The sequence below is a fragment of the Vibrio astriarenae genome, from assembly GCF_010587385.1.
Lineage (GTDB): Bacteria > Pseudomonadota > Gammaproteobacteria > Enterobacterales > Vibrionaceae > Vibrio > Vibrio astriarenae.
Genome location: NZ_CP047476.1, coordinates 634,384 through 1,095,756, shown reverse-complemented (window position 1 = coordinate 1,095,756; position 461,373 = coordinate 634,384). Strand labels below are relative to the sequence as shown.

409 protein-coding genes, 2 tRNA genes and 8 pseudogenes (2 of these 419 cut by a window edge) are annotated in these 461,373 nt (G+C 44.0%); 254 read left to right on the top strand and 165 right to left on the bottom strand.

What is annotated here, in order from left to right:
- The 9 genes from GT360_RS19240 to GT360_RS19200 form a co-directional block, all read left to right on the top strand.
- Positions 1-1,228, top strand: partial view of a 4Fe-4S dicluster domain-containing protein gene (locus tag GT360_RS19240; protein WP_164650564.1) — the 3' portion only. 443 nt of this gene lie to the left of the window's left edge; only the last 1,228 of its 1,671 coding nucleotides appear in the window; the start codon falls outside the window, past its left edge; the stop codon is at positions 1,226-1,228.
- A gap of 6 nt (positions 1,229-1,234) precedes the next feature.
- A complete protein-coding gene (locus tag GT360_RS19235) occupies positions 1,235-1,882 on the top strand; it encodes a TorD/DmsD family molecular chaperone (protein WP_164650563.1) in 648 nt (215 codons plus the stop codon).
- A 76-nt stretch (positions 1,883-1,958) separates the two neighbouring features.
- Positions 1,959-2,159, top strand: a complete 201-nt coding sequence (locus GT360_RS19230; protein ID WP_164650562.1) for a twin-arginine translocation signal domain-containing protein — start codon at positions 1,959-1,961, stop codon at positions 2,157-2,159.
- Between the two features lie 10 nt (positions 2,160-2,169).
- A complete protein-coding gene (locus tag GT360_RS19225) occupies positions 2,170-5,025 on the top strand; it encodes a formate dehydrogenase subunit alpha (RefSeq protein WP_164650561.1) in 2,856 nt (951 codons plus the stop codon).
- 12 nt (positions 5,026-5,037) lie between these two features.
- Positions 5,038-5,646, top strand: a complete 609-nt coding sequence (fdh3B, locus tag GT360_RS19220; protein WP_164650560.1) for a formate dehydrogenase FDH3 subunit beta — start codon at positions 5,038-5,040, stop codon at positions 5,644-5,646.
- A gap of 14 nt (positions 5,647-5,660) precedes the next feature.
- Positions 5,661-6,719 (top strand): formate dehydrogenase subunit gamma, encoded by a 1,059-nt coding sequence (locus tag GT360_RS19215; RefSeq protein ID WP_164650559.1) that lies wholly within the window; start codon positions 5,661-5,663, stop codon positions 6,717-6,719.
- On the top strand, positions 6,703-7,119 hold the full coding sequence (locus tag GT360_RS19210; RefSeq protein WP_164650558.1) for a hypothetical protein: 417 nt from the start codon (positions 6,703-6,705) through the stop codon (positions 7,117-7,119). Before GT360_RS19215 ends, GT360_RS19210 begins: the two co-directional genes overlap by 17 nt.
- 355 nt (positions 7,120-7,474) lie before the next feature.
- Positions 7,475-8,599 carry an efflux RND transporter periplasmic adaptor subunit gene (locus GT360_RS19205; protein ID WP_164650557.1) on the top strand — a complete coding sequence of 375 codons (1,125 nt, stop codon included), beginning with the start codon at positions 7,475-7,477 and terminating at the stop codon, positions 8,597-8,599.
- Positions 8,600-8,610: 11 nt separating this feature from the next.
- Positions 8,611-11,763: an efflux RND transporter permease subunit gene (locus GT360_RS19200; RefSeq protein WP_164650556.1), complete on the top strand. Its 3,153-nt coding sequence runs from the start codon at positions 8,611-8,613 to the stop codon at positions 11,761-11,763.
- 201 nt (positions 11,764-11,964) lie between these two features.
- Here GT360_RS19200 and GT360_RS19195 read toward each other — a convergent pair whose 3' ends face one another.
- Positions 11,965-12,456: a peptidylprolyl isomerase gene (locus GT360_RS19195; RefSeq protein ID WP_164650555.1), complete on the bottom strand. Its 492-nt coding sequence runs from the start codon at positions 12,454-12,456 to the stop codon at positions 11,965-11,967.
- Between the two features lie 201 nt (positions 12,457-12,657).
- Here GT360_RS19195 and GT360_RS19190 point away from each other — a divergent pair, with 201 nt between their 5' ends.
- Both GT360_RS19190 and GT360_RS19185 read left to right on the top strand, forming a co-directional pair.
- Positions 12,658-13,848 (top strand): amino acid aminotransferase, encoded by a 1,191-nt coding sequence (locus tag GT360_RS19190; RefSeq protein ID WP_164650554.1) that lies wholly within the window; start codon positions 12,658-12,660, stop codon positions 13,846-13,848.
- A 16-nt stretch (positions 13,849-13,864) separates the two neighbouring features.
- Positions 13,865-14,533, top strand: a complete 669-nt coding sequence (locus tag GT360_RS19185) for a putative ATP-dependent zinc protease (RefSeq protein WP_164650553.1) — start codon at positions 13,865-13,867, stop codon at positions 14,531-14,533.
- Between the two features lie 83 nt (positions 14,534-14,616).
- On the opposite strand, the gene GT360_RS19180 is transcribed toward GT360_RS19185, so the two are convergent.
- Positions 14,617-14,808 (bottom strand): hypothetical protein, encoded by a 192-nt coding sequence (locus tag GT360_RS19180; protein WP_164650552.1) that lies wholly within the window; start codon positions 14,806-14,808, stop codon positions 14,617-14,619.
- Between the two features lie 183 nt (positions 14,809-14,991).
- On the opposite strand from GT360_RS19180, the gene yegS reads away from it, so the two are divergent.
- Positions 14,992-15,900: a lipid kinase YegS gene (gene yegS / locus GT360_RS19175; RefSeq protein WP_164650551.1), complete on the top strand. Its 909-nt coding sequence runs from the start codon at positions 14,992-14,994 to the stop codon at positions 15,898-15,900.
- Between the two features lie 88 nt (positions 15,901-15,988).
- Here yegS and GT360_RS19170 read toward each other — a convergent pair whose 3' ends face one another.
- Positions 15,989-17,587: a VRR-NUC domain-containing protein gene (locus GT360_RS19170; protein WP_164650550.1), complete on the bottom strand. Its 1,599-nt coding sequence runs from the start codon at positions 17,585-17,587 to the stop codon at positions 15,989-15,991.
- A 63-nt stretch (positions 17,588-17,650) separates the two neighbouring features.
- Complete coding sequence (locus GT360_RS19165; RefSeq protein ID WP_164650549.1) at positions 17,651-18,898, bottom strand: L-lactate MFS transporter; 1,248 nt, start codon at positions 18,896-18,898, stop codon at positions 17,651-17,653.
- A 508-nt stretch (positions 18,899-19,406) separates the two neighbouring features.
- Between GT360_RS19165 and GT360_RS19160 the strand changes: the two genes are divergently transcribed.
- Positions 19,407-20,507 (top strand): patatin-like phospholipase family protein, encoded by a 1,101-nt coding sequence (locus tag GT360_RS19160; protein WP_164650548.1) that lies wholly within the window; start codon positions 19,407-19,409, stop codon positions 20,505-20,507.
- 17 nt (positions 20,508-20,524) lie between these two features.
- Here the strand turns inward: GT360_RS19160 and GT360_RS19155 are convergent, their stop codons facing one another.
- A complete protein-coding gene (locus tag GT360_RS19155) occupies positions 20,525-21,688 on the bottom strand; it encodes a threonine/serine exporter family protein (RefSeq protein WP_164650547.1) in 1,164 nt (387 codons plus the stop codon).
- 183 nt (positions 21,689-21,871) lie between these two features.
- On the opposite strand from GT360_RS19155, the gene GT360_RS19150 reads away from it, so the two are divergent.
- Complete coding sequence (locus GT360_RS19150; protein WP_239502649.1) at positions 21,872-22,927, top strand: lactonase family protein; 1,056 nt, start codon at positions 21,872-21,874, stop codon at positions 22,925-22,927.
- Here GT360_RS19150 and GT360_RS19145 read toward each other — a convergent pair.
- Both GT360_RS19145 and GT360_RS19140 read right to left on the bottom strand, forming a co-directional pair.
- Positions 22,924-24,204, bottom strand: a complete 1,281-nt coding sequence (locus GT360_RS19145; RefSeq protein WP_164650546.1) for a sensor histidine kinase — start codon at positions 24,202-24,204, stop codon at positions 22,924-22,926. The two genes, GT360_RS19150 and GT360_RS19145, sit on opposite strands and share 4 nt — an antisense overlap.
- Positions 24,201-24,875: a response regulator transcription factor gene (locus GT360_RS19140; RefSeq protein ID WP_164650545.1), complete on the bottom strand. Its 675-nt coding sequence runs from the start codon at positions 24,873-24,875 to the stop codon at positions 24,201-24,203. The genes GT360_RS19145 and GT360_RS19140 overlap by 4 nt, the downstream gene beginning before the upstream one ends.
- Before the next feature lie 268 nt (positions 24,876-25,143).
- Here GT360_RS19140 and GT360_RS19135 point away from each other — a divergent pair, with 268 nt between their 5' ends.
- On the top strand, positions 25,144-25,329 hold the full coding sequence (locus GT360_RS19135) for a hypothetical protein (RefSeq protein ID WP_164650544.1): 186 nt from the start codon (positions 25,144-25,146) through the stop codon (positions 25,327-25,329).
- A 9-nt stretch (positions 25,330-25,338) separates the two neighbouring features.
- A complete protein-coding gene (locus tag GT360_RS19130) occupies positions 25,339-25,758 on the top strand; it encodes a hypothetical protein (protein ID WP_164650543.1) in 420 nt (139 codons plus the stop codon).
- 119 nt (positions 25,759-25,877) lie between these two features.
- On the opposite strand, the gene GT360_RS19125 is transcribed toward GT360_RS19130, so the two are convergent.
- The 4 genes from GT360_RS19125 to GT360_RS19110 all read right to left on the bottom strand — a co-directional run bounded on the left by GT360_RS19125 (position 25,878) and on the right by GT360_RS19110 (position 29,414).
- Entirely contained in the window at positions 25,878-26,411 is a 534-nt protein-coding gene (locus GT360_RS19125; protein WP_164650542.1) for a cytochrome b, read from the bottom strand.
- 251 nt (positions 26,412-26,662) lie between these two features.
- Positions 26,663-27,649, bottom strand: coding sequence for a TerC/Alx family metal homeostasis membrane protein (locus GT360_RS19120; protein ID WP_164650541.1), 987 nt, complete (start codon positions 27,647-27,649; stop codon positions 26,663-26,665).
- 358 nt (positions 27,650-28,007) lie between these two features.
- Positions 28,008-29,219 (bottom strand): MFS transporter, encoded by a 1,212-nt coding sequence (locus tag GT360_RS19115; RefSeq protein WP_164650540.1) that lies wholly within the window; start codon positions 29,217-29,219, stop codon positions 28,008-28,010.
- Positions 29,220-29,228: 9 nt separating this feature from the next.
- Positions 29,229-29,414: a hypothetical protein gene (locus GT360_RS19110; RefSeq protein WP_164650539.1), complete on the bottom strand. Its 186-nt coding sequence runs from the start codon at positions 29,412-29,414 to the stop codon at positions 29,229-29,231.
- A 329-nt stretch (positions 29,415-29,743) separates the two neighbouring features.
- Here GT360_RS19110 and GT360_RS19105 point away from each other — a divergent pair, with 329 nt between their 5' ends.
- A complete protein-coding gene (locus tag GT360_RS19105) occupies positions 29,744-29,974 on the top strand; it encodes a hypothetical protein (protein WP_164650538.1) in 231 nt (76 codons plus the stop codon).
- 82 nt (positions 29,975-30,056) lie between these two features.
- Here the strand turns inward: GT360_RS19105 and GT360_RS22120 are convergent, their stop codons facing one another.
- The gene (locus GT360_RS22120; protein ID WP_164650537.1) at positions 30,057-30,281 is read right to left on the bottom strand and encodes a cysteine-rich CWC family protein; all 225 of its coding nucleotides are present in this window, start codon (positions 30,279-30,281) and stop codon (positions 30,057-30,059) included.
- A gap of 134 nt (positions 30,282-30,415) precedes the next feature.
- Positions 30,416-31,822 (bottom strand): aldehyde dehydrogenase family protein, encoded by a 1,407-nt coding sequence (locus tag GT360_RS19095; protein WP_164650536.1) that lies wholly within the window; start codon positions 31,820-31,822, stop codon positions 30,416-30,418.
- 423 nt (positions 31,823-32,245) lie between these two features.
- On the opposite strand from GT360_RS19095, the gene GT360_RS19090 reads away from it, so the two are divergent.
- From GT360_RS19090 to GT360_RS19080, 3 genes are read left to right on the top strand one after another with little or no spacing between them, the layout of a single operon-like run.
- The gene (locus GT360_RS19090) at positions 32,246-33,391 is read left to right on the top strand and encodes a mandelate racemase/muconate lactonizing enzyme family protein (RefSeq protein ID WP_164650535.1); all 1,146 of its coding nucleotides are present in this window, start codon (positions 32,246-32,248) and stop codon (positions 33,389-33,391) included.
- Positions 33,392-33,410: 19 nt separating this feature from the next.
- Complete coding sequence (locus GT360_RS19085) at positions 33,411-34,361, top strand: 2-dehydro-3-deoxygalactonokinase (RefSeq protein ID WP_164650534.1); 951 nt, start codon at positions 33,411-33,413, stop codon at positions 34,359-34,361.
- On the top strand, positions 34,336-34,974 hold the full coding sequence (locus GT360_RS19080; protein ID WP_164650533.1) for a 2-dehydro-3-deoxy-6-phosphogalactonate aldolase: 639 nt from the start codon (positions 34,336-34,338) through the stop codon (positions 34,972-34,974). Before GT360_RS19085 ends, GT360_RS19080 begins: the two co-directional genes overlap by 26 nt.
- A gap of 70 nt (positions 34,975-35,044) precedes the next feature.
- Here the strand turns inward: GT360_RS19080 and GT360_RS19075 are convergent, their stop codons facing one another.
- Positions 35,045-35,587, bottom strand: coding sequence for a dihydrofolate reductase family protein (locus GT360_RS19075; RefSeq protein ID WP_164650532.1), 543 nt, complete (start codon positions 35,585-35,587; stop codon positions 35,045-35,047).
- Positions 35,588-35,685: 98 nt separating this feature from the next.
- Between GT360_RS19075 and GT360_RS19070 the strand changes: the two genes are divergently transcribed.
- The gene (locus tag GT360_RS19070; protein WP_164650531.1) at positions 35,686-36,258 is read left to right on the top strand and encodes a TetR/AcrR family transcriptional regulator; all 573 of its coding nucleotides are present in this window, start codon (positions 35,686-35,688) and stop codon (positions 36,256-36,258) included.
- A gap of 71 nt (positions 36,259-36,329) precedes the next feature.
- Here GT360_RS19070 and GT360_RS19065 read toward each other — a convergent pair whose 3' ends face one another.
- The 3 genes from GT360_RS19065 to GT360_RS19055 form a co-directional block, all read right to left on the bottom strand.
- The gene (locus GT360_RS19065; RefSeq protein WP_164650530.1) at positions 36,330-37,055 is read right to left on the bottom strand and encodes an IclR family transcriptional regulator; all 726 of its coding nucleotides are present in this window, start codon (positions 37,053-37,055) and stop codon (positions 36,330-36,332) included.
- A gap of 189 nt (positions 37,056-37,244) precedes the next feature.
- Positions 37,245-38,468 carry an anaerobic sulfatase maturase gene (locus GT360_RS19060; protein WP_164650529.1) on the bottom strand — a complete coding sequence of 408 codons (1,224 nt, stop codon included), beginning with the start codon at positions 38,466-38,468 and terminating at the stop codon, positions 37,245-37,247.
- Between the two features lie 59 nt (positions 38,469-38,527).
- Positions 38,528-39,148 carry a Crp/Fnr family transcriptional regulator gene (locus GT360_RS19055; RefSeq protein ID WP_164650528.1) on the bottom strand — a complete coding sequence of 207 codons (621 nt, stop codon included), beginning with the start codon at positions 39,146-39,148 and terminating at the stop codon, positions 38,528-38,530.
- Positions 39,149-39,293: 145 nt separating this feature from the next.
- On the opposite strand from GT360_RS19055, the gene GT360_RS19050 reads away from it, so the two are divergent.
- Positions 39,294-40,106: a sulfite exporter TauE/SafE family protein gene (locus tag GT360_RS19050; RefSeq protein WP_164650527.1), complete on the top strand. Its 813-nt coding sequence runs from the start codon at positions 39,294-39,296 to the stop codon at positions 40,104-40,106.
- 53 nt (positions 40,107-40,159) lie between these two features.
- Here the strand turns inward: GT360_RS19050 and GT360_RS22115 are convergent, their stop codons facing one another.
- Positions 40,160-40,429, bottom strand: coding sequence for a DUF202 domain-containing protein (locus tag GT360_RS22115; RefSeq protein ID WP_164650526.1), 270 nt, complete (start codon positions 40,427-40,429; stop codon positions 40,160-40,162).
- A complete protein-coding gene (locus GT360_RS19040) occupies positions 40,426-40,794 on the bottom strand; it encodes a YidH family protein (protein ID WP_420825452.1) in 369 nt (122 codons plus the stop codon). The genes GT360_RS22115 and GT360_RS19040 overlap by 4 nt, the downstream gene beginning before the upstream one ends.
- A gap of 637 nt (positions 40,795-41,431) precedes the next feature.
- Between GT360_RS19040 and GT360_RS19035 the strand changes: the two genes are divergently transcribed.
- Positions 41,432-43,315, top strand: coding sequence for a glycoside hydrolase family 127 protein (locus GT360_RS19035; protein WP_164650525.1), 1,884 nt, complete (start codon positions 41,432-41,434; stop codon positions 43,313-43,315).
- 488 nt (positions 43,316-43,803) lie between these two features.
- On the opposite strand, the gene GT360_RS19030 is transcribed toward GT360_RS19035, so the two are convergent.
- The 5 genes from GT360_RS19030 to GT360_RS19010 all read right to left on the bottom strand — a co-directional run bounded on the left by GT360_RS19030 (position 43,804) and on the right by GT360_RS19010 (position 51,938).
- Positions 43,804-45,681, bottom strand: coding sequence for an Ig-like domain-containing protein (locus tag GT360_RS19030; protein ID WP_164650524.1), 1,878 nt, complete (start codon positions 45,679-45,681; stop codon positions 43,804-43,806).
- 303 nt (positions 45,682-45,984) lie between these two features.
- Positions 45,985-46,896 (bottom strand): family 16 glycosylhydrolase, encoded by a 912-nt coding sequence (locus tag GT360_RS19025; protein WP_164650523.1) that lies wholly within the window; start codon positions 46,894-46,896, stop codon positions 45,985-45,987.
- A gap of 272 nt (positions 46,897-47,168) precedes the next feature.
- The gene (locus GT360_RS19020; RefSeq protein WP_164650522.1) at positions 47,169-48,701 is read right to left on the bottom strand and encodes a sulfatase family protein; all 1,533 of its coding nucleotides are present in this window, start codon (positions 48,699-48,701) and stop codon (positions 47,169-47,171) included.
- A gap of 51 nt (positions 48,702-48,752) precedes the next feature.
- Positions 48,753-50,336: an MFS transporter gene (locus tag GT360_RS19015; protein WP_164650521.1), complete on the bottom strand. Its 1,584-nt coding sequence runs from the start codon at positions 50,334-50,336 to the stop codon at positions 48,753-48,755.
- 396 nt (positions 50,337-50,732) lie between these two features.
- Complete coding sequence (locus GT360_RS19010) at positions 50,733-51,938, bottom strand: carbohydrate porin (RefSeq protein WP_164650520.1); 1,206 nt, start codon at positions 51,936-51,938, stop codon at positions 50,733-50,735.
- Positions 51,939-52,207: 269 nt separating this feature from the next.
- On the opposite strand from GT360_RS19010, the gene GT360_RS19005 reads away from it, so the two are divergent.
- From GT360_RS19005 to GT360_RS18995, 3 genes are all read left to right on the top strand, one after another.
- The gene (locus GT360_RS19005; protein ID WP_164650519.1) at positions 52,208-52,870 is read left to right on the top strand and encodes a hypothetical protein; all 663 of its coding nucleotides are present in this window, start codon (positions 52,208-52,210) and stop codon (positions 52,868-52,870) included.
- A 134-nt stretch (positions 52,871-53,004) separates the two neighbouring features.
- Entirely contained in the window at positions 53,005-53,922 is a 918-nt protein-coding gene (locus tag GT360_RS19000) for a family 16 glycosylhydrolase (RefSeq protein WP_164650518.1), read from the top strand.
- 488 nt (positions 53,923-54,410) lie between these two features.
- Positions 54,411-55,169, top strand: coding sequence for a phosphatase PAP2 family protein (locus GT360_RS18995; RefSeq protein WP_164650517.1), 759 nt, complete (start codon positions 54,411-54,413; stop codon positions 55,167-55,169).
- A gap of 78 nt (positions 55,170-55,247) precedes the next feature.
- On the opposite strand, the gene GT360_RS18990 is transcribed toward GT360_RS18995, so the two are convergent.
- The 4 genes from GT360_RS18990 to GT360_RS18975 are packed head-to-tail and all read right to left on the bottom strand — an operon-like array spanning position 55,248 to position 58,895.
- Positions 55,248-56,009, bottom strand: coding sequence for an iron ABC transporter ATP-binding protein (locus GT360_RS18990; RefSeq protein ID WP_164650516.1), 762 nt, complete (start codon positions 56,007-56,009; stop codon positions 55,248-55,250).
- Between the two features lie 4 nt (positions 56,010-56,013).
- Positions 56,014-56,973 carry an iron chelate uptake ABC transporter family permease subunit gene (locus GT360_RS18985; protein WP_164650515.1) on the bottom strand — a complete coding sequence of 320 codons (960 nt, stop codon included), beginning with the start codon at positions 56,971-56,973 and terminating at the stop codon, positions 56,014-56,016.
- Positions 56,966-57,925, bottom strand: a complete 960-nt coding sequence (locus tag GT360_RS18980; RefSeq protein WP_164650514.1) for an ABC transporter permease — start codon at positions 57,923-57,925, stop codon at positions 56,966-56,968. The genes GT360_RS18985 and GT360_RS18980 overlap by 8 nt, the downstream gene beginning before the upstream one ends.
- A gap of 52 nt (positions 57,926-57,977) precedes the next feature.
- A complete protein-coding gene (locus GT360_RS18975) occupies positions 57,978-58,895 on the bottom strand; it encodes a siderophore ABC transporter substrate-binding protein (RefSeq protein WP_239502648.1) in 918 nt (305 codons plus the stop codon).
- Positions 58,896-59,031: 136 nt separating this feature from the next.
- Here GT360_RS18975 and GT360_RS18970 point away from each other — a divergent pair, with 136 nt between their 5' ends.
- Together GT360_RS18970 and GT360_RS18965 are read left to right on the top strand one after the other, a co-directional pair.
- Entirely contained in the window at positions 59,032-59,958 is a 927-nt protein-coding gene (locus GT360_RS18970) for a LysR family transcriptional regulator (RefSeq protein ID WP_164650513.1), read from the top strand.
- 158 nt (positions 59,959-60,116) lie between these two features.
- Positions 60,117-62,114: a TonB-dependent receptor domain-containing protein gene (locus tag GT360_RS18965; RefSeq protein ID WP_204274583.1), complete on the top strand. Its 1,998-nt coding sequence runs from the start codon at positions 60,117-60,119 to the stop codon at positions 62,112-62,114.
- A gap of 78 nt (positions 62,115-62,192) precedes the next feature.
- Here GT360_RS18965 and GT360_RS18960 read toward each other — a convergent pair whose 3' ends face one another.
- A complete protein-coding gene (locus GT360_RS18960) occupies positions 62,193-62,954 on the bottom strand; it encodes a hypothetical protein (protein ID WP_164650512.1) in 762 nt (253 codons plus the stop codon).
- 318 nt (positions 62,955-63,272) lie between these two features.
- Positions 63,273-64,253: a catabolite repressor/activator gene (gene cra, locus GT360_RS18955; RefSeq protein WP_164650511.1), complete on the bottom strand. Its 981-nt coding sequence runs from the start codon at positions 64,251-64,253 to the stop codon at positions 63,273-63,275.
- A gap of 321 nt (positions 64,254-64,574) precedes the next feature.
- On the opposite strand from cra, the gene fruB reads away from it, so the two are divergent.
- From fruB to nadA, 18 genes are all read left to right on the top strand, one after another.
- On the top strand, positions 64,575-65,711 hold the full coding sequence (gene fruB / locus GT360_RS18950; protein ID WP_164650510.1) for a fused PTS fructose transporter subunit IIA/HPr protein: 1,137 nt from the start codon (positions 64,575-64,577) through the stop codon (positions 65,709-65,711).
- A gap of 4 nt (positions 65,712-65,715) precedes the next feature.
- The gene (gene pfkB / locus GT360_RS18945) at positions 65,716-66,690 is read left to right on the top strand and encodes a 1-phosphofructokinase (RefSeq protein ID WP_164650509.1); all 975 of its coding nucleotides are present in this window, start codon (positions 65,716-65,718) and stop codon (positions 66,688-66,690) included.
- 33 nt (positions 66,691-66,723) lie between these two features.
- Positions 66,724-68,445, top strand: a complete 1,722-nt coding sequence (gene fruA, locus GT360_RS18940) for a PTS fructose transporter subunit IIBC (protein WP_164650508.1) — start codon at positions 66,724-66,726, stop codon at positions 68,443-68,445.
- A gap of 367 nt (positions 68,446-68,812) precedes the next feature.
- Positions 68,813-69,334: a crossover junction endodeoxyribonuclease RuvC gene (ruvC, locus tag GT360_RS18935; RefSeq protein ID WP_164650507.1), complete on the top strand. Its 522-nt coding sequence runs from the start codon at positions 68,813-68,815 to the stop codon at positions 69,332-69,334.
- A gap of 134 nt (positions 69,335-69,468) precedes the next feature.
- Entirely contained in the window at positions 69,469-70,080 is a 612-nt protein-coding gene (ruvA, locus tag GT360_RS18930) for a Holliday junction branch migration protein RuvA (RefSeq protein ID WP_164650506.1), read from the top strand.
- Between the two features lie 13 nt (positions 70,081-70,093).
- A complete protein-coding gene (gene ruvB / locus GT360_RS18925; RefSeq protein ID WP_164650505.1) occupies positions 70,094-71,098 on the top strand; it encodes a Holliday junction branch migration DNA helicase RuvB in 1,005 nt (334 codons plus the stop codon).
- Positions 71,099-71,540: 442 nt separating this feature from the next.
- Positions 71,541-73,133 carry a cytochrome ubiquinol oxidase subunit I gene (gene cydA / locus GT360_RS18920; RefSeq protein WP_164650504.1) on the top strand — a complete coding sequence of 531 codons (1,593 nt, stop codon included), beginning with the start codon at positions 71,541-71,543 and terminating at the stop codon, positions 73,131-73,133.
- Between the two features lie 15 nt (positions 73,134-73,148).
- Positions 73,149-74,285, top strand: a complete 1,137-nt coding sequence (cydB, locus tag GT360_RS18915) for a cytochrome d ubiquinol oxidase subunit II (RefSeq protein ID WP_164650503.1) — start codon at positions 73,149-73,151, stop codon at positions 74,283-74,285.
- A gap of 12 nt (positions 74,286-74,297) precedes the next feature.
- Positions 74,298-74,405, top strand: a complete 108-nt coding sequence (gene cydX, locus GT360_RS18910; protein WP_000270284.1) for a cytochrome bd-I oxidase subunit CydX — start codon at positions 74,298-74,300, stop codon at positions 74,403-74,405.
- Positions 74,398-74,700: a cyd operon protein YbgE gene (gene ybgE, locus GT360_RS18905; RefSeq protein WP_164650502.1), complete on the top strand. Its 303-nt coding sequence runs from the start codon at positions 74,398-74,400 to the stop codon at positions 74,698-74,700. The genes cydX and ybgE overlap by 8 nt, the downstream gene beginning before the upstream one ends.
- A 183-nt stretch (positions 74,701-74,883) precedes the next feature.
- Positions 74,884-75,303 carry a tol-pal system-associated acyl-CoA thioesterase gene (gene ybgC, locus GT360_RS18900; protein WP_164650501.1) on the top strand — a complete coding sequence of 140 codons (420 nt, stop codon included), beginning with the start codon at positions 74,884-74,886 and terminating at the stop codon, positions 75,301-75,303.
- The gene (tolQ, locus tag GT360_RS18895) at positions 75,293-75,982 is read left to right on the top strand and encodes a protein TolQ (RefSeq protein WP_164650500.1); all 690 of its coding nucleotides are present in this window, start codon (positions 75,293-75,295) and stop codon (positions 75,980-75,982) included. The genes ybgC and tolQ overlap by 11 nt, the downstream gene beginning before the upstream one ends.
- 22 nt (positions 75,983-76,004) lie before the next feature.
- Complete coding sequence (locus GT360_RS18890) at positions 76,005-76,448, top strand: ExbD/TolR family protein (RefSeq protein WP_164650499.1); 444 nt, start codon at positions 76,005-76,007, stop codon at positions 76,446-76,448.
- 12 nt (positions 76,449-76,460) lie between these two features.
- Complete coding sequence (tolA, locus tag GT360_RS18885) at positions 76,461-77,507, top strand: cell envelope integrity protein TolA (protein WP_164651160.1); 1,047 nt, start codon at positions 76,461-76,463, stop codon at positions 77,505-77,507.
- A gap of 107 nt (positions 77,508-77,614) precedes the next feature.
- Positions 77,615-78,973 carry a Tol-Pal system beta propeller repeat protein TolB gene (tolB, locus tag GT360_RS18880; protein ID WP_164650498.1) on the top strand — a complete coding sequence of 453 codons (1,359 nt, stop codon included), beginning with the start codon at positions 77,615-77,617 and terminating at the stop codon, positions 78,971-78,973.
- A gap of 18 nt (positions 78,974-78,991) precedes the next feature.
- Entirely contained in the window at positions 78,992-79,543 is a 552-nt protein-coding gene (gene pal / locus GT360_RS18875) for a peptidoglycan-associated lipoprotein Pal (RefSeq protein WP_164650497.1), read from the top strand.
- 55 nt (positions 79,544-79,598) lie between these two features.
- A complete protein-coding gene (gene ybgF / locus GT360_RS18870; RefSeq protein ID WP_164650496.1) occupies positions 79,599-80,381 on the top strand; it encodes a tol-pal system protein YbgF in 783 nt (260 codons plus the stop codon).
- A gap of 362 nt (positions 80,382-80,743) precedes the next feature.
- Positions 80,744-81,805 carry a quinolinate synthase NadA gene (nadA, locus tag GT360_RS18865; protein ID WP_164650495.1) on the top strand — a complete coding sequence of 354 codons (1,062 nt, stop codon included), beginning with the start codon at positions 80,744-80,746 and terminating at the stop codon, positions 81,803-81,805.
- Positions 81,806-81,896: 91 nt separating this feature from the next.
- On the opposite strand, the gene GT360_RS18860 is transcribed toward nadA, so the two are convergent.
- The gene (locus GT360_RS18860) at positions 81,897-82,472 is read right to left on the bottom strand and encodes a UPF0149 family protein (protein WP_164651159.1); all 576 of its coding nucleotides are present in this window, start codon (positions 82,470-82,472) and stop codon (positions 81,897-81,899) included.
- A 183-nt stretch (positions 82,473-82,655) separates the two neighbouring features.
- Between GT360_RS18860 and GT360_RS22110 the strand changes: the two are divergent.
- The 6 genes and pseudogenes from GT360_RS22110 to GT360_RS18840 form a co-directional block, all read left to right on the top strand.
- Positions 82,656-83,894: pseudogene (locus GT360_RS22110) on the top strand (histidine kinase dimerization/phospho-acceptor domain-containing protein); the annotation flags it as partial.
- A gap of 147 nt (positions 83,895-84,041) precedes the next feature.
- Positions 84,042-84,386: pseudogene (locus tag GT360_RS22105) on the top strand (ATP-binding protein); the annotation flags it as partial.
- Positions 84,372-85,064: a response regulator gene (locus GT360_RS22100; protein WP_420825468.1), complete on the top strand. Its 693-nt coding sequence runs from the start codon at positions 84,372-84,374 to the stop codon at positions 85,062-85,064. The pseudogene GT360_RS22105 and the gene GT360_RS22100, both read left to right, overlap by 15 nt.
- A gap of 201 nt (positions 85,065-85,265) precedes the next feature.
- Positions 85,266-85,718 (top strand): L-alanine exporter AlaE, encoded by a 453-nt coding sequence (locus GT360_RS18850; RefSeq protein WP_164650493.1) that lies wholly within the window; start codon positions 85,266-85,268, stop codon positions 85,716-85,718.
- A 146-nt stretch (positions 85,719-85,864) separates the two neighbouring features.
- Positions 85,865-85,952: transfer RNA gene (locus tag GT360_RS18845), tRNA-Ser, on the top strand.
- A 155-nt stretch (positions 85,953-86,107) separates the two neighbouring features.
- A pseudogene (locus tag GT360_RS18840) lies at positions 86,108-87,239 on the top strand (IS3 family transposase).
- Between the two features lie 110 nt (positions 87,240-87,349).
- On the opposite strand, the gene GT360_RS18835 reads toward GT360_RS18840, so the two are convergent.
- Both GT360_RS18835 and GT360_RS18830 read right to left on the bottom strand, forming a co-directional pair.
- Positions 87,350-88,267, bottom strand: a complete 918-nt coding sequence (locus GT360_RS18835; protein ID WP_164650492.1) for a LysR family transcriptional regulator — start codon at positions 88,265-88,267, stop codon at positions 87,350-87,352.
- Positions 88,268-88,879: 612 nt separating this feature from the next.
- On the bottom strand, positions 88,880-90,610 hold the full coding sequence (locus GT360_RS18830; RefSeq protein WP_164650491.1) for an amidohydrolase: 1,731 nt from the start codon (positions 90,608-90,610) through the stop codon (positions 88,880-88,882).
- 114 nt (positions 90,611-90,724) lie between these two features.
- Here GT360_RS18830 and GT360_RS18825 point away from each other — a divergent pair, with 114 nt between their 5' ends.
- Positions 90,725-91,684 (top strand): LysR family transcriptional regulator, encoded by a 960-nt coding sequence (locus tag GT360_RS18825; RefSeq protein ID WP_164650490.1) that lies wholly within the window; start codon positions 90,725-90,727, stop codon positions 91,682-91,684.
- Between the two features lie 265 nt (positions 91,685-91,949).
- Here GT360_RS18825 and GT360_RS18820 read toward each other — a convergent pair whose 3' ends face one another.
- Positions 91,950-92,789, bottom strand: a complete 840-nt coding sequence (locus tag GT360_RS18820) for a serine hydrolase domain-containing protein (protein WP_164650489.1) — start codon at positions 92,787-92,789, stop codon at positions 91,950-91,952.
- On the opposite strand from GT360_RS18820, the gene GT360_RS18815 reads away from it, so the two are divergent.
- Complete coding sequence (locus tag GT360_RS18815; protein WP_164650488.1) at positions 92,770-94,227, top strand: amidohydrolase family protein; 1,458 nt, start codon at positions 92,770-92,772, stop codon at positions 94,225-94,227. The two genes, GT360_RS18820 and GT360_RS18815, sit on opposite strands and share 20 nt — an antisense overlap.
- Positions 94,228-94,371: 144 nt before the next feature.
- Here the strand turns inward: GT360_RS18815 and GT360_RS18810 are convergent, their stop codons facing one another.
- Positions 94,372-95,859, bottom strand: a complete 1,488-nt coding sequence (locus GT360_RS18810) for an amidohydrolase family protein (RefSeq protein ID WP_164650487.1) — start codon at positions 95,857-95,859, stop codon at positions 94,372-94,374.
- 136 nt (positions 95,860-95,995) lie between these two features.
- On the opposite strand from GT360_RS18810, the gene GT360_RS18805 reads away from it, so the two are divergent.
- Positions 95,996-96,883, top strand: a complete 888-nt coding sequence (locus tag GT360_RS18805) for a LysR family transcriptional regulator (protein WP_164650486.1) — start codon at positions 95,996-95,998, stop codon at positions 96,881-96,883.
- 222 nt (positions 96,884-97,105) lie between these two features.
- Here GT360_RS18805 and GT360_RS18800 read toward each other — a convergent pair whose 3' ends face one another.
- Entirely contained in the window at positions 97,106-98,422 is a 1,317-nt protein-coding gene (locus GT360_RS18800) for a serine hydrolase domain-containing protein (RefSeq protein WP_164650485.1), read from the bottom strand.
- Between the two features lie 139 nt (positions 98,423-98,561).
- Here GT360_RS18800 and GT360_RS18795 point away from each other — a divergent pair, with 139 nt between their 5' ends.
- The 4 genes from GT360_RS18795 (at position 98,562) to GT360_RS18780 (ending at position 103,836) form a co-directional block, all read left to right on the top strand.
- On the top strand, positions 98,562-99,452 hold the full coding sequence (locus tag GT360_RS18795) for a LysR family transcriptional regulator (protein ID WP_164650484.1): 891 nt from the start codon (positions 98,562-98,564) through the stop codon (positions 99,450-99,452).
- 357 nt (positions 99,453-99,809) lie between these two features.
- Positions 99,810-101,324, top strand: coding sequence for a DUF1800 family protein (locus GT360_RS18790; RefSeq protein WP_164650483.1), 1,515 nt, complete (start codon positions 99,810-99,812; stop codon positions 101,322-101,324).
- Between the two features lie 4 nt (positions 101,325-101,328).
- Positions 101,329-103,125: a DUF1501 domain-containing protein gene (locus tag GT360_RS18785; protein WP_164650482.1), complete on the top strand. Its 1,797-nt coding sequence runs from the start codon at positions 101,329-101,331 to the stop codon at positions 103,123-103,125.
- A 381-nt stretch (positions 103,126-103,506) separates the two neighbouring features.
- Positions 103,507-103,836 carry a GNAT family N-acetyltransferase gene (locus tag GT360_RS18780; protein ID WP_239502647.1) on the top strand — a complete coding sequence of 110 codons (330 nt, stop codon included), beginning with the start codon at positions 103,507-103,509 and terminating at the stop codon, positions 103,834-103,836.
- A gap of 103 nt (positions 103,837-103,939) precedes the next feature.
- Here GT360_RS18780 and GT360_RS18775 read toward each other — a convergent pair whose 3' ends face one another.
- From GT360_RS18775 to GT360_RS18715, 13 genes are all read right to left on the bottom strand, one after another.
- Positions 103,940-105,775, bottom strand: a complete 1,836-nt coding sequence (locus GT360_RS18775) for a V-type ATP synthase subunit A (protein ID WP_164650481.1) — start codon at positions 105,773-105,775, stop codon at positions 103,940-103,942.
- A gap of 21 nt (positions 105,776-105,796) precedes the next feature.
- Complete coding sequence (locus tag GT360_RS18770; protein ID WP_164650480.1) at positions 105,797-106,477, bottom strand: DUF2764 family protein; 681 nt, start codon at positions 106,475-106,477, stop codon at positions 105,797-105,799.
- A 48-nt stretch (positions 106,478-106,525) separates the two neighbouring features.
- Positions 106,526-107,206, bottom strand: a complete 681-nt coding sequence (locus tag GT360_RS18765) for a hypothetical protein (RefSeq protein WP_164650479.1) — start codon at positions 107,204-107,206, stop codon at positions 106,526-106,528.
- Between the two features lie 10 nt (positions 107,207-107,216).
- Complete coding sequence (locus tag GT360_RS18760; protein ID WP_164650478.1) at positions 107,217-107,666, bottom strand: ATP synthase subunit C; 450 nt, start codon at positions 107,664-107,666, stop codon at positions 107,217-107,219.
- A gap of 3 nt (positions 107,667-107,669) precedes the next feature.
- Positions 107,670-109,475 (bottom strand): V-type ATP synthase subunit I, encoded by a 1,806-nt coding sequence (locus tag GT360_RS18755; protein WP_164650477.1) that lies wholly within the window; start codon positions 109,473-109,475, stop codon positions 107,670-107,672.
- Positions 109,472-110,095, bottom strand: a complete 624-nt coding sequence (locus GT360_RS18750) for a V-type ATP synthase subunit D (protein WP_164650476.1) — start codon at positions 110,093-110,095, stop codon at positions 109,472-109,474. The genes GT360_RS18755 and GT360_RS18750 overlap by 4 nt, the downstream gene beginning before the upstream one ends.
- A 3-nt stretch (positions 110,096-110,098) precedes the next feature.
- Positions 110,099-111,463, bottom strand: a complete 1,365-nt coding sequence (locus tag GT360_RS18745; protein ID WP_164650475.1) for a V-type ATP synthase subunit B — start codon at positions 111,461-111,463, stop codon at positions 110,099-110,101.
- 1,035 nt (positions 111,464-112,498) lie between these two features.
- Positions 112,499-113,689: a carbohydrate porin gene (locus GT360_RS18740; RefSeq protein WP_164650474.1), complete on the bottom strand. Its 1,191-nt coding sequence runs from the start codon at positions 113,687-113,689 to the stop codon at positions 112,499-112,501.
- A 25-nt stretch (positions 113,690-113,714) separates the two neighbouring features.
- Positions 113,715-114,233 (bottom strand): hypothetical protein, encoded by a 519-nt coding sequence (locus GT360_RS18735; RefSeq protein ID WP_164650473.1) that lies wholly within the window; start codon positions 114,231-114,233, stop codon positions 113,715-113,717.
- A 410-nt stretch (positions 114,234-114,643) separates the two neighbouring features.
- The gene (locus tag GT360_RS18730; RefSeq protein WP_164650472.1) at positions 114,644-115,195 is read right to left on the bottom strand and encodes a hypothetical protein; all 552 of its coding nucleotides are present in this window, start codon (positions 115,193-115,195) and stop codon (positions 114,644-114,646) included.
- Positions 115,168-115,899 (bottom strand): winged helix-turn-helix domain-containing protein, encoded by a 732-nt coding sequence (locus tag GT360_RS22095; RefSeq protein WP_420825451.1) that lies wholly within the window; start codon positions 115,897-115,899, stop codon positions 115,168-115,170. Before GT360_RS22095 ends, GT360_RS18730 begins: the two co-directional genes overlap by 28 nt.
- A 162-nt stretch (positions 115,900-116,061) precedes the next feature.
- Entirely contained in the window at positions 116,062-117,051 is a 990-nt protein-coding gene (locus tag GT360_RS18720; RefSeq protein ID WP_164650470.1) for a hypothetical protein, read from the bottom strand.
- Between the two features lie 12 nt (positions 117,052-117,063).
- Positions 117,064-117,273, bottom strand: a complete 210-nt coding sequence (locus GT360_RS18715; RefSeq protein WP_164650469.1) for a cold-shock protein — start codon at positions 117,271-117,273, stop codon at positions 117,064-117,066.
- Between the two features lie 213 nt (positions 117,274-117,486).
- Between GT360_RS18715 and GT360_RS18710 the strand changes: the two genes are divergently transcribed.
- The 4 genes from GT360_RS18710 to GT360_RS18695 all read left to right on the top strand — a co-directional run bounded on the left by GT360_RS18710 (position 117,487) and on the right by GT360_RS18695 (position 124,086).
- Positions 117,487-118,842, top strand: a complete 1,356-nt coding sequence (locus GT360_RS18710; protein WP_164650468.1) for a TolC family outer membrane protein — start codon at positions 117,487-117,489, stop codon at positions 118,840-118,842.
- A gap of 32 nt (positions 118,843-118,874) precedes the next feature.
- A complete protein-coding gene (locus tag GT360_RS18705; protein ID WP_164650467.1) occupies positions 118,875-119,957 on the top strand; it encodes an efflux RND transporter periplasmic adaptor subunit in 1,083 nt (360 codons plus the stop codon).
- Positions 119,958-119,962: 5 nt separating this feature from the next.
- Positions 119,963-123,079: an efflux RND transporter permease subunit gene (locus GT360_RS18700; RefSeq protein WP_164650466.1), complete on the top strand. Its 3,117-nt coding sequence runs from the start codon at positions 119,963-119,965 to the stop codon at positions 123,077-123,079.
- Positions 123,080-123,291: 212 nt separating this feature from the next.
- Positions 123,292-124,086 carry a hypothetical protein gene (locus tag GT360_RS18695; RefSeq protein WP_164650465.1) on the top strand — a complete coding sequence of 265 codons (795 nt, stop codon included), beginning with the start codon at positions 123,292-123,294 and terminating at the stop codon, positions 124,084-124,086.
- Positions 124,087-124,315: 229 nt separating this feature from the next.
- On the opposite strand, the gene GT360_RS18690 is transcribed toward GT360_RS18695, so the two are convergent.
- Genes GT360_RS18690 through GT360_RS18680 form a run of 3 tightly spaced genes read right to left on the bottom strand, consistent with a single transcriptional unit; the run spans position 124,316 to position 126,894 of the window.
- Entirely contained in the window at positions 124,316-125,023 is a 708-nt protein-coding gene (locus GT360_RS18690) for a 3-oxoacid CoA-transferase subunit B (protein WP_164650464.1), read from the bottom strand.
- On the bottom strand, positions 125,020-125,676 hold the full coding sequence (locus GT360_RS18685) for a CoA transferase subunit A (protein WP_164650463.1): 657 nt from the start codon (positions 125,674-125,676) through the stop codon (positions 125,020-125,022). The genes GT360_RS18690 and GT360_RS18685 overlap by 4 nt, the downstream gene beginning before the upstream one ends.
- Before the next feature lie 12 nt (positions 125,677-125,688).
- Positions 125,689-126,894: an acetyl-CoA C-acetyltransferase gene (locus tag GT360_RS18680; protein ID WP_164650462.1), complete on the bottom strand. Its 1,206-nt coding sequence runs from the start codon at positions 126,892-126,894 to the stop codon at positions 125,689-125,691.
- Between the two features lie 179 nt (positions 126,895-127,073).
- On the opposite strand from GT360_RS18680, the gene GT360_RS18675 reads away from it, so the two are divergent.
- Both GT360_RS18675 and GT360_RS18670 read left to right on the top strand, forming a co-directional pair.
- Positions 127,074-127,961, top strand: a complete 888-nt coding sequence (locus GT360_RS18675) for a TIM barrel protein (RefSeq protein ID WP_164650461.1) — start codon at positions 127,074-127,076, stop codon at positions 127,959-127,961.
- Positions 127,962-127,975: 14 nt separating this feature from the next.
- Complete coding sequence (locus GT360_RS18670; protein ID WP_164650460.1) at positions 127,976-128,728, top strand: sulfite exporter TauE/SafE family protein; 753 nt, start codon at positions 127,976-127,978, stop codon at positions 128,726-128,728.
- On the opposite strand, the gene GT360_RS18665 is transcribed toward GT360_RS18670, so the two are convergent.
- Positions 128,725-129,615, bottom strand: coding sequence for a LysR family transcriptional regulator (locus GT360_RS18665; RefSeq protein ID WP_164650459.1), 891 nt, complete (start codon positions 129,613-129,615; stop codon positions 128,725-128,727). The genes GT360_RS18670 and GT360_RS18665 overlap by 4 nt on opposite strands.
- Before the next feature lie 83 nt (positions 129,616-129,698).
- Positions 129,699-131,141, bottom strand: coding sequence for a sugar porter family MFS transporter (locus tag GT360_RS18660; RefSeq protein ID WP_164650458.1), 1,443 nt, complete (start codon positions 131,139-131,141; stop codon positions 129,699-129,701).
- 537 nt (positions 131,142-131,678) lie between these two features.
- On the opposite strand from GT360_RS18660, the gene iolE reads away from it, so the two are divergent.
- The 11 genes from iolE to GT360_RS18605 all read left to right on the top strand — a co-directional run bounded on the left by iolE (position 131,679) and on the right by GT360_RS18605 (position 143,073).
- Positions 131,679-132,572: a myo-inosose-2 dehydratase gene (gene iolE, locus GT360_RS18655; protein WP_164650457.1), complete on the top strand. Its 894-nt coding sequence runs from the start codon at positions 131,679-131,681 to the stop codon at positions 132,570-132,572.
- Positions 132,573-132,674: 102 nt separating this feature from the next.
- Positions 132,675-134,546 carry a 3D-(3,5/4)-trihydroxycyclohexane-1,2-dione acylhydrolase (decyclizing) gene (gene iolD, locus GT360_RS18650; protein ID WP_164650456.1) on the top strand — a complete coding sequence of 624 codons (1,872 nt, stop codon included), beginning with the start codon at positions 132,675-132,677 and terminating at the stop codon, positions 134,544-134,546.
- A gap of 68 nt (positions 134,547-134,614) precedes the next feature.
- Complete coding sequence (locus tag GT360_RS18645; RefSeq protein WP_164650455.1) at positions 134,615-135,790, top strand: Gfo/Idh/MocA family protein; 1,176 nt, start codon at positions 134,615-134,617, stop codon at positions 135,788-135,790.
- 11 nt (positions 135,791-135,801) lie between these two features.
- Positions 135,802-136,788 carry a 5-dehydro-2-deoxygluconokinase gene (gene iolC, locus GT360_RS18640; protein WP_164650454.1) on the top strand — a complete coding sequence of 329 codons (987 nt, stop codon included), beginning with the start codon at positions 135,802-135,804 and terminating at the stop codon, positions 136,786-136,788.
- A 176-nt stretch (positions 136,789-136,964) separates the two neighbouring features.
- Positions 136,965-137,834 carry a 5-deoxy-glucuronate isomerase gene (locus GT360_RS18635; RefSeq protein ID WP_164650453.1) on the top strand — a complete coding sequence of 290 codons (870 nt, stop codon included), beginning with the start codon at positions 136,965-136,967 and terminating at the stop codon, positions 137,832-137,834.
- A 9-nt stretch (positions 137,835-137,843) separates the two neighbouring features.
- Entirely contained in the window at positions 137,844-138,671 is an 828-nt protein-coding gene (locus tag GT360_RS18630; protein WP_164650452.1) for a class II fructose-bisphosphate aldolase, read from the top strand.
- Positions 138,672-138,751: 80 nt separating this feature from the next.
- Positions 138,752-139,585 carry a MurR/RpiR family transcriptional regulator gene (locus GT360_RS18625; RefSeq protein WP_164651158.1) on the top strand — a complete coding sequence of 278 codons (834 nt, stop codon included), beginning with the start codon at positions 138,752-138,754 and terminating at the stop codon, positions 139,583-139,585.
- 221 nt (positions 139,586-139,806) lie between these two features.
- Entirely contained in the window at positions 139,807-140,631 is an 825-nt protein-coding gene (locus GT360_RS18620) for a sugar phosphate isomerase/epimerase family protein (RefSeq protein ID WP_164650451.1), read from the top strand.
- 98 nt (positions 140,632-140,729) lie between these two features.
- Positions 140,730-141,719, top strand: coding sequence for an inositol 2-dehydrogenase (gene iolG / locus GT360_RS18615; RefSeq protein ID WP_164650450.1), 990 nt, complete (start codon positions 140,730-140,732; stop codon positions 141,717-141,719).
- Between the two features lie 134 nt (positions 141,720-141,853).
- Positions 141,854-142,207 (top strand): DUF3147 family protein, encoded by a 354-nt coding sequence (locus tag GT360_RS18610; RefSeq protein ID WP_164650449.1) that lies wholly within the window; start codon positions 141,854-141,856, stop codon positions 142,205-142,207.
- Between the two features lie 23 nt (positions 142,208-142,230).
- Positions 142,231-143,073: a DUF3626 domain-containing protein gene (locus GT360_RS18605; RefSeq protein WP_164650448.1), complete on the top strand. Its 843-nt coding sequence runs from the start codon at positions 142,231-142,233 to the stop codon at positions 143,071-143,073.
- Positions 143,074-143,163: 90 nt separating this feature from the next.
- Here the strand turns inward: GT360_RS18605 and GT360_RS18600 are convergent, their stop codons facing one another.
- Positions 143,164-144,729, bottom strand: coding sequence for an AbgT family transporter (locus GT360_RS18600; protein ID WP_239502645.1), 1,566 nt, complete (start codon positions 144,727-144,729; stop codon positions 143,164-143,166).
- A gap of 419 nt (positions 144,730-145,148) precedes the next feature.
- On the opposite strand from GT360_RS18600, the gene GT360_RS18595 reads away from it, so the two are divergent.
- The 3 genes from GT360_RS18595 (at position 145,149) to GT360_RS18585 (ending at position 146,851) form a co-directional block, all read left to right on the top strand.
- Entirely contained in the window at positions 145,149-146,102 is a 954-nt protein-coding gene (locus GT360_RS18595) for a lactate/malate family dehydrogenase (protein WP_164650446.1), read from the top strand.
- A 121-nt stretch (positions 146,103-146,223) separates the two neighbouring features.
- The gene (locus GT360_RS18590) at positions 146,224-146,541 is read left to right on the top strand and encodes a cupin domain-containing protein (RefSeq protein ID WP_164650445.1); all 318 of its coding nucleotides are present in this window, start codon (positions 146,224-146,226) and stop codon (positions 146,539-146,541) included.
- Positions 146,542-146,566: 25 nt separating this feature from the next.
- On the top strand, positions 146,567-146,851 hold the full coding sequence (locus GT360_RS18585) for a putative quinol monooxygenase (protein ID WP_164650444.1): 285 nt from the start codon (positions 146,567-146,569) through the stop codon (positions 146,849-146,851).
- On the opposite strand, the gene GT360_RS18580 is transcribed toward GT360_RS18585, so the two are convergent.
- Positions 146,832-147,410 (bottom strand): acyl carrier protein phosphodiesterase, encoded by a 579-nt coding sequence (locus GT360_RS18580; protein ID WP_164651157.1) that lies wholly within the window; start codon positions 147,408-147,410, stop codon positions 146,832-146,834. The genes GT360_RS18585 and GT360_RS18580 overlap by 20 nt on opposite strands.
- Positions 147,411-147,519: 109 nt before the next feature.
- On the opposite strand from GT360_RS18580, the gene GT360_RS18575 reads away from it, so the two are divergent.
- Both GT360_RS18575 and arsB read left to right on the top strand, forming a co-directional pair.
- Positions 147,520-147,918: a GFA family protein gene (locus GT360_RS18575; protein WP_164650443.1), complete on the top strand. Its 399-nt coding sequence runs from the start codon at positions 147,520-147,522 to the stop codon at positions 147,916-147,918.
- 200 nt (positions 147,919-148,118) lie between these two features.
- Positions 148,119-149,177, top strand: a complete 1,059-nt coding sequence (gene arsB / locus GT360_RS18570; protein ID WP_164650442.1) for an ACR3 family arsenite efflux transporter — start codon at positions 148,119-148,121, stop codon at positions 149,175-149,177.
- Here arsB and GT360_RS18565 read toward each other — a convergent pair.
- Entirely contained in the window at positions 149,155-150,360 is a 1,206-nt protein-coding gene (locus GT360_RS18565) for a benzoate/H(+) symporter BenE family transporter (RefSeq protein WP_164650441.1), read from the bottom strand. The genes arsB and GT360_RS18565 overlap by 23 nt on opposite strands.
- A 117-nt stretch (positions 150,361-150,477) precedes the next feature.
- On the opposite strand from GT360_RS18565, the gene GT360_RS18560 reads away from it, so the two are divergent.
- From GT360_RS18560 to modA, 3 genes are all read left to right on the top strand, one after another.
- Positions 150,478-151,020 (top strand): helix-turn-helix domain-containing protein, encoded by a 543-nt coding sequence (locus tag GT360_RS18560; RefSeq protein ID WP_164650440.1) that lies wholly within the window; start codon positions 150,478-150,480, stop codon positions 151,018-151,020.
- A 160-nt stretch (positions 151,021-151,180) separates the two neighbouring features.
- On the top strand, positions 151,181-153,079 hold the full coding sequence (locus tag GT360_RS18555) for a PhoX family protein (RefSeq protein ID WP_164650439.1): 1,899 nt from the start codon (positions 151,181-151,183) through the stop codon (positions 153,077-153,079).
- A gap of 111 nt (positions 153,080-153,190) precedes the next feature.
- Positions 153,191-153,946 carry a molybdate ABC transporter substrate-binding protein gene (modA, locus tag GT360_RS18550; RefSeq protein WP_164650438.1) on the top strand — a complete coding sequence of 252 codons (756 nt, stop codon included), beginning with the start codon at positions 153,191-153,193 and terminating at the stop codon, positions 153,944-153,946.
- A gap of 110 nt (positions 153,947-154,056) precedes the next feature.
- Here the strand turns inward: modA and GT360_RS18545 are convergent, their stop codons facing one another.
- The 11 genes from GT360_RS18545 to GT360_RS18495 all read right to left on the bottom strand — a co-directional run bounded on the left by GT360_RS18545 (position 154,057) and on the right by GT360_RS18495 (position 166,960).
- Complete coding sequence (locus tag GT360_RS18545) at positions 154,057-156,051, bottom strand: metallophosphoesterase family protein (RefSeq protein WP_164650437.1); 1,995 nt, start codon at positions 156,049-156,051, stop codon at positions 154,057-154,059.
- A gap of 299 nt (positions 156,052-156,350) precedes the next feature.
- Entirely contained in the window at positions 156,351-156,740 is a 390-nt protein-coding gene (locus tag GT360_RS18540; protein ID WP_164650436.1) for a hypothetical protein, read from the bottom strand.
- Between the two features lie 90 nt (positions 156,741-156,830).
- Positions 156,831-157,679, bottom strand: a complete 849-nt coding sequence (locus tag GT360_RS18535) for a DMT family transporter (protein ID WP_164650435.1) — start codon at positions 157,677-157,679, stop codon at positions 156,831-156,833.
- A gap of 198 nt (positions 157,680-157,877) precedes the next feature.
- Positions 157,878-159,509 carry an amidohydrolase gene (locus tag GT360_RS18530; protein WP_164650434.1) on the bottom strand — a complete coding sequence of 544 codons (1,632 nt, stop codon included), beginning with the start codon at positions 159,507-159,509 and terminating at the stop codon, positions 157,878-157,880.
- Complete coding sequence (locus tag GT360_RS18525) at positions 159,502-160,917, bottom strand: sodium/glutamate symporter (protein ID WP_164650433.1); 1,416 nt, start codon at positions 160,915-160,917, stop codon at positions 159,502-159,504. Before GT360_RS18525 ends, GT360_RS18530 begins: the two co-directional genes overlap by 8 nt.
- A 235-nt stretch (positions 160,918-161,152) precedes the next feature.
- Positions 161,153-161,863: a glycerophosphoryl diester phosphodiesterase gene (locus tag GT360_RS18520; RefSeq protein WP_164650432.1), complete on the bottom strand. Its 711-nt coding sequence runs from the start codon at positions 161,861-161,863 to the stop codon at positions 161,153-161,155.
- A complete protein-coding gene (locus tag GT360_RS18515) occupies positions 161,864-162,658 on the bottom strand; it encodes a DeoR/GlpR family DNA-binding transcription regulator (RefSeq protein WP_164650431.1) in 795 nt (264 codons plus the stop codon).
- Positions 162,659-162,672: 14 nt separating this feature from the next.
- Positions 162,673-163,800 (bottom strand): sn-glycerol-3-phosphate ABC transporter ATP-binding protein UgpC, encoded by a 1,128-nt coding sequence (ugpC, locus tag GT360_RS18510; RefSeq protein WP_420825450.1) that lies wholly within the window; start codon positions 163,798-163,800, stop codon positions 162,673-162,675.
- A 34-nt stretch (positions 163,801-163,834) separates the two neighbouring features.
- Positions 163,835-164,677 carry a sn-glycerol-3-phosphate ABC transporter permease UgpE gene (gene ugpE / locus GT360_RS18505; RefSeq protein ID WP_164650430.1) on the bottom strand — a complete coding sequence of 281 codons (843 nt, stop codon included), beginning with the start codon at positions 164,675-164,677 and terminating at the stop codon, positions 163,835-163,837.
- Positions 164,678-164,715: 38 nt separating this feature from the next.
- Positions 164,716-165,597: an ABC transporter permease subunit gene (locus tag GT360_RS18500; protein WP_164650429.1), complete on the bottom strand. Its 882-nt coding sequence runs from the start codon at positions 165,595-165,597 to the stop codon at positions 164,716-164,718.
- Between the two features lie 70 nt (positions 165,598-165,667).
- Positions 165,668-166,960 (bottom strand): extracellular solute-binding protein, encoded by a 1,293-nt coding sequence (locus GT360_RS18495; RefSeq protein WP_164650428.1) that lies wholly within the window; start codon positions 166,958-166,960, stop codon positions 165,668-165,670.
- Positions 166,961-167,466: 506 nt separating this feature from the next.
- Here GT360_RS18495 and GT360_RS18490 point away from each other — a divergent pair.
- The 15 genes from GT360_RS18490 to GT360_RS18420 all read left to right on the top strand — a co-directional run bounded on the left by GT360_RS18490 (position 167,467) and on the right by GT360_RS18420 (position 182,274).
- Positions 167,467-168,495 (top strand): substrate-binding domain-containing protein, encoded by a 1,029-nt coding sequence (locus tag GT360_RS18490; RefSeq protein ID WP_164650427.1) that lies wholly within the window; start codon positions 167,467-167,469, stop codon positions 168,493-168,495.
- Position 168,496: 1 nt separating this feature from the next.
- Positions 168,497-169,516, top strand: coding sequence for an ABC transporter substrate-binding protein (locus GT360_RS18485; RefSeq protein WP_164650426.1), 1,020 nt, complete (start codon positions 168,497-168,499; stop codon positions 169,514-169,516).
- A 47-nt stretch (positions 169,517-169,563) separates the two neighbouring features.
- A complete protein-coding gene (locus GT360_RS18480) occupies positions 169,564-170,376 on the top strand; it encodes an ABC transporter permease (protein ID WP_164650425.1) in 813 nt (270 codons plus the stop codon).
- Positions 170,377-170,378: 2 nt separating this feature from the next.
- Positions 170,379-171,167: an ABC transporter permease gene (locus GT360_RS18475; protein WP_164650424.1), complete on the top strand. Its 789-nt coding sequence runs from the start codon at positions 170,379-170,381 to the stop codon at positions 171,165-171,167.
- Between the two features lie 11 nt (positions 171,168-171,178).
- Positions 171,179-172,252: an ABC transporter ATP-binding protein gene (locus tag GT360_RS18470; RefSeq protein ID WP_164651155.1), complete on the top strand. Its 1,074-nt coding sequence runs from the start codon at positions 171,179-171,181 to the stop codon at positions 172,250-172,252.
- A 4-nt stretch (positions 172,253-172,256) separates the two neighbouring features.
- Positions 172,257-173,072 (top strand): phosphodiesterase, encoded by an 816-nt coding sequence (locus tag GT360_RS18465; protein ID WP_164650423.1) that lies wholly within the window; start codon positions 172,257-172,259, stop codon positions 173,070-173,072.
- Between the two features lie 41 nt (positions 173,073-173,113).
- Positions 173,114-174,619: a glycerol-3-phosphate dehydrogenase gene (glpD, locus tag GT360_RS18460; protein WP_164650422.1), complete on the top strand. Its 1,506-nt coding sequence runs from the start codon at positions 173,114-173,116 to the stop codon at positions 174,617-174,619.
- Positions 174,620-174,913: 294 nt separating this feature from the next.
- A complete protein-coding gene (locus tag GT360_RS18455) occupies positions 174,914-176,134 on the top strand; it encodes an ABC transporter substrate-binding protein (RefSeq protein WP_164650421.1) in 1,221 nt (406 codons plus the stop codon).
- 59 nt (positions 176,135-176,193) lie between these two features.
- On the top strand, positions 176,194-177,063 hold the full coding sequence (locus GT360_RS18450; RefSeq protein ID WP_164650420.1) for a carbohydrate ABC transporter permease: 870 nt from the start codon (positions 176,194-176,196) through the stop codon (positions 177,061-177,063).
- A complete protein-coding gene (locus GT360_RS18445) occupies positions 177,060-177,872 on the top strand; it encodes a carbohydrate ABC transporter permease (protein ID WP_164650419.1) in 813 nt (270 codons plus the stop codon). Before GT360_RS18450 ends, GT360_RS18445 begins: the two co-directional genes overlap by 4 nt.
- A gap of 8 nt (positions 177,873-177,880) precedes the next feature.
- Positions 177,881-178,921 (top strand): ABC transporter ATP-binding protein, encoded by a 1,041-nt coding sequence (locus GT360_RS18440; protein WP_164650418.1) that lies wholly within the window; start codon positions 177,881-177,883, stop codon positions 178,919-178,921.
- 1 nt (position 178,922) lies between these two features.
- Positions 178,923-179,693 (top strand): MBL fold metallo-hydrolase, encoded by a 771-nt coding sequence (locus GT360_RS18435; protein WP_164650417.1) that lies wholly within the window; start codon positions 178,923-178,925, stop codon positions 179,691-179,693.
- Between the two features lie 56 nt (positions 179,694-179,749).
- On the top strand, positions 179,750-180,754 hold the full coding sequence (locus GT360_RS18430; RefSeq protein ID WP_164650416.1) for a LacI family DNA-binding transcriptional regulator: 1,005 nt from the start codon (positions 179,750-179,752) through the stop codon (positions 180,752-180,754).
- Between the two features lie 152 nt (positions 180,755-180,906).
- Positions 180,907-181,407 (top strand): outer membrane beta-barrel protein, encoded by a 501-nt coding sequence (locus GT360_RS18425; protein WP_164650415.1) that lies wholly within the window; start codon positions 180,907-180,909, stop codon positions 181,405-181,407.
- 126 nt (positions 181,408-181,533) lie between these two features.
- Positions 181,534-182,274 carry a glutamine amidotransferase-related protein gene (locus GT360_RS18420; RefSeq protein WP_164650414.1) on the top strand — a complete coding sequence of 247 codons (741 nt, stop codon included), beginning with the start codon at positions 181,534-181,536 and terminating at the stop codon, positions 182,272-182,274.
- 97 nt (positions 182,275-182,371) lie between these two features.
- Here the strand turns inward: GT360_RS18420 and GT360_RS18415 are convergent, their stop codons facing one another.
- Both GT360_RS18415 and GT360_RS18410 read right to left on the bottom strand, forming a co-directional pair.
- Entirely contained in the window at positions 182,372-182,731 is a 360-nt protein-coding gene (locus tag GT360_RS18415) for a glutathione S-transferase N-terminal domain-containing protein (RefSeq protein ID WP_164650413.1), read from the bottom strand.
- Between the two features lie 115 nt (positions 182,732-182,846).
- Positions 182,847-183,740: an SDR family oxidoreductase gene (locus tag GT360_RS18410; protein ID WP_164650412.1), complete on the bottom strand. Its 894-nt coding sequence runs from the start codon at positions 183,738-183,740 to the stop codon at positions 182,847-182,849.
- A gap of 139 nt (positions 183,741-183,879) precedes the next feature.
- On the opposite strand from GT360_RS18410, the gene GT360_RS18405 reads away from it, so the two are divergent.
- Complete coding sequence (locus GT360_RS18405) at positions 183,880-184,764, top strand: LysR family transcriptional regulator (protein WP_164650411.1); 885 nt, start codon at positions 183,880-183,882, stop codon at positions 184,762-184,764.
- Between the two features lie 161 nt (positions 184,765-184,925).
- On the opposite strand, the gene GT360_RS18400 is transcribed toward GT360_RS18405, so the two are convergent.
- The gene (locus GT360_RS18400) at positions 184,926-185,306 is read right to left on the bottom strand and encodes a hypothetical protein (protein ID WP_164650410.1); all 381 of its coding nucleotides are present in this window, start codon (positions 185,304-185,306) and stop codon (positions 184,926-184,928) included.
- Between the two features lie 217 nt (positions 185,307-185,523).
- Here GT360_RS18400 and GT360_RS18395 point away from each other — a divergent pair, with 217 nt between their 5' ends.
- Positions 185,524-186,483 (top strand): DUF2860 family protein, encoded by a 960-nt coding sequence (locus tag GT360_RS18395; protein WP_239502643.1) that lies wholly within the window; start codon positions 185,524-185,526, stop codon positions 186,481-186,483.
- 53 nt (positions 186,484-186,536) lie between these two features.
- On the opposite strand, the gene GT360_RS18390 is transcribed toward GT360_RS18395, so the two are convergent.
- From GT360_RS18390 to GT360_RS18370, 5 genes are all read right to left on the bottom strand, one after another.
- Complete coding sequence (locus tag GT360_RS18390; protein WP_164650409.1) at positions 186,537-187,472, bottom strand: LysR family transcriptional regulator; 936 nt, start codon at positions 187,470-187,472, stop codon at positions 186,537-186,539.
- 149 nt (positions 187,473-187,621) lie between these two features.
- On the bottom strand, positions 187,622-188,071 hold the full coding sequence (locus GT360_RS18385; RefSeq protein WP_164650408.1) for an ecotin family protein: 450 nt from the start codon (positions 188,069-188,071) through the stop codon (positions 187,622-187,624).
- Positions 188,072-188,333: 262 nt separating this feature from the next.
- Entirely contained in the window at positions 188,334-189,614 is a 1,281-nt protein-coding gene (locus GT360_RS18380; RefSeq protein ID WP_164650407.1) for a MipA/OmpV family protein, read from the bottom strand.
- A 236-nt stretch (positions 189,615-189,850) separates the two neighbouring features.
- Positions 189,851-192,898: an efflux RND transporter permease subunit gene (locus tag GT360_RS18375; RefSeq protein WP_164650406.1), complete on the bottom strand. Its 3,048-nt coding sequence runs from the start codon at positions 192,896-192,898 to the stop codon at positions 189,851-189,853.
- A gap of 1 nt (position 192,899) precedes the next feature.
- Positions 192,900-193,985: an efflux RND transporter periplasmic adaptor subunit gene (locus GT360_RS18370; protein ID WP_164650405.1), complete on the bottom strand. Its 1,086-nt coding sequence runs from the start codon at positions 193,983-193,985 to the stop codon at positions 192,900-192,902.
- Positions 193,986-194,328: 343 nt separating this feature from the next.
- Here GT360_RS18370 and mrcB point away from each other — a divergent pair, with 343 nt between their 5' ends.
- Complete coding sequence (gene mrcB, locus GT360_RS18365) at positions 194,329-196,611, top strand: penicillin-binding protein 1B (protein WP_164650404.1); 2,283 nt, start codon at positions 194,329-194,331, stop codon at positions 196,609-196,611.
- Between the two features lie 61 nt (positions 196,612-196,672).
- On the opposite strand, the gene GT360_RS18360 is transcribed toward mrcB, so the two are convergent.
- Both GT360_RS18360 and GT360_RS22030 read right to left on the bottom strand, forming a co-directional pair.
- Positions 196,673-196,984 carry a hypothetical protein gene (locus GT360_RS18360; RefSeq protein ID WP_164650403.1) on the bottom strand — a complete coding sequence of 104 codons (312 nt, stop codon included), beginning with the start codon at positions 196,982-196,984 and terminating at the stop codon, positions 196,673-196,675.
- Between the two features lie 326 nt (positions 196,985-197,310).
- Positions 197,311-197,841, bottom strand: a complete 531-nt coding sequence (locus GT360_RS22030; protein WP_204274582.1) for a pilus assembly FimT family protein — start codon at positions 197,839-197,841, stop codon at positions 197,311-197,313.
- 238 nt (positions 197,842-198,079) lie between these two features.
- On the opposite strand from GT360_RS22030, the gene GT360_RS18350 reads away from it, so the two are divergent.
- Positions 198,080-200,080, top strand: a complete 2,001-nt coding sequence (locus tag GT360_RS18350; RefSeq protein ID WP_164650402.1) for a HAMP domain-containing methyl-accepting chemotaxis protein — start codon at positions 198,080-198,082, stop codon at positions 200,078-200,080.
- Between the two features lie 67 nt (positions 200,081-200,147).
- On the opposite strand, the gene citX is transcribed toward GT360_RS18350, so the two are convergent.
- Positions 200,148-200,696, bottom strand: a complete 549-nt coding sequence (gene citX, locus GT360_RS18345; protein ID WP_164650401.1) for a citrate lyase holo-[acyl-carrier protein] synthase — start codon at positions 200,694-200,696, stop codon at positions 200,148-200,150.
- A gap of 103 nt (positions 200,697-200,799) precedes the next feature.
- Positions 200,800-201,642 carry an AraC family transcriptional regulator gene (locus tag GT360_RS18340; protein WP_164650400.1) on the bottom strand — a complete coding sequence of 281 codons (843 nt, stop codon included), beginning with the start codon at positions 201,640-201,642 and terminating at the stop codon, positions 200,800-200,802.
- 169 nt (positions 201,643-201,811) lie between these two features.
- On the opposite strand from GT360_RS18340, the gene GT360_RS18335 reads away from it, so the two are divergent.
- From GT360_RS18335 to GT360_RS18315, 5 genes are all read left to right on the top strand, one after another.
- Positions 201,812-202,717: a carbohydrate kinase family protein gene (locus tag GT360_RS18335; RefSeq protein WP_164650399.1), complete on the top strand. Its 906-nt coding sequence runs from the start codon at positions 201,812-201,814 to the stop codon at positions 202,715-202,717.
- A gap of 12 nt (positions 202,718-202,729) precedes the next feature.
- Positions 202,730-204,244 carry an L-fucose/L-arabinose isomerase family protein gene (locus tag GT360_RS18330; protein ID WP_164650398.1) on the top strand — a complete coding sequence of 505 codons (1,515 nt, stop codon included), beginning with the start codon at positions 202,730-202,732 and terminating at the stop codon, positions 204,242-204,244.
- A gap of 22 nt (positions 204,245-204,266) precedes the next feature.
- Positions 204,267-205,109: a class II fructose-bisphosphate aldolase gene (locus GT360_RS18325; RefSeq protein WP_164650397.1), complete on the top strand. Its 843-nt coding sequence runs from the start codon at positions 204,267-204,269 to the stop codon at positions 205,107-205,109.
- A 122-nt stretch (positions 205,110-205,231) separates the two neighbouring features.
- Entirely contained in the window at positions 205,232-206,353 is a 1,122-nt protein-coding gene (locus tag GT360_RS18320) for a zinc-dependent alcohol dehydrogenase (protein ID WP_164650396.1), read from the top strand.
- Between the two features lie 234 nt (positions 206,354-206,587).
- Positions 206,588-206,662: transfer RNA gene (locus GT360_RS18315), tRNA-Gly, on the top strand.
- Between the two features lie 226 nt (positions 206,663-206,888).
- On the opposite strand, the gene GT360_RS18310 is transcribed toward GT360_RS18315, so the two are convergent.
- Entirely contained in the window at positions 206,889-207,101 is a 213-nt protein-coding gene (locus GT360_RS18310) for a helix-turn-helix domain-containing protein (RefSeq protein ID WP_164650395.1), read from the bottom strand.
- A 117-nt stretch (positions 207,102-207,218) separates the two neighbouring features.
- On the opposite strand from GT360_RS18310, the gene GT360_RS18305 reads away from it, so the two are divergent.
- From GT360_RS18305 to GT360_RS18285, 5 genes are all read left to right on the top strand, one after another.
- Positions 207,219-207,428: a hypothetical protein gene (locus GT360_RS18305; RefSeq protein ID WP_204274581.1), complete on the top strand. Its 210-nt coding sequence runs from the start codon at positions 207,219-207,221 to the stop codon at positions 207,426-207,428.
- A gap of 13 nt (positions 207,429-207,441) precedes the next feature.
- Complete coding sequence (locus GT360_RS18300; RefSeq protein ID WP_164650393.1) at positions 207,442-208,620, top strand: site-specific integrase; 1,179 nt, start codon at positions 207,442-207,444, stop codon at positions 208,618-208,620.
- Positions 208,617-208,928: a hypothetical protein gene (locus GT360_RS18295; RefSeq protein WP_164650392.1), complete on the top strand. Its 312-nt coding sequence runs from the start codon at positions 208,617-208,619 to the stop codon at positions 208,926-208,928. The genes GT360_RS18300 and GT360_RS18295 overlap by 4 nt, the downstream gene beginning before the upstream one ends.
- Before the next feature lie 172 nt (positions 208,929-209,100).
- Positions 209,101-209,571: a hypothetical protein gene (locus tag GT360_RS18290; protein ID WP_239502642.1), complete on the top strand. Its 471-nt coding sequence runs from the start codon at positions 209,101-209,103 to the stop codon at positions 209,569-209,571.
- Complete coding sequence (locus GT360_RS18285; RefSeq protein WP_164650391.1) at positions 209,568-209,798, top strand: hypothetical protein; 231 nt, start codon at positions 209,568-209,570, stop codon at positions 209,796-209,798. The genes GT360_RS18290 and GT360_RS18285 overlap by 4 nt, the downstream gene beginning before the upstream one ends.
- A gap of 89 nt (positions 209,799-209,887) precedes the next feature.
- Here the strand turns inward: GT360_RS18285 and GT360_RS18280 are convergent, their stop codons facing one another.
- From GT360_RS18280 to GT360_RS18270, 3 genes are all read right to left on the bottom strand, one after another.
- Entirely contained in the window at positions 209,888-210,583 is a 696-nt protein-coding gene (locus GT360_RS18280) for an oligogalacturonate-specific porin KdgM family protein (protein WP_164650390.1), read from the bottom strand.
- A 318-nt stretch (positions 210,584-210,901) separates the two neighbouring features.
- Positions 210,902-212,980: a DUF4962 domain-containing protein gene (locus GT360_RS18275; protein WP_164650389.1), complete on the bottom strand. Its 2,079-nt coding sequence runs from the start codon at positions 212,978-212,980 to the stop codon at positions 210,902-210,904.
- A 123-nt stretch (positions 212,981-213,103) separates the two neighbouring features.
- Entirely contained in the window at positions 213,104-214,873 is a 1,770-nt protein-coding gene (locus tag GT360_RS18270; RefSeq protein WP_164650388.1) for a sodium:solute symporter family transporter, read from the bottom strand.
- Positions 214,874-215,412: 539 nt separating this feature from the next.
- On the opposite strand from GT360_RS18270, the gene GT360_RS18265 reads away from it, so the two are divergent.
- The 4 genes from GT360_RS18265 (at position 215,413) to GT360_RS18250 (ending at position 220,313) form a co-directional block, all read left to right on the top strand.
- Positions 215,413-216,459: a LacI family DNA-binding transcriptional regulator gene (locus tag GT360_RS18265; RefSeq protein ID WP_164650387.1), complete on the top strand. Its 1,047-nt coding sequence runs from the start codon at positions 215,413-215,415 to the stop codon at positions 216,457-216,459.
- 452 nt (positions 216,460-216,911) lie between these two features.
- On the top strand, positions 216,912-218,120 hold the full coding sequence (locus tag GT360_RS18260; RefSeq protein ID WP_164650386.1) for an alginate lyase family protein: 1,209 nt from the start codon (positions 216,912-216,914) through the stop codon (positions 218,118-218,120).
- Positions 218,121-218,463: 343 nt separating this feature from the next.
- A complete protein-coding gene (locus tag GT360_RS18255; protein ID WP_204274609.1) occupies positions 218,464-219,159 on the top strand; it encodes a sulfite exporter TauE/SafE family protein in 696 nt (231 codons plus the stop codon).
- A gap of 20 nt (positions 219,160-219,179) precedes the next feature.
- The gene (locus GT360_RS18250; protein WP_164650385.1) at positions 219,180-220,313 is read left to right on the top strand and encodes a YyaL domain-containing protein; all 1,134 of its coding nucleotides are present in this window, start codon (positions 219,180-219,182) and stop codon (positions 220,311-220,313) included.
- A gap of 117 nt (positions 220,314-220,430) precedes the next feature.
- Here GT360_RS18250 and GT360_RS18245 read toward each other — a convergent pair whose 3' ends face one another.
- The 3 genes from GT360_RS18245 to GT360_RS18235 form a co-directional block, all read right to left on the bottom strand.
- Entirely contained in the window at positions 220,431-221,042 is a 612-nt protein-coding gene (locus tag GT360_RS18245; RefSeq protein WP_164650384.1) for a hypothetical protein, read from the bottom strand.
- Positions 221,043-221,257: 215 nt separating this feature from the next.
- Positions 221,258-221,848, bottom strand: coding sequence for a DJ-1/PfpI family protein (locus GT360_RS18240; RefSeq protein WP_164650383.1), 591 nt, complete (start codon positions 221,846-221,848; stop codon positions 221,258-221,260).
- A gap of 97 nt (positions 221,849-221,945) precedes the next feature.
- On the bottom strand, positions 221,946-223,112 hold the full coding sequence (locus GT360_RS18235) for a glycoside hydrolase family 88 protein (protein ID WP_164650382.1): 1,167 nt from the start codon (positions 223,110-223,112) through the stop codon (positions 221,946-221,948).
- Between the two features lie 267 nt (positions 223,113-223,379).
- Between GT360_RS18235 and GT360_RS18230 the strand changes: the two genes are divergently transcribed.
- The 6 genes from GT360_RS18230 to GT360_RS18205 all read left to right on the top strand — a co-directional run bounded on the left by GT360_RS18230 (position 223,380) and on the right by GT360_RS18205 (position 233,734).
- On the top strand, positions 223,380-224,699 hold the full coding sequence (locus GT360_RS18230) for a sulfatase family protein (RefSeq protein WP_164650381.1): 1,320 nt from the start codon (positions 223,380-223,382) through the stop codon (positions 224,697-224,699).
- Between the two features lie 39 nt (positions 224,700-224,738).
- Positions 224,739-226,514, top strand: coding sequence for a sodium:solute symporter family transporter (locus tag GT360_RS18225; RefSeq protein ID WP_164650380.1), 1,776 nt, complete (start codon positions 224,739-224,741; stop codon positions 226,512-226,514).
- A gap of 80 nt (positions 226,515-226,594) precedes the next feature.
- Positions 226,595-229,264, top strand: a complete 2,670-nt coding sequence (locus tag GT360_RS18220) for an alpha-L-rhamnosidase (RefSeq protein WP_164650379.1) — start codon at positions 226,595-226,597, stop codon at positions 229,262-229,264.
- Between the two features lie 21 nt (positions 229,265-229,285).
- Positions 229,286-230,953, top strand: a complete 1,668-nt coding sequence (locus tag GT360_RS18215) for a glycoside hydrolase family 43 protein (protein ID WP_204274580.1) — start codon at positions 229,286-229,288, stop codon at positions 230,951-230,953.
- A gap of 525 nt (positions 230,954-231,478) precedes the next feature.
- The gene (locus tag GT360_RS18210) at positions 231,479-232,174 is read left to right on the top strand and encodes an oligogalacturonate-specific porin KdgM family protein (protein WP_164650377.1); all 696 of its coding nucleotides are present in this window, start codon (positions 231,479-231,481) and stop codon (positions 232,172-232,174) included.
- 90 nt (positions 232,175-232,264) lie between these two features.
- Positions 232,265-233,734, top strand: coding sequence for a sulfatase (locus GT360_RS18205; RefSeq protein WP_164650376.1), 1,470 nt, complete (start codon positions 232,265-232,267; stop codon positions 233,732-233,734).
- Between the two features lie 212 nt (positions 233,735-233,946).
- Here GT360_RS18205 and GT360_RS18200 read toward each other — a convergent pair whose 3' ends face one another.
- Positions 233,947-234,822, bottom strand: a complete 876-nt coding sequence (locus GT360_RS18200; protein ID WP_164650375.1) for a hypothetical protein — start codon at positions 234,820-234,822, stop codon at positions 233,947-233,949.
- 463 nt (positions 234,823-235,285) lie between these two features.
- On the opposite strand from GT360_RS18200, the gene GT360_RS18195 reads away from it, so the two are divergent.
- Positions 235,286-235,540 (top strand): hypothetical protein, encoded by a 255-nt coding sequence (locus GT360_RS18195; RefSeq protein ID WP_164650374.1) that lies wholly within the window; start codon positions 235,286-235,288, stop codon positions 235,538-235,540.
- Positions 235,541-235,666: 126 nt separating this feature from the next.
- Here the strand turns inward: GT360_RS18195 and GT360_RS18190 are convergent, their stop codons facing one another.
- Entirely contained in the window at positions 235,667-237,067 is a 1,401-nt protein-coding gene (locus tag GT360_RS18190; RefSeq protein WP_164650373.1) for a BNR-4 repeat-containing protein, read from the bottom strand.
- On the opposite strand from GT360_RS18190, the gene GT360_RS18185 reads away from it, so the two are divergent.
- On the top strand, positions 237,066-237,410 hold the full coding sequence (locus GT360_RS18185; RefSeq protein ID WP_164650372.1) for a hypothetical protein: 345 nt from the start codon (positions 237,066-237,068) through the stop codon (positions 237,408-237,410). The genes GT360_RS18190 and GT360_RS18185 overlap by 2 nt on opposite strands.
- Before the next feature lie 49 nt (positions 237,411-237,459).
- Here the strand turns inward: GT360_RS18185 and GT360_RS18180 are convergent, their stop codons facing one another.
- Together GT360_RS18180 and GT360_RS18175 are read right to left on the bottom strand one after the other, a co-directional pair.
- Positions 237,460-238,629 (bottom strand): glycoside hydrolase family protein, encoded by a 1,170-nt coding sequence (locus GT360_RS18180; protein WP_164650371.1) that lies wholly within the window; start codon positions 238,627-238,629, stop codon positions 237,460-237,462.
- A 136-nt stretch (positions 238,630-238,765) separates the two neighbouring features.
- Positions 238,766-239,743, bottom strand: a complete 978-nt coding sequence (locus GT360_RS18175) for an AraC family transcriptional regulator (RefSeq protein WP_164650370.1) — start codon at positions 239,741-239,743, stop codon at positions 238,766-238,768.
- Between the two features lie 444 nt (positions 239,744-240,187).
- Here GT360_RS18175 and GT360_RS18170 point away from each other — a divergent pair, with 444 nt between their 5' ends.
- The 7 genes from GT360_RS18170 (at position 240,188) to GT360_RS18140 (ending at position 247,595) form a co-directional block, all read left to right on the top strand.
- Positions 240,188-241,972, top strand: coding sequence for a sodium:solute symporter family transporter (locus GT360_RS18170; RefSeq protein WP_164650369.1), 1,785 nt, complete (start codon positions 240,188-240,190; stop codon positions 241,970-241,972).
- 162 nt (positions 241,973-242,134) lie between these two features.
- Entirely contained in the window at positions 242,135-243,508 is a 1,374-nt protein-coding gene (gene rhaB / locus GT360_RS18165; protein WP_164650368.1) for a rhamnulokinase, read from the top strand.
- A 12-nt stretch (positions 243,509-243,520) separates the two neighbouring features.
- Positions 243,521-244,786, top strand: a complete 1,266-nt coding sequence (rhaA, locus tag GT360_RS18160) for an L-rhamnose isomerase (protein ID WP_164650367.1) — start codon at positions 243,521-243,523, stop codon at positions 244,784-244,786.
- Complete coding sequence (gene rhaD / locus GT360_RS18155; protein WP_164650366.1) at positions 244,786-245,598, top strand: rhamnulose-1-phosphate aldolase; 813 nt, start codon at positions 244,786-244,788, stop codon at positions 245,596-245,598. The genes rhaA and rhaD overlap by 1 nt, the downstream gene beginning before the upstream one ends.
- Positions 245,599-245,609: 11 nt before the next feature.
- Entirely contained in the window at positions 245,610-245,924 is a 315-nt protein-coding gene (gene rhaM / locus GT360_RS18150) for an L-rhamnose mutarotase (RefSeq protein WP_164650365.1), read from the top strand.
- 47 nt (positions 245,925-245,971) lie between these two features.
- The gene (locus GT360_RS18145) at positions 245,972-247,345 is read left to right on the top strand and encodes a sulfatase family protein (protein WP_164650364.1); all 1,374 of its coding nucleotides are present in this window, start codon (positions 245,972-245,974) and stop codon (positions 247,343-247,345) included.
- Positions 247,346-247,439: 94 nt separating this feature from the next.
- Positions 247,440-247,595: a hypothetical protein gene (locus GT360_RS18140; RefSeq protein WP_164650363.1), complete on the top strand. Its 156-nt coding sequence runs from the start codon at positions 247,440-247,442 to the stop codon at positions 247,593-247,595.
- Between the two features lie 59 nt (positions 247,596-247,654).
- On the opposite strand, the gene GT360_RS18135 is transcribed toward GT360_RS18140, so the two are convergent.
- From GT360_RS18135 to GT360_RS18120, 4 genes are read right to left on the bottom strand one after another with little or no spacing between them, the layout of a single operon-like run.
- Complete coding sequence (locus GT360_RS18135; RefSeq protein WP_164650362.1) at positions 247,655-248,944, bottom strand: anaerobic sulfatase maturase; 1,290 nt, start codon at positions 248,942-248,944, stop codon at positions 247,655-247,657.
- 8 nt (positions 248,945-248,952) lie between these two features.
- Positions 248,953-249,222: a DUF202 domain-containing protein gene (locus tag GT360_RS22090; protein ID WP_164650361.1), complete on the bottom strand. Its 270-nt coding sequence runs from the start codon at positions 249,220-249,222 to the stop codon at positions 248,953-248,955.
- Positions 249,219-249,587 (bottom strand): YidH family protein, encoded by a 369-nt coding sequence (locus tag GT360_RS18125; protein WP_420825449.1) that lies wholly within the window; start codon positions 249,585-249,587, stop codon positions 249,219-249,221. Before GT360_RS18125 ends, GT360_RS22090 begins: the two co-directional genes overlap by 4 nt.
- Entirely contained in the window at positions 249,584-250,213 is a 630-nt protein-coding gene (locus tag GT360_RS18120) for a Crp/Fnr family transcriptional regulator (protein WP_164650360.1), read from the bottom strand. Before GT360_RS18120 ends, GT360_RS18125 begins: the two co-directional genes overlap by 4 nt.
- A gap of 170 nt (positions 250,214-250,383) precedes the next feature.
- Between GT360_RS18120 and GT360_RS18115 the strand changes: the two genes are divergently transcribed.
- The 3 genes from GT360_RS18115 to GT360_RS18105 all read left to right on the top strand — a co-directional run bounded on the left by GT360_RS18115 (position 250,384) and on the right by GT360_RS18105 (position 253,367).
- Complete coding sequence (locus GT360_RS18115) at positions 250,384-251,178, top strand: sulfite exporter TauE/SafE family protein (RefSeq protein ID WP_164650359.1); 795 nt, start codon at positions 250,384-250,386, stop codon at positions 251,176-251,178.
- 138 nt (positions 251,179-251,316) lie between these two features.
- A complete protein-coding gene (locus tag GT360_RS18110; protein ID WP_164650358.1) occupies positions 251,317-252,471 on the top strand; it encodes an iron-containing alcohol dehydrogenase in 1,155 nt (384 codons plus the stop codon).
- Positions 252,472-252,590: 119 nt separating this feature from the next.
- Entirely contained in the window at positions 252,591-253,367 is a 777-nt protein-coding gene (locus tag GT360_RS18105) for an SDR family NAD(P)-dependent oxidoreductase (protein WP_164650357.1), read from the top strand.
- A gap of 77 nt (positions 253,368-253,444) precedes the next feature.
- Here the strand turns inward: GT360_RS18105 and GT360_RS18100 are convergent, their stop codons facing one another.
- Complete coding sequence (locus GT360_RS18100) at positions 253,445-254,950, bottom strand: BNR-4 repeat-containing protein (RefSeq protein WP_164650356.1); 1,506 nt, start codon at positions 254,948-254,950, stop codon at positions 253,445-253,447.
- A 567-nt stretch (positions 254,951-255,517) separates the two neighbouring features.
- Between GT360_RS18100 and GT360_RS18095 the strand changes: the two genes are divergently transcribed.
- From GT360_RS18095 to GT360_RS18070, 6 genes are all read left to right on the top strand, one after another.
- Positions 255,518-256,708, top strand: a complete 1,191-nt coding sequence (locus GT360_RS18095; protein WP_164650355.1) for a glycoside hydrolase family 88 protein — start codon at positions 255,518-255,520, stop codon at positions 256,706-256,708.
- Between the two features lie 116 nt (positions 256,709-256,824).
- The gene (locus GT360_RS18090) at positions 256,825-258,600 is read left to right on the top strand and encodes a sodium:solute symporter family protein (protein ID WP_164650354.1); all 1,776 of its coding nucleotides are present in this window, start codon (positions 256,825-256,827) and stop codon (positions 258,598-258,600) included.
- A 175-nt stretch (positions 258,601-258,775) separates the two neighbouring features.
- A complete protein-coding gene (locus GT360_RS18085; RefSeq protein ID WP_204274600.1) occupies positions 258,776-260,494 on the top strand; it encodes a glycoside hydrolase family 43 protein in 1,719 nt (572 codons plus the stop codon).
- 50 nt (positions 260,495-260,544) lie between these two features.
- Positions 260,545-261,216, top strand: a complete 672-nt coding sequence (locus tag GT360_RS18080; RefSeq protein ID WP_164650353.1) for an oligogalacturonate-specific porin KdgM family protein — start codon at positions 260,545-260,547, stop codon at positions 261,214-261,216.
- Between the two features lie 238 nt (positions 261,217-261,454).
- Positions 261,455-262,936: a sulfatase gene (locus GT360_RS18075; protein ID WP_164650352.1), complete on the top strand. Its 1,482-nt coding sequence runs from the start codon at positions 261,455-261,457 to the stop codon at positions 262,934-262,936.
- Positions 262,937-263,471: 535 nt separating this feature from the next.
- On the top strand, positions 263,472-264,530 hold the full coding sequence (locus GT360_RS18070; RefSeq protein WP_164650351.1) for a LacI family DNA-binding transcriptional regulator: 1,059 nt from the start codon (positions 263,472-263,474) through the stop codon (positions 264,528-264,530).
- A gap of 101 nt (positions 264,531-264,631) precedes the next feature.
- Here GT360_RS18070 and GT360_RS18065 read toward each other — a convergent pair whose 3' ends face one another.
- Together GT360_RS18065 and GT360_RS18060 are read right to left on the bottom strand one after the other, a co-directional pair.
- Positions 264,632-265,891, bottom strand: a complete 1,260-nt coding sequence (locus GT360_RS18065; protein WP_164650350.1) for an alginate lyase family protein — start codon at positions 265,889-265,891, stop codon at positions 264,632-264,634.
- Between the two features lie 113 nt (positions 265,892-266,004).
- Entirely contained in the window at positions 266,005-267,225 is a 1,221-nt protein-coding gene (locus GT360_RS18060) for an alginate lyase family protein (protein WP_164650349.1), read from the bottom strand.
- Between the two features lie 1,014 nt (positions 267,226-268,239).
- Between GT360_RS18060 and GT360_RS18055 the strand changes: the two genes are divergently transcribed.
- From GT360_RS18055 to GT360_RS18045, 3 genes are all read left to right on the top strand, one after another.
- Entirely contained in the window at positions 268,240-269,460 is a 1,221-nt protein-coding gene (locus tag GT360_RS18055) for a heparin lyase I family protein (RefSeq protein WP_164650348.1), read from the top strand.
- A gap of 253 nt (positions 269,461-269,713) precedes the next feature.
- Entirely contained in the window at positions 269,714-270,532 is an 819-nt protein-coding gene (locus GT360_RS18050; protein WP_164650347.1) for a DUF1961 family protein, read from the top strand.
- Positions 270,533-270,715: 183 nt separating this feature from the next.
- A complete protein-coding gene (locus GT360_RS18045; protein ID WP_164650346.1) occupies positions 270,716-272,041 on the top strand; it encodes a glycoside-pentoside-hexuronide (GPH):cation symporter in 1,326 nt (441 codons plus the stop codon).
- 300 nt (positions 272,042-272,341) lie between these two features.
- On the opposite strand, the gene GT360_RS18040 is transcribed toward GT360_RS18045, so the two are convergent.
- Positions 272,342-273,229, bottom strand: a complete 888-nt coding sequence (locus tag GT360_RS18040) for a PocR ligand-binding domain-containing protein (protein WP_164650345.1) — start codon at positions 273,227-273,229, stop codon at positions 272,342-272,344.
- Positions 273,230-273,783: 554 nt separating this feature from the next.
- Here GT360_RS18040 and pduA point away from each other — a divergent pair.
- From pduA to GT360_RS17955, 17 genes are all read left to right on the top strand, one after another.
- Positions 273,784-274,077: a propanediol utilization microcompartment protein PduA gene (gene pduA, locus GT360_RS18035; RefSeq protein WP_164650344.1), complete on the top strand. Its 294-nt coding sequence runs from the start codon at positions 273,784-273,786 to the stop codon at positions 274,075-274,077.
- 12 nt (positions 274,078-274,089) lie between these two features.
- A complete protein-coding gene (pduB, locus tag GT360_RS18030) occupies positions 274,090-274,920 on the top strand; it encodes a propanediol utilization microcompartment protein PduB (protein WP_164650343.1) in 831 nt (276 codons plus the stop codon).
- A 20-nt stretch (positions 274,921-274,940) separates the two neighbouring features.
- Entirely contained in the window at positions 274,941-277,460 is a 2,520-nt protein-coding gene (locus GT360_RS18025) for a glycyl radical protein (protein ID WP_164650342.1), read from the top strand.
- 87 nt (positions 277,461-277,547) lie between these two features.
- Positions 277,548-278,462 (top strand): glycyl-radical enzyme activating protein, encoded by a 915-nt coding sequence (locus tag GT360_RS18020; RefSeq protein ID WP_164650341.1) that lies wholly within the window; start codon positions 277,548-277,550, stop codon positions 278,460-278,462.
- Positions 278,463-278,477: 15 nt separating this feature from the next.
- Positions 278,478-279,305 (top strand): MIP/aquaporin family protein, encoded by an 828-nt coding sequence (locus tag GT360_RS18015; protein WP_164650340.1) that lies wholly within the window; start codon positions 278,478-278,480, stop codon positions 279,303-279,305.
- 81 nt (positions 279,306-279,386) lie between these two features.
- Complete coding sequence (locus GT360_RS22025) at positions 279,387-279,872, top strand: BMC domain-containing protein (protein WP_164650339.1); 486 nt, start codon at positions 279,387-279,389, stop codon at positions 279,870-279,872.
- Positions 279,869-280,507, top strand: coding sequence for a phosphate propanoyltransferase (gene pduL, locus GT360_RS18005; RefSeq protein ID WP_164650338.1), 639 nt, complete (start codon positions 279,869-279,871; stop codon positions 280,505-280,507). The genes GT360_RS22025 and pduL overlap by 4 nt, the downstream gene beginning before the upstream one ends.
- A 5-nt stretch (positions 280,508-280,512) precedes the next feature.
- On the top strand, positions 280,513-280,980 hold the full coding sequence (gene pduM, locus GT360_RS18000) for a PduM family microcompartment protein (RefSeq protein WP_164650337.1): 468 nt from the start codon (positions 280,513-280,515) through the stop codon (positions 280,978-280,980).
- A 1-nt stretch (position 280,981) separates the two neighbouring features.
- Positions 280,982-281,251, top strand: a complete 270-nt coding sequence (locus tag GT360_RS17995; RefSeq protein WP_164650336.1) for a EutN/CcmL family microcompartment protein — start codon at positions 280,982-280,984, stop codon at positions 281,249-281,251.
- Positions 281,252-281,351: 100 nt separating this feature from the next.
- A complete protein-coding gene (locus tag GT360_RS17990) occupies positions 281,352-282,749 on the top strand; it encodes an aldehyde dehydrogenase family protein (protein ID WP_164650335.1) in 1,398 nt (465 codons plus the stop codon).
- A gap of 9 nt (positions 282,750-282,758) precedes the next feature.
- Positions 282,759-283,868, top strand: coding sequence for an iron-containing alcohol dehydrogenase (locus GT360_RS17985; protein WP_164650334.1), 1,110 nt, complete (start codon positions 282,759-282,761; stop codon positions 283,866-283,868).
- A 22-nt stretch (positions 283,869-283,890) separates the two neighbouring features.
- Positions 283,891-284,265 (top strand): BMC domain-containing protein, encoded by a 375-nt coding sequence (locus tag GT360_RS17980; RefSeq protein WP_164650333.1) that lies wholly within the window; start codon positions 283,891-283,893, stop codon positions 284,263-284,265.
- 71 nt (positions 284,266-284,336) lie between these two features.
- A complete protein-coding gene (locus GT360_RS17975; RefSeq protein ID WP_164650332.1) occupies positions 284,337-285,545 on the top strand; it encodes an acetate/propionate family kinase in 1,209 nt (402 codons plus the stop codon).
- Between the two features lie 50 nt (positions 285,546-285,595).
- On the top strand, positions 285,596-286,747 hold the full coding sequence (locus GT360_RS17970; protein WP_164650331.1) for an iron-containing alcohol dehydrogenase: 1,152 nt from the start codon (positions 285,596-285,598) through the stop codon (positions 286,745-286,747).
- A 75-nt stretch (positions 286,748-286,822) separates the two neighbouring features.
- Positions 286,823-288,145: an SLBB domain-containing protein gene (locus GT360_RS17965; protein WP_164650330.1), complete on the top strand. Its 1,323-nt coding sequence runs from the start codon at positions 286,823-286,825 to the stop codon at positions 288,143-288,145.
- A 24-nt stretch (positions 288,146-288,169) separates the two neighbouring features.
- Positions 288,170-288,718 carry a BMC domain-containing protein gene (locus tag GT360_RS17960; protein WP_164650329.1) on the top strand — a complete coding sequence of 183 codons (549 nt, stop codon included), beginning with the start codon at positions 288,170-288,172 and terminating at the stop codon, positions 288,716-288,718.
- Between the two features lie 144 nt (positions 288,719-288,862).
- Positions 288,863-289,972: an acyltransferase family protein gene (locus GT360_RS17955; RefSeq protein ID WP_164650328.1), complete on the top strand. Its 1,110-nt coding sequence runs from the start codon at positions 288,863-288,865 to the stop codon at positions 289,970-289,972.
- A 74-nt stretch (positions 289,973-290,046) separates the two neighbouring features.
- Here GT360_RS17955 and GT360_RS17950 read toward each other — a convergent pair whose 3' ends face one another.
- The 8 genes from GT360_RS17950 to kdgR form a co-directional block, all read right to left on the bottom strand.
- Complete coding sequence (locus GT360_RS17950) at positions 290,047-290,670, bottom strand: bifunctional 4-hydroxy-2-oxoglutarate aldolase/2-dehydro-3-deoxy-phosphogluconate aldolase (RefSeq protein WP_164650327.1); 624 nt, start codon at positions 290,668-290,670, stop codon at positions 290,047-290,049.
- A gap of 26 nt (positions 290,671-290,696) precedes the next feature.
- Positions 290,697-291,623, bottom strand: coding sequence for a 2-dehydro-3-deoxygluconokinase (kdgK, locus tag GT360_RS17945; RefSeq protein WP_164650326.1), 927 nt, complete (start codon positions 291,621-291,623; stop codon positions 290,697-290,699).
- A gap of 373 nt (positions 291,624-291,996) precedes the next feature.
- Positions 291,997-292,671 (bottom strand): oligogalacturonate-specific porin KdgM family protein, encoded by a 675-nt coding sequence (locus GT360_RS17940; protein WP_164650325.1) that lies wholly within the window; start codon positions 292,669-292,671, stop codon positions 291,997-291,999.
- Positions 292,672-292,682: 11 nt separating this feature from the next.
- A complete protein-coding gene (locus GT360_RS17935; protein ID WP_164650324.1) occupies positions 292,683-293,867 on the bottom strand; it encodes an alginate lyase family protein in 1,185 nt (394 codons plus the stop codon).
- Positions 293,868-294,037: 170 nt separating this feature from the next.
- Entirely contained in the window at positions 294,038-295,807 is a 1,770-nt protein-coding gene (locus GT360_RS17930; RefSeq protein ID WP_164650323.1) for a sodium:solute symporter family protein, read from the bottom strand.
- Positions 295,808-296,488: 681 nt separating this feature from the next.
- Positions 296,489-297,199, bottom strand: a complete 711-nt coding sequence (locus GT360_RS17925) for an exonuclease domain-containing protein (RefSeq protein ID WP_164650322.1) — start codon at positions 297,197-297,199, stop codon at positions 296,489-296,491.
- Positions 297,200-297,201: 2 nt separating this feature from the next.
- On the bottom strand, positions 297,202-299,070 hold the full coding sequence (locus tag GT360_RS17920; RefSeq protein WP_164650321.1) for a DUF294 nucleotidyltransferase-like domain-containing protein: 1,869 nt from the start codon (positions 299,068-299,070) through the stop codon (positions 297,202-297,204).
- A gap of 86 nt (positions 299,071-299,156) precedes the next feature.
- A complete protein-coding gene (gene kdgR / locus GT360_RS17915; RefSeq protein WP_164650320.1) occupies positions 299,157-299,942 on the bottom strand; it encodes a DNA-binding transcriptional regulator KdgR in 786 nt (261 codons plus the stop codon).
- A gap of 255 nt (positions 299,943-300,197) precedes the next feature.
- Between kdgR and kduD the strand changes: the two genes are divergently transcribed.
- The 7 genes and pseudogenes from kduD (at position 300,198) to GT360_RS17880 (ending at position 308,155) form a co-directional block, all read left to right on the top strand.
- Positions 300,198-300,959 carry a 2-dehydro-3-deoxy-D-gluconate 5-dehydrogenase KduD gene (gene kduD / locus GT360_RS17910; RefSeq protein WP_164650319.1) on the top strand — a complete coding sequence of 254 codons (762 nt, stop codon included), beginning with the start codon at positions 300,198-300,200 and terminating at the stop codon, positions 300,957-300,959.
- Positions 300,960-300,989: 30 nt separating this feature from the next.
- Positions 300,990-301,553, top strand: coding sequence for a YgjV family protein (locus tag GT360_RS17905; RefSeq protein WP_164650318.1), 564 nt, complete (start codon positions 300,990-300,992; stop codon positions 301,551-301,553).
- Positions 301,523-301,843 carry a cupin domain-containing protein gene (locus GT360_RS17900; protein ID WP_164650317.1) on the top strand — a complete coding sequence of 107 codons (321 nt, stop codon included), beginning with the start codon at positions 301,523-301,525 and terminating at the stop codon, positions 301,841-301,843. Before GT360_RS17905 ends, GT360_RS17900 begins: the two co-directional genes overlap by 31 nt.
- A 50-nt stretch (positions 301,844-301,893) precedes the next feature.
- Entirely contained in the window at positions 301,894-302,529 is a 636-nt protein-coding gene (locus GT360_RS17895) for an RpiB/LacA/LacB family sugar-phosphate isomerase (RefSeq protein WP_164650316.1), read from the top strand.
- 303 nt (positions 302,530-302,832) lie between these two features.
- The gene (locus GT360_RS17890; protein ID WP_164650315.1) at positions 302,833-304,599 is read left to right on the top strand and encodes a sodium:solute symporter family protein; all 1,767 of its coding nucleotides are present in this window, start codon (positions 302,833-302,835) and stop codon (positions 304,597-304,599) included.
- A gap of 110 nt (positions 304,600-304,709) precedes the next feature.
- The gene (gene uxaC, locus GT360_RS17885; protein ID WP_164650314.1) at positions 304,710-306,131 is read left to right on the top strand and encodes a glucuronate isomerase; all 1,422 of its coding nucleotides are present in this window, start codon (positions 304,710-304,712) and stop codon (positions 306,129-306,131) included.
- 18 nt (positions 306,132-306,149) lie between these two features.
- Positions 306,150-308,155: pseudogene (locus tag GT360_RS17880) on the top strand (heparinase II/III domain-containing protein).
- A gap of 450 nt (positions 308,156-308,605) precedes the next feature.
- Here the strand turns inward: GT360_RS17880 and GT360_RS17875 are convergent.
- The 4 genes from GT360_RS17875 to GT360_RS17860 form a co-directional block, all read right to left on the bottom strand.
- Positions 308,606-311,602: a tyrosine-type recombinase/integrase gene (locus GT360_RS17875; protein ID WP_164650313.1), complete on the bottom strand. Its 2,997-nt coding sequence runs from the start codon at positions 311,600-311,602 to the stop codon at positions 308,606-308,608.
- Positions 311,595-313,817, bottom strand: coding sequence for an integrase (locus GT360_RS17870; protein ID WP_164650312.1), 2,223 nt, complete (start codon positions 313,815-313,817; stop codon positions 311,595-311,597). Before GT360_RS17870 ends, GT360_RS17875 begins: the two co-directional genes overlap by 8 nt.
- Positions 313,810-314,388, bottom strand: coding sequence for a hypothetical protein (locus GT360_RS17865; RefSeq protein ID WP_164650311.1), 579 nt, complete (start codon positions 314,386-314,388; stop codon positions 313,810-313,812). The genes GT360_RS17870 and GT360_RS17865 overlap by 8 nt, the downstream gene beginning before the upstream one ends.
- Positions 314,389-314,792: 404 nt before the next feature.
- On the bottom strand, positions 314,793-314,951 hold the full coding sequence (locus tag GT360_RS17860) for a helix-turn-helix domain-containing protein (RefSeq protein ID WP_164650310.1): 159 nt from the start codon (positions 314,949-314,951) through the stop codon (positions 314,793-314,795).
- A gap of 34 nt (positions 314,952-314,985) precedes the next feature.
- Between GT360_RS17860 and GT360_RS17855 the strand changes: the two genes are divergently transcribed.
- The 7 genes from GT360_RS17855 (at position 314,986) to GT360_RS17825 (ending at position 324,131) form a co-directional block, all read left to right on the top strand.
- A protein-coding gene (locus tag GT360_RS17855) for an IS3 family transposase (protein WP_164650309.1) occupies positions 314,986-316,124 on the top strand; the annotation gives its coding sequence in 2 pieces (ribosomal slippage) (positions 314,986-315,244 and positions 315,244-316,124; 1,140 coding nt in all).
- Between the two features lie 263 nt (positions 316,125-316,387).
- Entirely contained in the window at positions 316,388-317,992 is a 1,605-nt protein-coding gene (locus GT360_RS17850) for a hypothetical protein (RefSeq protein WP_164650308.1), read from the top strand.
- Positions 317,993-317,994: 2 nt separating this feature from the next.
- Positions 317,995-318,714, top strand: coding sequence for an OmpA family protein (locus GT360_RS17845; RefSeq protein ID WP_164650307.1), 720 nt, complete (start codon positions 317,995-317,997; stop codon positions 318,712-318,714).
- Entirely contained in the window at positions 318,714-319,550 is an 837-nt protein-coding gene (locus GT360_RS17840) for an HNH endonuclease (protein WP_164650306.1), read from the top strand. The genes GT360_RS17845 and GT360_RS17840 overlap by 1 nt, the downstream gene beginning before the upstream one ends.
- Before the next feature lie 227 nt (positions 319,551-319,777).
- Positions 319,778-320,011, top strand: coding sequence for a hypothetical protein (locus GT360_RS17835; RefSeq protein ID WP_164650305.1), 234 nt, complete (start codon positions 319,778-319,780; stop codon positions 320,009-320,011).
- A gap of 3 nt (positions 320,012-320,014) precedes the next feature.
- Positions 320,015-322,342: a hypothetical protein gene (locus GT360_RS17830; RefSeq protein ID WP_164650304.1), complete on the top strand. Its 2,328-nt coding sequence runs from the start codon at positions 320,015-320,017 to the stop codon at positions 322,340-322,342.
- Positions 322,343-322,709: 367 nt separating this feature from the next.
- Positions 322,710-324,131, top strand: a complete 1,422-nt coding sequence (locus GT360_RS17825) for a hypothetical protein (protein ID WP_164650303.1) — start codon at positions 322,710-322,712, stop codon at positions 324,129-324,131.
- A 92-nt stretch (positions 324,132-324,223) separates the two neighbouring features.
- Here GT360_RS17825 and GT360_RS17820 read toward each other — a convergent pair whose 3' ends face one another.
- On the bottom strand, positions 324,224-325,243 hold the full coding sequence (locus tag GT360_RS17820) for a helix-turn-helix transcriptional regulator (protein ID WP_164650302.1): 1,020 nt from the start codon (positions 325,241-325,243) through the stop codon (positions 324,224-324,226).
- Between the two features lie 241 nt (positions 325,244-325,484).
- On the opposite strand from GT360_RS17820, the gene GT360_RS17815 reads away from it, so the two are divergent.
- From GT360_RS17815 to GT360_RS17745, 15 genes are all read left to right on the top strand, one after another.
- The gene (locus tag GT360_RS17815; protein ID WP_164650301.1) at positions 325,485-326,558 is read left to right on the top strand and encodes a WYL domain-containing protein; all 1,074 of its coding nucleotides are present in this window, start codon (positions 325,485-325,487) and stop codon (positions 326,556-326,558) included.
- A 350-nt stretch (positions 326,559-326,908) separates the two neighbouring features.
- The gene (locus tag GT360_RS17810) at positions 326,909-327,124 is read left to right on the top strand and encodes a hypothetical protein (RefSeq protein ID WP_164650300.1); all 216 of its coding nucleotides are present in this window, start codon (positions 326,909-326,911) and stop codon (positions 327,122-327,124) included.
- Positions 327,125-327,136: 12 nt separating this feature from the next.
- The gene (gene lepB, locus GT360_RS17805; RefSeq protein WP_164650299.1) at positions 327,137-327,799 is read left to right on the top strand and encodes a signal peptidase I; all 663 of its coding nucleotides are present in this window, start codon (positions 327,137-327,139) and stop codon (positions 327,797-327,799) included.
- A 106-nt stretch (positions 327,800-327,905) separates the two neighbouring features.
- Entirely contained in the window at positions 327,906-330,710 is a 2,805-nt protein-coding gene (locus tag GT360_RS17800; protein ID WP_164650298.1) for a PD-(D/E)XK nuclease family protein, read from the top strand.
- Positions 330,700-334,359, top strand: coding sequence for a UvrD-helicase domain-containing protein (locus GT360_RS17795; RefSeq protein WP_164650297.1), 3,660 nt, complete (start codon positions 330,700-330,702; stop codon positions 334,357-334,359). Before GT360_RS17800 ends, GT360_RS17795 begins: the two co-directional genes overlap by 11 nt.
- Before the next feature lie 727 nt (positions 334,360-335,086).
- Positions 335,087-335,464, top strand: a complete 378-nt coding sequence (locus tag GT360_RS17790) for a hypothetical protein (protein WP_164650296.1) — start codon at positions 335,087-335,089, stop codon at positions 335,462-335,464.
- 256 nt (positions 335,465-335,720) lie between these two features.
- On the top strand, positions 335,721-336,716 hold the full coding sequence (locus GT360_RS17785) for a hypothetical protein (protein WP_164650295.1): 996 nt from the start codon (positions 335,721-335,723) through the stop codon (positions 336,714-336,716).
- A 699-nt stretch (positions 336,717-337,415) separates the two neighbouring features.
- A complete protein-coding gene (locus GT360_RS17780; protein ID WP_164650294.1) occupies positions 337,416-338,036 on the top strand; it encodes a hypothetical protein in 621 nt (206 codons plus the stop codon).
- A 4-nt stretch (positions 338,037-338,040) separates the two neighbouring features.
- Positions 338,041-338,727 (top strand): hypothetical protein, encoded by a 687-nt coding sequence (locus GT360_RS17775; protein ID WP_164650293.1) that lies wholly within the window; start codon positions 338,041-338,043, stop codon positions 338,725-338,727.
- The gene (locus GT360_RS17770; protein WP_164650292.1) at positions 338,718-339,197 is read left to right on the top strand and encodes a hypothetical protein; all 480 of its coding nucleotides are present in this window, start codon (positions 338,718-338,720) and stop codon (positions 339,195-339,197) included. Before GT360_RS17775 ends, GT360_RS17770 begins: the two co-directional genes overlap by 10 nt.
- A 5-nt stretch (positions 339,198-339,202) precedes the next feature.
- Entirely contained in the window at positions 339,203-339,568 is a 366-nt protein-coding gene (locus tag GT360_RS17765; RefSeq protein WP_164650291.1) for a hypothetical protein, read from the top strand.
- Positions 339,569-343,003: 3,435 nt separating this feature from the next.
- Positions 343,004-343,519, top strand: coding sequence for a hypothetical protein (locus GT360_RS17760; RefSeq protein WP_164650290.1), 516 nt, complete (start codon positions 343,004-343,006; stop codon positions 343,517-343,519).
- Between the two features lie 469 nt (positions 343,520-343,988).
- Positions 343,989-345,518, top strand: a complete 1,530-nt coding sequence (locus GT360_RS17755) for a GIY-YIG nuclease family protein (RefSeq protein WP_164650289.1) — start codon at positions 343,989-343,991, stop codon at positions 345,516-345,518.
- Between the two features lie 195 nt (positions 345,519-345,713).
- On the top strand, positions 345,714-346,502 hold the full coding sequence (locus GT360_RS17750; RefSeq protein ID WP_164650288.1) for a hypothetical protein: 789 nt from the start codon (positions 345,714-345,716) through the stop codon (positions 346,500-346,502).
- A gap of 2 nt (positions 346,503-346,504) precedes the next feature.
- On the top strand, positions 346,505-347,302 hold the full coding sequence (locus tag GT360_RS17745) for a hypothetical protein (RefSeq protein WP_164650287.1): 798 nt from the start codon (positions 346,505-346,507) through the stop codon (positions 347,300-347,302).
- Positions 347,303-347,338: 36 nt separating this feature from the next.
- Here GT360_RS17745 and GT360_RS17740 read toward each other — a convergent pair whose 3' ends face one another.
- Both GT360_RS17740 and GT360_RS17735 read right to left on the bottom strand, forming a co-directional pair.
- On the bottom strand, positions 347,339-347,518 hold the full coding sequence (locus GT360_RS17740) for a hypothetical protein (RefSeq protein WP_164650286.1): 180 nt from the start codon (positions 347,516-347,518) through the stop codon (positions 347,339-347,341).
- Positions 347,515-348,126, bottom strand: a complete 612-nt coding sequence (locus tag GT360_RS17735) for an HD domain-containing protein (RefSeq protein WP_164650285.1) — start codon at positions 348,124-348,126, stop codon at positions 347,515-347,517. Before GT360_RS17735 ends, GT360_RS17740 begins: the two co-directional genes overlap by 4 nt.
- Positions 348,127-348,458: 332 nt before the next feature.
- On the opposite strand from GT360_RS17735, the gene GT360_RS17730 reads away from it, so the two are divergent.
- From GT360_RS17730 to GT360_RS17665, 14 genes are all read left to right on the top strand, one after another.
- On the top strand, positions 348,459-348,989 hold the full coding sequence (locus tag GT360_RS17730; protein ID WP_164650284.1) for a hypothetical protein: 531 nt from the start codon (positions 348,459-348,461) through the stop codon (positions 348,987-348,989).
- 5 nt (positions 348,990-348,994) lie between these two features.
- Positions 348,995-349,531 carry a hypothetical protein gene (locus tag GT360_RS17725; RefSeq protein ID WP_164650283.1) on the top strand — a complete coding sequence of 179 codons (537 nt, stop codon included), beginning with the start codon at positions 348,995-348,997 and terminating at the stop codon, positions 349,529-349,531.
- Positions 349,532-349,536: 5 nt separating this feature from the next.
- The gene (locus GT360_RS17720) at positions 349,537-350,028 is read left to right on the top strand and encodes a hypothetical protein (RefSeq protein WP_164650282.1); all 492 of its coding nucleotides are present in this window, start codon (positions 349,537-349,539) and stop codon (positions 350,026-350,028) included.
- A 6-nt stretch (positions 350,029-350,034) separates the two neighbouring features.
- Positions 350,035-351,126 carry a hypothetical protein gene (locus GT360_RS17715; RefSeq protein ID WP_164650281.1) on the top strand — a complete coding sequence of 364 codons (1,092 nt, stop codon included), beginning with the start codon at positions 350,035-350,037 and terminating at the stop codon, positions 351,124-351,126.
- Between the two features lie 219 nt (positions 351,127-351,345).
- Positions 351,346-351,663 (top strand): hypothetical protein, encoded by a 318-nt coding sequence (locus GT360_RS17710; RefSeq protein WP_164650280.1) that lies wholly within the window; start codon positions 351,346-351,348, stop codon positions 351,661-351,663.
- Between the two features lie 489 nt (positions 351,664-352,152).
- A complete protein-coding gene (locus tag GT360_RS17705) occupies positions 352,153-352,554 on the top strand; it encodes a hypothetical protein (protein WP_164650279.1) in 402 nt (133 codons plus the stop codon).
- Between the two features lie 256 nt (positions 352,555-352,810).
- Positions 352,811-353,233: a glycine zipper 2TM domain-containing protein gene (locus GT360_RS17700; protein WP_239502690.1), complete on the top strand. Its 423-nt coding sequence runs from the start codon at positions 352,811-352,813 to the stop codon at positions 353,231-353,233.
- A 63-nt stretch (positions 353,234-353,296) separates the two neighbouring features.
- Positions 353,297-353,635, top strand: a complete 339-nt coding sequence (locus GT360_RS17695; protein WP_164650277.1) for a GrlR family regulatory protein — start codon at positions 353,297-353,299, stop codon at positions 353,633-353,635.
- Positions 353,636-353,985: 350 nt separating this feature from the next.
- Entirely contained in the window at positions 353,986-354,165 is a 180-nt protein-coding gene (locus GT360_RS17690; RefSeq protein WP_164650276.1) for a hypothetical protein, read from the top strand.
- A gap of 140 nt (positions 354,166-354,305) precedes the next feature.
- Positions 354,306-355,115, top strand: coding sequence for a hypothetical protein (locus tag GT360_RS17685; protein WP_164650275.1), 810 nt, complete (start codon positions 354,306-354,308; stop codon positions 355,113-355,115).
- A gap of 104 nt (positions 355,116-355,219) precedes the next feature.
- Positions 355,220-355,858, top strand: a complete 639-nt coding sequence (locus GT360_RS17680; protein WP_164650274.1) for a hypothetical protein — start codon at positions 355,220-355,222, stop codon at positions 355,856-355,858.
- A gap of 428 nt (positions 355,859-356,286) precedes the next feature.
- Positions 356,287-357,132 carry a class I SAM-dependent methyltransferase gene (locus tag GT360_RS17675; RefSeq protein WP_164650273.1) on the top strand — a complete coding sequence of 282 codons (846 nt, stop codon included), beginning with the start codon at positions 356,287-356,289 and terminating at the stop codon, positions 357,130-357,132.
- A gap of 144 nt (positions 357,133-357,276) precedes the next feature.
- Complete coding sequence (locus tag GT360_RS17670) at positions 357,277-357,966, top strand: zinc metallopeptidase (RefSeq protein WP_164650272.1); 690 nt, start codon at positions 357,277-357,279, stop codon at positions 357,964-357,966.
- A 207-nt stretch (positions 357,967-358,173) separates the two neighbouring features.
- Positions 358,174-358,677, top strand: coding sequence for a YgjV family protein (locus GT360_RS17665; protein ID WP_164650271.1), 504 nt, complete (start codon positions 358,174-358,176; stop codon positions 358,675-358,677).
- Between the two features lie 129 nt (positions 358,678-358,806).
- Here the strand turns inward: GT360_RS17665 and GT360_RS17660 are convergent, their stop codons facing one another.
- Positions 358,807-360,030 (bottom strand): MFS transporter, encoded by a 1,224-nt coding sequence (locus GT360_RS17660; protein ID WP_164650270.1) that lies wholly within the window; start codon positions 360,028-360,030, stop codon positions 358,807-358,809.
- 211 nt (positions 360,031-360,241) lie between these two features.
- Between GT360_RS17660 and GT360_RS17655 the strand changes: the two genes are divergently transcribed.
- From GT360_RS17655 to GT360_RS17625, 7 genes are all read left to right on the top strand, one after another.
- Positions 360,242-361,003, top strand: coding sequence for an energy-coupling factor ABC transporter ATP-binding protein (locus GT360_RS17655; protein WP_164650269.1), 762 nt, complete (start codon positions 360,242-360,244; stop codon positions 361,001-361,003).
- Positions 360,978-361,592, top strand: coding sequence for a CbiQ family ECF transporter T component (locus tag GT360_RS17650; protein ID WP_164650268.1), 615 nt, complete (start codon positions 360,978-360,980; stop codon positions 361,590-361,592). Before GT360_RS17655 ends, GT360_RS17650 begins: the two co-directional genes overlap by 26 nt.
- A 6-nt stretch (positions 361,593-361,598) precedes the next feature.
- Positions 361,599-362,147, top strand: coding sequence for a biotin transporter BioY (locus GT360_RS17645; RefSeq protein WP_164650267.1), 549 nt, complete (start codon positions 361,599-361,601; stop codon positions 362,145-362,147).
- Between the two features lie 4 nt (positions 362,148-362,151).
- The gene (locus GT360_RS17640) at positions 362,152-362,649 is read left to right on the top strand and encodes a peptide-methionine (S)-S-oxide reductase (protein ID WP_164650266.1); all 498 of its coding nucleotides are present in this window, start codon (positions 362,152-362,154) and stop codon (positions 362,647-362,649) included.
- A 594-nt stretch (positions 362,650-363,243) separates the two neighbouring features.
- Positions 363,244-363,738, top strand: coding sequence for a tetratricopeptide repeat protein (locus tag GT360_RS17635; protein WP_164650265.1), 495 nt, complete (start codon positions 363,244-363,246; stop codon positions 363,736-363,738).
- A 262-nt stretch (positions 363,739-364,000) separates the two neighbouring features.
- Positions 364,001-364,381 (top strand): hypothetical protein, encoded by a 381-nt coding sequence (locus GT360_RS17630; RefSeq protein WP_164650264.1) that lies wholly within the window; start codon positions 364,001-364,003, stop codon positions 364,379-364,381.
- A 341-nt stretch (positions 364,382-364,722) separates the two neighbouring features.
- Positions 364,723-365,598 carry a phospholipase A gene (locus GT360_RS17625; protein ID WP_164650263.1) on the top strand — a complete coding sequence of 292 codons (876 nt, stop codon included), beginning with the start codon at positions 364,723-364,725 and terminating at the stop codon, positions 365,596-365,598.
- Here GT360_RS17625 and GT360_RS17620 read toward each other — a convergent pair.
- Both GT360_RS17620 and GT360_RS17615 read right to left on the bottom strand, forming a co-directional pair.
- Positions 365,575-366,561 (bottom strand): helix-turn-helix domain-containing protein, encoded by a 987-nt coding sequence (locus tag GT360_RS17620; protein ID WP_164650262.1) that lies wholly within the window; start codon positions 366,559-366,561, stop codon positions 365,575-365,577. The genes GT360_RS17625 and GT360_RS17620 overlap by 24 nt on opposite strands.
- A 132-nt stretch (positions 366,562-366,693) precedes the next feature.
- Positions 366,694-367,029: a hypothetical protein gene (locus GT360_RS17615; RefSeq protein WP_164650261.1), complete on the bottom strand. Its 336-nt coding sequence runs from the start codon at positions 367,027-367,029 to the stop codon at positions 366,694-366,696.
- A gap of 466 nt (positions 367,030-367,495) precedes the next feature.
- Here GT360_RS17615 and GT360_RS17610 point away from each other — a divergent pair, with 466 nt between their 5' ends.
- Positions 367,496-369,574 carry a DUF4962 domain-containing protein gene (locus GT360_RS17610; protein ID WP_164650260.1) on the top strand — a complete coding sequence of 693 codons (2,079 nt, stop codon included), beginning with the start codon at positions 367,496-367,498 and terminating at the stop codon, positions 369,572-369,574.
- A gap of 77 nt (positions 369,575-369,651) precedes the next feature.
- Here the strand turns inward: GT360_RS17610 and GT360_RS17605 are convergent, their stop codons facing one another.
- The 5 genes from GT360_RS17605 to GT360_RS17585 are packed head-to-tail and all read right to left on the bottom strand — an operon-like array spanning position 369,652 to position 374,207.
- Entirely contained in the window at positions 369,652-370,527 is an 876-nt protein-coding gene (locus GT360_RS17605) for a (2Fe-2S)-binding protein (RefSeq protein ID WP_164650259.1), read from the bottom strand.
- A 4-nt stretch (positions 370,528-370,531) separates the two neighbouring features.
- The gene (locus GT360_RS17600; RefSeq protein WP_164650258.1) at positions 370,532-371,329 is read right to left on the bottom strand and encodes an ABC transporter ATP-binding protein; all 798 of its coding nucleotides are present in this window, start codon (positions 371,327-371,329) and stop codon (positions 370,532-370,534) included.
- 1 nt (position 371,330) lies between these two features.
- A complete protein-coding gene (locus GT360_RS17595) occupies positions 371,331-372,293 on the bottom strand; it encodes a FecCD family ABC transporter permease (RefSeq protein WP_164650257.1) in 963 nt (320 codons plus the stop codon).
- A gap of 1 nt (position 372,294) precedes the next feature.
- A complete protein-coding gene (locus GT360_RS17590) occupies positions 372,295-373,269 on the bottom strand; it encodes a FecCD family ABC transporter permease (protein ID WP_164650256.1) in 975 nt (324 codons plus the stop codon).
- Positions 373,260-374,207, bottom strand: a complete 948-nt coding sequence (locus tag GT360_RS17585) for an ABC transporter substrate-binding protein (protein ID WP_164650255.1) — start codon at positions 374,205-374,207, stop codon at positions 373,260-373,262. The genes GT360_RS17590 and GT360_RS17585 overlap by 10 nt, the downstream gene beginning before the upstream one ends.
- A 149-nt stretch (positions 374,208-374,356) precedes the next feature.
- Between GT360_RS17585 and GT360_RS17580 the strand changes: the two genes are divergently transcribed.
- The gene (locus tag GT360_RS17580) at positions 374,357-376,483 is read left to right on the top strand and encodes a TonB-dependent receptor (RefSeq protein ID WP_239502689.1); all 2,127 of its coding nucleotides are present in this window, start codon (positions 374,357-374,359) and stop codon (positions 376,481-376,483) included.
- A gap of 49 nt (positions 376,484-376,532) precedes the next feature.
- Here GT360_RS17580 and GT360_RS17575 read toward each other — a convergent pair whose 3' ends face one another.
- The 3 genes and pseudogenes from GT360_RS17575 to GT360_RS17565 form a co-directional block, all read right to left on the bottom strand.
- The gene (locus GT360_RS17575) at positions 376,533-376,889 is read right to left on the bottom strand and encodes a winged helix-turn-helix transcriptional regulator (protein WP_164650254.1); all 357 of its coding nucleotides are present in this window, start codon (positions 376,887-376,889) and stop codon (positions 376,533-376,535) included.
- Between the two features lie 124 nt (positions 376,890-377,013).
- Positions 377,014-377,598, bottom strand: coding sequence for an NAD(P)H-dependent oxidoreductase (locus tag GT360_RS17570; RefSeq protein WP_164650253.1), 585 nt, complete (start codon positions 377,596-377,598; stop codon positions 377,014-377,016).
- A 313-nt stretch (positions 377,599-377,911) separates the two neighbouring features.
- Positions 377,912-378,379 (bottom strand): annotated as a pseudogene (locus GT360_RS17565) (transaldolase family protein); the annotation flags it as partial.
- Between GT360_RS17565 and GT360_RS17560 the strand changes: the two are divergent.
- The 3 genes and pseudogenes from GT360_RS17560 to GT360_RS17550 form a co-directional block, all read left to right on the top strand.
- Positions 378,370-378,801: pseudogene (locus GT360_RS17560) on the top strand (DNA-binding transcriptional regulator YciT); the annotation flags it as partial. The pseudogenes GT360_RS17565 and GT360_RS17560 sit on opposite strands and share 10 nt — an antisense overlap.
- Before the next feature lie 115 nt (positions 378,802-378,916).
- Positions 378,917-381,343, top strand: coding sequence for a hybrid sensor histidine kinase/response regulator (locus GT360_RS17555; RefSeq protein WP_164650252.1), 2,427 nt, complete (start codon positions 378,917-378,919; stop codon positions 381,341-381,343).
- 245 nt (positions 381,344-381,588) lie between these two features.
- Complete coding sequence (locus tag GT360_RS17550; RefSeq protein WP_164650251.1) at positions 381,589-382,896, top strand: MATE family efflux transporter; 1,308 nt, start codon at positions 381,589-381,591, stop codon at positions 382,894-382,896.
- 61 nt (positions 382,897-382,957) lie between these two features.
- On the opposite strand, the gene GT360_RS17545 is transcribed toward GT360_RS17550, so the two are convergent.
- Positions 382,958-383,464, bottom strand: a complete 507-nt coding sequence (locus GT360_RS17545; protein WP_164650250.1) for a carbohydrate-binding protein — start codon at positions 383,462-383,464, stop codon at positions 382,958-382,960.
- 428 nt (positions 383,465-383,892) lie between these two features.
- Entirely contained in the window at positions 383,893-384,543 is a 651-nt protein-coding gene (locus GT360_RS17540; protein ID WP_164650249.1) for a YiaD family glycine zipper/OmpA-like lipoprotein, read from the bottom strand.
- A 300-nt stretch (positions 384,544-384,843) separates the two neighbouring features.
- On the opposite strand from GT360_RS17540, the gene GT360_RS17535 reads away from it, so the two are divergent.
- The 9 genes from GT360_RS17535 (at position 384,844) to GT360_RS17495 (ending at position 393,641) form a co-directional block, all read left to right on the top strand.
- Positions 384,844-386,127, top strand: a complete 1,284-nt coding sequence (locus GT360_RS17535; RefSeq protein ID WP_239502687.1) for an anaerobic sulfatase maturase — start codon at positions 384,844-384,846, stop codon at positions 386,125-386,127.
- A gap of 111 nt (positions 386,128-386,238) precedes the next feature.
- Positions 386,239-387,264: an HD-GYP domain-containing protein gene (locus tag GT360_RS17530; protein ID WP_164650248.1), complete on the top strand. Its 1,026-nt coding sequence runs from the start codon at positions 386,239-386,241 to the stop codon at positions 387,262-387,264.
- A 159-nt stretch (positions 387,265-387,423) separates the two neighbouring features.
- Positions 387,424-388,188: a DUF3450 domain-containing protein gene (locus tag GT360_RS17525; RefSeq protein ID WP_164650247.1), complete on the top strand. Its 765-nt coding sequence runs from the start codon at positions 387,424-387,426 to the stop codon at positions 388,186-388,188.
- Position 388,189: 1 nt separating this feature from the next.
- Entirely contained in the window at positions 388,190-389,548 is a 1,359-nt protein-coding gene (locus tag GT360_RS17520) for a MotA/TolQ/ExbB proton channel family protein (RefSeq protein WP_164650246.1), read from the top strand.
- Positions 389,548-390,105 (top strand): MotA/TolQ/ExbB proton channel family protein, encoded by a 558-nt coding sequence (locus GT360_RS17515; protein WP_164650245.1) that lies wholly within the window; start codon positions 389,548-389,550, stop codon positions 390,103-390,105. The genes GT360_RS17520 and GT360_RS17515 overlap by 1 nt, the downstream gene beginning before the upstream one ends.
- A complete protein-coding gene (locus GT360_RS17510; protein ID WP_164650244.1) occupies positions 390,102-390,506 on the top strand; it encodes an ExbD/TolR family protein in 405 nt (134 codons plus the stop codon). Before GT360_RS17515 ends, GT360_RS17510 begins: the two co-directional genes overlap by 4 nt.
- Complete coding sequence (locus GT360_RS17505) at positions 390,506-391,120, top strand: energy transducer TonB (protein WP_164650243.1); 615 nt, start codon at positions 390,506-390,508, stop codon at positions 391,118-391,120. Before GT360_RS17510 ends, GT360_RS17505 begins: the two co-directional genes overlap by 1 nt.
- Positions 391,117-392,283, top strand: a complete 1,167-nt coding sequence (locus tag GT360_RS17500) for a tetratricopeptide repeat protein (protein WP_164650242.1) — start codon at positions 391,117-391,119, stop codon at positions 392,281-392,283. The genes GT360_RS17505 and GT360_RS17500 overlap by 4 nt, the downstream gene beginning before the upstream one ends.
- Before the next feature lie 275 nt (positions 392,284-392,558).
- Positions 392,559-393,641: an acyltransferase family protein gene (locus GT360_RS17495; protein WP_164650241.1), complete on the top strand. Its 1,083-nt coding sequence runs from the start codon at positions 392,559-392,561 to the stop codon at positions 393,639-393,641.
- A gap of 354 nt (positions 393,642-393,995) precedes the next feature.
- Here GT360_RS17495 and GT360_RS17490 read toward each other — a convergent pair whose 3' ends face one another.
- The 6 genes from GT360_RS17490 to GT360_RS17465 form a co-directional block, all read right to left on the bottom strand.
- Complete coding sequence (locus GT360_RS17490) at positions 393,996-394,472, bottom strand: hypothetical protein (protein ID WP_164650240.1); 477 nt, start codon at positions 394,470-394,472, stop codon at positions 393,996-393,998.
- A 185-nt stretch (positions 394,473-394,657) separates the two neighbouring features.
- Positions 394,658-395,635 carry a substrate-binding domain-containing protein gene (locus tag GT360_RS17485; protein ID WP_204274599.1) on the bottom strand — a complete coding sequence of 326 codons (978 nt, stop codon included), beginning with the start codon at positions 395,633-395,635 and terminating at the stop codon, positions 394,658-394,660.
- Between the two features lie 28 nt (positions 395,636-395,663).
- Positions 395,664-396,665: an ABC transporter permease gene (locus GT360_RS17480; RefSeq protein ID WP_164650239.1), complete on the bottom strand. Its 1,002-nt coding sequence runs from the start codon at positions 396,663-396,665 to the stop codon at positions 395,664-395,666.
- Complete coding sequence (locus GT360_RS17475) at positions 396,662-398,212, bottom strand: sugar ABC transporter ATP-binding protein (RefSeq protein WP_164650238.1); 1,551 nt, start codon at positions 398,210-398,212, stop codon at positions 396,662-396,664. The genes GT360_RS17480 and GT360_RS17475 overlap by 4 nt, the downstream gene beginning before the upstream one ends.
- Positions 398,213-399,370 (bottom strand): Gfo/Idh/MocA family protein, encoded by a 1,158-nt coding sequence (locus GT360_RS17470; protein WP_164650237.1) that lies wholly within the window; start codon positions 399,368-399,370, stop codon positions 398,213-398,215.
- A 12-nt stretch (positions 399,371-399,382) separates the two neighbouring features.
- A complete protein-coding gene (locus tag GT360_RS17465; protein ID WP_164650236.1) occupies positions 399,383-400,438 on the bottom strand; it encodes a sugar phosphate isomerase/epimerase family protein in 1,056 nt (351 codons plus the stop codon).
- 280 nt (positions 400,439-400,718) lie between these two features.
- Between GT360_RS17465 and GT360_RS17460 the strand changes: the two genes are divergently transcribed.
- Positions 400,719-401,714, top strand: coding sequence for a LacI family DNA-binding transcriptional regulator (locus tag GT360_RS17460; RefSeq protein ID WP_164650235.1), 996 nt, complete (start codon positions 400,719-400,721; stop codon positions 401,712-401,714).
- A 64-nt stretch (positions 401,715-401,778) separates the two neighbouring features.
- Here the strand turns inward: GT360_RS17460 and GT360_RS17455 are convergent, their stop codons facing one another.
- The 3 genes from GT360_RS17455 to GT360_RS17445 form a co-directional block, all read right to left on the bottom strand.
- Positions 401,779-402,504: an amino acid ABC transporter ATP-binding protein gene (locus tag GT360_RS17455; protein WP_204274607.1), complete on the bottom strand. Its 726-nt coding sequence runs from the start codon at positions 402,502-402,504 to the stop codon at positions 401,779-401,781.
- A gap of 19 nt (positions 402,505-402,523) precedes the next feature.
- Positions 402,524-403,471, bottom strand: a complete 948-nt coding sequence (locus GT360_RS17450) for an amino acid ABC transporter permease (RefSeq protein WP_164650233.1) — start codon at positions 403,469-403,471, stop codon at positions 402,524-402,526.
- Between the two features lie 110 nt (positions 403,472-403,581).
- Positions 403,582-404,385 (bottom strand): transporter substrate-binding domain-containing protein, encoded by an 804-nt coding sequence (locus tag GT360_RS17445; protein WP_164650232.1) that lies wholly within the window; start codon positions 404,383-404,385, stop codon positions 403,582-403,584.
- Between the two features lie 299 nt (positions 404,386-404,684).
- Here GT360_RS17445 and GT360_RS17440 point away from each other — a divergent pair, with 299 nt between their 5' ends.
- The 8 genes and pseudogenes from GT360_RS17440 (at position 404,685) to GT360_RS17410 (ending at position 410,114) form a co-directional block, all read left to right on the top strand.
- Positions 404,685-405,575 (top strand): LysR family transcriptional regulator, encoded by an 891-nt coding sequence (locus GT360_RS17440; RefSeq protein WP_164650231.1) that lies wholly within the window; start codon positions 404,685-404,687, stop codon positions 405,573-405,575.
- Between the two features lie 327 nt (positions 405,576-405,902).
- Positions 405,903-406,034, top strand: a pseudogene (locus GT360_RS21955) (helix-turn-helix domain-containing protein); the annotation flags it as partial.
- Positions 406,035-406,061: 27 nt separating this feature from the next.
- A complete protein-coding gene (locus tag GT360_RS21950) occupies positions 406,062-406,250 on the top strand; it encodes a hypothetical protein (protein WP_239502704.1) in 189 nt (62 codons plus the stop codon).
- Positions 406,251-406,556: 306 nt separating this feature from the next.
- A complete protein-coding gene (locus GT360_RS17430; RefSeq protein ID WP_239502686.1) occupies positions 406,557-406,874 on the top strand; it encodes a VOC family protein in 318 nt (105 codons plus the stop codon).
- 18 nt (positions 406,875-406,892) lie between these two features.
- Positions 406,893-407,888, top strand: a complete 996-nt coding sequence (locus tag GT360_RS17425; RefSeq protein WP_164650229.1) for a dihydroxyacetone kinase subunit DhaK — start codon at positions 406,893-406,895, stop codon at positions 407,886-407,888.
- A gap of 137 nt (positions 407,889-408,025) precedes the next feature.
- Positions 408,026-408,685, top strand: coding sequence for a dihydroxyacetone kinase subunit DhaL (gene dhaL / locus GT360_RS17420; RefSeq protein ID WP_164650228.1), 660 nt, complete (start codon positions 408,026-408,028; stop codon positions 408,683-408,685).
- Positions 408,678-409,562 carry a 3-hydroxy-5-phosphonooxypentane-2,4-dione thiolase gene (gene lsrF / locus GT360_RS17415; RefSeq protein WP_164650227.1) on the top strand — a complete coding sequence of 295 codons (885 nt, stop codon included), beginning with the start codon at positions 408,678-408,680 and terminating at the stop codon, positions 409,560-409,562. Before dhaL ends, lsrF begins: the two co-directional genes overlap by 8 nt.
- A 9-nt stretch (positions 409,563-409,571) precedes the next feature.
- Positions 409,572-410,114, top strand: a complete 543-nt coding sequence (locus tag GT360_RS17410) for a DUF1097 domain-containing protein (protein ID WP_164650226.1) — start codon at positions 409,572-409,574, stop codon at positions 410,112-410,114.
- Positions 410,115-410,180: 66 nt separating this feature from the next.
- Here the strand turns inward: GT360_RS17410 and GT360_RS17405 are convergent, their stop codons facing one another.
- From GT360_RS17405 to GT360_RS17375, 8 genes are all read right to left on the bottom strand, one after another.
- Positions 410,181-410,738 (bottom strand): L,D-transpeptidase family protein, encoded by a 558-nt coding sequence (locus GT360_RS17405; protein WP_164650225.1) that lies wholly within the window; start codon positions 410,736-410,738, stop codon positions 410,181-410,183.
- A gap of 158 nt (positions 410,739-410,896) precedes the next feature.
- A complete protein-coding gene (locus GT360_RS21860) occupies positions 410,897-411,061 on the bottom strand; it encodes a hypothetical protein (protein ID WP_204274598.1) in 165 nt (54 codons plus the stop codon).
- Between the two features lie 173 nt (positions 411,062-411,234).
- Positions 411,235-412,875 carry a BatD family protein gene (locus tag GT360_RS17400; protein ID WP_164650224.1) on the bottom strand — a complete coding sequence of 547 codons (1,641 nt, stop codon included), beginning with the start codon at positions 412,873-412,875 and terminating at the stop codon, positions 411,235-411,237.
- The gene (locus GT360_RS17395) at positions 412,876-414,690 is read right to left on the bottom strand and encodes a VWA domain-containing protein (RefSeq protein WP_164650223.1); all 1,815 of its coding nucleotides are present in this window, start codon (positions 414,688-414,690) and stop codon (positions 412,876-412,878) included.
- The gene (locus GT360_RS17390) at positions 414,690-415,658 is read right to left on the bottom strand and encodes a vWA domain-containing protein (RefSeq protein WP_164650222.1); all 969 of its coding nucleotides are present in this window, start codon (positions 415,656-415,658) and stop codon (positions 414,690-414,692) included. Before GT360_RS17390 ends, GT360_RS17395 begins: the two co-directional genes overlap by 1 nt.
- On the bottom strand, positions 415,651-416,118 hold the full coding sequence (locus GT360_RS17385; protein WP_164650221.1) for a DUF4381 domain-containing protein: 468 nt from the start codon (positions 416,116-416,118) through the stop codon (positions 415,651-415,653). Before GT360_RS17385 ends, GT360_RS17390 begins: the two co-directional genes overlap by 8 nt.
- A 1-nt stretch (position 416,119) precedes the next feature.
- Complete coding sequence (locus tag GT360_RS17380; RefSeq protein WP_164650220.1) at positions 416,120-417,031, bottom strand: DUF58 domain-containing protein; 912 nt, start codon at positions 417,029-417,031, stop codon at positions 416,120-416,122.
- Positions 417,032-417,033: 2 nt separating this feature from the next.
- Positions 417,034-417,990 (bottom strand): AAA family ATPase, encoded by a 957-nt coding sequence (locus GT360_RS17375; RefSeq protein ID WP_164650219.1) that lies wholly within the window; start codon positions 417,988-417,990, stop codon positions 417,034-417,036.
- Between the two features lie 252 nt (positions 417,991-418,242).
- On the opposite strand from GT360_RS17375, the gene GT360_RS17370 reads away from it, so the two are divergent.
- A complete protein-coding gene (locus GT360_RS17370) occupies positions 418,243-418,443 on the top strand; it encodes a restriction endonuclease subunit S (protein WP_164650218.1) in 201 nt (66 codons plus the stop codon).
- A 29-nt stretch (positions 418,444-418,472) separates the two neighbouring features.
- On the opposite strand, the gene GT360_RS17365 is transcribed toward GT360_RS17370, so the two are convergent.
- A complete protein-coding gene (locus GT360_RS17365; RefSeq protein ID WP_164650217.1) occupies positions 418,473-419,726 on the bottom strand; it encodes a heterodisulfide reductase-related iron-sulfur binding cluster in 1,254 nt (417 codons plus the stop codon).
- A gap of 135 nt (positions 419,727-419,861) precedes the next feature.
- On the opposite strand from GT360_RS17365, the gene GT360_RS17360 reads away from it, so the two are divergent.
- The 4 genes from GT360_RS17360 to GT360_RS17345 all read left to right on the top strand — a co-directional run bounded on the left by GT360_RS17360 (position 419,862) and on the right by GT360_RS17345 (position 425,605).
- Positions 419,862-421,286, top strand: a complete 1,425-nt coding sequence (locus GT360_RS17360; protein ID WP_204274597.1) for an FAD-binding oxidoreductase — start codon at positions 419,862-419,864, stop codon at positions 421,284-421,286.
- Positions 421,287-421,458: 172 nt separating this feature from the next.
- Positions 421,459-422,403: a DUF7973 family transport facilitator gene (locus tag GT360_RS17355; RefSeq protein WP_164650216.1), complete on the top strand. Its 945-nt coding sequence runs from the start codon at positions 421,459-421,461 to the stop codon at positions 422,401-422,403.
- A 14-nt stretch (positions 422,404-422,417) separates the two neighbouring features.
- On the top strand, positions 422,418-423,911 hold the full coding sequence (locus tag GT360_RS17350) for an FGGY family carbohydrate kinase (RefSeq protein ID WP_164650215.1): 1,494 nt from the start codon (positions 422,418-422,420) through the stop codon (positions 423,909-423,911).
- Positions 423,908-425,605, top strand: coding sequence for a glycerol-3-phosphate dehydrogenase/oxidase (locus GT360_RS17345; RefSeq protein WP_164650214.1), 1,698 nt, complete (start codon positions 423,908-423,910; stop codon positions 425,603-425,605). Before GT360_RS17350 ends, GT360_RS17345 begins: the two co-directional genes overlap by 4 nt.
- Before the next feature lie 37 nt (positions 425,606-425,642).
- Here the strand turns inward: GT360_RS17345 and GT360_RS17340 are convergent, their stop codons facing one another.
- Positions 425,643-426,596 (bottom strand): YhfZ family protein, encoded by a 954-nt coding sequence (locus tag GT360_RS17340; RefSeq protein WP_164650213.1) that lies wholly within the window; start codon positions 426,594-426,596, stop codon positions 425,643-425,645.
- A 306-nt stretch (positions 426,597-426,902) separates the two neighbouring features.
- Here GT360_RS17340 and GT360_RS17335 point away from each other — a divergent pair, with 306 nt between their 5' ends.
- Positions 426,903-428,387: a lytic polysaccharide monooxygenase gene (locus GT360_RS17335; RefSeq protein ID WP_164650212.1), complete on the top strand. Its 1,485-nt coding sequence runs from the start codon at positions 426,903-426,905 to the stop codon at positions 428,385-428,387.
- 143 nt (positions 428,388-428,530) lie between these two features.
- Here the strand turns inward: GT360_RS17335 and pyrC are convergent, their stop codons facing one another.
- Positions 428,531-429,559 carry a dihydroorotase gene (pyrC, locus tag GT360_RS17330; RefSeq protein ID WP_164650211.1) on the bottom strand — a complete coding sequence of 343 codons (1,029 nt, stop codon included), beginning with the start codon at positions 429,557-429,559 and terminating at the stop codon, positions 428,531-428,533.
- Positions 429,560-429,712: 153 nt separating this feature from the next.
- Positions 429,713-429,877, bottom strand: a complete 165-nt coding sequence (locus tag GT360_RS17325; RefSeq protein ID WP_164650210.1) for a YqaE/Pmp3 family membrane protein — start codon at positions 429,875-429,877, stop codon at positions 429,713-429,715.
- 121 nt (positions 429,878-429,998) lie between these two features.
- On the opposite strand from GT360_RS17325, the pseudogene GT360_RS17320 reads away from it, so the two are divergent.
- Positions 429,999-430,895 (top strand): annotated as a pseudogene (locus tag GT360_RS17320) (MOSC domain-containing protein); the annotation flags it as partial.
- A 9-nt stretch (positions 430,896-430,904) separates the two neighbouring features.
- Entirely contained in the window at positions 430,905-431,150 is a 246-nt protein-coding gene (locus GT360_RS22085; RefSeq protein ID WP_420825467.1) for a 2Fe-2S iron-sulfur cluster-binding protein, read from the top strand.
- Positions 431,151-431,155: 5 nt separating this feature from the next.
- On the opposite strand, the gene GT360_RS17315 is transcribed toward GT360_RS22085, so the two are convergent.
- Entirely contained in the window at positions 431,156-432,064 is a 909-nt protein-coding gene (locus GT360_RS17315) for a DMT family transporter (protein ID WP_164650208.1), read from the bottom strand.
- Between the two features lie 327 nt (positions 432,065-432,391).
- Between GT360_RS17315 and GT360_RS17310 the strand changes: the two genes are divergently transcribed.
- On the top strand, positions 432,392-433,045 hold the full coding sequence (locus GT360_RS17310) for a DedA family protein (RefSeq protein ID WP_338062547.1): 654 nt from the start codon (positions 432,392-432,394) through the stop codon (positions 433,043-433,045).
- Positions 433,046-433,183: 138 nt separating this feature from the next.
- Positions 433,184-433,972 carry an AraC family transcriptional regulator gene (locus tag GT360_RS17305; RefSeq protein WP_164650206.1) on the top strand — a complete coding sequence of 263 codons (789 nt, stop codon included), beginning with the start codon at positions 433,184-433,186 and terminating at the stop codon, positions 433,970-433,972.
- Positions 433,973-433,985: 13 nt separating this feature from the next.
- Here the strand turns inward: GT360_RS17305 and GT360_RS17300 are convergent, their stop codons facing one another.
- The 4 genes from GT360_RS17300 to GT360_RS17285 form a co-directional block, all read right to left on the bottom strand.
- Positions 433,986-434,213 carry a hypothetical protein gene (locus tag GT360_RS17300; RefSeq protein WP_164650205.1) on the bottom strand — a complete coding sequence of 76 codons (228 nt, stop codon included), beginning with the start codon at positions 434,211-434,213 and terminating at the stop codon, positions 433,986-433,988.
- A 179-nt stretch (positions 434,214-434,392) separates the two neighbouring features.
- Positions 434,393-435,304: a M14 family metallopeptidase gene (locus GT360_RS17295; RefSeq protein ID WP_164650204.1), complete on the bottom strand. Its 912-nt coding sequence runs from the start codon at positions 435,302-435,304 to the stop codon at positions 434,393-434,395.
- 2 nt (positions 435,305-435,306) lie between these two features.
- On the bottom strand, positions 435,307-436,614 hold the full coding sequence (locus tag GT360_RS17290) for an inosine/guanosine kinase (RefSeq protein ID WP_164650203.1): 1,308 nt from the start codon (positions 436,612-436,614) through the stop codon (positions 435,307-435,309).
- A 168-nt stretch (positions 436,615-436,782) separates the two neighbouring features.
- A complete protein-coding gene (locus GT360_RS17285) occupies positions 436,783-437,253 on the bottom strand; it encodes a CreA family protein (protein ID WP_164650202.1) in 471 nt (156 codons plus the stop codon).
- Positions 437,254-437,419: 166 nt separating this feature from the next.
- Between GT360_RS17285 and GT360_RS17280 the strand changes: the two genes are divergently transcribed.
- The 3 genes from GT360_RS17280 to GT360_RS17270 all read left to right on the top strand — a co-directional run bounded on the left by GT360_RS17280 (position 437,420) and on the right by GT360_RS17270 (position 439,119).
- On the top strand, positions 437,420-437,959 hold the full coding sequence (locus GT360_RS17280; protein WP_239502685.1) for a flavodoxin: 540 nt from the start codon (positions 437,420-437,422) through the stop codon (positions 437,957-437,959).
- Positions 437,960-437,961: 2 nt separating this feature from the next.
- Positions 437,962-438,285, top strand: a complete 324-nt coding sequence (cutA, locus tag GT360_RS17275) for a divalent-cation tolerance protein CutA (RefSeq protein ID WP_164650201.1) — start codon at positions 437,962-437,964, stop codon at positions 438,283-438,285.
- A 261-nt stretch (positions 438,286-438,546) separates the two neighbouring features.
- A complete protein-coding gene (locus GT360_RS17270) occupies positions 438,547-439,119 on the top strand; it encodes a DNA-J related domain-containing protein (protein ID WP_164650200.1) in 573 nt (190 codons plus the stop codon).
- A 63-nt stretch (positions 439,120-439,182) separates the two neighbouring features.
- Here the strand turns inward: GT360_RS17270 and GT360_RS17265 are convergent, their stop codons facing one another.
- The 4 genes from GT360_RS17265 to GT360_RS17250 form a co-directional block, all read right to left on the bottom strand.
- Positions 439,183-440,832 carry an ABC-ATPase domain-containing protein gene (locus tag GT360_RS17265; RefSeq protein ID WP_164650199.1) on the bottom strand — a complete coding sequence of 550 codons (1,650 nt, stop codon included), beginning with the start codon at positions 440,830-440,832 and terminating at the stop codon, positions 439,183-439,185.
- Between the two features lie 64 nt (positions 440,833-440,896).
- The gene (locus GT360_RS17260; protein WP_164650198.1) at positions 440,897-442,813 is read right to left on the bottom strand and encodes a sensor domain-containing phosphodiesterase; all 1,917 of its coding nucleotides are present in this window, start codon (positions 442,811-442,813) and stop codon (positions 440,897-440,899) included.
- A 256-nt stretch (positions 442,814-443,069) separates the two neighbouring features.
- On the bottom strand, positions 443,070-444,272 hold the full coding sequence (gene fabV / locus GT360_RS17255; protein ID WP_164650197.1) for an enoyl-ACP reductase FabV: 1,203 nt from the start codon (positions 444,270-444,272) through the stop codon (positions 443,070-443,072).
- Positions 444,273-444,351: 79 nt separating this feature from the next.
- Positions 444,352-444,957 (bottom strand): arylesterase, encoded by a 606-nt coding sequence (locus GT360_RS17250; RefSeq protein WP_164650196.1) that lies wholly within the window; start codon positions 444,955-444,957, stop codon positions 444,352-444,354.
- Here GT360_RS17250 and GT360_RS17245 point away from each other — a divergent pair.
- From GT360_RS17245 to GT360_RS17235, 3 genes are all read left to right on the top strand, one after another.
- Complete coding sequence (locus tag GT360_RS17245; RefSeq protein ID WP_164650195.1) at positions 444,956-445,639, top strand: ABC transporter ATP-binding protein; 684 nt, start codon at positions 444,956-444,958, stop codon at positions 445,637-445,639. The two genes, GT360_RS17250 and GT360_RS17245, sit on opposite strands and share 2 nt — an antisense overlap.
- Entirely contained in the window at positions 445,632-448,067 is a 2,436-nt protein-coding gene (locus tag GT360_RS17240) for an ABC transporter permease (RefSeq protein WP_164650194.1), read from the top strand. The genes GT360_RS17245 and GT360_RS17240 overlap by 8 nt, the downstream gene beginning before the upstream one ends.
- A 254-nt stretch (positions 448,068-448,321) precedes the next feature.
- Entirely contained in the window at positions 448,322-449,755 is a 1,434-nt protein-coding gene (locus GT360_RS17235) for an FAD-dependent oxidoreductase (protein ID WP_164650193.1), read from the top strand.
- Between the two features lie 19 nt (positions 449,756-449,774).
- Here the strand turns inward: GT360_RS17235 and GT360_RS17230 are convergent, their stop codons facing one another.
- From GT360_RS17230 to GT360_RS17220, 3 genes are read right to left on the bottom strand one after another with little or no spacing between them, the layout of a single operon-like run.
- A complete protein-coding gene (locus GT360_RS17230) occupies positions 449,775-450,704 on the bottom strand; it encodes a 5-oxoprolinase subunit C family protein (RefSeq protein WP_164650192.1) in 930 nt (309 codons plus the stop codon).
- Between the two features lie 42 nt (positions 450,705-450,746).
- Positions 450,747-451,436 carry a 5-oxoprolinase subunit B family protein gene (locus GT360_RS17225; RefSeq protein ID WP_164650191.1) on the bottom strand — a complete coding sequence of 230 codons (690 nt, stop codon included), beginning with the start codon at positions 451,434-451,436 and terminating at the stop codon, positions 450,747-450,749.
- 3 nt (positions 451,437-451,439) lie between these two features.
- Positions 451,440-452,186 (bottom strand): 5-oxoprolinase subunit PxpA, encoded by a 747-nt coding sequence (locus GT360_RS17220; RefSeq protein WP_164650190.1) that lies wholly within the window; start codon positions 452,184-452,186, stop codon positions 451,440-451,442.
- Positions 452,187-452,438: 252 nt separating this feature from the next.
- On the opposite strand from GT360_RS17220, the gene galE reads away from it, so the two are divergent.
- On the top strand, positions 452,439-453,455 hold the full coding sequence (gene galE / locus GT360_RS17215) for a UDP-glucose 4-epimerase GalE (protein ID WP_164650189.1): 1,017 nt from the start codon (positions 452,439-452,441) through the stop codon (positions 453,453-453,455).
- A gap of 137 nt (positions 453,456-453,592) precedes the next feature.
- Here galE and GT360_RS17210 read toward each other — a convergent pair whose 3' ends face one another.
- Positions 453,593-454,213, bottom strand: coding sequence for a LysE family translocator (locus tag GT360_RS17210; RefSeq protein WP_164650188.1), 621 nt, complete (start codon positions 454,211-454,213; stop codon positions 453,593-453,595).
- A gap of 224 nt (positions 454,214-454,437) precedes the next feature.
- Between GT360_RS17210 and GT360_RS17205 the strand changes: the two genes are divergently transcribed.
- Positions 454,438-455,049 carry a beta-phosphoglucomutase family hydrolase gene (locus GT360_RS17205; RefSeq protein ID WP_239502684.1) on the top strand — a complete coding sequence of 204 codons (612 nt, stop codon included), beginning with the start codon at positions 454,438-454,440 and terminating at the stop codon, positions 455,047-455,049.
- Positions 455,050-455,060: 11 nt separating this feature from the next.
- Here GT360_RS17205 and GT360_RS17200 read toward each other — a convergent pair whose 3' ends face one another.
- Both GT360_RS17200 and GT360_RS17195 read right to left on the bottom strand, forming a co-directional pair.
- Complete coding sequence (locus GT360_RS17200; protein WP_164650187.1) at positions 455,061-455,534, bottom strand: BamJ family beta-barrel-assembly machinery protein; 474 nt, start codon at positions 455,532-455,534, stop codon at positions 455,061-455,063.
- A 6-nt stretch (positions 455,535-455,540) separates the two neighbouring features.
- Positions 455,541-456,170 (bottom strand): thioredoxin domain-containing protein, encoded by a 630-nt coding sequence (locus GT360_RS17195; RefSeq protein ID WP_164650186.1) that lies wholly within the window; start codon positions 456,168-456,170, stop codon positions 455,541-455,543.
- A 150-nt stretch (positions 456,171-456,320) separates the two neighbouring features.
- Here GT360_RS17195 and GT360_RS17190 point away from each other — a divergent pair, with 150 nt between their 5' ends.
- The gene (locus GT360_RS17190; protein WP_164650185.1) at positions 456,321-456,944 is read left to right on the top strand and encodes an OmpA family protein; all 624 of its coding nucleotides are present in this window, start codon (positions 456,321-456,323) and stop codon (positions 456,942-456,944) included.
- A 96-nt stretch (positions 456,945-457,040) separates the two neighbouring features.
- Here the strand turns inward: GT360_RS17190 and GT360_RS17185 are convergent, their stop codons facing one another.
- Positions 457,041-459,209, bottom strand: a complete 2,169-nt coding sequence (locus tag GT360_RS17185) for an EAL domain-containing protein (protein WP_164650184.1) — start codon at positions 459,207-459,209, stop codon at positions 457,041-457,043.
- Positions 459,210-459,803: 594 nt separating this feature from the next.
- Between GT360_RS17185 and GT360_RS17180 the strand changes: the two genes are divergently transcribed.
- Positions 459,804-461,033 (top strand): OmpP1/FadL family transporter, encoded by a 1,230-nt coding sequence (locus GT360_RS17180; RefSeq protein ID WP_275426978.1) that lies wholly within the window; start codon positions 459,804-459,806, stop codon positions 461,031-461,033.
- Between the two features lie 64 nt (positions 461,034-461,097).
- On the opposite strand, the gene GT360_RS17175 is transcribed toward GT360_RS17180, so the two are convergent.
- Positions 461,098-461,373 carry the 3' portion of an NUDIX hydrolase gene (locus GT360_RS17175; protein ID WP_164650183.1) on the bottom strand. It continues 240 nt past the right edge of the window, so the window shows 276 of its 516 coding nt (coding positions 241-516); its start codon lies off the right edge, out of view; it ends in the stop codon at positions 461,098-461,100.

Here is a 461,373-nt window from a genome sequence, read left to right as displayed (position 1 = left end):
TTATCCTAAATTGGCCGAAGCGCTTGAAGAGATCCCAACGTTAATGGGGACGTTTGATAAGCCGAAGTTTTTCCGTCTAGATACTGATATGTGCGCGCATAGCTCTCGTGGCGTGAAAGGTTGTGAGCGATGTGTCGATGCATGTCCAGCCGGTGCACTTTCTAGTGAGGGTAACGACAAGATTGGGCACCGTATCGAAATCAACCCATACCTATGCCAGGGTGTGGGTACGTGTGCGACAAGTTGCCCAACCGAAGCGATTCACTATGCCCTACCAAACCCCGATGATACACAAAAGTTTATTGAACGCACCCTAGCAAACTATAAACAAGCGGGTGGTGTCGACCCTATCGTTCTGATTTGTAGCTCTCGACATGAGGCTTATAACGTTATGGCCCTCAAAGCACTACCTGATAATGTCGTGCCAGTGGTTGTAGAAGAGTTACCTTCAATCGGTATTGATACTTGGTTTGCTGCATTGGTGAACGGAGCAACACAGGTCTTGTTCGCGGCTTCTCGCCATATGCCACAAACCATTATTCGCGTGCTGAGCAGTGAGGTGGGTATTGCACAAGAGTTACTGACTCAGCTGGGTATTGCGAAAGAAACCATTGATATTCTTTTCTTGGAGTCACTGCGTGAGGAAGCGCCAACGCTGTGTACTCAATCGTTTGAATTATCACTTGGTGATTTAGCCGGTAATAAACGCCAACGCTTGTTCTCTGCCCTAGATGCATTGTCTGATTCACGCACTCCGTCAGAACCTGTTTTATCACTGCCTGCAAATGCACCTTACGGTAATGTTTCGTGTGAGAGCAAAGGCTGTACCTTGTGTATGAGCTGCGTCGCGGTTTGTCCTACACGAGCACTTCATACCGATGGAGATTCTCCATCACTCAAGTTTGTTGAACAAGATTGTGTGCAATGTGGCCTGTGCGAAAAAGCCTGTCCCGAAAGTGTATTAAGCCTGACTCCACGCATGAATTGGGAGCAAAAGGCTCGACAAAATCCGGTGGTGATTCATGAGGAGAAGGCGACGGAGTGTATTCGTTGCCAGAAACCGTTTGCCCCTCAGTCAATGATCGACATGCTGCAGAATAAACTGCGTAACCACTCTCATTTTACAGACGAAGCCGCATTAAACCGAATTGCCATGTGTGAAGACTGTCGTGTGATCGATGTGTTTGAGTCGATGGCTAAAGACCCGGCACAGCAGTTGAAATATTAGGAGCCGATGTTGGAAAACCTTCAAGAACAAAAACAAGAAAATGAACAGACACTAAGAACCGAAATTTACTTGGTTCTCTCTGCATTGTTTCGCGCTGCGCCGACCCAAGAGATCGTGCAGTTTTTAACATCACTGGATGTAGAGCAAACAGAAAGTGAGATGCAAAAGGCATGGTTAGCCGTACAACAAGCGGCAGCACAATCGGACCAACAAGCGTTAGACGAAGAGTATCAAGATCTCTTTATTGGTATTGGTCGTGGTGAAGTCGTGCCATTTGGCTCTTGGCATCGCACTGGTTCAATGATGGAAAAGCCGCTGGCAGAGATTCGTCATGATCTCGAACTTTTGGGTATAGAGCGCAGTGAAAACGTGAAAGAGCCAGAAGATCATATCGCGGCATTGTGTGAAGTAATGGCGATGCTAACGAATGAAGAAGAAGCGCTTCAGCAAGCGGTGTTTAACAAACACATCGCTCCTTGGTTTGGCCTGTTTACTCAACAGCTACAGACGGCAGAGAGCGCAAATTTTTATAAATCAGTTGCGCAGCTATGTCAGGCCTATCTGGCATTAGAGCAAGTTCGCTTTAGTGTGAATAAGCAAAGCTCGAAGCATAAGCTAAAAATCGACGTGAAAAACGTCACGGATTACGAGTAATTGAGTTCACTCAGTTTGCTCGATAGAGAGGCATGAAGTCTCCGCTAGATATCTACCGGAAGGTAAGGAAGCAAAGATGAAAGAGAATAAAGACGTAAATACAAGTCGTCGAGACCTGCTCAAAGGTTTGACGACGGCTGCTGTGGCAGGCGCGGTTGTTGCGGGCACGACTAAGGTCGCGACGGCTTCAGAAACTGCAGAGCTGCCGAAACAAGCAGAGAAAAAAACAGGCTATCGCGAAACGCAACACGTTCGTGATTACTACGACACACTCTAGGAGATAAAGTATGAAATTGACTAAACGCTCCGATAGTGTGAGCAAAGAAACCAATCAACTCGGAGTTTCACGCCGTTCATTCATGAAAAACACCTCGCTTGCTGCTGGTGGTGCAATGGTGGGTGCAGGGCTTTTCGCTCCGGGTATGATGAAAAAAGCGGAAGCCAAGTCTGTTGACCCAGATGCCAAAACAGAGGTAAAGCGTACCATCTGTTCTCACTGCTCTGTGGGTTGTGGTATTTACGCCGAAGTTCAAAACGGTGTTTGGACTGGACAAGAGCCTGCATTTGATCACCCATTCAATGCAGGCGGCCATTGTGCGAAAGGCGCAGCTTTGCGCGAGCACGGTCATGGCGAGCGCCGTCTAAAATACCCAATGAAGCTAGAAAACGGTAAGTGGAAGAAGCTGTCTTGGGATCAAGCAATTGAAGAGATTGGTAACAAGGCACTTGAGCTTCGCAAAGAGTCAGGCCCTGATTCAGTTTACTTTCTTGGCAGTGCGAAGCACAGTAACGAGCAAGCTTATGCGTTCCGTAAAATGGCGTCATTATGGGGTACAAATAACGTTGACCACCAAGCGCGTATTTGTCACTCAACAACCGTAGCCGGTGTTGCAAACACTTGGGGCTACGGTGCAATGACCAACTCGTTCAATGACATGCATAACTGTAAGTCGATGCTCTTCATTGGTTCAAACCCAGCAGAAGCGCACCCTGTAGCGATGCAGCATATCTTGATCGCAAAAGAGAAGAGTAATTGTAAGATTGTCGTGGCTGATCCGCGTCGCACGCGTACGGCAGCGAAATCGGATCACTATGTTTCCCTTCGCCCGGGCTCTGATGTCGCGTTTATCTGGGGTGTGTTATGGCACGTCTTTGCCAATGAGTGGGAAGATAAAGAGTTCATTCGCCAACGTGTGTTTGGTATGGATGAGATCCGCGCAGAAGTTGAAAAGTGGAATCCTGCTGAAGTAGAGCGTGTCACTGGCGTGAGCGAAGCAGACGTTTATCAGACCGCGAAGCTCCTTTCAGAAAACCGTCCAGGTTGTGTCGTTTGGTGTATGGGGGGAACTCAGCACACCACAGGTAATAACAACACGCGCGCATACTGTGTACTTGAGTTAGCACTCGGTAACATGGGTAAATCGGGTGGTGGTGCTAACATTTTCCGTGGTCACGACAATGTACAAGGTGCGACAGACCTTGGTGTGCTTTCTGATACTCTGCCAGGATATTACGGTTTGTCTGAAGGCTCATGGCGTCACTGGGCAAAAGTGTGGGACGTGGATTTTGATTGGATCAAAGCGCGTTTCGACGACACCGCTTACGGTGGCCAAAAACCAATGAACAGCGCTGGTATTCCTGTTTCTCGTTGGGTAGATGGTGTTTTAGAGGATAAAGAGAACATTCGTCAGCGTGAAAATATTCGCGCTATGTTCTATTGGGGTCACGCGGTTAACTCACAAACTCGTGGTCCTGAAATGAAAAAAGCCATGCAGAAGCTGGATATGATGGTGATCGTTGATCCCTATCCAACGGTTGCAGCAGTAATGAATGATCGTACTGATGGCGTTTATCTGCTGCCAGCAACGACTCAGTTTGAAACTTACGGTAGTGTTACTGCGTCAAACCGCTCTGTCCAGTGGCGCGACAAAGTGGTCGATCCTTTGTTTGAATCTAAGCCAGACCACGAGATCATGTATCTGCTGAGCAAGAAACTCGGGTTTGAAGATCAGCTGTTTAAAAACATCCGCGTCGAGAATAATCAGCCAGTGATCGAAGACATCACTCGCGAGTTCAATAAAGGCATGTGGACGATTGGTTACACGGGCCAAAGCCCAGAGCGCTTGAAAGAGCATCAGCAAAACTGGCACACGTTCCACAAAACCACGTTGGAAGGCGAGGGTGGACCTGCAAATGGTGAAACCTACGGTCTTCCTTGGCCATGTTGGGGTACGCCAGAAATGAAGCACCCTGGTACCCATATTCTTTACGATAACTCTAAGCCAGTTGCACAAGGCGGTGGTACTTTCCGTACACGTTTCGGTGTTGAGTTTGAAGGTAAGAGTTTGCTGGCTGAAGACAGCTACTCAAAAGACAGTGAGATCAAAGATGGTTATCCAGAGTTTAGCGATAAGCTGCTGAAACAACTTGGCTGGTGGGATGATCTCACAGCAGAAGAGAAGCAAGCAGCGGAAGGTAAAAACTGGAAGACAGACCTTTCTGGTGGTATCCAGCGCGTAGCGATCAAACACGGATGTATCCCGTTTGGCAACGCAAAAGCGCGTGCGATTGTTTGGACATTCCCAGATCGCGTGCCATTGCACCGTGAGCCGCTATACACTCCTCGACGTGATTTGGTTACCGATTACCCTACTTGGGATGATAAAGACGCGATCTTCCGTGTTCCAACACTCTACAAATCGATTCAGGCGCAAGATAAATCAGAAGAGTATCCAATTATTCTGACATCTGGCCGACTGGTGGAGTATGAGGGTGGTGGTGAAGAGACTCGCTCTAATCCATGGCTAGCAGAGCTTCAACAAGAGATGTTTGTTGAAGTAAACCCGAAAGATGCAAATGACATTGGCTTTAAAGATGGCGATGAAGTTTGGGTTGAAGGTGCAGAGAAAGGCCGCATCAAGGTGAAAGCACTGGTTACACGCCGTGTTAAGCCGGGTCTTGCATTCATCCCATTCCACTTTGGCGGTAAGTTCCAAGGGGAAGATCTCCGGTCGAAATACCCTGAAGGTGCAGATCCTTATGTGATCGGCGAAGCCGCCAATACGGCAACCACTTATGGTTATGACCCTGTCACGCTGATGCAGGAAACCAAAGTGACACTATGTAACATTCGCAAAGCTTAAGGAGTGTAGACAATGGCTAAGATGAAATTCCTTTGTGACACCAAGCGTTGCATCGACTGTAACGGATGTGTCACCGCATGTAAGAACGAAAACGATGATGCACTAGAGTGGGGTATTCAACGTCGCCGCGTTGTAACACTCAATGATGGTGAACCAGGCGAGAGCTCAGTTTCTGTTGCTTGTATGCACTGTACCGATGCCCCTTGTAAAGCAGTGTGCCCTGCAGACTGTTTTGAGCAAACGGAAGACGGCATCGTTCTTCACAACAAAGATCTTTGTATCGGTTGTGGTTATTGCTTGTTTGCTTGTCCATTTGGTGCCCCTCAGTTCCCGAAACAGTCTGCGTTCGGTGAGCGTGGCAAAATGGACAAATGTACTTTCTGTGCAGGCGGCCCTGAAACAGAGGCAGGCTCAGAGGAGGAGCGCAGGAAGTATGGTGCGAACCGTATCGCTGAAGGTAAGCTACCGATGTGTGCTTCACTGTGTTCAACCAAAGCGTTGCTAGCAGGTGATTCAGCGAAAGTGTCTGATATCTTCCGTCAACGTGTTGTTGAGCGTGGCGCAAAAGGCGCAGGCTGGACTGACGGTGAAGACCTGTCTTACGACGCAACCAAAAGCTGATAGTGGAGAGAGATATGATTCAATATCTTAGACGTGTCTCTCTCGCCTTGCTGCCTATGCTGGCAGCAATGGTGTTAGCCCTATCGCTGCCTGTTTCTGCTGAGCAAACACAAAACGATGTGGCTCAGCGAGAGATGACACAGCTTGCGGGTGCAGACTTCTGGCGACAAGTGCGCCAAGGTGAAGGAGGCACAACGTCTTCAACGTTTCCAGAGCATGATGTGCTTATCAGCACCCCAGGCCAAACGTGGTACATTTTGAAAGAGAAGTGGATGTCGCCAGCGGGTGCCGTTGCCATCTTTGGCAGTATTGCGATGGTTACCTTGATGTATATCGTTGTTGGTCCGTTAAAGCTGAGCGCACCAAGAACTGGTCGCAAGATCAAGCGTTGGTCGCGACTCGATCGCGCTCTACACTGGTCAATGGCATTTACCTTCTTAACCCTCGCATTTAGTGGGCTGATGTTGGTTTACGGTAAGCACTTCTTAAAGCCGTATATTCCAACCGACTTGTGGGGCTTCATCATTATGCTGGCGAAGCAATACCACAATTACATTGGTCCGATCTTCTATGTCCTGCTGCTTGGTATCTTGATCAAGTGGTGGCGTAAGTCGATCCCAAGTAAAGTCGATCTTCAATGGATGCTCAAACTTGGCGGTATGGCGGGTAAGCATAAGGGCAGTCACCCATCTGCTGAGTTCTCAAACGCCGGTGAGAAAATTCTGTTTTGGATGCTCATTGTTGTCGGTACTGTGGTGGCATTCAGTGGCTTAGTTCTAGACTTCCCAATCTTTGGTCAAACTCGCCGAGATATGGAGCTATCGAACTTAGTCCATATGTTGGCCGCACTCATCCTTATCTGTGGTTTCGTCTTCCACATCTATATCGGTCTATTTGGTATGGAAGGGGCACTAGAAGGCATGGTGACAGGTGAAGTCGATGAAACATGGGCGAAAGAGCACCATGATATTTGGTATGAAGAGGTGATGGCCAAAGAGTCAGACTCTGAAGAGGTATCAACCGCCAAAACGGAACCGATGAAAGGAGAATCAAGCAATGAACAAACCTCATAAAGGAATATGGACGGCTTACATTCTGAGCTGCTTTACTCCGTTCACTTGTTTGATTTCCGGGGTTATTGCCATTGTTTATGCGGGATACCGACTGGACAAAGGCGAAGACGGTGAGGTGATGGATTCGCATTACTACGGGCTTATCCGCACTTTCTTCCTCAATCTGACATTCTTTGTTGTCTTGATCGTTACCGTCGCAACTTCAAATGGGGTACTTAAAGGTATTAATGACTACTGGTACCGCAGCCACGTTATCGATGATATAGCCTTTTACATTCCCTATATCGGAATGTTCATTGCAGCCATCGCCATTGTGATTTGGTTTGTTCGAATGTTTCAAGGCATGAAATTGCTCAATGAGAACAAGCCATTTGAGCGATTTACGCGACCGGATCTCTAATATGGTTATGGTGGGCTTTCGAAAGAGTGACTTATGTCACTCTTTTTTTATGGTAGTCATATTAAATGGAGTGCAGACACAAATAAATAGTTCAAGTGACCGGTTTTAAATCACATGAGTCGCTTTTTAAGCAATTGATTCAGAAGTTAAAAAAAGATGGAACTTTTCTAATATTGATGAGACAAATGTTTCGCCATTGGTGGTTACAAATTGCAACAGATTATGTTTGCAACCCGAATCATTAAGGAAGATTATGTGATCTATAACTATAAAACCGCTCAATAATATAGTGAGCGAGTAAACCAGTGGTTGCTCAAAACAATTAATCAACTACAACAAGTACTATCGGACATATATGCAAACTAAAAGCAAAATCGCTTTGCTAGTAACAGCCGCTATCGCATTGGCTGGCTGTGATCAGCAAGGCGGAGGGCAACAGGCTCAGGCTCTCCCTTTGGTTTCTGCCCAAAACGTAGAAACTATTGAATATCAACCGAGTAAGTCTTACATCGGCCGTGTTGAGGCGGTTGAAGATACCGAGGTGACAGCACAAGTTTCGGGTTACCTACAAGACCGTCACTTCCAAGAAGGTCAGATGGTTAAGAAAGGTGATCTGCTTTACACTATCGAACCCTCTTCTTTCTTAGCACAAGTTGCAAATGCAAAAGCAGCCGTTGCGCAAGCTGAAGCCGCACTGAAGAAAGCACAATTGGACTTTGAACGAGGCAAAGGTCTTCTACCTCGAGGCAGTATTTCCCAATCTGAATTTGATGCTTTGACTGCAACACAACTTGGTGCTGAAGCACAGCTTGCAGCAAGCCAAGCTCAGCTAAACCTAGCCGAAGTTAACCTGTCTTACACAGAGATTCGTGCGCCTTTCGATGGCCGTATCGCGGATAGTAAGGTTAGTAAAGGTGACCTTGTGTCACCATCTGCTGGTGTACTCACTACCCTCGTGAGTCTTGACCCAGTGCACGCCGCTTTCAGTGTCAGTGAGCGTGAACGTCTCAGCCTTGGAATCGACAAAGTGAAAGGTGATGGCAGTGCTGAGGCAGAAGCGGTTCAGGTTCAGGTAGAACTTGAGAATGGTGAAACGTTCGCCCAATTTGGCGAGCTCGATTTCCTCGGCAACCGTATCAACATTCAGACAGGCACAATTGCAATGCGAGCAGTTGTTCCGAACCCTGAGCAAGAGCTTCTCCCAGGCCAGCATATCAAAGTACGTCTGCTCGACCGTCAAACATCTGATGTGACCGTCGTGCCACGTCGTGCAGTTCAAACTGACCTCGAGGGTAACTTTGTCATGCTCGTTGCTGAAGGTGATGTAGCAGAGCGTCGCAATGTAGAGCTCGGTACTCAAGTTGAGGAAGGCGTGATCATTAAGTCTGGCATTGATGCTTCAGACGTTGTTATTACTCAAGGGCTGCAGCGAGTTCGAAATGGCGTACCAGTGCGTCTGCAAGAAGCGCAAGCTGAATAAGGAGCTCTAGTATGCTAAGTCGCTTCTTTATTCAAAGGCCAAAGTTCGCTTTGGTTATCTCTATTATCCTGACGTTGGCGGGTGCAATCTCTTTGATGGTATTGCCCGTAGCCGAGTACCCTAAGATCAGTCCACCTTCTGTAAGTGTGACTGCCTACTACACGGGTGCGAGTGCTGAGGTAGTAGAGCAAGCCATTGCCGACCCGATAGAAACCTCGGTGAACGGCGTTGAGAACATGATCTACATGTCATCAAAGAGTGCGAACGATGGTTCTTATAACCTCAACGTGACCTTCGATGTCGGTACAGACCCTGATATGGCTCAGGTAAACGTACAGAACCGTGTCTCGCAGATTGAATCTAAGCTACCTCAAGAAGTTCGTCAGGTTGGTGTTACGGTTAAGAAACGTTCACCTGACTTGTTGATGGTACTTAACTTCTACTCACCAGACGGTCGTTATGATGACCAGTTCCTGATTAACTACATTAACCTGAACGTAAAAGACCAGCTTGCACGTGTGAAAGGTATCAGTGAAGTTAATGTAATCGGTGGTGGTGAATACGCGATGCGTGTGTGGTTAGACCCAGAAAAAATGGCTAACCTCAAGCTGACAACCACTGATGTCTACGGTGCACTAGCAGAGCAAAACGTGCAGGTTGCAGCAGGTCGAATTGGTGCCGCGCCATACGCTAACCCACAGGAAGTTCAGTTTAACCTGGTAACGAAAGGTCGTCTTGAGAGCGTTTCAGAGTTTGAAAACGTGATTTTGCGTGCTAATGCTGATGGTTCAACTGTCTATTTGAAAGACGTTGCACGTGTAGAGCTTGGTAAAAAGTTCTATGACGGTAATGGTAAGTTCCGTGGTCAAGATGCCTCTATCGTTGCACTGTCACTTCAGTCGGACGCAAACGCTCTAGAGAGTGGTCAAGCCGTTATGGATATGCTCGATAATATGAGCAGTAACTTCCCTGAGGGCATGGAATATGAAACCAGTTACGATACAACGATCTTTGTTGCTGAGTCGATCAAAGGGGTAGTTAAGACCCTAATCGAAGCAATCTTGTTGGTAATCGCAGTAACTTACCTATTCCTTGGTAGTGCGCGTGCGACTTTGATTCCAGTTGTAGCGATCCCCGTTTCGTTGATTGGTACGTTTGCGATCATGCAGGCGACAGGCTTTACCATTAACACGGTAACCCTGTTCGGTTTGATCTTGGCAATTGGTATCGTAGTAGATGACGCGATTTTGGTTATCGAAAACGTTGATACCACAATGGCGAAAGACCCAACACTCTCTCCTCGTAAAGCAACATTGCTTGCGATGAAAGAGGTAACGGGCCCAATCATTACTTCGACTCTAGTACTGCTTGCCGTATTCTTACCAGTAGCTATGCTGCCAGGTATTACGGGCATCATGTACCGTCAGTTTGCACTGACGATCTGTATCTCTGTAGTGATCTCGTCGATCAACGCGCTGACTCTGTCCCCAGCACTGTGTTCTTTGGTGCTTAAACAGGGTGGTGATAACACGGCTAACTGGTTCAAAGCCTTCAACCGTGGTCTAGAGCGTGTAACGCATCGTTACGGTCAGGTAGCCGGTTTCTTGGTTAAGAAATCCCTGATGTTGGTTGCGTTCTTCTTCGTCGCAGTTGCTGCAGTAACTTTCTTTGCGAAAACAACGTCAACGGCATTTGTACCGCAGGAAGATAAAGGTATCTTGCTGGTTAACGTTCAGCTACCAGACTCAGCTTCTCTATCTCGTACAGAAGAAGTGTCTGAAAAGCTGATGGATATTGTCACCGCGGAACCGGGCATTGATGGTGTAACGGTTGCGAATGGCTATGCATTCATGACAGGCGCAGCAGCATCGAATGGTGCGTCTCTGTTCATCAAACTGCATGATTGGGATATGCGTAACTCGCTAGAAGGTGACCACTCTTCAGATGCGATTGCTGCGCGTATTAACGGTATTGCAGCGCAACAGCTACCACAAGCGATCGTATTTGCTATGGGGCCTCCAGCGGTTCCGGGTATGGGTGCTGCGTCAGGCTTCGAGTTTGTACTTGAAGATACGCTTGGTCGTAGCCGTACTGATCTTGCAATGGTGATGGGTGATTTGATTGCAGAAGCAAACAAACAACCTGAAATTGCGTTTACGTTTAGTACGTTCCGTGCCAACGTGCCACACTACTATGTTGATATAGACCGTGAAAAAGCACAGCAACTGGGTATCCCACTGTCGTCAATCTTCCAGACGCTTCAGGGTAACCTAGGTTCGATGTACGTGAACGACTTCACGATGTTCGGTAAGAACTTCCGCGTGACGATGCAGGCAGACAGCCAACACCGTAGCAGCATGGAAGACCTCGAACTGTTCCACGTTCGTTCATCAGCAGGCGAGATGATCCCACTCAGCACGCTGGTCAGCTACGAGCAGGTGTTTGAGCCGGATGTAGCATGGCGTTACAACATGTACCGCAGTGCGATCGTTCAAGGCCAAGCAGCACCAGGTTACTCAAGTGGTGACGCGATTGCAGCAATGGAACGTGTCGCGGCAGATCTCTTGCCTCAAGGCTACCAATACGAATGGACAGGTATGGCTTACCAAGAAGTTCTAGCGGGTAACCAAGCGATCTACGCATTTGCTCTAGCACTGATCTTTATTTACCTATTCATGGTGGCGCAATATGAGAGTTGGTCAATCCCACTGGCCATCATCCTGGTGGTACCGGTAGCAACGTTAGGCTCCTTCCTCGCATTGAACCTAACAGGCACGCCTCTAAACTTGTATGCGCAGATAGGTCTCGTCCTCTTGATAGCCTTGGCCGCAAAGAATGCAATCTTGATTGTAGAATTTGCGAAGCAAGAGCGTGAAGAGAAAGAAGTCGACCTAGATGAAGCGGCTGTACAGGGTGGTAAACTGCGTTTCCGTGCGGTAAACATGACGTCATGGTCGTTTATCTTGGGTATTTTCCCATTGATCTTCGCCGCAGGCGCAGGTCACGTGAGCCAGAACTCGCTGGGTATTTCACTGGTGGGTGGTCTACTATGTGTGCTACTCGCAGGTACATTCCTAATTCCAGGCTTCTACGCAATGGTTCAACGCCGTCGTGAGAAGATCCATGGGGGCAGTACCAAGCTAATTCCGTTAGATGACGAGTAATATCGCTGTTTAGCTGATTTGAGCTGAAACTAAAAACGCCAGTTGTTTGATGCAACTGGCGTTTTTTTATGGCTTTGTTATTTGTCGTCACCCTGAGCTCGACTCAGGGTCTATTCACCACAAGCGACTAGCTCAACGGAGACTATGACCAGATACTGAGTCAATCTCAGCATGACAGTGTATGTTGCAAGGACAGAACCACTAATCTACGGTTACACGCTCAATCATAATAGTCTCTGCTGGCACATCATCATGCCCCATGCGTGATAGCGTATGTACCTCGGCAATCTTGTTGACCACATCCATGCCCATTGTCACTTTCCCGAATACCGCATAACCCCAACCGTTGTTGGTTTTTGCTGTGTGATCGAGAAAATCGTTGTCATCAAGATTGATAAAGAATTGCGCGGTTGCAGAGTGCGGGGCGTCAGTACGCGCCATCGCGATTGTGCCAACCGTGTTTTTTAGGCCGCGATTTGCTTCATTGGTGATGGGAGAGCGTGTCTCTTTTTCATCCATCAGCTCAGTGAGGCCACCACCTTGTATCATGAAGCCTTTGATGACGCGGTGGAAGATCGTTCCATTATAGAAACCATCTTCACAGTATTTTTTAAAGTTGCGTGAAGAAACCGGTGCCTTGTCTTTATTGAGTTCGATTTCGATGTCACCAACGTTGGTGTGAAGCGTAATCATGATGTCTTGCCCTCTTGCTGAGTTATGGGCGGAATTATAGGTAATGGCGGCGTGAAATAACAAGTTTTGGTAGGTTGTGTGAATACAATCTGACCGTTATTGTCGTTAGGCATGATGTGTCGTTACATTCATGTTGCAGAGGCTTAGGGTTCAATGCTAACTTGAAGCCTGTTACTTGAATTTCAAAGGGTTGTGACTTTCATGTTTTCCCAATTACCAACGCCAGTGTTGGACCCAATTCTTTCTCTTTCGGTTGCTTACCGAAACGATGAACGTAAAGACAAAGTCGATCTCGGTATCGGTGTCTACAAAAACAGCCAAGGCGAAACGCCAATTATGGAAGCGATTGTGCAAGCGCAGCAAATTGTTGCTGATACGCAAAAGACAAAAGCTTACGTTGGTCTTGCTGGTTGTGAAGAGTTTAACCAGTCAATGATTGATCTGCTGTTAACTGGCACTTCAGCAATGGATCGCGTTGCAGCGATTCAAACGCCAGGTGCGAGTGGTGCACTGCGTATGCTCGGTGACCTAATGGCTGTTGCTCAACAAAACACGACTGTTTGGCTGTCTAACCCAAGCTATGTCAATCACAAGCCAGTGATGGAAGCGGCGGGTTTAAAAGTGAAGTTTTATCGCTACTTCAGTCCAGAGACAAAGCAAGTGGATTTAGACGCCATGATGTCTGATCTAGCAACCGCTGGTAAAGATGATGTGGTTTTGCTGCACGGCTGTTGTCATAACCCAACCGGTGCAGACATTGACTTTGCTACGTGGCAAGCCATTACGGCTCTTTCACAAAAAAATGGTTTCACGCCATTTGTCGACATTGCTTATCAAGGCTTTGGTGATGGTTTAGAGCAAGATGCGCAAGGCTTGCGTTATATGGCTGATAACGTGGAAGAGATGCTTATCACGACGTCGTGCTCGAAAAACTTTGGCTTATATCGTGAGCGCACTGGCGCGGCAATCGTGATTGGTCAGAACCAGAAAGACGTTGCTAATGCTAAGGGCAAACTGCTTACGCTAGCTCGTTCCACTTACACTATGCCGCCGGATCACGGTGCTGCACTGGTGAAGACGATCCTTCAAAGTGATACGCTGACGAACACGTGGAAACAAGAACTGAATCAGATGCAGCAGCGATTGGTTTCACTAAGAACGCAGCTATGCCAAACACTTAGAGCTGAGTATCAAACCAGCCAGTTCGATTTCATTGAGCAGCACAAAGGCATGTTTACTGTGCTAGGCTTTACTCAAGAGCAGATGGCTAAGCTTCGTGAAGAGTATGCAATCTATGGTGTTGGTGATGGTCGTATCAATATCGCAGGCCTAACTGAAAAGCATGTTCCTTATGTCGCCAAAGCGATCTTTGACGTTGCACAACAAGCTTAAATTCACGAGGGAATAGATGAATAATACGCGTCAACTTTTAATTACGTTACTGTTCACCGGTGCTTTGGCGGCATGTTCAACCACACCGCCACCAATCGAGCCCGATGCCCCAGAGCCAGAAATCGAGCAACCAATTGAAAAGCCCGATGCTGAGAGACCTGTTGAGCCAGAAATTGAGCAACCAGTAGAACCAGAGGTTGACCCAGAGATTGCAACGAAACCAGAACCTAAGCCTCTTCCGACGAAAACCGAAGACGGAAAACTGATTCTGGGGGCGAAGGAGTGGGTCTACTTCCCAGGGCTTGCGCAGAACGTTAATGCACGTATTGATACTGGTGCGACAACGTCTTCGATTAGTGCGGTCGAAATCGTTCCTTTTGAACGTGATGGTAAAGACTGGGTTAAGTTCAAGATTGAACATGAGGGTGTGAAAACCAAAGAGCTGGAAGCGCCTGTGCAACGCTGGGTTAAAGTGAAACAGTCAAGTGCTGACGAGACACAACGACGAGCAGTCGTGATGGGCTGGATCCAAATTGGTGACCTTAAAGAACAGACCTCATTTACGTTAACCGATCGCACTCACATGGATTTCCCTGTGTTGCTAGGTCGCAGTTTCTTCAATGATGTCGCGATGATTGACGTGAGCCGCAGCTATGTCCAAGGGAAAACAACACCGAAAAAATAGTTATCTCCTTTTGTAGTACTTGTAGATAGAAAAAGAGCGCTCTCAATGATATTGAAGCGCTCTTTTAGTTTACGATTAGGTAATCAACTACCATACCAATCATCCATAAAGTACTGTCCTTCCGGTGCATAGGGGTCATCGTCAAAGGGAGTGTCTGATTTTGACTTTAATGACTCTATCTGCTGCTCTAGCATATTGATTGTATCGTAGTCTCCTTCAGAGCTGGCAATGTAGATCTCCTGCTCTAACATCTCGATTCTATCTCGTAGTTTCATAGTGGCCTCCTAAACTGAATCGGATTTAAGATTGCTACAACCCACGGAAACAGCTGTTTCCGATTTTCCTTTCGATTATAGTTAAGCAATACCAGAACGATCAGAAAAAAACGCACAAGTTAGGCTAGGGTATGTGTCTGTTTAGACGTTGTTGTGCAAGCCAGGCAAGCTAGGGATAGAAGTATGAATAACTTAAGAGCGATTCTCAATGGTAAGAAAGCAGGGCAAGCTGAGTTAAGAAACGCGATTTTCTCTGCCCGTGAGCAGGGTGTTGATGTGGAAGTACGAGTGACGTGGGAATCTGCAGACATGCTTCGGCTGGTATCTGAAGCCATTGCAGATGGTATACAACGCATCGCCGTGGCGGGTGGAGACGGCAGTGTCAATGAGGCGGTGACAGCACTTTGCCAGTTCCCTAAGTCTAAGCGTCCCGAGCTTGCTATCTTGCCAATGGGCACCGCCAATGACTTTGCGAAAGCTTGCGAAATCCCAAGTGATATTGATAAAGCTCTGGTGCTGGCCTTAACCGGACAAGCCTATTGGGTCGATAGCATCAAAGCGAATGAGCGCTGCGTGATGAATGTCGCATCGGCAGGCTTTGGTGCGCAGGTGACTGTTGAAACCCCTGTTGAGCTGAAGAACTTTCTAGGTGGCGGCGCTTATACATTGACTGGGCTAGTCAAGGCGTTGCAGTTCCAACCGTATAACGGAACACTGCTGTCAGAGCGAGGCTCTTGGAGTGGCGATGTGCTTGTTGGTGCGTTTTGTAATGGCCGATTTGCAGGGGGCGGCCAACCACTCGCGCCTAATGCGTATATCAACGATGGCCTGATGGATATCTCCTTGGTAAAACACTTCCCACCGTTAGCTCTGCCGCAGGTTGTTGAAGAGTTAAAGCGTTTTGACAGTGAAGGAGAGTATGTCATTCACGGACAAACGAAATGGACAGAGGTCGACTTCCCACAAATATTGCCCATCAACCTCGACGGCGAACCATATCAAAGCCAAAAAGTAAGGTTTGAGATTCAGCCAGAGTCGATTCATTTGGTGTTACCGGAGAACTGTCCTTGTTTGTTGCTACAAGCAGGCTAAAACATACTCTTGAAGCGGTTGACGCAAGTGAGGAGCGATCGAAGCGTCCTTTTAAAAATAGCCTTCATTGAATAACGGAGTTAAATACTTACTCAACCCAACACACTCGAACGGGTACCTCAAGGCGCTGAAACTCCCTAATCCAGCGCCACTGGTTATCTTGTAACTTATCTCCAGGCCCTTTTATCTCAACCCAGCGATAGTTATGCTCGTTGAACAAGATCAAGTCAGGCATACCTGTTCGAAACAGTTTGATGTCAGACAGGAACACCCGAAAAAGCTCTGCCAGTGTGTTGTGGGGAATGTGTTTGATTGCTTGCTCAATTAACTCTAAAGGCAACCATTTCCAGTGGACAAACGGATTCGCGATGCCTTGCTTTTGCTCGAACGTTCTCAAGATAAAATCAAGATCACCGTTGCGGATTTGGGTGAGTATCGCCTCAATTTGAGGGGCGCGCTTTTTCGCAAAATCAGCATGGTAAAGATCGAGGGGGCGATGTTGATATCGGTTCACAAACGCTTTATCGATGTCGGCGAAGATAACGCTCCAAAACGTCAAACCAAACAAGCCATTCAGCAGTAGGTTTTCGCTGTAGAACACCTCCCAACCTTGAGCTTCATAATGGCTTTTGGCTGCCAGTTCGACACGCTGAGTTGTCAGATCTAGAGTGAGTCGGTCCTCAGCCACCTTAGGTTTGTTCACTCTTGGGACTTTATGCTTTTGCTTGCGCATCAGCCTCACTTGCAGCTTTTCACCTATCTCTTTCTCTTCGATGTTATAGGGTGAATCAAGAATCGCCTTAACGATTGATTCCATATTCGCAATATCATCTTGTTTGTCAAAGATACGAGCTTGACGCTCTCTCGCCGGAGGCAGAGTGCTTTTGGCAAACCATGCTAACGCTTCATTATAGGCTCCCAATCGTTCTAAATCGCGAGCAATGGTATTGATGAGAGCTTCTCGCTTACGCTGGATACTGGGGTGGCTCGAGTGTGGTAGTTGCTTGAGTATATCGACGAGTAGGTCAGTGGTTTTGCTCTCGAGTGAGTAATAGCTATCCTTTGCATGGCTGATTTGTATTAAAGCCTCCACCTCTGAGCGATTCTGAAAGTATCTCGCTTCTTCTCTGAGTGGGTAGTTTTCAAATTGATGGACGCCCAAGTCATCAAGCACAAACTGACTCAAGTCTTGCCTGGTGTTGGCAAAAAACAGCACCAGTAGAGTGGTGATTATGTCGGCATCTCGCAACTCTATAAACTCAATGTTATCTAAACAGACAGAGAAAGAATTTGGCAGTTGCGATAGAAGGTCTGATTTAGAACAGGTGTTTTTTAGCTGCGGGAAGACTTTGCACAGCTCTGGTTTGGTCAAAAGAGTTGAAACCGCCTCACTCTGAGTAAGCACAGGGGATACTTGGATAAACCCATGATGGGATAGCGTATCAATGGCTTCTGAAAGATTGATGATTTCAGTGTAATTGAGTTTATCACTGCGAAACCAGTGGCCTTTGCGAGACAGTAATCTGACAAGGAGACACTGTGCTTCACTATCTAGAGCGTCGAACCGACATATCCAATTGAGCTCTTCGGTGGTCAGTAGGTCAGAATAAAACTCAGTAGCGTGTTGAGTGAGCTTGCGGAAGTTATGCAGATAATAATCAGGGGCGAGTTCTATGGTTTGAGTCATCAGCAGCGGATACAAAAAAGGCTTAACCCTAAGGTTAAGCCTTTCTCTCTAAGAAGCCAATGCCTATGCTGATGCAGTCGCGGCTTTTAGTTGTGCCATTTTCTGCTCAGAAATTGGCTTAGTCACTAGAGCGAGAACCACACATACACCCATCATTGCTGCTGACATTGTGTAAGCTAGTGTGTAGCTACCGCCACCTTGTGCCATTGAGTAACCAACAACAGCTGCACCGATTGCACCACCAATACCCCATGCTGTGTATAGGATGCCGTAGTTCGTGCCGTAGTTTTTCAGACCGTAGTACTCTGAAGAGATAGATGGGAATACTGCTAGAAGCGTACCGTAACCTACCGCTGCGATTGCTGTACCGATAATTAGAGTGAACTCCGAAGTGAAGGTAGCAAATAGCACCATGTTCACGCCTTGTAGAGCGAATGCTAGAAGTAGTGTACGCATACAACCGATCTTGTCAGATAGGATGCCTGCTGCAACGCGACCGCCTGAGTTGAATACCGCTAGGATAGACGCGAGGTAAACCGCGTTTGGTAGGTTCGCTTGAACGCTAGCGATGTTAGTGATGTTACCAATGATCATCAGACCAACAGAAGCAGCGAACGCGTACATTACCCATAGAGAGTAGAACTGAGGTGTTTTCAGCATTGCAGTCCAAGTCAGATCTTCTGCTCGCTTAACCACTTTAGGTGCTTGACCTGCTTTTACTTTTGGCTCTTCAGGTGTGTAGTCTGCTGGTGGGTTGTTGATTGTACACGCTAGTGGAACAGCGACAACAAGAACACCGACACCAAGAATCAGGAACGCGGTGTTGATGCCCATTGTAGAGATCAGCATTGATGTAAGTGGTGCAAGGTAGATAGCCGCTAGACCAAAACCTGCTGCGATAAGGCCGTTAACCAGACCTTTTTTGCTTGGGTGGAACCACTTCATTGCCGATGGAGATAGACATGCGTAGCCGAAGCCGATACCCATACCAGAGATCACACCGAATGTGATGTTAAGACCAAGTACTGAATCAACAAAGCCAGAAGCGATCATGCCAAGGCCGGTTAGCGTTGTACCTAGAATAAGAATTTTACGTGGACCCATGCGGTCTTGCAGAATACCAGCGACAAGTAGAGAAATTGAGAAAACAACAGTGGCTACCGCGTAAGGTGAAGAAGCGTCAGCCGCGTCCCAACCAAAGTCGGTTACTAGGGCTTTATTAAATACACTCCAGGCATACAGAATGCCAAGACAAAGGTTGATACTGAATCCTGCTAGAAGGATGCGAGTCGCTTTATCAAACTTGCTCATTGTTTTTCTCATTTGTGCGGCTCAAAAATTGAGCTGCGGGTTAAAAGTTAATGGGTCTATATTCAAATTTTGTTTGCGTTTATCAACAGACTTCGCAAACGAGCGCGGATTATAACCAATATAAATGTGATTGGAATCCCTTTTTTCGTCTTAACCGAATTTAAATTCATCTATTTCCGAGGTTTTAACGAATAATTGGGTCGAAATCGTTGAAAATGTAGGTGTTTTCAAGTGGTTCTAGCTAACTTAATATTAGCAAAAAAACCATAAATCATTGTTTTTATGTGGTTATTAGTTTTATTGATACCCGGTTGGTTTTCAATAAGAATTAATCAAGCAAGATGGCGTAGAAAACCGCGATTCGTGTTAAATTGAGGGTTGTTGTGAGGTAATATGCGGTGACATGCATCCTGATGAAACTGCCAAATGGACACTCAATTATTGTTGAGTGCCACTTAGTTTCTGCTACGCAGTATGTTGAACAATAAACGTTGAGGAATAGAAACAAGTGGATAGTCGTTTCGCGCTAGTGGTACAGGGTGGTGGTCAAAAAGGGGTTTTTGCAGCTGGTGTTCTTGATTACTTTAAAAAGCAACAATTTGACCCATTTTCTCTCTATTTGGGCACTTCCGCTGGCGCTTTGAATGTTGCGGCCTACGTGGCCGGTCAACAGGGCTTAGGGCTAGATTTCATCCTCAACTATTCAACGCACAATCGCTTTTTTGACTTTAATAAGTTCTTGCGCAAAGAGCAGCCAATGGATCTCGACTGGGCATTTCAGTTTGTAGAAACGGGTGAGTTTCCGCTTGATATACAAAAGGGTAAGGAAAGGCTTGGTAGAAATCGACAGGCTTTAGCCTGTATCACTCATGTTGAAGAGATGAAGGATTACTACTACCCGATTTTCGCCGATAACTGGTTTGACGTATTACGAGCCACTTGCGCGATCCCGATGCTCTATTTCCACGATATTGAGTTTGATGGGGCTACCTGGGTTGATGGTGGTGTTACCGCATCCATTCCTGTCCGTGAGGCGTATCGTCGTGGTGCTAATGAGATTGTGGTTATTACGACCGATGCCATTTTGGAGCAGGATAAAGAGGACAAGTTCGATTTATCTATAGAGCGCTTCAAGCAGGAGCTCGATACTGGGCTTGATCCGCTCATCCATAAATATGGCCTGCATGGCCATCGAGATACACTGGTCGATTTCCGCAATCAATTCGTTGATAAACTGTCACAGTGGCAAGAAAGCCGTAAAAAGGATCTTTTTGACCGAATTCCTCCCGAGTGGCTACCAGATACAGAAAAACTCGCTCAAATGATTACAGAGCAGAAGGATAAACTGAATTTTTCCAAGCCGAGTTCACAGAAAATGGACATGTTAGTGAACCACTATGCAAGCCATGAGTCGGTGAAAGAGTTTATGCGTGCGCCACCTGAAGGGGTCACTATTCACGAAATTGCCCCTAAAAAGACACTGCAAACCAAGGGCTTGTTGAGTAGCAAGGATGACATTATGGCGGATTATGAAAGTGGCCAGCTCGCAGGCTTTGAGTTTCTTAACAAGCTTCAGGAGCGAGATACAAGCACGCTCCTGAGTGAGTAGAGCTGAAGCGAATCTGATTAACGGTCTATTTTTGGTGAATAAATGGAATAGGCTGTGATTTGTCCCGCAACGATAGCAGAAAACATGAATACCGCGGAAAGACCGATATCAGGGATTGGCAACACGGATTGCTCGAACACGGACTGACTGGCACTAACGAGCACACGACTGCCGGGAACTAAGATAATGATCCCTTGGACAATATAAATCGATCCTGTGAGGTCAAGGCGTTTGGCTATCCAAGTACCGTACAAGGTGATCAAAACGGTGGTGACCCAAGTACCAACGACCCATCCACTCTCAAAGCCCAAATAGAAAGGCCCCCACATCCCCAATACAGCAACAGGCAAACCGAGAAGAATATCTTTCGGTCGCGCGTTAAACATGACGCCAATTGATGTGGAGATCAGCAGTAAGCCAAAGTAGTGCATCCACAGTGGAATTTGATTGGTGTAGGAGATTGAGTCAACTTGACCAAACCACGCCTCACCGATGTTGAGGCCAATAACGACACCAACAAAAAGTTTGATTAAAGTGAGTGCGCTTTGTCCTAACAGAGCAGTGCCAGAGACTAGGTCGTTAAAGGCAAGACACTCTAGCGAGTTGGCAATCGATAAACCGGGAACGAACAGAACAATAGAGGCGATACACAGTGCCCAGATAGGCACATTCGCACCCATGCTGACTATTAGGGCAACAAAGATACCGGTTAGTAGAGCCGAAATAAACTCAACCGCAATGGCTCTGCGCCCATGACAGATCTGCTGGACCAACCAAACGATAAAACCCAGAATGGTTGCATACCCAACTGCCTCGAGAGTACTCCCTACAAGCATTAGATAGGCGGGTGGAATCCCCATGTTCGCCAATGCCACAACCCATTTAGGATAGGAAACCGCCTCTGGAACGGGGTCTTTAGAAGGACGGTTAATACGGTCGATAGTGTTTGCTAGCAGACCCAAATTGATTGATGCTGGCTTAAGGCGCTTTAAAACGACGGTATTGTTCTTGTCTGGGAACTGGTAGTTAATCGCAGTTGGAGTGGCTTGTACCATGACATCAATACCATGCTTACTGGCATAATATTGGGCGTATTTTTCTACTTTGTACGGTGGGCACCCACAGCGATGAAGTGTGTCGCCAATTTCGACAATTTTCTTAATTTTATACGGGGACGGCATAGCAGTCTTCTTTGGTTTTTGAGCAGCGCGCGTAACTTACCAAAGACACTAGTAATTTGCGAGTATAAACCGCGTTACAAGGCGATGACTTTCTCCCAGTTTCATTGGGTTATCGGAGCGTATTCACATTTCACGGCTTTGCGATTGAATAGGTTGGCTGTGTTGGGCAAGGTAAACGCCTTTTTGAAGTACTCAGATGTGATTATGCAAAACCAAGATCTGCAAACCTTTTATGTTGGATGTTATACAGACAGTCGCCCTAATTCTGGTCTTAACCTGATACACCTCGATACCACCAGCGGTGAACTCAGTCAGGGTGACGTTGCTTTAGCCACAAGTAACCCTTCTTACTTGATAGAACGAGAGCACGGAATCTATACCTTCAATGAGACTAGTGAAAAAGAGGGCTCAAAGCTGCATTTCTTAGCGAGTAGTGGCGTGCTTCACAGCTTACCGAGCGAAGGTGATTACCCTTGCCATATTGATATCAACCAACAACAAAACTGCTTGGCGTTGGCTCACTATGTCTCTGGCAATGTGAACCTATACGCCCTCAGCCCACAAGGTGTTCCGGTTGCGCTTATTGGCAAGTTAGTCAACTCAGGCTCTGGTCCAAACCAGCAGAGACAGGAGTCCTCACACGCTCATATGGTAACGTTTTTGAACCATCGCTCACATTTAATGACCATCGATTTAGGCACCGATAGTATCCATGTTTATCAATTGGATCCGGCCGACTGCTCTACAAAGCGACTGCAAACATTGGAATTACCAGCGGGTAGTGGTCCAAGACATATGGTATTGAATACAGAAGAAACACGAGCTTGGGTGGTCTGTGAGCTGTCAGAGACGTTAGTGACTCTCGAGTTTCATGAAGGCGCTTGGGAAAGCATTGATCAGCAGCCCTTACTACCGGGATCCGAATCAAAAGAGGCGGCCGCAGCAATAAAGCTGTCCCCTGATGGCCGTTTTATTTATGTCTCTTGTCGCGGCCAAAACAAGCTGGTGCAGTTTGATGTTACTGGTGACAAACCAATGCGCGTTGCGGAAACGCAGATTAGTGGTGATTTTCCACGCGACTTTGTCGTTACGCGAGACGGACAGTGGGTTCTCGTTGCTAACCAGCACTCTCACTCAATTGAGAGTTTTGCCCGCTGCACTGAGTCTGGGACACTGAAATCAACAGGCTATAAAATTAACTCATACGCGCCGGTTTGTTTGGTAGAAAAAGCCCTTTAACGCTGAAAGTAAATCGTGGCGATACAGCCTTGCTGCTGTGCATTTTGTAGCGTAAATTGCCATTGGTAGCGTTCACAAAGGTCATGGATAATTAGCAGCCCTAGTCCATGGCCTTCGGTGGCTTCTTCTTTTGAGCCACTATCCTCATCGAGTCCACGTCCTTGGTCGATCACTTCTAGTTTGCTTGAGTCTATGGAGACCACCACTTCTCCCTCTTGGCTGGCAGCGATCGCATTTCTGATCATGTTACTTAAAAGGATATTGATGACTGCGGACGATGCCTTGGTTTCAGGCGAGCCTTCATAGAGTGTCTTAAACTCAATCTGTTTTTGATCCGCTTGAGCTTGGTTCTGGCGTAGGATGTACTCAATCTCTTGCTTTTCAATCACTCGCAAAGGCGTGTCATCTTGATTACGCTCATAGCGCACCAGACTTAAGAGTGCGTCTACCATGCCCGACATGTTTTCTGTTGCTTCTTTAATGCGGTCAATTTGTCTTTGTTCAAAGGCACTGTGTTCACTGCGCGATAGCAGTGAGGAGGATCCTTTCATCACTGTAAGCGGGGTGCGCAACTCATGGCTGGCGTAACGTGCAAAAGCTTGCTCTCGTTTGAGTAAGGTGTTGACCTGCGTGCGATACTCATTGAGCTGCTTAGAGAGTAGTTGAAACTCTGATGCAGCATTATTTGACACGCTAAATTGTTTGGATGTATCTCCTTCATGACGATGAAGTTGGTTAGACAGTTGACTAACAGGTTCAATTAAGCGCGTTGAGAGTCGGTTTAGTAATATACCGAAAACCACCAGTAAGATACTAACGAGTGCGAGGGCAATACAGACCACGAAGATAAACTCTTTTTGAGTCATCTCTACACGGTCAACCAATGAAATGACAATCACTTTACGCTGTTCACCTTCGGTGTAGAAATTGTCCATGTAGATCATGTGTGATTCAGGATCCGATCCCGTTTCATCGAGGAAGGTGTCTTTGCCCATTAAGAGCTCGCGAAACTCAGCAGGAACAGATTCAATTGAGCTGTAGGCTGAGGTTAACGAGTCAAGCTGAACAGATTTTGCTTTAGGAAAAAGGTTGAAGTAAGCGATGGCATCATCACGATCAATATTGATGCGCCTCTCACTCACACGATCTTCCGCATAATAGAGTGAAGCGGCAATCAACACGTAGCAGAGTACGCCAATGACAACAGAAAACAGAGCGAAAAACCAGGCAAGTCGCCCGGTTAGACTGTGTGTATTGGCGAAGAAGTGTCGTGTCATTGCTGCTCCAGACGAAAACCGACTTTTGGCACCGTCACTAGAATAGGAGAATCGAACGGCTTGTCGAGCTGGTTTCTCAACTGATAGATATGACTGCGCAATACGTCGTTGTTTGGCTCTTGCTCTTCCCACAGTGCTTCAGCGATCTCTTGGCGAGTTAAAATTTCCGGTGCCTTACGGACCAGCATATCCAATATTTTGTAAGTCGTTGGGTTCAATGCCAGTAGCTTGTTTTGACGATAGGCTTTGCGGGTCGCTGATTTAATCACAATGTCGCCAAACTCGAGGTTATTACTGGCTACGGCCCCGTGATAGCGTCGAATTAGCGCCCCCATTCGAGCCTCAAGAATATCAAGGTCGAAGGGTTTGGTGAGATAGTCATCTGCGCCAAATTTGAACCCCTTCAACATATCTTCACGGCTATCGAGAGCAGTGAGCATCAAGATAGGAGTGTTGTTTCCTTGTTCACGTAATTTTTCACATACCGTTAGGCCATCCATACGTGGAAGCATGAGGTCTAACAGTATGATATCAAATCGGTTTTCTGTCGCTAGCTTGTAGCCGAGCTCACCATTGTCAGCGTAGTCTAGCTCCATTCCAACATACTCAAAGTAGTCAAATAGCATGTTGGCAATCTCACGATTATCCTCGATCAACAGCACCTTTTTCATTGTTGTCTCCGCAAGCTTCTGTTCGTTCTATTATTCGCCATTATTGTGTAAAAAATGTCGACAACATCTCTTTCACGTTGTTGATCGTAATATGTTCATCAGGATTCAGGGCTGCGAGAAACCACGGATGAAAACCCAGTATTATTCTGTTTTGCGTTAAATTGTAACAAACACAAAACAGAATAGGATCAGTTTGTTGTCGTCTAAACATGGTTTTGCGCGTCGGCAATCGTTTAGAGCATTGTTTATCCCGTAGGTGGAAAAAGTTATGAGTGTTGAAGTCATTGTTTACCTTCTTACAACAATGGTATTGCTAGGCTTTGGTTTTGGGGGCATCCGTCTTTATCAGATTCGTAAAAGCCTAGAGCGTCAGGTGATCCAAAATATGGACATCATCTTGCTGCTTCGTACACAAAATTCACACTTAGAACAACTCAAGCGCGAATCACTGTAAGGAAGGGTTATGCAAGGTGTTTACCTGCTGCGCAGCAGTGAAAATCCATTTGTTTTTAGAGTGGGCATGGCTAACGATGTTGAAGCTGAACTTGCACGTATAAATCAAAGCGATGTAGAGCACTGGCAGTATGTGACGCATATTGATGGCTGCTCTTGGGCGATTGAACAGTGTATTTTGGATGACTTAAGCCCTTTAGAGCTAGAATATGGCAAGTTTGCTTGCAGCGAAACGTATATCCGCAAAGTGTTCAGACAGTATCGAAACATACTGAATACAGGTTTATTAAGTACTAAGAAGCCGAGATCAATCTATACCATTTCGGAGCAGATTCGCCGAGATGATGCAAAGTTGAAAAACTACGATAAGTATTACATAGCACTACGTTTGGGCCGTTATTTTAAGACAAGGCCAGCGCGAGTAGCCTAGCACTATCTTCCACAGAATTATTTCAATAATTAGGTTCATTTTGTCTATTGATGCAGCTTTTTACAGCTGCATTTTTTTTAGACTGTCGAAAGGGTTGCATTTAATGACTTTAAGACTGTTTATGCGCGTCCTAGCATGCGCGTTATTGTCCCGTCTTTATCAATCAGTTGATGTTTGAGTGCACCGACACCGTGTAATACGAACAGCGCAACAAGCACATACACCGCCATGCCATGAATAGTGCTCGCCGTTTCTTGTAGCATCGGCATCTTCTCTCCAGCGGCGATTACCTGAACACCGAAGACCTCAATCGCACGACCGCCACCCATACTCATGAGGATGCCAGAGAGCGGCATTGCAAGCGTTGCAAGCATAAGCATGCCGTGAACCGCTTTACCCAGCTTTTCTTGCCATGCTGGCATAGGAGATGCTGGTGGAATAGCCCCTTCTTTCACGCGCCAGATAATACGAATGATGGCAACCAGTAAGATGAGGAAACCGATGGACTTATGGATGTCGTAGAGTTGGAATTTATCGGGACTGCGAGGAAGGTCTACCATATAGAGACCAAGGGCAAAAACACCGATGAAAGCGATAGCGATAATCCAGTGTAAAAAAATTGTCGGTAGCGACAAAGAGCGTGAGTTGAGCATTGAGACTCTCCATTATAGATTGTTGATTTTTTATCCTTGTATTATGTGATGGTATTCATTTCTAAACTATGACTATCATTGTAAATTAGCGTAAATATTGATGTTTATCAGCAGGGAACGTCTTCATTAAAGAAATCAGACTCACTCGCTGAAGCCAAATGATAGAGCTGCAAACTTAAACTCACGGCTCAAGTTTGAGCGATTAGGATTGCCCAAAAAAGCCAGCACGCCCATTGTGCTGGCTCAATCTATTACATCACTCGCGCTTGTTTGCGTTGATGCAGCACTGAACCGATAACCGCAATACTCATCACTGTCACCAGAAAGCCCAGAGACCAAGGTGTCGGGATGGCATAAGCACTATCAACGAGTACCATTTTGATACCGATGAAAATCATGATGATCGACAGAGCCGGTTTCAGATACACGAACTTATCAAGCATTGCTTGCAGTACAAAGTACAGTGAGCGTAGGCCAAGCAGCGCGAACACGTTTGCCGCTAACACCAAAAACGGTTCTTGAGTCACAGCGAAAATTGCTGGGATTGAATCAAGAGCAAACATCACATCCATCACTGCAATAACACCGACCACCAATAGCATGGGAGTCGCCATCAATCGTTGGTTTTCACGAGTGAATAGTTGATTACCCTGAAAGTTGTCGCTCACAGGGATCACTTTACGAATAAGGCGCTCAGCGACATTATTCACTTCATCCTCATGATCTTTTTCACGAGCTAACTGAATACCTGTCCAAATAAGGAATGCCGCGAATAGGTAAAGCACCCAGTGGTAGGTAGACAACAGTTGAGCACCAATCGCAATCATAATCGCACGTAGCACTAATGCACCAATGACCCCCCAAAGCAGCGCTCGTGGGCGCAGATGCTCAGGGACTTTGTATTGTGCAAAGATAATTGCGAATACAAATAGGTTGTCGACACTCAGAGACTTCTCAAGCAGGTAACCGGTTAAAAATGCAACGGTTGCTTTTTCCGAGGTGTAGTCGCTTTGTGGAGCATATACGTCCCAGAAAAAGTAGATGGTGCCTGCGAATAAGAACGCGAGAGCAAACCAAAACACACTCCAACCAATCGCTTTTTGCATAGTGACGTTACCGCCTCGGGTTTGATAGATATCAAGCCCAACCATAGCGAGGGTTAAGATAGCGAAGATGCCGTACATCATCATTGGTTGCCCGGTCAGTGACGCAGTGGTGACGGTTTCGATCGAATTCATAGATACCTCCATAGCGGAAGGAAGAGATCAACTAACCAACCGCAAACAATACACACCAGATCCCCAGACATTAAGGGCATTTGGTTGATGAATGCGTTGGTCTCGTCGAGTTGTGTTAACAACTTTATTTGCCGGATAGTGACTGACCACTAACGAGATGACGACAAATAAAACGAATACAAAAACCAGCTCTTGATGGAACGGGTATCGTATTCGGGACTACTCCCCAAACAACAGGGCGGAGTGTATTCCAATAACTGCAGAAGAGAAACAAATAATTTCTATCAAAACGATAAACGCCCCAACGATGCTCGAGATAGACAGTTGAGGCGTGTAATCAATTTAGGCGTTTATTCGTTTAAGCGGTTTGAGCTTTTAACTCAACAGGTTTGTCATCAATAGGAATATGAAGCAAACCCGCAACAACAGCCATAGCGACGGTAGACCACCAGATTGGCTCATAGGTGCCATAGTAGTCGTAGATTAGACCACCCGCCCACGCACCTAAGAAGCTGCCTATTTGATGAGTAAAAAATACCAAGCCGTAGAGCGTTGACATGTACTTTGCACCAAAAATATGACGGACTAGGCCAGATGTCAGCGGAACGGTACCTAGCCAAACAAAACCAATGGCACCACCAAAAATAGCCGCGGTGTACTCGCTGATAGGGAAGATAACAAAGCTAGCAATCACAACGGCACGTAACATATACAGCCAGAACATAATGTGACGTTTGTTGTAGCGGTCTGCCATCAGTCCCCAGAAGTAAGAGCCAAAAATATTGAAGATCCCAACGTAAGCCAGCGCCATAGCCGCACTTGATGCTGGCAATTGCTTATCAGCCAAATAGCTTGGCAGGTGTGTTGCAATAAACATGACATGGAAGCCACACACAAAGAAGCCAGCATGGATCAGCCAGTAACCCTTATGATTAAAAGCCTGTTTCAGTGCTTGAGACAGCGTCAGTTCATTTTGAGCAGAAGACAGTGCTGCTGTCTCTGAAGGCTTCGCCGTTTTCATGAAAGCGGCAAACGCGATCATCAGTGTACATAGCAGTGCAAAGCCCTGAAGCGCTCCCTGCCATCCGAAGTTTGACAGCAAGGCTTGTGCGCCGGGGATCATTGCAAACATACCGAATGAACCTGCCGCAGTTGTAAGGCCGAATGCTTTTGCGGCGTGTTCAGCAGGCACCACTTTAGCGACAGCACCGAGCACAATCACGTAACTGGTTGCGCTTAAGCCTAATCCAACCAGCACGCCAAGAGAAAGATAAGCCATGCCCGTAGATTGCGTCATCGACATCAAGAACAAGCCAAGTGCGTAAGCAACGGCACCCGCCATGATGATGCGTTTCGACCCCCACTTATCTGCAGCCATACCAACAAACGGTTGGAACGCACCAAACATGAGGTTTTGCAGAGCAATCGCTAGGCTAAAAAACTCTCGGCCTGTATTGAAATGTTCTGAAATGGGCATCATGAAGATGCCAAATGATTGCCTAATCCCTAGGCTAATAATTAACGTGCCGATCCCTAGCCAAACTAAAATAGGAAAACGAAAAATACTCATGTTTGACTCTTAATGGTGATGATGGTGGTGGTGTGAATCATGGCTATCCATGCTCTCGTGCGTGTGGCAGCCTGCGTCCATCGCTTGTTGAGCTAAAACCTCAAGTAAGTATGGCGAATGATGCACACCAAAGAGAACGACAACCAGCAACAAGGTCATACGTAATAATTGGGCTTTTAATGTCTGCGAAAACATAGTGGTTGATTCATTTTTAAGGTGGCGCGCAGTGTAAAGAGGTATCTACTATGAGGCAAATGATTATTTGTGTTATATGCTATGCAAAAATTGCATGTATATATGAAAAGTTTTAAGTAATTTTGCAAAGTTGTTCGATTTCGAAGTGGTTTTAATTTGCTGTTTATTCGCACTATTTATTAACGAACGATGTTTTATGGATAAAATTTCAACGAAAAATTCGAACGAGATCACCAAAAATTAGCAATATCATCCTTGCAAAGGCTGCACTAGATTGAAAGTGTCCGGACAGAAACGAAGATTTTAGTTAGCTCAAAAGGAATATCATTATGAAACGTACAATCTCAATTGCAGCAGCTTTGGTTTTGGGTCTGTTCTCTACAGGTAGTGTTCTAGCTCAAAATGACGTGATTCAAAGCGACGTATTGATGCCAGACACCTCAACACAGTATGAATGGGATGATCCAGCAGAACGTCGCGGTGGTGGTATGTTCTGGTCACCAGAGCAACAAGACTCACACACTTATCCACCACGTGAAAAGAATCTAAAGCGAAACTAGCCGTACCGCGATGAATAAATTATGCAGACGAGTAAATGACATGCCGACTGCCATACTGAGTTATCCATAGGTGTTGTAAGTATTAACACTTATGGATAATCGCGTTTTTCTTTGCAAAATCCTCGACACACTGTTGGCATATGCACGCCTTACCAAGCTTTTCTTTCGGCACTTGATTGAGTAATGCCTTTGGAAAACGAACATTTGATTTGAAGCACCAACATTCATCTTTTGATGATTTGGGCTGGCCACATTGATTTGGCTGGTTGCACAGTGGGCAAAGCTTAGTTGGTTTTTCATTAGACATAAAAAGCGGGATCGGTGGTTTAGCTTAGAGAGCTTGATGTTACCGCTTTTTAAACAGGAACGACAGAAAGATGTGGAGAGAAAAATGCGTCAACGACCAGTGAGAGTCAGGCAAAAGTCGCTGACGCAATAACTTTATAAAGCTTCCGTTATGCGCGCTAGGTAAAGGTAATCCTCAAGCGCAAACTTAGAGCAATCACAGCCAATACCCGATTGCTTGATGCCTACGTGTGGTAAATCGATACCATACTTCACACCATTGATCTGTACTTCACCGAATTCCAGTTGGTCAGCCATGCGCTGTGCTTTACCTGTGTCTTTGCTAAAGATATAAGAAGCAAGTCCTGTGTCGGTGGCATTTGCCATAGCAATGACATCTTGATTGTCGTCAATGGTGATCATGCTAATCACTGGCCCGAAGATCTCTTCTTGATAAATGTCCATTTCGGTTGTGACGTCAGTGATGACGGTTGGAGGGTAGAAAGCGCCTACTTCATCTCGGTCAAATGTGCCACCGCGAACCAGAGTTGCGCCACGCGAGAGTGCGTCTTCTACTAACCCATGGATTCGGTCACGCTCCCATTTGTCAATGACAGGCCCCATAACGAAATCAGACTCGATGTCATAGCCGACAGCAACACGGTCAGCTCGCTCAGTGACTTTTTCGAGAAATTCCTTTTGAACGGATTGAGCGACCATTACTCGGTTTGGGGCAACACAAATTTGACCACTATTGTTGTATTTGAGTGCGCACAAGATATCAGCAGCAAGGTCAAGGTCAGCGTCTTCACATACGATGAATGGAGTATTGCCGCCTAACTCCATCGAGTAACGTTTGATAGAGGTCGCGCCTGCTTGCATCACTTTGACACCAGTAGATATCGATCCAATCAGTGTCAGCATCTGAGGGATTTTAGAAGAAGAGAGGTAGTTGCCAACTTCTCTATCATTACCAGCAAACACATTTACCGCGCCTTTAGGTAGACCAATTTCGTGGCAAATTTGACCGACTAGGTAAGCGGAAAGCGGTGCTTTAATGCTGGGTTTCAAAATTATCGGACATCCAGCGGCCATTGCTGGGCCCAACTTAAAGCCGAGATTTAGAAGCGGGAAATTCCATGAAAGATACGCTACGACGACACCAATCGGTAGATGGCGAAGCTGATGCGTAAACTCTTTCTTAGTATCAATAATGGTCGGTGGGGTGTAGCGTTTAATTTCTTCTGAATAGAACGCTAAACTATCGATAAGTGATTGGTAGTCTTCTTCAGTACATGCCCAACTCTTACCGGTTTCTTGATGAACCGCCATTCGCAATGCTTCTTCGTTTCTGATAAGCGCATCTCTGAGCTTGTTCATCCATTTAACGCGTTCAGCGACTGTCGTTTTACCCCAGGTTTTCTCTGCCTCTTTTGCTGCTGATAGAGCAACTTGGGCTGTTTCTTTGTTGGCAACAGAAATTTCTTGAACGATTTCGTCGGTGGCAGGGTTGATAACCGAGTACTTACAATCATTTTCGATTAGTTTTCCATCTATATACATCTTCTGTGTTCCTACTGTTCATATCTTAACCTGACAACAACGCCACACAAATTAAATCTTACCTAAGAATGACTATGGTGAGTTACGTACCGTGATGTCGATATATTGCGTAGTGTTAAATTAACATATTGACTAAGTTATTTAGTAGGTGAAGAACGATTTATCCCAGAATATGGGAACTCATTTCACTCAGGTGGAAATGTCGATTTGATCACATTAATGTAGGGGCAAATCAATGAGGATGAAAATGTCCCTAGAGACCAGTGACATAGCGTGTTGGGATAGGAAGAACAGTCGCGTTGTGTGTGTCAATTTTAAATAAAGTAACATTTAGTTAAAAATATTAATTGGTCATGACTATTTCATGCAATTAATGACTGGTCCGATTTTAAAAAAGAAGCTGTAAATTAAAGAGAGTTGTTTATGAAGATAGTTAATATTATTCCGCACGCAATATCAGTACCACTTGAGACGCCATTCTACTTTTCTCAAGGATGGGTAAAAGCGCGTAGCTCTCTGATTGTTGAAGTGGTGACTGAAGATGGTGTCATCGGTTGGGGGGAAAGCCTGTGTCACGGACTTCAGTCACCACTTATTGCCGCTTCATTTATCGAGCATGTATTTAAGCCAATGCTGATTGGACGTGATGTATTTGACGTCGAGGTGCTTTGGGAAGAAATGTACAACCGTACTAGACCATACGGTCAAGCTGGCGCAGCGGTTAATGCAATTAGTGGTGTGGACATCGCATTATGGGATGCGATTGGCCGCGCTGTTAAGCAGCCAATACACAAACTGATCGGTGGTGCCTTTAGAACAGAGGTCACTCCGTATGCTACCGGCTTCTATCGAATCGAAGGCGCCAATTATCCACAAGATCTGATTACAGAAGCGCAAGGTTACGTCGCGAATGGGCTTAAAGCGCTGAAACTCAAAATCGGTTTTGGAGTAGATAGCGATATCGAGTTGATACATCAGGTTAGAGAAGCAGTGGGCAGTGATATCAAGATCATGGCGGATGCCAATGCAGCCTACAATTTAGGTGCCGCAAGAACCATTATTAAAGAAACTGAGAGCTGTAATCCTTATTTCTTAGAAGAGTTACTCGCCCCTGAGGATATTGTTGGCTACAAGCAAATTAAGAACCTATCGAAAACCAATATCGCAGCAGGGGAGCAGATTTTCGGTAAGCATGGTTATCGACCTTGGCTTGAACAAAGCGCGCTGGATATTATTCAGCCAGACTTATGCTCTTCAGGCGGCATCACTGAGTGCAAGAAGATTGCCGCCATGGCCCAGGCGACGAACACGACTTTGATACCTCATGTTTGGGGCTCAGGAATTGGTATTGCAGCGTCATTGCAATTCCTTGCTTCGATACCCGCCACGCCACTTTCACTTAATCCAATTGAGCCTATGCTGGAGTTTGATCAATCCTCACATCCGTTTAGAACCGATTTGATCTTTGATGGTATTCACTATGCGAACGGGAAAGTAGCCATCTCTGACAAGCCTGGCATTGGCGTAGAGGTGAATACTGAAGTTATTGACAGATTTAGAATCAATTAAGTTTAAAGAGAGAACAATTATGGGAGATGCGCTTAATGAAGTCGCGTGGTTGATTATTGATTGGGGAACCACTAACTTCCGTGCTTTTGCTATGGCTCAAGACGGCCGAGAAATCGACCGTATAGAGAAACATATCGGTTTACTTTCTATTCAGCACGGACAGTTTTCACAAGCCTTAGAGCAGGTATTAAGTGGATGGATAACAGATTACCGCAAGTTGCCTATTTTCATGGCAGGCATGGTAGGTTCACAGCAAGGTTGGCACGATGTTCCGTATGTAACCACACCCGCAAAAATTGGAGATGTCGCCAATAATGCGTTCACGTTTGATCTCGAGTGGGGTGCCAAAGCCAGCATTTATCCGGGTGTAAAACACAAGAATGCTCAAAGCCAATTTGATGTGATGAGAGGGGAAGAAGTTCAACTTATTGGTGCAAGAGCACTATTAGCAACAGACAACTTTCATGCGGTGTTACCTGGGACACATAGTAAGTATGCTCACGTGACGGATGGTGTTATTCAGAGCTTTTCGACTTATATGACGGGTGAAATGTACTCGGTACTGTCGAAACACACCATTTTAGGAAAAGATTTAAGTCCAGCGAAAGCGGAGTTTGATTCTGTCGCTTTTTTGAAAGGTGTTGAAGAGAGCTCTGTTGAGAGTTTGACTAATCAGTTGTTTTTAGCAAGGACACATCGCTTGTTTAAGCAGCTAAATAGTGACGATGTTTTGGACTACTTGTCTGGGCTGTTGATTGGTCACGAAGTGAAATCAATTATCGGGCTGATTAATTGTCGCAAAGAGCCTCTTAACCTGATCGGTAGTTATCAACTAAGTAAAAAGTACGAAATGGCGCTGAATTCACTCGGATTTATCTCTCAAGTCCTAGATGGAGAAGAGTGTTTTATCGAAGGAATGAAGCAGTTAGAAAGGGAGCTGGAACATGAAGAAATGGACATCCTTTCATAAGGATCATCAAGTGCCGCTGGTGGCGATAATCCGAGGTGTTGAGCCACGCGACGTACTTGAAGTCGCGGAGGCGCTAGTAGAGCAGGGATTTACGATCATTGAGGTGCCATTAAACAGTCCTAATGCGCTAGAGAGCATTCAAATTTTAGTCGACAACATGGCGGATCGAGCTCTGGTTGGCGCGGGCACAGTTACCAACGTTATGGAAGCTCAAGCAGTGTTGGAGACAGGCGCACAACTGATTGTCACTCCAAACGTAAATCCAGAAGTCATTGAACTGGCAAGGATGCACGATTGCAGCGTATTTCCTGGTGTTATTACACCGTCAGAAGCGTTCAGTGCCCTGAATCATGGGGCAACGGGTATAAAGTTGTTCCCGGCCGATGTCATTGGTTTAGACGGGTACAAGGCGCTAAAGTCTGTGCTACCGAAAGAGACGATTTGTTTGCCGGTTGGCGGTATCAATCCATCCGTTGATTCCATGCAGCCATGGTTGGAAGCTGGTGTGAGCGGGTTCGGTTTAGGCTCGGCACTTTACAAGCCGCACATGTCACTGGAGCAGGTAAAGACCAACGCGAAGCAATTTGTTGAGACCTACACAAGCTTGGCTTGATTGATACCTTCCTAGTATTAAATCACGCAAAGGATCTGATTTCGTCAGATCCTTTTTTGTTGGTTGTCACCTAAAGTGGTTGTCTTTCGCGGACGAAGGTGGTTTGGACCAAGTTGCCAAGAACGACTTCGCTCTTGCTTACTTTAAAGTTAAGAGGCTGGTCTAAATCACCAAATAATGGCGCTCCTCCACCTAAAAGAATAGGGAAGCGAGTAATGACCATCTCATCAATTAAGTCCTCTCTCAGAAAGTTTTGAATGGTCACTCCGCCGTCGATATAGAGGTCATTTACCCCCTGAGCACCAAGTTCAGAAAGAATGTTCTTTAACTCTCCTTTTACAAGGAAAACTTTACCTTCCAGCTCTTCGGGTACCGTCTGCATCGTATTACTTAACACGTATACAGGCTTGGTGTACGGCCAGTCACAACCAAAGCTCAATACAACGTCTAAAGTGTTCCTTCCCATAATCAAGCCGTCTACACGTTCCATGAGGCTGAAGAAACCAGTATCAATGTTGTCAGGGTTAGGCACGGAATGTAGCCAGTCTAATTTACCCTCTTTGTCAGCAATGAAGCCGTCAAGACTGGTCGCGATAAATACGATGTTTGCCATAATATCCTCGTTAGAATTTGCTCATTGGGTAGACATGAAAGTAGATATAAGATTAAATCTACAGTGTAGAATTAATCTTAGTTTATCGGTGACATTCCATGACTGTCAATAAAAAGAAGCGTGGCAGACCACAAGGTCATGCATCTCAAATGAGTCAATCGGCCATCTTAGAAACGGCTAAGTGTCTGATGAAAAAAGAAGGAAAAGTTCCTAGTATTAGAGCACTAGCAATAGCATTGGATGTCGATCCGATGGCCATCTATCACTACTTCAAAAACAAGAATGCACTTCTTGAGGCCTTGACGACATCATTGGTTGCGGAGATATACAACCCCGTGGGTGATACAGACTGGCAACAGGAGATCAAGTCGCTTTGTGTTAGCTATATAGAGTTGTTGAGAGAGTACAGTGGTTTGTTACAAACCATGTTAAGTATGACCTCACATGGCCCAGCCCAAGTGTTTAGCGAACGCTATCAAATGATCGTGAGGCCGTTAGGGCTTAGTGAACAGATGCAGAAAAATGGGTTGGACTTGCTTGCTGACTATCTACACGGTTTTGCGTTCGCAATCAGTTGTCATAATGATCAGAGTGAAATAACAACAGAGATGATGAACGGGCCAGTAGCACTGATTTGCAAAGCACTCATGGCCGAGAGTTACTCAAACTAACGGTTATTCGCTGAGCAAGTTTGTTTAGTGTGGCCCAGTGATGCATAGACCACATGAATCAAGCAGGTTTCTTAGTTCAGTCTCTCAGTGATCATTCGACTGTATCGTGTCAGAACGGGGATCAGTTGTTCCATTCGCTGGTCTGGCATATAAGGCTTGATACTGGTCACCGACATTGCCGCAATGATATTGCCGTATTTATTGCGGATTGGCACGGCGACACAACGAACGAGTTCCTCGTTATCCTCTAAGTCATAACTGTAATCGCGCTTCGAATAGACTGACATACGCTTGAGCATCGTTGGCAGGTCGATATCGTCATTTTTCTTAATGAGCCTTTGCCATTCCATCTGAGGCATGTCGATCATCAGCGACTTACCAATCCCTGTCGCTGCAAGAGGCAGTCTATCGCCTATTCTCGAGCGAAGTTCAATTGGACGTTTACCCGAAATTTTGTCTAAGTAAAATATATGGTCTTCATCTTTAATACCAAGGTGCACGGTATCCATGGTTTGCTCTGCAAGCTCAGATAGTATAGGGTGTGCGATCTCTTTAAGCGGCATGTCTTTTTGTGCTTTGTTGCCAAGCTGAATCATTTTGGTTCCAAGCACAAGCCCAATCCCTTTAACTTCTCGAATATAACGAGCATCAATGAGACCTTGTAGAATACGGTGAACCGTTGATTTAGGTAAGGTGGTTGCTTCACAAATAGCCTTAAGCTGTCGGTGTCCTTCCGCAACCGCATCGACAACATCGATGGCTTTGTTAAGTGACTGGTTCCCATTGTTATTATTCATTTGGATTTCCTATAGGGTGACTTAAACATCAGCGAGCTAAGTAGAATAATCATAGCTTCGATGAATAATAATTATGTTAGTGGAAACGTATCCAAATAATTGTGACCATGGCAGAGTAAACATATGTGGTTACACTTTTCCCATATTATGGAATCCATTTATGCCTCTGATGGTGAACAAAAAGATCAATTAATCGAACAAGTTGGCATCTTCGGCCACTTTCATGATCACAGTTGCTGGGCGTCGATGTTCAAGCAGTCTAGCCATGATCAGCATGGCCTTTTCTGATTGTCTAAAAAACTCGAAATAACCCTCACACAAGTAGTTGTGTTGCTGTCCCTTTTGTGTCGTCACAAAGCGATGTTTAGGACATCCTCCATAGCAGGCAAAACGGTAGCGACAAGCGTTGCACTTTTGATTGAGAGAGGTCGATTTAGATTGACTGAACTGAACCGCCTTCGGGCTGTTATTCATGATTTCTATGGTCGTGTGATGAATGTTACCCAGTTTGTATTCTGGGTAGACGTAGTGATCACACTGATAAAGGTCTCCGTTGGCTTCTAAGGCAAAAGAGTGACCACACTCAGCGGCAAGAGTGCAGATACCCGCCGGTTGATTGAGCCAACTGGCGAGAGTTGAGTCGAAAGTTTGCACAAAAGTGGTACCAACGTCTTTTTTAACCCACTCTTTAAAAATAGTGACAAGGAAGTGACCATAATCTTTTGCAGCCACAGACCATGGTGTGACGGTTTTTGAGTGATCCAAAGGAGAAGCAAGATCTAAGTGCCATCGATTATCATCTGTTGATAAACGCTCGACGAGCGGAATGAACTGGATGTACTTAGAACCGATGGATTTTAGGAATTGGTATACTTCGAGTGGGTAACCCACGTTACCCGCACTGACTACAGTGAGTGTGTTGAACTCGATCTCATGTTTTTTGAGTAACTCAATCGCCTTCATGACTTTTGAGTGCGTTCCCTTTTGGCTGCGAGTAACACGGTATTGGTCGTGAAGATGCAGTGGACCATCAATGGAAATACCGACCAAGAATTGATGGCGTTTAAAAAACTGACACCAGTTTTCATCAATGAGTAGCCCATTGGTTTGAAAGGCGTGGTAAATCTGTTTCCCGTTGGCATATTTTGCACACAGCTCGACAACACGTTGATAAAACTCAAGCCCTAACATCGTGGGCTCTCCACCTTGCCAAGCAAACTCTACCGTAGGACCACTTTGGGCTTGAATATACTGTTCAATAAATCGCTCCAATGTGTCGTCTGACATGCGCCAGTTAGATTGTCTTTCTGGATAGAGCTGCTCTTTTTCGAGGTAAAAACAGTATTCACAGTCAATATTGCAGACTGAACCTGAAGGCTTTGCCATCACGTGGCATTGATTGACTTGAACCATAGTATTCCTATTTACAGACATCATCGATAAGAGGGTTATCGGTCGTGCTGTTGTTTACGCTAGCTTTGCAGCAAGTTGTCTTTATATTTTGCTAATTGTTGAAGATCGACTGGCACAGGTTTTCGACTCTCTGGTATTAGGTAGCCTAATTCCTTAAGTTTTTTACAGTATCTGATGACTGTGCTGATATCGGTACCACTGTACTCACTAATCTCACGATAGGTCCAAGGGTAGTTAGGATATAGGTCGAACACGTGAAATACGGAGTCGAGAATTCGTTTCTTAGCACTAAATGCAGTGAACTGCATTAGACGTTTTTCAGCTTCCCCAAGCTCAAAACACACCTCTTTCATCAGGTAGTTAGCGAGCTCAGGGGATTGCTTATCGAGCTCTTTAAAACTATTCACTTTTGCATGGACGACGGTGCTATTGAGCATAGCTCTGGCGGTAGAGGGGTAGTTTTGGTTAGTAAACAGTGACCGATAACCAAAGTATGAACCCGGACCATAAATGCGTAAAAGTGATTCTTTGCCAGTTTCTGATACTTGATATAGACCGACCAGACCAGAGTCAACATAGTAGACCCCACTGGATGGTGATCCACTTTGATAGATAGCTTGTCTTTTACTGTACCGACTAAACGCCAACGAATGTTGAGAGTCTTCCTTGATATTTATCATATGACTTCTTTCTCTGTTGAGCCCCACAATTTTATCTTGGCAATTTAATTCTGAATATGGTCTGAGCTATAAAGTTTGAACTGGATTCAGTATTAAGCTTTACCCATGAGAACGTTTACAGTATCACGTATTATGGGGAGGAATAATGTCTAATATAATGGCTGAGTTAGTTGTGACGGAATTTATTTTATTAAAAGTTCTACTAGGTGGGATTTTTGGATTTTGTTTAGGATTAACAGGAGTCGGTGGCGGTGTATTACTGATACCTATGTTGCAACTATTTTGCGGAATGTCGACCGTCTTGGCCGTGGGAACAGCGAGTTTGATCTCGGCAATGGTAAAAATTAATGCATCGATTGTTCATGTCAAAGCTAGTAACGTTTCTTGGCGTCAAGTTTGCCTGCTGTTTATTGGTGCGGTACCTATTACCATCTTAGTGACGCAAGTCGTTGTGTACTTCAATCAACACCCCATTCATGGTGAGCTAACTCAGTCCTTTATTTCAATGTTGGTTGTTGTCGTCATGATTGGGTCGCTGATATCCGTTATTTATGGTGCTAAGAAAGCTGAAAGCTGTGTCTTAGCGGATAGTCATCACTCTGTAAAGCCGAGTAAAGCTGTTTTGTCGGGCATGTTCTGTGGTTCGGTATTAGGCTCAACCGGTGTTGGAGGTGGTGTGTTGCTGCTGCCTATATTGAATAACGTACTTAAGTTGGACATTAAAAAATCGATAGGATCTTCTGTTGTTCTTGCCCTGTTTTTATCAGCAACAGCCGCGATCGGCTATGCAAAAGGAGGGCAGGCTGATAGCGCTACAGCGATCTGGTTTGTGGTGGGTTCATTTGTAGGTGTTCCTCTATCTGCATGGGTATTAAAAAGACTGACTACACGGGCGATCTACGCGATCACGCTGGCGGTTATTTGCAGTAGTTTAGTGATGTTTGTCTTCGTAGGTTAGTTTGGTAATTATCCCTTGAGTGTTTACATTCAAGGGGTAAACAGCTTTTTATTCTATTTGAAGAACTGACTTGTCATTTGCAAGATATAAGTGGACGCTAACAAAAATATTACTGTTGAAACAATCAGTTTAATGTACTTTGAGCGAGAGAGTGTACAACTGCATGCAACAAGCATAGCGAAAATACTCGCTACAAATATGATAGGGTTTGCATGGGACATCGAGAATCGAAATAAGATAATACCAATGCCGAATAGAACAAGCTGTGTTCTTAGCCAAGAAAGCGCTGTTCGCTCTTTTTGGAGTCCTTTGACTTGATTCATATACTGATAGCGACCGAAATTGTGATAGTGAGTATCAGGAGTATTGTGCTTATGAGTTTCATGTTTGAGGTGTATCGTAGCGCTTTATTGTGTCTCATAGCTTGTTCATTGTATGACCATCGACGGTAGGCATATATTGCTACAAAGCCAGAACAAAGACATAAAAAACATGAGATGATTAGTCGTATTGTTGGATTGGCTAAATCTGGCGTAAGCTGATCTAGCGCAATCGCCCCAGCGAGTAGTGCAAGTGAGGTTCTAATCCATGCGAGGTATGTTCGTTCATTTGCCAGTGAAAAACGATAGTCTGGCGCTACGCCTTCCTCTCGCCATTGTCCTTTTCTTCTCAAGTAGATTTTTTTCACAAAGTACACTCCTTTAGTCAACTTCTGCAGGGGGTTAAGACTCCCGAGATTTAAATAATGAGATAAACCGGAATCATTAAGTGTGACACCTGTGGGTTAGGTCTATCCTACAAGAAATATTTCATCTCAAATATGGTCGAAGCCATAAATGCAATGACATTCCAATGCGACATGCTCCTAATTTGCTCAGATTAGATTTACTCGTTTCAGAGCCTAGTATGAGCCGTTATTGAGTACGCAGTTTGATATCTGGTTGAACACACAATTCCATCATATGGGATAGTTCGACCAATAAATATCTGATGTGACTTAGTTCACGGAACTTTGATGGGTTAATGGTAAAAATAATAACTAATCGATTGGCAGTCATCTGTTAAATAACGGTTTATTAACGATTAATCATTGTTAAATGACGGCTTGATATAGTTTGCATTGTGCTTTCTAAGGCTAAAAAGCAAAAAGAGTACTTATTGGCTCTATTTAATTGTTGGCTGGGAAATGGTTCTCGGATCGACGTTTTATATTCTAAATAAAGTTCATAGAGTTAATTAGTTGTAGATTGAATATGACCAATTAGCTTTGCAAATAAGTGAAAGAGATTCAATCAGTTCCAAATACAAATGTTGAAGGATTAAGCATGTTTTCAAATATAAAAACAGGTGAGGCGAGACTCACGAGTGGTTTTTGGGCAAACCGTGTCGAAAACTACATGGAGATTATCTATAACCTCGAAGCCGCTTTGCTCAATGAGACCAATGCTGCGCGTCTATTAAACTTCGGTATCGCAGCTGGAGAAGTGGAAGGCAAGTTTCACGACAACTATTGGTCAGATGGAGACTGTTATAAATTCTTAGAGGGCTGCTGTAACCAATATGCGACCACTCAAGATGAGCGTATCCTAGATGTCATCAACAAATATATCCCATGGATTGAAGCTAGCTTAGAAGAAGATGGCTACATCGGTACTCAGACGCTGCTTACTGACGTGGAACGTTGGGTTGATATCGAAGTTCATGAGCTATACAACATGGGACATCTGCACACCTTGGGGTGCGTTCACTTTGAAGCAACGGGTGATGAGCGCTTACTGAACGTCGCGATTAAAAATGCAGATTATCTATGGGACTTGTTCTCTCCAGAGCCGTACGAATTGGCTAACTTTGGCTTTAACCCAAGTCAAATCATGGGCTTAGTGGACCTGTATCGAACAACAGGAAATGACCGTTACCTAGAGCTAGCTGATATCTTTGTCTCAATGCGTGGCCGTAAACTGGAAGCCGCGAGTGAGACGCACTCTGGTAAAGATTGCTCACAAAATCGTACTCCGCTGAGAGATGAAACCCAACCTGTCGGTCATGCTGTAACGGGGGCCTATTTGTATGCGGGTGCGACAGATGTCTATTCACACACGGAAGAGCCGGCGCTATTAGATGCCGTCAGTCGCATTTGGAAAGATTTGGTTAAACGTCGTATCTACATTACGGGTGCGTTAGGCCCTCAATATGTTGGCATTTCTGACCGAGGTGACCGTGTTTATGAGGCTTTTGCTTCAGAGTATAACTTGCCACATCGTGTCGCTTATAACGAAACATGCGCGAATATTGCTGGTGCAATGTGGGCAAAGCGTATGCTTAATGTAACAGGGGAAGCGGAATTCGGTGATTGGTTTGAAACCATCATGTTTAACTCAGGTATTTCTGGTTCAAGCTTAGACATGAAGCGTTATTTCTATGCTAACCCAGGCTCACATCGTCGTGATCATCATATTGAACCGACATTTGAGCAGTTCTCGCACGTACCTAACCAGCGTTTCTTTACTTTTGATTGTTGGTGCTGTCCTCCGCAACTTCTGCGTACTTACACCGGTATGCCTAAGTTTATCTACTCTAAGAATGAACAGGGTATCTCTATCAACCTGTTTGCGGGCAGTGAAATCGATACTGAACTGACAAAGGGAGAGCGTGCGAAGGTTGTCATAGACACCAATTACCCTTGGACTGAAACGGTTGCCATTAAAGTCGTGGATGCGCCTGCGGACGGCTTTGAACTCAGCTATAGAATCCCGGCTTGGTGTGATGAAGCAACGGTTAACGGCGTAGCGACCAATTCAGGAATCAAAAAGCAAACCGTTAGATCAGGTGAACAAATTAATATCGTCTTGCCAATGAAAGTAGAGCTTTATGGTGCAAACCCAATGCTTGAGCAAAGTAACGGAATGGTCGCAGTTAAGCGTGGCCCGGTTGTATACTGTTTAGAGGGCTCTGATATCGATAGCGAGCAATACACCATTGATGATCTCGTGTTGCCAGTCGATGCCGTATTTGAGGAGGAGACAATTAAAGATCTTCCTTATGATATGGTTGGCCTCAAGACTCAAATGGACGTACGACCAACGAAAGAGACGTTGTACTTTAAAGTCGAGCCTGACTTGAATAAGAAAGTGTCTGTTCGTCTGATTCCTTACTTCGCTTGGGCGAACCGAGAGGAACAAGATATGGGTATCTGGTTCCCTCGTGGCTAAACACGAGTTGTAAGATCGCAAACGCCATACAGTTGTATGGCGTTTTTTTTGACTGTGGGTTTACTTCATGACAAATCTGACCAGGTTTACACAGTATCTTATTGATTAATTGGCTATCTGATCCTGATTTACTAGATGTGCTGGGTGTTTGTATTTCGGTGGTCAATAGTACAATTGCAACACCAATCGATAGAATTTAAACATAAGTTCATTTCCCTTCGTTCTAGTGCGTTTAGTCCAAACAAATAGAAGACGATCTTGTTAAATGGCAGAGTATTTGTGACTAGAGGTTAAAATTCGGTATACAGAGAACTTACAACTAGACCTCGTAAAGACAACTCTGAGGGTATTAGAAAGCGATTAATCGGCCGCTCAAAATCAGCTAGTACGTAGTAATTCATTTAAGGTAGTTTGCTGAGCAACAAAAGAAGGGGTTAGATACACTAGCATCTAACCCTTTATTGTATGCGATTCGAAAAGTCGAAAGATTACTTCACGGTGATAGTGACAGAGTCAGTAAAACCACCATTCTTCGTTTTTACCGTTACTTGAGCTGTCCCTTTTCCTTTTGCCGTCACTTGCCCTTGCCCGTTGACAATTGCGACTGAAGGGTTGTTTGATTGGAATGTCACGCTTTGGTTACTCGCGTGACTTGGGAGAACTGACACGTTCAGAAGTTTAGTTTGTCCTAATGATAGACTAAGACTAGATGGCGACACTTCAACACCTGTCACTGGTGTCCACCCCCCACTATTGTCAATAACGTTTACAACGCTTTGGCTTGTGTATGCACCATCATTGGTGGTGACAGTGATATTGGTTGTTCCCTTTACTTTACCCGTGACGACACCGGAATTATTAACTGATGCGATGTTAGAGTTATCAGAGTAGTAGTACACTCCTTTGTCGCTGGCGTTGTATGGCTTAACTGTGCTGGTCAGTTTCACGGTTTCATTCACTTTGACCGACGCAGTTTGTGGGGTTAGCTCAACACCAGTGACAGGAACGTCATTACTGTCACCATTGCCAGTAATCTTGATTGGCTCTATTGGGCTCTGAGCATATACAGGGTTGCCATTGGATGAACTGAATACCGGTGCTAGTGCGTAGTAGTGACCGTTTGGTAATTGATTGCTTGGTGTCACTCCTGACAGGTCAAGAGATAACGTCGTTTTGCCTGCATATTTATTGGCATCTGAGGTTGTGCTAGGGTCATTTGAACTTCGAATAACTTGTACGACACCAGAGGCATTTTTCTCGACGAGGTTGACTGTCACGCCATTGTAATTACCAGATTCAACATAGAAATCGCTGCCGCCGTGATAGTTAACACTCACATCCAGTGGCTTGCTATTTGGATATTCAGTGCCGGTGTATTTGTCTTGATCTTCAACCCAGACGGAAGGCAGCGCTTTCCAAGTTTTGACATAGTTGACCTTCATGCGTGCTTTTTCAGGAAATCCCTCGGAAATGATATTGTCAGGATTAGGATCCGCTCTTTGGCAGTCAGGATTATATTTGATGAGGTGGCGTCTAAGACCTTGAGAGAAGGTAACGCGCATCGGACGGTGCCACCATTTATTGGGTTTTGAGCCGACTTCAACACCATCGACATACCATGTAATGCGGTCAGGGCGGTTTTCTACAGCATAAGTGTGGAAGTCTAAACGTGGGTCAAAAGGTGCTCGATAGTGCAGGAGTTGCGCTTCAGGGTTTGGCTTTGGTCGCTTCCAAACGATTTGACCGTTTTCCTCAACTCGAGCATGAAGGTTATGGTCCATATCATATTGGTCATCAAAATCGGTTGGACTTCGCCAGTCCGCTTGTTGTAATTCAACGATGTCGATTTCGCTATAGTCTACATATTGCTTAGTTGGATCGTTGCGATCATCATAGGGATGGTCGTCACTGTACAACCAAAATGCAGGGCTCAAGCCAGGGAAAATTTCAACACCTTTGATTTTGGCTTCGTAAAACCCGTAGACCCCTTTCGCAATGGAATGAACGGCACCAGACTTATAGTAGAACTCGCGATCGACAAACTGCGGTGGCCCACCAGCAACCCCATCCCAACAACTGTCGGCGAAGCGGCGAATATGCGTGTCTTGAGTGGTTTCAATGACGAGGTTTCCGTCTTGGACATAGGTATTTGCAGGGTCAAAGGTCCATGCACCGACATTAAGGCTTGCGGGCGCATTTACCCACTTGCCTGGGTTGAGTGATCCTGAAGTAAAATCATCACTTTTGTCGCCAAGTTCCTGCCAACGCACTTCACCAGGGTGAAAGCCCGTGGGTCGAACAACGCTTGCATTAGCACTTGATATGGCCACCGCGAGGGTAGACAGCAGAAGGTAACGTAATTTCATTATTTTGTATTCTCGTTGGTTAATATATTAGTTAGTAGGGATGTTCGGTGACTAATAATAGTTTTCATTGAATATATTAACGTGATGAAAATCTAATGAATTGTATCCTGTATAAATATTCCGATTGATGGGATAATTGAGTTTATTGATTCAATATGTAACCAATGATGCGTGGTAATAAAAAAAGAGTTAGCTCCAGCATTGCTACCCCCAAATGCAGCAATGCCAAAACCAACCCAAATATAGCTAAAATGCTAAATAATAACGAAAGAAAGGAATGAAACGTTTAGTCGAGAAGTCCTATTATTCTTTGTTCCATACGCGAACGTATTCGACTTCCATTGTTGTTGGTAGGCCGCTATCTGCCTCTGCAACGTCAACTGGGTAGAATTGGTTACAATCCCAACGAGTGAATTTCTTGCCACGCATACCCAGAGATAGGGCAACGTTCATCTCTTTATGCCAGTAAAGGTTCTTCTTGTGACCTACTTCTTCACCATTTACATACCATGTAATATCTTCAGGTGTTACATTGACAGCATAAATAGCAAACTCTTCACGTGGGTCGAAGCCAAGGTTGTGTAGGTTCTGGTGTGTTTCTGGGTTTGGCTTAGGACGTACCCACTGTGGTTTACCATCTTTAACAATGATGTTGTGAAGGTTGTGATCACTGTGCGTAGGATCTTCTTCATCTTGAAGCAACTCTACAACGTCGATTTCAGCGTACTGGATATCACCTTCGTTTTTCAGTGCCGTATCAATGTTACTGTAGATCCAGAATGCAGGAGATACGCCAGGGTGTAAATCTGTACCTTTGATTTTCGCTTCGTAATAGCCGTAGACACCAGAGGCCTTAGATTTCACCATGCCTGATTTGAAGAATAGTGGAAAATCGTAGATCGTTTTTTCGTTACAGCCATCTTCGAACTTGCGGTTATGTTTCTCATAAGACGCAGTCAACTTCAGTTTACCGTCTTCAACGATGGCATTATCTTTCTCCCAAGTCCAAATCTGGAAAGGGTTAGGTTGGAAATCCCATTTGCGAGTATCTTCAAACTCGAATTCATCTGAACGGTCGTCTTGAAGAACCCATTTCTCGCCTGGTTTTGCAGTATGTGGAAGAACATCTGCCGCAAATACATTACCAACGAAAAGACATGAAGCACCCATTAATAAGGGGATCAAGTTCCGTTTACTAGACAAGTTTAAAGCCATATATATATCCTTATGATTCTATCTTAATAAGTTTATTTAAATGATGGTAATTAATAGTTCTGTGAGGCAATTAATTATAGCAAGCGGATTAGTTAATTGCCTTCATCAGAGCTATGGTTAAATTCTATCACTATTGTGGATTGATATTGTGATCTATATCCTCACATTAATTCCTTAATCAATCGTCCCGATATATGGGATGGGATTGCCTAATTTTCATTTGCAATAAAAAAGCGAACTGTTCAGCTCGCTTTTTAAATAGAGTCAATTAATTACCATAAAGCATAATGATTAAATATGCCCAAATCACATTCGATGTGTTTTTGGAAAAGCCTACCCTTGAATGAATCACATATAGAACGGATGATAGGGTCAGTACTCACCGCAAGGTTAACCGTCTCCTTGATGTCCTCTCTGTGATCGTAAAGCTCTTCTTCGCCAGTATCTAAGTAGTAGGTGTATCTGAAGTGGTGATCAAACAGTGAAATGTTACGATTTTGCTCTCGCGCGGTGTAACAGGTGACCATAGGTGTATTGTCCTGTGCGGCCTCACTGAATATATCAACGCCTTGAACGAATGTGGGTACTTCAACTCCTACTAAAGAGAGGAGTGTAGGAACAACATCAGCGTTACTCATAGGCGTCGCACAATCGCTTGGTACGGTCATTCCTTTGGCTGGCTTAAGAACGAACGGTAAATGCAATAGGTTATTGAATGCGACATCATATTTACAGATCATATCGAGATCGCCAAGGAAGTCACCATGGTCAGAAGTAAATACGATGATGGTGTCGTCATAGATACCCAGCTCTTTGGTTTTCTCAATGATTTTTCCTACGGACTTGTCGATAAGTTTTACCGACGCTGCAGTATAACGGTACGCTTTAGCCAGGTCTTCTTTACTTGCACTAAAGTTCTGCATTGTTTGTTCAACTGCGTCAGGCTTCTTGCCGACTAGATCCTCTTTTCGCGCAAATTCTGGAAGAGGGATATCATGGAACTCCGCCGCAATTGACTCGGGTGGTGTAAACGGGTGGTGAGGGTCTGGGTAACCTACAAAGATAAAGTTTGGTTTATCGCTGTCATTTGTCTGCTGCTGCTCGAGATGTTGGCAGACTTCATCGGCTAGCCACATGGTATTGTGCAACTCTTCTGGTAACTTAGAAGCATAGATATCATCGGCAATTGAACCTTCTTTAGTATTGATATCTGCGCCCGGGAACACCTTATCTAAATACTCTGGAAAGTTTTTATGTAGCCAACGACCATAGTGGCCACGGTTGTAACCACATGGAGCTTCACCATGTCCAAGGATCAGTTTCTTTTTTGCAAACCCGTAATAGGGGGCTTCGTCAAACTCGGTCTCTTCTTCTTCCCATCTTGCATAAGAGTCGTAGAAGTCGTAGGAACGATCTGCCAGCATTGGCTCTAGGTGCAATTTGCCAAACAGAGCGGTGTTGTAGCCATTTTCAGAGAGCATGTCGGCTATCGTTGGGATCTTATCCATCACGTCAACACCAAATAGACGCTGGCTGATGACGTTATTCTTGTCTTCGCAACCATTATCACGACGCCACAGTGGAATACCGTTTGAGGAAACGCCATGACCCGGTACATACAAGCCCGTCATCAAACTTGCTCTTGAGGGCATACACGCTGCGTTGGTTGATATATGACGAGAAAAGTTACAGCCCTCTGAAGCTAATTGGTCAATATTTGTGGTTTGTGCATGCTCATTACCGTTGCAACCTAAGCTGTCAAAGCGTTGTTGGTCGGTATGTAGAATAATAATGTTTTTTTTCATAAGTGTTCCCAAATTGAAAAGAGGGCCCACGAGTAGTGGGCCTTTTACTGATTATTTAGCTTGAGCCGGAGAAAGCTCTGATAGGTCACCTTCCACCAAAATTTCTTCAATTTCTTCAATCGACTTGTTCTTTGTTTCAGGAAGAATGAACATCACAAGCAAGATACCGATTGAGCTGCAAATAGCGTAGCTAAGGAACGTATTTGCTGCGCCAAATGTGGTGAGCTGCCATGGGAAGAAACGCTGTACGAAGAAAGCGGCCAAGCTTGCTACTAAGCCAAAGCATGGAATAGCGATTGAGCGTACAAGGTTTGGAGTTATTTCCGAGAACACTACCCACATCATTGGACCAATCGAGAAGAAGAATGCGGCTTTAAATACAAAGATTGCCGTCACGATCATCCAAGGATTAAGTTTGATGAAAGCATTGATGAATGCGCCCTCGTTAAGCGTCATGTCATGCTCAGAGTAAAGTGGGCGAATGGCGTTTTTAAACTCACGGTCAGACTCATAAGTGTTGCCAACGAGAGTTTGTAGCGGTGTTGTATCAACTTTTTGCTCAAGAGCAACGACTTTCTCAGCATTGATTTCGTATTTTGCGCTGCTAAAGCCATACCAGATAGTTAAGTGACTTAGTGCAATGGTAAGAAGACCGACTAAAAGCAGAGTGCGACGACCGGTTTTATCGACAAGCTTCATCGCTATCATCGCAAACACGATACTGATAAGACCAAGAAGCGTTGTTTGGAAGAAGGCATTGTTTTCACCCAAGCCGACTTGTTCGAAGATCATTGGTGAGTAGTAAGATACCGCACCCATACCGCTGAACGATTGAACTAAAGCGAGACCAATACCAATCGTTAAGATTGTTTTCATTCGTGGTGAGAAAAGGATCTTAAGCTGTGAAGCTAGAGGGATGCTGTGGTCTGTTTTTGACAGGTTCTCAAGAATCTCTTGAACAACACCGCTGACTTCTTTTTCTGGGGTTACTTTAGTAATAACAGCCACTGCTTCTTCTTTGTAACCTTTTTTCATCAACCAGCGAGGTGATTCAGGGAGCTTAAATAGTGTCAGTGTCCAAAGAATTACGACAGGGATCTCTGTAGCAAACATCGTTCTCCAAACGTTCTCTGTTGAGAATAGGAAGGACTGTTCGTTTACTAACAATACACAACCATAGTTGATTAAGTAGGCAACGAAGAAGCCGATACCCATCATCACCTGGTTTGATGCCACGAATTTACCGCGCATTTTACTTGGAGCGAGTTCGCCAATGTACATAGAAGCGATACTTAGACAACAGAACGCCATGCCACCAAGCATACGAGCCAACACGAGCACTTCGTAGCTGTTGGCGAAGGTAGAGGCAATCGCTGATACCAAGTATAAACCTGAAATAACCAGCATCATTTTCTTACGGCCAATCTTGTCAACGATACTGCCGCTGAACAAGAGAGCGATGATGGCACCGAAAGCGGGTGCACTTACGACGGTACCAATTTGAAGGTCGGTAAGACCGAACTCCGCTTTAATGAACTTTACTGTTCCTGAAATAATCCCAGCATCGACGCCAAATACAAATCCGCTCAAGACTATAATGGCCATGTAGAATAGGAGGTTCTTATTTTGTTTCATGGTAAACAAATCCTTGTATATATGTGTTGCAACCACTGTTGATTAATTTTTAATCTGAAATGGTTATTTGTATTAATTTATAATTCGAACACGCAATCTATCTTTTCATCGAGAGTTAAATTAGCACAGCGAATTGATAATATAGTCGACATAGATCACGCAGATTTTGAGTGGTTTACTATTCCCATCTTGTGGGAAACTGCGGGTTTATGGTGAGCGCCATAAAGCTCACTATAAATAAACACAGCGTTCGATATATGGGCGAATAAGAGGTTTTTATTACATTCAAATCTACAAAAAAAGCAACCATTCACCATGGTTGCTTTTGAATTTAATTGCCGTACTGTAAATATAAAATAGCGGGGGCTACTCTATAACGATATAGGAGCATTGTTTTTACAGGAATACCTCAAAATACGTTCCCACTGAGACGGCTTCGTTAACGCCTTGCTTCGCCCCAGAGTTACGCACTAGATCGGTATCTAGACCACCATAAGAGACATAGAAGTGGACGATGGGTCGAGCAAATAGGTAATCAGCCAAGGAAACATTTTGTGACAAGGTGACTTTCCACGATGAGTTTGTGTCGTCACCAAAGTCAATCGTGTCATAGGCGGTTTCTAGCCACGTACTATGGTGCTTGTTGTAGTAATAACCACCACGCAATACGCCTTGATACCATTTTTCTTTGTCGCCACTCCAGTTGGTGCTCAAGTCACTATTTTCGTGACTGAAGGCGTACATCATGGCGAACTTATCAGTGAGTTTCTCATGTCCATAAAGGAAAACCCCCAATGAACCGCCGTCTTCTGCAGGCCCAGCGTGACGTACGAGGTTCTCTTTAACTTTGTCACCGTAGCGAACCATGAACTTAGTGTAGCTACCTTTTCTGTTTAGGTTGTACATGCCACCAATTTGATAAGCTGAACCGTCATCAACGGTACCCCAAGTTCGATCACGCCCGTCACCAAAACCGTAGTTGGCATAGAAGTCTAGAGTTTGCTTGTCAGCAATTTTGATATCTTTAAGGGAAGTCATTAACGCGTAACGACCATTACTGTCGCTTGGATAACCATTCTGACGAATGCCGGAAATTGCCTCGACACTCACTTTACCGAAACCAACATCGTAGTTCTTGATACCACCACCGACACCATCGTTTAGTAGAGGCTTGTAGTTGTTGAGTAGCATTTGCACACGCTGAGCATAACGTTGACCTGCCCAAATCTCTGCTGTTGGGTTACTTTCGATCACATTAGATCCACCTGCAAACATCTGTGCCGTTTTCCAAGGGCTGGCATTGTAATTATCAGTAACCATAAATAGTGCACGCCATCTAGAGTCATTCACTGCCCAGCTTTTTTGGAGACCCAACTCCATACCCATGCCTTGGTTAGCTAGGTGACCCGTCAATGCATAATAGCTACCGGCAGTTTTGATAACGTTAATGCCGTTCATGATCGAGTTATTCCATAACGGATCATCCTCGGTATAGCCCATACCATAACGTGCGTAACCTGTAAGTTTAAAGCTATCATCAGCCATTGACTGATAGGGGAGTGTTGATAATGCTAGCAGCGAGAGTGTAAATATTTTTCGCATGACTTAGTCCTTGTCATTTGTTGGATTAAATTCATTGGTATTACCTCGATGGATAGTCAATGACGAAAGATTGATGTGTTCGTTTTAATAAGATTGCGGTGCTAATAATAAGAGGTATGAGTATTTAATCTCAACGTATTTGAAAGTATTAATTCTGTTTTCCCATATCTTGGGACGTTAGTTTAAGAAATGAATTTAGGAGAAACAGATCACAAAATTATTAATAGATTGCATGCTAATATTCTTGGCAACTTCAAATGGAACTGGTTGTGAATAATATGTCATACAAATATAAGATCACCTGTTTAATGTCGCTCTTGCTAATCAATGGCTGCACGAACCGTGATGTATATGTAGTAAAACCAGAGCTGTCGGGTGTTCCAGGTTATAAGGGCGTTAACGTCTCTGAGATGTGGCGACAAATGGCCCGAAACAATGATGATGAAATTGAGTTGTTTGAACCGTTGAAGTTGGAAAAAGAAAAGACTGTTTTCTTTACCTTCGATAACTCAGTACCTTATATGGTAAATGGTGATGAAGTTACAAAGGTGTTTGTGCTTGAACTCCCAGAGTTTGCTGACGGATACAGTGTTGAGATATTTAGTTACTCGAGTGACGATGGCGTATTAAAACCGACATTTGTACTTGCGGATGAGCAGTTTTTGCCACTTAGTGAAGATATTAATTCTCAATGGGTCGAACGTAATGGTGATATAGTCAATTATTTCTATAGTAATATTGATGTAGACCAAAATTTTAAATTGGCAAAATATATTCTGGTTTACTCTGATATAAATGATATTGGTGACGAAAATTTTGCTTATGATGCAAGATATAACTATTACAAAGAAAATGGTACTGATTATCCAAGAGATTATACCTTGCTTATAGAAAACTCAGAGGTTGGTGTTTTGAGTGCTAGAGCATACTAATATTAGAACTACCCTTTCCATATAAAACTAATAAATGTAATTTTCAATGCTATTGATACAGTTAGCGTCTGTGTCTGTATTTCCATGGCATTGGGTTTGTTACTTATTTGCTGTAAATTAATTAAGGATAAACTATGACAAATAAAACAAGCGTGAGCTATAAGTTATCATTGGCTCTAATCGGGGCATCATGTGTACTTTCTAGCGCTGCAATCGCTGAGGAGATTCATCAACCCCATACTGCGCAGGCAGGTGAAACGTGGGTGTTAATTGATGAACTGTCTGACGAGTTTGCCACTCGTGATATGGACAAATGGAACTTCAAACCAGAGTCGTTTGGTGTTTGGACTTGGGACGACAAAAACGCGGTTGTCGAAGATGGTATTTTGAAGCTATCAGCCGTACACGAAGAACATACTCGTAAATTCTGGGATGGCTGTAATAAAAAGCCAGTGGATGATTTCCCGTTGTATTTCAAATCAGGCATGGCTAAATCCAAAGCAACAGGCGTTTATGGCTATTATGAAGCTAAAATGAAAGGGGCGGATCTTCACCCTGGCGTATCACCTGCATTCTGGTTGTATTCTGCATTCGACCGTACTCTCAAAGAAGATGGTGATGTTCAATATTCTGAAATCGATGTTGTTGAGCTTCAACAAGAATCGGATGATGTCTTCCATAGTGACCATAACCTACACAACGTGATTGTTGAAAATGGTAAACCGAAATGGATGCGTCCGAAGCCGTTCGCAGAGACTAACCAAAATATACACAAGTTGGATTTCGACCCACGTGAAGAATTTGCTATTTATGCAGTCAACGTCACCCCTGAAGATATTACGTGGTATGTAAACGGTGAACAGGTGGGTTATAAGAAGAACCTTTATTGGCACCGCGATATGAACGTTGCGCTGTCATTGGGCATGCGCGGTGATCAGTTCACTCGTTGGGATTGTAATCAGTTCTACCCTGTTGACTTGCAAGGTGAGACAGGTCTACCAACGACAATGGAAGTTGAGTATATCCGTGCTTGGAAACTTGCAGATAAATAATGACTAAGTTGTTATTAAAAAAAGCTGATGCAATATTGCATCAGCTTTTTTATTAGTGCTAAATTAATTATAGATGATGAATCTTACAATCAACGATGGGTACATTACTACCTATGAGTGAACCGTCCGCATTATAACAAGGCACTTCAGGTGGAGTTGTACTTTCACTCGCTGATAAAGTTGGGGCGAATACAAATAACCCTAGTACTAAAAGTAATACACGCATTTTGCTCTCCTCTTTAATTTGTTGAACTTAACAACTTCACTGTAAGTGTAGATTTGTTATTTTTGTAATTGCAAAAAATAACTTCCTGATAACGTTACCAAATTCAAAGTTTTTATATGACGGGACACCTGTGCCGATAGGTGGATCCTCCTTTATAGCAAAGCAATAAATATCCCGTTACGATTTTGACATTTCTTTGATACCTGGGACGCAACAAGTGACGTATCATCACTGCCCCTGTTCAGTGATGAGAGAAAAAGACATGCAAAGCAAGAAGTTCGGCTTGCTGATGATATTGGTTTTTATGGCGGTGATTTGCCTTATAACAAGCTTGTACCAATCAGCGGATCTCTCCGCCTCGGTGAGTAACGAATATGGTTTGTTTATTACTCTATTGACCGACTCTGCCGGGCATAAGGGCTTCTTGATCACTCTCGTGATATTAGGCCTTCTATTTTTGAAGCTGCCCTTCACCAGAGCCCAGTTTTTCTCCAAAGGACTTCAGCTCGGTGTGATTTTGTTGATCGGATTTACGAGTAAAGCAGCACTCAAAGAGCTTACTGAAAGCCCAAGACCTTACACCGAGTGGTTAGCTCAACAGGCGTTAATTGAAAGTGCTGAAGGTTTTTATGATCTAAACTCAGTTGAACGCGATGGAGTGATCATCGTTGCTTCAGAGTCAGTGAGTTCTTGGCGAACCCAGCATTGGAAAGGAGAGAAAGACTACTCTTTTCCATCTGGCCACACGATCTTCGTTGCTATTTGTATTGTGTTTTTTGGTGGTTTGTTTGCGCAATATCGTCAGTGGCTACCATTGAGTATCCTTATGCTTTGGGCGAGTGGCGTTGCATATAGTCGTCTTTGGATAGGTATGCACCGACCAGAAGATTTGTTTGCTTCTATCGCATTTGTCGCAGCGGTTTATCTGCTTGTTCCACCTTTCAATCATCTTGGTGATAAGCTCGCTCAACAGTGGCCGAACTCATGGCCGTTCAAACTGTTACCAGACAGAGCTAAATAATAAACGGGGAGCCAACTGGCTCCCCGTTTATTATCGTTGTTATATGAAGTAGAACAGCGTTCGCAACAGCGTTCGTACCTAAGCGGTGTAGTACATGCAAATATGGTTGCCATCGACTTCTCTAATGGTAAATGGTATTTCATAGATGTCACTGAGCACCGACTCTTTAATCACGTCAGCTTTCTTACCACTGATGATCACTTCGCCTTTTTTCATCGCGATGATGTTGTCCGAGTAGCAGGAAGCAAAGTTGATGTCGTGAATAACAATAACGATCGCTTTGTTGTTTTCGTGGGCTAAGCGCTTTAGGGAGCCCATCATATCCACTGAGTGTTTGATATCAAGGTTATTTAGCGGCTCGTCTAAGAACACATAGTCTGTGTCTTGCGCCACTACCATGGCGATAAACGCCATTTGTCTCTGCCCTCCGGAGAGCTGATCAATGAAACGGTCTTGGATGTAAGTGATCTCAAGCTGTTCAAGCGCATTATCAATAATGCGATTGTCTTCATCGGTCAATCTACCGTGAGAATAAGGAAAGCGGCCGAACGAGACTAACTCGCGAACGGTAAAGCGCATATTAATGTTGTTGGATTGACGCAGCACTGCAAGGTGCTTCGCAAGGTCTTGCGTATCCCATTGATTTAAAGGTATATCACCAATAACCACTGTACCTGCGTCACTCTCAGTCAAGCGGCTCGCCATAGAGAGTAGGGTACTTTTGCCTGCACCATTAGGGCCAATGATGCTGGTGACTTCTCCTAGAGGAAAAAGTGCATCGGCGTTTTTGACAACGTACTTTTCATCGTATTTCTTACTTAAACCATTAATTTTAATCATGTTGTCAAATCCTAATTAAACTTTTTTGCTTACTCAGAAGCACGAGGAAGTAGATACCACCCACGAAGTTGATGATGACACTTATCGTTGTCTCGAAGTCGAGTAGGTTCTCGACAATCCATTGGCCGCTGATGAGCATCGCCATTGAGAGTAGGCTAGAGGCAAGCAGCAAAAATCGGTGTTGATAGCCTGAGAAGATTTGCCGTGTTAGTGCAACAACAATAAGGCCAAAGAACAGCACAGGACCAACAAGCACAGTAGAAATAGACACAAGAATGGTGATAACAAACATCACTTGCATAGTTACTTTTTGTGTATCAACCCCAAGGCTTTTCGCGTTGTCGATACCCAGCCAGAAGACATCCAGCTTTGGAGCGAGATAGAGTAGGTAAGCGGTGCTAACGGCTAATGGAATAAGGCTCCAGTAAACAAGGTCACCATTTACATTATTAAAGCTGGCAAACATTGCGCCTTGAATCATGGTGAACTCATTCGGGTCAACGAGCATGGTAAAAAAGCCTGTCACACTGCTAAATAAGCTACTTAGAACGATACCAATAAGCAGGAGTGTGAAGATGTTACGATTACCGCGACGGAAGTAGAAACCAAAGAGTGTCATTGCCAACACCAGCATGATACTGGTCGTTACGACATAGTTTAAACCGGCATTGATCACCAGTGGGCTCATGCTACCAAACAGCACAACCATCAAGACTTGTAGCATCACATAGAGTGAATCAAACCCCAGGATACTTGGTGTCAGAATACGGTTGTTAGTGATAGTTTGGAACACCAACGATGAAGCGGCGATGGCAATAGCAGCAATCACAATCGCCAACACTTTCGGTATACGACGTGATAGGAAAAATTGGTAGTTATCTATCGTGAGCCCTTTTCCTAAGAAAAAGGCAACGAATACGACCGATAAGATGGCGAGGATAAGGACTTTAACCGAGTTACGCATTCGACTTATCCTTCAAAATCAGAGCAATAAAGATCACACCACCAAATACACTAATGATCATGGAAATAGGTACTTCATAAGGGAAGATAATGATGCGGCCGATGACATCACAGATGAGTACCAACAGGGCACCCCAATAGGCTGTCCAAGGCAAGTTACGACGCATATTGTCGCCCATAAACTGTGAAACAATGTTTGGCACAATCAGACCAAGGAAAGGAATCACACCGACGATCATCACCACAGAGGAGGAGAGAACGGCAACGAGCATGACACCAATCATGACGATGCGGCGATAGTTCAAGCCGATGTTTTTCGCAAAGCTCTCGCCAATACTGGCCGCGTTAAAACGGCTTGCGTACATGTAGGCTAAGATAGACGTAGGAATGGCAAGATAGAGTAACTCGTAGTTACCTTTGAGCACTGAGGCGAAGTTAGCCACCGTCCACGAATTAAGGGTTTGAACTAAATCGTACTTGTATGCGACGAAGATCGTTAACGAAGAAACGACATTGCCGTACATGATACCAATCAACGGCACCAGCATCGCACTTTTAAACTGCATGCGTTGGATAAAGCGCACAAACAGGAGTGTGCCGAACACCGAAAATGCCATGATGATGGTAAGTTGTAGCCAGTTATCAACTTGAGCAAAGAAAACAAGTGTGACAATGTAACCGAGCATTGCGCAGTCTATGGTGCCCGTCGTCGAAGGTGCTGCAAAACGGTTTTGCACGATTTGTTGCATGATAAGACCAGCAACACTTAAACCAGCTCCGGCTAGACCAATAGCAAAGAGGCGTGGGATACGGCTAGATACAAGAATTTCGATAGCGCGAGCGTCACCTGCGAGAAGAGACTCAAGGTTAATGTTCGCCACACCGACAAAGAGGGACGCAATGCTAAGGGCGATAATCGTTAGGATCGCGAGAAGAGGTTTATTTAGGTTCATTATTGGAAACGTAAAATGCGGATGACGTTAATCATCCGCATATATAAAGGATTTATAGAACTTGTTTAACGTCGTTGATCATGATTTGTGTTGATGTATAACCGCCTGCGGTAAGGTACCAGGCTGCTGAATCAAGAAAGACGACTTTATTGGTCTTGGCAGCAGGAGTGCTGTTTACCAGTGGGTTATCGAAAAACTGAGCTGAGTTCGCGTTTCCTTGACCGATCGCTTGTTGACGGTCAAGAATAAAAATCACGTCAGGTTGAGCATCAGCGACATACTCGAATGAGATTAAGTTGCCGTGTGGACGAGCGACGGATTCAACGTTTTTACTTTCACGAGTTTCAAAACCAAGTTCATCATAAATTACCGAGAAGCGGCTGTTCGTGCCAAACATTGAAAGGCGGTTGCCAGCGTTCATCACGCTCATCGCATTCATCGAGTTTGCCTTTGTCTCGCTCTCGATAGCGCGGAACTGTTCTTCAATCTTGGTGATCATACCTTCGACCTGCTCTGTTTGACCAAACAAGTCGCCAAGCACACGCCAATGATGCTGGGTGGTTTTCCAGTAATCACTATTGTCGATTTGATACATGTAAACAGGGGCAATGGCAGACAGGTCTTTGTAAAGCTCTGCTTGACGACCTTCAGCAATAATCAGGTCTGGTTTCGCCATGAAAATTTCTTCAAAGTTTGGCTCTTTCAAACTGCCCAGTGCCTGATATTTCTTATCGCCGTATTGTTCTAAATGGCTCGGCAACAACTGCTTAACTACCCCTACAGGTTCGACGCCAATTTCATCTAGGAAGTCTAGTGCGCCATGGCTCAATACAACGATACGTTGTGGTTGCTCTTTGATTTCAATAGAGCCCAGAGTGTGCTCGATAGTTTTTGCAAAAGAGAGTGAACTAAAAGTCAAAAGCAGAGAGGTAAACACCGCTTTTGTAGAAAGGGCTTTAAACATTGTCATACGGAAATACCGCCTAAAAAAGTGCCGCATTGAAATTCAATGCAAAGCGAAACAATAATGATTCTTGATTACGAGGCAGCATATCAGCTAGTATTCATTCGTCAAGAGAATATTGCTAATAGTGGGTATGCAAAAAATGAATTTAGGCAAGGTGGATTTAAACTTATTGGTGGTGTTGAAACATTTGCTTGAAGAGAAGCATGTATCGAACGCAGCGCTCGCTATGCAGACAAGTCAACCCAGTGTCAGTCGTTCACTGCAAAAACTGCGCTTAATGTTTGAAGACGAGCTTTTGGTGCGCACAACACATGGCTACGAATTCACTCCTAAGGCAGGGCAACTAAAGCAAGACCTCGACAATATCCTCCAAGGCTTAGAGAAATTTGTAAACGGTGACCAGTTTGACCCTCAACAATCGGATCAAACGGTTCGTTTCTTTGGGTTAGTGCCCCAAGTTAACTGGATCCTCCCACCACTGTTAAAACAGATTCGACGCCAAGCACCGAATTTAATCGTAGATGTCGACACCATTCCTAAAAGACACTTTGACGGTCTCAATGATGGTTCGGTTCACTTTGTACTGTCTAATCTTGCTCCAAGTAATAGCGATCAAAACTTATATCGGATGTTTCTAAAAAGTAGGGACTTCCGCCTCTTGATGAGTTCTGACAATCCACTCGCTCATGAGAAACTGACACCTGAGAACTTGCGCTACGCGCACTTCGGACAGATTTCTCTACAAGGCGGTAAAAACCTTTCTATTGAGCCGCGCTTTAGAGAGCTTGGTTTACTTGATAAGCATGAGAAGCTTTCAACCCCGGTCATGCTCTCTAATTTCAATGCAGCAGCGAGTGTCGCAGAGCAAACAGATTTGATTTTTCACCTTCCTACGCCCTTTGCTGAAGAGGTGGCAACCAGCAGAGCACTCGTCACTCGTGAGGTGCCGGATGCCCTTAAATCCCCTTATCAAGATACTTACTTGTATTGGCATAAACGCTTTCACTCTGATCCTATGTGTTTATGGATTAGGGATCTGTTTCGTCAGATTTACCACACTGATTAACGCTAAATAATTAACCATTGGAATAGTGGGAGTCATCTAAATTCATTTAGTGAATAGTCACAATAACCAAATTGAATGAAACTTTTGTTGCTTAGAATTGTAATGAGATATGTAATGCGAACCATTATCATTAATAACTATTAATTCTAGGATAGCCAGTGGAAAGCCGAACTTCATTTATCAAAAAGCCTCTCGCTTTAGTGATTGCATCAACGTTGTCTGTATCAGCCTTTGCGGACGAAGAACAACAACAGTTTGATGAGCAGATGGTGGTGACGGCCACTCGCACGGAAACAACGATTGCTCAAGCTCCTGCTTCTATTTCAGTCATTACCGAAGATGACATTTTATCTGAACCGGGGTTGGCTCTGAATGATTTGGTAAGAAACGTCGCTGGTGTTCAAAGCCAGATGGATGGTGGTCGTGCTGGTCGTGAGATGATCTCTATTCGCGGTATGGACTCTAAGTTCACTATGATCCTAGTTAATGGTCGTAAACTGAGCTCTTCAAACGCAATCTTCCGTGGTAACGATTTTGATTTGGCTACGATTCCAAAAGAGAGCATTGAACGTATCGAAGTTATTCGTGGTCCTATGTCTGCTTTGTACGGCTCGGAAGCACTGGGTGGTGTTATCAATGTGATCACTAAGCAGCCAACGAATGAATGGCGCTCACAAGTGAGTGGTGACTACAGCATTCGCGATGCCGATAATGGCGGTGAGTTTACTCTTGGCTTTAACACATCTGGTGCACTGATTGATGATGAACTGTTCTTGTCTTTAGCAATGAACAAGAGTGGTCGTGATGCTTACCATGCATTTAGTGGTATGGCGGAGAATAGCAGTGGTAATGAGTATGATCGTGCTGATGCAACTACTTTAGAAGAGCGTGATACTTTGTCTCTTAGCGGTGGCCTAGTTTGGTATATTAATGAGAATCATGATCTAGCCTTCGACTTTGCATTTAACGATGACCAACGTGAAGGTGTGATTGAGTCGACATCAGGCTTGACTGAATCAGAAGCAACAATCAAACGTGACATGCAGGCACTGACCTATAATGGTAGTTTCGCGTGGGGTGAGGTTCAGCTTAGCTACAATCGTGACGCTGTAACCAGTGAAGATGCAGCTGAGGATGACAACAATATCGTGAGTGATATTGAAGAAGTTAATCAGCAAGTTTACGGCCATGCGACAACTTATGTGGGTAACCATATTCTGACTTTTGGTGGTGAATGGAATTACGCTGAACTGATTAACCTTGAGAGCTTAACTGAGACGGGTAAAGCTGATGCCCATCAGCAAGCACTGTTTATTCAAGACCAGTGGGAGTTGAGCGACTCTTACACACTAACTTACGGTACTCGATTGGATTTTCATGATGCTTACGGTAGCCACTGGAGTCCACGTGCATACTTAGTTAACACGGTATCAGACAAGCTGACATTGAAAGGTGGAGTAGGCTCTGCATTTAATGCCCCAACGCTTCTGCAAACTTCTGAAGAGAATATTATAAATAGCTGTAAGGGTTCTTGTCAGTTGCAAGGTAACCCTAACTTAGACCCAGAAACGAGTGTGAGCTACGAAGTTTCTGCTATCTACAATGAATCTACTTGGGGTATTGAAGCAGGACTGTTCCGGAATGATATTAAAAACCTTATTGAACGTGATGTTTCCGAAGGTAGTGAAGTTGGTGAGGCGCCAGATGGTCGTCCTATTCATACATATTGGAACATCAATGAAGCAATGACTCAGGGTGTGGAACTGAGTGGTCACTTCGATGTTGCTGATTCTATTCGACTAAATGGTGCATACACTTACCTCGACACTGAAAACAAAGAAACCGGTGAAGTTCTAGAAGATCGCCCGGAGCATGAAGCCAATGTACGAGTAACGTGGTTTGCTACAGATTGGCTAGATACATTTGCTCGTGTTAATTACATCGGTAAAACGGTTGTGGATGTCAGTGATGATATTACTCGTCCGTCAGTAGCAACGGTTGACCTGGGTCTGAATTACCACTTCAACTACGACTGGCGTTTACGTGCGGGTGTTCGCAACCTAACCGATGAACAATTTGACGATATTGAAATTACACAACGCGGTTACAGTGTTGATCCACGTACATGGTACATCGGTATGACGGCTAATTTCTAAAGTCGCGAAATAGACTCAAATCTTACAAATGGGCACATTACAGTGCCCATTTTTGTATCAGCGTCACTCTGCAAGTGATTAGAAATACAGTCCTAAACCAATCAACAGTCCATAAGAGGCGGTGTCATAAGCAAAGTTGCTTTCATTATCGTAATCAACCCAGGTCGATTTATACGCTAGATTAACGTCTGCCCAATCATTAAATCGATAACGGAAACCCGTTTGAATAGAGCTGGTGAATCTCGTGTCTTTTCCTAACCCTACATCTCCACTCAAGTGATACACCCAATCATCGGTCAAGTCAGTTATCCATCTGACGCCAACCACGTAATCCACCCAGTCTTCTTTGATACTTGGAGACAGGTTAATGTTGCCGCCTTGTCCTTTTAGTTCTAGATCGATGTCGTTGTCCCACCAACGTATACCGAACATATAATCAATCTTGCCAAAATCGTAGGAGTAGCGCTTAAACCCTTTGGCTTCTAAAACACCTTGTCGAATATCAACATCGGCATAGAGTAAACCAAGGTTTGCATCCGTAACTGAAGTTTTATCTCCTCCTAATTTCATGAAGCTGTAGTCGATGTAGTAGCCCCACTGGTTCCGATAAATGCCCTCTAAACGAAGCATTGCCGTCATTTCGAGATGATCTAATATAAAGTCCGGGTCAACATCCACTTCTAGGCTGGCAGCACCGACTTGCGTATCACCACTAATATTCAGTAATAGACCATAAAGTTCGATACTATGTTGCCAATGTTTGTTTGAAGCATCTTGAGCGAGCAGCGTTGTTGGAAATGACATACACGCTAACGCGATTAGTCCTGATTTTAATTGCATTCCAAGCATCCTTGTTTAGCCAACTTAAACAGAGACTAGGTGAATAAATGGGATTAACCAGTTTTGCTGTTCAATAAGTGACAACTTTGGAGGATAAGTCAGTCGCTATAGAAGGGACGTGGGTTGACTAGAGAAAACTTGATAGTTCGGCTGGCTTAATATAGGCCAAAGGAGGGAGCGCTTTGTCCTTAGGCAAAGAACTAAAGGTGCTTATGAATCATTGCCGATGTCTTTAACCTAGTTGTGGCAAAATCGTAAAAAAGCCGAGGTATTACTACCCCGGCATTAAATCGTAGATATTTGGGTGCTGCGTCAAGCTTAAGATCTAATGATGATTTTCCTGGCAATCAACTCCACCCCCGCCTCATAGCGCTTTGCCGATGCATTTAACGCCAATGCCATGGCACTGTCGGCGATCAGCTCAAACTGTTGTGGTAGGGAATTGACTTTAAACGGCAAAAAATCGAGTAAGCGATTGTCACCAAAGGTGGCGAGTTTTACCTTGTCCATTAAGCGAGGGTGTTCCAACATGACGTCCAATACCCCTTCGAGTAGGGTATATGAAGTGGTAATGATGGCGTTGGGTACCTTATCTTGTGTCACCCACTGGTTTAAAATGCGCTTACCTTCTTCTCTCGAGAAGTGTTCTCCATAACCCACTTGTACCTCAATCTGGCTTTTGTGACAGACGGATTGACAACCCTGTTCACGCTCTTTTGAGACCCGTAATTCAGGTAGCGCTCCAATCAACCCCACTTGCTGAATTTGGTCACTCAGAATCGATGTCGTTAACTCATAAGCACTATCGAAGTCTTCACTGACGACACAACTGAAATGTTCATCATCAAGAGGGCGGTCTAGTGCGATGATCGGCGTACCAGATTGTTGTAGTTTAAGATAATAGTCGCTGGCATCCGGCATACTGCTGGCAACGAACAGGGCGTCAATGCGACGGCTAATAAGGGCTTCTGCCACTTTTTTCTCAGTTTGAGGATCATCATCCGAGCAGCCAATCAAGATTTGATAACCTGCTTTACGAGAGTTTTGTTCTAATAGGTTAGCCAGACGCGCGTAACTGGTGTTCTCTAGATCGGGAATGATCAAGCCAAATGAGCGTGAGTTACCGGCGCGCAATGAAGAAGCTGCAGCATCTGGCCTGTAGTTATACTCCTCCACGACACTCATTACTTTACGTTGCGTTTTCTCGCTAATGCGGTATTTCTGAGCTTTGCCATTAATCACGTAACTTGCCGTGGTTTTTGATACGCCAGCCAGTTTTGCTATCTCATCTAGTGTCATCGATTAAGCCTTGTTGTGTGCGCAGGATCATAATTATCAGAATGCGATCCTTAGATGAGTTGAATTATAGGCTGAAACGATTCAGTATAAAAGCTGAAAGGATTCAGCAAAGCTTGAAACTAGAGCTGGCTCACCTAAATCAGCGTGTTGTCCAGCAATGAGTTTACTTTGGAGCGAGGAGTTTTGCTGAACCCTTTGATTAGGGTGTGAACCTTTTTATTTAAAACTTTGCTGAATCGATTTAGCCAATCAGTAAAGCAAGAAAATAGATAGCAAAAATGGTGCTATCTATATCGACAGATAACCTATGTTGGAGAGCCCATGCTTAAGCTAAACAACAACGACATTACGCTTTCACAGGTAGCGCAAGACAAATTTGCCGCGATTAAGAGCATTGCGAAGTCCTTGTCCGACCGAGATTTGGTTGAGGAAGGATATGTGGAAGGAATGCTGAATCGAGAAAATCAGAATTCGACCTTTCTTGGCAATGGTATTGCGATTCCACACGGTACGACGGATACGCGCAATATGGTTAAAACTACGGGTGTTGCCGTTCACCATTTTCCACAAGGCGTGGATTGGGGAGATGGCAATACGGTATTTGTTGCGATAGGTATCGCTGCAAAATCCGATGAGCATTTGGGTATTCTCAAACAGTTAACAAAAGTACTCAGCGCTGATGGCGTAGAGCAACGCCTGCGCACTGCGAAGACGAAAGAAGAGATCATTGCATTGCTTCATGGTGACGTACAGCTAGAGGCAGAGCTCGATGCAGCTCTGGTTCAGTTGCAGTTCCCTGCCAGTGACATGATTCAAATGAGTGCAGTTGCTGGTGGGCTACTGAAGAACTCAGGGTGTGCTGAGAGTGAGTTCGTGGCTGACCTAGTCACAAAAGCGCCGACTCATTTAGGTAAAGGGCTTTGGTTAGTGGGGAGTGATAAGCAAGTCACTCGCACGGGTGTTGCTTTTGTCTCTACTGCAAATGATTGCGAATATGACGGTGATAACGTACGCGGATTAATCGCATTTGCAGCTTGTAATGCTGCGCATGAACCTGTGTTAAAAGCGCTGTCTAAGATCGTCTTTAATAACAAACAAGAAGATCTATTGAGCGCAACGACAGACCAAGTCATCTCAATGCTTAAAGGAGAGGAAGTCTCAACGGCTACACAAGCAGACAATGACAACACAGCTATCTTCAAAATAAAAAATGCCCATGGTCTGCATGCTCGTCCTGGCGCCATGCTTGTAGCAGAGGCGAAGAAATTTGAATCAACGATTCGCGTTGCAAACTTAGATGGCGAAGGCAAAGCGGTCAACGCTAAGAGCCTGATGAAGGTCATTGCCTTGGGTGTTAAACACGGCCACAGCCTGCAGTTTACCGCAGAAGGTGCCGATGCTTCGCAGGCGCTCGACTCGATTGGTAAAGCGATAGCTTCTGGTTTAGGTGAGGGCTAGATCCATGAGCACTTCTAAAACGACCAAAGTGGTCACCATCACGCTAAACCCTGCACTGGATTTAACGGGCAGCTTGTCGGAGCTTAAACCTGGCACGGTGAGTTTGGTGGACAAAAGCAGTTTTCACGCAGCGGGTAAGGGCGTGAATGTGGCAAAAGTACTTAGTGACTTGGGCGCAGAGGTGACGGTAACCGGATTTCTTGGAAAAGATAATCCAGAGCTGTTTCATCAATTGTTTAGTGACCTCAAGGTAACAGATCGATTCATTGAGGTAGAAGGTGCGACCCGCATTAATGTCAAACTGGTGGAAGCAAGTGGTGCGGTTAGTGATATTAACTTCCCGGGTGTTCAGGTATCACAAGCTGATATAGCGCGTTTTGAAGCGACTCTGTTTGAGTTGGCTGAAACGCATGACTATTTCGTGTTGGCAGGCAGTCTCCCACGAGGTATTACCCCCGAGCAATGCGCGGCTTGGATTGAACAGCTACATACCAGAGGTAAGCGCGTTCTGTTCGACAGTAGCAAAGCGGCGTTGAGCGCGGGTATTGAATCATGCCCATGGTTGATTAAGCCCAATGACGAAGAACTGAGCGACTTTGTTGGCCAGCATTTAGACACAGCCGAAAAGTGTCAGCAAGCTGCTCAATCACTGAGCCAAAAGGGCATAGAAAACATCGTTGTTTCAATGGGCTCAGAGGGCGTCATGTGGTTAAACGAGGGCCAATGGCTACGCTCACAACCCCCTAAAATGGAAGTTGTGAGCACGGTTGGAGCGGGCGACACCTTAGTCGCCGGTCTATGTTGGGGCCATATGCAAAACATGCCTAAAGAGAACCTACTATGCTTCGCCACCGCGCTGTCTGCGCTTGCAGTCAGTCAAGTTGGCGTTGGCTTAACCAGTCAACAAGAGCTGGAATCTATAGAGCTTCAAACGCAAGTGAGCGAGCTTTCTCCAATAACGAACCTAGACAGCCTGTAACAGGCACAAACGAAGGAACAGAAGGTCAATATTATGAATATAGCCATTATTACAGCCTGTCCAAGTGGCGTAGCGAATAGCATTCTTGCTGCGGGTCTATTAGAACAAGCCGCGGCACAATTGGGTTGGAATGCGACAGTGGAATGTCAGTCGAGTGTTGTTGAATCAACGCCACTGACCGAGTCTGACATTGAGCAAGTTGACGCCATCATTATTGCCGCGAATACGCCCGTCGATACCTCTCGTTTTGTTGGTAAGAAAGTGTACCAAGCGGATATCCGGTCGGTCATGACCGACGCCTCGTCTTTCTTAAAACGTGGCGTAGAGCAAGCCGAAGAACTCGTCTCACCTGCTGTCGTTACTGAGACACCGACAACTGTGAAGAAGATTGTTGCGATTACAGCCTGTCCGACAGGCGTAGCGCATACTTTTATGGCTGCTGAAGCGCTTGAAGATGAAGCGAAGCGTCGTGGTCATCAAATTAAAGTGGAAACTCGTGGTTCTGTGGGCGCGAAAAATCAGCTTACTGAGCAAGATATTGCAGAAGCCGACTTGGTGATCATTGCCGCTGATATTGAAGTTCCTCTTGATCGTTTTAACGGTAAGAAAATGTACCGAACTAAAACGAGCCCAGCTTTGAAGAAGACTTCAGAAGAGATGGATAAAGCATTTGGGCAGGCGGCGACTTATGAACATTCTGGAGCGGCCAACGCTGCGGCTCCAGAAGAGAAAAAGGGCGTTTATAAACACTTAATGACGGGTGTATCGCATATGCTGCCCGTTGTTGTCGCAGGTGGTTTGATTATTGCGCTGTCATTTGTGTTTGGTATTGAAGCGTTCCAAGAAGAGGGTACTTTAGCGGCGGCATTGATGGAAATCGGTGGAGGCTCTGCATTTGCGCTTATGATTCCGGTTTTAGCGGGCTATATTGCTTTCTCAATAGCCGACCGTCCGGGTCTAGCGCCAGGTTTAGTCGGCGGTATGCTTGCAAGCTCAACAGGCGCGGGCTTCTTGGGTGGTATTGCCGCAGGTTTCATCGCAGGTTACGCGTCCAAGCTCATCGCTGACAAAGTTTCTCTACCTCAGTCTATGGAAGCCCTCAAACCCATCCTAATCATTCCGTTTGTCGCAACGCTCATTACGGGGCTTGCGATGATCTATGTCGTTGGAGGTCCAGTGGCTGGCATTATGACGGCACTGACAGACTTCCTGAATAACATGGGCTCTGATAGCGCCGTGCTACTTGGCATTGTGCTGGGAGCAATGATGTGTTTCGACCTAGGTGGGCCAGTCAACAAAGCAGCCTACGCATTTGGCGTTGGTCTATTAGCGTCACAAACATACGGGCCGATGGCAGCAATCATGGCGGCAGGTATGGTTCCGGCACTCGGTATGGGTTTGGCTACCTTTATTGCGAAAAACAAGTTTGAAGCCAGCGAACGTGAAGCGGGCAAGGCTTCCTTTGTACTGGGTCTGTGCTTTATTTCAGAAGGTGCGATACCGTTTGCAGCGAAAGATCCAATGCGTGTGATTCCAGCATGTATGGCGGGTGGTGCACTAACGGGTGCTCTATCTATGTTGTTTGGATCTCAGTTGATGGCACCTCACGGTGGTCTGTTTGTATTGCTGATTCCAAATGCGATTACTCCTGTGTTGATGTACTTGGTCGCAATTGCGGCGGGTACAGCGGTGACGGGATTTACCTATGCTCTATTGAAAGGACGTTCGGAAGAGAAACAGTCTGTAACGGCTTAATATACTAATTACCCCCAACTTTTGCCCTCAGACTTTAAAGTCTGAGGGCTTTTTTTACTTTGGAGTAAAGGGTCTTCATTTGAGTCTAGTGTTTGCTTTGGGTAGATCCTGAGACGAGCTCAGGATGACGTTGTGGACAGGATGACGGTGTGGATAGGATGATGGTGTAGGTAGGTTTGAGGAAACTAAAATCGTCGTCATGTTGAACTTGTTTCAACATCTAGGCAGGGGAGTTACTGAAACGTCGAAGCGAGGTAGGAAAACGTCTGATATTTCACCGCTTAAACTCGTCATGATTCTCGCATTCATTCAGTCGTGGTACGCTACTCTACAATAAGAACGTATTCACAAAGCCTCTCAAACTATTATGTCCATTATTCTCGGCATCGACCCAGGCTCAAGAATTACCGGTTACGGTGTCATTAGACAGCAAGGCAGACACCTCCAATACCTAGGGAGTGGTTGCATTCGCATGTCTGAAAAAGAGTTGCCGGGGCGTCTCAAGCAGATATATGCCGGTGTGACTGAAATTATCACCCAGTTTCAGCCTGATGTGTTTGCCATTGAGCAAGTCTTTATGTCAAAAAACGCAGACTCTGCACTCAAGCTCGGGCAGGCGCGTGGTAGCGCAATTGTCGCGGCGGTGAATGCGGATTTAGAAGTGTATGAATATGCGGCTCGCCTAATCAAACAGGCGGTGGTCGGCACGGGTGGGGCAGATAAAGCGCAAGTCCAGCATATGGTGCAACATATGCTCAAACTCCCTTCTAAACCTCAAGCGGATGCTGCTGACGCGCTGGGCGTTGCCATTTGTCATGCCAATACCAATAAAACGCTGGTGGCGTTGGCGGGAAAAGCGACTTCTGCGCGTCGTGGTCGTTACCGATAATCCTATTTGCTTTTCTCCCTAGCTAGCTCGTTAGAGATTTCTAGCTAGTTAGCGTTTTCTTGCTCTTGTACTGGCTATCCATCCAGTTATTGATTATCATCACCTGAAATTTCGAATAACCACAGGAACACACCGTGATTGGACGTTTACGCGGAACGCTGATTGAAAAACTCCCACCTGAAGTCTTAATTGAAGTTAACGGCATTGGCTATGAAGTCCAGATGCCGATGAGTTGCTTCTATGAACTACCTAATGTTGGCGAAGAAGCGATCATTTACACCCACTTTGTAGTTCGTGAAGATGCTCAACTGCTTTATGGTTTCAATACGGTAAAAGAGCGTGCTCTTTTCCGCGAAGTGATTAAGGCGAATGGTGTGGGGCCAAAGTTGGGTCTTGGCATTCTCTCTGGTATGACTGCGATGCAATTTGTTGCTTGCGTTGAACGTGAAGATATTTCGACACTAGTAAAACTTCCTGGAGTGGGTAAGAAAACGGCAGAGCGTCTGGTTGTAGAGATGAAAGACCGTCTTAAAGGATGGGGAGAAGGCGATTTGTTTACACCGCACACGGATGCCGCCCCAATGGATTCCGCTGCGCCTTCTCAAAACAACGAAGAAGAAGCGATCAGTGCGTTACTTGCACTTGGTTATAAGCCGACCCAAGCTTCTAAAGTGGTTTCACAAATTTCTAAAGACGGTATGTCGAGCGAAGAGTTGATCCGCGAAGCCCTTAAATCAATGGTTTAATAAGAGTTATTTCATGATAGAAGCAGATCGTTTAATCGCGCCTGAAAACCCAGTCTTTAAAGAAGAGGACGTTATTGACCGCGCAATACGACCGAAAAAACTTCAGGACTACCAAGGCCAAGACCATGTACGTGATCAGATGGAGATCTTCATTAAAGCCGCTCAGTTGCGAAATGAAGCGCTCGATCACCTTTTGATATTTGGTCCACCAGGTTTGGGTAAAACCACACTGGCGAACATCGTCGCTAATGAGATGGAAGTGAATATCCGAACTACCTCAGGCCCGGTGTTAGAGAAGGCAGGCGACTTGGCTGCCTTGTTGACTAACTTAGAAGAAAACGATGTGCTGTTCATCGATGAGATTCACCGTTTGAGCCCTATGGTGGAAGAGGTGCTCTATCCCGCAATGGAAGATTACCAGTTGGATATTATGATAGGGGAGGGGCCAGCAGCACGTTCGATTAAGATTGACTTGCCTCCGTTTACCTTGATTGGTGCAACCACTCGCGCAGGCTCGCTAACCTCGCCTCTGCGTGACCGTTTTGGTATTACTCAGCGTTTGGAATACTACAAAATTCCAGATCTGCAAAATATTGTGCAACGCAGCGCCGACTGTCTTGGTCTTTCGATGGACGCAGACGGTGCGTTGGAAGTGGCACGACGCGCTCGAGGTACACCGCGTATCGCCAACCGACTGCTACGTCGCGTTCGTGATTATGCGGAAGTGAAGGGCAATGGCCATATCTGTGCTGATGTTGCCGATAAAGCGCTAAATATGTTGGATGTTGACGCCCAAGGCTTTGACTACATGGACAGAAAGCTATTGCTGGCGATCATGGAAAAATTTGGTGGTGGACCGGTTGGTCTCGACAATATGGCGGCAGCGATTGGCGAAGAAAAAGACACCATTGAAGATGTGCTTGAGCCGTATTTGATTCAGCAAGGTTATCTGCAGCGAACGCCACGTGGACGAATTGCCACAGATCGTGCCTACTTACATTTTGGTATTGAAAAGTAACATTGCAGTTAAGAGTAAACGTGATCCCTGTCACAACGTTACATCTTCACTTAGCCACAAAGTGGTAAGCTAACATGATGGGTTGTTGCATTAGTGTTTTAAACCGAATGCTCAACCCTTTATTGCTTATCACCAAATTAACATTTATCTCTTTGAACGATTGATTTGAATCAAGTTGATTGTTTTTTAACCTCTCTTATCCCGCAAAACTTGATCTCTATCAAAGCATGATTTCTCTATAAATCTTTTGAAACAGCATCGAATAATCAGTAATATTAGCGCCAGCTATATTAGTTATTGCTTAACAAAAACATAACCATTGCAACACATAGTGGCAACATTTGTTTTTAGGGATTGCAACATTTGTCTGGTCGCTAGGCAATAGCTAATCAAATTTAGTGTTATAGAAAGAGCCATTCAGCCGGCTCAAAAGGAGTAATCAATGTTCGATATCGACGTAGTTGATCTGTCGCGGTTGCAGTTTGCATTAACCGCGATGTATCACTTCCTGTTCGTACCATTGACTCTAGGTTTGGCGTTCCTACTCGCCATCATGGAGTCTTTGTACGTAATGACCGACAAGCAAATCTACAAGGACATGACCAAGTTCTGGGGTAAGCTTTTCGCGATCAACTTTGCCCTTGGTGTTGCCACGGGTTTGACCATGGAGTTCCAATTCGGTACTAACTGGTCCTATTATTCTCACTACGTGGGTGACATATTTGGTGCTCCGCTCGCCATTGAAGCCTTGGTGGCCTTCTTCCTAGAGTCGACTTTTGTTGGTCTATTCTTCTTCGGCTGGGACCGTCTATCCAAGCGCCAACACTTGGCGGTAACTTGGTTAGTTGCACTAGGCTCTAACTTCTCAGCTCTTTGGATTCTTGTGGCTAACGGCTGGATGCAAAACCCAGTTGGCGCTGAATTTAACTTTGAAACCATGCGTATGGAAATGGTGAGCTTCTCAGAGGTTGTTCTAAACCCAGTAGCCCAGGTTAAGTTTGTACACACGGTTGCATCAGGCTACACAACCGGTGCGATGTTCGTTCTGTCGATCAGTGCATACTACCTACTGAAAGGTCGCGATATCGCGTTCGCTCGTCGCTCTTTTGCTATCGCAGCGTCTTTCGGTATGGCTGCAATCCTGTCAACTATCGTTCTAGGTGACGAGTCTGGTTATGAGCTAGGTGATGTTCAGAAAGTGAAACTCGCGGCTATTGAGTCAGAGTGGCACACAGAACCAGCGCCAGCCGCGTTTACGGTGTTTGGTATTCCAAATCAAGAAACGATGGAAACCGACTACGCACTGAAGATCCCTTACGTTATGGGGATTATCGCGACGCGTTCTCTAGACACTGAAGTGACGGGTCTGCGTGATCTTCGTGATGAGCACCTTGATCGTATCCGTAACGGTATGTATGCGTATGAACTGCTTGAAAAACTACGTGCTGGTGACAAGTCTGATGCCAACATGGCCGCGTTTGATGAAGTAAAAGAAGACCTAGGTTACGGTCTACTGCTTAAACGCTACACAGACAACGTTGTTGATGCGACTGAAGAGCAAATTCAAGCGGCAGCCGATGACTCGATTCCAACCGTTTGGCCTCTATTCTGGTCATTCCGTATCATGGTTGCGTGTGGTGTTGTAATGCTATTCGTATTCGGTGCAGCATTTATTCAAACATGTCGCCAGAAGATCGAGCAGAAACCATGGGTTCTAAAAGCAGCACTATGGAGCTTACCGCTACCATGGATTGCAGTAGAAGCGGGTTGGTTCGTTGCTGAATACGGCCGTCAGCCATGGGCAGTGGGTGAAATTCTTCCTGTACACGTCGCAGCGTCTGCATTGACTGTTGGTCAACTATGGACATCGCTGTTTGCCATCATTGCTCTATACACAGTATTCCTCATTGCTGAAGTGTATCTGATGCTTAAGTTTGCTCGTAAAGGCCCAAGCAGCCTTAAAACGGGACGCTACCACTTTGAACAAAACGGCACGTCTTCAGAAGACAAAATTGGCCGTCAAGTAGAAGCGTAATACAAGGAGAGATTTATGTTTGATTACGAAGTATTGCGATTTATCTGGTGGGCATTGATTGGTGTCCTGTTTGTTGGTTTCGCAATTACCGATGGTTTTGATATGGGCGTAGGTGCTCTAGTACCTTTCATAGGCAAAACCGACAATGAGCGTCGTGTGATGATTAACTCGATCGCTCCACACTGGGATGGTAACCAAGTTTGGCTTATCACGGCGGGTGGTGCGCTATTTGCCGCATGGCCTTTGGTTTACGCAACGTCATTCTCAGGTTTTTACTTTGCGATGATCCTAACGTTAGCAGCGTTGTGGTTGCGTCCATTGGGCCTAGACTACCGCTCTAAAATCGATGATCCAAAATGGCGTGAAGCTTGTGACTGGGGCATTTTTGTCAGCGGTTTTGTTCCTCCGCTCATTTTTGGTGTGGCGTTTGGTAACTTGCTACAAGGTGTGCCGTTCCAGCTAAGCGACTTTTTGATGCCGACGTACCACGGTTCATTCTTCGGTCTGCTGAATCCATTTGCGATTCTTTGCGGTCTAGTGAGTGTGTTCATGATCGTGATGCAAGGTGCTACATGGCTACAAATGAAGACCACTGCAGACGTTCACAACCGCTCACGCAACGTAGCGCAGCTAACGGGTATTCTTACCGTTGTGTGTTTTGTTCTCGCGGGTTTCTGGATTCAGTCTATCGAAGGTTATGTGATTGTTGGTGGTATCGACACTAACGCAGCATCAAATCCACTGAACAAAGAAGTGATTCGTGAAGCGGGCGCTTGGATGAACAACTTCGAGAAATACCCACTACTATGGCTAGCGCCAGCACTAGGTGTGTTCATGCCACTATTGGCGGTTGTTGCTTCACGATTTGAGAAGTGCGGTTTGGCATTCTTAACGTCAAGCTTGGGTATTGCCGGTATTATCTTGACAGCGGGTTTCGCGATGTTCCCATTCGTGATGCCTTCTAACATCATGCCGGGTCACAGCCTAACGATGTGGGATGCAACTTCGAGTGAGTTGACGCTTAACCTGATGACGGCCGTTGCTGCGGTTATGGTTCCAGTTATCCTTGCTTACACATCTTGGTCTTACTACAAGATGTTCGGTCGCCTTGATGATAAATTCATCGAGGAAAACAAAAACTCACTGTACTAAGGAGTCTGAACTATGTGGTATTTTGCATGGATTCTAGGTGTGTTGTTGGCATGTGCGTTTGGTATTATCAATGCGCTATGGCTAGAACACTCTGAAATGATGGACAAAGACAGTGAGTAATCTGAATCATCAGATTCAGTCTTTGCACCAACCCATCGATAAGGCTCTGTTCCGAGCCTTATCGCTGCTACTTGGTTTTATGCATGTTGGCCTATTGATGTGGGAGCCTTCACTTTACAGTGAAGCCATTGGTGGATTTAACGCGTTTATTGCGCCACTGATGATCCTCGCAATGTGCAGCAGCATGATATTTGGTATTGGTTTTAAGCCCCGTTTTTGGCTTTGGCAGCTGTTATTCAGCCCATACCTATCGTTATCTGTATTAGGCTATTTAACCATCGCTTACTTTGTCTAATAAATCACCGAGTGACAGATTTAATTTAACAAAAAAGCGCCAACGGTCACGTTGGCGCTTTTTTTATGCAATATCAGTGCGATAAGTTGGTATTTCTTATCAAAAAATGACTTAAATGCTAAACACTCAATAAAACTTTGGGTTATAGTAACTCATTCGTGTAAACCAAATTCGGATGTTATTTTGCATACTGTCGATAGCCCCTTTCATTGGCCTGTAACTATCTACTATGAAGATACAGATGCTGGTGGTGTCGTATACCATTCTAATTACCTAAAGTACTTTGAGCGTGCACGAACGGAGCTATTACGTTCTGTTAATATTTCGCAACAAGTACTGCTGGAACAAAAGATTGGCTTCGTTGTCCGACACATGGGTATTGATTTTTTGCAAGGTGCACAACTTGACGATCATCTAACAGTAAAGACATATATCCGTGAATTTAAGAAGGTTTCACTGTCTTTCTGTCAAGAGATTGTCAATCCCGAGGGGAAAACATTGTGTCGAGCCACGGTTAAGATAGCATGTGTCGATACCGATAAAATGAGGCCAAAGGCCATCCCCAATGAGCTACTTTTGGAGTTAACCGCAAGTGACTGCTGATATTTCTTTTTTCGATCTCTTTTTACAAGCAAGCTTACTCGTAAAACTTGTGATGCTGACCCTGTTGGGTATGTCAGTGATTTCTTGGGCCATGATCATTAAACGCAGTAAAGCGATCAAACAAGCCGAGAAAGACGCAGAAGATTTTGAAGACAAATTCTGGTCCGGAAACGACCTCTCTATCGTCTACCAAGGTGTGAAAAAACGTAAAGACGAATTAGCGGGTAATGAAGAGATTTTTTACTCCGGCTTTACTGAGTTTGCTCGCCTGCGCAAGAGTAACCCAGACTCTCCTGACTTCGTTATGGAAGCAACAGGCCGTGCGATGCGCGTCGCAGTGGCTCGCGAAGTGGATGATTTGGAAACCAACCTACCGTTCCTTGCAACTGTGGGCTCTATCAGTCCGTACATCGGCCTGTTTGGCACGGTATGGGGTATCATGCATGCGTTTATTGCTCTTGGTGAAGTAAAGCAGGCAACCCTAGCGATGGTTGCACCAGGTATTGCGGAAGCACTGATTGCAACAGCAATGGGTCTATTCGCCGCTATCCCTGCGGTCATGGCGTATAACAGCTTAAGTAATAAAGTGGGTAAACTTGAGCACTCTTACGCGACGTTCTCTGAAGAGTTTCACACCATTTTGCATCGCCAAGCGATGGCTTCCAAGGAGCAGCACTAGTTTAGGTGCTTGAGGAGACATCATGGCGGGTTATCAACCTAAAAAACGTAAAATGACAGCTGAGATTAACGTTGTACCTTACATCGACGTTATGCTGGTTCTGCTGATCATTTTTATGGTGACATCTCCCTTCATTACGCAAGGGGTCGATGTTGAATTACCAAAAACCTCAAATGCCAAGCCTGCAACCGAGTTAGCAGGAGACTCAGAGTCTAGCTTTATCATTGTCGAAATTGATCGTAATGGTAATTTAGGTTTGAGCGTCAACGACGAAGACGTTGTCCGTGGTATGGGTATTCAAGATATTATTGTTCGAGTCAAAGCGGAGTTGGCGTTGAAACCTGACTCACCGGTGGCAGTAGGCGGTGATGCAGCGACGCCATACGCTGATGTCGTGTTGGTTTTGGATGAACTTAGTCGCGCCGGCATCGATAAAGTTGGCTTGTTAACGGACATCAAGGAGTAGATGCAGTCCATCATGAGAGAGAGACGAACCAAGAAACACGGATTGGGCAAGCCTCTGGCTATCTCTTTTGGTATCCATGCCGCAGTGATTGTTGCACTGCTTGTGGGTACTGATTTCTCTGTGTCTAAACCCGAGCCGCAAGGGCAGATGGTCCAAGCGGTGGTGGTTGATCCGGCGATTGTACGTAAACAAGCCCAGCAGATCCGCGCTGAACGTGAAGCGGCGGCTAAGCGTGAGCATGATAGACTCGATAAGTTGCGTCGTGAAAGTGAGCAGCTTGAGAAAAACCGACGCGCTGAAGAAGAACGTATTCGCAAGTTAAAAGAGCAGCAGGCGCGTGAAGCCAAAGCGGCTCGTGAAGCAGAAGTGGCTCGTCAAAAGAAAGAGCAAGAGCGCAAAGCGGAAGAAGAGCGCGTGCGTAAGCAGCAAGAACGTGTTCGCCAAGAGCAGGAGAAAGCTGCAAAACTGGAAGCTGAGCGTAAAGCAAAAGAAGAAGCAATACGTAAAGCAGAAGAAGAGCGTGTTGCTCGCGAGAAAGCGGCTGCCGAAGCAGAAGAACGTGCTCGTATCGAGCGTGAAGCCGCAGAACGTGCAGAGCAAGAGCGTATTGAGAAAGAGCGTGCAGCAAAAGAGGCGGCTGAGAAAGCGCGTCAAGAGCAAGAGCGTTTAGAGAGACTTGAGCGCGAACGCCAAGAGCAAGAGGCCGCATTGAACGATATCTTTGCAGGTATGGAAGCGGAATCTGAGCTCAACCAAGCGGCACAATCTCAGTTCAACCAGTCGGAAGCAGCGCGCTATGGTGAAATCTATAAGCAATTGATTAAGCAGAACCTCCTAGTAGAGGATAGCTATCGGGGAAAGTCATGTCAGGTTAACCTGCGTCTCATTCCGACAGGATCCGGCGCGATATTAGGCAACCTGTCTATTATTAACGGTGACAGCAGGCTTTGTAACGCAACCAAGCGCGCGGTGACTCAAGTGTCGTCTTTCCCATTACCAAGTAATCAACCTGCGGTTGTTGAGCAGCTTAAAAACATCAACCTAACCGTAGAGTTATAAAAACATTTGCATAGGGAGGTGTGGGCGTTAAACCACACCATAATGTACACACGGCAATGATTTGCGGTGTTGATTGGACCAAAAATACAACAGTAAGGAACAAGCTTGTGCTAAAGCGAGTATTTTTAGGATTTATCTTATCCCTCACAGCGGCAGTCTCGACTGCACACGCTGCCTTGGAGTTGGTGATCACTGAAGGCATCAACTCCGCACGTCCAATAGCGATTGTCCCTTTCAAGTGGGAAGGGCAAGAGCCGTTACCACAAGACATCTCAGCGGTGATCGCATCGGATCTCCAACGAAGTGGTAAGTTTAACCCATTACGTGTAAATGATATGCCACAGACGCCATACGGTGAGAGTGAAGTTGACTTTGACCAGTGGACAAACACCGGTGTGGATTCCATTGTGGTCGGTGCGGTTACTCAAACAGAAACCGGCGATTATCGTGTTAACTACCAGTTGATTGATATTGTTCGTGGTCAATTAACACAAGGTGATGCAAAGGCGCTGTCTTCGGATGGTCAGCTTGTCTCTTCACGTGACCATATTCTGTTCAATAAAGTGGCGACGGTTCCTAAGAATCGTATGCGTGAGTACGCTCACCGAATTTCTGATCTTATTTATGAAGAGCTGACGGGTGAAAAAGGCGCTTTCCGCACGCGTATTGCTTATGTAGTTGTTCAAGAAGATGCTGACTACCCATACCAACTTCGTGTGGCTGATTACGATGGCTACAATGAGCGATTGGTTCTGCGTTCAAAACAACCTTTAATGTCACCAGCATGGTCCCCTGACGGCAGCAAGCTTGCCTACGTAAGCTTCCAGAATGGCCAGTCAGAGATCTTTATGATGGATATCTACACTGGCAAGCGCGAGAAGTTGACGTCATATCCTCGTCACAATGGCGCACCACGCTTCTCTCCTGATGGTGACAAGCTCGCTCTCGTACTGTCGAAGTCAGGTAGTTTACATCTTTACACTCTGGATCTGAAAACTCGTAAGTTAGAGCAGCTTACCAAAGGTCGCTCAAACAACACTGAACCTTATTGGACACCAGACGGTGACAGTCTCGTGTTTACTTCGGACCGCGGCGGACGCCCACAGATTTACCAAATGTCTGAGAACGGTGGCACTGCTAAGCGTTTGACTTGGCAAGGTATGCAAAACCTAAGTGGACAAATTACACCAGATGGTCGTTTTATGGTTATGGTGAATCAGAATAATTCTGGTCAGTTCAACCTAGCCAAACAAGATTTGGAAACGGGCGCTGTGCAGATTTTGACTGAAACGTTGCTCGATGAGTCACCAAGCATTGCACCAAACGGCAGTATGGTGATTTATAGCTCAACGTATAACCAGGCGAATGTTCTATCAATGGTTTCTATTGATGGACGTTTCAAAGCTCGTTTACCTCTGACTAACGGTCGTGTTCGTGCGCCCGCTTGGTCCCCATTTTTGAAATAATATAAAAGGAATATTTAGATGCAACTTAGCAAAGTGTTCAAAGGCCTGATGATTGCAGTACCTGTACTGGCGATGACAGCATGTAGTTCAACTGATGATGCGGTTAACGCAGAAGGTTCTTCTACAGATTACGAAACAAGCCAACCTGCAGGTGAAGGTTCAACAACGGATAACACTGTTGTTTCTCCGATCGAAGGCGGTGAAGGCGCACTTTCTGAGCAAGAGCTTCAAGAGAAAGCCCTAGCTGAAACCTCTACAATTTACTTTGCTTTTGACAACGCTTCTATTGCTGGCGACTACGAAGAAGTGCTAGCAGCACACGCTTCATTCCTAGTGTCTAACCCAGCTAAAAACGTCACTGTTGAAGGTCACGCAGATGAGCGCGGTACTCCAGAGTACAACATCGCACTAGGTGAGCGTCGTGCAGTAGCAGTTGCTAAGTACCTGCAAGCACTAGGTGTTCAATCAGAGCAAGTTTCTATCGTGAGCTACGGCGAAGAGAAGCCACTTGTTTTCGGTCAGTCTGAAGAAGCTTACGCTAAGAACCGTCGCGCGGTATTGGTATACTAATTTCTACCGGTTCATTTAGAGCCAAGGTATAGACATAAAAAGGAGAGTGATGCTTATGTTGGCTAAACGCATCATTACAACGGGTCGAGTTTTTACGCTGTCTGGTTTAGCTCTTGCGCTGTCGGGAACTGTTTTTGCAAATCCTGCTCCTGTCGCAGATCTTAATTCTTCGTCTTCAAACACGACTCGAGCCGTTTCATCTGCGCCCGAGTCTGATGTTGAACGACTAGAGCGTATGCTGGAAAACCGTAACCGCACACAAGCACGCATGCAGCTGCAAATGGATGACATGGCACTGGAAATCAGTGAATTACGTGGCCTTCTTGAGCAAAACAGCTATGAACTGCAGCAGATGCTGCAACGTCAGCGTGAGTTGTATGTTGAGCTGGACAAAGTGCGCAACCAAGCGCCTGTCGCTGTTATTCCAGATGAAGCGCCAGAAGCACCAAAGGGTGGTAAGGCATCATCTAATGCGGGCGAGCAAGAAGCGTATCAAGCCGCCGTTGATCTGGTGCTTAAGCAGCGTGATTACGGTGCGGCCATTATCGCTTTTCAAGAGTTTCAAGAGAATTACCCTGATTCAACCTATAGTGCGAATGCGCACTACTGGTTAGGTCAGCTTTACTTTGCTAAAAAGCAAGATAAAGAGGCGGTGAAGAGCTTCGCAGCTGTGGTGGCTTACGAAGATTCTAACAAGCGTTCTGATGCGCTATTGAAACTTGGTGATATTGCATCGCGCAACAACAATGCTGATGCTGCGAACAAGTACTACCAACAGGTTATTTCAGAGCACCCAAACAGTGCTTCTGCTAACTTGGCGCAGCAACGAATTAAGTGACGAATACCTTAAGATAGAATTCAAAGGCAACCTCGGTTGCCTTTTCTTTTACGAGCCCCAAAATACTGCGCACACTTAATACTTGTCATACTGAATTTATTTCAGTATCTAGGCCGGGGAGTTGACTAAGCACCGGCGTTCCCTTTGAGTAAATTTTGAAACAAGTTCAAAATGACGCGCGGTAGCTCAAAATGACACGCTTTTAACCACAGTGATACTTTTAACCACCGTCATACTGGATTTATTTCAGTATCTAGGCAGGGGAGTTGACCAACCACCGGCGTTACCTTCTCGCAACCTTTGATCCTGCTTTTCTCTAGGTGTACAATTCCCGGATTATTGGAAGATTGAGAGCGCTGGCAATGAGCCATATCCTAGACAAAATCGACACTGTGTATCCTTTTCCACCAAAGCCTACACCACTTTCAGACGAGCAAAAGTCTCAGTATGTTGCGAAGATCAAACAGCTACTAAAAGAGAAAGACGCTGTACTTATCGCACACTACTACACTGACCCTGAAATTCAGGCACTAGCTGAAGAAACGGGCGGCTTTGTCGGCGATTCACTTGAGATGGCGAAATTTGGTAATCGTCACGATGCAAGCACTCTGATCATCGCAGGCGTTCGCTTCATGGGTGAATCTGCGAAAATCCTGACTCCAGAAAAGCGCATCCTCATGCCAACACTTGAAGCGGAGTGTTCATTGGACTTAGGCTGTCCAGAAGACAAGTTTACTGAGTTTTGTGATGCTCACCCTAACCACACTGTTGTGGTATATGCGAACACATCCGCCGCAGTTAAAGCACGTGCAGACTGGGTGGTAACGTCAAGCATTGCTCTAGAGATCGTTGAACATCTCGATGACGAAGGTAAACAGATCATCTGGGGGCCTGACCGTCACCTGGGCTCGTACATCTCAAACAAAACAGGCGCAGAGATGCTACTGTGGAATGCAGAGTGTGTCGTACACGATGAGTTTTCAGCTGACGCATTGCGTAAGATGAAGAACGTCTACCCTGACGCAGCGATTCTCGTTCACCCTGAGTCACCAGCAAGTGTCGTTGAGCTTGCAGATGCAGTAGGTTCTACCAGCCAACTCATCAAAGCAGCAAAAGAGCTACCTCATCAGCAAATGATCGTTGCAACAGACAAAGGTATCTTCTTCAAGATGCAACAACTCGTGCCAGAGAAAGAGCTCATTGAAGCACCGACAGCGGGCGCAGGCGCAACCTGTCGTAGTTGTGCACACTGTCCTTGGATGGCAATGAACGGCCTCCAGGCGATTGAGCAAGCACTGCGTGAGGGCGGAGCAGAGCATGAAATCTTTGTCGATGAAGCGGTGCGCGTTAAATCACTTATTCCGCTAAACCGCATGTTAGATTTTGCTGAACAGTTGAATGTTCAGGTGAAAGGTAACGCGTAGATAAGGTGTGTTTGAGCCCATCAGTTGAATAAAAAACGGAGCCTTCAGTCGGCTCCGTTTTTTATGATGGTTGGAAACTCATCAGCGCTATCTATTCGTTTTCTGCTTGCGCCAAGCTTTGGCCGCGTTGAGCAATACCGCAAAGCATCACAGGCATTGCATTGAAGATCTCTTCAAACTGCTCTAAGCCTTCCATACCTTGCTCTTTTAACGTCGCGAGCGAAGTCAGTGGATCATAAAGCATAGACAAAGAAAGAAGTACGCCACCCAACAGAGCGTTGTCTTCACTTTTTTCCGGCATCAATGTTTCCCAATCATCACGGCAGAGTTGCCAACCTTGCAGCATACCTTCACAGAACTCGCGAGTCGCTTCTGTCACAATATCTTCATCATCGAGTTCACAGCCTTCTGGCCACTGCCATGTACCCTCTAGCAACTGAGGGCCAGACTCATTCCAAATGTTGATGACCAGTTGAATGTATTCCTCAAGCTGCTCACCGTCGGTGAACGGAGCCTGTTCAGCGCCACCCCAAAGGAAAGGGAGCCACTCATTCGCTTCGAGTAGATACGGGGCAGATGACATTGCGGTGATGAAACCGCGAGTTTGTGCCTCACTGAGTAGTTTGTCTTGAAGCTCGTTGTTGGCAATCAGTTGTGAAAGAGTCACATTACTTTCCATATCTTTAAATCCTGATGATGAAAAAAATCTCATTTGCGCCACAGTGTAACAAGGCAAGGCTCAAAAATCAGGAAAATTCCTTGCCAGAACATCCGAGTGTGGTTAGTTTTGAAACAAGGCTATTAAAAGAGCAACTTATTGCTTATATACGACAAGGATCATCATCGTCTAATGAAGCACACGTCTTCGCTGCGTCGCAAAAGTAAAATCGCTCTCGCGATATATATGATTTTGTTCATTACGGTTATTGGTACCGTTGTGTTTCATGTTGTAGAGCACCCCATCAGAAAGCAGCTCCAGCAGAACTTAGACGTGAGGACACAACTGCTCGCTTCTCAAATCGAAGATAAGCTCAATAACTCACTGACCACCCTCAACAGCATTGTGAGTGTCGGAGCCGCTAACCTCACACCACAACAGCAAGCAGACACACTTTATTCTTTGTTTATCAACCTAGAAGGAGTCGTCGTGAGTGGAGGCTTATGGCCTAAACCCTACAGTGTAGACGAAGACATACCTTATCAAAGCCTCTTCTATAACCGAGCTCGTGATGGGCTTATCGAACAGATTTACTCTTGGGATAACGCCGAGAATGGCGGCTATGATAATCAAGATTGGTATCGTAGCGTTATGAATCAAGCCTCAGGTGTGTTTACCTGGTCCCCGGTCTATATCGATCCATTCACCCATGTCCAAATGATCACGGCCTCCTCAGCTTATTATGTCGATGGTGATTTTGCAGGCGTTGCCACCGTGGATCTGTCTCTTGAGGGGCTCATTGATTATGTTCGGGAGCATGCAGAAAACTACGACCTCGGCGTTATTCTAAAAGATGGCTTTGGTGCTACGATTACTCACTACGACTTTAACATTGTGGATGATATCTATATTAGTCATCGTGAGTTTGGTGATTTCAATTGGGAAGTCGATGTCGTCAACTCGAAACACTTGGTCAGTGACCAAGTGATGCAGTTGGTGTCGCAAGTAGAAATAGGCCTAATACCTATTTTGCTTTGCTGCATACTGCTTGTTTACTACATGTTGAATCAATATCTCATCAAGCCGATTGTATCAATTGCAGAGAACGTTCGTGACTCTGAGGCGACAGGCACCATTGATATCGATTATGGGAGTAACGATGAGATCCGTTTCTTGATCGATAGCTTCAACCAAAAAACAGCGTTCCTGGATGAAGAGCGGAAGAAGGCTGAGGTTTCAACCGAAGCAAAAAGTGCGTTTCTCGCGACGTTGTCTCATGAGATTAGAACCCCAATGAATGGTGTACTGGGCACAGCACAAATCCTATTGAAAAGTGACCTCAATGCAGAGCAGCGCAAGATGATGCGCACACTGTATGAATCAGGCGACCACATGATGACGCTGCTCAATGAGATTCTCGACTTCTCGAAAATTGAGCAGGGTAAACTAGAGCTAGATAAAGGCGTATTTCCACTAGAGAACATTATAGGCAGTGTCAATAGCGTCTATCACACCTTGTGTACCGAGAAGGGGTTAGAGTTTAAAGTGCACTCAGAGGTGCCGATTGATCGCTGGTATATGGCGGATAAAGCTCGTGTTAGGCAGATTCTATTTAATCTGCTCAACAATGCCGTTAAGTTTACTTCTAGAGGTCTCATCGAAGTACACTTTAAAGAGCTTCATGTTGGTGAAAATCACTTTTTGAGTATTCGAGTGAGAGACACCGGCGTCGGAATAGCTAAAGATGCTCAAGACAAGGTGTTTACCCCCTTTGAGCAAGCAGAGTCGACAACCACAAGGCGATTTGGCGGCACTGGCTTGGGCTTAGCGATAGTAAAACAGATTGTCGAGCTGATGGACGGCAGCATTACTCTGAACAGTGAGCTGGGAATAGGGTCGAGCTTCGAGGTGGTGATCAAGGTTGAGCTGGCGACCGCGACTACCCCGCAGCTTTCCAATGACTATACTAATAACCTCTCTGGATTAAGAGCCCTTATTGTCGAAGATAACCGTACGAATGCCATTATTCTAGAAGCCTTGCTAAAAGGTAAGGGGTTTGAAGTCTTTATCGCAGAAAATGGAGAAAGGGCTTTAGAGCGCTTATCTACAGATACTTATGACCTGATATTAATGGATAACCACATGCCAATCATGGATGGTGTTGAGGCAACGCGACATATTCGTCAGTTGGGCTCACGTAATGCAGAAGTGCTTATTCTAGGTTGTACTGCTGATGTGTTTGAAGAAACCAAGCAACGAATGATTTCAGCGGGTGTTGATCATATCATAGCCAAACCAGTGAAAGATAAAGAGCTTGAAGATGCGCTCTATTTTTATGTCGATAAACTCCGTCAATATCAACCAACCTCGATAGACGATTTCGAAGATGAATTAGAGGCTCTAGTCATCGATTTGAGTATCTCCCTCGATAACGAGGAGTTTGAGCAGGCACTACAGGCGGTTGAGGGAATTGAACCTATGCTTGAAGCAGAGAACATACAAGGACAAAAGCTGCTAAAGTCGATTCAAACGCAATTGAAGGAGAGTAAAGTCCCCTCAAAAGACGAATTGGATAATTTGGTCGTACAATTATTGACTTGATAGTGATTACAACTGCTTTTTGTTTTTATAGTGGCTGTATAAACTGGTTTTTTATAAAAATTTGAAATCCTAAACTAATATAATTGTGTTCTAATAGCGCCATCGTCTGGTCAGTAATGGCCGGGCTTTTTTGTGCCTACTGTTCAGTGAGTTACGAGCAATTTGGCTTTTTAAGATGTCGTTTATTGGAGCTAGTCAAGAATGAAAGCGCGTGCGCCGTTTTGTATTCGCAATGCCGCAGCAGATACGTTTGCTATGGTTGTATTTTGTTTTGTCACCGGAATGATCATCGAGATTATGATCTCGGGTATGACTTTCCAGCAATCTCTAGCTTCAAGAACACTATCTATTCCAGTCAACATCGCCATTGCATGGCCTTATGGTGTGTTCCGCGATTTCTGTCTTCGCCAAGGTAAACGTATCTCTGAAACAGGCTTGATGCGAAATATCTCAGATCTCATCGCATACGTGCTGTTCCAGTCTCCTGTATACGCAGCAATCTTGTTTGCTGTTGGTGCATCAACCGAACAGATCATTACCGCAGTGTCGAGCAACGCCGTTGTTTCTTGTGGTATGGGCGTCCTATATGGTTACTTCTTAGATATGTGCCGTCGTTGGTTCCGCGTACCGGGTTACCAACGGCAATCAGCATAAATTGGTCATTCATTCAGCGAGATAGCTAATTTATCGCCACTTAAACCACAAATTAGCATTTTTTTCGCTGATACCCTTGACCAACAAGGCTCGAATCATTAAATTAGCGCCTCGTTGGCACGCAAAGCCAACCAAAACAAAATTACGGTGAGTTGTCCGAGTGGCTGAAGGAGCACGCCTGGAAAGTGTGTATACGGCAACGTATCGAGAGTTCGAATCTCTCACTCACCGCCACATTCTATAAAAAAGACGTCCTAGGACGTCTTTTTTAATGCCTATTATACTTCTAAATCAATAAGTTATTGTCCGATAACGTCCAAAGATTGGTAAGCCCCCACTTCCCTAGACACTTAATAGTTATATAATTCAACAAACTATGAGGTGTTGTTATGAGCGGAAAACGCTACACAGAAGAGTTCAAAATCCAAGCCGTTGAACAAGTCACTAAGCACGGTCATACACTTAACTCAACTGCTGAGCGGCTGGGAGTGAGCTACAAATCACTTTGCGACTGGGTTAAAAGATATGAAAAGCCAACAGAGCAGCGACAGCAAGAAGATGATCAAAACGCTGAGATCAGGAAGCTAAAAGCCGAGCTTAAGCGGGTGACCATGGAAAGGGACATATTAAAGGAAGCCGCCGTGTACTTTGCCGGGGAGTCAAAGAAAAGTACACGTTCATAAGCGAGCGACTTCAGCGATACCCTTTGAAAGTGATGTGCCAAATCCTTGAAATCCAACGCAGTGGATTCTATGCGTGGCAGCGTAAGCCGCTAAGTTGTCGCGCGAAAGAGGATCAACGTTTACTAGGTAAAATTAAGCAGTTTTGGCTTGAGAGTGGATGTGTTTATGGTTATCGCAATATCACTATCGATCTTCGAAGTGATGGTGAGTCTTGTGGGAAGAACAGGGTTTATCGCTTGATGAAGCAAGCCAATATAAAAGCGGTGCGCCACCCAGGCTTTGGTCGAGGTAAGCCTCATATCGCCGCGCCAAACGTCCTAGACAGGGGATTTAACGTTGATAAGCCAGACCGATAACTGATTTCACCTACATCCGGACGCACGAAGGATGGCTATACTTGACGGTCGTCATCGACTTATTTTCTAGGAAAGTCGTTGGTTGGACAATGAAAAGTAGTCCCAAATCTGACCTAGTCATCGATGCATTGTTGATGGCTATTTGGCGCAGAAGACCCAAAGGCAAGGTTCTGATCCACTCTGATCAAGGGGTTCAATATACGTCGGGTGACTGGAAGAGCTTCCTGAAAGCGCACAATATGGAAATCAGCATGAGTCGGAAAGGAAACTGCCATGACAATGCTGTTGCTGAAAGCCTTTTCTCACTGCTTAAGAAAGATCGAGTAAAGAAAATAATCTACAAAACCCGCGCAGAAGCGCGGTCAGAGATATTTGATTATATTGAGTGTTTCTACAATCCCAGACGAAATCATGGTACTAATGGTGGGCTGTCACCAAATGACTATGAAAGACAGTATTTTCAGGAGCTTGAGAGTGTATAGAGTTCTGGGGTCTTACCACTGGGAACAAACAGAAAACAGGTTGTTGCTTGCTACTCATATCGCTTGTGGTGATTTTTCTACTAACAAGTGCCAACAACGGTTGATTGATATCATTTGGATATGTCGCTGATTTGTCGTCTACATATGTCAATCAGCTCATTGCGCACAAAACGGTGCAAAGGGTCATTGTGGCTTCTTTGATGCCAGTAACAGTGAATGGTTGTTGGAGGTAGTGCCTTGATAGGTCGTGAAGTTAAAGTACTGTTGGTGAGCAATGCTGCGGAGCCTACTGAAATTATACTGACACGGTTAGAGCCCTCGAGCAGTTTCGCAAGTAATTGATAACTAGCAACTCCTGCAATGATCTGGCGAGTTTTTCCGTAGGACTTAGCTAGGGACTCGACGGATTGTTGTTGGTGTGTCTGCGGTGCAATCGCTACGTATGGGTAGTCGAAAGCACTTTGTGGCCATTCGGTGCTATGGTTCAGCGGGTGCCGTTTATCATAGACTGCACACATTGGCATTTTTCCTACCTCAACACCATAAAGTTGGGGAGACAGTTCGGAAATTACATTGAAAGTCAGTTCAAACTTTCCCTCTAGTAACTCTTGTTCAGTGCTCTCATTCCATAACGAGGTTTCAACGACTATACCAGGTGCAGTCTCTTGTAAACGATTTACGAGTTCTGGGATAACATGGAGTGCACCCAAACCAGGCATGGCGATACGAATTGTCCCTTTAGCGAATATTGGCTGAAAATCTTCTGTAGCAATGACTCGCTCTAAAGATGAGATGGCGTCATATAGTGGTGTGGCCAGTGATAGTGCTTTAGGTGTGGGTTCGATTCCTCGACCTGATGGAATATATAAAGGGTCATTAAAATGCTCACGCAGTTTATTGAGATGGTAGGTGACTGTGCCTTGTTGCAACCCCATTTGTTTAGCGACTTGTTTGACACTGTTGTGTTGTAGAAGCTGCTGCAAGATGAGGAGTGATTTGATGTCGATTCCGCTTAGTGGGTGATGCACGATTTCTCTCGATTGTTAACTATTCAAAATTTTCAAATAGAAGAATTAAATATAACTAGTATATTGCTGAAACTATTTAGGTAAAATAAACATGTTGTTGAAACACTCAACGAGTTACTAAACAAAGAGCTTTGTGCAATTTGTCATATCACTTGAGCTTTATAGCTTGTCTGCGGTAAGCAGATAGCGACGAGGTGATCTTAGTATTAGTTGCTAGTCCGACCAACTTCCATATTCTGAGTTATAAGTTTAATAACTCTACAATCCCTTTATTACCGTTCAGCGCATGTCCGAAATTTAAAAGCGTTGGACGGTTTTTTTTTAGATGTGACTTGTCTATATTAGCTTTTCTGACAAGAACTATTTTCAAATCTACCTGATTGTTACGTAGCTAGTAAATAGTTACCTAGCGAGTAAAAACCCACTTCCCATCACTATTTAAGTACTGACAAAATTGAACGATACCGTTAGGTTGAGATTGATGTGTAGCATCGAACTGAAACCTAACGGATAGTTTATATCTGGCGAATTAATCTCTTGAACAGATCAGCAGTGTTGATATGTGGTGATGGAATAACTGGGTAGGCTTGAGTCTACCCAGTTTTGGGTGAACTATTTCGCTCGGAAAATTTCAACACCTTCTTTGTAAGTCGCCATAACTTTAAGATCCTTGAGTGCCATCGGATCGACTTTCAACGGGTTCTGGTCAAGAATGATCATATCAGCTAGTTTACCAGGTTCTAGAGAGCCTTTATGGTCTTCTTCACGGAACTGATAGGCAGCATTGATTGTTGAAGCTTTTAGTGCATCCATCACACTGATACGTTCATCTTCGCCCCAAACCTTGCCACTGCGGCTAACTCGGTTAACAGCTGTCCAGATTAGTGTGAACTGGTCCACTGGATGGACAGGAGAGTCATGGTGGATAGTCGTTGAGAAGCCGTGATTAATACCAGATTGTACCGGATTAAGTTTAGCTGTTCGCTCCGGTCCATAGATTTGCTTAGCATGGAAATCAGCAAAGTAGAAGCTGTGCGCCATTTGATATGTCAGGGTAACATCAAGATCTTTTAGTGTCTCAAACTGATCTTCTTGCACCTGCTGTAGGTGGATAAGCTGAGTACGACGGTCTTTACCTGGGTATGCTTTGTTCGCTACAGTTAAGCCTTCAATAGCGATATCAAGCGCACCGTCACCAAGAGCATGGACAAACAGTGGGATGTCATGTTCTAGGTAGCTGCTAGCAAGCTTAGCTAGATCATCGGCAGACATTGAAGAATAGCCCACGTAACCTTCTTCGCCTTCCAACTGCACATGGTAAGGGTCACGAAGGAAGGCCGTACGACCTGGTGAGCCGCCATCAAGGTTAGCTTTTAGACCAGCCAAGCGGAAACCGTTATCGTAGTCTGGCGAGTAGTTATTAACCACTGTATCGACATCGGTAGCGAAGTAGAACATGCCGCCCGCAACGTCAATTTTCAGCTGGTCGGTCGCAGCCATGTGCTGGAAAAGCGCTTGAGTTTGAGGACTCAAACCCATTTCAGTAGCAGTGGTAAAGCCTTGTGAGGCATACAGGTCTTGAGCGTCACGAACCATCTTCTGAGCAAGCTCGAACATAAAGTCTTCTGGCAAGTCTTGAGACTGGTCGACACCCAGGTCTTCTGTCAGCGACAACAGGATTGGCTTAATTGCCGCTTCTTCTAAAATGCCGTTAGGCTGCATGGAGCCCGCTTCTCGTTGGATCACACCGCCAGAAGGTGCAACACTGTTTTCGTCGATGCCAAGCATGTCGAGCATGTAAGTGTTAGCAACGACGATATGTGTTGAAAAGTGAATTGCGATGATAGGAACTTCAGTAGAGATCGCATCAAGGTCATGACGAGTAGGGTGACGATCCTCTTCTAGCATTGCGTTGTCATAGCCCCAGCCAATTACCCAGTCTTTACTGCCTTTGTTGTCTTTCTCGCGTTTACTAAGTGCCCAAGACATCTCACGTTGGATATCTTTAATGCTCTCAATATTACCCGCTGGCTTAGGGTCTAGGTTGACCATTGCCAGCTTCACACCCGACATTTGGAAGTGGCTGTGTGCGTCAAAAAAGCTAGGCATCAGGGTACGACCTTCAAGGTCAACTAGTTCAGTGTTTGCATCTTTATGCTCGGCCTTGATTGCATCTTTTTTACCGACTGCAACGATCTTGCCTTCTTTGACAGCGACTGCTTCAACTTTAGGCATAGCGTCATCCATGGTTAGGATGTCGCCACCAAAGTAAATCGCGTCAGCGTCTGCGTATGCAGACATTGCTGTCGCAGCAATCAAGCTTGCTAAGAATGTTCTTTTCATAATTCAAACCTTTTTAGAATAATTCACGTCCACATTTGTGGCACGCAAGGATTGTATAAAGATTTTGGCTAATGTAACGTAAGGGTTGTTCGAATAACTCAGACAATTAGAAATATGTTGTTACGTTTTAGTCTAGATCAGGTGGCTGCTTTTGTAGCGGTGGCAGAGAATAGCTCATTTAGTGATGCAGCTCGTGTAAGCGGAAAAAGCCGCTCTACTTTGCACCATCAAGTCGGAAACTTAGAGGTGGATCTCAACATAACTTTATTCTCTCGTGTTGGAAAAGGGGTCGCTTTGACCCAAGAAGGCAAAGTGCTGCTTGAGCAAGCTAAACACTTGCTCTATCACGCTAAGTATTTTCAAAATAGCGCAGATAGCCTGTCACAGGGAGAAAGCCAACAATTGACTGTCTACCATGATGCGATATTACCGCCTCACTTTATCGCTCGGGTTGACCGTTGGGTGTCGGATGCCTTTCCACTGGTTGATATTCAATGGTTACACCGCGACCGACTCTCAATGTATCAAGGTTTGCTTAATGGAGAGGCTGACTTGGGTTTAGCGTTAAGTAGTGGTGGAACACTGCCAATGCATGGTGTGGATTTTTATAATCTCGGGATGATGCCTATCGACATTTTTACTAGTCATCAATCTCCCATGGTAAGTTGCCAGCCCTGCTCACTGCATGAGCTTGCTCAGTATCGTCAACTGATGTTAGAAGACTATCTCGATACTCCGGTTTTCTCCCGCTCACAGGTAAAGAGTAACCCCAAGCAGGTGAGTAATGTCGATATGCTATTAGCGATGTTAGAAGACTCAGGCTGGTCGGTGTTACCGATTGCTTTGGTCAACAATCACCCAAAGCGCGATCAGTTCATTCGGTTAAAGTTGAATTTTATCTCTAACACCAACACCGCTGAATACATAATGTTTAGTAATAAGTTACATACGGCTGATCCAGCATTAAGGTTGCTTATTGATAGTATAAAATCACTGTATACCGACGAACTTGCGTTAATTAGTGATACTCCAGATTTGAACGCAAAGTGGGGGGGGGTAAGAGTCACAAGCTAACTTGGTTACGAGCGTAAAAAATCCTCGTCATAATCTTGCTTTGACTTATTATTTTACGGAACAAGTGGATTAAAATGCAGGGTTAAAAGTCTAACTTGTTTGCAAGCACAGAGCGATTTGTCAACGCAAATTGAAAAGCTATACCCAAGCAAATCTTGAAAATCTGCACCATTTGGTGTCTTGGGTGTAATATAAAGACTAAATCCGACACTGATTTATCAGCATCGGAATTAGTAAAACCAAGCTTGTCCTAATGTTATATGGACTACTTTACCTCTGCTGCGATAGCTTGAGCAGCGGCGATCTTAGACCAGAAGTGGTCATTGCCCACAGTTGATGCGCCAGGCTGGCTAGAGAAGAAACTTACCACCGTCTCAGTCGTGCGGTTGATGTAAACCACCTGACCATGGATACCAACAGCCGCGTATTCACCTTGCTCTTGGTCTAATACCCACCAGTTGTTTTTATATGCTTGCCAATCGTCAGCATAACGTGGGTTGCGTGCTGTACGAAGGTAGTCGTTCTCTTCCAAATCTAATGTAGCGTCAACCCATTCAGCTGGAACGATCTGTTGACCGTTGTAGTGACCACGGTTTAGGATCATGCTGCCAAAGCGTGCTGCATCACGCAGTGTGGTGTTCATACCACCAGTAGAAATTGGCATAAAGGCACGGTCAACGGCCATGTGAGCATCGTTATCCGCCCCGAGTTTTGACCATAAGTGCTCTTGAATAAACTCGTTGTATGGCTGGCCTGATACTCGGCTAATGATCCAACCTAGAACATCAGAGTTAGCTGAATTGTACTCAAACATATGACCCGGCTCTAGATCTTCGTTCTCGCCAATAAACTTGCCAAGGAAGTCATAGATACCATAGATTTCAGTTGATTCTGGTTGTGCGTCACGGCCTCCAGGAATGTAGGCCATGTTCATCGCTGGGCCATAGTATTTTAGGAAGTCTGAGTTTGGATCAACATAGTTCTCTTCAAAGTCGATAGCCGTTGCGTGGTTAAGAAGATCCTGGATAGTCACACGCTCAAAACCGCTCCCTTTGAGCTCAGGCAGGTGCTTAGCTGGTGAGTCATTGAGGTTAATCTCGTACATATTTGCTGCGAATGCTGTGTCTGCCGAAGATGTCACTATCTATGATGTAGTGATTGAGCAAGGGCGAGTGATTGACCCGGCTTCCGGTACCAATGAGGTCATGAATATCGGTATTGTTGATGGCAGCATTGTCACTTTGAACAATGATAAACTCGTCGGTGAGAAAGTCATCGATGCTCAGGATAAGGTTGTTGCCCCGGGTTTTATCGACTTGCACTCACACACCCCATTTAGCTTCGGTGAGAGTCTACAGCTAAGAGATGGTGTTACCACGCCATTGGATCTGGAAGCCGGCGCTTATCCTGTGACCGATTACGGTATGTTCATTCGTGACAAAGCACGTGCAAACTATGGCGCCTCGGTTGGTTTTTATGCCGCGCGTATTAAGGTCATTGAGGACCGCGATCAATCCTACATTGTGACAGAGCAAGGTGCGCACCCGTTTGCTGGGCCAGCGTTTACACAGCAAGCGACACCAGAGCAAATTGAAGAACTTAAACAGCACCTTATCGATGGCATCAACCAAGGTGGTATCGGTATCGGCCTGCCTCTTGACTATATGACCGAGGCGATCTCTGACGAAGAGCTTAATATGGTGTTTAAGCTTGCTAAGGACCTCAACGTTCCACTATTTGCCCACATTCGTCGCGGTGTAAATGGAGATATCGGTCCCCTAAATGATGTACTAAAACTGTCACAAAAATACGGTACTGCGCTTCACCTTTGCCATATTAATGCCAACGCAATGGGCAACATTGGTAACTGGCTCGCGGCAATCGACGAGGCCAATGAAAAGGGCGCTAACGTGACCGTTGAAGCCTTCCCTTATACAGCTGGTTCAACCTCTATCTCAGCGGACGTTTTTGGTCGTGATTGGCAAGAAATTTTCGATATCTCATATGGTGATGTTCAATGGGCAGCGACAGGAGAGTTTTTGACTAAAGAGACCTTCGAACAGAAGCATCGCGAAGAGCCAGGCGGCATGGTCATTCACCATTACATGAAAGAAGAGTGGCTAGAAACCGCATTGACCTATCCGGGTATGATTGTTTCCTCTGATGCCATGCCAACACTCAATGCGAATGTAAAGGCGAACCCTAACGGTGCCGGCTCATTTACAAGACTACTGACTCACTATGTTCGAGATACCAAACTGCTTTCTCTTGAGCAGGCTATCGCGATGTCGAGCTACTACCCTGCAAGATTGATTGAAGAGGCTGCTCCGGCATTTAAGCGTAAGGGCCGAATTCAAGAGGGAGCCGATGCTGACCTATTGGTGTTTGATCTTGATAACTTGTCGAGTAACGCGGCATATATGGACCCGTTCGCACCGGCGACAGGTTGGGACTACATTTTGGTTAACGGTGTGGTTGTACTTGATGGTGATAAACTGACCAAAGAAAGACCGGGACAATTTATTCTTTCTACTCACCCTTAAGCATCGCCTGTTAATGATGCGTTAGGATCGTGATTAAGAGAATGGTTTAGTACCATCAATAAAAATGCCAGCCGGAATATCCGGCTGGCAGTTAATTTACCTAAATATGGGCATCTAACCTATATGACAGAATAAGGTCTTATTTTATTCCGCAGGCGTAGTGCCAAGGAGATTACGTCCTGGTGCATTGAGAGTGAGTTCATCATTCTCTAATACGATTTCACCTTCAATCATCACGTAGCTGTAGCCGGTTGCCTCGACGAATGGGTCTGTGTAGCTGGCTGCACTATTGATGTTATCGATATCGAAGATCAGCAAGTCAGCGTGTGCGCCTTCTTGCACGCGGCCTTTCTTGCCAAAGATAGGTGCCACCCCTTCTAAGCGCTTCGCGGGTAGATAACTGCCTTTGTAGAATGCATCATTTAGGCTGATCACACCCTCGTCACGGACATACTGAGCGAGGACTCGTGTGTAAGAGCCTGCACCGTTTGGCGCCGATTTGAGGTTTGCATTGATGGCAGGCATGGCATCAGTTGCGATCATCATATCTGGGTGAACCATCGCCTCTCGCAGCCAATCTTCTTGCATGTAATGGTGGATGATCATACCGTCTGGACGCTCTTTGCGCATCTTGTACCAAGTTTCCTCGGTAAAGTATTCCCCTGTTTCTGCCCATTGAACATCTTCGTAGCTGATATCAAAGATGGTTTTCCAGTCGCGATCGAACACATCCGCTGAAATAAAGGTTGAGCCGGCAGTATATGGGAAGATCTCCATGGTGATATCGGCACCATTGGCATTGGCTTCATCGATGACTTTCATCCACTCGCCGATAGCGCCCATTGCGTTGGCATTGATATGGCAGATGTGTAGCGGAGCGCCCGTCTCAACGGCAACGTCCAGTACATCAAGAAGTGGTTGAATATCGCCATTGACTCCACGACGAATATGCGCCCAAACGACCGCATCATGTTCTGCGGCAACCTCAAAGATCATGCGCAGCTCTTCTTCACTAACTGCTGGCGACATGTAGTCCAGCAAGAACCCAATACCTAAACCACCCGCTTCAAGCTCTTCTACGATGATTTTACGCATCTGCTCGATTTCTTCACTGGTCGCTAACTGCTCGTAGCCCTCTTCAGGGACAAGTGTACCGGCTTCATCAATAAACCAGCCCTTGGTTTCACCCTCAATCACACCAACACGGATCAGTGCGTGAGAGACGGAAGCACCAAAGTTAACATAAGGGGCGTTACGCAAGAAGTTACCATACTCGCTCGCCGGATAAGCACCGGCTTCTAACTCTAGGGCGGTGGTTGCGCCGTCTCTAAGCTGAAGAAGCGCACCAAACGGAAAACCACTGTGCGTATGGAGATCGATAAAACCAGGGCCAACAATCATACCGTCAGCGTCGATAACGCGCTCACCGGAGAGTGAATCGTTCGTTAGTGTTTCGATTACGCCATCTTTGATACCAATGTTCATGACTTTGTCGGTGTTGGTTTCAGGGTCGATCACGCGCCCTTGATTAATCACGAGATCGTAATTGATTGGGGATGTCTCTGGTGCTTTAGTACAGCCGGCCATCAGTACCGCCATTGCGACTGCACTGCCAACGAGTTTCATCTTCATTTATTGCTCCTAACAATATTGCTTGTTATTGGTGTGGCAATGCCACGTAGTTGTAGTGGCAGGAATATAACGTGCTAGCGATAAGGGCTCATCTCTGCTATGTTGGCATCATCCCAACGTACTAAGTTAGTCGATAATGCTTACCTTTGACCAATTAGAGGCATTTGTGGCCGTTGTCAAGCAAGGCTCTTTTGCAGCAGCTGCGCGTACCCTCAGCAAGGATCGCTCAACCATTCACCAGTTGATTGCTTATCTAGAAATTGAGTGGAATATGCCATTGTTTAATCGTGAGGGTAGGCTTCCGACCTTGAGACCAGAAGCCGAGCGTTTATTTCTCTACGCTGAATCTATGATTCACCAACGACAAGAAATTAATCATTTTGCCAACTCCATCAATCAAAGCTCAGAACAACTAGAGATAGGCATTAGCTACGACCCCGTTTTACCCAAAGAAATCGTCTCAAAGCTCATGTTATTTATTCAGCAGAATTATCCGAGCACTCTAGTTAATCTGGTTGAGAAAAATAGAGATGAAAGCACCAATGCCCTCACTAAGGGGGAGGTGGATCTTGCTATCCATATGGTCACTGGCAAGACACAGCCAACCAAGGGGTTATTTGGTGTGACGGTGGGGGCTTTGCGCTATGCGTTTTTCTGCTCCTACCACTCAGAGTTACGTCTACTCAAGCCTTGCCCTTTAGAGCAACTGCGCGCAAAGAAGCAACTGTTTTTAGAGAGTTTCGCCAGAACTGATATGACAGAGACCACGCTGTTTAGCGCCATTTATCAAACCATGTCATCGGTTGACGTGATTGTCGACTGGTTAAAAAACGACAAGGATTGCTATGCGCTCCTTCCTGCAAAAGAGCTCGAAAATCATGCTGAGATTGTTGAGCTCGATGTGGATTTTCTAGCGGCACCAGCGTATCGGTCATGGACGTGTTTGTGTCGCAATATTAATGCGCAGAGTGCGTTACATACCGTGATAAGACAAGAAGTTGTACGTCTATTTGCTAGTTTGTAGTGGTTGAATATACCGATTTGACTTCAGTATTGGTTCCCTTAGGACGAGTTTTCTTGGTTGTATGTAAAGCAAATCTCGCGGAAACTGCATCTTGAGGTTACTTGGGTATAGGTAAAAAGAAAAAGGATGGTTTAAAACCATCCTTTAATACGGCGAACCAATTGTGTGTGTAGAGCTTTGAAGTAGCTCAACAGACAACAGTTATTAACCCAAGGTTAATGACTATTTGATTGAATCAGCAATCGCTGCAAATGCGGCCATGCGTGGACGGTTCGTTTCACGAGCCGCGTTCGAGGCGCTTGGTGTTGAAGAGAAGGTTGCAATGACTAGGTTCTTCTCTTGGTTGATGTACAGGTTTTGTCCGAATACACCACGGAAGGTACCGATGCCTTTTTCACTGTCATGCACCCATAGGTAGTTCTTGTAGCCTTCTAACCACTGGTCGTAAACTGGGCTGTTTTCATCAATGCGGTAGATACTGCGTGCTGTGTGCAGCTTCTCTTCATCAGTGAGAGCAAAGGTATCTTTAACCCATTTCTCAGAGAATACCTGCTGACCATTGTATTGACCGTTATTTGCCATTGCCATACCCACGCGAGCAAAGTCACGCAACGTGGTGTTCATACCACCAGTGGCAATCGCAACGAAGGTCATATCTGCCATCATAAACGCATCGTGCTCGGCGCCCAATTTGCTCCAAATATTTTCTGCAATGAAGGTCTGTAGCGGTTGACCGGAAACGCGGCTAATGATCCAACCAATAACATCAACGTTAGGAGAGTGGTACTCGTACTTGTAAGACGGCTCTAGGTCAGGGTTTTGCGTGAACAACGGCGCAAATTCCAGTAGACCACGAGGTGTATCATCTTGAGTTGGGTCGATAGCTTCAAGGTCAAAAGCAGCAACGAAACCAAGGCGACGGAAATACTCGGTACTGAAGTCACCCGGCACCATGTTTACGTAGTCTTCTGAGTAGTTTAGCGCGGTCACCATGTTCAGCACTTCGCGCACTGTACGCTGGCCAAAGTGGGTGTCTTTCAGCTCTTCAATGTAAGTTTCAACTTTAGCATCAACGTCGACTTTTCCTTGCTCAACCAGTAAGCCCATAGCCTGACCAGTCAGAGATTTTGTGCTCGACGCCCACATATGGTGGTCTTTTTCTGTGAAATCACCGAAGTACTCTTCGTGCAGAATTTTGCCGTCCTGAACGATGATATAACCGTCTGTATGGTCGCCGATCATCGCATCACGTACGGTGTAGGTTTCACCTTGGTGGTCGAATTTAAGCGCTGCAATGTTAGGGTCTAACGCTTCAGGGATGGCCACAACACTACCTTCACGCGGCACCATGACACTCGGGTGCAAGCCCATATTTCTAAACGTCCAGTTGTTGTAGGGTGCCTGGGTCCACTTACCTTTGGTCGCTTGAGCTTCTGGGCTTGCAGGGATGGTATCCATAACCGCGATTTCTGAGGCAGCTACTGCTGTAGCAGAGAAGAGGCTTAGGCCGATTAGGCTACCGATTAGTGTTTTTTTCATATTTTAACCTTTATTGGATTAGGAGGTCTGACCAAAGTGGATTAAGACGTCGGACTAGCACGCAGTTTAGGTTGGTTTATTTTTCATATCTATCGCATAATGATGGGGATAAACGTTCAAATTAAGCTAGGGGTAGATAATGATCACATTTGAGCAAGTTAATTGCTTTCGTGCGGTATACGAACAAGGCAGCTATAGCGCAGGCTCGCGACTGATAGGCAAAGATCGCACAACAGTCAGAGAGCATGTGTTGGCACTAGAGGATATACTCGGTGAGGCTCTATTTACAATCCAAGGCAAAAAAGCCCACCCGACCCCGCTTGCTAATCATCTCTACCCACGCGCACGCCACCTAGCAAAACAAGCGATGGATTTTGAGTCTGTCGCCTTCTCCTCTCAGCAACTTGCTCTTACTCAGTTAACCTTGTGTTATGACATCCAAGTACCCAGTCAGCTGTTAGCTGATATTGATCGGCGAGTTAGTGTCGTGTTTCCTCATTTGTCATTGAAATGGTTGCAGCGAGATAGAGACCAGGCCTCGACGTTGCTAGAAAAAGGTCTGGCCCATTTTGCTATGCTGCCAACGATGAGAAACCTTATTCCCCCAGAGCAGATGGGGTTGGTTAGGATGGGCAGTTGTGTTTATGGCGTATATGTTCATCCAGATTCACCTCTCGCCAAGCGCGAGCATGTGTCTATTCAAGATCTTACCGAGTACCCACAGCTAGTTAGTAGCAACGTATTTGTTACCGGAGAAAAAACCATGCAGATCTCGTCCGAGTGCCACGAGGTCAATAGTGTTGATCTTATGGTGCGGCTTTTGGCTAATCGAGGTTGGGCTGTCATCAATAGTTTAGATGCACGAATCTATGAGCAACAGGGGGGGATTCAACGGGTTGATATAACCGATTTAGTTCATGATTACCGAACTAGTCTTGCTTTATTCTACTCATTTGCTTTTGATTCCAACCCAACAATAAAAAAGTGTATACAACTGATAAGAGAAAGTTGCCGAGAACTTTTAATATAATGCCATACGATAAACTGCAGTTGTTAAAATAGTGTAAATGCTTTTCACTTACACAGCCTGACCAAAATTGATTTATAGATGAGTAATATATCAATATTGGTTGTGATATTTTAGCTAGTGGTAGACTTTTATGAAAGTTAAATTACTGAGAGTTTGCAAAGGACGAAATGAATCCTATCTTGCTTCGGTTAATACCGTTTACTCAAGTGCTCTAACGATAAAAATAATATTTAGGTTGATATTAATAAGTTCTGCTAATTAATGTGCTTATTGTTAATATATAGCCTGTTATGCATAAATACACTGCGTCGAAGATTCTTGAGTAAGTCCTTCATTCCATCTGGAGTATTCGATTATATGAGTGAACTAACTTATTGGCAGGCAGCAAGGTTTTTGGATTGTGCGACATTTGGACCTCGGCAGGAAGATATTGTTGCACTACAAAACTCAGGTGTTGACAACTGGTTGCAGCATCAACTGACGATTGACGCTAATGAGCATTTTCCCCACCTGGACGCGAAACAGCTCACTAACGGCAATGTGTGGCCTGAGCAACGCAATGCAACTTGGTTTGACTTTGCTTTATGGGGAGAGGATCAACTCCGTCAGCGCGTTGCTTATGCTCTTAGTCAAATTTTGGTTGTATCTAATGTTGGCGAATTAATGGAGAAACCAGATAGACCCCTGGCAACCTATTACGATCTGTTGGTTAAGTACGCATTCGGAAATTATCGAGAGCTACTATATCACGTTAGTATATCGCCTTTTATGGGCGAGTTTTTAACTCATGCAGGCAATAAATCTCGCGCTGTGACCGGTGTCGATCCTGATCAAAATTATGCTCGTGAAGTTATGCAACTTTTCACATTAGGCTTAAATAAGCTCAATATGTGGGGCGAGCCAATACTCGATGGTGATGGTAATCCAGTGCCGAATTTCACCGAAGATGATGTGGAAAATTTAGCAAAACTGTTTACCGGATGGCGTAGGCATACGCCACTGACCCACAATATAAACTGGCGAACACCGATGTATGTCGACGAGATAAATCATGATACGACAGAAAAGGTGGTATTGGGTCATATTTTTCCAGCTAATGTTGACGCAGAGAGTGAGTTGCTCGCGCTGTTGGATATTCTTGTCGATCACCCAAGTACGGCACCTAATATATCCAAGTTTCTTATCACTAAATTAGTTACGTCAAACCCGAGCTCAGAGTATGTCTATCGAGTGTCCACTGCTTTTCGTAATACAGGGGGAGAGCTTAGTGCCGTCATTCAAGCGATTTTGACCGATGAAGAGGTCTACAGACAAGACCATTATGGGGCTAGGGTTCGAGAGTCTCGTTTACATGCGACTGCATTTCTGCGTGCTCTAGACTGTTTCACGGTGCGTGATATTGCCGATGGTGGATTAAGTTTAGAACGAACCTTTCCTTATCTTAAAGTCCTAGGTGCTAATTCTGTCTTTAATTTTTATGACCGAGATTTTATTCCACCTGGCCCACTGGGCGACCGAGAGCTACTTGCACCGGAACTTGATGGGGGAGAGTGGCTGGATATGGTTAAAGTTAGTAACTGGATGTATGAACAGATCTGGATTAAAGCAGAGGACTCAAGAAAATCTGGCAGAAAACACTTTATTTATGTGCGTTTGAATCCTTTCTTTGACATTGCGAAACAGGAGGGGGAGAAAGCACTGATTGATTTAATCGCCATGCGCTTTTGTAAGGGACAGATGACTGCTCGGCTTCGGCGTGCCCTTGAGGGGATCTTTGCCTTTCATAGCTCCGATGGAGCAGATTTAAAGCAAACCGTTCGGCAAATGATTTATTTTACAAGCACATCATCAGAATTTCGCGTTCAGGGATAAGATCATGAAACTAAACCGTAGAAACTTTCTTAAATCATCCGCTGCTATTGTATCAAGTTCGGGTGTACCTTTGTGTTTTTCTCTACCCCATACAGCGTTTGCGCAGCAAATATCGTCAAAGAAAGCACTCGTTGGGGTGTTCTTATTCGGTGGTTCTGACTCATTTAATGCGCTGTTGCCGATGTCTGGTAGCCAATATGATACCTACAGAGATGCTCGGCCGAGCCAAGGTATCGATAGCAGTGAGATGATCAAACTCAGTATCCTCGCGGACAACGGTGTTGAGCTCGGCTTGAATCCAGCAATGCCACAGCTTGCGAGCCTTATCCAACAAGGTAATGCAGTACCGATTATTAACGTTGGCCCCTTACTCGATGGAGAAGGAGCGCCGCCTGCTAATATGTCAGCCCATAATGCACAACAGCTTACATGGCGTAAGAGTTACGATCCTGAAGGTAAGCGCAATCATACTTATGGCTGGGCTGGTATGATGATGGATCTGCTCTATGATCCAAGCAAAATACTACCTGAGTCTATCGCGCAAGGAGGGAGTCTTTGGACGCGAGGTTTCAATGCTCCCTCCCTTGGGCTGAGTAATAACATCAGTGGTGATGAAATATTAGCCAACTTCCCTGAGCTGAAAGCTATCTACGAGAATTATCATTCTGACACTGCTGTTTCACCGTTTGAACAGGAGGTGGATATCCGGCGCATTGATGGTATGACTAAAGGAGAGTATGTCCAAAGTATATTAAGCCAGTACCCAGTTGATGAAACCATTGTTGATAACTCTCTTGGGTCCCAGTTGCGTGTCGTCAAACAGATGATTGAGGCCGCAGATGATTTAGGCCACGAGCGGCAAATCTTCTTTGTTAGTCTTGGTGGTTGGGATAGTCACCGAGGGAGTAACACCAATCAACTTGCTAAGCTAGACAGTGCGTTGGGGAGTTTCCAACAAGCACTTAATGATAGTGGGTTGGGAGCTAATGTCACTACGTTTACGATGTCAGAGTTTGGTCGCACCGTCAGAGAAAATGCCAACAACGGCACCGATCACGGCTGGGGTGGTGTTCAGTTCGTTTTAGGGCAAAGTGTGAATGGTGGAAGGGCCTACGGGGACTACCCAAACTTTTCGGGCTCTAACAAGTTCCAACCAACCCTAGCCCACGAGCAAATGGCAGCAACGTTAGCCGAATGGATAGGTTTGTCTGCGTCGGGTATGGATTATGTCTTCCCCGCGCTTAATCCCAATCGTGAGAAGCCATTTGCAAAACGAACTCTTAATTTTATGGGGCAAGGTGGCAGTAGCGGTGCACTATTAGCTTCAGAAAGTAGCTATGTGCGCAGTGGCAGCTATGCGAATGACAATTATCATGATGATGTCTTATACCTCAAAAAAGCAGGGGGGGATTATCAAAGAAATACTTTGATTAAGTTTAACCTCCCTAATGCGAATCATCGACAAAGTATGTTGAGAGTCTACTTTGTTGGTGTTCACTCGACTAAGGCGTCGGATTGGCGTGATATTAGCGTCAGCCTCGGTCAGGGAAGTTGGTCTGAAACAAGCGTTACGTGGAATACTCAGCCTAAGGTTATTACTTTAGGTAACATCAAGCGAGTTTACGCTGAGCAGGTAGGTAGTTGGCTTGATATCGACATCTCAGACTTACTGTTAGGTATACAAGGTGAAGTGACATTAATCCTTAAAATTAATGATTATAGTAAAGGTCAGTGTGACACTAAGTTGTCGAATAAAGAGCTAGGTAGTGATTATTCACCACAACTTGTTCTCGCCTATTAATCCAATCAAGTGTACGTAGCAGCCTTAACCCGGTTACGTTAATCCCATGCTAAGAGAAGCCTAAGGGCTTCTCTTAGCTATCAGTTATCTAAAACAATTTGCTAAGATACCAGTACAATGGCTAGTGAGGCGTAGTTAAATGTCTGTCATTTGAGGTGTATCATTGTGTTAGCTAGTGCCCTAAGTTGCTATAAAGCTGAGTAATAAGGAAGATAAATGATAATCAGGGATGTTGAGTTAACCGACTCAAGAATAATATCAGAGATATACACCCATTACGTCGAGTCAACTTTTATTTCGTTCGAAGAGGAAGTTATTTCAGAGATTGAAATGGCGAAAAGAATAAACGGTATTCGTAGTAATGGCTTGCCGTAGTTGGTCGTGGAAATTGAAGGTGCTGTTGTAGGGTATGCATACGCGAGTACATGGAAAGCGCGCAGTGCTTATCGTTATACCGTCGAGTCATCGGTTTATATATCACATGATTATTTGAGAAATGGGTTAGGTTCTACGCTTTATGGCTCGCTGCTGGAGCGACTTAAACAGGAGCAGTATTGTAATGTCATTGGCTCGATAGCATTACCGAACGATCCTAGCGTCCGAGTTCATGAAAGACTTGGTTTTACAAAAGTGGGTGAGTTTTCCGACATAGGCTTGAAGTTTGGTGAGAAGCGCAGTGTCGGTTACTGGCAATTAAGGCTAAATGAGTAATATGTTGCCAACTGAATCTAATTGTAGTTAAAGCAAATGTTAAAAAGGAATCTACTTTAAGTAGATTCCTTTTATTAGCATTTACGACGTACTAATACAATGATTAGTGTGAAGCTGCCATTGTCTCTTCTAACAAGTGGTCAATACGTTCAATGTAATCATGGTACTCAGCCGAGTTTTCCGTCGCAAAGTGGAAGTTACGGAAATAACGTGTCATCGCGGTAAAGAACTTACGAGCATCTGCTTTATCTTCAAAGTCATAAGTGTTACGCGCAATGTTAACCACTTTATTGAAGATGAACTGCTGGCGCTCGAAGCTACACGATGCATCGACGTCATCGAAGGCATTCTGTTGCAGGTAGACCATATCCACCAGTAGGGCTTTTTGATAGGTCACGTAGTCATCGAGTGAAATACCTTCTTCACCAGTCACCTGCATCATTTTACTGATGCTATCGCCAGTCACGAGCAGCTGCTTCATCTCTTTGATGGTCGGAACCCAGTGTGGACCGATGTTTTCCGCATACCAAGGCTCGAGTTGATCAAGGTAGCGAGACCATGAGATCAATGGATCGATGGCCGGGTAGAAGCGCTTGTACGCACGCTCATACGACAGACCCAAGAAGGTTTTCACCGTACTTAGGGTAGACTGAGTCACAGGCTCTTCGAAGTTACCACCGGCTGGTGACACCGAACCAATCATAGTCAGTGAGCCTTTCACGCCATCTTCGTTGTTGATCACGCCACAGCGCTCATAAACGCCCTTGATTGACGAGTCTAGGTAGGCTGGGAAGCCCTCTTCACCTGGGATCTCCTCAAGGCGGTTAGAGGTTTCACGCATCGCCTGTGCCCAGCGCGAAGTCGAGTCAGCCAGCACCAGTACGTTAAAGCCCATCTGACGGTAGTATTCACCAAGGGTGAGGCCGGTGTAGATAGACGCTTCACGCGCTGCAACTGGCATGGATGAGGTGTTACAGATGATCACAGTGCGATCAATCAGGGTGCCACCATGCTTAGGGTCGGGTAGGTGAGGGAACTCTTCGATGGTTTCTACTACCTCACCAGCGCGCTCACCACAGGCAACCACGATAACGATGTCGGCATCACAATAACGTGAGATACCGTGTTGCAGAACGGTTTTTCCTGAGCCGAAAGGACCAGGAACACAGCCCGTACCGCCGCGCGCAATCGGGAAGAAGGTATCGATGGTACGAGTGGTGGTCACCAATGGCTCAGAAGGGAACTGGCGTGTGGTGTTGCCTTTGACTGACAAGGTGTTGGCAATCGACTGACGCACTGGCCATTTTTGCACCATGGTCAGCTTGTGCTCTTTACCTTTTGCATCAACAATGTGGGCGATGACGGTATCAACGGTAAAGTTACCCTCTTGAATCCAAGTCACTTCCACTTCGCCTTTGATGTGGAAAGGCACCATAATCTGGTGAGTAAAGCGGCCTTCTTGCACGCTACCTAGCGATTGTCCTGCCAGTAGCTTTTCACCCTGACGTACTTTAGCAGTAAATGCCCAAGTCTCGGCCTTATCAAGCGCATCAACGTGCATGCCGCGTTTTAGGAATTTGCCGTGGATTTGCGCTAGGCGCTCTAGAGGTTGTTGCAGGCCATCATAGATTTGCGACAAGATGCCCGGGCCCAAATCAACCGTCAGCATCTCGCCGGTTTGAATAATGTCATCGCCAACTGCGACACCACGGGTATCTTCATAAACTTGGATGTCAGCGCTATCGCCATTCACGCGCAGCACTTCGGCCATCAGCTGCTCATCGGCACCCTCGGTTTGCTTGCGGCTAGGAATAACATAGACCACCTCATTCTTGATAAGGGCGCCCTTGGTTTCTGGGTTCAGACGGATTTTTAGGGTGTCACCAATGACTGCGGTTACGTGGGCAGTCGGTGTAGTGTTAGTAGTTTCAGTGCTCATTGAACAACCTGTTTTGTTTTCTTAATTAGGCAGATCATGGGCGAACTCGCCCAGTGCATTCTCTACGAGCTGATCAAAGCGCTCGATAGCAAGCTCGTTATTGTATGTCGTCCAGCGAGAGACAAGATTCCAACGCAGCACATAGATCACGACGGCTTCAAAACTGAAGCGTTGTGTGGTTTCAACACGATCAAGCTCATGCCATACCGCCTTGAGCAGCTCTTGTTCAAGCTCAAAGCTCTGGTCGGCTTCCATATACCTGGCCACATCGGGCAGCCAAGGAAAGGTAAATTGCAAATTGAAGTACGGCACGTTCCAGTTACGACGAATAAACTCGTAACGCGTACCGAAGCTCCAGCGTGGCTTTGACGGTGCGCCAGCGCCCGCACGTTTGTGGCGCAATGCCGCAACAACCGTGCGCATGTCGAGTCGCCAGTCAATTAGCTCTGTAAGGACTTTGCTGTTGACTTGTTCTCGGGTGCGGGTGGCAAACTTGATCAGCTCGGCGTCACTGGTATCGTCTTTGGCTGAATCCCAGTGCATCAAGCGCTCAATTTTACTTAGCAGCTTTCGCTCTGTGAATGACAAACTGCTTAGACGGCGCTCAAGCTGATAACGTGAAATAGGCGTTACCTGACTGTCAAACAGAGAGTCGATATGCGGCAGCGACGTCAAAAGGCTGTGGTAAGCTTTTTCGGCCATATTCGCTCCTTGTGGAAGAAAAGGCAGGGCAAGCCTGCCTTTCAGCGCTTATTTAACAATCCCTTCTAGCAACGCACGGAAGCGAGGCTGAAGGTGGTTTAGCATCATCTTGGTCACGGTCTCATCTGAAAGCGCAACCTCAATGTCTTTGTCTTTAAGACGGAATACAACAGCATTGTCGTTGTCGTCATTGACATTAAACGTGACGCCATCACGGAGCATTTCTGCCGCTTGCGCAACCGCAAAGTGCATCAAGGTACCTTCCTTGAGCTCTTCAGGGTTGTTTTGCAGATCGCTCAGACCCACAACCTTGGTTGGCAGGATGACTTCTAGCGCTTCATCGCGACTAATGTCGTTGCGACCAGCGATTTCCAAGATCATCTGTTTAAGCAAGGCTTGGTCAGTCAGTTGAGTGCCGACTGTAGCCTGGATCTGCTGAGCAAACTCATCTTGCAGGAAGCTTTTTAGCTCTAAGATGGCATTGCGATTAGCCATTTCAAACGCTTGCTTACCCGCTGAAGTGACAAAGTCAGCTTCTCTTTTCGCGTCCGCGAGGATAAGCTCAGCTTTTGCCTCTGCCTCAGAAATGATCGCAGCGGATTCTTTGCGCGCCTCGGCAAGAATATTATCGGCTGCCAACTGGCCAGCCTCTACGCCCTCTTGACGTAATGTCTCTACCAGCTGCTTAATGCCAGCAGATACCGGAGTGTGTTGAGTTTCTGTAGTCATTATCCGTTCCTTAAGCGGCGATGTTGCCGCCCATTACCAAAGCGAAAACGAAAGCAAATACAGAGAAGCCTTCAACGATAGCCGCTGGTGCGATTGATAGACCAAATACTTCTGGCTTGTTCTTCGATGCATTGATCGCCGCGGATACCGCTTGACCTTGATAGATAGCCGAGAAAAGTAGCGCAAGACCTGTCATCAGACCGATACCAAACAGACCACCCGCAGTTGCGTCAGTCACACCGATACCCGAAAGGGTAAACATGATCACGATGCCGTAGATAACCTGAGAAGAAGGCATCGCCGATAGACCGATGTATTTACCGTAGCCAGACTCAACATCCAGCATTGCGCCACACGCCGATTGTCCTGCAACTGAACAACCAATTGCTGAGCCAATTGCGCCAAGCGCTACTGGAGCGAATGCGCCTAACCAACCTAGTGCAATAACGAAATGTTCCATTTTTTAATCCTCTTTCTTACGAAACGCTTTGAATGGGTATCCTTCGTCGGATAGACCCCAATTTACAAATTCAATTACATTGAGACGCATGCCGTGAACCACGCCACTCATAATACAGAGTGCGAAGTTAAGGACATGGCCGAGAAGCAGAATCAAGCCAGCGAACAACACGCCGGAAACGGGTTTAGCTTCAATAGCTTGACCTGCAAGTGAGTTAAATGTCATCGCCAATGACGCACCCGACAGACCCAGTGCGAATAGACGCATGTAGCTGAGAATGTCACCGAACGCACCAGTGATGTTATAGATAGCTTTAGCACCATCGAGTATGCGCAGCGCCAGACCTTTCGGCGTGTCGATAGGACGGTTGCTGCTAAAGACGCAGACAAGGCCCGCACCACCAATCGCACAGACAACGCCGACAAACTTGCCAAGGCCTTGCCAAACCGTACCGGTTTCGGCAAACCAATACACCATGCCGCCAAACATTAACGCGGCCCAGCCAAGTGGTGCCAGCGCGCGAGTTTGAGTACGGTTGATGTAAGCAGTCATCACGTTGGCGATGATCAGGTGCATGACACCAATAAACACAGACAGCTTCATCATCGCCGAATAATCGTTCATATCGATGATGTTCAGCGAGCCTAATAGGCTGCCCTCGCTCGGTGTTACACCAAAGTAACTACCGGCTAAGATGCCCCAAGCCACCCCAAGTCCTGACATAAACAGGCCAAGGTTCTTAAGTCGCTGTCCTTCGATGCTTTGCTCAAACTTGTCTCTAAACAACAGAACAATCACACCAAAGATGGCCGAGTACATGGCGTCATTCATAATCATGGCAAAGAACAATGAGAATGAATAAAACACCAGATTACCCGGGTCCCAAGCACGATAGTTTGGGGTTTGGAAGAAGCCCATCGCCTCTGCACCACCACCGGTCAGATCCGAGTTTTCGAGCAAGGTTGGCGGCTGGTCGTCAGCCTGCGGCTCTTCCAGTAGCACGGCGGTGCCAAAGGCCTCGCTGAGCTCTAGAATCGCCTCTTCGGCATCGGCAGGCATCCAACCTTGGACGAGGAAGAACTCCCCTTCATCTTGAACACCAGATGATGCCAGCAACAGCTCAGCATGATCCTGGCTTGCGGCAAGCGATTGACTTAATGGATAAATCCAACGAGTCAAGGCTTCACGTTCGGCGTACAAGTCTTCAAGGTGCTGCTCGGCAATCTCGATATGCTCTTCAACTTTGGATAAGCTATCTTGCCCAACACGTGAGCGCTCAACCGGTAGAATGCCGCTATCGGGTTCGTTTTCTGATACCACGATAATGTAAGCATTTTTCTGGTCGCGATAGATCTCCTGCCAAGGAACCTCTAGGCTGGACAGGGCTGCCGACTTTTTCAGTGGCAATACATAAAACCAAAAGCGCAGACCTTGGATGCTAGCAAGCTCAGGCAAGTCAAACTCACCCCACGGACGCAACAGTTGCAAACGCTGTTTGAGTAGGTCGCGTTTATCTTGTTGCTGGCGGATGCGCTGCTTGTTCTCGAGGATCTCTGCCACCAACTCATCGACATCGATCAAGCTTTTATCTTTGACCGGACGGCGACGGCGTTCGAGGCGACTGAGCCACGCGAGTGCCTCACTTGCCTCAGTTGGCTGCTGCATAGCAATCGCACGATTGACTTTGGCATTGTCTTCACTTAATGGAATCAGGTGCATACAACCAAGCGCTTGCAAAGCAATGAGGATGTCTTCACGACGTGAGGCTTGGCCACCAAGCGTTAGTCGTTTTAGTGATTTAATACTCATGCTTGACCTCCCTGCTGTTTGGCTTGTTGTGCTAACACTTTTTGCTTGGACAGTTTTGCATTCATTACCGCGGCTCGGTCTTGATCGGACAAGTAGATGCCGATACGACGAATGTTCTCTTTTGTCTGTGGAATAAGTACCTTAGAGAAAAGATTCACTCGTTGACTGGTGACGCGAGTGGCATGACTGATCAGCTCATAGCGTTTTTGAAAAACAGACAGTTCGACACGCAGGCGGACCATCTCTTTCAATTGACGCACAACACTATCAACCCAATGGGGGCGAGCTAAGTAGCTGTAAGGGGTGAGTTCAAAGTCAATGTCTTTGATCACCGGCACTTTACAGCCAACGATGTTTTGCGTATCGAGTGTAACGTTATGAACTTTGATCAAGTTGTTCACGCTAATCTCTTTGCAAGCCAGCATAGGTATCGCTTCTTTGACGATACTGCGCAGCTCAGCGACTCGCTGCTCTGCGTCTCTCAATGCTTGCTCGGCTTTTTTACGCTCAATCATCAATTGTTGACGCTTTAGCTCTAACGCAGGTAGGTAGCGGTTGTATGTCTTTAAGCTGCGTTTTTCTTGGTTTAACGCGCTTTTGTTCAAGGCTACCTGGGACATCGATTAAACCTCCGCTTCAACAGGGGAAGTTTGGTTTGATGGCCAGTAGTGCTCAAGCAAGCTGTCTTTGATCAGTGTTTCTTCCGCTTCAAAGCAGTCTGCAAGGATCTTCCAGCCAAGGTCGAGGGCATCTTCCAGCGACATATCGACATCCAGCGTCATAAAGTTTTTCTTGAACAGATCGCCGTACTTAAGGGTTTTGCGGTCGTAATCAGAAAGCTCAAACGCCATCGCCTCTTTCTGCTTTGCTTCAACGGCCTCAGAATACAAGCGGATCAGGGCATCCATCAGCGCACCGTGATCTTCACGAGTCTGCTTACCGACAACCATCTGTTTCAGGCGAGATAGAGAGCCAAACGGATCAATGACGCCATCGTGAAGGTAGAACTGACCTTCCGTGATGTAGCCGGTGTTATCTGGTACTGGGTGTGTAACGTCGTTGCCTGGCATCGTCGTAACAGCAAGCAGAGTCACTGAGCCTGCGCCCTTGTAGTCACAGGCTTTTTCGTAACGCTTAGCAAGCTGTGAGTACAAATCACCCATATAACCGCGGTTCGAAGGGATCTTGTCCATAGAGACACCAATCTCTTTCATCGCATCCGCATACGAGGTCATATCGGTAAGCAAAACGAGCACGTTTTTGCTCTCACCCACTGCAAAGTGTTCAGCCACGGATAGCGCCATGTCGGGAGCAAGCAGACGTTCAACAGTTGGGTCGGAGGCTTGGTTAACAAACATCACTGTGCGCGAGGAAACACCGGCCTCTTCAAACTGGGTTTTGAAGAAATGGTAATCATCGTAAATAAGACCCATGCCTGCGAACACAACCACGTCCGCTTCTGCCTGAATCGCAATTCGAGATAGGAACTTGTTGTACGGCTCACCCGCAACCGAGAATACTGGGATTTTCTGTGATTCAACGAGGGTGTTAAATACGTCAATCATTGGCACGTTGGTTCGCACCATACGTGAAGCCAGTGTACGACGGACAGGGTTGACCGATGGGCCATCGATCTCAACCTTGGGATCGGTCTCGAGCTCAGGTCCATTATCGATAGCATGACCTGCACCGTTGAAAATACGACCAAGAATGTTCGGTGAGTAAGTCACCTTCATCGGCTGATCTAGAAAACAGACTGCGGCATTGGTCGATAGACCTTTACAGCCTGCAAATACCTGCAATGAGACTTCTTCATTATCAATCTTAATGATTTGAGCTAATGAATAGTTCTCACCATCTTGCTCAATCATCGCAAGATCGCCATATTTGGCTGTGGCATTTTCACTATTAAGTTTGGGTACTTCTACCTTAATCAAATCACCAACAATACTTAGTATGTTGGTGTATCTTAAAAGACTCTGCGACATCACAGTTCCTTGATTACTACTTAAAGGAAGAGTTTTTCAGTTATTTAGCTTGTTATTAAAATAACTGATTAGTTGGTCATTGAATTAAGATGGCATTGTGGAGATAAATTCCGCCTTAATTCAAGACATGCCTAGGTTAGTCCGAATAGCAGGATTTAATACCTTAGAGTTGTGTCAAAGTGTGATAATTTGTAAGCAAAGACTTTGGTTGCATCGGTTAAAGCGAAATAGTTATTCGAATATTCTATAGGTTTAAAAATCCACCACCAAACCAGGCCTTAACATAAGTTATTGTTGTAAAAAGGTTTGATCTAATTTTGCTCAGAGTAAAAAGTGTGCTGCATCAGAATTTGTTGTGTAATTCTGAGAGGCGGCTCACTATTATCAATAGTGAAATCTTAGATATCGGAATTGTTATGCACTAAGAAAGTGTAACAAATGTAACTAAACAGGGATGAGTGTTTTTCTATATATCTATCGTAAGATTTAATATGTAAATAATTAAATGTGTCATAAATATGATCTTGATGATTAACCTAAGGGTTTTTAATGGTGGGGCTGTTTTTTAATTGTGCTAAATAATATTGATTTTCTAGCGGCGAACAGATGTAGGGGTTGATTGGATATTGTTTTTTGTACTAGATGATTATGTGTTTATTGATAGAAATAAAATGCAATAACATTGACTTGATAATACAGTGATATAGATTGTAATTACTTTAGGGTTTTTAAATTACTTACTAAAAAATCTTGGTCAATAATTAGCTTACGGACTCAGAGTTCAATCCTAAAATGTTGTTTAGATTCAGGTGATATACTTAGGTGTCTACAGTTCCATCGGCAACATAATTACTATGATGAATAGTGCTAATTGGCACTAGAGTCGATGCTAGCAAGTCTAAAACGTGTGTATTGGCAGGTCTAGTGCTCTAGGTAATGCAAGATCATTGAGGCTGAAAGGGGGAAGCTTGAAGCAAGCCAAAAAAAGAGTGACCGTGTGGTCACTCTATATGGGTTATGATTGAGCCAATAGCCTTAGAAACGGATATTGGTGCGCAGACCTGCTACCCATGCCGCTGAGTCGGTGCTTAGGGCTGGGACAACATACTGGATGTCACCTGTTAGCGTAAGCCACGGCATTGCTTGGTAAGCGTAGAAAGCTTCAAAGCCACTTTCATCCTGAGCAAGTTCCGGTGATATGTGGTTGATGCTATCTTGGAGAGCGTTCGAAAGATCATAGTAGTAGTAACCTAGGCCCCAAGTATCCATTGGTCTATCGAAGAACAGGGCACTACCACCTAGGCCGCCAACAAAGGTACCATCGATAATGTTCGGATTGCCATCAGCCAGCGCAGCACGCAGGTATAAACCCCAACTGTCGCCATCACGCTCTACCAGGTTATGATTTACCTGCACACGAGCGTTGTACTTGTACTGGGCAGTAGCACTTAAATCACTGAAGTCGGTGCCTTCTTCTGTGCTGTAGGTAAGCGAGGTTGAGATAGAGCTGCTGCGGTTAAACCAATCGGTATTGTAGGTCGCAGACAGGTTGACATTCACCCCATCTTCAAACAGACCACTCATATCAAGGCTATCGGTATAACGGTCACGCGGATCGTAAATCATTCCGCTAAGGCGCCAGTTATCGATAGTGTGGTTGGCAATCGCGCCGACGAAAGACGGAGGTGTAACCCCACTTGGTGGCGCAGCAAAGGCAAGATTCAAAAAGCCATGACGCGTTGCTCCGCCAAAGAATGGTGCATTTCTTAGCAGCTCAAAGGCATCGATTTTACCGATGTGCATGTTAGTTGCCGACGAAAACTGATGGGTATAGAACAAAGAGGAGATAAACACATCTTCATCGTGACCATATTGACCAGCGTTAGGTGCTGACAGGCCAGTGTAACCGAAGTCATTGGCTGTGCCACCGCGTGCAACCAATTGAGTGGTCAACTTGCCACCTTCCCAAAGTCCCATTTTTTCAAGGTCTAGGCTAGTGATCATATCGAATCGATGAGAGTTATTGAGATCCTTCTGCTCGCTACCAGCAACAACAGATTGGAGTGTATTCGTGTACTCGATATCGAAGTTAAAGCCATTGGCATTTAGATCAGAGCGTATACCGGCCCAGTCTCCGGTGAGAGTGTGGTTAAAGCCCGTGCTAGCGACACTGCTAGCGCTCATGATGATAAGGGGTAAGGGGAGAAAGCGAACTGCTTTGGTCATGGGTGAATTTCCTTTTATATGATAGCTAACAAGCTCGAGATAATTGGCTTATCTGTAATTTGTTACTGCACGCGACAATAGCCTCAAAGGCGTCAATCGCTTCACTGAGTGTGAGGGTGCCGGTCTGATAAGCTGATGTGATACTGGCTTTGTTTCCACAATACAGTTCAGCCTGATTTGTGATGATGCCGTGAGTACTCAAATAGGCAGCCAGCAGGTTGGTACATGCAGACGGTTTAGTGTCTTGATTAGCGATCAACGAATTGATCAGCGCTCTTGCCCGATTAATTTGGATAGCCAGGTGAGCGTATCGATGTAAGTTGACCACGATCGAGATCCGCTCTAAGAGCTTTAAAGCATTATTAAGATCGGAATGAAGGTATTGCTCAGCTCCCTCAGTCTGCTCAATCAATGAGTCAATTTGTGCAGTGATGGATACCCGTTCCTTGGGCAGTATTGCTATTTGGTCTTCCCTGACGCTACGAATAATGTCCTGCATTAGCCAAGTGAGATCGCTAACTTTGGGACTATTTAAAACAAACATATACGTCACCTAGCCGGAGTTAGGGGGGCAGGTTAAAGTAATGTGCCACGGAAAAACTAAATTACTTTTTTTTATATTTGTGTTTATGTTGTTGTTTTATATGGCCATTCATCTAAGTTTATTTATTTTATTTGACGTTTCACTCGTTGGTTCGATTTGCTAAGAACAGTTATGTGATGTATTTGGCAATATTGGGTAAGAAAATGAAGCAATCGAAAGATAGAAGAGGAAGTGATAGCCAAGAGAAAAGGGAGGTTTTGCGCACCGGTGAAAACAATGAGGAAGGTCGAAGTAAAAGTAAAGTAGTAGATGACTAACAGTGTGTTAGTGTGTTTGCTAGGGTAAATTTTTCCTAATTGATTGAAGTTGTATAGTAATAGAGATAAGTAAACACTCACGCGTAGGTGAGTTTAAAATTGGATCAACGTTGGTTCAGGAAGTCGCTTAGTTCGAGTTATACCCAAGTATGGAATATCGAAAACCAGTTCCTGATTGGTCTTGGAAATCAGCTCTCTAGGGGACTTAGAAATATCATGGATGAAATCGATCAACATTCCTCGAACTGGCTCAATATCAAAGCCTTCAGATACATAGTTGATTTGGATACTCTGCTCCAGAACTGACACGTAAAGGTAATTTTCTTTAAGTTCCCAATCAACGTTAAATTGTATGGAAAACTCGCCAATCATTTTCTCAGAGTTATACAGTTTAAAAGCAAGAGCATAAATTCGCGTGTCGGTATCAATATAGATTTGACCATGAGTTTCAACGACCCTCAGATCCCAATAATTACTCAAATAACCAAACTGGCTAGGATAGCCACGATGAACAAAGCCCCATGTGGTGCCAACATTGACCTTGGAAAGAGGATGAGCACTACGATAAGCCTCATTAAAGATACATAAGCCAATTGCAACCAGAAACAGCAATATGGTTATGAATTTATGTGTGGTAGATGGCATTTTAATAAATCACGATTATGAGTAGACCAAGTCAAACTTGGGTGAGGTGAGGTAATTTCGGGTGCTACCGGTAATTGGTATAACCGAGATGTTTGCTCTGCGTCGAAAAGCAATGAGTTACATATCCTAATGGCTCGTTTGTTTGGTGCTTCACCGTTCGGCGTAGCGATTATCATTGGAACTACCCTTGTGCTTTGCCTCATCGTAACATATTGATCAAATGCACCTAGACGAAATAGAGACAGGCTGGTAAGCACGATGACAGCTAGACATGCGGCATTAGCCAAATAACAAGCCAATTGCCATCGGATATGATGAAAGCGTGAGACAATACGAATCCAGTGTGAGCGATGTGGAGCCAGTAATCGCTTTACATCTCGCTGAGTTATTATTTCCGCCTGAGCGATAAATACATAACCGGACATTACCTGAGTTTGAATGAAACTAGGGGAATCAACTCTATCATCTAGTTGATGACGCAGGTTCTTGATTGCAGTAACAACACTGGATTTAGCGCGTCTGCCTTTCCAAACAGACTCTAAGATCTGTGGGACAGTCATGTCGAGTCCAGCATTGTCAATGAGCAGTTGTAACAACTTCCACTCGTTAGAGCGTAGTTGATGATGTTGACCATTCCTTAGTGATACAAGCTTCCCTGTAAGTCCATCATAGATAACTGACTGGTTTAACAAGTAATAGCTCATTGGATCTAATATTCAGTAGAGTGTTATTTATTTGCGATTGCCCACAGAAGTTGGCTAATAATATAGAATGTTATTAGTACGTCAATATGTTGATTGTTTTAGTGGTCTATAAACAACTCACGCTCCTCAGTTTATACCTCCACATTTGTGTGGTATATCGACTTACTTTAGCAAAAGGTGTAGTTGAGTTTTTAAAGTTGTGATTTGTTGAGTCAGTTTCTTGTGTCTTTCCTGGTAGGTCATTGGTTTTCTGCCTCTTCTTGCCGCAGTTACTTTTTGAAGTTCTGGTTGAGCTGAGTGTTTGTCAGTCAGGTCTATCAGCTCTTTTTCCCTTCTCAATATGGCTTGCTCAAGTTTCTGGCGCTCACTTAACTTGGGACGTCCGAGTGTCGATAACTGTGCGTCACTATATTTAGCTGCGATCGATTTTGGGGTTGGAATTTTAAGTTGATGAAACTTATACAGAGTACTCAACTTATTAAACTGGGTGATCAATTCTTCTTCTGCTCTAACAACCTGTATTGGTAAAGGAATCGTAGGCCGACCTGTCACATTAGGCGGGGTAATGTGATAAACCATGCTCAAGCGATGGTGTTTAATTAGGTCTAATACGGTACGGATGATGGTACGAATCTGTTTTACTTGGTCAATTTGAAACGATGGATACAGTAAGCCATATAAAAAGCGGGCTAACTGATATAGTTGATGGGTCTGTGTATCAAATGGTTGAAGTTTCAACTGATTGACAAGCTCAATCCACAGCTCAAAATCATTAGGTACTGCAAGTGAACTTTGCTGCTCTAACTGTTGGCGTGACGAAATAACCAGCTCATAGCTGATTATAAGTTGGTCCAGTCGCGCCAAGATCTCAACACTCGACTGATCGAAGCGAGTTTTTGGGCAAGAGTGCCGTTGGATAGCCAGTAAATCATTATCTAGTTGAGACCAAAATCTGTACTCTTCTGCTACTGAAAATATTGGCTGGATAAGAGCTTTTTGTTGACTAGGAGTCAAAGTTGGATGCAACTTAGGCACGCTGACATTGAATTGATTACGTAGTTCTATCAACTTAATGTACTGACAAGCTACTTTTCGTTCTAATTTGACGGTTTCTGTCAGTTTTGGACGGCCTCGCTTTGCGATAGTAGTCATAATAATTCCGTTCTAAAGCAAGATGACTCGATGTGCTTGAAAGCGGCCATCGTGATCCTTTGAAACCTCAACGTAGACACGGTCTCCCGCATAAAGTTGTAGGTCTGGAGTATCTAACGAACTCACATCAATGAGCACGTCGATAGCGACAATATCTGGCGCGGCAAAGCCGAACCCCTTTTGCTGATTGAACCAAGTCACTTGGGCTTTTAACTGGTACATGTTCATTCAATTCAATTAATAAGTAATTAATTAAATACCAAGGTAGCTGGACCTTGTCCACGATTTTGCCACATTTCACAGTCAATTCATGATCAAAAACAAAATACGCTCCACATAAACTCTCGCTCTTCGGGTCAAAAAGCAAAAATAGCCCAGCATTTTTATCAATCTCTATGGGTTGATGAATACAAGACCACCAAATGGGCGACCAGTATGAACAACAAAAACATCTTGTCTCTGTGCATTAGTTTGACCCTCTTTTGTGCTAACGCGAATGCGAGCGCGGTGAACCTGTCGAGCTTGTATAAAGACTCACTGGAGAATAATCCAGAGCTAAAGTCGGCAGCCTACGAAATCGAACGAGCGCAACGTCAGCAAGAGCAAATCTCAGGATTGTACCGACCACAAGTCGATGCCGGTCTGCAATACGGCGCATTGCGTAACGATTGGACCACAATGAATGAAACCGATGGTCAAGGCGCTGAGGCATCACTGCGTGCAGGGCAAAACCTTTATAACTCCGAGCTCAATGCTAGCGCACGTTTGGCGGAGCAAACCACTCAGCTAACTCAAGTAAGCTATCAAGTTGCCTTAGAAGGGCTAAAGCTCAATGTGGCAGCTAGCTATCTAAACGCATTTAAGCAGCAAGAAAGTCTGAAACAGGCGCAGGCCAATCTCGAGGCGATTGGTGAGCAACTGGCTCAGATGAAGCACCGATTTGCTAATGGCCTAGTGCCAGAGAACGATGTTAAAGAGACTCAGGCTCAGTATGACCTGTCGTTGACATCGGTGATCTTTGCTGAAAATAGTGTCGATAAAGCCCTCGATGCGCTGTATGAGCTGACCGGAAAAAGCTACGACTCAGTATTGCCACTTGCCCTTGAGCAAGTGCAGTTTGAGGCACCAAAAGCCACATTCAGTCAGTGGGAACAGAAAGCTCAGAAGGCAAATCCACAGATGCAGATCCAACAGCAGCTTGTGTCACTTTCTCGTGAGCAGATTGCTTTAGCTGAAGCGGGTCATATGCCAACCCTTGGTCTCGTCGCGGAGTACCGCTATGCATTCGCTTCACAGTCTCGCTCAAACGGCATGAATGACAGCAAGGGCGACTTTAACGACCTTGATAACAACTCAACCCTATTTGCCGGCATCGCGATGAGCCTGCCGGTATACCGCGGCGGTGCCACCACCAGCAAGGTTGAACAAGCCAATATTCAATACCAGCAATCTTTGCAACTGCAAGAGCAAACCTGGCGTGAAGTTACGCGAGATATCCGCAGCACTGAAAAAGATCTTCGCGCATTAGAAAGTGCGGAACGTGCCTACCAGCAGGCGGTTCGCTCTGCGAAATCAGCACTGGTCGCAACCGAGCAAGGCTTTGAGGTTGGCAACCGCACCATTGTTGATGTGCTGAATGCCACCACCCAGTTGTACCAAGCAAGGCAGCAATTAAGTAACTCGCAGATTGACTTCTTGATCGCCTCTTTACAACTGCGTTTTCTTGCTGGCGAGCTGACAGAGCAAGACCTTATTGACGTGAATGCACTGACATCACAAAAAGCCCTTTAGTGGCAACAACAAGTGAATAAAAGAGATAGAAAATGAAATTACGCCCCTTGTATTTAGCAACGGCATTACTTCTTACTGGCTGTGGTGACTCTTCTGACAGCGCATCGCAAGCGGCTGCTCCTGCGGCTAAACCGGTTACTGTCGTTAAGTCGCAAGCCTTTGAACATAGCCCAACCCATCACTTTGTTGGTCGTATGCAGGCGATTGAGTCTGCTAAGTTAACCCCACGCACGACTGGCTACTTATTAAGCAAGCGCTTTGAAGATGGTGCCATGGTAGAGAAAGGCGATGTTCTGTTTGAAATTGACCCAACCTCTTACGAGGCGGCGCTTGATGCTGCACGTGCAACACTGGAAGAAGCGACAGCGGCGCTAGCGTTGACCGAGCTTAACCACAAACGTAACCAAAATATGCTGCAAACTGGCGGTATCTCGCAGGCGCAACTGGACGTAAGCGCTGCTGAGTTGTCAATGGCGAAATCACGTGTTCAGTCTGCGAAAGCCAACCTAGTCGTGCAACAAGATAACCTTGAACAAACCAAGGTTCGCGCGCCTTACAGTGGCCAGTTGGGTAAGACCAACTTCTCGATTGGTGACATGGTTGGTCCGAACTTTGGCCCTCTAACCGACATTGTGCAAATTCACCCAATTGAGGCAAGCTTCTCAATTAAAGAGACTGATCTGGCTCGTCATAAACTTCAAGCAGAAGACCGTGACCTAGTTAGCTTGCATCTTGATGGTCAGGAAGAATTTGATCTCGGCGAAATCAGCTTTGTTGATAACAAAATCAACCCATCGACGGGTGCAATTGAAGTGGCGGCTGAGTTTGCTAACGATGATATGGCATACCGCCCGAATCAATACGTGCGTGTTGGCCTAAGACCAAGTGAGCCTGTGGTGGGCGTAACGGTTCCTCATAAAGCCGTATACCAAGATGCCTTGTCTCAGTACGTCTTTATTGTCGATAACGGCACCGCAACCAAGGTTGAGGTTGAGGTAACAGATCGACTTGAGCAAGACGTGTTTATTACCGCTGGTCTAGAGCCACAAGATACCGTGATCACCGGTGGCTTACAGCGTATTCGCGAGGGTGATCTCGTGGTGATCGCGGAGTAGGGTCGATGCTAAGTAAATTTTTTATTGAACGCCCTAAATTTGCGTTTGTTATCTCGATATTTCTGACCTTAATCGGTCTGATCGCCATCAAAACCATGCCGATCGCGGAGTACCCAAGTGTGACTCCGCCACAGGTGCGTGTTGTGGCCTTTATGCCAGGTGCGAGTGCGGAAACCGTTAAAGAGGTGATTGGTAACCCAATCGAGGAAGAAGTGAACGGTGTTGACGGCATGGTTTACATGCAGTCGCGCTCGACCAATGATGGTCGTTACTTCCTTAACATTACCTTTGACAACAGTGTCGATTCAGATATGGCGATGGTCAACGTGTCAAACCGCGTCGCGGTTGCTGAAAACATGTTGCCATTCGATGTGCGTGCGCGTGGTGTACGTATCCGCAAAGCCTCACCGGATGACTTGCTTGCGATCGCTTTTTATTCGCCTTCTGATTCGATCTCTGAACTAGAGATGAACACTTGGGTTGAAGCTAACTTCATGGAGCGAATTGCACGTGTTCCTGGTCTTGCGAACAGCGAACTGATCGGTGCGACCTATGGTATGCGTGTATGGCTTGATATCGATCGTATGGCTGCGCTTGGTGTAAGCACGGTTGAGGTTAAGAACGCGATTCGTGAGCAAAACGCAGTTTCCCCAGCGGGCCGTATTGGTCAGGGACCAAGTCGCGAGAACAGCGCGCTGCAGTTTAACTTGATCACTCAAGGTCGCCTTAACTCTGCTGAAGAGTTTGAGCAGATCATTGTTCGAACTATGCCAAATGGCTCTCATGTGTACCTTGGTGACGTGGCAAAAATTGAGATCGGTGCGCAGATCTATGACGCGTACGCGCTTTATAACGGTGGTCCAGCAGCCTTGGTAAGTATGCAGGCTAACCCTGATGCGAACGCACTGGATACTGGCGCGGCAGTCAAAGCGGTTCTGGAAGAGATTGAAGATCTGTTGCCGGCTGATATGACCTATGCGATCCCTTACGACACCACGTTGTCAGTTGATGCATCGATCAAGAGTATCGTTGAGACCTTGTTTGTCGCGGTGTTTCTGGTTGTTGCAGTAACGTACCTGTTCTTAGGTAATATGCGCGCAACATTGGCACCCGTTGTCGCTATTCCCGTTTCACTAATTGGTACTTTTGCCTTTATGCAAATGGGTGGCTTTAGTATCAATACGGTGACTTTGTTTGGCATGATCCTAGCAATCGGTATCGTGGTAGACAACGCCATTCTGGTGGTTGAAAACGTTGAACGTATCCTTGAAGAAAACCCTCAGTGGAGCGCGAAGCAATCCACTGTGCAAGCAATGAAAGAGGTGACGGGCCCGATTATCGCCTCGACCTTGGTCATGCTGGCGGTATTTATCCCAGTGGCACTGCTACCAGGCATCACTGGTCTGATGTTCGCTCAGTTCTCGATCACTATCTGTATTGCATTGGTACTCTCTGCAGTCAATGCACTAACTCTGTCGCCTGCACTGTGTGCGATGGTAATGAAGCGTAACGAGACTCCAGCGAAATGGTTCCAGCTGTTTAACAAAGGCTTTGATAAAGTCACTAACGTTTATGGCAAAGCAGTAACCTTGATGGTTCGCAAAGTCGCAGTACTTGTGATCACGTTTGCGGTAGCAATCGCATCGGTTGTCGTGATGAACGAGCGCCTACCCACGGCATTTGTTCCGTCAGAGGACAAAGGCGTGCTAGCAATGGCGATGTTCTTGCCGGATAACGCATCGAAAGAACGTACTCACGAGTTGATTAAGAAAGCTGAAGACATTCTTAATAATGATCCAGCAATTGAAAACTATGCGGGTGCTATCGGCTTTAACGCGCTGACGGGTGGTCTGGCATCAAACTCTGCCACCATGTTTATCAACCTGAAACACTGGGACGAGCGCCTAGCAATGGAAGGTGATCATACTCAAGCAGATGTGGTTCAGCGCCTAAACCGTCAGTTGTTTGCAATTGATAAGGCGATGAGTATTACCATGGGTCTGCCGCCAATTCCAGGTATCGGTGTGGGTGATGCGTTAGAGTTCATGGTTCAAGATACGTCAGGTGGCAGCGCACAAGATCTTGCGAGCATGACTTACGCATTGATGGCTGCGGCAAACGAAGCACCAGAGATCACCAATGCGATGACCACATACCGTGCCAACGTGCCGCACTACAGTGTTGAAATTGACCGTGAGAAAGCACGTCAAATGGGTGTGACGCTAGGTGCAATTAACGATGCAATGGCAACTCACTTGGCCTCAGCCTATGTCAATGACTTCGCGCTAAATGGTCGTAGCTACCGCGTGTTTGTTCAGGCGAAAGGCGAGCAACGTGATGACCTTGACGATGTGTTGCGCATTCATGTGCCATCAACCTTTGGTGAGCAAGTCGCACTCTCTACATTTGCCTCAATCAAGCCAACGCTTGAGCCGGATCTAGTGACCAGCTACAACATGCTGCCAGCGGCACGTCTGCAGCTAAACCCAGCGCCTGGTTATTCATCAGGTGAAGCTATCGCGGCTATGGAGCGCGTGGCAGAAGAGTTATTGAGCGCAGGTTACACCTACGAATGGACCAATATGGCATTCCAAGAGAAGCAAGCGGGTAACACGGCGCAGATTGCTTTGATTCTTGCACTGGTGTTTATCTACCTGTTCCTTGTGGCTCAGTATGAATCTTGGGCTCTGCCAGCCGCGATCATTATCGTTGCGCCAACGGCGGCTGTAGGTACGTACGCTGCGCTGCTGCTAGGTGGTCAAGCACTGTCGATCTACGGTCAGATAGGTTTGATCCTGTTGATCTCTCTAGCCGCGAAAAACGCCATCTTGATGGTTGAGTTCTCGAAGATCAAGCGTGAAGACGAGCAGCTATCGATTGAAGAGGCGGCAATTCAGGGCGGTAAGATGCGCTTTAGAGCGGTAAACATGACTTCTTGGTCATTTATCTTGGGTATTTTACCGCTGGTATTTGCCGAAGGTGCTGGTGCGATCTCTCAGAACACGACCGGCCTTGCACTGCTAGGCGGCATGATGGTGGTGCTTGTGGTGGGCTCGGTGATGACCCCGGGTTTCTACGCTGTGTTCCAAACCCTGCGTGAAAAATTTAAATCACGTGGTTAATTAAGCAGCCTCCTTAGTCATTAGTTGAGCTTTAAATATATGTTCATGTTTGGCTAAGGAGGATTTATCTACTGTGGAAAAATACGTTCACAGTAATTAGTGGTTCCTATAAGTACCCTGTTTTAAACAGTGTATTTAAAAATCAGGAAAAAAATATAAACAAAGTACTGCGCGAAAGGATTCATAGTAGTCGTATTTTTTAAGGTAAAATTATGAAAAAGCAACTTATTACAACTTCTATGTTGGCTGCTCTAGCGGCTCCAGTAGCATTTGCTGAAGAGTCTGATGTAATCGACCCATCAGACCTAACCCGTGTATATACGCAAGCTGCATTGTTTGTTACCTCTGATGCTGACATGCGTGCATCGGCAATGTTCACCGGCGCTTGGACAGAGGATATTCAGTTTGCGGGTTTTGTTGAGGGTAACTTTGGTAATGACAAAGCTAAGGTAGAGGGTAAAGACAAGCTTGGTTTAGATTACCAAAATGGTCGTGCTCAATACTTCCAAGTTCACGCGATGGACAATCCGCTAATGCCACGCGTGGGCATTTCAACCGATCTAATCCACATGAACGGTGAAGCCGGTGAGCTTAAAGGCAGTGGTTTTGATGATACAACCTTGTTGTCGATTGGTGCGATCGCTTTGATCAATCCAAAGTACACCTTTGGTGCGATGGTGTTCCCAAACCTAGCTTACACGACGGGTAATGTTATGGGTAAATCGGCAGATGGTTTCATGGCGAACCTATTTGTGACTCAGCCAATTGGCGACGCAGGTGCGTTCATTCAAGCGTGGCCTGAGTACTTTAAAGTTACAGGCGATGTGGTTGAGATGGAGTCTAAGGCATTTAATCTGATGTTTAACGCGCCAATCAAGCAAAATCGTACTCAGTGGCTAATGACTAAGCTGCAATACGGAAGTGCAGACATCGTAACTCCTGATGGCAAAGAATACGAAGGAGATGTTGAGCTAAAGGCTGAAATTGGCGTTAAGTGGTTCTTCTAGTCTGATTAACTAAAGAGGTTATGTAATTACAGTGCTCAACGATATAGTCTTATAAATATGCTCTGATACTTATGGAAAGATATATGAAAGGTAGTGTGAATATTTAATTTACTTTCTATATAAAAAGACGTCCTTGGACGTCTTTTTTGTATTTGAATCATTTTTACCAACTGAGAAAACTTTATCGTTTACTAACTTTCTCAGTTGGTAAAATGTGTCGCTAGCCAGCCTAACAACGAGTCGGCATAGTGATGAGGTTCGAAGAGATAATTAAACGCGCGCTAGTAGCTTTCTGCACATCTTCAATTGAAAACTCAGGTGCGAGCTCAATCATAACCATCCCTTCTGGCGTAATCTCGAATACACCCATTTCCGTTATGATTAAATCCACTTGTCCGGTGGCAGTGAGAGGAAGGGTGCATTCCTCAAGTAACTTGGGATTTCCTTTTACAGTATGCTCCATCGCGACAATCACTCTTTTGGCCCCAACGACTAGGTCCATAGCACCACCCATGCCAGGAACCATTTTTCCGGGAATGATCCAGTTGGCAAGATTTCCTTTCTGGTCAACTTGAAGTGCACCAAGCACGGTTGCATCAACATGACCGCCACGGATAATGGCAAATGAATCAGCACTGTTAAAGTAACATGCCCCCTTTATAGCGGTTATGTGTTGGCCACCTGCGTTAACAAGGTCTTCGTCGCTCTGTTGTTCTATGGCTAAACTGTCAATCCCTAGCAGGCCATTTTCAGCTTGCAGTAATAGCTCGACATCTTTATCTACTTCATTTGCGACTAGGGTTGGAAGGCCAATCCCGAGGTTCACAATATCTCCGTCATCCATCTCTTGTGCAACACGCCATGCGATACGGCGACGGATAGTGTTTTTATCTAATTGAATGTTAGTGAGTTGCGTACTTTCTAATTGAGCAGTCATGCTTGCGCCTCCACCAAAATGTAATCGACATAAAGACTGGGTGTGTGTACCGATTCGGGATGAATATCACCAAGTTCGACGATTTGCTTTGCTTCAACGACAACCTTGTCGGCAGCCGTCGCCATGAGGGGGTTAAAATTTTGAGTTGTTTTGTTGTAAAACACATTGCCTCGTTGATCGACTTTAGAGCCTCGAATAAAAGCAAGATCCGCTTTTAGTGGCTTCTCTAGCAGATACGATTGGCCATCAACTTCTATGACCTTCTTTCCTTCAGCAACGATTGTGCCCAATCCTGTTGGGGTGAGTACTCCACCTAAACCCGCTCCAGCACTGCGAATTCGTTCCGCTAGTGTCCCTTGTGGAACGAGTTCAACTTCAAGAGTGCCTTCGTTCATTTGCCTACCGGTTTCGGGATTGGTGCCAATATGAGAAGCATAGAGTTTCTTTACTCGTTTTTGAGCAATCAATCGGCTGGCTCCTTTGCCAGGCGAGCCAGTATCTGTACTGATCAAGGTAATGTCTTTAATGTCTTTTTCAATCAGGAGGTCGATCAGCTTTTCAGGCGCTCCCGTTGCCATAAATCCACCAATCATGATGGACATACCATCATGAAGTAGCGCTTCAAGTTGTTGTGAAGTCGCTGCTTTTTTCATAGTCATTCTCCATTAACAACGTTTGATGATCAGCGCGGTTCCCATACCGCCACCAATACACAGAGAGGCGAGACCGTAGTCTTGACGTGTACGTCTAAGCTGGTGGACTAAGGTGGTCACCACACGGTTGCCTGAAGCGCCAATTGGGTGACCGAGCGCGATTGCTCCGCCGGCAATGTTGCAACGCTCGAGTAACCAAGCTTCATCAATATGGTGTTGCTGAGTTAAAGAACGCACCACACCGAGTGCTTGCGCGGCAAAGGCTTCATTGAGTTCAAATAGTTCAATCTCATCAATTGACATGTTTGCTTTGGTGAGTGTGTTAGCAATAGCAGATACAGGGCCTAATCCCATAACTTCAGGTGCAAGAGCCCCTTGTCCATATTCGATGAGTTCAGCTAAAGGAGTTAGGTTGTGTCTTTTCACCGCGCTCTCAGAGGCAAGCAGAATAGCAGACGCTCCATCGTTGATTCCTGACGCATTACCGGCCGTGACAGTGCCTTCCTTTTCAAAAGCAGGTCGAAGAGCTTGCAGTGCTTCAAAAGTGCAGTCCTGCTTAGGGTATTCATCCGTCGAGACTTCGACTTGACGCTTACGCTGCCTGACTGAAACGGGAGCGATTTCATCATCAAAATAACCCGCTTCAAGAGCGGCTGCAGCTTTGTGTTGGCTCTGGAGAGCAAAAGCATCTTGCTCTTCGCGGGTTAAGCTAAACTGCTTTGCAATGTTTTCTGCAGTGATCCCCATGTGGTAATGGTGAAAGGCATCTGTTAAGCCGTCTTTGATGATGCTGTCTTCCATCGTTTGATGACCCATACGGTAGCCTCTGCGAATTTGACCTGGGGAGACATACGCTGCATTGGACATACTTTCCATTCCCGCGGTGAGTACAATCTCTGCATCGCCAGCACGGATATGACTGGCTCCATCCATAATTGCTTTCATGCCACTGCCACAAATCATGTTGAGGGTATAGGCGGGAACGGATTCAGGAATGCCAGCCTTGATCGCAGCTTGACGGCCCGGACCCATCCCTGTGCCCCCGGTAAGAACATTCCCCACGATGACTTCGTCAATTTGGTCAACAGGCAGGTCAATAGACTCAAGCGCTGCTTTGATTGCACACACACCCAGGTCGATAGCAGATAAAGAGGCAAGGGCGCCATTGAAGCTGCCAATTGGGGTGCGTTTAGCGGCAACAATAAAGATTCGTTCCATGTAGAGTTACTCCGGTGAAATAGTCGTTAAACCCAGTTTAAGAAGGGGAGTGCAAGTTCGATATAGGCAGAAATTCAAACCCGCTTTGCGAAAATGCAAACACCAATCGAGCGGCAAATCACACACTTCCTAGTGAAGAAAAATTAAGGTTGCTACATACCAACTTAGGAGAGAAAACTATGCTGAATCGAGTAGCGTGTGCCCCTTGCTGCTGGGGTATTGAACAAGCGACTGACCAAACTAACCCAAGCTGGGGTAAAGTGTTGATGGAGGCAAGCGAGGCTGGTTATCGAGGCATAGAGTTAGGGCCTGATGGTTTCTTCCCACAACAATCTGGCTTATTGCAGAGTGCTTGCCGCGTGCGTGGATTGCAAATTTGTGCCGGTAAAGTTGAACTGCCTTTTGCTGATGGAAAACGAAGTGAAAGCGTATTAAAAGAGGCAGAAAATGTATGTAGAAATCTGGCTGGACTGGGGGTCGATAAACTCCTGATCATGGAAGGTATTCACAGCGAAAGATATTGCCATATTGGCCAAAGTGTGACCGCACCGCGTTTGTCTTTAGAGAGAAAGCATCAGATGGTCGTACAGTTAAATAGCATTATAGAGATTGCCAACGGATATGGTTTGCGCTGCTTACTGCACCCAGGTATTGGGGGCTATATCACTTATAAAGACGAGATTGAGTTTGTGATGCACCAGATTTCAGCCTGTCGTTTGGGCTTGTGTTTGGATGTAGGGCATGTCTTTCTCGACGGTATGGACCCTATCGCCATGATTCGACAGTATGGGAAACGCATTCAGCATATTCATTTGAAGGATGTTAATACAGAGAAGCTGCGTATCGCCATACGCGATAAAATGGAGTGGGTGGACGCGTACAGTGAAGGCTTGATTACGCCGCTTGGAGACGGTGATATGAAGCTCAAAAAAGTGATAGAGGTACTAAAAGCGATCGACTATGAAGGATGGCTAGTGGTAGAACATGAGCATAGTAACGCTGAGCTAAGCTCTGTGACTTATGATCTCAAACGCAGTCGTGAGTTTCTGACACAAGCAATCGCATGATAGAGGTGTAAGTGATGCTAGGTGATCCTTGGTTTTATTTTTTGGCCATTCCTTCGGTGCTAATCTATGCGATAGGTAAAGGGGGATTAGGGGGAGCGCTTGGCATCCTTTCTGTACCGATGATGGCAATGGTGGTTTCTCCCACTCAAGCGGCGGCCATATTGTTGCCAATATTATTAGTCATGGATGGCTTTGCGATTCGTCATCATTACAAAAACGCGAATTATGGGGTGATAAAACAGATGTTACCCGGTGCAATGCTGGGTGTACTGCTTGCGGGCTTGTTTTTGAGTGTCACTCCAGAAGCCGGTTTGAAAATCACGGTTGGATTATTATCACTGTTCTTTTGTTTACAATATTGGTTCGGTCAATCAAAACCGAATGGCGCTCCGAGCCGTTTATCTGCGTGGGTTTGGAGTACGTTAAGTGGTTTTTCCAGCACCGCTATTCATGCTGGAGGTGGTCCAGCAAGTATTTACCTATTGCCGTTGAAACTGCCTAAAGTGACGTTGATAGCGACGATGGCAGTTCTGTTTGGGATCATTAATGTCGCCAAACTTATCCCGTATATCGCTTTAGGTGAGTTTGATAAGACTAATTTGATGACCGCGTTAGTTCTGATGCCTCTAGCGCCTGTCGGCGTTAAACTAGGGGTTTATTTACTGCATCGAGTGAGCCAAGAGCGAATCTATCAGCTCTGTTATCTATTTCTGTTCCTATCTGGCTTAAAGCTGAGCTTCGACGGTTTATCGTCGATGCTGGTTTAATTGACACTATCGAGTAAAAATTCTTTAAATCGAGTCGCCACAGCGGACGCATTTTTTTGAGAGTGATAGTAAAGATTTAAACTCCAAATACTGGTCTCATACTCCTCAAGCAGCGGTTCAAGTTGCCCTTCATCGATTGCTTTCTTCACAACAAATTCAGGCAAATAGGCAACGCCCGCGTTTTTTAAAGCGCCATCCAGCAACAAGTCACTATCATTCACTTCAATCGTTTTAGGTACCTTCAACATCATATTTTCAAGATCTTTGCGGAAGATCCAATCATTGCTGCCAGTTAATGTAGTGGCCATAAGGCAAGAGTGTTGACTCAGCTCCTGAGGATGCGAGGGGCGTGAGCGTTTTTCAATATAGCTGGGGGAGGCGACAACCACAAAAGGACACTGCATTAATTCTCGCTTCACTAACAAAAGGTCTTTTTCTCGATAGCCTTGGAAGTGTGCATTGGCACTGATCATAAGGTCACAAGTACTCGCATGATCGAGTGCCCATGGTGTGACGTTGATATTAAAAGTGACCAACGGGTTGAGTCTGGAATATTCAGCGACTCTATCCATTAGAAAGTGGTTAGCATACACTGGCGTGCAGGCAATTGTGATGTGTCCTCTTTCATGGTCCTGGAAACCTTCAAGTTTTCGGCTGATACGCTCTGCTGAATCCACCAAAGGGGAGAACTCTTCAAACAGGGTTTGTCCCGCTTGGGTTGCTTCTAACAAGCGGTTAGAACGACGGCATAATGTGGTATCAAAGTGCTGCTCTAAGTCTTGTAGCCAGCGGCTTCCTGCCGACACTGAGATATTTGATAGCCGGGCAGCTGATGAAATTGACCCCGAACGGATGACATGAACAAAGAACGCCATTTTATCGAGCATACTGCTTTCCTCGAATATAGGGTTTACAAAGCAAAAAAGGAACAGAAGGGAGCCCTGTTCCTTTTTGAATCTAATAGTGGAAATTAAGCATGAGCTTCAGAGTGCTTTTCTGGCACTTCTTTACCCAGTTTCTTCGCCATCGCTTCTTCCATTTTCTCAAGTGAAACGCCTTTAGTTTCAGGAACGTATTTCACTACGATAACCATACAAATGAGAGAGAGGACTGCGAACAACCAGAAGGCAAAGGCGCCGTTGAAGTTCTCTTGTAAGTAGGCATTATCGTTGATCATTGGGAAAGACTGAGTGACTAGGAAACCTGTAAACCATTGTGCACCTACTGCGATAGCCATTGCTCTTGAGCGAATGCTGTTTGGGAAGATTTCAGAGATCATCGTCCAACATGCACAGCCCCAAGAAGTCGCATAAGAAACCACATACAAACACAATGCGAATAGCGCCGCATAACCTTCAGTTTGGTTATAGAGAACGTGACCCACGACAAACATACCTAGCGCACAACCTAACGTACCGTATTTCATTAACGGCAGACGGCCGACTTTGTCGATTAAGTACATACCTAGCGCATTACCACCGATGAATACCAGACCAACAAACGTCGTTTGGAATAGAGCGTTTTCTGTAGAACCAGTAATTGGTTTTAGGATCTCTGGCGTGTAGTACATGATCACGTTAATACCCGTCAACTGCTGAGCGGCCGCAACGAACGTACCAATAACCAAGATGGCAAACAGTAGTGGTGAGCGAAGGCTAACTTTATTGCCTTTTGAACCTGCGGCTTCTTTCAACGAATCTTGGATTTCAGAGATTAGACGGTCAGCGTGTTTAGGATTAGAAATGCGTGATAGCGTTGCTTTCGCTTCGGAAACGCGACCTTTGAGTACCAACCAGCGAGGAGATTCTGGAATGATAAATAAAAGCGCTGCAAAAATAGCGGCTGGAATCACTTCTGAGCCCAACATCCAACGCCAGCCTAAATCCACTAGCCATGCTTCTGACATGCCTTTTGCGATAAGGTAGTTGACGTAGAACACGCCGGTTTGGCCAATAACCGCTGATTGTTGGAACATGCTGACTGCTCGGCCGCGGAAGTCTTTTGGTGCGACTTCAGACATGTACATTGGCGACACGACGCAGGCAAGGCCTACTGCAACACCACCAACGATACGCAGCATGACATAGAACGTAAATGTTGGAGCAAAGGCTGAACCAATGGCAGAAATGATAAAGAGTATTGCTGCGATGAAGAGAGTGTTACGACGACCGTATTTTAATGCGGCCCAACCAGCGCTGACAGCGCCAATGATACTACCTAAAACGACGCTGGAGACTGCCCAACCTGTTTGAGCGGGGGTAAGCCCAAAGTATTCTCTAATGGGGCCGATAGCACCCGAAATTACTGCCGTATCATATCCGAGGAGTATCCCACCAAGGGCTGCGATACAACAGATTCTGACAATATAGGCAATATTATGTTTTCGTACTTCGGCATTGGAGGTTGCTTCCATTTTATTTTCCTTTATTAGATTCCCCAGACTTTTACTTAACCATCGAATCAGTGCCAGTTGGGTAATGGCCAATACCGCGTTTGTAGGGTACGTGTATTGGGTATCTATATAGCCACGCTTATATTGATTTATTGGTGTGGAAATTATTTTTCATTGCGTTGGCGATATTTATCATAGGGGGAGATGAGAAGTAAGACTAGAGGTGCAATTGCTCTAATAGCGAAAAGTGTTATCTCTATCAAAGTATGGAAAACATTTTTCAAATCAGACAATTTACATAAAGCAATGATTTTAATAAATATTATTTTTTTGAGATCTACATCAAATCAAGCTTGAAAGCCCCGTTATATATAGCTTTTTTTACTTTCTGACACAAAGTTAACAAATGAAATCTCGAGTGAAAAATATTTTTCAAGTTTGGTTTTTTTGGTTATTGTAATTTCCAGTGAAACACAATTTGTGAAAATAAAGTGCTCCACAATCACTAACACTTTTATTTCACCTCCCTAAATAAAATACCTTCGTTGGAGAATAAAAATGAGAAACGTGCAATACGGAATTAGCCCACTGACTTGGACAAACGATGACATGCCAGAACTTGGCGGCGATATCCCATTGGAAACGTGTTTAAGCGAAATGGCAGAAGCTGGCTTCACTGGTACTGAACTAGGTACAAAATACCCTCGCGAGCCTGAAGTACTTATCCCGTTACTTGAACAACACGGTTTAGTTCTGGCATCAGGCTGGTATAGCGGCAATCTGATGACGTTATCTGCGGAGGAAGAAATCGCGGCAATGCAAGAGCATATCAAGCTTTTGAAAGCAGCAGGTTGCAAGGCAATGGTATTTGGTGAGGTGAGCAACACGGTTCATGGAGACATCAACACACCACTCTCTCAACGCGTTATTCTAACCATGGATCAGTGGAAGACCTATTGTGAGAAGCTGACCACAGTTGCTGAGTATCTTCTAAATGAGCATGACATCAAGCTCTCTTTCCATCATCACGTAGGCACGATTTGTGAGACAGAAGATGACATCAATCTGCTGATGGAGTTTTCTGGCGAAGCGGTTCACCTAACTCTAGATACTGGCCACATCACCTACGGTGGTGGCAACCCAGTCACCATGATCGAGCGTTGGGGTCATCGCATCGGTCACATGCACTTTAAAGATTTGCGTTTAGACGTAATGAAAACAGCGCGTGATGCAGACAAGTCATTCCTTAACGCTGTGTTAGACGGTGTATTCACCGTGCCGGGTACAGGTGACGTTGACTACGATGACGTGTTTGCTGCACTGAAAGCTCGTAACTATTCAGGTTGGCTATTAGTCGAGGCAGAGCAGGACCCTGCAAAAGCACATCCTCTGACATACGCTAAAACGGCATACGAAAACATCACAGGCTACGCGAACAAGTACGGCCTATAAGTCTCTATAGGGGGGAGTTAATCCCCCCATTTTATCAAGCTACATATACCCTCAATAACCGTAGCTGATGAGCAATAAATAATAATGATACCGGGGAAGACAATGAATACTGTACGTTTAACTGTTGCAGAAGCATTAGCACAATACCTAGCAGCGCAAATGATCGAAGTTGATGGCAAAAAAGAGCAGCTTTTTGGTGCTGCATTTGCCATCTTTGGCCACGGCAATGTAACTTGTTTTGGGCAGCAACTCAAAAATATCGAAGACAAAATTCCAACTTGGCGTGGCCAGAATGAACAGTCTATGGCGACTGCGGCAATTGCTTACGCTAAAGCGAATAAACGCCAGCGTATCGGTATCGCAACCAGTTCTATCGGCCCGGGGGCAACCAACATGGTGACGGCCGCTGGTATTGCACACACTAACCGTCTTCCGGTTCTTCTTATTGCTGGCGACGCTTATGTTAGCCGATTGCCAGACCCTGTTCTTCAGCAACCAGAGAACTTCTACGATCCATCAATTACATGTAATGATACTTTTAAGCCTTTGACTCGCTACTGGGATCGCATTATTTCTCCTACACAGCTAATGCACTCACTACCTCAAGCGATTGATACCATGCTTGATCCAGAAACGTGTGGCCCTGCATTCATTGGCCTGCCTCAAGACATACAAGGTGTGGCTTATGATTTCCCAGAAGTTTTCTTCGCAGAGAAAGTCCATCGTATTCGTCGTCCAGAGCCTGAGCAGGCAGACCTAGAAGATGCAAAAGCGGCGCTTTTGAGCGCAGAAAAACCATTGGTTATCTCAGGTGGTGGTGTGCACTACTCACTGGCAACCGACGAGCTGGCTGCTTTCGCTAAAAAACACAATATTCCAGTGGTTGAAACCATTGCGGGTCGCGCCACTATGTTGCAGGACAATCCGCTAAACGCAGGCCCTATTGGTGTCACAGGTTCAGATTCTGCTAATTACATGGCTGCGCATGCTGATGTGGTTTTAGCAATTGGTACGCGCCTGCAAGATTTTACGACGGGCTCTTGGAGCGTATTCAAAAATCCAAACATGAAGCTAGTCACTATCAATACAGCACGTTTCGATGCGATTAAGCACCGTGCTATTCCAGTTAAAGCGGACGCTAAGCGTGGTCTCGTTGAACTGTCGAAGTTACTGGGTGATTTCCGCAGTGGTGATGAGTGGGCGTCAACCGCGAAAGCCCAAGCAGACGAGTGGAAAGCATTAGTTCATCGCCGTACAAATCCTCAAGCGGGCGAATTGCTACCGGGTTTAACGTCTTATGCTCAAGTTATTGGCAAATTGAACAAGGCAATGGAGCCTGGAGATACAGTATTAACCGCTGCTGGCGGCCTGCCTGCAGAGCTGGCGATGAACTGGCAGAACTACCAGATTGGTAAGTTTGATGTTGAATTCGGCTTCTCATGCATGGGTTATGAAATCGCTGGAGGGTGGGGCGCGAAAGTCGCAAACCCTGATAATGATGTGGTGGTACTTGTGGGCGATGGCTCTTACCTCATCCAAAATTCAGACATTTACTCTTCTGTGCTGACTGGCCATAAGATGATTGTCGTGGTGTGTGATAACGGCGGCTTTGCGGTTATTAACAAGCTTCAAAACAACACCGGTAATGAATCATTCAACAACCTGCTAGAAGACTGTCGCCGCCCTGATGGTGAAGTCGCGAGAGTTGATTTCGCAAAACATGCGGAAGCGCAAGGTGCTATCAGTGAAAAACTGACTTCTGTTGATGAGCTTGACGCTGCATTCCTTCGCGCCAAAGAAGCTGATCGTACCTACGTTATTGTGTTGGACATTGACCCAGTATCCCCGGCGGCTTGGTCTAAGTGTGACTGCTGGTGGGAAGTTGGCCTCCCTGAGGTGACTCGTAATGACAACACCGCTCAGAAAGTGGCGGACTGGGAAGAAGGCCGCTCGACTCAACGTGCTGGTGTTTAAAACCAAATTTTCTTGAAGATTAAATCAAATATTAATAGGGCTCGAAAGAGCCCACCAAGGAGTCTGACATGTTTAATGAAGAACGTCATTTTGAACAACCAATTCGCTGGGCAATGGTCGGCGGCGGCCGTGGAAGTCAAATCGGTTACTCACACCGTAATGCAGCAACACGTGACGGTTTGTTCAAATTGGTAGCGGGAGCGTTTGACCTAGACCCACAGCGTTGCCGTGATTTCGGCGAAAACTTAGGTGTCGATGGCAACCGCTGTTATGCAAGCTATAAAGAGATGTTTGAGCAAGAAGCTCAGCGTGAAGACGGTATTCAAGCCGTCTCTATTGCAACGCCAAACTCAACGCATTATGAGATTTGTAAAGCAGCGTTAGAGGCGAACCTTCACGTGGTTTGTGAAAAGCCTATTACTTTCACAACAGAAGAGGCTGAAGAGCTAAAACTGATCGCTGCAGAGCGCAATCGCGTGATTGGCGTGATGTATGGCTACACGGGTTTCCCGATGGTGCAGCAGGCACGTGAAATGGTCAAGCGCGGTGATTTAGGCGAGATTCGTGTTGTGAACATGCAGTTCGCTCATGGTTTCCACAATGAAGAGTACGAAAAGAATGACCCAGGTTTGAAATGGCGTGTCAGCCCAGAAGTTTCAGGCCCAACGTATGTACTCGGTGATATCGGTACTCATGCTTTTTACCTGAGCGAAGTGATGACAGGGCTAGAAATCGACCGTCTAGCTTGTATGCGTCAAAGCTTCATCGAGTCACGTGCACCACTCGAAGATAACGCCCACATCATGATGCAGTTTAAAGGCGGTGCAGTGGGCACACTATGGGCATCAGCGGTTAACGCAGGCTCAATGCACCAACAGAAAATCCGCATTGTAGGCTCAAAAGCGTCTATCGAATGGTGGGATGAGTATCCAAACCAACTTCGCTATGAGGTTCAAGGTGAAGCACCACGCGTACTGGAGCGTGGTATGGGATATCTCTACCAAGATGCTGAAGGTGTGGCTTCAAACCGAGTGGGTGGCGGACACGCAGAAGGTTACTTCGAGTCATGGGCAAACCTTTATCACCGCTTTGCAATGGCATTTGATGCGGCAAATCGCGATGACCAAGCAGCACTAGCGGACATTTGGTTCCCTGGTATTGATGCGGGCATCGAAGGCGTGCGCTTGTGTGAAAAATGTGTCGAGTCAGCCGATCAAGGTGCGGCTTGGGTTGAATACAAATAGTAGGAAAGACGATGACAAAAATTGCACTTCAACAAAATAGACCGTTGGATGCCATCGTTTTGGGACGAGCGGGCGTAGATCTCTACGCTCGTGAGTCAAAAACAGATATGGCAGATATCTCAGGCTTTAACAAGTTTGTTGGTGGCTCAGCAGCAAATATCGCAGTGGCAGTGAGCAAGCTAGGCGGAAAAGTTGGTTTTATTGGTTGTGTCGCTCAAGACTCTTTTGGTGACTACGTCAAGCAGTACATGTCGGGACAGGGTATCAACCTTGATGGCATGAAATCGGATGCTTCTGGCTCGCGTACATCGGTTGCGTTTACAGAGATGAAGCCGAAAGACTGCACGGTGATCATCTATCGCAACAATGCGTCTGATTTAACGATCAAACCAGAAGAGATTGATCCAGATTACATCGCAAAATCAAAGGTGCTTGTTGTTACAGGAACAGCGCTTTCCGAAAGCCCAAGCCGTGAAGCAACATTAATTGCGATGCAACATGCTCGTCGTAGCAACACATTGGTTGTGCTGGATGTTGATTACCGTCCTTATTCATGGCGTACGGATACGGATGCTTCAATTTACTACGGTATTGCTGCTGGCCTCTCAGACATTGTGATTGGCAATCGTGAAGAGTTCGACATGATGGAGACGGTACTTGCCCCGGGTAATACCGATGATGATCAAACAGCAGAGCGCTTTTTATGCGAGAACACTCAAATTGTGGTGATTAAGGCCGGTGAGTTTGGCTCCAAGGTTTACTGCTGTGATGGACATAGATTTGAGCAAGGCATCTTCCGAGTTGAAGCCAATAAGCCATTCGGCTCAGGAGACTCATTTGCGGGTGGGCTTATCTGGACGTTAACGACAGGCGGGTCACTCGAAGAGGGGGTGCGCAACGGCACAGCAGCCGCAGCGATCAATGTCAGCAGCGACAGCTGTACTGAGGCAATGCCAACTAAAGAGCAGTTATTCGATTTTATTGAGACGAGAAGTTAAGGGGTCAGTCAGTGTGTCCGGCACTGACGCCTCGACCCTATGTCTCCCGGGTCGGTATATCGTTTGAGGGGAACTGATAATGATGTGCACACCATCGTGGCCCGGTTTTTTATACCAAGCAGGTTAATGACGGATTTTGCAGCCTTAGCATTAAGGCTCTAGTGAGGAAAACGATAATGGGTAAACATATTCCCCCTTTTGATAACAAGAATGAAGCAATTGTTGGCGCAAATGATGACGTCACGCCGCTTTGCTATTTCAACCAAGTCTTCTTAAAACAAAATGAAAAATTTGACCACAGCGTTGAAGGATACGAAACCGTGATCGTTCTTGCTGGTGGCACCTGTTGTATCACGGTTTCAAAAGACGGAAGCAGCGAAACATTCGATAATATTGGTAAGCGTAAGTCAGTGTGGGATGCTAACCCTGAAGCGGTATACGTTCCACTTGGTTATACTGCTGAAATCTCATGTGTCAGCGATAATGCTGACATTATGATCGCGGGCGGTAAATTTGAAGCATCACTAGAACCATTCTGTGTACGTGAAGATACTGTTGATATCGTGCAATATGGCTCGGATGAAACCAAAACACACCGTAAGATCAAGCATGTACTCGGTCAGTCAAACTCTGAAAAGCGTGGGCGTCTATTGGTTAGTGAACTCTTCACTGTAGGTGCTGGGGGTTGGTCTGGTTTCCCACCACATAAGCACGATGAAGATCGTATCAAAGAAGATGGCAGCAAAGAAACCTTATATGAAGAGGTATACCAGTTCCGCTTCAATCCAGATTTCGGTTTTGGCGCTCAGTTCCTGTATGAGCACGAAGATGATTGCGGCCCAGTCTACCATGTGAAAACAGGGTCAGTGATTGCGATTGATAAAGGCTATCACCCAAGCGTTGCAGCGCCTGGTTATGAGATGTACTACTTCACTATCATTGTTGGCAAAACAGAAAAATCTTTGATTCAGCATTTCGACCCTCACCATGAGTATCAAGTCGAAACAATCCCTGGCATCAAAGACATGATCGCTAAGTTTAAATAGGGGATGACTATGCTTGTTTCATTAAAAGAATTGCTGCCTGAGGCCGCGAGTTCAAACTATGCTGTACCGTGTTTTAATGTGTTTGGTTACGAAGACGCCCGAGCAGTCGTAGAAGCTGCAGAGGAAGTAAACAAACCCGTTATCCTCGCATGCAACAAGGATGTTGCAGATTTTTATGGCGTTGAAACCGCAGCAGCGATGTTTCTGAACCTAGCGAATAACGCATCCGTGCCTGTTTGCTTGCACCTTGACCACACCTATGAAGAGGATATCGTTTATCGCGCACTTAAAGCTGGTTTCAGTTCGGTGATGTTTGATGGTTCACAATTAACGCTAGACGAGAATATTGCACGTACACGTAAAGTGGTTGAAGTTGCTCATGCATTGGGTGCGTCAGTGGAAGGTGAAATTGGCTCAGTGCCTTATGAAGAGGGACGTGATCACATTAAATCAATCTTCACTGAACCAGAAGATGCGGCGCGTTTTGCCAAAGAAACGGGTGTGGATGGCGTCGCTATTTCAGTGGGCAATGTGCATCGTTTAACTGAGCCAACAAGTAGCATCGATTTTGGTCGTCTTGATCGTATTGCAAGTGAGGTTTCGACCCCGTTGGTGATTCACGGTACAAGTGGTATCCGCGATGAGGATATTATCAAACTAAAGCTCAGCCGCGTATCGAAGTTCAATATCGGCACGTGTTTGCGCCAAGCGCTAGGGCATAACCTGCGCGATTACATGAATGAAGAGAGTGATAAATTTGATCGCATTTACTTCATGCGTAAAGCCATGCCACATGTGAAACAGGAAGCAATTCGTAATTTTGAACTGCTATTTTAAAATAAAGTCCCCAACGCTTTGATTGGGGACAGTTTATTTATTCGCTGCATTCGGTAATATAAGGGAGAGCAGTTTAAATGATGGATTTAGAAGTGGGTGCACCGCAAGACTTAGATACTCTTAAAGAGTTAATTTCTAAGCGCTACGATGGATTAAGTAGCCGTTTACAACAAGTCGCCAATTTTGTTACCGAGCAGCCTATGCTCGTTGCTGTTGAAACGATGGCGACGATTGCAAAGCAAGCGAATGTGCCGCTTTCCACGTTGAGCCGCTTTTCCAATGCGATGGGCTTTGATGGTTTTTCTTCCATGCAGGCCTTATTCCGTGAGCAGTACTTAAATCGACCTAGAGATTATAAAGAGCGAGTTCGTAAAGCTCGTGAAATGGAAGATGTGCCTCAAGATGCGCCACAGGCGATCTTCCAAGACTTCGGGCATGCCAATATTGAAGCGCTAGAGCAACTGCAATTGTCGGTTTCACCGCAGAAACTCGAGCGTGCAGTGGCCGTTATGGATAAAGCCAAGACTATCTACATCCAAGGTACACGCCGCGCTTACCCTGTTGCATTTTATCTTTGGTACGCTCTAATGAAGTCTGACAAAGACGTAGTGCTATTGGATGATCACGGGGGAATGCTTTCACCCCTGACACGCCGCATGAATGAAAATGACGTGCTTTTCGCGATCACCTACGCCCCTTATGCACAAGAGACCAGTGAGCTCATCGATGAAGCGTGTCAAAAGAACGTACCTATCGTATGCATCACCGATAATCAGATGACGCCACATGGCAGTAAAATGGAAGTCTGTTTTGAGGTACAAGAAGGTGAGTTAATGGGCTTCCGTTCGTTGAGTGCTTCGATGTATTTAGCGCAAACTCTAGCCGTTAGTCTTATTTGCCAAGAAGTAAAGTAAACTCCATCTGAACGAAATTTTGGGAACCAAGATCAAGTTGTCAGTTTAAATTCTATATTGGCAACTCTCCCCGTTAAACCGCTAATGAGTACTATTGAAGAATAGGGCTGGGGTTTCGTTCGGCTTTTATTTAAACAATAAAGCCTGAAAATGCATTTTAAGAAATAGATTCACACTATTTTGATTTAATGTGCGAGAGGGCAAACAAAGAGGTTACCCCCATGCGTTTTGCACTTCACGGAATGTGCTCACTGCACAGCAATATCCTTTCTGATGTTCGTTTAGCGAAAGAAACGGGTTATCAAGGTTTAGAGATCCATACGGAAAAGCTTTGGCGCTATATCAATGCCGGACTAACGGCTTCTCAGCTTCGATTGAGAATGGAGGAGTTTGGCATTGAGGCGACTGCGATCGACATTATCGGGGCGATAGAAGTGACCGACAAGGAGCGTAAAGCCAAGCTATTTTCTGATACGGAATTTCTGTGTCGTTTTGCCAATGAAGTGGGTGCTCCTACCATACAACTGAACGCGTTTGAGGGGCTAAATGGGCTGACTAAACAACAAAATATCGAATTGACGGCTCAGAACATCCGTCAAATTGCTGATATTGGGAAAAATTTCGGGATCCGCTTTCAATATGAAGGTGCCGCTTGGACACCTATCGCTAAGCTTGAGGACTATTACCGCCTGCATGATGCCGTTGGGCGCGATAACTTTGGATTTGTTCTTGATACTTGGCATCTCTGGGCATGTAGGGGCGCCTCTTTAGAGCAGGTGGCCGCGATTGACCCCTCACTGATCTACAACGTGCATATTTCGGATGGTGCTCGCCCTGCTGAATCAGAAGCTTGGCCTGATGAGCGAGAGTTGCGTGGCCATATTATTGGGCAAGGAGAGATCCCACTAAAAGAGTGGGTTGATGCGATTCGTCAGACGGGTTATGAGGGATTTTACTCAGGAGAATACCTCAATGACCAGTTATGGGAAGGGGATTATCACGATATCGCAAGTGACATGCTAGCGGGGATGAAACGCCTATTCTAAAGGTTAATTTATTGATTTAATTTGAACCGTAGGACGTGAGTACTGTTCGGTATTAGAAAATATTAACGTCCCAAATAGCCTTAAAATAGGAGCATCCTATGTTTAATATCGCACTGTTTGGTGCTGGCCGTATCGGTCAAGTGCATGCTACTAACATTGCTAATCATCCCAACACTTGTCTCTATTCATTAGTTGAGCCTTACGATGTGTTTGCTGAGCAGTTCTGCCATGAATACCCCGGTGTTATACGTCAGACTGTCGAACAAGCCTTTGATGATCCGAAGGTGGATGCAGTGGCTATTTGCTCTGCAACCGACACTCACGCAGACTATATCGAAATGGCTGCAAAAGCCGGTAAAGCTATCTTCTGTGAAAAGCCGATTGATCTCGATTTAAGTCGAGTACGAGATTGTCTTGGCGTGGTCGAGGAACATCAAGTTCCATTTTTACTGGGCTTTAACCGCCGTTTTGATCCACAGTTCAACGCGCTTAAAAAGGCGTTAAATAACGGAAAGATTGGTGCTCCTGCTAGTGTCATTATTACTTCGCGAGATCCGGCGCCACCGCCAGCACAATACGCTAAGACGTCCGGTGGCATGTTCAGAGACATGTCGATTCATGATTTAGATATGGCTCGGTTTATTCTCGGCGAGGATCCCGTTTCAATTTCTGCTCATGGTAGTTGTATGGTCGACCCAGAAATTGGAGAAGTGGGAGACATAGATACTAGCGTCATTGTGATGGAATTTCCGTCAGGCGCGATGGCGACGATTCACAATAGTCGCCGCTCTGGCTACGGTTATGATCAACGTGTCGAAGTCCATGGAGAAAAGGGCATGCTCCAAGTTGGAAACGCTTTGGAGAATCTTGTAACACTGAGTGCCGAGCAAGGGCAGCAGCGAGCGAACCCTGAACACTTCTTTTTGCAGCGTTATCATCAAGCCTACGTCTCTGAATGGCAGCACTTTGTTGATGTGTTGAACGGTGCTGCACCAAGCTGCACTGGATTAGATGGCGAGCTCGCCCTCAACCTTGCTGAAAAAGCGCTTGATTCTATGACGACAAAACAGACGGTTATTGTCTCATAAGCAAAGAGACAACCCGATGACCGAACCAAAGTCATCGGGTTATTAATGTTCTCAGAACCTTACATCCGCTGTTTCTCAAATAATAGAGCCCCTTCTCCTACAATAGAAGAGACTCAAACGTTATTGGAGGCGGCATGCTTTGGATTGTAATTAAGCTGTTTGCGACTGCATCGATTATTGTTTTAGTTTCGGAGATTGCTAAGCGCAGCGATAAGTTGGGCGCTCTGGTGGCGGCGTTGCCTATGGTCACCATTTTAGCGTTAATTTGGATGTATATAGAGGGCCAAGGGCAAGAGAAGCTGGCAAATCACGCCTACTATACCTTTTGGTATGTCATACCAACCCTACCGATGTTTTTGTTGTTTCCCTATCTGCTAGGAAAGTTATCTTTTTGGTTTAGCCTATTTGTCTGTGCGTTTGTCTCACTGTTTTGTTTTTGGGTGGTGGTAGTGGTTGCGCGTTCATTTGGTGTTGATCTAATCTTATGATTTTTAGCAGCTTAGGAGAATGAATGAGTCAAAATGCGGTGGAACAAGCGTTAGCGAATATTAAGAGTAAATCAGTGGGAGGTGAATACTCGAAAGGTCACAGTGTCACCATAAATTTCCACCCTGATAGGTTGACTGCTACAGGTAAGCCTTTGCTGGCAGCAATCGCTGACGATGGCTTTCTAAAATCTCAATTTGAAACCGGAACCAGCAATGGTGGCCTGACAGCGTATCAAGGTGGAGAGCGCTGGCTTTGGGAACAGCGAGTGTTTGATGGTGCTTATGACCAAGCCGCAGAGTGTTTGAGGCCTAAATATGGGGCGCTGAACTATCGCCAGTATGGTATGGGAGCATCCCCAAGATTTGGCTCGGCGTATTTTGAGCTAAAACCTCAAGTATTGGAGCGTACAACATTTTGTTATCCGGATAGCTTCTTTGAGCCAGAAGATTTTGCGGTATCAAGGGGGCTTGATGTTTTGATAGAGAAGGCCCTCTCGGACGATCAAGACAGGTTGGATGATTACATTGAGGCGCATATCCATGGTGAAGTCTCTGTGAAAGATGACATCGCGTGCGTGGTGCTTGATCCTGTCTACCGAGGAACAGATATTGAGAAGCACGCACGCCAATTAGGTGTCCCAGTTCGTTGGCATCAAGGTTTCGAGCTGAGTATCGATGAGATGAGCGCCCATCCAGACTATCGTGGGCAGCAGTATATTGAATTGGCGAAAGAGATTGCTAGTGAAGGGGTTGTAAACCCACTGCTCATAGGATTAGCGGTGACCAGACAAGGTTACGATGAGCAGGATGTGAAAAAGGTTTGGCATTACCTTGCCAGGTTTGGCTATTGTGCCTCTAGCAAATAGATTTCGATATTCTTCGTAAATACTAAACGAAAAAGCCCTCACTTCTTGCGAAGTCGAGGGCTTTGTTTTCATCAGGTATTTGTAACTAGATTAGAAACCTAGTGGGATACCGAATGTGAAGAAACCGATAAGTAGTGCTGTCCAAGACAGTAGGAATGCCACTGAGTACGGCACCATCATCGCGATAACGTCACCAAAGCTTAGCTCTGGCTTGTATTTACGCATGAACGCTAGGATAACACCCGCATACGTCATCATTGGTGTGATGATGTTGGTGGATGAATCCGCTACGCGGTAAGCTGCTGCTACCATGTCAGGCGTCATATCTGGGTTTACTTGGTATAGCATCGGTACAAAGATTGGACCAAGAAGCATCCACTTTGAAGTTAGGCCGCCTACGAACAAGTTGATGATACCCGTTACTACAATGAAACCGATGATCAGCAAAATAGGGAACTGTTGTAGACCAAGCATCTCTAGGAAGCTAGCACCTAAGTAAGTGACATAGGTACCAAGACCTGAGTAACTCATCAACGCAAGGAAGTTATAACAGAAGAACGTTAGAACCAAAACGTAACCCATCGTGTTCATTTGCTTAACCATTGAGGTTACAACATCTTGAACATTCTTAAACTTACCTACAGCGAAGCCATAGAATGCACCCACGATCGTAAATACAAGTGCAATAAGAATGATTACGTTGTCCAAGTATGGGGTTACTTCACGACCTGCTTCGTTGGTGTAAGTCGCAAGGGGCCCGATAGCAAGTCCAGCAATAATCAGAAGAGAGACGATAAGGCCGATACCAGCTGCTTTTAGGCCACGATTTTCAGCATCGCTTACTGCAAAGTTCTCTAAACCGATATCTTCAGGAATCGTGTATTCCATTTTTTCAAGGCGAGGAGCAACAAATTTTGCTGTTACCCACGCACCGACACCTGCTAGCAGGAATGTAGATATCAGGATAAAGTAATAGTGCATCGTCGCAGGGTTGAGTTCACGACCATCTGCAGCTTCAAACGGAATACCTTGTGCTTCTGCAAAGATGCGAGCGTTTGCACCGATAATGACATCGACAGGTGTCGCTGGAATTAGGTTAGCACTGAAACCCGCTGATACACCTGCGAATGCTGCAGCCATACCGATAAGTGGGTTCTTGCCAAGGCCTGCGTAGAGCATACCTGCTAGAGGGATAAGAACAAGATAGCCTGCGTCAGTCGCAATCGAGCTCATAATACCCAAAAAGACAACTAAAACTGGAAGGTATTTGTCATTGATGCGAAGACCGACTTTCTTGATCACAGCAGCTAGCATGCCTGAGTTCTCAGCCACACCCACACCCAGCATCACGATTAGGATGACACCCAATACGCCGCCACCGAAGCCCAACCAGTTGGCTAGAATCGCGTTGTCGAACAACCAACGGACGCTCTCTGTGTCAGTCATGCTCTTGATCGAGTACTGAATCATACCGCCATCTGCACCGAGCGCTTCAAACTGAAGGCCGCCGATCATTGCTGTTAGCACAATGCTAAATGCAAATAGGAACATGAAGATGATCACGGGATCAGGGATTTTTTTACCAGCTCTTTCAATAAAGCCAATCACGCCCGAACTGCTAGGCTGTGGTTGCGCTTGTGCTTGTGCATCACTCACAATGGTGTCTCCGTACAACATTTTTAACAGGAAGTGCGAAACCTAACAGGAATATCCGTACTAGTAAAATAGTACGAGGCCATTCGTTGTGAAGCATTGTGCTACACAGAACGATAATTGCTTCTAGTTTAAAAGTGTGATGGCAATCAATTTTGGTCTATTTATCTAACATTTTGCCCCTGGGGTAGTGCATTTAACTAAATTTAAAATTTTTTCCAGTTTCATAGCTTGCAAATACATTGTTAATTAGAGGTGTGTTTTGTGTTGGTCAAATGCTCATTTTATTTACCTATTTACCTCTTCCGATACAATTAATCAGACTATTCGCTCGTAAATTATGCGAATAACCAGTGATTAATAGCACCCATCCGGCAATGTGTTACCATGATGTTCTACATAAAGTAATCAGGGATAGATTCATGAAAATTGGGGTTATTGGCGCTGGTGCCGTGGGTGTTGGCATTTGTAACTACTTGCTGACAATGGGAAGTGTCAGTGAGCTTGTCTTACTAGACAACAATCTCAAGCGTGCTGAAGGAGAGGTCTTCGACTTCCGTCATACCGCAGCACTCACTTTCTCAAAAAACACGCATATTGTGCCAACCGATGACTACATGGCATTGGTTCAAGCCGATATTGTGGTGATTACCGCCGGTGCGCAGATTAAGCAGGGCCAAACGCGTTTAGATCTGGCTGAAGTGAACAGTAAAATTGGTGTCGATATCGCTAAGCAAATCGAGAAAGTCGCGCCTAACGCTATTTTGATCGTGGTGAGCAACCCTTGCGATATCGTGGCGCACTTCATCACGCAGAATACAAGTTTTGTTCCTTCAAAAGTGATCAGCAGTGGCTGTGTAATCGATACGGCGCGCCTAATGACCATCGTCGCCAATCGTGTCGACTTGGATCCGAAAAATGTCTTTGGTTATGTTCTTGGCGAACATGGTAGCAACTGTTTTACCCCGAAAAGTCTGATTTCAATCGCGGGCCAGCCCGCAGATTATTACTGCGATACCCAACATATTCCACGCATTGACGCCGATGATCTACTTGAGTCGGTAAAGCAGGCAGGATATGAGATCTTCAAGCGTAAACAGAACACGACGCATGGCATTGCCGCGAGTGTATTCCGAATCATTCAGGCGATCAGTATCAACGAGCGATCGGTTTTGCCGGTTGCGAAGCTGCTTCAAGGAGAGTATGGTTTGGATAACGTCGTGTTAAGCCTTCCTATGGTGATTGGACGCAACGGTGCAGAAACCGTGCTCAAACACCCATTTACTGTCGATGAGTTAGAGACGCTTAACACAATTTCTCTGAGTATCAAGCAGACGGTCAAACAAGTCGCTGAGAAAACACAATTAACAGTGTAAATTGATCAATTAGGATCTTTTTTTCTCTACGTTAGATCTCGTAAAGTCCTGCGATTCTTTACCCTACACCTGCCGTTTATTGACTATGCTTTCGCTAAAAGACTTTAGCGAGAGCATAGGTATGAAAGCAAACAATCTATTAGAGCAGTTACCAACTGATCTTTCTTTGGAAGTGATTGAAAATATTGTCACTTCCGATAAGGTGAGGATTGAGCGCATTGTTTCACTCGGGCACACCTCACCAGAGTTGGGTTGGTATGATCAGGAGGAACATGAGTGGGTAATGGTGTTGAGTGGCCACGGTGTTTTGGATTTCGAAGAGGGTGGAACGGTTCATTTGAAAGCGGGAGATGCAATCAACATTCCTGCGCATACCAGACATAAGGTATTAGCAACAGCACTGGATGAGCCAACGGTTTGGCTTGCGGTTTTCTACTAGGGTTAGCATATTTCAGGGAGAGAGTATGACGAAAGTGATTTTGCAGGGCAGCATTGAAATTCCAGCCGCTTGCTATGAACAAGTCTTGAGGGAGCTGCCTGAACATATCAGGCTGACTCGACAAGAAACAGGGTGTTTGGTTTTCAAAGTGGAGCCATGTTCAGAGAATCGTTATCGTTACAGTGTCTATGAAGAGTTTTCGTCTCCAGAAGCGTTTGAAGCTCACCAAGAGCGCGTGCGTCACTCAGTCTGGGGTCAAGTGACAACACATGTCAAACGCGACTACCAAATTACAGAAGGGTCAGTTTAGATTGCTGCAACACATCTCGATAAAGCGGGAAAAATTGTTCTTCTAGCTGATCATAATGGTCACTGAGTCCATCGGCGCAGTTGGCCAGTACCCCCATTCTCAGGCTTCTTTGAGACATTCGCTGCAGCGCGTAAGCAATATTATCAAAATCTGCATACGACTCTAGCCAGCGTCCTCGCCACATGTGTTGCGTGACTTGAGTAAAGCGCTCCGGTAATGGTTTATGTGACCGCGTAACAATTAGCTCGGAGTATTCAACAAAATCCCTCAATGGCGCTGGATGGAACTCCCCCCAATGCTTTGCCAAGCAGTGATCCCAAAACATATCCAACGCGATGGGCGCAAAGCGTCGCTGCTCTTTCTCAAACCATTGCTTGCTGCTTTTGACGATAGTGTGCGAATCGGTATAAGAATCAACAAATCGGTGCAGACGTATACCGTTTGCAATTGCTTGTGGATACTGCTTATCGGGATCTCCCTTAACGAAGTCACCAAGAAGGTTACCTAGTAGACTACTTTGGCAGTGATCAGCGATGTGTAGGTGAGCAAGAAAATTCATTGGCGTGTTAGATTGTTGGTGGGCAAGTGAAAGGTTTGTCATTATTTGAGTATAATACATGCTCTATAAGCAATGAACGATAAGCAGCGATATGGCAAAGGAGCGGCCAATGATCAAATCGGTAGGGGGAGTTCAAGTGAAGGTGCGTCATCGCGCATCATGTCACTGTGGAGCGGTACAACTTGAGTTACATTTGCCGAGTGGTATAGAGAAACCGCGTCGGTGTGATTGTTCTATGTGCCGCAGAAAAGGGGCGATTGTTGGCTCCGTGAAGCTGGATGGGATTAAGATCATCAAAGGTGCAGAGAGTCTCAAGCTCTATCAATTCAATACGTATACGGCAAAGCACTACTTTTGCTCGAACTGTGGCATATACACCCATCATCAAAGGCGTTCGGACCCCACAGAGTATGGGTACAACATTGGATGCTTAGAAGGTATCAACCCCTACGAACTCACCGATATTGTCGTCAATGATGGGGTAAATCATCCTTCTGATCGTACGTGAGGGTTATTTGAATTTGTGATCTTTTTATGAAACCTATTGACACATCGATTAATAAATATATGATTTTGCGTATATATGCATTTTCGTATATGTAGTATCTTCTGATGTGACAACAGCAGATGACCAGATTGAACAAGGTCTAGAGTGAACAAAGTCGAGAGTGAACAAAGTCGAGAGTGAACAAAGTCGAGAGTGAAGTGATGAGCACGGAATCAATTGAAATGAATCAAACAGCCGCCAAGAAGATGAGTTTTCTTGACCGTTATCTAACGGTTTGGATTTTCTTAGCCATGGCCGTTGGTGTAGGGATAGGGGTGTTGTTTCCTCAAGTGGGTGATTGGAATGAAGCGATGACGGTGAGTACTACTAATATCCCTCTCGCGATTGGCTTGATTTTAATGATGTATCCACCGCTGGCGAAGGTGAACTACAGCCTGCTCGGCAAAGTAACGAAAGATCGCCGTGCAATCACTCTGTCGTTGGTGATGAACTGGATCGTCGGGCCGATTTTGATGTTCACTTTGGCGGTGATTTTCCTGCGTGATCATCCCGGTTATATGGTGGGGGTGATACTGATTGGTCTCGCTCGCTGTATTGCTATGGTTTTAGTATGGAATGACATTGGCGGTGGCAACAAGGAGTATGGCGCGGCGCTGGTGGCCCTCAATAGTGGCTTCCAAATCGTCACTTACAGTTTCTTAGCATGGCTATTCATTACGGTATTGCCACCGATGTTGGGCCTGCAGGGCTTTGAGGTTGATATTACTATTCTAGATATTGCAGAAAGTGTCTTGATCTACCTTGGTATTCCATTCTTGGCTGGCTATTTGAGCCGCAAATGGCTGGTGGCGGCGAAAGGTGAGCAGTGGTATCAAGAAGTCTTTATCCCTCGCATTTCTCCGATCACGCTGATTGCACTTCTGGCGACGATTGTGTTGATGTTTAGCTTAAAAGGCGAAATGATCTTTGAGCTTCCAGGGGATGTGCTTTTGGTTTCTGTCCCACTGGTCATCTATTTCTTGAGCATGTTCTTTATTAGCTACTATGCGGGTAAGAAACTGGGCCTTCCTTATGACCAAAATGCGTCAATCGCATTCACGTCTTCTGGTAACAACTTTGAGTTAGCCATCGCTGTCTCTATCGCGGTGTTCGGTTTGAACTCTGACCAAGCGTTTGCTGGGGTTATTGGGCCGTTGGTTGAAGTGCCTGTGCTTATTGCCTTGGTGAATGTCGCCCTTAAGATGAAGCGTCGTTACTAGAGCTTTGCTGTGTCATTAGTTTGGTTATGTTGAGCGGCGCCGAAAGGTGTCGCTTTAGCCAAAGACAGCTTAACCCTCCAACCAGTCCCCAAAGCGTTGAATTCATCCCCAAAACAGAAATCCCCGACAGGGTGATTAAGAACGTGACAAGAGCGGGCTCGTTGTCATTCTCTGACAATGATTTCTTTAAACACAATGCGAGCGTTCCAAGCAGAGCTAAACCAGCAAGTATGCTAGAAACCGCGTTTGGTAGTGCGGTGAATAACGACACCACTGTTGTCCCCATCAAGCCTGCAATAATATAAAAGCCTCCTGCACTCACACTGGCCAGATAGCGTCTGCTTTTTTGCGCATCAACGCTGTCATTCATGCATATTGCCGCCGTGATGGCCGCAAGATTGAAACTAAACCCGCCAATGGGCGCAAGCACGCTATTGGTTAAACCGGTTGAAATCAGAATGGGCTTACTTGGCGTCGGGTAGTCATAGTTTTTCAGCATCGCAAAGCCAGGTAAGTTCTGCGATAGCATGGTGATGAGATAAAGTGGCACTCCAATATTGATGATGGCATTGATATCCCACTCCCAACCCATCCAAACAGGCTTAGCGATGCTCAATTCTAAGACATTGGATTCAAATTGCCCCGAGTTTAACGAAAACAGCACCCCCACCAAGAGCAATATCAGCATAGCGAATTTCGATATTACCACTTTCGCGATCATGAAGGTAAAGAACATGGTGAGAAACAGGAGCGGCTGAGTGGCTGCTGGCGTAAATGCCTTGATACAGAAGGGCAGCAAGATGGCGGCTAACATAGCAGAGGCCAGTGGTGAGGGTATCGAATTGATGGCACGGTTCAGGGTAGGGATGAGCCCCGTGATGGCAATGAGCACTCCAACCACGGTAAATGCGGGAATTGCTTGCGCCATGGTATATCCGCCATCCAGAGAGATAAGCAGTGCGGCTCCAGGGGTAGACCAGGCGATCAAAATAGGAACCTTATAATAGATGGATAGCAGTATGCTGACCACACCCATCCCCAAGCCTAACGCGAGGCACCAGCTTTCGATTTGCGCACTGGTTGCCCCCAATGCTTCAGCAGCCTGTATGACAATGATCATTGCGCTGGTATAGCCAACAATCACGGCGGTGAGTCCAGAGGTGAGGTGGTCGATCTTGAGCATTGCGAAATCCTTATCTACCCTGCTATTCTTTACTTTGAGTCGTGCGCTATAGCGCACAAATAGAAACATAGCACCGTGCGCTATAACGCACAAGTGCGAATTGAGGGAATAACTAAGGTGTCGGAAACCCAATTTAAATCAGAAATCGCTAAGCGGTTGAAATCAGTGCGTCAGCAAAAGGGCTTGAGTTTGGATGCCACCTCTAAGCTGACGGGCGTATCAAAAGCGATGTTAGGGCAAATAGAACGCGAGGAGTCTAACCCGACCATTTCAACGCTGTGGAAGATCGCCAGTGGGCTAGAGACATCCTTTTCCGCATTCTTCGCCACACAGCCCTCTTTACAGGAAAGCGCGATGACGTTTCCTGATGATCTCAAGATGCAAGTAAAAACCCTGTTTCCTTTTCAGAGCGATACCGGTATTGAGGTGTTTGAAATTACACTAAATGACTTTCATCAGCAGGATTCGACGCCGCATGAACACGGTGTGGTTGAGCACATTCACGTTATTGAAGGGGAGCTCGCACTCAAGTGCGGCGAAGAATGGCATCAGCTGCTAAGCGGTGACCGCTACCGCTTCTTTGCGGATCAAAACCACGCCTACAAAGCCAGTTCAGAGTCAGTGGTTTTTCACTGTATTATTAGTTATCCGCATAAATAATGACACGAATGGAAACCTTTACTTACATTGGTGATGATCTTTTGGTCAGCAGGGTGTTAATAAACTGTAACTAAAACGTCATTTGCTAGCGCCAATATAGTGCCAAGTTATTATTCTAAGAGCTCACTATAGGGCTCATATTGAAAGTAAAGGAAGCACTATGAGCAATTTTGATGACCACACAGATCAACGTCCACTTGAGCAAGAGCCTGAGTCCAACCAGTTTGTCGATGCCGCATTGTCACGCCGCGGTTTTTTGAAAGCGACAGGTGCAGCGGGTACAGTGGGCTTTTTCGCTGCCAGCCCTGTTAGCCAAGCACTGGCATCAACAGTGAAAAACCCATCGAACCTATTAGGCTTTGAGGCGATTTCGATTTCTACGCAAGACACGGTGAACGTGCCAAAGGGTTATCGTGCGGATGTGTTGATCTCTTGGGGTGACGAGGTTGTTAAAGGCGCACCTACTTTTAATCAGAATAATGATGCGAAAGCACAAGCCATGCAGTTTGGTGACAATAACGATGGTATGACGTTCTTTCCCATCAGTGATGAGCGAGCGGTGCTTGCGGTCAATAACGAATATACCAACAACGAGTATCTCTATTCTCATCAGGGTAAAGCGATTACCGCCGATGATGCGTTGAAAGGCCAAGCCGCTCATGGCGTGTCTGTGGTTGAGCTTGTAAAGCAAGACGGCCAATGGAGAGTCAACCCAGATGGACGACTCAACCGACGTATTACCGCTTACACCGAAATGGAACTGACGGGCCCAGCGGCTGGTCATAGCTTGCTGAAAACCTCCAAGGACGCATCAGGCCGCAAGGTACTCGGCACATTCAATAACTGCGCAAATGGTGAGACGCCTTGGGGCACTTATCTCACGTGTGAAGAAAATTTTAATGGCTACTTCGCTGACTCGAAAGGCAAAGAGTTAGGCGAGACCTATGCTCGCTATGGTTTAGGTGCGAAAGACCGAGGCTATGATTGGTATAAACACGATGACCGTTTTGATATGGGCATTGAGCCGAATGAGCCACATCGACACGGTTGGGTGGTGGAAATCGACCCAATGAACCCGAATTCCACCCCTAAAAAGCTCACGGCGCTAGGTCGCTTTAAGCATGAAAACGCCGCTTTGATGTTGGATAAGAGTGGTCATGTCGTGGTTTATCTTGGCGACGATGAGCGTGGTGAGCACCTCTATAAGTTTGTTTCTAAGAACAAGTATCAGCCGGGTAGTGATACCAATAGAGATCTGCTTGAAGAAGGCACGCTCTATGTGGCTAAATTTACGGGTGTTGAAGGTGAGCTCAAAGGTAAGGGGGAATGGTTGGAGCTTACTTGGGGTAAGAATGGATTAACACCAGAGAATGGTTTCCCAGATGCGGCGTCTGTGATGGTGTTTGCACGCTTAGCGACGACACAAGTGGGCGCAACGACCATGGATCGCCCTGAGTGGGTAGCGGTTCATCCGGAGTTACACTCTGTGTTTGTGACACTCACCAACAACAAAAACCGTGGTGTGAAAGAGAACCAGCCAATCAATGCTGCGAACCCAAGAGAGAAAAACCTATACGGACACATTGTGCGCTGGCAGCCGACTGGCTCAGACCATACAGCCGCAACCTTCGAGTGGGACATCTTTGTGATGGCAGGCAATCCTGACGTTCATCCCTCTGGGCTCATGGCGGGTAGCGATAATATTAACGCTGACAATATGTTCAACAGCCCTGATGGTATCGGCTTCGATCGCTTTGGCCGTCTATGGATACAAACGGATGGCAAGTACTCAAACAAAGGAGACTTCGCTGGTATGGGCAACAACCAGATGTTGTGTAGCGACCCAGAGACAGGTGAGATTCGCCGATTTATGACTGGCCCTATTGCGTGCGAAATCACCGGTTTAACTTTCTCTCCTGATTACAAATCGATGTTTGTCGGGGTTCAGCATCCAGGGGAAGATCTTGCGCCGTCTCACTTCCCGCAAGGCGGTGACAGCATACCTCGCTCTTCAGTGTTGGTGATCACCAAGGAAGATGGCGGTCTCATTGGTTCTTAGGTAGTGCTAGATCATTGGATCGTGTTATTGAGCCCTGCCGAGCAGGGCTTTTTCATCTGTGCTTTATGCATGATATTATCAGGCCAACAATATGATTGAGTACCTTAATTCATGCTATCTAGATTACTTGTTTGTCTTTCTCTTCTTGTCTCAATACCTGCAATAGCACAGCAAAGCGTGACTGTTTTCGCCGCCGCGTCGATGACCGATGCTTTGGACGTCATCGCGACAGAGTTTGAGCAGCAAACTGGGGTGACAGTAAAACGTTCGTACGCCTCTTCTTCGGTACTTGCGAGACAAATCGCGCAAGGGGCGCCTGCAGACATTTATATCTCGGCGAATGAACGCTGGATGGACTATTTACTTGAGCAGAAGGCTGTGGTGGCAGGTTCCGTTGTGTCTTTAGTGGAAAACCAGCTTGTCCTTGTCATGCCTTATCGTGGCGAATCGCAAGAGATAGACATTGATTCTGCATCCACCATATTGAAACTCCTGCAAGGTACTCGATTAGCAGTGGGTGATCCTAAGCACGTGCCAGCAGGCATCTATACTCAGCAAGCGTTTGAGTCGCTGGGGATGTGGAATGATCTTCAGTCTCACCTTGCTAGAGCGAACAACGTTCGATCCGCACTGCTTTGGGTTGAGCGAGGCGAGGCCAATGCAGGCGTTGTGTATAAAACTGATGCCATGGTGTCTGATAAAGTCGCCATTATCGGTCAGTTTCCAGAAGCCTCTCATGAAGCTATCCGCTATCCCATTGCCAAAGTGGTAGGAAGAGATAGCGATGCTGCAGAGTCGTTCTATCAGTATCTTATTAGTTCAGAAGCAAAGAAGGTGATGGCGCAATATGGTTTTAAGGTTGATTAGTTTCATATTGCGATCCCTATTACCATCAAAGATCAAAAAGCCCACTCATGGCTTACCAAGAGTGGGCTTTGTAATTTAATGGCATATTAAGCGTTGTTTGAACTTAAATGCTATTTGCTGACTAGAGCTATTTCGATGTCTTTGTCAGCAACAAGCCACCAACGATTTTCGTAGTTACGGTCATAACCGACAACCGGATACGCATCACAGCCCGCTGGGCGCTGTGGTGTTACTCCGTTAGCAAAGCTTTCATCCCAAGCTATGTCTAGAACACAATTCTCTGGGGCGATAGCGCGCCACTCGCCGTCTGTGTATTGTCCCAGTGTTACGTTATCTGCGTTGATTGAATCATCGGCAGTAAATTGAACACCGTAATGGTCACCAATGATCTGCTCAACATCCCAGCCTTTGGTTGCTGTAGCAGGAAGCGATGTATGTGGGCCTTTGGCTGTGCCATCCGGTTGTGAACCAGGTTCACCAGTTTCTGTCGTGATGTCTTTCGCACCGCCATGTGAGTTTTGATAAGTACCACCGTGTACTTGCATACCGCTCACGATCAGCACGTCTGATTCAGTTTGAGCAAGCTTAGGCATCCAGCTCAGAGTGACGTGTTTCTTCATGTCGATGGTGGTAGCAGGCACGACGATATTACCTTTCATTGCACCTGTCTCATCCGCCTCTTGTTCACCATCATGAATGCGTTGCGCAGAGTTTAGGTTTGGATCCCAAGCTTTGTTTTGAGTAAACAGGAACTGATACGCTAGACGCGTTAAGTCATTCATGGTTTCAGCGCGCTTGAAGCCTTCATGGAAGCTCAGTGTGCGCTGTGTTGTGTCCACGCGGTTGAAGGTATTGTTTGTGCCACCCACTAACTGAGCCGATGAGCCATCGGTACCCACACAAGAAGCGGTTTTGTACTCAACGATATGATTCAGAATTGGACGCTGATCTTCAGGAATCGAGTTAGGGTAGATAAGCGCTTCACAACGGTCAAGGGTACGGCTAAAGGTATCCATCATGATCCATTGTGGGTCTGCAAGCTCTTTTGGACCATCATCATTATGTTTAATGGTATGTGGAGCAGAGTACGCGTGGTAATCGATACGTTGACCATCAAACGTCAATATAGGTGCGTTGGCATCGTAGTGCTCAGAACCATTGTCCATCGTATCCATCTTATGATGAATCACGTCTTGAATCAGCTCACGCTCACCATAGCGATATTCATAGCCTTTGTATGACGCGTTACCGCTGACAATTTGCGTGTAAGAAGGCATGCGGTGGTTACCGCCGCTTGGTGTAGAAGCGAGCGTATCAACGTTGCTGCGACCACCTGGATCATTTGAGCCGTAGGTGCGTGCGTGGATTTGTGAGCGTTGGTACATGTGCTCGTGGCCTTGAACCCAAATGACATCGTGCTCGGCAAACGTTTCGCGGATCTCTTTGTGGATGTCGAAAAGGCGATTATCGTCTTTCACCCCTTCAACGATTTGCTCGCGAGTTTCACCGTATTTGGCGCCCACAAGACCATCATGGCTGGCAATGACAACGTGGTCAAAGTTGCCTTCCTCATCTGCTAACACTTCTTTAATCCAACCAAAAGCGATAGGCAAGTTATAGTAGGCTAGGCCAATCATCAAGACGTTCTCACGCACCACGTAGTAGTTTAGCCACTCGGCAGATGGCATGTGCTTTGCGTCTTCAGGAATAAAGTGACGCATGTTTTCGATCCACTCAACGGTATAAGCCCAACTTGTTTCGTGGTTACCCATCACCGGGAGAAACTCAATGCCAGCGTCACGGTATTTCTGAGCCACACCAACCCACTGTTCCCACTCATGTGTTGAGCCGTTATCCGTCAAATCGCCCACAGGGATGACAACGTTGACACCTTCTTCTTTGTGCTTAGCAAGAACGGCTTCCATTGGGTGGACGGCCACATTCCAACCGCCACCCTGCGTATCAGGGAGTAGGCCAACCTTAACTGAACCCGAAGGTTGAGAAGGGTTGGTGTTTTCGTCTTCCGTGTTTGAGCTATTACAGCCAGCGATAATGGCTGTAATGCCCATTGCTAAAATAGAGCGTTTAAAAGTACTGCTTTTCATAGTTAAACCAAGTTTTGATTGTGTCGTGATTTTTAATGTTTTTGATAAGTTGGCTTTGCTGTTTTCAGTAGCCACCGATGCGAGGCAGGTTAGGAGGGCTGTATGAAAGTTGTGTTGCAGTTTCTTTGTATTTTTATTGGTATGGACCAGTTGAGTGAAAGATGTGATTTTTATCGCTAAACAAAGGTTTCATTTACATTGCAGGTTCAATATATTGAGACAAACAACCTCTGATTTTGTTTGAGTTTGAAAGTAAAAAAGCTCAGGAAGTACTGAGCTTTTTGCAGCTAATGAGCTAGTTAGATTGTCGGAGGTTCACTATCAAATTCTTTGCGAGCTTCGAATCCATTCATAAACTCACAACGATGTGTGTAGGCTGAAATCAGCATCGATGGGAGAATATCCTTGTCGTAACGTTTGTTGGCTCTTTTGATGAAATGCATGTATTGCTGTCGGGTCATATCTAGAATATTGCTTTCTGTCTCCTCTGGAACAAAGTACTCAGAGACTAACGTTTTGAAATTTCGTTGATGTACCTCTAAGCGCTCTAGCTCTAGATAGTTTGCTGCAGCGATGCATGTCGCTTCTTCTGTTAGCTCAAACATCATCTGCTCAGGAGAGGGAAGGTAGGGAGTTGATGATGCAGAAAAACTGGTCAAGACCAAAGATAAATATAAGGAAGTTTTCATATTAAGCGAACTGTAAATAGACTGTATGAGGCTGAAATGTAAAGGCTCATTGTTCAATCTTTATGACAAACTAAATTAAAAACAGTAGGTCTAGGTTTTTCTTTTACCCCAAAACGTCATTGCAATCCCGAGCAAAATCATTGCTGACAGAGCAAGCGTGTGAAGAGTTAGGGGCTCATTTAGCACAAAACTACCGAGTAACATGGCGATTGCTGGCACGCTAAGTTGAGAAATAGAGGCTTTGAGGGTACTGATCTTTGGTAGGACGTTATACCAAAGGTAATAACCTAGACCGGAGGTTATTGCTCCCGACAATACGGCAAGCCACACTCCATCAAAGGTGAGACTATGATTTGGGATGAGCCAAGGAATCAAAAGTAAACTTAAAATGCTCGCACCAACAAACCCCTGCGTGACTGAGAGTAACCCCGATGATTGCTTTTTTCCGACCAAGGTGAACACTGCCCAAGATAAACCGGAAAGAACCATTAGTAGGGCGCTTAAGAGAGAAGGTTGTTCTGCTGAGGGCAATACTAGTATTGCAAACCCGACAGAGGAGAGGCTAATACCCGCCCACTCGATAGATGAAAACCGTTGTCCTTGATAGTATGACCAAGAAATAAGACTCAATTGGACCGTACCAAACAGCAGGAGTGCGCCAGTTCCTGTGGAGAGCATCGTGTAAGCAAAAGAAAAACAAGCGGCATAGCAGAACAAGCTAACACCGATTAACACTGAGGCGCCGTTGAGTTTAAATATGCTAGAGACGCTCTGTCGTCCTAATAAGCTTAATGACACTAACATGGTCGCTCCAGCGATAACGCGAATCATCGTGAAACTCGCTGGGTCGATGAGTTCCTGTGCTAACGCCATCCTACAAAGAAGAGAGTTGGCGGCAAACGCAAACATAACGAGACTGATTTGAATGAAAGTGGGCATAGTGACGACAAAAGTATTCTATTTATCAATAGGGTAACCCATATCGACGAATAACTTTAGAACCTTGTGTTGTTTGATATTCCAATCGACTTATCGCTTTTAGTAATACGTCTCTCGAGGGGATACTTAAATCTTTAGTAACATGAAAAAAGTGGAGCAATTCACTTTGAATGCTCCACCGTTTAATGGTTGTGTTTGTTAGTGCTTTACAATGACACCGCCAATGATTGTCGCTGCTACGTTGATATCCTTCAGAGTCGAACAATCTACCTCTAGTGGATCTTGGTCGAGCACGGCAAAATCGGCATATTTACCAGCCTCTATAGAGCCGACCAGATGATCTAGCTTTAACGTATAAGCTGGATTAAGCGTGACCATCTCTAACGCTTGATATGCCGTTACTTTTTCATGTTCTCCTAGTAATTGTTGGGTGGCAGTTTCTCGGTTTGTTGCACACCACATCGAGAAAAGTGGGCCTAAAGGGGTTACCGGAGCATCACTATGTACTGCGGTGACAATACCGTGCTTCATTGAGGTATTGACAGGCTCGAGCCGTTGAACTCGCTCATAGCCGAGCGTTAGTTCTCGGTGGATATCGCCCCAATAGTAGATATGGTTGATAAACATATTGAGACACATACCAAGCTTGGACGCGCGGCGCATTTGAGCGTGGTTGATCATTTGACAATGTTGCAGTGTGTGTCGATGGTCGGGGGCTGGAAATTGACTGATGGCCTGCTCGATAGTATCCAGCATCACTTCTACTGCTTCGTCACCATTAGTATGAACATGTATGGTCGCTCCAATATTGTGATAAGCGGTGAATAGTTCAGAGACCTCTTGCAACGGACAGTTCCAAAGGCCATTTTCATGTCCGTCATGATAGCCAGGCTCAAGCAACCGAGCGGTGTAGCCTTGAATACTGCCGTCAGTCATTAATTTTACGATGGGGAAATGTAGCTTATTGTTGCCTTGTTCCTTTAATGACAAAAAACGCTCTGTACCCTCAGCAATACTCCAATTGTGTGTGCTCATGGCAGGAACGAGGCGGACACTAAAGCTGTCGTCACTCGTCACCTCTTTCAATATTGATAAGGTTTCGTCAGTTAACGGGTTAAAAAGGTCAGTAATGGTGGTAATCCCTTTGTTATTGGCAGACTTAGCAAACATGTTCAACGCATCAGGATCATTCGAGGTATCGAAAATCGTTTCGTTGAGCTCTTGGAATACAAGCCCCATCGCTGCCATTTCGAGTAGCTCCCCGTTTGGGTAACCTTCGTTATCTTTGAGAACGCCTTCCGTTGCTTCTAACTTTGACATGCCTATTTTTTCCAGCATGGCCGAGTTAACCGTCATGACATGAAAGTTAGCGTGTATGACGACAACAGGCAGATGGCTGCAGGCTTCATCAAGTTCACGTCGACTTAGCCTGTCATCAGAAAAGTAGATAGGATCGAATCCCCAGCAAATGATCGCGTCGTCGTTACCTTTACTCTGGGCTACTTCAGATATTTTTTGCTTTAACTCTTCGTAACTCGATACCCCTTTTTGCTCAACACCATTTGGGTCAAGCCGGGAAAAATATCCGAGATATTGATACTTCCAGACGGAGCCCTCCATGGCGTGACAGTGGCCCTCAACAAAGCCAGGAACGATAACGTGATCTTGGAACTGTTTATCGAGCTCTACTCCTGGGTAATCTGCCAATATACTCATTGGTCCAGTAGCAATAATCTTATCGCCGTCAAATACAACGACTTCACTGGATGGCAGAGAAGGGTTCATCGTGATGATTTTTTTGGCGCTGAACGCTTTGAGTGATTTATCCATTTTCTGCTACCTGAAAGGTTGTGGTTGAACGTTTTTTACTGGTGGCAACAAGTGCAAACATAATGAGTAGCGACATCAACACTCCGGAGCTAAGTAGACTGATGTAGCCAACAAAAGACAGAGATGGAGCAATAGGGGTGAATATCATTAAGATAGGGAAGTTGACCAGTACAATGGCAACGTTAAAAAACGCAAGCTCTTTGGCGACGTCAGTATTAAAGTTTGAATCGAGCATGCGCAGTAGCAATAAGCCAGTACCAGTGGAACCACAGCAACACCCAAAGGCGGTGACGGTGCGCTCAGGCCCTAACTGACCACTAAATTTACCAATGATCACACAGACTAAGGTTGTGACTATTGATGTGGCCACTGCGACGAGAAGAATGGGTACTAACAAAGCCGTCAAAACTGACAGTTTGATGCTCATGATGGTACCTGTCACCATGAAATCGACAGAAGAGCCGGTGATACGCTTTAGCGTCTCATCATCAACCGTTTTACAAAGACCCAACTTATTCATTGTGGTTCTTAGAATCAGGCAGGTTGTAAATCCGTGAATAAAGAACATGTTAAAACTGAACAGTACGCTAAAGTCGATTCCAGCGATTTGAACGCCTGAAACGACCCCCTGAATATAGGTAAGCCAGAGATAGGTAATAACGTAGGCCGTGCCCAATAAACCAATGTGATAAGCAAGAGAATCAAGGTTTGCAGAGTGGGTAACAAGCTTACCGCTATCAGGTTTAGACTTATCGTCAAATAAGCCATTGATATAGTGCGTATCGAGCTGTGATTCCTTATTTGTGTTTAGGTTCTTACCCAGAAAATAACGAGCCATCGGGATCCCCACGACAAAAGCCACAACGAAACCAAGTGAAGCATAAATCACCCCAACCTGTGCCGCATTGATGATGCCATACTTCTCTTGCCAGATACTGCCGTACGTGAGTGCTTGCCCGGGACCTTGAGTGAAACCATGGGTTACGATGGAGCCCAGAAAATAACTTAACTGACCTCCAGTAATTGCATTGAACAGTAGCAATACTCCAAGGCCGATTAAACCTTGTAACCCTAATGATAGCGACCATGCAGAAGTTAGCCACAACCCGCCGCGGACAACTTTAATTGGATTTGATCCGGGCTGCTTTTTCTTCTTCAATCCTCCGCACAGACATAGCGACATGAAACTTAGGGTAAAAAAGTGAAAGGTAATCGGTATAAAATCTTCGGAAGAAAAGGAGGTGAGTACTCCAGAGTTCAAAAGGATAAATCCCAAGACGCCAGCGACTAAGCTTGAGGGAATCAGATTGTTTTTTATGAAGGGGACTTTGCTTCTAATGATGTTACCCAATATAAGCATCATTGAAAGTAAGGCGAAGGCTATCACGCCGTGAAAGGTGCTTTCCATATCACTCTCCTATTAAGGTGAACTAAAGTCACGTTAGCAGTGTGGTTATTAGTTCAATAGGGGCAGTTTTATTATAATTTAGAGCCAGATATGCTCAAACGTGGTGCAACAAAACTAAAGCAGCTTAAGAGGTATCTGATTTTACATTAACTTTGGTGAGTGAATAAGTGACTTGAAATACATCAAGTCACTGTTACATATCCTAAAAACGAGAAGAAGTTAAAGCTAGATGTACTTATTTGATAAACCGACTTGGAAAGTCACTAAATACCGCATCAAGATTATCTAGGTATTTGAGCTTTCGCGGGTTATTGACGGTGTAACACCAGACTTGATACCCCGCTTGCTTTAACTTTTCAACATGGCGCTTTGCTGTCCAACGGAAGTTTAAATGGCAACTGAATGCGCTAATTTCTTCGAGTAAAACCCAGTCTTTTTTACGCAGGCGCTCACTCAAGACACCGAGTTTGTACCCAGGGCAATGTTGATGCAATAAGCGCATGATGTCGTGACTAAAGCTCGATAGGATGATTTTTTCTTGTGCAAGCGGGCTATTATCTAGTTGATTTTTTAGCTGACTCGCTACCTCGGCAACATCATGGTTATCGACTTTGACTTCGATGTTGAGCCCGACGTCATGCTTGGCGGCAAGCTCTAGCAGCTCTTGCAACGTAAAGATAGGTTCGCCCTTGAACTGAGGAGCAAACCAGCCGCCAAAATCGAACGCTTGAAGCTCATCGAGGGTGTAGGCATCGACTCGCCCACGACCATTGCTGCAACGATCAATAGTATGGTCATGGCAGACTACTAAAACGTTGTCTTTGGTTGGTTGAACATCAATCTCAACCCACTTTAAGCCCAAGTCTATCGCGGCTTGAATGCTCACTTTGGTATTTTCAGGGTAGTGCCCCGCAACGCCGCGGTGGCCTACAATCATTGGCGCCATTTATTGTTCCCTTTGTAATGGTGTTGCCGCTGTGGGGTGCAAAGCGGTGACCAATTCAACTTGATTGATTTTGCATAAGCGTTGGATGTCATCCGTGGGCTCATCGACGAATAATCGATCCATTTCCGCGAGTTTACCACTCACAATAGGCGCATAGCGACCTAATTTCGTTTTGTCGGCAATCAGCCAGCAGTGGTGACTTTGCTCGATAATAGCGCGTGAAAGATCGGCTTCTTCAGGCGTAAAATCAAGCAGCTGTCCATCTTCCGTTAAACCCCCGACACCAAAAATGCCAATCTTAATGTAAAAACGGCGATAGAAGTTGGTGGCACATTCACCTACGGTATCTTCGTCAGATGAACGGACTTGTCCTCCCGCCAGATGTACCGATAGATTCGGGTTGCGGCTAAGAATCGAGGCAGCATTGATGTTGTTGGTCACCACGGTGAGGCCCGGGTGATCGAGCAGTGCATGGGCAACTTGCTTCGGCGTTGTGCCAATACCTAGAAAGATGCTGGTTCCCTCAGGAAGCTCTGCAACGATTCGTCGGGCGATGGATTGCTTTGCAGGTAAATTGACGACTTCTCGATTGGTGAATGATAAGTTGTCGTTATCGGTTGGGAGTGTGATGCCTCCGTGAACACGTCTTACCATACCTTTATCGCTCAGGTCATTCATATCTTTGCGAATGGTTTGCACCGATACTGCAAATCGCTCAGAGAGTAGGGTGCTTGATAGCACCCCATGCGTTTCTCCTAAAAATGAGAGTATCTCTTTTTGTCTTGCCGACAGCATGACTTCTCTCCTGATTAAGCGATGGCCTTGTTAGGCTCTGTCATTGAATTGTCGTTTTCCGGTGTTAAACGCTTACCGTGTTCATCAAACAGGTGCAGATTGTCGATGCTCACATAAAAAGGAACGACTTTGCTTGCGTCGATTTCCAGCTCAGGAGTCACTGCAATGAACTGCTCGCCATACACTTTGCCGTGAACAAGTTGGTTAGGCCCAAGCGGTTCAATGACGCTGATGTCCATGTCAAGCTCAAGCTGGGTGCAATCTTCGCGGTCAAGGCTCGCGTTTTCTGGTCGAACGCCGACACTCAGCTTCTCCATCGTCAAGTGTGCGTATTCAGGCAGGAATAGAGTGTGTGTTCCCACCGTGAGCAGACCTTGATTGAGGCTTGCTGGTAAGAAGTTCATTGCTGGGCTGCCGATAAAGCTTGCCACAAAACGACTTGCTGGCTGGTGGTAGACCTCCGAAGGCGTGCCCACTTGCTCAATCTCACCTTGGTTGAGCACCACAATGCGATCTGCTAGCGTCATTGCTTCTACTTGATCATGTGTTACGTAAACGCTTGTCACACCAAGCTCTCGCTGTAGCTTTTTGATTTCTAGACGCATATGCGCACGCAGCGCAGCATCGAGGTTTGACAGCGGCTCATCAAAAAGGAACAGTTGAGGGGAGCGAACAATAGCGCGTCCCATTGCCACACGTTGACGCTGACCACCTGACAGTTTAGATGGCTTGCGGTCTAAGTACTCTTCGATCTTCAGTGTCTTGGCAACCTGCTCAATCTTGTCCTTGATGGTGGCTTTATCCACCCCACGGTTTTTTAGGCCATACGCCAGATTGTCATACACGGTCATGTGTGGGTACAGAGCGTAGTTCTGGAACACCATGGCAATGTCACGTAGAGCCGGTTTTTCGGTGTCAACACGACGTCCACCGAGATGAATTTCACCCCCCGTGATGCTTTCAAGACCCGCAATAGAGCGTAAGATGGAGGACTTACCACAACCTGATGGGCCCACTAAAACGAGGAATTCGCCTTTTTTGATATTCAGGTCAACACCCTTGACGGCTTGGTGACCATTTTCATACGTTTTTACCAGGCTTTTGAGTGATAGCATGCTTGCCTCTACGTGGTTGTTTGTCATGTTAATTACCTGAGATGAATGAGTCTGTTGCTGATTATTTTTCACTTTCTACGAGTCCTTTAACAAACCAACGTTGGAAGATCACCACCACAAGAATAGGTGGTAGCATTGCAAGAATGACCATGGCAAACGCATAGTCGTAGCGAGGTAAACTTGATTCACTGATGTTGTTGAGGATCTGTTTGATGCCCATCACAATCGTGTTGTAGCTTTCGTCTGTCGTCATCATGATTGGCCACAAATACTGGTTCCAACCATCGACAAACATGATGATGAAAATGGCTGCCATCATGGTTTTTGACAACGGCAGAACAATATCGACTAAGAAGCGGATCGGGCCTGCATTGTCTAACTGAGCGGCTTCCATCAGTTCATCAGGAATAGTTTTAAAGAACTGGCGGAAAAAGAAGGTGGCGGTGGCAGAGGCGATTAACGGGAAAATCAGCCCTGAATAGCTGTTGAGCATTCCCATTTTTGCCACAATCTCGTAAGACGGGATGATACGAACCTCAAGTGGCAATAATAAGGTAACGAAAATCAGCCAGAACCATGCCGTCGCATAAGGTAAGCGGAAATAGACCAGCGCATAAGCCGCGACAATCGCAATTAAAATTTTGCCGATGGCAAAGCCGAGACCCATGATCATCGAGTTCATGATCATCGATTTTGCTGTTACAGCATCAGAAAACCCAAGGCTGTTATTCCATGCTTCTGAATAGATGCCGACTAAGTTATCGCCCATCGTCATCTGTAGACCATCGGTCAAGATAGTATTTGGATGATGGGTCGAACTGGCAAAGATAAGCCAGATAGGCGCAAGCATAAACAGCGCGCCAAGTATCAGAATAATATGGTCTGAGATTTTATTGGTTTTCATAGTAACTCCTCGTTTTCACTCGTATTCTTAGTGAATAATCAGTAGTGAACACGCTTTTCAATAAAGCGGAACTGCAGATAGGTTAGGCTTAACACCAACAGCAGAAGAACAACAGACTGGGCTGAGCTGCCACCTAGGTCTGCACCAACAAAACCGTCTCGGTATACCTTGTAAACCAAAGAGGTTGTATTGCCACCTGGGCCGCCACTTGTCATGGTATCGATGACACCAAACGTGTCGAAGAAGGCGTAGGTTAGGTTAATCACCAACAAGAAAAAGCCAGTAGGGGCGAGGAGTGGGAAAGTAATTGTCCAGAAACGTTTGCGGTCTGAAACACAATCCAGCATCGCGGCTTCACGCACTGCGTATGAAATCGACTGTAAACCCGCTAAGAAGTAAATAAAGTTGACGGAAACCTGCTTCCAAACGGAAACGATGATAAGGGCTAACGTCGCATCAACCGGATCGGTTTGGAAACTAAAGTTCCAACCAATCTTTGAGAAAAGCTCGGTTAGGGTGCCAAAGTGGGGGTTAAACAGAAACGCACCCATAATACCAGCGACTGCAGGCGCAACCGCGTATACCCAAGTCAGGGTAACTTTGTAAGGGCCTTGACCATGTAAAACACTGTCGGCTTTGACTGCGAGCAGCAGAGCTAAGCTTAAAGACAGCAACGATACCGTAAAGGCGAACAGCACGGTAAAGATCACCGAGTCTCGATAGTCTCGGGACTCAAACAAAATCTGATAGTTCTCAAGACCAACGAAGGTAGAGGACATACCCCATGGATCTTCAAGCATAAATGACAAATAAACGGCTTGAGCCGCTGGATAAATAAAGAACACTGCGATGATGGCGATTTGCGGAGCCAAGAGCAGATAAGCCAACGGGCTGTGGCTGAATTGTTGTCGACGATTCACAATAACTTCCAAACGTGAAAAACAAACACTAAAGCCCTCACCGAGGTGAGGGCTGGTTTAAGTAATTGACTTACTTAACGGTACGAGCAAAACGCTGTAGTAGGCGAGATGACTCTACGTCTACTTTTTCTAGACTCTCTTCTACAGAAGATCGGCCAGCGAAGATGTTATCGAACTCACGGTGCATCACTTCACGGATTTGTGGGTAGAAACCTAGACGGTAACCTTTCGTCCACTCACCTTCAGGAAGGCTTAGCTGAAGAACACCGACTTCGGCATCAGGTGCTTCTTGGTAGTAACCTGATTCTTTAGTTAGGTCGTAGGCGGCGTTAGTGACTGGAACGTAGCCAGTATCTTTGTGCCACTGCATTTGTGTTTCTGGTTGAGTTAGGTAAGCAAAGAATGCGGCAACCGCATCGTCTTGCTTCTTGTCGTGGCCATTCAGAGCAAACAGTGCTGCACCACCGATAAACGTGTGGCTACCTTGTTCTGCTACTGATTCCCAGTAAGGTAGGTAAGTGGTACCCATTTCGAATTCTACGCGGTTACGCAGACCACCGAATGAACCTGATGAACCCATCCACATTGCCACTTCTTGACGCTCGAATGGTGTTTGGTTTGCGTCCCAATCGCTACCGTAGTACTTGTAGTAACCTTTGTCAGACCAGTCTTTTAGCTTAGAGACGTGCATCTGCATGTCTTCAGTGTTGAACATGATCTTAGTTGGAAGGCCGTCATAACCATTTTGCTTATCAGCCAGTGGTAGGTTGTGACGAGACTTGAAGTTCTCAAACATGATCCAAGGCGTTAGAGATTGAGAGAACGTCGCATAACCGGCTTCTTTTAGCTTCGCAGCAACAACCTCTAGCTCTTCGTAAGTTTTCGGTGCTTCAACACCTACTTTGTTAAGAATATCTTCATTGAAGTAAAGCACTGGCGTAGAACTATTGAATGGCATGCCAATCATTTTGCCTTCGTTGTCAGCATAGAAGTTACGAACACCCGCTAGGTAGTTGTCAGAGCTGAATGAGTAGCCAGAATCAACCAGGATATCTTGTACTGGTTTAGCCACACCCGGTGCATTCATGATCGTCGCTGCGCCCGCATCGAAGACTTGCAGAATGTTTGGTGCTTCGCCAGCACGGAATGCAGCGATACCCGCTGTCAGTGTTTCTGTGTACTCACCTTTATAGATAGGTGTGATTTTGTAGTCGCCTTGTGAAGCATTGAAGTCGCTTGCGATCTGGTTCACTGTGTCGCCAAGTTGGCCACCCATAGCATGCCAAAACGTAATTTCGGTTTGTGCTGTCGCTACACCTGAAACAGTCGCTGATAGCAGTCCTGCTAGCATTAGCTTGTTCATTGTTCTTTCCTTTTATTGTTCTCAATAAGAGAGGTTTCTAACGAGAGTTCGTTTGTTTCGTACGAAGCTAGTGTGTACGTGTTTTGTTGCACTTAGGTGTGTGAAATATGTCAGATTAATGAACAATTTATGGTTGTTTGATTTCGTTAGAAACTAATAAATCAGGTAGCACTTTCGCTTATGGATTCTGCTTAATAACCCTATTTATCAAGGTCAACGGGGGCGATTTAAGCCGTAGGATAGAGTAAAAGCCCGCAATGACACTCTTTCAAAACTCTCTAAAAGGGAAATAATTTTTGGATCAGTATCACGCTTTTGAATCTATGGTCCTGTATTCAAAATAACCAAAAACAAGATGAAACAGATGTGTTTCATAGTGAATTTTGAAGTTAATTTCTGCAAACGTGGCGGCTAATTAAGGTAAAAGTCTGCAATTTGCGACTATTGGTTAATAAAAGTGTCACGGTTCACGCCTAATCTGCCCTCACAAACGAAGGGGACACTCGATGAACATCAAAGATGTAGCAGAGCTTGCAGGCGTATCACCAGCCACCGTATCTAGGTTTTTGAATACGCCGACATCGGTTGCTGCATCAACAGCTGAAAAAATACAGCGTGTGGTGTCACTCACTGGTTATACCGCAGACGTGCACTCACGAGGTATCGAACTGAATCGAAACCCAACCATCGGTGTGGTTATCCCGAGTTTACTTAATCCAGTTTTTTCGGAAATTGTGGCTGGCATACAGCAACGTGCTCGACACTTCGGGTTCTCCACCATTGTTATTGATACTCAATATGATGGGGCGCAAGAGCAGCAGGCAGTTATAGACTTAGTTCGACAGCGTGTAGAGGGAGTGATACTGACGATTGCTGAGGCATCAAGAAATGAAGCTTTGTCTGTACTACGCGACTTTAAGTTTCCTTACTGTTTGCTGCACAACCAATCTGATGACGATGAACCGTGTGTTTACGTTGATAACTATCAGGCAGGTAGAGACGTTGCTAATCGTGTTGTCAGTTTAGGGCACACCAAAATTGGCATGATCACAGGGTATTTTTTGTCGTCTGATCGAGCGAAGAAACGTTATCAAGGCTTTAAAGAGGCTTTGAATGACAAAGGTATTGAATTGAGTCAGTTGCTTGAAGTGGATCAGAACAAGCTAGACACCTTTGGTGAGCACGAGATGCGGGTAATGAAAGCGAAAAATGCCCCTACAGTGTGGTTTTGCAGTAATGATTTACTGGCACTGAAGGCAATCAATGGTGTTCAAGCACTCGGTCTTAAAGTGCCGCAAGATGTATCAATTATTGGGTTTGATGGCATGAGCTTAGGGCAATTAGTGACGCCAAGCCTTGCCACTGTCGCAGTACCTCACCTGAAGATGGGTCAGGTTGCGGTAGATATTTTATTTAATGCCAAAGCAGGCTCAAAGTTAACCACGTGCCTTGCGATGGAACATGAACTTCAAATGAATGGCTCACTCGCTGAAGCCCCAAATTTAACTATTAAACAGGCAATGATTGGAGAATAACATGGCTGTTAAAACACGTTCAAAATTAACCAAAGTCGCGGGTATGCTCGTTGGCCTTGCTTGTGCCTCTTTCCAAGCACAAGCGTCAGATGCGATCTGTTACAACTGTCCTCCAGAGTGGGCGAACTGGGGTGGTCAGCTACAACTGATCAATAAAGAGTTGGGTATTCGTGTTCCGATGGATAACAAGAACTCAGGTCAGTCTTTATCTCAGCTCGTCGCGGAGAAAAATAACCCAGTTGCTGATGTGGTCTACTACGGTGTGTCATTTGGTATCAATGCTGCAGATCAAGATGTTGTTGAGCCATACAAGCCAGCAAACTGGGACAAAATTCCTAACGGAATGAAAGATCCTGAAGGTAACTGGTTTGCGATTCACTCCGGTACGATTGGGTTCTTTGTTAATGTTGATGCATTAGATGGCGCTGATGTACCACAAAGTTGGGAAGACCTACTCAAACCTGAGTATCGCGGTATGGTGGGCTACCTAGATCCAACAAGTGCCTTTGTTGGATATGCAAGCGCAGTTGCTGTGAATGAAGCAATGGGTGGCGATGTAGATAATTTTACACCGGCGATTGAGTACTTCAAGAAGCTACAAAACAACCGCCCAATCGTGCCAAGACAGACATCTTATGCACGCGTTATATCTGGAGAAATCCCAATTCTTCTAGACTACGACTTCAATGCTTACCGTGCAAAATATGATGATTACTCAAACGTTGAATTTGTTATTCCTCAAGAGGGCACGATTGCCGTTCCTTACGTCATGAGTAAAGTGAAGAACTCACCAAACACAGACAACGGCAAAAAGATTCTAGATTTCGTTCTTTCTGAACAAGGCCAGCAAGTCTGGGCGAATGCTTACTTGCGTCCAGTGATTGAAGGTGTGATGGATGAAGATGCGGAAAGCAAGTTCCTACCTGAATCGGAATATCAGCGCGCTGGCTCTGTTGATTTTGCTGCAATGTCTGCCAATCAGGCCGCTTTCGCTGACCGTTACCTCAGTGAAGTGAATTAATCAAAACGTTATCAATTGGTGGGAGTTCATCTCCCACCCATAAGTCTATGAAAAATAATCACCTTACATTTATATTGATACTGCCAGCATTGATCATCAGTTGTGCCTTTTTCTTGTTGCCCGTTGTCCAGTTGATTCAAGTCTCTTTGGTTGATGGTGGCGCAGAAAGTTACTTACACATTTTGACACGACCTCTATATCTCAAAAGTTTACTTTCTACAGTGACCTTGTCAGCTTTGGTGACAGCAGTGAGCCTAGCTATTGCGACGATCAGTGGGCTGTTTCTGACTCGTTATGAGTTCAGAGGAAAAGAGCTATTGGTAGCGATGCTGAGTTTTCCACTTGCCTTCCCAGGTGTTGTGATTGGTTTTTTCGTCATTATGCTTGCGGGTCGACAAGGGCTATTTGCTCAGGCTGGTCTATTACTGGCAGGTGAACGTTGGATGTTTGCCTATTCAATATCGGGCTTGTTTTTTGGGTATCTATACTTCTCTATTCCTCGAGTGGTGTTAACCGTGATGGGTGCCGCAGAAAAGCTCGATCATAACTTGATGGAAGCAGGGCGCTCGCTAGGTGCGAATCGTTGGCAGATTTTTAAAGATGTCACGCTACCAGCACTGAAGCCGGGTTTGATTTCTTCAGGGTCGATCTGTTTCGCAACGTCTATGGGCGCTTTTGGTACCGCTTTTACACTCGCGACCAACATCAATGTCTTACCCATGACCATTTATACCGAATTTACCCTTAATGCGAATTTCGCTATGGCCGCGGCTTTGAGCCTGATTCTCGGCTTTGTGACTTGGGTCTGTCTGGCTTTGGCCAAGCGTCAGGGTGATTCAACGGTCGCGATGGGAGGCTAATCATGAAAAAAGACAAATATTTCTATCTACAACTGGTGTTTACACTGTTTGTATGTGCGTTTCTGATAGTGCCGGTGATCATGTCAGTCATGGCGGGCTTAACCAATAATTACTTTGTCGGTATGAAAAGTGGTTTGACACTACGTTGGGTTGAGCAAGTTTGGTCTCTCTATTCCGATACCATCTGGCTGACACTGCAAATTGCGGTTGCGACCACCCTCATCAATGTATTGATTGGCGTGCCGTGTGCGTATGCACTCTCACGCAGCAAAAGTCGCTGGGCGTCACTGTTCGATGAGATCTTGACCTTGCCTATCGCTATCCCTGGTATGGCGATCTCACTGGGCTTGATTCTAGCGTACGGCGGTTACAGTGACTTTCGTTCAAGCTGGATGTTTATTCTCGTCGGTCACGTGATTTTCACTTTGCCGTTTATGGTGAAATCAGTATTGGCGGTATTACAGAGCATCAATGTTCGAGTGCTTGAAGAAGGAGCGGCGAGCTTAGGGGCCAGTTTCTGGCAGCGTTTCTTTGATGTCATCGTTCCTAACTGTAAAGCAGGGATTGTGGCAGGTATGTTAATGACGCTCACGCTCTCCATTGGTGAATTTAACCTAACGTGGATGCTTCATACTCCTTTAACCAAAACATTGCCTGTAGGGCTTGCTGATTCATATGCGTCAATGCGTTTAGAAATTAGCTCTGCTTACACGCTTATCTTCCTTTGCCTTATTTTGCCTCTGTTGGTGTGTGCTCAGTTGCTCAACAGAAAGCCCGTGACCAATAGCTAAGAAATTAAATGATGTTAGAACATGAAAACGGCGTTGAAATTACGCTTAACAATATTACCAAGACGTTTGATGACGGAACTTTGGCACTTAAGCCAACCAACTTAACGATTGAAGAAGGTGAGATCCTTGTTCTGCTTGGCCCATCGGGTTGTGGCAAGACCACTACGCTGCGCTTAATAGCCGGCCTTGAATTTGCAGATAACAATGGTGGCCAAATCTGCTTTGGTGATAGAGATGTCACAGGTTTACCCATTGAGCAACGTAAAGTTGGTATGGTATTCCAATCATACGCTTTGTTCCCAAACATGAATGTGAGTGACAACATCACTTATGGGCTGAAGGTTCGCGGTGTTGATGCAAGAGTACGTGAGCGCAAGCTGAAGCAAATGTTAGAGATGTTTGACTTAGAGAAATACGCGACCCGTGGTGTGCATCAACTGTCAGGTGGTCAGCGTCAGCGTGTTGCATTAGCTCGTGCCATTATTACTGAGCCCGATGTCCTTCTTCTCGATGAACCACTGTCTGCTCTAGATGCGTTATTGAAACAGCGTCTGAGAGGGGATATCCGAACGCTACTAAAAAATCTTGGTATTACTGCAGTCTACGTGACTCACGATCAAGAGGAAGCGATGGCGATGGGCGATCGCATTGCGGTTCTTGATCATGGTGAGATTGCGCAAATCGGTTCAGCAAAAGAGATTTATCTTCAGCCTAACAGTAGCTTCGTCGCCGACTTCATAGGCCAGATGAACCGTTTTGAAGGTGAAGTTGAAGGGAATGTACTGCGCCTTGATACACAAAAACAGTTACCGATCCCTAGCTACATTAGCGAGGGGCAATCTACGCTTAGCGTCATGTTAAGACCTGAGGACATCCGATTAACGGAGATCACAGATGACGTGAATGCGTTGACGGCCACCGTCGCCAGCACGGTGTTCCTAGGGGATCGCACAAGAGTGATGCTAGCGGGTGTTAGTCGTCATACTCAGGTGATGGTCGACTGTTTCGAACGTGTCGATTACCAAGCTGGTCAGGTTGTGACTTTGTCTTTTGACCCCTCTCGTCTTATTCCACTAAAGAAGTAGAATTATGCTTATTGCACAGTTAACCGATCTTCATATCAAGCAAGGGGGTAAGCAGGCTTACCGTCGTGTGGACACTCTCGCCTGCTTGCAAAAGGCAATTGAACATATAAATCAATTAAGTCCGAGACCTGACTATTTGGTCATTACTGGAGACTTAGGCGATTTTGGCACTCCTGATGAATATCAGCTCATTAAGCAAGAGCTGTTGAAAGTAGAGCTACCCATGCTGGTGGTGCCTGGCAATCATGATCATCGCGATAATCTGCGTGAGGGATTGAAGGGCTTGGTTGAGTTTGATCATCCAACATTTTGTAACTTTGTCGTGGAACAAGATGATACTGTGTTGATTGGCTTGGACAGCTCAGTGATAGGCAAGCCTTATGGGTATTTATCACCGGAGACCCTGACTTGGTTGGAGTCAACTTTAGAGCAGCACTCACAAAAGCCAGCGATGCTATTTCTGCACCACCCACCAATGCAGGTGGGGTTGAGCCACATGGATGTTCAAAACTTGCAAAATGCGGATGAGCTGCATGCGGTATTGGCAAAATTTCACAATATCCTTGGTATCTGTGCCGGCCATCTCCATCGTCCTATTACCGCTATGTGGAACTCGATTCCTGTTTGGGTGGGTCCATCTCATAGCCACTCTGTGACCCTTGATCTCGACCCTAAAGCGCCGTCGTCATTTTCACTAGAGCCTACTGCGATTCAATTGTTGACTATTGAACCACACTCGGTGGTCTCACACCTGAGTTTTATCAGTGATAGCGAAGGGCCTTTTCCATTCTTTGATGAGCATGGCAATTTGATCGACTAAGCGAATTTGTGTCGTGAAGGATTTTAAGCGGTAAATAAGCAATGAAAGAAGACAACAACATTCTTGATATCATCATTGTCGGTGGTGGTATCAATGGGGCGGGCATCGCGGCAGATGCAGCAGGACGCGGACTAAGCACAGCACTGTTTGAATCGAATGATTTTGCCAGTGCGACGTCTAGCGCAAGTTCAAAATTGATTCATGGTGGCCTTCGTTACCTCGAGCACTATGAATTTCGCTTGGTTGCAGAGGCATTAGCTGAGCGTGAAGTGGTGTTAAATAAAGCCCGACACATCACTAAGCCGATGCGTTTTCGTTTGCCACACAGGCCTTTTCTTCGTCCAGCCTGGATGATTCGTGCTGGCCTGTTTTTATACGATATGCTCGCCAGCCGAAATACGTTACCAGGCACGCGCTCAGTGAACTTGGCACAGACAGGCTTGTTTGTTGATGAGATCAAAAAGGGGTTTGAGTATTCAGACTGTTGGGTTGATGACGCTCGATTGGTTTTAGCGAACGTTCTGGATGCACAGCAACATGGCGCATTGGTGAAAAACTACAGCATAGTCACAAAGGCTGAGCAAGTTGATAGCTTATGGCATGTAGTGGTATTAGACAAACGTTCAGGGCAGCTTTCAGGGTACAAATCGAAGGCGCTAGTTAACGCGACTGGCCCATGGGTTGAGTCCTTCATTAGTCATCAGATGGAGCGATCATCACCTCGTAGCATCCGCCTTGTTAAGGGGTCACATATTATCGTGCCAAAGATTCACGATGAAGAGCAGGCGTACATCTTGCAAAACAAAGATCAGCGTATTGTTTTTGTTATCCCATATTTGAACGATTTCTCACTGATTGGCACCACGGATGTTGAATATAAAGGCGACCCTCGCGATTGCCAAATTAGTGAGCAAGAAGTGGATTACCTCATTGATATTGTGAATCAGCATTTTGTGAATCGAATCGTGAAAGACGATATCGTAGGCAGTTACAGTGGTGTAAGACCGCTATGTGAGGATGAATCATCATCACCACAAGCGATTACACGTGACTACACTCTTGAACTTGAAACTGAAGGCGCGCCATTGCTCTCGGTATTTGGTGGCAAACTGACGACTTACAGAAAGCTAGCGGAAGCCGCGCTGGATAAGTTGACACCTCACTTTCCAACGATGGGCAGCAAATGGACAGCGGACAGTATATTGCCAGGTGGAGATATTGAATCTTTAGCCGAACTAGAGCAGGAACTGCAATCCCAATACCCTTGGTTAAATGCCTCACTGATTGCTCGTTACGCAGCGCAATACGGAAGCAAGGCCCATGAACTACTCGTGAGCAAAGCTTCAAGTTCAGAGTTAGGTAAGGAAGTTGCTCCCCAGTTGTACGAAGCGGAAATTCAGTATTTGGTGGAGACGGAGTTTGCAAACAAAGCCGATGATATCTTGTTTAGAAGAACCAAGCTTGGTTTGACGTATGATTCAACACAGCGCATGGCTGTTGAAGAGTATCTACTCGAAGTTAGTCAAGACACTAGGTTAGCCAGCTAGTCAGCAAGTGTATTGGTTTAAATAAAGGGTCCGGTAACTGGACCTTTTTGCGTTTTTAAGCCTTGGTATTGTTTACCCACTTGTTGGTGCAGTGATTTAGCACTAAGAGTATACGAATATTTATGGCTTATTGAACTCGCGTGCATTTGTTGGGGTACTTTAGTTACAGTGGAATTCTCCTATCTAACGCTTTGTCGTGTTACTTTCATTGGTTAGTCATCAATCTGTCACCCTTTATGACTAATTTATCCTCATTAAATGCACGCGAGTGCATTAATCATAAAGGAGATGACCATGTTTAAACAAACAATGCTTGCAGCAGCAGTATTAGCAAGTTCTATGACAGTGGCAGCAGGTGAGATTGTTATTGCTTCTCGTGACAGCAGCTATGGAGACGCGATGCAGTACATCGCTGATGAATATCAAAAGGCAAACCCTGAAACGAAAGTGACTTTGGTTAAACGTCCAAACAGTGGGTTGTATGAGAGCATTGTCCTTTCGATGCGTGAGAAAACGGGTCAGTACGATGTTGTGTTACTTGATGATACATGGGCACCAGAGTTTTTCTCTAATCAATGGTTAGCACCATTATCTGACTCTTTTGCGGAACAAGATTTTCTTGAAGCGCCTTATGCTATTGGTCAGTATCCAGATGCAAGTTCCTCTACCTATGCGCTGCCAATGGTTGGTAACGTTGCGATGTTTGCATGGAACACAAAGTCATTTGAGCAACACAACTTACAAGAACCAAAAACATGGAGTGATGTTCTAGAGGCTGCGAAAGTGATTAATGCGGAATCTGATCAAAGCGGTTTGGTTTATCGTGGTGTGAAAGGCAACCCGATAGTGACAGGTTTCTTACCAATCCTTTGGGGCTATGGCGCTGATGTTGTAAACGACCAAGGCGAGGCCTCGTTAAACACGCCAGAAGTTAAGCAAGCATTGGACACATTCCTTGCGATGAAGCAATTTGCACCACGTGGTGTTGATGTCTACAACGCTGATGAAGTGCGTGACTCATTGCAAAAAGGGAGCGCTGCGATGGCTATCGAAGTATGGCCTGCTTGGGTTCCAAATCTCGATAACCCTGAGCTTTCTTCAGTGGTAGGGGATATGGATATCAAAGCGCCACCAGCAGAAGTGGGAGCTCCTGCACCGATGCTGGGTATCTGGCAGCTGGCTGTACCAGCAGATTCAAAGAACAAAACTGAGGCTGAAGACTTCTTGCAATTTGCCACCAGCGCAGAGATTCAAAAGAAACTCGCACTTGATTTTGGTATGCCACCAACACGTGAAAGTGTTTACTTTGATAAAGAAGTTGTAGAACAGTACCGATGGTATCCACAGCAAGCAGAAGCTTTGAAAACGGGTAAGCCACGTCCACGAATCGAAAATTGGGCGGAAGTGGAAAGTATCCTTGGTGACTTCCTACAAATGGCAATGATGGAACAAATGACGTCAGAGCAAGCACTTAATCAAGCTCAGCGCCGTATTAGCCGTGTTGTAAAAAACTAGAATCCTCTTAATGTTTACCTGTAGTGGCGAATAAAGCCACTACAGATTTTGGACTGTTCATGTTATTTGAAAATAGAAAGCAGTTATTTTTACTGCTGTTGCCAGCGTTATTTATACTTGGGATGCTGACGGTATACCCAATTATAAGTGTCGTTTACAACGCATTTGGGGATGTTGATTACGTCAATAAAGCCTATCAGTTTATTGGACTAGAAAACTTCATAGAGCTTTTCTATGACTTCTTTTTTATTGCAGCAATCAAGAATACGTTTACGTTCACTGTTGTAGCGTCACTATCTCAAGTGGGGCTTGGATTGTGGCTTGCTTTACTGTTCCATCGACAGTTCCCAGGTCGACGTTTTGCGCTCCCGATTATCATCTATCCGATGATGCTGTCGACACTGGTGTGCTCCTCTATTTGGCGCTCTTGGTATCACTATGATTTTGGATTACTTAACGCATTGCTAATCTCTGTTGGTCTGCCTGCTCAGGAGTGGTTGTTTGACCCTAATATAGCGCTCTATGCGATCGCTCTTGTCGATACCTGGCAGTGGACACCTATGGCCTTCCTTATCATTTTAGCTGGGCTCCAATCTATTCCTAAGGATATTGGAGAAGCTGCGATGGTAGATGGTGCGAATGGTTGGCGTTCTTTTGTCTATATTACCTTTCCACTTATTCAAAAGCAGCTTATGTTGGCACTGTTACTGCGCTCAATTGATACCTTTAAGCTGTTTGATAAGGTTTATGTGATGACAGGCGGTGGGCCGGGTAATTCAACTGAGACTTTGTCGATGTTTGTCTACAAATATGGATTCCGTTTTTTCAATCTTGGAATGGCGAGCGCCGCAGCGTTGGTCATGCTGAGTATCTCATTAGCGATGACCATCGTTTACGCTCGCAAAGCACTGAAAGGAGCCACCTCATGAGGCGTCATCTACACACGTTAACGGTTTGGAGTGCTGTCGTTTTATTTATGATGCCAATCATTTGGATGTTCGGTACTGCCTTTAAACCGGCAGGTGAAATCTTACATTCGAGCACATCCTTGCTCCCAAGTGAAGTGAGTTGGGATTCATTCAAAGCGTTGTGGCAAGGTAATATTAATGTCTTGATTGCCAATACGATTATTGTTGCGGTGAGTGCGACTGCTGTCTCTTTGATCGTCGCGTTCTTTTCAGCTTACGCGTTGGTGCGATTTTCATTCCCAGCTAAGCTCGATATGGTGTTTCTGCTTCTTGTCTTAGTGATAAAGATGATGCCGCCTATCGTGGTAGCGATACCGCTGTATTCACAGATGAACACGCTTGGCCTCCTCAATACTAAGCTTGGCCTTGTACTTTCATATCAGGTCTACACGTTACCTTTTTGTATCTGGATGCTACTGGGTTTTATACGTGATATTCCGTTGGAGATTGAAGAAGCTGGAGCGATGGATGGGGCTAATCTAGTCAAGCGCTTGGCTTATGTGGTGTTTCCACTTTGTGCTCCAGGACTAGTCGCAACGGCGATTTTCTCGATGATTCTTGGCTGGAATGAATTCTTGTTTTCACTGCTGTTTATCCACCTTCCAGATAATTTCACCATTCCTTTGTTTATCTCTAATTTTATGACTGAGGATGGGACAGCTTGGGGTGAGTTGATGGCAGTGGGTATCGTTTCCTCTGTTCCAATGCTTGCGTTAGCAGGGTATATGCAGCGCTATTTGCTGCGCGGTTTTTCAATGGGACTGAAATAGGTTCAAATATGACTAAATTAACTATCAACGATCTTTCTAAGTCCTATGGTGACAACCTGGTGATCCCAAATATCAACTTAACCATTAATGAGGGTGAGTTTGTGGTATTCGTTGGGCCATCTGGTTGTGGTAAATCAACGCTTTTGCGTATGATCGCGGGCTTAGAGTCAGTCACTGAAGGTGAGATTAACTTAAATGGGAATAAGCTGAATCATGTTCACCCGTCTAAGCGTGAAGTCGCCATGGTATTTCAATCTTATGCGCTTTACCCTCATATGACGGTGGAAAAAAACATTGCGTTCCCACTTAAAATGGCGGGGTGTTCTCATGCCGAAACGAATCAAAAAGTCGCAGAGACCGCAAAGAATTTGCAGCTAGAGCCATTTTTAAAACGCCTACCAGGCGCACTCTCTGGTGGCCAGCGTCAACGTGTAGCAATAGGGCGTGCGATTGTACGTGACCCCGAGGTGTTCCTATTTGATGAGCCCCTCTCTAACTTGGATGCAAAGTTACGTGGCGAGATGCGTGTATATCTTAAACAACTGCACCAAAAGCTTAATGCGACCATGGTCTATGTAACGCATGATCAAGTAGAGGCAATGACGCTAGCGGATAAAATCGTCGTTCTAAACAAAGGCCATATCGAACAAATTGGCGCGCCAGAAACCCTGTACGACAAACCTCAGAATAAATTTGTTGCTTCATTCATTGGTAGCCCAGTGATGAATTTTCTTGATGCCAAAACACTGCTCACATTGCTACCGGAGTTGGTGAATAGCCCACATGTTGCAACAGTGGGTATTCGACCAAACCAAGTTGTTCTTGGTGAAGGTGCCAACAGCATAGCAATGAAAATTGATGTTGTAGAACCATTAGGGCATGCACGCCTATATTACGGCAATGTTGGTGGGGAGAAGTTTGTCATTGAGAGTGAACAGCGTTTTGATGTTGGTGAGTATTTGGCGATCGATCTTGCCGCATCCACCACCCATTGGTTTGATGTTAATGATCAACGTATTGAGTTCGCAGAGGTAGCAAGTGCAGCATAAAATGACTCCTGATTCGCTATCAGCACATCTATTGGGCTGTGGGGATGCTTATGATACTGAGAATCACAATTCAGGTTTGTTGGTCTCACAAGATAATTACCGTTTACTGATTGATTGTGGCCCTTGGCTCACACGCCGCGTTTTAGATTCGGTCAGTGATCCAGACTGGTTAGATGCTATATATATCACTCATGCCCACCCAGATCATGCTCTAGGTTTAACGACGTTAACGAATTGGATGGATTCTAAAAAACGTAAGAAAACACTGACTATTTACCTCCAAAGAGAGCAAAAGAGTGTTATTGAAGCATTGGTCCGGTACGCACATTGGCCTTCAGCAAATCTTGGTTATTCTGTTGACTATCATTATATCGAAGCAACCCGAGAAATTGGTCCATGGCAGGCAGAGTTTGCCCCAACAAGACATGCTATCTCTAATATGAGTATCAAGCTGACAAATAACGTGAACCATGCGTTGTTTTTCTCTGGTGATGGTGAGCTTGGTGAGGAGGGCGCAGAACTTGCGGCAAGTTCAGACTGGGTTTTTGTTGAGTGCCAAACGTACGATTGGCATCACAGCCACGGGTCTTTGCTGCAAATTCGGGCGCTGGACAAAAAGCCCAATAGCGACTGGTTGTTGTATCATATTGACCCCGTGGATCGCGAACAAATCCGTTACGCGTTATCTCAGCAGAATCAAATGCGAGTGGCGGAAGAAGGGGTTGTCATGGATAGAACTTTTGCACCAGAAACTGGTGGTATAATATGTTGATTAATCATCAGTAATACTATTTATCATGATCGATTAGGATCAAGTTGAAAAACATAATGAGTAAGAAAATCACATCGTCAGATGTGGCAAAATATTTAGGGGTTTCGCGCTCTGCCGTTTCACGTGCTTTCACTGAAGGCGCGAGCATTCATCCTGAGAAGCGTACATTGATCCTCGAAGCGGCCAAAGCGCTCGGCTATCAGCCGAATTTCTTTGCTAGAAATTTGAGCACGCCGACCCAAAAGGCGAAATCCAATCTCATTGTAATATTGATTAGTGATTTTTCTAATCCATTCCAATCGTTTCTGTTTGAAGAACTCTCTACTGCTTTGCAGCAGGCGGGAAAGCAGCCGATGTTGCTTAACGTTAAAGAGGAGCAGGATTTGGATGAAGCGATCTTACGCCTTTCTGGTTATCAGGTAGACGGTGTAATAGCCGTAATGGGTTCACTCCCAGCCGAAAGCCTCAATCGATGTTTAACTCTGTCGATGCCTCTGGTTACCCTTGGTAGGGCAGACACTGCAGGTAAGATACCTTCTGTACAAACCGACAATAAGATGGCTGGAAAGCTCGCAGCAGAGCATCTTTTGGGGCAAGGCTGTGAACGTGTGGGTTACCTTGCTGGTCGCAGTGACGGGCAGGCATCGATTGAACGCTGGTTAGGTTTTAGTGAGTGTATTTATTCGGAATTAGGCATATTCCCGCAAGTCATCGAAGCTGGCCGTTATGGTTATAGCGCAGGCTTTGAGTCTGCATTCAAAAATCTCGAAGCCTTACGAGAACTAGAAGGGGTCTTCTGTGCGTCTGATGCACTAGCACTTGGAGTTGTCGATGCGTGTCAGAAATTTGCGGGCATTGAAATCCCTGCGAAGCTAAGAGTTGTAGGGTGTGATAATGTCCCACAAGCGGCTTGGCAGGGGTATCAGCTTACGACAGTCGCTCAACCGGTTAAAGAAATTGCGGCGAAAGCGTTGGATGCACTTTTAAAGCAGGGAGGAGGAGGCGCTTTCGAGCAATCAATAATACGGGTTCAACCCACTCTTAAAGTTCGCAGAACATAGGTGATGCATCATTGAAATGAACCTCTAACAGTGCTCTAAATCGATCCTCGATGTTAAAAAGTGATAGTGAATGTATCTCTTCATTGAAATGACCTGCAATACCGTTCAATATTGTGCTTCGTTAGTTGGAGAGTCATTTTTACAAGGATATAATGAGAAAAATCAGTCTGTTTGCATTGATGTTGGTGCCTTTATCCGCCAATGCATTTTCACCTTACAATTTAGGTGCCCAAATCGGTATCGGTAGTATTGAATCGAGCAATAGTACTGTAAAAGGAATCAATGGTAGTTTTCGCGTACACCCTTATTTGTCAGCAGAAGCAGGCTATATCGAGCATGGTAATGTGAGTGCGTTCAATGGTGATGTCGATGCGTCATCTTTCTATTTAGCGGCGAAACCGACATATCCCATCGGTCGTTTCGAGCTTCATGCTAAAGCCGGACTCAATTATTACGATGCATCATTGTCGAGTGCCAATGCGTGGGAATCTGGTAGCCAGTCTGGTATAGGTTTAGTGTTAGGTGTTGGAGCGGATCTGTTTCTGATGAGGCAACTGAGCATTGGTGCCAGCTTACAATCTTTCGGTATGGAAGTGATGGATGAGTCAGCGCGTGCTTCAAGTTTGACGTTTAATGCTCACTATCATTTCTAATTGTAGTGGTTGAATGCTAAGGCGCACTTCGGTGCGCCTTTGTTGTTTTTATTGAACTCAAACATTTTTCAATTGAACCTAAGTATCCGGTCTATAATGAAAAAAACAGTTCAGAAAGGGTGAGCAATGAAAATAGGGATATTGACTTGTGGCTACGTCGATCCAACCTTAGTGGGTATTGATGGCGAGTACGCTGAGATGATTTCTACTACGCTGCATTCCGTCAACGAGGCGATAGAGTTTCAAAACTACGATGCCAAGGCAGGCTATCTACCGGATCTCGATGACTGCTTCGGCTTTATTATTACTGGCAGCGTTGACAATGCCTATGACGATGACCCTTGGATCATTAATCTGATGGATTGGATTGTTCGCTGTGAAGCGCAAAGAAAGCCTCTGGTTGGGATCTGCTTTGGGCATCAACTGATTGCGAGAGCCATGGGTGGCAAGGTGGAACGCTCACAGAAAGGTTGGGGGCTGGGGAGTTACGAAGTTCAAATCTGCGCTCAAAAGCGTTGGATGAAGCTCGGTATGGACAGTGCCCGACTCCTCGTGAGCCATCAAGACCAAGTGGTGATTGCCCCATCGGGAATGAAAGTGGTCGCGAGAAACGATTTTTGCCCGAACTTTATGCTGGTTAAGGATAATCACGTAATGACGGTGCAAGGTCACCCAGAGTTCAGCACGGAGTTTACTCAAGCGGTGGTGAACAAATTCAAACCACTGATTACCGAAAATCACTACTGGTCGGCACTCGAATCACTGAGTCACCCACAAGACTCAGCGCTGATTTTGCATTGGATTGATAGCTTCTTTGAGATGGCTCTGCATGATAAAGAAGTGACTCAAATTCAACAGGCAATATAAACTAACGATCAGCTATCGCTTATTGTGTGTCTTCGATAAGAACCTAATTCGACCTCAATTAGGTTCGTTGAAGCTGACTCTCTTTATAACTCGTGGGTTACGCGAACTCTTTTTGCAGGTAAGCCACAATATCGGAGGACTCATACATCCACGTCTCTTCACCTTGGTTGGTGATCTTTAAGCACGGCACTTTCACTTTTCCGCCGCCTTGCAGTAACTCTTCGCGAGCCGCTTGGTTGTTTTTGGCATCTTTCAGCTCGACATCAATCGATTGACGTTTCATCTCACGACGAACCTTTACGCAGAAAGGGCAAGCCTCGAATTGGTAAAGCGTTAACGCTTTGGCTTTTTCATCAGCTAGTTGCTGAGCTTCTGGTGTACGTTTGACACCGCTTGGACGAAAAACAAAGTTGAGCAGTAAGATGATCTTACCCAATATGATTCTGATAAATTTCATGTTGACCTGTGTTGAGCATAGTTATTATTTGATAATGAAACTCAATGCTGAATGACTTTTGTGCTGGAGTCAATCGGTGCATTCATATCGCATTGAGTTTCAACCTCAAAACTACTTACTCTGCGAGTTTGAGTAACTGCGATTTATTTGAGTTCAGCCATGTCTTGAAAGAAATAGGCTTGCGGCCGGTTAGCGATTCAAAGTCTTGGCCGTTACCTGCTGAAAGATCTAAACGATTGTGTTTATCCATCGTGACACACAGGTCAACAATTGGCTTAGGCAGTTCAAAGCTTTCTAGTTTCGCTTTATATACCTCATCAGACAGCTGAACAACTTGTATTGAGGTTCCTAAGGTAGTGTTGATCTGCAAGGCCATTTCTTCATGAGTCAGCGCTTCAGTGCCATTTAGGTTAAAGGTCTTTTTACCCTTAATGTCCTTTACAAGTGAAGCCGCGGCTGCATAGGCGAGATCTTCTCTAGAAACCTCAGCTATCTTTCCTTCTCCCGAAGAGGTAAGCCAAAAACCAGTTTGAAGTACACTCGCGAAGTACTCAGGTAGGTTCTCGAAATACCAGTTGTTACGAAGAATCGCCACATTAGGAATGTTACTCAACTTGATTGCCGCTTCAGTTGCTTCATGTTCGTGGGCAAACACAACGGGTGACTCTTCTGCCGCGGGCATAGAAGTGTAACTGATATGTGAAACACCTGCTTTTTCTGCAGCTGTAATGGCATTGAGATGAGATTGCGTGCGTGGCCCTGATGCATCAATACTAATCAACAGAAGTCTGTCAGCGCCTTTGAACGCTTTAGTCAACGATTCCGGGTTTGAGAAGTCAGCCTCTCTTACCTCGACACCTAATTTGCATAGTTCATTGAGTTTACTAACGCTGCGCGTAGTCACAATGAGTTGTTCAGGGGCGATGTTGAAGTCATTTAGTAGACTAGAAACTACTTTCTGACCAAGTTTACCTGTAGCTCCGGTGACAAGAATTTTTGAATCTGACATAGCTATTTCTCCGCTCTTGTTGTTGACGCATGCTGAACTTTTTTTGTCTGCGCCGTTGATGGGGTAAATATATACCTAACAAAAAAGAAGATAATTAGCTTACAATTAAACTCATTGTTCAATTTGGTTAAACAATAAGATGATTTCACTTGATGACATGATGGTCTTTGTAAAAGTGGTTGAGAAGCAGTCGTTTACCCAAGCCGCTGAGTCTTTAGGGCTAGGCAAGGCTCGAGTCTCTCAAATCGTGACTAAACTTGAGAGTAATCTTGGAACTCGATTGCTTCATAGGACGACAAGATCAATATCTCTGACCGACGCCGGAGCTCGATATTACGAAAAGTGCTTATTGGTGAAGGACATTGCACATGAGGCCAATGAAGAGGTACAGAACAGTGAACAGCTACCAAGTGGCACGCTTCGCATTTCAACGCCAAGTACGGCTCTGATTAACTTGATGAGTGAGTTTGTGGCAATGCATCCCCAAATTAAGCTCGATATTATTGAGAGTGATAGTTATAGCAACTTGATAGAATCAAGGTGCGATATCGCCTTAAGAGCATCGTCTACCTTGGAAGATTCTAGCTTATATGCCGTAAAGCTTGGCTATTTTACCGATATGATTTGCGCCACCCCCGAGTACTTGTCGAGGTTTAGAAAGGTTGAGTCAGTAGAGGATTTAGCCAAGATGGATTGGATTAGTCATCATATTGTACATGGTGAAAAGCAGTTAATACTGACCAACTCTCATGGTGAGCAAACGAGGCTTCCACATGCTCCGAGGGTTCAAGTCAGGACGTCCGCATCGGTAAAGGGGTTTGTCCTCAATCATCTCGGTTTTGCTATCGTACCAAGCTTTATGGTGTACAAAGAACTTGTGACCGGTGAACTTGTTCGAGTCTTACCAACTGAACATGACCTTAAGATCCCCATTTATGCCGTTTATCAGGAGAAGGCTTTGATGCCTGCCAGAGTTAGAGCTTTGTTGGACTTTCTCAAGAACAAACAGGGCGAGTTTAGTTAAATCTAGCTTTGGTTAATGATATACAGTCGTTGTTATTGGTACATAATTACAAAAATGGGATAATCAAGGAAAGCTGGCTCCAGTTTATTCTTCAGATACAGAATATAAAGCAAGCTCATGCGGCTTGCTTTTTTATAAGTTTTACAATCAATTTTAATTTATTAATAGTATATTTCATTTGCGTATTCTCTCAATTTTATGATGCTGAATACCTTCTCCATATTTAATTCCTCTATACAAGAGCGAATTGTCAGTTCCTCAAGCCAAAAAACATCGAGCAGTAGGTGAATATCCTCCGTTAAATATTCTAGCTGCTCGCTAGGGAGGCTTGCGACATCTTTGCCCCATGCCAAAGACAGGTCAATGTAGATGCTTCGTCTATCATCATTGGTTTCAAAATCCTCGGTCTCCAGGCTGGCGATGCTGTCTACCAGGTATACCCAACAAGGGCCTTTACCTGTATCTAATATATGATAAGGACGGTCATTAAGGTATATCTTATTTTGGTATTTCTTAATTTCTAAGCTTGGTAGGGTAATCATGGTTCAATCCTGTTTGAGTTTTCTATTATTCAACGCTAGAGGGGAAAATACGGCAAGTAATAAGAGATATTCGTTTTTGACTGCACGTGCGGTTGTCGATAATGCAAAAATGAATAACAGTTAAACCTAGAGTTAAAATTTGGATGTCATATTATTCATCTCGTCCGAACGGAGTGGATTATCAAGCAAGGGAGCGATAAACAAAATTGAGATATAAATGATGAAAAAAACAAACCTACTAACTCTAGCTGCAGTAACAACTTTATCGGTACCCGCTTTTGCGATTGATACTTCACGTATCAGTGGCGAGATAATCCTTGCAACCGGTTATATGTCGACAAACTCAAACCTTAGCGTAGAGGGTGACGCATATTTAAGTGATACAAGGAGCAAAGGCTCACACACCAATGAGTTTGTAGTGATGCCGCTTGGTAACATTGCCTATGAGTTGGGTCAGCAGCGCAATCAACGTGTGTATCTAGGTACCTCTCGCGATGACCTAGCCGTCGGAGACTTAGCGTTTGAGCTGGGCTATCAATACGATTTTGCTAATGGCACTAAGGTTGATCTAGCATTTCTACCAACGGTCATGTCTGGTGAAGTTTGGTCAAACCCATACGCGACTGGTCAGCATAGAACCAAAGAAGACGTTGAAGGTTACGCTTATCGCCTGAAATTAAACAACTTAATGAACTCGGGCTTCTCGTTGGATATGGCCTATGCAACGTCTGAAGTGGATAACGAAGGCATTACTGAGCAAGCGCTGCATCGTGACGCAGATTCATACTACATGAAGGGCAGCTATAACATGCCGCTATCGCATCGCTCGGGTTTGATTACCGCAGTTTCTTACACGCACCATGATGCGGATGGCAAAGCGGCAACGTATGACCAGTACGAAACGGAATTAACCTATTTTCTGAGCCAAAATGCGCATTCGTTAGCGCTGACGGGCAGCTATGCGTACCGTGATTATGACGGTTCAAGCGTGGAGTTTGGTAAAGCTCGCTCGGATAACCGCTACAAACTATTTTTAGCTTACGAGTATAAAAACGTGGCAGGTTGGGATAACTGGAATCTAGTGTCATTTACGGGCGTGAATGTAAATACATCGAACATCAAGTTCTATGAAAATGAAGACTACTTAGCGTCTGTGGGTCTTAGCTACCAGTTCTAATTTGCATGCCCCTTTCAGTCATTGAAAGGGGCTAATTAACGTTTTAGTGCGACTTAATACTCGGGTGGTTGCGTGATTGAGTTAAAGAAGCTTTGCACGACTTGATGAAGGTGTTGATTCAACGGTAAGCCGCGCTTAGCTTGCAAATATCCGCCGCAGACACTGAATTTTCTGAATTTATGGAATTTGCTTGGCAGAGGGTAGCAAGCGAGCTTATCCGACTGGCGAGCAGTGTAGCTACTGCTGAACTTGATGCAATCGGAGCTCTCTAGGGCACTGACAATGATAGGCAAGCTGTGCGAGTTCAGTTGGATAGTCGGCTTGTAACCATTATCTAAATAGACGTCATCGAGGATGTCATGTCGTCCAACAGTGGAATCTGACGTGATTTTGATTAATGGCAGATCATGAATGTCCTCTAATTCGGTTGTTTTAGTGAGAACAGGGTGATCTTTTCTCGCTACTAAGCACACTTCAATATCATGAATGTGATGAACATAGATGTCTTGTGGGAACGGATAGGCTTCAAAATGAATAAGATAATCGGTTTTACGGTCAAGCACATTTTCAAGTGATTGCCCTTGCCAATAAGACAGGTAAATCGATGCTTTCGGGAAAGCGTCATGAATCGCTTCGTATAAGCCTTTACCGAAAATTTCTATCAATGAGAGCTCCGCACAAAGCGTAATATCACCATCGTATTCGAGAGGGTCAAAGGCTTGATACTCCATTAAAACGTTATTAAAGGGCGTTAACATATCCGCTGCCGCTTCTGCGAGTTTTTCAGCTAATTCCGAAGGTTCAACACCATGCGCCTTGCGAATAAAGAGCTGATCACCAAAAGTTTCACGGAGCTTGGCAACGCCTCGACTTACGCTCGTTTGGGATATTCCTAATTTATCTGCTGCTGTTGACGTATTGCGTGTGTCTACCACAACTTTAAGCAGTTTGAGTAGGTTGAGGTCGAGTTCTTCAAGTTTTCGATTCATTGATACTATCCATCCTAATATCCTATAACTTGAGGATATTAAATTTGGGTTAATTTCTCAATGAAGCGTTCATTTAATACTGTAGATTGTTATAAAAAAGGGCGTTTGATTTGTTAATCAAACGCCCTTTAATAAATATGGATTGTTACTTACTCTACAGGTGCCCAAACACGGTAATCAATCGTCACGTTCTCAGTGCTATAAATTACCAATGGAATCTTGCTGTTGTAGTTCAGCAGTTCGCCACGCGGAGCGAAGACTTCACGTTCTACTGTCTCTTCGTTGTCGCATCCCATCATCGTTGAGATCACGCCATTATCAGCTCGAACTATGTAGTAGCTGTAACCCCAACCCTCTAGCGAGTGGCGCTGTTGTGCCGCAGGCAAGTTCATGTTGTTACATGTATCTTTCGTTTCAATCGTCGTGCTTACTAGCACTTCAATCAGACGATCTTGTTCATTGTCTAGTGTAGGTAGGATGAATGTGTTTATAACCAAGCCATCGATAGTTTCAGGGTACATGTGGTCAGCAGGGCGTTCGTCAGCAATGGCTACGCTACAAGCAAGTACGAGACCTGCGGTGATCACTTTTTTCATCATGTTATAGACCTAACTTTGTTTATGTTGGAGTCAGGTTAGCACAGGCAGTCGGTATTTCTAGCGTGATTTACGTTGATTTACGAAATAATGACTTTAGGTTATATAATTGATTCGTGGAAGAGTGCAGATATTTGCGGGCGCTATATTTCCGGTGCTTTTAATAGGTATTAGGGTGTGCTTAGCCAGTTTTGGGGTAGGTTATGTGATGGGTAGGTAGATATTAAAACACCTAGTCTTTTGAACTAGGTGTTTATTGATTGGATTAAAAATGCCACTGTAGATATAGCGTGTTGTAATCACTTCCACCTTTAATGCGGCCAAACGTTGAGGTACTGGTAAAGATACCTGAGCGATGGTGGATGCTGTAACCCAGCCATAGGTTTTCTAGAGCTCGGTTAGCCACGATATCGCCGACATTCACATCAACAGAGAAATCGAGATAGTTCATGAGCTTGCTGGGTTTATAGCCTTTCTCTGCCATGTTTGGAGCCTCTATATGGCTGATTTTAGAGCTATAGGAGACTCCCTCAGCAAGACCAAACCGTGTTCTCACGGGTAGGTTCCAGGTGTAGTAAGCCTTGATAGCAATAACATACTCAGCGAAACTTTCCTGAACATCAGAGCGATGGTGCTGCACATAACCGGGTGTCAGGTAGAAGTCTAGGGGCCAGTTGAACACGCCTTGTGCTAGTGGATGGCCGTAAAACAATGAGGTTAACTTGTTTCTTTCTGGGTCGGTTTCATTGTTCAAAAAGATCAGTTCAGTAGGCCCTGACTTGGTGGCCACACCATGCGCGACACGAAAGTAGGCGTTGTCAGGAATGAGTGTCTCTTTTGAGCGTTCGCCTGATGAAAACAGCGCAAACCCTAAGTAGCTTTCCCACTGTGTGCGTGAATCAATGTTGCCACTGTTATAGGTCGCGTTGTCAAACACCGTCATTCCAAGTGAGCCGACGGCATAGAGGTTTTCATACAGCTGATAACGGCCTTTCGCCCCCACCTGATAATCCCACTGTGCGCCAATACTTTCCTCTCCAAAGCCATAGTAGAGGTCGTTGAAGCGTTCACTTTTGTATCTTGCTTGCACGAACGGGGTTAACTGCCATCCGGCACCGTCCAAATGGTGCTCAGCGACAATATGGCCATAGTAGCGACTGTCGCCTTCGGATAGCACTTCCAGCTTGAAATCAGTGTCCGGCGTATAGTGATAGGTTAGGCTGGAGCCGAAATCAAATTGAGACCCTTGGTGAATGTTTTGCTCACTGCGCGGGATATCTAAGAAGCGGAATTTGCCCATCACGTCCCAAGTGAGGGTTTCGTTAGTAAGCAACTTGTAGCCCCCTTGGAAGCCATCGAGGTAGAATCGCTCGCCACGATAGAAGAGCAGGGGAATCACATCGTGTACCGAATCGTCTTTGAGTTTATAGGGGATGGTTGCACTTCGAACACCCATGCCGATTCCCCAGTCTTGGGTATAGGATGAGGCTTGCGCGGCAGATGCCGCAAAAGCAATAAGAGAAGTCAGCAAGATTGGCGTTTTCATTTATATCACTCATAACGGGGAAGTGGAGTTATGGTTTGGCCGAGTATCCACTTCTAAAGAACAATCACGTCCCGTGTGTTCATCGTCCATCTTTGAGTGATATTTTATTTTTCTATGGGTGGCTGTGGTACGTTTAACAGCTATTCATTTTCGCCTATTGATATCCCCAAGACCTCATTCATCAGACGAAAAAAAGCCCAAGTGGAGACTTGGGCTTAAAGTGGGCGAGGTGAGAGTTACTTCACCGGTTTGACTCTGAAGAACAGGGCGTAATTCAATGGAATCACCACAAGCGTTAACACTGTTGCGAATAACAAACCGAACATGATGGTCACCGCCATACTCTTAAAGAACGGGTCGACAATCAGTGGGGCAACACCAAGAATGGTGGTTGTCGCACCCAAAATGACGGGTCTCGCACGACTCATTGCCGCATCAATAATCGCGTAGTAAGGCGCTTTGCCATCTTTGATTTCGTTCTCTGCTTGGTCCACCAGTACGATGGCATTCTTAACCATCATGCCGATCAGGCTCAAGAAGCCCAGCGTCGCCATAAACTCAAACGGCGTTTGGAACACAATCAAACCGATAGCCACACCACCAATCGCTAGGGGCACCGTACACCAGATAACCAGCGCTTGACGAATACCGTTGAACATAAACACCACTGCAAGAATCATCGCTGCAAAGCCATAGGGTGCTGAGATCATCAGGCCTTCGTCTGCTTCCTTCGCTTCTTTATATTCACCATACCATTCCAGTGTATAACCAACAGGCAGTGGCAAGTTTTCAATTTCTGCACGTACTGATTCAAAGGCTTCTGAGGTTAGGATACCTGCCGCTGGATCCGCTTGTGCTTTGATGGTTGGGCTACGGTCAACGCGCTTCAAGATAGCGTCTTGCCATTCCACTTCTAGCTTGTCGATTACTTGTCCAATCTGGATGTACTGACCAATCGCTGAGCTAAATACCTGTGTTGTCTCAATCGCTTTCTGGTGGTTACGCTCATTTTCAGGTGCGCGAACAACGATTGGAATCAAGTCATTCCCTTCGCGGTATACACCTGTTTGACGACCACTCAACGTTTGCTCAATCGCTTGGTTAAGGTCAACTGAAGTCAAACCAAACATTTGCATTCTTTCTGCCGAATACACAGGGCGAAGCACTGGTGTTTGTTGTCTCCAATCATCTTGCACTGCCACTAAAAGTGGGTTTTGCTCCATGATGTCTTTGGCTTGCTCTGCTAACTCACGAAGCACTTGGCTATCAGGGCCTTTAAATGCCGCTTCGATTTTCTTACCGCCACCAGGGCCAAGCATGAACTTCCAAACGTTAAAGGACGCGGCTTGATAGATATCATTGAGCTCAGTCTGCAATTCAGACACTAGGCCATCAATGGCGTCAAAGTTGTCTACGTCGATCAGGATCTGAGCGTAGCTAGTGTTTCTTGCTTCTGGCGAGTAGGTCAGCATGAAGCGCAGACCACCCGAACCAATGAAGCTAGATGTGCCTGTGATATGTTCTTTTTGCCAAATATGTTTTTCAACTTGGTCAACAATCTGCTCGGTTCTGGTAATGTCTGAACCTTGTGGCAAGAAGATATCAACCACAAACTGTTGGCGCTGTGACTCTGGCATGAAACCTGGAGGTACATAACTAAAAGCCTTTACACCCAGAACCAAGACCACCAGCATGACGGCTAAGCTTTTCTTCTGGTTGTGGAGAACCGTGACCAATACTTTATTGTAGAAGGCACTGATTTTATTTGGTTTGTCTGCCTTCATGTTGTCTTGAACTTTCAAGAAGTCGTGACAAAGCAGTGGCGTTACCGTAATGGCTAGTACCCAGCTTAGCATCATTGAGTATAGGATGACCCAAAACAGCGAACCCGCGTATTCACCCATGTTCGATGGTGAAAGACCAATCGCGCTGAAGGCACAGATACCCACGATGGTACCACCCAGTAGCGGCCATTTGGTTTCATCAACAATGTCCGAAACAACCTGTTTTCTATCTGCTTGTGGGTTTTTCTGCAAGCGCGTTAACACGCCGTCTGTGACAACAATAGCGTTATCCACCAGCATACCCAATGCAATGATCAGAGCACCCAGTGAGATGCGCTGCATTGCGATGTCGTCAATCAGCATGACGATGAGTGTGCCCGCAACGGTCAGTAGCAGTACAAAACCAATCACGACACCGGTTCTTAGACCCATGAATAGCAACAGAACAACAAAAACAATCACAACAGCAGCGACAAGGTTGTTGATGAAATCCGAGATGGAATCACGTACCGAGTCAGACTGAATGGAAATCTCGTGTAGGTCAATGCCGTGGGGGCGTTGGCCTTCCAGCTCAGCCAAGCGAGCTTTCACCGCATCGCCCATCTCTACAACGTTACCACCGGCCACGTTTGAGATACCCAAGCCTACAGCGCGCTCACCGTTGTAGCGCATCAATACGTGAGAGGGTTCGACATAACCACGGGAGATCTCTGCAATGTCAGCAAGACGTAGGATAGTGTTGTTTTCACCGACGCCAATTTGTAGCGCGCTAAGCTGTGCAAATGAATCAATGTTGGCGCTTGGAATCACCGCAACGCGCATTGCATTGGTTTCAAACGTACCCGCGGTAGAGACCATGGTTTGCTGCTCTAGCACTTGGTAGATCTGCTGTGCAGAAACGCCAAGTTGGTTTAGGCGATCGCTCGAAATTTCGACAAAGATCGCTTCATCTTTTTCAGCAAACGTGGTGGTTTTTGATACACCAGGCACCAAAGCCAACTCACGGCGCAACATATCAACATAGTCTTGCAGCTGTTTATCGCTGAAGCCTTCACCAGTGACCGCGTAGAACTGAGCAAACACATCACCAAAGTCGTCATTGACGATCGGCGCACTGGCGCCTGGAGGCAATGAGCGCTGTGCATCTAGGATCTTTCTACGAAGTTTGTCCCAAACCTGCTGTAACTCCGCTTCATTTTTGGAAAACTCACGTTTGATCTCAACGGTGACTTCCGAAACCCCTTGTTTTGATACAGAGGTGATTTCGTCCACTTCCTGAAGCGATTGAACTGCTCCCTCAATCACATCCGTCACTTCATCAGAGACTTCTTGTGCTGTAGCGCCTGGGTATTGAGTGACAACCACAGCTTGACGAATCACAAATTCTGGGTCTTCAAATCGACCCAGTTTTAAGTAACTTAAGTAACCACCAAGCAAAGTTAGTGCAACCAGCACCCAGACACTCGTGCGCTTTGCGATTGTGTATCCTGCAATGTTCATTTTATAGTGCCTCTTTTGCCATTGGTCTTACTTCAAGGTCTTGGCTTAAACTGCGTACACCAGATACGACAACCTGCTCACCCTCGTTGAGTGACGAGATAACTTGAATGCGATCGCCAATCAGCGACCCCGTTTCTACGATGCGTTTTTGAACGCGGTTGTTGTCATCAACAACCCAAAGGTATTGGTTACCAAGGTTATCTGGGCTGATTGAACTCAAGGGTACGTTAAACTGGTTTACATCACTCTGTTGCCATTGAGCTACCACGCGAAGACTCATGCCCGGTAGTAGCGGCGAGCTATGCAAATCACTCAAACCCAGCGTCACGGCATAGGTGCGCGTAATTGGATTAGGCTCAGTCTCAAACTTCTTTACATACAGGTGGAACTGATGATTAGGCAGTAACGCTGTCGTTGCATAGAGTTCTGCACCCGGCCTTGCTTGGGTCATTAAGCGCTCAGGTACATCAATGGTCACTTCAAGCTGTGACAGATCATGAACCGCGACAATGCTCTCGTTAGCTTGAACCATAGTGTGGGCATCGACCATTCTGCGGCTGACTAGCCCGCTGAAAGGTGCACGAAGCTCGGAATCGTTCAGGCGGTTTTGAGCTTCTTGCAAGCGACTTTGCGCAAGTTTGTAGCGCATTGTCATCTCGTCTAGTTGACTCTTTGAGATAGACTGCTGGCGGTCAAACAGGGTTTGAGCGCGTTGATGCTCAGCCTTGAGGTTATCCACTTCAGTCTGAGCCGCAAGCACCATGATTTCAGCGTCGCTAGACTCGAGGCGTGCTAGCAATTGTCCAGCTTCGACTTCAGTACCTTCGTCCACCAAAATTTCAATCACTCGACCGGAGTGACGAAAACTCAGCTCAGCACGCTCCGAAGCGCTTAATATACCATTAAAGAAAAACTCACCTTGCTCAAGGTGGGTGATGTATTCGGTAACGACAGGCCTGATCGTTGGTGCTTTTTCTTCAACAACCTGCTCGCCATTGCATCCAGCAAGTAACAATGCAGAAGCACTGATTACCAAGGCAAGAGAGGTTTTCTTAACGCTTAAGAGAGAGGAAGTTGATAGGTTCACTGCTGACTCCAGATTGATGAAAGTTAGTTGCTATTCGTTTCAGCGAGAAGGTTTTTTGTCTCCTCGTCGTTGATGCGGGCAGTGTACTTTTTATTTAGGTTAGCACCATGTTTAAGAGATATTCATTTTTGCATAATGCTATTGATGGTCTGAAGTTGCAGGTACAGTGAGTTTATATTTTTTCGTTTATGTGTAATTAAAACACAATCAACAAGTTATCATGAAAGTCCGACTGTACTGGCGTGATAGTCACAAAGGGCTCACCTTTCTTAACGCCGCTCTGACATCGTTCTCTATCGAGATAGGTAATTTGCGCAAGTTTTTCACTTGAGCAGTAACGATAATGACAACTGAGATAAATTCGAGCCCCAAACGTAAACTCTCCCTCAAGACCTTTGTGGCTCTGGGAGGAATTCTCTTACTGGTTATTTGGGGACTGTTTCATCGTAGTGTGTCTAATGTTGTCGATGAGCGTTTTTCAGGTCAACTATTTGAACTACCTACTGCGGTTTATTCTCGGGCATTAACGCTCACAATAGATGCACCTATCAGTAAGCAACAATTGCTAGATGAACTGAGAAGTTTGAACTATCAACAAGTGAATTCACCAGCAAGCAGTGGTGAGTATAGCACTCATGGTGACAGTATCACTTTTGTGCGTCGAGCGTTTGAGTTTGATGATGGCTTTCGAGACCTGCAAAGAGTGAGAATCTCCTTTTCCAAGAGTCGTGTTCGTAACATTGTGGATATTGATAGCGGTGAGACGTTAGGATTATTCCAAATCGAGCCTCAACTCATGGGTATGCTTAGTGATACTGGTGAGCAGCATCGTTTATATCAGTCATGGCAGGATATGCCAGAAGCACTGATTAAAGCTCTGCTACTTACAGAGGATCGCGCCTTCTTTGAACATGACGGAATATCACTAACGGCGATTGCACGGGCGTTTTTAACCAATATGAAAGCGGGGCGTACGGTCCAAGGGGGAAGTACCTTAACGCAACAGCTTACCAAAAATTTGTTCTTGACCAGTGAACGTAGCTTAAGTCGTAAACTTCGTGAAGCCTATATGGCGGTTTTAATTGATTCACGTTTCTCTAAAGATGAGATTTTGGATGGTTATGTCAATCAAATTTACCTCGCTCAGCAAGGATCAGATGCGATTCATGGTTTTGAGCTCGGAGCACAATTTTACTTTAATAAGCCACTACAAGAGTTAAGAGTGGACCAGCTAGCGTTGCTCGTGGGGGTCGTGAAAGGACCCTCTTATTACAATCCATGGCGCTTCCCTGAGAGGGTAACTAATCGTCGAAATACAATTTTGAAGTTGCTCGAAGAGGATGGTTTTCTTGAGGCGAGCGAGTATGAAGCAGCCACTGCTAGAAACTTAGATATACAGGTGAGAGGGCGTGTAACCACTAGCCGTCCAGCCTATTTTGATTTAGTTGCTCAAGAGTTGGCTATGCTACTTCCTAATCAAAGTATCCAAGGCGCTCGCGTTTTTACCACGTTAGACCCTATTTCTCAGTTAGAAGTAGAGAAAAGTATTGTTAAAACGCTACCCGCATTAGATGCCATTGCAGGAGCAGAGCTTGAAGCTGCAATGCTAACAGTAGATTATCGGGACGGCTCAATTAGAGCGATTGTTGGTAATAGAGATCCTCGCTTCGCCGGGTATAACTTTGCTAAGCAGGGGAGTCGACAAGTCGGATCCATTATAAAACCAGCCATTTTCTTAGCAGCACTAGAGGAGCCAGAACGTTTTAACCTTGCGACAACGCTAAAGGATCAACCGTTAACTCTAACGCTCCCAAATGGGGATACATGGCAGCCGAGAAACTACACTCGTCAATACAAAGGGCAGGTGCCACTTTATTCTGCGTTAGCAGATTCGCTCAACGTACCAACGGTAAATCTAGGGATTGAGATTGGACTTGATAAAGTGGCGAAAACCATTGAGCAGTTGGGAGATCTCGAAGACTCTATAGCCCCTTTACCATCAATGTTGTTGGGTGCGGTCGAAATGACACCGATGACAGTAAGTCAACTCTATCAGCCCATTGCAAATAAGGGAGAGCGACAAACCTTGTTTATGGTGAGCGCCGTTATGGATTCAAATAATAATAAGCTATACCAACATCACTCGACACCTAACCAAGTGGCACGGGAACAAGCTGCAGACCTAACGCTAGCAGGGTTACAAGCAACCGTGACCGAGGGAACAGGCAGGAATCTTGGGAACATTGGCAAAAATAATCACCTAGCGGGTAAAACAGGCACTACTAATAATGGTAGAGACAGTTGGTATGTCGGTATTGATGGAAAGGAATTAGTGACAGTCTGGGTTGGGCGTGGCGACAACGGTTCAACCAAACTGACTGGCTCAAGTGGTGCTCTGCGTGTTTATCGCGACTATGTCGAACAGCGCAAACCGAGCAAACTTGAAGTTAACTTTGCTGAGGATGTGAAAAACATCAGTTATCGGGCAAGAGATGATGGTTCTTTACGGACAAGTTGTGGCCGAGGCAATATCGACTTGCCAATTTGGGGAGCAGATGAAAACGTATCTTCTGGATGTGCGGGAGAGGAAATTGGTAATTTCTTCAAACGTCTATTTACGATGTAGGTAAGCCTGCATAAGACCTAAATCGAGAATGTTTAAAGGCCATACTTATGGCCTTTATTTTTTATTTCAATAGATAGAGATTTTCCAGACATTGTTGATACAAGAAATCAATAAATTCATTCTCTTTTGGTGTTCTATATTCCATCACCTCACCACTCAGAAAGTTCATCATAAACCTAGGCTGTGGAGCATTAGCTTGTGCCTTTAAAGCACAGCTTTGTATCTGTGTTGCCAAGTAGTTCTCAAATTCGGCATTTTTAGCAGCAATGTGTGCGTTGGAGGCTTCAACGTATAGAATGACACCTAAAAGTACGCAAAACACAATCATGTTTGCAGCGAGGGATTGTCTTGTAAATAGATTAGCTAACTGCATTAGCTATCCCTCATAAAAATAGAGTTGTTCCGGAGGGCATTCGTAGAGCGCTAAAATTCTATCAAAGTCACGGAAAGACCAGATAATGACAACATCTCTAATATTCTGCCTTATACCTATAATACCTAGCATGATATTGTCTTGCTTGTTCAAGGTTCATAATATTCTCCCAATCAAAAGAAGAATTTATGCCATATCAAATCAACCAAATGTGAATATCAGTTAGTCACAGTAAATAGTTAGTTGGCAGCATTCTTTTACCGTTAGTTCCTTAATGGTCCTTAATGGCTTCTTTGATGAGATATTCTAAGTGATTCGAAAGAGCTTTAGCAGCCTGAGGTGTCATATTCAATTGACGCAGAATCCGCATCGATCCACTCACCACCTACTCGTTCAGAGGCGGTGGTGTAAATGATGTAGCACCCTTGGGAAAGTTGGTCATACCCAACGGGGAAAAAATAGAACTGGTTTCTTGATACCTCACCGTACCATTCAGCTTCACCCTGTTCAGTATCAGAGCAGGTGGTTTTCAACTGCATATCAACCCAGTATCTAAGGTCAGAGGTAAACCGCTCACAATTGGCTGCCACACGGGGATACCCACTACGTATGCTTAGCAGGTAGCCATCGATTTCAATTTCATCGGAGCCAGAGTCAACACCTTCTATAACCGCTTTAGCGTGAACTAAATCAGAGCCAGTGCGCAGAGCGGCGCTGAGTCCTTGTACGATACTAGAGCGAGCATCAGACTGAAGGTTTAAGAATCTCGGTGCTGCAATGACCGCTAAGATAGCCAGCACAACAATGACGACAATAAGTTCTATTAAGGTAAACCCACGCATACTATTTCTGGTCATTCGATCATCCATTTTCTTTAAGCTAGAGCACTGCCGAGCGATTATAGCACTAACGAAATATTTCTTTACATACTGTATCTCAATCAAACTAATTATGTAAATACACGGATTTAATAGCTATTTCTTGTGACGCGAATCAATTATTGATGGCACTAACGGTGCAAATTTAGTAGTTTTATTAGCTTAAGTGCGCACGGATAAGCGTACGCTGTTTGAAATATCTTAATAGGGTTTATGGATGAAGTTCTCTATTTCAAAAAAACTGCAAGCGAGTTTTGCAGTGCTGACGTTTGTATTTTTGCTCTCTGGTGTTGTGACTTACCACAAACTTAGTGATGTGCAATCCACTAATGACTTTTTGCTTTCACAAGATCTCCCCGTGGTCGACGCTGGTCGATTGTTTCAGCTAAGTCTCGAACAAACGATATCCTTAACGCGAAGCTACATGTTGTTGGGAGGTGACAGCCAATACTCGACGTCATTGCTTGAGGAAATCGAGCGAATGAAGCAAGAATTGTCTACCAGTTTAAGCAGTTTGATGACTGAGTTCGATAATGGCCAGTTAAATCAGATTCAAGAAAACCTCGCTGACATTGATCATAGCATAACTGCAATTATCACATTGAGCCATACACCAGAAAACTTGCCATCACTGATGCTTTTTTCTGAAGAGGCTGCGCCGATGGCTGAAGTCGTGATCGACCTTCTGCAGAATATGATTAATGATGAAGCATCTGAGCGTGAGGGTGGTGATCGAAAAGCATTATTAAAACTCTATGCAGATACCAGTAATGCGCTAGCCAATGCTTTGTCTAGTATGCGGGATTTTTTAATCTACGGTGGTGTAGAGCCACTTGATAAATATAACGAGTATCTGAACCTTCATGTTTCACTGAGTAAAGAAATAGAGTCTGAAACGTCGAGATTATCAGGTACAGCTCAGCGGTTATGGTCATTAACAAAAGAGATGCAAGAGATCTACTACCCACTATCAGAGCAAGTCATTGAGCTTAGACAGAGTCAAGATTGGAATAAAAGTAATGCCATTATGGCAAGGGAGTTGATGCCTAAAGTTGATTTGGTGACTGCCGCGCTCGATCAGTTAGTTGAAGAGCAAACGAAAAGAGCGACCGCCAAGGGAGATGAAGTTCAGCAGCTCGGCCAAGAAATTATCGTATTCATGCTAATCTCAATGGTATTTGTCATTGCTTTTGCTAGCGTGCTTTCCATATTTATGGGCAATAGTATTGCTCGTAGAGTTAGGCACTTGGCTGATAGAGCGAGTCAAATTTCAAATGGTGACATCTCGCAGCCAGCAGTAGATGATCGCAGTTCAGATGAGCTATCCATGCTCACACAACACATGAACCAAATGAGTCGTTCACTTAATGAGATGGTAGGTGCGGTGAACCATAGCGTCGAAGAGGCAGAGAGGGGTATGTTGACCCTTCTCGAAAAGAACACTAAGACGACGAAGCAAACCGAGCTTCAAAACCAAGCAATTCACCAGGTCTCGGAACAAGCTGTAGAGATCAAGCTGGCGGCTAAAAATACGACTCAGTTGGCATCAGATTCTTTAGCAGAGCTCAATGAATCTCACCTTACTTTGTCACGAGGTAGTGAGTCTCTTGTTCAAAATAGTCAGTCTGTCCTCGCCCTTTACACAACCATTAAAGGGGTTAGCGAGCAGGTAGAAAGGTTAAAAGAAGAAACGGAAGGCATCGAAAAAGTCACTGAGGTGATTGAAAATTTGGCTGAGCAAACTAACTTGTTGGCACTCAATGCAGCGATTGAAGCGGCGAGGGCCGGAGAGCAGGGTAGAGGGTTTGCCGTGGTCGCGGATGAGGTACGAAACCTAGCGACTCGCACAACTCAATCAACGGTTGAAATTGATAAACTGCTTACTGGTATCAAGGCGTCGACTCGAAATGTGGTTGATGAGATCGCTAACGGAGTTTCTTTAGCGGAAAAGAGCAACCACATTACTGAGTCCGTGGTAGAAACTCTGTCAAAGGGAACAAAACAGATTGAGTCTTTGAATGACCAAATGGTCTCGTTGGCTGCGGCAGCAGAACAGCAATTTCAGTCGGTGACCACAATTGATGAGCTAATGCTGAATGTGAACCGTTCTGTAGAGTCAGTGACAGCAGAGAATGATGAGCAAAGCAACGTTACTCAAGGCCTACGAGAAGAGATGCAAGAGTTGGCCCGTGGAATGAGTCATTTTAAGCTTAAGTGAGAGCTAGGCATCGGAACTGCCCAGTTTTGAAAGCAGCTATGAGCGAGAGGCTCATAGCTGCTCAAAGTTATGCGATTTCAGTCTCTTTTGTAGAAAATGAAACTAAATGACGACCTAGCAATTGGAGAACCTCACGTTCGAGTGATTCCTCTGAATGGATATGACTTGCTGCACAGTATGAGGCAGCGTGGTCACAGATTATGCACTTTCGAGGTTCCATTTCCGATGAGCGGCGTGAGACCATCTTCCCATCTCGGTTTAGGACATCAAAATTGAATAGCGGCCCGAGCGGATGGTTGTTTTCTAGCTTAATCATTGCTCTTTTTAGTTGTGTGGAGGATGCGCCTGAAATGGCCATTAATAATCCTTTTCCATCTTTATCCTCAAATGAATCACTCTCAATAACTTTGTAATTGGATTGACTCAGTGTGTCGTGGACTTGCAGCTTTGCGATTGAGTAAATTTTTTCAGCGACTTCACTGTTCGCCATGATTCTCGGGACAAAGGTAGTTACCCTTAATAAAGGTAATCGATACTGCTTTATCCATTTTTGTTGTTGGTCGGTATGTTGCCATGCGTTGTGGCATTGATCTAAAGGGTGTTTATTTTTTGACATAACAGACTCCATTCCTAGCGCATTTCGATTATTGTAGAGCATTGTTTTTGCTAAAAATGTGGTGTAGAAAACACTGTTGTTACCCCGTGTGCAAAAAATCGACTTATTCTAGGTAGCTTTCTCGAAAGTGGTTTGGTGTTTTCTCGGTTACCGATTTAAACTGGCGGTGAAAGAAGGACATATTTTGATACCCCGTTTGAAAAGCAACTTGCTCCACCGTTAACTCAGTTGATACTAACAGTCCACATGCTTGGCTAACGCGGAACTCATTTAAAAACTGAGTGAAAGGTTTCTGGAATGTGCGCGTAAAGTATTTACTGAAGGAGACTGGCGTCATATTTACCAGCTGTGCCATCTCTTTCGCGCTAATCTTTTGGTCGTAATATTGAGTGATGTACTCGAGGATAGTTTCAATGCGCTTGTCAGACGCAAAGTCTTGGCAAAGATTCGTTTGTTGACCAAGTGGCATGACCGATTGTTGCAGGCTTAACTCATGTAATAAGTCGACGAAACCTAATGTACGATGAAAAGGACTCTTAAATCGAAGGCCGTTAAGTTTTTCCCCAAGCGCATCGCAGTTTATAAATGACAGACCACTGTAGCATTGTTCAAAAAGAGTCTTGATGCTGGTGAACTCTGGTTTATCCAACCAGTTGTCTCCTAAGAAGCTATTATCCCACTGAGCATAGACTGATTTTACTCCGGTCTTTGCGTTGCCATCGCTTTTCCAGCAATGCGGTATGTTAGGCGCCAATAAGACCAGTTCACCAGCACTATAGTGCCTGACAGCATTGCCTGTATATGCCGTCCCAGATCCTGAGATGATATAGGTGAGCTCCCATTGAGGGTGATAGTGCCACGGGAAGCTGAACACCTTCTTATCATATTCATTAAAGAACAGCGACTGCTGCTGGGTGTTGGGAACATGCTCTAAAATAGGCTTCACATCGGGCTCCAAAACTATGATCAGGCTCTAATTTTCCCGAACCAAGCGACGATATAAGATATTTAGGGAAAAATAGTACATAACCAAACTAACTCAGTGTTTAAAACAAACACAAATTTGCTCTTAGTATTTCTGTACTTAATCACAGTTTTACACGGAGTAAACCACAATGAGCTTTGACGTTATTGTGTCTGGTTTGAACGTTGTCGACCTACTCGTGACTTTGCCAGAGAAATACACTCATGGCAGCAAGCATGAAGTTGACAACATCATGATTCAAGGCGGTGCACCTGCCGGAAATGGTGCCTGTGGCATGGCCTCTTTGGGATTGAAAACCGCGTATGTCGGATTCTTAGGAGACAATGCCCAAAGCGACATTGCGCGTTCTGAGCTTGAGCGTTGTGGTGTCGATACCAGTCTTTTCCTTCATGATTCAGCCGCTATTCCCGCCACGGCACTGGTTGAAGTGGACCCAAAAACTGCAGAACGTACCGTGTTCTACACCACTCAAGGGTACAGAGCACTGACTCCCGCAGACATTGACCCTCAGTGGTTAGCTGAAACGAGATTGCTCTATGTCGATGGCTATGATGTCAAAGGTAATATCGCACTTCTAAAACAAGCGAAGCAACGTGGAATTCCATCCGTCATTGATATCGAAGCCGGCGATCATACGCAGCTTACCACCATGTTAAAGCTCGGTGAGCACGTTATTTTGCCATTGGAGGCGGCTCAGTTCTTGGCTCAAAAAGAGAGCCCGGAAGCCTGTTTACGCAATCTGAGTGCCATTACGGAAGCTCAAGTTGTGATTACAGATGGGGCCAATGGCAGTTGGGCCGCAACGCCTTCCGGGATTGTTCATCAAGCATGCTTTGAAGTCGCTGTTGTGGATACTACAGGCTGTGGTGATGCGTATCACGCGGCTTACGCTTTTGGTCTTCTTGAAGGCTACGATCTCGTCAAAAGAATGCAATTTGCTGCTGCTTTCGCAGCGATTGTCGCTACCCATTTTGGTGGCCGCACGTCTTTCCCAAGTGCGCAAGATGTCGAAAAATTTATCCAAAATTACAAATAGTAGGTATTGCCAATGAGTATTCAATTCAATGAAAGAGTCGGTCTTCTAGAAGAGCAAATGAAGCCACTTGTTGCGCCAAAGGCGCCAAGAAAAGACGTGCCAGTAGGTTTTATTGGGATTGGTTTTGAACTTCATTTCGATTGGGAAAAAGCGAAGCAGTCATACAGCCAAGCGGTGAGTGATGTTAAAAATGTATTTACCGAATACAACTCGATGCTGGCAGAAAAAGAGCCGATTCAGACTAAAGAGGAGATGCTTGAACTCCTCGAGCGTTACTACGCTGGTGGCATGAAAGCTTTGGTGGTTTACCAAGCCTCCTATATTCAGGGTGATTTGGCTCTGGCGTTAGCAACTTGGCTGGCGGACCACGATGTTCCCGTATTGAGTTGGTCGCATACTGAAACCATTGGTGGAAGCCTAACGGCGAATCGCTTGTGTGGTCAGAACTTCCTGTTAAACAACCTATCCAATATGGAAGTGAAATACTCTTGGATTTTTGAAGAGCCGGGAGCGGAAAGCCTCAATGAGTCTTTGGGGCGCTTTATCAGTGCGGTATCTGCAAAAGCACGCCTAAAACACGCAAAAATCTTGATGATTGGAGGAATGCGAGTTCCTGGTTTCTATGATTGCGAGCTTAATGAAATGTCGATCGCTAAACACTTTGGTTTGGCGGTAGACCGTATTGATATGCACACCGTTTGGCTTCATGGAGAGCAAAAATACACAGAAGAAGAACTTAATCCTATTGTTGATAAGCTACTGTCGTCACCAATGGTGAAAGAGAACTTCGTTAAATATGACGAGGTGCTGAAGTCGGTACGATTGTCACTCGCGATAGTCGACTACGCTAATCAAAATGGGTATGTGGGCGTTGCTCTTAAGAACTGGCCAGAGCTATTTGATAACTACGGTATCTCTGGTGATGGTGCAGGCGCTCTAGTGCAAGATCTTGGTCTGCCCGTTGCTGATGAATCAGACATGGGGGCGTTGCTGACCATGGTGATATTCAATGAACTGACAATGAGCAAAGGCTTGCCGACGTTGATGGATTTCTCTTTCGTTAATCATGCGGAGAACAGAGTCGGTATGTGGCACTGTGGCGGTACTGCGACAAAGTTGATGCGCGAAGGTACACAGCTTGAAGTACGTAACCACAGTATTTTAGACAATTACGACCCAGAAACCTCTTACGGTATGTTGTTTGAGTTCCTGCAGGAAACTGGCCCGGTCACTATAGCGAAGTATCAGTATCCACATGCATCAACGATATTTGCTTTTGAAGGCGATATTGTTGAATCACCTATGCGCTATCGTGGTTGCTATGGTGAAGTTGCTCCAAGCACTCTGTGTTCTAAATCTATTGCTGGCTCAATCATGAATCATGGTATGGACCATCACTGGGTTGTTGCTCGTGGTCATTTAATGGAGACCCTTCGTGAGTTCAATTACTGGGTCGACGTCAATGAGCTAGCGCCAGCTGAAGCCAAAACCACGGGCCGCGGTCTGCCAAAAAAACTCGATTTTTAATCTAAGAGATGAATAGGAACCAATGATGACAACGAATCTCACTTCATTGCTTAATCAATATCGCACGGAAAAACGCTGTTTAGCGGGTTTCAATATTAATGATATTTATGATCTACATGCTGTTGCTTTGGCGGCCAATGAGCTCGATCTGCCTTTTATGGCGATGACATACCCACCAGTTGCAGAGCTAAATGGTACTTACCTCTGCCGTAAAATGGTTGATGGTTTTGAGAAGATTGCAAATAACAAAATATACCTCCACTTAGACCACAGTACATCGGTAGACCTATGTAAGCAGGCAATCGATGATGGCTATGACTCAGTAATGATTGATGGTTCACACCATGATTTGAAAACGAACATTCAAATGACACGTGAAGTTGTTGATTATGCCCGAAGCGCGGGTGTCACTGTTGAAGCTGAAATCGGTAAAATTATGGGCCGCGATGTGGTCGTGCAAAGTGAAGATGACTATCTTGCAAGTGTGGCCGATGTGATTGCACTTTGTGAAGAGGCTGGCCCAAACATTGTCGCGGTAGGTATCGGTACAGCACATGGCTTTACGCCAACAACACCAAAGATCCATTTTGAACGTCTTCAAGCGATTGCGAATGCGGTGCCAAACCCTTTGGTGCTTCATGGTGGTACCGGCATTGCCGACGAAGATATTCAAAAGGCCATCACAATGGGCATTGCTAAGATCAACATAGGTACGATTGTCCATACGACCTATATGCGAGAGGCTCATACGCGTATCAACAAAGATGTTCAATCAGCGTACCCACCATTTATTATGAAAGAGGTGATTCCGGAAGTTCAAGCGGTTGTTCTTGATCGCCTTAAAGCAGTGAACCCTCACTTGTAATTCCTTTCTAATTGCCCGGTGCTGACTTTGCGCTGGGCAACCATTTCCTGCGATGCTCTTTTTGAACCATTTCACTATGGAGGGGAGAGCTTTGCTTAAACTATAGAAAAGAGAGATTGATCATGACGATTGCAGTACCAGAAAAGGCCAAGGTCGCCGTACTCACTGACTTAAAAACGTTTGAGTTCAAACACTACCCATTGCCAGATATTCAAGATGATGAAATCCTAGTTAAAGTAGAAGGGTGTGGTGTCTGTGGCACCGACGTGCATGAATACCGTAATGATCCTTTTGGTGTGATGCCCATTGTTCTGGGTCACGAGGGCACAGGTAAAATTGTCAAACTAGGTAAAAACTTCAAGACAGATACCACGGGCAAAGCACTTGAAGTTGGCTCAAAAATTATCACTAGTATTATTCCATGCGGTGAGTGTGAACCATGCAAATCCACGCCGGCACGAACTAATCTGTGCGAAAATATGGGCTGCTATGGCTTGATGGGAGACCAGCCGGAAAACCGTTTTAACGGTTGGTTTGGTGATTACCTTGTGATTAAACCAGGCTCAACACTGTTTAACGTATCAGAGTTTTCGTTAAAAGAGCGTATTTTGATTGAGCCTGTAGCAGTTGCCGTTCATGCAGTCGAGCGAGCAAAGACGACTAACTTGCTTAATTTTGCGTCACCAGTCGTGATTCAAGGAGCAGGTCCAATTGGCTTGTCAGTTATAGCGGTACTGAAAACCCTAGGTGTTCAGAATATCATTGCGGTGGATGGTCAAGCGTCAAGGCTTGAGCTGGCGAAAGAGCTGGGAGCAACGGAAGTAGTTAACTTTATGGATTTTGATTCCACTGATGACCTGGTTGCAAAAGTGCAATCGTTGACCAAGGGGCGTGGTGCGAAGTTTGCGTTCCAATGTACTGGTGTACCAACAGCAGCATCAACTATTTTCAAGTTAATTGAACGTGGTGGCGGGTTGTGTGAAGTCGGCTTCTTTGTCAACAACGGAGAGACATCGTTTAATCCACACATTGATATCTGTAATAAAGAGATCACTATGGTGGGGTCGTGGGCCTATAGCCCCGAAGACTACCCTAATGCGATTGAGTGTATGAAGGGCATTAAGAGTATCGGCCTTCCGATAGAAAAACTGGTCACGCATGAGTTTGCATTAGATGAGATCACAGAAGCAGTCGAGACGAATATCCGTATGGAAGGGATTAAAGTGATTACCGTAAACGAGTAATTATGATTATCTGGGTGTTAGTGCTTAGCTAGCACCCAGCAGCCTAATGTTCTATCGCTGCAAAAATACGGTGTAGGCTATGAGATGTAGATCCCATTAATTTCAAGAGATAACATAGACATAGTGGATAAATTGCGCAAAGTGACGAAAAGATACGCAGTCAGTCACTATGGGGCGATTTAGGGCTTTTCTTTTTCTCCAGCTGTGGCATATTAAACCTCGTCCCACGACGAAGCGTACATCGTATAATGGCTATTACCTCAGCCTTCCAAGCTGATGATCCGGGTTCGATTCCCGGTGTACGCTCCAAGTTAATTATCTTCAGTAACTCCCCAAAACATAATTTCTATCAAAGCATTAGCACAGCCATAATTCTTCAGCTTAAAGCTATTATTAAAGATTTCTTAACCAATTCCCGTGCACTGAGACCATTTTGAGACCAAATCTAGACCATAGTACTTTTCAGGTAGATATGGTGTTAACTCGTACTAAATGGCCTAGTTGTCAGCCTACTATTACCCCAGTTAATTCGAAACTAGTCGTTGTCATCTGAAACCAATTCCAACAACTCACCCACACTGCACTCTAAGTAGACACACAACTTTTCGAGGGTATCGAAATCTATACGATTGTTTGTTTCATGAAATAGGCGGTTTACTGTACTGCGGTTGATTCCTGTGTCTCTAACAACGTCAGAAATTTTGAGTTTTCGAGCACCCAGTAGTGTGGAAAGATGGCACTTTATCATACTTTTAAGACCTAATATGTTTCCCTAAAGATACAAAAATGGTGTTGACAGGTAATCTTTTGTATCTTAATGTTTCGCTAGAGCTACAAAATGTAGCGAATAAGACAGGAAATGATTATGGCATATACCTATCTCACAACGGAAGAGCTTTCTTCTGTCATCAAGTATGACGCACGTGTCATACGTGAACAACTCAAAGATAACGTGTTATTTGAGGGGGTTCACTATATTCGACCATTTGGTGGACGGAAAATTTTGTTTATATGGGAACGCATCGAAGAAGAAATGCTTAACGGTGTGTGCATAGAAACGATGTTACTGAAATAAAGAGGGGCTTGATATGGGGAGCGTTAACGTAAGACAAGGTTTGTTGTTCTTTGATTTTCGATATAAAGGACAACGATGTAGAGAGTATACGAAATTAGCTGATAATGCTGTAAACAGACGTCGTGCAGCGAAGTTGCTGAAGGTAATAGAAGCAGAAATAGTGACTGATCGCTTTGATTACTCAAAGTATTTTCCAAGTAGCAAAAACGCAGCTAGGTTTGAAGCCCTGAAGGAAAGGCAAAGACAATCGGAGAAGTACTTTGATGCTCCAGATTCACCACTATTCAAAGAGTTTGCCAAGACATGGTTGGCCGAGATGAAAGTCGAATGGAGTCACGGTCACCTCGTAGATGTTGAAGGCGTCTTGAATAAATACCTATTACCGACGTTCGGCAACAAAAGGATCAGCGCCATCAATAAGGCTCAAATCATGCAGTTTCGCTCCTTCCTCGCCAAAGTACCGGGACGAAATGCGCAGTTCTTAAGCCCATCACGGATAAATCACATAATGACACCGCTTAGGATGATTCTTAATGAAGCCGCTGATCGTTATGACTTTACCCCAGCCTGGAAGAATATCAAAGCCTTAAAAGTAGGTCGCACGGAAGTTGACCCATTCTCATTAGAGGAAGTGGAGCTCTTCCTAAAGCATGTTGATGAAGAGTACCTCGCTTATTACATAACTCGCTTTTTTACCGGTATGAGAACAGGTGAAGTTGATGGATTGATGTGGGAAGGTGTAGATCTCGAGAACAAAACCATCACGGTTAGTCAAAGTATTGTGCGTGGCCGATTGAAAGGGCTCAAAACCGATGGTTCATATCGTGTGATTCAGCTTACAGATAGGGTCGTAGAAGCCCTTGAAAAGCATTGGGTTAGCGCTGATAGAACACTGAAATATGTGTTTACTAATGCCCAAAACCGCCATCTTAATTACGCCGTCGTTGCTCGTTCAGTTTGGTATCCTGCTTTAGAACGAGCTGGGATAAAGCCACGTAACCCTTATCAAACCCGTCATACGTTTGCAACGCTGCTTTTAGCCGCTGGTGAATCTCCAGAGTGGATTGCAAACCAAATGGGGCACACAACGACAACGATGCTGTTCCGCGTTTATTCTCGTTATGTCCCCAATCTCACCCGTCAAGATGGTAGTGCTTTTGCTGCATTTCTTCAAACAGGAGGTAAGTTATGAGCTATTCACCTCTGGCTGTGCATTGCACAAGTCTTTGCTTTGATGTTATTCAAAGTCACTACTTTGACGAAATGACAGTTGAAGATATCAAGCAATCTAAAGCAGAAATTTATCTCTTACTAAAAGGCCGAACTTACATGCTACCGCACCAGTATTGGCGGGAAGATCTGTTTCTGGACATGGTAGCAAATAGTGTCGTGGAGGTTCTGTACCAGTGTCACAACCACCGTTCAAAGCGAGATGTGGATTGGGTATTAAGCTTTGTGGAGCGCCAAATTGGTTTAGCAATAGAGAGGACAAAGCACTAGCTGTAGCGATGTAAGTGTTTGTGCTTTGTGCCCAGCAAGTTGTGGCGCAACTAACTTTGAGTCAACTCAAGAGGAATCCCTACGTTTGGCGCAATATTGACACTTCTACTACTAAACCAGCAGAAAGACACCGATAGGGTGGCAGATAAGCCTTAAAGTTCGCCGAATAGTCATGTTTATCCATATTACCTATTGTTCAGGTGAAGATGGCTTATTGATAGAAGCAATTAACGATAAAGACAAAATCACCAAAGCCAGCGTTGCAGCCCAAACTAGACTTGCTACCGATGCCGAAGAACTAAAAGCGCTTAAACAAGCTACGAAGCTATTCAATGCTGAAGCTGCCGCCAAGAAAGTGGTTAAAGAAGCACAAGAGGCCTTGGATTTAGCGACATTCAATAAATACCCTGAAATGACTATTGATGAAGTGAAAGCGCTGATTGTCGATGATAAATGGCTAGCGACATTACAAACCAATATCACAGCTCAAATTGAGCGTGTTACTCAGAAAATGACAAATCGTGTTAAGCAGTTGGAAGAGCGATACAGCACACCAATGCCAGAACTATCTAAGTCGGTTGATGAACTCAGCGATAAAGTGGCAGGTCACTTGAAAGCAATGGGCTTGGAGTGGTCGCTATGAGTACTTTAGAACAGGTGATCCCCGAGGGATATAAGCAAACTAAAGTCGGAATTATCCCTATAGATTGGGATGTTTATACTTTGGGAGAACTATCTGAACTTACTTCCAGTAAACGCATTTTTGAAAGTGATTATGTAAACGATGGGGTTCCTTTTTACAGAGGACAAGAGATCCGGGTTCGATTCCCGGTGTACGCTCCAATCAAACAAATAACGACCTCGGTTTAATGATGTCAGCCTTTGGGAAATCGGTCGACGCAAAAAAATTGCGCAACGATGATCGAAGCGCAATTATACGGTTTCAAACGTTTACTTACTTAGAAACTATAAGTCAGGCCAACACGACTTCTTAGCTGTCTATCGCTGCTTTTGCTACTGACAGAAACGTTACCCAGTTCAACATACGGTCTTAAACTCCAGTCTTTTTCTCTATATCCGAGCTTGAAGTTTGCATCCCAGTTTGAATCTTTATTGTTAAACATGTCGATATCATCGAGAGATTTCCAATAGTTACCTGATAACTCAAACTGGAAAGCATTGTGGTTGTACGCAAGATTTGCAGTAATCTGGCTTGTTTGTTGATTATCCTGATCCACCAGGTCTTTGAATTGATGGCGGTAACGTAGCTTAGTGACAATCCCAGTATCAAAAAAGTATTGCACTTGTACTTGTGGCTTGTAGGTCACTCCAGAGTTGGTGAAGGTTACTAGTGTGGCTGGTATTACCCTCCAACTCTCGTTAATACGGTGCCTGTATCCATATTCGAACTCACTAACATTCGCCTTCCAACCATCAAAGATGTGCCCCTTTTGTTGTGATTCAACGCCAAAGAAGTGATTTCCTATTCCAGTGCCCAATTTTATTTTGGAAGCCCAAGCGTCGGAATCGTGCTTATACTCCTGGCGATAATCGAGGAATGCGGCAGAGGAGGAAAAACTAGCTAATGTTGAAATAATTGAGGCGGCTAAAAGTAACTTGCCAAATTTTTTTCCACGCTTATTGCTTTTTTTCATTGTAAAATTCCATCTTTAAAATGTTTACTTTATTTAAACGGTCAGCGGTCATTATTAAATATGAGCGACAAGGGAGAGGTTGTCCTTGTGCTACAGGGAATATTAAAATAATGCTCGCGATATAGGGGGTTGTACTTTTTAAGGTGCATATTTTTAATATGTCATCGTGGTGTTTCATTGAAAAATACCACGATGACCATTTTTACTATTGAAATGGTAGCTGTTCAATCTCCTTTAACTGTTATGTTATAGATTAAGCATCTCGCTTTTTATTAACTAGGTGTTTAGTTAATTGAGCTATGATTCTAGTGGTGTACTTTAAAGTTGAATTACCGATTCCTCGCCATTAATCGAAAGTAATAGATTTCCACCTTCAACTTCGTGGGTTATTGTCGGTTTATCAAAGCCAATTTTACTAGGTACGAGTAAGGTTAGTACGTCATGGTGTAGTGATGGTGAGAAGCTTATTTCTACATGGCTATGAACGTCTTGCCCCTCAAACTCAGAAGCGTCAACCTCACCAAAGCCAACCACATTTTGAATGCTATCAATCTTATGGCGGCTATCATTAATCACTGACACATCTAACTGAGCAGTTTCTGCTGAGATGCAAAATGATTCGCTGCTAACCGATGTGTCGAAGGTCGTATGCATTAACCAAGTCATATCGACTTCTTTTGTGAATTTAGCTTGGTCTCTAATAACGAATACTTTGCCTTGTACAAACCAAATTTTACGTACGTAAGATTCTATCTCTGGTGTGTAATACTTATAAGCTTCAGTAGCATCACCCTCAATAAATTTTACGTCTTTCTCGGTTTCATAGGAGGATATTTTACCGCAACTCTCAAGACAATACTTGTCGTGATGATCTTTGTATCCTGTCGCTTTACTTTCACCATACTGACCTTTGCCGTTAAATAAAGGTAGATTTTTTGATAAAGACTGTCGACGCCACTTGGAGTGCATATCGACACCATAACCAATATAATAACCCGTAACAGAGGCTAGAGTTTCACCAAAGGCATGAAGAGTAAATGTGTTTTGGTCTGCATGCGAGTGGCTGATTGATCCAAATGGGCTAGACTTAAATATTAGATGAATGTGTTCATCTTTATTAGACATGTTGCTATGAAATGCGGCCCAACCAGTATCTGGAAATACTTTTAGTAGCGGTTCATCACTTGGTGCTTTTGCCTCTGGGCATTCCCATAGAATATTGAATCTCAACTTGTCATAACCAAAGTCCCACCAACCGTAGTTATAGAATTTAGAGTTGGCGTCTTTGTCTCTTGCTTCTAGCTCATCGTAGTACCATACGTACTCAGGGTTTCCAGTTACACCAGCATAATGTTTGATGTTATAGGCAAGTTTGAGGCCTGGCAGGTCACCAAGTGAAGATAAGTCACCGAAACTTGCTCGGCGAGAATGCACTGGCATACAATACAGAGGGAAGTCTCCTGTGTTCTGGTAGAAGGTCTTGTCAAACATGTTAATGTCTGCATAAGCCTTGATGAGATCGAATGCCTCTCCTAGAAATGCGTTCTGAGTATTCCAGTAATCTGGACCTTCTGCCCACCCGCCATCTTCACCGCCCCACGGTGGATAGTGGATAGAGTAGAACTCAAATGCATACTTTAGGTAATCTTTTGCTTTTGGATAATCATGTAGCAGAGCAATACATGTTGGAATAACAGCAGAGCTAATGGAGCGTACACCGTGGCTATCAAGTGGATTTGTTAATAGGTCAATCTCTTGCTCGACATGGAACATAATTTCATCGAGGCGTGCTATCAACGCATTTTTGACGATGACGCGTTCGTCTTGATTGAAGTGATCATAAAGCCAATCATAACCCCATGCGATAGCTACTATGAGTCTAAAAGCTGCTTCATCATTATGAGCTCGGCATGTAACGCCATTGGTGTCATAACCGGCTAGTTTCAACGTCCAAGCTTTTGCCGATTCGATAGCCTCATAATCATCTTTTACAATACCGTAAATAGATAGGTTGCGTGTTGCGTTTAGCGCCATTTGACAGTCGGTATACATCTTACGCCAATAAGGACGCCAAAGTGCTGGTTTGGTTACGGTCTCAATAGGATAAGGACTAGGCTCATCGTAAGGAGTGACACCAACAAACTTCTCTGTAGATTTTTCATAGAATTCATCGAACGAACAGTGGGAGGGGTCAACCGCCAGTGATTTTTTGAACTCAGATAGGGTGCTTTGATTCATGAGTAATCGAGGACGGGTAGTCGCCAGTGTTTGTATAATGCTGTAGTCAAAATCCTTTGGTTCTACTTTAATAGGCAGTAAGTCGACGACGTTTCCGCCCGATTTGTCATTTGCTCTTTTTACTGCCTTGATTGCGTCAATCGACTTTTGATTCGTCATATTTGTTCTCTCTAACTGCTCCGCTATTCGATTAAAGAAAAACCGAATTCAAATAGCGTCTATTTTAAGAAATTGATGTAGAGAGGCACATTTTATCGGTGTACCTCTCTTGTCGTGAACGGATTAAGCCTGCTGTTTATCCAACACACGCTCACGTTTATCGTCTACTGCTTTTACTAACAGAAGGCCAACTGCCAAGACGATCGCACCGCATAAAACGAACACCATTCGACCCCAAATCGGGTTAGGCAATACAAACATCGCCATTACCGCAATACCTGCAACACTGATCAACGAGCCAAGCATGCGACGCTGTTTATTGTCCAACGCTTTTTGTGCATCTCCTTCAGAAATCAAAGGTGTTGCTAAGTTCGTGAAGAATTGGTCAACATCTTTTTGACGTTCCTCATTTAATGGCTTGTAGAATAGTGTTGAAAGTACAAAGAAGCCGCCGGTGAACACTATGTGACCAACAAGTCCAATAACAACTTTAGTGTCTGACCATTCGCGACCAGTAAGCGCTGTATCAAGGTTGAACCAGTTTTGAATGTCATCAGCAGTAATTACAATACCGACGTAATAAGAGACGACGGCACCAACTGCAAGTGTGCCCCAACCAGCCCAGTCAGGTGTTTTCTTGATGAAGAAACCAAGCAATGCAGGAATAGTTGTTGGGAAACCAATCAAAGCACCAAAGTACATCATTGTGTCAAAGAGACTCAGGCCCTTTAGCGAGTTTATGAATAGCGCAACCAAGATGATCAATACACCAAATACCGTTGATGTGATTTTTGATACTGTAACGAGCTCTTTTTCTGTTGCTCTTGGTCTAAGTACTGATTCGTAGAAGTTTTTAACGAAAATCCCTGAATTTCTATTAAGGCCAGAGTCCATTGAGGACATGGTTGCTGCGAACATTGCGGCAATCAACAAGCCAACCATACCTACAGGCATGTACTCTTCGACGAAATACAGGTATACAAAATCACCTGCTTTTCTACCTGCTTCGGGATAGATGGATGCTAAGTCTACACCTTGACCTGCGACAAACCAGCTTGGCATAAACCAAATGACAGGGCCAATTGCTGAGAGGAAGCATGCCAGAAGTGCAGCTTTTCTCGCGTTATTAGAGTCTTTGGCTGCTAAGTAGCGATATGAGTTTAGCATGTTGTTGGTAATGGTGAATTGCTTTAGGAAAATGAAAAAAGCCCAAAAACCAAAGATACTCAGGTAGTTAATGTTTTCACCAACAATAAAAGATTCGGAAGGGAAGTTTTCAACGATGTTTGACGCACCACCTCCGTGAACAAGGGCAACAATAGCAGCTGTTACAGTCACTGCCATGATGATCACCATCTGCATGAAGTCAGAAGCAATAACAGCCCAAGAACCACCAGTCACTGACATACCCAATACGACGAGGCCTGTGACGACAATCGTTGTATTCATATCAAAACCAAAAATGCCAGAGGCGATGATAGCCAAACCATTCAACCAAATACCAGCGGCGACTACGCTGTTAGGCATACTTGACCAAGTAAACACTTGTTCGTTGGTTCGACCAAATCGCATTCGGATTGCCTCAATGATCGTAATAACACGCATTTGACGGAATTTTGGTGCAAAGTAAAGGTAGTTCATCAAGTAGCCAAAGGCATTGCCGATAAAAATGATCGCAACACTAAAGCCATCAGAGTACGCTTTACCGGCACCACCACTGAATGTCCACGCACTAAACTGGGTCATAAATGCAGTGGCACCTACCATCCACCACAACATATTCCCCCCTCCTCGAAAGTAGTCGCTTGTACTGTTAGTGAATGTCCTAAACATCCATCCAATTGCAATCAAAAAAATAAAGTATAGCCCTACGACAGTAGTATTAATATCCATGCTATTTAACCTTAAAAATGTAAAGTTTGGGGTAAGTTAAAATTTGGCATAAATAACATCCTTGGCAGTAAATGTTCATTTTTGCCAATGTGAGTGTTTATTTTTGCCTCTCGTGCTTAATACGTATGTAATTTTACAAATTCGATAGCTTTATGGCCGAATCAAATACATTTGTTCCAGAGGGTTAGTTAACCCTGCCGATTTTTCGCTAACATAACTTATGTTTAAATTAATTTAGCACCTAATATTTTCAATAACTGTGAGCAAAACCCCACAATGAAAACTTGCATAGTTTATGAAAATTTTCACAAATCGTAAATTTATGATTTTATTGTCTATTTTTCGTTGTAGTGAACTTGCATAGAGGGAGGGTAGGCGATGAGGAGTTGAAAGATAAGTGGCAGGGTTGTTAGCAAATAGACCAACTGAATGACATTTTTGACAACGATTATTCTGATAGAGGTAGCACCTTCATAGATGACGTAACGGAGTGAAAAAGCTATGATAAAAGCAACATCAATTTTTATGGACTAGTAGTTTTGGTAAACAAAAAAACAAAAAAACCAACGTTAGAGTATATTGCAAACATTGCAGGTGTATCGATTACTACAGTATCCCGAGTGATTAATGGCAGCTCTCTAGTCAGAGAAGAAGTGGCTAAAGACATAAAGAGAATCATTTCAGAAACGGGTTACGTACATAAAGCTTCAAAAATAGAGCTCCCACTCTCTATGACTGAAGTCGATTTTTTCTGTTTGGAACACCTTTACACTGAGAGCTCGTTTTATGCCGAAATAATTCAGTCAATAAAGAAAGAATTTGAAAGCAAAAAAATAGCTATAAATATCCAGCTATATAATAAGCATACGACATCTAGTTTGTTGAGTTCTTTGATAAGTAATAGTCAAGCTATTTTGGTTCTTGGGGAACCGGAAGATAACCTTACACAGCTTTTGTACGATACAAGGCTACCAGTGTTGCTGATCAATGCGATAGATAGTCAAATGAAGATTCCAAGTATCCACCCTGACTATGAGCTAGGCGGTTATATGGCGGCATCTTACCTCATCGAAAATGGTCATACTAAAGTTAAGGTCATTACCTCTAATGACAGACACTCTACTTGTCAGAGAACCGACGGTTTCTTGAGAGCACTGCTATTTTCGAATATCGACCATGATAAAGATGACGTTGTGGTAGATTTAAACACCTACGAAAAAAGTGATCATACAAACTTTGGCGCGCAAGAGTTATTACCAAAACTCATTGCCCAAGGCTTGTTTGAAGATGTTACCGCAGTTTTTTGTGTGTCCGACAAGATTGCATACACACTCATTAATGCTCTTAATAGCCATAACATACGTGTTCCAGATGATATTTCTGTCATTGGCTTCGACAATCTAACATTGTCTTCTATTATCCAACCCGCGCTGACGACGTTAAGTGTAGACTATTCGAGCCTTGCTAAGGCAACCTTAATTAAGTTGGTACGTTTGTCAAACGAACCGGGGAATATACGTAATCGGGCGACCATTCCCGTTGAAGTTATAGAGCGTGAAACAGTAAAGTACATCACTCCAATGTAATATTTTCAGGCTTACGTAACGAGTATATATCACTGCAACATTCCTACAGACTGTATTTGTTGTCCAGACTGTAGTTTGAGTGTTGCGAGATTACTTTCGGGTTGGTTGATCGTTGTTCGATTTGTCGGCAACTAAGTTCCTGCTTTTACTAAGTATCTTATAGTGTGCTCATTGTCATACTTTTGGAAAAATTTCAAACAAAATGAAAATTTTCAATTTCGCCGCCATTGAATATTTAATTATTAAAATCAACAATTTAAGTTGATTTGTTTCGGTGGCCCTCTCTGTTTGTGCAAATAATGTTCTATTTGTGCACAAAGTTTGACACTCACTGTTTTATATAAAAAATTTACAGTTTTTAGGCATGGCTAGCGATGAGCCGCTGATCAGTTGTGCACAGTGAAACAACCGAATCGTAATATTCTTCTGTAAATTTGAAATGAAAGGCTTTTATGAAAAACATCATAGCAACTACCCTCATGGTTTTTTCGATGTCATCTGTAGCAGATCAAATTGACCTGAATAGTCAGCTGACCTACATAAATATTGATAAAATTGTAGAGAATAGAGAAAAAATTGATAATCAACATGCGTTGTATACGACAGCTCTTAAAAATAAAATTGAACTAGCCGAAAAGGCATTGGAGAGTGAGGCGAACCCTGTCACTAACAAACCAAGGCCAGGACCGAGTGGCAGTCTCAACGATTATGTAAGCATTGGGCCTTATTGGTGGCCAGATGACACTAAAGCGGACGGTCTTCCTTGGATAAGAAAAGACGGCCAAGTCAATCCATTAACGAGAGGCGATAACACTGACCAAAAGCGAACTAAGTCATTTCTTACCGATTTGGAACATTTAAATATCGCCTATCTTTACACAAATGATGCTAAGTATATGGAGAAGGCGCTAGAACTTATCGACATTTGGCTTGTTTCACCGAAGACAAAAATGAACCCCAACCTAAACTATGCTCAAGGTGTTCCGGGAGATAGTGATGGTCGCCCATTTGGTATTATAGAGTTTGTTCAAGTGTCCAATATTGTAACGAGCATGGAACTGCTTGAAGAGTCAGGGATAGCGTCTCCATCTTTCCTTGAGGAGGTAGAACTGTGGTTAACAGAATATTTAGCTTGGTTGCAAACGAGTGAGTTAGGTCAGCAAGAAAGTACCAGGTTGAATAACCATGGTACTTGGTATGATGTACAGGTTTTGGGACTCATGATGTATTTGGGGCAGCTCGATCAAGCAAAGAGTTATGCTGAACAAGTCAAGTTTGCTCGGATATCATCACAAATTGCTTTTGATGGCTCACAACCCCACGAGCTCGGCAGAACCAAGTCTGTCAATTATAGCAGTATGAACCTTACGGCTTTCTTAATTGTGTCTGAGCTTGCAAGTAAAGTCGGTGTCGATTTGGTGAATTACGAAGGACCACAGGGTCAGAGTATTAAGAAGGCAGCGGAATACATGATCCCTTATGTAGAAGGCCAAAAAGAGTGGACCTACAAACAACTAGGAGATTTAACAAAAGCTTTTAATCAAAAAACGATTCCGGCGTTATTTATTGCCAATTCGGTTTTTGATGAAGAGCTCATCGCAAATGAAATCATCAATTCACGTATAGATTATGTGGATGAGGGGACATTGCTTATGTACTAATTGATGAAAAAAGCGTAGGACTCATAGATAGCGTCATTGCTTCCAGTCTTTTGTCGCGCACACCAGTGCAATCATTTTTGCCAAATGTTTGCACTGCAATTATCTAAAGGTACGTTTTGGGTATCTGACCGCCGCTAGGTAAACGATTCGAGGTTAAGGGTAAATTCTGCTGAAGAACGACATTTCATTTGTCATACATCAATACAACAGTGATTTTAGTAAAACGTAGGTTTATAAAATTTGACGTCACGTTTTCGCTGGGCGTATAGTACTAGCACGCAAAGTGTGAGTTACTAAAGACGGCAAGGTATCAAAATTGATAGATGTTACTGTATTACTAGCTATGTTCCTGATCTTCATAGGAGCATTCATTCAAACTGCCACGGGCTTTGGTATGGCAATCGTTGCCTCACCTCTTTTGCTTTACATATCACCAGACTATATTCCTGGCCCCATCATCATCGTTGGTTTGTTCATTGCCTCCATCAACACGTTTAAATATCGCACGCAAATCTCCTTAAATGGCTTAAAAAAAAGCACGATTGGTTTGCTGCCTGGCAGCTGTGTCGGGGCTGCTATTCTCTATTTTATCGACGTGGCTCAACTGTCAGTATTGCTAGGCTCTACCGTACTTATCGCGGTTGGTGCCAGCTTGTTACCATTTAAAGTTGATGTCACACCGAGGCGTTTAATGCTGGCGGGCTTCTTTTCTGGATTCTTGGGGACAAGCTCAGGTATTGGTGGGCCGCCGATGGCATTGTTACTTCAACATCAGAATGTTAATCAGATTCGTGCAAATCTAGCAGGGTTCTTCTTAATGAGCTCAACTTTGTCTTTGGTGATTCAGATCCCCATTGGATACATGAGCATTAAGCATGTGCTACTGGCCTTGCCGTTGATTCCTGCTGGCTATGCCGGCCATAAGTTAGCGATCTCGGTTTTGCCACGCATTTCTCAAAAACTGGTGCGTAACATCTCACTCGCGTTGTGTGTTGTTGCCGGGCTGGGAGCGGTCTACTCTGGACTAAAAATAATATAAATTATCGATAAGGGTAAAGAATGAAAGATAATCTACAATGGGTTGAGCAAGCGTGGAGCGATACGTTTGAGAAGGTGAAGTTTACAAGTGAGAACATCTCAGCACGTTTCCCGACAATGACATCAGATGGAATCTACACGGATAGCGACAGACTTTGGGGCTGGGTAGTCGGTTTTTGGCCTGGTTTATTGTGGTTATTGCATGAAAAAGAAGACTACGCTCCTTTCAAAGATATCGCGATACAGCGTGAAGACACTATGGATGCTGCGCTAGATGAGTATGTCAATATCCATCACGATGTGGGCTTTATGTGGCAGCTTACGTCAATAAAGCAGTATGAGTTGTTGGGGAATGAGCAATCCAGAACTCGAGCCCTGAGAGCGGCAAGTCATCTAGCCAGCCGCTTTAATATCAATGGTCGATTCCTGACTGCTTGGAATAAAAATGATGTTAATGATGCTGATCCAAAGGGTCTTAGTATCATTGATAGCATGATGAATCTGCCAATTTTGTATTGGGCAGCAGAGCAACTCGATGCGCCACGATTTAAGCTTATCGCAATGGCTCATGCTGATACTGTGTTGAAGGAGTTTATTCGCCCAGATGGCTCAGTAAAACACATGGTTGAGTTTGATTACCTATCCGGAGATGTAAAACATTACCACGGTGGTCAAGGTTACGATGAGAACTCAGCTTGGAGTCGAGGTGCTTCATGGGCTGTTCATGGTTTTGCAATGAGCTATCAGCATACAAAAGAGGAACGTTACCTTGAAGCTGCTATGAAGACTGCAGATTTCTTTATCGATCACCTTGATGATGACTCTGTACCGTATTGGGATTTCAGAGCACCAAGAGATGAAACGACGCCAAGAGATACGTCTGCAGGGGCATGTGCTGCAAGCGGGTTGGTTTTACTATCAGATTTGGCTCCAACGGAAGAGCTTCGCCAGCGCTATTTGACTGCCGCGAGTGATATTTTAGCAAGCCTTTACAAACACTACGGCACCTACGGGGATAGTAGCAATCAAGGGATCTTGGTCGGGGGTACTTTTAATTACCCGAAAGGACTTGGGATTGACTGCTCCCTGATTTACGGCGATTACTACTTCGTGGAAGGGTTGTATAGACTAAAAAACAAGTTAGAGACACTATAACTGTTTACTTAACTCTGAGATAAGCGTTGAAGTTTTAGCTGATTTCAACGCTTATCATTTTACAAACTTGATGAGTGCTCAACCAGATTGGCAAATTGCCTTCTTATAAGCGTGAAACTACAACCTAATAGAACTTGGGCAAACCTCTGGATTGATACATTCATGTTTTCGTATTGCGATTTTTCTGTTTGGTAGATCTTGGGCCTCGTTAAAATCAACAGAGTGGTTCAACTCCATGAGTAACCCTTGGGATTGAAGGTGATGCAGCTCTTCGGAATGTGGGGGAGCTTGACTTCTCAGTACTAAAGTTGAGTTGAGGTACTCTCTTAACCACCCCTTGGTTTCTAATGTGAAGCTATCTGAACTCGTAGAACGATCATTGGCACGTTCGATTAACGCTACCGTCGCAAAAATACTTGCAAGCGTATCAAAGCTAACCATCTGATTCGGCTCATCACCCTGAGGGGCATTGTCTTTAACGAAGTCGTCAATCAGGTGTTGTGCTGAATCTAAGTAAACGAGTTGATCGCTCTCAATGTATGCTCTATTGAGTGCGTAAAGTTCTGAACCTAATTCATTGAAATTGGGTTTTAGTGACGAATTATTATAGTTTGCTTTATAGCTTTCACTAATGGTATTGATGTTATTTACTTGAGTGTTGGTGAAGATGCTATAAGCAAAATTTAAACTTAAAATAGCGAAAGTTAAAATAATTAAAGTACGATTCATACAACACACATCCAATATAGTGCCAATCTTACTATATATGATATGCAAATTGATCTGATTGTTCAGTGTTCAGTTTTGACTTCTTTCATGGCAATAATTGCCATGTTTTAAGGCTGGCGAAAAATGATGTATACAACAGCAGATATTGATAGTGAGGTTGTTTTTACCGGATAGTATTAAAAAGAATTCAATACTATCCAAGTAATTTATATTAATTAGTAATCTTTATATCTGCGATAGTTTATATGTTTTGCTACCCAGTCGATGTCATTCATTTCTGGAGATCGTGTTCGCTGGTCGCTTAGCAACAGGTGAGCAATGGCAAACGCAAAATCGATGGTGTATCCGTAATCTTTGCCTGTAATGAATGGTCCATCAATGACAATGGGGCGGTCAATGTAAACGCCATCTTCGTAATTCTTGTAAAACTCGCCACAGCACACATACTGGTGTGTCTCTAGAAAGTTGTTTCTAGCAAGTATTTTTGCAGCGGATGAGCAAATTGCTGCTATGTAAGAACCTGATTTTAAGTGATTAACAATCATCTCTTTGGTCGGTTCATGCGTGCCCAAATAGTCGGTATTTGGTGGGCCACCAACGAGGATAAGAACGTCATAAATCTTATCCTGATTGTTGTACAAATAATCATCGGCTTTGATGGTGACATTGTGATAGGAGCTCAAATGAAGGGCGTCTTCACACGATAGAATACTCACTTCTATTTGTAATCGACGCAGTATGTCAATAATGTTGATGGCTTCGCCTTCTTCGTAGCCAGATGAAAGGAGTATCGCGGCAGTTTTCATAAAATTTCCTTAGAAAAAGGCCCATATCATTTGCCTGAGTAATGATATGGGCAAGCTGGTAAGTACCAATTGGGGGGGGGGGGGGTTAAACTTATCTTTACCAGTAGGTGTTCCAATCTCGGTTTTTTCTTATAAGAGCCTCCAGGAAGAAGTAATCTCCCCAGATGCAGAACTCATCAATCCCTCTGCCATCAGGTTTTGCGTATGTGCCATGCAGTAAAACGCCGTATTCATCGTCGTTTTCGCTGATGTAAGAGGCAGATAGGTTTTCAATTGCCTTATCTACAAAAGCTTCATAACGGCTTCTGTCAGTATCTCCAATAGGCATGTGCTTAAGTAACTCTTGCAATCCACAAAGGAAAATTGCTGTTGCTGAACTATCTCTTGGCTCATCTCCACTGGTGAAGGTTAAATCCCAATACGCCACCAAGTCTTCTGGAAGGTGATCAAGAAAATAGTCTGCAAGTTTTTTCGACATTTCAATCAAACTGTAGTCACCAGTATGCTTGTAACTTAGGGCTAAACCATAAACGCCCCAAGCTTGTCCACGAGCCCAAGTGGATTCATCTGAATAACCTTGGAAAGTCTTGCCACCAATCGCTGTGCCATCATTTTTATCGAAGAAGTAGGTATGGTGTGTAGAGTAGTCATCACGAATGATATGGCTATTTGAACGCGCAAGGTGGCTCAATGCGATGTTTCGATACTTTTGATCACCAGTGATATCTGTTGCCCAATAAAGCAGTGGGAGATTCATGTTGCAATCGATGATCATACGAACTTTATGGTTAGGGTCATTGACGTTCCCCCAAGCCTGAATGACTTGTGCTTTGTCATGGTATCGACTGATGAGTACGTCAGCAGCACGAACAGCAAGCTCTTTTGCCTTCTCGTTGCCATTAATTTTGTATGGAGCAAGGCAGGAAAGTGTGAACAAAAAGCCCATATCATGGGTCTCAAGGCAGATCTTCTTGTCGAGTCGCTCCTCAAATTTATCGATCAAAGATTCACCAAGAAGGCGGTATTTTTCATCATGAGTGTACTCATAGGCCAGCCACAACAACCCTGGCCAAAAGCATGTAGTCCATTGAGTGTTATCTATCTTTGGGTAGACCAAGTTTTCACTAGCCGATGCAGGAAAACCATCATGATAAACAGTCATCATAAGGTCAATTTTGTTTAAAACACGCCTGATTGCACCATCGATAATATTGTTATTTTCCGCCACTTTATCGTTTGGCGTTTCAATCTCACAAGTCACCATTTTTAGCTCTCTTACTACAAATCGTTGTAAATATATTAATATAAATCTGCCTATACGCTTAAGTTATATTAAGTTGTATCTATTCTAATAAATGTCCATTTCATTTTTGTGGTTATGCTCACGCAATTGTCCACAAAGAGATTAGTGAAAAATTATTGTGGTTTAGTTCACGGGTTTATGTCGTCCTTTATTAATATAATTTCCTTGTAAATAAAATGCAAATTACTGAAACGATATTTCGTTTTATGTGTCAAGGGTACATTTATTATGAAAAAGAAGAACGTTATTATTTTTTTTACTGATCAGCAAAGGTTTGACACATTAGGTGTGCATGGCAATCCGATGGGGTTGACTCCTAACCTCGATCACGATGCAGTGCGTGGAACACATTTTGAAAATGCATTCACACCTCAACCGGTGTGTTTGCCAGCTAGAGCCTGTTTACAGACAGGTAAATATGCATCAGAAACTAACTGTAATACCAATGGTAGTAGCATGTCTTCTGATGAGCGAACGCTCGCTCATTTCTTTAACGAATCTGGCTATAAAACAGGCTACTTTGGTAAGTGGCATCTTAATGCTTCTTGCATTGGGCCTTTTGATAGCCCACAGGGCGGGTATCAAACTTGGCGGGCAGCCAATATCCCTGAATTTGTTTCAGATGCCTATCGCACTGTTGTCTATGATGAAGTCGGCAATGAGTTGAAACTACCGGGGTATCGTGTTGATGCGATTGTTGATGAGGCCATTCGATACATCGATGAAAACCAGGACTCACCCTTTTATATGATGGTTTCTTTACTAGAGCCTCATATGCAGAATCATCGTGATGACTTCCCAGCACCTACAGGTTATAGCGAGCGTTATCTAGACAACTGGACTCCACCTGATCTCAAGGCGCTTGGCGGCACCAGTGCGTCACACCTACCAGGTTACTACGGCATGGTGAAGCGAATTGACGAAGCTTATGGTCGCTTAAAGGACGTATTAAAAAGTCTAAATCTATTAGATGACACTATCGTGATATTCACTTCTGACCATGGCTGTCACTTTAAAACACGTAATGGTGAATATAAGCGCTCATGCCACGATGCATCAATCAAGATTCCTATGGTAATGGCAGGTGGTCAGTTTAACCGTGGTGGTCGATTCGAAAACCCCGTCAGTTTAGTGGATGTCGCACCCACACTTTTGGATGCCTGTGGGATTGAGGTTCCATCTGATATGTCTGGTCAATCACTGCTTCCTCTTGTAGAGAAACGCGACCAAAACGTGAGAAATCATGCTTACGTCGAAATCAGTGAGTCACATGTCGGTCGATGCATTCGAACAACTCGATGGAAATACAGTGTTAAGCAAGTTGAGTCTGATACCTATGTCGATGACTTCTTGTACGACTTACAAGCAGACCCATACGAGTTGGATAACTTAATTGGATATAAATCGCACGATGGTGTGGTTACCAAGCTTAGAGAGACGTTAAGTCAACAGTTAGACGACATCGGTCATAACGCCATCACGATTCAAGACGCTCCGTCAAAGGAGGCTGGGCAACGAGTTGTGTTTGATTATGAAATTGAGCTGTGAGTAGTAAACGGATTATTAATGGAAGGTTGAGAGGGAAGTATGATTGATATCGCTATACTCTTTGTCTATTTCGGTTTCTTAATTGCGATCGGTTGGGCATTCAGAAAGTTCAGTTCTAATACCAGCGACTATTTTAGGGGAGGCGGCAAGATGCTGTGGTGGATGGTGGGGTCAACCTCATTCATGACCGCAGTCAGTGCGATGACGTTTACGGGTCATATGGGTAAAAGTCTCACGGGTGGCTTCGCTGTTGCAATTGTTGTGTTTTATGCCTCTGCACTGGGTTTTTTATGTAACTACCTGTTCTTTGCTGCGAAAGCTAGACAAATGCGAGTGATTACACCTTTAGAAGGTGTGAGGATGCGTTATGGCCGTATTAACGAACAGATCATGATGTGGTCTAGAATGCCTTTGGGTATTCTTCAGGCGGCTATTTGGGTGAATGCGCTTGGGGTTTTCGCAAGTGCAGTCGTTGGTGTCCCATTGGAAGTGACGATTGTTGTTACAGGCAGTATCGTTGTTTTCATGTCCTTGATTGGAGGCAGTTGGGCCGTTATTGCGTCGGACTTTATGCAGATGGTTATTCTAACTGTGATGACATTGGTGACTGGTCTTGTCGCGCTGTGGAAGGGCGGCGGTGTTGTTGAACTCATGTCGAATGGTCTTCCAGAGAACCCAATTATTGGTGACGGTTACAACTACACTTACCTATTTGTAGGTTGGTTCCTATGTATGTTTATCAAGCAGTTCTTGACGACGAACAACATGTTGAGTTCATACCGATACATCACTGCAAAAGATACTAAGAATGCTCGAAAAGCGGCATTGCTGGCGGCATCACTTATGTTAGTCGGTCCGTTGGTTTGGTTCTTGCCGGTATGGTTTGTTTCAGGCCATTACCCAGATCCTTCAACATGGGGTATTACAGGCTTAGGTAATAAAGTCACAGACGCAACTTATTACATTTTCGTTAAACGCGAAATGCCAGTGGGTATGATAGGTCTGCTGCTCGCGGCAATCTTCGCAGCGACGATGTCCTCAATGGATTCTGGTTTGAATGGTAACTCCGGTATTGTCATTAAGAGTATCTACCAGCCATATATTAATAAAGGTGCTTCAGAAAAACACCTTTTGAAAGTCGGCAAGATGCTAACAGCAGCATTTGGGGTTGTGATCATTCTAGCGGCTCTTGGGCTTTCATCGCTTAGACAGTACGGTTTGTTTGATTTGACCATGCTGATTAATACTCTGATTGGTTTCCCGATTCTGATTCCGGCTTTGTTGGGCTTCTACATTAAGAAAACACCAGAGTGGGCAGTGGGCGGTACAATCTTAGTCGGTATGTGTGTATCAGCGACCATTGCATTTGTAATTACACCAGAGATGATTGCGAGCTTATTAAACTTGGAGCAGCCATTGACTAATCGTGAGTTTACGGAAATGAAATCTGTAACACTTGGTGTTATTGGACATGGCCTAATTACTCTACCGTTCTTTGTTTGCTCTCAATTCTTCTACAAGGGCTTAGCTCCTGAGCGTGAGAAGAACATCGAAAAGTTCTTCTCAAATGTTGCAACCGAGGTAGTTGTAGAGGACACGCCTGAAAGTATTGAGTTAGATAACAGACAGTGCCAAGTGTTGGGCAAAATGATTCTTGTTGCCGCTGGCTTTATTCTTCTGTTGACGCTAGTTCCTAACCCGCTTTGGGGAAAAATGATCTTCCTATTCATGGCTATGATTGTTGCCGGTATCGGTGTTGCTCTGCTGAAAGCAGTGAAAAAACCAGACTACAAACTATCGGCTGCTACTGACTAGTTGGGGGCATTGTAATGTGAGCACATACTGAACGACTGGGTATGTGCTTTTTTCAATTCAAATATGTTGAAAGTAGATCCATGAAAGAAGACAAATTATATATAGACAAGCTCTATCTCAACAATCAATTAGAGACAAATTGTCTCGAGTCTATGCCTAAATTGACTTGGAAAGTGAGAAGCGCATCTCGCAATGATGTCCAAGTTGCTTATCAATACCAAGTCTCGACAACGAGCTGTTTTAAAAAGCTGATACTCGATTCAGGCAGGGTTGAAAGTGATTGTAGTGCTAACGTTAAAACGGACGCTCTTGTTCTGAAAAGTTCGACTTCGTATTTTGTGCGTGTTAGATGTTGGAATAGCCAAAACCGAGTCACAGATTGGAAGGCGTCAAATTTCTTAACAGGTATCGTCAATGAGCCGTGGATAGCTCGATATATAACCTGTGGTGACGACGATACACCGTATGAACAACAAGCTTTTTACATTAAAAAGTGTTTTAACATCGAGCGAATTCATCAGGTTAAATCAGTCACTGTTCATGCGACAGCTGGTGGAATTTATCAAGCGTACTTCAATGACACTGAGGTGATAGACGGGGTGCTTAAGCCTGGTTTCACCAGTTATAATGAAAATCACCTTTATCAATCTGCCGACATTACCGAGCAAATTAAAGAACAGAACGTGATTACCATGCATGTTGGAGCTGGCTGGTATTGCGGGCGTTTAGGTTGGTTAGGTGATAGCGCCTTATACGCTGAAAAGCCCGGCATTATTTGCCAGGTTGTGGTGCGTTATGAAAGTGGCGAAGAAGAGGTCATTGCGAGTAACGACACATGGCTATACAAAGCCTCTCCGGTGGTGTTTTCTAGTATCTATGATGGTGAAATCTATGATGCTAGAAAGGAAAGCTTAGATTGGAATCATAAATCGTTATGTAAGCATGATTGGAAACACTGTCAGGTTGTGCCTTTCGACAGTCGCGCTCTCAAGCCACAAACTGGCGCTAGTATAAAAGCCATAGAAACACTGAAACCTAAATCAATTCTTAAAACACCTAAGCAAGAGACAGTCGTTGATTTTGGGCAAAATATTTCTGGTGTTGTTGAACTAAAAATTTCCGGAAATGAAGGTGAGAAAGTAACGATTGAGCACTTTGAAGTGCTTGACCAAGATGGCAATGTACATACAGAAAACCTGCGTACCGCCGCCCAGAAAAACACCTTTATTCTTGGTGCCAATAAGCAATATAGATATGTTCCTCACTTTACTTTTCAGGGCTTTAGATATGCAAAAATCACTAAGTCCTGCGATGACATAGTGATTGATCATATCGAAGCAACTGTGTTGCACACAGCGATGGAGCAGACAGGAAATTTCGAATGTTCTAACTCTTTGTTGAATAAACTCCATGAGAATATTCGATGGGGAATGCGTGGAAACTTTGTTGATATTCCGACCGATTGCCCGCAACGTGATGAGCGATTAGGTTGGACTGGTGATGCTCAAATCTTCTCAAAGACAGCCTGTTACCTCTATGACTCAAAGAGCTTTTTCTCTAAATGGTTAGTTGATGTTCGCTGCGATCAACTACCGGAAGGAGGCATTCCTTTCGTTGTGCCAGATACACTAACAGGCCGCGTCGACGATCATCATTTCTTTAAAAAAAGCACTCATTCCGCAGCGGGTTGGGGCGATGCGATAGTGATTATTCCTTGGCATATGTATCTCATGTATGGGGACACTGATGTATTGAGAGAAAACTATCAATCGATGTGTGACTACATCTACTTTGTTGAGAATCAATCAGTAGATTATGTGTTTGATATCGGCATTCAGTTTGGTGACTGGTTGGCACTTGATGCTGAGAAAGGTAGTTTTTTTGGCGGTACACCAACACGTTTCACAGGGACGGCCTATTTTGCATATTCCACAAAACTTTTAGCACAGATCGCAGGAATTTTAGGTTACGAAAAGGGAGAGGCTTACTTCTCTCAACTGTATTCAAAGATACAGGAAAAGTTTGTATCTGAGTTCATTGGCGAGTTCGGAGAGCGAGTACCTAAGACTCAGACTTCTCATATTCTGCCTCTGTATTTTGATCTAGTTTCAGCGGAGCAGAAACCAATGCTTGCTTCTGGCCTTGTATCGTTGATTGAGAAAAATGATGGCCATTTGAATACTGGTTTCCTGGGAACGCCACATATCTGTGATGCCCTGAGCGACAATGGTTATCCAGAAGCTGCATACAGTCTACTCCTGAAAGATTCCTATCCATCATGGTTACACCAAGTCAAATTAGGGGCGACGACCATCTGGGAACACTGGGATGGTATTCAATCTGACGGCGTACTGAGAGATCCAGGTATGAATTCATTTAACCACTATGCCTATGGTGCGGTAGGGCAGTGGCTATACAGTAATATTCTCGGGATCAAGCCGATTGAGTCAACAGCAGGTTTCCAGACTTTTTGTATCAGTCCGAGATTAACTAAAAAATTGAATAACGCATCAGGTAGCTATAGTACAGCTTATGGTGACATTAAGTCATCTTGGAAGAAGCAAGATGCACATAATTACCTTCTCGAAATTGAAGTTCCATTTAACTCGTCTGCCATTGTCAAAGTAGAAGGCTACACGATTACGACAGTCGATGGTGAAACTATTAATGACCGCGCCGAAATTCGATTAGGCTCAGGTCATTACAAAATTGAAGTGATGGCGACGGCTAAAGAAGTCGCTTGTATTTAAGAAAATTTTATGGAAATAAGTATGTTAAAAAGTAACGTTGGAAGTTGGGGCGATCAAGGCGATGGCACTTATATTAATCCGGTTTTAAATGCCGACTATCCTGATTCAGATATTGAACAAGTAGGTGATACCTACTACATGATTACGTCAAAGCAACACATGGCACCGGGCATGCCTATCTTGTCATCGAAAGACATGGTCAATTGGACAAATGTTGGGTTCGGATTTAATCGATTAACATGGGCTCCTGAATATAACTGGGACCGAATGAATGGCTACTCTTTTGGTGTCTGGGCGGGCGATTTAGCCTACAACGATGGGACATGGTACATCTATCAAATAGATTATAACCATGGATTGATGGTGACTACGGCGAAGGATATTGCGGGCCCATGGAGTGAGCCTAAGATTATGTTAGACACTTCCTACGTTATGGATGACCCTGCCGTCTATTGGGATAAAGAATCGGGTAAGGCATACATCATCGTTAACGCTGGTGTAAAAGCTGAGCATGCTGATGAACCATCACCAGTAAATACTAACGTGATTTATGAGATGAGTTGGGATGGATTATCCATTATTGACGATGGTCAGGAGGTGTATTCTGGAATCGGCGCGGAGGCAGCCAAAATCTATAAGTTTAATGGATACTGGTATGTATTTTTGGCTGAATGGACGATTGGAGACAGCTCGACAGGCCTTGGAAAAATCAACAAGAAAAACGACCGCAAACAAGTAGTGCTGAGATCATCTGAAAGTATCTATGGTCCTTACGAGAAAAAAGTTGTGATGCAGAAAGGAAGCCACTTTGGTCACAGAAGTGCGAGCCAAGGGGCATTACTGCAAGCGCCAGACAAGTCATGGTGGTATATGCACCAATTGGTTCAAAATGACGTTGATCCGTTTCAAGGCCGAGTTCAGTGCTTGGAGCCGGTTGAATGGATCGATGATTGGCCAATCATTGGTATTGATGAAAATGGTGATGGAATCGGCGAGCCGGTTAAACGTTTCCGTAAACCTATTAATGGTTTCCCTATCCAAGCTCCTTTAAGCGATGATGACTTTAATTCAGAAACGCTTGGTCTGCAGTGGGAGTGGAATCATAACCCAAGAGACTCACACTGGTCACTGACAGAAAAACCGGGTTCTCTTCGACTTAAGGCAAGCAAGTTAGTGCCTAGTACAGAAGGGTATGGTCCTAAAACGAATCAATGGACCAACAGTGATGGGTCTTGTTCTGATTTTTGGCGTGCGTGTAATACCGTTAGCCAGAGAATTATGGGAGATTCTCATGGTGTAGCGGTTGCAAAAATCAATGTTGAAGGAATGGAACCAGGTCAGGTCGGGGGGCTTGCTCGCTTCGGAGGGGTATTCAATTTATTGGGCGTCAAATTTTGTTCAGATAGTAACAAAAGACTGTTCTATATGAATGCACAGGCTGAAGAGATCATAGGCCCAATAGTTGAGTCTGATAGTCTCTATGTTAAAACAACAAATAATGGTAACTGTGCTTTTTTTGAATATAGTTTTGATGGAGAAATATATCAGTACTTTGGCCCTAAGTTTAAAATTGAATTTGGGAATTGGACTGGAGATAGGCTAGGTTTTTTTACATGGAATGAAGTCGAGAGTAAAGGGTATATCGATATACATTTCTTTTCATATGACTACGATGGTCCTAAAGGTTGATTTAATACCTCATTTTAGTTGATCGGAGACGACAAAAAGTAACAGTTGGTTTGAAATAGTTCATATACAAGACTTTGGCTAGTGCAAAAGATAGCGTTGCTTATTAAACAACTGCTGAAATGACTCTGGCTGTCAACCCCAACTAAAACAGACAGATGTCTCAAATTTTTGATCTTTAGGAAGAAAGGTGCGTTTGTGAGATCTGAGATCTGTTTTTTTCCTGCATTTATGCTTGATTTTTTATTGTTGATAAGTTTGCAAAAATTGTCGTCTAGTATATCTAAAATTTATCTTAAGTAAATTTTAGATTGTTGTAATAATTATTTCATACAAGTTAATTGTTCACTTTTGAACTTGGTCGTTATTACATTTTTAATGTTTTATGTGTACGGTCATAAAAGTTAAGAAATATTGGTTAATTGTCTCATGGTTATGCGGTTTAATTGATTTCTATTTCTGATTTTTAATTATGCTTGTAAATATTAATATTGAATAATTTATAACAAAATACAAAGGATTTGAGAGATGAAAAAAGCTAATCTACTAACTTTGGCGGTCGCATCGGCAGTGTTAAGTACCTCTGTGTCAGCGACAACTCTAATGGTACGTCAGGAATATCTTCCTAAAGCTGAACAGTTCAACCCGAATAATACAAATGCTACCTTGGTAAAGCTTTCTGGTAGTACAGGTAAAACGTTCATGGGGCTCCAGGCTGTTCATAAAGGAGAGAAATTGGACCGTTATGCACTTTCTAGTACCGAAGCTCAGCTTGGCTACCGTTATGATCTAAACGACACAATCAGATTAACCCCACAGCTACAAGCAACGGCAACGGGTAGCGGCATTGGTTGGAAACCTATGTTTGCTATGACTTACAAACTTGGGGCTGGTTTTTCTACCACACTTTTATACAAACATGAGTTTTTTGTTCGTCAAGAGGATAACTCTAATGGTTCAACAACCGAAAAGAGTCAATATCAAGCAAGCATCAACTATGCTGATGGGCCTCTAAGACTTGGCGTAAAATATGACTATCACAAGGGGTTGGATGGTCAGAGATATTATAATGGGAAAGAATTTAAGCAAGAGCTTGAGTTCAGTACATACTATCGAGTTGCAAGAGGGCTTACTCCGTTTGTAAATCTTGCCGCTGTACCTGTACATTGGAAGTCTGATGAGTATCAATTACGAACGCGCGTCGGAGTACTGTATAGCTTCTAGTGGGTAATTTTACTTTTCTTAATTAAGGCTGCTAATTTTAAATGATTGGCGGCCTTTTTTTGTGGTCATATATAATTGTAAGGTTTTAGAATGAAAATTAAAAATAGTTCTGTTTTACCAAAGAGGAAAAGTAGTAGTTTATTACTATGTGCTGCTCTTTCACTTGGTCTGCAAACGAATATATCATCTGCATCAGAATTACATACAAACGTATTGGTGTTTTTAGTTGATGATCTTCGAGTTGATATCGGCAGCTATGGTCATAATCAAGTACAAACTCCAAACATTGATAAATTGGCAGCGGAAGGGATGCAATTTAACAAGGCCTATGCACAACAGGCAATATGCGGGCCTTCACGAGTAAGTATCTTGACTGGTCTGAGGCCTGAAACCACAGGTCTTTACACTATCAATCAGCAGGGGAGACTGCGCCCAAATCAACCAAACGTGATTTCGATGCCACAGTTATTTAGGGAGCACGGTTACAAAACAATAAGTATTGGCAAAGTATTCCACCACTCGACAGATGATGTAGATCAGTGGAGCACTCATATAGAAAAACTCCCTAATTTTTATTCAGAACCTGAAAAAGAGCTCAACAAATTTGCTTATGATGCGGGTGATGTTGATGATGATTTTTATAAAGATGGTCAAGTCGCTAGAGATGCCGTGCGTGCACTGAATGAAATAAAAGATGATCCTTTTTTGATGGTTGTCGGTTTTAGTAAACCGCATCTTCCTTTCAATGCGCCGAAAAGATATTGGGATTTGTATGAACGTGAACAGTTTGTGGTGCCATCAAGGGCAGTGCCTGACAATATGCCAGCCTTGTCGTTAACAAATTGGAATGAACTAAGAAGTTATGGAGGTATACCCAAAGAAGGCTATACCGACGATTTACTGACCAAGACACTAATTCATGCCTATTATGCGACAGTAAGCTACATGGATGCACAATTGGGTAGAGTGATGACCTCTTTAGACGACTTAGGGCTAAGAGAAAATACTATCGTTGTATTAATGAGTGACCATGGCTACAAGCTTGGGGAATATGGGGCGTGGAACAAGCATAGTAACATGGAAATAGATGCGAGAGTTCCGTTGATAATTAGTCGAGAAACTAAGCATAAGAGTGCAGCAGTAGGCGAGCAGTCAAACTCGATAGTAGAAAATGTCGACATATTCCCAACTATTATTGATGCTGCAGGATTGCCCATGCCTAACCTAGATGGCGTTAGCCTTTTACCCATAGTTGATGATCCGAATGAAGAGGTAAAAGATGTTGCTTATAGTGTCTTTGCCAAAGAAGCAACCACCAAGATGGGTGTAACGGTAACCGATGGCACATGGCGATACTCTGAATGGAGGGTGTCAGAAACACAAGAAATTTTGTCAAGAGAACTGTATTTGCACGCAGATTCCGACATCGCGACAAGCAATGTCATTGATATTGCAGAGTACGAATCAATACAGGAAAAAATGACCAATAAACTTCATGAACAATATCCTGTAGATGCACCGTCCTTTAATGATAGACCTGTTTTTGACAGAAATGATTAACAGTAGACTTTGTCTAAGCATGTAAAAGTGAGTTAACGCTCAAACATTGTATTGTTTAGGTAATAGAATGCAACTTGGTGTCGTAAGTTTAGTAGAAAATGAAAGAGAACAGAGGTAACTACTGAGGTTGTTGTACTGACGACGATTAGTTGCTCTGTTCACTTTTTATCATGCAATTCTCTCGAGCAAGCTAGTAGGTCATTGCGCAAAATCTAAGACATGTCGACGCCCGTAACGAGAACTAAAATGTCATCGAGAACTTCTGTTGCACCAACATAAATGCCCCATCTGAAGCCGATTTCTTCGGTACGTAAAGATTGCCCCGTCCCCACTAAATCGCCGTCAATATACATTTCATAGTCCAAACCATTATCACGAACCTTCATATCAAACGGTTGACCAATCACGTTGTCACGAATTTTAGTGTGTTTACCACCTCGCGGGTAGAACCATAGACTCCCATCACCGTGCACTCTTAGCATCACTGACCAGTGATCTACGTTATTACCTTTCGCCTGGAATAGCGAGCAGTAATGCTCTTTCCCTGGTTTTGTAGAGCAACCTGCAGACTTTAGAACATTAAACCGCGCAGAAAACTCGTGCCAAACTCCGGGTTCAGGTAACCAACGCGCTTCTGGGCTAAACGCTTCAACTCGAGCAGCCAGCTTTCGCTTGTTACTGACATTTTCTTCATCTTTAAATAAGCGGAAGATTTGTGTATTACCGTCTTCTTGATACCAGCGGCTCCACAAATGAAACTGGTCTTGTGTGATCGACGGGTGGCCAACGGTATGAATTCGATATTGATTTTCTTCACTGTTGATTGGTCGGTTCCCATAAGGGCCGGTTTCTACTTTCTCACGATTGATCGTAATGCGAGAACCATCAACACCCTGCGACGTAAAGGTTTGTAGGGGTTTTAGAGCATCGGTACTCAATACTTGTGACCAAGTAGGGTCAGTGCCATCTTGTTGATAGAATTGTGAGATATCAACGGTCTCTTGTTTTGCGGTATTTTCTTCATTGGCATCAGCGTACGCCGATACGCTTAAAGCGAGCAGAAAGGGGAGAGTGTATTTTTTGTTCATTGTAGGTTAGTCCTCTTCTTAATAGTACTTAGTAAATCACTGGTTCTATCTACCCCTATTGTTAATAAAAACAGAGGGATACTTAATTTTACCTTTGGTTAGAACTGGAGTTGATGTCGATATTTATTTTCATGAAGGTCAAAGGTTGCAATGTGTATATGTCGCGAATAACGCAGTAATAGACGATGACATTTAGTCTAAGTGAATAAGAGTTTCACTTACTTTGGTTGTTAGTTTTGTTTTTTCGTGTGTGTCAATTGCGATATTTGGTTTTGCAGGGTTATCGTGTTGTTTTGTGATGTAGCTTTTGTGATTTTTGGGGTCGGGGCAAAGAATTACTTTAAATAGGGCTATGTCTGCGCATATTCACGTGGTTTCACTAGAGCAAGAAAAATTATCTTGCGAATTATGTGACTTGATCTAGGGTTACGTCGAAAGCAAACAAAACAGAGGAGAAGTGAAGATGAGAGTATTAGTGGGTTGTATCGCTGCAGCAATGTCTTTGGGTGCATTTGCAATGACTGACCAAGAAGTCTGTGAAGCTTATGGTGTAGCTTTGGCTTCAAACAGCGACAAAGGAAGAGTCGAGTTCATGTCTGAAATGGAGTCCCGTATAGAAAACGAAACGTGGTCTCTAAGCGCTGAACAGTGCAATGAGATCGCTATGGAAAGTAAGTACGAGTTTGACTTAGATTTAGCCATTGATATGTCTTATTAAGTCTGCGCTTGGACACCTAGGTTTAGATCTTACTAAGTTCGTTTTATTTGTCCAAATTTTATGCCCCATGCATAAACGCCTAACCGGTTTTTGGTTAGGCGTTTTTTATTGCTTTGAATCTAGATTCTATTTGACTCTAATGTCAGCGTCTTCTTGTGCACGCATTACCGCACCATTGTCACCAAGAAGGTAGAGATTTCTCCACTCCTTTTCACCTTTAGGCTTTTCCGCAACAAAAAATCTAGCATCAGGGTGTGCGTTGGTGATCATAGCGGACATCGCCCAGCCGGATTGCCCTTTTCGAAGGAGTTCTTTCTGTTTCTCGAAAGTTTCTCCACCGTCTTTGGAATTGAAGTAAGCGACAACACCTTCACCTTCTTCCTTGTAGCCGAGGGCAAAAGTGATATCGGTGGGTGAAGTGATGAAGAAGTCGCCGCGAGTATCAACACCCCAGTTGACCGCTGCAGGGTTGACTGCCGTGCCACCGACCCATTCTTCACCAGTCCATCGAATGTGAGAAGTTTGCTTTGGCCCACCCGTTTTCTTCACTCCTAAATCAACACCAATATTAGTGCCAATATGAGGGTAACCATTCTGATCCAAGTGGACTGAACCGTTGAACGTCCATTTTTCGCCCGTATCTAATACAAGTGTTTTTTCGTTAGCAAGTTCACGAGTGACAGGAAGCTCGAATGTATCGCCCTCAATGTTACTCCACTTACCGGTTTTGGTATTGAAAACCATATAGTACGCATTATGCCGCTCTGTTGTGTGACCGCGACCATTGTTTGCGTGAATGCTCCAGCAAGGATGGTAATCATAGGTGATGATAATATCATCGCCATTTCCTTTGGTTGCCCAAGCATACCAACTGTCTACGGCTTCAATGTCCTCTCGCTGTTTATGCTTTAAGAAAGAGATAGGTGCTTCAAATGTACGCCCATGGTCGGTCGATTTTTGGTAAACCCAGTCACTTTCATGAGCACCGTGGCGGTAGAATAGATAAATATCACCATTGTCCATTTTTACGGCTTGGTTGTAGTTTCCGAAAGGTGGAATGTTATCTAACTCCACCCATGCCGAAATGTCGTAAGGCTTCTTGGATACGATGTGTTTATTTTTGCCATCGTGGACATCACCGAGTGGATTTTCACCGTGGCGGGCACTACCACCATGTCCTCCGAAAAAGATGTGAATATAGCCTAAATCATCGATAATCATGGTTGGTTTACCATGGTTATCAATAGGACGTCCAGACGGAGCCCAGTAGTTGTCTTTGCCTAACTCACTAAAGCCCGCTTTGATAGGACCTTGCCATTCGCCAGTGTTGTGGTTATAAGCGACAACGTAAGGGTCTTCTAATGTACCTTGATAAGTTAAGTAAGTCACACCGTTTTCGTGAATCCCGGCGGGCGCTTGTACTAAAGCAAGGGGGTTGCCAAATCCGTTATCAGCAAAATAATCGACCATTTGCTTTTGATCGTTTGCCTCTTGTGCTGCATGAGTGCCAAATGCTGCTGACAACATGGCGACTGAGATTGCAGGGGCCAACAAGGTTTTTTTGAAAATACCTTTTGACGGATTGCGTAAAGTTTTTTGTAGGGTGTTTATTGGACCAAATTTCATCATTATTCCTTTAATACTTACAGGCGGTGCCTATATAGGGGTACATTTGAGAAATAGCTTTTTTAAATCTAATAGTCTTTATGATGTTTTAGGAAAAACTAAACTATTAACCAAAGCATATGATGAAGTTACAGTCACATTAAAGAGGGAAGTTTGGTTTAGGAAGGGTCAAAAATTGCATTCTATCTTATGTTGTAGAAATAAATTTTTAAAAATGATTGGAGTGCCATTAATTGCAAAATAAAGTTGACGGCGAAAAAATATTATTCACGCCGTCATTTTTTGCAAAATATCTATTCGCAACACTCAGTTTTTAGAACCTGATTTTTATCAGCTAATGTCACTTTGTCAACGAGCTTTGAAATAGCCTCCACATAATAGTAGTCACCATAAATCAGTGAACAGTTGACACCCAAGCCTTTTGGCACATTGAAAGCGCCACCCGTCAAAATGCCCTGTTCGCTAGGTTGATTAAACGTAGTATATTTCTGATGTAGACTATGAAGAATGTTGTTTGCCGCTTGGAGGTACTTATCGGCTGCTTTCTTGTCGTCGACTAAATCAGCAATCAACAACATTCCACTCGCTGCACAGGCAGCAGCAGAGGTATCTCGTGGTGTCGTGTCATCTTTTGGCACTCTGAAGTCCCAGTGTGGTACATGGTCATTTGGCAAGCAACTCAAGAAGAAGTCTGCTGTTTTCATTGCTGCATCAAGATACTTGCGCTCCTTAGTGTACTTATAGCTTAAAGCAAAACCGTGTATCGCCCATGATGCGCCTCGACTCCAAGCCGAATCTTCAGAATAACCTTGTCCACCGTGATAGGCTTTAACACCACCTTCCAGGTAATTGAATTCAACCATGTGTCGCACAGAACCATCAGGGCGAATGAACTCTTTCAAAACAGTGTCAGCATGGGCCTTGGCAACCAGAGCAAATCGGGGTGAATTAAGCTGCTCTGCTGCCCAATACAAGATTGGCAGGTTCATCATACTATCGATGATGCTTAAGCCACGGGGATCGGCACTGCTGACGTCATTCTTGTTCCAAGCTGTAAGGAAATTACCACCGATATTAAAACGACTGGCTAAGTGACTAGCCGCTGTCAAAGCGCGCGTTCGAGATTTCTCGTTTCCGAATAACTCGTACTGTTTGATGGAAGTCAGCTGCCACATAAAGCCGACATCATGATGGATGTTGACGTACTCCTCAAGAGGTTGATCCATCAGTTCTTCACGGTTAATTGCGATGGTTTTAAAGGGTTCGTAGTGCTCTTTTTCATACAATAGCCACAAAAGACCAGGCCAGAACCCTACGACCCAAGCCCAAGGAGCATGGGTATCACAATATTGGCCATCAGTGGTCATTGACGGGAAGTTTACCTCTAACTCGTCACTTGTTACTTTTACTTTGTTTACAATATCTGACCATGCGCTATCTACCCATGATAAATCGTTATACATATATTACATCCCGATGCTTGGTTAAAAACTCTTAATACACGCTTTAACTTAATGTAAGTTGTCTCTAAGAAGTATGCTGATTTTTGGTGTCTTTAAGGGCATTTTTTGCTGCATCAAGAGTACTGAACGATAATGATTAAAACATCCTTGCGCTGTCAGACATGTTGCGATATTCACGGGGTGATATACCAAACTTAGTTCGGAATTTTCTATAGAAATCACTTGTGTTAGAGAATCCAACTTCGATCGCAAGCTCATTAATACTCACATTTGTGACTTTGATCAATTCACAAAATTTGTTAAAACGGATATCACGCAATAGCGCGTTGAAGGTTTTACCACTTTCTTTCTTAATTAACTTAGAAAGGTTGTAGTTTTTCATATTAAGTTGCTCAGCAATATTGTTGAGATTTGCCTGCTGCAAGTCCTTTTCAATATGACCGATTACTTGCGCCAAAACCTTGCTTTCATGAGATTTTTTGTCGATGATCTGAGGGGTATCCTGAATCAGTTCAATAACCAATAAACCAAGAAGAAACTTGATCTTTGCTTCCATAAACCTTTCTTTATTGGTTAACTGTTCGATAATGTCATCTAACAAGCTTTCAACGGGCTGATTATCTAACGTATCGTATATCAGCGCTTTAGATGTGGAGTTTTTGAAAATGGCATCGATAAAAAAAGTAGACAGGCTGCTGCTGTCATCGATAAATTCGAAAATGTAATTGAAAAATTTTTTGTGGACGATGAAGTTGATGACAATATCATCTTTTGCCGACGGTAAGATCTCGTGAACAGCGCCTGGCCCCATAAACAGAATGTTACCTTTGTTTAGTCGGATTTTTTGCCCTTCAATATGCTGTTCAGACTTTCCCTCCAATACATAACAAAGTTCGACATAATCATGGGTGTGCGCGGGATAATGAATGTAACGTGTGTGCTTCCTGATAGAGATCATCTTGCCTTTGGCGGCAACCTTGTCAAAGGAGATCGTCGTTCGTCCTACGTCCTTGAAGATAGACATATCAATGCTGTTTTGATGGTCGAGGATTCCGCGCTCTTCAGCATTGTTGTCTTTCATGTATTCGGCAATTCTGTTCAACCCTTTATTCATCGCTAACCACCTATAGAGTTATTATTCTAATTATGTCGATGCAAATTTTGCCCTGTGAGGCATCAAAAATAGCCATTAATTGCTATTGGCAATAAATATACAATGATTATGACTTTAGTAAATCGAAACGCTGGTTCATTTGTGATCTTGCTCAAGGGATGGAAATTAAACTGGTAGGTTTATGGCTCAAGTTAACTAATTGCAGTGAACTAATTGCTGTATAGTTCTTAAATAATGTGATCTATGTTTAACTGTTTGTGTTCTGTTAATTTTTTGAGTGTGCTGATTTTGTGATCCCAGTCAAAAGATAAATTTAATTCAGACGAGATAAATATGTGATGCAGATTGCATTTTAAAGCAAGTTATTAAGAATTCTAATGCATCAGATAATAAATATATGAGTGAACAAAAGATGAATACATTAAAATGTGAAAAGGTGGCCCTATGGTAGATATCGCGGTTGTCATTGTGTACTTTGGTTTTTTAATCGCTATCGGTATGGCGTTTAAATCTTTCAGTTCGTCTACGAGTGATTACTTTCGTGGTGGCGGCAAGATGCTTTGGTGGATGGTCGGTTCTACATCATTTATGACTGCCGTAAGCGCGATGACTTTTACTGGTCATATGGGAAAGGCGTTAACCGGTGGTTTTGCGGTTGCCACAACCGTTTTTTATGCGAATGCACTAGGCTATTTATGTAACTACCTTTTCTTCGCCGCTAAAGCACGTCAGATGCGAGTAGTGACACCTTTGGAAGGTGTTCGTATGCGTCTCGGTCCTTTGAATGAACAGATATTCACTTGGGCTAATGTGCCATTAAGTGTGCTACAAGCATCCATTTGGATTAATGCTCTGGCAGTGTTCACAAGTGCGGTTATCGGTGTTCCTTTGGAACAGACCATCGTCGTCGCGGGCTGTGTCGTGCTATTTATGTCTCTTGTCGGCGGTAGTTGGGCAGTTGTAGCTTCAGACTTCATGCAAATGATCATTCTGACGACGATGACATTAGTCACAGGTGCTGTAGCAATTTGGAAATCTGGAGGTTTGATGCCACTTATGGAAGCTGGGCTCCCTGAGCAGCCATTCGTAGGTGACGGATATAACCACACTTACCTGTTTGTAGGCTGGTTCATTTTCATGTTCATTAAACAGTTCTTCAGTACAAACAACATGGTTGATTCCTATCGCTATATTTCCGCTAAAGACACCAAGAACGCGCGCAAAGCGGCGATGCTAGCAGGTACGTTAATGCTGATCGGTCCAGTTCTTTGGTTTGTTCCTGCATGGTATGTTGCTGCGCATTACCCTGACACAAGTACCTGGGGCCTTGCAGGTCTTGGTAATAAAGTAGCGGATGCAACCTACTTTATGTTTGTTAGTCGAGAAATGCCAGTCGGCATGGTAGGACTCATGCTCGCAGCGATGTTTGCGGCTACAATGTCTTCGATGGATTCGGCGCTGAACAGAAATGCAGGCATCATTCTTAAGAGTGTGTACGAACCATACTTCTGTAAGAATCATTGTGAAAAGCACCTCATTTTTGTTAGTAAGCTGCTAACTGCGATGTTTGGTATCGTAATCATCATTGCAGCGCTGTTCTTAACGTCACTGAAGGAGTTCGGTCTATTCGATTTGACTATGCTCATTAGTACGCTAATTGGCTTCCCAATTTTGATTCCTTCTATTATGTGTTTCTTCGTCCGTAAAACACCTGATTGGGCGGGATGGGGTACGGTTTTAGTGGGTATGATGGTTTCCGGTACTATTGCATTCGGAATGACTCCTGAGGTGATTGAGTCTATTCTGAACTTGGAACAACCGCTCACCTCTCGTGAGTACACTGAGATGAAGTCGGTGACCTTGGGCTTGATTGGTCACATGAGTATTACGCTTCCATTCTTTGTGCTATCTCAATATTTCTACAAAGGTCATTCTGAGCAGAGACAAAAAGAGGTTGATCAGTTCTTCTCTAACGTTGATACCGAAGTGATTGTAGAAGATACACCACAAAGTATTGCAATGGATAACCGCCAGAATGGTGTACTAGGTAAGATGGTTCTGATCGCGTCATTATTCATATTAAGCTTGACGTTAGTACCAAACCCTATGTGGGGTAGAATGCTGTTTGTTATTATCGCAGCGATTCTGGCTCTTGTTGGTGTTCTTCTAGTTAAATCTAAGCGTTCTGTAGAAACAACAACAGTCACAAAACAAGAAGTTAACGCATAAGCCGTATAAAATACTTTAAGTTGAAACCACTTCCTACGTTGGAAGTGGTTTTTTTATGAAATAAAGTTCTAATTTGCAAAAAATGACACTCTTTAGGGCAGAATCGGGCATTTTGAAAAATTTGCCTTCCGGTATTATTAAATTATCAAATCGGAGGTTGCTATGAATTATTTTCTAGCCGTAGATATAGGTGCATCTAGTGGTAGACACTTACTAGGCTCTCTACAAAATGGCAAAATCATTCTCGAAGAGATTTACAGATTTACTAATAAGTTGTCAGAAGAAGATGGTCAGCTATGTTGGGATTTAGAGTCACTATTTTCTCATGTTCTATTAGGTCTTGAAGAGTGTACGAGGCTAAATAAAATCCCGAAGAGTATTGGTATTGATACTTGGGGTGTTGATTATGTTTTACTTGATAACCAAGATAATATAATTGGTAATACGGTTTCTTATCGTGATGAACGCACAAAAGGCATAATGGAATCGATATGCGATCAGGTCGGTTGTAAAGAGATTTACAATAAAACTGGTATTCAGTTCATGAGCTTTAATACGTTATATCAACTGAGTTCAATGGATCGTGAAGATAAAAATCGCGCTGAGTCTTTCCTTATGATTCCTGATTACCTTAACTTCCTACTGACTGGTGAGAAGGTTAATGAGTATTCAAATGCTACGACAACTCAGATGTTTAATGTAAACAGTGACCAATGGGACAAAGACCTCCTTGAAGTTGCTGGTGTAAAGCCCGATATTTTTGGCAAGGCTCAACTCCCTGGACACTGTATTGGACGCCTCAAAGACAGCATTGTAGAGAAGATCGGTTTTGATTGTGAAGTCGTACTGCCGGCGACTCATGATACTGGTTCAGCGTTCATCGCAAGTGTATTCGATATCGAAGAAGAAGGGGTAATTCTAAGCTCTGGGACTTGGTCGCTATTAGGTAAGGAAGTAGAAAAGCCTATCGTTTCAGATATGTCTAGAAATAACAATTTTACCAATGAAGGTGGATACAATAAACGATTCCGCTTCTTAAAAAACATTATGGGTCTATGGATTATTCAAGAGGTATCTAGAATTCTTGATTACAGGTATTCATACGCAGAGTTGGCTCAAATGGCGAGAGAGTCCAAAGACTTTACTTCGGTAATTGACGTAAACAATGAACGGTTTTTTGTTAGTGAAAACATGATCGAAGAAATCGTCGATTATTGTAAAGAGACAGGTCAGCCGTATCCAACTGAAATAGGGGAGATTTGCATTTGTGTTTACCGCAGTCTTGCTAAGTGCTACTCGGAATTTATCAATGAAATGGTTGAGGTTACAGGTAAAAAGATTAGCAAGATTAATATCATTGGTGGTGGAAGTAAGAACGAGCTTCTCAATGAATTAATTGCAGAAGAGACAGGAAAAGAAATTGTAGTTGGTCCAGTAGAGGCTACAGGTATGGGTAATATCATGGTTCAGATGTTATCAATGGGTGAGATTAATAGTTTAGAAACAGCGAAAAGCTACGTGAAGAATAGTATATAAGTAGGAATGATCATGCAAAACACTTTGAAAGATAGATATGAATTAAGCAAGTCCCTATATGCAAAATGGGGGATTGATGTAGATGCTGTTTTAGAAAAGCTAAAAAACGTTAAGGTATCTATTCACTGCTGGCAAGGTGACGATGTCACTGGCTTTGAAGAAGCACGCCACGAGTTGTCTGGCGGTATTTCTGCAACAGGTAGCTACCCAGGAAAAGCAACAAATGCTCAAGAGCTGCGAGCTGACTTAGATAAAGCGTTGAGTTTAATTCCTGGTACGCACAAGATTAACCTTCATGCGCTTTACGCGGAAACACATGGTGAAGTGGTAGAACGTGATGAGTTAAAGCCAGAGCATTTTGCAGGCTGGGTAGAGTGGGCTAAAGAGCGTGGTTTAGGTCTAGATTTTAACCCAAGCCTATTCTCACACCCTAAAGCAAGTGATGGCTTGACGCTTTCTCACCCAGATAAAGAAGTGCGCGATTTTTGGGTTAAACACTGTATCGCTTCACGAAAAATCGGTGAATACCTAGGCAAAGAACTCGATCAAACCTGTTTGACTAATATCTGGATTCCAGATGGTTACAAGGACACTCCAAGCAATCGCTTTGAGCCTCGTCAGCGCCTTAAAGAGTCTTTAGACGAAATTTTCGCGGTAGAAGTTGATGAGAAGTACAACAAAGATTCAGTTGAATCGAAAGTATTTGGCATTGGTGTAGAGTCATACACAGTAGGTTCTCATGAGTTCTACATGGGCTACGCGATTGCTAACAATAAATTGTGTTTGCTTGACAACGGCCACTACCACCCTACTGAGTCTGTTGCAGATAAGATTTCATCAATGTTGCTTTACCAAGACGAATTAGCGCTACACGTGACTCGCCCAGTACGTTGGGATAGCGACCACGTAGTAACGTTCAATGATGAAGTGAAGGAAATCGCTAAAGAGCTTGTTCGCACTGACAGCTTAGATAAAGTCTACCTAGGTTTAGACTTTTTCGATGCGAGCATCAACCGTGTAGCTGCATGGGTATTAGGTACACGTAATATGCAAAAAGCGCTGCTAGAAGCGATGCTGATGCCAAATGACAAGTTAACTCAGCTTCAAAATGAAGGTGACTTTACTCAACGTTTGGTTCTTATGGAAGAGCTGAAGACATATCCACTAGGTGACATTTGGAACTACTTCTGTGAAATCAATGACGTTCCGGCGAACGAAGATTGGTTTAGAGCGGTTGAGATTTACGAAGAAGACGTTTTGCTTAAGCGAGGTCAGTAATGGAACAGTTAGCATTTGTTAAAGAATTCACAAAAACAACTCAAGATGCATGGCTAAAAGGCTGGCATGAGCGCAATGGCGGTAATTTGTCTTACCGACTTACTGACTCTGAAGTGCAAGAAGCGCGTCCTTTTTTCTCTGAGTCTGACGCTTGGATTGATATTGGTGTTGCAGTACCAAACCTTGCTAATCAGTATTTTATGGTGACAGGAAGCGGCAAGTACTTTCGAAATGTAGAGGTTTGCATCGAAGAGAACGCTGGTGTTATCCAGGTTTCACAGGATGGCACTCAGTACAAAGTATTATGGGGATTAACCAATAATGCTAAGCCGACAAGTGAGCTGCCAGCTCACCTCATGAATCATTCGGTTAAGTATGATGTCACCGGTGGTCAGCACCGTGTGGTGATGCACTCACATACAACGAATCTCATTGCCCTTACGTTTGTGCTACCGCTTGAAGCAGAGACGTTCACTCGTGAATTGTGGGAGATGGCAACGGAGTGTCCAGTTGTCTTCCCTGCTGGTGTCGGTATTGTTCCTTGGATGGTACCTGGTGGCAAAGCGATTGCTGAGCATACCAGTGAGCTTATGAAAAAGTATGATGTAGCGATTTGGGCTCACCACGGCACTTTCTGTTCGGCTGAAGACTTGAGTTTAGCCTTTGGTCTGATGGATACAGTAGAGAAAGCAGCAGAGATCCTCGTGAAAGTACTCGCTATGGGTGGCAAACGTCAGACGATTCAACCTCAAGAGTTTAAAGAGCTAGAGTCTGCATTTAACGTAAAACTCAATGAGAAAGTGCTGGCTTAAGGAGGCGTTAAGTGATTAGAAAAGCGTTTAAACTCAAAGTCAATGAAGGGCAATTTGAAGAATATAAATTGCGTCATGACAATGTGTTTCCAGAGTTAGTGCAAGAGCTTAAGTCCGCAGGGGCAAAAAATTACTCTATTTTTCTAGACGATGAAACCGGTTGCCTATTTGGGTATGTGGAGTTAGACTCTGTTGAAAAATGGAACGACGTTTCAAAATCTGAGGCGTGTCAGAAGTGGTGGAAGTACATGGATGATATTATGGATACGAATCCAGATATGAGTCCTAAGTCTACCGAGCTACGAGAGATGTTTTATCTTGCGTAGTGATTTGATTGCTAGAGAAGAAACGCAGAAAGTATCAAGAGGAAATTATGAAGAAGCCTAACATTATTGTTATTTTTAGTGACCAACAGCGTTGGGACACTTTAGGCTGTTACGGTCAAGAGTTACCTGTTACTCCGAATCTAGATGAGCTTGCTCGAGATGGTGTGATGTTCGAGAACGCATTTACCGTCAACCCTGTATGTGGTCCAACGCGTTCTACGATGCAGACGGGTCTGTATCCTACAGAGACAGGCTGTTTTAGAAATGACATCATTTTACCTGAAGATAAAAAAACAGTCGCACACTTCTTATCTGATGAAGGGTACAGTGTAGGTTATGTCGGTAAGTGGCACTTAGCATCAAACAATACTGCCCATGAAGGGTTTGTCGTTGCCGCTCCCACTGAAAGTTCTGGTGAGACGATCGACAACTGCTTTACAGCGATTCCAAAACAGTATCGTGGTGGCTACAAAGATTTCTGGGTAGCTTCAGATATTTTGGAAGGTACGTCGCATGGCTACGGTGGCCATATGTTTGATATTGATGGCAATAAAGTCAGCTGGGATGAAGATGTGTATCGCGCAGACTTCCTAACTGATTTGACGACGGACTACATTAAAAACTTCGAAGAAGAAAAGCCGTTTTTCTTATTCCTTTCTTACCTTGAACCTCATCATCAAAATGACAGAAAAACCTATGAAGGCCCTCATGGCTCGAAAGAGAAGTGGAGTGACTTCAAAGTTCCTGGTGATTTAGCGCCGTTTGTAAATGGTGATTGGGCGGAAGAGTACCCAGATTACTTGGGTTGTTGTCATAACCTGGACGAAAACGTAGGTAAGATTCGTCAAGCCGTTAAGGACAAGGGACTTGATGATAATACAGTTATCGTTTATTTGAGCGATCACGGTTCGCACTTTAAGACCCGAAATGGTGAGTACAAGCGTTCGTGTCATGATTCTTCTATCCGTATTCCGTTTGTGATTTATGATCCACGCGCAAAAGCGGGTCAGGTGATTGATGATCATGCGAGTATTATTGATGTCGTTCCGACACTCCTTAAAGCCGCTGGAATCAAGGTCCCAAGTTACATGCAAGGACAACCATTGCAGGATCTGTATCTAGATCAAGCTACAAAAGAGAACGTGAGCTTTATCCAAATCAGTGAATCTCAAGTAGGTCGTGCGATTCGTACTGACCAGTGGACTTACTCAGTATCTGCGCCAGATCAGAGCGGTCTGTTGGAAAAAGATAGTGATGTCTATCAAGAAGAGTTTTTGTATAACCTGGCTGAAGACCCGAATCAGCTAGAAAACTTGATTGCAAACTCAGATCTTAATGACGTGAAAGCAACACTTAAGCAACTTTTGTTGGACGAGATTTACAGAATAGAGGGTACTCGCCCAGAAATTATAGAAGCTTAATTTTCCCCCAGTGTAAACCAGCATAGGCATTAGCCATAGTTTGAGTCTTAACAAGAGTAGGGGCTTAAACTATGGCAAGTGCAAAGGAGTTCTTATGAGCGTACAAGGCGACGAAAAAACGAGAAAGCGAATTCAAAAAATCAATTGCTTGCGTGAGTTAACGAGAAAGAAACGTAAAACCGAGTTTCGAGAACAGGCATCTCAGCAAATTAATATAGCAAGAGAGATTAAATACGCTTCAGTTAGATAATGACAACAATAATGCTGTAAAAGGTCCAAATACAAAGATGTATTTGGACCTTTTTTCATTTATGCACAGCAGCGTTTGTATTTGTTGCCGCTACCACAAGGGCACAAGGCATTGCGGCTTACCTTTTGATTTGGTTGTTGCTCGGTCTGGTAGTTCATAATAAGTGCAGGCGACTGTCCATTCTTAATGAGCTTCGCCATAAATGCCATAGCATGCTGGCTATGATCAAAAAAGCGATAGTAGCCTTCACATAGGAAATTGTGGTCTAGTTTTCCGGTGGGGCCAGGTAAGAAACGATGTTTTGGGCAACCGCCGTGACAAGCAAAACGATAACGACAAGATTGGCATTTGCTATTGAGTAGTTGCGATTTATTCATACCGAACTCAATCGCTTCTGCGCTGTTATTCATCGTTGTAATGTCCGTGCTGTGGATGTTCCCCAGCTTGTACTCCGGATAGACATAGTGGTCACACTGGTAAAGGTCACCATTCGCTTCTATTGCGAAAGCATGCCCACATCGTGGCGCAAAAACACAGATTGGGCTTGGCTGTCCTACCCAAGTCGATAAGGTAGCATCGAACTGCTGAACGAATATTTGGCCAACATCATTTTTTACCCAATAGTCGAATATCTTATTCAGAAACTGACCGTATTCTTTGGGTTTGACTGACCACTTGGTGACTTTTCCGTGTTTTTCGTCTGGGTTGACTAACCAGGTATCGTCATTGTTTATATCTGAAGCTTCTCTTTCGACAAGGGGGATAAATTGGATAAAGTTTGACCCAATGCTCTTTAGATATTGATAGGTTCTTAAGGGGTGTTTGACGTTCTTGTCATTGACTACAGTGAGTGTATTGAACTCGACGTTGTGTTGCTTCAGTAATTTTATCGCTTTGAGTACTTTATCATGTGTCCCTCGACCACTGGTATTGGTTCTATATGCGTCATGAAGATCTTCAGGTCCATCGATAGAAACGCCAATGAGAAAGTTGTTGTTTTTGAATAGTTCGCACCATTCATCGTTGATAACGATACCGTTGGTTTGAAAGGCATGTGAGATGGTTTTATGGCTGCCATATTTTTCACAAAGTTCGATGACTTTTTTATAGAAATCGATGCCCAATAAAGTCGGCTCTCCGCCTTGCCATGCGAATTGAACGTTTTCGCCACTCTGAGCCTCAATGTATTGCTGAATGAAGACTTCGAGGGTTTCTTCGTTCATTCTCCAGTTTTTCTGTCTTTCTGGGTATAGTTTTTCTTTCTCAAGATAAAAGCAGTATTCACAGTCGATGTTACACACCGAGCCTGATGGTTTTGCCATGACATGACAGTTGGTTATTGAGTTCATTTGTTATCCTATGAAATGACTTTACCTAGCATTGTCCAGACGTATGCCAAGGCGAGTAAAAATATTATCGTTGAAACAAAGAGTTTGGCGAGATCCGTGCGCCATAGGGTACAAGCACAGGCTAAAAGCATAGCGAAAATACTTGTAACACAGATGATAAGGTTCGGGTGCGCAAGAGCGAATCGGAACAATACGATACCAATGCCAAACAGAACAAGTTGTGTTCTCAACCAGGAAAGAGCCGTTCGCTCCTTTTGGAGTCCATTGACCTGATTCATATGGTGATAGCCAAGGATATGGTGATGGTGAGAATTAAAAGTATTGCACTCATGAGTTTCATGTTTGAAGTGTAGCGAAGCTCCTTGTTGTGCCTCATCGCTTGCTCGTTGAGAGACCATCGACGATAGGCATAGATAGCGACCAAACCAGAGCAGACGCATAAGAAACATGAAATGATCAAACGTATGGTTGGATTGGCTAAGTCAGGTGTTAACTGATCTAGGGCTATTGCTCCTGCGAGCAGCGCAAGTGAAGTTCTGATCCAAGCGAGGTAGGTTCGTTCATTTGCGAGTGAAAAACGATAGTCTGGCGCGGTGCCTTCATCTCTCCATCTTTTGCTTTTTTTAGAGTACAGTTTTTTCACAAAGTACTTTCCTTTGGTTTGTTTCGATAGCGGTCAAGTTTATTGAGATCTAAAGGGTGGGGTTTGCGGTGTTGCTTACACAACACACCGGACTCTTTGAGTGATTTGCAAAAGCGGATGACCGTTGTTACATCAGTTGCACTGTATTCACTGATCTCTCGATAGGTCCATGGATACTGGGGGTAATAGGTGAAAAAATGGTGTATCGTATCAATAATTCGATTTTTAGCGTTGAAGGCACTGAACTGCACCAAGCGTTTTTCTGCCTCGCCTAACTCTTGACAGACTTCGATTGCTAGATCCCTTGCAAGCTCTGGTGACAAGTGTTGCAAAGATTCAAAGTCTTTGACCACAACTTTTCGTACTTTACTCGCTTCCATTGCTCGAGATGTTGCTGGGTAACGTTGACCAGTAAATAGAGAGCGATAGCCAAAGAAAGAACCTGGACCATAAAGCCTAAGAAGTGACTCTTTACCAGTATCGGCTACTTGATACAGCCCAATAAAACCTTCTTCCACGTAGTAAAAGCCACAAGATTCAGTGTTACTTATATAGACAGGTTCTCTTTTTGTGACATTGATCAAACTTGCTGTGCTGCATAACGAATACTGAGATATTGGTTTCATCGACTAACTATGGCCTCCCTTATTAATAGATTTATTGTACTGGAAATAAATCATTGTAAATATGATCAAAGCCATAAATTAAAAACATGGTGGTACGATAGACTAAATTTATTGAAATAATGTTTTGTTTGTCTTTGGTGAGGGTTGGGATGAGTGTTTTTGAGTTGTTAATGAGTGTATGGTCGTCAGATGGCGTATTACTAAAATTAGTACTTGGAAGTATCTTCGGCCTATGCCTAGGGCTGACAGGTGTCGGTGGAGGTGTTCTACTGATTCCGATGTTACAACTTTTTTGTGGCATGTCCCCAGTTCTTGCCGTAGGAACAGCCAGCATGATTTCTGCCATGGTGAAAATCAACGCGTCGTTTCTTCATATTAAGGCGAGGAATGTTTCTTGGAAGAAGATCATCTTATTGTTCGTTGGAGCGGTTCCAGTCACACTATTGGTCACCCAAGTCGTTGTTTACTTTAATGCACATCCTTTTTACTCAGACGTTACTCAAACAACGATAGCTTGGTTGGTGACTATCGTAATGGTGGGGTCATTGATATCAGTGTTTTCTAAATACAGAAGCAACAAAAGTGGTACAGACCTTTCCTCTGATGCTAAACCCAATGCTAAAAAAGCGATCATGTCTGGAATGTTTTGCGGTTCAGTTTTGGGATCAACTGGAGTCGGTGGAGGGGTTCTACTGCTGCCGGTGCTCAACAGTGTCCTCCAAGTAGATATCAAGAAGGCAATAGGGTCTTCGGTTGTACTAGCACTATTTTTGTCTGCAATCGCAGCTGTGGGTTATGCCAGTGGCGGTCAGTCAGATATCCATACAGCGATACTGTTTTTTGTTGGTTCATTTATCGGTGTACCGATCGCAGCTCAATTAATGAAGCGTATGTCAGAAAGTCATGTTTATCTGGTGACCATGTTAGTGATATCGGTAAGTTTATTCTCTTATATCACATTGTAAATTTTAATCAGAATTGTGTCGGGTTTAATCAGTAACTTTAGTTATTGTCGTTAAATACCCCATGGCTAAAGCGTTTGTACGACATGGTTCTATGTTGTGATTTGAAGTTTTTAATTATAATTGTTTAGGGAAAATGATATGGCTTTTACTTTAGCACTTCCAAAAATTAATATTTCTGGTGAAGAGGCAATCAAGGAGTTTGTGGCGCTTTTAGCAAGCAAGGACAGTGGACATGGGTTCATTATTGCCGATCAAGCTCTCGAGCAGCTCGGTCTACTTGAACCATTACTTAAAGAGTTAGACCAGAATCAACTCGTTTTTAGTTGTTTTACAGATACGGTCCCAAACCCAACGGTTAGCGTCGTCAATAGTGCTTTTGAAGCGTTTCAGGCTTCAGGTGCTGATTACATTATCGGTTTTGGTGGTGGTAGCGCTATTGATACAGCGAAAGCAGTTAAGATTCTAACAGCAAACCCGAAGCCAATTACACTTTATACTGGTGTTGGTCATGTGAAGAACCCAGGTGTACCTCTTTATGCAATCAATACGACTGCTGGCACTGCGGCTGAGGTGACTAGCAACGCTGTGATTACTGATGAAGCAACAAAGGTGAAATGTGTCATCATTGACAGCAACATCATTCCAGATGCTTCAGTGAATGATCCTTCAATCATGCTAGGCTTGCCTGCTGATGTTACCGCTGCAACCGGAATGGATGCACTCACTCATGCAATTGAAGCGTATGTTTCTGTTGGTGCGCATACTTTAACTGACCATTCAGCATTAGAATCTGTTCGTGTTATTAGTAAATACCTCCCTCACGCGGTAGAAGATGGATCAAACTTCGAAGCTCGAGAAATGATGGCGTTAGGGCAGTTTTTAGCAGGTATGGCATTCAACAGTGCAGGTTTGGGAATGGTACATGCTATGGCACATCCTGCCGGCGCGCACAAAAACTTGCCACATGGTGTTTGTAATGCAATTTTGTTGCCTATTGTATGTGAGTTCAATCGTCCTTACCGCGTAGAAAAATTTGCAAATTTGGCATCAGCTTTGGGTTGCAGAACCGAAGGGTTGTCGCAAGAACAAGCGAGTTTAGAGGCTGTTAGAGCTATTCGTGAACTTAGTGAAAGAGTCGGTATTCCAAAAGGTTTCGCAGAATTTGGTGTCACTAAGCAGGATGTTGAATCATGGGTAGAGAGCGCATTAGCCGATCCATGTGCTGGTGGAAATCCAGTGGCAATGACGGCAGATGATGTACTTAATTTGTACGTTGAGTCTTTAGGCTCATAATTATCCGTAAGGTCACTCAATGACTTACTAAAGAAATTGAGCGACAAATCTAAAAAATTAATAAAACACCATTTCACATTTGTGATATGGTTTTTTTTTGTTTTTACAGGGGTTATTAAATGTTCAGTGATTTAAAGGATAAACGCATCATCATTACAGGCTCAACCAGTGGAATTGGCCTCGCGGCAGCGAAGTTTTTAGCTACTAGCGGGGCATTCGTCACATTGACCTCTTATCGACGTCACGACAACATTGAACAAACGATTGCTGAGATTGAGTCTCTAGGTGGTCGAGCAAAATTCTATCAGGTAGATTTTTCTAATGCAGAAGCATGCAAAGATTTTGTGACTAAGTTTGTAGACGAACATGGTGGTATCGATGTTTTGATTAACAATGTGGGCGGTCTCGTTGATAGGAAGCAATTAGAAGACATTGATGCTGAATTTTTTGATGATGTCGCCTACCTAAACATGCGTTCGGCTATGGATATGGTTCGTTTGTGTCTACCGCATTTGAAAAAATCGGGTTCAACTAATGATTGGTCTGCATCTGTTATCAGTGTTGGTTCGATCGCTGCGTATTCTGGTGGCGGCCCAGGAGCCTCACTTTACGCAGCATCAAAAGCGTGGTTGCATACAGTGAACCGTTCTTGGGCAAAGAACTATGCCAAGGATAATGTGCGTTTTAATATTATTGCACCAGGTACAGTTGATACCGCATTTCATGCAGATAAAAATGATGCAGATAAAGAACGCATGAGTAAGGGCATACCAATGGGAAGGTTGGGAACGGCAAATGAGATGGCGCCAACGTTTGGATACCTTGCATCACATATTATGTCAGGTTATGTGACGGGGCAGATCCTTCACATCAATGGTGGGCAATACATGTCGTAATGCTTGATAGCATTGGATGTTAAGAATCATTGAAAGCCAGTCAGATTGTAATGCCTGACTGGCTTAGAAAGATGAGATTAGATATCCAGATCAATCACTTGTAGATGAAGTGGGCGAGACGTACCTTCAGAGCGCTCCATTAAGTAGTAATACAACTTACCATCTTTGATGTGAACTTTGCCGTGGCTAAATTGCTTACCAGAGTCAGCTTCATAAACTCTCTCGAAGTCGTTTGTACCGCCTTTCGCCTTCTCAACGTAAGGTCTACCTTGTTTATTTAGGCCAATGATATAAATATCGTCCCCAGCGGTATGAATGTTAGTTGCACCAGCAAACTCATCAGTAATGATAAAGTCATCTGCACCTGCGGGTTTATACGAATGAAGGTGAACCATCTCAAAGTCTGGGCGCTTGTTATCTCTTGATTTAACGCGGCTAATGATATGAATGTCACCTTTTTCTGTCACAGTCCAGTCGAAGTTCTGGACGATATGGACCGAATCTTGTTCGGTGTGAGAGATGTAATCACCGGGCTCAAATACTTTAATTTCATCAGTATTGACTAGAGGAAAAGACATGCTTTCCCCTCTGTGGTTTTTCCAATTACCTTCGCCACTTGGGTGGTCAGAGTAGGCATAAAACACGCCGTTTTGGTATACGTATTTGTCATCGCGTTTCGCGCGTTGCTGAAATCCAACTCTCAACTTATCGTTGACGTACTTCATACTGCCGTAAAGACCCCAATCGTAGTCATTTCCGTGTGATTTCGCATCAAGTACGTTGAATTGGCTCCATTCTGTCCATTTGCTGTCATCGGCATTGTAGTGAGCGAAAACATAGCCTCCGTTGTTGTTGCCGCCTTTTCTCATATAAACCAGCAATGTCCCGTCGGTGTTGGTAAAGAACGTTGGGTATGTCAGACCAGAATAGTTGTCGTAATCAATTTCGCCAGTTAGGCTTAAATGCTTGTAGTCATTCTCACCTTCATTTACAGAAGATGTATCTTTCACAAACTTATCTAAAGTGAATTCATCATCTGATACATCAGCAGCGCCTGCAACACTGTAAGAGTAACGGAAATAGTCATTACTGAAACTTCCATCGGCAGGTCGGTCTGTGCCATAGGCATGCATATCATAGAGCATATGAATCGTACCATCGATAGGGCTGATCGCGACTGAAATGTAGTTATGTGATTCACCGATATGTCTTTGACCTAGGAAACCGGTGTGGCGATGTGGAAATTCAATAGTTTTTATTGTGCCAGTTTTCGTATTGTAACGAGAAAGCATAACCTCTCGATTTTGCTTGCCGCCTTTATACCAAGTAAGGAATATGTAGTCTTTATACTTCTTTATGCTATCACCATGAGCGGAGATATGAGGCCCAAAGAAATAGTCATAAGTTTCAGTGCCGTTATCTTCGGCAAAGCGAGCTACCTTTTTACCATCAAAATGCAACGCACCATTGGTGATCTGTACTTCGCTTTCTAGAACTACAGATGCATTCGCCACTCCTAGTGGCATCAAGAACATTGCACCAATCAATGCTTTAGTACGAAAACCATTAAGATTATTTTTCATTATATTTCCTAAAGTAGGTTTGAATTCTTCAGTATTGGAGACTTAAATAGTCAAAATTAATGATACTTTTCATTAGCTTAAAAGTGCATGTCTTGAGTTGCGTTTTTGCATAGCATATTTTGCTCGCAAACACATATGTCAATAATTAAGTCCTTTATAAAATGTTATATAAGTTCTCTAATTGCAGGTACCAGGGCAAAAAATGCCGTCTTTGATGGCAAATATTGATATGGAATTTATTGCTTGATGGTCTCGATAAGTGAGCTTGTGTGATTGTGTTCAAACTAGCAACACTGAAATTCCGTTGATCACACAATGTATGATAATCCAACTTAGGGGTAAGTGACTGATTATGATGGATAAAAATCAAAAATCGGGGGTTGTTAGAATTTCATGAAACATAACATATAGATTGAAACGTTTCATAATGAGGTTTCGCTCACAGTTGCGTTTATTAATGAGTGGCAAAATATATTTAAAGAAAATTCAAATAGTAGGAATGGCTAACACTATTTGTTAGTCATTAATTAGAGTTAATTTTACGTTGTGAGGTTTAAAGTGTCGTTAATGAAAGAAGAAAGCAGAAAGCAACTACTTTTTGTAGAGGCGATTAAAACGGATATTATTAATTCAATTGAAAGAAATGCACCTATCATCGGAAACCGTAATCCAATGGTAGGTGCTGGACCAAACGATCATAGTTGGGTGTATCCAGAGGATTATTTTTGGACAGATTCATTCTGGACAGGGCAACTTTGGTTTGCGTATATGATTACAGGGAAAACTGAATACAAAAATATGGCGCGAATGCGAAACGCGCATTTGAACAAAATCCTAGATACCCCACTATGGTTAAACCATGATTTGGGCTTTGAGTTCAGCTTGTCTGCAGTTGCAGACTACAAATTAACGGGTTGTCAGGAGGCTAGAAAGCTTGGTTTGCGAGCTGCGGAAGCGCTGCGAAGTCGCTACAACTGGCATGGTAAATATATTTTGGCGTGGACTGCAGGTAGCGGAAATAAAGCACACGCAGAGAGTGTCCAAGGCAAAATTATCATTGATTGTATGGAAAACCTGTCTCTCTTGATGTGGGCTTACCACGAGACAAACAACGAATCGTTTAAGGAAGCTGCAATTGGTCACGCCGAAACATCAATGAAATACATTATTCGTGATGACTATAGTACTTATCATACCTATGACTTTGACCCAGCGACCAATGCCCCCATTGGCGGAAAAACGCACCAAGGTTATGCAGATGAGTCATGTTGGAGCCGTGGTCAAGCATGGGCGATCCACGGTTACGCTCAGTTGGCTCTTATCACCGGTGAGCAAAAGTTTGCGGAAGTCAGCGAGAAATGTACTGAATACATGCTTTCTAAAATAACGGAAGATTTTGTACCAGTATGGGACTACTTACTACCTAAAAATGAAATCCAATACAAGGATACGTCTGCAGGTGCAGTAACGTCTGCTGGGCTCTTTATTCTCTCAGAGTTGTTCAAATCTTATGGTGATCAAGATAAATCGGACTACTACAGAGAGCTCGGAATGAAAATGTTAATCGCTTTACGTGACAATTATGACCTTACTGATGACATAAATGCTCAAGGGCTTTTGTCAGATTCCGCATCATCTGTTCCACATGCGAAACTTAGAGATCAAGAGAATTTAGCAAACGCTATGTTGCCGTATGGAGATTACTACTATTTCGAAGCTGTCTTGAGAGCACTTGGTCACAAGGATTTGTTCTGGTAATCAATGAGTTCTAAAGGAAATTAACTTAATTGCCGATGATGTAGAAAGTTACGAACCTCAGATATTTTTCAAAACATTAAGGCAATTTTTTGCAAATATTAATTAAGGATGAAGTAATGGATTTGAATGTATTGATCATTGGCTTTTACTTTCTATTTTTAGTCGCTATCGGTTGGATGTTTAGGAAGTTTACCAATTCTACTAGTGATTACTTTAGAGGTGGCGGTAATATGCTGTGGTGGATGGTTGGTGCCACAGCTTTCATGACTCAGTTTAGCGCTTGGACCTTCACAGGCGCAGCCGGTAAGGCCTACCAAGACGGTTTTGTTGTCGCGTTCATTTTTGTTGGTAACGCACTCGGTTACTTGATGAATTACGTATACTTTGCGCCAAGATGTCGACAGTTACGTGTTGTGACGATCATTGAAGCGATACGTATCCGTTTCGGCAAAACAAATGAGCAAGTCTTTACTTGGTCATCGATGCCTAATAGCGTGATCTTTGCGGGTATATGGCTGAATGGTCTAGCTGTAATAGGTTCTGGCCTATTTGGTTTTGATATGACTTCAACCATTATCTGTACTGGTTTAGTTGTTTTGGTGATGTCGGTTACAGGTGGCTCTTGGGCGGTAATAGCATCAGATTTTATGCAAATGGCTGTTATCATGGCCGTGACAACTACTTGTGCAATTGTAGCAATCATTAATGGTGGTGGTGTTTCTGAGATTGTAAGTAATTTTCCAATGAAAGAAGGTATGTCTTTTGTTTCGGGTAATAACATCAACTACCTGAGCATTTTCATTCTGTGGGTTGTGTTTATTTTCCTTCAGCAATTCAGTATTACTAATAACTTATTAAATTCATATAGATACCTAGCTGCAAAAGATTCGAATAACGCACGTAAAGCCGCGCTGCTTGCGTGTTTTCTAATGACGATAGGCCCAATCATTTGGTTTATGCCATCTTGGTATATGGCAGGACAAGGTGTTGATTTAAATAGCGTATACCCTGATGCTGGCGCTAAGGCAACCGACTTTGCTTACCTATACTTTGTTAATGAATATATGCCGGTCGGTATGGTAGGGCTTCTGATGTCAGCAATGTTTGCAGCCACCATGTCATCTATGGACTCAGGCTTAAACCGAAACTCAGGAATATTCGTTAAGAACTTCTACCAATCTATTTTGCGACCTAAGGCGACAGAAAAGGAATTAGTCGCTGTTTCAAAAATCACGTCAACGGTATTTGGTCTTCTAATTATTCTTGTAGCGCTGTTTATCAACTCGTTAAAAGGGCTAAGTCTGTTTGACACCATGATGTATGTGTCAGCACTTATTGGCGTTCCGATGACGATTCCAGCATTGCTAGGTATCTTCATCAGAAGAACACCGGACTGGGCAGGTTGGGGAACACTGGTTGTCGGCGGTCTAGTTTCCTACATTGTTAGCTTCCAAGTTGACCTTCAATCAGTAGGTGCAATGTTTGGAATGACAGATCTGACATCGCGAGAGCTTGCAGACTTGAAAGTAGTAGTGTCACTGGGTTCACATTTAATATTCACTGCTGGTTTCTTCTGCTTATCTACGCTGTTTTATAAACCTCTATGTGATGAACGTGAAGAGGAAGTTGAGCGTTTCTTCCATAACCTGAACACACCAGTTGTTGCTGAAAATGACGAACAAGAAGGGCTAGATAATAGTCAGAGAAGAATGTTAGGAACTTTAATTGCGACGGTTGGTATTGCAATAATGGCACTGTTTGTTTTACCTAACCCGTTCTCTGGCAGAATGATCTTCGTTCTATGCGGCTCGTTAGTGTTCATAGTCGGGTTGCTACTCGTGAAGTCTGTGAAGTACAAGGCTGATGAATTACAAAAAGTAAATAATACCTAGCAATTTACTTAGTTGTAACTTCCACAAAGATGGCAGTCTACTTAATGAATACCTAAAGTGAACTGCCATAAATAACTAATTATCAAATATCACTATGCAATTCATGTTGTAGGGTCGTCTTTTATCCAAGCAAATGAATTAATTAGAAGAAATTACAAGAACTTTGGAGAGTGAAGTGGTTAATAAAGTCGCTGTCAATATAAAAGGTGAAACTGGCTCTTGGGGTGATCAAGGAGATGGTACTTATACCAACCCTGTATTAAATGCTGATTATCCTGACTCAGATATCGAAAGAGTAGGGGATACCTACTATATGATCACATCGAAGCAACACATGTGTCCTGGTATGCCGATAATGAAGTCTAATGATTTAGTTAATTGGTCACATGTCGGGTTTGGATTCAACTCCTTATCATGGGCTCCAGAATATAACTGGGACAGAATGAATGGCTATTCATTTGGTGTATGGGCTGGTGATTTAGCATATAACGATGGTACGTGGTACATCTACCAAGTTGATTATAAACATGGGCTAATGGTAACTACGGCAAAGAATATTGAAGGTCCTTGGAGCGAACCTACCATTCTTCTTCCAAAAGAAAAGGTGATGGATGACCCAGCGGTTTATTGGGACCATGAAACGGGGAAAGCTTATTTAATCGTTAATACTGGTAGCTTGCAAAAACAACCTGGTGATGAGTCTGAAGAAAATGAAAATAGACTTTATGAAATGAGTTGGGATGGTTTGACGATATTAGACGATGGGAAGCTCATTCATACAGGGATTGGTGCTGAGGCTGCAAAAATCTACAAGATTGATGGGGTTTGGTACATCTTTATTTCACAGTGGACTATTGGAGACAACTCAACAAAGCTAGGGTACAAAAATCCCAAGAACGATCGTAAACAGTTAGTTCTAAGATCAGAGCAAAGCATATCTGGTCCTTATGAAAAGAAGATTGTATTGCAAAAAGGCAGTCACTTTGGTGAGCGTAGTGCTAGCCAAGGCGCATTAGTCCAAGCACCTGATGATTCTTGGTGGTATATGCATCAATTGGTTCAGAATGATGACGATCCATTTCAAGGACGAGTTCAATGTTTAGAGCCAGTGACTTGGGAAGATGGATGGCCACTCATTGGTATTGACGAGGATGGAGATGGCATTGGGGAGCCAGTAAAAAACTACAGAAAGCCTGTTGCAGGTTGCGAAGTTGATGCTCCAGAGACTTCTGATGATTTCTCTGGAGAACACCTCGGTCATCAATGGGAGTGGAATCACAACCCAAGAGATAGTCATTGGAGTCTTTTGACAAGTGAACGAAAGTTAAGACTCAAAGCAAGTAAGTTATTACCTGCCGCTGACAACGTGGGCCCTACCATTAACCAATGGACGACAGATGACGGGTCAAAATCACCGTTTTGGCGTGCGAGCAATACGTTGAGTCAGCGCATTATGGGTACAACGGTTGGGGTTGCTGAGGCCAAGTTTGATATCACCAATATGGCTCCGAATCAATCTGGCGGTTTTGTTAGGTTTGGAGGGCGATCCAATCTAATAGGTATTAAGGTCGATTCTGTAGGGAAGAAGAATCTTTTCTATATGAATGAATATGGTGAAACATTAATTGGTGAAGAATACCAGTCAGATTCATTGTTTATTAGAGCTACAAATATAGGTTTTGATGCTTATTTTGAATATAGCCATGATGGTGTGGAATTCATTAGATTTGGTCCGACGTTTAAATTGGAGTTTGGTAACTGGACTGGGGATCGACTCGGATTCTTTACCTGGAATGATTTGCAAGATGATGGTCACATAGATATTGAGTGGTTTAAATATAACTACGATGGACCTAAGTCTAAGTCATGGAAAGAAATTGATAGAAGCAATTAGATTTATTTGAATTCAAATTAAATATATCGTTATAACATGGAGTAATTGAAATGGGTTTATCGAAGAAAACACTTTTGGCATTGCCGTTAGGTTTGTTAGTTAGTGCATCCGCATCCGCAGCTTTTTTTGACTATAAGAATGAGTATTTTCATAAAGATGATGTTTGGAGAACAAAGTTTAATCTCGGAGCAGCATTTGGTCCCCACTCAGTATATATCAACCCTACTGCCAACGGTTTGCCTTTCGATGATATGTCGATTCTAATCGTAGATGTGGCATACGGTTACAATAAACGTTTGAACAAGAACTGGAGATTGAATCCTGGATTTTTAACTACATTCGGTAAAACTGCAACAACATACAAACCTCAATTCCACGTACACTATCAGGCAGATAATAGAATGATGGCGAAGTTGAGATATCGTCATAATTTCAGGGAGTTTACGGATGGTAATAGTGAGCAAATGGGTCAGATTACGGCTCACTTTGGTTATAATGGTGAAAAGTTAGTCACATATGTCTATGGTAACCTTTATAAAGGTTATGATGGTCAAGATCTTTATGATAACAAGGATACAAACTACGAACTCAATTACTACTTAGGTTACAACTTGAAACAATGGAGTATCCGTCCTTACGTAGAGTTTAGTGATGTTTTGGTAAATAAAAACTCAGACGCGAGACAATTGAGATCACGCGTTGGATTTACATACAGTTTCTAATGAACGGTTGTTTTAATTTAGAAATTTAATTGTCCCGAGGTTAGCGAACACTATATCTTAATGTTTCATTGTATAATGTTTGTCTAACCTCGAATTAGATTGATATTAAATTGTTTTTTTTCCAATTTACTAGCTTGTTGAAAGTGTGATGCAAAAAATTTTAACTTTGATATCTATAGTGAAATCTAGATATTTATCAAAATTAGAGTCACGGTTTGGGTTTTTAAAGGATAAATAAATGGTAACTAGAAGAAACTTTCTATTTGGTGCTGCTGGAGTTGCTGCTGCTGCTGCCCTTCCAAGTGAAGCTTGGTTGAAAGAGCTCAAAAAAGAGTATTCTAACGTTCTAATGTTTGTAGTTGATGACCTCAATGATTGGATAGAGCCAATGAGTGGACATCCAAATACCAAGACGCCAAATATTTCAAGATTAGCATCTGAGGCAACACTATTCGAAAATGCACAGGCACCCGCCCCTTTATGTGGACCTTCGCGAACTGCGATTTTGACCGGTCATACGCCGTCAGAAACGGGCATATACATGCATATAGAAGATGACAAAATTAGATTGGCTAGTGATGTTGCAGCTAACTCAGTTTTCATGAGCCAGTACTTTAAAATGCACGGTTATTATACTGCAGGTATTGGTAAAATATTCCACCAAGGTGCAGCACCAGGTAGTTTCGATGTTTATGGTGGTCGTGGTGGCGGCAAAGGCGGTTTTGGCCCAAAACCAGACAAAAAAATGAACTGGGATAAAAAGGGCACCCAAACAGACTGGGGACCATTTCCTGAAAGAGACGAAATGATGCCTGATTATGAAGCTGCACAGTGGCTAAAAGAGCAGTTAAGTATGAATCATGACAAACCGTTCTTTTTGGTCGGTGGATTCTTGCGACCACACGTTCCATGGCACGTACCTCAAAAATGGTTCGACATGCACCCTGTTGATGAGTTGGTTACGCCTCCTTATCTCGCTTCGGATTTGGATGATGTTCCAGAGATTGCCAAGCAGATTAGTTACTGGCCATCTATGCCTACAATGGAGTGGGTTCAGGAAAATGATCAATGGAAAAATATCATTCAAGCTTATCTAGCGAGTATCACATTTGTCGATTCTTGTATCGGCACCGTGTTAGATGCTTTAGAAAATAGTGAATACGCTGACAATACCGCCATTGTATTATGGGGCGATCATGGTTATCACCTTGGTGAAAAAGGCAGATTCTCAAAAGGGGATTTATGGGAAAGGTCGACTCGTACTCCGTTGATTATCAAACCAGCGAAGAATGCGAAAAAACAAACTGTAAGTAAGCCGGTTAACCTAATGGATATTTATCCAACAATGGTTAGTTTAGCCGGATTACCTAAAAACCATACTATTGGTGGTAACGATCTTTCAAGCTTGATCGCTGACCCTAACTTGGATTGGCCATATCCGTCATTGACAACCTATGGTCCAAATAATCATGCATTGAAAGATGAGCGTTATCGTTACATTCGTTATGAGGATGGTTCTGAAGAATTGTATGACCACTCAAATGATGAAAACGAATGGAAAAATCTCGCTCTAGATCCTGCTTATGATGACGTTAAGAAACGGTTGCAAGCCCATTTACCGACTGAGCACGCGACTTGGACGCCGTATTCAGGTCATAAAGGTAATGAATATTTTACCAAGTTAACTGAAGAGGCACGACAGGTATTGGAACTTGAGTAGTCACATTTCAGCTTTGGGTTGAAGAGTGAAAGCGTCATATGTTCGTTACATGAGGACCATATGAAAATTGATACAACTTTAGAGTCCGTTCTTCCTCTGGACAATTAATTGTTAAACTCCCTTTCATCGATAAACCCAGTGCGTGTAGCCTCAGAGTTTAGACGGTTTACACGCACTGTTTCTCTCATTGGTACCGTCCATAAAATACGTGACAATTTTCGAGGCTAACAAGCGTTGAGTGTTTTTCAAACACTGGGCCGGGATTGTGTGAGTCAGTCATTGTCATCCTTTTCAGTATTGAGTGGCAGCGACCGCATTCGTGAACACATTCGTGAACACATTCGTGAACACATTCGTTAATGTGCCTGTCTTGTAGAAATCTTAAACTGAGTTATGAGTAGGCAACTAGGAAAATTTTCATCCGTTTAGTTAAGTAAATGTGGTCTAGTTATGACTATTGCGCTTACAACTTGACTCATCCGAAATAGAGTTTTAAAAGAACCTATAGCATCGTATTTTTGTTTGGAACGGTATTTTGCAAAAGACTAAAAAAGTAAAAAATCCAACTTTAGATCATATCGCTTCGTTAGCTGGCGTTTCAAAGACGACAGTATCACGAGCATTGAATGGGAGTGAGTTGGTTAGAGATGATGTTATGAAGCATGTTCGCGAAATTGCGGAACAAGCGGGATATGTTCACAAGGCAGCCAAGATAGAAATACCTTTGCCTTTAAAAGCGGTTTCTTTTTATTGTTTGGATCATTTAGCCAATGCGAGCTCTTTTTATGATCAGATAATTCATTCAGTGCGTTCTGAGCTTGAGAAGTTGAGTATAAAGGTCAATATAGTCCTTTATAACAAGGATTTTTCATCGAGTGTTTTGGCTCGCTCAATGAAAGATAGCGATGCTATGTTGGTGTTGGGTGAACCTTTTGGTAACTTGTCAGAGGCTCTTAAGCAATCAAGCTTACCAACACTGTTATTAAACGGCCTCGATAAAGAGATGAAGATCCCAAGTATTCATCCTGATTATGAACTCGGGGGGTTGATGGCTGGCTCATACTTAATTGAGAAAGGGCATAGGAACGTAAAGATTATTACATCAAATGACCGTCACTCTACTTATCAGAGAACAGATGGGTTTTTTAGGGCTTTCTCTTTATCTGGTATCGAGCTTGACCGCGAAGAATCAACGATTGACTTGAGTAAATATCAAAAAGGTGACCGTGTAACATCACCAGGAGATTTTGGAGCAAAGGAAATTCTTCCGAAATTAGTAGAGCAGGGGGCATTCAAGGACTGTACAGCCGTGTTCTGTATTTGTGACATGATAGCCTTTTCTTTTATTAGTGCTCTCGCTCATGCTGACATCAGCGTGCCAGAAGATATTTCTGTAGTAGGCTTTGATAACCTGAGCCTTACTTCATTTGTCCACCCTCGTCTAACGACGCTTAGTGTAGACTATTCTATGTTGGCTAATGCAGCCATAATGAAGTTAGTGAGATTATCAAACGAATCAAATGGTATCGGTAATCGCACTACTATTCCCGTTACAGTGGTAGAAAGAGATACAGTCATTGATATCAATGGTTAATCTGTATAGTCGTAATGGCGAACTTAGCTGTTGAGAGGGCCTGCTTATGAGCAGGCCTTTATTTTTCAAATGATATGTCAAATTAATTGGAAATCTTAAATTTATGGCGCGTAAACGAGAATGTCATAGTCATCGAATTTTTCGAAACCAAAGCTGTCGCTAACGTTGTAGAAAATTTCTTCGCCTAGCAATAACTCGGTTCTTCGGAACATAGGAGTTGCTAGGTTTTTTAACTGTTGCTCAGCGCCGCCACCGGTGATTTGTTCCCAGTGCCACTCCTTTTCGCCAAGAATGTAGGGGACGACAAAATCGTAGCCCTTTTTCAAGCTTGACCCTTCACCTGATTCGTAGCTCCAAAGATCGATATCAAGAAAACGGTTTCCCAAGTCAGCAACTCTGGCCAATGCCCAAAGATTGTTGACTGTGTAATTAACTGATTTTGTGCGTTCTAGCTCATGAGGTTGACTACCATCAGATGCTATTTGAACCGCGATACGCTTAAATTTTGCATTCTCAACTCGAGTCGCAGCTTCGTCACGTTTGTTGAGATATATCTGAAGGCCAACAACTTGATAGTCGTAGTTTGTCGCGTGGTTGTTCTGTCTTGTGTCCTGCAGCATGCCAAATTCACTTGTGGTCAACCAGTCATGATACTCATTGAGCCACTGTTGCAAAGCTTGTTTTTCATAGGTTGTCCATATTCTGTCCCTTTCTAGAAGCTGGATAGTTGTCACTAGCTTTCCTATATCAGTCCATTCAATTACGCCGAAGTTTGTACCATCTTCTTTACCTGGTATAGCTTGCCCATGATTAATATTAGGATTAACCTTAGTATCGTCGTTGATAATCCATGCTCTAACAATGTCTGCCGATTTTTTACTATACTTTTTATTTCCGGTAAAATAGTAAGCGAGATTTAATGCATTAAGCGATGTTAACATCGTTTTAAATCTTATTTGGTCAGTTTCAGGGCCCCTAGTCGCAGGGTTTATCTGACCATCACGATAGACCCATGGTAACCCATCTTCTTTATCAGGATCAGGCCAAAAATAAGGACTAATGGAATGATAGTCGTGGATGTCACCACTGGCTGGAATGTAAACTTTATTTGTTACAGGGTCTATTTCTCTTTTTAATTCAACCTTGGCCTGGCTTCTTAACCCTTTGAGGGCATTTTTATATAATAAATCATTGGATTTTATTTTCTCTTTGGAGATTTCGAGTCGACTTTCATCTAAATAGATCAGTGGTGTTGTTTCATGACTAGTGTTTGCCATGGTATGAGTGGCACTTAAGCAGCAGAAGCTAATAGATAGTGCATAACCAATCTTTTTAAATGGAAATGATATGTGTGCGTTCATAATTTACCTCTATATGGTGGGTTATATTATGCTTTAATTAATACCTAACTGGCAGAATTATTAGCAATACACTATCAACTTGTGATAGTGTATGTTAAGAATTTAATTGTTAACTAGTAAAGTAAAATTGTTCTAGCATCTATATTCTTATAGACAATTTTCTTTACGTCATCTGGAACATTGAGGTCGTGTTTTGTTTGCATTGCTTTATATATCACCGGTGTTGTTATTGTTGATATGGCTTTGTCGATGGGCATGTTGATTTGTTGATATTCCCATGAACTCGGATCTAGGATATAGGGATATAAGTAGCTAATGCCTTTTTCTAAACGAATACCGTCATCACCAAGGTAAGTCCAGTTCCAAAGGTCAACATCGACTTTTTGAGCCATGTAGGCGATTTGGATTAAAGCCGATAGGTTCATGGAGCTGTACGAAATGGATTTTGTTCTAGTCACTTCATTATGCTGCATGCCATCAATGCTAAACTGCTGCCCGATTCTAAACTTTGTAAAATCCAATTGTTTTTCGGCATCTGAATTTCTGTTCAAGTACAGTTGTAGCCCAATCACCTGGTAGTCATACCATGAGCCATGATTATTTAACCGAGTCTTTTCCTCTCGGCCCAAATCGCTGGAAACTAGCCAGTCTAAGTAATCCGAAAACCAAAGATCGATGATGTCAATAGAGTGGTCGTCAAGTTTATTTCTGTGTTTGAGGATTTCAACACTACTGATTAAATTGTTGATGTTTTTCCACTCGATGATACCAAAGCAACTCCCATCGTTTCTGCCAGGTATACCCTGAGCATAGCTTAAGTTGGGGTTCATTCTGGTATCTGGATTGACTATCCAAGTGTTAATGTAGTCCAACATTTTTTGACTGTACCTATCATCATCTGTATGAAGATAAGCTACAAAAAGGTCCCCCATATTGTTTAGGAATCTAGCTGCTTTTACTTGGTCAGTGTTACTGCCACGTGTTAAAGGGTTAATTTTGCCATCTCTATATAACCATGGCATACCGTCTTCTTTATCACTATCAGGCCAAAAATATGGAGATATACTTAAGTAGTCATGCATGTCACCACTAGGAGCTGGCCCGGGTTTGTCTATCACTGATTCAACTTTGCTATCTAGAGCTTTGTCAGCTTTAGATATGACAGTTTCTAATGCATATCTAAATTTACCTTCATCTGCAGTAATATTATGATTTATCGAATTTATCCTATTTGAATCATAAAACGTAAATTCGGGCAACTCCAAAGATAGGGCACTCCCAGATGATAAAAATATTGCCATTGTTAATAGGTGTCTGGTTTTACTTATTTTCATGATTAAGTCCCTTGCTACAAAAGTAATGTATTAATACTTGTTTTGACAAAAACGAGTTAACAAATAATGTTAATTATGCTTTTTTAACTAAATTATGACTGTGAGCAAAACCCCAACCATGAAATGTTGCATAGAAATGAAACGTGTCACGTGATCCTGGTTCCGTGGTTCTAGGTTTTTGTAATATACAATTGTTGATAGAACAGTGAGGCTGTGTTGCTTGACTTTGGAAAAGGGCATAGTTGACACATTGAGCCCTGATTAGTAAGCAACATATTGATTTTTAATTATATCGCCAGCGAGCTTGTTCAGTGTGTTGATCATTGAGTGGGTCTCTCAAACCTTAACATTGTAATTTCTGAGTTTGGGTTTCCCACCGCATCGCGATAGGTTTAATTTTCGTTCGCACTTATCTTCTAACGAAACTGAAGAGAACGTGTCTCATAGGCGGTAATCTGTCCCAACTAAATAACAGCCTTGATAAGACTACTTACGGACCCGGATTGAATTCGCAGAGTCTTATTGGATAGCTGTGGCCTCGCTGTTGCTTATCCAGAGAACAACCATGGTATTTGTGAGCGTAACCACATTTGATATTAACAAGCTTCTTAGTCAAATATGTGTGCAGATTCAAAAATATGACACTATTTCATTTGTGTTGGAATGTTTCATCGTATTGGTTAGTTGGCAACTAGAACCAATAAATTCAGTGCTTTAGATGGATTTTTGCAGCAGTAGTAATTTATCTATGTGCAAAATTAATTCTTCTAGTGGGCAAAGATTGACTGTACCACTAAATTGTCGCCGTGTATATTTTCTGTTGTAAATGTAAGAAAACTGAACGAATTTCTGTCACGTAAGGCATGAGTTCTATCAATTAATTTCGACTTTCAATTTTGGAATCAAGATTTATTTTTATGGTGAAATTTTAATCTTGGGAAGGTTGGAATAAGTTGGTTAAGTGAGCATTGTTTAATGAGTATAAACTGGATACGTAACTGAGGAAACAGTATTATGAGGTGTAAATATTTAACACTCGCCATTTTAACTTCAATTTCTATTGTTGGATGTAATGAGAGCGATAAAGTTGATGTTGTGGATGGAAACTATGATATAGAAAATATTTATTGGGATTTAGGCTCAGAGTCACTAGCAAGTACTAGCATCGCGACTGCAGTTTCTTATTATTTTGATAGTGATGGTCATCAATTGAGTACCTTTTGGCAACAAGGTGATGAGATATATTTCAAAACATCAAAATACTCAATATCATTAGATGGAAATAGCAAATCAAAAGGAACGTTAACTTTCTCATCTGGTGGCGACGAGATCAATTGTAAATTTCATGTTGCAGATCAAGAGACTTTGGATTTAACTGAGTGTAGCAATAGTGATCTCGATATTACAGCATACAAAGCGACTACTGAAAGAGAACAAGAGTTAAGTACAGTTGCTGGAGAAGTTATTTGGGCTGCAAACCCTGAAATTAGTTCAATTGTTGAAGATTCGTTCAAAAGGTTAGATCCTGGTAATTATCCTCAAGACTATTGTTGGGAAGTTGGGGATGAAGAAGGAGTGAAAGCTTCTAGCGCTAGTGCGATTCATGACCCACAATACGGTATGGTTTGGAAATTAAACAAGCCACTGATGCGAAAAAGAGCAGAGTTTGCGAGAGCTGAGGGTGAAGTTAACAATTACTCTGCAAAAGATGGCGATGATATCTACATTGGCTGGAGATGGAAAATAAGCACGGAAGACGCGAGCGAAATTACGGATGAAGTGACTGTTTTTCAGTGGAAATCAGCTGCGCCACATGACCAAAACTACCCTTTGAACATGGAGTATGATGGCACTCTTACTCTAAATGCATTTGGTCCAAGCTACGACGGTAGTGGATGGCCATCACAAAGACGCACCGTTCTATGGCGTCAACAAATACCACAAGATGAGTGGGTAGACTTTGTCGTAAGAATTAAAGTAGATCGTGCAGACTTCGGTGGAATAGTACAGTTTTGGTACAATGGTGAACAACAAGTTCTTGAAAATACGCAATTTAAGGAATACCAAGTTAAACTTTCTGATGACGGAAAGATAGCGTTTCATCGTACGGGTGATGGTCAATTCGTATATCCGAAATGGGGGGTTTATAATCGAGCATCGTGTAATTATGATGCTAGTACCTATTTTGGAGATATGAGAATAGGGAAAACTTTACAATCTGTTATGCCTCGTTAGCGATGAAATTATGTGTGTATATTTAAGGTGAGAATTTATTACTTCGAATGTTATATATGCTAGTAATAAATTTTCAACTTGATAGTTTTTAGCCACTCCATTCGATCTATAAAACAATAAATCTATACCTAATCTCACAATTTTTTGAGCAAAGGTATGGGGCAAATGGTTTGCACTCCTACGCAATCCTATTATGTCGTAGATTTGATTGTTATGTCTGTATGTTAATTATTGAGGGTAAAAAGTGCTATTTATGAGTAATAGATTACGAAATTTAACTGATATTGTGTTAACAATTGGTTTGTTTACTAGCGTATCACTATATGCCGGAGAAAATATAGAGAGTGAATTTGCCATTGCGAAAAGTCAAAACTGGCAGAGAGTACTACATGACCCCGGCACTGATAATTGGGAAAAAAATTGGTTTACAGATGGAGAAGTTGGATATGTAGAAAATACCCCGAATGGTATGATCATTTCTGCCGGTCCAGAAGCAGGAAACCATACTCATCATTTTGTAGCGTGGACAAAGGAGGTTTTTTCTGGTGACCTTAGAATAGACTTCACTTATACCCGGTTAGACGATGCAACAAAATTTGTTAACGTATTCTATTTGTATGCAACAGGTTTAGACCATAATGGGTTTTCTGAAGATATATACGAGTGGAAGGAATTACGTAAAGAACCATATATGCGTCACTATTTTGATAATATGAATGCTTATCATATTAGTTATGCCGCTTACGGTCTAGAAGATGAAGAAACGCCTAAAGATTATATTCGAGCGCGTCGCTATATGCCTGAAATGGGTAAGGGGTTATCAGGGACAGCTCTTGAAGGGGACTACTCAGATACTGGTTTCTTTGCGCCGAATGTACCAAATCAAGTCACAATTATTAAATACGGTGACAATTTGTGGATGGAAGTGTCCAATGAACATGATACTAACGTTTTTGAATGGCCGACGAGTAGTCACCCAGACCTAAAAGAGGGAAGAATTGGCATTCGTCATATGTTTACTCGGAAAGCAATGTATGAGAATTTTTCAGTATCAACTCTAGCTTCAAATTAATCTATTTTTGGTGCTTAATTTGTAATTAACACTAGAGAGGCGGAATCTTATATTAGTTCCATTTATAATGTCGCCTGTGTTAATCAAAAAAATATATGGTTTGGTATTGTCTAACGTCAATACCAAACTTCAGCTCAATTTACTATGGTTACCTTCTGTTCAATTATACCCAAGGATGCTTTAATGGAAAGATTAAAGGTAAGAGAGAAAATAGCATATGGTGCAGGGGATGCAGGTTGTGCATTTGTATGGCAAACCGTTATGCTCTTTTTGGCTTTTTTTTACACTGATGTATTCGGTTTGTCCCCAGCCCATATGGGGACGATGTTTTTAATTGTTAGAATTCTTGACGCGATAACAGATCCTCTTATTGGTTCTCTCGCAGATAGGACAAAGTCAAAGTTTGGCCGGTATCGCCCATACTTATTGTGGGTTGCTATACCTTTTGGTATTTCATGTATTTTAGTTTTCTATACGCCAGATTTTGGAGAAACAGGAAAACTAATATATGCATACAGTTCATATATATTCCTTACTTTGATGTATACAATGATCAATGTCCCTTACTGCGCGATGGCAAATACGCTTTCTAGTGACTCAAACGAAAGAACGAGTTTGCAGTCATATCGATTCACCATGACTTCCGTTGCTGGCTTAGTGATTGTTGTCCTTGCTATGAAGCTTGTAGATTACATCGGTGGTGGTGACTTGCGTTTAGGGTATATCGGTGCAATGTCGGTAATGTCTAGCCTCTCTGTTGTTTTATTCCTGTTTTGTTTCTTCAATGTTAAAGAAAAGCATGATGTTAGACAAACCAAAAGTGGCAATTTAAAAGATGATCTCAAACACCTGTCAAAAAACCCTGCATGGAGAGTTCTATTTATTCAGAATATCATCATGTTGGTTGGTTTTGTACTCAAAGATGCAGTCATTATATATTACGTCGTGAGCTTTTTAGAGAGACCCGATTTAGTGACTCTATTTATGGTTTTGGGTAAATTAGCCGGTGTTTTAGGCGCTATGTGTGCGATACCTTTATTTGGGAAGCTAGATAAAGTTAAATCTTATCAGGTTATTAACTATCTTATGGGTATGTTTGCAGTATTGATGTTCTTCATACCACATAATCAAATTAATTTACTCATTGCTTTGATGATCATTGTTAACTTTTTGAAAATGGCAGCAAGTCCGTTCCTATGGAGTATGATGTCTGACGTGGTAGATTATGAAAAACATCTGTCAGGGCGATCTCTAGGTGGCGTTGTGTTTTCTACCAATTTGTTTTCCATAAAATTTGGTGTTGCACTAGGTGGGGCCATGCTGGGTTGGTTGTTAGCCTTCGGTGGGTATGTAGGTGGTGCAGAGGTTCAGTCTAGTAGTGCTCTAACAATGATTAACGCGTTATATACCCTAATTCCTGGTGTTATTTTTATCACTGTGGCGGCTATGGTCAATTTCTACCCATTGACTGAGAAGCGAGTTAAAGAAGTAAAAGAGAGTCTAAATTGACACCCAAGCTATCGGTATATAAAGGTGTCATACTCAACAAATTTTATGTATTGATATAATCCGATTTTCCACGTTAACTGGCAACAGCCCATTATTGAGTTAGTGCGGCCGTTGCCGATTGTAGTAGCCTATCAACAATTAGTAGAAACCCTCCTCACCAAAGTTGAGTTCAAATCTCAATGTTAGCCACTAGAACAAGTAAACAAATCGACCTATACAATGTACAACTTCTATCAAATTCGAAGTTTTCCAGTAACCCAGTGAGCTCATTGTATGCTCTTAAAAACGAGTTTGCTTAAGTTAGAACTCAAGAATTTTTGCGCTGACATGAGAGTGGTTGTTTCTAAACTCTAAAGGCGTTAGCTCACACTGCTTTTTAAATTGACGAATGAAGTAGCTGGTATTGTTAAAACCAACACTTCGAGCAATGTCACTGATAGGTTTGTTGTTGTTGGCGAGTAATTGCTTCGATTTTGAGATTCTCTGCTTATTGAGGTAGTGGTTAAAGCCAACCTGAAGGTGGTCCTTAAACAAACGGCTAAAATAGAATGGGCTTAAATCAACATGGTGAGCCACGCAATCTAAAGTGAGCGGTGCTGACAAGTTTCTTTCGATAAATTCAATGGATTGCTCGATACGCAATTGATTTTTTGATGACGGGCGAGCAATAGAGACTTCGCTGTTAGTGAGTTCAGGATCGGTGATAAGTTTGCTTGGAAGATAATTATCAATCAACGCTTTTAAAATACTGGATGACGACTGCATCTTTTGTAAGCGTACGCTTGGCAGGTCATCGTACATACGCTGGATTTCGTTGTTGTGGTGCCTATCGTATTTGTGTTGGGTAATAAGCGGAATTTGCTGTGTGTCAGTGATTTTTGCCTGTCCACATTGAACAAAACCAAGTAGGTTACCTCCAACAATCAATGGAATTGAAAAGTCCACTAACCCCATGTGGCATCGATAGAATGTGGTTTCTTTTTGTTGCAGCGCGGTGAGTCCTCCGACTCGATCGCATCGTTTGCAAATCTCAAACAGTGCATCTTTTGTTCTTACATGTTTGCATAAAGGCGTAAAATTGAACCGTGGTGATATCTCATTACCATCAAGATCGACGACAAGCACTGCAAACCCAGTTGCCATAGCAAAGTCATAAGCGATCTCTTTGATTGCATCACTCGATATCATCTTGTTCTCCTTAGCACCTGTTAGTTTGGAGCGGTGATAGACCAGAAATACTCTAGCATTTGGACTCATTTAAATGTTTGACTTGTGACTCATCTTCAAGTCGTTATGCCAAAATTTTTTAACTCATAGTCCATGCTATAAAACTATATTGCTTTTCTGTAGCAATAGCTTTTTATTTTTAAGATTAAAATATTAACAATTGTTTCGTGATTGAATTTTAAATTTGATCTGTTTAACAAAGTTCGGATTTTTAAATGTTTCAATATTGGCAATATATTGCTATCAAAACCCCAGTGCCGGAGAGTCTAGGTGCATTGTAAATACAAAATATTTGCTCATTAAAGATAGATTATTGTTGTTTATTTTATGTGGAGAGCAACATTGTTTGATTGGTAGGCGCTAATATAATCACCAACCAAGCGATAGGTCATGTCGGTTCTGATGTTAACGTGAAATAAATCTACTGATGATGATTTTATTATTTCATGGGTTCTAGAGCAAGCTTGGTTATTGATATAAAGCTGTTTATTAATTACTGAGACGAGGTGAATCTCATGCAACAAGAAGCGTTAGGAATGGTAGAAACACGTGGTTTGACAGCAGCAATTGAAGCAGCTGACACAATGGTCAAATCAGCGAACGTTCAATTAGTCGGATATGAAAAAATCGGGTCGGGTTTAATTACTGTGGTTGTACGTGGTGATGTTGGAGCAGTTAAAGCCGCAACAGATGCAGGTGCTTGCGCTGCGAGTAATGTTGGTGAAGTGATTGCTACTCACGTTATTCCTCGTCCGCATACTGATGTTGAAGCTGTTTTACCTGCTGCTCTTCCTGCAACCGTTGCTTAAGGAAGATGCGCTATGACGACAATTACGACAGTAGATCAAATTATCTCTGATGTGTTGGAGAAAGTTGGTGAACACGGGGAAACGGTGATGGTTCCGGTTGAGACAGCCAACGTTGTTCCCGATGTTGTTCCGGGTTATTCCCGAGGCAATAAAAAAAGTGCAATGACAGAGTTTGTTGGTACAGCGATTGGCGACACTATCGGACTGGTTATTGCTAATGTCGACAATCAGCTTTTAGACGTGATGGACCTCGATAAGAAGTATCGTTCAATCGGTATTTTAGGCGCTCGAACAGGCGCTGGCCCTCATATTTTAGCTGCAGATGAAGCCGTAAAAGCAACCAATACTGAAGTGGTAAAAATCGAGCTGGCTCGCGATACGAAGGGTGGGGCAGGTCACGGTTCATTGATTATCTTTGGTGGCTCTGATGTCTCTGATGTGAAGCGAGCGGTAGAGGTTGCACTAAGCCAGTTGGATAGAACATTTGGTGATGTTTATGCCAATGATGCTGGGCATATTGAACTTCAATACAGTGCTCGCGCCAGCTACGCGCTAGAGAAAGCGTTTGGTGCACCTTTAGGTCGTGCTTGCGGTGTTATCGTTGGTGCTCCAGCATCAATTGGTGTGTTGATGGCAGACAGTGCCTTGAAAGCGGCCAATGTTAACACCGTCGCGTACAGTTCACCTTCAAACGGCACAAGTTTCTCTAACGAAGCTATCTTGGTTATTTCTGGGGACTCTGGTGCGGTGCGACAGGCTGTTTCAACAGCTAGAGACACCGGTGTGAGTTTGCTTGAAACAATGGCAGGCCCAGCGCCATCAGCCACTAAACCCTATATCTAGGCCGCAGAAGGATAAAAACAATGAAACCTGTATCCCAAGGATTTAGTGAGCCTACCAATCGTGTAGAGTCACTACGAAATCAAATATTAGATGCGGTACCATGTATTGAAACCGCACGTGCAATGTCGATTACTGCTTCATACAAAGAAACGGAAGGTCAACCAGCGATCATTCGTCGTGCTAAGGCGTTCGAGCGTATCTTATTAGAGCTACCTGTTGTGATCCGTGATGGTGAGCTTGTGGTTGGTAGTGCAACGATCGAACCGCGTTCTTCGCAGATCTACCCTGAGTTTTCTAACACATGGATTGAAGATGAATTTGAACGTGTCGGACAGCGCAGTGGTGACTCGTTCCAAATTTCGGAGCAGTCTAAACAGCAACTTCGTGAGGTTTTCCCATACTGGCAGGGAAAAACAACCAGTGAATTAGCAACTTCTTATATGTCTAATGAAACTCAGGCATGTATGGATGCGGGTGTATTCACGGTTGGTAACTATTACATGAATGGTGTTGGTCATATTTCAGTCGATTATGCCAAAGTACTGAAAGTTGGCTATCAAGGCATCATCAAAGAAGTTGCGGAACATATGATAGCGGCGGACAAAACCGACCCTAACTACATCAAGCAAGAGCAGTTCTACAAAGGGGTGATTATCTCTTGTAATGCTGCTATTCAGTTTGCTCACCGTTATGCGGTTAAAGCCGAAGAGTTGGCGCAATCAGCGATTGGTACTCGTAAAGCTGAACTGTTAAAAATTGCTGAAACTTGCCGTCGCGTGCCAGAGCAGGGTGCCAGTAACTTCTACGAAGCATGTCAGTCATTCTGGTTTGTTCATCTAATGATTGGTTTGGAGTCAAATGGTCACTCGATTTCACCAACTCGTTTCGACCAATACATGAACCCGTACTTTGAGATGGATAAGCAGATTTCGTCAGAGGATGCACAGGAGCTTATCGACTGCATCTGGGTGAAGTTGAATGATATCAACAAAGTGCGTGATGAGGTATCAACCAATGCCTTTGGTGGGTATCCAATGTTCCAAAACCTTATAGTGGGTGGTCAGGATAGCAAGGGTGAAGATGCGACCAATACCTTGTCATACATGTGTATGGAAGCCACAGCACACGTTCGTTTACCTCAGCCTTCGTTCTCTGTCCGTGTTTGGTCAAAAACGCCAGACCAGTTCTTACTTAAGGCATGTGAGCTGAGCCGCTTGGGACTTGGTGTTCCGGCGTTCTATAACGATGAAGTGATTGTTACAGCACTAGTCAACCGTGGCCTAACATTACAAGATGCACGCCAGTATGGGATTATTGGTTGTGTTGAGCCTCAATGCCCGGGCAAAACCGAAGGATGGCATGACTCAGCTTTCTTTAATCTAGGGAAACTGCTGGAAATTTCACTTAATGGTGGTCAGGTTGCTGGTCAACAATTAGGCCCAGTAACACCTCAATTGACAGAGTTTACGTCTTTTGATGAGGTGATGGAAGCATACCGCAAGCAAGCAGAGTACTTTGTATTCCACTTAATCACAGCGGATAACTGTGTGGACATTGCACATGCTGAGCGCGCGCCATTGCCGTTCCTGTCATGTATGGTTGATGACTGCATAGGTGATGGTAAGTCACTGCAAGAAGGTGGTGCGCACTACAACTTTAGTGGACCGCAAGGAGTGGGTGCTGCGAACGTTGGCGATTCAATGGCCGCTATCAAGAAACTCGTTTTTGACGAGGGTAAGCTTTCTTTAGCGCAATTGAAACAGGCACTTGATAGTAACTTTGAAGGTGACAGCCTAGCAGCGCCGTCGGCTAATGACGACCCAGCATACGATATGGTTATGGATGCGGTTAAGAAAGTCCTCGCTGAGACCACAACGGCTTCGCTCATCAACAAGGATGCGATTAAGCGCGATGTTGTCGCGTTGACGCAAAACAGAAACTCAACCTCTGTACGCCAAATGCTGATTGATGCGCCTAAATTTGGTAATGACATCGATGAAGTGGACTTGCTCACACGTGAGGGTTCAGCTATCTACTGTCGAGAGGTTGAAAAATACACCAACCCTCGTGGAGGTTCGTTCCAGGCGGGTCTCTATCCTGCCTCTATTAACGTGCTTATGGGTACAGCTGTCGGTGCGACACCGGATGGACGTATGGCGGGTGAGCCATTGGCTGATGGTGTTTCGCCAAGCCGTGGCATGGACCGCAGTGGTCCGACCGCAGCGACGAACTCTGTTGCAAAATTGGATCACTTCCTCGCGTCAAACGGTACTTTATACAATCAGAAGTTCCACCCTTCCGCACTACAAGGCGAATCTGGTTTAAGTAACATGGGCGCACTTATCCGAAGTTACTTTGATCATAAGGGCATGCACGTACAGTTTAACGTGGTCAATCGAGACACCTTAGTCAAAGCTCAGGAAGAACCAGAGAACTACCGCGATCTCGTGATTCGAATCGCTGGTTACAGTGCTCAGTTCATCTCTTTGGATAAGAGTATCCAAGACGACATTATTGAGCGTACAGAACATATGTTTTAAACCCTCAATACTCCACATACAGGCTGAATTCTTCGAATTATACCTGTATGTGGAGGCGTCCAAAGTCAAGTTGTAGAAGGTTATCCTATGTTAGCTAGTCACACTCAAGGTACTGTATTTAATATCCAAAAGTTTTCGTTACACGATGGTCCAGGAATAAGAACGATCGTATTTCTGAAAGGGTGTTATTTATCTTGTAAGTGGTGCAGTAACCCAGAGTCACAAAAATTTAAGCCATCGGTTTTTTTTGAAAAAGAAAAGTGTATCGGTTGTGGTAAATGCGCGGCATCTTGTCCGCAACAAGCGATTAGCTTGGAAACTCGCAGTCGTATCGATCACCAAAAATGTGTTGGTTGTGGCACATGCACAGAGATTTGTCCAACAGGAGCGTTAACGCTGTCGGGTAAAACAATGACAGTGAAAGAAGTGCTTGATGAGGTGTGCAAAGATGAAGTTCATTATCGTCGTTCCAATGGTGGGCTGACGCTTTCTGGAGGAGAACCATTAGCTCAGCCAGATTTTGTCGAAGCTCTACTTAAAGAGGCAAAAAGTCGTGGCCTTCACACCGCAATGGAAACAACAGGTATTGCGAGTAATGAAGTCTTGAATCGGATTATCCCTTTATTGGATGTGGTACTTCTTGATATTAAAACCTTTTATCGAAATCAGCACGAAAAATACACAGGCTTACCAAATGATGTTGTTCTTGCAAATGCTTTAACTATCTCCAAATTAGCTAAACAAGTTTCGGTAAGAGTTCCGCTTATTCCAAACTTTAATAGTGACGAGCAAAGTATTAAAGCAATCGCAATGTTTGCAACTCATATGGATAACGTAGCAAGGCTACACTTGCTTCCATATCATAACTTTGGGCAAAGCAAATATAATTTATTAGGTGTTGATTATTATTGTGATGGATTTAAAACCCCACCAAACAAAGAAGTAGATAGATATAAAAAGATTGTTGAATCAGTTGGTATCGAGTGTGTCATTGGTGGGTAAATAAAGGAAACGAATATGAATCTACTTAAAGATAAAACACTATTTCACCAATGTGTCTCTGAGTTCTTGGGACTTGGTATCGTCATTTTCTTTGGCGTCAGTTGCTTAGCGGCGTCGGTGCTCGCTGGTATGAACTTCAGCCTTTGGGAAATCTGTATTGTATGGGGTGTCGCTTTTGCGCTCGGGATATACCTAAGTGCCGGTGTTTCCGGCGCACATCTTAACCCCGCCGTTACGATTGCACTTTGGCGCTTTGCCAATTTTGATAAAAACAAGGTTTTGCCCTATATCGCAGCCCAAACAGCAGGAGCATTTGCGGGCGCAGGATTGGCTTTCCTCATCTATCACAATTTATTCGATGTTTATGAAATGGCAAATGGAATCACTCGAGGCAGTGAAGCGAGTTTAGGGCTGGCAAGTCTTTTCAGTACCTATCCTCATGCAGATATTAGTATCTTCCAAGCTGCCATTGTTGAGTTTGTGATTACTGCGATATTGATGCTGCTGATTATGGCTCTCACCGATGATGGAAATGGTTTACCTCGAGGGCCTCTAGCGCCGCTACTCATTGGCTTACTCGTTGCGGTTATTGGAGCAGCAACTGCGCCGTTGACTGGGTTTGCTATGAACCCGGCACGTGACTTTGGTCCGAAGGTATTTACCGCCATGAGTGGTTGGGGGGAGATTGCCTTCACGGGCGGTCACGCAATTCCATATTTCATCATCCCTATTGCAGCGCCAATCCTTGGTGCCTGTGCTGGCGCGGCGTTGTATTCCTGTAAACCTGCTGAAAAAGCAGACGATGATCCTGTATCAGAAAATGAAAGAGTAGATACAGCATAACAGAGCACGAAGTTGGGTAGGCAATATCCCTACCCAACCTGTATTGCTCGATGGAAAATAAATAAGTAATAGGTAAACACAATGAAAAACTCATTTGGAATGGTTGAAGTAGCGGGCCTTGCATTGGCGGTTACAGTTGCGGATGTGATGGCTAAGTCTGCCAATATTGAAATTCTGGGGCTGGAAAGAACGAATGGGTCTGGCTGGATTTTGATAAAAATCTCGGGTGATGTTGGCTCAGTGACAGCAGCAGTAGAATCAGGTGCCGCTTTAGCGCAGCAGCAACAAGGTTTGGTGAGCCATAAGGTGATTGCTCGCCCAGCAGACGGGTTAAGTTCGCTTTGGAATCCATTGAAAGTTTATGAGGCTCTCACTGCTCCTGAGAGCACTAAAAAACCGAATCGTTCAACCGCGAAGCCTAAAACCTCAGCGGCACAAAACAGTACTTCAGCAAAACCTCAAGCATCTAAACCAACAGCGACGACCAAGTCTAGACCGAAGAGAGCCACGAGCTCTTCATCAGCATCGGTAGCCGCTGTCGAAGATAAAGAAGGGAGTAAAGCATGAGCACGATTGATGTTGAGCTGATTACTTCGCAGGTTGTAGAGAGCCTGCGCCATCGAGATATTCCGATTGGCATCTCTAACCGCCATGTTCATTTGTCTCAGTCTGACTTTGCTCAACTATTTCCCGGTGAACAGATTGGTGTCGCCAAGTCTTTGGTACAGCCAGGACACTTTGCTGCGACTCAAACTGTGACCTTGAAAGGGCCGAAAGGTCAAATTGAAAAGGTACGTATTCTTGGACCACTGCGCTCTTATAGCCAGGTAGAAGTTTCAGCCACTCAAGCGAGAGAGTTAGGGGTTAGCGCGCCTGTTCGAATGTCTGGCGACTTGGAGGGTTCACCGGGGATTGAAATCATTAGTAAGTTTGGGGCGATAAATCTCAGCAAAGGCGTAATTATCGCTAAGCGCCATATTCACATGAACACTCTTGATGCTTTGCTTTTTGGTTTAGAAGATTTACAAACGGTGGATGTGATGGCTGGTGAGCCAGAGAGAGCCGTATTGTTTAAAGACGTTATTGTTCGAGTCGATCCTTCATTAGTGCTCGAAATGCACTTAGATACAGATGAAGCGAACGCTGCAGGATTGAAAGGTTCAGATGACTGCGGAAAGATTGTATTTAATAAGCCGAAGTAACGCCTATGTCTAAAACGTTATCACAACAGCAACGGGCTGTCGCTCTGCACCACAGTGACCTAGAACTCGGACTGTCTGGAGTAATTAGTCGTGCGCCGCAATGTGGTGTTGAAGAAATACAGATCGTATTACCTGATCTGCCGTTTCTAAAATCATTGTGTGAATTTGATAGTACACATAAAGCAGTGAATACCGTACTTGAGGCATGGTCCATCGGGCTCAAAACTGTTTTGGTGGTGCATCAGCAATTGATTCCACTACTCAGTGCAGACCGCCTAGGGTTACTACCAACGACTATTCGTGACCATAAAGGAGTGGAGGTCTATTGGTGCGACAAGCCGTGGCTCAATTATCGTGATGTCGCGCTGTACTCTAACTGCTGGTTAGTAACCAGAAAAGATGTGCGACTCACTGATTTAGCCAATGAGCACCTACAAGAACATCAAGTGTCGCTGGCATGTCTAAGGAGGTGATATGTATTTAGCAAAAGTGATTGGTTCGACCGTCGTTCCTCAGAAAATTCCCGCACTTGTGGGTAAAAAATTAATGTTGGTTGAACCCATAACGACAGAAGGGGCTGTAGTCTCTGGTCTCCAAAAGGTGGTGGTCGATGCAGTAGGTGCTGGTGTAACGGATACCGTCATTGTTTCTCAAGGCACTTCGGCACGAATCTATTTTAATGAACCAAATGATGGCATCGATGAAGCGATTGTAGGCATTGTCGATAGCATAAATTGCGATTGAGAGCGCCAAAGTATAACTGCTTGCTTAAACATAATTAATCAAGTCCACAGAGAGTTATAGATGGCCTTATTGGTATGAATACAAGGAAACTGAGTGGGATATGAATAATCAAGAGATCGACCTGTTAGTAAAAGACATATTAGCGCAAAGCGCACAGACATCTAAACAAACGTCATCAGATCCGATTTGCGGTGCCCGCTTTGAAGATATCAATGCTGCTGTCGCTGCTGCGAAACAAGCATTTGGTGAGTTAAACACAGGGCCAATGTCGGTGCGCCAAAAAATTGTTAGTACGCTTCGTAAGGTGCTTGCTGATGACATTCCAGAGCTTGCTGAACGTGCATGGCGCGAAACTGGAATGGGCAATGTCGCTGACAAAATTCAAAAAAACACCATCGCACTTTTTAATACTCCCGGAACAGAGGATTTAGCGACAACAGCCATGACGGGTGATGGAGGCATGACCCTGTTTGAGTATTCACCTTATGGCGTTATTGGTGCCATTGCACCGAGCACCAATCCAACAGAAACCATTATTAATAATGCGATTGGAATGATCGCTGCGGGCAATGCGGTCGTTTTTAGTGCTCACCCTGGAGCTAAAGAGGTGTCAACTTGGTTGATCAATAAGGTTGAGCAAGCGATTTACGATTGTTGTGGTATCCGTAACTTAGTCGTCAGTGTAGCAAAACCTAGCTTTGACGCTACCAAAGCAATGATGACTCATGCTGATGTACCGCTTTTGGTGGTAACTGGCGGTCCAGGTATTGTCAATATGGCAATGAAAACTGGCAAAAAGGTGATCGGAGCTGGGGCCGGTAACCCTCCAGTGATTGTCGATGAAACCGCAGATATCAATAAAGCATCACAAGATATTATTCGTGGTGCATCATTTGATTTCAATTTGCCGTGTATTGCTGAAAAAGCGGTGGTGGTCGTCGAGTCAGTCGCAAGTCAATTGTTAAACGCCTTTGCTAGTCATGGGGCGTGTTGGGTGAAAGATAAAGCGGACATTGATCGCCTACGACAGGTAGCGATTGGAGAGAATAGTGAGGCCAATAAAGCGTTAGTTGGGCAGAGCCCTTCCACCATCTTGGAGGCTGCTGGTGTTCAGTTTAACGGAACTCCCAAACTTGTCGTTGTTGCTGTGGAAGCGAATGATCCGCTAATGATGGTTGAGCAGTTAATGCCACTTCTTCCTGTCGCGACAGCGGTAAACTTTGAACAAGCATTACAAATTGCCCTTAAAGTAGAAGGGGGTAATTTACATACCGCTGTCATGCACTCTAAGAATATCGACCATCTAAACCGGGCCGCACGCGCAATGCGTACCAGTATTTTTGTTAAAAATGCTCCGTCTTATGCAGGAATTGGTGCAGGAGACGAAGGATTTACCACCTTTACTATCGCTACACCTACCGGAGAAGGCACGACGTCTGCTCGTTCGTTTGCTCGTCTTCGTCGCTGTGTGCTCAGCGAAGCATTCAATATTCGATAAGAGGTCGCTATGCGTAAATTTTCGATACCCACCACGATTTACAGTGGCAATGCGAGCATTGATGAACTGAGTAGTATAGTTCAAAGCCGTATACTCATTATTTGCGACCAATTTCTTGCAGGTAGCGAAGCATTAAAACGCATAGTTGATCAATTGAGTTTAGAGAATCAGGTTGATTTATATAGTGATGTGACCCCAGACCCAAGTACAGATGATGTCGCTAAAGGGGTGGAAGCATTAGCAAATTTTTCTCCAGATGTTCTCATCGCTTACGGTGGTGGATCTGCTCTAGATTTGAGTAAAGCAGTGCGTTTTTGCGCTCGCGAACACGGTATCGAAGTGGCGCACTTTATTGCTGTACCGACCACCAGTGGTACGGGTTCTGAAGTAACACAAATCAGTGTGATATTGGTCAGTGAGCATCGAGTCAAAGTGCCTTTAGTTGATGATGCTTTACTACCCGATGTAGCAATTCTAGATCCGATGCAGACGGTTACTGTCCCTCCCACAGTGACGGCCAATACAGGGATAGATGTGTTAACGCATGCTATTGAAGCAATGGTTTCGGTTGACAGTGACGACTTTAGCAATGCTTTGGCGGAAAAAGCGATTACATTAGTATTTAAGTACTTAAAGCCCGCCTATGAAGACGGTAATAACCTGAAGGCACGGCAAAAACTGCTTAACGCATCATGCCTTGCTGGCTTAGCGTTTAACCATGCTGGTTTAGGCCTAACTCATGCAATAGCACACCAATTGGGCGCATCTTTACATATTCCTCATGGACTAGCGAACGCGCTATTACTGACTGAAGTGATGGAGTACAACTGTCGCTGCAAGCGAAGTGAAGAGACTTACGCTGTCATTGCACGCTGTTTGGGTTTTGTTCCACGTCATACGGATTGCCGTACTGGAGCTAAAGCGTTAATTAAAGAAACGGCAGCATTAATTGCATCTGTGGGGATTTCAGCGACGAGTGCGAGGTTGCAGCTTAACCATAAACATGATCATAACTTAATTGACGTAATGGCTCAGCAAGCACTAGGAGATATTACGATAAAAACCAATCCTGTAAAGCCTAGCATTGATGAGATTTCACAGATATTGCAGGCCATATAATGCAGTCGGTCAGGAGGTAAAAATGTTAGATAACCGCTTACAAACTCAACTGCCTGGTAGCTCACAAGAGCGCATTGTCCAAGAGCATGTGCCCGGAAAGGAAGTCACGTTGATCCACATTATTGCGAATCCAGGGACTGAGGTTGTTAGCCGTCTTAATTACAGTTCAGAAGGTAATGCCATAGGCTTGATGACAATTTCACCCGGTGAAGCGGCCATTATTGCTGCGGACCTTGCTACGAAATCGGGTTCGGTGTTGCTTCAACAGATCGATACGGGTAATGGTTCGGTTGTGCTTAAGGGCGACGTCTCGTCGGTTGAGTATGCCTTAGGGTATGTGAGAGAGGTCCTGATGGATGTAATGAAATTTGCTGTTTGCCCAATAACCAGAACTTAACGCCTTTTGACAAAAACAAACGCACAGGTAAGTGCAACGAACCAAAATAGAAAGTAACGCAAGGGAGTATCATGAACAAGTTTGTTCTATCTATAAATGCGGGAAGCTCATCGCTTAAGTTTCAGCTCATTTTGATGCCTGACGAAAGCTGCATTATGTCTGGCCTTTTCGAAGGTAAACGAACCGCATTAACAAAATTCAAAGTGAACACAAAGCAGAATCATAAATTTGAAGTGAATGGTGGTTGGGATTTTTCTGCTGCGGTCGACTTTCTAATGCAGTATTTGAAAGAGGAAAAAATCATTCAAAGTGTGGATGAAATATACTGTGTGGGTCATCGAGTGGCACACGGGGGTGAAGAGTATTCCCAACCAGTGATGATCACTGAACAGGTAAAAAACTCGATTCTGTCCTTATCCAAGCTCGCCCCGATTCATAACCCGATCAATTTACTGTGTATTGAAGCCTTTGAAGATCGATTGCCTGGCGTACCCCAAGTTGCGGTCTTTGATACAGCCTTTCACCAAACACTACCGCAGGAGCAATACCTTTATCCATTGCCATACACACTCTATGAGGAGTACGGGATACGTAAGTTTGGCTTTCACGGCACGAGCCATCAATATGTGAATAGTGTCGTCGAAAAGCAATGCTCTCCAATTGAAAGCAAACGAATTATTTCTTGTCATTTGGGATCTGGCGCCAGCATTTGCGCGATTGAAGATGGAAAATCTGTTGCAACAACGATGGGTTACACCCCATTGGCAGGCTTGATGATGGGCACACGGTGTGGTGACATTGATCCTTCACTGCCACTTTATCTGGCTCAGAATACACCTATGAGCATTAATGATGTGTCCAATATGATGAACAACGCTTCAGGTCTTTTGGGGGTATCTGAACTTTCAGATGATTGTCGTGTTCTTCAAAGAGCAAGTGAACAGGGAGATGAGCGTGCAGCACTTGCATTGCGGATGTTTGCGAACAAGGTGAAAGAAACCATAGGGCGTTATTGCTCAGTATTAGATGGATTGGACACACTGGTGTTCACGGGAGGAATCGGTGAGAACTCAGCCTATATTCGTCAACAAGTTCTGGACTCTCTTAGTTATCTCGGAATTAGATATTGTGAAGCAAGTAATGAACAGAATCATAGCGTGTTAAGTCAACCAGATTCTCAAATAAAAGTACTCATTGTGAATACTGATGAGGAGTTAATGATTGCGAGAGAAACCGTTAGGGTGCTTTCCCATCAAAGCGAACCAAATAATTCTAATTAATCGTCATTGTATGAATTTTAATATCTAAACGAAAACAAATGGAGGCAGTCATGGCTTTTACCTTAGCGTTCCCCAAAATTAATATTTCCGGTGAAAATGCAATTACTGAGTTAGTGGCAAGAATTGCTGCTGATGATACATCCGGACATGGGTTGATTGTTGCTGATGCAGCCCTAGAGAAACTTGGATTGTTGGCACCCTTGTGTGAAGCACTGGATCAAAATGGGCTGGCGTATACCTGTTTCACAGACACTATTCCAAACCCTACGGTTGCTGTCGTCGATAGAGCATATGACCTATACGTGAAGTCAGGTGCAAATTACTTGATTGGTTTTGGTGGGGGTAGTGCCATAGATACAGCGAAAGCGGTGAAGATTTTGTCTGCAAATCCTCAACCGATCACTGCGTATACCGGTATTGGAATGGTGAAAAAAACAGGCGTGCCGTTATACGCCATTAACACGACTGCCGGAACCGCAGCAGAAGTCACCAGTAATGCGGTGATCACCGATGAAGAGAATAAAGTGAAGTGTGTGATTATCGATGCCAGTATCATCCCTGATATTTCGGTGAATGATCCTAGCATAATGCTTGGTTTACCTGCAGATGTGACGGCTGCAACGGGTATGGATGCTTTAACTCATGCGGTAGAAGCTTACGTATCTGTTGGGGCACATACCCTCACTAACCATTCGGCATATGAATCTGTGCGACTGATTTCGAGCTATCTACCTATGGCCGTAGAGGATGGTTCAAATGTAGAGGCCCGTGAAATGATGGCACTTGGGCAGTTTTTAGCGGGTATGGCTTTTAATAGTGCTGGGTTGGGTATGGTGCACGCGATGGCACACCCTGGTGGCGCGTATAAAGATCTTCCTCATGGTGTATGTAATGCCATATTGCTCCCTATTGTTTGTGAGTTTAACCGTCCTCATCGAGTTAAAGAGTTTGCTAAGTTAGCGGTTGCCTTAGGGTGTGATGTCAGCAGCATGGATGATGAGCAAGCCAGTAAAGCCGCTGTACAAGCGATTCGCGACTTGAGCAAAAGAGTAGGTATCCCTGAAGGTTTTGGTCAATTCGGCGTGACTGAGCAGGATGTTAAACAGTGGGTACCAAGTGCTATGGCAGATCCTTGTGCAGGCGGTAACCCTGTTGCCATGACAGAAGATGACGTAATGGCTCTGTATTTAGAGTCACTGTAGTCTCTGAAACTAAGAGAACAGGAAGCCGGTTTTATCGGCTTTCTGTCTATAAGCCAACGAAACGGGAGTGAACCAATGACCCCTTTTTTGCAACAGTTACAAGACGCTGGTGTTGTCGGAGCTGGTGGTGCTGGATTTCCGGTCTACATGAAGCTCAACTGTAGCGTCGATATTTTAATTGCGAATGGCGCGGAATGTGAGCCGTTGCTAAATAAAGACCAAATGCTGATGCAGCATGAAAGTGATGCCTTAATTAAGGGCATGGAAATAGCAATGGACTACATTGGCGCAACCCAGGGTATCATTGGTATCAAGAAAAAAAATCGACGAACTATAGAGACGTTAAAACCGCTCTTACCAAAATCTATCTCGATATTAGAGATGGAAGATACTTATCCTGCGGGAGATGAAGCAGAGCTCATCTATCGTGCCACTGGTATGCGGATACCAGCGGGTGGGCTACCGAAAGATATTGGTGTCGTGGTGAACAATGTTGAGTCAATTATCAATGTTTATTGGGCCAGTACTAATAAACCTGTGATAGAGACCATGGTGACGGTGCATGGTGAAGTTACCCAGCCTTATACCGCTAAGCTACCGATAGGAATGAGCTATGCAGATGCAATAGCAATAGCGGGTGGAGTAACTTGTGATGACTTCGTGATTGTTGAGGGCGGACCGATGATGGGGAGTGTCACGACTGACATCAATAAACCGCTAACGAAGATGTCGAGCGGGTTATTGGTATTAAAAGCTGACAGTAGAGTCGCTGAGATCAAGCAACGTACCGACGCCCAAGTCATCAAAATGGCCCGTTCTGCTTGCGATCAATGTGGACAATGCAGTGCACTTTGCCCGAGGGCTTTGCTGGGCTATCCCGTAGATCCACGTAAAACCATGAGAGTGGCTTTGGTCGCAGACTCTGAGCATGCACTTGCTGGGCAAGCGTGCTGCGGATGTAATCTTTGCACCATGTGGTCTTGTCCGGAAGGTGTTGATCCACAGCGAGTTTGCAGTCTTGCCAAACGCGGGCTTGCAGAGCAAAAGTTGTCCCGTACTGCAGAGCAATTACAGGCTCAAACCAAAGAGGTTCATCCTCTCAAACCCTATCGTGGAGTATCTACTTCTCGTCTGATGCGCCGACTTGAGGTGCTAGATTACTACGGCAGAACGGTCGAATATAAAGCCGATATCGTCATGCCTAAACACGTGGCGATTCCGCTACAGCAACATATAGGTCGGGCCGCGCAGGCCATCGTCTCCGTTGGGCAAAATGTTAACAAGGGGGATGTTGTAGCGCAGGCTTGTTCAGATAGTTTGAGTGTCGCTATGCATGCGAGTGTCAGTGGCAAGGTGGTAAAGGTTGACCATCAGGTTGTGATTGAGAGCCTTTGTTAAGGATAGAATCAAAAGGGAGTGTTTATGGATAACGCAATCGGCTGTGTAGAGCTGAGTTCGATCGCAAGAGGGTACGAGGTTGCGGATGCAATGGTTAAATCTGCAAATGTAAAAATACTTTTTCACCGCACCACTTGTCCGGGAAAGTTTGTAATCGTTGTTAATGGTGACATCGGTGCTGTCAGTGCATCAGTGGAGCATGGTCTTGTTGCAGGGCGAGGCGAAGTGATTGACCATGTGATTATCTCAAATATTCATTCCGATGTATTCTCGGCCATATCTGGAACAACAGATGTTACAAAACATGGCGCCTTTGGGGTGATAGAGACCTACTCGATGGCTGCTGTCATCGAAGCGGCCGATGCTGCAGTCAAGGCAAGTGATGTGGTGTTGATGGATATCCAATTAGCGATGGCAATTGGTGGCAAAGGCGTCGTTACGCTGAGCGGTGACGTGTCAGCAGTGCAGTCTGCAATAGAACTAGCGTGTGAGCGAGTAAAAGAAAAGGGCGTTTTAGTGAATCAGTGTGTTATTGCTAACCCAAGCCGTGAAATAGTCGAAACAGCGATATGAGTATTTCTATACAAAGCCAAGTTATTAGCTCAAGTGTCATCAAAACTCGCTTAGAGCTAAACCACACTTTTTAGCATTGAGATTTACCCATACATTCAATTGAAATATCATTTTGTATTACTTTTTGTCGTTATCAAACTCTTTATGAAAGAAAGATTTTTTGCTCTAGATGGACTTCGGGGTGTATGTGCATTAGCTGTGGTAGTTTTTCACATGGACTGGCTAGATTCAGTGACCAGCCTTGATTTCTTCCGAGGTAGCTTCCTGTTTGTCGAATTTTTCTTTGTGTTGAGTGGCTTTGTGCTAGCACATCGTTTTGCGGTTAAAGGTACCTCTCGTTTCGCTAGCTTTATGAAAGGGCGATTTTTTAGGTTGTATCCGCTGCACTTTGCCATGTTCATGTTGGTTGTGTTTTACCAGTTTTTTCATATGTTTGCCGTCAATAATTGGGGAATTAGTTTTGGTATTGAGCCATTCACCGCGAAATATGCAGTTAGTGAAATAGCTCCTCATCTTTTACTCATACAATCCTGGTCTTCGAACTTCAATAGCGTCAGCTTCAATGGTTCATCTTGGAGCATCAGTATCGAGTTCTACATGTATGCATTGCTGTTTTTCTCAATCTTTGCTTTCCGAATGAAGCGAGTTTTTATTTGGATCGCTGTATCTCTGTTGTCTTTCTATCTTTTGTTCACAAAATCAGTAACAGTACCAGGTGAGGTGTTAAGGGGATTGTCTTGCTTCTTTGGCGGTGCGTTTTTTTACAGCGTGTATCAAAAAATGAGCCGAATCAGATTGTCATACAAAGTGGCTACAATTCTTGAGTTGGTTTTGTTGAGCACGATAGTCATTGCGATTCAATCAAAATATGAGTATCGCTCAATAGGTGTGTCCGTCTTGTTTATGCTAGCCGTACTATTATTAGCGTTTGAGAGTGGTTTTTTTTCATCCCTGCTAATGAAAAGTTCGATGCAAACCCTAGGTGTTCTGTCGTACTCTGTTTACCTCACTCATGGGGTTTTACTACTATATTTTCGAGCATTTCTTACAGTAATGGATGAGTTTACTTTGATAGAACTTATGCCGGTGGTAGATAATGTGAAGTATATGAATTTTGGCTCTACTTTAGCGAATAACATGGGAGTTTTGCTCATTCTCGCAATGAGTGTATTGATATCTAAGTATACGTATGAATACATTGAGAAAGTAGGGCAAGATCTAGGAGTTAAAGTGAGGTTAGTTAATACCTACTGAAAGACAGTGACGTATACACCAAAATAAACGTGGCCTGATAACAGAGTAGGCCACGCATTATCGATAGTGGAGTGTTAGGCTACGTGAGTTACGGCGTCACGCACTAGTTTGCCCAGTTCATCCCATTTTCCCTCGTCCATTAGGTTGGTCGGAACCATCCAAGTACCACCACATGCCACTACTGAAGGTATAGACAAGTAATCATCAACATTTTTAAGGCTTACGCCACCTGTAGGCATAAAGTTTATTGGATACACTGCAGTAAGTGCTTTAAGCATAGGCACGCCGCCAGAAGGTTCTGCGGGGAAGAATTTAAGAGTACGAAGACCCATTTCCATCGCTTGCTCAACTAGGCTTGGGTTGTTTACGCCAGGAACGATCGCAACGCCTTTATCTAGACAGTACTGAACTGTACGTGGGTTAAACCCAGGACTTACAATGAAGTCAACACCAGCATCGATTGAAGCGTCAACTTGCTCGTTTGTTAGAACAGTACCTGAGCCAATCAGCATCTCTGGGAACTCTTTACGCATTGCACGGATTGCTTCGATTGCACACTCAGTACGCAGCGTGATTTCTGCGCAAGGCATGCCGTTTTCAACTAGAGCACGACCTAATGGAATTGCATGTTCCACTTTGTTGATCGCAATAACAGGAATAACTTTAAGGTTTGCAAGTTGTTCGTTTAGTGTTGCCATTGAAATTTTCTCTCTAAATTATGGGCTTATAGTTCTGGCATGACATCGCGGGGGATAATCGCACCTTTGTGCTGGATCACGGTACCGGCAACGAGGTGACCAGTTGATGCCGCCTCTTGGGCTGAGCCCCCAGTGAAACGTTTAGCCATGAAACCAGCGCTGAATGAATCACCTGCCGCTGTTGTATCAACAACATTAGTGATTTTGTTGGCTGAAACGTAATTTTGTTCGCTGTCTTCGACCACTAAGCACGCATCACTACCACGTTTAATGATGATCTCTTTAACACCCAAGGCTGAAGTGCGCTCAACACATTGCTCAAGTTGAGTATCACCGAACAGAAGTTGGTCATCATCGTAAGTGAGCAAAGCGATATCGGTGTACTTGAGGACTTTTAGATACCAAGATTGAGCTTCGTCAGCGTTGCTCCAAAGTTTCGGTCGGTAGTTATTATCGAAAATCACTTTGCCTCCCTGTGCTCTGTAAGCGTCGAGGAAAGACAGGAGGTTTTGACGACCATTCTCAGTAAGAATAGCTAGTGTAATGCCACTCATGTAGATAGCGTCATAAGCAAAAAGCTTGCAGATAAGCGTATCCGATTCTGGCTGGTCAAAAACAAACTTTGCCGCTGAATCGCTGCGCCAGTAATGGAAGCTGCGCTCGCCGGTGTCATCAGTCTCGATGTAATAGATGCCCGGTGTTTTGTCAGTAATCTGGAGCACAGTCTCGGTATCAATACCCTCTTCCTGCCATGCTTGAAGCATCTCCATACTGAATGGGTCACGACCAAGCGCGGTGACATAACTTACACTGATGTCGTGTGCTTTGGTAAGTCGAGAAAGATAAAGTGCCGAATTGAGGGTATCACCACCAAAAGTTTGCTTGAGCTCACCATCGCGGTTTTGCAGCTCAACCATGCATTCGCCTAACACGGCAATTTTGTATTGAATCATTGTATTTACTCTTGTTTGCACTCTTTAAGTTTCAGATTACGTGTGCAATATTCTGATTTTTTGTCTATTGCTGTTGAGTTACCTTAATGGTGCAAATGAAGGAGTAGCCAAAGGGGGGAAGGCTACTCCTCCATTTACCGCATTAACCAAGATAAGTCATTTTGAGTAGAACCCTTTCACTCACACTGCAATGTCATCTAATTCGAATGCTTTAATTGAAATTAATAAAACCTCGTTTCATTTTAATTTGTGTTTGATGGGATGTCTATAGCGTTTTGCAGTTAAACTCATTGTCTATCCAGCACATAGGGTAATGAGACAAAAAAGCTAAGAGCGCAAAACGCGTCTTAGCTTTTGATTATTAGAAGTATGTTTACCAGCTGTACGTGATACCGACACGACTTCTCAGTTGTCGGTCACTACTTTTGCTTGATACTGAAACATTGGCAAACTCAACATAAGGTCTCCAGCTCCAATCTTGACCTTTGTAGCCTAGTTTAAACACGGCATCCCAGTTTGAATCACCGTTGTCAAAGAATACCTGGTCATCGAGCCCCTTCTCATAGTTACCCTCCAAGCCAAATTGGAAGTAGTTATAGTTATAGTCGAGGTTTGCCGTTACTTTGCTCTTTTGTTCACTAGAACGGTCATCCGAAAAATCTCTAAATTCATGACGGTAGCGTAGTTTAGCGGTTAGACCAGAATCGAACTTATATTGCACACGCACTTGGGGTTTGTAAGTTACATGACCCTTGAGGAAAGTAATTGGCATACCTGGGATAATTGACCAATGGTCATCAATTTTATGTCTGTAACCAAAATCAAATTCATTGCCTTTAGACTCCCACTCTGAGAATGGCTTGCCTTCTTGCATGGCTTCAACACCGAAGTAGTAGTTACCTACACCACCACCAATTTTTACCCTACTTGCATAGGTTTTGCTGTCATGTTTGTATTCTTGTCTGAAGTCGAGAGAAGCAGCAGAAACAGAAGCACTGGCACACATGACCAATGCAGCAGTTAAAAGGTTTTTGTTTAGTTTTTTCATCTTAATTACCATTATTTAAAGAGTAGGTTTTCTACTTTGTTTTTGTTGGATTCATCATTTTGCAACGTCGCCAGTGCTTGCTTGATTTGAGCGTCATCGTAGGCACGGTTGGCATAAAGAATATTGGAGTAGGCTTTCGAACTATCGAAGCCTTTGAGGTCGTTGTATTGCCACTGTTCTGGGCTGTTGACGTATTTAGCAACGAAGCGATACCCGTTAGATAGCGCATGTTTGTCGACTTCATAATTCCAAACATCCACATCTACTTTTTCGCCAAAATGGCCCAGTAGGCTGTAGGCTTCTAAATTAAAGTTTGAGTAGTGCCACGGTCTCGTTCGTTCCAGTTCGCCATGCTGTGCACCTTCGATATTGAACTGACTACCAATTCGGCGCATCTGAGTGATCTGAAGACGCTTTTGGGCAATCTCTGGTTTACCAACAAACAGCGAAAACGCGACAACTTGTGCGTCGTACCACGTACCATGATTGTTATGCCAGTTGTCTTCTTCAAAACCATTTTGGCTGGTTAGCATCCAGTGATTAAACTCATCGACCCAACCAACGACAGCGTCATATTGCTCGCTTGTCATTTTTTCTTTGAGAATATTGACGCTGTCCAACACAGGAATGAGTAGGCGGCTTTCTATGATGCCAATACCACGACCATCAACAGCTCCAGGGATGGCTTGAGCATGATTAAGGTTCGGGTTCATGCGAGTTTTAGGGTTAACAAACCAGGCATCAAGCTGAGCGATAGCTTTATCTGCGTAGTCTTGGTTGTCGCTAAAGTAGTAGGCAAGACCGAGATCTTTTACGTCATTGGCGAAGCGAATGAAGCGTTGCTTGTCCGTTGCCTTTGTTTTAGTTGCCATATTGTACTCACCATCACGGCGCACATATGGAAGACCATCTTCAGTATCAGGGTTTGGCCACCAGTAGGGGCCAAAGCTAAAGTAGTCATGAATATCACCACTAGCAGGTAGCAGTGTTTTGTTTGTGACAGGATCAATCTCAGCTTTAAGCGCTTTATCTGCTTTTTTAATTAAAGCATCATAAGCCCCTTGTTTACTGCTGATCTCCGATTTATTGAAAGAGAGTGCGTCTTTGTCGTAAGAGATAAAATCAATCGTTGCATGAGCACTTGTAGAAATCAGCAAGGCTAAAGAAATAGCAGTACAAACCTTTGTTATTCTCATTGTATTTCCTTCAGTAAATTAACAGCGAATTTAAAGTATTTAGCTTGTTTGTGTTTTTTAAGGCCGAGCAAAACCAGCACTATCAGCATGTGCGAATAGCGTTGGAGAACTGGCTTTGCTCTAGTGAATTTGAATTAACTCAACATTTTTGGTGTTTAAGAATCAAAACATCATCCAGCAGACATGGTGGTATTGAAGGTTTCGTTCTCTTTGGCACTCTTAAGCAACAGGCCACCAACAGTCACAATGACGGCTCCACAGAAGACAAAGGCTAAACGGCCAAGCATTGGGTTTGGTATAAGGACCATTAGAGTGACGAGCACGCCAAATACCAGAATTAGCTTTCCAAGCATTAAGCGTTGTTGGCGGTCATATTCATCTTGTCCAGGCTCTTCAACCACTGGTGTATCGACATCTGTCCAAAATGCTTGTAACTCTTCACTTCGAGCTTTAGCAGGCTCTTTGTAGAATTTGGTTGTTAGGCAGAAGAAACCACCAGTAATAAAGAGATGACCAACGATACCGAGTAGTACTTTAAGATCACTCGCTTCACGCCCAGTGAAAGGGGTGTCTAGGTTTAGCCAGTTTGCGATTACATCTGCCGTAATTACAAAGCTCACCATGTAAGAGACAAATACACCAACAAGCAGTGTTGCCCATGCAGCCCAGTCCGGTGTTTTCTTGATGAAGACACCAAAGAATAGAGGTACGAGAATAGGCATTTGAAGCAGCGTACTGACATACATCATCGCATCAAAAAGACTCAGGCCTCTGAGCGAATTAATGAATAGAGCGACTAAGATAATCAAAATACCAAAACATCCGGTCACGATTTGGCTTACACGCAAAAGCTTTTTGTCATCAGCCTTTTTATCAATGATAGGCGCGTAGAAGTTGCGGACAAAAATGCCGGAGTTTCTATTCAGCCCAGAGTCCATGGAAGACATTGTCGCCGCAAAGACTGCAGACATGAGTAACCCAACCATACCAACCGGCATGGCTTTCTCAACAAAAACAAGGTAAACAGCATCGGCTGCTTTTTTGCCAAGCTCAGCACTGTGCACGGTTGCGGCTTCTGGGTACATGACGGCTGTAACCCATGGTGGTAGGAACCAGATTACAGGGCCAATCAGCATGAGTACGAAAGCGAGTAGTGCGGCCTTTCGCGCATTGGTCGAATCTTTTGCTGTTAAGAAACGGTAAGAGTCCTGCATGTTGTTAATATTTTGCAGCTGTTTAACAAACATGAAGATGAACCACGCAACGAACAGCAAAGGGTAGTTCATATTAGAACCCATGATTGATTCGGCAGGGAATTGTTCAATTAGGTTGCTCGGTCCGCCAATTTTAAATAATGCCACGACTGCACACACGACGGTCACAGCCATGATCACTACCATCTGGACAAAGTCCGAAGCTACCACTCCCCAAGCGCCCCCAATAATGGAAATGAAAAGGACAATTAGACCTGTGACAACAATCGTTGTTTCGATGTCTACTTTGAATACGGCACTCACAAACAGCGCAAGGCCATTCAACCAAATCCCGGTGTAGACAATACTTGTTGGCATAGTCGCCCATGTAAACACCTGTTCGTTTGTGGCGCCGAACCGGCGTTTGACACCCTCAATTGGAGTGACGACACGCATTTGACGGAAGCGGTACGAAAAAAATACCCATGATATTAGGAAGCCAAAAGCATTGGCCATAAAGACAACCATGATAGGGAAGCCATCGGTGAAGGCTTTACCTGCAGCGCCTGTAAAGGTCCATGCACTGAACTGGGTCATGAAGGCCGTTGCACCTACCATCCACCACAACATCTTGCCTCCACCTCGGAAATAGTCACTGGTACTGCTACCAGAAAATCGTTTGAAGATCACACCAATTGCGATCATAAAGATAAAGTAAACGCCCACCACGAGCATATCGATATTCATCCTGAACTCCTTTGATACTTTGACAGCATTTTGTAATTTGAAATTATTCAGTTGAATGACAGCAACCTTCTCGCTGAACATTACAACTTCCTGTGAACTTATAACTCTGTGGGCAACCAATATTGATGATGGCTGATATTTGTCGGTAAATAGACTTCCCAATAAATATTGCCAGCTGAGCAGCGTTCTCTAGTGGATGCTTTTTGCTCACATTTGCTTGATGAGTAATTTAGTCGGAACAAAGACAAAAATATAAGATCAAAATCACATTCGCAGTTTTATGAAAGGGTGTTTTATATTTTTATGACTGATGTCGACTTTTGTGGTGTGGCTCAAAAGAAAACGTATCGGCGAGAAGGTCGAATATTACTCATATAATACATTTTAACTTAGATTGGACTGGTATTATGTGCTTAAGTTGTTGTTTCAAAAGGGCTGTCTATTTATCTCTGAGGTTATTGTATTACTTAATTGCGTTGCGGGTGGGCGGTATTTAGACTTCTCAAACGCCTGTTAGATTCTACATCGATATAACGTTACTGGTAACTTTGATATCGACTTCTCATTTCTGTGAATCTGGACCGTTTGCAAGTCATATGAGAGCGATGGCACGAAGTGTTGATATGCAAGTATAGAAAAGCCATGCAATGTGAGTTGCATGGCTCAAAGTTAGATTTACAGTTAGCTGATGATGACGTCAGATATTTTGCTCTCAAACTTCAGTTTTAACTTGCTAAGTTGCACGATAAACAGCTCGGCACAAGCTAGAGCATCACTGGCCGCTGAGTGAGCGTAGTAGTCAGGTAAATTATAGTGACGACGAAGGTCGTTGAGTTGATAGCTTTGATGAATCTTGGACAGTCCAGCATAGCTGTATTTTTTTTCCAGCTGTAGAGTGTCAACAAAATGGCAAGGGAGGCGCTCTAATCCATAGGTCGCTTTGACTTGCGCATTGAGAAAGCTACGCTCAATACATGCACTATGGGCGACAACGATTTTACCTTCTAAATGCGTTAGCAGTTCGTCAAGTGCTGCAGTGGGTGCAGTAGCATTGAGTAATTGTTGTGGAACAATTTCATTTATCTCGGCACTTTCTTTTTTAACATAGTCTCCGTGGTCGAGATAAATTTCATGGCTACTGCATAGATTGATTTCATAGCAATTTAAGTGGACGAGGCCGATAGAGAGTATTTTGTCACGCTTAGCTTCAAGCCCGGTCATTTCGAAGTCTAGTGCGACAAATTGTTGGCTAATTAGGTCTTCAGAAAGGGAGGGTTGTGGGTGGCGTAGATAGCTATCTAACGCAGAACTGTATGACGAGTTGGGTGCGATAGATTGTCTTAACGCCTCTTGACACTGTGTAGAGGACTTTCCAAACCAACGATTGAACATGATTAACTGCCTTTTACAAAACGAAGTTTGGCTACGTCCTGTAGCTCGCTAATGATTTTAAATGCTTCCTTGAGGTGTTTGCGCTCAAAACTGCTGAATTGGTCAGGCGCAATGTGATTATCTGGTGTTTTGCCATTCAAAATGGCATTAAGCTGGTGGCGAAAACGAACATGAGTGATAAAGCGAAATGCGCCAATGATGTTTTCACATGTGTCTAATGACATCGTGCCATGCTCAGCAGCATAACGAAAACGCTCTTCCGTTCCAGTTAATGAGCCTCCTGCTGCCAGACTGAAAATACGTGCAAGATCAATGATTAGATTGAGCGCGTACTTTTTGATATTGAGAGTATTGCTGTTCTTTCCCCCCTTTTCTAAGACAAGACTATTAAAGATACCAAGTGGTGGTTGAGTCTCTATAGCGTCTCGAGTGAGTGCTGGAATGAAACGAGGATTCTTTTGGATGCATTGATGCATATGTGCTTGAACAGTGTCAATCAAGTCCGCGTTACCATAGATAGCTCGAACTTCTAGGAATACACTGACGCTCAGCAATTTGTTGTATTCAGGACTCAATACCCACTTGTGGTAGTACTCTTTCCAGCGAGATATTGGTTGGCACCACTTTTTATTTGCCGCCATATACTTTCCGTCGCAGAGGGGATAGCCGCAGGCAGCAAGTCCATTACAAACTCTCATCGCAAGGTAGTTAAAGTAGTGATAGTCTTCGTCTTTCGCATCATCAGAAAGCACAATGGCACTATCTTGATCCGATAGCATGTGGACTTCATTGCGAGCGTGTGAGCCAGCAACTAACCATGCATAGTCACAAGGAGGAGCACCGAGTGACTTTTCTGTGAGTTGAATAATTCTGCGCGTAAAAGCATCCATAATCATAGACATCACTTGCCCTTGGATTTCAGCGCTAATTCCGCTTTCAACGAGCGCTTGGAATATCGTCTGTTTTTCTTCTCTCAGGGCTGATAGGGCGTCAATGGAGTCGGCATACTTAATTTTTTCTATCAGAAATAGCGATTGTGTTTTGTGGTTATGTACAAGATGGGTCGTGGTAAGAAGGCCTGATACTTTACCCTCTTTGACAACTGGTAAACAACGAACATTATATTGGAGCATTAGCGAGATAGCTTGTATCACCTTATCTTCACTATTGACCAGAATAGGTTTAGTGTTCATGACACAGGATATAGGAAGTTCAGTCGATATTTCTTCCGCCACAACACTTCTCGTCATATCCCGATCTGTTACCATTCCAACAATATCCTCTTCTTGCATGACAACAGCACAAGAGCTTCTTTGATCTCCACACATTATTTTGGCAACAGACTTTATGGAATCGGTGTGATCGACAATTGCAATGTTCTTACTTGCTATCTCACTGATTTGACGAAAGAATAGTCCTTTATCTTCTTTTCGTACAGCATGCTTTACTGCTGTGGATAAACGTCTGGTTGCTTGAGAAGCGAAGTAGTCGGCAAACTCTGGGTGTTGCTGACAGATCCTAGTGAGTTCATGGTGAGGGACTAAATACAGAAGAGAATCTTCGATGGCTTGTGCTTCGTACCCATCTTCCGCTTTTTCTAGCGGAGCTAAAAAGGTAAAACCAAATTGGTCATCTATGCCTAAGCGGGCCCGAAGTGAACCATTACGACTGCGCTGCTCAATGGCTCCCGTTCTAACAATATATAGATAACGTTTTGTACATAAAGCACTGAATGTGATGACTTCATCCTTAGCTAGGTATTTTACAACCACGGAGTTTGATAGGGATTCGACTAGTGACAAAGGGAGCTTATCAAATGGATCTAGCCTGGTGAGAAAGTCGCGAATATTGGGGGTGATAGAAGAACCCATATAGACTCCAGAATAAAACGATGTTTCACTAATGAATTTGGTTCCAAAAAAAGCAGCACAGAATGCTGCTCTTAAAAATGGTGTATTTATTGAACAGGGTAGTTTTTGTATCCCAACTGTTCAGAGATGTTGCGCCCTGCTTTATGAAGAAGATCAATGTAGTAAGACATACGCTTTTCATCAAAGCGAACTGTCGGAAATGAGATTGAGACTCCCGCTATCACCGTACCAAAACGGTCATAAACTGGTGCTGCCAGACATCTTAGCCCTGGTTCTTGCTCTTCGTTGTCTTCCCCAAAGTGTTGGTCTTTAACCAATTTTAGTTCTGCAATTAATTGCTCAGCATTTTCATGAGTGCGATCAGTACTCTTTACAAACTCTATACGAGATAGAGTGTTTCGTACAAAAGAGTCTTCTCGTTCAGCAAGTAGTACTTTGCCAATTGCTGTTGTGTGAAGAGGATTACGACGACCGACTCTTGAATGCATACGAAGGTTATAGCTTGAATCTATTTTGTGGATATAAATGATCGAGTCTTCATCAAGCGCACCCAGGTGAACTGTTTCATTCGTTAGCTCAGAAATGATTTTCATTTCTTTATCTGCTAGTTCAATCAGATCGACATACTCTAAAGATTTAGCACCGAGCTCAAATAGTTTGAGGGTGAGGGAGTACTTATCTGCTTCGCCTTCCTGTGTGACATAACCTAACGTTTTCATTGTTTGCAGAAAACGGTACGTCGTAGCTTTAGACATCATCAGGCGCTGAGAAAGATCAGATACACCAATTTCCTTTTGTTCACCAAGAGCTTGCAGAATGTTGAAGACCTTAAGAACCGATGAAACCGCTTCTGGCTGCGTAGATTTTTCCATTAAATTACCATTATTCAAATTCGCGATATGAGTATTATACCCATCAGATTGTGCGCTTCCACGTATTTTAAAAAAGGATTTTAAAAATTTGAAACCCATCCCGCTCTTGTCGTACAAAAGAGAGATCTCGATCAATAAAATGAAAGGTCGTTTTAAAAATAATTGAAATGTGGTTTTAAAAAACATATAGTTTGTTTCATCCGATGGGTTGCCATCATAAGCAAACACGAAATATTAGCTTTTAAAGGAACGAACATGATTCTTGATTCATTTAATCTAGAAGGTAAAGTTGCGATTGTGACTGGTTGTGACACTGGTCTTGGTCAAGGCATGGCGCTAGGCCTTGCTAATGCAGGTTGTGATATTGTTGGTGTAAACATCGTAGAGCCAACAGAAACGATTGAAAAAATGAAAGAAACAGGTCGCAAGTTTGTCGATATCCGTGCAAACCTAATGCAACTTGACGACATCCCTTCAATTGTTGATCAAGCAGTGACTGAACTAGGTCGTATCGACGTTCTTGTTAACAATGCAGGTATCATTCGTCGTAACGATGCAATTGATTTCTCTGAGCAAGACTGGGATGACGTAATGAACATCAACGTTAAGTCTGTGTTTTTCATGTCTCAAGCAGTTGCAAAGCAAATGATTGCTCAGGGTGAAGGTGGTAAGATCATCAACATCGCATCTATGCTTTCATTCCAAGGTGGTATCCGTGTACCTTCTTATACTGCTTCTAAGAGTGGTGTAATGGGTGTGACTCGTCTAATGGCGAACGAGTGGGCAAGCCACGGTATTAACGTGAATGCGATTGCACCAGGTTACATGGCAACAAATAACACAGCGGCATTGCGTGCTGATGAGCAACGTAACAAAGAGATTCTAGACCGTATTCCAGCAGCACGTTGGGGCACACCTGAAGATCTAGCGGGTCCTTGTGTATTCCTAGCATCAAATGCATCAAACTACATCAACGGTTACACAGTAGCTGTTGATGGTGGTTGGTTGTCACGTTAATCCTTCTTAAGAAGTTTCTAAGAGGTGGTTATGGAGAATATGTTCATCGCTCAAGTACTGGGTTTTGTTAGCCTAGCTTTGGGTGTGACGACTTTTTATCAAAAGGATGATCGTAAGTTAAAGATCCTGATGATGGTATTCCACATTAACCACCTTATTCACTATTTCCTATTAGGCTCACTAGTCTCAGTCGCTAGCTCCGCTTTATCAGTGTTGAGGACAGCGACGGCGATTTATGTATCGTCACTAGTGGTCGCCTTTGGATTTATCGCTTTGAGTGCGTTGGGTGGATTTTACCTAATAGAGTCCTACCATGACATTTGGCCCTTTTTGGGTACCGCGATAGGCACCTATAGTGTGTTCTGTCTAAAAGGTATCAAAATGAGATTGGGCTTTTTGGTTGGCGCATTTTGCTGGTTGGTCAATAACATTATTGTAGGATCTATTGGTGGTACTCTGCTTGAAATGACGTTAATCAGCGTTAACTTGACCACCACGTTCCGATTAATTGCTGATCAACGAAAAGCGCGAGCTACAACGGATAAACAAGAGAATAACGAACCATGTTTGTATACAACAAAGACATCACACTAGAGGACTTGGGTGAAGGTATTTCACGTAAAGTTTTGGCTCACAATGACAACATGATGGCAGTAGAAGTGCATTTTGAGTCTGGTGCCATTGGCGCGATGCACAGCCATCCGCATGAGCAATTGACTTATGTACTGTCGGGTAAGTTTGAATTCACTATCGGTGATGAAACAAAAGTCGTTGAAGCTGGCGACACCATGTATAAAGAGCCAAATATTGAACATGGATGCGTCTGTTTAGAAGCGGGCACACTAATTGACAACTTTACGCCAATGCGTAAAGACTTTGTTTAAAATTATTTATCGAAGAATCAACTAATTGCGGGAAACCGCAGGAGTATCAAATGAAAATTGCACTAACTATGGAAAACAGCCAAGCAGCGAAAAATGCAATGGTTGCAGCAGAACTAAATACAGTTGCAGGTGGCCTTGGCCACGAAGTTTTCAACGTTGGTATGACTGATGAGAATGATCACCATCTAACGTACATCCACCTTGGTATCCAGGCAAGTCTTCTACTTAACTCTAAAGCCGTTGATTTCATTGTGACGGGTTGTGGTACAGGTCAAGGTGCGCTAATGGCAAGCAACCTTCACCCTGGTGTAGTTTGTGGTTACTGCCTTGAGCCATCTGATGCGTTCCTATTTAACCAAATCAACAACGGTAACGCATTGTCTCTAGCGTTTGCTAAAGGCTTTGGTTGGGCAGGTGAACTCAACGTTCGTTACATCTTCGAAAAAGCATTTACTGGTAATCGTGGTGAAGGCTACCCAGTTGAGCGTGTTGTTCCTCAGCAAGCTAACGCTAAGATCCTAAATGAAGTAAAAGCTGGTGTATGTAAAGATGTAGTTGCTTCTCTACAGGCAATTGATCAAGAGCTAGTTAAGCAAGCAGTTGGTGGTGCACAATTCCAAGAATGTTTCTTCGCTAACTGCCAAGTGAGTGAAATTGCTGAGTATGTTAAGTCACTAATCGACTAATTTACTACACCTTGTAGCAGTGTTAATGGCTTCATTGCTACGAGGTTTGGCTCTACAGTTTATTGGGAAACTGATTTGCACCTTCCTTTTAGGTTGGTGCTTTTTTTGGGCCTAAATTCCGCTAGATGCTCGGGAAGTGCATCAGTCATACAAGCTTAAAATTCAAATAAAAATATCTAAAACATCGTTTCATTGATCACATTTTACGTGTCAGTGGCTGGTATTTTTGTACTATCAAATTATTATTGAACCATTGGTTTATAAAAACCTAATTATCATTTTAAATATGCCTGAGGTAACATAATGAACATAGATATACTCGTAGTTGGAGTCTATTTTGTTTTCATGATCGCGGTTGGATTGATATTCAAACGTTTTGCTGGAAACTCTACTAGCGACTATTTCCGTGGCGGCGGTAAGATGCTTTGGTGGATGGTGGGTGCAACAGCATTCATGACACAGTTCAGTGCATGGACGTTTACTGGTGCTGCTGGTAAAGCTTTCACGGATGGTTTTCCCATTATGACCATTTTTGTAGCAAATGCGTTTGGCTTCCTACTTTCTTGGTTGTTCTTCTCGTACCGCTTCCGCCAAATGCGTGTAGTCACACCCGTTGAAGGTGTGCGCCGACGTTTTGGAGCGACGAATGAACAGGTGTTTACTTGGGCAACCATGCCAACCAGTATCGTTTATACCGGTATTTGGCTAAACGGATTAGCACTATTTGTAAGTGCTGTTTTTAAGATTGATATCGAATTGACGATCGTGGTGACGGGTCTTATCGTTCTGTTCATCTCTGTTATTGGTGGTTCGTGGGGCGTTGTTGCTTCAGACTTCGTTCAGATGGTTGTGATTATGGCGGTTACGGTTGTGTGTGCTGTTGCTGCTATCGTAAAAATTGGTGGTCCGAGCAACCTTATTGAGCAGTTCCCAGCAGACTCAATTATGGGTCCAGAGATGAATTATCCGTTACTGTTTGTAGCATGGTTCATCTTCATGTTTGTTAAGCAGCTACAAAATATCAACAACATGCAGGACTCTTACCGATTCCTGACGGCTAAAGATTCTGTAAACGCGCGTAAGGCGGCACTATTAGCATTTGCACTTATGTTAATTGGCCCTGCCATTTGGTTTGCGCCACCTTGGGTATCTGCAATCATTTACCCAGATGCAATCTCTGCGCACGCAGACGCTTTGGGTGGTAAAGCAGCGGATGCAGTATATCTCGTGTTTGTAGAGCGTGCGATGCCAGTAGGTATGGTAGGTCTACTTATGTCTGCTGTGTTTGCAGCAACGATGTCATCGATGGACTCAGGCCTGAACCGTAACGCTGGTGTTTTTGTTCGCAACTTCTATAGCCCGATCATTAACAAGAATGCATCAGAGAAAAAACTGATGCGTGTGAGTCAACTCGTTACCTCTGTATTCGGCATACTTATTATTATGGTGGCGTTGTTCATTAACTCACTACGTGATTTGAGCCTGTTCGATGCGATGATGTTCGTAAGTACTCTTCTGCAGATGCCTATCTTGGTTCCACTATTCTTCGGTATGTTTGTTAAAAAGACACCGGATTGGGCTGCTTGGGCAACGCTAGTTGTTGGTATTGGTGTTTCTTACTTGGTGAGTTTCGTCATCACTCCAGATGTCATTGCGAATATGATTGGCCTAGAGGGTGGGTTTACTTCTCGTGAGGCCTCAGACCTTCTTGTAATGAACGGCATTATTGGTCACTTATTTATTACGGGTGGTTTCTTCTGTCTAACCACGAAATTCTACAAAGAGCCGCAAGGTGAGCGCGCTGAAGAGATCACTGAATTTTGGTCAGATGTTGCGACTCCAGTTATTGAAGAAGAAGGTCAAGATGAGTTCGATCGTCAACAACGCAGTATGCTCGGGCGCTTGATCCTTGTCTTCGGTGCGCTTGTTATGGCAATGGTTCTTATTCCTAACCCATTCTGGGGACGTATGGCCTTCGTATTCTGTGGCGGCGTTGTTCTAACAGTTGGAGCTCTACTTCTTAAGAGTGCAAATGTGACTCCTCAGCTTAAAGCACAAGCTCAAAGCTAACCACGATTAACGATGAATTTGGCCACTCAGTTTTGGGTGGCCTTTGTATCAAATAGAGTGATTAGTCAGGCGAGATTAACGTCTGCCTAAGTACTCTCGAGAAACGCGCAATGGAACAAAAAAGTTATATTCACGACAACTTCTTACTGAACTCTGATTTAGCACAGAAGCTGTTTCATACATACGCTGCAGATCTACCAATTATTGACTATCACAATCATTTAGATGCAAAAGATATTTGGCAAGATACTCAGCATGCAAATCTCGCAGAAGCTTGGCTGCACAGTGACCACTATGTTTGGCGAGCAATGCGTAGTAATGGTATCAATGAGCACTTTATTACTGGTAATGCCCCAGACAATGACAAGTTTGCTCAGTGGTGTGAGTCGATGCCTTACTTACTGGGTAATCCGCTTTATCAATGGTCACATTTAGAATTGAAGCGTTTCTTTGATTGCGATTTATTGCTAAACCCAGAGAATTGCAAAGAGATTTGGCAGCACTGTAATTCTCAGCTTCAGGAAGGAAAGAACAGCACTCGTGAAGTTCTCAAAGACTTAAAAGTTAAGACTCTATGCACAACTGACTCACCATTGAGTCACCTTCAGTATCATGCAGCTTTGGCTGAATCTGATTTTGATGTGCAAGTGTTGCCGACATTTCGTGCTGATGAGTTGTTTGTGTTCAATGATTCACGCGCACTCAATGAGTTGATTGATAGATTACATACCGTAACGACAATACCTTCCACAACCTTTAAAAACTTTGTTGCGGCTATCGAAGCGCGCATTGAGAACTTCCATCGTTTAGGGTGTCGATTATCCGACCTTGGCCTTACTACCGTTGATTTTGCTGCGTGCGACGAACAAGAGGCTGAACGCCTGTTTTTCAAAGCACTACAAGGCGAGCCTTTGACTGAGCGTGAAGTTACGCAACTTAAAACTCGCCTATTTGTTGAACTAGGCCGTTGTTACCACAAGTACGGTTGGAGCATGCAAATTCATATTGGTGTGCTGGTCAATGTCAATGAACGCCGTAAACAAACCTTGGGAGGAGGCACAGGTTTCAGTGTTATCAATGATCGTCGAATTGCAGAGAACTTAGCTCAGCTACTCAGTGCCTTAGATAAGCAAGAAGCCCTGCCAAATACAGTGCTATATAACTTAAATCCGAACCATAATGCCATCTTAAGCTGTATGGCCGGCGCGTTCCAAGATAGTGATAGCTCCGCGGGTAAAATCCAATTTGGCGCAGCATGGTGGTTTAACGATCACAAGGATGGCATGGAAGCGCAATTGACCACGCTGAAAAACTTGGGTGCGTTGGGCCGTTTTGTCGGCATGCTAACAGACTCACGCAATGTCTTTTCATTCAGTCGTCATGAGTATTTCCGTCGAGTGCTATGTAACTTGTTGGCCAAATGGGTGGAAGAGGGTGAAATCCCGCACGATGAAACCCTACTCAAGCAAACCATTGAGAACATCTGCTACAAAAATGCAGAGCGCTATTTCAACTTCAATCAAATCGCCTAATTAGGGGAGTTAATCAAGATGTTACAGTTTACAGCCCAAGAAATGGCGGCGATTAAACAAAAATGCAAACCGCGTCAACCATTGAAGCACTCATAAAGAATAACGAAGTGGTCCTAAACAACGACGTGTTGGTTCCTGTTGATGGGCGAGCGACGTGGAACCTTTATTACTTCTGCCCAGAGCACGGCGTGCGTTTGACTTGGGATAGAAACAAACCAGAATCTCATTGCTGCCCGATTGATGGAAAAGAGTTCACTGGAGAGCCGTATGACGGTGCTTGGTGGCGCTGGTTGAATGGTCTTAACGCAAAAGCGTGTTATGACCTTGGTCTGCTTTGGCACTTGACGGATGAACCTGTTTATCTCGAAAAAGTTCGTGAGATCCTGTTAGCTTACGCCACTTACTACCCTGACTATGAAGTGCATGGCGGCATTCCTTACAATGGCCCGGGTAAAGCAAATGCTCAGACGCTGTGTGAGGCTAATTGCCATATCGATCTCGCTCGTGGCTACGATTTCATCAAATCAGCACTCACAGCGGAAGAGCAAGAAAAAATCGAGGTACGCCTATTGCGTGAAGGGGCAGATTTCCTTATTGAACACCGTACCGACCAGTTACATAACCATGAAATGAAGATCAATGCGACTATTGGTGTGATCGGTTTGATTTTGGATGAGCAGCAGTATTTAGATTTTGCCCTAAACACAGATTACGGTATTCACTACCAACTTAATCATGGCGCAATTGGTGATGGCATGTGGTTTGAGGGCTCAATTCACTACCACTACTACGCACTGCAAGCACTACAAAACTTCGAAAAAATGGCGTGTAACACGCCATACTCGGTGGCATCGAATCCTAATTATCTGAAAATGATGAAGTACCCGCTACAGCTGGTACTTAACACGGGGGATTTCCCACGCTTGAATGACTGCATCGCGGGGCAAGAGAAGCTGACTCATGCACATCTGTTTGAGTTCGCCTACAAGCAGCATCCTTGTGATGAGTTTGCAAGCGCTCTAGCAAGCATTTATCAAAATATCAGTCGAGACAATATCGATGCGCTGCTTTATGGTGTCGATGAGTTGCCTCATGCGCAGCCACTTAAATGCCAGTCAACCCATTGCCCAGAAGTGGGTGTCACGATTGAACTCGATAAGGCTCGCGATAATGCCATGCTGCTTAAACACGCCCCATATGGTGGTGAGCACGATCATTACGATCGCCTAGGGCTTATTTTAACTCGTGATGGTCAAGAGATCCTGCCTGACTTGGGTACGACAGGCTACGGTGCCGAGCTGCATTACGGCTACTACAAGAATACCGCGACACACAATACGTTGGTTGTGAATCAGCAAAACCAATCACCGATCGACCCAACGTTGTTGAGCTATCAACAAGGAGACGATTTTACCTTGGTGGATACACTCGCTGATTGGTCGCAACCTGAAGCTACGGTCGATAGCCATACCATTGTTCAGTGGGATTCTGCGGCTTACAAAGAGGTTACGTTCCGTCGCACTATGTTGTGGCTTGGCGATTTAGCACTTGAGCTTAATGTGATTGGTAACCCTCACCAACAGCAGTTAGATTTGACCTATCATGTCCGTGGCAAGCATAAAGATAATGAACAGCGTGTTGCCATTGATAACCCTCTTGAAGGTGCATTAGCCCGCATGACAGAGACACACTTGGTTGAAGCTCAACGCAGTTTTACACAAGGCTATGAGATCGAAGGGCAAGCGGACTATCATCAGCACGTGATCACTGATGGTGATGTGGATGTGTTGACTGGGTATGCGCCAGATAATCCCGCAACCTCGGACCTTGCATATTCTCTGATCCGTTCGAATAGCACAAAGCTTAGAGCAGTCGTTTTACATGACTTGAGTTCAAAGCAGACGGCCTTACTTGAGAGTGCTAATTGGGTAGGGGACACTATCAAAGTTTGCATTCTAAGGAATGAAAGGGAACACCATTTCGAATATACATTGTCTAATTGTGACTTGGTGGTGAGAACGTAGAGTTTATTACCGAAGACTAAGTGAAAGTTTGCAGATAAGTTTTTCCTGAAGAGCGCTAGTGCTTTCATGTTTGCCAATTCTGGTGGTCTTGAATCTATAACTTATTAGTGGAAGCACTTACTGTAGTTGCACTTCTGACGTTAGGTATGCGTTTAGGCTGAGTTAGTATTAAGTTACTTCTCAGCCTGAAGGAGTTGAGCCATAGACATACAGCCTCTCAACTATTGAGTCAGGGGAAGAACTTCAAACTGTAGTACAAACAATCCCAGTACAAAAATTAAGTGACTAGGAATAAACCATCAAAAAATACCTATGAACTTTTGGGTGGGTATGTGCCTTGAAGTAGACATTAACATGCCAAAATTCAGGTAATGTTTGTTCATTAATCGCACTCGATTCGTAACTGATGAATGTCCAAAAATGTTTCAGAGATTGTTTAATCTTTAGTGTTTAATTTGTAGACTTATCCCCACTATTTAGATTCATCATCATAATACCCATCATATGGAACAAATGCAGCAAAAGTGGGGATGATTGTTTAGTATTTCGCTTGTTGTTTATTCGTGAGCTAGGGTGTATTAATTCCAATCTAACCGCCCCCTGTGCTTTTTTACTACGACCTAATGGTTTCCTCTCCTTGTACGTTTTAATACCTTTGAGGGCATCGAGCCACTCCGCTTTATTTATGCTGCTATCGAGGTACTGCGTTGCCGCGCGCCAGTGCGACTTAGGGATAAATAAGTGGGTTGTCTCCAGAAATTTACTCAACTCTATGGGTGAATTGAAATGGATGCCTGAGCGAGAAACACTAGCGTGCTTAAGGGCATACGCAACGGTATCTACGATAGCTTCATGGTGTTGCTGGTGGTGTTCTTTTAGATCTTTTATGTATTGATTTTGCGTTTTGATTTCAATTTCAGTTTTGAGTGCTGAGGGCAGAAGTTTCGTCGAGCGGGCATTAGAGAAATGACGGGAGTATTGTTGACCAGCCGACTCAGTGGATAATGCTTTAATGTGTTTGGCATTGCTGATCCATTTATTGAGTGTTGCCTCGGTGATTCTTAACCTCGAACAAACATCTTCATGACTAAAACCTTGCTGATAAAGCTCTAAAGCACTTTGGCAAATCGGAAAGGAATGGACTTCTTTATGTTCTTCAATATAGAGCGTGGGTACAATACCATTATCTATGTTTGTTGATAGCTCTTGAATAGCGAGCGTTTTCATCAAGTAGGGTAGGGCATATCGTTTATGTCTTTTCTCTAGAGGGACCCTTTGAGGTAGCAACCCCACTTGGCTCATCGCAGCTTGAGGAAGAGAAAAGTCGATATCTTTCAGTTTTTGAGCAACGATCCAGTCAGAAAAATGGAAATAATACTCAAATGTCATCCCTGGTGACTCATGGCCCGCCATAGCGGCAATGACATCGTATCCATTCATAGCAGATCGTCCGAACACGATGTCTTTGATTTTCTCGATCTGACTTATATCGTATGGGGATAACTGTTTGGGAAGTGAGCTTAAGTCATCTATTTCCATGATAAGTTGCAGTCTGCTCAAGCAGCTATGTCGAAGGTGGTGAAACACAAAGTAGTCCAACTGGGACAGTGACTTGAGTAGTTCCCCAACGACCATAGACACTCGAAAGCTATCGATTGGTAACTTTGCATCGGCACCGAGCGAAAAGAAGGGGTGGTTTTGTCCAAGTAGTTGAGCCTTCTTGATATGATAATAATCGTTGAGGATTTGCGTTTCGTGTTCAAGCAACATTGGGTAGAGCGGTACTTTGCGCAAACTCGCTGCGGTTTTGTTTTGGCCAAGGTGATTATCTCGAATCGAGAGCCAGCCAATTTTGGAAGGCTCAATGTCCTTGATTCGTAACTTGGTCATTTCATTAAGTCTTAGACCACATCGATAGGAGAGGATACACATAGATTGAAGGCACAGCTCATCGGCTTCATTTAGCCCCCCATAAGAAGATATACCGTCAAGTAGGCCTGTGAATAGTGCTTCATCGATATACGCGGCGCGAGTATGGGCTTGAGTAGGGTCTGTGTGTAAATAGTCACTCGAAATAGGCATAAGCACATTGGCTTCCACAGCAAAGGCGTGTAAGTCTTTAAGCCGACCTGCAAAGTACTTCTTCGACTTGTCTGTCGTGTGGTTGTCGATGGTTTGCTTATAGATTTGTTCTAGTTCTTCACCGTTTAGTGAATCCAGCTGATATCTTTCGCAGAGGTAAAGCCACTTGCGTGTCAGGCTTGAATGGTATGCTTTTAAGGTGCCGACACTGCAAGTGTCTAGCTTATGGCGATACCATTGGATGAGTAAGCGTTGGTTTATTGCTTCATCACTCGATACTTCCGCTATTAATGTCTCTAAGCTTTGCTTGAGTGTTGCTTTGCTCACTGATTTGAGTGTTCCATCGGGGCGCAAACAAGTTTTTAGTTTGTCAAAAAGTTCAATGTGTTGTGACTTTTGCTTCGCATTATTCGTTCTAAGCTCTGCATCTGAGGCGGCCGAGTCTGATGAAAATTCAATATCTGTCAATGGATAGACTAACGGGTGAATCAAACGGGCAAGATTGCTCGTCGGAAGTCCATAAGATTTTGTTTTGCTCACTTGGTATTCAATGAGTGCCTGGCTGATTGTTAAATCAGATTGGTTTTCTGCCACGTACACCGAGGTTTGGCAAAGCTGACTGAAAGTCAGGTCACATTGATTTCTTGTCAATATGGTGCCCAACTCGCCTCTATCTTTAGGCGCCTGCCAGCTATGACGCCGCCACCGTTTCCACAAACGCAGTAAACCAAGTGTAATAGGGTGAAGGTAGCAATGAAATTGGGTGACTTTATTTCCCGCGATATCAACATTGGTGTTAAACCGTTTCGAGTCAATGATCACGCTAGTAAAAGGCAAGCTATTCCAATGATGCACTTTGACGTTTGAGCTGGCAATTGATCGTTGGAAGGCGTCAACAACTTCCGGATTCGCTTGACCACTATGATAGATGAGCGAAAGGATTAAATTCCGAAAAGCGTGTTCTTTAGATTGAGCGGGAGACTTCAGTAGCTCGCCGAAGTACCAATGTTGATAAAATTCATAGTTTTTCCAAGCATTCTGCATCCAGTCAAGCGTACGTTGTGGCTTGGGTGATTTTTTAGTGACAATGTAACTTGGAGGGGAAACCTTCCAATTGTGGAGTTTTTGATTACTGAGGACGTTTTTTACACCGACGTTAAAAGCGTATCGGTAATCGCCAATTCGTCCAAATGTGTTGGTGATTTCATCAATGAACTTTGCCCATTTTTCATAAAAGCGCTCTGGCTTCGGGGCTATGACTGGGTTCGGGAAATATTTGTCGAATACTTGTTGTGCTTTTTGATTGACTCGCTCTATTTGGTTAAGTCGATTTTTACGGCGAGCCTCGACGCCAATCTCAGTCATATTTAGCCTCCACGCCAATATCTAACAGATGTTCGTTAAGGATATTTGAAACCGTCACCATATGTTTCCTGGTGAGCGTACTAAACTCGTGAAAACTGCGCTTAGACTGATTCATATGCCCCATCCAGGCGTTAATTACCGAGGGGTCAACGCCCTTTTGAGTTAATAGTGATCGAACGTGATGTCGTGCCCAGTTAGCTTGGAGAGGGAAGATTGAGTCAATAAAAAAAGCGTAGTTTGATGGTGTACACGGTTCATAATGGCCTTCTCTTAAGTAGAAAAAGAGATGCGTCTCACCTGTGAGTAGACGTTTATATTCGAGCGAAAGTTCCGGTTGAGTGTTGGCAAGCTGTAACACTCGTCGCTTGCAATAGCTCAAATAGTAGTCGAGGATTTTAATCGCGATTTCTGGAAGCTTGATGATGCGGCTATTATCACCGATACCAGACTCTTTGTCTGAAATCCAATAATCTCCAGTTTGCATTGAAAGGTGCGTAATTTTTCCAAACCAACCAGTGACAGGGCGATAGCCTGATGCAATTGCTAGAACAAGCTGGGTGTAAATCGTGATGTCGTTGTGGAAGCTTTCATCCTTTTGCCGCTTGGAGTTCAGCTTTGGCTTAAGGTACGAAAATAATGAAGACAAGACGTCCGCTTCAATAAATAGGGGTGAGCCAAGCGATGAAGAGCTGGGGATCTCATCGAACAGAGTTAACGCGGAGGGATCTAGGGCTAAGCGTGATAGAAAGTCCAAATAACGGTTGTATGTTTCAAGTAGGTATTCATTAGAAAGGTGGAGATAAAAAACAGCAGGTGTGGTGTTAATCGGTTCACCTGCGAGCAAAGCAATAATGGTCGAGTCAACATTATCATGCGACAGCTTCTGTCTAAGATAGGATGAAATTTTCCTCAGTGTCAAATACGTACCATGATGCTTATTGATGTGACTGAGAAACTCCTTTAACTGTGCTTCTTCCACACCATTGAAAGTAAGGCTATTTAACTTTTGACACACAAATTGTGGTAAAGGTAACCAAAACTCTTCCGTGGTTTTTGTAAGAAGGGAGAGCAGTTCCGCACGCTGTTTTTGAGAGGGCAGCTTGTGCTTTCGGCAAAAACCGACAGGCGTTCGGCCTGAGATACGCTTGCTTTTCAGCTTTTTTGCTTGGCTGCAGGTACTGCCGCTAAATAGCATAACAAGCAGTAATTTGGCTTCCGTCAAGGTTTCTGATTTGGTGCTGATTTGATGCGTGCAATAGCGAACCAATGCACCTATTTCATAAGTTGTCGCGCTGTCTATGTCGCAAGCAAGACTCATGTCTTTCTTTTCAATACGAGCTTGAATGGCGCGAGCATGCAAGGCCCCAGCTGCATAGTCCGGTTGAGTATGGGTATAGCTGCTAACGATACTTGTTGATCGACTACTTTCACCGTGGTGGTCTTCTTTTTGCCAACTATGATTTGTTGATTTAGGGCGTTCGTTGAACTGTGTTAGCTCAAATAATCCGTCCTCTCCATCGTCATCGAGTGTTTTGAGTTCACCTCGTTCAAGTCGACCACTCTTTTTGAACTCACTACCCGTTGCATTACGGGTGTAGCCGTCCGAGTAGTTTAAAGTAGATTCATAAGGTCGGCGATAGTGATTAAGTTTGTCGACCATTTGTTTCGGGGGACGATCTTCATTATCTTCATCAACAAGAGTTTGAAACGCTTCTACAAGCTGGTGAAAATTGAGCTGCTGAATGTCTGGCAAGTAAGCAGCCATTGTTTCTCGTTTACCATTGGCAAATAACCTTACGTCATGACAGATTGCTTCGACTTTAGATTGATGTGTGCCAATAAATGAAAGGCGCGCCACGGACAAAAAAGTCAGGGCTTTATATTGGTCGAATTTGTTGTGGTCATAGGAGGTCAGTAACAGGTTAGATGACAAGAACGCGGGTAGATAGTGGACACCGAGCTTTTTACTATTCGAAATTGAAATGACAATGTCGTGTAAACTTGCCGAAGCCGGAGGGCGCTGTACTTTTTTAGCTTCTGAAACAAGAAAGGGTATTTCAGAGAACTCGCCTCGGTATTCTTCTCTGATGATTGCACATAGCCGAATGACTTCGGTCGCAATAAGGGCATTGTGACTTTCGTCGAATGGGAAGAGTTTCCTCAAAAAACGCTCGATATTCTTATGTTTAAATCGCTCTTTTACACCTTCAAGCATCGCGTTTTTTCTCCTGTAACAGTCGCTCAAAAATGGAAGGCTCTTCATCAGAGAGCGTTTTTTGGGGTTGTGCTTTTGCGTTTTGCTGAGCGAGAGAACTTCTCGAAGAGTGTGTTATGGCGGAGAGCTGTCTTTGGCTTAATTTATTCTTATTAAAAAGAGATTTAATGATTGTGTTTGGCGCCTCTTGATTAAGTGCTCGACGAAAGTCTTCTGCTGATTTGTTGTCGATTGAGGAAAGCATTGTGCGCAACACGGCCAACCATGCTCTTTTCTCGACTTCAACATCACTCATCTTATCGTGAATCAGCACTTCGCAGTCAATGAGCTTCAGCGTTGTTAATGAAAAACTGAATGATTCAAATCCGGATATAATGGCGATTTTGTTGTGTGATATGCGTATGGCCTGAAGCGTGAGACCGACATTAATCTCATCCAATGACGGCTGCTGAATAACCGCTTTGTCCACCCAAAAGTGACGAGAATGGAAGAACGAAAAGGCGGTTAGGGCAGCTCTATGAATCGAAAATTCTAATCGATTTTTTGAACGATTCGACAAAATATGAGACATTTCAAACACTCGTTTAAGTCATAAAATGTACAATAAGTGTACATTAATTGAGGCTCAAAGTTAAAAAAATAGATCAAAAATGGTGAAAAATGGGATTGAAGTTTGATAGGGGTTGGTTGTTTAAGCTATTGAAATACCAATAATTTGAAAATTAGGGCCTGTAAAAACTTGAGTGGGTGTAATGCTTCCAAGCTGATGATCCGGGTTCGATTCCCGGTGTACGCTCCAATTTCCCATAAAATCATAATAAGCGCTTTATTGCGTTTTTTTCGTATCTTTAGTTTGCTAGCATATCTTCAAGTTAATGTTCTTTGGCCTAGGGGCTCCCATTTCGGTGTCCATGACTGTTTAGAAGGCTAAATTGTGTTAGTCCTTAGTAAGTCGCTAGATAAACATTACTTTCTCTAACCCGTTTCTTCAAAGGTCCTTTCACCTAGCTCTGCCACGGTAATATCAAAGTAACGACACAAAGTATCATTAACTTCTAACCTTACTCGCTTTGCTGCCTCGTCATGCAAATAGATACCGATCGTTGGGTGAACTGACCCGACTCCAATAGACATTTTCTGCCTATTCTTTTTGCATAGGAGAATGATTATGAGTAGACAAAGATTTTCACCTGAATTTAAAGATGAAGCAGTAAAGCTAGTGACTGAACGAGGGTATTCCGTAACTGAAGTATCTGACAGACTCGGGGTCTCTCAACATAGTATTTATAAGTGGGTCAAAGCGGTTAAACCAACCAGTCATACCCAAAGTGAAAGTGAACTGATCGAGGCTAAGAAGGAAATATTGCGCCTTAAAGGAAAGCTAAGGCAGACAGAAGAAGAGAGGGATATTTTAAAAAAGGCCGCAAGGTACTTTGCAAGCCTGCCCGAGTGAAGTACCAATTCATTCTAGAGTATTGTCGTACCTTCAAGATCAAAACCATGTGCAGAGTACTTCAGATCGAACGTTCAGGCTACTACGCTTGGTTGCACGAACCTGAGTCTCGAAGAGATAAGGAAGATAAACGTCTCCTCAAACTCATCCGCTCTTCTTATGATGCGAGCTTTGGTATTTATGGATATCGTCGTATCACTCTTGATCTAAAAGAACTTGGTGAATCCTGCGGAAAAAATCGGGTCTATAGGATCATGAAATCCCAAGGGATAGCGGCAGTTCGAGGCTATAAGCAACACAGAAATGGTGGCTATGGTCGCCCTTCTATTGTTGTACCGAATCACCTCAACCGAGAATTCACGACCACCCAACCCGATAAGGCTTGGGTTACCGACATTACCTATATCCGTACCTGGCAAGGCTGGCTTTACCTTGCAGTCGTTCTTGACTTGTATTCAAGAAAAGTTGTCGGGTGGTCAATGAAGCCGACCCTTGCTAAAGAAATCGTCCTAGATGCTCTATTAATGGCCGTCTGGCGACGAAAGCCCCAAAATTCCGTGATAATACACTCAGATCAAGGCTCACAGTACAGCAGTAGTGACTGGCAAAAGTTCTGTATGAAGCACCACCTGGAGCCAAGCATGAGTCGCCGCGGTAACTGTTGGGATAATGCCGTTGCCGAATCATTCTTTAGCAGCTTAAAGAAGGAAAAAATAAAGAAACGAATCTATAAAACCCGCGAAATGGCGCGTGCCGATGTGTTTGACTATATCGAAATGTTCTACAATCGAGTCAGGCGTCATTCGCACCTCAATGGTATGAGTCCCGAGGCGTTTGAATCAGCCTCAAAATGAGGCTAGGAAGTGTCCATGGTTCTTGGGTCAGTTCAGGGTTCCAATACAAATATATCGTATTAAAAGGTCATTTTTTATTCGCTTGGTTAGATGAATTGACTATTTACAATAACTTTCCCCCTCCTTTAGAGCTAAAATCAATAGCTGTTTACTACATAGATTTCCGATCTGTTGATGCGTTATGTTTGAAAAAACTGATCATGACTTAAAAGTAGACCAATTACATAACGAAACTATAATTTTTAACAAATTTGTTGGTATATATGGGACTTATAACTAGCTCAAGCTTGAACTATTTAATTTTAATACTTTCAGTATTAGCCTTAGCAATTGGTCTGGGGGCCGGGATTTTTTTGTGTAACAAAGAACCCAGATCAAACAAAATTGCAGCGATACCGAGTTTACTAACCTCTGGCGGTGTGCTTTTTACCTTTCTTGGTATAGCGTTGGGACTCTTAAACTTTGATCCAAATGATTTAAACAATAGCATATCAACCCTACTGAGTGGTTTAACATTGGCATTCTGGTCAAGTATTTTTGGTATGGCTTTTTCTATCATATTCAGGCTAAAGTGGCTTCCAGAGCATCAAAAAACGCTTTCAAGCGTAACACCGGGACAGATGTTAACGGTTTTATCCTCACAAAAGTACAATTTGGAAAGGCTCAACAGCCAAGCGAGCTGCCAGCGTAAAGAAAATAAAGAACTATTTGATGCTCTCATTGAGGAAGTTAAAGCAGTGGGAATGGTAACTTCAGCAGGCAATAGCCAAAGCAATGAAAATATCGAGAATCTAACACAAGAAATACATCAATTTGCATCTTCCGTCTCATCACAGACGTCCCATCAGATCGCAGAATCGCTGCGAAGCTCTATCGAAGGGTTCAATCAAGGCTTAATGGGACAGTTCGGTTCAAATTTCCAACGTTTGGATAAATCGGTGGCCAAGATGCTGGATTGGCAGAAGCAATATATGCTTCAAGTTGAACAGCTGACCAATGCGTTCGAACATGCTGTTGAGAGTGTGACAGCGACAGAACAGAGCTTAGGTATTATTAGCTTACACACTGAGGCTATACCAAATGCAATGGGTAAACTTAGTAGTACAACTGATTCCTGGAAGCAGCAGGTTGATGACCTGGATCAACGGCTAGAGGCTTTCAGTCGTATGCGAGATCAGGCCGTAAATGCAATGCCAGAAATTCAGAATCAACTTGATGCTCTTTGTCAACGCGTTGATAAATCGATTCTTAATACCTGTGAAAGCTTAGAAAAAGGAGTTCTCAAAGTATCATCTGAACTCCAAGAAAAAGCTTTGGTGCTAAGTGATAAGTTGGTTGAAGCAACGGATGGTATAGGAGGTGATTTAAGCAATGCTTCCGGTCAAATTGAATCTATGACTAACCATTTGGCGGCATCTTCGGACAAGATTAAGACAACTTTGGAAGACTCCATTGGTCAGTTAGAAGCTCGATTAAACAGCTTGCTAAACGGAACAAAAGATGAGGTCAATGATATCTCGACAACTTTGCAACAGGTAAACAAAAACCTAATTGAGAAGCATCAAGAGCAAATTGACAAAAGTAGTGCTCTGCTCACTCAAGCACATGATGTCATTGATAAGCGAATGGAAGATAGTATGAACCTACAGATGAAAGGCTCACTCCAAATTCAAAAAACAATTGAAAGCAAGCTTATTGAGAGTTCTAGTGTTTTTCAGCAGAACATTAAGACAGAATTGGAGGGAGTTCTCAATGATCTAGGGAGTGGTTTAGTGCAAATAACGGAAGAGTTTTGCACTATTTACAGTCGTTTAGCCGAGGAAATGGAACGAATAGAAATTTCAGACAGTTTGGATAAGGCGAGCTAGTAATGCATGGGCAATTGTTTCAAAACCAAGCAACAACTTCAGAAGAGGGGCATTGGCTTTCTGTAACCGATCTGATGGCCGGTTTGATGGTGATTTTTTTATTGATTAGTGTCGCTTTGATGAACCGGACTGATATGGAGAAGCGCGCAATTGAACGCCTTGCAGTTAAAGTTAGTGAAAAACAGCTAGAGATTCATCGTGCGTTAGCTGAGGAATTTCTATCTGACTTTGAACGTTGGCATGTTAGTTTTGATGAAAAAAGGCCGCTCGTCATTGATTTTAATGCGAACATATACAAGTTTGAAACAGGCAAATCAGAACTACCAGAGACACTCAGAGATGTTCTAAATGACTTTTTCCCACGTTACTTGAATGTTTTAGAGCAGTATGAGAGAGATATCCAAGCAATTCAAATCGAGGGCCACACATCGACAGAATGGAATGATGGTGACTCCGAGTTGTATGCTTATAAAATGAACATGGCTCTATCTCAAAGACGAGCTAATAACCTTTTTAGTCACGTTATGAAGTTAGAATTAGTTTTAGAACGTCACCTTTATTGGTTTAAAGAAAAGCTAGCAGCAATAGGTTATGGACCCTCTAAGCTAATTTATTTTGATATAGATAAAGATAAAGAGGATAAAGAACGTTCTAGAAGAATTTCTTTTCGAGTGATAGCAGACTCGGAAATAATCATGAAAGACATTTTGGAATCGAATTAATGCTTAATGTGGATTTGACAAAGTTTAATGGTTTGATTGAAAGATATGTATCAAAACGAGAGCGAGTAATTGAAATTGTCTTAAGAGAATTAGACTATGGTAGATATAAAAGGTATCGAGAGACGCCAAATTTGGTAATGGATTTTGAACAAGAAGTCTCGCTCAATAATAGCCTTCTAAGCTATGATGGGCATGGTGTAATTGTTTACATCAAGGAGCAAGCCGATTTGTCTTTAGCTATATACGCTCCAGTCAATGGAGCGACAAAGTACCATTTGACAGATTGTAAAACTCTTCAAGATGAAAAGACTGATAAGCGATTTGGGCGCTTTGTTGCAATGCGATACGTAGAAGGAAAGATGCCTGTATGCGATGATCAAGGCAACGAGGGGTATAGTGCCTTGATTGTGTGTGGTAACTGTCTCCGTAAACTCAAGTATACTCCATATATTAAAGCAGGCACCAAAGAGGAAAAGAAACGAGTCCAAATTGAATTTGACCTTACTCAGTTTCTAAAAGAGCAACATTGCTTCCCTGATGAGTACTTGCCGCTTAGGCATGCTGACGTTAGTAATTTTTCATACTCAGATGACTGGAAGACTATCAGTGAAATTTACAAACTAAGCAAAGATCACTGTTGTGAAGAGTGTGGAGTGCAGCTCAAACATAGGAAGGAGTTACTTCACACTCATCATATTGATGGGGTGAAATCTAATAATCACCCGGCTAATCTGATGTCACTTTGTGTCGATTGTCATAGTAAACAGCCAAAACATGGTCACTTAAAACCTAATATAGAGGTATTAAAGTATCTGGAAAAGTCACGGATGAGATAAAATGTTGAATATAAACAATTTAATTTTGTTAACTCTTGGCCTATTTTAATAGGCTAAGAGTCTGATTTATTCTTTTGAATGTCTATGTGCTATAAATTAATCATAATCAACTGATTTTACTGATTTTAATATGTGTGTGTAGTACAATTTTTTGAAATAAAGAACTACATTTGACAAATGTAGTTCTTGTTTCTATTTTTTAATCAAACAGTCTAATTTCGACAGTTATGGTAAATAGAGACAAAAAAGATAAGTTTGTGGAGCTTGCTGAGAAAAGAGTGACTAGAGCAATCAAAGACTTACAACTCATTGGTAATCTTTCTAACAAAAACAACTATGCATATACACCAGAAGATGTAGACAAAATTATCAAAGTGTTAGAAGGAGAACTCAGAGAGTTAAAGGCCAAATTTAGAGCAGGGATGAAGTCTGATAGAGCTCATTTTTCATTGAAGGATTGAGTTATGAGTACTTTAGATAATGATACCCATCGCGAACTGTGCTTGGCACTAGTCGGCTCAGAAAGTGAAGAGGAAGTTATTACGGTATTGACTGAAGCAGGTCTTTGGAGCGATTCATCTTCCTGGAGGTATTACGGTGGTAAAGAAAGTAACTATTCAGATATAGGTAATCAGCAGGACTCACCTGATGCTGCTATTGTTGAAAAACTCGTAAATTGCGGTGATGCTATGCTTTTAGCTAAGTGTGCAGAATATGGTGTTGATCCAGAAGGGCCCTGTGCGCCCAAGACAGTATGTCAGGCACAAGAACGATTTTTTGGCATAAAAAATGGCGATCTAAATACTCTATCCAAAAAAAATAGGCAGCTTTTGGCTGATAAAATCGGAATGGTTGCGTCAGGAAGTCGAAGCAACCCATGTTACTCGTTCTTTGATCTTGGAATTGGTCAGTCTCCATCTCAATTCCCAGATACTTTTCTCTCATTAACTGCGTCAAATAAAATTCGAATTCATTGTGTGCAAGGTCGATTTAACATGGGCTCTACAGGTGTGTTGGAGTTCAGTGGAAACAGAAACTTACAACTCATTGTCAGTAGAAAGCACCCAGCAGCCCGAAATGGACTCACTGATGGAGAGAGGTGGGGTGTTACTATCGTACGAAGAGAAGACCCACATGACGATATGAAGTCCTCATCCTACCAATACTTGGCTCCGAATGGAGAGATTATCACCTTTGATGCAGAAAGTTTACGGATTCTTCCAGGAGTTAGGTATCCCGACAATTACGCTAGATCAATGGCTTATGGCACATATATTAAGGTTTATGATTACAATATCGGTGCATCATATCGTACAAACATTTTGTTTGATCTGAATTATCGGCTCTCTTTTCTCATGCCGAATGCAACGCTACCTATACGGCTTTATGAGCGAAGGGATGGTTATGTTGGTCATAGCATGGAAGTAAACCTAATGGGTTTGCTGTCTCGGTTGGCTAATGATAGAAAGAACAACTTAGAGACTGGATATCCATCCTCAGGTGAAATCACAATAGATGATATAGTTTTGCCCGTCTCTATCTTCGCTTTTAAGGCCGGAAAGAAGGAAAACTATGCCAAGAATGAAGGGATCGTCATGACGATAAATGGGCAAACTCATGGCGCTTTGAAAAGTGATTTTTTCAAACGGAAAAGTATCGGCCTAGGCTATTTAGTGAAAGACATATTGGTTGTTGTTGACTGTTCTAGCATTGCAAGTAGTCGTTTGAGAGAGCTTCTATTTATGAATAGTCGAGATAGGCTGCGTGCTGGTAATGTTAAAGCGCGATTGGAGAGTCAACTCGAATATCTTATTTCAAATCATAGCGGCTTGAAACGATTACAAGAAAAGCGCAAGAAACAAGCTATAGAAGACCAGATAGCTGACAGCAAACCGATTAACAAAATTTTACGTAGCTTATTCAACGCAAATCCAATGCTGTCAAAAGTATTTAGGTTTGGTGAGCAGTTAACGGACCCTTTCTCTGATGTGAAAGAGGGGCAAGTTCAAGCATACCAAGGCCTGAAATTTCCCACATTTTTCACTTTAGATAAGGAGTTTCCTGCGGAAAGCCCAAAGCTATGTGGCCACAACTCTGGGTGTAAGATAAGATTTCACACAGATGCTGAAAATGAATACTTTAGTCGCAGTAACGATCCTGGCTCTCTCATGGTTACTTGTGATGATACTAAGATCAATTATTCTGTAAATTTATGGAATGGTGTAGCCACGTTATTTTTGAATACTTCTGATACTGTATCCATTGGTCAGAGGCTTTTCTTAACTGTCGAAGTATCCGATGCCTCGAGACATGCTACCTTTAATCATTCAATATACCTCATCATAACATCGGAAATAGAAGAAACTAGCGGCGGTTCAAGCTCACCTAGGAAACTATCAAGAGATGAAAAAAAGGGTGAAAGCGCTCAAACTCAACCTTCTTTAGGTATACCAATCCCTAAACCTGTAAAGAAAGAAAACTGGTCTCAGCATGATTTTGATGAACATAGTGCTCTTAGAGCTGTTTATGATGCTGATTCCTACGACTTTTTCTATAATGCTGATAACTTGTATCTAAAATATGAGCAAAAACATTGTCCGAGTGGTAAAGAGAGATTAATAGAGATGCAGTATCAGTCGGCACTTGCTTTGATCGGAGTAGCACTATTAAAAAGTGCGGAAAATGAGAGTCAATCAAATGTTGAAGAGGTGTTATACAACGCGACTCGCTCCATATCACCAATTTTGCTCCCTATGATCCGTACACTTGGAGACCTCGAAAATTTGGAATAGCTGTAGTGCATCGAAATTTGAGCGTATTGTTCGACAGTTTACAGGGTGTATGCTCCGCGTGATTTTAGGAAAACTTAATAGCAGCGAATGGCCTTTTTTGACAGTGGAAAGGCATCGTCTGGCTTGTAATAGGTGAACAAAATAGTGCCATTCATTTTTCAGATCACATTCAAATATTTACTTAATATTGGTGTTCCAATCGGCCTCAGTACTGTGTCTTAGTTTTTGTCTAGATCTTATTTTCTGTCTTGTCACTCGGACGGATTTCGTCTTGCATCTCCAATTACGATATGAATCAAGAAGAAGCTTTTTACTTTTGATAAATAGGCTTCACATGGTTCTTGATTCCAATTGTTAGAGAGGTCACATGTCGAGACAGTCCATCGCGTATTCAATGCTTATTATTTCCGGTGCTTATTTAGCATTAGAAACGAGCTTCTTTTTAAGCTTGCTGCACGCGATTCGCTTTGATGGTGTGCATACTATAGAAGACATAGAGTTTTACGGAAGGACGCTATCTGGTATTGGCATGTCTATCCTGGCGTTTAAGCAATTTGCACTAGGAAGAAAAGAACGTGGGAAATGGCAGGTATGCCTACTCATCATGTGTGTTTTCAGTGCGACTTACTATGGTCAGAAAATCTTTGTCGATACCTACCTCGACTCAAGAGGGGAAGCTGAACAAGCTCGTCATTATCGTGCCTATATGATCCAAAAATCCTATGCCAACAATGTACGCTTTTTAAAAACCAATAGCGTTGATGATAAGGTAACGAATGTTCAGATAGCGTTGCTTACGCCTATCGTGATCAATCAAGCAAAGCAATACAATGACAATGCTAGACTCAAAACTGACTATTGGTTGCCAATTTATGAAAGTGAGTTTAGATCCAACCTACCTTTCTATTATGACAACTACCGCAAGGTCAGCAGCTCAGTCCTTTCTGTTCTAGAACAATATAATCGATATGCTCGAAATGCGGAAAGACCATTTAAAAACAAAGTGGATGCCGAGTATAGAAAAGTGGTCTCGAACTATAACCGCTACGTGAGAAGGTTGGGGCATGCAAAGATCACCGAACGAATCAAAGAAGAGATTTTCAAGAAATCAGGCGTCCGTATGTCAGCTCAATGGCATCCAACAAAAGGGCGAAAAGAGTTTACCGATAAGTTGATGGCAAAGTACCAAAGCGAGTTGAATAGAGAAAAACAAAAAAGGATAAGGTCACTATATGGCGTTTCTGTCGCAGTGAAGCACCTTGACTCTCCTTTAAGCAGTCCAGATGTGATTAAGAAGATCAACGAAGAGATCGATATCTTTGCGAGTGAAAAACCATTGCGTCTGAATCTCACGATAGAGTCATTCTATCGCCACTATAAGGATGTTGTACCCAATAATCTCAAAACAAAGTACTCGGCAGGGTACAGTAACCGGGACCCAGAACTGATGGAGACTGTTGGGCGCATTTTTATCATTCCTTTTGTGGCTTTGTTTTTTTCAGCTATTTGTATTGTGTTAAATACGCGATCATTATTAGCTTCCTTGATCAAAGTATTCTGTTTTAACAACAAGAGCAGCAAAACGTTTAGATGGATTGATGTTGGTTTGTGGGTGGTGGTTATCTGTGCACCTCTTGTATTAGCACAGACCATATTCATCGACACCCCCTCTATTGAAAAGCAAATTGAGGCTTTACCTGTACTACAGCAATTCGCTTTAGCATACACGGGTAGTGCATCTGTTTTGATTCAGTCCCTATTTGGAGGGGCATACTTCCGGATGTTTTAGTCGAAGTTAAATTCGGATAGGAAATGTTGTGATGTGACGGAAGTCAGTTAGAAGGAAATCAAATCGTCTTCTAACTGACCTACTGTGATGACTTATACAGCCTCTAGCTCTTCATATTGCTTTAGGGCAGAGTTTAGAGAATAAACTACGCGCCTTCTAATGCTCTCGGGTGCCAGAACTTGAATAACATCGGCATGCTTAGTCAACCAGCGTGAGAGGTCGAAGCTGTTCCTCACTTTAACTTTAATAATGACATGCTCGTCATGTTCCTCAATGATGCGTTGGTTTTCACCAATTTGTTTGTTTTGCAAAAAATGAAAGCCATTAGCGCGGTTGATTTTAAGTGTCAGCTCAACCTCATCACCACCGAAGAGGCGGTCATTTTCTACATAGGTACGTAAACAGAATTGATCATTTTGATAAGAGCCAGGAGTGCGGAAATGGCTATCGATTGAGTTAATTCTATGAAACGCGAAATTGCGATAGCCTCCAGAGGTGTGGCTATAGCCCACAACATAAGTATCAGACCCGTTGAGAACAATACCTTTAGGAGTTAAGTGGTACTGTTTAAGTTGCCGTTCTCTGTTAGGCATATACTCAATAGTAAGATCACGATCGCGCTGAATGGCATCTTCGATCTTAGAAAACATATCACTGTCTATGAGTGAAGGGACAAGTTGAAACTCTGTTGAGGCAAAGCAAAAGTGCTTTTTCCACAAGTCATATCGGATGTTCTTCTTGTTATTGACTTGATTGAAGAGTCCTATTGTTTCTTTGTGCAACGTTGGGGGAAGCATAGTTTGAATATGCTCTTCGATTAGTTGTAGTACCAAAGTAGATGAGAAATTGTCAACACAGAAGGGGTGTGCTTGACCCTCCCTAATCTTATAAACGTTACCTTGTGGCAGTTCTACGACTTCTACGTCGGAATGCATGTTCACAATCTCTTTGAGTAAACCCTGGATAGTCCGAGTGTTCGATTTTTCGTTATCGTTGTCGTTGAAGAGCATATGCTCTTCAAGGATCTGACGTAGCCTGGTTGTCGTTATCTCTTTGGGATGACAAGGGATACTTTCTAGTAGTTTGTGGTAGCGCGCAATTTTAGTAGTCATGGGTCTGAGGTTAGAAAATTCTGTAAATATGGTTGATTGCTCGTTTTTCGTACAGGGTGCGAAAGGTTGGTTAGTACGACCTAGGTATGATGGAACACATCGAGCGACATGTGATTGAAATTGCTAGATATCCTAACAATGAATAATCCATTGATAAAGCAATTTCCTTATCGAATAACACAGATAAAAAGCACTCAGAGCAAAGAAACTGAGAGGCAAACTAACAACGTAGGAGTCGGCTATGTCTGCAAAATCTATTGAAAACTATTACTGTCATCAACACTGCATTAATTTGCTAACAGAACGGAAAGAGGGACTAACCCCTCGTGAGTTTTTAGCTAATGTGAAAGAGCAAGCATTTTATAATCGCGATGGATCAAGTAAAGAAAGTGATTTCAAATGGGCCCAGCGAATCCTAGAAGGGATCTATCATTATCATGGTGACTGTGGTGACGCCCCAAGAGACCAAGTGGATATTATGGTGCGTAGTGGTACAGGTATGGATGCGGTTTACAAAGTAAAAGACCAAAAGCAACTGCCTCTCAGCGCATCACTTAGTGATTCAAGAGAAGTGATTATGCTGGCTAGCGAAAACCTGAAAGACAAAATGCCACCAAGCAAGCAACAAATTCTTTTGGACGTTTTCCCGCTATTCTCTGAATCAAAGCCTAGACAGGTACAAACACTTTACGCTCTAAAAGATGCTGGATATCAAACTATCGCACCAGAAATCGACAAGACGGTGTTGAAAAACGTTGAAACTGCATTGGAATCAGGTAAACCAATCACTTTTGAATACTCTGGCGCAAAGCGCAAAGTAGATCCTTATGGCCTGTTTGTGTACGGAAAGACTTTCTTCTTAGTGGGGTATGAACGTCTAAAATCGGGCGCTGCTACTAAAGGTATGACCGATGAGTACCGCACTTATGCTGTACACAGAATGAGTCATTCTGAAGTTCACAACAAACAACACTTTGCAATGAAGGCAACAGAGGAGTTCGTATTAGAAGATTACCTCGCATCCTCTGCAGGCAAGTATTTTAATGGTGGGTTAGAGTCCGAAGTGACTTTGAAAATGAAAAAGAACTATCAAGGCTTAAACAAGTTTGTTGACGAGTACAAACTGAGTGCGTGCCAATGGGTCGAGTCAGAAGATCAGAGTCACTATGTGTTGAAGGCAAAAGCACGTGATTGCTTAGCGTTTAAAGAGTGGCTAATGACAAACGCAAGTCATGTCGAAATTTTATCTCCTCAGCATATTCGTGATGATGTGATCCGTTCACTTCAGCGTTCAATGTCAACTTACGCCGCGTAAGTGACACACTAAACGCTATAAATAGGTTACTGCGTTGGCCCGAACAGGCAACTAATCACTTAGCCGAAATTATCAGATGATATTCGGTGGTCAAGTGACGTAATAAAGAGTTGATGAAATTGATATCGGACGGAAAATGTCGATGAGATTATTTATAGTGGAAGAAAAATAAAAAACTACTAAAGGACAATGTATGAAGTTACTTAAAAAATTGCTACAGAGCGAGTTGTATTACGTGCAAGAAAAAAGGCGGGTGGCAGATTGTTTTTTTCCTTGGTCGAGACTAATCAAGATTACTAGCCTGGTTTTGATTCTTCCTATTGTGTTTCTTTTTCTAAGTTGAGGTTTGAATGGAAAATTATGATGGTTTCCTAATGCTAATTCTATTAGCGGTATTGGGACTTTTCACGACAGGATTATTTCAATACGGGGGTCTTGTTTCAAGTATTCTTTCGGGCGAAGTTAGTGGCTATTGGGGTGTAATTTTCGGTCTTGGGAAGGTCTACATTAGTTTTTTGGCGGCCAATGTCTGTTTTGTCGTTTTGGCAGATGAGTATCATGATTAGTAAGGGAAAAAAATGAATAGTAAATTTGTTAGACTAGCAATGACACTCTTAACCTCTATTCCATTGTGGCTGTGTTTGTTATTTGTGCACTTTAAATCAAACGAAACAGTACGAAAAGGCGTGGGAGAGAGCATGGCGCCAACGATTAAAAATACCTCATTTACAAAAGATCAAATGATCGACAGGGGGACTTATCTGCCGAAATATGGTGATGTTGTTGCTTATCAAGTTGTCGTCGATGAACAAGAGATAGAAGGCAACACCAAAAGAGTCGTTGGTTTGCCTGGTGACACTGTTCTTCTTGATAAAGGGAAGTTATTCATCAACGGTAATCCGGTATTTGATAAAGTTGTTGGCGAGAACGATACTTATGTGTTTTTTAGAGAGAAGTTCGAAGATGTCGAATATCATGTGCAATACCGAAAAGATAGTCCGTTATTAATGAACTCCTATCCAGAGTGGCTCGTCCCTGAGAACCACCTCTTTACGCTCGGAGACAACAGAGGTTACGCATTAGATTCAATGGATCCGAATCATGGCTACGTCCCTATTGACGGTGTTTATTTAAAAACAAAAGAAGTTCTTTTTAACTTGGTGTCGGCAGAAGGTGGACGTCAATTTAAGTGCTCTGTATATAGCGTGACTGAAAATACACCGTATACAAGTAGATGCTAGTTGGTTAAGCAAACGTACAAGGTGTAACAGTTTATTTCTATTGGTTATGTTGTTATGTAATCATAGTATAGTAGCCTAAAAATATTAATATAATTAGAAGGTTAGGATGTATTTTGTATTAATGCCTGACGCATTAAGCAGCCGTCAATGTCGTCAGTATTTGGCTGAAGATGGATGCGTCAACGTCAAAGTTGGTACCAGTGTTGCGCTTTTTGAGCAGGTTGCAGAGTTATGGTTGTTGGATTTTGAACATGATGCTCGTGATCAATTTGATGAGGCGGTTAAAAATGCCGCTTATCAAGTTGAAGATGCATTTTGGGCGAAAAGTCTCGTTGTCGATGAAGTTACAACGGTGCGAGATCTTAGTGAAACGTTAAGGCATGTTTATAGGCAATTGCCGGTAACTTCGCATTTTGAAAACATTTCATTTGGTGACCAAATAGCCCAGAGTCTTTGCGATAGAACGACCAAGTACTGGAGAGACTTAAATACGCTTTGTGAGGTAATGGGTCATATCCGTCCCAATGATCAACAGTTTGCTAAAGCGTGGTTGAGTGAGCTTGAGAAGCATGAATCACTCACTGCATTTAATATTATTGTCCCTCAGGGTATGCTTCTAGAACCATGGCTACAGGATGCGATTCACCTCTGTAACGCAAAAAATCATTGCCCAACTGAGCAACAAGTATTGTCTAAAGTTCAGCAGCGTATAGATGATTTATATAATCAATCATCACAAAATCAGGCTATTAAGCGTCTCGGTGAAAGTCTATATAGCTCATCGAGCCAAGAGCATTTGGCACTCTCTAACGATGATCTTTCCATCATCAGTGCACGTGATGAGCTTGAAGAGTGCCAAGTGTTAATCTCGCGATTACATGCGGTCTTAGATGAAAATCCTACCGCACAAAGTGATATCGCTGTAGTGCTGCCAAAAAACAGCCACCACCGTCAATTGCTGCAAAGTATGCTGGTGGATTCTGGCATCCCTTTCTCAAGCTTGAGTGCTGCGAAGTATGAATATCAGTGGGATGTATTACTGTTAAAAGAGTTGATTGAACTGTATCTAGCTAAGAAGCAATCAGAAGGGCAGGTCGCTGCTATTCAATATGCAAGCCTGTTAGTTAACCCTGTGATGCCGTGGTCGGTTGCTTTTGGTCAGAAACAGTATCGTTCGTACTTGTCGAACAAGAAATATCTTGATAACCCAGAGTACAATCAACATGTCGATGACAATGTTCTTGAGCTGCTAAAGCTAGTGTTTTCACCACTTAGCCACTCGATAAATCTTGTTGAGTGGTTGGAGACTATCTCGTCATTACTCCGTGTGAGAGGACACTACAATCAAAGCACATTCAACAAGCAATTGGACTCAATCAAATTGTCGGTCTCAGGCGCAGTTAATGATGAACAGATTGCCAGTGTTTCTAAACATCTCGACCCACAGGTGGTACAAGTTGAGTGCGAGAGTCGTTGGCTTCTAAATAGCGTCCTGTTGTTGTCAGAGCAAGATATGCTCATAAAGCCAGTTGAACACTTATTCGTACTAGGCTTTAACAAAGGGGCTTTTGAGGTTAAACCCCAAGTTCCTGGTGTGTTCCAACTTGATCAGTGGTTCAATATTTCGCAAGCGATTGTACCGAGCATCGATACATCAGATTCATATCGACTTTCTCAACCAACATTAGACTTATTCACACCATTATTAAAAAATGTTCAGGCAACCGAGAGACTGAAACGGCTGTTTGTTGGTGTTTCTGGTGGCGTTCACATTAGTCTCTCAGAGCAAACTCTTGTTGGTGACCTAATGCAGCCAAGTTCGACGCTGTTTGAGTTGGCTATCTTGCTACAAGGTGGGAGTAATATCGAACCTGACCGCCTGATTCAGGCTATAAAGCATCAGCCTACAACTGTTCCTTTTCTTACCTATCAAGCAGTGGCTGTTGAACAGTGCAAGACAACAAACGAAGTACTACCAGAAGCGTTCCAATTTGGTAAGGACTTGCTATCTATTCATACGGATAAGTACGGAGAACTTAGACCTGAATCACCAACCAGTTTGATACGAATGATGGTTTCTCCGCTCGCTTGGTTACTTGATAAGCAAAACATTCGCTCTTTAGCTTGGGAGTCGGAGCAGTTTACGCCACGTATTAAAGGACTCGTTGTGCATAGTGTTTTTGAGCATCACTTTGATCCTGATTCACCCTTCAACTTACAACATTTTGAAGCCCTCTTTGATCGTGCTGTTGAACTTGAAGCTCCTTTTCTAAATCGTTCTCAATGGCGCCTCGAAAAAGCCTCACTTAAATCGGACACCAGACGTGCTCTTGAGGCATTGGTCGATTGGTGTGATGTGGAGGGTTGGCAAAGTATTGCTCAGGAACAGAAACTAACCGGGCAGTATTTTGACCTGCCGATTAAAGGCACTGTTGATGCGTTGTTTGCTAAGGGTGATACCACGCTAATTTTGGATTATAAAACCAGCGGCCCCGATGGGATCTCAGAACGTATCAATACTGGCTATGACATTCAAACCCAACTGTATACAGAGATGGTAAAGCAGACATCAAAGAATAACGTTGGTAAATACGTTAGTGGTTACTATTCATCAAAAGCACAAAAAATAGTGTCTAACTATCCTGTTGAAAGCAAGTCTGCTTTGCTGTCGAACATAGAACCAAAGTACAAAGATGGTATTGCGTCCTCCACTCAAAAGGCAGAGGAAATGATTAGCTCTCGTATTGGCGAACTCAAAGAAGGAACTGTCAGCTTAAACCAAGAGGGTGATATCAAGCTTTGGGGTGTACGAGGACACAAAGATCTCAACTATTGGCTGGAAGAAAAACCACTACTCAAAGCGCACATACTAAAACAACAAGACTCGGGTGAACAAACACATGACCAATAACGCTATGACAGATTTTGCACCGCTAACGCTGATTAAAGCGGGAGCAGGGGCAGGAAAAACCTACCAGATCCAACAAACATTGGTGGAGTGGATCGAGCAAGGTCATGTACAGCCTAACAAAATTTTGGCCGTTACGTTTACCGAAGCAGCAGCCCAAGAGATGAAGGACCGAATTAAGCAAGCCCTGATTGAGAAAGGGTTATACGCCGCGGCAGATCAAATCGAACAGGCGCAGATTTCGACAATTCATAGTTTCGGTCTGAGCATATTGGAGCGATTTAGTTATGAGCAGGGCTTATCGGCAAAACCGAGGCAGCTTTCAGAGAACGAACAGAAAGTCCTGATTAGCTTAGCGTTAAATGATGTTCGAGTGATTGATCCAATCCTTGATAGCCTTGAGTTGCGTGGGTATGAAGCAGGGTGGAGCGGAAACGCTGAGGGTGATGTTCGTGTTCGCAAGTTGCAAGAGCACGTTAAAGCGGTGTTTGATTTACTTCAGAGGCTGCCGCAAGAGAAAAATGAGGCGCTGGTTCAACGCCTAATTGAGCAGGCATCGAGTGGGCTAAGTGACGTTTACCAAGCGCAATCCACTAAAGAGGATGTACTTAACCAAGGACTTTTGGATTCAGTGCGTGCAATTACAAGCAAGTACGAGAAAAAGGAACTGCTTGCTCTTTGGGGAGCAACACAAAAAGTTTCACTATTTGTTGAAGCGTTATACCAAGCAACACCGGAGTTAATTAGTCGCGATTGGAAGTTCTGGCTAAAGCTTGAGCGTTTATCATCTGCATCAAAAATTATGAAGAAAGCAGGCGGAGACTATCAACCGAATGAGAAAAATGATGGTCAGCTTGCTTTTGATGTGTGGTCGGCAGTCGATAAGTTGGCGTATCACAAAGGGCCACTGAGAACGGCATTGGAAACGGTGGAAATTTTGCTTAACGGTGCGAATGAAGCATTGCAAAACTATCAGTCCCTCAAAGCGCAAAGTAGCTTGATTGATTATACTGACATGGTAAGCACTGCTAACACACTACTATCTGATAAGCAGTGGCTTGAAGAAATCGCAAATAAGTACGATTGCTTGATTATCGATGAATTTCAAGATACCAATCCGCAGCAATTTGACCTCCTTTGGAAAGTGAGCAAAGCGGGGCTACACACCTTAATTGTTGGCGATTTGAAGCAATCGATCATGGGCTTTCAGGGTTCGGATAGTCATCTATACGCCTCACTTCTAGAGCAGTATCCAAATTGCGTAAAGGAGTTGACCAACAACTGGCGGAGTGCATCAGATGTGATGACGTTTGTAAATCAACTTGGTCATACACTTTTTCCAGATCAGTATCATTCATTAACTGCAAAATCGGGCCTTCAGTCGTCGCTCAAGGGGGTACATAAGTTAGAGTTTAGTTCCTCTGAGTGGTGCACAGCTAAGGGAGAGCTTAGCCAACAGAAGTTTCAGAAGCATTACCCAAATGCCGTAGCCGACCACATCAAAGAGCTGCTAGATAACCAGGTTGAAGTGATAGACCGGTATACAAAACAACCAAGAGCGATTCGACCAAGCGATATTGCTGTGTTGGCAAAAACGCATGCACATCTGGATAAGTTTGCGAATGCTCTAGACTCGCGTGGTCTTCTTTACAAGCGAGATCAACAAGGAAAGAGTGGTGACAACGACTGGTTCAGTCAATGGGAAGTGCGTTACTTGATGAGCGCACTCAATTACCTTGCGAACCCTAATGATCGAGAAGCTAAACTCAGCCTCAAAGTTTATAGTAAGGAAGCAAGTTTAGAGAAATCGCTACAAGATGTGATTGAGCGTGAAGAAAATAACACTGGTTTACAATCTGATGCGTTAGATCGTTTGATTGAAGTACAAGATCAATTTCGACATGCTTCAACGTGTCAATTAGTAACACAGTGCGCTCAGACACTAGGTTTGATTGGGACAGTTGCGGCGGGAGCTCACCAAGAAAAACAGCGACACGCGAATATTCTAAAACTGGCTGGACTGGCAGAAGAGTTTGAACAAACGCACTCCGAGACACTGCAATCTCAGGGAGTATATGGCCGCAGTCTATCGAGTTTCCTACTTTGGCTGACGGTAAACAAAGAAAGTTTATCGGTACTGCCCAACGTGGACAATGATAATAAGAATGCCGTGAATTTAGTGACATGGCATAAGTCAAAAGGCCTGGAATGGCCAATTGTGGTAGTCGCGCAGCTTGATGAAGACCTAGAAGCGAAATATCCAACCTCTAAGTTGAGATATAACAAGCAATCAACGCAGGCAGATTCGATGCTTGATGATGCCTGGATCAACATTGTACCGAAATTTGCACACAGCAAGACTGTTGAGAAGTTCGATAATGACCAAGCTGACGACTTAGACAAACAACTCAAGAACCTTTGCTATGTGGCACTAACAAGAGCAAGAGAGCAGATCATCCTGCCTTGGTGTGACCTGCCGAATCGCTCCAATAATATGCTGAGCTTAATTCGTGATTTAGATTACTCGAACGCATTGGTAACCAAAGCACCGATGCCACAAGATCCGGTTGACACGGCAAGTGTTGAACCTGAGCCAATTCCAAAATCCATCAAATCATGGGACAAGCATGAACAATCACAGTCACTGGAAGCCGAGATTAATCCGTCAACAATCGCATCCAATAGCTTGCAAGCTGATAAACAAAATCAACAGTTTAATCGTGAACACAAGATAAATCTGAATGCAGCGATGGATCTAAATCCGATCCGAGAAAACTATTCCTCGGCTGAGGTAGGTACTTGGCTGCATCAATGTTATCAAGTCTTACTAAGCAAACCAGAATACGCAACGAGACTTTGGAACAAGTTACCGGCTATTGCCCAGCAAGAAATCTTGTGTGCAGAGATCACCGCGCAAATATCGAGTTTTAAAGAGATGGCTCAACTGCAATTTGGCGCGCGAGATATTCAATCAGAAGTTCCATTTCTAGCCAAGCATGAAAGCGGTGCAGTAGTGAGTGGCGTAGTGGACTGTTTAGTTGAGACAGAGGATGGCTTAATCATCATTGACCACAAATCGGATGAAGTCATGTCAGCAGAGGCATTTGAACACCACTGTCATCAGTTAACCACCTACGCCAAGTATTTAGGGTATACAAAACCCGTTGTCGCTATTGGTGTCAATTGGTTACGTGAAGGTCAGATTTGGCTACTAGGCAACCAGTCGTTTTCTCTACAACAACAGGTTACTGATAGCTTAAAAGAAGAATCAACGAAAATAATGGCATTAGATCACCGTAAGAACGAGTATTCTTTCGAGGAGCTTGCGAGTCTTATTGAAGTTGATGTCGAGGTGTTGCAGGCGCGACTAGATGAGTGCTTATCGCACAGTTCTGTTAGATTTCGTGCAGGAAAACAGCTGGTATTTGTTGAAAACAAAAACAGTGGATATCGCTTGCAAGATTTGGCCACTAACTCGAATTTACTTTTAGAGGAATTTGGTCATCAGAGAGATAATCCTGGATACAATGATTATGAAGATGAAGCACTTTTAGCTGAGCTGATTTGTAATTTTGCCATCGACGAAGATAACGAAGGTGTGTTCCAGTATCTTCTTGATGGCATCGATCCTTATGCTCTGGACAAAGCATGATCTATAAGACAAGCCACTGAAAAATGACTAAGGCGCACCTAATGTGTGTAGGTGTGCCTTTTAACACCTTTTAGTATCGTGATTATGAACAGGACACAATGACCTTGCTTTCCTTTGCTTTTAACTTTGTATTGATCTTGCTTTCCTTTGCTTTTAAACTTTTATTGACTGCTTTCATTTATTTTATCTGGCTTGTAGGCTATCTAGCTCTGATAAATGCATTGTCGTTAAAAGTGATCAAAAACTTCAATATTAATAAGTTTTTTATGATTTTTTTCTTTACCCTAGTGCTAGCGCCTATTGGGGTAATGTTACTTCCTGTTGTGTATAGCTTTGTTATGTATCAAGAGCAAATTTACCCACAGTTAAGCTATCGCACCGAGAGCCTAGTGTTTACTGCACTGTACTGTTACTTCGCTTTTATAAGAATCATATCATTGTTTGAGTCAGAAGAGAGTAAGTGACTTCGTACAAAAAAGTTGGCGCAATCCGTGAAGACAAGAAAAGAGGAAGTAAGGGAAGCATGTACTAATAATCTACAGTATTGATGTACTTTATCAGCTATGAATTGTTGTTGATCGCAAGGTATAAAAACCGACTCATATTATTGATTATTTTCTCGCCGACATTTAAGAGGGAATATTTACAAGTTACAAAGTTAAATTTAGACAAAATTCGTCTCTGTAACTCGTTAAAGTACTATTTAAAATAACAAGACGAGTTGAATATGTACTACAAGAATAACTTACAGATAATTGACGTAAATCGCGTTATACCAGCCAAAGACTACATTCTATCTACAGCGATAAAAAAACTTGATGATAACGCCATAACAGAACAAGGAGTTAGCGGGTGCGTTTCACTATCCCATTGCTATGAGGATTACGCAGAACGTGTCGTTGAGATAGTTAATAGCTTACCTGCGATGCTCTTTGTTGTTGAGGACGAGGAAGGGGGAGCCATTATATTTAATGGTATTGATGCCTTAGATAGCTTGAGGGTTAACGGACTGACATCAACACAAGAGTGCCCGATAGAGAACAACCAAGTGTTGGAGATTTTTATCGACGAGGTTTGCTCTTGGCATACAACGAGATGTGCTTAGTTGGAGATTAAGATTTAATTTATGGCTGGACAGATTTCGTCTGAACATCCTAGTAACTTACACATACCGCTTCAAATGAGCATACACGAATGAGCGAGTGAAGATGTCTCCTTAATCTTCTTCATTTGCTGATAGGTTCAGCACCCCTCGGGATTAACCAACCCGATGGCCTAATGAAAGGTGCTTTTATTAAACTTATAACGATAAAAAATGTCATTTTACATGGCTATGATAACAATGGGGTACAAAAGACATTATGGTTAATAATGCATCACTATCACAAGTGTCTATATGTAATGACCTAGTTGAACTGCTAGCCCTCTCTTACGAACCTACGATTGTTTTTCCCCGTGGTTCTAAATCTTTATTTTATGAGCGTTGTTCAGAAGTAATACATCTTTTAATTGATACAATTCCACAGGATAGCTTTGCAAAAGTGTACGAGCTATCTTATGTAGGGATACTTAATATAGGGTCAAACCCTAAGCGTGTTATGTATGAAGTGATGATCGAACGGGTGAAACAAGCAACAAAAAACAGTCATGAAGTTCGATATGCACAGGAGCCTAGCTTAATTTTATCGACTGTGATCAAGCAGTCAGAGTCGAGTGCTGAAGGGTTACATGGGTTACTTTGCCAACAACTCTCTTGGTATCCTTTACAAAAGAACCTAACACCTTTGATGGTTTGGAACCTGGTAGTAGCTGCTTTGCCTCTTCGCCATAAGGAACCTCAACTCTTTGTTGACAAAGTGGTTGAAATTCTAACCTATTTAGGAGAAGACGCAGACAACACATCTTTAACAGCGCTTAGTGACAGTGACATTATTGCATGGTTAAAAGGCGCAATTGCTGGTTATTCCGACCTTGCAGAATTACTCTATTTACACGGAACAAAACGACGTTATCTACGCTATTCGAGTCAAAAGTTTTTTTTGATTGAGAGCATCATGCAAGTGGCAAGCAATGATGAAGGTAGTCTTCCAGTTTCAGTACTGTTGCCGCTCATTAAAGCGGCGTCAAGGCATGTTTATGATTTAACTTTAGGGGAAATCATAGCTTATGACCCTACGAAAAAAAGTATTATTCATTTCGCTTCATTAGGTAGCAACGTTGTTCGCTATGTTGATAACCTTATTGAGAAAGAAACGAAAGAGCGTTCGGAAACGCTGACCCAGTGGTTAATTATATTGATTGAACACGCTTGTGTACAGCCGCACCAGTTAGAGAAGGAATTCAATGATTGTCTCTGAGAGGTAGAAGGAGGAGTTTAGGTGGTATTGCTATGAATAGTCTATTTATTATATGTGCGTTTATATGTGGTTATATGGCAATGAGGGAGCTAATAGCTGGGAGTGATAGTGTAATAATTCCTATAGGGGTGTTAATTGTTTTTATTGCGGCAGTGAAACATTCAATGCGGGGGGGATACCTCTTAGCTGAGTACGTGCGAAAGCATTACATTCGTAAGATTAGACTGCCACTGGCAATAGCTTATACGCTGTCTACAGCAGTCTCTGCTCCAGTCTTTATAAGCTATATGTACATATCCAATTCTATGATAGCTGGTCGAATACTACCGTTTTATGATGCGTTGACGATGTGGGAGGGGTGGATATTGATACCGTTTATGGTTTTTCATATTCTTCTTATTACCGCTTTTATTGAAGGTGAAGCCACTACTAGGGAGCGCCTTCAAGAACACGAACAAATGAGAATGAGAGAGGATCGAGGGGGCGACGAAAACTCAAAGTTGTGAGTCTCTAACCTAGACAAAAAAGTTCAGTCGTTGTGAATCAATTTCAAGCAATGATGATTTAAAGTAGCGACCTTCAGTCAATTTGCACACGGACAGATTTCGTCTAAGCAAGCTAGTAACCTAAAGAACATACTTTGATTAATTACACTGCAATGAGTGAATTGGCGAACTATCACTCCTAGGAATCCATACTTTGAAAAATGACCTAAGACTACTGACAGTTTGGCACTCGATTACGGATACTTTACCACATCGCCGAAAAGAGCCTGAAGCCTTTATTGATGAATTGGCTAAGACACTCACATATTTTGGAGAGCACCCAGAAAAGGAACATTTGTTAACGCTAAGTGACAGTGATATTTATGCTTGGATCAAAGTGTTAGTCACTGGCTGCTCAAATCTTGATGACGTACTCCACTTGTACGGGAGTAGGGAAGATTACGATAGTTTCTCAACCAAGAGATGCGATCTAATTGAATCTATATTTACCGTTATAAACAAAGATAATATGAAAGGTTTACCACTACAGGTGCTTGACCCGTTAATTAACACCGTATTGAAGCATGTCAATGATATAACGATAGGCCAACTTGGCTGCACATATCTTGCGCTAGTTAGAAGTATCGAAGAGGTTTCACTAAACGAAAAAGTGACGACCCATGTTAAAAATCTAATCGCAAGAGAATCGAGCCAATACTCGGAACAATTGACTTTTTGGTTAATTATATTGATTGATCATGCCTGTGTATTTCCATACCAATTAGAGCAGGAACTGAATGATTGCCTAGATAAATTTATAGAGCAGCACGGGTAAGTTTATGATGAGTGTGCCCGTCAAGTGCCCAGCGATAAGCTTCAAAATACCATACGAGGCCCTAACGCTACTCACTAACCCCCAGTACTTCGCTATCAGTTTAATCACTAGTTTTGTTATAGCCCTTTCGCCAACCGGATACCTGGGGCTTTTAGGTTTAGTGTACATAGGGTTAAAACAAGCACCTAGTGCAGAAGAAGAGGCCAGGCAGAGATTCAAAAGAGCAGTACTGGGGCAATACCTGCCATTCGTAGCGCTCTGTTTGTGGCAAAGTACCACCGGTTTTATGCCACAAGGCTATCCAGTTGGTGTTAGTGGGGTGATTCACGTTTTAAGCGTTTGCCTTACTTACTTGGTTTGCCTGCAAGCGAACACTATGAAGAGTCAGTTTGCAGGGATATGGGGTAGCAGTATAGGTTTTGCTAAAACGGTCAGCGAGGTGGCACTGTCAATGCCAATAGCATCGATAGTAAATATTGGACTGGTCATTTGCATATCTATCGCCTGTGATTTTGCCATTCATTTCGTTGTCTTACTGACTGCAACCGATGTTAACAACTACAAGTTGCTATGGGCGTTAATCATTTGCCTAAAAGTAATCCCCATCACGTTTGTTGTGAGTTATGGAGTTGCCATCATTACAAATGAACTGAATAAACAAAATGGAGGAGACATCGACAGATGCCACTAAACCAACTCAAACAAAACGTTGCTCGAGATCTAGAGCAAGCGCCCCACGATGTAGAGGGTAACGATTATGACATCAAAGATCTTTTGATCTTGGCGATTAGGATAGCAATAAAGCACCTCACCAATGAGCAACTATTTGTTTTGTTGGAAAAGTACGTGTTTAGTTGTGAGGCAAGTAAACAGACACTTGAGCGTTTTAAAGATGAGCTAGCCTACATCGAAAGAGAAAACAGAGGGAATGTTCGCCACCTGCATGAATCAACGATTGAATTGGCATTAAGACCCTTATCTGCAAACCCAAAGATGTTGATGTGTGACAATATTCAATTACTACAAGAGATTCTATTTGTGGCTATTGATATGTGCAGTTCAGAGCCGAACCGATTGTTCAGTGACTTCGAGTCGCTATACTTCGGACGAGTAGACGTGGTGCGGCTAGACATGCAAAACGCTTATCAGACAAGGCACTAACGATAATGAGCTTTTTTACATTCGAGAATATCAGTCTTTTTGTTGCTGCAATATCTAGTCTTGGTTTGAATACGATTCTAATACATATTAAATGTCGAGCCCTTGTCGAAAAAGGGTTACAGCTTTTATCGCCTAGGGTAGGGTTGTGGAAACTGTATCTCTTTTATGGCGTCATTAGTCCCACTTTTATCTTTATATCACTTTGCTATTTTGGGGCACTAAACATTCTTGAAGTGCCACTTTTAGTGGCGAATGTGGCTTTAGTGGGACTATCAATCCGAAAAATTAGAAAAAAGTATTTATTTGCAGAGAAAGTTCGATTAATGATGGCTTTCTCTAAGGTTTTAGAAGAAAAGTTGCACAAAAAATAAAAGCAGCGGAGTGATATGGCATCATATCACTTTGAATAAATAAATTAATCTTGTGGTTAATAATATTATTTGAGTACGTTTGTATATTTAAGTGGTCAACTTGGTTACAGCAAGGAAGAAGGGTATGTTGGTAAGGGCTCTAGGCTGTGTATTCTCATTATGGGTTGGGATCTATTGCGGTATGGGTATCGTAGTAATTCTTGGCTTAGATATAGAATTACTTCATCCACTCGTAGACGGTAATATAGCATTGGTGTTTTCCTACTTTAATCGAATGCTATTGATGTCAATAACGATGATGGTGATATTTTTTGGCTGTTACTTTATTAGTGTATTGACATCAAGTATCACAAAGCTCAGCAAAGGATGGTTTGGAAAGATCCTTAACAATTTCGAATGCTTTATATTGTTACCTAGTATCGTTAGTACTTGTTACTACATACTAATACCGTCATATTTTTGTCGGGGTAATTCGCTTGTTTCTTCTTTTGGGTACTACTTTACTGTGCCTGCAAGTCTCTTAGTTACTTGTGGCTATTTACTGACTCTAGTATCGATTGTGTTCGATTTGATGCGAAAGGCAGAACTGCGAACGGAGATAATAAAATGAAAACACTTTCTTATTGTATAACTCGCTTGAGGTTTGTACTTGAGCATACAGTTCAAGTGATTTCAGCTTCATGTTACGTACTATTACTATTAGTGCCATTTTTGCTGATGACTTTATTTTACTTGATCTTATATACATTTTTCTTGATTGTAGTTGTAGTGTATATATTTCCTTGCGAACTGGCGGCTTTATTTGGAATAGGGAAGAAGATTAGCATAAGTTCTATGTTGCCAGCTTATGATAGGAATTGCCATTTGTTCACCTATTCATTATGGCTCGTGAGTCTCATAACTCTTGTTTATTATTTTGGTACGTTGTAATGCTGGTAACATAGAACAAGGTTCTCGTCATTACTTACATTGGTAATAAGGTTCAGTTTAGACTGATTTCGTCCGAACAGTAATCTATTGTAGCTTTATTGAAATAAAGTTTAATTTAATAGGGGTATCATGTTTGATTTCTTTCTATATCTCATAATTCTCATTATAATCTATTATGTTTTGTGCCTAGTTCAAATTTTATCTGAAGAGATTGTCCAATTGTTGATTGACTTTGGTGAGCGTCTTTTTAGAGTCAATAGGTTGTGGCCATCAAATGACACCAAGTTATTCTATATGGATTTGATTATAGCTTTTTCTGTATGGTCAATTTTTACATTCGCCTTTTTTAAATGTCTATATTTAATTTTACGTGGTGGAGTGTTAACAATAGGTGGTGGAGTGTTAACAATATCTAGTTTGTTTTGTCTCTTGGGTTGTTACTATGGATATAACAATAATAGAGAAATCGTTAAGCTAGAAAGAATGTTCATGAAGTCAGATGTTCTCAATGATGGCGGGTACGAGTGGAAGTCCAACAAGGGCAGTTACAGGAGGAGACGTCAAGAATGGAATGAAGCTTATTTTGGTAAGGAATGAGCATAAACTCTTTCCATGCTTGGTGACGTCATCAGGCATGGGGAAGGTGGTGAGAGGTTTAGTCATAATTTGATGAGGTAGTAATGGGGACCGATATGAGAAATTTACTTGATGTAATATTTGTTGTTTTTACGTTAATTATAAAATTTTCATATTTTCTCGTTGTTTATTTCTGGCTTGTATGGTTTTTTTCTGATTCCTTAATGGGCTGGAATCTTGTTAACTAGAGGGGGTGACGTACCCTGCGCCCACCAAGCGTGCGCCTCTACCACAAAAAGGTACAACCAACAGAATGGTCTTTTGGATTTCTAACTACATCAGTCTCTTGATCTACTTCAATAATAGCCTTGCCTCTTGAAAATTCTTGAGTTGCAGTTTCTGCTAGACACCTCGAGCCTTAAGAAAGTTTGTTTAGAGATGGAACTTTCCGCCTTCGTCCAGACGAAATTGTAATCATAGGATTCATAATCACTGTGAGCCCCTGTCCAGTAAGTTGCTCGCTCTAGAACTGCAGCATCATTCGTTTTTCAGGATATCTTCACAAACTATCTGTACGTAACACTTTAAAGCCAGTGATGTGAGCCGATGCAAAAAGCAGCGTCATGTGCGTGCGCATAGGCTCTTTCTTAGTGGTGACAATATGGTGTGGCAACGTCAGTTAAATGAAATGTTTGAGTATAACAGTGCAAAATGCAGTAAAGATGGCCTTATAGCCAATGATATAGGCGTAGTAAATTACATACATCAATGCAACAAAGATGAGAGGTATGATAAGCCTACTCATTGAAGCCCAGGTTATCCCTCCGAAGACAAAGAAGATTAAGATTACTGCTGTAATGTAAACGAAGGAAAGTATGTGTGATAATACAAATAAAGCACTACTCTTTTGTTTCAGTATATCAGGTGCACTCATTATTACATCTACAGATTCGTGATTAATAAATTCTATAGAAGAGGTAATATCAAGTACTATTAGTGATATCAGTTTATATTCTTGCCAGAATATGAATATTGGAATAATGTTGATTATCCCACAGATCATCTTTACATTGCCATCCATCCAGTTTGCTAGTCTTTCACTTACAATATTAGCGAACCCGAATGTCAACAGATACGTTGGGGTGACAGTAAAAATATAGTTAAAGAAAAAACCAATAATAATGGCATAATAAGTGACATAGTTGCTGTAATCCATGTTAACTAACCTTTAGTGTTCGATCTAATGTATTAGATATAGTACCATTTAAATTAGACATATTTCGTCTGTATGAATAGATATAGTACCTGTCATATGAGTAGTATTCTGAGAGAGGTACAAAATTCATGTCGATTATAATATGTCTGTCGCACGGGTTATTGTTTTTTGGTTTGTTGGCTTTGTGGTATTACATATCCTTCGCACTATCAATATATGCAGTCCATTGGACAAGAAAGTTGCGCTGGCCCATGGTCATCATATGTACGTTTCTAGTACCCCCTTGCTTCTTGGCAACGTATTATTCCGTTTCTACTCATATTTTCTTTAATTCTGGAATTACATTCCAGCAAGGTATGGAGTATGCCTTAGATCAAAAACTTGTTCTTGTTTATTTTATGTTTCTCACTTTAATAATTTTGGGAGGGCCGATATCGGAAGAGGCATAGGCAAGAAAAGAGGCAACAATAGAGAAGTAGTCGCTAGATGATAATTTTGTTTTGACTGAGTCTGTATTTATTAGCCGCTGCAATAGATGGTGCTTGGTATACGTTTTACTGCGTTAAAATGAAATTTTATCAAGGTGTTTGGCTTGTTTTAGAAGGTTGTTTTTCTTAGTTGTTAGTAGGGCGGGGTAGAGATAGATTCAATTGGCTCTATATCGAGGTTGGTGATTTCAAATGTTTGTTTAATAGGGAATGATAGGTGATTGTGTGAAGAGTTTTGTAGATGGAGTTAGCTTTATTTTAGGAAAGATTGCTGGTGTGTTTATTAGTCTGTTTATTGTCCTGGCTCTTATGTTTATTGTTTTGCTAATTTTCGGCTTTGGCGAAACTGCAAATTATATTATCAATAATACAATGCTTGGTTTTTCATATAGGTATGCATCAGGGATGGTGGATTTGATGGGATTCCTGGTTATTTTTTTTCTATGTTTTTATATGTTGTCTGGGGCATACTGTCACATGCTCACATTTACAGGGGGTAAATTTAATCTTTGTTTGCGGTATTTTCTATTAGTCATAATGACGCCAGTTGCGTTTGCTATTGGATTTACGATGTTCATTTATTTCAACCCAGTTGGTGTATACAAGGCCATTTTGTCTTGCGGTCTTTACTTTGTTATTCCAGCAATACTGTTAGTGGTCACTTTTGTCATCTTTGTTTTTTATGGCATGTTTCAGGTCTTGATAAAGAGGAATGAGTTTTATTTTGACGAATCACTGTAGGTGTGTGATTTTATGTTGTGATTTGGTTGCTGCATGCTATGAATGTGTTGGTTGATGTGTTTTTTCTGTTTCATGTGTCAGATTAATATTAATGGATATGATTGGAAACCGAAAACCAATCTCGGTCAAATTGTCGTTTTGACACAGCAAACCTATAAGATGATTTTACCCAAAACATTAAAGTCAATGGGATAATGTTTAAAGTGGTGACAGACGGAAAACGTCCATATTTTTTGTTAGATTGAGCGTATGGACACAAAATCAAAGCGAATAGCGTACTGGTGTATGTGTAGTATAGATGTGTCATCTCATGTAACATTTTAAGTCTATGAAGTGACACAATAAAATCGAACGTTAGGTTAAACTATAAAGCTTGCGGAATAGTCAATGAAAGAACAAGAATTAGACTGCATTTCACAAATGCATTCAATAACGATAACAGAGTGACTACAAAGTAGTAAACATAATAATGAAAAACTTTACATTTAATGGCGTCAAATACTCAAGTATTGCAAGTTTTTTTCGAATTCATCAAAGCGAAATTAACTGCTCTCTCCCGACCTTTAAAAACCGTATTAATGAAGGGCTAGAAATTGACCAAGCAATGGTTGCAGAAAAAAAACGACGTGGGTCAATCAAAATTGAACCGCAGGTTATCGAAGGTAAACAGTATTTATCTATCCCTGAAATAGCGACTGAATACGGTGTTAATCATAATACGATGTATCAAAGGTATAATCGTGGTCGCAGAGGTGATGAACTGATACTGCCAAAAGAGAGAAAAGACTACACTCCTCCAGCAATGCAGGAACCGAAGAAAAAGTATGTGCCAGCCAGCGCTGAAACGATCGAATACGGGGGGATTGTTTATACCTCTGTGAAGGAGATATGTCGTGAATATGGGGTTGACCGTGGAACTTTCCGCAAGCGGCGAAAGAAAGGTCTAACGATTGGCCAGTGTTTAGGGCAAGAACCAATAGTAGACGGCCGTACCGTCGCTGCCAAAGTGAAACACTATGAGTTAGACGGCAAACACTACACAGCACCACAGTTATCCAAAATGTTTGGTGTTCCGGTTGGCACATTGCGTGAACGCCTAAAAAAGGGAGCTTCACTCTCCCAAGCTTTATCTAAACACCGCCTGGATAATGGGACTTTACTTCCCGAAGCGGAGATTGAAAGAAACAGCAACTACGCTAACGTGCCGACGATGATTGTTGATGGAAAGGCTTATTCGTCTTATCAGGCACTTGGTGATGATTTTGGAATCAAACAACATGTAATACGCCAGAGGATTGTCGATTTAGGTTGGTCGCCTGAAGAAGCCGTGATGATGGAAGGCAGAAATAAAACATTTGTTGTTGATGATAAAAGGTTCGCAACCTTACAAGAGGCTGCTGATGAATTCGGTATCCAAATAGAGACGTTGAGAAATAGGAGAGCTAATAATTGGACACCACGCCAGATTGTCGGTCTCGACCCTGCGCCTAATACAACGGTGTACACGTGGAACGGGATGGAGTTTACATCTATTAACGAAATCTCTGATTACTTTGGTATTCCCAAAGGTTTAATGTCAAGTCGGCTCAACAGAATGTCGTTGGAGGAGGCTGTTAAGTTAGGTGACCAAAAGCTTGTTGGTACTGGTCGCTACAATATGACTATCCTCACAAGAGATGAGGCGCTAGCGACCAAACCAAGCCTACTTTACTTCGTTAAAATGACGATAGATGAACGTGTCGTCTACAAAGTAGGAATAACAACCAGCACTCTTGCTGAGCGAATGTCTGGCTATAGAAAGTTCCAATGGGAGGAGGTCGCGATTGGTCGTGCTACGCTGTTGGAGTGCTACAAGTTAGAGCAGAGTATCCACGACATGATGGAAGATAGAAACATTAAAGACATCGATGGTTCGATCATGGATGGCTACACGGAACTTTTTGATTTCAATGAAGATGATGTAGCGACAATAAAAGAGTTAATGGCTGAGTTACTTTGAGTCATTCAGAGACGGCTCTGTCTCTTGACACAGAGCTGTCACTGCAAGTTTCAATTTCTAACAGGAACTAAGCAATGCAGTTGGCTTAGTCATTCCAAAATTATCATTTCACTGACTTTAACACGTAGACGAAAAACGTCGGTTACGTTTGTTAGAGTGAGTGTGTCAATTTCCATTAAGCACTAGAGGCGCGCGATGATGACCTTTACCAATGAAGAAGCCGTGTACGAACATTTTCTACCAGGGTATTTTCACGAAAAAAACAACGATATTAGAAACGAGCAGTGGTGGAATGCGACAGATGAAGTTATCACAGCATTGCTCACTGAATTACAGAAGTTTCGTGGGGCGGGGGATGACGCTATTTCTTTACTTTGCCTTGCGCGAGAAGGTGGAGAATTTATTGCTTGGCCTGATCTTTTGAGTCACGACATTCCTCAATGGCGTGTTCAATCTCACCTAGCGGTTGAACCGTGGGATGAGTATGCACTCAAACTTGAAGAGCAAACTCGTAACCCTAGATATATTAGCGAAATTCCCAAGGGCTATCGCAGTGAATACTGCGAAACGGAAGTTCAACTGATCTACAAAGACGTGCTGCATAACGGCCTATTAAGCAGTGGATTGCACTACATTGAAAAACAAGCAACCAGCCTGATCAATGAGTGGGCAGCATCGCGTCCACACAACCAAAGGGCCATTAATCTCGCATGGCATGACAATGCCAACGAACGTCAAACTTTTTTGGAGTCTGAGTTAGAAGCTATCGGCTTAATGACATGTGTAATTGAAAATCAAACAAAAGGTCAGTTGCCAGAGGTACATTTCGTTCTGGCTAATCATCAAACCATGCGTAACGTTCGACCTAAGCACTTAGTTCGAGATATCGAGTCGATGCAGTGCGAAACGCCAGCGCTATTGGATACTCTGGTCAGTGTGGTTGTGCGTGTGCACAAAGAAAGGTGTTTAAATCAAGGGCTGTAATCATGGACAAGGAATGTGAATGTATCGTTTGTCACAATAAGGATACGGCCCAAAGTAAACAATGCCCCTACTGCTTTATCTCTTCCAAGTTGAATAGAGAATACACCCCAGTGTGGATACCATTCCTTGAAAAAGAGGATTTTCAAGGACAACAACGCTGTATGGGTTGCTTTTCGCAACCTATGCTCGAAGCGTTGGCGTTTGCGGTCGGGCAAGTGTATGAGTTCGGTATCAAGGTAGTAAGAGAGAATTTACTTGCTTTTTGTCATGGTGAGCTTGAGGCAAAGGAGTGCGATAAAGGGCATCCTCAGATGACCAATGTTCGAGATTTTCTTGATGTTGTAGAGACAATCTATCGAAATGAACAGAGTAGGAAACAAATCGCTGCCCAAGCAGCAACACAAATAGAAAAGAAGCGCAAGCGGCTGTTCATGATACAAAATGTTTGGCAAATACTCGTTTGTTTCTTTATGCCCCTGTTTCTTCCATTGTTCGCAATGTTCATCGCACTCACACAACTCCCACAGCAGTTTGTATTGGGTGCTGTGTTTTTGACTATATGCTGTTGTTTCCAGGTCGCCCTTGTGTGGCTATTGTTACAAACAGATTGGTTGACCAAGCTTGAATCTCCTTTAATTCAAGAAAGAACAGGGATGCCCGGTGTCGCTATTGGTCTCAGTTATTTGTATGGCGCTGCCTGTTATGTATTGGCGCTCATACCTTATTCGGTTCTTTATGGCTTGCTGTGGATTCCAGACAGTCCACCAAAATATTTGCAATGGTTGGTAGGGTTAATGTAGGGACCACGCCTGTCGTTAAGTGTGCTAATTAGCACTTTAAGGCTTTGGTTTTGTCAGCTCTTCACAATCTCGGTGATGGCACTCTAGACAGATTTGTTCAATAGCAAGGAAGTAGAGTGGAGTGCCATTCTCATCATGCTCTACGTCCATATACTCACCACTCATGTGCTCGGTTAGTTTTTTACAGAAGTGACAGTAGTAGATGTCGTAGTTCATTCGTTGATACCCTGTGTCGAGCTGTCTAGTGCGTATTTATCGAAGAAGTCTAGGATATGCTGCTCAATATCAAATAAGTGCGCTACGCCAAGTTGTGAGGCAAGCTCTTCATCGACAGCCCAAGATCGAGCTTTTTGAGTGCATTTGGCGATTAACTGAGGACACTTTGCTGCCTCAAGTGACAAATAAACAGGGTTAATATCAACATTGACTCTCGGTAGGTCGAGGCGGTCAGCATCTAGGCATGCGGCAATCGTGGGGTCATCGTGCAAAAAATGTTTGGTATGAATTGCACATGCCTCTTTAAGTTGTTCCAGTTGTGCGTGGTTTAATGGTAGGTGGTCACGCAGTTGTTCAATGAAATGGCGTGCTCGTTCTCCATGATGTGGGTCGCGATGCTCATTGAGTCGGCAACAGTCATGAAACAAGCCAAACCAAAAAACCACGTCAATATCGATCAAGGGGTTATCTTGGGCTAGCTGCAAACCATTATTGATTACTCTTAACCAGTGGCCCATGCCATGCTCAGAATGTTTATGGTTAAACGGGAACTGTTTAACAATACGTTGAATAAGTACTTTATTGATGGAATTTGGATAGCGCATCATCTCTACCTGTTGTGCATAAGATTGCTTGAGGTCAGCTCTGGGCGTGATGTGAAGACTATAGCAACATAAGTCGATGAAATTCGTCTGAATGAAATTTAAATGTGATGCTTTTATTAGAGATAGTAGCCATATAGACGTATTTCGTCCGATCTAAGCGATATAGTGATGACACTGGTTCAACGTTGTATGAGAGTGTCTAACTATGAAAAGCCTACGCTGTTTAGGTGTTAAACATAAAAGACAAGTGACTAAACGACGGGAAAGTGTGCGGCGGCTGGTCTCGTAAATAGTCTAACGTATCCGCCAAATACTAAGAATATTCAGAGGTACCAATGAACGTATTCAAGCGTATTTTTTCAAAGAATAAAACGAAGTTAGAGATTACCAATCGCTCTTTTGGGGTGGCTCCTGTTATTTTTACCAATTCTTCACACGTAGATGAGCTAAGTAAGCACTCAGGGTATAAATTAGCTCTCTCAGAGAAAGAGCAGGAGTTGCTTGGTGCTAATGGGCAATTTAATATTGTGCTTAGTTACAAGCCTGACTTCACTTTACCTGTCACAGTAGTGGGTTTCAGTCATTATGGAAGTTCACATAATAGCAAGACTGGGGAGGTAGAGCGATACTGCAAGGATATGGTGGTTGTACACTATGCTGTCGTTGTGGATGGCACTCATTACTCGGTTATTGATTATTTTTACGTTGATAATTCTGGTCTATCAAGTCCCTCAATTGATATCGTTTGTAAGTTTGATGGGACTCTAGATGAGCTGTTATCCTGCTTTAGGACTTTTTTTACCCGCTATGCGAGAGGTTCTTTTGTGGATAATGTGTTTATTCGCGATCCATCGGATTGGAGTTAATAGTTTTGAAGCGGTTAACGAAATTTTTATTTAAGAGTGAGCCTAAAGTGGAATTAGAGGTTCACAACCGATCCTTTGGAGTCGTTCCGGTTCGATATCCTGAGCCGTCTCATGCTGAACAACTGAGTCAGTATTCATCATACAAGTTAGATCTATCTAAGAAAGAGCAAAAGCTGATCGGTATAGATGGGCAGTCTCATATGCTCCTTAGTTACAGACCAGATCGTTTTTTTCCTATGACAGTGGTGAGGTTCCGTCGTTACTACTGCAATAAGGACGAGCACACTGGTGATCTTACAGTTTGTACTGAGAGTATGATTTTGGCTCACTATTCGGTCACTGCGGGAGAGATGCATTATTCAATTTTTAACTATTACTATGTTGATGGTGATGGTCTTTTATGCCCATCTATTGATTATATTTGTAGATTTGATGGCTCGCTAGATGGCCATTTGGAGTGTTTTGATAGGTTGTTCGCTGATTATGCCAAAGGTTCTTTTATCGATAATGGGTTTATTCGTAACCACTCAGATTGGAATTAAAACTTATGTCCAGTAGAAAAAGACTCCTAGAAGTCACTCAGCGTACCTTCGGAAGGCATCTTAAAACATTATCATCTCCACGTTTTCCAGAGCTCTTTGGGGACAATGATTGTTTTACATTTTCATTGAATAAAGAAGAAATCCAAGTTCTCACCCCTCGCAAGAAAGAGAGTGCGGTAGCTTTGAGTTTTACCCCCAATAAAAAACTTCCTTTGATGGTTGTTAAGTTTAAATATCATGAGCTCGGTGGTGATAAGAGTAAGATGGTAGATATGGCGATTGCCTATTATGCTATCAAGCACAATGGAGAAGACTGCATTGTGTTTGACTACTACCACCTTGGTGATAAAGGTTTTGCGGACCCTATGCTTGACGGTGTTATGAATTTTGATGGAACTCAAGATGACTACTCAAATGCTTTCAACAAATTGTTTATGAAATACACAGACGGCTACCTTAAGGGTAACGCGATTGAACGACATGAATGTGATTGGTGATGGACGATGGGTTTATTCAAAACACTTTTTTATATTTTTTCTAAACGGGGGGGCAAGCTAGAGGTTACTAATACAAGTTTTGGTGTGGTTCCAGTTAATTTTTCTGATCCTTCTCATGCAGATTTGCTGAGTCAGCATTCTAACTTCAGGTTAGACCTTTCAAGGAGAGAGCAAGGTTTAATTAATGCTCAAGGTCAAAAGCAACTGATTCTTAGTTATAAGCCTGATTTTACTTTCCCTGTTATGGTGGTCGGTTTTCGTCATTACGGAAGTAAAATGAATAAAGAAACTCGTGAGGTTGAGAGATACTGTAAAGACATGGTTGTGGCTCACTATGCGGTTACAGTTGGTGGTACTTACTACTCAGTCATTGACTATTTCTATGTTGAGGACTCTGGTTTATTAAATCCCTCTATAGATGTCCTGTGCACATTTGACGGCAGCCTGAATAATTTATCGCTGTGCTTCAAGGAATTATTTACTCGCTATGCCAGTGGTACATTTATTGGTAATGGGTTTGTTCGCGATGAAGAGAGATTCAAGCGTGTTGAGCCTAAAAGGGAACTAGAAATTTGCAATCGCTTTTTTGGAGTAGTTCCCGTTAGATTTAATGACCCATCACATGAAGAGATACTGACGCAACATTCCAAGTACGAAATCATCCTGTCTGAAGAAGAGCGGAAGTTGATTGGTGCTGAAGAGCAGTTTGTTTTGGTTCTTAGTTATAAACCAGATATTAATTTTCGTATTGGGGTATGTGGATTCCGTCATTACGGAAGTATCAAAAATAGGCAGACGGGTGAATTCGAACGTTATTGCAAGCGCATGGTTGTGGCTCACTATGCTGTAACTGTAGAGGATACACATTACTCCGTCATTGACTATTACTATGTTGATGATTCAGGCCTTTTAAGTCCTTCTATCGACATGTTTTTTGAGTTTGACGGCACATTAGATGAACTTAACAAGTGTTTTGACGATTTAATTGGTCACTACACTCGCGGCACTTTAGAGAATAATGGGTTTGTTCGTATTGAAGGTGGACTTCTGGACTTATTGAAGCGGAGACTTCAAAGAACAAGGCAAAAACCAAACTAGAGATTGCAAGTCGTACGTTCGGGGTATTACCCATTATGTACTTAGATGATAATAATTACTGGAAGGAGAGTTATGTTTGCAATTGTTAAAGTAATTATTGTGGTAATTTTTTTCGGTCTCTTGAATTTTGGCGTGCTCTTCGGATTCCAGTTTTTCTTGACTCGGTTCATCTTAAGGAAATTTAACTTCTATAAACTTCGGTATAGGAGTGATTGTGAGATGCTTATTATGAAGGTGATGATCTTAATTGTCCTACCGTTAACCTTATTAGTGATAGCAGGTTTGCAATACATCGTCCTTGAGAATCTGAGTGACTACAACTTCGCTTCTGGTGCTGGAGCAGCAATTATTGCATGGTTTTTTGCGTTTATGTCTACGTATGCCCGAGAGATTTCTAATCGGTTTAGAAATAAATTAATAAAGATTGGAAACACAAGAATAATGACAAGTGATGTCCTTGGTGAACCAAATGACAAAGAGATTGAAGTCATTAAAAGCGGAAAAAGAGTATCTTCAAAGTGCTTCACTAATCGATGAGGGTGAGGGAGCTAAGTGCTTCTTTGCTCACTTTTCGACTTTGTTCTTTCAAAAGCCTTACACAACCGCCATTCGTAGGCATACAGAGTTATGTTCATACAATAGCAATGAATAGAACCTTATTTAATGAACAGTGTCCACGCTTCCAGCCCTTTGCCTCGCTAAATCAATGAGCTAGAGATGTGATCGAGGTTGGTGCTTGTCATCACCCTCCTCCATAGCTTGCATGAGCTGAACGTTTCATAACCTGTTTTCTTACTAAAAAAATGTCTCGTGAAATGGACGAAATTCGTCTCTGTGGTGCGGTATATTGACAACATAAAGCAGAGAGCGAGGTGGCGGGAGTGCCTATCGTTATCGAATACACACTTCTTTGTTTACCTACTACTTACTCATTTTTAATCACTTGATTTATTTCGCTTTGTCAATGGATTCTCTATGGCTGGGAATTACAAGTATTATTTAATTAGAGTAAGTTAGGAGCATGATGTGAGAGAGGAATTTACTAGAAAATCATACCTAGATGAAGATTGGCAGAGATTAGTTTATACCTTGTTACGAAGAAAGAATGCTACGCCTCTAGAATCTGCCATAAATGTGGTTGTGTGGTTAACTATAATGATGTTGCTTCTTCTGAGTGTATATCATTTTATATCTAACTTTTTTGGTTATCTTGAGTGGTTATCATCTCTTGTTTTATCTGTACTGCTTATGGTCATCTATTTAGAGGTGTGTGAGATAAAGGTATATGTATTGACATATAGAGATTTGAATTTGCTATCACCCAAAAAAGAGTTATTGGAAAAAGCAAAGGATAAGCATATGGCTCACATTCTTGAGCTGAGTAGGTCTCAAGTCAAGGCGATAGAAAAACGACTAGAAACGTATTAACTCAGACAGATTTCGTCTAAGTACCTCAGTATGATACCACAATAAACTTTAACCGATAAAGAGAGTTGAATTATGGTAAGCATGATTTTTTTTGGACTTATATTTTTCTTGGCTGGATTCGGATTCAGTGCTCTAGCAATGATAGTAGTGTGCTCGATTTACTTTAAGAAGAATATTATTTTAATTATCTATGAAAATTTGAAGGGAATGGTAACTAAATAACAAGTTCGCTATAAATATGCGCACAAGGGAAGTTATGAATATAAGTAAAGTAGTGATGGTGTTGTTTAGTTTAATTTGTCTTGTTATGACAGGTTGTGCCTCTGAGCCTATTACCGTGGTAAATAAACGATATGGCACGATCAAACAAGAGAAAACGGTTTCGGTCTCTACAAAAAGTGGTTTAGCAACGGTTGGCGGTGCCGCAGTCGGTGGTTTGCTTGGCAATCAAGTAGGGGGAGGAAGTGGCAAAATTCTGGCGACGGCTGGCGGGAGTATTGCTGGCGGAGTTGCGGGGCGAACACTATCAGAAAAGCAAGAAGTCCACTTTGAGTACCTCGTGATTATGCAAGATGGTGAGCGTTTTATACTGGAAACAAAAACAAGTAGGAAAAAAGTCGGTAGTAGAGTGTTGATAGAGCACCTGTCAAATGGCAGAGAGCGTATTTTTGTTCTCTGATTTAAAAGGTAGTGAAGGCTGTATCCGTTGAAGTAATGGAATAAATATATAGGACAACAATGTATGATTAAAGATGGTATTTACAAAGTCACGTTTGGCTGTTTGGGTCAAGTGCTCGGTGAGGGGATTGTTCTCATTCGTAATGGACATTTAAACGGTGGAGATGTGTTTTATTTGTACCAAGGCGTTATCGAAGCGCATGATAACCGCTTTTCAGCAATACTCAGTCTGACGCAGCATGATCAAAGAGGACACTCGATTTTTGGTGAACTAGGGGATTTTCAGCTCAAGCTCTCAGGTCAACGAGTTAGAAATGGGGTTTTCAATGCTGTTGGTGAAGTGATAGGCCTGCCGTTGCCTCAGGTGGATATGACCGTCAAGTTTATAAAACAACTGCTATAGGCCTTGTATCCCGCTAATTAAAGTGGATGCAACGGCAGTTTATTTGGCTTGCAGACAGATGGTGTCCAGGAAGCCAAATACAATGTGTTATTTGCCAGCATAGGATTCAAATAATGTGCGAACTTATTGTCAGAACGGCCCTTTTTTCACTCACACTAACTTTGCTAACCTACTTTGTCGGTGCGTACTTTGATGGCGTATTGTTTTTTCATACATTTCAACAGCCTGGATACATAATGCCAACACAGTACTCTTTCTGGAGATATATAATCTCTGTGGCAAAATATATACCCAAGACCGTGTTCCTCATCATAATTACCTTATTTATACTTTATATATTAGAGGCTTTTATGGCTGTCTTTATATTTGGTATTACCGCGGCAGCAATTTGCAATTTTTTGATTGGGCCATTGATTCTAATTTTATTTATTGACTTTCCTTTTGAAGTGGCACCTGAAAGATACGGCGATTTTTATGCTGCTTTAGTATTTTTTATTGGTGTCGGTCGTATGCATTATCGCGGTTTGTAATAGCGTGATATTAATGTGTTGCAATTGAGGTGAATTGTAGGCGTTAATTAAATGGAAAGCATATTGTCAGCTTGTGTATTAAATTCATTCAATAGAATGGTGCATTTTCGGTGTTTAGTTAGCAATAGTAGGAATGAAATATGTTTAGCCTATTTAAGCCTAGGTCAGTGTTAGTGGGTAGTGATTTAGACTTCCAAATTGAAACTTACAAGTATCTGATGAAATATTTTGGTGGAGAAAGCTTCTATACCAAAACTAAATTGGTATTACCAACCGATGAGTTTTTTCCGGACTCTGTTTCGTCCGAGGACGAAATAGCGTCTAAAACCTTTCATCAGGTGAAAAAACACAGTGGTATGTGCTTGTGGCCTTGTCAGTTGATCGCTCAAGAGCCAGACCCAAATCGACATTTAGGCGGAACGTTACTCATAAGAAATGCCCCTAGTTTGCCACGCTGCACGTACAGCCTCGGAGAAGAGGGTGCAGAGATTACATTCAACCCCAACTTATTGCGTAATCCCGTCATGATGGTGGCCTTGTTCGCTAACAGACTCGCTTTTTACCTTACTCAGGAACTCACAGAGTCACCGCCAGGTGGCTGGAGTAATTTGGGTTATGCCAATGATATCACAGCAGTATTTTTGGGATTTGGCATTTTTAGTGTGAATTCAGTATTCAACTTTCAACAATTCTCCGATGGAGAAATAATCGGTTGGATGTCAGAACGGAATGGTTGCTTGTCAGATGTTGAGTTGCTATTTGCACTCGCTATTTTTTGCAAATTAAAAGGTATCAATCCCGTTGTGGCTGCAAGCCATATTAAGCCTGCGTTGCGGAAGATATTTTACAACTGCATCAAGCAAATTGATGCCAATGAGGATTTTCTCTCCGAGATAGAGTCTGTTGAATTTGTTGGTGATCAGTATCATAAACATCCTAGATTTTCTTGATGGAATATAAACTGACGCGATAAAATTCATTATTCATATCCATATGATTTTGTTGGATATTTGTTTGTTTTGTTGTCGGGTTTGTTGTTTTTTAGGGAGAGAAAATGAAAAGATACATAGGTTTCTTGTGTCTATTTTTTATCGTGGCTTGTAGCAGTGACAATGATACTGACATTCAAGAGCCTGAAGCAGGAACGGTGTGGCGTTTAAATCAGCCATATTCGGATTACTTTATATCTATTCCTGAATTAGAAGCGGATATCAATCTTATTGAGCTAGTATTAGCGCCATCAGGAAGACTTTGTTGGACCCAACATGAAACACCAATTTGGACGTTACTGAAAGGTGACCCAGAGGTGGATGACCTGGTTACTGTTCAATACCTAAACTCTGAAGGTAGTACCTTCACAGGAGAGTACTATCGTGATGGCAGTGATTTGAATAGCCGTTCTTTGTGTGATTCAAATCATAAAGATAATGGTGTTTACAAAGCGTTTATGCCCACTCACCATGAATATTGGGTGTTAACGTTGCCGTATACTACCGCCTATTACTGGGACCAGTCTCTCGGTTGTTATGCATATGAGAGAATCTCTAAATGGGACAGGCGTTACGCCGCAGAGGATCCCAATGGACGGGTGGAGTTCGGTGTTGAGATGCTTGACAGCGACGGTAATGTAAGTCGTGGATACATTGAACGAAATACTAATACTCCTGAGGTAGTAGAACCCATCTGCCAATAGTGTTTCCGGTCAGACAAAGAACGAGTTCTTATACGACTAATTTTTGATGGGGCGCGTAATGCAAAACCGCCCCAATATGATTCGGACTAAAAGCTCGTACACACAAAGTTAATGTGAATTGACCTTATTGCATAACGCTGCTTTTATTACGCCTTGTAGCTAGATGCCGCGTTGAGTGCTTAATGTACCTTTGCTTTGCGATTAGTGACATGTGAGTGTAGGTTCTATCCTCCCAACAACACGGCTTGTTGCTTGTCTTCGCAAGAGCTGATACCTTGTCCGCGATTTCAATTCATTACTAAGGAGGCATCTGCAATGATCTATTTTAAAAAGCAATTTCTATTAAGCGTCCTTACGGCATTGCAAAGCAATAAACTAAGCCGAAAGTAAGGACGATGAATCTAACTTATTGTCGGAATTACAAAAAAATGTTCAAAAAAATCGACGAGGCGAGTGCAAAGCCTGTTGTGTGGTCTGCCTATACTGCTGATGTATTGTGGACTGATAGTCATATTGCAAAACAGATGCTGGCGTTTCATTTAAATCCTGATCTTAGCCTTGCATCTCGTACTGCAGAGTTTATTAACGCCTCTGTGGATTGGCTGATTTCGGAGTTTAACCTCAGCACAGAATCTAAAACCATAGACTTCGGTTGTGGGCCTGGCCTCTATACACAACGCCTAAAAACCAATGGCGTTGGAACTGTTGTTGGCCTGGACTTTTCCCAAAACTCTCTTGAGTATGCGAGAAAGCAGGCTAGGGGCTCAAAGCTTGATATCGAATATCACTATGGAAATTACCTTGAGTACAGCGATGATCGCAAGTTTGATTTGATCACCCTAGTGATGTGCGACTTTTGTGCCTTAAACCCGAATCAGCGTGCGACCTTACTAGGCAAATTTAAATCCCTGTTAGCAACAGATGGTTTTATCGCTCTAGATGTCTATACAAAGACGAGGTTTGACACTCAAACGGAATCAGTGCACCTAGAGAAGAATGCTATGGGTGGCTTTTGGAGTGCAGAGGATTACTGGTGCTTGCAGTCAAACTTCAAGTACGAGCCAGAGATGGTGACCCTAGATAAATACGTTATCTTCGAAGATGCGCGAGAGTGGGTCGTATACAATTGGCTACAGCATTTCGACTTGGAAATGCTAGCCAGTGAGCTAGAGCTGCATGGTTTAGAAATCAAAGCGAAATATAGCGATCTCAAAGGCAGCCCCAGCCCATTGGAAAGTAGTGACGAAATGGCAGTGATCATCAGTCACAAATAACAGTCACTGTTACTCGTTATAAACGATGGGGCAGTAATCGCCCCATTGTCTTCGAGCCAGCCTTTGGCCGACAGACATCTGCTGCTCGTTTTTATGCGTATAATGACCGTAAGTCATACAGTTGCTAAAGGCATATAGATTTAAATGTTCTGGATCGTCATATTACTCATTATCGCAACATGCGTCTTCTTGCCTGGCCTGTGGGTGAAGCATGTGATGGAAAAGTACAGTCAGCCGGCTGATCGCTACCGTCAGCAGGGAAGTGGCGGTGAACTTGCTCGCCACTTACTGGATAGCTTTGATTTACATCACGTCAGTGTAGAGGAGACCTCTGCCGGTGATCACTATGATCCGGTCGCCAAAGCGGTTCGCTTGACGCCAAACAACTATTCTGGATACTCACTCACGGCAGTGACTGTTGCCGCCCATGAAGTGGGTCATGCTATTCAGGACTCACGTGGAGAGGCCTTGTTCTTGGCACGTCAAAAGCTCGTAAAGACTGCCATGGTCGGCGAGCGTATTGCCGGTATTATGTTGGTGGCTGCTCCACTCGTTCTGATGCTAACCCGCCTGCCGCAAGCCGGAGCCATAACAATAGTTATTGGTGTTGCATCAATGGCACTGAGTACCTTGGTGCACCTGTTGACACTTCCGGTTGAGTTCGATGCCAGTTATGGAAAGGCACTGCCAATCCTGCAGAAAGGCAGCTACCTACACGATGGTGATCTTGCGCACGCAGAGAAGATTCTCAAGGCGGCCGCGTTGACCTATGTCGCTGCCTCACTCACCAGCTTATTAAACCTGGGTCGTTGGATTGCGGTGCTGCGCAGATAATAGCAACCTGATGTCGGTGGTTTAGATAATGCTATCCCAGATTTGGTGTGTAACGCATCTGAAAAATTTTGCTTACTACAAAGCCACAATGAGAAATATGATTTATATGGCCAATTTTCTAGTTGTATATGATAGCTTGACTCAAAGCGAGGCAGGTAATTAGACGAGTTAGCTGTCATCAGGGACGTTCGATTGATGGAGATAATTGTGACCCCGTTTGTTCTTTCACAAATCTTGGTGGCAATAGCAATTTGCTTTGATTTGGCATCATTTCAGTTTAAAGACAGGCAAAAAATCGTAATTTGCTTGTTCTTTGCAGGTATTCTAATTTCTAGCCACTTTGTCTTACTTGAGCAATGGACTGCGGCAACATTAATGGGTATAGCGACAGTTAGGTATCTTGTTAGTGCGTTTACCACATCGGCTAAGCTAAAGTATGTTTTTTGTACGGCAGCAATGATCTCATCTGTTGTGACTTACGCAGGGTTGATCAGTGTCATTAGCTTTTTTGCCTCAACTTTTCAGACTATTGGTGCTTTTGAGAAAGATGATCGACGTTTAAGGGAGTTCATGATTGTTGGGACAGCTCTTTGGTTGGTACACAATTTCTTGATTGGCTCTCCGACAGCGGTTGTGATGGAAGTCCTCTTCATTTCTAGTAACTTAATTGGTTATTATCGATTTTATCTTCAAGAGAAGGCGGCACTTTAAGCTTATTAAAGTACTCTAATTTGGACATTTATAGCGTGCTATTTTCGCAATGACCCATGTTTGGCATGCTGTTCAGAGCAGTTTACCCCAGCATTGAGATACAACGCAGATTGAAAGAACGATACTTTGCTATCCATTTCTCTGAGATTGGACAGGTTCATTTTGAAAAATTTTAGTATCGCGCGCCGCTAGATTACAAAAAGCTACGCAAAATCCTGCGACGATAGCAATGATAAGTAAAGGAATTGTCCAGCCAGAGGTTAGGGTATAGAAATAGCCCACCAAAGTCGGCCCTGTTGCAGCCAATGCATACCCAATACTTTGGGACAAACCAGAGAGTGCAGCGGCTTGGCCAGGGTTTGAGGTTCGTAATCCGACAAACGATAGTGCGATGATGAATGTCGAGCAGTTAGCTAATCCGAACATTCCTACCCAGAAAACCGCGTAATCTGGTAGTGTGATCAAACCAATGAGAGCGACGAAAACAGAGCCAGCACACAGGGTGATAATGGCGCGTTGGCTGTTGGATTTCGATAATATTGGCAGTAGAAGCAATCCAGGGATCATGGTTGAAAATTGTAGAAACCCATAGATATAGCCCGCATCGACCTCTGAGAAATGAAGGTCGTTAAGCATTTTAGGCAACCAACCAGCGAACGCATAGAAAGTAAATGAGTTAAGCCCGATACCCAGTGTCACTTGCCACGCAACCGGACACTTTAGCAGTGATTTCATTGGTGTTGGTGAGCCGTCAGACGCATTGGCTGTTGTGCTTTGCTTTTTATTTCTCAGCTTAGGTAGCCAAATAAACAAAGCTGCAATAGGAAATACAAGGTTAAAAAGCAGAGCCAGCTGCCAGCCTGATAGGAAAGCAAACTCGATACCCGTCAGCGGCACCATAATGCTTGAACTCAGCGTTGAGCCAATGCCCATCGTAAAAATATATAAAGATGTGACGACTGAAATTCTCGCTGGAAAAGAGACTTTAACCACCACGGGTAAAAGCACATTCCCCGTTGCAATGCCCGCACCAATGAATATTGTGCCAAGATAGAGCAGCAGTTCGATGCCTACCGAGCGCAAAACAATGCCGCTTGCAATCAGTATTAATGCGAACGCCAGACTAGGGTAGAGACCTAATCTGCGAGGGAGGCCTGCAGCTAAAGGGGAAAACAGCGCGAAGGATAGCAGCGGCAGAGCGGTTAGGAATCCCGCAGAGGAAGCAGACAATGCAAGATCGTCCATTATCTGCCCAAGCACAGGTGCAAGGCTGGTGAATGGGCCACGCAGGTTGAGTGCCAAAAATAGAATGCCAAGCAATGCCAATAAATTTGCCCGCTTCGAGAGTGTCATTTGAATTACCCTTGTAGATTTAGGGGCTTAGTGTATCAAATTGAATACAACTATCATATGACAAGTGATGGTTTAACCACAAAAGACCGCATGCAGTATTTTGTAGTCGTGACAATGTAACCTGTGTTTTGTGTCAGATTCTATTTTTCGCCTAAAGCTGTTAGTATCAGCCTCTAAAAGCACAACGGAAGTTCTCAGCCGATAGAAACCTATGAACCCCATTAGAAGTACTGATTTACCGTTTGAACCTTGCCCGCAAGTGATAAAACTTCAAGATGTTTGCCTCAGCATAGAAGGGAAAACTATCTTAAATAACCTGTCCTTAGAAACAAAAGTGAGCCGCCTTGGGGTTGTTGGTCGTAATGGCTCGGGGAAGTCCACTCTATCACGCGTCCTTTCGGGTCTCATTGAAATTCGGTCTGGCACGCTTGAAGTTGCAGGGTGTAACCCTTTCAAAGATCGAAAAGCCGCGCTTCGAAATATCGGATTACTGTTTCAAAATCCTGATCACCAAATCATTTTCCCAACGGTGATCGAAGAGATCATGTTTGGTTTAAGGCAGTTGGGGCAGAGTAAGAAACAGGCGCAGCAGAATGCGCTTGCTACCCTTGTGGCCTTTGGCAAAGAGCACTGGCAAGATGCCCACATATCAACCTTATCGGGTGGTCAAAAGCACTTGGTTTGTCTCATGGCTATTGTGGCAATGAAGCCCAATCTCATTATTCTCGATGAACCTTTTGCTGGGCTTGATATACCAACGAAAAAACAGCTTCAACGCTATTTGAATGCCTTTCCAGGCACCTTAGTTCACGTCAGTCATGACCCGAGTGATTTAGACGGGTACGATCAGCTATTGTGGATTGACGAGGGTAAGGTGGTCGCCTTTGGACCTGCACAAGAGGTTCTGCCGACGTATTTAGAAGAAATGCACAGAATAGGTGATGGTGATGATATCTCTCAGCTCGCCGATTGAAACTCGTGCACATCACTGGAATGCAGGCTTTAAGTTGGCGGCATTATGCCTGACAACGCTAGGGCTGTTTTTCACTAAAAGCTTGTTGCTTCAAGGGCTCTTTTTAGCCATCGTAATTTCTCTGTATTTACTGCCCGGTAAACTCTTTTTTATTAATGGATTACGCCATCTGAAAATGATCTGGCCGTTTGTTGTTTTATTGCTGCTGTGGCATGGCTGGGGCGGTGAGTTGGAACAAGGTACTATCATTGCTTTCCGTCTGGTAAGCGCAGTTGCATTGGCAAACTTGGTTACTATGACGACCCGTTTATCAGATATGCTCGAAGTGGTACATTTTCTCACCAAACCATTACGTAAGGTCGGCCTAAATACTCGAGCGCTCGAGCTAGCCATGGCTTTGGTGATAAGAATAACGCCGACCTTGGTGGTGAAAGGACGATTGTTAGCGCAAGCTTGGCGCGCGCGTTCAAACGGAAAGTTTAGTTGGCGAGTGATATTGCCTTTTACATTAACCACACTCGATGATGCCGATCATGTCGCAGAAGCACTGCGCGCGCGCGGTGGCTTAACTCAATTGGAAGAAGATTAAGATATTATGGAAAAAAATGTTGTTTATATCGCGCTGTTTGCTGCCTTTATTGCTGCGCTGGGTTTGATGCCGCGATTTACTCTTGGATTTGGTGTTCCGATCACGGCTCAAGGCCTCGGAATTATGCTAGCTGGTACGGTGCTGGGTGCCAGACGAGGCAGTTTAGCAGTTCTGCTATTTCTCTTACTGGTTGCGCTTGGCTTCCCATTGCTTGCTGGTGGTATGGGTGGACTAGGCATGTTTGTCTCAGTGACAGGCGGTTTCCTGATTGGTTGGCCAGTCGCGGCATTTGTCACGGGCTTGATAGTTGAGAAGTGGCGACACAGCTCGCTCGCAATGGTGGCGACGATCGCTTCCATTATCGGCGGGATCATCGTGATGTATATTTTCGGCATAATCGGTATGGCGGTTGTTTTGGAAAAAACCTTACTCGAGTCTGCAGCCCTTATGGTGGCGTTTATTCCGGGTGACATCGCTAAAGCAGTCATTGCGGGGTTATTAACGTCAGCGATTGCTAAAGCTCGTCCTGCAAGTGTTCTTTCTAGAGCAGAATAGTCGTATGACAATCGAAGAGAAAAAGACCAACCTACAAGAGGTGTATCTTGCTGGCGGTTGCCTTTGGGGGGTACAAGAGTATTTGCGACATTTGCCAGGTGTGGTTCACACGCAAGCTGGACGCGCGAATGGCACCTCAAATATCACTAGTGGTGAGTATGATGGTTATGCTGAGTGTGTGCGTACACAGTTTGACAGTTCAGAGGTCTCTTTAAAGAGGCTACTAGATTACTTGTTTGAAATCATCGACCCTTACAGTGTTAACCAGCAAGGGGAGGACATCGGTGAAAAGTATCGGACGGGCATCTATAGCTTAGATTCTGGTCATCTTCAGTTGGCAAGAGATTACATCATGTCTAGAGAGGATGCTGAACGTATTGCAGTTGAGGTTTTACCCCTCGTTAATTATGTTAAAAGCGACGAAGAGCATCAAGATCGATTGACTTTACATCCTGGAGATTATTGCCACATACCGCTAGATTTGTTGCACAAATATAAGTGATAAGAGTAATACGGTTTATATTTAAAATATAATGGATACGAAGTAGGCTTATTAGCCTGCTTTTTTTTGCCTCTAGTTAACGTAAGTACAGAAATGCTGAAGTAAATATAAATTATTGATTTTAATAGCTTACTGTCGAGGTGTTACGAAGTTATGATTGTCGTCAAATGGCTGATAATCGAACCTTGCAGATCTTTCATCATGTTACTACGTTTAATTGTGGGATAACGTCTGTTGGCTTAAATAATAGAGTATGACTTGTTACGTTATAATATAACGTTAGGATCGAGTTATAAAACAGCAGATTCACCTTAGGAAGAAAACCTAATACTCAAAGGAAATTGAGACCTACGCCATGATTAAAGCACTCAATAAGCTAACTGGGATAGGTATGCCCGAAATGCAGTATGTGGTTTAAAATACGAACTATTTAACTAGCGTCCGCTCTTTCGTTGAATTCGGCAACAAAGCCTCTCAGGTGCGGAAGGCTTGTGCTCTCAAAACATAAAGAACTGCTTGTAATAGGTGGTATGAACTTTACGCATTAATACTCGTAGCTATTTTCAACTTTAATTGCCTGAGGTGGAAAGAGAGATGAGAAAGTTACTATCCATAGTCTGTTTGATATTTTCTGGTGTTGCACTGTCAGCTGGGTCAGGGTCGAGTAGCGGAAGTTCTAGCTCTCTATCAAGAGCAGAACGACTGTATAACGACGGTGTTGAATATATGCTAGATCGAGACTTTGCTCGAGCAGAAAGCAAGTTCCGTAGTGCCCTGAAACGAGATGAAGATTGGGCCGAGGCGCACAATAACCTTGCATATACTCTACGAAAACAAGGTAATGACAACTACTTCCAGGCTTTGTTTCACTACAACAAGGCAATTGAGCTTTCTCCACAACTTCCCGAGCCCTATATGTACCGAGGTGTGCTTCATGTCCAGATGGAAAGAGTTGATTTAGCTAGCAATGACCTTGAAGCTTTGATTGCGATGAAATCGCCTCTAGCTGAAGAACTTAAATTTGTTATAAACAACAGAAAAGAAAAAAGTCCGGAACAATTTTTCGGGGTTTCTCCCGCTATTGATTAGCTTCCTTCGGGTCGTAATCTTTTCGTGACTTAGTTATAGTGGGGCTATGCAGATAAAAGTGTGCTTACTTAGCATGAGTTGTGAAACTCAGAAAACAAAAGGAAGACTTACATTGACGATAATGTCTCATAATTAAAACACGAGTTCCACGGTCTCTTCTCGTAGAACCATTCAGTCCCTGATGGGACAACTTTGGTTTTTTGGTAGAGCTTGTTAATCATTTATAGCTGGCTCGCTATTTGAAATAACGAGGAGAGAAGTTATGAGAGTTGTTACTTGGATTTTGGTCGGCAGTGCGCTGGGTATTAGTGGCCAGGCGAGCGCTAATTACTCGGAAGTAAGTTCGTTAGAACAGGTTACTGGATTTTGCACAGCAGCAAATGGTAGTGCAGGGAAAGTGGTCGATGCGAAACAGTATGGCATAGTTTGCTCAGAGTATGGTGTAGGACTAAATCACGGTTATGAGCAATGTATGACCTCTGCCGGTGAACTTGGCCAGAAGGTCGATGCGAAGGAGTATGGACATCAGTGTCTAAGTTATCGCAGCGATATCACTCAATCACGCTATGCTTGCACCAATGAAATGGGTGAGCCGGGCCTCTTAGTTGACGCGAAGGAGTATGGCATTATTTGTTCAGGTTAATCCTATCACCACCTAGGGGCGGTGAGAGTCGTACCGCTCGTTAGGCTTTGGGCTTCTACACCCAGTTTTCATCTAGGCCTCACATTACAGTTTTCTCTGCTTTTTCATCAAATCCAACCGTACTAGTCTGCAAATAATCGCACTTTTTCTTGAATTATGTGCGGATGTTTCCCACCCTTACATTAGATGATCTAGTAAATAACTCACTGACTACAAATGACTTGTTGACCTATCGGCGCTGAAAATGAGTGCTGACTGATAAAAGGAACGCGTGCATGAGAATATTGGGGTGGTCGATTTTACTGTTGCCAGTCACGGCGCTTTCCAATGAGCATTGTCGAATGATAACCTCAGATGAGGATAGACTGGCGTGTTATGACGCGCAATTTGAACCTCCACAACAAACAAATTCGAAACCTAAAGAACTAGACAGTATGACGATGCGCCAGATCGTCGATTACGGGAACACACGAGACATTTTTAAACTGACCCCACATCGTGCCAATTATGTTTTACCTCTCTCCTACAACCAAAAGCCTAACCAAGACTATTGGCAAAAAACGAAACCAGGATCTGAACTCGACCGCGTAGAAGTAAAATTTCAAATTAGTGGCAAGCTGAAACTGTGGAAGGATCTCTATCGAGATTGGGATTTGTGGTTTGGTTACACACAGACTTCTTGGTGGCAATTGTATAATGGGACACACTCAGCACCATTTAGAGAAACCAATTACAGTCCCGAGCTGATATTAAGTACCTATCCCGATATATCGGTCTTTGGTTTCGATTTGGTTCAAACGGATTATGCTTTTATCCATCACTCTAATGGTGAGGATAAAGAGCTCTCCCGCAGTTGGAACCGACTCTATGCGAACCTGATGTTCGCTAGGGATAATTATATTATTTCGCTCAAGCCTTGGTACCGAGTGCCCGATCCCGATGATAAGGACGACAACCCAAACATCCAAGATTACATGGGGTATGGTGAGATTGTGCTCGGGTATCGAGATGATGGTGCCTTTTATAGCCTGCTACTGCGCAATAACTTAACGAGCAACAACAAGGGGGCCGTCGAGCTCAATATGGCTTACCCGATTTATAAGTCAATCAAACTATATGCTCAGTACTATTATGGTTATGGTGAGAGCTTGATTGATTTTGACCACAAGGTGAATCGCTTTAGTTTAGGTGTGCTACTTTATGATGGCTTTAGCTGAAACCTTAGAGGGTGTAATCCCGGTGATGCGTTTAAACGCACGAGAAAATTGAGAAATACTCGCATAGCCCAAATTTACCGCCACGCTTGATACAGACAGTCCTGTTTCAAGCTGTTCAAGTGCAATATCGGCAATGAGGTTGTCACGTAAATTACGGAAAGTTAGGCCATGCTGTTTTAATCGGCGTTGCAGAGTTCGTTTGCTCACGCTTGAAACAAGTGATGCTTTGTCTAGGTTAAAGTCGAGGTCCAATACGTAGGGTCTTAGTGCACTAAATATTTGACCGATGTTTCCGCCGCTTATCTCATTCTCAACTTTTCGCTTGTCGTTGACACCCATCGCATTGAAGCGACATGTTCGATTCAGAATTTCAATATCAAACCAAATGCCCGAGTGTGGTTGGCTATGAAAAAACTGAATACTAGAATCAAAGCAAGCATAAATGCCATTGTCAGTTTCTGATTGAACCCTCGCAAGTTGTGGAAACCACAACCGATCACCAGTGGTCGCTCTGATAAGTTCTATCATTACCCATAACGAGAATACCTCGGCGCACTTGTAGCTTTCATTTGGCATGAAAGGGCTAAAGCGGGAAAAACTGACCCCTGTGGGGGTGAGACTAAGCGATACTTGAGCGTTAGGGACCTGAGTTTGTATATTACTCAGGGCCAGATCAATCGCTTCTCCAACCTTCGATCCCGTTGGGCAGTCCTGTAAGAGTTGTGGGACGATATGTGTTCGAATAACCGACTGGATAATACGATTAGCCAGTGCGTACCCTTTGACCTTAAAGGTTTCACTAATCAGGTTTTCGACGGTACTTAGCGGCAGAAAAGAGGCACCACTTTCGTTGAGTTCAGTAGGTAATCCAGATCTCGAAATGACTAGTTGTGTATCAATACCTTGAGTGTTCAGATGTTCTAGAATTGAAGTTGCATAATGGCTGGTTACAACAGGGAACATAGTCTCGATCTCACACGGAATGGTTAGGTGTTGAGATAAAGGTAATGGTTTTTAGATATTACTTGAAATGACTCGTTTTTATGGCAGATATTTGTTTTAGTTATACCGATTGTTTGTGATTTGGTTAAGAGATCAACTGGCCAACGCTAGGTGCTGCTCGAGCGCCTTTATATCGTGCTCATTTCCCTGAGAAGCGATCTGAATCATCGCCTCGGGTACTCTTTTTTTGCCAAAAGTAACCTTGTCATCGATGCTTGATATTAGCTTGATGAGCACTTTCTTATTGCGGTCTATACTGTGGGCCTTGTAGGCCACTTCAGATTGCGGGAAAGAGTGATTAAGATAACGCTCTATGGATTTCAGATATTTCGATTCTGCATCTAGCAGGTCTCGCAAGCTCAACGCACCACGCTCTTCGCTCGAAACGCTTGCTAAAAGGTTATCTATCGGTTTATGTAACTGGTTCATGCTAATTTCTCGTTATAAAGAACTATAGTGGACCAAGCTTACGCTCATTAGTTCCAAGTGGCTTATCTTTTTACGACATTCAATAAGCTTTGTCTGTAGTAGTGGTATGTAAACTTATGTTTCACTAAGTCACTACTCAGAGCTTGAAGCGTCAATCTACAAAACAGAGTCAGCTGAACGATGATGCTGTGGCATGAGCTCGTCGTTTTTTTGTACTCTCTACTATTCTTATCCTCATACGATAAGTATACGTGCCTATAGGTTTTGTGAATGTTTGTAACAATTTAGGGGCTTGCCAATGGTTCGGCAGCGTCGATTGTGTCAGCGATCTTCGCAAACACCTGACCTAGGTCACGAAAAAAGGCAAAAAATACACTTTTGTGACGAAAGTTATTTTATTGTATTACAATAAGACGTATATTGTGTCCCATATCCTTTCACTCAATATTGAAATAAGAGAGTTAGCATGAGCAACCAAAAATCTCTTGATGCGATCAGGAAGATGAAGCTGGAGAACGATACTTCAGCGGGTAACCTTGTAGACCTACTCCCAATCGAAGTACAAAAGCGTGACTTTGACCTTTCTTTCCTAGACAACTTGAGCGAAGCGCGTCCGCGTCTTCTTGTTCAGTCTGCGGATCTAGAAGCGTTTAAAGCAGCGGTACGCGCAGATGAATCTCACTGCATGTTCGATGACTTCTACAACAACTCAACAGTTAAGTTCCTTGAGACTGCTCCGTTTGAAGAGCCTCAACCTTACCCTGAAGAGACGGTAGGTAAAGCTTCTCTATGGCGTCCTTACTGGCGTCAAATGTACGTTGATTGCCAAATGGCTCTTAACGCTACACGTAACCTTGCAATTGCAGGTATCGTGAAAGAAGACGAAGAGCTCATTGCAAAAGCAAAAGCTTGGACTCTAAAACTATCGACTTACGATCCAGAAGGCGTAACTTCACGCGGCTACAACGATGAAGCTGCATTCCGTGTTATCGCTGCAATGGCTTGGGGTTATGACTGGCTGCACGCTTACTTCACTGATGAAGAGCGTCAGCAAGTTCAAGACGCACTAATCGAGCGTCTAGACGAAATCATGCACCACCTACGCGTGACGGTTGATCTACTGAACAACCCACTAAACAGCCACGGTGTTCGTTCTATCTCTTCTGCTATCATTCCAACGTGTATCGCGCTTTACCACGATCACCCGAAAGCAGGCGAGTACATCGCATACGCACTAGAGTACTACGCAGTACACTACCCACCATGGGGCGGTGAAGACGGCGGTTGGGCTGAAGGTCCTGACTACTGGAACACGCAAACTGCGTTCCTAGGTGAAGCATTCGACCTATTGAAAGCATACTGTGGCGTAGATATGTTCAACAAGACATTCTACGAAAACACAGGTGACTTCCCACTATACTGTATGCCTGTTCACTCTAAGCGCGCGAGCTTCTGTGACCAGTCTTCAATCGGTGATTTCCCAGGTCTAAAACTGGCTTACAACATCAAGCACTACGCAGGTGTTAACCAGAAGCCTGAGTACGTTTGGTACTACAACCAGCTTAAAGGTCGTGATACTGAAGCGCACACGAAATTCTACAACTTCGGTTGGTGGGACTTCGGCTACGACGATCTACGCTTCAACATCCTTTGGGATGCACCAGAAGAGAAAGCACCGTCAAATGATCCACTGTTGAAAGTGTTCCCAATCACGGGTTGGGCAGCATTCCACAACAAGATGACTGAGCGTGATAACCACATCCACATGGTATTCAAGTGTTCACCATTTGGCTCTATCTCTCACTCACACGGTGACCAAAACGCGTTCACACTGCACGCATTTGGTGAGACTCTAGCAGCAATCACTGGTTACTACGGTGGTTTCGGTGTTGACATGCACACTAAATGGCGTCGTCAAACGTTCTCTAAGAACCTTCCTCTATTTGGTGGTAAAGGTCAGTACGGTGAGAACAAGAACACTGGCTACGAAGGTCACCAAGATCGTTTCTGTATTGAAGCGGGCGGCAACATCACTGATTTCGACACTGAATCTGAAATCAAGATGGTTGAAGGTGATGCAACAGCATCTTACAAGTACTTCGTTCCTGAAATCGAATCTTACAAACGTAAGATCTGGTTCGTGAAGGGTAAAGTATTCGTAATGCAAGACAAGGCTGAGCTTTCTGAAGAGAAAGACATGACTTGGCTAATGCACACAACATTCGCAAATGAAGTGGCTGATAAGTCATTCACTATCCGTGGCGAAGTGGCTCACCTTGACGTGAACTTCATCAACGAATCTGCAGACAACATTGAATCTGTTAAGAACGTTGAAGGCTTCGGCGAAGTTGACCCATACGAGTACCAAGATCTTGAAATCCACCGTCACGTTGAAGTGGAATTCAAGCCATCGAAAGAGCACAACATCCTAACGCTTCTTGTTCCAAACAAGAACGAAGGCGAGCAAGTTGAAGTGTCTCACAAGCTTGTAGGCAACACGCTAGAGCTAACAGTTGACGGCGAAACAGTAACAATTGAACTGTAATTTGCTGATAGCGGTTTAATCTATCCAAATACGCAAAGGGCTCCGATTTTCGGAGCCCTTTTTTGTTTGCATGATAATTAATGGTTCGATTGTAGTGCTTGTTGCAGTTTGTTGAGCATGAGTTCTTTTTGCTCACTGTCCGGTATCAGGTTACATGTTGAGCACTTTGCTTTACCGTCAATTTTATACTTCATGCAGCAGGTTTCTCTCCGCACGTAGACTTTTTGGAACCCTTGGTATTGAACACTTTTCACTTGGTTAAGCTGACCACCCTTGATTAATTCGGTATCGAACAGTTGAGATTGCCAGCCATCAAGACTGTCAGTGTCAATTGAATCGTGTGCTATCTCAATGGGCTTATTGGTTAGTTTTGAAAAAGCGAGGTTACATGCGTAGAAGATATTACCCCAGTAAACACGAGCATGAACTTTATGTTGTTTATAGACAGGGAGCAATGGCTCAGATAATTGGGTGATCACCGCGATGAGCTTTTTGTCCAACTCCTGCTGAGAGGAGACTGCAATGGCATTAGGCGAATCTTTTACAAGAGCGAAATAGGGCATAGTTTCGCTTATTGCCAACTTTGAAATACGGTGATCGGCACCGATGCTTAATCTAATATCCGCAAGAAAAAGGTTTGGTACACGATTAAACATCAGTCTGATGGCAACTAAGGAAGTAAACAAAGTCGCGTTATAAACTTTTTGCCAGATAGGGGTAGAGAAGGGGATTCGCGTGCTCAATAACTCTGCATATTGAGTGAACACAGTACTTGCATTCTCAGTAAACCATTGTTCGGCGTTGTGTTCTTCCTTTGAGGTCTCATTTGAGACAGAAAGTCGAAAGAAGGGCTCGTACTTATTGAGTAACTCTTGCTGCTCCTTCAAGGTCAAGACTCTGTCTTTCGGTACTTGGATAAGATATGACAGCAAGTGGTGGATTTCGTTTGTCATGAGTCTATTCACCTTTGACGTAAGCTTGTGGTAAGCAGTATAAAAAGCCGTCGATTTCTTTCATTTTGCCTTTTACTTTAAACACAGACTGTAATGTAGCCTGGGTCAACACTTCTTTTGGCTCACCTTGTTTCAGGATTTTTCCACGTTTCATCAGTACCAGCTCATCACAGAACTGAGCGGCTTGACTAAGTTCATGCAGTACATAAACAATAGTGAGTTTTTTCTCTAGGTTGAGCTTTTTCAATAATTCAAGTAGCTCAAGTTGGTGACCCAAATCGAGGTAGCTGGTGGGTTCATCAAGCAAAAGCCATTTAGCCTCTTGGGCTAGGCACATAGCAAGCCATACTCTTTGCCGTTCGCCTCCCGATAAATGACTGACGACTCTCTTTTCGTACCCTTCTAAACCTACAGAAGATAATGAAGATAGAATGATTTCATTGTCGTTAGCGCTATTACCTTGGAACCACTTTTTGTGTGCGACACGACCTAAAGCAACAAGCTGCTCTACAGTGACTCCCTCAGGTGCTGTCGGGTGCTGTGGTAAAATGGCAATGTGTTTAGCGAGCTCTTTGAGTTTCCACTGGCTGAAAGGTTTACCTTGAAATGTCACTTCACCAGAGCGTGCTTTTACCGCACCGGTTAGTGTTTTCATAAGTGTGCTTTTACCACAACCATTAGGGCCGATTAGAGCAGTCACCTTTCCTTGTTCGAGTCGAATATCGACTCCGTTGAGGATGATAGTATCTTGATAACCTGAGACGAGTCCGACCCCACTTAGGCTATTGTCCTGATTCAACATGTTACGTATTTTTCCTCAAAAGAATTAGAAAGAAAGGAACCCCAAACAGCGCAGTAATGACACCCGCTGGAATCTCTTTTGGAAAGAGAAGAGTTTGAGCTAAGAAGTCAGATAAAATTAGGAATGCGCTACCCAGTATCATGGTTATCATTTGAGTCTGTGCTGGATGACTTCTAGATATAAGCCTAGCCATATGAGGTATGACTAGTCCAACGAAACCGATAGGGCCGACTGCAGAAATCGCTGGCGCAGTGATGAAAGCGGTACCGAGCAGTATTAGTAAGCGAACATGACTACCATTAATACCGACACCCCTGAGGGTTGAGTCATCATAACGAGCCCATTTGAGGGGGACATAAGCTAATAGATTGAATAGTAGAGCAAATAAAGCCCACGGTGCTAAATAAGACACTTGCTCCCAGCCACGGCCGTAAAGTCCGCCTGCCATCCATTGTAAGGCTAAGTCTGTTCTCGCTTGACCGATGGTAAAGATCAGAGCAGAGCTTACTGCGGATAGAATTGCGCTCACCGCAACACCGGTCAACAAAGTCACAGAAGAGCTGGATAAACGACTCACGAAAAGAATCGGGATGGATGCCACCAAACCGCCGATCATCGCAAAGGAAATGAGGGCATGATCTCCTTGAATAGACCACCCGAACCAACTAGGAAGGAGCAAAGCACACACAGCGCCCAAAGAAGCCCCCGCATTAACGCCCAAAATACCACTATCCGCCAGTGGATTATTTAGAGTGGTTTGTAACATGAAGCCTGAGCTGGCGAGCATAAAGCCCGCCATTGATGCAAGCAAAATCCGAGGGAGGGTCAAAGACCAAAATGGGTGATAAGTGCCATTAAGTACGAAGGCGATACCTGCATCAGTCAGCTCTTCTGATGCCAATATGTAGGCAAATGGAGCGAGTGCTGCAAAAGCAACAATAAAGAGTGAGCGTCTATTTATCATCTTATGAGAATGCTCGTATTTTCTTAATGATTAAGTAAAGAAACCAAGGAGCACCGATCAGAGCCGTTAAGACACCGATTGGGATTTCTAGTGGCATCATCAAGGTGCGAGATAGGAAGTCTGCACACACAACTAACAGCGCTCCGATAATTGCAGCACCTGATATACCAAAGCCCAGCATCCGAGATACATGCGGTGCAACCAACCCAATAAAACCAACGGGGCCAAAAGCACCAACGGAAGCGGCGGTAAGAATAACGGCAATTAAACCAAACATGAGGCGGTACCAGTTAATGGCAATACCCAGCCCACGAGCGACATCGTCATCCAGTTCGAGATAGGCACGCTGACGAAAACTAAGGATTAGCAAAAACAGCATTGGGACAACCGTGAATAGTAGAGGCCAGAATGCTTGCCAGCTAGCGCCAGCGTTGCTGCCGGTTAACCAGAAGAATAGTGCCTCACTGTCGACATGACCCGACAGAAGAATAAAGGTCACCATCGCTTGGCAAAAAGCGCTGACAGAAATACCTGCCAAGGCGAGACGAGCGGGCGTGACACCATTTTTCCAACTGACAGAAAGTGTTAATACACCCCCAGCGAGCCCCCCAGCAATGCCCCAAAATAGCGACGATAGCGGCAGTTGGAACATTATTGCACTCAATACCATTAACGCAGAGCCAGACATAACCCCGGTTAGATTAGGCGAAGCCAAGGGGTTTTTAACGATGCTCTGCATTAAGAAGCCTGCGGTGGCAAGGGAAGCACCACCCAACACTGCAATGAAAAGTCTTGGCAGTCTCAGCTCCCAGAAAACTAAAGCGGCCTTGCTCGCGTCATCTTGAGTGATAAAAGACCAGAGATCTGAAAGTGAAAATGTGTAGATGCCCAAAGTCAGCGATAGGCTGATACTAATCAAAAAGAGAGTAATGATTAGTACTAATATGCAGCTTTGCTTGTGTTTTGTTACTGACATAAAGCGTCATTTACCTTTTGTACACTCGGAGGAGCAAAGAGTTCTGGATAAGCTTTATTTGCGATGTCCATTGCAACCCAAAGTCTTGAGTAGGGGCCTTCTGGCTCTCTCCATGTCATATCAACGGTATAAACGCGACTATTTTGTACCGCTTTCAGACTTTGCCATACGCGAGATTGGGTATATTGAGGCTTGGAGTTTTCATACATAAAGATGATGTCTGGGTCGAGTTTAACCAGCCATTCCATGCCGACTTGACCAGAGAATGGCATGCTTGCTTGGTAAGGAGACGCGCCATTCGCATTGTTGATGTTCAGTTTTTCCATTAGGGCGACGGTCATAAAATGAGAGTAATAGGCACGTGGAGTGACACCAGCGCTCGTAAGAAATATTCCCGTCATCTCTTGTTTACCTATCAAGCGTTGCATTGTCTCGATAGTCTCTTGGAAACAAGCATTCAGCTGTTTTCCTTCAGACGATTTCCCAATGGATTGGCTTGTTATTTCAACTGCGCGAATACTGTTTTCGAGAGTGACTAGATCAAAAGCGAGAACCGGAGCTATCTCATTAAATCGTTGGTAATAGGGCTCAACCATTCGCCTTAAACCGACAACAAGGTTTGGTTGTGCATTATAGAGTTCTGTAAAGTTTGTGTTCGAGCGAGAACCTAAGCTCCTGACTTCTTTTAAATTACTTAAGTAACTTGGAAATGCCTCCACAGGTTGTGAGACGGCAACGGGGGAAAAACCGAGCGCTAAGCTAAGTTCAGCACCAAATGAAGACACGCTAGCGATACGAGGCGTGATTTCTGGCGATAACACCGTTACTGCTTTGCCAAGATCATCCTTTTGCTCTTTTGCAGCAAGCGTAGAGGAGCAAATGAGGATAAGACAAAGAGCGCGTAGAGTGATTACAAGTAGGCGGAAAGGCGGTGTCATACAGAAAAATACAAATGATAATAATTGATATTTACATTAATTAAACTCCTGATAGACTACCACGCCAGAAAACATCACTCAACATTACCGAGCTCTAAACCGACTGGCAGTGGTTATGAGAGGGTAAAACTTAATCAGGAAGCGCAGTTTTGAATCTTTCTAAGCTACATATGGCGATTGTTGCCTCGATCGCTTTACCAGCTATTGCTCAAGCAGAGCAATCATCTCAACAAGAACCAACGGAAACGATAGTTGTCACCGCCAGTCGAAGCCAGCAAGCTCTCAGCGAAGTTCCTAGGTCTGTCACCGTCATTGACCAAGAAGAAATCTCCTCAGCATTGAGACAGAGTAGAAGCATAAATGACGTACTATCCATGCTTGTTCCTGGAATGGGAACCTCTGTTCATGGAAACTTGAGTAGTAAAGGACAGAATAACATTCGTGGCCGTCGTGTTTTGTTGCTGATTGATGGCGTGGCTCAGAACAATAGTTTCCTAGATTTTGGTCAAGAGTTATCTTCTATTGACCCACAAAATGTGGAACGTATTGAAGTCATTCGTGGTGGCTCTGCTGTTTATGGCCTAGGTGCTCAAGGTGGTATCATCAATGTGATAACGAAGATGCCGCAAGCGGGTGAAACACAATACCGCACGAAAGTAGGAACCAGTTTTCAAGAGTTTGGAAGTGATTCACTGACTTGGAATGTGTACCAAGAAGCGCAAGGTGGCAACGAGAAAGACCAGTGGCGTTTTGGGTTGGGATACGAACAGCGTGGCGGTAGTTTTGATGCTAATGGTGAGCGTTTACCTTCAGTGAACAACGAAGATGATATGGACAACATTAATATCAACGGTGTTTGGAATCGCGATATTGATAATAACCGCGCGTTGACATTCACATTCGGTGTAAGAAACATTACCGACAATGACGGCTGGTGTCCTACTGGTGGCGATGGTGCAAATGGCGTTCCAGCTAAAGCAGAGCATTGCGGACCAGGTTACAGCAATGGTTCGATTGCCGCAGAAGGCGCAAAACCAAACGATGTATCCCGTACTTTTGCAAATTATCAGCTTCGTTATCAAGACCTTGGGTTCAGTCTAGGTATGTTAGATGTCACGGGTTACTGGATGACACAAGACACCGAGACATTCACCCTGGCAATGAAAGACAATACCATTGAAGCTTCACCAGTGTCATACGGTCATAACGAAACAGATTTTGATCGCTATGGTATTAAAATCAATGTTTCTAGTGATTTAGACTGGGCCGGCGTCACTTGGGGTTTAGATGCTGAACAGCAAACGTTCAAGCAACCAAACAGTGTTGGGTTTGTGAATAACACTCCGGACGTAGAGCAATTTGCGATTGCGCCTTTTGCTCAGTTTGTTACTGATTTTTCGATGGATACATCACTTTCATATGGTGTTCGATATGAATATGTCCGTTTGAGCGTTGATGATTTTACTGTGGGGAATACCCACTCAAATGCGGGACACTTTGTTCAGGGTGGAAACCCAGATATATCTGAATGGCTATTTAATGTAGGTGTAACTCATTATTTGACTGACAACCACCAAGTATTTGCATCTTATGCACAAGGAATGTCGACAAATGAGGCGCTTCGAGATATCCGCTCAACAGAGAGTTCGAGTGTAGACGGTGCTATCAAGCCAATCAAAACCGATAACTATGAGATTGGCCTGAGAGGTTTGATTGCTCAAGCTGATTACTCTGTCGCTGCTTTCTATAGTGAGTCAGACTTGGGAGCAACATTGAAGGCGAATGAGCCAGGTGAGCCTTTGGAGAGTACCAGAGCACCTGAGAGAGTTTGGGGTGCAGAAGCCACACTTGGTTACAGTATTCTTAACAACTTACGAAATGAGAACACTATCTCTTGGCAGGAAGGTGAACGTAAGCTTGACGAGAGTAGTTCGTGGGAGCCTTTGGATGGAACCCGTATCGCTCCTTTAAAGATCACGTCGATGTTCATGTATGACGCGAGAGAACTGGGTCGATATAACGTCAACTTCCTATACTCAGGTTCAAGAGATAAAGAAGATGAAATTACGGAAGGCGCAGCGTATGCCGTAGATAGCTTCTTCGTCGCAAATGCGGGTATGGACTATGATCTGCCTGTAGGTACAGTGAGCTTTGCGATTGAAAACTTGTTCAATGAAGAATACATGACACCTTATGCCCAGTCGGAACGTCACAATAGCCGTTACTACAACGCACCAGGTCGTCGCTTTCATTTGAACTATGAAGTGAAGTACTAAATATACAGTGGAAATTAGAAAAGGTATCCAAATGGATACCTTTTCTATTTTATAGCTTGTTACTCTCTGACCATATTCGAAGATCATCGAGAATTTTAAGTGCTGTGCGACCAAACTCAGTCAGTTCATAGCTCACTGCGATTGGGCGGTCACTGATGACTTTTCTAATGATCATCCCTTCAGCTTCGAGCTCCTTTAGTCTTTGGTCGACCATTTTTTTACTGGCGCCACCAAGCATTCGAGCGAGGTCGTTGAAGCGGACTGGTCCATCTTTTAGGTGATAAATCAACGAGCCTTTCCATTTACCACCGATCAAACGCATTCCTTTCTCAATGGCACATGGCTCTTTGCAAACATTGGCAACGCTCTTTCTGCCCTTGTTATCAATTGTAATTGTGCTTTCCATTGTGATTTTCTGGTTTGTTCATTTTGGCAATATAGTACCGTATTTAGGTTACAAAAGTATACCTTATGGTGTCCATGTAACCGAACGATATGCCTTCGGGATCAGCCGTGATGTCTGACTTGGCTTAAAAGTTCTCATTTAGATGAGCTTCAAAGCGTTTGAAGTCGTTCTCAACATCAGCGTTTTTCATCACGTCATAGCAAGCAAAGGTGGGTAATGCTGACATGCCGAAGAAACGGAAATTCGCGTGCATATGGAACATGAGGTCATCAACCCCTTTACCTTGAAATAGGTACTCTTCGCTGTCGTCAAACGACTCTTTTGGTGCATTAAAAGTAAATGAAAGCATGTACTTAGTGTTGGTTCGAGTGCCGCCAGTTCCGTAGTTTTTCGTCGGTTCTTCTGCACTACGGCCATCAAATCGACATAGTTCACCGCCCATACCTGCGGTAAACACATCATCCATGTACTTTTTAAAAGACCAAGGAATAGTCATCCAGTTTACGGGTGACTGGAGGATCACACGATCGGCCCATTCGAAGTGAGCAAGTTGCTCGTCAACGATGATCTCATCTTGCATTGAGACCACTTTAACGGAGTGACCTTTGTCCTCCAGTGTTTTTCGCGCTCTTTCCACTAATGCAGCGTTTAGTTTTCCTTCAGAATACGGTGATGGTTCATGTGCGTTAATGATTAATACGTTGCTCATTTCTCTAACCTCGATGTTATTGGTTAATCAGATCATTGCTTGACCAAGTTGTTACTTGATCGAATTGTTGCTTGATGTTGTGGTTTATTATGGTTACCTAGGGAGATAGTGCAATTAGTTAACTTTTAGTAACCTGGTGAGTATTCAAGAATGGCAGAATGAAATCTCAATATTTTCAATATATTAAGCTTGGAAAATAACTTGAGTGAGATTGATAGCAAGCGGTAAAAGGGAGATGTTTGAGATTTAAGGAATGGAGTTAAACTGGAAGAAACCGCTCGGTTGGATGAACAAAGCGAGCGGTTGTTTTCAGTTAGCTTTCAAATGAAAGCTTATTGCCAAAAGTTTCATTCCAGTCTTTTGCAAACTGTTCGACTGCAGGGGCCACTGCCGGGTGGGCAAACATTTGAGCAGCGGCATCAACGGGCAGAGTGATGGCTTCAATGCCGAGTTTCATCACTTCCATTGCTTGTTGAGTGTTTTTAAAGCTGGCTGCGAGAATTTTTGCGGGTAGCGCGTACTGGTCGAGTAGAAGTTGTAGGTCAGCAACGACCTCGACGCCATTTCCATTCATCGCATCAATACGGCTGACGTAAGGGGCTAGTTAATCGGCTCCACACAACGCTACAAAAAATCCCTGTTGTGCCGAGTAGATAGCGGTCGCAAGCACAGTAATACCTTGTTCTTTCATCAGTTTAATAGCCGCTAGACCAGTCTCTGTAGCAGGTACCTTCACAACCATATCGTAAGGAAGTTCATTAATTTGTCGCGCTTCCTCAACGTGGGGATGTGACCATCATTACGCCGTCTGCCCATATTGCTCACCTCATTCGTAATACGTCAGCCAACATCATTTTATTGGGTGGCGTCTATCAGCATCAGGGCGAGAGTTTAGTTGGGCCTCTCACTAAGCTTTGTATTGAGAACATTCATTTTAGTACCGCGTTCTTGGGAGTCGACGGATTTGACCAAGATACAGGTTTCACCAGCCGAGACATGATGAGAGCAGAAATAGCAGAAACCATTCTTGCAAAAAATCGTCGTAATATTGTGTTGACTGACTCGAGTAAGTTTGGGCAGATTTATCCCTCAACCATTGGCAAGACAGATAATATCGACATATTGCTAACGGATAGTGGCGTTTCTCAATTTGATATTGAGTTTCTCAAGTCACATTATGTCGAAGTGCATGTTAGCGATTAGTCGCTTTCAAAACGACTAGGTCGTTAAGTTGTTCATATCTTACGCTTAAAACATTCGTTAATTAGATCAAAATAGCCTAAACCTATTGATAGAGGGTGACTTAGGCTAGGCGCAAATGACGAATAAGAAAAAAGGCAAGCAATCGATAAAATCCATTGTATTTCGAGGCTCAATCGCGATTGCCTTTTTTCTAGCGATTTATCTTTATGCAAGTAATTTGCTCAAGGAGCGGGAGCGTGAAATCGTCGATTTGCAACTCAGCATATCTCAGGCCTCTTCCACAATGTTGTCTGTTCGTCGCGCGGAGCAGCAATACATTGCTACTCGAAGTTCATTTTGGCAGGAGGCGATTGATGAGCGGCAGGTTCAGCTCATAGAATTATTGACGGACATCGACAGCAAAATCGTAGCAAACAAATTATCGGTCTCATTTGATTACCCAAGTACAATTACTCATTTAGAAGAGTATTTTAAGTCTTACACCCTGCTAGCGATGGAGCTGAGCAATATCCATGGGGACGGTGAAGGTGACGGCTTAATTGAAAAGTTAAAAAAGGCGGCCATCACGCTTGAAGAGATCGTTTTGCAAGTGGATAACGAAAAACTGGATGCGCTGGCTATTGATACACAAGATTTGATGTATCAATACTTTACTCATTACCAACCCGATACTCTGGAGCAGATAAAGCAGGTTCTGTTAGCGATTCAAAAGGAAATTGAGTTAAATTCTCGCACCATTACGACAAAGGCATCGTTCAATAATTTCGCTCGTCAATTTTGGCGCTTACAACGTGTTTTGACGAGTGTTGGGGTGACACCGGAGCAAGGGCTTCAAGGTGATTTGATGCGCAGTATTCATCAGGTGGAGGATGAGCTGAGCCTGTTATTTATCGAAGCGCCTAAACAGCTGTCGATGAGTCTTAAGCAAGTTGAGTGGTATCGACACATATCAACGGGTGCCTTGGGTGTCACAACCCTGCTTGTTCTGTTTTATATATTTTGGCGAGCCAGTCGCTTAGAGCAGCAGTTGTTGGTTTCTAAAGAGAAAGAAAAGACAGCGAATCGGGCCAAAAGTGCGTTTCTTGCAAATATGTCACATGAGATACGTACGCCGCTCAATGGTGTGATTGGCATGTCGGAAATACTTGCGGAGACAAAGTTATCTGCTGAGCAAAAAGACTGTTTGAACACCATCAATACTTCTTCACAAACGCTATTGATGCTGATAAATGATGTACTTGACCTCTCTAAGATTGAGTCTGGAAAGTTAGAGATTAATCCCCACACCACGGACCTTCGCGAGTTATTGTTCGACAGTGCCACTTTGATTGCTTCCAAGGCATACCAAAACCAGATCAAGTTAGACATTAAAATTGACGATGAACTGCCGGAGTTTATTTATGTTGATGAGAACAAAGTTCGGCAAGTATTGATGAACTTCGCTTCCAATGCGATTAAGTTTACTGATGAAGGTAGCATTCAATTTGCCGCCACAAGGCGTTCTCAAATGGGGGAAGAGTGTGTCATCGAATTATCAGTCTCGGATACAGGTATCGGTATTGCACAGGACAAGCAAGCTTATATTTTCGACGAGTTTTCTCAGGAGGAGTCGACAACGGCAACAAATAGGGGAGGTACAGGGTTGGGGTTAAGCATTTCCTCAAAAATGGTAGAAATTATGGGTGGCTCGATTGACGTAGTATCACAGAAAGGTGAGGGGAGTTGTTTTAGTTTTACATTGACCGTTTCTGACACGCCGCAACCTGAAGCGAAAAGACACGACCAACCAATTATCTATTATTCGGACTCACCCTCTAAGTTGTTGCTCGACGATCTTTTCCGTTTCGGTTTCAATCCAACATTGGAACCCCTACATTCTGCCGTCATGCCTAAAGATAGTGATGCGATTATCTTTACTGAGGATGTCTATTTGGCCCGTAAGCTCCACTCTCGTTTACATGATGCGAGTTTGGTTTTAGTCACTGACAACCTCACTGAAACGCCCGGCGATTGTGATTTCTTGTCAGGATATATCACATTGCCGTTACTGGGCTCTAGGTTGCTTAGTATGGTCAAGTCTATTCAAGACAGAGGGCAGCCCAGTGAGGCCGAAAGTGTACGTGCATCAGACACTCGTAGACAGGTGCTTATCGTAGAGGACAATAGAGTTAACCAGAAAGTTGTGTGTGTTAATCTGGATAAGCTCGGTATTCAATACCTCATCGCGAACGATGGACAAGAGGCGATTGACTTGTATAAAGAGCATCATCAAACCATAGGCTTGATATTAATGGACTGTATGATGCCTAACGTCGATGGTTTTGGTGCCACGGAACAGATCAGGCTCTATGAACAAACCCTTCAGCTGCCTCCTACACACATCATTGCGTTGACTGCATCAGTGCTTGATGACGATGTGAAACGTTGCTTCGAGTGCGGTATGGATGACTATCTACCCAAACCATTTAAACGTGAAATGCTGCTACAGAAAGTTGATGAGCAGTGGTTTGCGTCTCTAACCTCAGAAACGACGGTTGCCTGAGTCTTTTCACAGTGGTCATAGCCCTTTATTTCGTGACTGAAGCTTGAATAACCGCATGTAAATGAGTATTGTTCTTACCTTTGTGGTTCGCCCCCTGCTTAATTGTAAAGGCACATCGGTGTTGCTTTGGATTTTTAGCATAATGGCGCCAAATACCCTCAGTCCTAGTAGTCACCTAGTTCAAGACAAAGCCTCAAGGCTACTGATTACTAACTGTATCCATCAGAGATAAAAATAGAATGAGTATGACGTTAACTCATAAAGACTACTTAAAGATTGCTTTCCCTTTCATCGTATCAACGGTGACTCAGCCACTTTTGGGAGCGGTTGATACGGCGGTCATTGGTAAACTCGGTTTCGCCGAGATGATTGGTGGTGTTGCTATTGGCACTGTCATTATGAACACCATGTATTGGTTGTTTGGTTTCTTTCGAGTCAGTACCACAGGCCAAAGTGCGATCGCTCTTGGTAAAGGCGATCACCAAGAGCAAGCGAACAGTTTGTTCAGACCGTTTATTTTAGCGCTAGCGGTAGGGTGCATGTTTATCCTGCTTCAGTCCTTAATATGGAGTGGTGCGCAATGGGTGATCGAGCCAGAAGCGCTGGTTGCGGAAAATGCAAAAGTCTATTTCGACATCCTAATATTCGGTGCGCCGTTTGTGCTGCTCAATTACACCATTATTGGATGGTTAATGGGCCAGGCAAAAGCGAAAGAGACGCTATACACACAAGTGTTTGGTAACGTGCTTAACATAGTGTTAGACGTTGTATTCGTTATGTACTTTGATATGGGCGTTGCAGGTGTAGCTTACGCAAGTTTGATAGCTCAAGTGACCACTTTCGCCATTGGTATGACACTGGTGATGCGTACGTGCCAATTCTCTGTGTTTGACGCCCTCAAGAAATCCAATATAGGGCAGAAAGACTTAAAAGTAATTATGTCTTCTAACGTCGACCTCTTGTTGCGCACGGTCTGCATTTTGATCTTCTTCAATATGATGGCCCGTATAGGGTCTCAACTGGGTGCAGACACATTGGCAACCAATGCGATTCTGATGCAGGTGACGTTTCTCATCAGCTATATGTTTGATGGCGTGGCGAATGCATCAAGCGTCTTTGCGGGTAAAGCCGTTGGTCAAAAGAGTCCTCAATTGTTGGACCGAGTCATTAAACTGAATACACAGTGGACCACAGGCTTCATTATCGCCCTTACCGTGTTCACTTTTGTGTTCCACTATCAGATTGTGCTGTTGTTCACGTCTATCCCAGAACTGATTGAAATGTACAGCGGTCTGTCACTTTGGTTGTTGGTTTTTCCTTTGGTTGCCGGTTATGGTTTGACTTTTTACGGGATCTTTACAGGTACGGGCACGACGAGACCAGTGCGCAACTCAAGCTTCATTACGCTGGTTGTTTTTCTTGTCGTTCAACATTTGGCGGTAAACTTATGGGGCAATCACGGCTTATGGCTGGCATTTACCTTGTTCTATGTAGGTCGCTTTGTCTTTTTATACCCTTCGATAGGGCAGGTTAAAGAGAAGTGTGAAGCATAGCTCTTGTTGTTCGTGCAGCTAGGCATCAAGCATTAGCTGCACGTTAAACTACCTAACAAGACTAATCAGCTACTTTTGCTAAATTAAAATGACTCAAATTCCATTGCCAGTCATTAGTACCGGAGGCAAGGATTCTGATCTTCTGCTCACCTTTTGGTAATGGTATTTTCTCATTTGAACTGATTGGCTTGAAGTTGTCCCACCCAGATTTTGGTACGCTCGCGGTCGCATAGGTCTTCCAAACACCGTCTTGTTCAATTTGTAATGATATGCCCGTTCCACTGTCCATATCGGTTCCGGCAAAGTAGGTCACTGTGTAGTCACCAGACTCCGGAACCTCAATGGTATAACCCGCATAATCACCTCGGTTGACGTAGTTGATAGCTTTGGTTCCTTTTACAGAATACGTGCTGATGGGTTTGGGTTGACCGTCAGCAAAGTCACCTTCGACGTAACTGAATTGCTCAGCTTGTACAACGATCTCTGAAGCGTTGACTGCAAAAGGGATACAAAGGGCGAGTCCTGCACACCAAGCAAGGAGTGCGCTGTTTTGATTGCTGTTTTTCATGTTGTTTCCTTGTTCGTTATTTAATTCAACGTAATGTCAAAGAGAAATAACTCTTAACTGCATAAGCGCGCAGTTACTCCAAGAGCTACAGAAATTTGGCGAAGATAATGGTCAACCTATGACTTAAACTAGCATTGATTTCCGAATTATTGGTCGATCAATTTCACAAATTGGCATTCCAAAATGTGTTTGGTTAACAATTTGACGGAAAGGTTTATCTTGATGATAAAAAGGATTAGTTGGTGTGAATGTGAGTAATAGAGTATCGTGACTTTGATGCAAACCGAGGATGTTTCATCAAATTCCGACTTGATGTCAATTTGCATTAATTTGACTAAAATTTTGTTCCTAGTTGTACTAGAGCCAGCGTAATGCTGGCTTTTTTTTGACTGAGTCGCTGGTAGGCAGCGACCCAATCTTTTAAAGACTTAGTTCAAGATTGTGAGCTCTACACGACGGTTACATGCTCGGCCCTCAGGCGTTGCGTTGTCACATAGTGGCTTGTGTGGGCCAAAACCTTGCGTATGAGTGCGATTGAACTCAAGACCAGCAGAAGTGAGAGCGGTTTGAACACTATTCGCGCGTGCATTAGCGAGCAACTCATTGAGTTCAAGCGAGCCTGTTGAGTCTGTGTGCCCTTCAATCAGAAGGTTGGACTCTGGATAACGGTTCATGACCTTAGCAATACTGTTCAGCGTAGGTTTGATAGTGGGTTGAAGGTCGTAACCGCCAGAATTAAAGCTAATGTCGCTGGCGATGATTAATTCAATACGATCGCCATTTCGTTCAATTTGCACACCGGAGTTGAGCAACTCTTGACGAAGCTCGGCTTCTTGCTTGTCCATGTTGGAGCCCACTAACGCGCCAGTTGCTCCGCCTGCCGCACAGCCGATCGCAGCGCCTTTACCCTTGTTAATTATCGCGCCAGCGATAGCACCGCCCGCACAGCCAAGTAATGCGCCAGAAGTTGTGCGGTTGGTTTCTTGCTCACCTGTTGCCGCGTTTTGACGTGTAGTTTGGCAGCCAGCCAAAACGAGAGGTAATGCTAAGGCGGTGACGCAAAGTAATTTTTTGTTCATGATATTCGATGTTCCATGTCTGCTAGTTCACCAAGCTTGTCGGTGATTAATGTCATTGGGCAAAAATTTATTGTACAGTGTATTTTATCCAAAACTAACGCTGAGAAGAAAGCCTCTTTACGTTAACTGACATAATTATGTCTATAGAAACGCCCTGTTAATTCTCAGTAAAAGAATGACAGATTGGGGCAGGGATGTGAGTAAGCTAACACCGTAAAATATTGCTCAATAATTGCACTTGTCGCAGAAAGTCCACTCAAATAGAGTGGTTATATGGTCAAGCTCAGTGACGGGTGATATATGGAGCAGAAGGAACAGGATTCAAGACAGAAGCAACGTCTTAATATTATGACTAAGCCGATTGGCTCAAAATGTAATATTGATTGCACTTATTGCTATTACTTAAGTAAGCAACCGCTGCTTGAACACTCAAAACGACAAGATGCTCGATTCTCTGAAGAGATGTTGGAGCATTACATCAAGTCGTATATTGAACAGCAGAACTTCCCCGAGATTGTATTTCACTGGCAGGGGGGAGAACCGACTTTATTAGGAGTGAAGTTCTTTCGTGATGTTGTTCGACTTCAAAAAAAGTACTGTCCTGAAGGTGTCAAAATCGAAAACAATCTACAGACAAATGGGACTTTGTTAACGGATGAGTGGGGAAAATTTCTCAGTAAAAATCGCTTCCTAGTTGGACTAAGTTTAGATGGCCCAGAGCTTATTCATAATGCTCACCGTACCAACCGTTCAGGAAAAGGCACGTTTAGGCAAACAATGAAAGGGCTTGAAGTCTTACACAAGCACAAGGTGAACTTTGCCACGCTAACGTGTATTAATAATGTCTCAGGGGCAAGCCCTATAGAAGTTTACCGCTTTCTCCGTGATGAAGTTAAGTCTCCACAAATGCAGTTTATTCCTATAGTAGAAACGAAAAGTTTCAGAAAGACAGCGCCTCAATGCTGGTCCTCTGAGGACCAAGTCTATCAGGGGATGCCAGAGGCTGACCCCAGTCATCTCCAATCGATTGTTGAGCCTTGGTGTGTCTCCGCCGAGCAATGGGGGAGGTTCCTCATTGAAGTGTTTGATGAGTGGTTTACTTACGATGTTGGGCAGGTACATATTCCCTATTTCGAAGCGTGGATTGAGTCTTGGATGGGGCGAGTAAATCCTTTATGCACACTGGGACCAATGTGCGGCAAAGGGTTAGCCATTGAACACAATGGCGATGTATTTTCGTGTGAACATTATGTTTACCCGGAGTATCGGCTAGGAAACATTGAAGAGAAAACACTAGAACAAATGCAGTTTTCATCAGAGCAGATTAAATTTGGCTATGCCAAAGAGGCAACACTTCCCCGACAATGTCGAGAATGTGATTATCAATTTGCTTGTTTTGGAGAGTGCCCGAAAAACAGGTTTTTGAGGACGTTAGATGGTGAGCCCGGGTTAAACTATCTGTGCGCCGGTTGGAAGCAGTTTTACCGTCATGCTGATCCTTATATTTCAATGCTGGTGTCTTCAATGGGGTATGCGGTGAACAAAACCTTGAATGCTCAAGCGATGAAAATTCGTTTCAAATAGAATTGTATTAATTCACAACTTTCTATTAAACAAAGAAAAAACGTTTGAAGTCGCCAAATTTCTATGGATGAGCACCTACACTTATTATGACTCAAGTGTAAGGAGACGCTTATGGTAGATCGGTTGACGGTATTGGTTGTTGATGACACGCCGGAAAATATTGAGGTTTTAGCAGGGGCGCTAGGAGATGAATACCGAATCAAAGCGGCGAACAATGGACAGGTTGCGATCAAGATTGCTCAAAGACAGCCTGCACCTGACTTGATTCTCCTCGATATTATGATGCCAGAGATGGATGGCTATCAGGTTTGTGAAATTTTGAAAAGTCAGCCCAATACCGCTCATATTCCGGTTATCTTTGTTACCGCGAAAATTTCTGCAGAAGATGAGATCCGTGGTTTGCAACTGGGGGCAGTCGACTACATTACTAAACCAATTACGCCTCTGGTGGCACGACAGAGGGTTAAAACACATCTCGCTCTCGCCAACCAAAAACGAGAACTTTACCTTCAAGTCGAAGAGCAGACCAAAGAGATCCGGCAAAGTAAGTTAGAGATGATCCAGCGACTTGGTCGAGCCGCAGAATATAAAGATAATGAAACAGGCATGCATGTCATGCGCATGGCTCATTATTGTTTTTTGCTTGGACAAGCTTGTGGCATGAATGAAAAAGAAGCGACCTTGCTAAAAAACGCGGCACCTATGCATGATATTGGGAAAATAGGCATACCTGATGGCATTCTCTTAAAAGAAGGAAAGCTTACGAATGAAGAGTGGGAGGTGATGAAAACTCACGTGGAAATCGGTGCCGATATCCTTAGTGACAATAGTCACTCAGAGCTTCTGCAAATGGCTTACAGCATTGCAATGACGCATCATGAAAAATACAACGGGCAAGGATACCCAAAAGGCTTAACGGGTGAGGATATTCCGTTGGTAGGTCGCATTGCGGCTATTGCTGATGTGTTCGATGCGCTCACATCAGAGCGACCTTACAAGCAAGCGTGGAGTAATGAACGAGCTTTCGCGCTCATCGAAGAAGAGAAAGGAGCGCACTTTGATCCTATGTTAGTGGAGCTCTTTCTCTCCATGCGTGAACAGGTCCTTGAGATTAAATCTCGGTTTAAAGACGAGTAAAGCATCACTTGTCCAGCCCTTGTGTTAGTTGTATGTAAGGGCTGTTGATCTAAAACAGTAAATGATGGTTTGGTAGTTTGAATTTTCTTTCAGTTCGGGTATTATCTGCGATTAATAATGAGAACCTTTATCATTTCCTATTAAGCCCGATTTATAGATATGAAAATAATGAAATCTTCACTTGCATTGCTCACTCTGAGCATTGCTTGTCAGGCGGGGGCCTCGGGCCTTGAAAACGCCACTGCCATTACCACAAACACTAACGAAAAGTCAGCAGCGTCACAAAAACGTATCGACAAGAGTTCAGAGGCGGCACTTGCCCTGCAATACGAAGTTGAACAGCTGCAACAAGAAATCCGCAACCTTGAAATCTACCGCGACCACCTTCGCTCGCTAGTGGCGAACCAAGAAGAAGAAGCGCTCAGTTTTGAAGCGCAAATCGATGAGATTCATGACACACGTCAAGGTGTTGTCCCTCTGATGTATCAAATGATTGATGGATTAAAAGCGCACATTGAGCAAGATATGCCGATTCGTCGTGATGCACGCATCAACCGCGTTGCTAAACTAGAGTCGATGATGTCGCGCGCTGATGTGAGCGATGCAGAAAAGTACCGTCGTATTCTCGAAGCTTACATGATCGAGATGGATTATGGATTTAAACTTGGTAGCTACCAAGGTCAAATCGAATTTGAAGGGCAGTCGCTTGAAGTGAGTTTGCTTTATCTTGGACGCATCTCTCTGATTGCGAAAAGTGCCAACGGTGCTCGCTACTGGTCTTGGAACCAAACTCAAGAAGCTTGGCAGTTGGTTGATAGCAAGTTGAATAATGACCTTGAGCAAGCTTTTCGTCTTGCTGATCAACAGATTGCACCAACCTTACTTAACCTTCCCGTTTCACTTGCTAATGCGGAGGCTAAATAATATGAAATTCGCACCTGTATTCTCTGTTCTTGCTTTATCTCTAGTTAGCTTTACCGCAAGCGCAAGTACTGATCTTGTCGGCACAGCAAAAACGCACTCTATCGAGCAAGCGCAACATGATCGCAACCGCGAGTCGGTTTTCAAGTTGACTGAGAAGGAGCTGACTGAGCTTAAAGCCAAACTATCAGCCCAAAGAAGTTCGATAGAGAGAGAGAACGAACAACTTACTGACACTTTTAGCCAAAACGAAGACCGACTAGCGCGTTTAGAAGAACAGTTGCGTCTTGAGACGGGCAGCTTGGGTGAAGTCTTCGGTGTGGTTCGTCAAACCGCTAAAGAGCTGGAAGCTGAGCTAGAAAACTCAGTGACAGGCGTTGATGCTCAGAGTCAAAAAGAGGTTGTGGCAGAGATTACCGCTGCCACGCGTCTACCATCGATGCCCCAATTAACCGGTCTTTGGAAGGCGCTGGAAGAGCAGATCAAAGCGAGTGGAGAAGTCACTACGAATACCATTCGTTACATCGATGGTGATGGTCAAGTTGTAGAAAAGACGGCGGCACGTCTTGGTGCTATGGGCCTTGTCGATGAAAAGGGCTATCTCAACTGGGATAGTAATAAATCAGAAGCGCGTGCTTTCATTAATCAGCCAAGTAACATCCCTACGTTAGCTGTCGCTGAGCAGATTGCTGCTGGTGACGCGGTAACAATGATTGTAGACCCATCTCGTGGTGTCTTATTAGAACAGTTAGCACTGAACCCGAGCTTGTCGGATCGCCTGCGTGCTGGTGGTGTGGTCGGTCAAATCATTCTAGGTCTGCTGGCCATTGGTTTAATCATTGCACTGGTTCGTGGTGTCACCTTGACCATGACTCGTCAAAAAATTAAAGCGCAGCTAAAGAATCCGCAGCAACCGTCAGAGAATAACCCTTTGGGTCGTATTTTAACGGTTTATCAACAAGGTAAAGTGCATACGGTTGAAGCGCTTGAGCTTCGCTTGCTCGAAAGCATTGTTGATGAGCAGACTAGCCTTGAGCGCGGTTTATCAATGTTGAAATTGCTTGCTGCACTGGCTCCGATGCTCGGTCTTCTGGGTACGGTAACCGGCATGATTGAGACTTTCCAAGTGATCACGCAGTTTGGTAACGGTGACCCGAAAGTGATGGCTGGTGGTATTTCAATGGCGCTAGTGACGACGGTTCTGGGTCTCATTGCCGCTATGCCACTGCTACTTGCGCACAATATTTTGAGCACACAAGCTGAGTCGATTCGCAATATTCTTGAGAAACAAGGCATCGGTCTTGTAGCACAGCAAGCAGAAAGTGACCTTGAAAAACAGATTCCAGTGGAGCGCGCAGCATAATGGAATTGCTTTTATCTTTGCTGCCTAAAGCACTGCTAGACAGCGAACTGTCTGTCTCGCTGTTGAGCTTTATGCAGCAGGGGGGGCAGATACTGTGGTGGCTAGCAGCGATTGTTGCACTCAACATTCTGCTAGTGACAGACCGCGTGCTTTATTTGGTATTTAGCTTCCCGAAACAAAGATCGCACTGGATCGAAGATTGGCATAAGCGTAAAGATCAGCACTCTTGGTATGCACGTTCTATTCGTGATGGTTGGTTAGCGCAAGCACATATCAAGATCTACCAGAATATGAACTTGATTAAAGTCCTTGTGGCAATTTGTCCAATGCTCGGTCTACTTGGTACTGTGACCGGTATGATCTCAGTGTTTGATGTGATGGCAACGCAGGGGAGTAGTGACCCTAAGCTAATGGCTTCCGGTATCTCATTGGCAACACTGCCAACTATGGCGGGTATGGTTGCGGCGCTGACTGGAATGTTTTTGCATGCTCGCCTTCTTAAAGCCTGCCAGAAACGTGAAATTAAACTAGAAAAATCATTAAGGAGTCGTCAATGAGATTGGGTAGACGACCACATAAACAAGATGAAGCTCAGGTTGATATGACCTCGATGCTTGATATTGTCTTCATTATGCTCATCTTCTTCATCGTAACCAGCTCGTTTGTGCGTGAGTCAGGTGTTGAAGTAAATCGTCCACAAGCTTCAAATGTCGTGAGTCAGAAGGATGCAGGGATTTTTGTCGCAGTCACATCATCCAACGATATCTACATTGATAAGCGTATGGTAGATGTAGAGCGTGTTCAAGCCACGCTCGAACACCTATTGCTCGATAAGCCTGATGCGTCATTGGTGATTCAGGCCGACGAGCACGCCTTCAATGGTACGGTTGTTAAAGTGATGGATGCGGCAAAAGGAGCCGGTGTCGTCAATATTGCGTTGGCGGCGGAGAAGCAGTAATGGGACGTCTTTTATTAGCCGGGCCTCCTGCTTTGCTGATAACGCTGAGTATTTTTGTATTCATGTCGTGGATGGTGGATACCAGTCATCGAAAAACACCGGAAGCGTCTGAAGGTGTGAGCTTTAATATGGTGATGGTGGAAAACGAGCAAGACCTTCAACGTCGCAAGCGCTCAGCACCAGAAAAGCCAGAAACACCAGAGATGCCAGAGGAAACGCCGATGGCACAGTCAGAGGATATGGTATCTAATTTGACGATGGATCAGCCAATGCTGGACCTTGATACGAGTATCAATGGATTGGCGATTAATGCTCCAACGTTTACTGATTTTGGTGTTAACCAACAAGTGATGCCGTTATATCGCGTCGAGCCTCGTTATCCACCCAACGCGTTGCGTCGCAAATTGGAAGGTTATGTGGTCATGAAGTTCACTATTGATCCGATAGGAAAGCCGACCGATATCGAAGTGGTTGAGGCCAATCCACCGCGTGTGTTCGAACGCGAAGCAATGCGTGCTCTACGAAGCTGGAAATACCAACCAAAGGTGGAAGACGGCACAGCACAGTCACAACCAGGTCAAACGGTTAAATTGGAGTTCCAATTAGAAAAATGATCAAACGAACCCTGATTTTCGGCTTATTGCTCTTCTCTCCGATGACCATTTCAACGGTGGTCGCTCAGGAGTTGTCTCAGTATTCCGCGACACGAGTGATGCGAGCGAATGAGCTTGCTCAAGATGACAAACTCGCCGAGGCGATAAGCCTGCTTGAGAGTATACATAGCTCAAGAGATTACGACAAAGCGTTTATTGATCGTATGCTAGGCGTGTTTTATTGGCAAAATGAGCAGATTGATTTAGCGATCGAACACATCACAGCCGCGGTTTCAAGTGGGTTGTTGGAAGATGAACAGGCTTGGCACACGCAAAAAATGCTGGCAGATCTTCTGTTAGGTCAACAAAGTTATTCATCAGCATTGAAGTACTACTATCCGTTGATTGATAACGCTCCAAATGAAAAGCTACTGCAGGACATTCGACTGCGTGTAGCGCAATCACACTATCAGTCAAAAGAGTGGGATAATACCCTTAAGGCATTGGTTGAGTTACACAAAATCAAGCAGCCTAAGGTGTCAACACTGTCTCTCAAACTGGGTGCAGAGCTGCAGCTTGAGCGCTGGAAGGCGGCGATCCCAACGCTAAAACAGATCATTAACCTAGAGCCATCAGAAGCGAAATGGTGGCGACAGCTGGTGGGTATGCAGTTGCGTATCCAAGATGATAAAGGTGCACTTGCCACACTCACGCTTGCTAAGAAACAACGTATAGAGTTGTCGCAAACTGAATTGCGTTTACTGTCGCAGTTGTACGCTAAACAAGGCGTACCAGAACAAGCTGCGCGTCAAGTTGCACAGTTGGACAACGCAAAAACGGATCTCAAGCTACTGCGGGAGCAAGCGACCTATTGGCAGCAAGCCAAAGAGTGGAATAAGGCGACGTATATATGGCTTGAAGCCGCGAAGCAAGAGCCTGATTACCACTGGAATGCCGCTCAAATCATGCTTCAACAGCAGCGATATAAGCAGGCGTTGAGTGTGTTGGAAAAAGTACCGAACAGAGAAGAGCAGGTGGCTTTGGCGAAAACTCGTGCATTTTATAAACTTAATCGTCTGGAAGAGGCGATCGTACAAGCGAAGCGCGCCAATGATATCAAGCCTTCAAATCAAGCAAAGAGTTGGATCAAGTATCTTAACCAACTTAGGCGAGCTCACAGCTAGCTGCTAGAGATATACTCGCTATTATCACGTAAGCCGCCCCTTTTGAAACTCAAAGGGGCGGCTTTTTTGTTCTCAGTGGAATGCCCTTAATTAGCTATTGAAATCAGTAGTATAGATGACCAATTTTTATGTAAGGCTATTAATCAAATACAGACATAGATCCAATTTGCGTAAATTGGTTAACCTTTGTTGTTTGAACCATACGTGGCTCACAGATATCATCATCTAAGCACGATAACCTCTGAGTCGCACTTTTCAAACAGGACTCAGAGGTTATGGCCGTAACTCAAGAAGACTCACATGTTCTCTATATAGCGCGAGCAATAGGGATAATTTTAGTGGTGTTCGGCCACTATATGTGGCATCCCAATTGGACCTGGTCGCCCTATTTGTTCCATATGCCACTGTTTTTTGTGCTTGGTGGAATGGTGTGCCGTCCGATCGTCGACTTTAGACAATGGATAGTGAATATTGGCAGAGGATATATTCTCTATTATGTGTTTAGCTACTTGCTGATCGCTGTCATCACATGGCTCATCATTAGCAATTGGGACACTCGAATCGTTTTCTATTTAGGCGAAGGATTCGAATCATTAGCGACACCGATTCTGCATAACAGTCACAATAATTCGTTATTTATGGTGGGCTGGTTTATTGTCGCTTACTGCTTAAGCAATGTTCTTTTTCGACTATTTCTAACTTTTGCACACAAGTATATCAGTCCCGGTTTGATTCTCTTTCTCGGTGTTTCGTTGGGTTATGTAGGTATCACCTATCTATCGCCTCTATTTCAGTTACATAGATTCTGGTTATGGAATATCTTTTGCCAAGTAAGTGTAGGGTTGATGTATTTTACAATTGGCTATGTTTGCAAACAGATGATTCAACGAGCAGCGTCTTTGTGGGTACTTATTATTAGTTGGGGAGCCCTATGGACGCTAGTCAAGTTAGGCTTGTCACATGAGTTAGGTATGTCTTGGAGTGAATATCCAGACGGCTTTGCTCTCCATTTATTGGTATCTATGTTTGGGGTTATCGGGGTGCTAAGCCTGGCGAATACGCTTAGACATTGCAGTGGCCATCGGCATTTTGTTTGGCTAGGTAAGCAGAGCAAATCAATAATGACTTATCACATGGTTTGTTTGGTGTTGGTTGACCTTCTGATGGTAGAACTCGGTTACCTTGACTCAAATTATATTTCTGCATTGCATCACTATGTAGACCCGGTTTGGGGATGGATTTATATAGGTGTTGGTGTTTATGGTGCTATCGGGATCAACCATCTTGTGAATCAGTTCAAATCAGGGGTTTTTAGTCAGAGAAGAAATAGTACCCAGTCACGACTTCGTCTGGATTGAGCCAACTTTTTTCCCAAAACGTATTAAGGCTTGGGAGAGGAGAAAACATATGAAGACTTTAATCATGGTTTGTGTTCTGGTGTTTGCCCCGAGTGCCATAGCGGGATATGGGGGTAGCAAGGGAGGCGTACCCTCGGTGCCTTGTTATATCGATGGCGAGTATCACGGGACGATAGCAAATAATGAATGCAAACGCATCGGAGGTAAAGTGCCAGGCGAAGAAGGGTGGAAAGGCAAAACTATCTAAGCGTCTGGCGTAACCAAGAACCAAGGGGTGAGGCGGCTACTTCTTAAGTTGGCAACTAACCATTGTCCCTCACTTTGCTTTACCCCTTTATCTTGTCGCTTTCGCAATTAGAACGAAGTTTCGTCAATCCCCATCAGCTCAGTGACAGTCAAGCCGAACAACAGTCGAATCGTCTCCAAAGCATCATCCTCGGGTAGTTTATCCGCAATTAGCTTACCTAAACCAAGTACACCTTGGCGACCACTACCGTCGGCTCCCTTCTTGTATGCATGCATGACAAACATACGCATTACCATACGAAATTGAGTATCTTTCATCGCGCTTTGCCAAGAGGCAATCAGAGCTTCCTTAGACTCAAAATCCAAATGTTGAGCAATGATAGGGAACACTTTGCCTTTTAGTGCGACTTCAAAATCGGTATTGGAAGGGTAGTAACCCTGTAAAGTGCTTTTTCTTAAGCCTGTCTCTTTACTCAATCTATCGTAAGTAACGTGATCCCAGCCTTCGTTTAAGAAAATTCTTAGGATGATTGCGTTATAGTTGGCGAAGTTTTCTTCCCATTTTGCTTTGGTAATGCGTGCCATGGATTCCTCCCGAAAAGTAGAATGTCGAGACTAGCATAAAGGGTATTGTAATTATAGGTACTGAGTATTATTTGATGAAGAAATTCAATACGCTACTGATGATTAAATGTGTAGAGAGGGAGCGTGAGGATAGACAGTTAGAGGACGAGGCTAGCCCGTCCTCTATGGTTACGATGAAGCTTGGTTTAGAACACTGAGCGTGGCTCATAGAACTTTTCGGCATTATGCTTATCAACGAGTTCAGCAGCCAAAATGACGCGTGACGGCGTGGTATGATACATGGTACCTAAATTCTCTTCTTTTAATCCAGTCACTGCTAGAGCAATACCAGATGCAATCATATTTGCAGGGTAGGTGACGGTCGCGCGAACAACAGGATCTTCATCGATGATCATTTTGATGATGTCTTTTGAACCGGCACCACCTAATACAGTCTTGATCTCTGTTCTTCCGGATTCTTTGATTGCTTGCATTACACCTTTGAGCATATCGTCATCTTGACACCAAACAGCATCAATGTGAGGGTGGCGTTGAAGCATATTTTCCATTACTGCTAACGCTTTTTGAGTAGACCAATCTGCTGGTTGGCTATCCAAGATTTCAATGTTTTTGTAGTTGGCAATAATATCGTTAAAGGCGTCCACTCGCTGCTTGTTGATCGGAATAGACATGCCTTCTATGACGACGACTTTTCCTTTTTTGTTCATCTCTTCAGCAAGCCAATAACCACTTACACTGCCAAGCCCAGCATTGTCGCCGGCGATAAAGACATTTTGAGCAGGTTTTGCTAGTTCTCTATCAACAACAACGGTATAGATACCGCTAGCGTAGGCTTCTTCGATAACGGTTTGAAGCGTGGCTGGATTATGTGGAAGGACTACCAGTGCATCGATCCCTCTTATCATTAAATCTTCAATGTCACCAACTTGCTTTGAGCCTGAACTTGCTGCAACGACATAAAATTCAACATCATAGTCTGATTCTTTAAAGTCTTTGGCTGCTTGCTCTGCCCACCATAGAACGCCACCAGTCCAACCGTGGTCAGCAGAAGGGACCGACACACCGATTTTGTGCGTTTTGGCAAACGCCTGAGTTGTGCAAAGTAACAGAGCGAAAAGTAGAGCGAATCCTAATTGTGTAAACTTCTTAACTAGTAACATCATTTAGTTCTCCTGTAGTACGGTGTTTGATTTACTCAGAGCGCTTAAATTGCATAAGCACTGCGATGAGGATGACCAAACCTTTTACCGTTCCTTGTAGATATGGGCTAACGCCCATTAAATTGAGCATGTTATTGATAATGCCCAGAATGATTGCTCCAACGACGGTTCCCCATATGGAGCCTTTGCCCCCTGACATCGCGGTGCCGCCAATGACAACCGCTGCGATGACATCGAGCTCATAAAACAGACCTGCATCTCCCGGACTGATAGAGTTCAACCGAGAAGAAAGCATGATGGCTGACACGCCGACGGTGAAGCCAAGTAAGACGAAAGTAAGAAATATGATTTTTTGAACGTTTATCGCAGAGTAGGTAGCAACTTTAGCGTTGGAGCCTACGGCACAGACATGACGGCCAAAAGCCGTATGTTTCAACAGTACGTGTGCGACAATGGCCAGTATAAAAAACACCCACACGGGAATAGGAAGCTCAAGAAAATAACCCGTTCCGATTTTTGGAAATTGAGGGTTATATGAAACGACCTCGCCCGCATCACTGATATAGAGAGTAAGAGAGCGGTAAATTGACATGGTTGCAAGTGTTGCTACGAATGCCGTTATTTTACCTACCGTCGTGAGCAGACCATTTATGGCACCAAATAGGGCACCAAGGAACATTGCTGCTACTATTGCGATGGACACAGATAGCCATCCAACACCAAAGTAGTTAAGTAGCATAATGATGAGTGCTCCAACCAGCGCAAGGGCAGAGCCCACTGAAAGGTCAATACCACCTGCGATAATGACAAATGTCATACCTAAAGCAATGATTCCGGTATAGGAGACCTGTCTTAGTATGTTAGTTAGGTTGCGTGGCATCAAAAAATGCTCACTGGCGATCGACGATATTGCTATAAGCACAAATAAAGCAATCAAAGGGGCAAAGGTTGCCCAGTTGACGGATTTTAGTTTGTCTAAAATCGATGTAGCTTGACCTGTTTTACTGGGGGCTATGGGGATCGCATTATTCATATGTTTTCTCCTTCTAACACAGGCTCTGGTTGGGACTTTCTCAACCCCGCGGCAGATAACATGATGTTTTGCTCAGTAATATTTTCACCGGTAAGCTCACCCTGTTGTTGCCCTTCACGCATGACAATCACCCGATTTGAAAGCCCAATAAGCTCTTCCATATCAGAAGAAATGACAATGACAGCAAGACCTTGTTGGGTAAGGGTATGGATGAAGTGATAGATGTCTTTTTTGGTATTAACATCGACTCCACGCGTAGGCTCATCGAGTATCAATATCTTGGGTTGGGTGTCCATCCATTTCGATAAATAAACTTTTTGCTGATTACCCCCACTTAAAAATTGGAGTTCAGTATTTTCATTTTCTGTTTTTATATCGAACTGATTAATATACTGCTTTGCTTTTTGCTTCGTTTTTGAATGGTCTATGAATAGTCTCTTGTAGTCCTTGAGAGAGCACAGAGTGATATTCTCAAACAGATTGAAGTTCAGTATTAAGCCACTCCCTTGGCGATCTTCACTCATGTATGCAAGACCTTTAGATATGGCATGACTAACACTTGAGGGCTGGTATTGCTGGGAGAAAATTTGAACTTGGCCATGTTTAATTGCCCTCAGTCCCATCAGCGATTCTGCGATCTCAGTACGACCGCTACCGACAAGGCCTCCAAAGCCCAAGACTTCGCCGCAGCGCACACTGAAACTTACATCCTTTACTAACTTTGTTAGAGTCAATTTATCCACTTCTAATGCGACTTGACCAAAGTCATCATTTTTCTCTGGAAAGATTTGATTAAGCTCGCGACCTACCATTTTCGTCGCTATATCGTGTTCTGTTATCTGGCTCACCTCATCGATAGACACCAACTCTCCATCACGAAGAATAATTAAGCGATCACAAAGCTGTTTTACTTCTTTAAGCTTGTGTGAAATAAATAAAATTGTAACGCCTTGCTGTTTTAGCTTGTTGATGAGCGTGAATAAAACATCGACTTCATGATGAGTTAATACGGTGGTCGGTTCATCCATTATTAGTATCCGCGCATCATTGACGAGTGCCTTGGCAATTTCTACCATCTGTTTTTCAGCGACGGTGAGATCCTCAATGATGGAATCAGGGGATAACGGTGTATCCAGCAGCTCTAAAAGCTGATGTGTCTTTTCCCTCATTAGACGTTTGTTGAGCAAAGATGAACCAAACTTATCCGACCTGCGAAGCTCTTGGCCCAAAAATACATTCTCAAAAACGTTAAGCGTTGAAACCAAATTGAATTCTTGTGGAATCATTGCGATACCGTGTTTTTTAGCATCGGAAGGATTTCTTATATTCACGGTTTTACCCTCAACTTCGATTGAGCCGCTTGTTGCGTGGTAAATACCATCAATAATCTTTAGAAGCGTCGATTTACCTGCTCCATTTTCTCCAAGGATACCGAGTACTTCTCCTGCACGAATATCAAGCGAGATATCGTGCAGGACGTTAACCTTAGAAAATGATTTGCAGATACTATTCAGACGCAGTAGGGGAACACCTGTGTCTGTACTCATTTAAATTTCCTCGATATCGACCCATTGACCATTTTGTTGGGAAGAAAGGATCACGGCACTGATAAACTTCATGCCATCCAACCCGGTATCTATATTGGGAATTAAACTTCCTTCTAGAATATCGAGTTTCTGCTCTCCTTCTTTGTATCTCTGGATACACCTAGCAGCTTCGGTATATAGGTTGGCGAAGCCTTCGAGGTATCCTTCAGGGTGACCTCCAGGCGTTCGCGTCAGATGTTCTGCGGTGGATTGATATCCATTTCCAGCGCGAGTGAGTATCTGAGTTGGCTCACCGAGTGGGCTAAACAAAAGCCTATTTGGATCTTCTTGACGCCATTCCAGGCCGCCTTTGTCGCCGAACAGTCGAATGCGCAATCCGTTTTCATTTCCTGGTGCTACTTGACTACTCCAAAGCATCCCTTTGACACCTTGATCAAATCGCATCATTGCGTGAACGTTATCGTCAAGCTCACGCCCATCAACAAACGCGGTCAAGTCTGCTGAGACTGCTTTGAGTGAAAGCCCAGAAATAAAGCAAGCTAGGTTATAGGCGTGTGTTCCAATGTCGCCGAGACACCCTGCAGGCCCAGAGCGAGTTGGATCGGTTCTCCACTGGGCTTGCTTGTTCTCGCTATGTTCTGCATCGGTCGTTAACCAGTCTTGAGGGTATTCGACTTGGATAACTCTAAGCTGCCCTAAGCTCCCTTTTTCGACCATATTCCGAGCTTGGCGTGCTAAGGGGTATGCGGTGTAGTTGTGTGTAAGGAAAAAGAACGGCTCGCTATTATCAGCGATACGTTTAAGCTCTAGTGCATCCTCGAGTGAAGATGTCAGTGGCTTGTCACAGATGACCGAGATCCCAGCTTCTAAAAACGCTTTAGCAACGGGATAGTGCATATGGTTGGGGGTGACGATGGCGACAACATCGATGCCATCTGACCGCGTGGCTTCTTTTGCTGCCATTTCCTTGAAATCGGTATAAATGCGCTCTTTTTCTAACCCTAAGGCGAGTCCAGAACGTATGGATTTTTCTGTCGTAGAGCTGAGGGCTCCAGCAACCAAGTCAAACTGATCGTCTATTCTTGAAGCAATGCGATGGACGGCACCAATAAAAGCACCTTCACCACCGCCAACCATTCCGAGTTTAAGTCTGTTCATGACAGTATCCCTTTAGCTTAGTCCTAAAATACGACGGTTTGCATCAAGATCAGTTGTAGCGTCTGCGAAGTCATCAAAGGCTTTATCCGTCACTCGAATAATGTGCTTATTGACGAAATCTACGCCTTCGGAGGCTCCGGCTTCAGGGTGTTTGAGGCAACATTCCCACTCAACGACAGCCCAGCCATCAAAATTGTACTGCGACAGTTTGGAAAACACGCTGTTGAAGTCTACTTGGCCATCTCCTAATGAACGGAATCGACCTGCACGGTTTGTCCAGTTTTGATAACCGCTATAAACGCCTTGTTGGGCGCTAGGGTTGAACTCAGCATCTTTAACGTGGAACATTTTGATACGATCGTGATAGCGATCGATGAAAGCAAGATAATCCAGTTGTTGTAAAACAAAGTGACTTGGGTCGTAAAGAATGTTCGCTCTAGGGTGATGATCTACCGCTTCTAGGAACATCTCGAAGGTGACTCCATCGTGAAGATCTTCACCAGGGTGTATCTCATAGCATACATCGACACCAGCCCTGCCAAAGGCGTTGAGGATAGGCTCCCAGCGACTGGCTAATTCTGCAAACCCGGTCTCCACAAGTCCCTGAGGACGTTGAGGCCACGGGTACATGAAGGGCCAAAGTAGCGCGCCAGAGAAGGTCACATGTGCGGTTAGTCCGAGCTTTTCTGATGCAGCTGCCGCAAACATCATTTGCTCTACCGCCCACTCTTGTCGTGCTTTAGGGTTGTTATGAACATGCTCTGGAGCAAAACCATCAAACATTTCATCGTAAGCAGGGTGTACTGCGACGAGTTGTCCTTGAAGATGGGTACTCAGCTCTGTTATTTCGACGCCGTAAGATTCAACAATGGCACGCACAGAGTCACAGTAGTCTTGATCTTTTGCAGCTTTTTCTAAGTCAAATAAACGGGCGTCCCACGTAGGGATTTGAACACCTTTGTATCCAAGATTACTTGCCCATTCAACAATGCTTTCCAAAGAGTTAAATGGTGCTTCATCTGATGTGAATTGCGTGAGAAATAGTGCAGGTCCTTTTATTGTTTTCATCGTTCACCTCGTTAACAAAGTACACAAAATGTAAACGTGTACATTGTGTTTGTAATAAGATGCACCCCAAATGCATATGTATGAGTAATGCATCTAGCTGAGTAAAAACATGCTTTTATGGCTATAATATCGACAACTTTTAGCTTTTTGTATGCAAATAGAGACTTAATGTGATCGTTGTGGCTATTTATTAACCAAGTTTAAGCTATTTTTTGATCTCCAATGCACTTAGTAATATTGTGGAGATTATGTAAACGATTTCAGGTTTTGCGGAGTGATTATGGTGACAATAAAAGACGTGGCAAGGTTGGCGGGAGTGTCTACAGCCACTGTATCTAGGACCTTGGTTCATCCGGAGTTGGTTAAAGTGAGGACTCGTCAAAAGGTCGAATTGGCGATACAGGAAACGGGATACACGCCGAATGCGACGGCACAAAATTTGAGAAACAGTGAGTCAAAAACGGTGATAGTGATTGTTCCTGACATCGCGAATATGTTTTTTGCCGATATCGTTCGTGGAATCCAGTTGGTCGCACAAAAACATGGCTACAAGGTATTGCTCGGAGATACCGTACACACAGTAGAACAGGCCAATGTGTATCTCGATTTAGTGAGGGCACGGCAGGCTGATGGTGTCATTTCTCTTACCTCTGAGCTGCCTAATAGTTACCGTTATAAATCGGATATCCCGATGGTAACAGCATGTGAATATTTTTCTGAGTCATCGATACCAACCGTCAGGGTTGATAATCATTCGTCTGCGAAGAAAGCGGTCGATTATTTGCTTGAGCTTGGTCACCGTAACATTGGCTGTATCACCGGGCCAATGGAAAATCCAATTTGTATCGCTCGCAAAGCGGGTTTTGATGAAAGCATGAATAGTGTAGGGCTTGAGCCTGAACCGAGAAAAGTGGAAGCGGGGGACTTTAGCTTTGACTCGGGTTACATTGCCTTTCGTCGTTTGGTGAAGCAGTGTTCAATGACTGCGCTATTTTGTTTCAATGATATGATGACGCTCGGAGCGATAAAAGCAGCTCAAGAAATGGGATTAAGGATACCGGAAGATTTGTCTGTTGTTGGCTTTGACGATCTACTATTTAGCCAATATTGCAGCCCTTCTATAACGACGATAAAGCAGCCTCAAAAGCTCATTGGCGAAACAGCAATGAAGGTGTTAATCAAAGTACTGAACAAAGAGCAAGCTCCGCGCGAGACGGTCATACCGACTCAACTACTGGTCAGGGGCAGCTCAACGGTGGCGCCACAAAAGATATAAAGTTGTAGGTAGCCTCATTGATTTAACTAGAAAGAGATAATGTCAATGAGGCCATATCGATTGGCTAGAGGACTTTTGATAAGAATTTTTGAAGACGTTCGTTAGAAGGGTTCTCAAAGAAGTTCTCTGGAGTGTCCGAAACAAGCAGCTCGCCTTCTTCCATGAACAACACTCGGTCGGCCACTTCTTTGGCAAATCCCATCTCATGGGTAACGACGACCATTGTCATACCGTCGGCTGCGAGACTCTTCATAACATCAAGTACTTCACCGACCATCTCTGGATCGAGTGCTGAGGTAGGTTCATCAAACAACATGATGTTAGGTTGCATAGCAAGTGCCCTTGCTATCGCGACTCGCTGTTGTTGACCACCAGATAAATGGTTAGGGTAGTTCTCCATGCGGTCAGCGAGTCCTACTTTCTTAAGTAACTCTTTGGCTTCTTCCTCCACAGCGGCTTGGTCTCGCTTCGCCACCTTAAGTGGTGCAAGCATAACGTTACCTAGCGCGGTTTTGTGTGGAAAGAGGTTGAAGCTTTGGAATACCATACCCACTTCTTCACGCAACTTATTGATGTTGGTATGTTTATCATACATGTTGGTGCCATCAACGGTAATGGATCCGTCGCTAATGGTTTCGAGTTGGTTGAGGGCTCTCAAAAACGTGGATTTACCTGAGCCAGATGGACCAACGACGACGACAACTTCTCCGCGCTTTACGGTCACTGATACATCTTTGAGGGCGTGACAGCCATTTGGATATACTTTGTTTATGTTTTCGGCGATGATCATCTCTTCGCCTTGATAATCTCTAGTCACTGGCAGATAACCTCTTTTCTAATGTTTGAATCGCCCAAGATAGGGAACTAGTCAAGATCAAGTACAGTGCAGCGACTGTGAACCAAACTTCAAATGGTGCGAAGCTACCACTGACCACTTCTCGTCCCGCTTTAGTAAGGTCAGTAATCGAAATCACTGAGACCAATGAAGAGTCTTTAATTAAGTTGATAAACTGCCCGGCCAGCGGTGGCAAGGTACGTTTAAATGCTTGTGGCAAGATAACGTATACCATTGCTTGTACGTAGTTCATTCCCAACGAACGAGCGGCTTCCATCTGCCCTTTTGGTATCGCTTGAATACCTGCTCTAATGATTTCAGCAACATACGCCGCAGTAAATACGGATAGGGCAATAACACCGGAGGTAAAACGGTCGAGGTCGAGTACGGTACCAATGAAGAAATAAACAATGAAGATCTGCACTAGCAATGGCGTGCCGCGGATTAGCTCAACGTAAGTAATCGCGAGTTTACGAAGGGCTATATTGGATGAAATACGCATCAACCCAACAAATAGCCCGATAACAATAGCAAACAGCAAAGACCAAAGAGAAATCTTAATCGTGACAATGAGACCTTCTGTCAGCGGGCCGATTCGCCATTCCGTTGCTTCTGCGAGTTGGTCACCTTCGAAAATGAGGTCACCCTGGAAAACACTGATGTTTTCGTACTCACCCAGCTCAACCAGTACTTCGCCAGACAAGGACTCTAAATATAGTGTGCCATCCGCATTACTGACAATGTTGCCATCTTCAGGCGCTGTTATTGCGGCGGCCGAGTTGTCAACGATATAAGGAACCACTCGCTCCCAGTTCCAGTTGTAGTCTATTCGTTTTCCTGACAAATATATCAGCCCACAAAGAAAGGCGATAATAAGTAGAAAAACGCCATTCCATAAAATGGGTCTCTCGCGTTTTTGCATGTTAGTTTCTCAAATACTGCTTGGAGAAGAACTGCAATCAATGGGGTCGATGCAGTATTGAGCAGCCCACTGATGTAGGCTGCGAATTGGTGGGGTTGAAACCCTTACGATTACTGTACTTGACTTAGCCAAGCATCGCTCTTGAACCACTTATCGTAGATACGGTCGTAAGTGCCGTCACCTTTGATTTGGCGAAGGTAGCCGTTCAAGAAGTTAAGGAAATCAGGGTCGCCTTGACGAATCGCCCAACCAAGTGGCTCAAACGTAAATGGTTGATCTAAGTGAACAAGCTGACCTTTGTTTTCAGCACTGTAGATAGCGTTGTACGGTAGGTCATAGATGAAGGCATCCGCTTTACCGTTAACCACTTCGAGTACCGCTTCAGATTGCGTTTCGTAAAGATTTACTTTTGCTTTAGGTAGGTAACGTTTGATAGCGCCTTCACCAGTTGTGCCAAGTTTAGTCACAACAGTGTAGTTCTCATCGTTAAGGTCACGATAGCTTGTTACTTTACCTTCGAGTTTAGGGCTGACTAGGATCGACTGGCCGATGATGACGTATGGGTCAGCGAAGTTAACTTGCATATTGCGTTGCGGAGTAATCGTCATACCCCCCATGATCATGTGACATTTACCTGTCAATAGGGTAGGGATGATACCGTCCCAAGCCGTGTTGACTGGCGTGTATTTTACGCCCATGGCACGTGCCATCTGTTTGCCTAGGTCAATATCGAAACCAATGTACTGGCCATTCTTTGCTGTCATCTCAAATGGCATGTAGCCAGCGTCAAAACAGACACGGAGCTCGCCGTCTTTCGCGATTTCTTGAAGAAGAGTAGTAGAAGCTTGAGCTGTGCCAAATGCTGCTGTAGACGCAAGCACGATCGCCGCAACATTGCGGAATAGAGTTTTCATAATGAATCCTTTCATTGGTTCTGTTTTTGTTTTTTCTAGCCTTGTATTTATCCAAAAATCGACTAGCAGCGTGTAATGCTGATCTACTTATAGCAAACAATTGCATTTGTATGCAATAGCGCTTTTTAGCGAGATAGTGTGCTAGTCCCACGAAAAATTATTAAATCAGGTCAGAGTTGAATGAGTTCATCATTGAGTTTTATATATGTTCTTATATCGATTTGTCATAACTATGTGCTAGTCTTGCATCCTCATCGCAACCGAAAATAAAATAATAAAAATTAGGGAGTTAGGCCCAAATGATATCAATCGAGCAAGTGCAGGCGTTTACTTTGGTGTATGAAGAAGGTTCATACAGTTCAGCAGCAAAAATCGCTCAAAAAGAGCGCAGCACAATCAGAGAGCATGTGCTCGCGATGGAAGATACACTAGGAGTGAAGCTTTTTGAGATTGAAGGGCGAAGAGCGGTACCTACGACAGATGCCGAAAGCTTGATTGTTCGATCTCGCAACTTATCAAAACATGCTCGAGACTTTTACCATGCTGCAATGACTCTTTATAAACAGCCACTATCAAAGATGATAGTTTGGCATGACAGTTTAATTCCTAATCAACTATTAGGTGAAGTCATTACCAGGTTACGAGAGGAATATCCTGAGTTAGAAATTGAATGCTGTAATGCGTCCAGAGAGGAAGCTTTTAAAGCAGTAGAACAAGACCAGTGTCATATTGCAGTGATGTCCACTGAACATTCAACGGTATCGCCGGGTAAGTTCAAGTCTACGAATATTGGAAGTTTGACCATGAACCCTTATGGCAGTCCAATTTCAGATTTGGGGAAGAGTTCGGTTGTGTCGATGTCAGATTTACAGCTATCTACTCAATATATTATGCAGCACTCAAAAGCAAGAGATTTAGGCTATTTTGAGATTGGCAATCGACAACATAAAGTGAGCAGTGTTGAGCTAGCAATTGCACTCATGGAGACAGAAGGTTGGACGGTGCTTTCTGACATGGACGCAGCACATTGGGTTGAGAGTGGGAAGTTAAAACTGCTGAACCTTGATCATCTTATTAGGGGTTATAAACATTCTGTTTCCACATACTATAGTCTATCGTCAGACAGTATTCCTGAAGTAAACAAAGCGCTATCGATTTTTAAAAACGCTTCCTATAAATATCTGATTTAAATTATTTTATTTTTGTAGGGAGACCCCTTACAACTTGTATTTTGGCATAGTTTAACTGTCGCCCATAATCCTCGTTATCGTTTTTACAGCCCACTTAACCAGACCTCTTACCCAAGGATTAATATCAGTTTACCCATTAGTTGATGTTGATCTTGACTACGGTTAAGTGGGTTGTTTTTCATTACAGGGATATTGGTAGTTTATGCGTGTCTATGTGGTTGTTTTCGGTTTATATGTCGCCGCTTTACTCTGGTCTTTTTATCACAGTTTTTTCACATAATTAGACGTATATTTACAAGTGCACTTTTTATCTACGGATGGTGGCTTATGTATCGACAGTTAACCGAAGAACAGCGTATAAAAATTTGGGCTTTGCGTAAGGAGGGAAAATCGCAGTCCGAGATCGCCACTCAGCTGAATGTCCATCGCTCAACTATTTCGAGGGAGTTGGCAAGAAACTCTGGACCTTATGGATACGAGCCCCACATGGCTCAACAACTCGCCGAATACCGCAAGCAGTTTCACACTCAAATTGTCGAAAGACAATATGAAGAGCTCATTGAACAGCTAAAACTCATTGGTTGGGATTCAAGTCAATGTGAGCGATTCATGATTCAATTTTATCCAGAATTAGATATTTCAGATATTCACCAGCTTTTAGAGGAACATGTTTAGATTTATGAACACGATCACGTGTTGCACTTGCCTAACGAGAAAAGCTGTTCAGAAGTCTTAGTTTGTTGCACTTGCCATCAATCAGGCTGAATTTATTAATGAGCGACACACATTTTGTTGCAGTTGCTATTAAATGGCACTGCAAGTTGAGTGTTGCACTTGCTTAATGAAAATCCTTAAAAATAAAATAATTGCATATTTTTCAGTGATTTATGCTTGTCTGTTGTGTGCGATCATGGTCACTATTTTCATTATATTGCTTGTGTATATTAATTTGTGACAGTTGGATGATTAAAAAGGGTGGATATGATGAAAAAATTCAATCATGTCGGTATTCCGACACAGCAAACACATGAAAATGAGACACTGAATGCAGAGATAGGCGTTTTTACAACAGACTTTGAACAGAGCGAGAACAAAATCGAATGGTTACGTTTTTTAGAAGATAGTCCTATGCCAGAAGAGTTAAAAAACACCGCTCATGTTGCCTATGAGGTTGATGACTTAGACGCTGAATTACAAGGTAAGAAAGTGCTAATTGAACCATTTTATGCAAATGAAAAACTAAGAATTGCCTTTGTAATGGAAGATGAAGCCCCGATTGAACTGATGCAGTACGTATAGACGAAGAAGGATAGAGTTATGAAAAAATTCATTAATAATCCAGAAAACTTAACCGTAGAACTACTGCAAGGTCTCGAGATGACCTTCTCTAACAAAGTAAAAATCATCAAAGATAAGATTGTTGCACGCGTGACACCTAAAGATCCAAACAAAGTGGCAATCGTTACACTGGGCGGTGCAGGGCATGAACCCGCACTGAGCGGTTATGTTGGTGAAGGTATGCTCGACTATTCCGTTGTCGGCGATATATTTGCAGCCCCCGGGGCTCCGAAAGTATTCGAAGCACTGAAGTTAGCTGATCGGCCTGCTGGCGTATTACTTGTAGTTTTGAATCACGAAGGTGATGTGATGGCTGCAAATATGGCGATAGAGATGGCGAAGCGTGAGGGTATCAACGTTAAAATGTTGCTAACTCATGAAGACATCAGTGCAGGGCTAAGCGCGGATGTTAAAGATCGTCGAGGTCTCGCAGGTTGTGTTCCTGTTTATAAATTGGCGGGAGCAGCTGCAGAGATGGGTTTACCTCTTGAAGAGGTGTACCAGGTCGCCGATCGCTTTAATCAACAAATGGCAACATTGGCTGTGGCCATGAGCAACGCAACTCATCCTCAATCAGGTATGAAAATTGGTGATCTTGCTGATGATGAGATGGAAATTGGTATGGGTCAGCACGGTGAAGGTGGCGGTGGCCGAATGAAGCTGCAAACCGCTGACGATACCGCGAATATTATGATGAGCCAGCTATGCAAAGCGATTGATGTTAAACCTGGCGACCACTTAATGTTGATGGTCAATGGTTCAGGGGCAACCACACTGATGGAAATGCTAATTGTCTCACGTGCTTGTCATTTAGCTTTGGAAGACAAGCAAGTGACGGTTGCACGCTCAAAAGTTGAAGAAGTCCTCACGGTGCAGGAGATGGCTGGCTTCCAGATGTGCATAGGTAAGTTCGATAGCCAAACACTTTTACTGTGGGATCAGCCCTGTAATACTCCTTACTGGACACAACAGTAACTACTCCAGGTAAACCCGAATCATTTGGGTTTACCTGCCACTTCATATAACGACTTAAGCTATCAGGTATTCGAGTTCTATACCTCAAAATATCTAGAATCAAACTAAGGCTTAATAAGACGTTAAGGAGAGTTTGTATGATGATGTTTGAACAAAATACACTCAATGAAATGTTGTTGTATGCAGCCCATCGTATCGAAAATAAAGTCAGCTACTTAAATGATCTGGATAGTCATATAGGCGATGGCGACCACGGCACGACCATGCTGAGAGTTTGTCATTGTATTGATGCTGTATTAAACCAGCCAAGCGACAACTGGGCAAAGCAATATGATGATTTAGGCTGGTTAATCATGAGCCAAGATGGTGGCTCTGCAGGAATGTTGATCGGCAACTTTTATATAGGATTGTCTGAAGGTTTCAAGAATACGGTCTTAACACCTCGTGAAACAGCATTAGCATTCCGCCAAGCCCTATTGAGAGTGCAGCATTTTAGCGGTGCAAAACGTGGTGATAAAACAATGTTGGATGCGCTGATTCCCGCAGTTGAAGCTCTTGAGCAAGCGGCGAACGATGGAGCTGATACTACCGACTTGTTCGAAAAGGCCTCTGAAGCGGCGAACCTTGGAGCACAAGAAACGAAGGGAATGAAAGCGGCTCGTGGGCGAGCAAAAAATATGGGTGAGAAGAGCCGAGGTTATATCGATCCAGGAGCTGCGAGTATGGCAATGTTATTTGAATCTTTTGGGCTCTATGTCGTTAAAGTATCTCGAGAAGAGGAGGCTTATCATGGCTGATAGAGAGGGTAATTTATTCGCAAAAGACTATGGATTGGACACGCCTCCTCGCTGTGATTCTTTTCATGTAAAAGGCATGGATCATGTTGATTGGGGAATGAAAGATAGGTTAAGTCGCATTTTCCGACCTACAACAGGAAAAACGGTTATGCTTGCTTTTGATCATGGCTACATTATGGGGTCAACGGCAGGTCTTGAACGCCTTGACTTGAGTATTCAGCCCCTCGCTCCATATGCGGATGCATTAATGGCAACCAGAGGGGCGATGCGAACGTGTATCTCCCCCACACACATTAAGCCGTTGATTCTGCGCTCTAGCGCTGGTAGTACAGTGTTAAAGGATGATATGAGCCATGAAGTAATAGGTGTCGACATAGAAGATGCAGTGCGAATCAATGCTTCTTGCTTGGCTATTCAGGTATTTGTTGGAGCCGGTGGAGAGTGCTCAAGCTTGAGCAATTTAGTTCGGACGATTGATGCTGGCGAACGAGTCGGTATACCAACTCTGGGCGTAACGGCGGTTGGCAAAGAGATGGAGCGGACGCCACGCTATTTTATGTTGGCAACTCGGGTCGTTGCTGAGCTAGGGGCTCATATCGTCAAAACCTACTATTGTGATGACTTTGAGAAAGTCGTTGCTGCTTGTCCCGTCCCGATTGTGGTTGCTGGTGGGAAAAAAGTGGGAGAGCTAGAGGCATTAAACATGGCTTATCAGGCCATCCAGTCTGGCGCCGCTGGTGTGGATATGGGAAGAAACGTATTTCAGTCTGAATGCCCAATTGGGATGCTTAAAGCAATTAATGGGGTTGTTCATGAGAGTCTTTCACCTCAACAGGGATACGACCTTTACCTAACAGAAAAAAGCCTAATGGCTTAAGGATTTACTATGAAGTTTCAACAGTTTATTGTTATTCCAATAATGGTTGCTTTTCTTGCGTTTACTATTCAAATCATCGACCAAGTGATAGCGCCTATGTTGCCTATTGAGAATATCGGCTTTGGATGGATTGCTTTTATTGCGTGGGCAATGTACTTCATGGCAGGGTGCACTTTAGAGGGGGGTACAAAAGTGATCTTTGGCTATATCGCCGGCATCATTGCATCTGTGGCGATCATGGAGTTTGGCGGAGCGCTCTCGTCGTTTGGATTTTTCGCTGTACCCGTCGCGATTTTCTTTGTGGTTGTGCCATGTATTTGTTTAGAACGCCTACCCCCATTTGATTTCGTTCCAGCGCTGTTTGTTGGGGCGGGGACATTCTTTGGTTTTATGTCATATGTTGCGGGCGCCACATACGCCCATGCTGGCTTTATTGAGTTACTTTACTGCGTCATTGGGCTTTCTTATGGTTGGATAGCAGTAACCTTAAGAACGAAGTATGAAGCGTGGGTAAACCAACACTCTGTAGAAGGCATTACGCATCCACATTAGTTCTCTAGAATAGAGGGTTAGATTAGAGTGGGGTTATTTGCTTAAAACTTTGGAACGGTTATGGGGCTACCATTCAATAAAAATGGGAGTCCCAATTTCAACAAGCGCTAAAAACTCATCCATTTCTTCATTGGAGATAGCGATACAGCCATCTGTCCAATCAAAGCTTTGGATGAACTGGGGATCGCGATCATCATCATTTTTTAGACCATGAATTTTAATATCGCCGCCAGGGTCAAAACCTAGGCGGTCGGCATGTTCTTTATCTCGATAGTTTGGATAGCTGATGTGCATTGAACGATGGAAGGCAGAGTTTTCCATAATGAAAGAGAGGCGGTAATGGCCTTCTGGAGTCTTTTGGTCCCCTTGTTTGACTTTATGCCCCCGCGGACTGCTGCCCAATGCGATTCTATACTCTCTTACAACACTTTCACCTTGCATCAGGAACATACGGCGATTTGATTTCTTGACGTGCACCCAATCAACTATTTTATTTACATTTAATTCTGGTGGCGTTGAAGTCGTTACATCTGGAGAGGTGAGTGAAGCGATGTGTGCTGGTAGCGTAGAAGCAAGGCATTGCTGAGTAAAAAGAATGAGAACAAAGAGGAAAAGTTTACGCATTGAGTTTGTCGTTAGTTAATGAGCCTAGCTCGCTACATTCTAAGACAATTGGTTTTGGATGCCTATCCTTGATAGTGAAATATAGAGCGAAAAGACCTAAGCCCTTCAAAGAGCATACGCTATATCATTGAAAAAAATGAATAACTACCAGATGAACATCAATCAATTGAAAAGATGTCGCTTGGCAAAAATCCATGTTGTTTAAACAGTTCAATCGCTTCATCACGACTCGCTGCTTCGATAGTGATGCTTGCCATCGATTTTCCATCAAAATAACGGATTACAAATTGGGTGTCTTCACTGAGTTTTAATAGAGCCGCCATAGTTATATCCACTTTCCAATAGTGTCATACTCTAAACTTCGCCCTAGCCAAGTAAACTCATAATTGAAGTAAGAGTATCTTTAAATGAACAAAACTGACCATTACTTGTTCATTGGTTAAAAAACGCGAGATTAATTACTTGAACCAATCTCGCGCTTAATTATATTCACTGTTTACAATATTGGCAAATTATTGTTGGAATTTTTATCTAGGTTTTTGTGTTTAATACTCATAATTAATTTGATGAGCTTTGTGTTATCCCAAGTTGAACCATTATGTGAACATTGATTAGTATTCATAAGAGATAACTCGTCAATGATTGACGCTCTGTAGGATTTGCTTAAAGAGACGCTATCATCGAGCCACTTGTTTACATGATAGTTTATTAGACCGATATCCCCAGCCTTAATGATATCAACTATAGTCTGATCATTATTACTACGTTGATCAGTTTGGTTGATCGTTCTAGATGAATGATCTTTATTGTAGAGACGATAAATGATCATGAAGGATACAATTAAGATAGTAGTTAACAATAGAGTTGCGTATTTCCAATATACTGAAACGCCACTAACTTGATCATTGGCTACGCTACTTCCAATTAGATTGGTATTGAAGCTGTATAAAGTTTGATCGCCTTGTTTAATATTGAGTGTGGTATTTATTGTATCTGTTTTATCAGAGATATTATTTAAGCTATCCCACCAATCGATCGAAGGTAGCACGATAGTTATTTCGCCTTCAGCTTGAGCGATCAAAACTTGCTTGATGATCATTCGAGTTATGCCGTTGCTCAAAGGCTGGAATACGGGTTTCTCATCGTAAGTTCGAACACCACTAGGTAAGTCTAGCGACAGTTTAGGGAATCTTTCTGGGTCAAGTCCATGTATGTCGAGTATTATTTGGCGCGTCAGAGATTGACCAACGTTGAGTTGTATAGGGTTTTGATCGATAACTTCGTCACCGTTTTCATTGAAAAACTTCTGTTCAATGTCGAGAGATTGAGTAGGGAGCCAGACACCTTGGTAATCCGCTGGTGGCTCTTTGACGGTGATTTTTAGCTCCTCAGGCTCAATTTGTGTGGCAATAAGTCGCGTGCTGCCACGTAGGCTATCCCCATAGATGACTGTGCCATCAAACCCTGCGCCAAGAAGATTAAACTCACCCGCACTATCAGCCGTGAGCTTATATCTCTGCTCAACTACAGTGACTTCAACACCATCAAGGACGCTTTGGTACTGCTTGGCATCGCCAATGGCGGCAATAGTCATGCCTTGCAGTTTTGGTTGCGAGATTTCTGGGTTTTGTAGTCTTCTAGGGTCGGTTTTAATGATCACTCTGCTTAGCAGTTGTGTACTCTCTTGTGGGTAGAGAATGTCCTTTTCGAGTTGATTGGAAATCTCAACAAAGTTACTCGCTTCAGGCTCTTGCTCATCCTTAGTAACAACAATCTGAATGGGTTCACTTTTCGCGCCGTTGAGTTCAAACGCCGGAATGGTCACACGCCCAATGCGTTGCGGAGCGAGTGAGACATTCCACTCACTGCGACTCGTGCGCTGGCTATTGATAATGTTGACTGACGTCCCGAAGTTAGGACGCCCCATAAAGAAGTCATTTTCTAATATAGATAGGTCGAGGTCATCTGCAGAAGCTCGTTCGTCAGCGACGATTCGAAGTTGAAACACTTCATTGGTTACGAGTTCTCGTTTATTGACCGTTGCTTGCAAGGTAGCTGCATTTGCACAAGTGAAGACTGCACTCAAAAGCAATAAAATGAAAACAGACCAGGTTTGGGCAAAGTATTTACTGTTCATTTACCAGTTTTTCTCCGTAACTTGAGGCTTTGGTTTTTGCTGTGCCTGTAGTTGTAATTGTGCTCGAATTAGACGGCTTGGATCTCTAGCGGCTTCTACACGATCGAGTTGGCGTAAGTCCTGCTCTTTCTGCTGCTCTGCTTCACTTAACTCTTGCGGAGTCATGGAAGCTTGTTGATCTTCTTGCTCAGGTATCTGTTCATTTTGTGTTTCTTGAGTCAAGTCTTGTTGGTTGTCTTCAGATGGCTTTGAGTTAGCATCATCGTGCTGTTGCTGTTGCTGTTGCTGTTGCTGTTGCTGTTGCTGTTGCTGTTGCTGTTCGTCTTGTGGGTTACTATCGCTTGCGGCGTCAGGCTGCGATTCATTTTGTGGTTGTTCACCATCGTTCTCAGACTCAGAAGAGCTGCTATCGTCCTGTTGTGATTGCTCGCTTTGTGATTGTTGCTCGTCGCTGTCTGATTGATCTTTCGAGTTGCTTTCTGAATCCTGAGGTTGTTGCTGTTTCAATTGTTCAACTAGCGCTAAGTTGTCCAGTGCATCTTGATGACCTGGCTCGGTGCTCAGTACTTTGCGATATTGCTCTATAGCATTGTCATAATCGCCAGCTTGCGCGTAAGCATTGCCTAGGTTGTAGCTAGCGCGCGTTGACTCAAGACGACTGAAGTGTTCTATAGCCGTTTGGTAGTCACCACTTTCGTAAGCGCTGAGGCCTTGCCACTCGGGGTCGTCGAAGAGTTGTTGCGCCTTTGGATAGTCGCCACCTTGATAAGCTTGAAAACCCTGCTGATCGCTGTTTAACCAAGGGTTTGCAAACGCTTGATTTGGCTGAGAGAGAGATACGAGCATGACTAAACCAAATAACACTCCGCGCCTAAATAGCAGTAGTGCAAGAGCCATAATAGGTAGAATTAGCCAGTAGCCTTTGTTTTGCCAAGTGGTAATTTCTTTTTGTGCATTTGCGTCGTTAACAGTATTGCCTAAAAAATCCGACATGGATGTTATTGTTTCCACGTCTCGATTCGTGTGTTGAATCGGGATAAATAGTCCGCCAACAGTTTGCGCAAGATTATTCATATTATTGAACTGACTCGTAGCGACAACCGTGTTTCCACTTGCTGTTTGCAGCATTCCGCCGTCAGGGAGGGGAATAGGGGCACCATTCTCGGTTGCGACCGCGAGGATCGCTAATTGCCAACGTCCATCAAGCATAGACTCAATCGCTTGTTTCTCTTTGTTCGATAGATCATCAATCACTAGGACAATCTGCCCAGACTGAAAGCCCGCATTGGTGAGCATTGAGATCGCTTGTTCCACACCTTTGTCTGCCCTTGCGCCAGCGTAGGGCATGATCGCGGGACTTAGCTGTGGTAAATGGTTGAGTAGTGATTGGCTATCGCGAGTCAATGGGGCGACGGAGTATGCGTCAGCAGCATAGACGACAAGACCTGTTTGTCCATCAGTCCAAAGGTTGAGCATATCGGCGACTTTAAACCTCGCTTGATCTAGTCGGCTTGGTGATACATCTTTTGCATACATCGAAAGTGACATATCCATCACCACCACACGCGCATCATTGCCCTGCATTGAAGGGCGAGTGTTGTCCTCAAGGCTAGGGCCTGCAAGCGCAAAGATGGCCAACAACCAAGCAAGCGTAAATACCTTAACCAATGACTTATTTTGGCCAAGTTCTAGTCCCATGGCCTTGGCAATATGAGGCGCGATTAAGGTTTGGCTTCGGGAGCGGCGCATTAGGTATATGGATACGGCAATACAAGGAATGACTGCCCAAAACCAGAGAGGGTATAAGAAGCTCATTAGACCTGCTCCTTTCGGTAAATGACTAAACCCACAGAGAGCATAAACGCGATAGCAAGTGGCAGCGGAAACCACTCTGTTTGTGGTCGCCAAGCTTGTGTCGCTAGGTTAATCGGCTCTAGCTCGTTAATCGTGTTGTAAATGTTGTCCAAATCCTGTTGATTGCGAGCACGGAAATATTGCCCACCCGTTAGATCGGCGATTTCTTGAAGGAGTTTTTCATCCAGGTCATGCGCGGTATTCACTTTACGGGACATAAAGAAGTCTTGAACGACCATTTCTCCCGCGCCAACACCAACGGTATAAATGGTGGCATTGTTTTGATGTGCAATTTTTGCCGCCTCAATAGGATCTAACACACCAGCATTATTTGAACCGTCACTGAGTAAGATCATCACTCGTTGTGGCGCATCACTTTCGATAAACATTTTCGTGGCGATGCCAATGCCATCGCCAATCGCGGTTTGGGTACCGATAAGTTTGAGAACCATTTGGTTAACTTGCTCGATGATCGAGTGTGTATCGAGGGTTAACGGCGATTGTAAATAGGCGTGATCAGCATAAACGACTAAGCCCAGCCGGTCTCCTTGACGCTGTTTTGCAAAGTCGGTCAAGACGTTTTTTACTGCGGTCAGGCGGTCGATGTAACCACTTCCATCTTGCATGTCCTCTTGGCTCATGGAGTAGGAGAGGTCGACAACCAGCATAAGGTCGCGGTGCTCTGTAGGTATAACAACAGGTTCACCATAGTGAACCGGGCGAGAGGCGGCTAAAACAAGTAGCAGCCAGATAAGCCAGGTCAGGATCTGTGTGGCTTTGCTTTTTGGCTGCGAGTTTTGAATATTACTGGGGACGTTTGGCACGTAAACCGCTGCCTTTGCGTTGGTCGCAGGTAAAACCATACGAACAATAAAAGGCAAGGGAAGTAGGATGAGCGCCCACGCCCAAACGAGCTCGAAATTACTCACTCTTTCCCCCATGTCGTTTTGGCGGAAGTGCATGGCGAATCCAGTACTCACAATCGGCGATATAGTCGAGCTCTTCTGTTTTTTCGTTACTCATATATAAAGCAGATTGCCATAGTTCTGATTTTGGTTTGAAACGCTCACTACCTAACTCAGCGTCTAAAAAGTCATACCAGGCAGAGCCAGTGAGTGCTGCGAGCTCCTGACGAGAGTAATAACTAAACGCAACTTGACGCACCACTTCCATCGCTTGTGAAGGTGTTTGTTGTTGTGTAATCAGTTTTAGCGCGGTGTTTTTTGCTGCATGCTGCGCTCGTCGGCGTTTTAGTAGCCAAAAAGTCAGCGTCGATAAAATAATAATCGTGAATAAGGTTAGCCACCATGCGATTGATAATGGAAACCATGAAGGGGCGTCAGGGAGATGAAGGCCTTTAAGAGGGAGCGTATCCGCTTGTTGTTGCATGTTATGATCTCGATAGTTGAGAAAGCAAGGGACGGTCGTTTGACAATGACAGGAACGTCATCCCATGTTGCTGTGTGAAAGCTTCGAGCTGTTCGGTGTTCTTTTTAAAATGGGACTTCATCGCACTGCGGGCACGCGCAGACGAGAAATCTAACCACAAGCTTCGGGTTTGTGTTGTCACTTGTTCGACGCCACGATATTGCGTCATTCCTTGTTCTAGCGGGTCGTAGATATGAACCAAGCGAACAGAGTTGTGAACTCGAATGTGGCTCAAGCGTTCTTTGTCTTGTTGGGTTAAACGGGAGAAGTCACTGATAAATATGATCTCACTTCCCTTAGGACATAAGCGGTGAATTGCATCGAGCGCGCCATCAAAATTTTGTTGCGTTGTCACGTTTCTTTGGAAATCATGATGAGACGTAACCAAGTTCAATAGATGCAAGACCCCACGAGAAGAGGCGGTCGCTTTACACTCGAACAGCGCATTACCGGTATCAACGATGGCCCCGACTCTATCTTTGCCTTTTGCAGATAGCCAAGCAACCAACGCACTAAAGTGAGCCGCCATAACAGATTTCAACATCAAAGCAGAACCAAAGTTCATACTTGAAGAGAGATCGATATACAGGTAGACAGGCCTTTCTTTCTCCTCAGTAAATAGCTTTGTATGCACTTTTCCGGTGCGAGCTGTCACTCGCCAATCGATTGAACGAACATCATCACCCGCTTGATATTGGCGAACTTCAGAAAAGTCCATACCGCGGCCAAGTTGACGGCTCTGGTGTTGTCCAAGTTGCTGCGCCCATATACTTTTGGCGGGTGGTAACCAATGCACGGTATGCTGCTTGTAGTAAAGCAACTCGTCCAAGTTCAAGTTAACGCCATCGGCAAACGGTGAGAGTGTCACTGACATCGTTATGCGCTACCTACCATAGAAAGCAGGGCATCAATAATCGTGTCAGGCTTGATACCCTGCGCTTGAGCACTGTAGGACAAAAGCAAGCGATGACGCAGTACAGGGTATGCCATTGTCTGAACATCCTCTGGTGTCACGTAATCGCGACCAGATAGCCATGCGTGTGCGCGAGCACAGCGGTCGAGGGCAATAGTGGCACGAGGGCTCACGCCCATCTCCAATTGACCCGTCAACTCCGAACTGTATTTTTCTGGTTGGCGTGTGGCTAAGATGAGGCGAACGATGTAACGCTCTACGCCCTCAGCCATATGAATATCGAGTGCTTGTTTACGAGCATCAAAGATGGTTTGCTGAGACAGAGTCGGTTTATCAACCGATTCAACACCCTGGGCTTCACCACGGTTAAGGCGCAGAATTTCAAGCTCAGCATCTTCATTTGGGTAGTCTACATCGAGGTGGAGTAGGAAACGGTCTAACTGAGCTTCAGGAAGTGGGTAAGTACCTTCTTGTTCAATTGGGTTCTGTGTCGCCATTACCAGAAAGAGCTCAGGCAATGGGTAGGTAGTTTTACCGACAGAGATCTGTTTCTCTGCCATCGCCTCGAGCATCGCTGCTTGTACTTTCGCTGGCGCGCGGTTGATCTCATCCGCAAGGACCAGCGAGTTAAAAATTGGCCCCGCTTGGAAGGCAAAGTCTCCGGTTTCTGGTCGGAAAATATCGGTACCTGTTAAGTCAGCTGGTAGCAAGTCGGGGGTAAACTGCACACGATGAAAGTCGCCTTCAATGCAGTCAGCTAAGCATTTGACAGCACGTGTTTTTGCAAGCCCTGGTGGACCCTCTACCAAAATATGGCCATCGGCGAGCAAGGCGACAAGCAGTTGTTTTACCAATTCTTGTTGGCCAATGACTTGAGATTCGAGATAAGTTTGAAGAGTGTGGAATTGCTGCGCAATCATCCTGAGTGCCTTGTAATTAATTCATGAACTTCGAGCGAAAATATGCGATAGGTTGACTCGGGTTTCAAGGGGTGTAATTGAAAAATTAGTGTCAAAATTTAAAGAGTGTAAAAAAAGGAAAAAGTTCAATTTAAATATAGCTTTAACGAAAGCGGATTCATGTCAAAGCAGATAGCACTGTGTGCACAACCGACGAGAAGCTGATAAACTACATGGCAGTTGATTTAGTAAGTATAAATAAGAGTTACCGTTATGAGTGATTTTGAAAAAGAACTAGAACTGATGTCTGAAGAGATGGGCGAAGAGCCAGAGCAAAAGTTACCCTCTCTTGAAGAGCAGAAAGCCATTGCTGCGGAACTGAAGCAACTTGAAGCAGAAGGCAAACTGACTCCAGAAGTACTGGAGCAGTATTTCGGCAAGTTCTACGCAAAGACGCATACGCCTGTTCATTAATTGAATTATCGAAACTATGTAAAAAGCCGCTAGCCTGCGGCTTTTTTTATACCTTTGTCTGACTGCATTAGGATAAAAACTAGCTCAAGCCAGTGGATCACGGGAATGTTTGTGTGTTTACCCATGTGATACTGGCACCCGGTATTTGCGGTAACGATGTAGTCTGGTTTGCCTAAAGTGAGATCTGAGATCTTTGTTTTGCCTATACGGCTGGCAAGTTCAGGATAAAACAGTGAGTAAGTCCCTCCCGAGCCACAGCAGACGCGTTCTCTTTCTGTATCGTCGATAATAACCGGAAGTCTGCTAACAAGTTGTATTAGCTCGCGGTGTTTATCACTGCGATGGCGAAGTGAGCAGGGTATGTGCATCGCAACACGATATTGAGCTCGTGAGTTGTGCACAATGTTTAATCTGTCTTTATTGATTAACTCCGCAATATTAATTGTCTTGCGAGCAATATAATTAGCTTTGTCGGCATACCTTTTGTCACAACGTAACATATTGCCATATTGCTTGAGCTGCGCTTCGCAACTAGAAGAAATGGTCACTATTTCTAGGCTTTCCTCTGATAGTAGACCCCACCAAGCATCAATGTTCTCTCTTGCTTGTTGCCTCGCCTTGGATGACTCACCGATGCTCGCTTTGAATGCGCCACAGCAATGGGTCTTTGGCAACTCGATAACACGGTAACCCATATTCTCAAGAATATACTGAGCTGAGTGGTGAGCATTCCGTGCCAAACCTGCTTTTGTACACTCTGTTACTAGTGCAAGGGTGCGATTAGGAGAGACTGGATTGTGTCTGCTAATCCTTGCTTTAACCTGATTTTTCGCGACATACAGTGACCCTTTTGAATTTAAACCGTCCCTTGCTATCGAGCTCATCATTAAAAGAGGTGTTTGCGGTGAAGGGAGCACCTTACACAAAGTTTTCATCAGACGCTGTTTTAAAGTCGAGCTTTGCGGATACTCGTGTTCAATTGTGACTTTAGCAAGTTCAATCAGTCTCGCGACTTTTACCCCGCCAGGGCAATCTGTTTCACAAGAACGACAACCCACGCAAGTTTTGATGCTCGCCATCTCGACCTGTGTCAGAGATTTTCCCTGTAAGTATTCTTTAATCAAATAAATGCGGCCACGAGGGCTCATATTCGTGTCACCCGTTGCTAGGAATGTAGGGCAGTGGGCATTGCAAAAGCCACGATGAACACACTTCTTTATGATTTTAGCACCCTGGCTCCCGAGTTGGGTATCGGCAAATTGTGGTGACACTTTGATTAGCATCCGTTCTCCTCAATGATGGCTTTAGGCACTAATGATCACTCTTGATCCAGCTCTATTTTTGAACAATTCACATTGACATTAGCTATTTAACGATCAATAGTCAATATATTGAGTTCTCCTTATTTGGAGTATTGAATGTTTAGACAAGAGGATAATAGCGCTATGTTGAATTATCAAAACGCGATAGAAGAGCTTCGAAATACACTCGGTGAGGAAAAAGTATCTACTCGACTAAATGATCTTGAAGCAAGTAGCCATGACACCTGGCCTTTGATGACAAAGCTTAACTTGCTTGATCAACACCCAAACAAAGGAGATGTCTATATCACGGCGATAGAGGAGAGCGACATAACGAGTGTCCTTGCTATAGCGAATGAGCATAAAGTGCCGGTCACTGTTCGAGCTTTAGCTTCCTCGGTGACTGGTCAACCCCTGCCAACCAAGGGTGGAATCGTTCTGGATGTGTCTGAGCTACCGGCTTCCTATTCTGTCAATGAGTCCAATATGACGGTGACGGCAACGAGTAGTTTCAATGGGGGAGACCTTGAAGATTTGCTTGTCGAGCAAGGCTGGACACTTGGCCATTCGCCGCAGTCACTTTATCGCTCTACTGTAGGAGGATGGTTAGCGACACTAGCAACGGGTCAGTTTTCTTCTTTGTATGGCGGAATCGAAGACTTAGTTGTGGGTTATGACGTGATACTAGCCACTGGTGAGAAGATGTCTCTTAAGGCTAATCCTCGCGCTGCAATGGGCCCAGATCTTAGACAGGTCTTTTTGGGCTCAGAGGGAACTTTGGGAGTGATTACCTCTGTTACGCTGAAAATATTCCGATTGCCCCCAGCTGAAGCGCTCATGACCTATTCAGTACCAACAGTCAAAGCCGGTTTAGATCTAATGAGAGAGATCTCTGCATCCAATATTAAGCCGTTTCTGGTTCGTTTCTATGATACAGAAGAAGCGAAACATGCAATGGGGGACACATCTTTTTCAACACCGGTGCTGTTCTTAGGCAGTAGAGGTCTACCTGAAATGGTGGATGCAGAGCAAGGAGCACTCAACAGTATTGCTACTCGGTTTGGCGCAGAAGCACTTGGCCCTGAAGGCGTGCAAGGCTGGATGGGGCGACGTTACGACTTCTCAACCGTTGAGAACTTGTTAGCCACCAAAGGTGGGTTTGGCGAAACGATAGAGATAGCCCACAACTGGGACACCATACATGAATTATGGGGAGCTCTTAAACAGGCATTAGGGCCGCTATCTGATGAGGTTTTATCGCACTTTTCACACATCTACGACCAAGGTACATCCATGTACATGATACTGCTCTCTCAAACTGAAAATGATGAGGTAGCAGTAGAACGCCTTAGAGAAATTTGGAAGACCACGATGGAAGTCTGTATTGAATATGGGGCGGAGCTTTCTCATCACCATGGTGGTGGTTTAGCGCGCTCCCCATACAGTCGACGCTCTATTGGAGAAGCGCATTTAATTTTGCAAAAGATGAAAACGGCCCTGGACCCGAATGGAATATTAAACCCAGGTAAATTGGGATTGTAACCGTTCATAAAGCACACACTCTCTCGCGATGAAGCGAGAGAGTTTAAGAAAATGGTGAGTGGTGTGAACAAGAATAAGAACGAGAGGAGGGCATCTTTTGCCAAACAATAACGACAGCTGACCAATTAGAAACGCTGCCCAACTTAGTACCCTACAGAACGAGGACAACAATATGGAGAACATGTTCAATGTAATGCAGTTAGCAGGAGCCATCGCTGGTGGATTTTTAGGGGCCACTTTTGGTGCTTTAGTCGCATTTGTGTTTACTGGCTTTGCCATTTTAGTTGGTATTGCCATTGTGATGGGAAGTGGTGATCCGACCTTCCTAAACCTCATCGGCTTAGGCCCATTTTTTGGTCCTCATATCTCGTTTGCTGCAGGTGTCGCAGCGTCGGCTTATGCAGCCAAGAAAGGATGGCTTGAAAGTGGACGAGATATTGTGACGCCACTGGTGAGTTTAGGTAAACCACAAGTGCTCTTAGTTGGCGCCGCTTTCGGTTTGTTTGGTTTTGTCGTTCAGCAATCATTGATGCTAGTTGATGGGCTAGGGAATCAGACAGACTCTGTCGCTTTAACTGTCGTAATCTCTGCAATCGTTGTTCGCTTAATGTTTGGTAAAAGCGGAATTGTTGGTAAGCACTGTGAGGGAAAAACGGGCCTGAAACGTTTCCAACCCTGTAAAGAACATGCCTGGCTCCCCTATCAAGACTCTTTCTCAATGAGCGCTGTTCTCGGTCTATTTGTTGGTGCTATGTCTGCTTATGCAGCCTATGAACTACTTACTCTCTATCCTCAACCAGAAGCACAAGGTGTAATGCTGTTTGGGTTCGCCATTTCTGCCATTTCGTTGCTGTTTCTTGGTATGAATGTGATGGTGCCTGCTACCCACCATATCACAGCGGTGAGTGCGGTCGCGGTCTCACTATTCATGGGAACTATTGAGAATCAGTTTATGGTGATCACGCTTGGTGCTGTATGCGGTTTACTTGCTTCGCTATTAGGGCAATTATTTGCTCGATTCTGGTTAATTCGTGCTGATACTCATATCGATCCTCCAGCCAGTGCTATCTGGCCAATGACATCTGCACTTATCGTTATCTCTGTTGCACTTCAGTAGTTAAGGAGTTAATCATGGAAAAGAAAATACTAGTTATTGACGCGGGAACGACGGGCATTAGAGCGATCATATATAATCACCGATGCCATATCCTATCTCAGGCATATACTGAGTTTCCAAATTACACTCCTTCACCGGACCGAGTAGAACAAGATCCAAATGAAATTTGGGATGCGACGAAGAAGATGGTCAATCAGGCGTTAAAGGCGCTTGAATTGCGGTTAAATGACATTTCATGCATCGGGATTACCAACCAAAGGGCGACTACGGTTCTGTGGGACAAAGAGACTGGGGAAGCGGCACCCAGAGCAATCGTATGGCAAGATACGCGTACAGCAAAGAGGGCAGAAGAGCTCTCGTCTGTGTGGGGCGATGAAGTTTATTCTAGAACTGGCTGGCCTATAGCTCCGGTTTATTCTTCTTTAAGCTTAGAGTGGATGTTAAATGACAGCGCAGCTCTAAGAAAGAAAGCTGACGAAGGCAAGCTAGCGTTCGGTACGGTGGACTCGTGGATTATTTATCGCCTCACAGGTGGCGCTAGTCATGTAATCAGTGCATCTAATGCCTCCGTAACCGGTAGTTATGATCTTATTAATAATCAATGGTATGAAGAGTGGTTGAGTGCTCTAAACCTGCCACTGTCACTTTTCCCAGAAGTCTGTGATGACTCGGGTGTCATCGCATTTACGGATGAAAATGTAATTGGAGGAAGCATCCCCATCTGCGGTGTTATTGCTGATCAGCATGCCGCACTGTTTGCCCAGGGTTGCACAGAGCCAGGCATGATCAAGTGTACCCATGGTACTGGAACCTTCCTTGATATGTTAATTGGTGACCAACCGATCATCGAACCATCGAGTGGTGTTTGTTGCCAGATAGCATGGCGAAAAGATGGCGTTACACATTATGCGTTAGAAGGTTATGCAGGGTGCACAGGTTCGGCGGTTCAATGGTTGAGAGACGGATTAAAAATAATCGACTCTTCCAAAGAATCAGAGTCAGTTGCGCAAAAAGTGCCTGACAATGGAGATGTTTATTTTGTGCCTGCTTTAACCGGGCTTTCCGCACCTTATTGGGATTCTTTTGCTCGTGGAGCTTTACTTGGGATAACTCCCGGGACAAAGCGCAGCCACGTTGTTAGAGCGACTCTTGAAGGAATAGTGTATTCAGTCAGAGACTTTATCGAAGAGATGGAAAACATCTCTGGATACGATGTGAAGAGCATTTCGGTTGATGGTGGTGCTTCGCAAAATGATCTACTCGTTCAATTTCAAGCTGATCAGTTGGGTGTCGAGGTTGTTCGACCAAGAAACGTTGAGGCCACCAGTCTTGGTGCAGCACTTATGGCGGGTTTGGGTTCAACGATGTGGAAAAATGAGCACGAAGCCTTTGCGGTTCATAGAAACAAAACGACCTTCTCTCCCCAGATGTCTGAAGAAGAACGGACAGAGCTTTATCGCAAGTGGAAAGTCGCCGTTGAACGCGCACGCGGTTGGAGCAAAGTATGAAAAGAGCGAATATAGCCAGTACACAGAAACAGCACTTTGACATTATTGTCATCGGATGTGGTGTGACTGGAGCCGCTATTGCCAAAGATGCATCACTACGCGGAATGAAAGTGCTTGTGGTTGAAAAGAACGATATTGCAGCGGGCACATCGAGTCGTTCGTCAAAATTGATTCACGGCGGGTTGCGCTACTTGGAGACTTATCAATTCGGTTTGGTTGCCGAGTCGGTTCGCGAAAGGGAAATGGCGCTAAGACATGCACCACACCTCACTCGCTTACAGCCTTTCTTGTATATGTTTTACGATGATGCTCCAGACAAAAAGTGGCTTCTCAACATGGGTTTAACGTTTTACGACTTTGTGTCAGGAAACTGGAACAAACGTCGGCATAAGATGCTAAGTAAATCTCAGGTGCTAGCACGGCAACCCCAGTTTAGAAGTGAAGGCCTTAATGGTGCCGCACTGTTTTATGATGTATCGACCGATGACTCGAGAATCACCATTGATACCATGCGCACCGCTTGTGAAAACGGAGCACAGCTCATCAATCACTGTGAGGTAACAGGGCTGACGTTTAGTGATAACAAGTGCGACGGTATAAAAGTAATCGACAAATTGACGAAACATGAGGCTCAGTTTAAAGCTCATTACATTATCAATGCGTCAGGGCCCTGGAGCGACAACATTCTTGGTTTTGAGCGGAGCAAATCAAAGGTTTTACGACCGACGAAAGGCGTCCATATTGTACTTCGCAAGAGCGACTTTCCACTGCATTCAGCTGTGTTTACTCGCTCTCCTGATGATGGAAGAGTCGTATGGCCAATTCCATCAATGCAAGATGATCGCGTTTTTATCGGTACGACAGATACAACCTATCAAGGTGACCTTGATAACGTGTGCCCCGATCAGTCTGATATTCAGTACTTGTTGAACGTGGCAAATCACTTGATGCCAAAGGCTAAGCTCGGACCGCAACATGTCATTGGCTCATGGGCGGGGTTAAGGCCTCTTATCGCGCCCAAAGATGATTTGAACAACAGCAAGACTCCGAGAGAACACCAAATTATGGTCAGTGAATCAGGGCTGTTCTCGATAGTCGGAGGAAAACTCACTAGCCACAGGGTAATGGCTAAGCAGATGCTGGATTACATCATTAAGTATGATAGGTGTCAGTATTTGTCACCATCCGTCAATATCTACCGTTATGACAAGGTCATATTGTCTGGAGCGGGTGTCACCTTAGAGGATGGAAAGAACTACTGCGCCAACAAGATCATATCCGAATTGAATGCGCTTGGTGTGCCACGAGAACTGTCAGAACTATGGACATCGCGGTATGGCAAAAACGCACACTTGGTTGCTGATGAGTACCTGAAAAGTCAGAGCAACCAAAAGCGGTTATCGATGCGAGGTCTTACGGTCGCAGAGGTGATTTATTCAATCAGTAATGAAGCGGCCGCAAGCTTGGCAGACCTTATGGTGCGAAGGACTTCTGAGTTTTTTTGGGATAAGAGTGGAGGGTTACTGGAAATCGAGGCGATAGCTACGGAGATGCAGGGTCTACTCAACTGGAGCGACGAAGAGAAAGCGCGGCAAATTGAAGAGTATAGAGCCCTTGTCACTGCCCACCGTCCGAGTATGGTGCGTGAGTCAAAGACAAAGACTGAACGCCCAGAAATGGATCCCGTGTGCTAACGTTAGAAGCCATGCAGTGTGCATGGCTTTCTTTTGCTTAAAACGCTTTGTTATACGGATCTTCCGATTCAAAAGCACGGCTTTGCGCAAGAGCGACTTCTTCACTTCTCAATTCGTTCAGGAGAGAACTGAGCTCAGGACGTTTGGGGTTGGTGATAAATGCTGCTGCTGAAATAGCTTGGTGTTTTGAGCGCGTGGTGACTTGCGTCACTTCTGTTGCTTGAAGACCTGCGAAATAAAGCGGTACTGGACTCCCTGTAATATGCCAAATCCCAGCGTCAATTTCGCCCCGAAGTACGCGAGCAGGAACTTGTCGAAAGTCAGTCTCAATATACTGATGCGCATGACCGCTAGGAAATTCACAAAGCGTGAAATCTGTGTGATCGGTTGATTGTCGGTCTATGCCAACTGTTTTCCAATCTTTGGCATTAGTATCGATTTTAGAGACGATAACTAAGCGCTTTAAACAATAATAAGTGTTCGGTTCAAGGATTTTAACGCTGCCGGTGGGAGCTGTCAGAGTAGGGTGTTCACACGCTCCTTTTGACACAAGAGTAATATCGCTATTACCCGCCTCCACTTGGCGAATACGCTCCAACGCACCGGGTTGATTATGGATAAAGTAGGGGATATTGAGTTGACTAAGCTTAGTCGTAACGTGTTTGATCAGGCAGTCAATTTCGATCGAACCACTGCTAGGCATCAATAATTGAATTGGTTTTAGCTTTGCGATGTTCCAACATAACCCGACATCAATGTCAGTAACAATGCGTCCGAGATGCCCCTTAGAGCGGGTTGATAGTGCATCGCTTTCACTGAGCAGATTGAGAGCACGTTGCATCGTGCCCGCAACAATATTATGTTGCTCTTTGAAATAGGAGTTAGTCGGCAACTTTCCGTTAATGCCTACATTTAGAGCGTGAATCGCTACTTGTTTCTTGGCATTAAGTATTGCCTGATCCTCACCCGCATTTTTACTTATCTTCGGCATATCTATAATCAAATCAAAGTCTAACTAATACTCATGTTACCAGAACAGGCTAAGCGTCGTATATGTCCCAAACGCGGATTCAAATAAAAAGTCAAACGATGTTAAAGATGTGCTTTCAACGGATGTGTAACTGAAAATAAACAAGTTGAAGTGATCTTTTGTGGCACATTTAACATTATTCATGTGAGTTGTGGAATGAACCTCAACTAAATGGGCTTTAAATTCATAAGGTTAAATTATTTAATTTTGCTCTCTTTAAAAGGACCGATACATCATCAGGTTCAAAACGTTGAGGACATAATTAAAATGAAAGTAAACAAAGCCAATCTATCTATCATCATAGGCGCAGCTTGGGTGCTGTCACCGAGTGCTGCTAATGCACACGGCTATGCGATATTCCCAGAAGCACGTCAGAGTATCTGTTACAACGACGGCTCATTTTGGTCTGGAAATCATGAGAGTGAGGCGTGTAAAGCAACGTACGATATTTCGGGAGCTTACCCTTTTGTGCAGCGCAACGAAGTTGCAATCAATATCCCCGCTCCGCACTACAATAATTTTGATAAGGTTAAAGAGTACATTCCTGATGGGACGCTTTGTGCAGCAAACGATCATCAAAAGCGCGGTTTAGATATTGAACACACCCAATGGACGCGTACAGAGCTCGCCCCAGGTACTTTTGAGTATGTCTTTCAAGCGACAGCGCCTCACAACCCTTCGTTTTGGGAGATATACCTAACCAAACCGGGAGTGGATGTGACCAAGCCGCTTAACTGGGATGACCTAGAACTGATCTCAGAGCACGGAGACATTGCCGTTGATGGTGAGAAAAAGTATCGCATGCAGATGACGATTCCTGCTGATCGCTCAGGTGACGCCATTCTATATACCCGTTGGCAGCGTGAAGATCCTGTCGGAGAGGGCTTTTATAACTGTAGTGACATTGTGATTACCGGAGATGGTGGCAATCCACCTGTTGACCCAGATGAGCCATATTTGGTGAAAGGTGAGCGTTTTGTTCCTTTGGACGTTGAACTTACAACGCCTGAGCTTGGCGACCAAGTTAAGTACGAGGTGTTTAATGCTGAAGGACAACTGCATGGAGAATTCTCTGTGACGATCACAGAAGACAATGCAGGTGATTGGGACCGACTCCTAGCTGCAGAGGTGAACGGCTATTATGACGCGCTTCATGATGGAAACGTATTTGTCGGTGATTGGCATGCTGAAATGAATCACTACATGTACTTTAGAGATGCCTTGCACTCAAACTACTTCAACTCAAAAGACGGTTTGGGCTACGGTGAGTTTTCGATTGTTTCTGACGAGACACCAAACGATCTGGAAGCGGTTGTGACGGCAATGACCTTGGCTAATCTTGTTGAAGCAAGAATTAAAAATGGTGAGCTAGTCGTCCTTCATCCGAATAACTCTGTTGGCGAATTTGACTCTGTTGAATGGGTACAGCTAAGCGGTGAGCACGTTGAGTACTCGACCGGCCGATACAGCGAGCTGCTTATTGATACTGAACAGCTTGATGCTCAACAGGATCATGAACTGACATTCCGTTTGACCGTGAGCAACTCGGAAGGTAGCGATACGACGGTATACAGCTTTGTTGTTGAAGGTGAGGGCGATACCACTCCTCCGCCATCAGAAGGTGACTGGAGTGCCTCTGCTGTCTATGTTCAAGGAGACGTTGTTACTCATGGTGGCCGTAGCTGGACAGCACAATGGTGGACACAAGGCGAAGAACCAGGCACTTCAGGAGAGTGGGGTGTTTGGCGCTAATCTCGGTGTAAACAAAGCACATAGTCTTTATTGATTAAGCGGGGTAGCAAGTTTGATTGCTGCTTCGCTTTTTCTTTTGTGGAAAGAGAAAGGGCCTGAGTCTCCTCAAGCCCTTTGCAAATTATCGAGTGCGATGAGATGGCTTACTTAACGGTCCACTCGATCTCTTCGCCACCGCGGATTGGCACAACCACGTCATTACCAAACGGCATAGATTCAGCCACAGGCCACGCTTCTTTAGTTAGCGTTACTGTGTCAGTGTTGCGAGCGATACCGTAGAAGTCAGGACCATTGTGGCTGGCAAAAGCTTCAAGGTTTTCGATCTTGCCCTCTTCCTCAAACACTTCTGCATAAAGCTCCAGTGCGGCGTGCGCTGTGTATGAACCAGCACAACCACAAGCCGCTTCTTTCATGCCTTTGGCGTGTGGCGCTGAATCGGTACCTAGGAAGAACTTCTTGCTACCACTTGTTGCTGCCTCAACGAGTGCTTTCTGGTGGGTGTTGCGCTTTAGAATGGGTAAGCAGTAGAAGTGTGGTTTGATGCCACCCACCAACATGTGGTTGCGGTTATACATGAGGTGGTGAGCAGTAATCGTTGCAGCAACGTTCTCGTTGGCGTTCTTAACGAATGCAGCAGCATCAGCTGTAGTAATGTGCTCAAGAACAATTTTTAGGTTAGGGAAGTCATTGACGATTGGAGCAAGAACCGTATCTAGGAACTCTTTCTCACGATCAAAGATATCGACATCGTGAGTCGTCACTTCGCCGTGAACAAGAAGCAACATACCTACTTCTTGCATGGCTTCAAATACGTGATAGATGTTCTTTGCTGAAGTTACACCTGAATCAGAGTTGGTTGTTGCGCCAGCAGGGTAGAGTTTTGCTGCTACCACTTTACCACTTGCTTTTGCTTTGCGAATTTCTTCAGGTGTTGTGTTGTCAGTTAGGTATAGAGCCATAAGTGGCTCAAACTGCTCGCTAGGCTTTTCCGCCATGATGCGCTCACGGTACGCTAGCGCCATTTCAGTATTGGTTACTGGTGGGATAGTGTTAGGCATAATCAGTGCGCGGCCATTGTAGCGGCTGATATCGCGAACTGTATCTTTTAATACTTCACCGTCACGTAGGTGAACATGCCAGTCGTCTGGACGAGTAATGGTAATCGTTGTCATAAAGCGCTCCCACCGCAAATTTGTTGGTTTAGCGCCTAAACGCAAACGGTTACGTTTAGGCGACAGGATGATAGAGGAAATGCGCTAAATTGACAAACGATTCGTGTCTAAATGCTTATTTTAAAATCAATCACCTATTTTAAAACCACCCCCTTACTTTAAGACAAGCCATAGCGCATGCACCATGCCAGGCACAAAAAAGAACAGCGTCAAAACAAGGTTGATAAGGAAGGTGGTACCCAACCCAAACTTGATGAATACGCCCACCGGAGGAAGGAGTAAGCAAATAATGATCATTAGCAGCTTGTTTGATTCCATCTAAAGTCTCCAAAAAATAAATGTCTTAATAAAGAGTTAGCAGAAACCGCTTATTCTTCAAGCTGGTAACAGAGAGAGTGGCTTACTTTGTTGAGATACTTCCAGGTTGGTGATAGCGTTTATGTATCAAAGGAATAAATGGACAACCACAATGACTCAACCACAGCAAACATCACCAGCGACCTTATCTGGTATTCATGTCTACCCCATAAAATCGATTCGTGGCATTGAGCTATCGAGTGCGTGGGTTGAAAAACAGGGGTTATCCTTTGACCGACGATTGATGCTAGCTACTTCAGACGGTGTCATGGTGACCGCCAGAAAATATCCGCAGCTGGTGCTGGTTAAGGCGGCGTTAACATCGACAGGCCTTGTGCTGACTTATCCCGGAAAGGAGTCGCTTCATCTAGAGTATGCAAACTTTAAGATGCAGCCAACGGAAGCTGTGGTATGGAGTGACTCGTTTACCGCGTATACCGTTGATGATGTGGCTGACGAGTGGTTTAGTGACTTACTCGAAGAGCAGGTAGCGCTTTTATACACTGGGCAAGACTCTAATCGGTTAAGAGAAAAACTCGGACACAACGTGAGTTTTGCTGATGGATACCCGCTGCTGATTATTTCTCAAGCCTCGTTAGATGCACTGAATGCCCGAAGTACAGAAGTGCATAAAATGGCTCAATTTAGGCCCAATATTGTCGTTTCCGGTACAGAAGCGTTTGCTGAGGATAGCTGGAAAAGATTTAAAGTGGGTGACGTTGAGTTTGAAGTGATGAAGCCATGCGAGCGCTGTATTCTTACCACAATAGAGACAAACTCAGGAAAGAAACGAGCGAATCGTGAGCCACTAAAGACATTGGGTAAATTCAGAGCTAATGAGTTTGGCCAGGTGTTTTTCGGACAAAATGTGAGAGCGTTGAACGAAGGTGTCATTGAGGCGGGGGCCGAAGTCGAAGTGCTTGAGTATCAGGAGCCAGTACACTATCGAGACCAAGAGCTTGAAGCTGTTCAGGTCAGCCAACTCACCATTGTAATTGATGGTGTTGAGATAGAGGGTAACAATCGAGATCCTTTGCTTAACCAAGCGGAAGCTCAAGGGGTTAAAATGCGCAGTAGTTGCCGCTCAGGCTTATGCGGTGCGTGTAAAGTCAAAGTGACAGAAGGGCAGGTGAAGCAACCTGATGCACCTGCCATTACCGACGACGAGAAAGTGCAAGGTTTTGCCCTGGCATGCTGTTGCGTGCCAGAGACAAATATCAGTGTGCAAGCCTAACACGCTTAGTGCTTGGCCATTCGCTGGTGTCTTTGTCTTAGGATATCGAACCAGCGATTCGGCTTAATTTGAGCGAGCAGTACACCACCAATTACCATGGTTCCCCCCAAGATATGGAAATGATGTATTTGCTCCCCGAGGAAAGTAGCCGCAAGGATCATGGCAAAAACCGGCAGCAAGTTCATAAACATGGCTGTTGAGTCAGCACCGATACGCTTGATGGATTTCACCCACATCCAAGGGGTGAAAATCGATGCGAGAATACCAGCGTAGGCAATCAAGGGGAGTGATTCTTTTGTTGGTAGCAGTTGTTCGCTCGATAACCACAGTGGCGTCAGCATCAACACCGCTAGAACCCCTTGAGTGTATATCATCGTCCAGTTACTCAATGGCATTTGCCAGCGCTTAAGTAAAACGCAATACGTACCATACACCACCGCTGCGATCACCATTAGCGCATCACCTTGCGTTACCGCTTGGGATGTAAAGAAGAGCACATCACCTTCACCAAGCATGAATGCAAGGCCGAACAATGAGATAGCGCCACCGATGACACTCAGTGGTGAAATGGCTTTGCCAAGTAGCGGTAAACTAAGAAATACGCTGATCAACGGTACAAGAGAAGTGATCAATGCCATGTTTGACGCTGTCGTTGTCAGCCCAGCGTAATAGCCCAGCGATTGATTAAGTACCATTCCGAGAAATGCAAGTGTCGCTAATTTGTGCAAGTTGGCTTTAATGGTAGGCCATTGTTTAATCACACTCGATAAGCAGAATGGCGTAAGAATAAGCATGGCGACTAACCAGCGATAAAAGCTCATCGCACTGGGTTCGATAGCAGTTGCTGCCAACTTGTTTACAATAGAGTTGCCGCCCCAAATTAAGACAGTCATGAGTGGAAGTAGATAGATCATTAAGGCGCTACCTCGTGGAGAGTTCTTGAATGGTTTTAGTTTGACAGGTCTTAATAGTTGTATGTATCTGCAAAAAGACATGACGCGTTGCTGTCAGACAAAACGGATGAATTAAAATCAAAGTATTTGCCGTATAGAGCAAAGGGTGTTCGCCTTGTAAGCCTTGTTCACTATTAATCACAGCTCGTTACAAAATAGGGTACGTACTCAATAGCTTTTTTCACTATGATAACCAAAGTTTAAAATCCGCCCTCAGAGCAGTCACTGTCAACCCTGTTGATCTCCACGCTCACTCGCGAAGCCATTAGGAGAAATATCGTGCTAGATATGTTAACGGCCATCTTAGTCCAAGATTTCGATACATTATTGGAATTTGATTCGTTACATGCCTTGGTGTTGTTACTTGGGTTAATCTTGTTTCTAGAGTCGAGCTTTGTGTTCCTTCCTTTACCAGGGGATGGGCTTGTCCTGTTTGTTGGGGGCTTGGTTGGCATTGGCGCGATAGATTTCAATATGGCGCTTGTGGTGCTTTCTCTAGCAGCGGGGACAGGGAGCGTTATCGCTTATCTACAAGGTCGCTGGTTAAGTGATACGCGCTTTATGACCAAGGTTGAGTCAACCTTGCCAGATGATACTTTGCCTAGGGCAAGTCAGCTACTCGAGCGCTATGGATTCCTCTCTCTTTTCGTTTCACGTTTTATTCCGTTTGTTCGCGTGGTGACGCCAATGCTGATGGGAGTGTCGAAACTCAGCATTTTGCGTACTACAGTTATCAGCTTTACCAGTTCACTGACGTGGATTTTGACTCTTTTGCTGGTGGGAAGTTGGGTGATGCAACGACCAATTATTGCTGAATATCAGGAGGTGCTAACCAAATACTTCTTAATGTCGAGCCTAGCGCTTATGTGTGCGGCTTTTGTTGGTGTCGCGGTCCGTATGAATCGAAATAAAAAGCGCGCAGCTGCTACGGTAGCTGAGTAGTTCGGGTTCAAAATAATCACTTAGGCAGCATAAACAGGAAACTGCTTACTATCTTCGGTGATTAAGGGTATCTTTCTTGAATTAGCCACTGCACTAATTAGCAATTGCACTGTGTCGGGACGACAATCAAGGACAGAAATGAAAAAGAACGCAAGAAACCTTCATCCATCATTGGCTATTGATGAGGCTCCGTCTGATGTCTTCATGAACTTTGAAGCCTTTCTATCAAATACGGAAACTCGCGTTCACTCACACCCTTGGGGGCAAATTCAGCTGATTAGTGGTGGCATTCTCGAGATGGATGCAGAAGATACGCGTTTCTTAGCGCCACCGCATTTGGCGATCTGGGTGCCTGCCGGTGTGCGTCATTGCAGCTATAACCGAAAGCCACTGGAATATTGCTCGCTGAATATTTCTCCGGACCTAGCCAGTGTACTGCCAGAGCAAACCAGTCTACTGAAAGTCACTCCGATTGTGTCTGCCATTATCGAAGACTTTCGTCAGCGTAATATTAACATTGCTGAGTCAGAACAAGATCAGCGACTCGTTCAAGTATTGCTTGATCAACTTGCTGCCAGCGATGTCGAGCATCACTTCCTTCCTAGCACGGACCATAAATTTCTCGCCAAGATATTAGCTCATGTAGAAGAAAACCCAACGGATGATACTTCTTTGTCTCAATGGGCAGAGAAGGTACACACGACTGAGCGAACCTTGGCTCGTCACTGTCAGACAGAGCTGGGAATGAGCTTTACTGAGTGGCGATTACGAGTTCGCTATCTCTATTCGATGGAGCTACTGCGCAAAGGACATTCAGTAAAAGAAGTGGCTTTGACCTTAGGCTATAACCAAGCCAGCCCGTTTATTAGTATGTTTAAGAAATACTCTGGACAAACGCCAGAGCAGTACAAAAATCGTCTTCTCTAGCGTAACAAAATAACTAAGTAAGATTATCGTTAAGGGTTTTCTTGCCACACTGTTCACAAACACTGTGGCGGGAAAAGTCGTCCATGGCGCTGTAAAAGCCTCCGATAAAACTACTTTTGATCATGCCGTAAACAAAGTCTTTCAGTTTTGATTCCTTTGGTTCTTCGCGGACTAAAACAACCGTGTGTGTTGTTTGAGTATCACACGCGCTGCAATATTGAATTTCTTTTTGTGATATCACCTTATGTTCATCCTTAAAACTCAACGACTTGGTGCTACTATCATACCTCTATGTGTGTAGTTGAATATTTGGATTTAGAAGAAACCTCTTCCAGTCGCTTTATTGAGACTCAGATACAACAAAGCCCGAGCAACATCAGTCACTTGGGCTTAGTAAATCAGTGTTAAACTGTAGCGAGGCTATCGATTGATTAGATAGTCTAACCCACCCACGATGGCAGCCACTTGAGCGCGGTTACATTCGTCATCTGTCACCTTCTCACTGTCAGGATAAACTTCAGTCGTTGTACCGAACTGGCAGTTAGTGACACCGCCACACAAGCCGAGTTCAACCATCGGGTATAGAATCACACCTTCTTGAACCACATCGGCACCAATGATTTGATTTTTATCATCAGCTGGAGCGATATGTGTCACTTTGCGAACCGAATCGATGATCGCCTTTTGGAAATCAGGTTGTGGATTTTCAGTATCACCCACCGTGTAGAAGCCATCAGGAATCATACCCTCGATGTACTCTTTACCGTCACGAGCAGCTAGAGCAGGGCGGAATTCAGTTTCATCTGAATCTGTGGTCTCATGAAGATCAAAATGCGCCAATACATCGAGGTCTTTCACGAGTTCACGTAGTGCTGCAGACTCTTCCGCAGGCGAGTTTTCATAGAACGAACGGTTCGGGTCGACGGCTTTAGGGTTCCAGCGGTTGATCACTTCATAGCCCCATGGGCTCACGCAAGGTGCAATGATGAAGTTAAACGCGGTTTCATATTGAGGGGCAAATTGTTCAGCAAACAGCAGTGCACCATGCACGCCACTGGTTTCGTAACCATGCACGCCACCCGTCACCACAACAATCGACTTGCTTTCATCCCACTGTTTGCTCTTTAGGCAAAGCAGTGGAAAGCGGGTTTCATCATAACTCAGCGCGCCATATTGGCACACCTCAAAGCGGTCAGCCAAAGCGTGGATCTTTGGCACAACTTCTTCTTGATAAAGACGGTGAACTTTGCGGCTATCGAGCCAAGCTTTTTTCTCTTCTTCACCCCAAGGTTGTCCTGCGACACCAATCGGGTATTGAAATTTAGTTTTCATACTTAACGATCCCAGTAAGCTTCTTCTAAGCTGTCCTCACGCTCTGGAAGGCTACGAGTTAAGCGTGGAGAGTGCTGCTTGAGCACTTCGTAGCTTACACGGTTTGCGTATTTACAAATCTGTGACAGCGAAGAGTAGGTCAAAAACGGTGCTTCATGTTTCGAAGAGTTCGGCACGTTATTGAGATGGTATAAGTTTGCCGCCATATCATGCAGAAGTGCCGATAAAGCCGCGTCACCCGCACCATTAGTATTTTTAATCTCTAACGGGCCGCCTAAATAAGGGCCGATATGAGAATAGGTTTTCACTGGTTGTTTACAATCTGACTTACGCATCGCACGGCTAAATTCAAACTTGTTGAACTCAGCAATTTTACCCGGTAGTAGCGGGTGATCGGTTTCGCGCTTGTGCTCTTCGTCAGTGTAACCCGCCATGTAAAGACCAATTGGACCGGCTGTGCACAACACCAAATCAACCCAATCTAATGCTTTGTCAGCGGCGAGCAGTGGATCTTTTTCACCCGTCAGTGCTTCACCTTCTTCCTCATTCATCGCAAGAATGGTGACATTGTCACGGATGTAGTTTTGCCAGAACTCTTCGTTACCCTCGATAACATACTTAGTCCCAAGCGTAAGAACAACAGGAACGTTATGTTTTTTCGCATGTTCTACTGCGCGAGCAACGGCTTTTGGCATTGGGTCGCCTGTTTTACCGCGCATCAAGTAGGAGGACACCACTAGCGCAGAGGCTTTTTCAAACACGCTTTCTGGAACACTTTCAGGCTCTAGCTGGTTCATGTGACCTTCACTGATGGCGAACGTTCGCTCACCACAAGAGGTGATGAGGGTGTAACAACGACCAATCGGGCCATCTACTGTTTGTAGATGATTTAGGTTCATGCGCGATGATGTGCGGCAAAGGTAACGGTATGCGTAAGAGCCCACCTCAATGTTCTTCGACATGACACCGAGCAGCACAGATTTGCTATCAGCGAGCACTGAGTAGTTGTGAAGGGTGTTACCAATGGTGTCACCTGGGAATTGGTGAGTAATTAATTCACGATCTACTAGCTCCTTGTATAGAGCGTCAGCTACATGCTGTTCGACAACTAATGAGTGACCTTTACTCAGGTTGTATCTTTCAAGGAAGGCATCATCCACTTGCGCTTCAATATCTACGATGGTTTGCCCAACACCGACAATCGTAGGGCGGTGCAGCTTCTCTTTGTCATCATGCATTTGATTCATGAGTGGATCACGAGCTTGCGTAGGGAAGTAGTGCTTTGATTTGCGTTGGCCTGGAAATTTCATAATACAGGAGGTAGTAGAAAACGGGTTGTGAATACTATCACAAAATATTTGAGCACGTTGCAAAAGTTGCAGTGTATTCACGCGATTTTGATTTAAGTTTAGCCGATTTAAACTTCTTCGTTTGAAAGTTGCACAGGTAAGTTTGTCATGATCACCTGTGCAAGCGCGCTATTTCGTTTCTTCGGTCACGGCGCCGTACGCTTGTGTGCCCCATAACGGCACGGTAGATAAGCTGTGCTTGAAGCTGCCTTCCGTCTCTTTTGTCGTGTAAGAGAGGTAAAGTAGTGTTTGATTTTTCGGATCGTAAATGCGGCGTACCTTCATGGTTTTGAAGAAGATACTCTTGGATTTCTTAAATACGACTTCACCTGATGAGCTCTTATCAATTTTTGCAATCATCTCTGGCGTAATATCACCGGTTTGTCGACACGAGATAGAACTGTCACTTGGGTCCGATAGGCTAAGATTGGCTTCGATAGAGGCGATGTGACAGGTGACACCCGTGACTACCTCATCTTGAAGTGAGCTGATTTTGATATCCTTGAGGGTAAAAATGCCCAATGAAACGTCGCCAACGTTGTCGCCACCACAACCGGCGAGTAGCGTTGCTAGGCCTGTTGCTAGAAGTCGTTTTTTCATTATTTGTCCTTATATGCTTTAGCGCTCAATAAACGGATGCAACGGTGTTTGATAGGCCGATAACTGGTAAATTTTTCATCATGTTACGTTCCGTTACCTGTTTTTCATCAGTGTAGCCCAAGTTTTATTGGGTTTACACCAAATTGCCTTGAGGCACGGCGTTTAGATGCGTATGCTTGAACTCAATCAGTACAATACAAGGACCATCGATAGCATGGACACCCTTCCAGCGATAGTCATCGCGAAAAATGATTGGTTGCATAATCAAGTTGAAGTGGAGTATCCCACCAAAGAGAGTCTCAAAGGCCGAGAGCTGTATTTTAGTCGATACAACACCTCTCAAGTTCTGTCGATTGATGAGGTTGCGGGTGAAGCTTCATTGCCTGCCGATTCAATCTATCTTGTCGATTTTCACCGTTTGACAGTAATGTTTTCTTTACTTCAAGCGAAATTGTGGCCATCTCAAGATGACCAAGATTTGATTCTGGAATTCTTATCTCAAATTATCTATTCCGAACCCTGTGAGCTTTATCTCGCCTTTGCTGATGGCGCACCCATTGGGGCAGGTTTGGTTACCCAAACCGAGCAAGGCTGTTTGATTTCCGATATTTCGTGTGAATCGTCACTAAGTAGCGGTGACTTCGCCGTGAGTCTCGCGACAAAGCTTGGAGAGCAAGGCGTTCAAGTGACCGATGTGGAGATATAGAGATGAGTAGTGAGTATGGCATGGTGCTCACCACTGTTGAACCCGGTGACGAGCAGGTAATTATCGATAGTTTGTTAAACCAACAACTCGCGGGTTGCATCCAGGTGCTCCCTATCGACAGCCACTATGTTTGGCAGGGCAAAATCTGTAACGATAAAGAATCACTTTTGGTGATTAAAACTCGCCTTTGCCTCTACCCAAAGGTGGAACAAGAGATTCAACGAGTTCATCCCTACGATGTTCCCCAGATTGTTATGGTTCCGTTTGTGGAAGGCTTTAACCCTTATTTGACCTGGCTTGGTGAACAAACGCAAGGTGGTGAATAGCCATATTGTGAACGAGATTAGTTTACCCATGAAGGCGTCTTTCTAAGTCGCTCCATATCCCTTTGATGACCCCGCGGCAAAATCCTAGTCATTTTTATCGTTGCCTACCATCTCGGTATACCGCTCTTATCTATTATTGATAATCAGACCAATAAGTTAGATGATCATATCTCGATTATTCCTATACTTACCAGTAGACACGGTTAATTTTGTAAGAGAGTCACTTTGACAAACGATGCAGTAATACATGGTGGTTCCGAAATGGAGAACCCCTTGGTTTGGCCGATTTATGAAGTGCTCAAGCGCCAACCCGATAATTGGAAAGTACATACCCTAGCAGGAGAGCTCCAGCAGCAGGGCTTAGTCCCCACATTAGATGAATGCAGTGAAAAAGACCTTTTTAAGCGTAATTATTTGATGATGAACGCACTGTATCAGCTTCAAGCGCTGCTATACCCGGAGAGATGGTTGCAGGTTCAAGCAATGGATATACAACTGACGTATGTGAGCTGTGAATGCTGTATCGATTTGAATGATCCTTTACGCGATTACTATATGGATTGGTCCCATTATGAGGCGGAAGAGGGGGAGGTGAAGCGTCTGCTGAATGAGTTTTGGCAGCGTTATTCTCGATTTATTGGTAAGGCCAAAGAGACAACGATTGAGGGTAGGCAGCATGCTTTGCAACTGTTTGATCTTGACGCTGATGCCGATTCACAGGCGATCAGAAAACGCTGGCGAGTGTTGGCTCTAAAGTGGCACCCAGATAGAGCGTCTGGGGATGCAGAGACGTTCCGTGTACTGTGCGAAGCTTGGAATGTGTTGCGCGCATAATAAAAGCGGCTGATACCGAGTATATGATAGGTAAAGCCGCTTTTAACTTGAACTAGGTTTGGGTTAACCTTTGAATTGCGCTTTACGTAGACGGTTTAGCGTTGCCATAGCATCAACGACACGCGGTTTAGCAATGTCACCCTGCACAGGCATGGTCTTGTACCAATCACCCTGCAGTGCATCCGCCATCTCTTTGGCTGGCACATTTGACCAACCTGGTAGTTGTGCGATTTGCATCATAAGCCAACCAATGGCGTTCACTTCACTGCCAGATTCAAGCTGTTCAAGTGCTTGGATATCAATAAACTCTTTACCAAAACGCAGTGTATCCGTGCCCTTGGCGGTAATACGGTATTTACCGTCTGCCAGGGTTTTCTGTAGTGCTAGACGACTGCAGCTACGAGGTTTAAATGTAGCCAGCTCAGACTCGCTCTCATTCACACGCTGAGTTGGGTGTTGCACGATCACTTCTTGCGCTTTTTGCGTCAGGTCTTGTGCTTGGTAATCGTGCATTTGAATCACGGTATCTGCGACATCAAGGTAGTCGCCGGAGCCACCCATGACGATGATCGATGAGATATCCAGTGATTCACTCAGCTGTCCAATTCGGTCTACTAAAGGAGTGATCGGCTCATCGCCCTTGCTAACGAGTGCCTGCATTCGCTCGTCACGAATGAGGAAGTTAGTTGCAGAGGTATCTTCATCAATCAGCATTGCAGATGCGCCTGCTTCGATAGACTCTTGAAGCCACGCTGCTTGAGAAGTAGAGCCAGAAGCATCTTGAGTAGAGAAGTTCGCCGTGTCTTTACCCATAGGTAGATGATTGATGTAGTTCGATAGGTTTAAGTTATGAACGCAGCGACCATCTTCCGCCTTAATCTTAACCGCATCGCGATCGGTCACGACATATTCACGGCCATCGCCTGGAATATGGTTATAGATAGAGCGTTCGACTGCGTTAAGCAGTGTTGATTTACCATGGAAGCCACCACCAACAATCAACGTGATGCCTTTTGGAATACCAAGACCAGTCACTTGCCCTTTGTGAGGCGCGTTTAGCGTGACTTGTAGCGACTCTGGAGCTACAAAATCAACCGCATCGCGCATTGGTAGATCGCTATTGCCCGCAAAGCGAGGGAGAATGCTGCCGTTCGCCACAAACGCAATCAGCCCTTTGTCTTTAAGTTGCCTACGAATAGCATCTTGGTCTTCGATTACTTGGCAGTGCTGGTGCAGTTTTTCCATATCCAGTTCGCGCTCAAGCGTGGACTTGCGAATAAACTTAGGTAGGTGGAACGTCAGCATGTTTATCGCACGCTTACCGAGAATGGTTCGACCTTCCGCAGGTAGGTTCACACGAAAACGAATCTCAATGCCTTCTTCGGTAAACAACACCGCCGTTGAATCCAACACGGTCTGACCTGTTAGGGCAATATCGATGTCATTCTCTTGTTTGGCATAAAAAGCGAATTGGCGAGCAATGAAGTCCCTCGCAGCCACTTGATAGCTCGCAGAAGCTTCGCGCAGATCTTCAAGGCCTGTCACTGACCAAGGGCGAATAGCACGCACTCTTGAGGCTGAAGCGTGAGAATCACCTTGTACGTGGTCAATGTGTAGCGTGAAGTCTTTAAAGTCGTACTCGCCTTTGATTTGTTGATACGCACGGTAGTTCTGACGCTCAATTTTCTTAAGTGTTGCCGTTAAGTGGTCCATAACTGAATATTCGCTTTATAAATAGTGGCGCGATTATAGGAACCACCGCGACTTGAGTAAAGGGTCACAGCTCTATTTGTCTAGGATTGAGCCTTTGTGGGCTCTGCTTTAGCAAGTGCAGCTCAAACTGGTCATAGGGCATTGGTCTGCCATAGAAATAACCCTGGCCGACGTCGCCCCCCTCGCTAACCAAAAAATCCTCATGCTGTTGTGTCTCAACGCCTTCGACGGTCACTTTGAGAGCAAGCTTTTTTGCTACATGTATGATGGAACGTACGATCTCTTTATCTTGTGCGCTTTCCTCTATCTGATTTAGGAAGCTTTTATCGATCTTAATGGCATCAAAAGGGTATTTTTTTAGGTAACTAAACGAGGCATAGCCGGTGCCAAAATCATCTAGCGATAAGGTGATGCCTAGTTGCTTGAGTTTGTGTAGAGTCTCGAAGGCAAGTACCTCATCTGAAATCAGTCCACCTTCGGTGATTTCAAGCTCTATGCATTCCGGAGGAACGTGACACATTTCAAGTAGCTCTTGAACTTGCCGAGCGAAGTAAGGGTTTCTTAATTGCACTGAGGATACATTGATGGCAACAGAAAAATGGCTCACTAATTTGTTCCATTGTGCCGCCTTTTCAATAGCGGTGCGGAGGACGAAATTACCCAACTCGAAGATCAATCCATTTTGTTCAGCCAGTTTAATCAGTCCTTCGTTGGAGATATCACCGAGCACTGGATGCTTCCAGCGAAGTAGCGCTTCGGCACCAACCCAACGGTGCGAGTCAGGATCGACTTTAGGTTGAAAGTAGAGCAGCAGATCATCGTTTCTCACGGCTTGCAGTAGATAACTCTCTTGTTTGTTTAGGTTACATACGATGTCTGAGTCGGAGCTTTGATAGAAACTGTACTTGTGTCCAGAGTCTCTGCTCGAGAGTGCAGCCTCAGAAGCAAAGGTCAGCAGTTGGGGGGCGTCTAGGCTCTCTGATGAAGTTGCAACACCAATGTGTGCATGCAGGTGTACCGATTCATTACCAATGATAAACTCATCAAGACAAAGGTCAGAAATACTGTGACAGACTTGCTGAAGAAAAAGGTCATCTTCAACATTGTGAAGAATCAGAACAATCTCACTTGATGTTGGCCGTGCTGTATTTGTATCGCTCGGTAGGAGGTGTTCCAAGCGTTGACGAAAATCTAACAGGGCAATATCCCAAGCTACGTATCCAAATCGACTTTGAAGTCGTCGCCCATTGCTAAACGCAATATGGATAACGGCATTACAGGCATGGTGGCCGTTAGGAGTTTGAGCTAGCGATTGGCTTAGCTGTGTCTCTAACGCTTTTCGATTGAGGAATCCAGTACCAAGGTCGTGATGTTGCTGATATTCTACTTTCTGCTCTGCAAGCTGACGTTTGCTGATCTCTTTACTTAACGAATAGTTAAGTGCGGCAATATTTTTGGCTCGATTCGTGACGCGCGATTGCAACGCTTGATGAGTCGACTTTAGAGCCTCATGCTGAAATAAGGTGTCGAGATGAGATTCAATGCAGACTTTAAACGATTCAAGTATGTTTTTGCTGCTTTGGCTAAAGTCATTGGTTTTAGTGTCGAGTACGCACAACGTTCCAAAAGGCTCACCATTTGGCCAATTAATCGGCAGGCCAAAGTAGGCGATCATGCCCAAAGCAACATCTGTGCTATCGCACCATTTTTTCTCATCAAGGCGGTTAGGAATGCAAAGTGGTCGCTGCGTTTTGATGACTGTTTCGCAATAAAGTTCACTGCATGGCTTTCCAGTGTCACGTTTGTTAAAGGGATGCTTGAGGTTGTCGTTGGCGGCGATGACCTCGATGTACTCTTTAGGGATTCGGGTGATAAGGGCTGACGGAACGCCAATAAGTTCGGCAGATAGGTTAACTATTTTCTGCCAACTCGCTTGTATACTGGAGGGGATGACGACTTCCGCTGTGTTGACCTTCGACATTTAGCTTTTCCTTAGCCGCCTATTTGGGATTCCTAGCAGTTAATCCCAGACCATTGATTTTATATTAGTGTGTTTATCACCCTCTTAATGTGATACTGGCGTAAATCTCTCTTTTAATAATCAGAGTCTTATAAATGACACAGTTGAAATTGAGGACAGTGATGGAGTCAATTATGATGTTTGATGCTTATAGTGGCGATAAAAAAATGACGCCGAATCGACGTCATTTTAACGAGTTCGTTGAGTGAGCTAATACCTAGCTCTCTAGTGTGTATTGGCTTAGTTCAACGGGTAGACTGTAGTCAATATTTTCATAGCCAAATCCATTGAGTTGCAGAAACTCTCGCTTATATCCTTCGTAGTCACCCAGTTGCTTAAAGTTATTTTCATCCATCTCTTTCACAAGCAGGGAGACTTCTGTTTGCACTTGCGGGTCGAGTTCAAGATCGTCGATACGAATTAGGCGCTCACCATCCACATGTGTCCCGGTAGGAGAGAATAATTGCTCGGTAAACAGTCGGTGCATTTGCTCAATACAGCCTTCATGCGTGCCTTTCTCTTTCATCACTTTATACAGCGCGAGGATGTATGGCGTAAACGCTGGAATGAAAACACTCGCTTTAGTGACGAGTGCTTTACATACCGTGGCATAAGCATGTCCATTAAAGTTGGCAAGTTTTAAGTTTAGCGAATGACTGGTTTGGTGAAGGTCGATCTTCGCTTGGCCTAACGTGCCATCCAAATAGATAGGATGGGTGAGTTCAGAACCAACATAAGAGAAGGCGATAGTCTGACATCCGTCAGCAATTGATTCAGCATTGATTAACGTATCGATCCAGCTTTCCCAATCCTCACCACCCATTACTTTAATGGTATCAGCGGCTTCTTGCTCACTCGCTGCTTCAAGAGTTTGTGGTTGCCACTGGTCAGTTTCAAGCGAAACGATGGCACCTTCAACCGATTGACCGATGGGTTTGATCACGCTGCGCCACTGTTGTGGAGTGTCACTGCTGTAGTTTGGGCGGACACCCGTTGCTAGGCTGTAGATGATAAGGTCAACTTCGCCTTCAAAGTAGGTTTCAATCGCTTCAATAACTTGCGAGCGTAGCTCTGGAGAAAAAGCGTCACCAGTAATATTAATTGCAGTTCGGCCCGCTTTTTCAGCTTGTTGTTTAAAATAGTGATTGTTAAACCAGCCGGCAGTGCCAGTTCCCTTTTCCGAAGGGCCTCGTTCGAAAGAAACACCAATCGTATCTGCTTCAGGACCGCCGAAGGTTAATGCGATACGAGCTGCCAAGCCAAAGCCAGAAGACGCTCCGAGAATCAGTATTCGTTTTGCTTTTGTGGCGATCGGAGAGGCTTTCTTGACGAAGTCAATCTGTTCGAGAATAGACTGTTCACAGCCAAGTGGGTGTGCAGAACGAGCAACCACCCCTTGAATCATTGGTTCAATTATCATTTAGAGCACTTCCTTTGTTGTGCGAAGTAAACATGCTCACTGTAACTCAGTCGATCCTGCTTTTTTTTGAGCTAGGGCATTAAAGTGGATAAAAAGGTTCCAATTCGTTGGCGATAAACTCAGCGATCCAAGGCTGAGCGGCTGGCTTAGGGTGAAGCCCGTCCGACATCATCCATTCCTCATTAAGAATTACTTGCTCTAAGAAGAAAGGTATTAATGGCGTATCAGTCTCATTGCTCACTTGCGGGTAGACGTTTTCAAACAGCTGTTGGTAGCGTTGACCGTAATTTGGCGGTACGCGTATTTGCATCACAATGGCTTTTGCCCCTGAAGACTGGATCAATGAAATCATTTGATTTAGGTTGTTTTTTAAGACATTAGGTGGAAAACCACGTAAACCATCATTAGCACCTAGCTCAATCAATACTGTCGTCGGTTGATGCTCTTGTAAAAGGGCAGGCAGTTTGGACAAACCGTTGCCAGAGGTATCACCGGATACACTGGCATTGATAACCGTTACAAACTGGTTTCTTTTTTCTAGCTCAATTGGGATGAGAGAAGGCCAAGCTTCTTCTGCAGACATTTGGTATCCTGCACTTAAGCTGTCCCCCAACACTAACAGTGTTTGAGCGGAAACCGAGAAAGAAAGCAGTAGTGAAAACAACAAGGAAAACCGTTTAATCATGACAACATCCGTTATTAAAGCCAGTTCCGTCAACCATATCGTTTCAACCAAACAAGAGCAATTAACAATTTTGTCTGACGTTTCTCTATCAATAGATAAAGGAGAGACGGTGGCGATTATTGGCTCATCAGGCGCTGGTAAGTCGACCTTAATGAGTTTGCTTGCAGGTTTAGATACTCCGACGACGGGATCGATTGAATTGTTGGGTAAGTCGTTGGAAGGATTAGATGAAGAGCAAAGAGCCGCACTTCGAAGCCATTCGGTGGGCTTTGTCTTCCAAAGTTTTCTGCTTATTCCAAGTATGACAGCACTTGAGAACGTGACTCTACCTTGTTTGCTAAAAGGTATTGAGGTGGATGAGGCGAGAGCGAATCTATTGCTAGAGCAAATAGGTTTGGGGCATCGAACGCACCATACACCTAATGAGTTATCTGGTGGTGAGCAGCAAAGGGTCGCACTAGCTAGAGCATTTATGATTGAGCCGGACGTGTTGTTTGCCGATGAGCCTACAGGCAATTTAGACCAAGGCACTGCGCAGAAAATCATAGAGTTGTTGTTTGAACTCAACAAAAAGCATGGTACGACTTTGGTGATGGTGACCCACGATCCTTCGCTGGCTGAGCGTTGTGATCGCACCATACAGTTAGCGGCGGGTAAAGTAGTAGGAGAGACGCATGAGTAACGCCTCTTCTCAATCAATTCAACATCGCCTTGCGTTGTGGTGCTGGCGAGAGGTAAAAAGTGGTCAGCTTTGGATTATCGCTCTTGCACTGACATTGATCTTCGCAAGTGTGTTCGCACTGACGGCGTTGAGCTCTAGGCTGGAGCAAGTCATCATCAAACAGGGTAAGGATGCACTGACAGCCGATCTTGTTTATGAATCATCAAACCCTATTTCTGACGATGTGCTAACACTGTTCAACAGTGAAGAGGACATCACAACAGCTCGCTTAACACGTTTCGCCACCATGGCGTTTAGTGATACTCAGATGCAGCTTATTTCGGTCAATGCGGTCAGTGATAGTTATCCACTGCAAGGTAATTTGTCATTGAGTTCAGGCCAAGGAGTAAGCAGTTTTGTAAAGCCGGGAGAGCTATGGCTGGACGAGCGTTTGTTCGCACTGCTTGATGTGAAAGAGGGGCAAACACTCGCTATAGGTGACACTGAATTGGTTGTCTCTGGCCGAATTGTTGAGTTTCCTGGGTTGAGCTTTAATCCATTCCAACAGATGCCTGCTGCATTGATTCATGCACAGGGAGTAGAAGAGACCGGAGCAATCCAGCCAGGCAGTCGCGTCCGCTACAAGGTTTTTCTGGATGGACCCCAGCCCGAGTTAGAGCGTTTACAGCAACAGATAGAGCTCACACCCAGTGACCGCTGGCGCACGGTTGATTCAGGAAGTCGAACCAACGACGTGTTTGCTAATACCGAACAGTTCCTGTCTCTCACGGTTGTAGTGGTGATTTTGATGGCCGCAACGACTCTCGTACTCACTTGCCAACATTATGTGAGTACGCGTCAGCAGCTCGTGTCTATGCTGAAAAGTATGGGTGCCACCAAACAATGGTTGAGACGTTGGCTTGGTATTCAATTGGTCATGCTTGCTTCGATCGCTATTGTGGTGGGTTGTGGCTTGGGGATGTTACTTGAATATGGTTTACGCTTCTCACTTGCCGATCTGTTACCCGCACCGTTGCCTAGCTATGGCATAAAGCCTTTTGTTACTGCATTTTTGACTTGTACCTTGATCGCTGTCCCAGCAATGGGTATTCCATTGCTGCGTTTGATGGATACGAAAGCAAGCCAAGTGATTGCGCAGTCTAATCAAGAATCCAAGCACTATCGCTGGCTATTGCTTTTGGTTCCAATCGTCCCCTTTGTCAGTGTTTACGCAGGTAATAAGCTCGTTTGGTTAATCTTGTTTGGCTTGTTGGGTTTAATTGTACTTTTGGGTGTAGTGAGTGTTGTTTTAGTCTCGCTCGCTCAAAACCTGTCAGTCAAACCGGCTTACAAGCTGGCACTTAGTCGAATTAACCGCAACAAATGGGCAACTGGATTACAGTTTGGGTGCTTGGCATTTTCTGTCATGTTGCTAGCGATTTTGTGGCTGGTACGAACAGACTTACTTTCTGATTGGCAACGAACCCTGCCGGCCGATGCCCCGAATGCCTTTGCACTGAATATTGCAGAGTATGAGAAAGAGACCTATTTGGGTACGCTTGATCAAGCACAAATCGATCGCTCTGAGGCCTTTCCGATTATTCGCGGTCGTTTGTCTCAGGTGAATGAGGTAGATGCTAAAGAGTTGCAAAAAGAGGGGGCTGAAACGGATGCAGTGAGGCGTGAGCTCAACTTTACTTGGGCAGAATCCTTGCCTGATTACAATGAAGTATTGTCTGGGGAATGGACAGACAAGAATGGGGTTTCTGTTGAACAACAGGTTGCTGATGCACTGTCTATCGATATCGGAGACGAGCTTACGTTTGTTATCAACTCGCAGACATTCAAAGCGACGGTTAACTCTATCCGTCATGTTGAATGGCGAGATATGAAGCCGAACTTCTATTTCATATTTACGCCGGATGTGTTGACGTCAATCCCATCTACCTATTTAGTCAGTTTCCGTCTCGGTGATCAAGATGATGATCTGTTTACACAATTGTCGCGTAACCACCCTACAGTGAGCTTGATGGACATTCGCGTCATGGGAGAGAAGATACAATCTCTCGTCGGGCAAATTGTGTGGGCGATTACCTTGCTAGCGGGATTGGCCGGAGTGGCAGGCTTGTTGCTTATTTATACTTTACTGAATTTGAGTCTAGTGGAGCGACAATCGGAAATGAAGCTGTACCGCACACTGGGAGCCAGTGGCAAACGACTAAGAAACACTTTGTGGATCGAGTATGGGGTGATGGCGTTGGTAGCTAGTGTGGTTGCAACAGTTGGAGCTGAGTCGGTGGTTGCAGGCGTAATGATGTTTGGTTTTACTTTGCCGTCTCAGATTCATATTTGGGTCTGGTTTGCATTACCAATCTTAACCCTAGTGACACTCGCTATCGTGGTGCAAGGTGGAATGCGGCGGATTCTTGTACCAATGCGCAAAGCTTAGTTATCCACAAAAACAGTGGATAAAGTTTTGGATAACTTAGCCTGTGAATAACTTGTAATGTAACCGAGCTGTTTTGCCATCGGGCATAGCGGGATTTGAGATACTCACATCACGCAAATTTCATAAAACCATAATTAAGTAGTCAAGCATTTTTTATGGTTTTTTTTGGCACCAAAGTGACGCTATAATCGCGTCACTTCAGTAGCTTAGATGCACGGTCGCGGTGCAACTAATGATCAAAAATAGGGTATGACATGAGTGACAAATCAGTCGCGATAATTGGTGGTGGAGTTGCAGGGGCAACTGTAGCAATGCATTTAGCTGAGCTAGGCGTAGATGTGACCTTGATCGAGAAAGGCACTAGCCTAGTTAGTGGACCACCCATCTGTCATCTTCATGCTGGTGGAAATTTATACAGAGAAATATCAACAGAGCAATGTATCGAGCTTCTAGAACAGTCGATAGAGACTGCAAGGTTATTTCCTCACACATTCAATCACCGTCCAACGGTGATTGCGATCCCTTTGGAAGATCCAGGCTCTCCTGACCAATTAGTGCCCAGGCTCGATCAGGTAAAAAGTGCCTACCACAATTTGGTTTCTGTTGATCCAAGGAACGAAGTATTGGGGTCGGTGGCAGATTACTATCGCCTTTACACTAAGCAAGAGCTTCTTGAGCTAGAGGGCTGCGAGCAAAAAGCATCGCCACTTAGCTTTGACGATTGGATGATTCCCTTTGCCAATAAAGTCAATCTCGACAAGCTAAAGTACCCCGTAGTTGCGGTTCAAGAACCTGGTTGGAGTGTGTTCCGTGTTGGAGCCACAGCAATGCTGTCTCTTGAGCGAATGGCAAACTGTACCTTGTGTTTGGAAAGTGAAGTCGTTGATATGTACAAGTCGGATAATGCTTGGCACATTCAATTCAATGCTGATGGTGAATTAAAATCAGTGGAAGCGGATTTCTTGATCAACGCGTCAGGGTACAAGACGGGTTCAATCGACGACATGGTGCAGCAGCCGAGAGAGCGTTTGGTTGAGTTCAAGGCTGCCTATGTCACTCGTTGGACAGAGAACCAATACCAATGGCCAGAAGTGATCTTCCACGGTGAACGAGGCACGCCGAATGGTATGGCTCAGTTAACACCCTATTCAGATAACACGTTCCAGCTGCATGGGATGACCAAAGACATCACCTTGTTTGAAGGGGGCTTGGTCAGCTCGACATCTGAAACTTCACAACCTAGTTTGCCGAATCACCTTACCAGCAAGCTTGAGCAAGGCTGGGAGTCTGATGTGATGGAAAAGAGAACCCGTGGAGCCATTGATTTTGTTGCTCGGCTCTTACCAAGTTTCACACAAGCCAATTGTGCTGGTACGCCATTGTTTGGTGCACAGCAGATCCCGGGCAATGACGACACCTTGCGTGCAGCCGATGTGAGCTTTGCTGGCGACGGTTACGCACGGTTAGAGATTGTTAAGGGTTCGTCCGCGCTTGAAGGCGCAAAGGCCATCGTTAACGAGTGGAAATTGGTCGATGATCTAGAGTCCTACAATAGTCGCTCTATTGAAGAGATTCATCCGCAGACACTGTCTTTAAAGGCGGGTGACATTGAGCAAAAGGCTATGCAAACCGCAGTCGAACGTCAATATCCCGCTTCTCTAGCGCAGTACTTTGGCAGTCAGGCTTAGCCTTTAATAACGACAACGATTAATACCCAAAAAATAGAGCCCATTGGCACCAAGCCGCTTGAAGCTCCTTTAATACACCCGGTTGAAAATAAACACTTTGACCGGGTCGCGCTTGCGCTAGTCTAGGTAAATCAACTTGAGATACACAGCCAACCTTTGGGTATCCACCTATGGTTTGATGATCACAAAGCATCACAATCGGCAGTCCATCAGGAGTGATCTGAATCGAGCCGAGGGCTAGGCCCTCACTCAAAATTCCTTGGTTTGGTGCGTCTATTCCGCGCCCCTCAAAGCGGTAGCCCATTCTATTGCTGTCTTTTGAAACAATGTACTCTTGTTGGTAGAAGTGACTCAAAGCGGCAGGACTGAACTGCTTAACTTGGTAGCCAGGAATAATACGCAAATGAATAGGGCGGTTGTAGTCTGGGACAAAGCGGAACGAGACGGACTGTGTGGAGTAGTCGGATCGTGAAATCTTCGTCCTAAAGGCAAGTTCGTCACCAGTACCTATTGAACTTCCGTTACCGCGTAACCCACCAAGCTTGTCGCGAACGACGGTCGAAGCACTCCCCAACGTGTCGGGTGCAGCAAATCCACCGGAGACAGCCAAATACCCTCTTAACCCGTTGCGGGGTAGCTTAAAGTTGATGACTTGTCCCTTCATTGCATAGAAACTCGACCAATTTTGCAGTGGTTGAGTATCGAGAGTTGCGTTTAAATCTGCACCAGAAATCGCAAACCACGTTGATTGCTGAACAGTAAAGCTCGCTTGACCAAGTGTCATTTCAATAACGGACGAATTGATGGGGTTGTTGAGTAACTTGTTTGCCCAACTATAGGCGTAGGTATCCGCAGGGCCTCCAGTCGTCACGCCGATATGAGCCTGACCAAAGCGACCAAAGTCTTGCAGCAAAACGCCCTGATGAGATTTGTTAACCCTAATGCTCATTTATCTTCCTTTTTCGTGCAGTAGCGTATCTTGTACTTAAAGCTAGTGTTCCGCGAAGTCTAGGTATGCCCTTTTACTTATGGGTTTGAACCGCACACTTGCACCGACACTAAATAGTGTATGTGGAGTGGAGGCGAGGTTGAATAGTGAGAGTGGGCTACGCGCGATGACATTCCAACCGCCAGGGCTATCACTCGGATACACGGCAGAGAATTGATCGGCAACCGCAACACTACCTTTGGGAACATGAACGCGAGGTGTGGTAAGGCGAGGAAGCATCAGCTCTTGGTTCAGACCAGCCAGAAAGGCAAAGCCGGGAGCAAATCCTAGAGCTGATACGTAATAAGTCGGCTCCGTATGGCATTGCTCGACCTCTTTGAGTGACATACCTTGTTCTTCATAGATAGCCAGATCTAATCCAGTCTCGGGCGAATAGTAAGCAGGAACAACGATCGTCTCAAATGGTTCAGGTGTTTCTTTGAGCTGAGACAAGTGTTTGTGTACGGTACTGACGATATAAGCTTCATTAACGCGATAAGGAAGGTAATCAATGAGTAAAGTATTATGTGACAGCGTCACGTTCATTGTCGTATCAGAGAGCTCTACAGCGACCGCATGCGCCACTTCACCGATGAGTTGTGATAGCTCTCGACAAGGCTCAAGTTGAAACTGAAACAATATGGCAGTTTCTGAAACAAGGTGCCAATCAAACTCTATCTGTTTCTTGTTCATCGCTCACTCCATACTTAACAAAAGCTTTCGCAGATCTCCGGCGATGCTTGCTGCTAAAGGATTATCGCCATGAATGCAGAGCGTGTCTGCTTCAACGATCAGAGTTTCCTGATCAAGCGTCTGAATCTTTTGATAGTGAATAATCTGTTTTGCTTGATTAATAATATCATCATGATTGCCGAGGACCGCGCCTTTAAGACTTCTTGGGGCGAGCGACCCATCCGCAAGATAAGCACGATCGATAAACGCCTCAAAGAGCAGGGGAACATCGTATTGATCAGCGATATCCAGTAATGACTCTCTGTTTGGGGTCGCTAGTACCATTAAGGGAACATGAAACTGTGAGACTGCCTCGCAAATGCCCTCAAAGATGCTCATGTCGCGCATCATGTCATTATAGAGAGCTCCGTGAGGTTTTACGTAATGCAGTAAAGAGCCTTGTGAGTGCGCGAGCGCCTGCAGTGCGCCGATCTGATAAATCATAAGATTGACGATTTCATCTATAGACATAGGAATTGATCGTCGTCCGAAACCTTGCAGGTCGGGATAACTTGGGTGGGCACCAATTTTTACATTATGCTCTAACGCGAGCTGTATGGTGTTGACCATTACCTGCGGATCAGAGGCGTGAAAACCACAGGCGATATTGGCCAAATCAATATGTGGCATTACTTGAGCGTCATTGCCCATTGTCCAGAGTCCAAAACCCTCTCCCATATCACAGTTCAACAGTGCTCTAGTGCTATCCATTGCTTAGTCCTTGTCGCATTGCATTTGATTCAAACACTTACTTAGATTTATACCTCTTAACAAGTCATTATCATAGTGATTTAAACTGATATTTTAAAAGCAAGTGGTGAACGGCTTCAGTAGAATGTTTCTCAACTCTATATAGCTAAACCAAATGTCGCTTTGTCAGTTTAAATCAGACTAAAGACATCGATTAGACAATGGTTTACACTTTGTTCCTAACCAAAAAACGACAACTCGAGGCTAGGTTTAATGAATGTATTAGTCACAGGTGGCATGGGCTATATTGGTAGTCACACTTGTATTCAAATGATTCAGGCGGGAATGACACCGATTATTCTCGATAATCTTTATAACAGCAAATCAACCGTATTAGAGCGCATTGAAAAGGTGGCCGGTGTTAAACCTGTATTTATTCAAGGCGACATCCGCGATAAAGCACTGCTAGTAGATACGATGAAGACGCACGCAATTGAAGCGGTTATTCATTTTGCGGGATTGAAAGCGGTTGGTGAGTCAGTGGCGAAACCGCTTGAGTACTACGATAACAATGTGAACGGTACATTAGTGCTGGTTGATGCGATGCGTGATGCAGGTGTTAATAGCATCGTGTTTAGTTCATCGGCGACGGTTTATGGTGATCCAGCCTCTGTGCCAATTACAGAAGACTTTCCAACCAGCGCGACCAACCCATACGGTCGCAGTAAGTTGATGGTGGAAGAGTGTTTAACGGACTTCCAAGCGGCTAACCCAGACTGGAGCATCACGCTTCTGCGTTACTTCAACCCAGTAGGTTCGCACCCAACGGGCGAGCTAGGTGAAGATCCACAGGGTATCCCTAATAACCTAATGCCCTTTGTATCTCAAGTGGCGGTGGGTCGTCGCGAATTCTTATCCGTTTTCGGTAGCGATTACCCAACCAAAGATGGCACTGGTGTGCGTGACTATATTCACGTTATGGACTTATCTGACGGACATATTGCCGCGTTAAAGAGAGTGGGTCGTAAAGAAGGTCTGCACATCTACAATCTCGGAACCGGTAATGGTTCAAGTGTATTAGAAATGGTAAAAGCCTTTGAGGCAGCAAGCCAAAAAGAGATCCCCTATAAATTGGTTGACCGTCGCCCTGGTGATATTGCCGAGTGTTGGGCTGATCCGGCGAAAGCGATGCGAGAGCTAGAGTGGAAAGCTGAGCGTACTTTGGAAGAGATGACAGCAGATACATGGCGCTGGCAGTCGAATAACCCGAACGGCTACCCTGAAGCCTAACATGATTTAGCTAGATAAGCTCTTGTGCTCATCGAGTTTAGTTACCACTCTGATATATCAAAAAAACGCCCATATCAATGATATGGGCGTTTCTCTGTCTATTGGGTCAATGGGTTATGAAAACCTGACCACTCTTGCTAGGTGAGGTAGAGCCAAATACCTACACCCATCATTAGGCTGCCAGCAATACGGTTAAGTAGCTTCACATTCTCACTTTTACCTAATAGTCGTTTCAGACCCTTACCACCGGTTGCGTAGAGCGTCATACAGATAAACTCACAAATTAAAATAATTGAAACTAACACGATAAGTTGAGGAGTGAGTGCTGCTGATTGATCAACAAATGGAGGGAGCAGGGAGATCATAAACGCCCATCCTTTAGGGTTTGCGATGGCAGTGACGAAACCTTGCACGACGAGATCCCAGTCATTACCGGTTTCAATCTCTTTCGCATCAGCACTCAGGGCGAGCTTACCTTTCGAGCGCCACATCTGTATACCAAGATAGAGCAGATAGGTTCCGCCAAGGAACTTGAAGCCGACAAATAGCCACGGGTAATTGAGCATGATAGCAGCAATACCCAGCACGGCGGCGATTGAAACAACGGCAACACCAGCGAGTTCACCCACCATCATCCAAAGCGTACGACGATAACCAATACTCATTCCAAGCGTGAGGGCAAGTGTCATACACATACCAGGCGTCACAGAGACAAAGAAAAATGTGGGGATAAAGACACTTAAAACAGCAAAATTCATTGCAATAACAACTTATTAAGTAACGAAATAGAAAACGCTAGAATATAGCCTTCTATGAATGGAGACAATCATTCCATTGCTGATTATGGTGAAATTTCTATCGCAACTGATTTCTCGTGGTGAACGTTCTTAAGCATCAACTTCAAAGCGTCTAATTAAAGACGGATGTTAAACACGTCATAATAGGCTGATATACTGATGAATTATTTAGTAGAAGTGAACGAATGATGAGTAGTATTTATAAACAGCTCGAGCAATACCAGGGGCTCATATTTGACATGGATGGCACGTTGCTTGATACGATGCCAGCTCATTTAGCTGCATGGAAGATGACAGCGGATGAGTTTGGGTTTGAATTTGATGAAGCTTGGTTTCACAGTCTAGGGGGGATGCCAAGCCCTAAAATCACGTTAGAGGTCAATAAAGCTCAGGGTCTAGCGCTTGAGCCTAGTGCTGTGTCCAACTTTAAAATGAAAGCTTTTGTGGCGATTGAAGACAAAGGACAGCCAATCAAAGTCACGTTAGATGTAGTAAATGCGTTCCATGGCAAACGTCCGATGGCGATAGGTACGGGCAGTCAACGTGTTAACGCTGATGCATTGATAGAAGCGGCGGGACTGCGTTCACTCTTCGAATCTGTTGTGACCGCCAACGATGTCGAGCAGCACAAGCCAAACCCTGATACGTTTATCTTAGCAGCTCGGAATATGGGCTGTGAGCCGAATCAATGTGTTGTTTTTGAAGATACTGAACTGGGTAAGCAAGCTGCACATGCAGCGGGTATGGATTGCTATATGGTAGAAGGAGAGCGGGTGACGTTTCATCCCGCTCAGTAGCATCAAATAAGCTATAAGATATCGATAAGTTCCACATCGAATATCAATACCGATGCAGGAGGGATAGGTCCTGTCCCTCTGTTTCCATAACCAAGCTGGCTAGGGATATAGAAACGATATTTGTCGCCTTTATCCATTAATTGCAGGCCCTCTTGCCAGCCTTTAATGACTTGAGTAACACCAAAGTCGATAGGTGTACCACGGTCAACAGAGCTATCAAACACAGTGCCATCAATTAAGGTACCATGATAGTGCACTTTTACGCGTTTATCTGCCGTAGGCTTTTCCCCAGAATCGCTTTTATGTAACACTTCGTACTGCAAGCCAGACTCGGTTGTAATCACACCCTCTTTCGCTTTATTACTTTCTAGAAATGCTATTCCTTTCGCTTGATTCTGGTCTGCCGCTTTTGAGTTTTGCATATTGCGGTAAAGGAGAAACAGGCTGATAGCTAAAATAATGACCGCGATAATGGTTTTCGACATGAAAGACTACTCCTTGTTTAGTAGGTAGTTAATGGTGTTTGCAATGCTTTGAATGTCTTCATGAGCAGAGACGTTAACTTGATATTGGCCATTAATGATAAAGGTCGGTACGCTATTGATACGGCCTTTGATGCTGATGTCATCGGCTTCCTGAAATAGGGCAAGCATTTCACTTTGCTGTTGGTCATCAATTTGATATGGGCTAGCCCAGCTATTACTTTCAAAGACTGATTCAATAGCGGCTTTTTGTTCTTCTTGCGTCACTTGCCCCATCATTTGCACAGCGGCAAACAACTCGTCCATGGTGGAATGAGAGATAGGAGTATCACTTTGCATAACTGCTGTGTAGTAAATCATCGCGGCGATTTGTGCACTTTCATTGAACGTGACGTGCACTTTGCCAATCTCTTGGTTTGTCGCTTGTTCTAACTCAGGAATGAACGCCTCAATAGAACGACAGTGTCCACAGGTCAGAGAAAACACCTCAGTGACAGGAGCAAGGTTGCTCAGAGGCTCGGCGAGTTGTTGGTACTCTTTGCCAGCAGATGGCGTTGTTGGCTCTTCGCTGCATCCTGCTAAAATGAATAACGGAGTAAGTAAAGCAATCAGGCTGAATTTTGGAAAATTAATGGTCATATTATGGCTCTAATAGTTTGATTTTGAAGCTTAACTATCATACACCTAAGGCGATATAGGGTATACGATAATTAAATCTAAGTTTTCACTTAAGTATAATCAGTTTTAGCCGATACAAATTAAGAGTTAAAAAGTCAGGCTGGTGGATAAATGAAAAAGATAGCAGTTCTATGTGCAATAGCGTTGAGTGGATGTGGCAGTTTCACCACAGATCCAATGATTATTGGCGGCAATATGCTTGAAACCGCGCCTCAAAACGATCTTGAAGTTAAACACCCTGAGTGGGGCGATCCACCACGCCGTATGATTGCGACTTATACCTCGGTACCAACAAGTTCACAGGTAGCCCAATCACAGTCACTTGAACTCGAAACTTTCTTGCGTCAGCTTGGTATTGAATATCGTGTGATCCCCGGTGATTACTCTCTAATTCAACTAGAGCCTGTAATTCAATTTGACACTGACTCAGCACGTATTGACCACCAATCGCGCAGCTGGCTTGATAGCTTAGGACGTTATTTAGCGGGTAGCCCTGAAATCGAAGTGGTCATTGATGGTCACACCGATAATCAAGGTCAGAGTCGCTACAATGACCAACTTGCTCAGCGTCGCGCAGAATCGGTAGAGAAAGCGCTCATTGGGCAGAAAGTGCAACGGCAGGCAATTTACACGCGTGCTTTTGGAGAGAGTATGCCCCGCTGTAGCAATGCTTCCGCACCGGGTAAACAGTGTAATCGTAGGGTTGAGATTAAGTTTATCTACCCAAATGGTTAATCGCCTCATTCCACATTATGTCAGATAAATAAACGGCCTCTTACGGAATACTCTAGTTAAGGGCCCGTAGTTTTATCTGGAGGCAGGACTGTAAATTTAACAAGCATTTACTGCCGATTTTAATTCAGCAGATTGCTTAAAGTAATCAAGCATCTGGTCTGCACAAATAGGTTTAGAGTAAAAATAGCCTTGACCATAGTGGCAGCGGGTTGCTTTCAAGTATTCGAGTTGCTCTTTAGTTTCTATCCCTTCAGCAACAATGTAGATATCAAAAGTATTGGTCAGCTGTACAAGCGCATCCACGACTAAGGTTTTGCTGGTTTCACCATTGCCGATCGCACTGACAAACGAGCGGTCAATCTTCAGGCCGTCAATCTCTACTTCCCCCAGAATAGATAAAGAAGAGTAACCTGTACCGAAGTCATCGAGCCACACTCGGAAGCCATGTTGGCGAAGGTCATTGATCTGCTTTTTGGCTCGATTTAGATCCGTCACAAGAGCAGTTTCTGTGATTTCGATGTTTAACAGATCTCGGTCGATGTTTGCTCGTTTTAACTCGGAAATCAGATAGTCAACGATATCTGTCTTAAGGAGTTCTACGGTGGATAAATTCCATGAGACGGGTATATCCCACCCATAGTTTCGCCACTGCTTCATATCCTCTAAGATAAGTTGAACTGTGACTTTGCCGAGTTTCTCTATCATGCCTTTACGTTCAGCAATTGGAATAAACTCGGCCGGTGAAATAAAGCCTTGTTCAGGATGCAACCAACGAACAAGGGATTCGACTCCAACTAATTTGTCTGAGCGCAGATAGTATTGTGGTTGATACACCATGTGGAATTGGGGTGTGCCTTCCTCTTCGAGTGCTCGAATTAGGTTCTGCTCGATCATTCTATCTCGTGCAAGAGCCGTACTCATCTCTTCATTAAAAAACTCGAAACGACCCTTGCCTTTTGATTTGGCGCTGTACATCGCAATATCTGCTTTTTTCATCAGTTCATCTACGGTCGCACCATCCAACGGGTACAGCGACAGACCCATAGAGGAAGAGACGTGGTAACTTACTAGTCTGTTCCTAAATAAAGCCTTCACTTCATTGGCAATCTGGTAGCCAAGAGAGTAGACGCTGATACTGATGTCTTGTATCTGGAACAAAAGAACAAACTCATCACCGCCAAGACGAGACAAGGTCATACACTCTTGGAAGCACTTCTGTAAAAATGGGTCTTCGTGCTCTTTAGTGCGAAGCATCGCAAGATGACCTGCAACCTCTTGGATCAGTAAGTCGCCTTCATCATGGCCAAATGTATCGTTAATCTCTTTGAAGTTATCAAGGTCCATATACAGACAGATAACCTGTGTGTTTTGATCTGTGATGATGGTTTCGAATCGATTAATCAGATAGTTACGATTGTATAAATTAGTCAGCGGGTCAAACTGAGCCAGACGTACAATTTCTTGTTCGCGTTTAGTGACCTTGTCTCTCATCATTTTGAAGCTTCTTGCTAGTTCACCGAACTCATCGTTAGGGTAGTCTTCAAATGGCTTCGACGTGATACTACGTTCGCCAAAATTATTAATATCCTGTTTTAATCGACGCACCGGCTTTAGCAATCTGGTTAAAAGTGTCCCCGCAAGTATGAGGAACATGAGTGTTGAAAGAGTGACAACAATTGTATATTGGTAAAGATGTTTATCTCTTTGAATTAAAGATAGAGATTGAATGACGTCTAAAGAAACGTCAATTTCGTTCGAGTAGAAATCTTTGTTTGAGACGATGAGCACATAACCGACAGGCTCATCATAAATATAGAAGCTTCGTGCAATAGCGAGTTTTTGATCGATCTGAATGTAAGCTTCGTCATGGATACCGAGGAGATATTCAGCCTCTTCAAATAACTGAGTGTTATTCTTAACTTCGTACTTACTCATTTTCGCTAACAGTTGCTGATTTTTGTCAAAGACGTAAATGGCGTCCGTTGAGGAATCGTTAGTAAATTTATTTATTGACGACAAAATCTCATCAGCATTTGAGAAATACATGCTATTGACAATCTCTCCTTGCAGATAGTCCATATTTTTATCAGCATGAGTGAGCAAAAAGTCTGTCGCGTTTTCATTAAGGACGAATTCGACCTCATTGTAAACGCGGTCGATAAAGTCATCATTCAGAGAGTGGGCAACAAATAGGAACATGCTCACCATTATGGAGATAGTAAGCAGCAATATGGCAAGGAGTTTTGTAAAAATAGTTGCTCTCATTCTATATGCTCCCTGTCTGCCAAAGATTCAGTGTATTTTGCTTTGAGGAACTCAATCATCACTAGCCCAGTCTTTGTTTGTAATTGCGTCGGCATCAAGGATATTGCGAGAATACCAAATAGCTAAGTTCTGTTCTGAAATTGTATAGGCTTGCTTATTCAAAATATGTTGCTCTGACAAATGCAAAGATATGGAGCAATATCGCAAAAATAATACATGCATATTGCCATTGCTCAAACCTTATAGTCGACATATTACTTTGTAAAGTGTTGTTGTCGACTAATAGAGATTAAACGGAGTAATAGATTGTTAAAAAGTGAGAGGTCGGACAAGAAGCGTCAAAAAATACTTACGGTCAATATTCTGGCTCGTATGTTATTCGGGGTAAACGGCCTGGGTACTTGGCAATACTTGATTACTTTTATGGATAACTTTCATTCTTTCGGTAACTAGTCCAATAGGAATAACTACTATTCCATATGGAATAATAGGTTCATGCATAATTCGCATCAGTTTAATTTGGAACCCGACTTATTGGTCACCTATTTGTGATTGGTAGGTGATATTAAATAAGTTACATAAAAGGTCGAATCAATGCGTAAACAACCTACAAACTGTGCAACTTCCCCTTCAATAAACACTCCGGCCCGCACTCTTTCCGCGCTGGCAATAGCAGTGGGCATGGCAATGCCTGTGCAGGCTAGTGGTATATTTTTGCAAGAAGCAGTCGTTGCTAATGCGGGTACCGTTGGTGCTGGTGATGGCGTCTACACAGGCTCTGCAGCTGCAATGTGGACAAACCCTGCAACCATGTCATTTATGGGTGAGTCACTGACGACGATTAACGTTGCGTTGTTCGACCTAGAAATGAAATTTAAGCATACTGGACCTGGCTCAGATGCTAGTGATGCAGGCAACGGTAAAGCGAGTACATTATCACCAACACTTGGTTTTTTTCATGCACGCCAAATCAACGACCAGACTCACGTAGGTATTAGTGTAGGGGTTGCTGGTGGTTCTGCGTTGGATTATGGGACTAACTGGGCGGGCACAGCGTTATTAAATGATATCGATTTAGCTGTAGCGCAAATCAATCCTACTGTTTCGTATCAGTACAACGATCAATGGTCATTTGGTGCTGGCGTGCAAATGAGTTGGGCAAGTTTAGAACAGACGATGGGCGCAGGCACAATTCGTGTTGAGGAGTCTTCTGATTGGGCATTTGGCTTCACTCTGGGCACAATGTATCGTTATTCTGAAGACCTTGATTTAAGCTTGAGCTACCGTTCTAAAGTTGAACATAGCTTTGATGCAGATGTAAGTGGTGCGGTTCAGGGTGGCGTGGCTGCAGATATTGATGTTCCTGCTATTGTTGATGCAAGTATGCGCTATGGGATCAATGCTGATTTAAATTTACTCGCTTCTGTTCAGTTTCACAGGTGGTCAGAGTGGGATCATACGGTATTTAATTTCAATAATGGCGGGTCTCTTCCAATCCAACGTGATTGGGATGATGTTTGGCATTTCGCAGTGGGTACAGATTACCGCTTGAACGACGACTGGCGATTGAAGGCAGGCTTGTCATATGAGACATCTCCGCAAGACGATCCTCAGATGCAATGGGTAGACTTACCTGTTGGTGATCAGTGGCGCTATTCTGTTGGTGCCTCGACGGTATGGAATGGCTATACATTTGATATGTTCTACGAGTATGCAGATCTTGGTAGCGTGAAGTCTGAAGCTCGCGTAGACCCAGCTTTTATTGGTGTCAATGGTCAGTTCGACGGCCGCATCCACTTCATCGGCTTAAACGTGTCATTCTAAAATCACGTAACACGCTGAAAAACATTATGCCCGCTTTAATAAAGTGGGCATTTTTTTATTTCAATTACAAATACCCACACAACTGCGCCTTACTCAGGCAGGCAATGGTTTTCGCATCAGTGAGTTCATTGTTGACTATCGCGTGCTGAATATCAGTGAGCGTTCTAACAGAAACATTGATCACTTCATCATCATCGAGGTTACACTCACTGTCTTTGCTAGCACCGCGGGCAACAAATAAGTGCTGAATCTCGTCGCAAAAGCCAGCTAACGGTGTGACCTGTCCAAGAGCTATAAATTCTGAAGCGACATAACCTGTTTCCTCTTCCAACTCTCGTTT

Bases quoted from the DNA above. Each gene is read 5' to 3' on its own strand.
- GT360_RS18575 (WP_164650443.1), top strand. From the start codon at position 147,520: ATGATCAAATCGGTAGGGGGAGTTCAAGTGAAGGTGCGTCATCGCGCA.
- GT360_RS17230 (WP_164650192.1), bottom strand. From the start codon at position 450,704: ATGAGCATTAGGGTTAACAAATCTCATCAGGGCGTTTTGCTGCAAGAC.
- GT360_RS18675 (WP_164650461.1), top strand. From the start codon at position 127,074: ATGCTGAATCGAGTAGCGTGTGCCCCTTGCTGCTGGGGTATTGAACAA.
- GT360_RS18795 (WP_164650484.1), top strand. From the start codon at position 98,562: ATGATCACATTTGAGCAAGTTAATTGCTTTCGTGCGGTATACGAACAA.
- GT360_RS18690 (WP_164650464.1), bottom strand. From the start codon at position 125,023: ATGACTGCTCAATTAGAAAGTACGCAACTCACTAACATTCAATTAGAT.
- GT360_RS18455 (WP_164650421.1), top strand. From the start codon at position 174,914: ATGTTTAAACAAACAATGCTTGCAGCAGCAGTATTAGCAAGTTCTATG.
- GT360_RS18625 (WP_164651158.1), top strand. From the start codon at position 138,752: ATGGATTTAGAAGTGGGTGCACCGCAAGACTTAGATACTCTTAAAGAG.
- GT360_RS17365 (WP_164650217.1), bottom strand. From the start codon at position 419,726: ATGCTAATCAAAGTGTCACCACAATTTGCCGATACCCAACTCGGGAGC.
- GT360_RS18400 (WP_164650410.1), bottom strand. From the start codon at position 185,306: ATGATTACCCTACCAAGCTTAGAAATTAAGAAATACCAAAATAAGATA.
- iolC (WP_164650454.1), top strand. From the start codon at position 135,802: ATGACAAAAATTGCACTTCAACAAAATAGACCGTTGGATGCCATCGTT.
- GT360_RS17385 (WP_164650221.1), bottom strand. From the start codon at position 416,118: ATGCAACAACAAGCGGATACGCTCCCTCTTAAAGGCCTTCATCTCCCT.
- GT360_RS18770 (WP_164650480.1), bottom strand. From the start codon at position 106,477: ATGGCCGAAAAAGCTTACCACAGCCTTTTGACGTCGCTGCCGCATATC.
- GT360_RS17985 (WP_164650334.1), top strand. From the start codon at position 282,759: ATGCGTAAATTTTCGATACCCACCACGATTTACAGTGGCAATGCGAGC.
- iolG (WP_164650450.1), top strand. From the start codon at position 140,730: ATGTTTAATATCGCACTGTTTGGTGCTGGCCGTATCGGTCAAGTGCAT.
- GT360_RS19200 (WP_164650556.1), top strand. From the start codon at position 8,611: ATGCTAAGTCGCTTCTTTATTCAAAGGCCAAAGTTCGCTTTGGTTATC.
- uxaC (WP_164650314.1), top strand. From the start codon at position 304,710: ATGGAACAAAAAAGTTATATTCACGACAACTTCTTACTGAACTCTGAT.
- GT360_RS22025 (WP_164650339.1), top strand. From the start codon at position 279,387: ATGAAAAACTCATTTGGAATGGTTGAAGTAGCGGGCCTTGCATTGGCG.
- GT360_RS18425 (WP_164650415.1), top strand. From the start codon at position 180,907: ATGAGAAAAATCAGTCTGTTTGCATTGATGTTGGTGCCTTTATCCGCC.
- GT360_RS18170 (WP_164650369.1), top strand. From the start codon at position 240,188: ATGGTAGATATCGCGGTTGTCATTGTGTACTTTGGTTTTTTAATCGCT.
- GT360_RS18015 (WP_164650340.1), top strand. From the start codon at position 278,478: ATGAATCTACTTAAAGATAAAACACTATTTCACCAATGTGTCTCTGAG.
- GT360_RS17735 (WP_164650285.1), bottom strand. From the start codon at position 348,126: ATGATGCGCTATCCAAATTCCATCAATAAAGTACTTATTCAACGTATT.
- GT360_RS18320 (WP_164650396.1), top strand. From the start codon at position 205,232: ATGACGATTGCAGTACCAGAAAAGGCCAAGGTCGCCGTACTCACTGAC.
- GT360_RS18980 (WP_164650514.1), bottom strand. From the start codon at position 57,925: ATGAACCTAAATAAACCTCTTCTCGCGATCCTAACGATTATCGCCCTT.
- GT360_RS17875 (WP_164650313.1), bottom strand. From the start codon at position 311,602: ATGACTGAGATTGGCGTCGAGGCTCGCCGTAAAAATCGACTTAACCAA.
- rhaA (WP_164650367.1), top strand. From the start codon at position 243,521: ATGCAAAACACTTTGAAAGATAGATATGAATTAAGCAAGTCCCTATAT.
- modA (WP_164650438.1), top strand. From the start codon at position 153,191: ATGCTATCTAGATTACTTGTTTGTCTTTCTCTTCTTGTCTCAATACCT.
- GT360_RS18825 (WP_164650490.1), top strand. From the start codon at position 90,725: ATGTTGTTACGTTTTAGTCTAGATCAGGTGGCTGCTTTTGTAGCGGTG.
- kdgK (WP_164650326.1), bottom strand. From the start codon at position 291,623: ATGATTCAATACAAAATTGCCGTGTTAGGCGAATGCATGGTTGAGCTG.
- GT360_RS18520 (WP_164650432.1), bottom strand. From the start codon at position 161,863: ATGGCGCCAATGATTGTAGGCCACCGCGGCGTTGCGGGGCACTACCCT.
- GT360_RS19155 (WP_164650547.1), bottom strand. From the start codon at position 21,688: ATGCCGTCCCCGTATAAAATTAAGAAAATTGTCGAAATTGGCGACACA.
- GT360_RS18255 (WP_204274609.1), top strand. From the start codon at position 218,464: ATGTTCCTGATCTTCATAGGAGCATTCATTCAAACTGCCACGGGCTTT.
- GT360_RS18800 (WP_164650485.1), bottom strand. From the start codon at position 98,422: ATGAAAAAAACACTAATCGGTAGCCTAATCGGCCTAAGCCTCTTCTCT.
- GT360_RS17740 (WP_164650286.1), bottom strand. From the start codon at position 347,518: ATGAACTACGACATCTACTACTGTCACTTCTGTAAAAAACTAACCGAG.
- GT360_RS17775 (WP_164650293.1), top strand. From the start codon at position 338,041: ATGATGAGTGTGCCCGTCAAGTGCCCAGCGATAAGCTTCAAAATACCA.
- GT360_RS18405 (WP_164650411.1), top strand. From the start codon at position 183,880: ATGATTTCACTTGATGACATGATGGTCTTTGTAAAAGTGGTTGAGAAG.
- GT360_RS21950 (WP_239502704.1), top strand. From the start codon at position 406,062: ATGGCTCAACAACTCGCCGAATACCGCAAGCAGTTTCACACTCAAATT.
- GT360_RS17720 (WP_164650282.1), top strand. From the start codon at position 349,537: ATGTCCAGTAGAAAAAGACTCCTAGAAGTCACTCAGCGTACCTTCGGA.
- GT360_RS19235 (WP_164650563.1), top strand. From the start codon at position 1,235: ATGTTGGAAAACCTTCAAGAACAAAAACAAGAAAATGAACAGACACTA.
- pduM (WP_164650337.1), top strand. From the start codon at position 280,513: ATGTCTAAAACGTTATCACAACAGCAACGGGCTGTCGCTCTGCACCAC.
- lsrF (WP_164650227.1), top strand. From the start codon at position 408,678: ATGGCTGATAGAGAGGGTAATTTATTCGCAAAAGACTATGGATTGGAC.
- GT360_RS18740 (WP_164650474.1), bottom strand. From the start codon at position 113,689: ATGACCAAAGCAGTTCGCTTTCTCCCCTTACCCCTTATCATCATGAGC.
- cutA (WP_164650201.1), top strand. From the start codon at position 437,962: ATGAGTAGTGAGTATGGCATGGTGCTCACCACTGTTGAACCCGGTGAC.
- GT360_RS17445 (WP_164650232.1), bottom strand. From the start codon at position 404,385: ATGAAAACTCTATTCCGCAATGTTGCGGCGATCGTGCTTGCGTCTACA.
- pduA (WP_164650344.1), top strand. From the start codon at position 273,784: ATGCAACAAGAAGCGTTAGGAATGGTAGAAACACGTGGTTTGACAGCA.
- GT360_RS17290 (WP_164650203.1), bottom strand. From the start codon at position 436,614: ATGAAATTTCCAGGCCAACGCAAATCAAAGCACTACTTCCCTACGCAA.
- GT360_RS18380 (WP_164650407.1), bottom strand. From the start codon at position 189,614: ATGAAAACGCCAATCTTGCTGACTTCTCTTATTGCTTTTGCGGCATCT.
- GT360_RS18445 (WP_164650419.1), top strand. From the start codon at position 177,060: ATGAGGCGTCATCTACACACGTTAACGGTTTGGAGTGCTGTCGTTTTA.
- GT360_RS18440 (WP_164650418.1), top strand. From the start codon at position 177,881: ATGACTAAATTAACTATCAACGATCTTTCTAAGTCCTATGGTGACAAC.
- GT360_RS18535 (WP_164650435.1), bottom strand. From the start codon at position 157,679: ATGCCCACTTTCATTCAAATCAGTCTCGTTATGTTTGCGTTTGCCGCC.
- GT360_RS18530 (WP_164650434.1), bottom strand. From the start codon at position 159,509: ATGGATAAATCACTCAAAGCGTTCAGCGCCAAAAAAATCATCACGATG.
- GT360_RS19055 (WP_164650528.1), bottom strand. From the start codon at position 39,148: ATGATAAATATCAAGGAAGACTCTCAACATTCGTTGGCGTTTAGTCGG.
- GT360_RS19025 (WP_164650523.1), bottom strand. From the start codon at position 46,896: ATGGCTTTAAACTTGTCTAGTAAACGGAACTTGATCCCCTTATTAATG.
- GT360_RS17590 (WP_164650256.1), bottom strand. From the start codon at position 373,269: ATGTCAGTAACAAAACACAAGCAAAGCTGCATATTAGTACTAATCATT.
- cydX (WP_000270284.1), top strand. From the start codon at position 74,298: ATGTGGTATTTTGCATGGATTCTAGGTGTGTTGTTGGCATGTGCGTTT.
- GT360_RS17905 (WP_164650318.1), top strand. From the start codon at position 300,990: ATGGAGAATATGTTCATCGCTCAAGTACTGGGTTTTGTTAGCCTAGCT.
- GT360_RS18890 (WP_164650499.1), top strand. From the start codon at position 76,005: ATGGCGGGTTATCAACCTAAAAAACGTAAAATGACAGCTGAGATTAAC.
- GT360_RS18700 (WP_164650466.1), top strand. From the start codon at position 119,963: ATGCTAAGTAAATTTTTTATTGAACGCCCTAAATTTGCGTTTGTTATC.
- GT360_RS18490 (WP_164650427.1), top strand. From the start codon at position 167,467: ATGAACATCAAAGATGTAGCAGAGCTTGCAGGCGTATCACCAGCCACC.
- rhaD (WP_164650366.1), top strand. From the start codon at position 244,786: ATGGAACAGTTAGCATTTGTTAAAGAATTCACAAAAACAACTCAAGAT.
- GT360_RS18080 (WP_164650353.1), top strand. From the start codon at position 260,545: ATGGGTTTATCGAAGAAAACACTTTTGGCATTGCCGTTAGGTTTGTTA.
- GT360_RS18375 (WP_164650406.1), bottom strand. From the start codon at position 192,898: ATGAACATTGCAGGATACACAATCGCAAAGCGCACGAGTGTCTGGGTG.
- GT360_RS18310 (WP_164650395.1), bottom strand. From the start codon at position 207,101: ATGATAAAGTGCCATCTTTCCACACTACTGGGTGCTCGAAAACTCAAA.
- ugpC (WP_420825450.1), bottom strand. From the start codon at position 163,800: ATGACAAACAACCACGTAGAGGCAAGCATGCTATCACTCAAAAGCCTG.
- GT360_RS18850 (WP_164650493.1), top strand. From the start codon at position 85,266: ATGAAAGCGCGTGCGCCGTTTTGTATTCGCAATGCCGCAGCAGATACG.
- GT360_RS18115 (WP_164650359.1), top strand. From the start codon at position 250,384: ATGAGTGTATGGTCGTCAGATGGCGTATTACTAAAATTAGTACTTGGA.
- GT360_RS18960 (WP_164650512.1), bottom strand. From the start codon at position 62,954: ATGCAATTAAAATCAGGACTAATCGCGTTAGCGTGTATGTCATTTCCA.
- GT360_RS17960 (WP_164650329.1), top strand. From the start codon at position 288,170: ATGGATAACGCAATCGGCTGTGTAGAGCTGAGTTCGATCGCAAGAGGG.
- GT360_RS19210 (WP_164650558.1), top strand. From the start codon at position 6,703: ATGAACAAACCTCATAAAGGAATATGGACGGCTTACATTCTGAGCTGC.
- fruB (WP_164650510.1), top strand. From the start codon at position 64,575: ATGCTTAAGCTAAACAACAACGACATTACGCTTTCACAGGTAGCGCAA.
- GT360_RS18565 (WP_164650441.1), bottom strand. From the start codon at position 150,360: ATGCTCAAGATCGACCACCTCACCTCTGGACTCACCGCCGTGATTGTT.
- GT360_RS18300 (WP_164650393.1), top strand. From the start codon at position 207,442: ATGGGGAGCGTTAACGTAAGACAAGGTTTGTTGTTCTTTGATTTTCGA.
- kduD (WP_164650319.1), top strand. From the start codon at position 300,198: ATGATTCTTGATTCATTTAATCTAGAAGGTAAAGTTGCGATTGTGACT.
- GT360_RS17370 (WP_164650218.1), top strand. From the start codon at position 418,243: ATGAGTGATTTTGAAAAAGAACTAGAACTGATGTCTGAAGAGATGGGC.
- GT360_RS17600 (WP_164650258.1), bottom strand. From the start codon at position 371,329: ATGTTGAATCAGGACAATAGCCTAAGTGGGGTCGGACTCGTCTCAGGT.
- GT360_RS17200 (WP_164650187.1), bottom strand. From the start codon at position 455,534: ATGTCGAAAACCATTATCGCGGTCATTATTTTAGCTATCAGCCTGTTT.
- pyrC (WP_164650211.1), bottom strand. From the start codon at position 429,559: ATGACAACGATTACCATTACTCGTCCAGACGACTGGCATGTTCACCTA.
- GT360_RS17710 (WP_164650280.1), top strand. From the start codon at position 351,346: ATGCTTATTATGAAGGTGATGATCTTAATTGTCCTACCGTTAACCTTA.
- GT360_RS18475 (WP_164650424.1), top strand. From the start codon at position 170,379: ATGAAAAAAGACAAATATTTCTATCTACAACTGGTGTTTACACTGTTT.
- GT360_RS17430 (WP_239502686.1), top strand. From the start codon at position 406,557: ATGATGAAAAAATTCAATCATGTCGGTATTCCGACACAGCAAACACAT.
- GT360_RS17265 (WP_164650199.1), bottom strand. From the start codon at position 440,832: ATGGACCACTTAACGGCAACACTTAAGAAAATTGAGCGTCAGAACTAC.
- GT360_RS17410 (WP_164650226.1), top strand. From the start codon at position 409,572: ATGAAGTTTCAACAGTTTATTGTTATTCCAATAATGGTTGCTTTTCTT.
- GT360_RS18760 (WP_164650478.1), bottom strand. From the start codon at position 107,666: ATGGAACATTTCGTTATTGCACTAGGTTGGTTAGGCGCATTCGCTCCA.
- GT360_RS18090 (WP_164650354.1), top strand. From the start codon at position 256,825: ATGGATTTGAATGTATTGATCATTGGCTTTTACTTTCTATTTTTAGTC.
- ybgF (WP_164650496.1), top strand. From the start codon at position 79,599: ATGTTGGCTAAACGCATCATTACAACGGGTCGAGTTTTTACGCTGTCT.
- GT360_RS18775 (WP_164650481.1), bottom strand. From the start codon at position 105,775: ATGAGCACTGAAACTACTAACACTACACCGACTGCCCACGTAACCGCA.
- GT360_RS19195 (WP_164650555.1), bottom strand. From the start codon at position 12,456: ATGATTACGCTTCACACCAACGTTGGTGACATCGAAATCGAACTCAAT.
- GT360_RS19115 (WP_164650540.1), bottom strand. From the start codon at position 29,219: ATGAGTATTTTTCGTTTTCCTATTTTAGTTTGGCTAGGGATCGGCACG.
- GT360_RS17465 (WP_164650236.1), bottom strand. From the start codon at position 400,438: ATGAAAACAATAAAAGGACCTGCACTATTTCTCACGCAATTCACATCA.
- GT360_RS18360 (WP_164650403.1), bottom strand. From the start codon at position 196,984: ATGCAGTTAGCTAATCTATTTACAAGACAATCCCTCGCTGCAAACATG.
- pduL (WP_164650338.1), top strand. From the start codon at position 279,869: ATGAGCACGATTGATGTTGAGCTGATTACTTCGCAGGTTGTAGAGAGC.
- tolA (WP_164651160.1), top strand. From the start codon at position 76,461: ATGAGAGAGAGACGAACCAAGAAACACGGATTGGGCAAGCCTCTGGCT.
- GT360_RS17715 (WP_164650281.1), top strand. From the start codon at position 350,035: ATGGGTTTATTCAAAACACTTTTTTATATTTTTTCTAAACGGGGGGGC.
- GT360_RS18120 (WP_164650360.1), bottom strand. From the start codon at position 250,213: ATGAAACCAATATCTCAGTATTCGTTATGCAGCACAGCAAGTTTGATC.
- GT360_RS17990 (WP_164650335.1), top strand. From the start codon at position 281,352: ATGAATAATCAAGAGATCGACCTGTTAGTAAAAGACATATTAGCGCAA.
- GT360_RS18110 (WP_164650358.1), top strand. From the start codon at position 251,317: ATGGCTTTTACTTTAGCACTTCCAAAAATTAATATTTCTGGTGAAGAG.
- GT360_RS18685 (WP_164650463.1), bottom strand. From the start codon at position 125,676: ATGAAAAAAGCAGCGACTTCACAACAACTTGAAGCGCTACTTCATGAT.
- GT360_RS17480 (WP_164650239.1), bottom strand. From the start codon at position 396,665: ATGAATAATGCGATCCCCATAGCCCCCAGTAAAACAGGTCAAGCTACA.
- GT360_RS18710 (WP_164650468.1), top strand. From the start codon at position 117,487: ATGAACAACAAAAACATCTTGTCTCTGTGCATTAGTTTGACCCTCTTT.
- kdgR (WP_164650320.1), bottom strand. From the start codon at position 299,942: ATGGAAAAATCTACGCAGCCAGAAGCGGTTTCATCGGTTCTTAAGGTC.
- GT360_RS18390 (WP_164650409.1), bottom strand. From the start codon at position 187,472: ATGAATCGAAAACTTGAAGAACTCGACCTCAACCTACTCAAACTGCTT.
- GT360_RS17630 (WP_164650264.1), top strand. From the start codon at position 364,001: ATGAGAGTTGTTACTTGGATTTTGGTCGGCAGTGCGCTGGGTATTAGT.
- GT360_RS18515 (WP_164650431.1), bottom strand. From the start codon at position 162,658: ATGCTGTCGGCAAGACAAAAAGAGATACTCTCATTTTTAGGAGAAACG.
- GT360_RS18465 (WP_164650423.1), top strand. From the start codon at position 172,257: ATGCTTATTGCACAGTTAACCGATCTTCATATCAAGCAAGGGGGTAAG.
- GT360_RS18185 (WP_164650372.1), top strand. From the start codon at position 237,066: ATGGCGACTGAGATTGCAGGGGCCAACAAGGTTTTTTTGAAAATACCT.
- GT360_RS17800 (WP_164650298.1), top strand. From the start codon at position 327,906: ATGTATTTTGTATTAATGCCTGACGCATTAAGCAGCCGTCAATGTCGT.
- GT360_RS18285 (WP_164650391.1), top strand. From the start codon at position 209,568: ATGAGTACTTTAGAACAGGTGATCCCCGAGGGATATAAGCAAACTAAA.
- GT360_RS17380 (WP_164650220.1), bottom strand. From the start codon at position 417,031: ATGTCAGTGACACTCTCACCGTTTGCCGATGGCGTTAACTTGAACTTG.
- GT360_RS17235 (WP_164650193.1), top strand. From the start codon at position 448,322: ATGAGTGACAAATCAGTCGCGATAATTGGTGGTGGAGTTGCAGGGGCA.
- GT360_RS18590 (WP_164650445.1), top strand. From the start codon at position 146,224: ATGAAAGCAAACAATCTATTAGAGCAGTTACCAACTGATCTTTCTTTG.
- GT360_RS18985 (WP_164650515.1), bottom strand. From the start codon at position 56,973: ATGCGTAACTCGGTTAAAGTCCTTATCCTCGCCATCTTATCGGTCGTA.
- GT360_RS19110 (WP_164650539.1), bottom strand. From the start codon at position 29,414: ATGTTTTCGCAGACATTAAAAGCCCAATTATTACGTATGACCTTGTTG.
- GT360_RS18395 (WP_239502643.1), top strand. From the start codon at position 185,524: ATGATGAAAAAAACAAACCTACTAACTCTAGCTGCAGTAACAACTTTA.
- GT360_RS17350 (WP_164650215.1), top strand. From the start codon at position 422,418: ATGGAAAAGAAAATACTAGTTATTGACGCGGGAACGACGGGCATTAGA.
- GT360_RS21860 (WP_204274598.1), bottom strand. From the start codon at position 411,061: ATGGCGGCTCTATTAAAACTCAGTGAAGACACCCAATTTGTAATCCGT.
- GT360_RS17515 (WP_164650245.1), top strand. From the start codon at position 389,548: ATGGAATTGCTTTTATCTTTGCTGCCTAAAGCACTGCTAGACAGCGAA.
- GT360_RS17190 (WP_164650185.1), top strand. From the start codon at position 456,321: ATGAAAAAGATAGCAGTTCTATGTGCAATAGCGTTGAGTGGATGTGGC.
- rhaB (WP_164650368.1), top strand. From the start codon at position 242,135: ATGAATTATTTTCTAGCCGTAGATATAGGTGCATCTAGTGGTAGACAC.
- GT360_RS17815 (WP_164650301.1), top strand. From the start codon at position 325,485: ATGTCTGCAAAATCTATTGAAAACTATTACTGTCATCAACACTGCATT.
- GT360_RS19225 (WP_164650561.1), top strand. From the start codon at position 2,170: ATGAAATTGACTAAACGCTCCGATAGTGTGAGCAAAGAAACCAATCAA.
- GT360_RS17535 (WP_239502687.1), top strand. From the start codon at position 384,844: ATGGAGCAGAAGGAACAGGATTCAAGACAGAAGCAACGTCTTAATATT.
- GT360_RS18145 (WP_164650364.1), top strand. From the start codon at position 245,972: ATGAAGAAGCCTAACATTATTGTTATTTTTAGTGACCAACAGCGTTGG.
- GT360_RS17790 (WP_164650296.1), top strand. From the start codon at position 335,087: ATGTACTACAAGAATAACTTACAGATAATTGACGTAAATCGCGTTATA.
- GT360_RS18975 (WP_239502648.1), bottom strand. From the start codon at position 58,895: ATGACAATGTTTAAAGCCCTTTCTACAAAAGCGGTGTTTACCTCTCTG.
- GT360_RS18630 (WP_164650452.1), top strand. From the start codon at position 137,844: ATGCTTGTTTCATTAAAAGAATTGCTGCCTGAGGCCGCGAGTTCAAAC.
- GT360_RS17280 (WP_239502685.1), top strand. From the start codon at position 437,420: ATGCGTATGCTTGAACTCAATCAGTACAATACAAGGACCATCGATAGC.
- GT360_RS17750 (WP_164650288.1), top strand. From the start codon at position 345,714: ATGATGACCTTTACCAATGAAGAAGCCGTGTACGAACATTTTCTACCA.
- GT360_RS18260 (WP_164650386.1), top strand. From the start codon at position 216,912: ATGAAAAACATCATAGCAACTACCCTCATGGTTTTTTCGATGTCATCT.
- GT360_RS17260 (WP_164650198.1), bottom strand. From the start codon at position 442,813: ATGTCGAAGGTCAACACAGCGGAAGTCGTCATCCCCTCCAGTATACAA.
- GT360_RS17400 (WP_164650224.1), bottom strand. From the start codon at position 412,875: ATGAACAGTAAATACTTTGCCCAAACCTGGTCTGTTTTCATTTTATTG.
- GT360_RS18635 (WP_164650453.1), top strand. From the start codon at position 136,965: ATGGGTAAACATATTCCCCCTTTTGATAACAAGAATGAAGCAATTGTT.
- GT360_RS17500 (WP_164650242.1), top strand. From the start codon at position 391,117: ATGATCAAACGAACCCTGATTTTCGGCTTATTGCTCTTCTCTCCGATG.
- GT360_RS18025 (WP_164650342.1), top strand. From the start codon at position 274,941: ATGAAACCTGTATCCCAAGGATTTAGTGAGCCTACCAATCGTGTAGAG.
- GT360_RS17745 (WP_164650287.1), top strand. From the start codon at position 346,505: ATGGACAAGGAATGTGAATGTATCGTTTGTCACAATAAGGATACGGCC.
- GT360_RS18050 (WP_164650347.1), top strand. From the start codon at position 269,714: ATGAGTAATAGATTACGAAATTTAACTGATATTGTGTTAACAATTGGT.
- GT360_RS17820 (WP_164650302.1), bottom strand. From the start codon at position 325,243: ATGACTACTAAAATTGCGCGCTACCACAAACTACTAGAAAGTATCCCT.
- GT360_RS17890 (WP_164650315.1), top strand. From the start codon at position 302,833: ATGAACATAGATATACTCGTAGTTGGAGTCTATTTTGTTTTCATGATC.
- GT360_RS17850 (WP_164650308.1), top strand. From the start codon at position 316,388: ATGGGACTTATAACTAGCTCAAGCTTGAACTATTTAATTTTAATACTT.
- GT360_RS17860 (WP_164650310.1), bottom strand. From the start codon at position 314,951: ATGTCTATTGGAGTCGGGTCAGTTCACCCAACGATCGGTATCTATTTG.
- GT360_RS19080 (WP_164650533.1), top strand. From the start codon at position 34,336: ATGAAGAAATGGACATCCTTTCATAAGGATCATCAAGTGCCGCTGGTG.
- GT360_RS17510 (WP_164650244.1), top strand. From the start codon at position 390,102: ATGAGATTGGGTAGACGACCACATAAACAAGATGAAGCTCAGGTTGAT.
- GT360_RS19050 (WP_164650527.1), top strand. From the start codon at position 39,294: ATGTCTAATATAATGGCTGAGTTAGTTGTGACGGAATTTATTTTATTA.
- GT360_RS18245 (WP_164650384.1), bottom strand. From the start codon at position 221,042: ATGAATCGTACTTTAATTATTTTAACTTTCGCTATTTTAAGTTTAAAT.
- GT360_RS18190 (WP_164650373.1), bottom strand. From the start codon at position 237,067: ATGTTGTCAGCAGCATTTGGCACTCATGCAGCACAAGAGGCAAACGAT.
- GT360_RS18205 (WP_164650376.1), top strand. From the start codon at position 232,265: ATGAAAATTAAAAATAGTTCTGTTTTACCAAAGAGGAAAAGTAGTAGT.
- GT360_RS22090 (WP_164650361.1), bottom strand. From the start codon at position 249,222: ATGAATCAGGTCAATGGACTCCAAAAGGAGCGAACGGCTCTTTCCTGG.
- GT360_RS17425 (WP_164650229.1), top strand. From the start codon at position 406,893: ATGAAAAAATTCATTAATAATCCAGAAAACTTAACCGTAGAACTACTG.
- GT360_RS18670 (WP_164650460.1), top strand. From the start codon at position 127,976: ATGCTAGGTGATCCTTGGTTTTATTTTTTGGCCATTCCTTCGGTGCTA.
- GT360_RS19180 (WP_164650552.1), bottom strand. From the start codon at position 14,808: ATGAAACTACGAGATAGAATCGAGATGTTAGAGCAGGAGATCTACATT.
- GT360_RS17610 (WP_164650260.1), top strand. From the start codon at position 367,496: ATGAGCAACCAAAAATCTCTTGATGCGATCAGGAAGATGAAGCTGGAG.
- GT360_RS22095 (WP_420825451.1), bottom strand. From the start codon at position 115,899: ATGAGCTATTACTTGTTAAACCAGTCAGTTATCTATGATGGACTTACA.
- GT360_RS17730 (WP_164650284.1), top strand. From the start codon at position 348,459: ATGAACGTATTCAAGCGTATTTTTTCAAAGAATAAAACGAAGTTAGAG.
- GT360_RS19215 (WP_164650559.1), top strand. From the start codon at position 5,661: ATGATTCAATATCTTAGACGTGTCTCTCTCGCCTTGCTGCCTATGCTG.
- GT360_RS18785 (WP_164650482.1), top strand. From the start codon at position 101,329: ATGAAACTAAACCGTAGAAACTTTCTTAAATCATCCGCTGCTATTGTA.
- GT360_RS18545 (WP_164650437.1), bottom strand. From the start codon at position 156,051: ATGAAAAGCAGTACTTTTAAACGCTCTATTTTAGCAATGGGCATTACA.
- iolE (WP_164650457.1), top strand. From the start codon at position 131,679: ATGAGAAACGTGCAATACGGAATTAGCCCACTGACTTGGACAAACGAT.
- GT360_RS17355 (WP_164650216.1), top strand. From the start codon at position 421,459: ATGGAGAACATGTTCAATGTAATGCAGTTAGCAGGAGCCATCGCTGGT.
- pduB (WP_164650343.1), top strand. From the start codon at position 274,090: ATGACGACAATTACGACAGTAGATCAAATTATCTCTGATGTGTTGGAG.
- GT360_RS17795 (WP_164650297.1), top strand. From the start codon at position 330,700: ATGACCAATAACGCTATGACAGATTTTGCACCGCTAACGCTGATTAAA.
- GT360_RS18595 (WP_164650446.1), top strand. From the start codon at position 145,149: ATGAAAATTGGGGTTATTGGCGCTGGTGCCGTGGGTGTTGGCATTTGT.
- GT360_RS18280 (WP_164650390.1), bottom strand. From the start codon at position 210,583: ATGAAAAAAAGCAATAAGCGTGGAAAAAAATTTGGCAAGTTACTTTTA.
- GT360_RS17270 (WP_164650200.1), top strand. From the start codon at position 438,547: ATGGAGAACCCCTTGGTTTGGCCGATTTATGAAGTGCTCAAGCGCCAA.
- GT360_RS17360 (WP_204274597.1), top strand. From the start codon at position 419,862: ATGTTTAGACAAGAGGATAATAGCGCTATGTTGAATTATCAAAACGCG.
- GT360_RS17295 (WP_164650204.1), bottom strand. From the start codon at position 435,304: ATGAAAACTAAATTTCAATACCCGATTGGTGTCGCAGGACAACCTTGG.
- GT360_RS18270 (WP_164650388.1), bottom strand. From the start codon at position 214,873: ATGGATATTAATACTACTGTCGTAGGGCTATACTTTATTTTTTTGATT.
- GT360_RS17695 (WP_164650277.1), top strand. From the start codon at position 353,297: ATGATTAAAGATGGTATTTACAAAGTCACGTTTGGCTGTTTGGGTCAA.
- GT360_RS17325 (WP_164650210.1), bottom strand. From the start codon at position 429,877: ATGGAATCAAACAAGCTGCTAATGATCATTATTTGCTTACTCCTTCCT.
- GT360_RS18745 (WP_164650475.1), bottom strand. From the start codon at position 111,463: ATGTCGCAGAGTCTTTTAAGATACACCAACATACTAAGTATTGTTGGT.
- lepB (WP_164650299.1), top strand. From the start codon at position 327,137: ATGAATAGTAAATTTGTTAGACTAGCAATGACACTCTTAACCTCTATT.
- GT360_RS18350 (WP_164650402.1), top strand. From the start codon at position 198,080: ATGAAGTTCTCTATTTCAAAAAAACTGCAAGCGAGTTTTGCAGTGCTG.
- GT360_RS17245 (WP_164650195.1), top strand. From the start codon at position 444,956: ATGACAACATCCGTTATTAAAGCCAGTTCCGTCAACCATATCGTTTCA.
- GT360_RS18580 (WP_164651157.1), bottom strand. From the start codon at position 147,410: ATGAATTTTCTTGCTCACCTACACATCGCTGATCACTGCCAAAGTAGT.
- GT360_RS18275 (WP_164650389.1), bottom strand. From the start codon at position 212,980: ATGACGAATCAAAAGTCGATTGACGCAATCAAGGCAGTAAAAAGAGCA.
- GT360_RS17205 (WP_239502684.1), top strand. From the start codon at position 454,438: ATGATGAGTAGTATTTATAAACAGCTCGAGCAATACCAGGGGCTCATA.
- GT360_RS18055 (WP_164650348.1), top strand. From the start codon at position 268,240: ATGAGGTGTAAATATTTAACACTCGCCATTTTAACTTCAATTTCTATT.
- GT360_RS18645 (WP_164650455.1), top strand. From the start codon at position 134,615: ATGTTTAATGAAGAACGTCATTTTGAACAACCAATTCGCTGGGCAATG.
- GT360_RS17375 (WP_164650219.1), bottom strand. From the start codon at position 417,990: ATGATTGCGCAGCAATTCCACACTCTTCAAACTTATCTCGAATCTCAA.
- arsB (WP_164650442.1), top strand. From the start codon at position 148,119: ATGAGCACGGAATCAATTGAAATGAATCAAACAGCCGCCAAGAAGATG.
- GT360_RS22030 (WP_204274582.1), bottom strand. From the start codon at position 197,841: ATGACCAGAAATAGTATGCGTGGGTTTACCTTAATAGAACTTATTGTC.
- GT360_RS18045 (WP_164650346.1), top strand. From the start codon at position 270,716: ATGGAAAGATTAAAGGTAAGAGAGAAAATAGCATATGGTGCAGGGGAT.
- GT360_RS18485 (WP_164650426.1), top strand. From the start codon at position 168,497: ATGGCTGTTAAAACACGTTCAAAATTAACCAAAGTCGCGGGTATGCTC.
- GT360_RS17930 (WP_164650323.1), bottom strand. From the start codon at position 295,807: ATGAATATCGATATGCTCGTGGTGGGCGTTTACTTTATCTTTATGATC.
- fdh3B (WP_164650560.1), top strand. From the start codon at position 5,038: ATGGCTAAGATGAAATTCCTTTGTGACACCAAGCGTTGCATCGACTGT.
- GT360_RS18830 (WP_164650491.1), bottom strand. From the start codon at position 90,610: ATGAAAAGAACATTCTTAGCAAGCTTGATTGCTGCGACAGCAATGTCT.
- GT360_RS17595 (WP_164650257.1), bottom strand. From the start codon at position 372,293: ATGATAAATAGACGCTCACTCTTTATTGTTGCTTTTGCAGCACTCGCT.
- ugpE (WP_164650430.1), bottom strand. From the start codon at position 164,677: ATGAAAACCAATAAAATCTCAGACCATATTATTCTGATACTTGGCGCG.
- GT360_RS18420 (WP_164650414.1), top strand. From the start codon at position 181,534: ATGAAAATAGGGATATTGACTTGTGGCTACGTCGATCCAACCTTAGTG.
- GT360_RS17485 (WP_204274599.1), bottom strand. From the start codon at position 395,635: ATGATGTTACTAGTTAAGAAGTTTACACAATTAGGATTCGCTCTACTT.
- GT360_RS19185 (WP_164650553.1), top strand. From the start codon at position 13,865: ATGAATAATACGCGTCAACTTTTAATTACGTTACTGTTCACCGGTGCT.
- GT360_RS18415 (WP_164650413.1), bottom strand. From the start codon at position 182,731: ATGAAATTTATCAGAATCATATTGGGTAAGATCATCTTACTGCTCAAC.
- GT360_RS18060 (WP_164650349.1), bottom strand. From the start codon at position 267,225: ATGAAAATAAGTAAAACCAGACACCTATTAACAATGGCAATATTTTTA.
- GT360_RS17975 (WP_164650332.1), top strand. From the start codon at position 284,337: ATGAACAAGTTTGTTCTATCTATAAATGCGGGAAGCTCATCGCTTAAG.
- GT360_RS18410 (WP_164650412.1), bottom strand. From the start codon at position 183,740: ATGTCAGATTCAAAAATTCTTGTCACCGGAGCTACAGGTAAACTTGGT.
- GT360_RS18585 (WP_164650444.1), top strand. From the start codon at position 146,567: ATGACGAAAGTGATTTTGCAGGGCAGCATTGAAATTCCAGCCGCTTGC.
- GT360_RS17620 (WP_164650262.1), bottom strand. From the start codon at position 366,561: ATGTTCCCTGTTGTAACCAGCCATTATGCAACTTCAATTCTAGAACAT.
- GT360_RS18105 (WP_164650357.1), top strand. From the start codon at position 252,591: ATGTTCAGTGATTTAAAGGATAAACGCATCATCATTACAGGCTCAACC.
- GT360_RS17305 (WP_164650206.1), top strand. From the start codon at position 433,184: ATGAAAAAGAACGCAAGAAACCTTCATCCATCATTGGCTATTGATGAG.
- GT360_RS18175 (WP_164650370.1), bottom strand. From the start codon at position 239,743: ATGAATAAAGGGTTGAACAGAATTGCCGAATACATGAAAGACAACAAT.
- GT360_RS17315 (WP_164650208.1), bottom strand. From the start codon at position 432,064: ATGATCTATCTACTTCCACTCATGACTGTCTTAATTTGGGGCGGCAAC.
- GT360_RS17450 (WP_164650233.1), bottom strand. From the start codon at position 403,471: ATGCAAAAACGCGAGAGACCCATTTTATGGAATGGCGTTTTTCTACTT.
- GT360_RS17240 (WP_164650194.1), top strand. From the start codon at position 445,632: ATGAGTAACGCCTCTTCTCAATCAATTCAACATCGCCTTGCGTTGTGG.
- fabV (WP_164650197.1), bottom strand. From the start codon at position 444,272: ATGATAATTGAACCAATGATTCAAGGGGTGGTTGCTCGTTCTGCACAC.
- GT360_RS19020 (WP_164650522.1), bottom strand. From the start codon at position 48,701: ATGAAAAAAAACATTATTATTCTACATACCGACCAACAACGCTTTGAC.
- GT360_RS17540 (WP_164650249.1), bottom strand. From the start codon at position 384,543: ATGAACAAAAAATTACTTTGCGTCACCGCCTTAGCATTACCTCTCGTT.
- cydA (WP_164650504.1), top strand. From the start codon at position 71,541: ATGTTCGATATCGACGTAGTTGATCTGTCGCGGTTGCAGTTTGCATTA.
- dhaL (WP_164650228.1), top strand. From the start codon at position 408,026: ATGATGATGTTTGAACAAAATACACTCAATGAAATGTTGTTGTATGCA.
- GT360_RS17895 (WP_164650316.1), top strand. From the start codon at position 301,894: ATGAAAATTGCACTAACTATGGAAAACAGCCAAGCAGCGAAAAATGCA.
- GT360_RS19070 (WP_164650531.1), top strand. From the start codon at position 35,686: ATGACTGTCAATAAAAAGAAGCGTGGCAGACCACAAGGTCATGCATCT.
- fruA (WP_164650508.1), top strand. From the start codon at position 66,724: ATGAATATAGCCATTATTACAGCCTGTCCAAGTGGCGTAGCGAATAGC.
- GT360_RS17570 (WP_164650253.1), bottom strand. From the start codon at position 377,598: ATGAGCAACGTATTAATCATTAACGCACATGAACCATCACCGTATTCT.
- GT360_RS19090 (WP_164650535.1), top strand. From the start codon at position 32,246: ATGAAGATAGTTAATATTATTCCGCACGCAATATCAGTACCACTTGAG.
- GT360_RS19105 (WP_164650538.1), top strand. From the start codon at position 29,744: ATGAAACGTACAATCTCAATTGCAGCAGCTTTGGTTTTGGGTCTGTTC.
- GT360_RS18100 (WP_164650356.1), bottom strand. From the start codon at position 254,950: ATGAAAAATAATCTTAATGGTTTTCGTACTAAAGCATTGATTGGTGCA.
- GT360_RS17995 (WP_164650336.1), top strand. From the start codon at position 280,982: ATGTATTTAGCAAAAGTGATTGGTTCGACCGTCGTTCCTCAGAAAATT.
- GT360_RS18250 (WP_164650385.1), top strand. From the start codon at position 219,180: ATGAAAGATAATCTACAATGGGTTGAGCAAGCGTGGAGCGATACGTTT.
- GT360_RS18680 (WP_164650462.1), bottom strand. From the start codon at position 126,894: ATGGAACGAATCTTTATTGTTGCCGCTAAACGCACCCCAATTGGCAGC.
- GT360_RS17685 (WP_164650275.1), top strand. From the start codon at position 354,306: ATGTTTAGCCTATTTAAGCCTAGGTCAGTGTTAGTGGGTAGTGATTTA.
- GT360_RS18305 (WP_204274581.1), top strand. From the start codon at position 207,219: ATGGCATATACCTATCTCACAACGGAAGAGCTTTCTTCTGTCATCAAG.
- GT360_RS17520 (WP_164650246.1), top strand. From the start codon at position 388,190: ATGAAATTCGCACCTGTATTCTCTGTTCTTGCTTTATCTCTAGTTAGC.
- GT360_RS18065 (WP_164650350.1), bottom strand. From the start codon at position 265,891: ATGAACGCACACATATCATTTCCATTTAAAAAGATTGGTTATGCACTA.
- GT360_RS18140 (WP_164650363.1), top strand. From the start codon at position 247,440: ATGAGCGTACAAGGCGACGAAAAAACGAGAAAGCGAATTCAAAAAATC.
- GT360_RS17940 (WP_164650325.1), bottom strand. From the start codon at position 292,671: ATGAAAAAACTAAACAAAAACCTTTTAACTGCTGCATTGGTCATGTGT.
- GT360_RS17545 (WP_164650250.1), bottom strand. From the start codon at position 383,464: ATGAAAAACAGCAATCAAAACAGCGCACTCCTTGCTTGGTGTGCAGGA.
- GT360_RS18075 (WP_164650352.1), top strand. From the start codon at position 261,455: ATGGTAACTAGAAGAAACTTTCTATTTGGTGCTGCTGGAGTTGCTGCT.
- GT360_RS17495 (WP_164650241.1), top strand. From the start codon at position 392,559: ATGGCCGTAACTCAAGAAGACTCACATGTTCTCTATATAGCGCGAGCA.
- GT360_RS17555 (WP_164650252.1), top strand. From the start codon at position 378,917: ATGACGAATAAGAAAAAAGGCAAGCAATCGATAAAATCCATTGTATTT.
- GT360_RS17845 (WP_164650307.1), top strand. From the start codon at position 317,995: ATGCATGGGCAATTGTTTCAAAACCAAGCAACAACTTCAGAAGAGGGG.
- GT360_RS17640 (WP_164650266.1), top strand. From the start codon at position 362,152: ATGACAATCGAAGAGAAAAAGACCAACCTACAAGAGGTGTATCTTGCT.
- GT360_RS18540 (WP_164650436.1), bottom strand. From the start codon at position 156,740: ATGAAAACTTCCTTATATTTATCTTTGGTCTTGACCAGTTTTTCTGCA.
- GT360_RS17950 (WP_164650327.1), bottom strand. From the start codon at position 290,670: ATGGCAACACTAAACGAACAACTTGCAAACCTTAAAGTTATTCCTGTT.
- GT360_RS17210 (WP_164650188.1), bottom strand. From the start codon at position 454,213: ATGAATTTTGCTGTTTTAAGTGTCTTTATCCCCACATTTTTCTTTGTC.
- GT360_RS19145 (WP_164650546.1), bottom strand. From the start codon at position 24,204: ATGACACGACACTTCTTCGCCAATACACACAGTCTAACCGGGCGACTT.
- GT360_RS19010 (WP_164650520.1), bottom strand. From the start codon at position 51,938: ATGCGAAAAATATTTACACTCTCGCTGCTAGCATTATCAACACTCCCC.
- GT360_RS18990 (WP_164650516.1), bottom strand. From the start codon at position 56,009: ATGATTAAAATTAATGGTTTAAGTAAGAAATACGATGAAAAGTACGTT.
- GT360_RS17285 (WP_164650202.1), bottom strand. From the start codon at position 437,253: ATGAAAAAACGACTTCTAGCAACAGGCCTAGCAACGCTACTCGCCGGT.
- GT360_RS19130 (WP_164650543.1), top strand. From the start codon at position 25,339: ATGCAAGGTGTTTACCTGCTGCGCAGCAGTGAAAATCCATTTGTTTTT.
- GT360_RS17920 (WP_164650321.1), bottom strand. From the start codon at position 299,070: ATGGGTTCTTCTATCACCCCCAATATTCGCGACTTTCTCACCAGGCTA.
- GT360_RS18385 (WP_164650408.1), bottom strand. From the start codon at position 188,071: ATGATGAAAAAAGTGATCACCGCAGGTCTCGTACTTGCTTGTAGCGTA.
- GT360_RS19085 (WP_164650534.1), top strand. From the start codon at position 33,411: ATGGGAGATGCGCTTAATGAAGTCGCGTGGTTGATTATTGATTGGGGA.
- GT360_RS17970 (WP_164650331.1), top strand. From the start codon at position 285,596: ATGGCTTTTACCTTAGCGTTCCCCAAAATTAATATTTCCGGTGAAAAT.
- glpD (WP_164650422.1), top strand. From the start codon at position 173,114: ATGAAAGAAGACAACAACATTCTTGATATCATCATTGTCGGTGGTGGT.
- GT360_RS17700 (WP_239502690.1), top strand. From the start codon at position 352,811: ATGAATATAAGTAAAGTAGTGATGGTGTTGTTTAGTTTAATTTGTCTT.
- GT360_RS19030 (WP_164650524.1), bottom strand. From the start codon at position 45,681: ATGAAATTACGTTACCTTCTGCTGTCTACCCTCGCGGTGGCCATATCA.
- GT360_RS18610 (WP_164650449.1), top strand. From the start codon at position 141,854: ATGCTTTGGATTGTAATTAAGCTGTTTGCGACTGCATCGATTATTGTT.
- GT360_RS22115 (WP_164650526.1), bottom strand. From the start codon at position 40,429: ATGAATCAAGTCAAAGGACTCCAAAAAGAGCGAACAGCGCTTTCTTGG.
- GT360_RS17765 (WP_164650291.1), top strand. From the start codon at position 339,203: ATGAGCTTTTTTACATTCGAGAATATCAGTCTTTTTGTTGCTGCAATA.
- GT360_RS17575 (WP_164650254.1), bottom strand. From the start codon at position 376,889: ATGGAAAGCACAATTACAATTGATAACAAGGGCAGAAAGAGCGTTGCC.
- GT360_RS17680 (WP_164650274.1), top strand. From the start codon at position 355,220: ATGAAAAGATACATAGGTTTCTTGTGTCTATTTTTTATCGTGGCTTGT.
- GT360_RS22120 (WP_164650537.1), bottom strand. From the start codon at position 30,281: ATGTCTAATGAAAAACCAACTAAGCTTTGCCCACTGTGCAACCAGCCA.
- GT360_RS17490 (WP_164650240.1), bottom strand. From the start codon at position 394,472: ATGGCACGCATTACCAAAGCAAAATGGGAAGAAAACTTCGCCAACTAT.
- GT360_RS18730 (WP_164650472.1), bottom strand. From the start codon at position 115,195: ATGCCATCTACCACACATAAATTCATAACCATATTGCTGTTTCTGGTT.
- GT360_RS17935 (WP_164650324.1), bottom strand. From the start codon at position 293,867: ATGAGAATAACAAAGGTTTGTACTGCTATTTCTTTAGCCTTGCTGATT.
- GT360_RS17755 (WP_164650289.1), top strand. From the start codon at position 343,989: ATGAAAAACTTTACATTTAATGGCGTCAAATACTCAAGTATTGCAAGT.
- GT360_RS18790 (WP_164650483.1), top strand. From the start codon at position 99,810: ATGAGTGAACTAACTTATTGGCAGGCAGCAAGGTTTTTGGATTGTGCG.
- GT360_RS17675 (WP_164650273.1), top strand. From the start codon at position 356,287: ATGTTCAAAAAAATCGACGAGGCGAGTGCAAAGCCTGTTGTGTGGTCT.
- GT360_RS18735 (WP_164650473.1), bottom strand. From the start codon at position 114,233: ATGTTTGTTTTAAATAGTCCCAAAGTTAGCGATCTCACTTGGCTAATG.
- pal (WP_164650497.1), top strand. From the start codon at position 78,992: ATGCAACTTAGCAAAGTGTTCAAAGGCCTGATGATTGCAGTACCTGTA.
- GT360_RS18450 (WP_164650420.1), top strand. From the start codon at position 176,194: ATGTTATTTGAAAATAGAAAGCAGTTATTTTTACTGCTGTTGCCAGCG.
- GT360_RS17660 (WP_164650270.1), bottom strand. From the start codon at position 360,030: ATGACACTCTCGAAGCGGGCAAATTTATTGGCATTGCTTGGCATTCTA.
- GT360_RS19230 (WP_164650562.1), top strand. From the start codon at position 1,959: ATGAAAGAGAATAAAGACGTAAATACAAGTCGTCGAGACCTGCTCAAA.
- GT360_RS19120 (WP_164650541.1), bottom strand. From the start codon at position 27,649: ATGAATTCGATCGAAACCGTCACCACTGCGTCACTGACCGGGCAACCA.
- GT360_RS19165 (WP_164650549.1), bottom strand. From the start codon at position 18,898: ATGAGCAAGTTTGATAAAGCGACTCGCATCCTTCTAGCAGGATTCAGT.
- GT360_RS17550 (WP_164650251.1), top strand. From the start codon at position 381,589: ATGACGTTAACTCATAAAGACTACTTAAAGATTGCTTTCCCTTTCATC.
- GT360_RS18135 (WP_164650362.1), bottom strand. From the start codon at position 248,944: ATGAACTCAATAACCAACTGTCATGTCATGGCAAAACCATCAGGCTCG.
- GT360_RS17655 (WP_164650269.1), top strand. From the start codon at position 360,242: ATGAACCCCATTAGAAGTACTGATTTACCGTTTGAACCTTGCCCGCAA.
- GT360_RS17955 (WP_164650328.1), top strand. From the start codon at position 288,863: ATGAAAGAAAGATTTTTTGCTCTAGATGGACTTCGGGGTGTATGTGCA.
- GT360_RS17810 (WP_164650300.1), top strand. From the start codon at position 326,909: ATGGAAAATTATGATGGTTTCCTAATGCTAATTCTATTAGCGGTATTG.
- GT360_RS17605 (WP_164650259.1), bottom strand. From the start codon at position 370,527: ATGACAAACGAAATCCACCACTTGCTGTCATATCTTATCCAAGTACCG.
- GT360_RS18220 (WP_164650379.1), top strand. From the start codon at position 226,595: ATGAAAGAAGACAAATTATATATAGACAAGCTCTATCTCAACAATCAA.
- GT360_RS17530 (WP_164650248.1), top strand. From the start codon at position 386,239: ATGGTAGATCGGTTGACGGTATTGGTTGTTGATGACACGCCGGAAAAT.
- ruvB (WP_164650505.1), top strand. From the start codon at position 70,094: ATGATAGAAGCAGATCGTTTAATCGCGCCTGAAAACCCAGTCTTTAAA.
- GT360_RS18240 (WP_164650383.1), bottom strand. From the start codon at position 221,848: ATGAAAACTGCCGCGATACTCCTTTCATCTGGCTACGAAGAAGGCGAA.
- GT360_RS18335 (WP_164650399.1), top strand. From the start codon at position 201,812: ATGAGCTTTGACGTTATTGTGTCTGGTTTGAACGTTGTCGACCTACTC.
- GT360_RS17830 (WP_164650304.1), top strand. From the start codon at position 320,015: ATGAGTACTTTAGATAATGATACCCATCGCGAACTGTGCTTGGCACTA.
- GT360_RS17670 (WP_164650272.1), top strand. From the start codon at position 357,277: ATGTTCTGGATCGTCATATTACTCATTATCGCAACATGCGTCTTCTTG.
- GT360_RS17505 (WP_164650243.1), top strand. From the start codon at position 390,506: ATGGGACGTCTTTTATTAGCCGGGCCTCCTGCTTTGCTGATAACGCTG.
- GT360_RS17770 (WP_164650292.1), top strand. From the start codon at position 338,718: ATGCCACTAAACCAACTCAAACAAAACGTTGCTCGAGATCTAGAGCAA.
- GT360_RS19135 (WP_164650544.1), top strand. From the start codon at position 25,144: ATGAGTGTTGAAGTCATTGTTTACCTTCTTACAACAATGGTATTGCTA.
- GT360_RS19170 (WP_164650550.1), bottom strand. From the start codon at position 17,587: ATGACTCAAACCATAGAACTCGCCCCTGATTATTATCTGCATAACTTC.
- GT360_RS18230 (WP_164650381.1), top strand. From the start codon at position 223,380: ATGAAAAAGAAGAACGTTATTATTTTTTTTACTGATCAGCAAAGGTTT.
- GT360_RS17650 (WP_164650268.1), top strand. From the start codon at position 360,978: ATGATATCTCTCAGCTCGCCGATTGAAACTCGTGCACATCACTGGAAT.
- galE (WP_164650189.1), top strand. From the start codon at position 452,439: ATGAATGTATTAGTCACAGGTGGCATGGGCTATATTGGTAGTCACACT.
- GT360_RS17690 (WP_164650276.1), top strand. From the start codon at position 353,986: ATGGCTGTCTTTATATTTGGTATTACCGCGGCAGCAATTTGCAATTTT.
- GT360_RS17825 (WP_164650303.1), top strand. From the start codon at position 322,710: ATGTCGAGACAGTCCATCGCGTATTCAATGCTTATTATTTCCGGTGCT.
- GT360_RS18720 (WP_164650470.1), bottom strand. From the start codon at position 117,051: ATGACTACTATCGCAAAGCGAGGCCGTCCAAAACTGACAGAAACCGTC.
- GT360_RS17900 (WP_164650317.1), top strand. From the start codon at position 301,523: ATGTTTGTATACAACAAAGACATCACACTAGAGGACTTGGGTGAAGGT.
- cra (WP_164650511.1), bottom strand. From the start codon at position 64,253: ATGACACTAGATGAGATAGCAAAACTGGCTGGCGTATCAAAAACCACG.
- GT360_RS18435 (WP_164650417.1), top strand. From the start codon at position 178,923: ATGACTCCTGATTCGCTATCAGCACATCTATTGGGCTGTGGGGATGCT.
- GT360_RS17460 (WP_164650235.1), top strand. From the start codon at position 400,719: ATGGTGACAATAAAAGACGTGGCAAGGTTGGCGGGAGTGTCTACAGCC.
- GT360_RS18480 (WP_164650425.1), top strand. From the start codon at position 169,564: ATGAAAAATAATCACCTTACATTTATATTGATACTGCCAGCATTGATC.
- GT360_RS17440 (WP_164650231.1), top strand. From the start codon at position 404,685: ATGATATCAATCGAGCAAGTGCAGGCGTTTACTTTGGTGTATGAAGAA.
- GT360_RS17195 (WP_164650186.1), bottom strand. From the start codon at position 456,170: ATGACCATTAATTTTCCAAAATTCAGCCTGATTGCTTTACTTACTCCG.
- GT360_RS18995 (WP_164650517.1), top strand. From the start codon at position 54,411: ATGCAAAGCAAGAAGTTCGGCTTGCTGATGATATTGGTTTTTATGGCG.
- GT360_RS18970 (WP_164650513.1), top strand. From the start codon at position 59,032: ATGAATTTAGGCAAGGTGGATTTAAACTTATTGGTGGTGTTGAAACAT.
- GT360_RS19075 (WP_164650532.1), bottom strand. From the start codon at position 35,587: ATGGCAAACATCGTATTTATCGCGACCAGTCTTGACGGCTTCATTGCT.
- GT360_RS18325 (WP_164650397.1), top strand. From the start codon at position 204,267: ATGATGACAACGAATCTCACTTCATTGCTTAATCAATATCGCACGGAA.
- GT360_RS18755 (WP_164650477.1), bottom strand. From the start codon at position 109,475: ATGAGTATTAAATCACTAAAACGACTAACGCTTGGTGGCCAAGCCTCA.
- GT360_RS17345 (WP_164650214.1), top strand. From the start codon at position 423,908: ATGAAAAGAGCGAATATAGCCAGTACACAGAAACAGCACTTTGACATT.
- mrcB (WP_164650404.1), top strand. From the start codon at position 194,329: ATGACAACTGAGATAAATTCGAGCCCCAAACGTAAACTCTCCCTCAAG.
- GT360_RS18200 (WP_164650375.1), bottom strand. From the start codon at position 234,822: ATGAACAAAAAATACACTCTCCCCTTTCTGCTCGCTTTAAGCGTATCG.
- GT360_RS18750 (WP_164650476.1), bottom strand. From the start codon at position 110,095: ATGTCCCAGGTAGCCTTGAACAAAAGCGCGTTAAACCAAGAAAAACGC.
- GT360_RS17835 (WP_164650305.1), top strand. From the start codon at position 319,778: ATGGTAAATAGAGACAAAAAAGATAAGTTTGTGGAGCTTGCTGAGAAA.
- GT360_RS18095 (WP_164650355.1), top strand. From the start codon at position 255,518: ATGAAAGAAGAAAGCAGAAAGCAACTACTTTTTGTAGAGGCGATTAAA.
- GT360_RS18020 (WP_164650341.1), top strand. From the start codon at position 277,548: ATGTTAGCTAGTCACACTCAAGGTACTGTATTTAATATCCAAAAGTTT.
- GT360_RS17965 (WP_164650330.1), top strand. From the start codon at position 286,823: ATGACCCCTTTTTTGCAACAGTTACAAGACGCTGGTGTTGTCGGAGCT.
- GT360_RS19095 (WP_164650536.1), bottom strand. From the start codon at position 31,822: ATGTATATAGATGGAAAACTAATCGAAAATGATTGTAAGTACTCGGTT.
- GT360_RS18195 (WP_164650374.1), top strand. From the start codon at position 235,286: ATGAGAGTATTAGTGGGTTGTATCGCTGCAGCAATGTCTTTGGGTGCA.
- GT360_RS17180 (WP_275426978.1), top strand. From the start codon at position 459,804: ATGCGTAAACAACCTACAAACTGTGCAACTTCCCCTTCAATAAACACT.
- GT360_RS17635 (WP_164650265.1), top strand. From the start codon at position 363,244: ATGAGAAAGTTACTATCCATAGTCTGTTTGATATTTTCTGGTGTTGCA.
- GT360_RS17840 (WP_164650306.1), top strand. From the start codon at position 318,714: ATGCTTAATGTGGATTTGACAAAGTTTAATGGTTTGATTGAAAGATAT.
- GT360_RS17455 (WP_204274607.1), bottom strand. From the start codon at position 402,504: ATGATCATCGCCGAAAACATAAACAAAGTATATCCAAATGGCTGTCAC.
- GT360_RS18235 (WP_164650382.1), bottom strand. From the start codon at position 223,112: ATGGTGACTTGTGAGATTGAAACGCCAAACGATAAAGTGGCGGAAAAT.
- nadA (WP_164650495.1), top strand. From the start codon at position 80,744: ATGAGCCATATCCTAGACAAAATCGACACTGTGTATCCTTTTCCACCA.
- GT360_RS18705 (WP_164650467.1), top strand. From the start codon at position 118,875: ATGAAATTACGCCCCTTGTATTTAGCAACGGCATTACTTCTTACTGGC.
- GT360_RS17470 (WP_164650237.1), bottom strand. From the start codon at position 399,370: ATGAACAGACTTAAACTCGGAATGGTTGGCGGTGGTGAAGGTGCTTTT.
- GT360_RS18180 (WP_164650371.1), bottom strand. From the start codon at position 238,629: ATGTATAACGATTTATCATGGGTAGATAGCGCATGGTCAGATATTGTA.
- GT360_RS17625 (WP_164650263.1), top strand. From the start codon at position 364,723: ATGATAACCTCAGATGAGGATAGACTGGCGTGTTATGACGCGCAATTT.
- GT360_RS18495 (WP_164650428.1), bottom strand. From the start codon at position 166,960: ATGAACAAGCTAATGCTAGCAGGACTGCTATCAGCGACTGTTTCAGGT.
- GT360_RS17340 (WP_164650213.1), bottom strand. From the start codon at position 426,596: ATGCCGAAGATAAGTAAAAATGCGGGTGAGGATCAGGCAATACTTAAT.
- GT360_RS17645 (WP_164650267.1), top strand. From the start codon at position 361,599: ATGGAAAAAAATGTTGTTTATATCGCGCTGTTTGCTGCCTTTATTGCT.
- GT360_RS18820 (WP_164650489.1), bottom strand. From the start codon at position 92,789: ATGTACGAGATTAACCTCAATGACTCACCAGCTAAGCACCTGCCTGAG.
- GT360_RS17785 (WP_164650295.1), top strand. From the start codon at position 335,721: ATGGTTAATAATGCATCACTATCACAAGTGTCTATATGTAATGACCTA.
- GT360_RS18605 (WP_164650448.1), top strand. From the start codon at position 142,231: ATGAGTCAAAATGCGGTGGAACAAGCGTTAGCGAATATTAAGAGTAAA.
- GT360_RS19190 (WP_164650554.1), top strand. From the start codon at position 12,658: ATGTTTTCCCAATTACCAACGCCAGTGTTGGACCCAATTCTTTCTCTT.
- GT360_RS18225 (WP_164650380.1), top strand. From the start codon at position 224,739: ATGATTGATATCGCTATACTCTTTGTCTATTTCGGTTTCTTAATTGCG.
- GT360_RS17405 (WP_164650225.1), bottom strand. From the start codon at position 410,738: ATGCGTAAACTTTTCCTCTTTGTTCTCATTCTTTTTACTCAGCAATGC.
- GT360_RS17310 (WP_338062547.1), top strand. From the start codon at position 432,392: ATGTTAACGGCCATCTTAGTCCAAGATTTCGATACATTATTGGAATTT.
- GT360_RS18765 (WP_164650479.1), bottom strand. From the start codon at position 107,206: ATGACTACAGAAACTCAACACACTCCGGTATCTGCTGGCATTAAGCAG.
- GT360_RS18810 (WP_164650487.1), bottom strand. From the start codon at position 95,859: ATGAAGATGAAACTCGTTGGCAGTGCAGTCGCAATGGCGGTACTGATG.
- GT360_RS17250 (WP_164650196.1), bottom strand. From the start codon at position 444,957: ATGATTAAACGGTTTTCCTTGTTGTTTTCACTACTGCTTTCTTTCTCG.
- GT360_RS17865 (WP_164650311.1), bottom strand. From the start codon at position 314,388: ATGTCTCATATTTTGTCGAATCGTTCAAAAAATCGATTAGAATTTTCG.
- GT360_RS17185 (WP_164650184.1), bottom strand. From the start codon at position 459,209: ATGAGAGCAACTATTTTTACAAAACTCCTTGCCATATTGCTGCTTACT.
- GT360_RS19000 (WP_164650518.1), top strand. From the start codon at position 53,005: ATGACAAATAAAACAAGCGTGAGCTATAAGTTATCATTGGCTCTAATC.
- GT360_RS17980 (WP_164650333.1), top strand. From the start codon at position 283,891: ATGTTAGATAACCGCTTACAAACTCAACTGCCTGGTAGCTCACAAGAG.
- GT360_RS18330 (WP_164650398.1), top strand. From the start codon at position 202,730: ATGAGTATTCAATTCAATGAAAGAGTCGGTCTTCTAGAAGAGCAAATG.
- GT360_RS18215 (WP_204274580.1), top strand. From the start codon at position 229,286: ATGTTAAAAAGTAACGTTGGAAGTTGGGGCGATCAAGGCGATGGCACT.
- cydB (WP_164650503.1), top strand. From the start codon at position 73,149: ATGTTTGATTACGAAGTATTGCGATTTATCTGGTGGGCATTGATTGGT.
- yegS (WP_164650551.1), top strand. From the start codon at position 14,992: ATGAATAACTTAAGAGCGATTCTCAATGGTAAGAAAGCAGGGCAAGCT.
- GT360_RS17525 (WP_164650247.1), top strand. From the start codon at position 387,424: ATGAAAATAATGAAATCTTCACTTGCATTGCTCACTCTGAGCATTGCT.
- GT360_RS17395 (WP_164650223.1), bottom strand. From the start codon at position 414,690: ATGAGCTTCTTATACCCTCTCTGGTTTTGGGCAGTCATTCCTTGTATT.
- GT360_RS18660 (WP_164650458.1), bottom strand. From the start codon at position 131,141: ATGGAAGCAACCTCCAATGCCGAAGTACGAAAACATAATATTGCCTAT.
- GT360_RS17225 (WP_164650191.1), bottom strand. From the start codon at position 451,436: ATGAACAAGAAACAGATAGAGTTTGATTGGCACCTTGTTTCAGAAACT.
- GT360_RS17870 (WP_164650312.1), bottom strand. From the start codon at position 313,817: ATGCTTGAAGGTGTAAAAGAGCGATTTAAACATAAGAATATCGAGCGT.
- citX (WP_164650401.1), bottom strand. From the start codon at position 200,696: ATGTCAAAAAATAAACACCCTTTAGATCAATGCCACAACGCATGGCAA.
- GT360_RS18525 (WP_164650433.1), bottom strand. From the start codon at position 160,917: ATGGAAAGCACCTTTCACGGCGTGATAGCCTTCGCCTTACTTTCAATG.
- GT360_RS17925 (WP_164650322.1), bottom strand. From the start codon at position 297,199: ATGTTCAATCGTTGGTTTGGAAAGTCCTCTACACAGTGTCAAGAGGCG.
- GT360_RS18555 (WP_164650439.1), top strand. From the start codon at position 151,181: ATGAGCAATTTTGATGACCACACAGATCAACGTCCACTTGAGCAAGAG.
- GT360_RS17585 (WP_164650255.1), bottom strand. From the start codon at position 374,207: ATGACACCGCCTTTCCGCCTACTTGTAATCACTCTACGCGCTCTTTGT.
- GT360_RS18430 (WP_164650416.1), top strand. From the start codon at position 179,750: ATGAGTAAGAAAATCACATCGTCAGATGTGGCAAAATATTTAGGGGTT.
- GT360_RS18210 (WP_164650377.1), top strand. From the start codon at position 231,479: ATGAAAAAAGCTAATCTACTAACTTTGGCGGTCGCATCGGCAGTGTTA.
- GT360_RS17220 (WP_164650190.1), bottom strand. From the start codon at position 452,186: ATGGATAGCACTAGAGCACTGTTGAACTGTGATATGGGAGAGGGTTTT.
- ruvC (WP_164650507.1), top strand. From the start codon at position 68,813: ATGTCCATTATTCTCGGCATCGACCCAGGCTCAAGAATTACCGGTTAC.
- GT360_RS19125 (WP_164650542.1), bottom strand. From the start codon at position 26,411: ATGCTCAACTCACGCTCTTTGTCGCTACCGACAATTTTTTTACACTGG.
- GT360_RS18470 (WP_164651155.1), top strand. From the start codon at position 171,179: ATGTTAGAACATGAAAACGGCGTTGAAATTACGCTTAACAATATTACC.
- GT360_RS18665 (WP_164650459.1), bottom strand. From the start codon at position 129,615: ATGCTCGATAAAATGGCGTTCTTTGTTCATGTCATCCGTTCGGGGTCA.
- GT360_RS18290 (WP_239502642.1), top strand. From the start codon at position 209,101: ATGTTTATCCATATTACCTATTGTTCAGGTGAAGATGGCTTATTGATA.
- GT360_RS18295 (WP_164650392.1), top strand. From the start codon at position 208,617: ATGAGCTATTCACCTCTGGCTGTGCATTGCACAAGTCTTTGCTTTGAT.
- GT360_RS19065 (WP_164650530.1), bottom strand. From the start codon at position 37,055: ATGAATAATAACAATGGGAACCAGTCACTTAACAAAGCCATCGATGTT.
- GT360_RS18695 (WP_164650465.1), top strand. From the start codon at position 123,292: ATGAAAAAGCAACTTATTACAACTTCTATGTTGGCTGCTCTAGCGGCT.
- iolD (WP_164650456.1), top strand. From the start codon at position 132,675: ATGAATACTGTACGTTTAACTGTTGCAGAAGCATTAGCACAATACCTA.
- GT360_RS18040 (WP_164650345.1), bottom strand. From the start codon at position 273,229: ATGATATCGAGTGATGCAATCAAAGAGATCGCTTATGACTTTGCTATG.
- GT360_RS17475 (WP_164650238.1), bottom strand. From the start codon at position 398,212: ATGAGTACAGACACAGGTGTTCCCCTACTGCGTCTGAATAGTATCTGC.
- GT360_RS18620 (WP_164650451.1), top strand. From the start codon at position 139,807: ATGCGTTTTGCACTTCACGGAATGTGCTCACTGCACAGCAATATCCTT.
- GT360_RS19060 (WP_164650529.1), bottom strand. From the start codon at position 38,468: ATGGTTCAAGTCAATCAATGCCACGTGATGGCAAAGCCTTCAGGTTCA.
- GT360_RS19205 (WP_164650557.1), top strand. From the start codon at position 7,475: ATGCAAACTAAAAGCAAAATCGCTTTGCTAGTAACAGCCGCTATCGCA.
- GT360_RS19140 (WP_164650545.1), bottom strand. From the start codon at position 24,875: ATGAAAAAGGTGCTGTTGATCGAGGATAATCGTGAGATTGCCAACATG.
- GT360_RS17335 (WP_164650212.1), top strand. From the start codon at position 426,903: ATGAAAGTAAACAAAGCCAATCTATCTATCATCATAGGCGCAGCTTGG.
- GT360_RS18715 (WP_164650469.1), bottom strand. From the start codon at position 117,273: ATGTACCAGTTAAAAGCCCAAGTGACTTGGTTCAATCAGCAAAAGGGG.
- GT360_RS19035 (WP_164650525.1), top strand. From the start codon at position 41,432: ATGTTTTCAAATATAAAAACAGGTGAGGCGAGACTCACGAGTGGTTTT.
- GT360_RS17615 (WP_164650261.1), bottom strand. From the start codon at position 367,029: ATGAACCAGTTACATAAACCGATAGATAACCTTTTAGCAAGCGTTTCG.
- GT360_RS19015 (WP_164650521.1), bottom strand. From the start codon at position 50,336: ATGAAACAAAATAAGAACCTCCTATTCTACATGGCCATTATAGTCTTG.
- pfkB (WP_164650509.1), top strand. From the start codon at position 65,716: ATGAGCACTTCTAAAACGACCAAAGTGGTCACCATCACGCTAAACCCT.
- GT360_RS18805 (WP_164650486.1), top strand. From the start codon at position 95,996: ATGCTTACCTTTGACCAATTAGAGGCATTTGTGGCCGTTGTCAAGCAA.